Origin of the sequence: Nocardia sp. NBC_01329, assembly GCF_035956715.1 — a bacterium.
Taxonomy (GTDB): domain Bacteria; phylum Actinomycetota; class Actinomycetes; order Mycobacteriales; family Mycobacteriaceae; genus Nocardia.
Genome location: NZ_CP108381.1, coordinates 5,067,578 through 5,527,565, shown reverse-complemented (window position 1 = coordinate 5,527,565; position 459,988 = coordinate 5,067,578). Strand labels below are relative to the sequence as shown.

427 protein-coding genes, 12 tRNA genes, 1 other RNA gene, 2 pseudogenes and 1 riboswitch (1 of these 443 only partly in view) are annotated in these 459,988 nt (G+C 67.0%); of the genes and pseudogenes, 256 read left to right on the top strand and 186 right to left on the bottom strand.

Annotated elements, in window-relative coordinates:
• Positions 1-416 precede the first annotated feature (416 nt).
• The 8 genes from OG405_RS25110 (at position 417) to OG405_RS25075 (ending at position 15,682) form a co-directional block, all read left to right on the top strand.
• Positions 417-1,439 carry an alpha/beta hydrolase gene (locus OG405_RS25110; RefSeq protein ID WP_327148876.1) on the top strand — a complete coding sequence of 341 codons (1,023 nt, stop codon included), beginning with the start codon at positions 417-419 and terminating at the stop codon, positions 1,437-1,439.
• A gap of 182 nt (positions 1,440-1,621) precedes the next feature.
• A complete protein-coding gene (locus OG405_RS25105) occupies positions 1,622-3,472 on the top strand; it encodes an alpha/beta hydrolase-fold protein (protein WP_327148875.1) in 1,851 nt (616 codons plus the stop codon).
• A gap of 487 nt (positions 3,473-3,959) precedes the next feature.
• Positions 3,960-4,496 (top strand): DUF732 domain-containing protein, encoded by a 537-nt coding sequence (locus tag OG405_RS25100; protein WP_327148874.1) that lies wholly within the window; start codon positions 3,960-3,962, stop codon positions 4,494-4,496.
• Between the two features lie 9 nt (positions 4,497-4,505).
• Entirely contained in the window at positions 4,506-5,492 is a 987-nt protein-coding gene (locus OG405_RS25095; RefSeq protein WP_327148873.1) for a cutinase family protein, read from the top strand.
• Positions 5,493-5,662: 170 nt separating this feature from the next.
• Positions 5,663-6,682, top strand: a complete 1,020-nt coding sequence (locus OG405_RS25090) for an LLM class F420-dependent oxidoreductase (protein WP_327148872.1) — start codon at positions 5,663-5,665, stop codon at positions 6,680-6,682.
• A gap of 188 nt (positions 6,683-6,870) precedes the next feature.
• Positions 6,871-8,781: a long-chain-fatty-acid--AMP ligase FadD32 gene (gene fadD32 / locus OG405_RS25085; RefSeq protein WP_327148871.1), complete on the top strand. Its 1,911-nt coding sequence runs from the start codon at positions 6,871-6,873 to the stop codon at positions 8,779-8,781.
• A 110-nt stretch (positions 8,782-8,891) separates the two neighbouring features.
• A complete protein-coding gene (pks13, locus tag OG405_RS25080) occupies positions 8,892-14,141 on the top strand; it encodes a polyketide synthase Pks13 (RefSeq protein ID WP_327148870.1) in 5,250 nt (1,749 codons plus the stop codon).
• Positions 14,138-15,682: an acyl-CoA carboxylase subunit beta gene (locus OG405_RS25075; RefSeq protein WP_327148869.1), complete on the top strand. Its 1,545-nt coding sequence runs from the start codon at positions 14,138-14,140 to the stop codon at positions 15,680-15,682. Before pks13 ends, OG405_RS25075 begins: the two co-directional genes overlap by 4 nt.
• A gap of 60 nt (positions 15,683-15,742) precedes the next feature.
• On the opposite strand, the gene OG405_RS25070 is transcribed toward OG405_RS25075, so the two are convergent.
• On the bottom strand, positions 15,743-16,243 hold the full coding sequence (locus tag OG405_RS25070) for a peptidylprolyl isomerase (protein WP_327148868.1): 501 nt from the start codon (positions 16,241-16,243) through the stop codon (positions 15,743-15,745).
• Positions 16,244-16,436: 193 nt separating this feature from the next.
• Between OG405_RS25070 and OG405_RS25065 the strand changes: the two genes are divergently transcribed.
• From OG405_RS25065 to OG405_RS25040, 6 genes are all read left to right on the top strand, one after another.
• A complete protein-coding gene (locus tag OG405_RS25065; RefSeq protein WP_442790607.1) occupies positions 16,437-19,754 on the top strand; it encodes an arabinosyltransferase domain-containing protein in 3,318 nt (1,105 codons plus the stop codon).
• A gap of 81 nt (positions 19,755-19,835) precedes the next feature.
• Positions 19,836-20,060 (top strand): type II toxin-antitoxin system VapB family antitoxin, encoded by a 225-nt coding sequence (locus tag OG405_RS25060; RefSeq protein WP_327148867.1) that lies wholly within the window; start codon positions 19,836-19,838, stop codon positions 20,058-20,060.
• The gene (locus tag OG405_RS25055; RefSeq protein ID WP_327148866.1) at positions 20,057-20,485 is read left to right on the top strand and encodes a PIN domain-containing protein; all 429 of its coding nucleotides are present in this window, start codon (positions 20,057-20,059) and stop codon (positions 20,483-20,485) included. The genes OG405_RS25060 and OG405_RS25055 overlap by 4 nt, the downstream gene beginning before the upstream one ends.
• A 118-nt stretch (positions 20,486-20,603) precedes the next feature.
• Positions 20,604-22,604, top strand: coding sequence for a galactan 5-O-arabinofuranosyltransferase (locus OG405_RS25050; protein WP_327148865.1), 2,001 nt, complete (start codon positions 20,604-20,606; stop codon positions 22,602-22,604).
• 94 nt (positions 22,605-22,698) lie between these two features.
• Positions 22,699-25,926, top strand: coding sequence for an arabinosyltransferase domain-containing protein (locus OG405_RS25045; RefSeq protein ID WP_327148864.1), 3,228 nt, complete (start codon positions 22,699-22,701; stop codon positions 25,924-25,926).
• Positions 25,927-26,048: 122 nt separating this feature from the next.
• On the top strand, positions 26,049-26,210 hold the full coding sequence (locus OG405_RS25040; protein ID WP_169333235.1) for a hypothetical protein: 162 nt from the start codon (positions 26,049-26,051) through the stop codon (positions 26,208-26,210).
• A 120-nt stretch (positions 26,211-26,330) separates the two neighbouring features.
• On the opposite strand, the gene OG405_RS25035 is transcribed toward OG405_RS25040, so the two are convergent.
• Positions 26,331-27,110 (bottom strand): decaprenylphospho-beta-D-erythro-pentofuranosid-2-ulose 2-reductase, encoded by a 780-nt coding sequence (locus tag OG405_RS25035; RefSeq protein ID WP_327148863.1) that lies wholly within the window; start codon positions 27,108-27,110, stop codon positions 26,331-26,333.
• On the bottom strand, positions 27,107-28,585 hold the full coding sequence (locus tag OG405_RS25030; protein ID WP_442790606.1) for an FAD-binding protein: 1,479 nt from the start codon (positions 28,583-28,585) through the stop codon (positions 27,107-27,109). Before OG405_RS25030 ends, OG405_RS25035 begins: the two co-directional genes overlap by 4 nt.
• A gap of 720 nt (positions 28,586-29,305) precedes the next feature.
• Here OG405_RS25030 and OG405_RS25025 point away from each other — a divergent pair.
• Entirely contained in the window at positions 29,306-29,722 is a 417-nt protein-coding gene (locus tag OG405_RS25025) for a GtrA family protein (RefSeq protein ID WP_327152510.1), read from the top strand.
• 93 nt (positions 29,723-29,815) lie between these two features.
• Here the strand turns inward: OG405_RS25025 and OG405_RS25020 are convergent, their stop codons facing one another.
• The 3 genes from OG405_RS25020 to rfbA form a co-directional block, all read right to left on the bottom strand.
• On the bottom strand, positions 29,816-30,313 hold the full coding sequence (locus OG405_RS25020; RefSeq protein ID WP_327152509.1) for a hypothetical protein: 498 nt from the start codon (positions 30,311-30,313) through the stop codon (positions 29,816-29,818).
• Between the two features lie 587 nt (positions 30,314-30,900).
• Positions 30,901-31,455, bottom strand: a complete 555-nt coding sequence (locus tag OG405_RS25015; protein ID WP_327148861.1) for a dTDP-4-dehydrorhamnose 3,5-epimerase family protein — start codon at positions 31,453-31,455, stop codon at positions 30,901-30,903.
• 8 nt (positions 31,456-31,463) lie between these two features.
• On the bottom strand, positions 31,464-32,336 hold the full coding sequence (gene rfbA / locus OG405_RS25010) for a glucose-1-phosphate thymidylyltransferase RfbA (RefSeq protein ID WP_327148860.1): 873 nt from the start codon (positions 32,334-32,336) through the stop codon (positions 31,464-31,466).
• A gap of 553 nt (positions 32,337-32,889) precedes the next feature.
• Between rfbA and OG405_RS25005 the strand changes: the two genes are divergently transcribed.
• On the top strand, positions 32,890-33,930 hold the full coding sequence (locus OG405_RS25005) for an ATP-grasp domain-containing protein (protein ID WP_327152508.1): 1,041 nt from the start codon (positions 32,890-32,892) through the stop codon (positions 33,928-33,930).
• Between the two features lie 39 nt (positions 33,931-33,969).
• Positions 33,970-35,955: a hypothetical protein gene (locus OG405_RS25000; RefSeq protein WP_327148859.1), complete on the top strand. Its 1,986-nt coding sequence runs from the start codon at positions 33,970-33,972 to the stop codon at positions 35,953-35,955.
• A gap of 4 nt (positions 35,956-35,959) precedes the next feature.
• Here OG405_RS25000 and OG405_RS24995 read toward each other — a convergent pair whose 3' ends face one another.
• Complete coding sequence (locus OG405_RS24995) at positions 35,960-36,781, bottom strand: LLM class F420-dependent oxidoreductase (RefSeq protein ID WP_327152507.1); 822 nt, start codon at positions 36,779-36,781, stop codon at positions 35,960-35,962.
• Positions 36,782-37,049: 268 nt separating this feature from the next.
• A complete protein-coding gene (locus OG405_RS24990; protein ID WP_327148858.1) occupies positions 37,050-37,751 on the bottom strand; it encodes a hypothetical protein in 702 nt (233 codons plus the stop codon).
• Between the two features lie 301 nt (positions 37,752-38,052).
• Here OG405_RS24990 and rfbB point away from each other — a divergent pair, with 301 nt between their 5' ends.
• Positions 38,053-39,063 carry a dTDP-glucose 4,6-dehydratase gene (gene rfbB, locus OG405_RS24985; RefSeq protein ID WP_327148857.1) on the top strand — a complete coding sequence of 337 codons (1,011 nt, stop codon included), beginning with the start codon at positions 38,053-38,055 and terminating at the stop codon, positions 39,061-39,063.
• A gap of 34 nt (positions 39,064-39,097) precedes the next feature.
• Here the strand turns inward: rfbB and OG405_RS24980 are convergent, their stop codons facing one another.
• On the bottom strand, positions 39,098-40,618 hold the full coding sequence (locus OG405_RS24980) for a DUF2142 domain-containing protein (RefSeq protein WP_327148856.1): 1,521 nt from the start codon (positions 40,616-40,618) through the stop codon (positions 39,098-39,100).
• Positions 40,615-41,700 (bottom strand): glycosyltransferase, encoded by a 1,086-nt coding sequence (locus tag OG405_RS24975; protein ID WP_327148855.1) that lies wholly within the window; start codon positions 41,698-41,700, stop codon positions 40,615-40,617. The genes OG405_RS24980 and OG405_RS24975 overlap by 4 nt, the downstream gene beginning before the upstream one ends.
• A 180-nt stretch (positions 41,701-41,880) precedes the next feature.
• Between OG405_RS24975 and OG405_RS24970 the strand changes: the two genes are divergently transcribed.
• A complete protein-coding gene (locus OG405_RS24970; protein WP_327148854.1) occupies positions 41,881-42,423 on the top strand; it encodes a GtrA family protein in 543 nt (180 codons plus the stop codon).
• A 75-nt stretch (positions 42,424-42,498) separates the two neighbouring features.
• A complete protein-coding gene (locus OG405_RS24965; RefSeq protein ID WP_327148853.1) occupies positions 42,499-44,403 on the top strand; it encodes a glycosyltransferase in 1,905 nt (634 codons plus the stop codon).
• A gap of 57 nt (positions 44,404-44,460) precedes the next feature.
• On the opposite strand, the gene OG405_RS24960 is transcribed toward OG405_RS24965, so the two are convergent.
• From OG405_RS24960 to OG405_RS24935, 6 genes are all read right to left on the bottom strand, one after another.
• A complete protein-coding gene (locus OG405_RS24960; RefSeq protein ID WP_327148852.1) occupies positions 44,461-45,312 on the bottom strand; it encodes an SDR family oxidoreductase in 852 nt (283 codons plus the stop codon).
• A gap of 231 nt (positions 45,313-45,543) precedes the next feature.
• The gene (locus tag OG405_RS24955) at positions 45,544-46,227 is read right to left on the bottom strand and encodes a hypothetical protein (protein ID WP_327148851.1); all 684 of its coding nucleotides are present in this window, start codon (positions 46,225-46,227) and stop codon (positions 45,544-45,546) included.
• 125 nt (positions 46,228-46,352) lie between these two features.
• Positions 46,353-47,267 (bottom strand): galactofuranosyltransferase GlfT1, encoded by a 915-nt coding sequence (glfT1, locus tag OG405_RS24950; RefSeq protein WP_327152506.1) that lies wholly within the window; start codon positions 47,265-47,267, stop codon positions 46,353-46,355.
• Positions 47,268-47,695: 428 nt separating this feature from the next.
• A complete protein-coding gene (gene wzt / locus OG405_RS24945; RefSeq protein WP_327148850.1) occupies positions 47,696-48,568 on the bottom strand; it encodes a galactan export ABC transporter ATP-binding subunit Wzt/RfbE in 873 nt (290 codons plus the stop codon).
• Positions 48,569-48,581: 13 nt separating this feature from the next.
• On the bottom strand, positions 48,582-49,427 hold the full coding sequence (gene wzm, locus OG405_RS24940; protein WP_442790789.1) for a galactan export ABC transporter permease subunit Wzm/RfbD: 846 nt from the start codon (positions 49,425-49,427) through the stop codon (positions 48,582-48,584).
• Positions 49,428-49,655: 228 nt separating this feature from the next.
• Positions 49,656-50,246 (bottom strand): bacterial proteasome activator family protein, encoded by a 591-nt coding sequence (locus OG405_RS24935; protein WP_327148849.1) that lies wholly within the window; start codon positions 50,244-50,246, stop codon positions 49,656-49,658.
• Positions 50,247-50,378: 132 nt separating this feature from the next.
• On the opposite strand from OG405_RS24935, the gene OG405_RS24930 reads away from it, so the two are divergent.
• The gene (locus tag OG405_RS24930) at positions 50,379-51,581 is read left to right on the top strand and encodes a cysteine desulfurase-like protein (RefSeq protein ID WP_327148848.1); all 1,203 of its coding nucleotides are present in this window, start codon (positions 50,379-50,381) and stop codon (positions 51,579-51,581) included.
• A 58-nt stretch (positions 51,582-51,639) separates the two neighbouring features.
• Here the strand turns inward: OG405_RS24930 and OG405_RS24925 are convergent, their stop codons facing one another.
• Complete coding sequence (locus OG405_RS24925; protein WP_327148847.1) at positions 51,640-52,662, bottom strand: NAD(P)H-quinone oxidoreductase; 1,023 nt, start codon at positions 52,660-52,662, stop codon at positions 51,640-51,642.
• A 184-nt stretch (positions 52,663-52,846) separates the two neighbouring features.
• Between OG405_RS24925 and OG405_RS24920 the strand changes: the two genes are divergently transcribed.
• The 4 genes from OG405_RS24920 (at position 52,847) to OG405_RS24905 (ending at position 55,349) form a co-directional block, all read left to right on the top strand.
• The gene (locus tag OG405_RS24920) at positions 52,847-53,212 is read left to right on the top strand and encodes a hypothetical protein (RefSeq protein WP_327148846.1); all 366 of its coding nucleotides are present in this window, start codon (positions 52,847-52,849) and stop codon (positions 53,210-53,212) included.
• Positions 53,213-53,284: 72 nt separating this feature from the next.
• Entirely contained in the window at positions 53,285-54,460 is a 1,176-nt protein-coding gene (locus OG405_RS24915) for an alpha-hydroxy-acid oxidizing protein (protein ID WP_327148845.1), read from the top strand.
• 78 nt (positions 54,461-54,538) lie between these two features.
• Positions 54,539-54,626, top strand: a tRNA-Ser gene (locus tag OG405_RS24910).
• Positions 54,627-54,833: 207 nt separating this feature from the next.
• Positions 54,834-55,349 (top strand): putative glycolipid-binding domain-containing protein, encoded by a 516-nt coding sequence (locus tag OG405_RS24905; protein ID WP_327152504.1) that lies wholly within the window; start codon positions 54,834-54,836, stop codon positions 55,347-55,349.
• 7 nt (positions 55,350-55,356) lie between these two features.
• On the opposite strand, the gene OG405_RS24900 is transcribed toward OG405_RS24905, so the two are convergent.
• Positions 55,357-56,319: a prephenate dehydrogenase gene (locus OG405_RS24900; RefSeq protein WP_327148844.1), complete on the bottom strand. Its 963-nt coding sequence runs from the start codon at positions 56,317-56,319 to the stop codon at positions 55,357-55,359.
• 58 nt (positions 56,320-56,377) lie between these two features.
• On the opposite strand from OG405_RS24900, the gene OG405_RS24895 reads away from it, so the two are divergent.
• The 3 genes from OG405_RS24895 (at position 56,378) to OG405_RS24885 (ending at position 57,564) form a co-directional block, all read left to right on the top strand.
• Positions 56,378-56,917, top strand: coding sequence for a tRNA adenosine deaminase-associated protein (locus tag OG405_RS24895; protein WP_327148843.1), 540 nt, complete (start codon positions 56,378-56,380; stop codon positions 56,915-56,917).
• A 28-nt stretch (positions 56,918-56,945) separates the two neighbouring features.
• Positions 56,946-57,380, top strand: a complete 435-nt coding sequence (locus OG405_RS24890; RefSeq protein ID WP_327148842.1) for a nucleoside deaminase — start codon at positions 56,946-56,948, stop codon at positions 57,378-57,380.
• Between the two features lie 96 nt (positions 57,381-57,476).
• A tRNA-Ser gene (locus OG405_RS24885) sits at positions 57,477-57,564 on the top strand.
• 142 nt (positions 57,565-57,706) lie between these two features.
• On the opposite strand, the gene OG405_RS24880 is transcribed toward OG405_RS24885, so the two are convergent.
• Positions 57,707-58,117, bottom strand: a complete 411-nt coding sequence (locus tag OG405_RS24880) for a hypothetical protein (RefSeq protein ID WP_327148841.1) — start codon at positions 58,115-58,117, stop codon at positions 57,707-57,709.
• A 421-nt stretch (positions 58,118-58,538) separates the two neighbouring features.
• Between OG405_RS24880 and OG405_RS24875 the strand changes: the two genes are divergently transcribed.
• The gene (locus tag OG405_RS24875; protein WP_327148840.1) at positions 58,539-58,865 is read left to right on the top strand and encodes a 4a-hydroxytetrahydrobiopterin dehydratase; all 327 of its coding nucleotides are present in this window, start codon (positions 58,539-58,541) and stop codon (positions 58,863-58,865) included.
• Between the two features lie 116 nt (positions 58,866-58,981).
• Entirely contained in the window at positions 58,982-59,506 is a 525-nt protein-coding gene (locus tag OG405_RS24870; protein ID WP_327148839.1) for a GNAT family N-acetyltransferase, read from the top strand.
• A 63-nt stretch (positions 59,507-59,569) separates the two neighbouring features.
• On the opposite strand, the gene OG405_RS24865 is transcribed toward OG405_RS24870, so the two are convergent.
• Positions 59,570-60,373: a ferredoxin reductase gene (locus tag OG405_RS24865; RefSeq protein ID WP_327148838.1), complete on the bottom strand. Its 804-nt coding sequence runs from the start codon at positions 60,371-60,373 to the stop codon at positions 59,570-59,572.
• 207 nt (positions 60,374-60,580) lie between these two features.
• On the opposite strand from OG405_RS24865, the gene OG405_RS24860 reads away from it, so the two are divergent.
• A complete protein-coding gene (locus tag OG405_RS24860; protein ID WP_327148837.1) occupies positions 60,581-61,192 on the top strand; it encodes a TetR/AcrR family transcriptional regulator in 612 nt (203 codons plus the stop codon).
• Between the two features lie 80 nt (positions 61,193-61,272).
• On the opposite strand, the gene OG405_RS24855 is transcribed toward OG405_RS24860, so the two are convergent.
• The 4 genes from OG405_RS24855 to OG405_RS24840 all read right to left on the bottom strand — a co-directional run bounded on the left by OG405_RS24855 (position 61,273) and on the right by OG405_RS24840 (position 63,015).
• On the bottom strand, positions 61,273-61,764 hold the full coding sequence (locus OG405_RS24855; RefSeq protein ID WP_327148836.1) for an SRPBCC family protein: 492 nt from the start codon (positions 61,762-61,764) through the stop codon (positions 61,273-61,275).
• A 219-nt stretch (positions 61,765-61,983) separates the two neighbouring features.
• A tRNA-Arg gene (locus tag OG405_RS24850) sits at positions 61,984-62,056 on the bottom strand.
• Positions 62,057-62,092: 36 nt separating this feature from the next.
• Positions 62,093-62,182: transfer RNA gene (locus OG405_RS24845), tRNA-Ser, on the bottom strand.
• Positions 62,183-62,274: 92 nt separating this feature from the next.
• The gene (locus tag OG405_RS24840) at positions 62,275-63,015 is read right to left on the bottom strand and encodes a dienelactone hydrolase family protein (protein ID WP_327148835.1); all 741 of its coding nucleotides are present in this window, start codon (positions 63,013-63,015) and stop codon (positions 62,275-62,277) included.
• Between the two features lie 94 nt (positions 63,016-63,109).
• On the opposite strand from OG405_RS24840, the gene hisC reads away from it, so the two are divergent.
• A complete protein-coding gene (gene hisC, locus OG405_RS24835; protein WP_327148834.1) occupies positions 63,110-64,192 on the top strand; it encodes a histidinol-phosphate transaminase in 1,083 nt (360 codons plus the stop codon).
• An 8-nt stretch (positions 64,193-64,200) separates the two neighbouring features.
• Here the strand turns inward: hisC and OG405_RS24830 are convergent, their stop codons facing one another.
• Positions 64,201-65,265 (bottom strand): alpha/beta hydrolase, encoded by a 1,065-nt coding sequence (locus OG405_RS24830; RefSeq protein WP_327148833.1) that lies wholly within the window; start codon positions 65,263-65,265, stop codon positions 64,201-64,203.
• A 301-nt stretch (positions 65,266-65,566) separates the two neighbouring features.
• Between OG405_RS24830 and OG405_RS24825 the strand changes: the two genes are divergently transcribed.
• Genes OG405_RS24825 through OG405_RS24815 form a run of 3 tightly spaced genes read left to right on the top strand, consistent with a single transcriptional unit; the run spans position 65,567 to position 67,905 of the window.
• Positions 65,567-66,700 (top strand): DNA cytosine methyltransferase, encoded by a 1,134-nt coding sequence (locus tag OG405_RS24825; RefSeq protein ID WP_327152503.1) that lies wholly within the window; start codon positions 65,567-65,569, stop codon positions 66,698-66,700.
• A complete protein-coding gene (locus tag OG405_RS24820; RefSeq protein ID WP_327148832.1) occupies positions 66,697-67,158 on the top strand; it encodes a very short patch repair endonuclease in 462 nt (153 codons plus the stop codon). The genes OG405_RS24825 and OG405_RS24820 overlap by 4 nt, the downstream gene beginning before the upstream one ends.
• A 27-nt stretch (positions 67,159-67,185) precedes the next feature.
• On the top strand, positions 67,186-67,905 hold the full coding sequence (locus OG405_RS24815; RefSeq protein ID WP_327148831.1) for a maleylpyruvate isomerase family mycothiol-dependent enzyme: 720 nt from the start codon (positions 67,186-67,188) through the stop codon (positions 67,903-67,905).
• Between the two features lie 60 nt (positions 67,906-67,965).
• Here OG405_RS24815 and OG405_RS24810 read toward each other — a convergent pair whose 3' ends face one another.
• Entirely contained in the window at positions 67,966-70,353 is a 2,388-nt protein-coding gene (locus OG405_RS24810) for an MMPL family transporter (protein WP_327148830.1), read from the bottom strand.
• A 327-nt stretch (positions 70,354-70,680) separates the two neighbouring features.
• Here OG405_RS24810 and OG405_RS24805 point away from each other — a divergent pair, with 327 nt between their 5' ends.
• From OG405_RS24805 to tgt, 5 genes are all read left to right on the top strand, one after another.
• Positions 70,681-71,199, top strand: a complete 519-nt coding sequence (locus OG405_RS24805) for a TetR/AcrR family transcriptional regulator (protein ID WP_327148829.1) — start codon at positions 70,681-70,683, stop codon at positions 71,197-71,199.
• Between the two features lie 46 nt (positions 71,200-71,245).
• The gene (locus OG405_RS24800; RefSeq protein ID WP_327148828.1) at positions 71,246-71,779 is read left to right on the top strand and encodes an RrF2 family transcriptional regulator; all 534 of its coding nucleotides are present in this window, start codon (positions 71,246-71,248) and stop codon (positions 71,777-71,779) included.
• Complete coding sequence (locus OG405_RS24795) at positions 71,773-73,503, top strand: ABC transporter ATP-binding protein (RefSeq protein ID WP_327148827.1); 1,731 nt, start codon at positions 71,773-71,775, stop codon at positions 73,501-73,503. Before OG405_RS24800 ends, OG405_RS24795 begins: the two co-directional genes overlap by 7 nt.
• Positions 73,504-73,638: 135 nt before the next feature.
• Positions 73,639-75,549: an ABC transporter ATP-binding protein gene (locus tag OG405_RS24790; RefSeq protein WP_327148826.1), complete on the top strand. Its 1,911-nt coding sequence runs from the start codon at positions 73,639-73,641 to the stop codon at positions 75,547-75,549.
• Between the two features lie 165 nt (positions 75,550-75,714).
• Complete coding sequence (gene tgt / locus OG405_RS24785) at positions 75,715-76,968, top strand: tRNA guanosine(34) transglycosylase Tgt (protein ID WP_327148825.1); 1,254 nt, start codon at positions 75,715-75,717, stop codon at positions 76,966-76,968.
• Between the two features lie 42 nt (positions 76,969-77,010).
• Here tgt and OG405_RS24780 read toward each other — a convergent pair whose 3' ends face one another.
• Positions 77,011-77,784, bottom strand: coding sequence for a queuosine precursor transporter (locus OG405_RS24780; protein WP_327148824.1), 774 nt, complete (start codon positions 77,782-77,784; stop codon positions 77,011-77,013).
• A 37-nt stretch (positions 77,785-77,821) separates the two neighbouring features.
• Between OG405_RS24780 and OG405_RS24775 the strand changes: the two genes are divergently transcribed.
• Positions 77,822-78,346 carry a DUF4190 domain-containing protein gene (locus tag OG405_RS24775; RefSeq protein ID WP_327148823.1) on the top strand — a complete coding sequence of 175 codons (525 nt, stop codon included), beginning with the start codon at positions 77,822-77,824 and terminating at the stop codon, positions 78,344-78,346.
• 15 nt (positions 78,347-78,361) lie between these two features.
• On the opposite strand, the gene OG405_RS24770 is transcribed toward OG405_RS24775, so the two are convergent.
• The 3 genes from OG405_RS24770 to OG405_RS24760 are packed head-to-tail and all read right to left on the bottom strand — an operon-like array spanning position 78,362 to position 80,620.
• Positions 78,362-79,075, bottom strand: a complete 714-nt coding sequence (locus tag OG405_RS24770) for an RDD family protein (RefSeq protein WP_327148822.1) — start codon at positions 79,073-79,075, stop codon at positions 78,362-78,364.
• Between the two features lie 46 nt (positions 79,076-79,121).
• Complete coding sequence (gluQRS, locus tag OG405_RS24765; protein WP_442790605.1) at positions 79,122-80,060, bottom strand: tRNA glutamyl-Q(34) synthetase GluQRS; 939 nt, start codon at positions 80,058-80,060, stop codon at positions 79,122-79,124.
• Positions 80,057-80,620: a DUF309 domain-containing protein gene (locus tag OG405_RS24760; RefSeq protein WP_327148820.1), complete on the bottom strand. Its 564-nt coding sequence runs from the start codon at positions 80,618-80,620 to the stop codon at positions 80,057-80,059. The genes gluQRS and OG405_RS24760 overlap by 4 nt, the downstream gene beginning before the upstream one ends.
• 510 nt (positions 80,621-81,130) lie before the next feature.
• On the opposite strand from OG405_RS24760, the gene OG405_RS24755 reads away from it, so the two are divergent.
• Positions 81,131-81,268 carry a DUF397 domain-containing protein gene (locus tag OG405_RS24755; RefSeq protein WP_327148819.1) on the top strand — a complete coding sequence of 46 codons (138 nt, stop codon included), beginning with the start codon at positions 81,131-81,133 and terminating at the stop codon, positions 81,266-81,268.
• A gap of 223 nt (positions 81,269-81,491) precedes the next feature.
• Positions 81,492-82,838, top strand: coding sequence for a wax ester/triacylglycerol synthase domain-containing protein (locus tag OG405_RS24750; RefSeq protein WP_327148818.1), 1,347 nt, complete (start codon positions 81,492-81,494; stop codon positions 82,836-82,838).
• A gap of 27 nt (positions 82,839-82,865) precedes the next feature.
• On the opposite strand, the gene OG405_RS24745 is transcribed toward OG405_RS24750, so the two are convergent.
• Positions 82,866-83,603, bottom strand: a complete 738-nt coding sequence (locus OG405_RS24745) for a hypothetical protein (protein ID WP_327148817.1) — start codon at positions 83,601-83,603, stop codon at positions 82,866-82,868.
• A 156-nt stretch (positions 83,604-83,759) separates the two neighbouring features.
• Here OG405_RS24745 and OG405_RS24740 point away from each other — a divergent pair.
• Positions 83,760-83,845: transfer RNA gene (locus tag OG405_RS24740), tRNA-Ser, on the top strand.
• 466 nt (positions 83,846-84,311) lie between these two features.
• On the opposite strand, the gene OG405_RS24735 is transcribed toward OG405_RS24740, so the two are convergent.
• Positions 84,312-85,310: a hypothetical protein gene (locus OG405_RS24735; RefSeq protein ID WP_327148816.1), complete on the bottom strand. Its 999-nt coding sequence runs from the start codon at positions 85,308-85,310 to the stop codon at positions 84,312-84,314.
• A 143-nt stretch (positions 85,311-85,453) separates the two neighbouring features.
• On the opposite strand from OG405_RS24735, the gene ffs reads away from it, so the two are divergent.
• Positions 85,454-85,548: signal recognition particle sRNA small type (gene ffs, locus OG405_RS24730), an RNA gene on the top strand.
• Positions 85,549-86,103: 555 nt separating this feature from the next.
• On the top strand, positions 86,104-87,390 hold the full coding sequence (locus tag OG405_RS24725; protein WP_327148815.1) for an aminotransferase class I/II-fold pyridoxal phosphate-dependent enzyme: 1,287 nt from the start codon (positions 86,104-86,106) through the stop codon (positions 87,388-87,390).
• 20 nt (positions 87,391-87,410) lie between these two features.
• Here the strand turns inward: OG405_RS24725 and OG405_RS24720 are convergent, their stop codons facing one another.
• A complete protein-coding gene (locus tag OG405_RS24720; protein ID WP_327152502.1) occupies positions 87,411-88,217 on the bottom strand; it encodes a methyltransferase domain-containing protein in 807 nt (268 codons plus the stop codon).
• 129 nt (positions 88,218-88,346) lie between these two features.
• Between OG405_RS24720 and OG405_RS24715 the strand changes: the two genes are divergently transcribed.
• Positions 88,347-88,958 (top strand): HhH-GPD-type base excision DNA repair protein, encoded by a 612-nt coding sequence (locus OG405_RS24715; RefSeq protein ID WP_442790604.1) that lies wholly within the window; start codon positions 88,347-88,349, stop codon positions 88,956-88,958.
• A 22-nt stretch (positions 88,959-88,980) separates the two neighbouring features.
• On the opposite strand, the gene OG405_RS24710 is transcribed toward OG405_RS24715, so the two are convergent.
• From OG405_RS24710 to OG405_RS24700, 3 genes are all read right to left on the bottom strand, one after another.
• Positions 88,981-89,697 carry an ESX secretion-associated protein EspG gene (locus OG405_RS24710; RefSeq protein ID WP_327148814.1) on the bottom strand — a complete coding sequence of 239 codons (717 nt, stop codon included), beginning with the start codon at positions 89,695-89,697 and terminating at the stop codon, positions 88,981-88,983.
• Positions 89,697-91,274: a hypothetical protein gene (locus OG405_RS24705; RefSeq protein ID WP_327148813.1), complete on the bottom strand. Its 1,578-nt coding sequence runs from the start codon at positions 91,272-91,274 to the stop codon at positions 89,697-89,699. The genes OG405_RS24710 and OG405_RS24705 overlap by 1 nt, the downstream gene beginning before the upstream one ends.
• A gap of 107 nt (positions 91,275-91,381) precedes the next feature.
• Positions 91,382-91,756: a hypothetical protein gene (locus OG405_RS24700; protein WP_327148812.1), complete on the bottom strand. Its 375-nt coding sequence runs from the start codon at positions 91,754-91,756 to the stop codon at positions 91,382-91,384.
• Between the two features lie 659 nt (positions 91,757-92,415).
• On the opposite strand from OG405_RS24700, the gene OG405_RS24695 reads away from it, so the two are divergent.
• Positions 92,416-93,693, top strand: coding sequence for an ROK family protein (locus OG405_RS24695; RefSeq protein WP_327148811.1), 1,278 nt, complete (start codon positions 92,416-92,418; stop codon positions 93,691-93,693).
• Between the two features lie 55 nt (positions 93,694-93,748).
• On the opposite strand, the gene OG405_RS24690 is transcribed toward OG405_RS24695, so the two are convergent.
• A complete protein-coding gene (locus OG405_RS24690) occupies positions 93,749-95,356 on the bottom strand; it encodes a DUF2207 family protein (protein ID WP_327148810.1) in 1,608 nt (535 codons plus the stop codon).
• 266 nt (positions 95,357-95,622) lie between these two features.
• On the opposite strand from OG405_RS24690, the gene OG405_RS24685 reads away from it, so the two are divergent.
• Positions 95,623-96,567, top strand: a complete 945-nt coding sequence (locus OG405_RS24685) for a neutral zinc metallopeptidase (RefSeq protein ID WP_327148809.1) — start codon at positions 95,623-95,625, stop codon at positions 96,565-96,567.
• On the opposite strand, the gene OG405_RS24680 is transcribed toward OG405_RS24685, so the two are convergent.
• Together OG405_RS24680 and OG405_RS24675 are read right to left on the bottom strand one after the other, a co-directional pair.
• Complete coding sequence (locus OG405_RS24680; RefSeq protein ID WP_327148808.1) at positions 96,539-97,264, bottom strand: TetR/AcrR family transcriptional regulator; 726 nt, start codon at positions 97,262-97,264, stop codon at positions 96,539-96,541. The two genes, OG405_RS24685 and OG405_RS24680, sit on opposite strands and share 29 nt — an antisense overlap.
• Positions 97,261-99,540: an MMPL family transporter gene (locus OG405_RS24675; protein ID WP_327148807.1), complete on the bottom strand. Its 2,280-nt coding sequence runs from the start codon at positions 99,538-99,540 to the stop codon at positions 97,261-97,263. The genes OG405_RS24680 and OG405_RS24675 overlap by 4 nt, the downstream gene beginning before the upstream one ends.
• A gap of 139 nt (positions 99,541-99,679) precedes the next feature.
• Here OG405_RS24675 and OG405_RS24670 point away from each other — a divergent pair, with 139 nt between their 5' ends.
• The 4 genes from OG405_RS24670 to OG405_RS24655 all read left to right on the top strand — a co-directional run bounded on the left by OG405_RS24670 (position 99,680) and on the right by OG405_RS24655 (position 110,763).
• The gene (locus tag OG405_RS24670; RefSeq protein WP_327148806.1) at positions 99,680-102,247 is read left to right on the top strand and encodes a DNA polymerase III subunit gamma and tau; all 2,568 of its coding nucleotides are present in this window, start codon (positions 99,680-99,682) and stop codon (positions 102,245-102,247) included.
• A gap of 291 nt (positions 102,248-102,538) precedes the next feature.
• Positions 102,539-103,750 carry an acetyl-CoA C-acetyltransferase gene (locus OG405_RS24665; protein WP_327148805.1) on the top strand — a complete coding sequence of 404 codons (1,212 nt, stop codon included), beginning with the start codon at positions 102,539-102,541 and terminating at the stop codon, positions 103,748-103,750.
• Positions 103,751-103,879: 129 nt separating this feature from the next.
• On the top strand, positions 103,880-106,015 hold the full coding sequence (locus OG405_RS24660) for a 3-hydroxyacyl-CoA dehydrogenase NAD-binding domain-containing protein (RefSeq protein WP_442790788.1): 2,136 nt from the start codon (positions 103,880-103,882) through the stop codon (positions 106,013-106,015).
• A gap of 863 nt (positions 106,016-106,878) precedes the next feature.
• Complete coding sequence (locus OG405_RS24655) at positions 106,879-110,763, top strand: protein kinase domain-containing protein (protein WP_327148803.1); 3,885 nt, start codon at positions 106,879-106,881, stop codon at positions 110,761-110,763.
• Positions 110,764-110,786: 23 nt separating this feature from the next.
• Here OG405_RS24655 and OG405_RS24650 read toward each other — a convergent pair whose 3' ends face one another.
• The gene (locus OG405_RS24650; protein WP_327148802.1) at positions 110,787-112,103 is read right to left on the bottom strand and encodes a class I SAM-dependent methyltransferase; all 1,317 of its coding nucleotides are present in this window, start codon (positions 112,101-112,103) and stop codon (positions 110,787-110,789) included.
• The gene (locus tag OG405_RS24645) at positions 112,100-113,536 is read right to left on the bottom strand and encodes an FAD-binding oxidoreductase (protein ID WP_327152500.1); all 1,437 of its coding nucleotides are present in this window, start codon (positions 113,534-113,536) and stop codon (positions 112,100-112,102) included. Before OG405_RS24645 ends, OG405_RS24650 begins: the two co-directional genes overlap by 4 nt.
• Positions 113,537-113,624: 88 nt before the next feature.
• Between OG405_RS24645 and OG405_RS24640 the strand changes: the two genes are divergently transcribed.
• Positions 113,625-113,777 (top strand): hypothetical protein, encoded by a 153-nt coding sequence (locus OG405_RS24640; RefSeq protein ID WP_327148801.1) that lies wholly within the window; start codon positions 113,625-113,627, stop codon positions 113,775-113,777.
• A gap of 269 nt (positions 113,778-114,046) precedes the next feature.
• Positions 114,047-114,481 (top strand): SRPBCC family protein, encoded by a 435-nt coding sequence (locus OG405_RS24635; protein WP_327148800.1) that lies wholly within the window; start codon positions 114,047-114,049, stop codon positions 114,479-114,481.
• A gap of 105 nt (positions 114,482-114,586) precedes the next feature.
• On the opposite strand, the gene OG405_RS24630 is transcribed toward OG405_RS24635, so the two are convergent.
• Entirely contained in the window at positions 114,587-115,156 is a 570-nt protein-coding gene (locus OG405_RS24630; protein ID WP_327148799.1) for a hypothetical protein, read from the bottom strand.
• 142 nt (positions 115,157-115,298) lie between these two features.
• On the opposite strand from OG405_RS24630, the gene OG405_RS24625 reads away from it, so the two are divergent.
• Positions 115,299-115,628 (top strand): YbaB/EbfC family nucleoid-associated protein, encoded by a 330-nt coding sequence (locus OG405_RS24625; RefSeq protein ID WP_327148798.1) that lies wholly within the window; start codon positions 115,299-115,301, stop codon positions 115,626-115,628.
• Between the two features lie 18 nt (positions 115,629-115,646).
• The gene (gene recR / locus OG405_RS24620; RefSeq protein WP_327148797.1) at positions 115,647-116,255 is read left to right on the top strand and encodes a recombination mediator RecR; all 609 of its coding nucleotides are present in this window, start codon (positions 115,647-115,649) and stop codon (positions 116,253-116,255) included.
• 21 nt (positions 116,256-116,276) lie between these two features.
• Here recR and OG405_RS24615 read toward each other — a convergent pair whose 3' ends face one another.
• The 5 genes from OG405_RS24615 to OG405_RS24595 form a co-directional block, all read right to left on the bottom strand.
• The gene (locus OG405_RS24615; protein WP_327148796.1) at positions 116,277-116,921 is read right to left on the bottom strand and encodes a hypothetical protein; all 645 of its coding nucleotides are present in this window, start codon (positions 116,919-116,921) and stop codon (positions 116,277-116,279) included.
• Positions 116,922-117,331: 410 nt separating this feature from the next.
• Positions 117,332-118,042, bottom strand: coding sequence for a type 1 glutamine amidotransferase (locus OG405_RS24610; protein WP_327148795.1), 711 nt, complete (start codon positions 118,040-118,042; stop codon positions 117,332-117,334).
• Entirely contained in the window at positions 118,039-119,277 is a 1,239-nt protein-coding gene (locus OG405_RS24605) for a Mur ligase family protein (protein ID WP_327148794.1), read from the bottom strand. Before OG405_RS24605 ends, OG405_RS24610 begins: the two co-directional genes overlap by 4 nt.
• Before the next feature lie 84 nt (positions 119,278-119,361).
• On the bottom strand, positions 119,362-121,173 hold the full coding sequence (locus tag OG405_RS24600; RefSeq protein ID WP_327148793.1) for a hydroxysqualene dehydroxylase: 1,812 nt from the start codon (positions 121,171-121,173) through the stop codon (positions 119,362-119,364).
• Positions 121,174-121,279: 106 nt separating this feature from the next.
• Entirely contained in the window at positions 121,280-122,272 is a 993-nt protein-coding gene (locus OG405_RS24595; protein WP_327148792.1) for an EamA family transporter, read from the bottom strand.
• A gap of 93 nt (positions 122,273-122,365) precedes the next feature.
• On the opposite strand from OG405_RS24595, the gene OG405_RS24590 reads away from it, so the two are divergent.
• Complete coding sequence (locus OG405_RS24590; protein ID WP_327152499.1) at positions 122,366-123,283, top strand: LysR family transcriptional regulator; 918 nt, start codon at positions 122,366-122,368, stop codon at positions 123,281-123,283.
• Here the strand turns inward: OG405_RS24590 and OG405_RS24585 are convergent.
• Together OG405_RS24585 and leuA are read right to left on the bottom strand one after the other, a co-directional pair.
• Positions 123,277-125,376, bottom strand: coding sequence for a MinD/ParA family ATP-binding protein (locus OG405_RS24585; protein WP_327148791.1), 2,100 nt, complete (start codon positions 125,374-125,376; stop codon positions 123,277-123,279). The two genes, OG405_RS24590 and OG405_RS24585, sit on opposite strands and share 7 nt — an antisense overlap.
• Positions 125,377-125,542: 166 nt before the next feature.
• The gene (gene leuA / locus OG405_RS24580) at positions 125,543-127,342 is read right to left on the bottom strand and encodes a 2-isopropylmalate synthase (RefSeq protein ID WP_327148790.1); all 1,800 of its coding nucleotides are present in this window, start codon (positions 127,340-127,342) and stop codon (positions 125,543-125,545) included.
• Positions 127,343-127,652: 310 nt separating this feature from the next.
• Between leuA and OG405_RS24575 the strand changes: the two genes are divergently transcribed.
• From OG405_RS24575 to OG405_RS24565, 3 genes are all read left to right on the top strand, one after another.
• Entirely contained in the window at positions 127,653-128,417 is a 765-nt protein-coding gene (locus OG405_RS24575) for a sulfite exporter TauE/SafE family protein (protein WP_327148789.1), read from the top strand.
• 154 nt (positions 128,418-128,571) lie between these two features.
• Positions 128,572-130,152, top strand: coding sequence for a GMC oxidoreductase (locus OG405_RS24570; RefSeq protein WP_327152498.1), 1,581 nt, complete (start codon positions 128,572-128,574; stop codon positions 130,150-130,152).
• 225 nt (positions 130,153-130,377) lie between these two features.
• The gene (locus OG405_RS24565) at positions 130,378-131,226 is read left to right on the top strand and encodes an ion transporter (RefSeq protein WP_442790603.1); all 849 of its coding nucleotides are present in this window, start codon (positions 130,378-130,380) and stop codon (positions 131,224-131,226) included.
• 49 nt (positions 131,227-131,275) lie between these two features.
• Here OG405_RS24565 and OG405_RS24560 read toward each other — a convergent pair whose 3' ends face one another.
• Both OG405_RS24560 and OG405_RS24555 read right to left on the bottom strand, forming a co-directional pair.
• A complete protein-coding gene (locus OG405_RS24560) occupies positions 131,276-131,734 on the bottom strand; it encodes an SRPBCC family protein (RefSeq protein WP_327148787.1) in 459 nt (152 codons plus the stop codon).
• A 172-nt stretch (positions 131,735-131,906) separates the two neighbouring features.
• Positions 131,907-132,092, bottom strand: coding sequence for a DUF1918 domain-containing protein (locus OG405_RS24555; RefSeq protein WP_327148786.1), 186 nt, complete (start codon positions 132,090-132,092; stop codon positions 131,907-131,909).
• Between the two features lie 307 nt (positions 132,093-132,399).
• On the opposite strand from OG405_RS24555, the gene OG405_RS24550 reads away from it, so the two are divergent.
• The 3 genes from OG405_RS24550 to OG405_RS24540 all read left to right on the top strand — a co-directional run bounded on the left by OG405_RS24550 (position 132,400) and on the right by OG405_RS24540 (position 135,466).
• Positions 132,400-132,984, top strand: a complete 585-nt coding sequence (locus OG405_RS24550; protein WP_327148785.1) for a dihydrofolate reductase family protein — start codon at positions 132,400-132,402, stop codon at positions 132,982-132,984.
• A gap of 178 nt (positions 132,985-133,162) precedes the next feature.
• Positions 133,163-134,428 (top strand): aspartate kinase, encoded by a 1,266-nt coding sequence (locus OG405_RS24545; RefSeq protein WP_327148784.1) that lies wholly within the window; start codon positions 133,163-133,165, stop codon positions 134,426-134,428.
• Between the two features lie 3 nt (positions 134,429-134,431).
• Positions 134,432-135,466 carry an aspartate-semialdehyde dehydrogenase gene (locus OG405_RS24540; protein WP_327148783.1) on the top strand — a complete coding sequence of 345 codons (1,035 nt, stop codon included), beginning with the start codon at positions 134,432-134,434 and terminating at the stop codon, positions 135,464-135,466.
• Between the two features lie 45 nt (positions 135,467-135,511).
• Here OG405_RS24540 and OG405_RS24535 read toward each other — a convergent pair whose 3' ends face one another.
• A complete protein-coding gene (locus OG405_RS24535) occupies positions 135,512-136,867 on the bottom strand; it encodes a serine hydrolase domain-containing protein (protein WP_327148782.1) in 1,356 nt (451 codons plus the stop codon).
• 1,283 nt (positions 136,868-138,150) lie between these two features.
• Between OG405_RS24535 and OG405_RS24530 the strand changes: the two genes are divergently transcribed.
• From OG405_RS24530 to OG405_RS24510, 5 genes are read left to right on the top strand one after another with little or no spacing between them, the layout of a single operon-like run.
• Positions 138,151-138,525 carry a hypothetical protein gene (locus tag OG405_RS24530; protein ID WP_327148781.1) on the top strand — a complete coding sequence of 125 codons (375 nt, stop codon included), beginning with the start codon at positions 138,151-138,153 and terminating at the stop codon, positions 138,523-138,525.
• Positions 138,518-140,101, top strand: a complete 1,584-nt coding sequence (locus OG405_RS24525) for a sensor histidine kinase (RefSeq protein WP_442790602.1) — start codon at positions 138,518-138,520, stop codon at positions 140,099-140,101. The genes OG405_RS24530 and OG405_RS24525 overlap by 8 nt, the downstream gene beginning before the upstream one ends.
• Positions 140,102-140,104: 3 nt before the next feature.
• The gene (locus OG405_RS24520) at positions 140,105-140,767 is read left to right on the top strand and encodes a response regulator transcription factor (RefSeq protein ID WP_327148780.1); all 663 of its coding nucleotides are present in this window, start codon (positions 140,105-140,107) and stop codon (positions 140,765-140,767) included.
• Positions 140,764-142,263 carry an SLC13 family permease gene (locus tag OG405_RS24515; protein WP_327148779.1) on the top strand — a complete coding sequence of 500 codons (1,500 nt, stop codon included), beginning with the start codon at positions 140,764-140,766 and terminating at the stop codon, positions 142,261-142,263. The genes OG405_RS24520 and OG405_RS24515 overlap by 4 nt, the downstream gene beginning before the upstream one ends.
• A 35-nt stretch (positions 142,264-142,298) precedes the next feature.
• Positions 142,299-143,585: a glycerate kinase family protein gene (locus tag OG405_RS24510; RefSeq protein WP_327152496.1), complete on the top strand. Its 1,287-nt coding sequence runs from the start codon at positions 142,299-142,301 to the stop codon at positions 143,583-143,585.
• 241 nt (positions 143,586-143,826) lie between these two features.
• On the opposite strand, the gene OG405_RS24505 is transcribed toward OG405_RS24510, so the two are convergent.
• Both OG405_RS24505 and OG405_RS24500 read right to left on the bottom strand, forming a co-directional pair.
• Positions 143,827-143,900: transfer RNA gene (locus OG405_RS24505), tRNA-Pro, on the bottom strand.
• 83 nt (positions 143,901-143,983) lie between these two features.
• Positions 143,984-144,946, bottom strand: coding sequence for a metallophosphoesterase (locus tag OG405_RS24500; RefSeq protein ID WP_327148778.1), 963 nt, complete (start codon positions 144,944-144,946; stop codon positions 143,984-143,986).
• A gap of 204 nt (positions 144,947-145,150) precedes the next feature.
• Here OG405_RS24500 and OG405_RS24495 point away from each other — a divergent pair, with 204 nt between their 5' ends.
• Positions 145,151-145,615: a GatB/YqeY domain-containing protein gene (locus OG405_RS24495; protein ID WP_327148777.1), complete on the top strand. Its 465-nt coding sequence runs from the start codon at positions 145,151-145,153 to the stop codon at positions 145,613-145,615.
• Between the two features lie 40 nt (positions 145,616-145,655).
• Here OG405_RS24495 and OG405_RS24490 read toward each other — a convergent pair whose 3' ends face one another.
• Positions 145,656-148,043, bottom strand: coding sequence for a penicillin-binding protein (locus tag OG405_RS24490; RefSeq protein WP_327148776.1), 2,388 nt, complete (start codon positions 148,041-148,043; stop codon positions 145,656-145,658).
• A gap of 350 nt (positions 148,044-148,393) precedes the next feature.
• Between OG405_RS24490 and OG405_RS24485 the strand changes: the two genes are divergently transcribed.
• The gene (locus tag OG405_RS24485) at positions 148,394-148,717 is read left to right on the top strand and encodes a WhiB family transcriptional regulator (protein ID WP_327148775.1); all 324 of its coding nucleotides are present in this window, start codon (positions 148,394-148,396) and stop codon (positions 148,715-148,717) included.
• Positions 148,718-148,817: 100 nt separating this feature from the next.
• Here the strand turns inward: OG405_RS24485 and OG405_RS24480 are convergent, their stop codons facing one another.
• Positions 148,818-149,957 (bottom strand): ArsA family ATPase, encoded by a 1,140-nt coding sequence (locus OG405_RS24480; protein ID WP_327148774.1) that lies wholly within the window; start codon positions 149,955-149,957, stop codon positions 148,818-148,820.
• Positions 149,954-150,973, bottom strand: coding sequence for an ArsA-related P-loop ATPase (locus OG405_RS24475; RefSeq protein ID WP_327152495.1), 1,020 nt, complete (start codon positions 150,971-150,973; stop codon positions 149,954-149,956). The genes OG405_RS24480 and OG405_RS24475 overlap by 4 nt, the downstream gene beginning before the upstream one ends.
• 168 nt (positions 150,974-151,141) lie before the next feature.
• Between OG405_RS24475 and OG405_RS24470 the strand changes: the two genes are divergently transcribed.
• From OG405_RS24470 to OG405_RS24460, 3 genes are all read left to right on the top strand, one after another.
• Positions 151,142-151,306 carry a DUF4177 domain-containing protein gene (locus tag OG405_RS24470; protein ID WP_014348616.1) on the top strand — a complete coding sequence of 55 codons (165 nt, stop codon included), beginning with the start codon at positions 151,142-151,144 and terminating at the stop codon, positions 151,304-151,306.
• Positions 151,307-151,311: 5 nt separating this feature from the next.
• Positions 151,312-151,797 (top strand): RidA family protein, encoded by a 486-nt coding sequence (locus OG405_RS24465; protein WP_327148773.1) that lies wholly within the window; start codon positions 151,312-151,314, stop codon positions 151,795-151,797.
• Positions 151,798-151,865: 68 nt separating this feature from the next.
• Positions 151,866-152,681 carry an MBL fold metallo-hydrolase gene (locus tag OG405_RS24460; protein WP_442790787.1) on the top strand — a complete coding sequence of 272 codons (816 nt, stop codon included), beginning with the start codon at positions 151,866-151,868 and terminating at the stop codon, positions 152,679-152,681.
• A 171-nt stretch (positions 152,682-152,852) separates the two neighbouring features.
• Here the strand turns inward: OG405_RS24460 and OG405_RS24455 are convergent, their stop codons facing one another.
• The gene (locus OG405_RS24455) at positions 152,853-153,527 is read right to left on the bottom strand and encodes a Crp/Fnr family transcriptional regulator (protein ID WP_327148771.1); all 675 of its coding nucleotides are present in this window, start codon (positions 153,525-153,527) and stop codon (positions 152,853-152,855) included.
• 156 nt (positions 153,528-153,683) lie between these two features.
• A complete protein-coding gene (locus OG405_RS24450; protein ID WP_327148770.1) occupies positions 153,684-153,923 on the bottom strand; it encodes a hypothetical protein in 240 nt (79 codons plus the stop codon).
• 232 nt (positions 153,924-154,155) lie between these two features.
• Between OG405_RS24450 and nth the strand changes: the two genes are divergently transcribed.
• The 4 genes from nth to OG405_RS24430 all read left to right on the top strand — a co-directional run bounded on the left by nth (position 154,156) and on the right by OG405_RS24430 (position 157,608).
• Entirely contained in the window at positions 154,156-154,863 is a 708-nt protein-coding gene (gene nth / locus OG405_RS24445; RefSeq protein WP_327152494.1) for an endonuclease III, read from the top strand.
• Positions 154,860-155,513 (top strand): TlpA family protein disulfide reductase, encoded by a 654-nt coding sequence (locus tag OG405_RS24440; RefSeq protein WP_327148769.1) that lies wholly within the window; start codon positions 154,860-154,862, stop codon positions 155,511-155,513. The genes nth and OG405_RS24440 overlap by 4 nt, the downstream gene beginning before the upstream one ends.
• A gap of 200 nt (positions 155,514-155,713) precedes the next feature.
• Positions 155,714-156,418 (top strand): NUDIX hydrolase, encoded by a 705-nt coding sequence (locus tag OG405_RS24435; protein ID WP_442790601.1) that lies wholly within the window; start codon positions 155,714-155,716, stop codon positions 156,416-156,418.
• On the top strand, positions 156,415-157,608 hold the full coding sequence (locus OG405_RS24430; protein ID WP_327148768.1) for a MarP family serine protease: 1,194 nt from the start codon (positions 156,415-156,417) through the stop codon (positions 157,606-157,608). The genes OG405_RS24435 and OG405_RS24430 overlap by 4 nt, the downstream gene beginning before the upstream one ends.
• Positions 157,609-157,769: 161 nt before the next feature.
• On the opposite strand, the gene OG405_RS24425 is transcribed toward OG405_RS24430, so the two are convergent.
• From OG405_RS24425 to acs, 4 genes and pseudogenes are all read right to left on the bottom strand, one after another.
• Positions 157,770-158,738 carry an alpha/beta fold hydrolase gene (locus OG405_RS24425; protein WP_327148767.1) on the bottom strand — a complete coding sequence of 323 codons (969 nt, stop codon included), beginning with the start codon at positions 158,736-158,738 and terminating at the stop codon, positions 157,770-157,772.
• A 49-nt stretch (positions 158,739-158,787) separates the two neighbouring features.
• Positions 158,788-159,288, bottom strand: coding sequence for a phage holin family protein (locus OG405_RS24420; protein ID WP_327148766.1), 501 nt, complete (start codon positions 159,286-159,288; stop codon positions 158,788-158,790).
• A 37-nt stretch (positions 159,289-159,325) separates the two neighbouring features.
• A pseudogene (locus OG405_RS24415) lies at positions 159,326-159,658 on the bottom strand (Na+/H+ antiporter NhaA); the annotation flags it as partial.
• Positions 159,659-159,770: 112 nt separating this feature from the next.
• A complete protein-coding gene (gene acs, locus OG405_RS24410) occupies positions 159,771-161,726 on the bottom strand; it encodes an acetate--CoA ligase (RefSeq protein ID WP_327148765.1) in 1,956 nt (651 codons plus the stop codon).
• Positions 161,727-162,068: 342 nt separating this feature from the next.
• Between acs and OG405_RS24405 the strand changes: the two genes are divergently transcribed.
• From OG405_RS24405 to OG405_RS24385, 5 genes are all read left to right on the top strand, one after another.
• Entirely contained in the window at positions 162,069-163,634 is a 1,566-nt protein-coding gene (locus OG405_RS24405) for a peptide ABC transporter substrate-binding protein (RefSeq protein ID WP_442790786.1), read from the top strand.
• Between the two features lie 49 nt (positions 163,635-163,683).
• Positions 163,684-164,610 carry an ABC transporter permease gene (locus OG405_RS24400; RefSeq protein WP_327148764.1) on the top strand — a complete coding sequence of 309 codons (927 nt, stop codon included), beginning with the start codon at positions 163,684-163,686 and terminating at the stop codon, positions 164,608-164,610.
• A gap of 14 nt (positions 164,611-164,624) precedes the next feature.
• Positions 164,625-165,587, top strand: coding sequence for an ABC transporter permease (locus OG405_RS24395; protein ID WP_327148763.1), 963 nt, complete (start codon positions 164,625-164,627; stop codon positions 165,585-165,587).
• A gap of 46 nt (positions 165,588-165,633) precedes the next feature.
• Entirely contained in the window at positions 165,634-167,271 is a 1,638-nt protein-coding gene (locus tag OG405_RS24390) for an ABC transporter ATP-binding protein (protein WP_327148762.1), read from the top strand.
• A gap of 98 nt (positions 167,272-167,369) precedes the next feature.
• Positions 167,370-168,116 (top strand): oxidoreductase, encoded by a 747-nt coding sequence (locus tag OG405_RS24385; RefSeq protein WP_327148761.1) that lies wholly within the window; start codon positions 167,370-167,372, stop codon positions 168,114-168,116.
• A 492-nt stretch (positions 168,117-168,608) separates the two neighbouring features.
• Here OG405_RS24385 and OG405_RS24380 read toward each other — a convergent pair whose 3' ends face one another.
• Positions 168,609-169,442 (bottom strand): HAD family hydrolase, encoded by an 834-nt coding sequence (locus OG405_RS24380; RefSeq protein WP_327148760.1) that lies wholly within the window; start codon positions 169,440-169,442, stop codon positions 168,609-168,611.
• Positions 169,443-169,806: 364 nt separating this feature from the next.
• On the opposite strand from OG405_RS24380, the gene ssd reads away from it, so the two are divergent.
• From ssd to OG405_RS24345, 7 genes are all read left to right on the top strand, one after another.
• Complete coding sequence (gene ssd / locus OG405_RS24375) at positions 169,807-170,928, top strand: septum site-determining protein Ssd (RefSeq protein WP_327148759.1); 1,122 nt, start codon at positions 169,807-169,809, stop codon at positions 170,926-170,928.
• Complete coding sequence (locus OG405_RS24370; protein ID WP_327148758.1) at positions 170,925-172,124, top strand: TadA family conjugal transfer-associated ATPase; 1,200 nt, start codon at positions 170,925-170,927, stop codon at positions 172,122-172,124. Before ssd ends, OG405_RS24370 begins: the two co-directional genes overlap by 4 nt.
• Positions 172,124-172,942 carry a hypothetical protein gene (locus OG405_RS24365; RefSeq protein WP_327148757.1) on the top strand — a complete coding sequence of 273 codons (819 nt, stop codon included), beginning with the start codon at positions 172,124-172,126 and terminating at the stop codon, positions 172,940-172,942. Before OG405_RS24370 ends, OG405_RS24365 begins: the two co-directional genes overlap by 1 nt.
• An 89-nt stretch (positions 172,943-173,031) precedes the next feature.
• Positions 173,032-173,628, top strand: coding sequence for a type II secretion system F family protein (locus OG405_RS24360; RefSeq protein WP_327148756.1), 597 nt, complete (start codon positions 173,032-173,034; stop codon positions 173,626-173,628).
• Positions 173,629-173,766: 138 nt separating this feature from the next.
• Complete coding sequence (locus OG405_RS24355) at positions 173,767-173,946, top strand: DUF4244 domain-containing protein (protein ID WP_327152491.1); 180 nt, start codon at positions 173,767-173,769, stop codon at positions 173,944-173,946.
• Positions 173,947-174,011: 65 nt separating this feature from the next.
• Positions 174,012-174,350 carry a TadE family type IV pilus minor pilin gene (locus OG405_RS24350; RefSeq protein WP_327152490.1) on the top strand — a complete coding sequence of 113 codons (339 nt, stop codon included), beginning with the start codon at positions 174,012-174,014 and terminating at the stop codon, positions 174,348-174,350.
• On the top strand, positions 174,347-174,805 hold the full coding sequence (locus OG405_RS24345) for an Rv3654c family TadE-like protein (RefSeq protein ID WP_327148755.1): 459 nt from the start codon (positions 174,347-174,349) through the stop codon (positions 174,803-174,805). Before OG405_RS24350 ends, OG405_RS24345 begins: the two co-directional genes overlap by 4 nt.
• 255 nt (positions 174,806-175,060) lie before the next feature.
• On the opposite strand, the gene OG405_RS24340 is transcribed toward OG405_RS24345, so the two are convergent.
• Positions 175,061-177,412: a DEAD/DEAH box helicase gene (locus tag OG405_RS24340; protein ID WP_327148754.1), complete on the bottom strand. Its 2,352-nt coding sequence runs from the start codon at positions 177,410-177,412 to the stop codon at positions 175,061-175,063.
• 432 nt (positions 177,413-177,844) lie between these two features.
• On the opposite strand from OG405_RS24340, the gene OG405_RS24335 reads away from it, so the two are divergent.
• From OG405_RS24335 to OG405_RS24315, 5 genes are all read left to right on the top strand, one after another.
• The gene (locus OG405_RS24335) at positions 177,845-178,051 is read left to right on the top strand and encodes a cold-shock protein (RefSeq protein WP_011206895.1); all 207 of its coding nucleotides are present in this window, start codon (positions 177,845-177,847) and stop codon (positions 178,049-178,051) included.
• A 917-nt stretch (positions 178,052-178,968) separates the two neighbouring features.
• The gene (gene topA, locus OG405_RS24330) at positions 178,969-181,884 is read left to right on the top strand and encodes a type I DNA topoisomerase (RefSeq protein ID WP_327148753.1); all 2,916 of its coding nucleotides are present in this window, start codon (positions 178,969-178,971) and stop codon (positions 181,882-181,884) included.
• Positions 181,885-181,937: 53 nt separating this feature from the next.
• Entirely contained in the window at positions 181,938-182,459 is a 522-nt protein-coding gene (locus OG405_RS24325) for a DinB family protein (protein ID WP_327148752.1), read from the top strand.
• Positions 182,460-182,588: 129 nt separating this feature from the next.
• Positions 182,589-183,779, top strand: coding sequence for a DNA polymerase III subunit delta' (locus OG405_RS24320; RefSeq protein WP_327152489.1), 1,191 nt, complete (start codon positions 182,589-182,591; stop codon positions 183,777-183,779).
• Positions 183,780-183,836: 57 nt separating this feature from the next.
• Positions 183,837-183,912 (top strand) — tRNA-Thr (locus OG405_RS24315).
• Positions 183,913-184,322: 410 nt separating this feature from the next.
• On the opposite strand, the gene OG405_RS24310 is transcribed toward OG405_RS24315, so the two are convergent.
• Positions 184,323-184,463 (bottom strand): hypothetical protein, encoded by a 141-nt coding sequence (locus OG405_RS24310; protein WP_327148751.1) that lies wholly within the window; start codon positions 184,461-184,463, stop codon positions 184,323-184,325.
• A gap of 123 nt (positions 184,464-184,586) precedes the next feature.
• On the opposite strand from OG405_RS24310, the gene OG405_RS24305 reads away from it, so the two are divergent.
• A complete protein-coding gene (locus OG405_RS24305; RefSeq protein ID WP_327148750.1) occupies positions 184,587-184,973 on the top strand; it encodes a DUF1304 domain-containing protein in 387 nt (128 codons plus the stop codon).
• Positions 184,974-184,985: 12 nt separating this feature from the next.
• Here the strand turns inward: OG405_RS24305 and OG405_RS24300 are convergent, their stop codons facing one another.
• Positions 184,986-185,585: a TetR/AcrR family transcriptional regulator gene (locus OG405_RS24300; RefSeq protein ID WP_327148749.1), complete on the bottom strand. Its 600-nt coding sequence runs from the start codon at positions 185,583-185,585 to the stop codon at positions 184,986-184,988.
• A gap of 86 nt (positions 185,586-185,671) precedes the next feature.
• On the opposite strand from OG405_RS24300, the gene OG405_RS24295 reads away from it, so the two are divergent.
• Together OG405_RS24295 and OG405_RS24290 are read left to right on the top strand one after the other, a co-directional pair.
• Positions 185,672-186,079: a DUF4267 domain-containing protein gene (locus tag OG405_RS24295; protein ID WP_327148748.1), complete on the top strand. Its 408-nt coding sequence runs from the start codon at positions 185,672-185,674 to the stop codon at positions 186,077-186,079.
• 53 nt (positions 186,080-186,132) lie between these two features.
• Positions 186,133-186,606 carry a DUF1772 domain-containing protein gene (locus OG405_RS24290; RefSeq protein ID WP_327148747.1) on the top strand — a complete coding sequence of 158 codons (474 nt, stop codon included), beginning with the start codon at positions 186,133-186,135 and terminating at the stop codon, positions 186,604-186,606.
• Positions 186,607-186,647: 41 nt separating this feature from the next.
• On the opposite strand, the gene OG405_RS24285 is transcribed toward OG405_RS24290, so the two are convergent.
• Entirely contained in the window at positions 186,648-187,568 is a 921-nt protein-coding gene (locus OG405_RS24285; protein ID WP_327148746.1) for an NADP-dependent oxidoreductase, read from the bottom strand.
• A gap of 142 nt (positions 187,569-187,710) precedes the next feature.
• Positions 187,711-188,763 (bottom strand): alpha/beta fold hydrolase, encoded by a 1,053-nt coding sequence (locus OG405_RS24280; RefSeq protein ID WP_327148745.1) that lies wholly within the window; start codon positions 188,761-188,763, stop codon positions 187,711-187,713.
• Between the two features lie 243 nt (positions 188,764-189,006).
• Here OG405_RS24280 and OG405_RS24275 point away from each other — a divergent pair, with 243 nt between their 5' ends.
• Both OG405_RS24275 and OG405_RS24270 read left to right on the top strand, forming a co-directional pair.
• A complete protein-coding gene (locus OG405_RS24275) occupies positions 189,007-189,495 on the top strand; it encodes a DUF2752 domain-containing protein (RefSeq protein WP_327148743.1) in 489 nt (162 codons plus the stop codon).
• Positions 189,496-189,510: 15 nt separating this feature from the next.
• Complete coding sequence (locus OG405_RS24270) at positions 189,511-189,699, top strand: hypothetical protein (RefSeq protein ID WP_327148742.1); 189 nt, start codon at positions 189,511-189,513, stop codon at positions 189,697-189,699.
• Here the strand turns inward: OG405_RS24270 and OG405_RS24265 are convergent.
• The 4 genes from OG405_RS24265 to OG405_RS24250 all read right to left on the bottom strand — a co-directional run bounded on the left by OG405_RS24265 (position 189,684) and on the right by OG405_RS24250 (position 196,277).
• Entirely contained in the window at positions 189,684-191,048 is a 1,365-nt protein-coding gene (locus tag OG405_RS24265) for a M1 family metallopeptidase (protein WP_327148741.1), read from the bottom strand. The genes OG405_RS24270 and OG405_RS24265 overlap by 16 nt on opposite strands.
• Complete coding sequence (locus OG405_RS24260; RefSeq protein WP_327148740.1) at positions 191,048-194,977, bottom strand: Pls/PosA family non-ribosomal peptide synthetase; 3,930 nt, start codon at positions 194,975-194,977, stop codon at positions 191,048-191,050. Before OG405_RS24260 ends, OG405_RS24265 begins: the two co-directional genes overlap by 1 nt.
• A 166-nt stretch (positions 194,978-195,143) precedes the next feature.
• Positions 195,144-195,731, bottom strand: coding sequence for a flavin reductase family protein (locus OG405_RS24255; protein WP_442790600.1), 588 nt, complete (start codon positions 195,729-195,731; stop codon positions 195,144-195,146).
• Between the two features lie 72 nt (positions 195,732-195,803).
• Entirely contained in the window at positions 195,804-196,277 is a 474-nt protein-coding gene (locus OG405_RS24250) for a YbaK/EbsC family protein (protein ID WP_327148739.1), read from the bottom strand.
• Positions 196,278-196,426: 149 nt separating this feature from the next.
• Between OG405_RS24250 and OG405_RS24245 the strand changes: the two genes are divergently transcribed.
• Complete coding sequence (locus OG405_RS24245; protein WP_327148738.1) at positions 196,427-197,248, top strand: crotonase/enoyl-CoA hydratase family protein; 822 nt, start codon at positions 196,427-196,429, stop codon at positions 197,246-197,248.
• Positions 197,249-197,665: 417 nt separating this feature from the next.
• Here OG405_RS24245 and OG405_RS24240 read toward each other — a convergent pair whose 3' ends face one another.
• Positions 197,666-198,154, bottom strand: a complete 489-nt coding sequence (locus OG405_RS24240; protein WP_327148737.1) for an inorganic diphosphatase — start codon at positions 198,152-198,154, stop codon at positions 197,666-197,668.
• A gap of 191 nt (positions 198,155-198,345) precedes the next feature.
• On the opposite strand from OG405_RS24240, the gene OG405_RS24235 reads away from it, so the two are divergent.
• Genes OG405_RS24235 through hpt form a run of 4 tightly spaced genes read left to right on the top strand, consistent with a single transcriptional unit; the run spans position 198,346 to position 202,546 of the window.
• A complete protein-coding gene (locus tag OG405_RS24235) occupies positions 198,346-199,830 on the top strand; it encodes a D-alanyl-D-alanine carboxypeptidase/D-alanyl-D-alanine-endopeptidase (RefSeq protein WP_327152487.1) in 1,485 nt (494 codons plus the stop codon).
• Between the two features lie 14 nt (positions 199,831-199,844).
• Positions 199,845-200,957 (top strand): zinc-dependent metalloprotease, encoded by a 1,113-nt coding sequence (locus OG405_RS24230; protein WP_327148736.1) that lies wholly within the window; start codon positions 199,845-199,847, stop codon positions 200,955-200,957.
• A 4-nt stretch (positions 200,958-200,961) separates the two neighbouring features.
• Positions 200,962-201,963 carry a tRNA lysidine(34) synthetase TilS gene (gene tilS / locus OG405_RS24225; RefSeq protein ID WP_442790599.1) on the top strand — a complete coding sequence of 334 codons (1,002 nt, stop codon included), beginning with the start codon at positions 200,962-200,964 and terminating at the stop codon, positions 201,961-201,963.
• 19 nt (positions 201,964-201,982) lie between these two features.
• A complete protein-coding gene (gene hpt / locus OG405_RS24220) occupies positions 201,983-202,546 on the top strand; it encodes a hypoxanthine phosphoribosyltransferase (RefSeq protein WP_327148735.1) in 564 nt (187 codons plus the stop codon).
• 51 nt (positions 202,547-202,597) lie between these two features.
• Here hpt and OG405_RS24215 read toward each other — a convergent pair whose 3' ends face one another.
• The 4 genes from OG405_RS24215 to OG405_RS24200 all read right to left on the bottom strand — a co-directional run bounded on the left by OG405_RS24215 (position 202,598) and on the right by OG405_RS24200 (position 206,699).
• Positions 202,598-203,482, bottom strand: a complete 885-nt coding sequence (locus OG405_RS24215) for a LysR family transcriptional regulator (RefSeq protein ID WP_327148734.1) — start codon at positions 203,480-203,482, stop codon at positions 202,598-202,600.
• 415 nt (positions 203,483-203,897) lie between these two features.
• Positions 203,898-204,731: an SDR family oxidoreductase gene (locus OG405_RS24210; RefSeq protein ID WP_327148733.1), complete on the bottom strand. Its 834-nt coding sequence runs from the start codon at positions 204,729-204,731 to the stop codon at positions 203,898-203,900.
• Positions 204,728-206,287: an aldehyde dehydrogenase family protein gene (locus OG405_RS24205; protein WP_327152485.1), complete on the bottom strand. Its 1,560-nt coding sequence runs from the start codon at positions 206,285-206,287 to the stop codon at positions 204,728-204,730. The genes OG405_RS24210 and OG405_RS24205 overlap by 4 nt, the downstream gene beginning before the upstream one ends.
• 157 nt (positions 206,288-206,444) lie before the next feature.
• Complete coding sequence (locus OG405_RS24200) at positions 206,445-206,699, bottom strand: DUF2277 domain-containing protein (RefSeq protein ID WP_327148732.1); 255 nt, start codon at positions 206,697-206,699, stop codon at positions 206,445-206,447.
• A gap of 102 nt (positions 206,700-206,801) precedes the next feature.
• Between OG405_RS24200 and OG405_RS24195 the strand changes: the two genes are divergently transcribed.
• Positions 206,802-207,617, top strand: a complete 816-nt coding sequence (locus OG405_RS24195) for a DUF1266 domain-containing protein (RefSeq protein ID WP_327148731.1) — start codon at positions 206,802-206,804, stop codon at positions 207,615-207,617.
• Positions 207,618-207,744: 127 nt separating this feature from the next.
• Here the strand turns inward: OG405_RS24195 and OG405_RS24190 are convergent, their stop codons facing one another.
• Complete coding sequence (locus OG405_RS24190) at positions 207,745-208,710, bottom strand: hypothetical protein (protein ID WP_327148730.1); 966 nt, start codon at positions 208,708-208,710, stop codon at positions 207,745-207,747.
• 329 nt (positions 208,711-209,039) lie between these two features.
• Here OG405_RS24190 and ftsH point away from each other — a divergent pair, with 329 nt between their 5' ends.
• From ftsH to OG405_RS24100, 18 genes are all read left to right on the top strand, one after another.
• Entirely contained in the window at positions 209,040-211,427 is a 2,388-nt protein-coding gene (gene ftsH, locus OG405_RS24185) for an ATP-dependent zinc metalloprotease FtsH (RefSeq protein WP_327148729.1), read from the top strand.
• Positions 211,428-211,503: 76 nt separating this feature from the next.
• A complete protein-coding gene (gene folE, locus OG405_RS24180; protein WP_327148728.1) occupies positions 211,504-212,175 on the top strand; it encodes a GTP cyclohydrolase I FolE in 672 nt (223 codons plus the stop codon).
• A gap of 92 nt (positions 212,176-212,267) precedes the next feature.
• Entirely contained in the window at positions 212,268-213,086 is an 819-nt protein-coding gene (gene folP, locus OG405_RS24175) for a dihydropteroate synthase (protein WP_327152484.1), read from the top strand.
• Positions 213,083-213,475, top strand: a complete 393-nt coding sequence (gene folB, locus OG405_RS24170) for a dihydroneopterin aldolase (protein ID WP_327148727.1) — start codon at positions 213,083-213,085, stop codon at positions 213,473-213,475. The genes folP and folB overlap by 4 nt, the downstream gene beginning before the upstream one ends.
• The gene (folK, locus tag OG405_RS24165) at positions 213,472-214,017 is read left to right on the top strand and encodes a 2-amino-4-hydroxy-6-hydroxymethyldihydropteridine diphosphokinase (RefSeq protein ID WP_327148726.1); all 546 of its coding nucleotides are present in this window, start codon (positions 213,472-213,474) and stop codon (positions 214,015-214,017) included. Before folB ends, folK begins: the two co-directional genes overlap by 4 nt.
• Before the next feature lie 198 nt (positions 214,018-214,215).
• Positions 214,216-214,692 carry a DUF3180 domain-containing protein gene (locus OG405_RS24160; protein WP_327152483.1) on the top strand — a complete coding sequence of 159 codons (477 nt, stop codon included), beginning with the start codon at positions 214,216-214,218 and terminating at the stop codon, positions 214,690-214,692.
• 72 nt (positions 214,693-214,764) lie between these two features.
• Complete coding sequence (locus tag OG405_RS24155) at positions 214,765-215,955, top strand: DUF6779 domain-containing protein (RefSeq protein ID WP_327148725.1); 1,191 nt, start codon at positions 214,765-214,767, stop codon at positions 215,953-215,955.
• A 117-nt stretch (positions 215,956-216,072) separates the two neighbouring features.
• On the top strand, positions 216,073-217,020 hold the full coding sequence (locus OG405_RS24150; protein WP_327148724.1) for a Rossmann-like and DUF2520 domain-containing protein: 948 nt from the start codon (positions 216,073-216,075) through the stop codon (positions 217,018-217,020).
• Positions 217,021-217,084: 64 nt separating this feature from the next.
• The gene (gene panC, locus OG405_RS24145) at positions 217,085-218,044 is read left to right on the top strand and encodes a pantoate--beta-alanine ligase (RefSeq protein ID WP_327148723.1); all 960 of its coding nucleotides are present in this window, start codon (positions 217,085-217,087) and stop codon (positions 218,042-218,044) included.
• A 238-nt stretch (positions 218,045-218,282) separates the two neighbouring features.
• Positions 218,283-218,702, top strand: a complete 420-nt coding sequence (gene panD / locus OG405_RS24140; protein WP_327152482.1) for an aspartate 1-decarboxylase — start codon at positions 218,283-218,285, stop codon at positions 218,700-218,702.
• Between the two features lie 17 nt (positions 218,703-218,719).
• Entirely contained in the window at positions 218,720-219,514 is a 795-nt protein-coding gene (locus OG405_RS24135) for a type III pantothenate kinase (RefSeq protein ID WP_327148722.1), read from the top strand.
• Positions 219,515-219,702: 188 nt separating this feature from the next.
• Entirely contained in the window at positions 219,703-220,329 is a 627-nt protein-coding gene (locus OG405_RS24130) for a cysteine dioxygenase (protein ID WP_327148721.1), read from the top strand.
• A gap of 8 nt (positions 220,330-220,337) precedes the next feature.
• Entirely contained in the window at positions 220,338-220,760 is a 423-nt protein-coding gene (locus OG405_RS24125; protein ID WP_327152481.1) for a rhodanese-like domain-containing protein, read from the top strand.
• Positions 220,761-221,056: 296 nt separating this feature from the next.
• Complete coding sequence (lysS, locus tag OG405_RS24120; RefSeq protein WP_327152480.1) at positions 221,057-222,523, top strand: lysine--tRNA ligase; 1,467 nt, start codon at positions 221,057-221,059, stop codon at positions 222,521-222,523.
• Between the two features lie 117 nt (positions 222,524-222,640).
• Positions 222,641-223,000 (top strand): histone-like nucleoid-structuring protein Lsr2, encoded by a 360-nt coding sequence (locus OG405_RS24115; protein WP_327152479.1) that lies wholly within the window; start codon positions 222,641-222,643, stop codon positions 222,998-223,000.
• Between the two features lie 255 nt (positions 223,001-223,255).
• Positions 223,256-223,879 carry an FHA domain-containing protein gene (locus tag OG405_RS24110; RefSeq protein ID WP_327148720.1) on the top strand — a complete coding sequence of 208 codons (624 nt, stop codon included), beginning with the start codon at positions 223,256-223,258 and terminating at the stop codon, positions 223,877-223,879.
• A gap of 305 nt (positions 223,880-224,184) precedes the next feature.
• A complete protein-coding gene (locus OG405_RS24105; RefSeq protein WP_327148719.1) occupies positions 224,185-226,740 on the top strand; it encodes an ATP-dependent Clp protease ATP-binding subunit in 2,556 nt (851 codons plus the stop codon).
• A 73-nt stretch (positions 226,741-226,813) separates the two neighbouring features.
• On the top strand, positions 226,814-227,347 hold the full coding sequence (locus OG405_RS24100; protein WP_327148718.1) for a VWA domain-containing protein: 534 nt from the start codon (positions 226,814-226,816) through the stop codon (positions 227,345-227,347).
• A gap of 9 nt (positions 227,348-227,356) precedes the next feature.
• Here OG405_RS24100 and OG405_RS24095 read toward each other — a convergent pair whose 3' ends face one another.
• On the bottom strand, positions 227,357-228,469 hold the full coding sequence (locus OG405_RS24095; RefSeq protein WP_327148717.1) for a sensor histidine kinase: 1,113 nt from the start codon (positions 228,467-228,469) through the stop codon (positions 227,357-227,359).
• Between the two features lie 185 nt (positions 228,470-228,654).
• On the opposite strand from OG405_RS24095, the gene OG405_RS24090 reads away from it, so the two are divergent.
• Both OG405_RS24090 and OG405_RS24085 read left to right on the top strand, forming a co-directional pair.
• On the top strand, positions 228,655-229,110 hold the full coding sequence (locus tag OG405_RS24090; protein ID WP_327148716.1) for an SRPBCC family protein: 456 nt from the start codon (positions 228,655-228,657) through the stop codon (positions 229,108-229,110).
• A 55-nt stretch (positions 229,111-229,165) separates the two neighbouring features.
• Entirely contained in the window at positions 229,166-229,609 is a 444-nt protein-coding gene (locus tag OG405_RS24085; protein ID WP_327148715.1) for an OsmC family peroxiredoxin, read from the top strand.
• A gap of 32 nt (positions 229,610-229,641) precedes the next feature.
• Here OG405_RS24085 and OG405_RS24080 read toward each other — a convergent pair whose 3' ends face one another.
• The 4 genes from OG405_RS24080 to mhuD form a co-directional block, all read right to left on the bottom strand.
• Positions 229,642-230,139, bottom strand: coding sequence for a hypothetical protein (locus tag OG405_RS24080; protein ID WP_327148714.1), 498 nt, complete (start codon positions 230,137-230,139; stop codon positions 229,642-229,644).
• A 35-nt stretch (positions 230,140-230,174) separates the two neighbouring features.
• The gene (locus OG405_RS24075; protein ID WP_327148713.1) at positions 230,175-230,969 is read right to left on the bottom strand and encodes a CbtA family protein; all 795 of its coding nucleotides are present in this window, start codon (positions 230,967-230,969) and stop codon (positions 230,175-230,177) included.
• Complete coding sequence (locus tag OG405_RS24070) at positions 230,960-231,154, bottom strand: CbtB domain-containing protein (protein WP_327148712.1); 195 nt, start codon at positions 231,152-231,154, stop codon at positions 230,960-230,962. The genes OG405_RS24075 and OG405_RS24070 overlap by 10 nt, the downstream gene beginning before the upstream one ends.
• Before the next feature lie 36 nt (positions 231,155-231,190).
• A riboswitch (cobalamin riboswitch) is annotated at positions 231,191-231,339 on the bottom strand.
• 70 nt (positions 231,340-231,409) lie between these two features.
• Entirely contained in the window at positions 231,410-231,724 is a 315-nt protein-coding gene (gene mhuD, locus OG405_RS24065) for a mycobilin-forming heme oxygenase MhuD (protein WP_058853342.1), read from the bottom strand.
• Positions 231,725-232,251: 527 nt separating this feature from the next.
• Between mhuD and OG405_RS24060 the strand changes: the two genes are divergently transcribed.
• Positions 232,252-233,010, top strand: coding sequence for an alpha/beta fold hydrolase (locus OG405_RS24060; RefSeq protein WP_327148711.1), 759 nt, complete (start codon positions 232,252-232,254; stop codon positions 233,008-233,010).
• Between the two features lie 10 nt (positions 233,011-233,020).
• On the opposite strand, the gene OG405_RS24055 is transcribed toward OG405_RS24060, so the two are convergent.
• A complete protein-coding gene (locus OG405_RS24055; RefSeq protein WP_327152478.1) occupies positions 233,021-233,899 on the bottom strand; it encodes an A/G-specific adenine glycosylase in 879 nt (292 codons plus the stop codon).
• A gap of 167 nt (positions 233,900-234,066) precedes the next feature.
• On the opposite strand from OG405_RS24055, the gene OG405_RS24050 reads away from it, so the two are divergent.
• Entirely contained in the window at positions 234,067-234,690 is a 624-nt protein-coding gene (locus OG405_RS24050; protein ID WP_327148710.1) for a carbonic anhydrase, read from the top strand.
• A gap of 85 nt (positions 234,691-234,775) precedes the next feature.
• Positions 234,776-235,447, top strand: a complete 672-nt coding sequence (locus tag OG405_RS24045; protein ID WP_327148709.1) for a hypothetical protein — start codon at positions 234,776-234,778, stop codon at positions 235,445-235,447.
• A gap of 6 nt (positions 235,448-235,453) precedes the next feature.
• On the opposite strand, the gene radA is transcribed toward OG405_RS24045, so the two are convergent.
• The 3 genes and pseudogenes from radA to OG405_RS24030 all read right to left on the bottom strand — a co-directional run bounded on the left by radA (position 235,454) and on the right by OG405_RS24030 (position 238,072).
• Positions 235,454-236,824, bottom strand: a complete 1,371-nt coding sequence (gene radA, locus OG405_RS24040) for a DNA repair protein RadA (protein WP_327152477.1) — start codon at positions 236,822-236,824, stop codon at positions 235,454-235,456.
• Positions 236,825-236,922: 98 nt separating this feature from the next.
• A pseudogene (locus tag OG405_RS29300) lies at positions 236,923-237,090 on the bottom strand (rRNA cytosine-C5-methyltransferase); the annotation flags it as partial.
• A 343-nt stretch (positions 237,091-237,433) separates the two neighbouring features.
• Positions 237,434-238,072, bottom strand: coding sequence for a hypothetical protein (locus tag OG405_RS24030; protein ID WP_327148708.1), 639 nt, complete (start codon positions 238,070-238,072; stop codon positions 237,434-237,436).
• A gap of 482 nt (positions 238,073-238,554) precedes the next feature.
• Here OG405_RS24030 and carD point away from each other — a divergent pair, with 482 nt between their 5' ends.
• From carD to OG405_RS24000, 6 genes are all read left to right on the top strand, one after another.
• A complete protein-coding gene (gene carD / locus OG405_RS24025; RefSeq protein ID WP_058853337.1) occupies positions 238,555-239,043 on the top strand; it encodes an RNA polymerase-binding transcription factor CarD in 489 nt (162 codons plus the stop codon).
• A gap of 2 nt (positions 239,044-239,045) precedes the next feature.
• Positions 239,046-239,759 (top strand): 2-C-methyl-D-erythritol 4-phosphate cytidylyltransferase, encoded by a 714-nt coding sequence (gene ispD / locus OG405_RS24020; protein WP_327148707.1) that lies wholly within the window; start codon positions 239,046-239,048, stop codon positions 239,757-239,759.
• Between the two features lie 2 nt (positions 239,760-239,761).
• Positions 239,762-240,274 (top strand): 2-C-methyl-D-erythritol 2,4-cyclodiphosphate synthase, encoded by a 513-nt coding sequence (ispF, locus tag OG405_RS24015; protein ID WP_327152476.1) that lies wholly within the window; start codon positions 239,762-239,764, stop codon positions 240,272-240,274.
• 254 nt (positions 240,275-240,528) lie between these two features.
• Complete coding sequence (gene cysS / locus OG405_RS24010; RefSeq protein WP_327148706.1) at positions 240,529-241,935, top strand: cysteine--tRNA ligase; 1,407 nt, start codon at positions 240,529-240,531, stop codon at positions 241,933-241,935.
• On the top strand, positions 241,935-242,903 hold the full coding sequence (gene rlmB, locus OG405_RS24005; RefSeq protein ID WP_327148705.1) for a 23S rRNA (guanosine(2251)-2'-O)-methyltransferase RlmB: 969 nt from the start codon (positions 241,935-241,937) through the stop codon (positions 242,901-242,903). The genes cysS and rlmB overlap by 1 nt, the downstream gene beginning before the upstream one ends.
• A gap of 157 nt (positions 242,904-243,060) precedes the next feature.
• Entirely contained in the window at positions 243,061-243,336 is a 276-nt protein-coding gene (locus OG405_RS24000) for a DUF4190 domain-containing protein (protein WP_327148704.1), read from the top strand.
• A gap of 6 nt (positions 243,337-243,342) precedes the next feature.
• Here OG405_RS24000 and OG405_RS23995 read toward each other — a convergent pair whose 3' ends face one another.
• The 7 genes from OG405_RS23995 to kstR form a co-directional block, all read right to left on the bottom strand.
• A complete protein-coding gene (locus OG405_RS23995; protein ID WP_327148703.1) occupies positions 243,343-244,152 on the bottom strand; it encodes an enoyl-CoA hydratase/isomerase family protein in 810 nt (269 codons plus the stop codon).
• Positions 244,153-244,482: 330 nt separating this feature from the next.
• Positions 244,483-245,652 (bottom strand): acyl-CoA dehydrogenase family protein, encoded by a 1,170-nt coding sequence (locus OG405_RS23990; protein WP_327148702.1) that lies wholly within the window; start codon positions 245,650-245,652, stop codon positions 244,483-244,485.
• 84 nt (positions 245,653-245,736) lie between these two features.
• The gene (locus OG405_RS23985) at positions 245,737-246,603 is read right to left on the bottom strand and encodes a metal ABC transporter permease (protein WP_327148701.1); all 867 of its coding nucleotides are present in this window, start codon (positions 246,601-246,603) and stop codon (positions 245,737-245,739) included.
• Entirely contained in the window at positions 246,604-247,623 is a 1,020-nt protein-coding gene (locus OG405_RS23980; protein WP_327148700.1) for a metal ABC transporter ATP-binding protein, read from the bottom strand. It lies immediately after the preceding gene.
• A gap of 32 nt (positions 247,624-247,655) precedes the next feature.
• On the bottom strand, positions 247,656-248,546 hold the full coding sequence (locus tag OG405_RS23975) for a metal ABC transporter solute-binding protein, Zn/Mn family (RefSeq protein WP_327148699.1): 891 nt from the start codon (positions 248,544-248,546) through the stop codon (positions 247,656-247,658).
• A gap of 270 nt (positions 248,547-248,816) precedes the next feature.
• Positions 248,817-251,369, bottom strand: a complete 2,553-nt coding sequence (otsB, locus tag OG405_RS23970) for a trehalose-phosphatase (protein WP_327148698.1) — start codon at positions 251,367-251,369, stop codon at positions 248,817-248,819.
• 150 nt (positions 251,370-251,519) lie between these two features.
• The gene (kstR, locus tag OG405_RS23965; RefSeq protein WP_327148697.1) at positions 251,520-252,164 is read right to left on the bottom strand and encodes a cholesterol catabolism transcriptional regulator KstR; all 645 of its coding nucleotides are present in this window, start codon (positions 252,162-252,164) and stop codon (positions 251,520-251,522) included.
• Positions 252,165-252,298: 134 nt separating this feature from the next.
• Here kstR and OG405_RS23960 point away from each other — a divergent pair, with 134 nt between their 5' ends.
• The 11 genes from OG405_RS23960 (at position 252,299) to OG405_RS23910 (ending at position 263,977) form a co-directional block, all read left to right on the top strand.
• Positions 252,299-254,479 (top strand): acyl-CoA dehydrogenase, encoded by a 2,181-nt coding sequence (locus tag OG405_RS23960; protein WP_327148696.1) that lies wholly within the window; start codon positions 252,299-252,301, stop codon positions 254,477-254,479.
• A gap of 26 nt (positions 254,480-254,505) precedes the next feature.
• Positions 254,506-255,570 (top strand): acyl-CoA dehydrogenase family protein, encoded by a 1,065-nt coding sequence (locus OG405_RS23955; protein ID WP_327148695.1) that lies wholly within the window; start codon positions 254,506-254,508, stop codon positions 255,568-255,570.
• Positions 255,555-256,724 carry an acyl-CoA dehydrogenase family protein gene (locus OG405_RS23950; protein ID WP_327148694.1) on the top strand — a complete coding sequence of 390 codons (1,170 nt, stop codon included), beginning with the start codon at positions 255,555-255,557 and terminating at the stop codon, positions 256,722-256,724. Before OG405_RS23955 ends, OG405_RS23950 begins: the two co-directional genes overlap by 16 nt.
• Before the next feature lie 43 nt (positions 256,725-256,767).
• Positions 256,768-257,706, top strand: coding sequence for a bifunctional MaoC family dehydratase N-terminal/OB-fold nucleic acid binding domain-containing protein (locus OG405_RS23945; RefSeq protein ID WP_327148693.1), 939 nt, complete (start codon positions 256,768-256,770; stop codon positions 257,704-257,706).
• Positions 257,703-258,128 carry a MaoC family dehydratase gene (locus OG405_RS23940; protein ID WP_327148692.1) on the top strand — a complete coding sequence of 142 codons (426 nt, stop codon included), beginning with the start codon at positions 257,703-257,705 and terminating at the stop codon, positions 258,126-258,128. Before OG405_RS23945 ends, OG405_RS23940 begins: the two co-directional genes overlap by 4 nt.
• 48 nt (positions 258,129-258,176) lie before the next feature.
• Entirely contained in the window at positions 258,177-259,370 is a 1,194-nt protein-coding gene (locus tag OG405_RS23935; protein WP_327148691.1) for a lipid-transfer protein, read from the top strand.
• 295 nt (positions 259,371-259,665) lie between these two features.
• Entirely contained in the window at positions 259,666-260,730 is a 1,065-nt protein-coding gene (locus tag OG405_RS23930; RefSeq protein WP_327148690.1) for a DUF4129 domain-containing protein, read from the top strand.
• A complete protein-coding gene (locus OG405_RS23925; RefSeq protein WP_327148689.1) occupies positions 260,727-261,221 on the top strand; it encodes a hypothetical protein in 495 nt (164 codons plus the stop codon). The genes OG405_RS23930 and OG405_RS23925 overlap by 4 nt, the downstream gene beginning before the upstream one ends.
• Positions 261,222-261,249: 28 nt before the next feature.
• Positions 261,250-262,212: an AAA family ATPase gene (locus OG405_RS23920; protein ID WP_327148688.1), complete on the top strand. Its 963-nt coding sequence runs from the start codon at positions 261,250-261,252 to the stop codon at positions 262,210-262,212.
• Entirely contained in the window at positions 262,209-263,483 is a 1,275-nt protein-coding gene (locus OG405_RS23915) for a DUF58 domain-containing protein (RefSeq protein ID WP_327148687.1), read from the top strand. Before OG405_RS23920 ends, OG405_RS23915 begins: the two co-directional genes overlap by 4 nt.
• The gene (locus tag OG405_RS23910; RefSeq protein ID WP_327148686.1) at positions 263,480-263,977 is read left to right on the top strand and encodes a hypothetical protein; all 498 of its coding nucleotides are present in this window, start codon (positions 263,480-263,482) and stop codon (positions 263,975-263,977) included. The genes OG405_RS23915 and OG405_RS23910 overlap by 4 nt, the downstream gene beginning before the upstream one ends.
• Before the next feature lie 166 nt (positions 263,978-264,143).
• On the opposite strand, the gene OG405_RS23905 is transcribed toward OG405_RS23910, so the two are convergent.
• Positions 264,144-264,467, bottom strand: coding sequence for a hypothetical protein (locus OG405_RS23905; protein ID WP_327148685.1), 324 nt, complete (start codon positions 264,465-264,467; stop codon positions 264,144-264,146).
• Positions 264,468-264,588: 121 nt separating this feature from the next.
• On the bottom strand, positions 264,589-264,825 hold the full coding sequence (locus tag OG405_RS23900) for a hypothetical protein (RefSeq protein ID WP_327148684.1): 237 nt from the start codon (positions 264,823-264,825) through the stop codon (positions 264,589-264,591).
• Positions 264,826-264,981: 156 nt separating this feature from the next.
• Here OG405_RS23900 and OG405_RS23895 point away from each other — a divergent pair, with 156 nt between their 5' ends.
• From OG405_RS23895 to OG405_RS23885, 3 genes are all read left to right on the top strand, one after another.
• Complete coding sequence (locus OG405_RS23895; protein ID WP_327148683.1) at positions 264,982-265,806, top strand: helix-turn-helix domain-containing protein; 825 nt, start codon at positions 264,982-264,984, stop codon at positions 265,804-265,806.
• Between the two features lie 204 nt (positions 265,807-266,010).
• Complete coding sequence (locus OG405_RS23890) at positions 266,011-266,325, top strand: hypothetical protein (protein ID WP_327148682.1); 315 nt, start codon at positions 266,011-266,013, stop codon at positions 266,323-266,325.
• Positions 266,312-266,959: a 2'-5' RNA ligase family protein gene (locus tag OG405_RS23885; RefSeq protein WP_327148681.1), complete on the top strand. Its 648-nt coding sequence runs from the start codon at positions 266,312-266,314 to the stop codon at positions 266,957-266,959. Before OG405_RS23890 ends, OG405_RS23885 begins: the two co-directional genes overlap by 14 nt.
• 8 nt (positions 266,960-266,967) lie before the next feature.
• On the opposite strand, the gene OG405_RS23880 is transcribed toward OG405_RS23885, so the two are convergent.
• Positions 266,968-267,612: a class I SAM-dependent methyltransferase gene (locus tag OG405_RS23880; RefSeq protein ID WP_327152475.1), complete on the bottom strand. Its 645-nt coding sequence runs from the start codon at positions 267,610-267,612 to the stop codon at positions 266,968-266,970.
• Positions 267,613-267,757: 145 nt separating this feature from the next.
• On the opposite strand from OG405_RS23880, the gene OG405_RS23875 reads away from it, so the two are divergent.
• A complete protein-coding gene (locus tag OG405_RS23875) occupies positions 267,758-268,960 on the top strand; it encodes a hypothetical protein (protein ID WP_327148680.1) in 1,203 nt (400 codons plus the stop codon).
• Between the two features lie 221 nt (positions 268,961-269,181).
• On the opposite strand, the gene OG405_RS23870 is transcribed toward OG405_RS23875, so the two are convergent.
• Both OG405_RS23870 and OG405_RS23865 read right to left on the bottom strand, forming a co-directional pair.
• Complete coding sequence (locus OG405_RS23870) at positions 269,182-270,732, bottom strand: carboxylesterase/lipase family protein (protein ID WP_327148679.1); 1,551 nt, start codon at positions 270,730-270,732, stop codon at positions 269,182-269,184.
• Positions 270,733-270,772: 40 nt separating this feature from the next.
• Positions 270,773-271,729: an alpha/beta hydrolase gene (locus tag OG405_RS23865; RefSeq protein WP_327148678.1), complete on the bottom strand. Its 957-nt coding sequence runs from the start codon at positions 271,727-271,729 to the stop codon at positions 270,773-270,775.
• 88 nt (positions 271,730-271,817) lie between these two features.
• On the opposite strand from OG405_RS23865, the gene OG405_RS23860 reads away from it, so the two are divergent.
• Entirely contained in the window at positions 271,818-272,465 is a 648-nt protein-coding gene (locus tag OG405_RS23860) for a TetR/AcrR family transcriptional regulator (RefSeq protein WP_327148677.1), read from the top strand.
• Positions 272,466-272,504: 39 nt separating this feature from the next.
• On the opposite strand, the gene OG405_RS23855 is transcribed toward OG405_RS23860, so the two are convergent.
• The gene (locus OG405_RS23855; protein ID WP_327148676.1) at positions 272,505-272,654 is read right to left on the bottom strand and encodes a hypothetical protein; all 150 of its coding nucleotides are present in this window, start codon (positions 272,652-272,654) and stop codon (positions 272,505-272,507) included.
• Between the two features lie 31 nt (positions 272,655-272,685).
• Here OG405_RS23855 and OG405_RS23850 point away from each other — a divergent pair, with 31 nt between their 5' ends.
• The 3 genes from OG405_RS23850 (at position 272,686) to OG405_RS23840 (ending at position 274,226) form a co-directional block, all read left to right on the top strand.
• Entirely contained in the window at positions 272,686-272,895 is a 210-nt protein-coding gene (locus tag OG405_RS23850; protein WP_327148675.1) for a type II toxin-antitoxin system VapB family antitoxin, read from the top strand.
• The gene (locus OG405_RS23845) at positions 272,892-273,311 is read left to right on the top strand and encodes a PIN domain nuclease (RefSeq protein ID WP_327148674.1); all 420 of its coding nucleotides are present in this window, start codon (positions 272,892-272,894) and stop codon (positions 273,309-273,311) included. The genes OG405_RS23850 and OG405_RS23845 overlap by 4 nt, the downstream gene beginning before the upstream one ends.
• A 150-nt stretch (positions 273,312-273,461) precedes the next feature.
• Complete coding sequence (locus OG405_RS23840) at positions 273,462-274,226, top strand: esterase/lipase family protein (protein ID WP_327148673.1); 765 nt, start codon at positions 273,462-273,464, stop codon at positions 274,224-274,226.
• Between the two features lie 63 nt (positions 274,227-274,289).
• Here the strand turns inward: OG405_RS23840 and OG405_RS23835 are convergent, their stop codons facing one another.
• Together OG405_RS23835 and kstD are read right to left on the bottom strand one after the other, a co-directional pair.
• Positions 274,290-275,153 carry a MaoC/PaaZ C-terminal domain-containing protein gene (locus OG405_RS23835; RefSeq protein WP_327148672.1) on the bottom strand — a complete coding sequence of 288 codons (864 nt, stop codon included), beginning with the start codon at positions 275,151-275,153 and terminating at the stop codon, positions 274,290-274,292.
• A gap of 21 nt (positions 275,154-275,174) precedes the next feature.
• A complete protein-coding gene (kstD, locus tag OG405_RS23830; protein ID WP_327148671.1) occupies positions 275,175-276,863 on the bottom strand; it encodes a 3-oxosteroid 1-dehydrogenase in 1,689 nt (562 codons plus the stop codon).
• Positions 276,864-276,965: 102 nt separating this feature from the next.
• Here kstD and OG405_RS23825 point away from each other — a divergent pair, with 102 nt between their 5' ends.
• Complete coding sequence (locus OG405_RS23825; protein WP_327148670.1) at positions 276,966-278,600, top strand: FAD-binding protein; 1,635 nt, start codon at positions 276,966-276,968, stop codon at positions 278,598-278,600.
• A gap of 13 nt (positions 278,601-278,613) precedes the next feature.
• Here OG405_RS23825 and OG405_RS23820 read toward each other — a convergent pair whose 3' ends face one another.
• Positions 278,614-279,036, bottom strand: a complete 423-nt coding sequence (locus OG405_RS23820) for a type II toxin-antitoxin system VapC family toxin (RefSeq protein WP_327148669.1) — start codon at positions 279,034-279,036, stop codon at positions 278,614-278,616.
• Positions 279,033-279,272: a type II toxin-antitoxin system Phd/YefM family antitoxin gene (locus OG405_RS23815; RefSeq protein ID WP_327148668.1), complete on the bottom strand. Its 240-nt coding sequence runs from the start codon at positions 279,270-279,272 to the stop codon at positions 279,033-279,035. The genes OG405_RS23820 and OG405_RS23815 overlap by 4 nt, the downstream gene beginning before the upstream one ends.
• A 40-nt stretch (positions 279,273-279,312) precedes the next feature.
• On the opposite strand from OG405_RS23815, the gene OG405_RS23810 reads away from it, so the two are divergent.
• Positions 279,313-279,504, top strand: coding sequence for a hypothetical protein (locus tag OG405_RS23810; RefSeq protein ID WP_327148667.1), 192 nt, complete (start codon positions 279,313-279,315; stop codon positions 279,502-279,504).
• Positions 279,505-279,659: 155 nt separating this feature from the next.
• On the opposite strand, the gene OG405_RS23805 is transcribed toward OG405_RS23810, so the two are convergent.
• Entirely contained in the window at positions 279,660-280,757 is a 1,098-nt protein-coding gene (locus OG405_RS23805; RefSeq protein WP_327148666.1) for an alkene reductase, read from the bottom strand.
• Between the two features lie 65 nt (positions 280,758-280,822).
• Here OG405_RS23805 and OG405_RS23800 point away from each other — a divergent pair, with 65 nt between their 5' ends.
• The 3 genes from OG405_RS23800 (at position 280,823) to OG405_RS23790 (ending at position 282,295) form a co-directional block, all read left to right on the top strand.
• A complete protein-coding gene (locus OG405_RS23800; protein WP_327152474.1) occupies positions 280,823-281,200 on the top strand; it encodes a MerR family transcriptional regulator in 378 nt (125 codons plus the stop codon).
• 166 nt (positions 281,201-281,366) lie between these two features.
• On the top strand, positions 281,367-282,116 hold the full coding sequence (locus OG405_RS23795; protein ID WP_327148665.1) for a hypothetical protein: 750 nt from the start codon (positions 281,367-281,369) through the stop codon (positions 282,114-282,116).
• Positions 282,117-282,130: 14 nt separating this feature from the next.
• The gene (locus OG405_RS23790) at positions 282,131-282,295 is read left to right on the top strand and encodes a hypothetical protein (RefSeq protein WP_327148664.1); all 165 of its coding nucleotides are present in this window, start codon (positions 282,131-282,133) and stop codon (positions 282,293-282,295) included.
• 38 nt (positions 282,296-282,333) lie between these two features.
• Here the strand turns inward: OG405_RS23790 and OG405_RS23785 are convergent, their stop codons facing one another.
• Genes OG405_RS23785 through OG405_RS23775 form a run of 3 tightly spaced genes read right to left on the bottom strand, consistent with a single transcriptional unit; the run spans position 282,334 to position 283,842 of the window.
• Positions 282,334-282,795, bottom strand: coding sequence for a nuclear transport factor 2 family protein (locus OG405_RS23785; RefSeq protein WP_327148663.1), 462 nt, complete (start codon positions 282,793-282,795; stop codon positions 282,334-282,336).
• Positions 282,796-282,832: 37 nt separating this feature from the next.
• Complete coding sequence (locus tag OG405_RS23780) at positions 282,833-283,450, bottom strand: pyridoxamine 5'-phosphate oxidase family protein (protein WP_327148662.1); 618 nt, start codon at positions 283,448-283,450, stop codon at positions 282,833-282,835.
• 2 nt (positions 283,451-283,452) lie between these two features.
• Positions 283,453-283,842 (bottom strand): hypothetical protein, encoded by a 390-nt coding sequence (locus tag OG405_RS23775; protein ID WP_327148661.1) that lies wholly within the window; start codon positions 283,840-283,842, stop codon positions 283,453-283,455.
• 188 nt (positions 283,843-284,030) lie between these two features.
• Here OG405_RS23775 and OG405_RS23770 point away from each other — a divergent pair, with 188 nt between their 5' ends.
• Both OG405_RS23770 and OG405_RS23765 read left to right on the top strand, forming a co-directional pair.
• Positions 284,031-284,609, top strand: coding sequence for a TetR/AcrR family transcriptional regulator (locus OG405_RS23770; RefSeq protein WP_327148660.1), 579 nt, complete (start codon positions 284,031-284,033; stop codon positions 284,607-284,609).
• A gap of 142 nt (positions 284,610-284,751) precedes the next feature.
• Positions 284,752-285,195, top strand: coding sequence for a nuclear transport factor 2 family protein (locus tag OG405_RS23765; protein ID WP_327148659.1), 444 nt, complete (start codon positions 284,752-284,754; stop codon positions 285,193-285,195).
• Between the two features lie 6 nt (positions 285,196-285,201).
• Here OG405_RS23765 and hsaB read toward each other — a convergent pair whose 3' ends face one another.
• The 4 genes from hsaB to hsaA all read right to left on the bottom strand — a co-directional run bounded on the left by hsaB (position 285,202) and on the right by hsaA (position 288,861).
• Positions 285,202-285,819, bottom strand: a complete 618-nt coding sequence (hsaB, locus tag OG405_RS23760; RefSeq protein WP_327148658.1) for a 3-hydroxy-9,10-secoandrosta-1,3,5(10)-triene-9,17-dione monooxygenase reductase subunit — start codon at positions 285,817-285,819, stop codon at positions 285,202-285,204.
• A gap of 98 nt (positions 285,820-285,917) precedes the next feature.
• Positions 285,918-286,817 carry an iron-dependent extradiol dioxygenase HsaC gene (hsaC, locus tag OG405_RS23755; RefSeq protein ID WP_327148657.1) on the bottom strand — a complete coding sequence of 300 codons (900 nt, stop codon included), beginning with the start codon at positions 286,815-286,817 and terminating at the stop codon, positions 285,918-285,920.
• Positions 286,818-286,819: 2 nt separating this feature from the next.
• The gene (gene hsaD, locus OG405_RS23750; protein WP_327148656.1) at positions 286,820-287,698 is read right to left on the bottom strand and encodes a 4,5:9,10-diseco-3-hydroxy-5,9,17-trioxoandrosta-1(10),2-diene-4-oate hydrolase; all 879 of its coding nucleotides are present in this window, start codon (positions 287,696-287,698) and stop codon (positions 286,820-286,822) included.
• Positions 287,698-288,861 (bottom strand): 3-hydroxy-9,10-secoandrosta-1,3,5(10)-triene-9,17-dione monooxygenase oxygenase subunit, encoded by a 1,164-nt coding sequence (gene hsaA, locus OG405_RS23745; protein ID WP_327148655.1) that lies wholly within the window; start codon positions 288,859-288,861, stop codon positions 287,698-287,700. The genes hsaD and hsaA overlap by 1 nt, the downstream gene beginning before the upstream one ends.
• A 214-nt stretch (positions 288,862-289,075) precedes the next feature.
• Between hsaA and OG405_RS23740 the strand changes: the two genes are divergently transcribed.
• From OG405_RS23740 to OG405_RS23725, 4 genes are all read left to right on the top strand, one after another.
• Positions 289,076-290,281, top strand: a complete 1,206-nt coding sequence (locus OG405_RS23740; protein WP_327148654.1) for a Rieske 2Fe-2S domain-containing protein — start codon at positions 289,076-289,078, stop codon at positions 290,279-290,281.
• 1 nt (position 290,282) lies between these two features.
• The gene (locus tag OG405_RS23735; RefSeq protein ID WP_327148653.1) at positions 290,283-290,612 is read left to right on the top strand and encodes a hypothetical protein; all 330 of its coding nucleotides are present in this window, start codon (positions 290,283-290,285) and stop codon (positions 290,610-290,612) included.
• 114 nt (positions 290,613-290,726) lie between these two features.
• A complete protein-coding gene (locus OG405_RS23730; RefSeq protein WP_327148652.1) occupies positions 290,727-290,984 on the top strand; it encodes a type II toxin-antitoxin system Phd/YefM family antitoxin in 258 nt (85 codons plus the stop codon).
• Positions 290,981-291,355, top strand: a complete 375-nt coding sequence (locus tag OG405_RS23725) for a type II toxin-antitoxin system VapC family toxin (RefSeq protein ID WP_327148651.1) — start codon at positions 290,981-290,983, stop codon at positions 291,353-291,355. The genes OG405_RS23730 and OG405_RS23725 overlap by 4 nt, the downstream gene beginning before the upstream one ends.
• Before the next feature lie 104 nt (positions 291,356-291,459).
• On the opposite strand, the gene OG405_RS23720 is transcribed toward OG405_RS23725, so the two are convergent.
• From OG405_RS23720 to OG405_RS23700, 5 genes are all read right to left on the bottom strand, one after another.
• Positions 291,460-292,560, bottom strand: a complete 1,101-nt coding sequence (locus tag OG405_RS23720; RefSeq protein ID WP_327148650.1) for an acyl-CoA dehydrogenase family protein — start codon at positions 292,558-292,560, stop codon at positions 291,460-291,462.
• 73 nt (positions 292,561-292,633) lie between these two features.
• Positions 292,634-293,668, bottom strand: a complete 1,035-nt coding sequence (locus OG405_RS23715; protein WP_327148649.1) for an acyl-CoA dehydrogenase family protein — start codon at positions 293,666-293,668, stop codon at positions 292,634-292,636.
• The gene (locus OG405_RS23710) at positions 293,665-294,804 is read right to left on the bottom strand and encodes an acyl-CoA dehydrogenase family protein (protein ID WP_327148648.1); all 1,140 of its coding nucleotides are present in this window, start codon (positions 294,802-294,804) and stop codon (positions 293,665-293,667) included. Before OG405_RS23710 ends, OG405_RS23715 begins: the two co-directional genes overlap by 4 nt.
• Complete coding sequence (locus OG405_RS23705) at positions 294,805-295,719, bottom strand: enoyl-CoA hydratase (RefSeq protein ID WP_327148647.1); 915 nt, start codon at positions 295,717-295,719, stop codon at positions 294,805-294,807. It lies immediately after the preceding gene.
• Positions 295,716-297,287, bottom strand: coding sequence for a FadD3 family acyl-CoA ligase (locus OG405_RS23700; protein WP_327148646.1), 1,572 nt, complete (start codon positions 297,285-297,287; stop codon positions 295,716-295,718). Before OG405_RS23700 ends, OG405_RS23705 begins: the two co-directional genes overlap by 4 nt.
• 201 nt (positions 297,288-297,488) lie before the next feature.
• Between OG405_RS23700 and OG405_RS23695 the strand changes: the two genes are divergently transcribed.
• Both OG405_RS23695 and OG405_RS23690 read left to right on the top strand, forming a co-directional pair.
• Complete coding sequence (locus OG405_RS23695; protein ID WP_327152473.1) at positions 297,489-298,640, top strand: acyl-CoA dehydrogenase family protein; 1,152 nt, start codon at positions 297,489-297,491, stop codon at positions 298,638-298,640.
• Positions 298,637-299,434: an SDR family oxidoreductase gene (locus OG405_RS23690; RefSeq protein ID WP_327148645.1), complete on the top strand. Its 798-nt coding sequence runs from the start codon at positions 298,637-298,639 to the stop codon at positions 299,432-299,434. Before OG405_RS23695 ends, OG405_RS23690 begins: the two co-directional genes overlap by 4 nt.
• A gap of 17 nt (positions 299,435-299,451) precedes the next feature.
• On the opposite strand, the gene OG405_RS23685 is transcribed toward OG405_RS23690, so the two are convergent.
• A complete protein-coding gene (locus OG405_RS23685) occupies positions 299,452-299,958 on the bottom strand; it encodes a nitroreductase/quinone reductase family protein (RefSeq protein ID WP_327148644.1) in 507 nt (168 codons plus the stop codon).
• A gap of 319 nt (positions 299,959-300,277) precedes the next feature.
• Here OG405_RS23685 and OG405_RS23680 point away from each other — a divergent pair, with 319 nt between their 5' ends.
• The 5 genes from OG405_RS23680 to OG405_RS23660 all read left to right on the top strand — a co-directional run bounded on the left by OG405_RS23680 (position 300,278) and on the right by OG405_RS23660 (position 304,843).
• A complete protein-coding gene (locus OG405_RS23680; RefSeq protein ID WP_327148643.1) occupies positions 300,278-300,889 on the top strand; it encodes a TetR/AcrR family transcriptional regulator in 612 nt (203 codons plus the stop codon).
• A 42-nt stretch (positions 300,890-300,931) separates the two neighbouring features.
• The gene (locus OG405_RS23675) at positions 300,932-302,083 is read left to right on the top strand and encodes an acetyl-CoA C-acetyltransferase (RefSeq protein WP_327152472.1); all 1,152 of its coding nucleotides are present in this window, start codon (positions 300,932-300,934) and stop codon (positions 302,081-302,083) included.
• 134 nt (positions 302,084-302,217) lie between these two features.
• On the top strand, positions 302,218-302,688 hold the full coding sequence (locus OG405_RS23670) for a MarR family winged helix-turn-helix transcriptional regulator (protein ID WP_327148642.1): 471 nt from the start codon (positions 302,218-302,220) through the stop codon (positions 302,686-302,688).
• A complete protein-coding gene (locus OG405_RS23665) occupies positions 302,685-304,001 on the top strand; it encodes an MFS transporter (RefSeq protein WP_327148641.1) in 1,317 nt (438 codons plus the stop codon). The genes OG405_RS23670 and OG405_RS23665 overlap by 4 nt, the downstream gene beginning before the upstream one ends.
• A 95-nt stretch (positions 304,002-304,096) precedes the next feature.
• Positions 304,097-304,843 carry a DUF427 domain-containing protein gene (locus tag OG405_RS23660; protein ID WP_327148640.1) on the top strand — a complete coding sequence of 249 codons (747 nt, stop codon included), beginning with the start codon at positions 304,097-304,099 and terminating at the stop codon, positions 304,841-304,843.
• Between the two features lie 34 nt (positions 304,844-304,877).
• On the opposite strand, the gene OG405_RS23655 is transcribed toward OG405_RS23660, so the two are convergent.
• The 4 genes from OG405_RS23655 to OG405_RS23640 are packed head-to-tail and all read right to left on the bottom strand — an operon-like array spanning position 304,878 to position 308,371.
• Positions 304,878-305,960: an NAD(P)H-dependent flavin oxidoreductase gene (locus OG405_RS23655; protein WP_327148639.1), complete on the bottom strand. Its 1,083-nt coding sequence runs from the start codon at positions 305,958-305,960 to the stop codon at positions 304,878-304,880.
• Positions 305,957-306,715, bottom strand: coding sequence for a CoA-transferase subunit beta (locus tag OG405_RS23650; protein WP_327148638.1), 759 nt, complete (start codon positions 306,713-306,715; stop codon positions 305,957-305,959). The genes OG405_RS23655 and OG405_RS23650 overlap by 4 nt, the downstream gene beginning before the upstream one ends.
• Positions 306,712-307,590: a CoA transferase subunit A gene (locus OG405_RS23645; RefSeq protein ID WP_327152471.1), complete on the bottom strand. Its 879-nt coding sequence runs from the start codon at positions 307,588-307,590 to the stop codon at positions 306,712-306,714. Before OG405_RS23645 ends, OG405_RS23650 begins: the two co-directional genes overlap by 4 nt.
• 16 nt (positions 307,591-307,606) lie before the next feature.
• Positions 307,607-308,371, bottom strand: coding sequence for an enoyl-CoA hydratase family protein (locus OG405_RS23640; protein ID WP_327148637.1), 765 nt, complete (start codon positions 308,369-308,371; stop codon positions 307,607-307,609).
• Positions 308,372-308,436: 65 nt separating this feature from the next.
• Between OG405_RS23640 and OG405_RS23635 the strand changes: the two genes are divergently transcribed.
• The 5 genes from OG405_RS23635 (at position 308,437) to OG405_RS23615 (ending at position 313,349) form a co-directional block, all read left to right on the top strand.
• Positions 308,437-309,234, top strand: a complete 798-nt coding sequence (locus OG405_RS23635) for an SDR family oxidoreductase (RefSeq protein ID WP_327148636.1) — start codon at positions 308,437-308,439, stop codon at positions 309,232-309,234.
• A gap of 41 nt (positions 309,235-309,275) precedes the next feature.
• Positions 309,276-310,187, top strand: a complete 912-nt coding sequence (locus OG405_RS23630) for an SDR family oxidoreductase (RefSeq protein ID WP_327148635.1) — start codon at positions 309,276-309,278, stop codon at positions 310,185-310,187.
• 311 nt (positions 310,188-310,498) lie between these two features.
• Positions 310,499-311,812, top strand: coding sequence for a hypothetical protein (locus OG405_RS23625; RefSeq protein WP_327148634.1), 1,314 nt, complete (start codon positions 310,499-310,501; stop codon positions 311,810-311,812).
• A gap of 5 nt (positions 311,813-311,817) precedes the next feature.
• Positions 311,818-312,330, top strand: coding sequence for an ImmA/IrrE family metallo-endopeptidase (locus OG405_RS23620; protein WP_327148633.1), 513 nt, complete (start codon positions 311,818-311,820; stop codon positions 312,328-312,330).
• Entirely contained in the window at positions 312,327-313,349 is a 1,023-nt protein-coding gene (locus OG405_RS23615; protein ID WP_327148632.1) for a hypothetical protein, read from the top strand. The genes OG405_RS23620 and OG405_RS23615 overlap by 4 nt, the downstream gene beginning before the upstream one ends.
• Before the next feature lie 233 nt (positions 313,350-313,582).
• Here the strand turns inward: OG405_RS23615 and OG405_RS23610 are convergent, their stop codons facing one another.
• Complete coding sequence (locus tag OG405_RS23610; protein ID WP_011207048.1) at positions 313,583-313,999, bottom strand: helix-turn-helix domain-containing protein; 417 nt, start codon at positions 313,997-313,999, stop codon at positions 313,583-313,585.
• Positions 314,000-314,435: 436 nt separating this feature from the next.
• On the bottom strand, positions 314,436-315,599 hold the full coding sequence (locus OG405_RS23605) for a steroid 3-ketoacyl-CoA thiolase (RefSeq protein WP_327148631.1): 1,164 nt from the start codon (positions 315,597-315,599) through the stop codon (positions 314,436-314,438).
• Positions 315,600-315,757: 158 nt separating this feature from the next.
• On the opposite strand from OG405_RS23605, the gene OG405_RS23600 reads away from it, so the two are divergent.
• Entirely contained in the window at positions 315,758-317,014 is a 1,257-nt protein-coding gene (locus OG405_RS23600) for a cytochrome P450 (RefSeq protein WP_327152470.1), read from the top strand.
• 504 nt (positions 317,015-317,518) lie between these two features.
• Here the strand turns inward: OG405_RS23600 and OG405_RS23595 are convergent.
• The 5 genes from OG405_RS23595 to OG405_RS23575 are packed head-to-tail and all read right to left on the bottom strand — an operon-like array spanning position 317,519 to position 322,128.
• Positions 317,519-317,935, bottom strand: a complete 417-nt coding sequence (locus tag OG405_RS23595; RefSeq protein WP_327148630.1) for a nuclear transport factor 2 family protein — start codon at positions 317,933-317,935, stop codon at positions 317,519-317,521.
• Positions 317,936-317,992: 57 nt separating this feature from the next.
• Positions 317,993-318,868 (bottom strand): TIGR03619 family F420-dependent LLM class oxidoreductase, encoded by an 876-nt coding sequence (locus OG405_RS23590; protein WP_327152469.1) that lies wholly within the window; start codon positions 318,866-318,868, stop codon positions 317,993-317,995.
• 2 nt (positions 318,869-318,870) lie between these two features.
• The gene (locus OG405_RS23585; protein ID WP_327148629.1) at positions 318,871-320,037 is read right to left on the bottom strand and encodes a thiolase domain-containing protein; all 1,167 of its coding nucleotides are present in this window, start codon (positions 320,035-320,037) and stop codon (positions 318,871-318,873) included.
• The gene (locus OG405_RS23580) at positions 320,034-321,101 is read right to left on the bottom strand and encodes a thiolase domain-containing protein (protein WP_327148628.1); all 1,068 of its coding nucleotides are present in this window, start codon (positions 321,099-321,101) and stop codon (positions 320,034-320,036) included. The genes OG405_RS23585 and OG405_RS23580 overlap by 4 nt, the downstream gene beginning before the upstream one ends.
• Before the next feature lie 13 nt (positions 321,102-321,114).
• Positions 321,115-322,128, bottom strand: a complete 1,014-nt coding sequence (locus OG405_RS23575; RefSeq protein WP_442790598.1) for a Zn-ribbon domain-containing OB-fold protein — start codon at positions 322,126-322,128, stop codon at positions 321,115-321,117.
• A gap of 61 nt (positions 322,129-322,189) precedes the next feature.
• Here OG405_RS23575 and OG405_RS23570 point away from each other — a divergent pair, with 61 nt between their 5' ends.
• A complete protein-coding gene (locus OG405_RS23570) occupies positions 322,190-323,230 on the top strand; it encodes an LLM class F420-dependent oxidoreductase (RefSeq protein WP_327148627.1) in 1,041 nt (346 codons plus the stop codon).
• 175 nt (positions 323,231-323,405) lie between these two features.
• Here OG405_RS23570 and OG405_RS23565 read toward each other — a convergent pair whose 3' ends face one another.
• Positions 323,406-323,720 carry a DUF1330 domain-containing protein gene (locus tag OG405_RS23565; protein WP_327148626.1) on the bottom strand — a complete coding sequence of 105 codons (315 nt, stop codon included), beginning with the start codon at positions 323,718-323,720 and terminating at the stop codon, positions 323,406-323,408.
• A 73-nt stretch (positions 323,721-323,793) separates the two neighbouring features.
• Here OG405_RS23565 and OG405_RS23560 point away from each other — a divergent pair, with 73 nt between their 5' ends.
• Positions 323,794-324,516 carry a TetR/AcrR family transcriptional regulator gene (locus OG405_RS23560; protein WP_327148625.1) on the top strand — a complete coding sequence of 241 codons (723 nt, stop codon included), beginning with the start codon at positions 323,794-323,796 and terminating at the stop codon, positions 324,514-324,516.
• A gap of 49 nt (positions 324,517-324,565) precedes the next feature.
• Here the strand turns inward: OG405_RS23560 and OG405_RS23555 are convergent, their stop codons facing one another.
• Positions 324,566-325,549: a sigma-70 family RNA polymerase sigma factor gene (locus OG405_RS23555; protein WP_327148624.1), complete on the bottom strand. Its 984-nt coding sequence runs from the start codon at positions 325,547-325,549 to the stop codon at positions 324,566-324,568.
• A 246-nt stretch (positions 325,550-325,795) separates the two neighbouring features.
• Here OG405_RS23555 and OG405_RS23550 point away from each other — a divergent pair, with 246 nt between their 5' ends.
• Positions 325,796-326,212: a VOC family protein gene (locus OG405_RS23550; protein WP_327148623.1), complete on the top strand. Its 417-nt coding sequence runs from the start codon at positions 325,796-325,798 to the stop codon at positions 326,210-326,212.
• Between the two features lie 163 nt (positions 326,213-326,375).
• Here OG405_RS23550 and OG405_RS23545 read toward each other — a convergent pair whose 3' ends face one another.
• Positions 326,376-327,158 carry a crotonase/enoyl-CoA hydratase family protein gene (locus tag OG405_RS23545; protein ID WP_327148622.1) on the bottom strand — a complete coding sequence of 261 codons (783 nt, stop codon included), beginning with the start codon at positions 327,156-327,158 and terminating at the stop codon, positions 326,376-326,378.
• 62 nt (positions 327,159-327,220) lie between these two features.
• Here OG405_RS23545 and OG405_RS23540 point away from each other — a divergent pair, with 62 nt between their 5' ends.
• On the top strand, positions 327,221-328,867 hold the full coding sequence (locus tag OG405_RS23540; protein ID WP_327152467.1) for an acyl-CoA synthetase: 1,647 nt from the start codon (positions 327,221-327,223) through the stop codon (positions 328,865-328,867).
• A gap of 82 nt (positions 328,868-328,949) precedes the next feature.
• On the opposite strand, the gene OG405_RS23535 is transcribed toward OG405_RS23540, so the two are convergent.
• On the bottom strand, positions 328,950-329,354 hold the full coding sequence (locus tag OG405_RS23535; RefSeq protein WP_442790597.1) for a type II toxin-antitoxin system death-on-curing family toxin: 405 nt from the start codon (positions 329,352-329,354) through the stop codon (positions 328,950-328,952).
• On the bottom strand, positions 329,354-329,593 hold the full coding sequence (locus OG405_RS23530; RefSeq protein ID WP_327148621.1) for a type II toxin-antitoxin system Phd/YefM family antitoxin: 240 nt from the start codon (positions 329,591-329,593) through the stop codon (positions 329,354-329,356). Before OG405_RS23530 ends, OG405_RS23535 begins: the two co-directional genes overlap by 1 nt.
• Before the next feature lie 106 nt (positions 329,594-329,699).
• Between OG405_RS23530 and OG405_RS23525 the strand changes: the two genes are divergently transcribed.
• Complete coding sequence (locus tag OG405_RS23525; RefSeq protein ID WP_327148620.1) at positions 329,700-329,876, top strand: hypothetical protein; 177 nt, start codon at positions 329,700-329,702, stop codon at positions 329,874-329,876.
• Positions 329,877-329,894: 18 nt separating this feature from the next.
• Here OG405_RS23525 and OG405_RS23520 read toward each other — a convergent pair whose 3' ends face one another.
• The 4 genes from OG405_RS23520 to OG405_RS23505 form a co-directional block, all read right to left on the bottom strand.
• Positions 329,895-330,332, bottom strand: a complete 438-nt coding sequence (locus OG405_RS23520; RefSeq protein ID WP_327148619.1) for a type II toxin-antitoxin system VapC family toxin — start codon at positions 330,330-330,332, stop codon at positions 329,895-329,897.
• Positions 330,322-330,561 (bottom strand): AbrB/MazE/SpoVT family DNA-binding domain-containing protein, encoded by a 240-nt coding sequence (locus OG405_RS23515; protein ID WP_327148618.1) that lies wholly within the window; start codon positions 330,559-330,561, stop codon positions 330,322-330,324. Before OG405_RS23515 ends, OG405_RS23520 begins: the two co-directional genes overlap by 11 nt.
• A 502-nt stretch (positions 330,562-331,063) precedes the next feature.
• Positions 331,064-332,170 (bottom strand): acyl-CoA dehydrogenase family protein, encoded by a 1,107-nt coding sequence (locus OG405_RS23510; RefSeq protein ID WP_327148617.1) that lies wholly within the window; start codon positions 332,168-332,170, stop codon positions 331,064-331,066.
• A 26-nt stretch (positions 332,171-332,196) separates the two neighbouring features.
• A complete protein-coding gene (locus OG405_RS23505) occupies positions 332,197-333,390 on the bottom strand; it encodes an acyl-CoA dehydrogenase family protein (protein WP_327148616.1) in 1,194 nt (397 codons plus the stop codon).
• A 225-nt stretch (positions 333,391-333,615) separates the two neighbouring features.
• On the opposite strand from OG405_RS23505, the gene OG405_RS23500 reads away from it, so the two are divergent.
• The 12 genes from OG405_RS23500 (at position 333,616) to OG405_RS23445 (ending at position 345,600) form a co-directional block, all read left to right on the top strand.
• Positions 333,616-333,804 carry a ferredoxin gene (locus tag OG405_RS23500; protein WP_030522901.1) on the top strand — a complete coding sequence of 63 codons (189 nt, stop codon included), beginning with the start codon at positions 333,616-333,618 and terminating at the stop codon, positions 333,802-333,804.
• A 44-nt stretch (positions 333,805-333,848) separates the two neighbouring features.
• On the top strand, positions 333,849-334,754 hold the full coding sequence (locus OG405_RS23495; protein ID WP_327148615.1) for a 3-oxoacyl-ACP reductase: 906 nt from the start codon (positions 333,849-333,851) through the stop codon (positions 334,752-334,754).
• A 297-nt stretch (positions 334,755-335,051) separates the two neighbouring features.
• Complete coding sequence (locus OG405_RS23490) at positions 335,052-335,816, top strand: MlaE family ABC transporter permease (protein ID WP_058853254.1); 765 nt, start codon at positions 335,052-335,054, stop codon at positions 335,814-335,816.
• 3 nt (positions 335,817-335,819) lie between these two features.
• A complete protein-coding gene (locus OG405_RS23485; RefSeq protein WP_327148614.1) occupies positions 335,820-336,677 on the top strand; it encodes an MlaE family ABC transporter permease in 858 nt (285 codons plus the stop codon).
• A gap of 164 nt (positions 336,678-336,841) precedes the next feature.
• Complete coding sequence (locus tag OG405_RS23480; RefSeq protein ID WP_327152465.1) at positions 336,842-337,972, top strand: MCE family protein; 1,131 nt, start codon at positions 336,842-336,844, stop codon at positions 337,970-337,972.
• Positions 337,973-338,016: 44 nt separating this feature from the next.
• Positions 338,017-338,994 carry an MCE family protein gene (locus OG405_RS23475; protein WP_327152464.1) on the top strand — a complete coding sequence of 326 codons (978 nt, stop codon included), beginning with the start codon at positions 338,017-338,019 and terminating at the stop codon, positions 338,992-338,994.
• Positions 338,991-340,052, top strand: coding sequence for an MCE family protein (locus OG405_RS23470; RefSeq protein ID WP_327148613.1), 1,062 nt, complete (start codon positions 338,991-338,993; stop codon positions 340,050-340,052). Before OG405_RS23475 ends, OG405_RS23470 begins: the two co-directional genes overlap by 4 nt.
• Positions 340,053-340,256: 204 nt before the next feature.
• Positions 340,257-341,576 carry an MCE family protein gene (locus tag OG405_RS23465; protein WP_327148612.1) on the top strand — a complete coding sequence of 440 codons (1,320 nt, stop codon included), beginning with the start codon at positions 340,257-340,259 and terminating at the stop codon, positions 341,574-341,576.
• Positions 341,573-342,847, top strand: coding sequence for an MCE family protein (locus OG405_RS23460; protein WP_327148611.1), 1,275 nt, complete (start codon positions 341,573-341,575; stop codon positions 342,845-342,847). Before OG405_RS23465 ends, OG405_RS23460 begins: the two co-directional genes overlap by 4 nt.
• Positions 342,844-344,310 (top strand): MlaD family protein, encoded by a 1,467-nt coding sequence (locus OG405_RS23455; RefSeq protein ID WP_327148610.1) that lies wholly within the window; start codon positions 342,844-342,846, stop codon positions 344,308-344,310. Before OG405_RS23460 ends, OG405_RS23455 begins: the two co-directional genes overlap by 4 nt.
• The gene (locus tag OG405_RS23450) at positions 344,307-345,080 is read left to right on the top strand and encodes a hypothetical protein (RefSeq protein ID WP_327148609.1); all 774 of its coding nucleotides are present in this window, start codon (positions 344,307-344,309) and stop codon (positions 345,078-345,080) included. The genes OG405_RS23455 and OG405_RS23450 overlap by 4 nt, the downstream gene beginning before the upstream one ends.
• Before the next feature lie 34 nt (positions 345,081-345,114).
• A complete protein-coding gene (locus OG405_RS23445) occupies positions 345,115-345,600 on the top strand; it encodes a h domain protein (RefSeq protein WP_327148608.1) in 486 nt (161 codons plus the stop codon).
• Positions 345,601-345,635: 35 nt separating this feature from the next.
• Here OG405_RS23445 and OG405_RS23440 read toward each other — a convergent pair whose 3' ends face one another.
• From OG405_RS23440 to OG405_RS23425, 4 genes are all read right to left on the bottom strand, one after another.
• Positions 345,636-346,040, bottom strand: coding sequence for an HNH endonuclease signature motif containing protein (locus OG405_RS23440; RefSeq protein WP_327148607.1), 405 nt, complete (start codon positions 346,038-346,040; stop codon positions 345,636-345,638).
• Between the two features lie 53 nt (positions 346,041-346,093).
• Positions 346,094-346,166 (bottom strand) — tRNA-Thr (locus OG405_RS23435).
• 170 nt (positions 346,167-346,336) lie between these two features.
• Entirely contained in the window at positions 346,337-346,567 is a 231-nt protein-coding gene (locus OG405_RS23430) for an MbtH family protein (RefSeq protein WP_030522889.1), read from the bottom strand.
• A 149-nt stretch (positions 346,568-346,716) separates the two neighbouring features.
• A complete protein-coding gene (locus tag OG405_RS23425; protein ID WP_327148606.1) occupies positions 346,717-347,550 on the bottom strand; it encodes an alpha/beta fold hydrolase in 834 nt (277 codons plus the stop codon).
• Between the two features lie 145 nt (positions 347,551-347,695).
• Here OG405_RS23425 and OG405_RS23420 point away from each other — a divergent pair, with 145 nt between their 5' ends.
• From OG405_RS23420 to OG405_RS23395, 6 genes are all read left to right on the top strand, one after another.
• Complete coding sequence (locus OG405_RS23420; RefSeq protein WP_327148605.1) at positions 347,696-347,866, top strand: hypothetical protein; 171 nt, start codon at positions 347,696-347,698, stop codon at positions 347,864-347,866.
• 89 nt (positions 347,867-347,955) lie between these two features.
• The gene (locus OG405_RS23415) at positions 347,956-349,593 is read left to right on the top strand and encodes an alpha,alpha-trehalose-phosphate synthase (UDP-forming) (protein WP_327152463.1); all 1,638 of its coding nucleotides are present in this window, start codon (positions 347,956-347,958) and stop codon (positions 349,591-349,593) included.
• Positions 349,594-349,703: 110 nt separating this feature from the next.
• Positions 349,704-350,072, top strand: coding sequence for a hypothetical protein (locus OG405_RS23410; protein ID WP_327148604.1), 369 nt, complete (start codon positions 349,704-349,706; stop codon positions 350,070-350,072).
• 485 nt (positions 350,073-350,557) lie between these two features.
• A complete protein-coding gene (locus OG405_RS23405) occupies positions 350,558-350,788 on the top strand; it encodes a hypothetical protein (RefSeq protein WP_327148603.1) in 231 nt (76 codons plus the stop codon).
• A 138-nt stretch (positions 350,789-350,926) separates the two neighbouring features.
• On the top strand, positions 350,927-351,649 hold the full coding sequence (locus OG405_RS23400) for a response regulator transcription factor (RefSeq protein WP_327148602.1): 723 nt from the start codon (positions 350,927-350,929) through the stop codon (positions 351,647-351,649).
• Positions 351,646-353,163, top strand: a complete 1,518-nt coding sequence (locus OG405_RS23395) for a sensor histidine kinase (RefSeq protein ID WP_442790596.1) — start codon at positions 351,646-351,648, stop codon at positions 353,161-353,163. The genes OG405_RS23400 and OG405_RS23395 overlap by 4 nt, the downstream gene beginning before the upstream one ends.
• Before the next feature lies 1 nt (position 353,164).
• On the opposite strand, the gene OG405_RS23390 is transcribed toward OG405_RS23395, so the two are convergent.
• Both OG405_RS23390 and OG405_RS23385 read right to left on the bottom strand, forming a co-directional pair.
• Complete coding sequence (locus OG405_RS23390; RefSeq protein ID WP_327148601.1) at positions 353,165-353,590, bottom strand: HIT family protein; 426 nt, start codon at positions 353,588-353,590, stop codon at positions 353,165-353,167.
• 65 nt (positions 353,591-353,655) lie between these two features.
• Positions 353,656-354,033, bottom strand: a complete 378-nt coding sequence (locus OG405_RS23385) for a PH domain-containing protein (protein ID WP_327148600.1) — start codon at positions 354,031-354,033, stop codon at positions 353,656-353,658.
• A 185-nt stretch (positions 354,034-354,218) separates the two neighbouring features.
• Between OG405_RS23385 and purD the strand changes: the two genes are divergently transcribed.
• Complete coding sequence (gene purD, locus OG405_RS23380; protein WP_327148599.1) at positions 354,219-355,490, top strand: phosphoribosylamine--glycine ligase; 1,272 nt, start codon at positions 354,219-354,221, stop codon at positions 355,488-355,490.
• A 65-nt stretch (positions 355,491-355,555) separates the two neighbouring features.
• Here the strand turns inward: purD and OG405_RS23375 are convergent, their stop codons facing one another.
• Together OG405_RS23375 and OG405_RS23370 are read right to left on the bottom strand one after the other, a co-directional pair.
• Positions 355,556-356,119 (bottom strand): transglycosylase SLT domain-containing protein, encoded by a 564-nt coding sequence (locus tag OG405_RS23375; RefSeq protein WP_327148598.1) that lies wholly within the window; start codon positions 356,117-356,119, stop codon positions 355,556-355,558.
• 421 nt (positions 356,120-356,540) lie between these two features.
• The gene (locus tag OG405_RS23370) at positions 356,541-357,524 is read right to left on the bottom strand and encodes a M23 family metallopeptidase (protein WP_442790785.1); all 984 of its coding nucleotides are present in this window, start codon (positions 357,522-357,524) and stop codon (positions 356,541-356,543) included.
• Positions 357,525-357,929: 405 nt separating this feature from the next.
• On the opposite strand from OG405_RS23370, the gene OG405_RS23365 reads away from it, so the two are divergent.
• From OG405_RS23365 to OG405_RS23335, 7 genes are all read left to right on the top strand, one after another.
• Positions 357,930-359,114: a pyridoxal phosphate-dependent aminotransferase gene (locus tag OG405_RS23365; protein WP_327148597.1), complete on the top strand. Its 1,185-nt coding sequence runs from the start codon at positions 357,930-357,932 to the stop codon at positions 359,112-359,114.
• A gap of 113 nt (positions 359,115-359,227) precedes the next feature.
• Positions 359,228-359,866 (top strand): TetR/AcrR family transcriptional regulator, encoded by a 639-nt coding sequence (locus tag OG405_RS23360; protein ID WP_327148596.1) that lies wholly within the window; start codon positions 359,228-359,230, stop codon positions 359,864-359,866.
• A gap of 6 nt (positions 359,867-359,872) precedes the next feature.
• Complete coding sequence (purB, locus tag OG405_RS23355; protein ID WP_327148595.1) at positions 359,873-361,300, top strand: adenylosuccinate lyase; 1,428 nt, start codon at positions 359,873-359,875, stop codon at positions 361,298-361,300.
• A gap of 48 nt (positions 361,301-361,348) precedes the next feature.
• The gene (locus OG405_RS23350; RefSeq protein ID WP_327148594.1) at positions 361,349-361,771 is read left to right on the top strand and encodes an HIT family protein; all 423 of its coding nucleotides are present in this window, start codon (positions 361,349-361,351) and stop codon (positions 361,769-361,771) included.
• 179 nt (positions 361,772-361,950) lie between these two features.
• Positions 361,951-362,910: an alpha/beta hydrolase gene (locus tag OG405_RS23345; RefSeq protein WP_327148593.1), complete on the top strand. Its 960-nt coding sequence runs from the start codon at positions 361,951-361,953 to the stop codon at positions 362,908-362,910.
• Positions 362,911-362,990: 80 nt separating this feature from the next.
• Complete coding sequence (locus OG405_RS23340; RefSeq protein WP_327148592.1) at positions 362,991-365,156, top strand: S9 family peptidase; 2,166 nt, start codon at positions 362,991-362,993, stop codon at positions 365,154-365,156.
• 139 nt (positions 365,157-365,295) lie between these two features.
• The gene (locus OG405_RS23335) at positions 365,296-365,997 is read left to right on the top strand and encodes a DUF2334 domain-containing protein (RefSeq protein ID WP_327148591.1); all 702 of its coding nucleotides are present in this window, start codon (positions 365,296-365,298) and stop codon (positions 365,995-365,997) included.
• 48 nt (positions 365,998-366,045) lie between these two features.
• Here OG405_RS23335 and OG405_RS23330 read toward each other — a convergent pair whose 3' ends face one another.
• On the bottom strand, positions 366,046-366,690 hold the full coding sequence (locus tag OG405_RS23330; RefSeq protein WP_327148590.1) for an MBL fold metallo-hydrolase: 645 nt from the start codon (positions 366,688-366,690) through the stop codon (positions 366,046-366,048).
• A 143-nt stretch (positions 366,691-366,833) separates the two neighbouring features.
• Between OG405_RS23330 and purS the strand changes: the two genes are divergently transcribed.
• From purS to purM, 9 genes are all read left to right on the top strand, one after another.
• Positions 366,834-367,070, top strand: a complete 237-nt coding sequence (gene purS / locus OG405_RS23325) for a phosphoribosylformylglycinamidine synthase subunit PurS (protein ID WP_327148589.1) — start codon at positions 366,834-366,836, stop codon at positions 367,068-367,070.
• The gene (purQ, locus tag OG405_RS23320; RefSeq protein WP_327148588.1) at positions 367,067-367,744 is read left to right on the top strand and encodes a phosphoribosylformylglycinamidine synthase subunit PurQ; all 678 of its coding nucleotides are present in this window, start codon (positions 367,067-367,069) and stop codon (positions 367,742-367,744) included. The genes purS and purQ overlap by 4 nt, the downstream gene beginning before the upstream one ends.
• Positions 367,745-367,898: 154 nt before the next feature.
• The gene (locus OG405_RS23315; protein WP_327148587.1) at positions 367,899-369,173 is read left to right on the top strand and encodes a M18 family aminopeptidase; all 1,275 of its coding nucleotides are present in this window, start codon (positions 367,899-367,901) and stop codon (positions 369,171-369,173) included.
• A gap of 248 nt (positions 369,174-369,421) precedes the next feature.
• Positions 369,422-371,713, top strand: coding sequence for a phosphoribosylformylglycinamidine synthase subunit PurL (gene purL / locus OG405_RS23310; protein ID WP_327148586.1), 2,292 nt, complete (start codon positions 369,422-369,424; stop codon positions 371,711-371,713).
• A 76-nt stretch (positions 371,714-371,789) separates the two neighbouring features.
• Positions 371,790-373,529 carry an alpha/beta hydrolase gene (locus tag OG405_RS23305; protein ID WP_327148585.1) on the top strand — a complete coding sequence of 580 codons (1,740 nt, stop codon included), beginning with the start codon at positions 371,790-371,792 and terminating at the stop codon, positions 373,527-373,529.
• Positions 373,530-373,549: 20 nt separating this feature from the next.
• On the top strand, positions 373,550-374,221 hold the full coding sequence (locus OG405_RS23300; protein WP_327148584.1) for a CPBP family intramembrane glutamic endopeptidase: 672 nt from the start codon (positions 373,550-373,552) through the stop codon (positions 374,219-374,221).
• 65 nt (positions 374,222-374,286) lie between these two features.
• Entirely contained in the window at positions 374,287-374,877 is a 591-nt protein-coding gene (locus OG405_RS23295) for a WapI family immunity protein (protein ID WP_327148583.1), read from the top strand.
• A 333-nt stretch (positions 374,878-375,210) separates the two neighbouring features.
• A complete protein-coding gene (gene purF, locus OG405_RS23290) occupies positions 375,211-376,809 on the top strand; it encodes an amidophosphoribosyltransferase (protein ID WP_327148582.1) in 1,599 nt (532 codons plus the stop codon).
• A 659-nt stretch (positions 376,810-377,468) separates the two neighbouring features.
• Positions 377,469-378,548, top strand: coding sequence for a phosphoribosylformylglycinamidine cyclo-ligase (purM, locus tag OG405_RS23285; RefSeq protein ID WP_327148581.1), 1,080 nt, complete (start codon positions 377,469-377,471; stop codon positions 378,546-378,548).
• Between the two features lie 352 nt (positions 378,549-378,900).
• Here purM and OG405_RS23280 read toward each other — a convergent pair whose 3' ends face one another.
• The 5 genes from OG405_RS23280 to OG405_RS23260 form a co-directional block, all read right to left on the bottom strand.
• Positions 378,901-379,110: a DUF3073 domain-containing protein gene (locus OG405_RS23280; protein WP_327148580.1), complete on the bottom strand. Its 210-nt coding sequence runs from the start codon at positions 379,108-379,110 to the stop codon at positions 378,901-378,903.
• 162 nt (positions 379,111-379,272) lie between these two features.
• Positions 379,273-380,238, bottom strand: a complete 966-nt coding sequence (locus OG405_RS23275; RefSeq protein ID WP_327148579.1) for an asparaginase — start codon at positions 380,236-380,238, stop codon at positions 379,273-379,275.
• Entirely contained in the window at positions 380,235-380,924 is a 690-nt protein-coding gene (locus OG405_RS23270) for an MOSC domain-containing protein (RefSeq protein ID WP_327152460.1), read from the bottom strand. Before OG405_RS23270 ends, OG405_RS23275 begins: the two co-directional genes overlap by 4 nt.
• 34 nt (positions 380,925-380,958) lie before the next feature.
• Entirely contained in the window at positions 380,959-382,071 is a 1,113-nt protein-coding gene (gene ygfZ, locus OG405_RS23265) for a CAF17-like 4Fe-4S cluster assembly/insertion protein YgfZ (protein ID WP_327148578.1), read from the bottom strand.
• A 65-nt stretch (positions 382,072-382,136) separates the two neighbouring features.
• Positions 382,137-382,544, bottom strand: coding sequence for a sterol carrier family protein (locus OG405_RS23260; protein ID WP_327148577.1), 408 nt, complete (start codon positions 382,542-382,544; stop codon positions 382,137-382,139).
• A 109-nt stretch (positions 382,545-382,653) separates the two neighbouring features.
• On the opposite strand from OG405_RS23260, the gene OG405_RS23255 reads away from it, so the two are divergent.
• The 5 genes from OG405_RS23255 (at position 382,654) to OG405_RS23235 (ending at position 389,957) form a co-directional block, all read left to right on the top strand.
• Positions 382,654-383,574 carry an aminodeoxychorismate lyase gene (locus OG405_RS23255; RefSeq protein WP_327148576.1) on the top strand — a complete coding sequence of 307 codons (921 nt, stop codon included), beginning with the start codon at positions 382,654-382,656 and terminating at the stop codon, positions 383,572-383,574.
• A gap of 162 nt (positions 383,575-383,736) precedes the next feature.
• On the top strand, positions 383,737-385,200 hold the full coding sequence (locus OG405_RS23250; protein WP_327148575.1) for a cytochrome ubiquinol oxidase subunit I: 1,464 nt from the start codon (positions 383,737-383,739) through the stop codon (positions 385,198-385,200).
• Positions 385,201-385,209: 9 nt separating this feature from the next.
• Positions 385,210-386,244: a cytochrome d ubiquinol oxidase subunit II gene (gene cydB, locus OG405_RS23245; RefSeq protein ID WP_327148574.1), complete on the top strand. Its 1,035-nt coding sequence runs from the start codon at positions 385,210-385,212 to the stop codon at positions 386,242-386,244.
• A gap of 3 nt (positions 386,245-386,247) precedes the next feature.
• Positions 386,248-388,017, top strand: coding sequence for a thiol reductant ABC exporter subunit CydD (gene cydD / locus OG405_RS23240; RefSeq protein ID WP_327148573.1), 1,770 nt, complete (start codon positions 386,248-386,250; stop codon positions 388,015-388,017).
• 95 nt (positions 388,018-388,112) lie between these two features.
• The gene (locus OG405_RS23235; protein ID WP_327152459.1) at positions 388,113-389,957 is read left to right on the top strand and encodes an ATP-binding cassette domain-containing protein; all 1,845 of its coding nucleotides are present in this window, start codon (positions 388,113-388,115) and stop codon (positions 389,955-389,957) included.
• Between the two features lie 311 nt (positions 389,958-390,268).
• On the opposite strand, the gene OG405_RS23230 is transcribed toward OG405_RS23235, so the two are convergent.
• From OG405_RS23230 to OG405_RS23205, 6 genes are all read right to left on the bottom strand, one after another.
• Positions 390,269-391,012, bottom strand: coding sequence for an FABP family protein (locus tag OG405_RS23230; protein WP_327148572.1), 744 nt, complete (start codon positions 391,010-391,012; stop codon positions 390,269-390,271).
• A 595-nt stretch (positions 391,013-391,607) separates the two neighbouring features.
• The gene (locus tag OG405_RS23225) at positions 391,608-391,913 is read right to left on the bottom strand and encodes a DUF1416 domain-containing protein (protein ID WP_327148571.1); all 306 of its coding nucleotides are present in this window, start codon (positions 391,911-391,913) and stop codon (positions 391,608-391,610) included.
• A 5-nt stretch (positions 391,914-391,918) separates the two neighbouring features.
• Positions 391,919-392,752 carry a sulfurtransferase gene (locus tag OG405_RS23220; RefSeq protein ID WP_327148570.1) on the bottom strand — a complete coding sequence of 278 codons (834 nt, stop codon included), beginning with the start codon at positions 392,750-392,752 and terminating at the stop codon, positions 391,919-391,921.
• Positions 392,753-392,784: 32 nt separating this feature from the next.
• Positions 392,785-393,258 carry a DUF4395 domain-containing protein gene (locus OG405_RS23215; protein ID WP_327148569.1) on the bottom strand — a complete coding sequence of 158 codons (474 nt, stop codon included), beginning with the start codon at positions 393,256-393,258 and terminating at the stop codon, positions 392,785-392,787.
• 283 nt (positions 393,259-393,541) lie between these two features.
• Entirely contained in the window at positions 393,542-393,985 is a 444-nt protein-coding gene (locus OG405_RS23210) for a thioredoxin family protein (RefSeq protein WP_327148568.1), read from the bottom strand.
• Entirely contained in the window at positions 393,982-394,791 is an 810-nt protein-coding gene (locus tag OG405_RS23205; RefSeq protein WP_327148567.1) for an LmeA family phospholipid-binding protein, read from the bottom strand. Before OG405_RS23205 ends, OG405_RS23210 begins: the two co-directional genes overlap by 4 nt.
• A gap of 474 nt (positions 394,792-395,265) precedes the next feature.
• Between OG405_RS23205 and OG405_RS23200 the strand changes: the two genes are divergently transcribed.
• The 6 genes from OG405_RS23200 (at position 395,266) to pstB (ending at position 401,125) form a co-directional block, all read left to right on the top strand.
• On the top strand, positions 395,266-396,033 hold the full coding sequence (locus OG405_RS23200) for a winged helix-turn-helix transcriptional regulator (RefSeq protein ID WP_327148566.1): 768 nt from the start codon (positions 395,266-395,268) through the stop codon (positions 396,031-396,033).
• 11 nt (positions 396,034-396,044) lie between these two features.
• The gene (gene mshD / locus OG405_RS23195; protein WP_327148565.1) at positions 396,045-396,953 is read left to right on the top strand and encodes a mycothiol synthase; all 909 of its coding nucleotides are present in this window, start codon (positions 396,045-396,047) and stop codon (positions 396,951-396,953) included.
• Positions 396,954-397,254: 301 nt separating this feature from the next.
• A complete protein-coding gene (pstS, locus tag OG405_RS23190) occupies positions 397,255-398,364 on the top strand; it encodes a phosphate ABC transporter substrate-binding protein PstS (RefSeq protein ID WP_327148564.1) in 1,110 nt (369 codons plus the stop codon).
• Between the two features lie 88 nt (positions 398,365-398,452).
• The gene (gene pstC, locus OG405_RS23185) at positions 398,453-399,424 is read left to right on the top strand and encodes a phosphate ABC transporter permease subunit PstC (RefSeq protein ID WP_327152458.1); all 972 of its coding nucleotides are present in this window, start codon (positions 398,453-398,455) and stop codon (positions 399,422-399,424) included.
• Positions 399,424-400,329 (top strand): phosphate ABC transporter permease PstA, encoded by a 906-nt coding sequence (gene pstA / locus OG405_RS23180; RefSeq protein WP_327148563.1) that lies wholly within the window; start codon positions 399,424-399,426, stop codon positions 400,327-400,329. The genes pstC and pstA overlap by 1 nt, the downstream gene beginning before the upstream one ends.
• Before the next feature lie 19 nt (positions 400,330-400,348).
• Positions 400,349-401,125 carry a phosphate ABC transporter ATP-binding protein PstB gene (pstB, locus tag OG405_RS23175; RefSeq protein ID WP_327148562.1) on the top strand — a complete coding sequence of 259 codons (777 nt, stop codon included), beginning with the start codon at positions 400,349-400,351 and terminating at the stop codon, positions 401,123-401,125.
• A 106-nt stretch (positions 401,126-401,231) separates the two neighbouring features.
• Here pstB and phoU read toward each other — a convergent pair whose 3' ends face one another.
• From phoU to dusB, 3 genes are all read right to left on the bottom strand, one after another.
• On the bottom strand, positions 401,232-401,894 hold the full coding sequence (gene phoU, locus OG405_RS23170; RefSeq protein ID WP_327148561.1) for a phosphate signaling complex protein PhoU: 663 nt from the start codon (positions 401,892-401,894) through the stop codon (positions 401,232-401,234).
• A 163-nt stretch (positions 401,895-402,057) separates the two neighbouring features.
• A complete protein-coding gene (locus tag OG405_RS23165; protein ID WP_327148560.1) occupies positions 402,058-403,710 on the bottom strand; it encodes an LCP family protein in 1,653 nt (550 codons plus the stop codon).
• 1,084 nt (positions 403,711-404,794) lie between these two features.
• Positions 404,795-405,865: a tRNA dihydrouridine synthase DusB gene (gene dusB / locus OG405_RS23160; RefSeq protein WP_327152457.1), complete on the bottom strand. Its 1,071-nt coding sequence runs from the start codon at positions 405,863-405,865 to the stop codon at positions 404,795-404,797.
• Between the two features lie 341 nt (positions 405,866-406,206).
• On the opposite strand from dusB, the gene OG405_RS23155 reads away from it, so the two are divergent.
• Positions 406,207-406,833, top strand: a complete 627-nt coding sequence (locus OG405_RS23155) for a hypothetical protein (RefSeq protein ID WP_327148559.1) — start codon at positions 406,207-406,209, stop codon at positions 406,831-406,833.
• A 66-nt stretch (positions 406,834-406,899) separates the two neighbouring features.
• Here OG405_RS23155 and OG405_RS23150 read toward each other — a convergent pair whose 3' ends face one another.
• Both OG405_RS23150 and OG405_RS23145 read right to left on the bottom strand, forming a co-directional pair.
• Positions 406,900-407,868, bottom strand: coding sequence for an acyl-ACP desaturase (locus tag OG405_RS23150; RefSeq protein ID WP_327148557.1), 969 nt, complete (start codon positions 407,866-407,868; stop codon positions 406,900-406,902).
• Between the two features lie 488 nt (positions 407,869-408,356).
• Positions 408,357-408,429 (bottom strand) — tRNA-Lys (locus OG405_RS23145).
• An 876-nt stretch (positions 408,430-409,305) separates the two neighbouring features.
• Here OG405_RS23145 and OG405_RS23140 point away from each other — a divergent pair.
• From OG405_RS23140 to OG405_RS23115, 6 genes are all read left to right on the top strand, one after another.
• The gene (locus OG405_RS23140) at positions 409,306-409,968 is read left to right on the top strand and encodes a TetR/AcrR family transcriptional regulator (RefSeq protein WP_327148556.1); all 663 of its coding nucleotides are present in this window, start codon (positions 409,306-409,308) and stop codon (positions 409,966-409,968) included.
• Between the two features lie 94 nt (positions 409,969-410,062).
• A tRNA-Glu gene (locus OG405_RS23135) sits at positions 410,063-410,138 on the top strand.
• Between the two features lie 27 nt (positions 410,139-410,165).
• Positions 410,166-410,242, top strand: a tRNA-Asp gene (locus OG405_RS23130).
• Positions 410,243-410,297: 55 nt separating this feature from the next.
• A tRNA-Phe gene (locus tag OG405_RS23125) sits at positions 410,298-410,371 on the top strand.
• 74 nt (positions 410,372-410,445) lie between these two features.
• Positions 410,446-410,628 (top strand): hypothetical protein, encoded by a 183-nt coding sequence (locus tag OG405_RS23120; RefSeq protein WP_327148555.1) that lies wholly within the window; start codon positions 410,446-410,448, stop codon positions 410,626-410,628.
• A gap of 181 nt (positions 410,629-410,809) precedes the next feature.
• On the top strand, positions 410,810-411,511 hold the full coding sequence (locus OG405_RS23115) for a polyprenol monophosphomannose synthase (protein ID WP_327152456.1): 702 nt from the start codon (positions 410,810-410,812) through the stop codon (positions 411,509-411,511).
• Positions 411,512-411,538: 27 nt separating this feature from the next.
• Here OG405_RS23115 and OG405_RS23110 read toward each other — a convergent pair whose 3' ends face one another.
• Positions 411,539-412,987: a 1-acylglycerol-3-phosphate O-acyltransferase gene (locus OG405_RS23110; protein WP_327148554.1), complete on the bottom strand. Its 1,449-nt coding sequence runs from the start codon at positions 412,985-412,987 to the stop codon at positions 411,539-411,541.
• Positions 412,984-415,473 (bottom strand): glycerol-3-phosphate 1-O-acyltransferase, encoded by a 2,490-nt coding sequence (locus OG405_RS23105; RefSeq protein WP_327148553.1) that lies wholly within the window; start codon positions 415,471-415,473, stop codon positions 412,984-412,986. Before OG405_RS23105 ends, OG405_RS23110 begins: the two co-directional genes overlap by 4 nt.
• 261 nt (positions 415,474-415,734) lie before the next feature.
• Here OG405_RS23105 and OG405_RS23100 point away from each other — a divergent pair, with 261 nt between their 5' ends.
• The gene (locus OG405_RS23100; protein ID WP_327148551.1) at positions 415,735-417,048 is read left to right on the top strand and encodes a salicylate synthase; all 1,314 of its coding nucleotides are present in this window, start codon (positions 415,735-415,737) and stop codon (positions 417,046-417,048) included.
• A 55-nt stretch (positions 417,049-417,103) separates the two neighbouring features.
• Here the strand turns inward: OG405_RS23100 and OG405_RS23095 are convergent, their stop codons facing one another.
• Entirely contained in the window at positions 417,104-418,726 is a 1,623-nt protein-coding gene (locus OG405_RS23095) for a (2,3-dihydroxybenzoyl)adenylate synthase (protein WP_327148550.1), read from the bottom strand.
• A gap of 190 nt (positions 418,727-418,916) precedes the next feature.
• On the opposite strand from OG405_RS23095, the gene OG405_RS23090 reads away from it, so the two are divergent.
• The 3 genes from OG405_RS23090 (at position 418,917) to OG405_RS23080 (ending at position 421,708) form a co-directional block, all read left to right on the top strand.
• Complete coding sequence (locus OG405_RS23090) at positions 418,917-419,795, top strand: oxidoreductase (protein ID WP_327148549.1); 879 nt, start codon at positions 418,917-418,919, stop codon at positions 419,793-419,795.
• A 98-nt stretch (positions 419,796-419,893) separates the two neighbouring features.
• Positions 419,894-420,361 (top strand): carboxymuconolactone decarboxylase family protein, encoded by a 468-nt coding sequence (locus tag OG405_RS23085; RefSeq protein WP_327148548.1) that lies wholly within the window; start codon positions 419,894-419,896, stop codon positions 420,359-420,361.
• A gap of 255 nt (positions 420,362-420,616) precedes the next feature.
• On the top strand, positions 420,617-421,708 hold the full coding sequence (locus tag OG405_RS23080) for a 3-deoxy-7-phosphoheptulonate synthase (RefSeq protein ID WP_327148547.1): 1,092 nt from the start codon (positions 420,617-420,619) through the stop codon (positions 421,706-421,708).
• 103 nt (positions 421,709-421,811) lie between these two features.
• Here OG405_RS23080 and OG405_RS23075 read toward each other — a convergent pair whose 3' ends face one another.
• The gene (locus OG405_RS23075; RefSeq protein WP_327148546.1) at positions 421,812-422,372 is read right to left on the bottom strand and encodes a GNAT family N-acetyltransferase; all 561 of its coding nucleotides are present in this window, start codon (positions 422,370-422,372) and stop codon (positions 421,812-421,814) included.
• Positions 422,373-422,491: 119 nt separating this feature from the next.
• Between OG405_RS23075 and sigJ the strand changes: the two genes are divergently transcribed.
• The gene (sigJ, locus tag OG405_RS23070) at positions 422,492-423,421 is read left to right on the top strand and encodes an RNA polymerase sigma factor SigJ (protein WP_327148545.1); all 930 of its coding nucleotides are present in this window, start codon (positions 422,492-422,494) and stop codon (positions 423,419-423,421) included.
• Between the two features lie 9 nt (positions 423,422-423,430).
• Here the strand turns inward: sigJ and OG405_RS23065 are convergent, their stop codons facing one another.
• Positions 423,431-424,075 (bottom strand): LysE family translocator, encoded by a 645-nt coding sequence (locus OG405_RS23065; protein ID WP_327148544.1) that lies wholly within the window; start codon positions 424,073-424,075, stop codon positions 423,431-423,433.
• A 279-nt stretch (positions 424,076-424,354) separates the two neighbouring features.
• On the opposite strand from OG405_RS23065, the gene OG405_RS23060 reads away from it, so the two are divergent.
• The 3 genes from OG405_RS23060 (at position 424,355) to OG405_RS23050 (ending at position 428,292) form a co-directional block, all read left to right on the top strand.
• Positions 424,355-426,025 (top strand): DNA repair helicase XPB, encoded by a 1,671-nt coding sequence (locus OG405_RS23060; protein ID WP_327148543.1) that lies wholly within the window; start codon positions 424,355-424,357, stop codon positions 426,023-426,025.
• A gap of 40 nt (positions 426,026-426,065) precedes the next feature.
• Positions 426,066-426,734, top strand: coding sequence for a DUF3239 domain-containing protein (locus tag OG405_RS23055; protein ID WP_327148542.1), 669 nt, complete (start codon positions 426,066-426,068; stop codon positions 426,732-426,734).
• A gap of 154 nt (positions 426,735-426,888) precedes the next feature.
• On the top strand, positions 426,889-428,292 hold the full coding sequence (locus OG405_RS23050) for a M1 family metallopeptidase (RefSeq protein WP_327148541.1): 1,404 nt from the start codon (positions 426,889-426,891) through the stop codon (positions 428,290-428,292).
• Between the two features lie 17 nt (positions 428,293-428,309).
• Here OG405_RS23050 and OG405_RS23045 read toward each other — a convergent pair whose 3' ends face one another.
• Positions 428,310-430,583 carry a helicase-associated domain-containing protein gene (locus OG405_RS23045; protein ID WP_327148540.1) on the bottom strand — a complete coding sequence of 758 codons (2,274 nt, stop codon included), beginning with the start codon at positions 430,581-430,583 and terminating at the stop codon, positions 428,310-428,312.
• Between the two features lie 137 nt (positions 430,584-430,720).
• Between OG405_RS23045 and OG405_RS23040 the strand changes: the two genes are divergently transcribed.
• Positions 430,721-430,909 carry a hypothetical protein gene (locus OG405_RS23040; RefSeq protein WP_327148539.1) on the top strand — a complete coding sequence of 63 codons (189 nt, stop codon included), beginning with the start codon at positions 430,721-430,723 and terminating at the stop codon, positions 430,907-430,909.
• Positions 430,910-430,978: 69 nt separating this feature from the next.
• Here the strand turns inward: OG405_RS23040 and OG405_RS23035 are convergent, their stop codons facing one another.
• Both OG405_RS23035 and OG405_RS23030 read right to left on the bottom strand, forming a co-directional pair.
• Complete coding sequence (locus tag OG405_RS23035) at positions 430,979-431,638, bottom strand: transglycosylase family protein (RefSeq protein ID WP_327148538.1); 660 nt, start codon at positions 431,636-431,638, stop codon at positions 430,979-430,981.
• Between the two features lie 378 nt (positions 431,639-432,016).
• Positions 432,017-432,262, bottom strand: coding sequence for a hypothetical protein (locus OG405_RS23030; RefSeq protein WP_327148537.1), 246 nt, complete (start codon positions 432,260-432,262; stop codon positions 432,017-432,019).
• A 187-nt stretch (positions 432,263-432,449) separates the two neighbouring features.
• Between OG405_RS23030 and OG405_RS23025 the strand changes: the two genes are divergently transcribed.
• Positions 432,450-432,869 carry a cold-shock protein gene (locus tag OG405_RS23025; RefSeq protein ID WP_327152455.1) on the top strand — a complete coding sequence of 140 codons (420 nt, stop codon included), beginning with the start codon at positions 432,450-432,452 and terminating at the stop codon, positions 432,867-432,869.
• Between the two features lie 59 nt (positions 432,870-432,928).
• Here the strand turns inward: OG405_RS23025 and OG405_RS23020 are convergent, their stop codons facing one another.
• The 3 genes from OG405_RS23020 to OG405_RS23010 all read right to left on the bottom strand — a co-directional run bounded on the left by OG405_RS23020 (position 432,929) and on the right by OG405_RS23010 (position 436,492).
• On the bottom strand, positions 432,929-433,435 hold the full coding sequence (locus OG405_RS23020; protein WP_327148536.1) for a DUF2771 domain-containing protein: 507 nt from the start codon (positions 433,433-433,435) through the stop codon (positions 432,929-432,931).
• Positions 433,432-435,273, bottom strand: a complete 1,842-nt coding sequence (locus OG405_RS23015) for an MFS transporter (protein WP_327148535.1) — start codon at positions 435,271-435,273, stop codon at positions 433,432-433,434. The genes OG405_RS23020 and OG405_RS23015 overlap by 4 nt, the downstream gene beginning before the upstream one ends.
• A gap of 445 nt (positions 435,274-435,718) precedes the next feature.
• Positions 435,719-436,492 (bottom strand): glutaminyl-peptide cyclotransferase, encoded by a 774-nt coding sequence (locus OG405_RS23010; protein WP_327148534.1) that lies wholly within the window; start codon positions 436,490-436,492, stop codon positions 435,719-435,721.
• Between the two features lie 17 nt (positions 436,493-436,509).
• Between OG405_RS23010 and OG405_RS23005 the strand changes: the two genes are divergently transcribed.
• Entirely contained in the window at positions 436,510-437,349 is an 840-nt protein-coding gene (locus OG405_RS23005) for a DUF3027 domain-containing protein (protein ID WP_327148533.1), read from the top strand.
• Between the two features lie 264 nt (positions 437,350-437,613).
• Entirely contained in the window at positions 437,614-440,388 is a 2,775-nt protein-coding gene (locus OG405_RS23000) for a sacsin N-terminal ATP-binding-like domain-containing protein (RefSeq protein ID WP_442790784.1), read from the top strand.
• 17 nt (positions 440,389-440,405) lie between these two features.
• Here OG405_RS23000 and OG405_RS22995 read toward each other — a convergent pair whose 3' ends face one another.
• Both OG405_RS22995 and OG405_RS22990 read right to left on the bottom strand, forming a co-directional pair.
• A complete protein-coding gene (locus OG405_RS22995; protein WP_327148531.1) occupies positions 440,406-441,038 on the bottom strand; it encodes a TetR/AcrR family transcriptional regulator in 633 nt (210 codons plus the stop codon).
• Positions 441,039-441,162: 124 nt separating this feature from the next.
• On the bottom strand, positions 441,163-441,402 hold the full coding sequence (locus OG405_RS22990) for a DUF2530 domain-containing protein (RefSeq protein ID WP_327148530.1): 240 nt from the start codon (positions 441,400-441,402) through the stop codon (positions 441,163-441,165).
• A gap of 48 nt (positions 441,403-441,450) precedes the next feature.
• On the opposite strand from OG405_RS22990, the gene OG405_RS22985 reads away from it, so the two are divergent.
• The gene (locus OG405_RS22985; protein WP_442790595.1) at positions 441,451-441,900 is read left to right on the top strand and encodes a MarR family winged helix-turn-helix transcriptional regulator; all 450 of its coding nucleotides are present in this window, start codon (positions 441,451-441,453) and stop codon (positions 441,898-441,900) included.
• A 32-nt stretch (positions 441,901-441,932) separates the two neighbouring features.
• Here the strand turns inward: OG405_RS22985 and OG405_RS22980 are convergent, their stop codons facing one another.
• Positions 441,933-442,334: a YccF domain-containing protein gene (locus OG405_RS22980; protein ID WP_058853830.1), complete on the bottom strand. Its 402-nt coding sequence runs from the start codon at positions 442,332-442,334 to the stop codon at positions 441,933-441,935.
• A 77-nt stretch (positions 442,335-442,411) separates the two neighbouring features.
• Here OG405_RS22980 and OG405_RS22975 point away from each other — a divergent pair, with 77 nt between their 5' ends.
• Both OG405_RS22975 and OG405_RS22970 read left to right on the top strand, forming a co-directional pair.
• Positions 442,412-443,215 (top strand): TrmH family RNA methyltransferase, encoded by an 804-nt coding sequence (locus OG405_RS22975; RefSeq protein WP_327148528.1) that lies wholly within the window; start codon positions 442,412-442,414, stop codon positions 443,213-443,215.
• Positions 443,216-443,247: 32 nt separating this feature from the next.
• On the top strand, positions 443,248-443,520 hold the full coding sequence (locus tag OG405_RS22970) for a DUF2537 domain-containing protein (RefSeq protein ID WP_327152454.1): 273 nt from the start codon (positions 443,248-443,250) through the stop codon (positions 443,518-443,520).
• A 19-nt stretch (positions 443,521-443,539) separates the two neighbouring features.
• On the opposite strand, the gene OG405_RS22965 is transcribed toward OG405_RS22970, so the two are convergent.
• The 3 genes from OG405_RS22965 to serC form a co-directional block, all read right to left on the bottom strand.
• Positions 443,540-444,328 (bottom strand): DUF6928 family protein, encoded by a 789-nt coding sequence (locus OG405_RS22965; RefSeq protein ID WP_327148527.1) that lies wholly within the window; start codon positions 444,326-444,328, stop codon positions 443,540-443,542.
• Between the two features lie 174 nt (positions 444,329-444,502).
• The gene (sepH, locus tag OG405_RS22960) at positions 444,503-446,131 is read right to left on the bottom strand and encodes a septation protein SepH (RefSeq protein WP_327148526.1); all 1,629 of its coding nucleotides are present in this window, start codon (positions 446,129-446,131) and stop codon (positions 444,503-444,505) included.
• A gap of 223 nt (positions 446,132-446,354) precedes the next feature.
• Positions 446,355-447,479, bottom strand: a complete 1,125-nt coding sequence (gene serC, locus OG405_RS22955; protein WP_327148525.1) for a phosphoserine transaminase — start codon at positions 447,477-447,479, stop codon at positions 446,355-446,357.
• A 63-nt stretch (positions 447,480-447,542) separates the two neighbouring features.
• Between serC and OG405_RS22950 the strand changes: the two genes are divergently transcribed.
• Positions 447,543-448,256, top strand: a complete 714-nt coding sequence (locus OG405_RS22950) for a hypothetical protein (protein WP_327148524.1) — start codon at positions 447,543-447,545, stop codon at positions 448,254-448,256.
• Between the two features lie 582 nt (positions 448,257-448,838).
• Here the strand turns inward: OG405_RS22950 and OG405_RS22945 are convergent.
• Positions 448,839-449,984, bottom strand: a complete 1,146-nt coding sequence (locus tag OG405_RS22945) for a citrate synthase 2 (protein ID WP_327148523.1) — start codon at positions 449,982-449,984, stop codon at positions 448,839-448,841.
• Positions 449,985-450,043: 59 nt separating this feature from the next.
• Between OG405_RS22945 and pdxH the strand changes: the two genes are divergently transcribed.
• From pdxH to OG405_RS22930, 3 genes are all read left to right on the top strand, one after another.
• Positions 450,044-450,763 carry a pyridoxamine 5'-phosphate oxidase gene (pdxH, locus tag OG405_RS22940; protein ID WP_327148522.1) on the top strand — a complete coding sequence of 240 codons (720 nt, stop codon included), beginning with the start codon at positions 450,044-450,046 and terminating at the stop codon, positions 450,761-450,763.
• Between the two features lie 432 nt (positions 450,764-451,195).
• Positions 451,196-452,431, top strand: a complete 1,236-nt coding sequence (locus OG405_RS22935; protein ID WP_442790783.1) for a citrate synthase — start codon at positions 451,196-451,198, stop codon at positions 452,429-452,431.
• 29 nt (positions 452,432-452,460) lie between these two features.
• Positions 452,461-452,820: an FKBP-type peptidyl-prolyl cis-trans isomerase gene (locus OG405_RS22930; RefSeq protein ID WP_327148520.1), complete on the top strand. Its 360-nt coding sequence runs from the start codon at positions 452,461-452,463 to the stop codon at positions 452,818-452,820.
• A gap of 138 nt (positions 452,821-452,958) precedes the next feature.
• On the opposite strand, the gene OG405_RS22925 is transcribed toward OG405_RS22930, so the two are convergent.
• The 4 genes from OG405_RS22925 to OG405_RS22910 all read right to left on the bottom strand — a co-directional run bounded on the left by OG405_RS22925 (position 452,959) and on the right by OG405_RS22910 (position 457,979).
• A complete protein-coding gene (locus OG405_RS22925; protein WP_442790594.1) occupies positions 452,959-454,260 on the bottom strand; it encodes a sensor histidine kinase in 1,302 nt (433 codons plus the stop codon).
• A 92-nt stretch (positions 454,261-454,352) separates the two neighbouring features.
• A complete protein-coding gene (locus OG405_RS22920) occupies positions 454,353-455,072 on the bottom strand; it encodes a response regulator transcription factor (RefSeq protein WP_327148519.1) in 720 nt (239 codons plus the stop codon).
• A 473-nt stretch (positions 455,073-455,545) separates the two neighbouring features.
• Entirely contained in the window at positions 455,546-455,944 is a 399-nt protein-coding gene (locus OG405_RS22915) for a hemophore-related protein (RefSeq protein WP_327148518.1), read from the bottom strand.
• Between the two features lie 94 nt (positions 455,945-456,038).
• Entirely contained in the window at positions 456,039-457,979 is a 1,941-nt protein-coding gene (locus OG405_RS22910; protein WP_327148517.1) for an AMP-binding protein, read from the bottom strand.
• A 313-nt stretch (positions 457,980-458,292) separates the two neighbouring features.
• On the opposite strand from OG405_RS22910, the gene OG405_RS22905 reads away from it, so the two are divergent.
• A protein-coding gene (locus OG405_RS22905) for a sensor histidine kinase (RefSeq protein WP_327148516.1) crosses the window boundary here: on the top strand, positions 458,293-459,988 show its 5' portion. 2,138 nt of this gene lie beyond the right edge of the window; the window shows 1,696 of its 3,834 coding nt (coding positions 1-1,696); it begins with the start codon at positions 458,293-458,295; its stop codon lies off the right edge, out of view.

Genomic DNA, 459,988 nt, shown 5'->3' with positions numbered 1-459,988 from the left:
CCCGAACCCGACAGCAGTGTGCCCGCTCCGAAGGTAAGCCTTCGGAGCGGGCACACTGCTGTCGATAGAAATTCGGCCCCGGTTGTTATTCCGTTACGCAACCCAGGTCGGAGCGCGATTTCGATAACAGTCGAATATCCCGGCCCGCCGAGACATCACCGCTCCGGCAAGGTATCGTCACGGGGCGATCACAGCGGTTCTCGCGGCGGATTTCGGCCATCCGATCAGCACGGCCTTGCCTAGGCTCGATGAGGTCGAATAAGGTCCACCGAGCACATCTGTGACCAGATCGTTGTAGCGCTGTCGGCCCCATGGTTGGTCGGGACCCGGCCGCCGGCGCCACCGAGGAGAAACGGGGGTGTTGTCCGCACAGCGGTAGCGAACAACGCCACAACAGCAGAAAGAGAGCAGAATTCATGCGTTTCGGCAGGGCAGCCGGCCCGAAGAGAAGTACCGGGCCCTCGCGGGCACCCCGCGGTTGGCGTAGCCGGATTCTGGCTATCGGTGCGGCAGTGCTCGCGCTACCGGTCGCGGCAGGTATCGCGGCTCCGACTGCCGCGCTGGCCTCGCCCGCGGCACCGGTGAAGCGCGGCGCTTTCGAAGAACTGCTGGTTCCCTCGAGCATGGGCCCGATCAAGGTTCAGGTGCAGTGGGCGGCCCGCGGCGGCAACGCCGGGCTCTACCTGCTCGACGGCCTGCGTGCGCGCGACGATCGCAACGCCTGGTCGTTCGAGACCAACGCGCTGCAGCAGTTCGGCAACGACAACATCTCCCTGATCATGCCGGTCGGTGGACAGTCGAGCTTCTACGCCGACTGGTACTCGCCCAGCAACACCAACGGTCAGAAGTTCACCTACAAATGGGAGACCTTCCTGACCCAGGAGCTCCCGGCCTTCCTCGAGGGCCACGGCGTCTCACGCACCAACAACGCGATCGCGGGCCTGTCCATGGGTGGCAGCGCCGCGCTGGCCCTGGCCGCCTACCACCGCGACCAGTTCCGTTCGGCAGCCGCCTACTCCGGCTACCTGAACATCTCGGCACCGGGTATGCGCGAAGCCATCCGTATCGCCATGCTGGACGCGGGCAAGTTCAACGTCGACTCGATGGCTGCCCCCTGGAGCCCGGCGTGGCTGCGGATGGACCCGTTCGTCTTCGCCCCGCAGCTGCGCGGCCTGCCCATGTACATCTCGGCGGCCAGCGGCCTGCCCGGCCCGTACGACAAGCCGGCCGGTGCGGTCGGTGCGTTCAACACCGGTAACGCCATGGCGCTGGAAGCCCTCTCGCTGGTGAACACCCGGGCCTTCCAGGCGCGGCTGAAGACCCTGGGCATCAACGCCCACTTCGACTTCCCCAGCGTGGGTACCCACTCCTGGAAGTACTGGGAAAGCCAGCTCTTCGCCTCGCGTCAGATGTTCCTGGATTCCACCAACGGCTGGTGATCGAAGATATGCCATTCGGTTGCCGCTGAACCGATAGCTCTGCCAAACGGCACCACCTGCTTCCTATCGAAGCAGGTGGTGCCGTTGTCGTATGCCGTCACGGCAGAGGTGAACTGATTTGCTGTCCGCGCGTCTTACCGCATATCCGCATGCCACGGCGGTACAAACAGTGGGTGGCAGGGATGACACGCGTTACCCGGCGGACGACAGGCCGGTCCCGTGGACGTGCCCGGCGGCAGCTGACGGCCTGGGCGGCCGCGCTGGTGCTTCCCTTCGCCGCCGTCACGGCCCCGGCTCTCGCCCAGCCGACCGCCGCCGCGGCGCCCGCGACAATCCGCAATGTGGTCTGGCATACCGACCGCGATGTGGCCGTCTGGGTGAACTCGCCCGCCATGGGCGCTCCGATCCAGGTCCGGCTGTTGCTCGCCCGCGACTGGAATACCCAGCCGGACGCGAAGTTCCCGGTGCTGTACATGCTCGACGGATTGCGCGCCACCGACGACCAGAACGGCTGGATCTCCGATGCCGGCGCGGTGGATTTCTATGCCGATAAGAACACGACCGTCGTACTGCCGGTCGGCGGCCGATCGAGTTTCTACTCCGACTGGTTGCAACCCGACAACGGCAAGAACTACAAATGGGAGACCTTTCTCACCAAGGAACTCCCGCCGCTACTGGAGAGCCAGTGGCGCGCCACCTCCACCAGGGGAATCGCCGGACTCTCCATGGGCGGAACGGCCGCAATGTTCCTGGCCGCGCGCAATCCCGAGTTCGTGAAATACGCCGCCTCCTATTCGGGCTTTCTCACCACCACCAGCCTCGGGATGCCGCAAGCCATTCGGCTGGCAATGGTCGACGCCGGTGGGTTCGACTCCGCCGCGATGTGGGGTCCACCCGGCAGCCCTGAGTGGGAAGAACACGACCCCTTGCTGATCGCAGATCGGCTGAAAGGTAAATCGCTCTACATCTCCAGCGGAACCGGTGCCTCCGGCAAACACGACGAAGGCTCGGAAATACCGGGAGTGAGCACGAATATGTTCGGGATGGGTCTGGAGACACTGGCCCTGCTGACCTCACAGAACTTCGTGGAGAAAATCGGCGAACTGGGTATCCCGGCGACCGTCAACTATCGGGCAGCCGGGACCCACACCTGGCCGTACTGGGATTTCGAAATGCGCCAATCCTGGTCGCAGGCCGCCGGAGCGCTCGGAGTGCCGGCCGCGAAACCCGAATGCGCGATCGGCGGCGCGATCGCCGCAGCCGCCGGGGGCAACGGCTGGCTGGGCGACTGCCTCACCGGCGAATACCAAGTCCCCGGCGGCCTGGCCCAGGACTTCCGCCACGGCCGCGTCTTCTACTCACCCCACACCGGCGCGCAACCGGTGGCAGGCCGCCTCGGCGGCGGCTACCAGGCGGCGGGTGGGCCGCACGGCGGTCTGGGACTGCCGGTCGGCGGCGAACAGGCCCTCCCGGATGGGCGGGGCCGCTTCCAGCCGTTCCAGCACGGCTCCCTGTACTGGACCCCGGAGACCGGCGCACAGATGGTGCGCGGGGCGATCCTCGACGAGTGGGGACAGCAAGGTTTCGAGGGCGGCCCCGCCCGCTACCCGGTCGGGCCCGAGGTGAAAACACCCAACCGCGACGGCGCGGTTCAGTCCTTCGAAGGCGGACCCTTCTACTTCAGCCCCGCCACCGGCGCACACCGGGTAGAAGGCATGATCTTGGGCAAGTACTCCGAACTCGGTTTCGAGAACAGCTGGCTGGGCTTCCCCGCGGCACCCCAAGTTCCACTGAAGGACCTGGGACAGTTCACCAGGTTCGAAGGCGGATCCCTCTACTGGAGCCCGCTGTCCGGAACCTGGGGCGTGCGCAACGGACCGATCATGGATGCCTGGCGGGACTCGGGATACGAGGGCGGTCGGATCGGATTCCCGATCAGCGACGAGTTCGCGATTCCCGGTGGAGTACAACAGAACTTCCAGCGCGGCTTCGTCACTGTCCGGGACAATCGAGCGGAAGTACACGGGGGCTGAGTCTTTTGGCGGCGCCTGCGGCGCCGCGGGTCGAGGCCCCTGGAAGTCCCGCCGCTGCGCCCTCGAGACTCGCGCCTTCGGCGCATGCACTTTCGAGGGCGCAGCGGCGGGACGGGCCTCGACCTTTGTGGGCCTCGTAAGACTCGGCACCGGGTGTGTGGCTGGTTCGTGCAGGCGGCACATGCGAGTCCGCTGTCCGACCGTGTGAGCCGGCCCACTCTTTCTCCTCGCTCGGTCGGCGCGGCGGTCACCTTCACAAACCGGGCCGTTCGCCGTCCGTCGGGCTTGTTCGAACCGACCTCCGGGCCCCTCGACCGGCCGGGGAGTCGGCGCCACTCGGTGGTCTGGTATTACCCTCGGTGATCGCGGCCCGGGGCAACCCGCCGGGCCGGGACGCAAACCAGACGTCAACCCAGTGGTTCGGCGGCCCCGACTCGAGCGGCCGTGGACCCGCGCGCACCGCGCGCCGGAACACAGGATGGAATGTATGTATCGGACCCGAGGCACATTGCTCGGTGTGGTGGCGGCGGTCGCGGCCGCCGGATTGCTCGCCGGCTGCGGCGACGAGGAATCGACCGCGACCAGCACTCCCACACTGTCGACCCAGGCCGGAGCGCCGTCCGCGAGTTCGGCTCCGGCTCCTTCGGCCGAGAGTCCGGCTCCGGCTCCGGAGGGTGAGGCGCCGGCTCCCGAGCAGCCCGGCGAACCCGAGGCACCGGCCGAGGAGCCGGAGCGTCCCGCCCCGGTGCCGCCGGAGGCGACCCAATCCGGGCAGCTCGGCGAGAGAGAACAGACTTTCGTCGATGAGCTGGGCAAGCAGGGCGTGACCCCGTCGTCGCCGGATATCGCGTTGAGTATCGGCAATTACGTCTGCCAGGGTGTGGCTGCGGGGACTTCCGATGCCGATATGGTGACGTTCGTGAACGCGATGGCCGGTTCGGATCCGTCGTTCGACCCGGCGAAGATGCCGGTCGAGCAGGCGGGTCAGATCTACATCAGTACCGCTAAAGCGCACTACTGCTAGTGGTTGCCGATGAGTAGGGGACGTACCGGGCGCCGCCGACCGGCGGGTTGTCTGACTGTGCTCGTGGTGGGAGTCGTCGGGCTCGTCATCGTGATTTTGCTCTGGTATCTGCTGGCCGGCTGTCTGCGCGAGCCCGAACCCGGCCCGGGTCCCGAGCCCGGGCCTGGTGAACCGACCAGCCAGCCCGCGAGTTGCCCGGATGTGCAGATGATCTCGGTGCCGGGTACTTGGGAGTCCAACAGTGACGATGATCCGCACAGCCCGACGGCCAATCCCGCTTCGTTGATGCTGAATGTGAGCGGCCCGGTTCAGGAGCAGTTCCCGGCCGGGCGGGTCGATGTCTATACCGTCCCCTACATCGCGCAGTTCTCCAATCCGGTGGCGATCCCGCCGGACGGTCAGGCCTCCTACAACGTGAGCCGTACCGAGGGCACACGGCGGACCTTCGATTTCCTGACTCAGCGTCATCAGGAGTGTCCGCTCACCAACTATGTGCTGGCCGGGTTCTCGCAGGGTGCGGTCATCATCGGCGATATCGCCGAGCAGATCGGTAAGGGCAATGGCCCGGTGCCCGCGAGCCGGGTGCTCGGCGTCACGTTGATCGCCGACGGTCGGCGATCCGGCGAGACCGGGGAGGGGCAGCCGATCCAGGTCGGCACTCCGCCGCCCGGGGTCGGTGCGGAGGTGGCGTTGGCCGGTCTCACCGTGCCCGGGATCACCATGACGGGTGTGCGCAAAGGCGGGTTCGGGGAATTGGCGGACCGGGTGTACACGATCTGCGCGCCCGGTGATCTGATCTGCGACGCGCCCCGCAATGCGCTTACTCCGGCCAATATTCTGGGCAGTGTCGGCACCCTGACTCAGGCTGTGGGCAATCCCGTGCACAGCCTCTACCACAACTTCGTGGTCGATCCGGACGGTACGACCGCCACGCAGTGGGCGGCCGACTGGGCGGTCGGTCTGGTCGGTAGTGCGCCGTCGCCGCCGCATTCCTGATCCGCGGATGCCGGGGGCGGTGGCGGCGCGGCGGTCGTCTTGTGACAATTCACCGCCCTCAGCGTGTTCCCCGCCGTCCGGCAGGCTGTAAAGTGCGCTGGTGATCGCGCATCCCGGGCCCTGCGCCGGCTGGGGGCACGCAGACTTCCGATATCCAGGAGCATGAGTTCATGACAGAAGCCGCCGCACCGGTGGATGAGTTGAGCGCGCTGGGCACTCCGCTGCGTAAGTTCCGCTTCGCGGCCGCGGGTGAGGGAAACAAACAGGAGGGTGGCGCCCGCAAGTTCATCCAGACGGCGCAGCAGGCCGAGGAGTACGGCTACGACACCTTCGTGGTGCCCGATCATCTCGGGGACCAGATCGGTCCGATCGCCGCTCTCGGCGCGCTGACCCAGGCCACCGACCGGATCAGGTTGGGTACGTCGGTGCTGGCCAACGGTTTTCGGCATCCGGTGGTACTGGCCAAGGATCTGGCCACCATCGATGTGCTGTCCAAGGGCCGGCTCGAGGTCGGGATCGGGGCCGGCTGGAAGGCCGACGAGTTCGAGGCTGCCGGGCTGGACTACGACCGGCCGGGTGTCCGGCTGGCCAAGCTCGATGAGACGCTGACCATTCTGGACACGCTGCTGCGCGGCCAGGAGTGCACCTTCGAGGGCAAGTACTACCAGGTGCACGGCGTCAAGGGGACCCCACGGCCGCGGCAGGGCCCGCGCCCGCCGCTGTGCACCGGCGGCGGCGGGCCCAGGATGCTGAAGCTCGCCGCGAAGCACGCCGACATCATCTCCATCGTTCCGGTCACCACCTCGAACGGTAAGGGTCTGCTCTCGGGGATCACCCTCGAGAAGACGATCGAAAAGGTGAACCTGATCAAGGAAGCCGCCGGGGACCGGTTCGATCAGATCGAGCTGAACTGGGCGATCACGGCCATCGTGATCACCGACGACCGGGAGAAGACCGCCGAGATGGCGCTGTCGGCCATCGAACGCGGCCTGCATCCCGACCTCGAGGTGGATGTCGCGCTCTCCGTCGAGGAGATCTTGAACTCGCCGTATGTGGCGATCGGTTCGTTCGAGGAGATCGCCGACCAGATGCGACGTGTGCGTCAGCTCACCGGAATGTCCTATGTGGGCATATTCCCCACCCAGATGGACGCATTCGCTCCGGTGATTCCCTTGCTCCGGGAGGAGTGAGCAGCTCGTCTCTGTAACATGTCTCTGGTTTGAGAACATCTAGCCGATAGCGGTCACCGCGCAGACCGCACCCAAAACCCGCAGGGTCGGTTCTCGAATGGAGAGCGCCCGCGGCGAAAGCGAGTCGGGGCCCACACAGTAAATAGCGGCTATCGTGCCGTTGCCGCGTGTGCCTCGGAGGAGAAGGAATGGACGAGACTTTCGACGACTACCTGGACGAGAACGGGAACATCACAATTCCCGATGATCGCACCCTGGTCGATCACGTCGAGAAGCACACCCGTAACGACGCGAACACGCTGGCGTACCGCTACATCGATTACTCGCGCGAGCGCGACGGTGAGGCCCACGAGCTGACGTGGCAACAGTTCGGGGTCCGGCTGCGCGCGGTGGCCGGTCGCCTGCAGCAGGTCACCACTCCCGGTGACCGCGTGGCGGTGCTCGCGCCGCAGGGGCTCGACTATGTGATCTCTTTCTTTGCCGCCATCTACGCGGGCACTATCGCGGTGCCGTTGTTCGATCCGGACGAGCCGGGTCATACCGATCGGCTACACGCGGTGCTCGGCGACTGCCAACCGTCGGCCATCCTCACCGCCAGTTCGGCGGCTGCCGGGGTGCGTCAGTTCTTCCGTGCGCTGCCCGCCGCGCAGCGGCCGCGCATCATCGCCGTGGACGCGATTCCCGACAGTGTCGGCGACAGCTGGGTGCGCCCGGATATCGCGGTGGACGATATCGCCTACCTGCAGTACACCTCGGGTTCCACCCGGACCCCCGCCGGTGTGGAGATCACCCACCGCGCGGTGGGCACCAACCTGTTGCAGATGGTCGACGCCATCAATCTCGACTGGAACTCGCGCGGCGTCACCTGGCTCCCGCTGTTCCACGATATGGGCCTGCTGACCGTGATCCTGCCGGCCGTGGGCGGCAAGTTCATCACCATCATGTCGCCGGCGTCGTTCGTGCGGCGCCCGTACCGGTGGATCAAGGAGTTGGCCGCGGCCTCCGACGGCGCGGGCACCTTCGCCGCCGCCCCGAACTTCGCCTTCGAGCACGCGGCTGTACGCGGTCTGCCCAAGAACGGTGAATCGCTGGATCTGTCCAATGTGATCGGCCTGATCAACGGCAGCGAACCGGTGACCACCTCGTCGATGAAGAAGTTCAACGACGCGTTCGCGCCCTACGGATTGTCCAAGACGGCGATCAAACCGTGCTACGGAATGGCCGAGGCCACCCTGTTCGTCTCGGCGACCAAGTCCGACGACGAAGCCAAGGTCACCTATGTGGACCGCAATGAACTCAACGCCGGACGGATGGTCCGCGTCGACCAGGGCGATGATAGTGCGATCGCCCAGGTGAGCTGCGGTTATGTGGCCAAATCGCAGTGGGCGACGATCGTCGATCCGGAATCGGTCGACGGTGACCCCCGGGAGCAGCCCGACGGTCATGTGGGTGAGATCTGGTTGCACGGCAACAATATGGGCATCGGGTACTGGGGCCGGGAGACCGAGACGGCGGCGACCTTCCGGAACAAGGTCGTCATCCCACTGGCCGAGGGCAGCCATGCCGACGGCACCACGCCCGACGCCCACTGGATGCGCACCGGCGACTTCGGGGTCTATTTCGACGGCGAGCTCTACATCACCGGCCGGGTCAAGGACCTGGTGATCGTCGACGGACGTAACCACTACCCCCAGGATCTGGAGTTCTCCGCCCAGGAAGCCAGCAACGCGCTGCGCCCCGGGTTCGTCGCGGCGTTCTCGGTACCGGCCAACCAGCTGCCGGCCGAGGTGTTCGCGCAGGGCAGTCATTCGGGCCTGAAGTTCGATGCCGACGACGCCTCCGAGCAGTTGGTGATCGTGGCGGAACGCGGCCCGGGCGCCGGTAAGGCCGATCCACTGCCGATCGCCGACGCGGTGCGTGCTTCGATCTCGCAGCGTCACGGTGTGACGGTGCGTGATCTGCTGCTGGTGCCGGCCGGTTCGATTCCACGTACCTCCAGCGGCAAGATCGCCCGGCGCGCATGCAAGACCGCATACGTCGAGGGCACCCTGCGGGGCGGCTACACCCAGCAGGCTTTCCCGGACGCGCCCGAGGACTAGGCCGACGAGCCGGGTCGCGACCTCGAGTGAGCGAAGCGAAGCGCCCATCCACCACAGCGTTGCGCAGGCTGTTGCCGGGCACCGCGTACAGACAGGTAGCTTGAGGACTGATGGCTGATAACGAGGGCATGTCGCCGGATACGACCGAGAACCTTCCCGTCACCGAGGAGGATCGCGCCGCCGGGACCGGCGACGTGCCCTCGTCCGGCGATACGGCACCGGGCGTCGAGCTCTCGGTCGCCGAGCTGCGGGAATGGTTGCGGGGCTGGGTCGCCGAAGCCACCGGGCAGTCGCTCGACAAGATCTCCGTGGACCGGCCGATGGAGGAGTTCGGGCTGGCGTCGCGGGACGCGCTGGCGCTGGCCGGTGAGATCGAGGAACTCACCGGTGTGATGCTGAACGCGACCGTGGTCTACCAGCATCCGACGATCGCCTCGCTGGCCGAGGTGATCGTCAACGGTCCGCCGGAGCCCACCTTCGAAGCCACCGACGAGCAGTTCTACACCGCCGGCCACGCCCCGGGTGAAGCGCGCGATATCGCGATCGTGGGCCTGTCGACCCGGCTGCCGGGTGCGGGTGACACTCCGGAATCCACCTGGGATTTCCTGATCAACGGCGGCGATGCCATCCGCGATCTCCCGCAGGGGCGCTGGGCGGAATTCCTGAGCGAACCGCAGCTGGCGCAGGCGGTGGCCGAGGGTAATACCCGCGGCGGTTATCTGGAACAGGACGTCGTCACCGGCTTCGACGCCGAGTTCTTCGCGATGTCGCCGGTCGAGGTCGAGCGGATCGATCCGCAGCAGCGGCTCGTGATGGAACTGACCTGGGAGGCGCTCGAGCACGCCCGGATCCCGGCCAGTGATCTGCGCGGTGAATCGGTCGGCGTGTACATCGGCACCTCCACCACCGATTTCCAGCTGGTCGCCGCGATGAGCCTGGGTGATACCGATCCGAACGTTCCGGCTTCGGCCGAGGGCTACAAGATCACCGGCAGCGCCAGCAGCATCATCGCCAACCGCGTTTCCTACTTCTACGATTTCCGCGGCCCGTCGGTGGCGGTGGATACCGCCTGCTCCTCGACCCTGGTCGCGGTGCACCAAGCCGTGCAGGCGCTGCGCACCGGGGACGCCGACGTCGCGCTGGCCGGTGGGGTGAACATGCTGCTCATCCCGATGACCACGCTCGGTTTCGACAAGATCGGCGCGGTGGCGAAGGACGGCCGGATCAAGGCGTTCTCGTCCGACGCGGACGGGATGGTTCGCTCCGAGGGCGCCGGTCTGGTGGTGCTCAAACGACTCGCCGACGCCGAACGCGACGGCGACAACGTTCTCGGCGTGATCAAGGGTTCGGCGGTCAACAGCGACGGCCGGTCCAACGGGCTCCTCGCCCCGAATCCCGACGCCCAGGCCGATGTACTGCGCCGCGCCTACCGGGACGCCGGTATCGTGCCGTCCACCGTCGACTATATCGAGGCCCACGGCACCGGCACCCTGGTCGGCGACCCGCTCGAGGCCCAGGCGCTGGGCCAGGTGGTCGGCGCCGGTCGCGCCGCCGACGCACCCGTGCTGCTGGGTTCGGTGAAGACCAATTTCGGGCATCTGGAATCCGGGGCGGGCGCGGCGAGCCTGGCCAAGGTACTCCTGTCGTTCCAGCACGATGTGCTGCCCGCCACCATCAACTACGCCGGGCCGAACCCGTACATCCCATTCGAACAGGCCCGTTTGAAGGTGGTCGAGGAGCCGACTCCGTTCCCGCGCTACAGCGGTACCGCGACGGTCGGTATCTCCGGCTTCGGCTTCGGCGGCACCAATGCGCACCTGGTCGTACAGGAGTACGTACCGGCCGCGCCGTTGGCGGTCTCCGAGCCGTTCCTACCGGATGCGGACGAAGACACGCTGGAGGTGGTGAGCACCGATGTGGTCGCCGAGGCCGAGACGGTCGCCGCCGACGCCGCCCCCGAACCCGAATGGTCGGCCGACCGGGCCGAACCGCTGCCGGTGGTCCTGGCGGTCTCCGCTTATCTGCCCTCGCGCCGCCGCCGTGCCGCCGCGGACCTGGCGGACTGGCTGGAATCCGAAGCGGGACAGCGGACTCCGCTGGCGGATGTGGCCCGGTCGCTGGCCAAGCGCAGCCATTGGCGTTCGCGCGGTGTGGTGCTGGCCAAGGACCACACCGAGGCGGTGGCCGGCCTGCGGGCGATCGCCACGGGTAAACCGGGGCAGGGTGTTTTCACCGCCGACGCCCCGGCCGCGCAGGGCCCCATGTGGGTGATGGCCGGTTTCGGTGCCCAGCACCGGAAGATGGGCAAACAGCTGTATCAGGAGAACTCGATCTTCCGGCGCACCGTCGACGCGGTCGACGAACTCGTGCAGGACGAATCCGGGTACTCGGTGCGCGAGATGATTCTCGACGACACCCAGGACTACGACGTGGGCACCTCCCAGGTCGGGATCTTCACCATCCAGCTCGGTCTCGCCGCGGTGTTGCGCGCGCACGGCGCCGAACCGGCCGCGGTGGTCGGGCATTCGATGGGTGAAGTCGCCGGGGCCTATATCGCCGGCGGTCTCCCGCTGGAGGACGCGGTGCGCACCATCTGCGCGCGTTCGCGGCTGATGGGCGAGGGCGAGCAGATGCTCTCCGACGCCGATGTGCGAAATATGGCACTGGTCGAGATGGGTGCCGACGAGGTCGCCGCGCTGCTGCCGGAGTTCCCCGATGTCGAGGTCGCGGTGTACGCGGCGCCGACCAATACGGTGATCGGTGGTCCGGTGGACCAGGTCTCGGCCATTGTCGGCCGGGTGGAGGCCGCGGGCAAATTCGCCCGTGTCCTGCAGACCAAGGGTGCCGGGCACACCTCCCAGATGGACCCGCTGCTGGGCGAACTGGCTGCCGAACTGGCCGGGATCGAGCCCACGAAACTGAAAGTCGGCCTGTACTCGACGGTCGACAAGGAGCAGTACTACGCGCCCGGACACGACGCGGTGCACAACGAGAACTACTGGGTGAAGAACATGCGGCACAGCGTGTACTTCACCAACGCGGTGAAACTCGCGGTCGATTCCGGGGTTACCACGTTCCTGGAACTGGCACCGAATTCGGTCGCGCTGATGCAGGTCCTGGGGACCACCTTCGCTGCCGGACTGCCGGACGCGCAGCTCATTCCGACACTGAAACGCAAAGAAGACGAATCCGCCGGAGTGATCGCCGCACTGGCGCAGCTGTACGTGCACGGACACTCGGTGGATCTCGTCTCTCTGGTACCGGCCGGGTCTTACGCCGATATTCCGCGCACCGCGTTCGTGCGCAAACCGTTCTGGCCCAAGGTCAGCGGTTTCTCCGCCGGTGGGAGCACTCGGGCGCCGGGTGCCGCGGTCGCGCTGCCGGATGGGCGGCACGTCTGGGAGGTTCAGGCCGCGGCCGTGGACGATCTGCCCACACTGGTGTGGTCGGCCGCGACGCAGGTGCTCGCGGATGTGAATCCGGGTGCCAGCGTGGCGCATGCGCCGCTGCCCGCGACCGGAACTCTCACCACAACCCTGACGCCGCACCCCGGTGGCGCGTCCGTCCAGGTGCACGCTCGTGACGGCGCGCTGTTCCGGCTGCTGTTCGACGCGGTGGTCACCTCCGGTGCCGCGCTGCCCGCCCCGGCCGAACCGGCCGTGCGTCCGCCCGCGCTCACCGAATCCGAGGTCGTCGAGGTCGTCGATACGGCGGGCTTCGGAGATCGGTGGAGTCCGGACAGTGGCCAGACGGTGGACGAGCGGCTGGCACTGATCGTCGCCGAATCCATGGGCTACGCGGTCGAGGATCTGCCGATGGAGATCCCGCTCATGGAACTCGGGCTGGACTCGCTGATGGCCATGCGGATCAAGAATCGGGTCGAATACGAATTCGATATCCCGCAGCTGCAGGTTTCGGCCGTCCGCGACGCCAGCCTGCACGAGGTGGGCAAGGTGCTCCGCTACGCGATAGAGCACCGCGACCAGGTGCAGGAGATGGCCGATCAGCAGGCCAGCGGGGAATCCGGCGCGCTGAGCATGGACGACAACTTCGTGAACGCCGCCAAGGCCGCCATGGAGGCCGGACAGGACCCGGTGGCCGCGCTGGACCAGAGGACGGGCACCACCGAGGTCGAACCGGCGGCCAGCGAACCGGAACCGGCGGAACCGGCTGAACCGGCGGCCCCGGTGAGCCCCGCACCGAAGGCCGAGCCGGCCGCCGGTGCCGCGTTGTTCGGCGGCGGTGCCGCAGGCTCGGACGAGGACGACGTTCCGCCACGTGACGCGGCCGAACGTCTCACCTACGCGTCCTGGGCCACCATTACCGGCGAGTCGGCCGGGGGAATCTTCAACACCCTGCCGATCCTGGACGAGGACACCGCGGAGAAACTCGCGGCTCGTCTCACCGAGCGGGTCGGCGCGGAGATCACGGTCGACGACGTACTCGATTGCGAGACGATCGAACAGTTGGCCGATATCGTGCGGACCCTTCAGGACAGCGGTGCTGATGTGGACGGATTCGTTCGCCCGCTGCGGACCCGGTCCGAGGGGTCGGATGCTGTCCCGGTCTTCGTGTTCCATCCCTCCGGCGGAAACACTCTGGTCTACGAACCGCTGCTCAAGCGGCTCCCCGCCGATACACCCATGTACGGCTTCGAACGCGTCGAGGGCTCGATCGAGGAGCGTGCCCGGGAATACGTACCCGAACTGCGCAAACTCCAGGGTGACGGGCCGTACGTGCTCTACGGCTGGTCGCTGGGTGCTGTGCTCGCCATGGCCGTCGCGCAGCAGTTGCGTGCCGAGGGCGCCGATGTCCGTGTGCTCGGATTGATCGATCTCGCGATCCCCCGGGAGCCGGAGGACAACAGCTCGGCCGAACGTATCCGGCGGATGGAGCGCTATCAGGCGTTCGCCCAGAAAACCTACGGTGTAGAGGGCGAACTGGATACCGACCAACTGCGCGAACTCGCCGATGCGTCGCCGGAAGAGCAGTTCAAGATGGTGTCCGACCTCATCAAGATGACCGGTGCCAAGATCCCGGGCGGTGTGCTGGAGCATCAGCGGACTTCGTGGATCGAGGGCCGTGCTCTGCAGCAGGTACAACCGAGCCACTACGACGGCGATGTCGTTCTCTATCTGGCCGATCGCTATCACGACGGCATCATCGAGCTGGAGCCGCGCTTCGCCGACCGGCTTCCCGACGGCGGCTGGGACGAATATCTGCCCAACCTCGACATCGTGCACATCCCCGGCGACCACCTCCAGATCATCGATGAACCCCGGATCGGCCGGATCGGCGCGGACCTGACCGATAAACTCGCCCAGATCACCTCGAGTGCGGCTGGGAAAGGGAGCAAGTGAGCACGACTGCCGAGAAACTCGCCGATCTGCGTAAGCGGCTGGAATCGGCGCAGGAACCGGCGGGGGAGGCCGCCGTCGCGAAGCGGGCGCGTAAGGGCATCCCCAGTGCTCGCGACCGGATCAAGCTCCTGCTCGACCCGGGTTCGTTCGTCGAGATCGGAGCCCTGGTCCGCCGGCCCAGTGATCCGGACGCGCTGTACGGCGACGGTGTCGTGACCGGCCACGGGCTGGTCGACGGCCGCCCCGTCGCGGTGTTCTCCCATGATCAGACCGTGTACGGCGGATCGGTCGGCGAGATGTTCGGCCGCAAGGTGGCCGCGGTGATGGAGTACGCCGCCAAGGTCGGTTGCCCGCTGGTCGGTATCAACGACTCCGGTGGTGCGCGGGTACAGGAGGCAGTGTCCTCGCTGGCCTGGTACGCCGAACTTGCGACCCGGCAGGAAGGTCTGTCGGGGATGGTCCCGACGATCTCGCTGATCCTCGGCAAATGTGCCGGTGGCGCCGTGTACTCGCCGATCAATACCGACGTCGTTGTCGCCACCGAGGCGGCGTATATGTTCGTCACCGGCCCCAAGGTGATCCGTGAGGTCACCGGTGAGGATGTCAGCCTGGAGGAACTGGGCGGGGCGCACAGCCAGGCCCAGTACGGCAATATCCACCATGTCGCGGTGGACGAGCGGGCGGCGTTCGATTGGGTTCGCGAGTATCTGTCGTATATGCCGACCAGCTGCCAGGAACAGCCGCCGATCGTGAACCCGGGGCTGGAGCCGGAGACGACCGACTCCGACCGCGAACTGGATTCGATCGTGCCGGATTCGGACAACTCCGGATACGACATGCACGAGGTGCTGCTGCGGATCTTCGACGACGGCCATTTCCACGAATACGGTGCCGACGCGGGCCGCAACATCATTACCGGGTTCGCCCGGGTGGACGGCCGCAGTGTCGGCGTGGTCGCCAATCAGCCGATGGTGTACGCCGGAGCTCTCGATGCCCGGGCTTCGGACAAGGCCTCGCATTTCGTCCGGCTCTGTGACGCCTACGAGATCCCGCTGATCTTCGTGGTCGATACCCCCGGCTTCCTGCCCGGCGTGGAACAGGAGAAGGTCGGTGTCATCAAACGCGGCGGCCGGTTCCTGTTCGCCTTCGTGGAGGCGACCGTACCGAAGGTGACCGTGGTGATCCGCAAATCCTACGGTGGCGGCTACGCGGTGATGGGGTCCAAACAGCTGGGTGCCGATATCAACCTGGCCTGGCCCACGGCCCGGATCGCGGTGATGGGTGCGGAGAGCGCTGTCAGCCTCATCGGGGCAGCGCAGATCGCCGCCGCGCCCGAGGATCAGAAGGCGGCCGTGCGCCAGCAGATGATCGATTTCTACAACGCCACCATGGCCACCCCGTGGGTCGCCGCCGAGCGCGGTTTCATCGACGCGGTGATCGAACCGTCGCAGACCCGGCTGGAACTGCGGCGCGCGCTACACCTGTTGCGGGACAAGATCGTCATCCGCAACCCGCGCAAACATCACCTGCTGCCGCTGTAGCCGGTTCCGGTTCGGGTCGTCCCGATCGGAACAACCCGAACCGTCGCGTACGGATCGTGCTCAGCCGGCGATGGTCGCCGATTCGATGACCACGCTCTCCACCGGGACATCCTGGTGCATGCCCTGCGACGAGGTGGATACGGCGGCGATCTTGTCGACCACTTCGGTGCCGTCGACGACCTCGCCGAACACGGCGTATCCCCAGCCCTGGCCGGCCGGCTGGGTGTGATTGAGGAAGTCGTTGTCGGCGACATTGACGAAGAACTGCGCGGTCGCCGAATGCGGATCGTTGGTACGCGCCATGGCGACCGTGTACTTGTTGTTCTTCAGGCCGTTGGCGGCCTCGTTCTGGATGGGCTCCTGAGCCGGTTTCTGCTGCATCTGGCCGTCGAATCCACCGCCCTGGATCATGAAGCCCGGGATCACGCGATGGAAGATCGTGCCGTCGTAATGTCCCGACTTGACGTATTCGACGAAGTTACGGACGGTGTCCGGCGCCTTCGCCTCGTCCAGTTGGAGGCCGATGGTTCCGTAGTTCGTCTCGAGATTCACCTTGGTCATGCCCCTACCTTTCCATTACCGCCGCAATACCCCGCGCATAAGGGGGTGTTTCCCGGCCGATTGTGCCAGCCGCCCCTCTTTACCCCATTCCGGTGGTTTATATGCCCTGTATGCCGGGTGTGTTTTCACGCGGTTCGGGTACGCGCCGGGGCACCGCCCGGCCCCGCGCGCCGCATCCAAGTAGCATGCCAGCGTGCCAGAAGTCGCCACCGCAGTACTCACGAAGACGCCACCGGAGCCGGAACCGAAGGTCGCGCCCAAGGATTTCCGGATCGCGCGTCTCGTCGCGATCGTCACCGGTGTGCTGGGGGCGCTGTTCGCGATCGCCACGCCCTTTCTGCCCGTCACCCAGACCACGGCGACCCTGAGCTGGCCGCAGAACGACACGCTGGCGAACGTGCAGGCACCGCTCATGTCGCAGGTGCCGATCGATCTCACCGCGAGCATCCCGTGCTCGGCGGTGAACCAGCTGCCCCCGCAGGGCGGCATGCTGCTGGCCACCGCACCTCCGCAGGGTGACCGGGCCTCCCTCGAGGCGCTGTTCGTCCGCGTCTCCGAGACCACGGTCGATGTGGTGGACCGCAACGCGGTCGTGGCGACCGCCGACCGGGCGGAAATGGCGAACTGCTCGGCCATCACCATCCACTCCGACAGCACGGCCACCAGCGCCGCGTTCGAAGGGCTGACCACCGATACGGGCGAGCCCAACGCGGGCCGGCTGGTCGGGGATCTGCGCCCGCAGGTGGTCGGTGTGTTCACCGATATGACCGGGGGGATCCCGGCCGGGTTGAGCCTGGACTCGACGATCGACACCCGGTTCACCTCCAGCCCGACCTGGATCAAACTCGTCGCGATCATCGCAGCGGTGGTGTGCACGCTGCTGTCGCTGGTGGCGCTGGCGCGACTGGACACCAGCGACGGGCGCGGGCACCGTCGCTTCCTGCCCGCGCACTGGCTCAAACCGACCATCGCGGACGGCGGTGTGATCGGCACCCTGCTGATCTGGCATTTCCTGGGCGCCAACACCTCCGATGACGGCTACATCCTGAGCATGGTGCGGGTGGCGCCGGACGCGGGCTATATGGCCAATTACTTCCGCTGGTACGGCGTACCCGAGGCGCCGTTCGGCTGGTACTACTACGTGATCCAGCTGTTCGCCGAGGTCTCCACGGCCAGCCCGTGGGTGCGGTTGCCCGCCCTGGCCTGCGGGATTCTGTGCTGGATGGTGATCAGCCGCGAGGTGGTGCCGCGGCTGGGCAACGGACTGCGCGGAGCGCGCGGGCGGGCCTGGTTCGGCAGCGTTCCGCTGTGGACCGGCGGTCTGGTGTTCCTGGCGTTCTGGCTGCCCTACGACAACGGTCTGCGGTCGGAGCCCATCGTCGCCCTCGGCGCGCTGCTCACCTGGGTCTCCATCGAACGTGCCATCGCGACCGGGCGCCTGCTGCCCGCCGCCGTGGCGGTGGTGGTCGCCGCGTTCACCCTGGCCGCCGCGCCGACCGGTCTGATGTGTGTGGCCGCGCTGCTGGCGGGTATCCGGCCGCTCACCCGCATCGTCGTCCGCCGGCATCGAGAGCACGGGACGGTCGCGCTGCTGGCGCCGCTCGCCGCTGCCGGGTTCCTGGTGCTCACGGTGGTCTACAGCGATCAGACGTTCGCCGGTATCCAGGAAGCGAACCGGGTGCGGCAACTGGCCGGCCCCAACCTGGCCTGGTACGAGGACTATCTGCGCTACTACTACCTGTTCGTCGAAACCGTCGACGGTTCGCTGTCGCGGCGCTTCGCCTTCCTGGCGATGCTGCTGTGCCTGTTCACCACCATGCTGGTGCTGTTGCGCCGACGCCGGGTACCGGGGATCGCGGCCGCGCCCACCTGGCGGTTGATGGGCGTGGTGTTCGGCACGATCTTCTTCATGATGTTCAACCCCACCAAGTGGACCCACCACTTCGGCGCCTACGCCGGGATCGCGGGTTCGCTGGCGGCGGTGACCGCGGTAGCGGTGTCGGCATCGGCGCTGCGGGCGCGCAAGAACCGGGCGATCTTCCTGGCCGGGTTGTTGTTCACCCTCGCGCTGGCGTTCTCCGGTATCAACGGCTATTGGTACGTGTCCAGTTACGGGGTGCCCTGGTTCGACAAACGGGTCGTGCTCGGCGGTACCTCTTCCAACACCGTGATGCTGGTGTTGTTCGGGGCGGCGCTGCTGCTGGTGGCCTGGCATGTGCTACGCGAGGGGTATGCCAAACCGCCCACCTCCACGCGCACCGCCCGGGGACGCCGGGTCCGCAAGTTCGCGGCCATTCCGCTCACCCTGGTGGCCGCGGCGATGGTGCTGTTCGAGGTGCTCTCGATGGCCAAGGGCGCCTATTCGCAGTACCCGGCGTATTCGCTGGGCCGCGGCAATATCGACGCGCTCGCCGGCCGGACCGGCGGTCTCGCCAATGACGTACTGGTCGAGTCGAACGCCAATGCCGGGCGGTTGAACCCGATCATCGATCCGGCGCATCCGCCCACGAACCCGAACGATCCGCTGGCCGGTGTCGATCCGGTCGGGTTCGATCCCAACGGGGTTCCCGACGATCTGTCCGCCGACGCGGTCGAGGTGAAACCGGGTACCGGTAACACCTCCAGCCAGTCGGTGGGTGCCGCGTTCGCCGAAGGCCAGGCCGCGGGAACCGGTGGTGGTCAGGGCGCGCAGGGTGTGAACGGCAGCACCGTTGCCCTGCCCTTCGGCCTCGATCCGGCCGCCACACCGATCCTGGGCAGTTACCAGGACGGCGTACAGCAGCCCGCGTTCGTCTCGTCGAGCTGGTACGAACTGCCCGAACGCTCGCCCGATCATCCGCTGGTGGTCATCACCGCGGCTGGACGCATCCTGTCCTACGACGACACCGGTGCCATGCAGTACGGCCAGTCGCTGACCGTCGACTACGGCAAGCGGCAGCCCGACGGTTCGGTCACTCAGCTCGGGACCTACCTGCCCCGCGATATCGGCCCGTTCCCGTCCTGGCGCAACCTGCGCGTTCCGCTGGACGAGATCGCCCCCGAGGCCGACGCGGTCCGGGTCGTCGCCAACGATCCGATCCTGATCGGCGACCAGTGGCTGGCGTTCACCCCGCCGCGGGTACCGAAACTGGAGTCGGCCAACGATTACCTCGGTTCCGAGCAGCCCATCCTGCTCGACTGGGCGGTCGGTCTGCAGTTCCCGCGCCAGCGTCCGTTCCGCCATGTGAACGGGGTCGCCGAGGTGCCGAAGTTCCGTATCCTGCCCGACCGTCCGCTGGCGGTGAGCTCCACCAACACCTGGCAGGCCCAGGAGTTCGGCGGTCCGCTCGGGTTCTCTCAGATGCTGGCGAAGTCGACCACGATCCCGACCTATCTGAAGAACGACTGGGGTCGCGACTGGGGCACGCTGGAACGCTACGACCAGTACTACGACGCGGTACCCGCGCAACTGGCGACCGATACCGAGACCCGTAACGGGTTGTGGGATCCGGGCAAGCTCCGGGTTTTCTGATTCGCTGAACACACCCGCGACCGGACACCGCAATGTACAATTTACGGTGCCCGGTCGCTCATTTTTGTACAGGAGGTCGTGGTGTCGCTAACCCATATCGAGATCGACGATGAGGACCTGGAAACCGCCAAGAAACTAGGTGGGCACAAGACCAAGACAGCAGCGGTCGCCGAAGCCTTGCGTCAGTACAACCAACGCATGAGCCGCGCTGCCGCCGTGGACTACTACTTCGAACTGGCCCGTGACTGGGATATCGAAGGAGCCGAAGCCGCCCATGCGGCTGAGAAGAGAGCCGCCCGCCGGTGACAGGCTATCTGGTCGACTCTTCCGCGCTGTGGCGCATCTTGCGGGATCGCTCGGTCCTCGACCGATGGCGAAAAACTCTCGCCGACGGCGGATTTCGTTCCTGCTACCCGCAGCGCAGTGAATTTTTGACCTCGGCGCGAAATCTGAAGGAGTACTCGGAATTCTGCCGGATGTTCGACACCTTGTACCGAGATGCCACGGTTCCCGAAGGGGCGGGCCATTGGATCGGCACGGTGCAGCATTACGCGGCCGAACGAGGCAGTCACCGATCTTTGTCTGCCGTGGACCTGCAAGTTTGCGCTACCGCTGCGCATCACGGCCTGGTGATCGTGCACGATGACTCGGATTTTGTGACCGCAACCAGGCTGGCGGTCGAACTCCAGCAGGTCAATGTGCACGAGGGCCCGCCCGATTCCGGCTACTGATGCCCTGCTCACCGCGAGCTTCGATCCACCGCCTCGTGTGAACGGCGGTCCGCGCGAAGCCTGCACTAGGCTGACCGACGCCCAGTAGGTGGATCGGGAGCCGGAGGTAAGTACGCCGATGACGACGAGTCGCGGCGCGCGATTGGTGCGTCAGGTCGGGGCCGGAGTCGGCGAAGCTGTGCTGGCGACGGTGGTCGCCGTAGTGGTGGTCGCCGTCGGACTCATCGCGTTCTCGCTGGTGCAGTGGCCGGCATTCAATTCCTCCAATGTCGTGCGCGCGCTGACCACGGTGGGTCAGGTGGGGGCGGCGGCGCTCATCGCGGGTTCGATCGCCCTGCTGCGCCTGCGGCGTTCGCGACGACTGGCGAAACTGCTGTCCTGGACCGGTATCTCGGCGTTCGTGACGATCACCCTGGGGATGCCGCTCGCGGCGACGAAACTGTACCTGTTCGGGATCTCGGTGGACCAGGAGTTCCGGACCGAATATCTGACCCGGCTCACCGACAGCGCCGCGCTGCGGGATATGACCTACGCCGATCTGCCGCCCTTTTACCCAGCAGGTTGGTTCTGGCTCGGTGGCCGCGTGGCGAATGTGCTCGGGATGGACGGCTGGGAGGTCTTCAAGCCGTACGCGATCGGGTCCATCGCGGTGGCCGCGGTGGTATCGCTGGTGCTGTGGACTCGGCTCATCCGGACGGACTGGGCAGTGGGGGTCACCAGTGCGGTGACCGCGGTGGCGGTCACCTACGCCGCCCCGGAAGCCTACGGCGCGGTGATCGCCATCCTGCTGCCGCCGGTCCTGGTGCTGGCCTGGGGGGCGCTGTACCGGCCCGCCGAACTCACCCGTACCGCCGATAAGTCCGGCGGTCAGGCGACCGCGGGCGGCTGGGCAGCGGTGGTGGGTACCGGATTGTTCCTCGGGGTCGCCGCCGCCTGCTACACGCTGTATTTCGCCTTCGCGGTGTTCACCGTCACGCTCATGGCGGTGGTGGCCGCCGGACTCGGGCTTCGGGCGCGCTACGCCGCTCGGACCCCGCGCCGGATCGCGACACACACCGGGGAGTCGCACGCGCCGGTCGGCAGCGCGGGGCAGGCCATCGGCGCCCCGCTGCTGCGGCTGATCGTAATGGGGGTGATCGCCGCCCTGGTCGCGTTGCCGGTGTTCCTGCCGTTCCTGGTACGCATGCTGGACCGGCCGACGCTGCAATCAGGTGGTGCGTTCCACTATCTGCCCGAGGCCGGTTCCGAACTGCCGCTGCCGATGATGCATTTCTCGCTGCTGGGCGCGCTGTGCCTGATCGGTGTCATCTGGTTGGTGATGCGCGCGAATTCATCGCGGCGCGCGCAATCGCTGGGTCTCGGCGTGATCGCGGTGTACCTGTGGTCGCTGCTGTCGATGCTGGCTACCGTGGCCGGCTCGACGCTGCTGTCCTTCCGGCTGGAACCGGTGCTGCTGGTGCTGCTCGCGGCCGCGGGCGGATTCGGTTTCGTCGAGGGTGCCCGCGCGGTTTATCAGGCGCTCGACGAACCGGCGCGGTTCCGCTGGGTGGCCATCGCGCTGGCCACGGTGGGCGCGCTGGCCTACTGCCAGGACATACCCCATGTCCTGGCTCCCGAGATCACCACCGCATACACCGATACCGACGGCGACGGTAACCGCGCCGACCAGCGCGATCCTTCCGCCGTCCGGCACTACCGAAATATCGATGACGCGCTGCGGGCACAGACGGGTCGCGAACCGTCGGAAAATGTGGTGCTCACCGGTGACACCACCTTCCTCGCCTACTACCCGTACTTCGGGTTCCAGGGGATGACCTCGCATTACGCCAATCCGCTGGCCGATTACGCGGATCGGTCCGCGGCCATCGAAGAGTGGAGCGAAAAGGAGACACCGGGCGAACTTCTCGACGCGATGCGGGCCGCGCCGTGGCGCGCACCCGACGCCTTCTTGTTCCGGCGCAGCGGCGACGAGTACACGCTGCGGCTGGCTGCCGATGTGTATCCGAACGATCCGAACGTCAAGCGCTACACCGTCGCGTTCCCGGCGAAACTGTTCGACGACCCGCGGTTCACCACCACCGATATCGGCCCCTTCGCCCTGGTCGTCGTGAAACGCTGAGCCGTTCGGGCCGCCGCTCCGGCCGTGCGCGGCCCGGCGGATCGAGCACCGATTAGAGTCGAGCCCCGTGCGACCGGACCGAACTCCTCGAGCGTTGAACCGTATCCGCCTGCTGGCTCTGGTTTCCGGGCTACTCGGGTTCGTGCTGGCGATTGCGGCGCCGCTGCTGCCGGTGAGCCAGGACCGGACGAGCCTGGACTGGCCGCAGGCAGACGCGGCCAGTGTCGAGGCGCCGCTGGTGAGCTATCAGCCGTTGCGACTGGATCTCACGGTGCCGTGCCCAGTGCTGAACGGCGCCGAGGGCACCGTCGTGGAGACGGTTCCCGACGGTTCGGGCCAGTCGTCGGCGCGGGGGCTGCGCGTCACAGTGACCGGCGACAACCTGTCGGTAGTGCTGCGCGATGTGCCGTTGCTGTCCGCCGAGCGTGCGGAACTGGGCCGTTGTGACGCGCTGACGGTCACCTCGTCGGCTACGGTGACCACCGCCGAACTCACCGGTGCCACCCGCTCGGACGGAACGCCGTTCCGTGCGGAGGTGGGCCGGGATATCCGGCCGCAGATGGTAGGGGTGTTCACCGACCTCCCCGCGGCCCAACTCGACGGTATCCGGTTGCACGCCGACATCGATTCCCGCTTCACCTCGTCGCCGACCCCGCTCAAGATCGCCGCGATCGTCGGTGCGGTGCTGTTCACGGTGCTGTCCCTGGTCGCGCTGCATCTGCTCGACATCACCGACGGCCGCCGAGCACGCCGCTTCCTGCCCGCGCATTGGTGGCGCTTCCGGCTCGCCGACGGCGTGGTACTCGGTGTACTGGCCGGCTGGCACATCATCGGGGCCAACACCTCCGACGACGGCTACATCCTGAACATGGCCCGGGTCTCGGAGAAGTCCGGGTACCTGGCGAACTACTACCGCTGGTTCGGCGTCCCGGAGGCCCCGTTCGGCTGGTCCTACGAGGTGCTGGCCTGGATGACCCGTATCTCGGAGTCGAGCCCGTGGATGCGGTTGCCCACCCTGCTGGCCGGGATCGTGTGCTGGCTGGTGATCAGCCGGGAGGTGCTGCCCCGGCTGGGTGCCCGGGTACGCGGCAACCAGATCGCATTGTGGACCGCCGGCCTGGTGTTCCTGGCGTTCTGGATGCCCTACGACAACGGTCTGCGTCCGGAGCCGCTGATCGCGGCGGGGGCATTGCTCACCTGGTGTTCGATCGAACGCGCGATCGCGACCGCGCGGCTGCTGCCCGCCGCGATCGCGATCCTGATCGCGGCGTTCTCCCTGGCTGCCGGGCCGACGGGGCTGATCTGCATCGCGGCGCTGATCGCCGGATCCCGTCCCGTTCTGCAGATCATCATCGCCCGCGCCCGGGGTGGGGCGTCGCGGGGGCAGGCGCTGTGGCGGTACGCGAGCGTTATCGCGCCGGGTCTGGCCGCCGGAACCCTGGTGCTGGTGGTCATCTTCGCCGACCAGACGCTGTCGACCGTGATGGAGGCCACCCGGGTCCGGACGGCGGTCGGCCCGAATGTGGCCTGGTTCGATGAGCGCACCCGCTGGGATTCGCTGCTCATGCTGTCGCCGGACGGCTCGCTGGCGCGTCGCTTCGGCGTCCTGTTGATGCTGCTCTGCCTGCTGGTGTGCGTGCTACAGGTCTTGCGCAAGGGCCGGATCCCCGGGACCTCCCGCGGGCCTTCGGTGCGGATCCTGGGCATCGTTTTCGCCTCGCTGCTGCTGATGATGTTCACGCCCACCAAGTGGACCCACCATTTCGGCGTGTACGCGGGCCTGGCCGGTTCGCTGGCCGGGCTGGCCGCGGTCGCGGTGGGCACCAACGGTATCCGGGCTCCGCGCAACCGCGCACTGTTCGCCGCCGCTGTGCTGTTCCTGCTGGCGATCACATTCACCGGGTCGAACGGCTGGTGGTATGTGTCCAGTTACGGTGTCCCGTGGTGGGACAAGGCACCGCTGATCGCGGGCAAGGGCCTGTCCACCCTGTTCCTCGGCCTGGCCGTACTCGCGCTGCTGGTGGCGTTGTGGCTGCACTATCGCGCGCCCTATCGCGGCGGTCCGCCGTCGCGGTCGGCCCGGTATGCCTCGGCCCCGCTCACGATGGCCGCGGCCCTGCTGGTGCTGTTCGAGATCGCCTCGCTGACCAAGGCCGCGGCCGGGCAGTACCCGGCCTACTCCATCGCCAAATCGAATACCCGTGCCCTGGCAGGTGATTCGTGTGGTCTGGCCGACGATGTGCTGGTGGAGACCGATACCGCCGACTCCCTGCTGCTCCCCTACGAGGGGGATCCCGCCGACGGCCTGGTCTCCACCGACCCCGACGCGCAGACCGAAGGGTTCACCCCGGACGGCGTCGCCGAGGATCTGACCGCCGATGCCGAGGAGACCACCTCCGGCGGTGCGAATACCGTCGAATCCGATACCGAGAACAAAACCACCGACACGACCGGCGCCGGTACCGGCGGTGGTACCACGGTCCGGACCGGCATCAACGGTTCCACGGTGGCGCTGCCGTTCGGCCTCGACCCGGCCCGCACCCCGGTGCTCGGCAGCTACCAGGACGGTGACCAGCAGCAAGCGGAACTCACCACCCAGTGGTACCGCCTGGACCTCACCGACGAGATGCGGGCCGACCCGGCCTATCGGGTGCTGGCCCTGACCGCCGCCGGGCGGATCAAATCGGTGGACGCCGACGGCGTGCTCACTTACGGCCAGGACCTCACCGTGGAGTACGGAACGCGCAACTCCGACGGGACCATGACGGTGCTCGGGTCGGTGACCCCGCTCGATATCGGCCCCAACCCGTCGTGGCGCAATCTGCGGGTGCCCTTGGACCAGTTGCCCCGGGAGACGAACGCGGTCCGCGTGGTGTCGGTGGACAACGACATCACCGCCCGGCAGTGGCTGGCCGTCACACCGCCCCGCCTGCCGCGCCTGGCCACGCTGGACTCTGTTGTGGGACATACCGACCCGGTTCTGCTGGACTGGCATGTCGGCCTGGCCTTCGGCTGCCAGCGGCCGTTCGATCACAGTCACGGCGTCGCGGAGGTGCCGCGCTGGCGGATCCTGCCGGATCGGGTCGGTTCCGATGCCTCCAACGCGTGGCAGGACCATATCGGCGGCGGTCCGCTCGGCTGGACCGAGCTACTCCTGGAAGCCGATTCGGTCGCGACCTATCTGTCCGACGACTGGGCCCGGGACTGGGGTTCGCTCGAACGGTTCAGGCCGTATCGCCCCGACGCCGGACCCGCCGAACTGACCGTCACGCAAGAGGATCGGAGCGGTGCGAGCGCCGATGATCCGATCCGGGTGAGTTGAACGGGGTTGTGCTACATCGAGACTCGTCTATCAAGTGGGATGGATCACATGTTGGTTTATTTCCACGTGAGGGAATTGCCGAATGGATGACGAACGGCGGCGCGGCCCGTACGCTGGTTCGCATGACTTCGGCCTTCGACGATATGGAACTGCGCGATCTCGTCGGATTACTCACCGATGAGGAGCAAAAGGAACTACGACCCTCGGTGTTACGCGTCCTCGGGCGCCTGCCGTCCCAGGAGGTGCTGCGCCGCGAACTGGGCCAGCGAATGACACGCGTTTGACAGTGGCCGTGGCCGCGGAACATCGTGGCCCGCCGGAAGTACCGAATACGACGAGGGCCGTCGCTCACCGGAAAAGATCCGGAAGCGACGGCCCTCGAGCTTTCGCGGTACGACCGCGTATCAGACCGGCAGCCGGCGGAAGATCGGCCGCGGGATATGGCGCAGGATCATCATCACGTAGCGGAACGCACCCGGCGCCCAGATGAGTTCCTTGCCCTTCTCCGAAGCGGCGACCGCCAGCGCGGCGACCTCCTCCTTGTCGACCGTGAGCGGCGCCTCTTTGCCGCCGGTGGCCTTCCAATGTTCGATCGTGGTGGTCGTGCGCACCTGGCCCGGCCGGATGACCAGTACCCGGGGACCGTGCGACCGCAACGCCTCACCGAGCCCCAGATAGAAACCGTCCAGACCGGCCTTGGTGGAGCCGTAGACGAAGTTGGAGCGGCGTACCCGCTCACCGGCGGCCGAGGACATGGCGATGATCCGGCCGAAGCCCTGCGCCTTCATCTTCTCGCCGATCAGCACCCCCACCGATACCGCGGCGGTGTAGTTGATCTGCGCGATCTGCACCGCTTTGCGCTGGTCCTGCCACAGTTCCTCGGCATTGCCGAGCAGCCCGAACGCGACGACCGCGACATCGATATCGCCGTCGGCCCAGGCCTGATCGACCACCTTCGGATGAGTATCGGTATCGAGCGCATCGAAATCGATGACATCGACCCGGCTCGCTCCGGCAGCCTTGGTCTGCGCGACGGCGGTATCGCGCAGCGGGTCGTTCGGGAGTGTGGCCAGCACCACCCGGGCCGGGCCCTTCTTCAGGTACTCCGCAACGATCGCGAGGCCGATTTCCGAGGTCCCGCCGAACAGCAGAATGGACTGCGGATTGCCTACCGCGTTGATCACTGAAGCTCCAGCCTTCTCGCCATATCGGACATGAAAACGCCTGTGGGGTCGACGCTGCGGCGTACCTTGATCCACTCGTCGATCCGGGGATACATCTGATGGAAGGCTTCGGCGGTGGTGCGCGAATCCTTACCGGTGTAGAGCCGCCCACCGAATTCCAGGACACGCCGATCCAATTCGGTGACGAAATCGTTGAGGCCGGGCGCGATCGGGAAGTCCAGGCAGACGTTCCAGCCCGGCATCGGGAAACTCAGCGGCGCCTGGTTGCCCTCACCGAAGTACTTGAACACGTTCAGGAACGAGTAGTGCCCGCTGGCCTGGATGTCGATGAGGATCTGCTTGAACTCCTCGACAGCCTCCGGCGGCACCACGAACTGGTACTGCAGGAAACCCCGCGACCCGTAGGCCCGGTTCCACTCGCCGAGCATATCGAGGGGATGGTAGAAGGCCGTCAGATTCTGCGGCTTCTGCCGGTAGGTGGCGCCCTTGCGATACCAGATCTCGGTGGCGAGAGTGAACGTCTTGTTGTTCAGCAGCCCGTTCGGGAACACATCGGGGAAAGTGAGGAACGTCTTCCCGGTGAAGCCGAGCGGGTTCTTCTGCAATTTCTTCGGCAGCTGATCGAATTTGGCCAGGGAACCGCGTGAGATCACCGCCCGGCCCAGTTTCGGCATCGGGCTGAGCCCGTCGAACCAGGCCGAACTGTACTCGTAGTTGTCCTCGGAGCCGTCGCTGTGGAAAGCGATGGTCTCGTCGAGGCCCGAGGTCACATCGCCGTCGGCGATGAAGTACGCCGTCTCTGTCGGCGTCATCTCGATGGTCGCGCGCAGGATGACGCCGGTGAGCCCGCAGCCGCCGACCGTGGCCCAGAAGAGTTTGGCGTTCTTCTTGGGGCCGATGGTCTGCACTTCACCGTCGGCGGTGAGCAGCTGTATCGACCGCACATGGTTGCCGAAGCTGCCCGCGCTGTGATGGTTCTTGCCGTGGATATCGGAGCCGATCGCGCCACCGACGGTCACCTGGCGAGTACCGGGCAGAACAGGGACCCACAGACCGAACGGCAGGGCGGCCTTCATCAGCTGATCGAGATCGACCCCCGCGTCGACGTCCACCAGCCGGGTGTCCTGGTCGATACGGTGGATCTTGTTCAAGGCGGTCATATCGATGACCAGCCCGCCCGCGTTCTGTGCATTGTCGCCGTAGGAGCGGCCGAGCCCGCGGGCGATCACACCACGCCGCAGATGCTCCGGTTTGCCGTCGTTGTCCTGGGCGACCATGGTGACCGCGCGGGCGATGAGTTCGGGATCGCTGGTCGAGAGAACCTCGGCGGTCGTGGCCGCCGTCCGGGCCCAGCCGGTGAGCGTCCGGGTTCGCGTGGGTAGTGTGGCCCCCGCCGGACCAGCGGTATCTTGATCGCCGGCCGGTGGAGCGTCGGTACCGGACGCCTGAGTCGAGGTCGGAGCTTTCGTTGACATCGGCATAGAGGCTACAGGCTGTGTTGATCGGCGTCGCCTTCGGCGCCGCGGGGTCGGGGGCTGTGTATATGGCGCCGCCTCCGGCGTCGCGGGTCGGGGCCCTCGTGACCCCGGTTCTTCACTCCGGTGCTCAGTCGCTGCGCTCCATCGCTCTGTCGCTCCAGAACCGGGGCGGGCCCCGACTGTGTTGATGGCGTCGCCTTCGGCGCTGCGGGTCGGGGCCCTCGTGACCCCGGTTCTTCACTCCGGTGCTCAGTCGCTGCGCTCCATCGCTCTGTCGCTCCAGAACTGGGGCGGGCCCCGACTGTGTTGTTTGCCCCGCCTGCGGCGGGGCGGTCGGGGCCCTATTAACCCCGGTTCTTCACTCCTACGCTCAGTCGCTGCGCTCCATCGCTTCGTCGCTCCAGAACCGGGGCGGGCCCCGACCACTGAGGTGGACCATCCGGAGAAGGCAGAAGGCGGGTGGCTACTTTCTCGGGGGATGGCAACCCGCGGGCCCTTGGGCGGCTCCGGACAAGTACATTTTCGTCGGTGGGCCCAGAAAGCAATGCAGTAGGCCGGAGCGCTCGGGTGGTGCCGGGTGGTGCCGGGGAAATTTCTGTCTCGGCCGAGGAGCCGGCCGTCGCAGTGCCCGGACCGGAGCACCCCGAACCCGAGAACCTCGAACCGGAGATCGCCGAACCGGAGATCGCCGAACCCGAGGCCGAGCAGGAGAACCCGGTGAATCCCGGCCCGGAGGGTGTGCAGCTCGGGCTGGTGACGCAGCTGGTGCGCTTCGCCGTCACCGGCGCGCTGTCGGCCGTGGTCGACTTCGGGCTCTACGTGCTGTTGCTGGAGGCGGTCGGCCTGCCGGTCAATATCGCCAAAGCGATCGGGTTCATCGCCGGCACCACGACGGCCTATCTGATCAACCGCCGGTGGACCTTCAACGCGGAGCCGAGCCGGGCGAGATTCATCGCGGTGGTGATCCTCTACGCGGTGACCTTCTGCGTGCAGGTGGGTATCAATTGGATCTTCTATCACGCCTTCGACGAGGGCGTGTGGTGGCGCGTCCCGCTGGCCTACGTCATTGCCCAGGGCACGGCCACGGTGATCAACTTCGTGGTTCAGCGCCTGGTCATCTTCCGTATCCGCTGATTCGGCGCACGAGAGTGAGCCCCGGCCGTCTGCTACGGCCGGGGCTCACCGCTGTCGGGTGTTACGGATGCCGCGGTGATCGCGGCAGGTGTCTCAGGCGCAGGCGACGCTGGCCAGCCGCTGCGGCCGCCGGGCGCGTACCGAACGTACTGCCGCGCCGATCGCGACCACGGGCGGGATCCAGCGGGCTTCCTCCGGGCCCACGCCCCAGCTGGCCGAACCGGCCGAGAGGTGAGTGGGGGGCAGCGGGATACCGTCGCCATCGGTGTGCACGACCGCACCGGCTTCCCGGAGCGCCTCGACCGCACGCGGGGCTTTGCGCATTCCGGTGACGAGGTGGATCTCCCGGCGCTCGGCGCCCGGGATCTCGATGATCGGACCGGTCAGATTGTTCGCACGCATGTAGCGGCGGACCGACGCGGCCAACTCCCCGGTGACCTCGACGGCGGATAGGTCTTCATCGGTGATCAGGCACAAACCGTTGGTCGTTTCGGCGACCGTCCAGCCACGCTGGGCGTAATCCCGCGCGGCAGCGGACTTCGCGGCCGCCGAGACGGAAGTCGAAAACGTCGTACGCACTGTCATCTCCATTCCCCGGTATAGATAAGCTCCGGCTTTCATGGGTCGTATCGGTGCCGGGTGCCCGGGGCGTTACGCCGTTCCAGGGATTTTTTTCGACTGTCGGCTTCCTCTCATTTGTGGCAACAGTCGACATCCACTGGTACTGGACGATCGTCGAGATCCTGGTTGGCTTCGCGCGCGGAATCCGGGGAGGATCCCGCTATGGCCAGCGAGGCAGCGGACGAATCCCCGAGAACCGGTCCGGCGGTGGCCGGAGCACCTGAGCCGGCGGTTCCCCCCGCACCGGCCGATGGCGCCGGAGTGAGACCGCCGGAGCAGGACGATACTGCGGAATCGCCGAGTCGGCGAATTTTGCGGAAACTCAGTTGGCGGGCCGAGGCGGCGCAACGCTTCGCCGACGCGGCTGCAGCCGAAGGGGCGGACCCCCGCCCCGAACCGGGAACCGGTGAACCAGCTGTCAGAGGATGTACGGGCCGTGCAGTTCTGGCGGTTCCGTCGCGGCCCCCGGAAACAACCCGGCTATGGCGAATCGCTCATCGGTCGAGCGGGCGAATAATTCGGTGACTGCGAGCCGAATCACTCGCAGCGGTATGGCTTCAGCTGCTCCGCAGTGGTGGCGCCGCTGAGTCCTTGGCGGAACGCAAATAGGTGAGTCGTTGACCGTCGCGGCCCGTCTCCGGCCACTCGATCGCCAGGTCCGCGTCGAAGGCATCCAGATCGTGGTCGTGTTCAGGGCTGTACTCGAGCGAACACAGGTAAGTGAGGACCGAACCGTCCTGCAGCGAGAGCACGGCGTGCCCCAGGCCCTCGGACAGGAAGATCGAGCGGCGGTCGATATCGTCGAGCACCACGCTGTCCCACCGGCCGAAGGTGGGCGAACCGGCCCGCAGGTCGACAACGACGTCGAGGAACGCTCCGCTCCCACAGGTCACGTACTTGGCCTGACCCGGCGGATCGTCGGTGTAGTGGATACCGCGCAGTACTCCGGCAGCGGAGACCGACGTGTTGACCTGGAGCAGATCGAAGGACCGGCCGGTGGCCTTCTCGAATTCCGAGGCCCGGAAGGTCTCGGCGAAGGCGCCCCGATCGTCGCCGTGGATCTTCGGAGTGAAAACCCAGGCGCCGGGGATCGACATTTCACTGATCCGCATCTACCCACTCACCAACTTCGTCCGCGCTCGAGCAGATCGAGCAGGTACTCACCGTAGCCGGAGCGGGTGAGCGGGTCGGCGAGCAGGCACAGCTGCTCGTCGTCGATATAGCCCATTCGCCACGCGACCTCCTCCGGTACGCCGATCTTCAGGCCTTGGCGCTCCTCGATCGTGCGGACGTAGTTGGCGGCGTCCAGCAGTGAGTCGAATGTCCCGGTGTCGAGCCACGCGGTGCCCCGGGCCAGGAGATCGACATTGAGCTTGTCGGCGTCCAGGTAGGCCCGGTTGATATCGCTGATCTCGTATTCGCCGCGGGCCGAGGGGCGCAGTCCGCGCGCGATCTCGACCACGTCGTTGTCGTAGAAGTACAGCCCAGGGATCGCGTAGTTGGATCGCGGGAGCTTCGGTTTCTCTTCGATGGAAACCGCCTTGCCTTCGGCGAATTCGACCACCCCGTAGGCGGTCGGGTCCGATACCCGGTAGGCGAAGATGGCGCCGCCGTCGATTTCGGCGAACCGGTGCAGGCTGGTGCCGAGACCGGGCCCGTGGAAGATGTTGTCGCCCAGGACCAGCGCGGCGCGATCGCTGCCGATGTGGTCGGCGCCCAATACGAACGCGCGGGCGAGGCCGTCGGGAACCGGCTGTACGACGTAGTCGATCGAGATGCCGAACTGGGAGCCGTCGCCGAGGAGCCGGGTGAAGGATTCGGCGTCCTCGGGTGTGGTGATCACGAGGATGTCCCGGATTCCGGCCAGCATCAGAGTGGACAGGGGGTAGTAGACCATCGGTTTGTCGTAGACCGGGACCAGCTGTTTGCTCACCCCGCGCGTGATCGGATGCAAACGCGACCCGGTGCCGCCCGCCAGAATGATTCCGCGCATGTTCGGTCAGTGTGCCAGCTCGCGCGCAAGGGGCTGCGTGCGGCGGTGGTTCCGGGAGGTCCGGACCGGCGGCCGGAACCGGACCGGCCCGCGGTGCGCGCCCAGCGCCCGGGGCATGTACGCGGTTCGTTACGTCGCCGGCACAGTTTGGTATCGGGGTCAGTGGGTACCCAGGAAAAATGAGGGCGATACAGCGGTCCGATCCAGATCCGTTTCGATATTTTGCTGAGGATTCGGTCGAGTATCCGCCCGAATTCCGTGCCGGCGCGGTTTTCCGTGTACGGCGGTGATATTGCGCCCTCGAGATCTGATAAGAGCAGGAAAAGGGATTGAGAGGGGATAGGCTTTGTCGGTTCCGGATTTGGAATCAAGAAATCGAAACCCGAACAAAGGGTATATAGCACTTCTGGGCTGGAGTCTGAACGCGGTCGAGGCGATCGATCGATTCGACCGGCGATATGTGGTCGTGGCCCCGGATTGGGCGGAGGGCTACTGCGCCGAACATGATATCCCATACATTCCCTGGAATTTCGAAAGGCTCAACGAGCGTTCGGTGGAGATCGCCGAAACGCTCCGGGATATGGGTGTGGACGTCGCCATCCCGATCTTCGAGGAGACCGTGGAATGGGCAGGTGCGATCAACTCGGTGCTGATGGACAACCCGCGGTTGTTCGGTCAGGCGATGTTGTTGCGCGACAAAGCCCTGATGAAACGGCGGGCGCAGCTCGGCGGAATCCGGGTGGGTATTTTCGAGGAGGCGCACGAGCGCGACGACGTCATCCGTTTTCTCAAACGGGTCAACCAGACCTTGATGAAACTCGACGGCGACCCCAACGACCCCATCCATATCAAGGCCTTCGACAAGGCCGGTTGCCTCGGCCACCGGGTGATCAGGACACCCGATGAGATCGAGACGATCCCCGACGACGATTTCCCCGTCCTCATGGAATCCCATCTCGACGGATGGGAATTCGCCGTCGAGGCCTGGATTCACGATGGGAAGATCCGGTTCCTGAACATTTCCGAATACGTGACACTCGGATATTCGGTTTTCGTTCCGGCGACCCCGGAGTTGGAGCAGTACCGTCCGGAGATCACCCGTCAGGTGGAACGCCTGATCAAGACCTTCGATATCGATTTCGGTTTCGTTCATCCCGAGTACTTCGTCACCAGCGACGGCGAGATGTACTTCGGGGAGGTGGCCTACCGGCCGCCGGGTTTCAAAGTGTTCGAATTGCTGGAGCGGTCGTATGGATTCAACGCCTACCACGGGTTGGTTCTCGCCTTCGATCCGAAGACCACAGAAGAGGAGATCGAAGATTTTTTCCCGAAGGAAGTGGTCGACGCCAAGGGGCATTCGGGCACTTTCGGGGTCTACCCGCGCCGGCGGGTTGTCAGCCGATTGTCCGTACCGGAGGAGACCGAGGATCATGAATATTTCGAGTCACATGAACTCTCCTCGCCGCTGACCGAGAAAGTAATGAAACGTACGGCATTCGGAAACCATTGGGGTCTTCTGTACTTCTTCGGAGACGACCCGTACACTCTCCGAGATCTTTTGAAAAGACAGGAAGAGCTCGATTTCTATATCTGATCCGTTGTCGGCAACGGGTTCGTCGGGGAGGTTCGGCGATTGAGTCCACTCAACAGCGGTGGGGAGTCCCTGGACAGGCATCTGGCCAGACTGGACGACGCCACCCAGGCGCTTGCGGATGCCGGTGATTTCGGCAAGCAGGTGAAGTTGTCGCGTGTATTCGGCGCACTGCGCCGGGTACTGCTGTTGCCCGGCGGCTGCGCCGCGGTGCGGGCACGTGCGGCACGACTGGACATCGCCGGACTGTTCCTCGGTACCGATTGGGCCCGTCCGCAGATCCTCATCCCGACCCTGAGCAGCGGTTCGCTGCGCAGCACCAATCCGGACACCGTCGTCCTGGAGACGGTGAGCAACCTGCGTTTTCTCGAGGTCGCCAAGGGTGACTACGTGCATCCGCTGGTTTCCGCCGAGCAGGCCCACCACCACCTCTCGCAGGTGCTGGCGATCAATCTGTCGCTGCTGTTCACCCCGCCGACCGAGGCCGAGCGGACGCAGCAGGGACGGATGGCCCAGCTGTCCCGGGAGTTGCTGCGCCATCTGGTGGAGGAGGTCGGCTACGAGAAGGTCCTCGAGAACCTGGTCGACGAGATCTGGCGGATCTTGCGCCAGCGCCCGATCCAGGTCGAATCGGTCAAACAGATGATCACGCAGATCGCCGTCGCGCGAAGTAATCCCGATATCGATCTGGGTGCGGGTGGGCTGGGCGCGGATCGGTTGATCAGCAGCCTCTACGGCACCACCGATGCCTGCCGCGAGGACCCCGGTGTGGAGGTGTACCGAGCCCGGCTGGAGACGATGGACGACAGTGGGCTGCAGTACGAGACCGCGGGTTTCGCGCGATCGATGCACGATACGGGTCTGGTCTCGCCCTACCACGCTGTTCTGCTGAGATTCCTGCTGGGCAAGGGTGAGTACCTCTTGGGGGAAGCGCTGGGCTTGTCCAGTACCGGACGCGAATGCCTGCTGTGTTACCACGAATTGGTGCGGAAACTGATCGACGAGGCCGTGCACGTCGAGACGGCCCAGTCTATCTACGGGCTGGCGCTGATGCTGGAACGCGGCATCCTCTACCAGCCCCCGGTCGCTCCGGCGCTGTGGCGGCAACTGGCACTGCAGCTGTCGGCGTATTCCCGGCAGCGGCTCACCCAGGCATTCGGCCCGGATCCCGCGCCCCACGCCCGGCTGCTGTCGGGCATGTTGTCGGTGCTGGGGCTGCCACTGGGAATCGGACAGGGCGACAATCCGACCTGCCAGTCCGCGCGGGCGTTGTCCATGTGGGCCTACAACGACCCCGACTATCTGCTGCAGACGCTGGCCTGGGCCGCGCGCGACGACGAGATCGTGATGCACTTCGAGGGGGATTCGATTTCCTCCCGCGATAGTGCCACCGGGCTCGCCACCGAACTGCCGATGGACCTCGATCCGTTATCACTGCTGGTCGTGCCGCATCTGGACCGGATCTACGCGGAGATGGGCCGTCGCTGCGCCGACCGGGACGGCGATCCGCATCGCTGGGTCAATCCCGAATTCCACGGCTGGTGGTCGGGCCGCGGGTTCCGGATCAATGTCGATGTGGCCACCGGTAACCTGACCGATCTCGACGAGTTCCTCCGGCACTTCTATGCCGGCTACCACCCTTTCCACAACGGCAACCAGCCGCTGATCCACCCGCAGCCGGCCGGTGTCGCGGTGACCGACAGTGCCGCCCGCTTCGTCGGCTGGCATGCGATCACGATCCTGCGGGTGGCGCTGGACCCGCAGGAACGCATGCGGGTCTACTTCTACAACCCCAACAACGACAGCGGACAGGACTGGGGCGACGGGGTAGTGGTCGGTACCGCCGGCCACGGTGAACGGTTCGGCGAAGCGTCCCTGCCATTCGAGCAGTTCGCCTCGCGTCTCTATATCTTCCACTTCGATCCGCTGGAGCCCGGTGAGCAGGCGTCGGTGGCCAGGGAAGAACTGGACCGGGTGGTCGGCTACGTCCATCGCAGCTGGGGTGCCACCCGGCTGTCCACCGGCTGACTGTTCAGTTCGGGTACCGCTCGATCAGTTTCGCCAATTCGTCCAGGTCGCGCAGTGAGTCCGCTTCCGGCCGAGTTTCCAGTTTCAGAGTCACCCGCTCCACTCCGGCCTCGGCATAGGCGTCGAGTACCGCCGGGTCCGGCGGGGCCGGGGTGACGGTGACCGGTAGACCACTGCCGGTGAAATCCGCCAGCTGGGGTGCTACCGCGGCGGCATCGGATACGCCGTTGGGTATCCATCCCACCCCGTGCCGGATCGCGCGCCGGGCCGCTGCCTCGCCACCGCCGATGAAGATGGGCGGGTGGGGCTGCCGGTGCGGTTTGGGCCAGGCGTACATCGGATCGAAATCGACGAACTTTCCGTGATATTCGGCGAGATCGGTGGTCCAGATCCGGACGATCGCTTCGAGCTGCTCGTCGAGCAGGGCGCCGCGGGTACGTGGATCGGTGCCGTGGTCGGCCATCTCCTCCCGGTTCCAGCCGACACCCACCCCGAAGACCGCCCGGCCGCCGGAGATCTGGTCGAGGGTCGCGACCTCCTTAGCGGTGTGGATGACATCGCGCTGGACCAGCAGGGTGACCCCGGTACCGAGGACGAGCCGGTCGGTGACCGCCGCTATCGCGCCGAGCACGACGAACGGGTCGAGGGTGCGGAAATAGACCCGGGGCAACTCGCCGCCGCCGGGGTACGGGGACTGCCGGTTCGCGGGGATATGCGAATGCTCGGCGAGGAACAGCGATTCGAAGCCGCGTTCCTCCAGCGCCGGACCGAGCACGGTCCCGTTGATCCCCTCGTCGGTCAGGAAGGTGTTGACGCCGATCTTCATGACAGGAGCCAACGCCGCGCCTACCCGCGAATATTTCACCGCCGAGGGTTACCGGCCGACCTGGTACGGGAAACCGAGGAAGGATCGATCCGGATGTCGGCCTGCTCCGGGTCGGCGCACCACACCGAGCGACACATCCGTCCCGGGCCGGAGACTCGATGGTGCGCCCGGACGGTTTCCACCGTCCGGGCGTGCCCCGCGTGCGCAACCGCTCCTCCGGATCGGAACGAAAGCCGGGCCGTCGGCTACACCTGGTCTGTCGGGCCGGTCATTTGCCCGGGAACGGGGAATTGATCGTGGAGAAGTACTGGATCAAGGCTCCGACGGCTACCGGAGCGGTGATCAGCAGTTGTCCCGCCACCGTACCGAGAGCGCCCACCCCGATGATGCCGCCGAGGCAGCCGATAACGGCGGCCGGGACGAAGGGCCCGAAGAGGCCGATGATGGTCGCCGCGGCGACGGTCGCTCCGGCGATACCGCCGAGCACGCACCCCAGCCCCGCGCCACCCAGACCACCCACCAGGGTGCCGAGCGAGGCGCCGGTGGCGATGGTGTCCTTCAGCCGGGTGAAGGCTGCCACCTCACGGTCGTAGGGGGTTTTCCAGGGCGCGGAATCCTCATAGGGCAGAGCGACCGGGCGGTATTCGGCGCGGGCAGGATCCAGCACCGGGGTGAGGGTCGCGGTATTGCCGGAGATCTCGGCGGTGATCGGCAACTCGAAATCGTCGAGCCGGAACTTCAGGGGGGTTCCGGCCAGGACCGTGCCGTCGGCGGACCGGATCTCGAAGGTATCGCCGGCGACCGCCATGGTCCCCGAGTCGGTGGTGATGACGGACTGGTTTCCGACGACCTGGCCGGTGAAGCCGACCGGTGCCGGTGCGGGAAGGGGTTCGGCGTGCGTACTGCCGGTGGCGATACCGAGCGCGGCGATCAGCAGCGCAGAGGTAGCGGTGAATTTTCTGACGAGCATCTGGTCACCTCGTGGGAGAACGGAAACGGACTGCGGCCATTCGCGCGGAATGGCGCCAAGAGACCGTAAACCGTTCGTATACCCTCCTTCACACTCGCCTCACCGGCACGGGCGTTGCTCGGTGGGGTGCCGGAGATTTTCACATCGGCAAAAGAGAGACCGAACGGACTGTTTTCAGTTCGTGCCTGTTCTCCGAGTTTGCTCGCTGCCCGTCGCGCGGCGATCACTGTGCCGGAATCATCTGTACAGCTCGTTCGGAAGGCCGCCCGAAGGAGTGTGGGACGGGACGTAGAGTGAACGGGTGCGTCTACTCGTGACCGGTGGAGCCGGCTTCATCGGAGCCAACTTCGTGCAGCACACCGTCGCCGAACGGCCGGATACGACGGTGATCGTGCTGGACGCGCTCACCTACGCGGGCAACCGTGCCTCACTCGACCCGGTGGCCGATCGGATCGACTTCGTGCACGGCGATATCGCCGATCTGGACCTCGTCGACGAACTGGTCAGCGGTGTGGACGCGGTCGTCCATTTCGCCGCGGAATCGCACAACGACAACTCGCTGGCCGAGCCCTGGCCCTTCGTGCAGACCAATATCGTCGGCACCTATTCGCTGCTACAGGCGGTCCGGCGCCACGATGTGCGCTACCACCATGTCTCCACCGACGAGGTCTACGGGGACCTCGCGCCCGACGAGCCACCGTTCTCCGAACGCACGGCCTACAACCCGTCGAGTCCGTACTCGGCGACCAAAGCCGCCAGCGATATGCTCGTCCGCGCCTGGGTGCGTTCCTTCGGCCTCCGCGCCACACTGTCGAACTGCTCGAACAATTACGGGCCGTATCAGCATGTGGAGAAGTTCATTCCGCGCCAGATCACCAATCTGATCGACGGTGTACGGCCGCGGCTGTACGGCGCGGGCCATCAGATCCGTGACTGGATCCACGTGGAGGACCACAACCGTGCGGTCTGGGATGTACTCGAACGGGGCCGGGTCGGCCGCACCTATCTGATCGGGGCCGACGGTGAACTGGACAACCGCACGGTGGTAGAACTGCTGCTTGCCGAATTCGGCCGCGATCCGGGCGATTTCGACCATGTCACCGATCGGGCCGGACATGACCAGCGCTATGCGATCGATTCGGGTCCGCTCCGTACCGAACTCGGCTGGACGCCCCGTTTCGCCGACTTCCGGGCCGGACTCGCCGCCACCGTCGCCTGGTATCGGGAGCACGAATCCTGGTGGCGACCGGTGAAAGCAGCCACCGAACGTGCCTACGCCGACGCGGGGGAGCGCACCGTCGCGCACCCGTGAATACGCCCGGTCCCTGATCGTCGATGCTCGATGATCACGCCCAGACGTAGATGTGGTACTTCGCCACCGAGGTCGTCAGTGAGATCAATGCCGCGACAACGATGGTCACCGCTGCGTAGCGGCCCGGGGCGCGGTCGCCGGGACCGCGGAGCCGGAAAGGCATCCAGCGCAGCAGTACCGCGAACGATACGATCGCCAACGGAATGAAGTAGCGGCCCTGCACACCGTCGATGATGTAGTAGCCGACCGGGGTGAAGGACATGTAGAGCGTCACGTAGATCATCGCGACACTGGCCGCCATGGTCAGCGCGACCACCAGCGTGCGCCGGAAATCCGGCTGTTCGAACCGTTCCGCCATCCCTACACTCACCGCGAAGGCGAGCAGGCAGGCCACGACCGCGGTGGCGGGCACGTCGATATAGGCGAAACCGAGCTCACCGAAGAATTCGGTGAACCATTCCTGGTCGCGCCGCAGAATGCTCTCCCAGAAGGTCCGCAGGAAGCCGAACGGGCCGGTGATGATCCCGGTCAACTGTTCGCCGGTGTCGACGGTGTACCACTGGTCCCGCGGCCGCATCAGGCTGGTGCCCTCGCCGGTGGGTGCGGCGATCTTCATCCACATCGCGAACCCGATCGCGCCGAGCGCGGCGCAGGCCCAGGTGAGCCGGCGGCGCCACCCGTCGAGTCCCATCCGTGCGGCCGGTATCAGCACCACCAGCATCGCCAGCAGCACATACGTCGGTTTGCACAACGGCAGCAGGATGGCGGTACCCAGCACCGCGACGGTTTCGATACGGCCCAGCCGCTCACCGAGGAACAGACCTTTCACCAGTAGCACCGAGACCAGGACGGCCAGTGCGTTGGTGAGAGTGTCGGCGGTGACCGTTCCGGCCTGGAACACCGCGATGGGCAGGACGGCGACAGTGAACGCCAGCCACTGGATGCGGTGTTTCCGCAACGCCCACAGCGCGAAGCCGACCACCAGCAGGTAGGCGGCCAGCCCGGACAGCCGGGTCAGGCGCACCATGGTGCCGGCGTCGGCGTCGATCAGCTCCGCGAAGCGGATACCGATCGCATTGGGCACATAGGGAACCGCGGAGTAGGCGGCGGTGTTGGTGAACCAGATGATCTTGCGTTCATCGGTGATCGGGGCATCGCCGAGCCGCTGGTAGGCGCCGGGATCGGCCACATCGGGATAGGGTTCGCCCGGATTGTGGGAGTAGTCGTTCAGCGCGTACCCCATCAAGGCCTCGACGGCCGCCGGTACCTCGCCGCCGTAGGAGACACCGCGGTCGTCCTCGATGCGGGTGGGTGTCAGGCCACGGTGGGCGACCTGGTAGGCCCGCCCGAACTGGGTGAGTTCGTCGTGACCCCAGAAAGGGGGGCTCATCACCGCGAACACCAGGCCGAAGATCCCGGCCAGCAGGGTGAACGCGACAGTCGCCGGACCCACCCGGCGCATGAGCACCACCCCGATTCGACGGGACCTGGTCAGGGCGGAACCACCCGCGGCCTGCTCGGGTCCGGCAGGGCGGGTCTCGGTATCGGCGGTCAACGGATGTCCCCGGCCACCGGGTCCGGCCGGGCGTCGCCGGTCGCCGCCGGCCGCGTTCCCGCGCCGGGCGCCTCGTAGCGGAGGTAGATCAGCCGGGACGCCTCGTGCCGGGAACGGCGGATACCGTCCAGGATCAGTCCCGCGGTCCAGGCCAGGAATCCGACGAGCAGCAGGGTGCAGGCGAGGAACAGGGTGGGGAAGCGGGGCACGGTATGGGTGTCGTAGTACTCGATCACGATCGGGACGGTCAGCACCACCGAGACGAGCCAGCCGACGGTGCCCAGCAGGCCGTAGAAGGCGACCGGTCGCTCGTGCCTGGCCAATCCGATGATGAGGGCCAGGATCTTGAAACCGTCGTGGTAGGTGCGCAGTTTGCTCTCGCTACCGGCCGGCCGGTCCCGGAAACCCACCGGGACCGCCGTCTGCGGGACCCGCAGGTGCAGCGAATGCACGGTGAGTTCGGTTTCGATCTCGAATTCGCGCGATACCGCGGGAAAGCTCTTCACGAAGCGGCGGGAGAACACCCGGAATCCGCTGAGCATATCCTCCACGTTCTCGCCGAAGACCTTGCCGACCACACCGTTGAGGACTCTGTTCCCGGTTTCGTGCCCGGCCCGGTAGGCCGACCCGTTCGCATCCTGTTTCCGGACGCCGAGTACGTGGTCGTACGGGCCCGACAGCAGGGTTTCGATCATCGCCGGCGCCGCGGACGCCTCGTAGGTGTCGTCGCCGTCGATCATGAGATAGATATCCGCTTCGATATCGGCGAAAGCGCGGCGTACCACATTGCCCTTGCCCTTCGCCCGCTCCGCGCGAACGATCGCCCCGGCGGCCCGGGCCTTCTCGGCGGTGGCGTCGGTGCTGAGATTGTCGTACACATACACGACAATTCCGGGCACCGCGGTCTGCAGGTCGGTGACGACCTTGGCGACCGAAGCTTCTTCGTTGTGGCACGGAACCACGGCGGCAATACGCAATTCGGCAATGCTGTGTCTGTCGGGCGTCAGCGTCGGCCCTGCCTGGTAGTCCATCGCCGCCGCCTCCGGGCTCGACTCGCTCACGCTGTGCTCGGTGGATTCCACCTGGTCAAATCCTCGAAATCGACGGATATGGGAACACGGGGAGAGTACCGGGTCCGTGCCGATCGGGCACGCGCGAGGGCCCCTGCGGCGATTACGCCGCGCTACCGCCTCCGGTGCCGACTCGCTCGTGCAGTGCCGTGCCGGAGATGACGGCTCAGGTCACTACGGTACCGTCGGCGCGTGTCATCTGGTGAGTCAACGGCCGCTGTCGCCGCCGACGCGCCGACCCCTCGTTCGCTGGCCGAGCGGCTGCGGACCGGGCTGCGGCAGAGTGCGGCGTTCCTGGTCGTCGGCGTGGTCGGCTTCCTGGTCGACGCGGGCACCTACAACCTACTGGTGTTCAACCTGGGCGCCTGGGGTGGTGAGGGTCTCCTGTACTCGGCGCCGTTGCCCGCCAAGATCATCGCGATCGGGGTGGCCACGGTGGTCACCTACTTCGGCAACAAGTGGTGGACGTTCGCGCACAAGCAGTCCGGCAGCCCGGTCCGCGAGTACCTGAGCTACGCGGTGATCAATGTGATCGCCATCGGTCTGCAATTGGGTTGCCTGGGTTTCTCCAGGTACATCCTGGATCTGTCCAGCGCGCTGGCGGACAATATCTCCGGAACACTGGTCGGTCAGATAGTTGCCGTGGTGTTCCGGTATTGGGCTTATGACAAGTTCGTGTTTACCGGGGACTCCGATCGGGAAACGACCAACCGGGCGACCGGCGTGGCTGATTGATATCCTCGGGCCCGCCGCGAACCGTATTCAGGGACATGTCTGTCCCGTCGGCACAATAAGGATTTCGAGGACTTCATGGACCAGTCGGCTATGCAGGCCGTTACCGAGACGAACGATCACGCTGCGGTCGCGCCGGAGTCGCTGCGCGCCGAACATCACCGGGCGCCGCGGAGACTGGTGCTCGCCCGGGGCATCTTCACCGGACCCTCGGCGAAGATCAGCGACGAACTGTATGCGGTGGTCAAGGGCCGTGCCACCCGCGACCGGATGAGTCTGCACCTGGACAAGGGCTCGACCGCGCATACCAACACCTACTTCGGTCGTTTCGCGGCCAGCTACTGGCAGCGCTGGACAGTGGTGACCGAGGTGCAGACCACGATGATCCTGCAGGTCGGTAAGCACGCCAGAGTGCGGATCGTGGCCTCCGATATCGCCGGGCACCGCCGGATCGTCGGCACCGCCGAGGTCACCGCCAGCGGCCCGTTGACGCTGACCGCGCCGCTGGACCAGTTCGTCGATGGCGGAGCCCTGTGGCTGGAGTTCGAAGCGGTCGCCGGCGACCTGGAGATCTCCGACCTCACCTGGACCGCGACGGCCCCCGAGACCGTGCGCCCGGTGGCCATCGCGATCTGCACCTTCAACCGTGCCCAGGACTGCGCCGAAACCATCGCCGCGCTGGCCTCCGACCAGACCGTCCTCGGCTCGCTCGACGCGGTGTATGTGGTGGATCAGGGCACCGACCTGGTGGAGAACCGGCCGCTGTACCAGGCGACCCGGGCGATGTTCGGGGAGAAACTGCGCTATATCCGCCAGCCCAATCTCGGCGGCGCGGGCGGTTTCACCCGCGGGCTCTACGAGGTGTCCGCGGCCAACGAGCACGCCGACGTCATCCTCATGGACGACGATATTCTCTGCGAGCCCGAGACCGTACTGCGGTTGCAGGCCTTCGCCAACCTGACAGTGGAGCCGACACTGGTAGGCGCGCAGATGCTGTTCCTGCTCAATCCCGACTACCTCAATGTCGGGGCCGAGGATGTGCATCTGCACCGGCTGATGCACGGCCAGAAGGTGCCCAAGGCACTGCGCAACACCAGCATGCTGAAGAAGAACCAGGAACGCCGAGTCGACGCCGGCTACAACGCCTGGTGGACCTGTCTCATCCCGGCCGAGGTCGTGAAGAAAATCGGGCTTCCGCTGCCGATCTTCTTCCAGTGGGACGATGTCGAATACGGGGTCCGCGCCCGCGAACACGGGTTCGTCACGGTCACACTGCCCAATGCGGCGGTCTGGCACGCGGACTTCTACTGGAAGGACTTCGACGACTGGGCGCGCTATTTCAGCACCCGCAATTCGCTGATCGTCAGCGCGATGCACGCGGATCTGGATCCGAGCACGGTCACCCGGCAACTGTTCCGCAATATCTCCGAATACCTGGTCGGGATGCAGTACGGGCTCGTGCACACCACCCTGCAGGGCATCGAGGACTTCCTGGCGGGCCCGTCGATCCTGCGTGACGGTGGTATCGAGCCGCTGAAACGGGCCCGGACCAGCCGCTCCGACTACACGGAGACCATGAAACATCCCGCGGCGACTCCTCCGGTGGACGCATCGGAGATCCGGGTACGACGTGCGAGCGGCGAACCGAGCCGTCTGCTGGCCGTGCTGATCAAACGGGCGATCCAGCAGTGGACCGGCCGGGTCCAGCCCGGACTGGTCGGGATCACCCGGGAAGACGCGCACTGGTGGCATGTATCGCTGTTCGACCACGTGGTGGTCACCGATGCCTCGCAGTCCGGGGTCCGGATCCGCAAGCGCGACAAGGCGACCGCGCGGGCGCTGCTGCTTCGTACGGTGCGGGTACTGCGCCGGTTGTACAAGGAATTGCCGGACCTGCAGCAGCGCTACCGCGCCGCGCATGCCGAACTCACCAGCCGCGAGAACTGGGAGCGCCTGTACGGGATCGATTCCGACCCGCGCTGAGCCGGACGGTACGTAGGTGGTGGGCCATGCCGGTGCGTCCGGCATGGCCCACCCGCGTCAGAGGAACAGGTCGGTGGTGAGCGGTTCGTCGCCCGGTGTCACCCGGTACTTGTCCAGATCGGTGATGCCGTGGCCGGCGAGCACCTCGTCGTCGATGAAGAAATTGCCGGTGGTTTCGGTGGCCGGTGAGGTGAGTACCAGGTACGCGGCGTCGGCGTAGATATCCGGGGTCCGCGAAGTACGGACCATCTCCTCACCGCCCAGCAGATTCTGCACGGCCGCGGTCGCGATGGTGGTGCGCGGCCAGAGCGAATTGACCCCGACACCGTCGGATTTCAGTTCCTCGGCCAGCCCCAGCGTCGTCAGTGACATCCCGTACTTGGCGATGGTGTACCCCAGCGAGGAGCCTGCCCACTTCGGGTCGAGGTTCAGCGGCGGGGACAGGGTGAGGATATGCGGATTGCGGCCGGCGGCGGCCGATTCACGCAGCGCCGGAATGCACAGTTTGGACAGCAGGAAACTGCCGCGGCAGTTGATGTCCTGCATGAGGTCGTACTTCTTCATCGCCAGCGAATCGGTGGGGGAGAGATCGATGGCCGAGGCATTGTTGACCACGATATCGATGCCGCCGAACCGTTCGGTCGTCGCCCGGACCGCCGCGGCGACCGAATCGTCGACGCGCACATCGCCGACGAACGGCAGCACGGTCGCTCCGGCCTCTTCCAGTTCCGCGGCTGCTGTATGGATCGTTCCCGGCAGTTTGGGGTGGGGCTGATCGGTTTTCGCGATCAAGGTGATGTTCGCGCCGTCGGCGGCCGCCCGTTTGGCGATCTCCAGCCCGATACCGCGGCTACCGCCGGACATGATCATCGTCCGGCCGCTCAGCGGTTTGTCTCCGGTTGCTGTCATTGCCTGCCCTCCTGTTGTCGCGGCCGCCGACCGCCGTGCGTCCGGCGCTGCGTTTCGAGCGTAGGCAACAGGTCCGGACTTGCCCAGGGGCCGCGCTGTCCGGGAATCGCAGCGCGCCCGGAAGTCGGGCGCGGCGTCATATGGTGGGCAAACGGTGTCGGTTTCCGAGCCGGGGCAGGTCGGGTCACGCACGCGGCAGGGTGTCACGACCCCGCCGCGTGCGAACCTCGATCACAGCGTGGCGATCATCAGAATATTCAGCAGGAAGATCAGGGCGACGAACGCCAAGATCACATACATGACCACCATGCCGGGCGTCTTCTGCGGCACCGGGCCGATCGCACCGTTGAGGAAGATCATCGCCGGCGTCCGGTAGTAGTACCGGACCGCTTGCCCGGGCTGCACCGGCACCGCGACATCGGCCGGGCCCATATCGAACAACCAGGGGGTGGTGACCCGCACGTGGTACTGGCCGGCGCCGACCGGAATGTGGTTCGCCCCCCACCGGGTGTTCGGGACCCGCTGCCCGTTCACGGTGATCTTGGGTTTGGTGATCGCGAGCAGGAACGCCATCGGGGTGTAGGAACAATCCACCGTGATACCCGGTGGGTCGCTGGGGGCGGCCTGCGGCGGCTGGCCGAAGGCGCCGGGCTGCCCGAACTGGGCGGGCGGCTGCCCGGTCGGCTGCGGATAGGGGCCGCTCGCGTACTGCGGCTGCCCCGGAGGCTGGCCGTATCCGGCCGGCGGCTGGCCCGGGGGCGGCGCGCCCCACGGCTGCGGGCCGCCCTGCGGCCCCCCTGGATACTGTGGCTGCCCACCCTGGTTCGGCGCCGGCGGCGCGTACTGCTGTTGCGGCGGCGGGAACTGGCCGGGCGCGGGCTGACCTTGTGGCGGCTGACCGCCGGGGTAACTCATCGATCTCCTCCCGAATCATGCAGATTGCCAGCCGAACTTACCCGGCGGGGAGGAATCTCTCGCATCGGCCGTCAACCCTGGTTGCCCGGGGAGTGCTCCGGTTCGGGTGAAACGCGCGCTGCCGGCTATTCCGGTTTCTGGAACTGTTCGTTGCGTCCGAGGCTGCGCAGATGGAACCACTCACGCAGCCCGGCCGGATCGCGCCGAGTGACCAGGAAGAACCAGGAGAACCGAATCCATTCCTGCGGCAGCAGTTTTCGCATACCCGGCTGGGACATGAGATAGCCCCGGTTGCGGTAGGTGAAGTACCGCTTCACCGGATCGTCCGGATACTGGGTGTGCATGCGGCCACCGAGGATCGGCTTGAACTCGGCCGCGCCGTTGGGGTGCAGGTACGCCGTCTGCAGACAGGTCCCGAAGGGTAGCCCCGACCGCACCAGCCGGCGGTGCACCTCGACTTCGTCGCCGCGTACGAACAGTCGCAGATCGGGAACCCCGATCACATCGACCGCCTGCGCGGAGATCAGCGCGCCGTTGAACAACGAGGCGATCCCGGGCAGGAAATCCTCGCCACCGAGTTCGGAACGCAACCGCCGCCACACCACGCCGCGCCGCAGCGGGAAGGCCAGCCGATCCGGTTCGTCGATATCACAAACCACCGGTGAGACCTCTACCAGTTCGTGGCGCCGCGCGCAGTCGAACAGGGTGGCCAACACCTCCGGCCCCTCGGGCCGGCCGTCGTCGTCGGCCAGCCACACCCAGTCGGCGCCCAGGCTCAGCGCGTGCAGCATGCCCAGTGCGAAACCGCCCGCCCCGCCCAGATTGTGCGCGGAACCGAGATAGGTGGTCTCGATCGGCTGATCCGCCACGAGTTCGGCCACTTCGGCTTCGTTGCCGTTGTCGATCACGATCAGATGGTCGACCGCCCGCGATTGAGTGGCCACGGCTTTCAGTGATTCGGCGAGCAGATCACGCCGCTTGTGCGTCACCACCACGGCGACGATCTTGGCGTCCGGCCCGTACTCGACCTCCGGTAGCACCGCGGCGCCCGCGTTGTGCTCCCGATCCGAACCCGAAGCCGGACTCCCGGGCCCGCCGATGCTCTGCTGATCTGCCCCGGAGGCCCCGGCGCCATCACCCTCGGTCTCCGTGTCGGTGCCCGGCTCGTTGGTGCTGTCGGCCCCGGTCACGAGGGAGGATTCGGCGCCCGCACGCTCGGCTTCCGTCGCCCGGCCGGGCTCGTCGCTGCTCTCGACATCGGCGACGAGCGGCGGCTCCGGTCGGTCACGCTTCGCTTCCGCCTTCGGGCCTGACTCGCTCACGCTGTGTTCGTCGGGCATGAGCGAGGGCCCTGCGTGGTCACGCTTCGCTTCCGCCTTCGGGCCTGACTCGCTCACGCTGTGTTCGTCGGGCATGAGCGAGGGCCCTGCGTGGTCACGCGTTGCTTCCGCCTCCGGGCCTGACTCGCTCATGCTGTGTTGTTCTCCAGTTCTCGTTCGCCGTCGGCCGACTGCTGTGCTTGTTCGTCGGCGCCACGACCGGACTTCTCGGCTTCGATCTCCCGCAGGACCGTCGCCACATGATTACCCGCGTCCGGGCCCTCGTAGGCCCGCACGACCTCTTCGATCCCGCCGTGCAAGCGGATCTGGCCGTGATCGATCCACAGCGCGGTATCGCAGAGCTGGGCCAGGAATTCGTTGGAATGGCTGGCGAACACCAGGATGCCCGACCGGGCGACCAGTTCCTGCAACCGGATTCGCGCCTTCTTCATGAACTCGGCGTCGACCGCGCCGATCCCCTCGTCGAGGAGCAGGATCTCCGGGTCGATAGAGGTCACCACACCCATCGCCAGGCGCACCCGCATACCGGTCGAATAGGTGCGCAGCGGCATGGCCAGGTATTCGCCCAGTTCGGTGAAATCGGCGATCTCATCGATCTTCGCCATCATCTGCTTACGGGTCTGCCCCAGGAACAGGCCGCGGATGATGATGTTCTCGTATCCGGAGATCTCCGGGTCCATCCCGACCCCGAGATCGAATACCGGCGCTACCCGCCCGCGGATCCGGGCACTGCCGCGTGAGGGCTCGTAGATCCCGGAAAGCAGCCGCAGCAGCGTCGACTTACCTGCGCCGTTGTGGCCGACCAGGCCCACCCGGTCGCCCTCTTTCAGCGACAAGTTGATATCGCGCAGTGCTTCGACCACGACGACATCGGACTGGTTGCGGCCGATCGAACCGCCCGCCTTGCCCAGGAACGCCTTCTTCAGCGATCGGGACTTAGCGTCGAAGATCGGGAACTCCACCCACGCCTTGCGGGTTTCGATACTCACGTGATCACTCATGATCGCCTGACTCCTAAACCCAGTAGGGCACGCGCGAACGGTACTTGCGCAGCGCGATCGCCGCGGCAATCCAGCCCACCACGGTGATGGCACCGACGATCGCCCAGTGGTACAGCTTCTGGTCGTCGCCGAGCAGCGGCGCGCGCACGATCTCCAGATAGTGGTAGGTGGGCACCACCTCGGCAAGCCGGGCCCGTTCGGCGACCTGACCGCCCTGCTCGTGCAGGCTCTTGGTGTTCCACATCACCGGGGTCAGCACGAAAAGCATCAGCGTCATACTGCCCAGGATCGGCGCGATATCGCGGTAACGAGTACTGAAGATGCCGAACAGCACCGAAACCCACATGGCGTTGAGGAACAGCAGCACCAGGGCCGGTATCGCGAACACCGCGGTCCAGTGCAGGTCGCGCCAGACACCGAACAGCGCCAACACCACGAAATAGATTGCCGAGTTGTGCGCGAAGAACAGGATCTGCCGCCACACCAGCCGGTATACATGCACACTCAACGCGGACGGCAGCTGTTTGATCAGCCCCTCGTTGGCGACGAAGACATCGGAGCCTTCCAGGATCGAGGCGTTGATGACGTTCCATACGATCAGGCCGACCGCCACATACGGCAGATAGTCGGTGAGCGGCTGACCGAGCAGCGCGGCGTACAGAATGCCGATGGCGGTTGCCTGCACACCGGTGGCGATGGTGATCCAGAACGGACCCAGCACCGACCGCCGATAACGTTGCTTGATGTCCTGCCAGCCCAGGGAAAGCCATAGTTCGCGCTGCCGGAACCCGTCGCGGATATCGCGCCAGGCTCGGGTCCAGGACTGCGAATCCGATTCGATGGGATCCGCGGCGATCACCTCGGTGGTATCGGAATCGGCGGTATCGGCGCCGGCGACCGGGGTCTGCTCGGAACTCACGGGCTTCTCATCTGCGGCGGGGGCGTGGTCGGGGCGCACCGGGCTCTCGTCGGTGCTCTCCGGGGTTTCGGTGTTTACCAGGTCGGAGCGAGCGGAAGCTGCAGGCACGGTGCACGACACTACCCCGGAGGGCGAGTCCCGGTACGGCCCGGTTATATACCACCGGATTCAGAGGTATTGCCCGGTGCCTCCGATGGACTGGCCCGGCTGCCCGCCGCGTACGTCCGCGGCGTGGATACCTGGAGGCAGGGCGCCTTGGCGCATCTGCTCGAGCTGCGCCCGTGCGGCCATCTGCTGGGCGAACAGGGCGGTCTGGATACCGTGGAACAAGCCTTCCAGCCAACCCACCAGCTGTGCTTGCGCGATACGTAGTTCCGCATCCGATGGCACGGCGTCCGCGCCGAACGGCAGGGCCAGCCGTTCGAGCTCTTCGCGCAACTCCGGCGCGAGGCCCTGCTCGAGTTCCCGGATCGAGGATTTGTGGATCTCGGCCAGCCGGGTCCGGCTGGCGTCGTCGAGCGGTGCGGCCCGCACCTCCTCGAGCAGCTGTTTGATCATGGTCCCGATCCGCATGACCTTGGCCGGCTGTTCGACCATATCGGCCAGCGATTCGGAGTTGTCGCGGTCGGTCGCGTCCTGCTCGGGGGCCTCCCGGCCGGGGAACGACGCGCTCGTCGCGGCGCCCGCGGGCAGCACCAGCGGTCGGCCTTCGGGGCCGATCACGACAACGGGATCCGATGCGTCATCCGATTGCGTCATGGTTCCCATCATGTCGTGTTCGAGCCGAACGCGCTAAGCCGGTGGTGATGACGCGAGTTATATCTCTCGTGCTGGGCGAACTCGGCTGTACCAGGGTTACCGAGATATGGACCCTGCCTTAAAGTGACCTGCATGACTTACGACGTCGCGCGGGTCCGGGGACTGATCCCCTCCGTGGCCGACGGCTGGATCAACCTGGCTCCGCAGGCGGGCATGCTTGTTCCGGATTCTGTCTCGCGCGCGGTGTCCATCGGTTTCCGCTCGTCGTCGTTCTCCCACCTCGGCCGCCACGGCGCCGCCAAACGTAGCGCCGATATCCTGCACGATGCCCGGGTGGCGGTCGCGGATCTGGTCGGCGCGGACCCGAGCGGGGTCGTACTGGGGCCCGATCGTGCCGTACTGCTCGCCTGGCTCGCCGAATCCTTGAGTTCCCGGCTGGGCCTGGGTACCGGGATCGTGCTGTCCCGGCTGGACGACGAGGCGAATGTGGCGCCCTGGCTGCGGATAGCCAACCGCTACGGGGCGCATGTGCGCTGGGCCGAGGTGGAGATCGAGACCTGCGAGATGCCGGCCTGGCAGTTCGAGGAGCTCATCGGGCCCACCGCGCGGCTGGTCGCGATCACCGCGGCGTCCCCGATCGTCGGGTCGGCGCCCTCGGTGCGGGTGGCAGCCGAACGGGTGCACGAGGTCGGCGGACTGCTGGTCGCCGACGCGGTCGGGGCCGCCCCGTACGCACTGATCGGTATCGACGATCTGAACGCGGATGTGGTGGCGTTGAGCGCACCGAGTTGGGGCGGGCCGCAGGTCGGCGCGCTCGTCTTCCGCGACCCCGCTTTCCTGGACCGGATCCCCTCCATGGCGTTGAATCCGTACGCGAAGGGCCCCGAACGGCTCGAGGTCGGCGGGCACCAGTACGCGCTGCTCGCCGGGCTCACCACCTCGATCGACTATCTGGCGGGGCTCGACGAACGGGCCGCGGGCACCCGCCGGGAGCGACTGGAACTGTCGATCACCTCGTTGCAGGACTACCACGACCAGCTGTTCGATCATCTGATGAGCACCCTGGAGAAGATCACCGGACTGACGGTGATCGGCCGGGCCTCCACCCGGATCCCGACGGTCAGTTTCACCCTCGACGGGATGCAGGCCGAGAAGGTCGCCGCCGAACTGGCCGATAAGCGCATCAATGTGCTCGCCGGGTCGCACGGCGGCAGCCGGTTACTGGACGCACTGGGTGTGAACGACGAGGGCGGCGCGGTGACCATCGGTCTCGCGCCGTACACGACTCGCCGGGAAATCGATCAGTTCGGCCGGGCCCTGGCCGCGCTCGGCTGACCGGCGCCGTCCCTCTCGGTTCGATCGGGCGCCGGTGATGGCCCGTGGTGGCTTCCGCCTACCGGGCCGATCCGCTCGTGCCGTCGTTCCCTATCCGCAGGATCACCTTGCCGAACGTGTCGTGCTCGTCGAGCAGCTCATGTGCCCGGCCCGCCTCGGTCACCGGGACCTCGGCATGGATCACCGGTACGACCGCGCCCGTTTCCAGCAGCGGCCAGACATGAGTGCGCACTTCGGCGATGATGTCGGCCTTGCTGCCGCGTCCGGTGGCCGGGCGGTCGCGCAATTTGATCGCTCGCACCGTCCCGCGTTTGGCCATGAGCTCGCCCAGGTTCAGCTCGGCGTTCATCCCACCCTGCATGCCGATCACCAGCACTTGGCCGTCCAGCGCCAGTGCCGCCAGATTGCGAGCCAGGTAGGCGGCGCCCATGTTGTCGAGGATGATGTCGGCGCCCGGGCCGCCCAGGCCGTGCTCGGCACGGACCAGGTCCACGAAATCGTGTTCCCGATAGTTGATCAATACACTCGCGCCGAGTTCGGCGCAGCGTGCCAGTTTCGCCGCAGACCCGGCCGTCACCGCGACTCGCGCGCCCAGCTGCACAGCCACCTGGATCGCATGGGTGCCGATTCCGCTGCCGCCGCCGTGGAGTAGCAGCAACTGCCCGGAATGCAGCCCGGCGGTCATCACCAGATTCGACCAGACCGTCGCCGCGACTTCGGGCAGCCCGGCCGCGGCGGCCAGATCCAGGCCGTCCGGTACCGGCAGCACCTGTCCGGCGGGCACCACCACCTTCTCGGCGTATCCGCCGCCCGACAGCAGCGCGCACACCCGGTCGCCGGGTGACCAGTCGTGCACTCCCGCGCCTACCTCGGCGATCACCCCGGAACATTCGAGCCCCGGCACCGGAGTGACCCCCGGCGGGGGTGCGTAGAACCCGCGCCGCTGCAGCAGGTCGGCCCGGTTCACCCCGGCCGCCACCACCTCGATCAGCACCTCACCGTGACCCGGCACCGGATCGGGCGCATCGGACCATTCCATGACCTCGGGTCCACCGAAACCGTTCAAATTGATCGCGCGCATCGACCCATAGTGCCCCAGGCCGCCCTCCGCAATGCCGCAGGAGATCTCTCGACGCGTCGCCCTATCCGGGCGGTCGAACCGAGAATGGCGCCGCTGGAATCCGCTTCCCGCTCAGGAGAAGACCCGATCCAGCTGTTTAGAGTGCCTCACGAATTGGATTGCCGCCCGACGAGGAGAAGTTCATATGCCGGGAGTCACCTGGAACAAACGCTTTTCTACCCTGGGCGCGATTTTCACCGGTGTCGCGGTAGCGGGCATATCGGTGATCGGAGCCGGTCCGGCGCAGGCGGCACCGCCGGGAATCGTGCACTGCGCGGCAGTTCCCGTCGACAGCCGGGTCGAGGTGGAATGTACCAATACCGACGTGGGCGCTGCCACCGCCGGAATGGCGGGTTTGTGCACCAACCTGCGCATTCTCTACCGGCAGGCGGAACGGATGCGCGGCGAATCGACGATCGAGTGGGCCGAGGACTGCGGTCCGGGCGCGCATCCGATCCTGTGGAACGCATGGGGCGAGACCGACTATCAGCGGTCGTTCGACGACGACTGAGCGCGCCCGACACGATCACGGGCACATCCGAGGGAGTGCTCACAGCGCCGGACAGGGCTAGCGTGAGCGTTCGTGAGCAGCTTCATCGACTTCCAGAATGAGATCTACCTCCGGGGAATGGGTGGATCGGTACCCGAGCTGCCGATGACCGCGGACGGTTTCGCGGATCGGGCCCGGGAGTTGCTCGACGACCGTGCGTACGCCTACGTGGCAGGTAGCGCCTCCGCCGAACGCACGGCTGCCGCCAACACTGCCGCGTTCGAGCGGTACCGCATCGTGCCCCGGATGTTGCGAGGCACCAGTGGCCCGGGCGCGCGCGACACCTCTGTCGAGGTGCTCGGCACCAAACTGGCTGCTCCCGTGCTGACCGCCCCGGTCGGGGTGCTGGAACTGCTGCACGAGAGGGGCGAGGTGGTCGTGGCGCAGGTCGCCGGAGAACTCGGTGTGGGCACCATCCTGTCCACCGCGTCCTCGTCCACCATCGAAGAGGTCGGGGAGGTCGCCGGCGACTGGTGGTATCAGCTGTACTGGCCCGCCGACGACGAACTCGCCCGCTCGTTCGTCCAGCGCGCGCAGCGGGCGGGGGCGAAAGCCATCGTGGTCACGGTGGACACCCCCGCGTTGGGCTGGCGGCCGCGCGACCTCGAACTCGGCCATCTGCCCTTCCTGCTCGGCAAGGGCATCGCCAACTATCTGTCCGACCCGGTGTTCCGGGCGAAGCTCCCCGCGCCGCCGGAGGAGAGCGAGGATGCCATGCGGATGGCGATCCTCACCTGGGTGGGACTGTTCGGTAACCACAACCTGCGCCCGGCGGACCTGGCGAAACTGCGGGAATGGACCGATCTGCCGATAGCGGTGAAGGGTGTGCTGCACCCCGACGATGCCCGGCTGGTAGTGGACTCCGGCGCGGACGCGGTGCTGGTGAGCAACCATGGGGGCCGGCAGGTCGACAATTCGATCGCCGCGCTGGACGCGCTGAGCTCGGTGGTCGGGGCGGTCGGGGACCGGGCCGATGTGCTGTTCGATTCCGGTGTCCGCACGGGCTCCGACGTCATGGTCGCCCTCGCCCTCGGTGCCAAAGCCGTGTGCTACGGCCGTCCTTGGGCCTACGCCCTGGGTGTCGCCGGTAGTGCGGGGGTACGCCACGCATTGCGCCTGCTGCTGGCCGATTTCGATTCCGCTATGGGACTTTCCGGCTGCGCCGATCTCGCCGCGATCGATCGCGACCTGCTCGCCGTCCCGCGGTGAGCGCGCGGCCGGGCCCTCGGGCGGCCCGGTCGCCGGATTTCGGTCGCTACCGGTCGCATCGGTTACCATCGAGGCCCTGGAGACGTGGCAGAGCGGCCGAATGCACTCGCCTTGAAAGCGAGAGTCGTGAGAGCGACCGGGGGTTCAAATCCCTCCGTCTCCGCCAGAAATCGCGAGTCACGCGACTGCGGACCGGTATCGGGGATTCGAGGTTCGGGCGGGCATCGGGTCGTGCCTGGGCGCGGCGGCCCCCGGTGTTGCGTACGGTGGACACGTGACGCAATCGAGCGACGTAACCCCCGGGCCGGCCGTGACGCCGGCGCCCGGGCGGTGGCCCGCCGTGCTGACCTGGCGTGCGCACGACGGCTCGCGGATGGAATCGGTTCGCGTAACGCTCAACGGCAACCGGATCCGGGCCAGCGGCCGCATCATCGGTGGCGGTTGCGGAGAGCACAGTGCGTTCAGCGCCTCCTATGACCTGGTCACCGACGAGAACGGTGCGACCAGGCGGCTGTCGCTGAGCACTACCACCGCCGCCGGGGAACGGCATGCCTCCCTCGCTCGCGACGAGGAGAACTACTGGCTCGTCGACGCCACCGGCACCCATATCCGGTCCACGTTCGGTGGTGCGCTGGACGCGGATGTGGTGCTGAGCCCCTTCTTCAATACCCTGCCCATCCGCCGGTTCGGCCTACAGCACGCCATGGAGGATGTGCAGGTACCGGTGGTCTACGTGCGGTTGCCGGAGTTGACGGTGCAGGAAGCCGACCTCACATACAGCAGCGCCGGGGACGGGATCAGCGTTCTCTCGCCGGTGTCCAGCGCGACCCTGACCGTCGATCCGGACGGATTCGTCCTCGATTACCCGGGCTTGGCCGAGCGGGTCTGAGCACGGATCAGTCGGCCGCGGGGGCGAGCCGGGTGATGACTCCGCCCGCCCGCCCGGCCTCCTGCAGTGTCTCCAGCCAGCCCTCCGCGCCGGGGACGGTTCCGGTGATCTCCCAGCGTGCCGCCGATTCGTAGCGTCGCCGGGCGGCGTGACCGGCCGCGGTGAGGTCGGCGAGCGAGGTTTCGGCGCTCAGGGACTCCCTGGTCTCGTGCAGCGCGGTCAGGGTCTCGTCCAGTACCGCGAGCAACGCGTCGGAGTTGGGTTCGCAGATCGCACGCACCAGATCGGGTGCGGTCCCCGCGACCCGGGTGCCGTCGCGGAACGATCCCGCCGCCAATCCCAGCGCGAGGTCCCCGCCGCGTGCGCCCGCCACCGCCAGGGCTTCGGCGAGGACGTGCGGTAGATGCGAGATCCGGGCCACGGCGCGATCGTGTTCGGAGGCGATGACCGGTACGGCCACGGCGCCGCAGTCCAGGGCAAGTCGTGTCACCCGTGTCCAGGTGGCGGCATCCGTTCCCGGATCCACCCCGACCGCCCAGGCCGCCCCGCGGAACAGTTCCGGATCGGTTGCCTGCCAGCCCGATTCGGCGGTACCGGCCATTGGATGCCCGCCGACGTAACGAGCCTCCAGCCCGTACCGGCGGACGGCCGCGGCGACAGGGGCCTTCACACTCACCACATCGGTCAGCGCGCATTCCGGTGCGTGCTCGGCGATCGCGTCCAGCATCGTGTTGACTGCCGGCATCGGTACGGCGACCACGACGAGCGCGTCGCTTTCCGCGGCCCGGCGCAGCACGGCCGGGAGGTCGTCGCCGACATCGAAACCCGAGGTCAGGGCCGCCGCCACGCCCGGTGCCGAGCGGTTGTATCCCCAGGCGGGCCAACCGGCCGCGGTCGCCGCACGCAGCAGCGAACCGCCGATCAAACCAGTCCCGAGAACACAGAGCGCCGTACGGCCGTCAGCAGTCACCGGAACAGATTCGCATACGACTTCATCTATCGGCCCCCGGCCGACTACCGTTGCGCCCATGGCAGCACAGCGCGCGGGCACGAACACAGCGGCGTCGGATGATTACGACGACGTGGAGGGGTTCGCGGTGGCCGTTGTCCGGGAAGACGGCACATGGCGGTGCACCCCGCTGACCGAGGCCGCGCTCACCACTCTTTCGGCGGCGGAGAACGAGCTGAAGGCTCTGCGTTCCTCCGGCGCGGTCTTCGGGCTCCTGGACATCGACGACGAGTTCTTCATCGTGCTCCGTCCCGCCCCCAGCGGCACCCGGTTGCTGGTGTCGGACGCGACCGCGGCCATCGACTACGACATCGCCGCCGATGTTCTCGAGGAACTGCATATCGACATCCCTGATATCGATCCCGACGAGCTCGACGATGTCGAACCGTGGGAAGAGGGCGATCTCGCCGTTCTTGCCGATCTGGGTCTGCCCGAATCGGTACTCAGCGTGATCCTCGCCGACACCGACCTCTATCCCGACGAGCAGCTCACGATGATCGCCCAACGGCTGGGTTTCTCGTCGGAGTTCGCTGCGGTGCTCGACAAACTGCCCCGCTGAGTTGACCGCCCCGCGCTCCGATATCGAGATGGTGCGAACGGCTCTGGCCGTCGCCGCCACCGCCGATCCGCGCGATGTGCCGGTGGGAGCGGTGGTGTTCGACAGTCTGGGCCGCGAGCTGGCCCGCGCCACCAATGCGCGCGAAGCCACCGGTGACCCCACCGCGCACGCCGAGGTGCTGGCACTTCGGCGTGCCGCCGCGCTGCACGGCGACGGCTGGCGGCTCACCGGCACCACTCTCGCGGTGACTCTGGAACCGTGCACCATGTGCGCCGGCGCACTGGTCGCGGCCCGGGTGGACCGACTGCTGTTCGGGGCGTGGGAGCCGAAAACGGGCGCGGTGGGTTCATTGTGGGATGTGGTCCGCGACCGGCGGCTCAACCACCGTCCCCAGGTGCGCGGCGGCATCCTGGAGGCCGACTGCGCGGCGATCCTCGACGATTTCTTCCGGGCCCAGCGTTGAGGACTGCGTGGATACTTCTACGGTTGCCGCCCCGGGAGATTCGCAGGTCATACCCTCGATTTAGGTATACCGGGCTGTTCCGGTATTCTTGCGGGCGGTGGCGTGTCCGAGCGGCCTAAGGAGCACGCCTCGAAAGCGTGTGAGGGGTAACCCCCCTCCGAGGGTTCAAATCCCTCCGCCACCGCTTACGCCCCTCGCCTGAATTACCAGGTGAGGGGCTTATTTATTCCCCGCGGAACGCCCGCTCAGGCTCAGCGCCCACATTTTGCCCACACTCCGGCGGGCGTACGCGTCGTGTATCGCCTGTGCGATCTTGTCCAAACGACTCAGGAGCCGAACCGGAAGAATTCGAGAACCCCAGGATCGCCGGTGGGTGCGTTGGTGAGGCACCACGTGTCGAAGTCCTCCCGACGGAAGCGGGATTCGGCAGGGACCAAACGTATCTGGGCCCTCTTCGGGTCCATCCACCAGACGAGGAAGTCTGTGATCGCCCCCTCGGCGGGCCATCTGCTGGTGTCGTCAGGAAGTAGCAGAACGTCCACGAACCCACCGATGGGCAGACCGAGGTCGATGAAGATGCCGATCGCGCCCAGGCGTGGGATCCGAGCGACGGTTCCGGACAATCGCTGCCCCAGAACGAGGCCGGCGCGCACTCGATCCCAGACACCCGGGTCGTCGCTCAGATGACTCCAGTCGTAGAGGGCGTGCGGTCGATCCTCGTCGTGCTGTTCGGGCATGCCAGTGAGCCTATCGGCGGTGGTTCAGCCGGCAGGTTGGGCCGCAGCCGCCGTCGAAATAGGGACTGCATACGCAGCGCTCCTTGGATGGCTGTACCAGCATGCGGGCGACCTGCTACGGGCGCACCGGCAACGCGAGGGATGCGGTCGGCGCCGTCGCGCTGTGGGACGAAATCATGGACTTCATGCCTGAGTCTGCGCGCCGCGACAATGCGGTGTTCCGTGCTCGACAGGCGGCTGTCCTCGCCAGGGTGCCGGACCCTGAACGCGCTGTCTGGGCGGCAACAGAAGCGGCGGAGGCCATCAAAATTACTGGGTCGGCCAGGCTTCGCAGCGAGCTGAAGGGGTTAGCCGCTCACGCTCGCACGTGGGCGCATACGTCGGCGGGACGCGAGTTGCATGCTCTCGTAGGGTCCGTCGCATGACCACTCTGCCCACGCCGCTGGATGACAGCGAGATAGCCAGCCGCCTTGAAGCACTCCCCGGGTGGGTGCGCGACGGTGACGAGATCACGCGCACTTTCTCCCACACCTACCACGAGTGCGTGCACCTGGCCGTATACGTCGCGGCGAAAGCCCGCGAGGTCGGTCACCATCCTGACATGATGATCACCTGGCAGCGGATCGAGTTCCGGATCACGACTCACGATGCGGGGCGGAAGTTGACCGGGCGGGACTTCGATCTCGCGCGGGATATCGACCGGATCGCGGAAGGCGCCGGCGCAACTACAACCGATGTGACGCCCTGACGCAGTCTGGCTGCGGTGCGTGCCCTCCCGAGTCGTGCAGGCGATACCGTCCGCCGCTGCCCACATTTGCGTCGTCCGGGTGAGGGAACAACAGCTCGCGGGTAGCGTCGCTGCTCGTGACTCCGACTCTGCGTACCCAGCGTCTTGTCCTCGAGCGGTATGTCCCAGAGGACGAGGAAGGCTTCGTCGGGTTGTTTCAGGACACGAGGGTGTCTCGATGGATGGGTGACGGCCCGTCTTCCGAAGCGGCCGACCGGGCCTTGTTCGGGCGGGTCTTCACCAAGGTTTATGCGGACGATCTGTTCGACGTCTGGGCCGTTCGTCGGGACGGTCGCCTGGTCGGGCATGCCGAGATCAAGCCGGCTGACGTGGTCGAGGGCTACGAGATCATTTACGCGTTGACCCCACGGGTGTGGGGATGCGGTTTGGGCGTCGAGTTGGCAGAAGCGCTCGTCGCCTACGGTTTCCACACCCTGGGACTGACCGAGGTGCACGCCACAGTGGCCGCGCCGAACAAGGCTTCGCTGCATGTTCTGAACAAAGTTGGTTTCAAGCATATCCGGGACATCACAGAAGACGATGGCAGTTCAACCCTGCTATTGACCCGGTCGATCAGTGACAGCTCACCCACCGGCCGATAGCAAGAACGCATCAACTCGCCGAGCCTCAGCTTCGAGCTGAGGTCTCTCGACGAGGACATGGAATCAAGATGAACCCGTGTCCAACCCAGTTTTCGGGTGATCACGATCCGGTTCGAATCGCGTTCGGGCTCGTGCTGCCCGGGCGGCCGGGAAGCGTTCCAGATGAAGCGAACTCGCCGGAGCCACCCGCGGCACAGCGTGGATCGCGGCTTCGAGCATGGCCGGGGGGCCGCAGACATAAACTGCCGTTCCCGGATCGGCGCGCGCGAGGAGTTCCTCGATATCGGGCGCCCCGAATTCATCATCGGGCCGGATCACGGCGCCGGGTACCCGATCGAGGAACGGCATCGAATCCCGGGAGCGTCCGGTGTAGATCAGAGTGCCGCGCCGACCCGCGGCCTGTGCCATGGGCAGGATCGCCGTGATCCCCATGCCGCCCGCGATGAACAGATAGTCGGAGGCATCGAGAAAAGGGTAGGTGTGCCGCGGCCCGTGTACCCGCAGCGAGTCGCCACTGCACAGGTTTTCGTGGATTTCGATGGAACCGCCGTCGCCGTGCGGCATGAGCCGGACGGCTATCCGGTAGGACGACCGGTCGCGCGGGTCTCCGCACAGCGAATACTGACGTCGCCGGCCGGATGGCAGGAACACGTCCAGGTGGGCGCCGGGCAACCAGGCGGGGAGCGAGCCGCCCTCCGGGTCGACGAGTACCACTCCGACCACATCCACGGCTTCTCGCTGGATGGCGGCGACCAGGAGTCGCTGGTTGAATCCGCTGTTCCACAACGGTTTCGACCGAGGCAGTAGCGAGGCGGGGCGACGTGCGACGAAAATCGAACGGCAGACGTCCACGGCTGTGCCGATCATCTGGAAACCACGAGCCGGTACCTGAGTGCCCATCAGTTGTCGCCCGATAGGTGGGACATGCGACCCACCAGATGGAAACAAGCGGCTGCTTGGCTGGTCTGCACCATTCGGCGAATGTACATGGCAACATAATTAATAGCAATGTTGCAATATTGCGAGTGCCCGATAGGTGTTTGCATTCACGCCCTACTTGCTAGCGTTAGCTGCATGTCCGCCGCGTACACATCGTCACCCGGGCTGCAGGACGGTATCGAGGCTCGCATTCTGGACGCGGCGTTGATCAGATTCAGCGAGTTCGGCGTAAAGAAGACGACCATCGAAGACATCGCCAGGCAGGCCGGTGTCGACCGCGTCACCGTATACCGCCGCATCGGCTCCCGCGACGACGTGGTGCAAGCCGTCGTGAGCCGGGAGGTAGCCGCGGTCCTCATCGAGGTCGATGCCATCTCCACCCGGCACTCGACCTTGGCCGATCTCGTCGCCGATATCTTTGTGACAGTAGTCACTCGATGGCGGAGTCATCCGCTGGTCAAGCGGATGCTGACCGTCGAGCCGGAACGCATCCTGGAGAAATTGACAGTGGATGGCGGCCCGGTTTTCGCCATGTCGGTAGCGGCAGCCCATACCGCCCTGTGCCGTGCCGCGGACGCCGGTCTGTTCACCGAACCCGCCGATCTGCTGACCCGTGCCGAAGTGGCGTGCCGATTGGTGCACTCGTTCATCCTGTGCCCGACCGGCCTGGTACCCCTGGAATCGGATGAGCAGTTGGACGAATTCGCCCGCGCCTACGTGGTTCCCATAGTCACCGTCGAGAAGTGAGACCGACCTACCTCGGGGACGCAATGTGACCGACTGCGACGAGACCCTGTGGCGCGCCGCCGCGCCAGGGTCGCGAGTGATCAGTTCTTCGCTTCGCGGACGTCCTTTCCCAGCTCGGCGAACGCCTTGAAGTCCTGCATGTGCTGTTGCGACTGCTTGCGGAAGGCGCCGGGCATCAGCACCCCGACCAGCCGCATCAGCACGCCGCTGAACCGGTACTCGTTCTCGCTCACCCAGAGCGTCGTCTCCGGACCGGCTTCGGTCAGCCGGTCGCGCACGGCGCTCCACATGCCCTCGCCGATGATCTCACGGTCGAAGTGAACGACGCTCCCTGTCGGGATCTCGCGCAGGTCTGCCGGTTCCCGGCGCGTGATGGTCTCGGTGCACTCCATCTGCTGCCGCCCCGTCCGGATCACGACCCGTGACTTGGTACCGACCTGCCCGTGCACCCCACTCAGCGGCTCGTGCAGGACCAGACCCCGCAGCCACTTCGGCAGGTGTGCCGGGTCGGCGAGCAGCTGGGCCGCCCTCTCCCGCGGCAGGGCGATCTCGATCGAGACGGTGTACTTCATCGGCGGTGCTCCAGGTTCCCGGGGGTGGGTAGTAAGAACCACCCAGTCGATGTGATCCGTCGGGTACCCCGGTAACTGTCTGTCGAGCAGCTGCCGGGTCTGCCTCGGCAATCCAGTATCCCGGCCCGTTCGTACGGGCAAAGTACGGGATTTCGATCTCTTCATCGAGAATGCCGATCGGCCCCCGAACCGCTTTCGCGGGCCGGAGGCCGATCTCTGTGCGCCCGAAGGGATTCGAACCCCTAACCTTCTGATCCGTAGTCAGATGCTCTATCCGTTGAGCTACGGGCGCATGCGCATATTCAGTTGTCGCCCGGTTTCCCGGGCGTGGCGGAGGCGAGAGGATTTGAACCTCCGGTCCCCGTGAAGGGACAACTCATTAGCAGTGAGTCCCATTCGGCCGCTCTGGCACGCCTCCTGGAGCCTTCTCTTCGAGGGCACCGGTCCTTTCGAACCGCCGAGCAGAAAGGCTACCTGAGCTTGCCCAGAAACTGCAAAACGGCTGGTGGATCAGCGTAGGTGGCTGTCGAACCAGTCGAAAATGCGGGTTCGGGAATCCACCAGATCGTCGGCCTCGTCCTCGTCGCCTGCTCGGTTGTCGGCTCGGTGCAACAGACCCGGGTAGGTGATGACGAGGTTGGCGACCGCGGCCCGGGCGGTGGCGTCGCGGAGCGAGTCGACATCGGCGGCGGAGGTGTCGGGTTCGGCGCCGAACAGACCCAGCCAGGGGGCCTGTAGGCGGGGTGCGGCGACCACCAGCGCTTCGGCCTGCTCGGTGATGGGGTCGGCGATCCCGTGGGCGCCGACGCTCACCGCGGCGCCGACAGGGCGGTTGGTGGCTACCAGGAAGGCCGCGGTGCCGGCCGTGTCGAAACCGAGGACGCCGATGCAGTCCGGGAAGACCCCGCGGTGGGTGAGCCAGTCGAAGCAGGCGTCGAAATCCTCGAAGAGTTCGTTGCCGTACACCCCGGTCGACGACGCCGTCGCCCGATGGAAGAGGTTCGGTGCGACGACCAGCCAACCCTCGCCCGCGAGGGCGTGCATGAATTCCAGCAACGATCCGGTGAATGCCCGCGCCTCGTGCAACAACACGATGCCGCCTCGCGCGAACCCGTCCGGTTCGATAACGGTGATGGGCACATGTTCGTCGGCTTTCGCGCTGGCGGTAGCGCCTGTCGGCTCCTGGTCGTGTCCGTTCGCTGCCGCTTCGCCGCGCCGCAGCAGCGCGATATCGTCATAAGTGCCCGACATGTTCCCAGCGTAGGGCGATATCCCGGGTCCGGGGAGAATTAGCAGTTGAGCAGCCCGAACGTGGCTCGATCGAGACCGGAACTAAGCTCGTCACGTGACCGCGCACATCCGGCCGGACCTCGATTCCATTCCGGCGTACGTTCCCGGCCGCAGCCATCCCGGCGCGGTCAAGCTGGCGAGCAACGAGACCACCGTCGGTCCGCTGCCCGCCGCGAGCAAAGCCATCGCCGAGGCGGTCGAGCTCGCCAACCGCTATCCGGACAATCAGTCCGGCGAACTGCGGGCGGCGCTCGCGGAGTTTCTGGGCGTCGAGCCGGCGAATATCGCCGTCGGCTGCGGGAGCGTGGCACTGTGCCAGGAACTGGTGCAGATCACCTGCGCGGATCCGGCCGACGAAGTGCTCTACGCGTGGCGTTCGTTCGAGGCGTATCCGATCATCACCCAGGTCGGCAACGCGACCGCGGTGACCGTGCCGCTGACCGACGAAGTCCACGATCTGGATGCGCTGGCCGCCGCGATCACCGACCGGACCCGGCTGGTGTTCGTCTGCAATCCGAACAACCCGACCGGGACCGCTGTCGGCCGGGCCGAGCTGGAGCGGTTCCTGGACCGGGTGCCCGGCAATGTCCTGGTCGCGCTGGACGAGGCGTACTACGAATATCTGCGGATGACACCCGGTGACCATCCCGACGGGGTGGAGCTGGCCCGGAATCGGCCGAATGTGGTTGTACTACGTACCTTCTCGAAGGCCTACGGGCTGGCCGGGCTCCGGGTGGGGTACGCGGTGGGTGCCCCGGAGGTGATAGCGGCACTGCTCAAGGTGCATATCCCGTTCAGTGTGAGCCGGGTGGCGCAGGCCGCGGCGATCGCCTCCCTGGAGGCTCGGCACGAGCTGCTCGACCGCACCGAGGCGGTGATCGCCGAGCGCGAGCGGATGCGTACCGCGCTGCTCACGGCCGGCTATCGGGTGCCGGTGAGTGAATCGAATTTCCTGTGGATGACCCTGGGCCCGACGACCGTCGATTTCGCGGAGGCGAGTGCGGCGGCCGGGGTGATCATCCGGCCCTTCGCCGGCGAAGGAGTGCGGGTCACCGCGGGGGACCCGCACGAGAACGATCTGTTCCTGGACTTCGCGACCGCCCCCGACACCGCAGCCCGGTTCGCGGGCGGCGAGTAACCCGCGGATCAGTCGATTCCGAGCCCACCGGCGATGGTGGGCCAGGAGGCGACCAGCTCGTCGGCCCAGTACGGCCACGAATGGGTGCCGTCCGGGCGGAAGTGGGCCGTGTAGTGGATCCCGAGGGTGTCGAGGCGCTGCGCCAGGCGGCGGGTGCAGAAATCGGTGGCGGCCTCCAGCGGGCCGCCCATGAGCACGCTGGTGGGAGTTTCCGGATTCGCCAGGGTGTCGTGGACACCGGGGCGGCCGCTGCCCACCGACAGGTAGAGCGCCTTACCGCGCAGCGCGGCGGCGTGCAGGGTCACATCGTGGGCCAGCCAGGCGGGGTCCTCGGGAGCACCGAACATGTTCTCGGGGTCGCCCTTGTAAGTCGAGACCACGACGCGCGCCTGGGCCTGGCCGAGATCGGTCCCGGTCGAGAAGCATCCGCTGTGCGCGCCGACGGCCGAGTACAGGTCGGGCCTGCGGATGGCGAGCATCATCGCCGCCTCGGCGCCCATCGAGGTACCGGTCACCGCATTGCGGCCGTTCCCGGAGAATTCGGCGTCCAGCAGCGGCGGCAACTCCTCGGTGAGGAAGGTTTCCCATTTGTTGACGCCGAGTACCGGGTCGGGACGCTGCCAATCGGTGTAGAAGCTGGCGGGCCCGCCGACGGTGAACACCACATTGACCTGTTTGTCGGCGTAGAACCGGGCGGCGTCGCCCCGGTCGAGCCAGTTGTTGCTGTCGGGCTGGGTACTGCGGCCGTCGAGCATATAGACGGTGGGGCGCGGTGTGCTGCGGTCCGCCGGTAGCAGTACCAGCACCTGGACCGTTCGATGCATGGCCGGTGAATCCACGAACACCCGCATCAGGCGTTCGTTCACGGGCTGGACGCCGATGATCGCGGCGTGCGGTGCCCGGACCGGTTCGGCCGGCTCCACCGGTCCCGGGTCCTCGGCGGAGCCGGTGTCGGGTCGTGCGGGCGCGGCGTGCAGCGGTCCGGGGCCGGCTACCGCGGCGCCGGGCAAGATCGCACCGGAGAGTGCGAGAGCACCCGAGACCACGGTGGCCAGGCCGACGCGAAAATTCATGGCGCCCATCCTGCCAGAACCCTCCACGCGGACCGGGTACGTGAAAGTGCCCGTGATAAACCATGTGACCAGCGGGTTCTATGCTGTTGTCCCTGAGAGGCTCTCGATCGGTGGTGTTCGACTCGCGGGGCGGATGCCGACACCGCGGTGGCCGATCTCACCCTCGTCACCGCCTTCCGGTGCGGGGCCGTTTCCCCGGCGTGTGGGCGGGCACCGTGACCTGTCGGGCCGCCTTGATACGCGGAGTAACCTCCTTTCGGGAGCCGGACCGGATGGAGAGGACCTCGTGACGGGCGCGCGGATGGTGGGACTTTTCGCCGGGATCGGAGGACTGGAACTCGGTTTGGCGGCGCACGGCTGGCATTCGACTCTGCTCTGCGAGATCGAACCCGGGGCGCGGGCGGTGCTGGCGGCCCGGTTCCCCGATGCCGAACTGCATACCGATATCACCCGGCTGCGTGCGCTACCGCCGGACACCGAGCTGGTCGCGGCGGGTTTCCCGTGCCAGGACCTGTCGCAGGCGGGCCGGACCGCCGGTATCACCGGAACCCGGTCGAGCCTGGTCGATCATGTGTTCCGGTTGGTCCGGCGCAAACGCGGTCCGCGCTGGCTGCTGATCGAGAATGTGCCGTTCATGCTGCAGCTCGGCCGGGGCGCGGCCATGCGTCATATCACCGCGGCGCTCGACGAACTCGGCTACACCTGGGCCTATCGGGTGGTGGACGCCCGGGCTTTCGGATTGCCGCAACGACGCAACCGAGTGCTCATGCTGGCCTCGCGCACCGAGGATCCGCGGCCGGTGCTGTTCGCCGATGATGCCGGGCCCCGCCTGCTCGGATCCCCGGAATACGATCCGTGCGGGTTCTACTGGACAGAGGGCGTGCGGGGGCTGGGGTGGGTGGTCAACGCCGTCCCCACGCTCAAGGGCGGGTCAGGGTTGGGGATCGCCAGTCCGCCGGCGATCCGGTTGCCGTCGGGGGAGATAGTCACGCCGGGGATCACCGATGGCGAGCGGCTACAGGGGTTCGCCGCCGGATGGACCGAACCGGCGCTGGGCACGCCGGGGTTCCGGCCGGGGCAGCGCTGGAAGCTGGTGGGTAACGCGGTCAGTGTGCGGATGGCGGCGTGGGTGGGGTCCCGGCTGCGGGACCCGGGCGAGCCGATCCCGGGCCATATCCCGCTGCCGCCCGGCAGCCCGTGGCCGGGGGCGGCGTGGGGTCGTGCGGGCGAGGCGTTCGAGGTACCGCTCTCGCCCTGGCCCGTGCACAGATCCTACGAGGACCTGCGCTTCTTTCTCGGCGATACCCAGTTGCTCTCGGCGCGGGCGACCGCGGGCTTTCTGCGGCGCACCGGGATGGGGTCGCTGCGCTTCCCGACCGGTTTCCTCGACGATGTGCAGGCCCATCTCGATCGGATGGGTGGCTGGGCGGCATGACCGGTGAATCTCCGGTCCCGAGTTCCCGGCGACCGTCCACCGACGCGGTGACCAGTGCGCGGATGTCGCGGCAGCGGCGCGCGCACACCGCACCCGAACTCGCCCTGCGCCGGGAACTGCATCGGCGTGGACTGCGCTATTTCGTGGATCGCCCACCCATTCGCGGGCAGCGGCGGCGGGCGGATCTGGTATTCCCACGCCGGCGGATCGCGATATACGTGGACGGTTGCTTCTGGCATCGATGCCCCGACCATGCCACCGACCCGAAGAACAACGCCGTGTGGTGGGCGGAGAAACTGGCCGGCAATGTGGCCCGGGACCGGGCCACCGACGCCGCATTGCGGGCGGCGGGCTGGCAGGTGATCCGGATCTGGGAACACGAGGATCCACGTCTGGCCGCTGACCGGGTGCAGTCGGCTCTGAGCACCGGACCCGGCCCGGGAACCACTGGGATGTAGTCGTATCGCGGACGTAGGGTTGGTTCCGTGCCCAGCGATTTCATCGAACTGCTCACTGCGCGGATGCAGGCGGTCAACGATGCCACCCGTGAACTCCTCGCCACCGTCGACACCCTGGACGATGCGGCCGTCGCCGCGGCTTCGTCGCTACCGGGCTGGACCCGCGGTCACGTCCTGACCCACCTGTCCCGCAATGCCGACGGTCTGGTCAACCTGCTGCTCTGGGCGCATACCGGGGTGGAGACTCCGCAGTACGCCAGTGCGGCTCTGCGCGATTCCGATATCGAAGCGGGCGCGCCGCGTCCACTCGCCGAACAGCGAGCCGACCTGGCGGAGTCGGCCGCGCGGCTGTCCGGAATGGCCGGGGTGCTCACCGTCGAGCAGTGGCGGACCGAGATCCGCACCAGGCAGGGCACGCCGGTCGAGGCGACCCGGATTCCGTGGATGCGGTTGCAGGAGGTGCTGATCCATCACGTCGACTTGGACGCCGGTTACACCCCCGCGCAGTGGCCGTCGGATTTCGTCGCGGAACTACTCGCCGAGGCTGCCGTCGATCTGGGTGCGCGCCCGGGGGTCCGGCCCTTCGGGATCGACGCGACCGATTCCGGTTTCACGGCGATCATCGGGGCGGGTGAGCCCGAACAGGTCGTGTCGGGACCGGCATCGGCGCTGCTGGCCTGGCTGCTCGGCCGCGGGGCCGACGCAGCGCTGTCCCGGCCGTTGCCGGAAGTGCCCGCCTGGCGCTGAGGCCGGACCGGAACGGCCGGCGTCCGGGCGGACGCCGGCCGTTCGCGCACGTGCCGGGGATCAGACTCCCGCGGGTTCGGACTCGACCGCCGCGGGCTTCTCGCGCTGCTGGACCTCCCGCAGCTTCGCGCCCTCGACGTCGATATCCGGCAGGATCCGGTCCAGCCAGGCCGGCATCCACCAGGCCCATTTGCCCAGTAGCGCCAGCAGCGACGGGATCAGCACCATTCGTACCAGGAAGGCGTCGAAGAAAACGCCTGCCGCCAGTGCGAAGCCCATGGACTTCGAGGTGATGTCCGGCGAGAGCATGAAGCCGCCGAAGACCGAGATCATGATGATCGCAGCCGCGGTGACGACCCGGGCTCCGTGGTGGTAGCCGCTGATCATCGCCTCCTTCGGGCTCTTGCCGTGCACATATTCCTCGCGCATCCGGGTCACCAGGAAGACCTGGTAGTCCATCGCCAGACCGAACACCAGGCCGATCAGCACGATGGGCAGGAAGCTGATGATCGGATGGGTGTCCTTCACCAGGCCGAAGGCGCCCTCCTGGAAGATCAGTACCGTCACGCCGAAGGTCGCGGCCATCGAGAGCAGGAAGCCCAGCGCGGCGGTGAGCGGGACCAGGATGGACCGGAAGACCAGCAGCAGCAGCACGAACGCGGCCGCCGCGACGATCGCCAGGTACGGAACGATGCTGGTGAGCAGCACACTGTTGACGTCGGCGTAGATGGCGGTCTGGCCGGTGACTCCGTATTCCATGCCGTACCGGTCTTTCAGCGCGGATTCCGCATCGCGGGCGCGCTCGACCAGATCCTGGGTTTCGGCACTGTTCGGACCGGACTCCGGGACCACCTGGAACAGTGCCGCCTGTCCGTCCGGGCTGGGCTGGGCGACGCTCAGGTAGTCCACGCCGTCGTAGCTCGCCAGTTGGTCGCGCAGTGCCGTCAGTGCGGAGTCACGCTGATCTTGCGGGGTTTCGGAGAGGTCGACCGCCACGACGAGTGCGCCGTTCTTCCCCTCACCGAAACCCTCGGTCTGTAGTTCGTAGGCCTTACGGACCGAGGAATCCTCCGGCATGCTGTCGCCGCCGGGCAGACCCAAATTCAATTGGGTGGCCGGGGCGGCGAGCGCGCCGAGTACGAGCGCGCTGGCGACCAGCGTCAACACCGGCACCCGGGCTATCAACCGGGCGAAACGCATGCCGTTGGTGATCGAATCGTCGTCCTCGGGATCGTGCCGGGCGACCAGCGGCAGCTTCGGCTTGAACAGCGCTTTGCCCAGCGCGCCGAGCATGGCGGGCAAGAGTGTGATGGCGGCGGCCACCGCGAAAGCGGCGGCGATAGCGCCACCGATACCCATTGCCGTGAGAAACGAGATCCCGACCACCGAAAGGCCCAGCAGTGCGATCACGACGGTCAACCCGGCGAACACCACAGCCGACCCGGCGGTACCGACAGCGACGCCGGCGGCTTCCTCGGGGGAGTCCTGAACCACCAGTTCGTGTTTGTACCGGGAGACGATGAAGAGGGCGTAGTCGATGGACAGCGCCAGGCCGATCATCGAGGCCAGGATGGGGGTGAAGGTCGGCACCTCGGTCAGCGAGGTACCGGTCAGCAGGAGTGCGCCCGCGCAGGCCACGCCGACGATACCGGTGACGATCGGGACGAATGCCGCGACGATGGCGCCGAAGGCGATGATCATGACGACCAGCGCGACCCCGATGCCGATCATCTCGGCCTGGCCGGATTCGGGCTGGGCCTGGGCGATGGCGCCGGTCAGTTCGACGGTCAGGCCGGCGTTACGGCCTTCCTGGGCGATGGCCTCGGCGGCCTGCCGGTGTTCCTCGGTGACATCGGAGAAGGTCGGCATCGTGAATTTCGCGTCGATCACGGCGACGGTTTGCGGTGCGTTCTCGTTCAGCACATTCAAGGGGGCGCCGCCGCAGAGGCCCTTGAAGTCGGGCGAGTCCCTGCCGTCGAGGCAATTCGGCTCCGGGGTCGGCGGAGTCTCGCCCGGGGCGAGGTCGGCCGCGGCCTGCGCTTGCTCCTGCGCGGCCTCTCGGCTCGCGGGCATCATCGACGTGGCCGTGACCGGATCGACGATCTTCTCGGTGTGATCGACGATATCCAGCTCGTTCAGGCGCTGGACCATCACGTCGAGTGCGGTCTTGTTGGGTTCGTCGGCCAGGGTGCCGTTCCGGGAGGCGACCACATAGGTGCCGTTGATGGCGTCGATGCTGAACATCGAGGCCATCTGTGGCATATGTTCCTCGAGAATCGCGGTGGCCCGCTCCGACGGTAGTCCCGGCATCTCGAAGCTGTCCTGGAACGGTTTGGACAGCGTGGCGGCCGCACCACCGAGTAGCACCACTATCAGCGCCCAGACAGGCAGCACTATCCACTTCCGGCGGAAAGCGAACTTTCCCCATCTGTACAGGAATACGGACACGAGGGTTTTCTCCTAGCGATGCCGGGACGGTTTGGTCATCTGAGCTGTGACGAACTGACGGCCGACGTCCCTATCGCGGACAGAAGCTGTGGGAGCCGGACGCTTTCGCGGGCCCGAAGCCGGTAAATCCGCCTACACGGTGGACGTCAGTTGTATCTACCGTACGGTAGGTAGGCTACCGGTAGGTTAAGCGGAGGAACAAGCTCGACTTCCGGTGCCGATCGAACCTGTCACCGGAGAACGAGAAGGGCAGAAATGGCGAATCGCAGATCTGGCGACCACGTTACTGCAGGTCGAGACACCAAGAAGGCTATCCGAGAGGCCGCCGTGCGGCTGTTCGTGGCCAAGGGTTACGAAGAGACGAGCCTGCGCGAAATCGCTGATGCGGTCGGAATTACCAAGCCGTCGCTCTACTATCACTTCGCCTCGAAGCTGGAACTGCTCACAGCCATCGTCAACCCCCTCCTCGACGAAATGCGCGCGCTCGCCGACGAGGTAGAACGACTCACCCCGGACGCCGCAGGACGCCGGACCGTCCTGCGGACCTACCTCCGGGCCATGATTCGGCACCGCGACGCCGGGGAGATGTGGGTAAACAATGCGGTGCCGCTCGCCAACGCGCTGGCCGACCAGTTTCCAGTGATAATCGAGGTCGGGCAGGTATTGCGCGATTGGCTGGCCGGACCCGAGCCCACCACTGTGCAGTTGCTCCGCGCCAGTGCGGCGATGGAAATTCTCAGCGTCGCACTGTTCTCGAACAAGATCGTCCAAGACGCGGGTGATGATGTGGTGGAGGCGACGTTGCTGGACGCGGCGCTCGCGACGCTGCAACCCGGCGACGACTAGGTTTGTCGCGTCATCGTGCCCCGGCACACGAAAGGTCAGGTCAGTCGTGCACATCACCGCAAAGGTGGATCATGCCGTGCGGACACTGCTCGAGATCACGGCATCCGATCAGGCTGTCGCGGTGAAAGCAGAATCCATCGCGGCAGCTCAACGCATTCCACCGAAGGTGCTCGAGAGCGTCCTGGCCGAACTGCGCCGGGCCGGACTGGTGACCAGCCGGCGCGGTCCCGACGGTGGTTACCGGCTGGCCCGGCCGGCTGCCGATATCTCGATCGCCGACGTGATCCGCGCGCTCGAGGGCCCGCTCGCCTCGGTCCGCGGACTGCGACCGGAAGAAGTGCAGTACACGGGGGTGGCCGAACCGCTGCGACAGGTGTGGATCGCGCTGCGGGTGAACCTGCGCGCGGTACTGGAGAACGTGAGCCTGGCCGATATCGCCGCGAACGGACTGCCGGAATTCATCGGCACGTTGACCGCCGATCCCGGTGCCTGGGCGCGCCGCGAACCGCACCTCCCGGACCCGGGAAAAATGACGGGGCGCCCCACCGGCGCGGACGGTAGCGTTCGATCATCATGTTGATCCGACTGCTCCGTGGTTTCCTGGTTCCCTACCGGAAACAGTTGACCGGGATCGTGGTACTGCAGCTGATCTCGGTGATCGCGATGCTGTACCTGCCGAGCCTGAACGCCGACCTCATCGACGAAGGCGTCACCAAAGGCGATATCGGCTACATCTGGACTGCCGGGCTGCGCATGCTGCTGGTCTCCGGCGTGCAGATCATCGCATCGGCGTCCTCGGTCTTCCTGGCCGCGCAGGCCGCGATGAGCGCGGGCCGGGATCTGCGCGGGGCGCTGCTGCACCGGGTGAGTACCTTCTCGGCCCGTGAGATCGGAATGTACGGCGCGCCCTCGCTGATCACCCGAAACACCAACGATGTCCAGCAGGTGCAGTTGCTCATCGTCATGGCCTCGACCGTGGCGGTGATGGCGCCGATCATGTGCATCGGCGGCATCGTCATGGCGCTGCGTGAGGACTTCGGCCTGTCCTGGCTCCTGCTCATCGCGGTGCCGGCCCTCGCGCTGAGCATGGGGCTGATCATCGCCCGGATGGTGCCCGCCTTCCGGCAGATGCAGGCCAGGCTCGACGAGGTCAACCGGGTGTTGCGCGAGCAGATCACCGGTATCCGTGTGGTCCGCGCCTTCGTCCGGGAACCGCTCGAGACCTGGCGGTTCGGGGTGGCCAACACCGACCTCACCGATGTCTCGCTGCGAGTGGGCCGGTTGATGGCACTGATGTTCCCGACGGTCATGCTGATCAGCAACGTCACTTCGGTGGCGGTGATCTGGTTCGGCGGTAAGGCGATCGACGCGGGCGCGATGCAGATCGGCTCGCTGACCGCGCTGCTCTCCTACATCATGCAGATCCTGATGGCCGTCATGATGGCCTCCTTCCTGGCCATGATGGCGCCGCGCGCGGCCGTCTCGGCCGACCGGATCTCCGAGGTACTCGACACCGAATCCTCGGTGCGTTCGCCGGAACAACCGACGGCGTTTCGCGGCGACCCGGCCGAAGTGCGGGTGCGCGATATCGCATTCAGCTTCCCGGGCGCGGAGAAACCGGTGCTGTGCCGGATCGATTTCCGAGCACGTCCCGGCGAAACCACGGCCGTCGTCGGCTCCACCGGTTCCGGTAAGACCACCTTGCTGAACCTGATCCCACGCCTCATGGATGTCACCGAGGGTTCGATCGAGATCGGCGGCACCGATGTGCGCGATCTCGATCTGGCCGAGTTGCGGGCGCAGATCGGCCTGGTTCCACAGAAGGCGTATCTGTTCTCGGGGACGGTGGCGAGCAACCTGCGCTACGGCGATCCGGACGCCACGGACGAGCAGCTGTGGCGCTGCCTCGAGATCGCCCAGGCCGCCGATTTCGTGCGGGCCATGCCCCAGGGCCTCGAGACCCCGGTCGCGCAGGGCGGTACGACGGTATCGGGCGGGCAGCGGCAGCGGCTGGCCATCGCGCGAGCACTGGTCCGGCAGCCACGGGTCTACCTGTTCGACGATTCGTTCTCCGCGTTGGACGTGGCCACCGACGCACGGCTGCGCGCGGCCCTGCGCCCGGCGACCCGCAACGCCGCGGTGATCATCGTCGCCCAGCGGATCGCCACCATTCGCGATGCCGATCGGATCGTGGTTCTGGAAGACGGTGAGATGGCGGGTACCGGTACCCATGAGGAACTGCTGCGCGATTGCGCGGAGTATCGCGAGATCGTCGAATCCCAGCTGAGTGTGGAGGAGGTGTGAAGATGCGATACCTCCGCCTTCGCTGCGGCCTCCGCGGACCGCATGTACTCGTTTCGGAGGAGGCGCTATGATGCGATACCTCCGCCTTCGCTGCGGCCTCCGCGGACCGCATGTACTCGCTCCGGAGGAGGCGCTATGAGGCCGGGGATGCCGATGGGAGCTCCGGACGCCAAACCCAAATCGTTCAAACCGTCGCTGAAGCGGCTGGTGCGGCGGCTCGTGCCGGAGCGCGGGCTGGTGAGTGTGATCATCGGGCTGGGCATCGTCTCGGTGGTGCTGAACATCGCCGGCCCCTACCTCCTCGGCCAGGCCACGAACCTGATCTTCGACGGCGTCGTCGGCCGGCAGCTGCCCGCGGGGCTGAGCAAAGACGAGGCGATCGCCGGACTGCGCGCCCAGGGCCAGAACACCATGGCCGACATGCTGTCCGGGATGGATGTCGTACCCGGTGTCGGCATCGACTTCCACCAGGTCGGCCGGGTGCTGACCGTAGTGCTCGCGCTCTACCTCGGTGCGGCGATATTCGGCTGGTTGCAGGCATTCCTTCTCAACGACGTGATCAACCGCGTCATCAAACGGCTGCGATCCGATGTCGAGGACAAGATCCACCGGCTGCCGCTGAGCTACTTCGATTCCGCCCCCCGCGGTGATGTGCTCAGCCGGGTCACCAACGATGTGGACAACGTCTCGCAGAGCCTGCAGCAGACCATGAGTCAGCTGCTCGTCTCGGTGCTCACCGTGATCGGCATCCTCGGGATGATGTTCTGGATCTCCTGGCTGCTGGCCCTGGTCGCACTGCTGACGGTGCCCGCGGTGATCGTGGTGACCGCCCAGATCGCCAAACGGTCCAAACCGCATTTCGTCGACCAGTGGAAATACACCGGCCTGGTGAACGCCCAGGTCGAGGAGGCTTTCACCGGGCACGAGGTCGTCACCGCGTTCGGCCGCAGCAAGCAGGTCGGCGCCGAATTCGACCAGCGCAACAACCGTTTGTTCGAGTCCAGTTTCAAGGCGCAGTTCATCTCCGGCCTGATCATGCCCGCGTCGATGTTCCTCGGTAACGTCAACTATGTGCTGGTCGCGCTGATCGGCGGACTTCGGGTGGCCTCCGGTCAGTTGTCACTCGGTGAGGTGCAGGCCTTCATCCAGTACTCGCGCCAGTTCAGCCAGCCGCTGACCCAGATCGGTGCGATGGCGAATCTGCTGCAGTCGGGGGTCGCCTCGGCGGAGCGGATCTTCGAGATTCTCGACGCCCCCGAACAGAGCCCCGACCCGGCGAAGCAGATCGCCCGCCCGCCCGAACGCGGTCTGGTGGAGTTCGACGACGTCTCCTTCCGCTACGAACCGGAGACCCCGGTGATCGAGCACCTCTCGCTGGTCGCCGAACCGGGGCATGTGGTCGCGATCGTCGGGCCCACCGGTGCGGGAAAGACCACCCTGGTGAATCTGCTGCTGCGGTTCTACGAACTGGATTCCGGTGCCATCACCATCGACGGGGTCGATATCACCGCATTGAGCCGCGCACAGCTGCGCTCCCGGATCGGGATGGTGCTGCAGGACACCTGGCTGTTCAAGGGCACCATCCGGGAAAATATCTCCTACGGTGATCCGAGCGCGGACGCCGACGATATCCTCACCGCCGCGCGTGCGGCCTATGTGGACCGTTTCGTGCACGCGCTGCCGGACGGATACGACACCGTCATCGACGAAGAGGGCACCGGAGTGAGCGCCGGTGAGAAACAGCTCATCACCATCGCGCGTGCGTTCCTGTCCAAACCGGCCATCCTGGTACTGGACGAGGCCACGAGTTCGGTCGATACCCGCACCGAACTGCTGGTCCAGCAGGCCACCGCGGAACTGCGCCGGGACCGGACCAGCTTCGTCATCGCGCACCGGCTGTCGACCATCCGCGACGCGGATCTGATCGTGGTGATGGAAGCGGGCCGGATCGTGGAGACGGGCACACACGAGAACCTGCTGGAGCAGCAGGGACCGTACTACCGCCTCTACAATGCGCAGTTCGCGGCCGCCGCGGTCGAGGCCTGATCCCGGCATGGGCGAGTCAGGCCCGAAGTAGGCAGCGAAGCGTAACCGCGTAGAGCCCTCGCTCATGCTTGATAGTCCCGGGATGGGCGAGTCAGGCCTGTAGTAGGTAGCGAAGCGTAACCACGCAGGGCCCTCGCTCATGCCTGATGGGCACTGCCTGAGAGGATGACGGCCGTGTCGGATGGCGTCGGTTTCTCGTTCAGCATCGGTACCCGCCTCGAGGGGCGGCACGGCCGCACCGGGGTGCTGCAGACCCCGCACGGAACCGTCGCCACCCCGGCGTTCGTCCCGGTGGGAACCAAGGCGACCGTGAAAGCGGTGCTGCCGGAGGCGGTGCGCGAACTGGGCGCGCAGGCGGTCCTGGCCAACGCATACCACCTGTACCTGCAGCCCGGCCCGGATATCGTCGACGAGGCCGGTGGTCTGGCGGCCTTCATGAACTGGCCGGGTCCCACCTTCACCGACAGCGGCGGTTTCCAGGTCATGTCGCTGGGCGTGGGGTTCAAGAAGGTCCTGGCCATGGAGACCGTCGATGTGCGCAGCGACGAGGTGATCGCCAAGGGCAAAGAACGCCTGGCGACCGTGGACGACGACGGGGTGACCTTCCGCTCGCATCTGAACGGGTCGAGGCATCGTTTCACCCCCGAGGTCTCGATGGGTATCCAGCATCAGCTGGGCGCGGACATCATGTTCGCGTTCGACGAGCTCACCACCTTGATGAACACCCGTGGCTACCAGGAGAAGTCGGTCCAGCGCACGCACCAGTGGGCGCAGCGGTGCATCGATGAGCACGAACGGCTCACCGCCGAACGCGCCCACCGGCCCTACCAAGCGCTGTTCGCGGTGGTGCAGGGTGCGCAGTACGAGGACCTGCGGCGCAAGGCTTCCCGCGACCTGGCCGAGATCCGGGGTGCCGCGGGCACCGGCTTCGACGGTTACGGAATCGGCGGCGCGCTGGAGAAACACGCGCTGGGTACCATCGTCGGCTGGTGCTGCGACGAACTACCGGAGGACAAGCCCCGGCATATGCTCGGGATCAGCGAACCGGAGGATATGTTCGCCGCGATCGAGGCCGGTGCGGACACCTTCGACTGTGTGAACCCGTCCCGGGTGGGACGCAACGGCGGTATCTATGTGGAGGCCGGCCGGTTCAATATCGACACCCTCCGGTTCAAACGGGATTTCACCCCGATCGACGAAACCTGTGACTGCTACACGTGCGCGAATTACACCCGCGCGTATATCCACCACCTGTTCAAGGCCAAGGAGATGCTGGCCTCGACGCTGTGCACGATCCACAACGAGCGGTTCACCATCCGGCTGGTCGACCGTATCCGGGCCAGTATCGACGGCGGGTACTTCGACGAGTTCCGTGCCGAAGCGCTGGGGCGCTGGAAGGGCCGGATCACCGCGCCGTAATGGCCGTTGCCCCGGCGGTGGCCGGGAACAACGGTCGGCGGGTCAAGAGCGCAGCGGGGCGGCCTCGCTCGGTGCGTAGGTCGGCTCGTGTTTCTTCAGCCACGCGATGACCCGGTAGGTCACCGGCAGGACCAGGATCTCGCACAGGGTTTTCCACAGGAATCCGACGATCACGTAGTTGAAGAATTGGCTCCAGCTGTCGATGCCGATGGCCGTCGCGGCGATCGAACAGAAGATCAGCGTATCGGCGAGTTCGCCGACCACCGTCGAACCGATGAGCCGAGCCCACAGGTGCTTCTCCCGGGTCCGTTCCTTGATCAGTACCAAGGTCGCGGAGTTGAGCAGCTGGCCGACCACATAACCGGCCAATCCGGCCAGAACCAATTGCGGTGTGGTGCCGATGACGGTACGGAAGGCCTCCTGGTTCTCGTAGAACCCCGCGGCGGGCAACCGGATCGCTACGGCGAAACAGATAACAGTGAGCAGCAGTGCGGCGAAACCATAGAAGACAGCGTGCCGGGTGGCACGGAATCCGTAGACCTCGCTGAGGACGTCACCGAGGATGTAGGCGAGGGGGAACAGGAAGAACGCGGCGTCGGTGGTGATCGGCAGGATCTCCAGAGGTCCGAGGGTCAGCGAACTGCCGGAGAGGAACTGCACCCCCTTGGTCGCGCAGATATTGGAGACGATGAGAGTTGCCGTGAACAGTACGACGATCGGTGTGTAATACCCCCGCGCCACCGGTGCGTACGCCGCATGTGCGGGCGCGGGGTGTCCAGACTTGCCGGGTAAGGGTGTTTTGTTCGACTCTTCCACCCGACTATCCAATCAAACTCTCGAATAGGCTGTTGTCATGACGAACCCCGGTGAATCCGACGAGTGGTGGAAACAGTACGGGGGGTCGGGCGTATCGTCGGACCCTGCTGCCGCGCAGCATCCGTCCGGGCCCTCCAGCTATCCGTCGGCACCGCAGTACCCTTCGACCCCGGCCGCGGCTCCCGCACCGCCGCCCGGGCACCCGTCCTACGGCACCCCGCCCCCGGCCGCGCCCTATCCGGGGGCACCACCCTATTCGCCTTACGGTGCGGCGGGATCCGGTTATCCGGCGAACTACCAGCCCTACGGTTATCCGGCCAACCGCGGCACGAACGGTCTGTCGATCGCCTCACTGGTCACTTCGCTGGCCGGTTTCGTGACCTGCGGTGCCACCTCCATCGTCGGGATCATCCTCGGCGTCATCGCGCTCAACCAGATCAAGGACAGCGGTCAGGAGGGCCGCGGGATGGCGCTCGCCGGTATCTGGATCGGGGTGGGCCTGATCGCCCTGGGGATCCTCTGGTTCGTGGTGATGATCGTCGCGAGCGCCGCCGGCGCGTGATCCGGTAGGTGTGACTCAGGCCGCGAGGACCTGGGTGCCGCCCGCGAGTTTGTCGTGCCAGCCCTGCCGGTTCGGGTTCTTGTCCAGGGTCGCGGCCATGTAGAGCATGAGAGCGGCCCCGGCCACCCAGCCCACGCAGGGCACGATCAGTACCGCCAGATAGATATTGCGCTTCAGCGAGACGAGCGGCGCGACGGTGGGCGACCCGTCCGGCGCCACGACCTTGAGGCCCAGGATCTTCTTGCCGAGGGTGGCGCCGCCGCTCTTCCATTCCATGAGCACGTAATAGACCAGGGTGACCGCGAAGATGATCGCGTAGCTGACCGAGGGGCCGGTGAGGCCCGTCAGGTTCGGCATGAGAACGAAGTTCAGTAGCAGTGCGAGCGGCAACGCGATGATGAGACTGTCGATCAGCCGCGCGGCGAACCGTGGCCACAGGTTACCGGGGACCCCGAACGCGGGCTGGTACTGCCCGTACTGCTGACCTCCGTACTGTGCCTGCGGAAACACCGTCTGCTGGTACCGGGGGGCCGGCTCGGCCGGTGGGGCCTGCTGTCCATAGGGCTGTGCCGGTGCGCCCTGCTGGTATGGCGGGGCGTACGGGTCCGGTTGCGGCTGGTACTGCTCCTGCTGTGGGACGTACTGCCCGGGCTGCGGGTACTGCGGGGGCTGCCCGTAGGGCTGCCCGGGCTGGGGGTGGTTGCTGGGGTCGTACCCGCCACTGGTCATCTCGCCTGCCTGAACTCGAAATCCGGAGATCTGGTCGCAGGCCAGGTTACGGACAGCGGCCCGCGACCACCAAGCTGTCGGGATCGAGTACCCAGGGTGCACGAGGCAGCCGGTCGGGGTCGAAACCGGCGAGCAGTTCACCGGCGCCGCGGCCCGCGAGGCCGAGTGAGTCGGCCAGCAGTCCCACCACTCGAGCCACGGTTTCCCCGCGCGCGAGACGATCGGCCAGGGTAACCGCACCGTCGCGTTTGGCCAGTCGCTTGCCCTCGGTGTTGAGGACCAGCGGAACATGCGCGTACTCGGGTATCCCGAGGTCGAGCAGCGTGGCCAGATAGGCCTGCCGAGGTGTGGACGGCAGCAGATCGTCACCGCGAACCACCTGGTCCACACCCTGTTCGGCATCATCGATCACGACAGTCAGGTTGTAGGCGGGGATTCCGTCGCCGCGGCGCAGGACGAAATCGTCGACCGGCCCTCGGTACCGGCCGCGCAGCCGATCGGTGATCTCGAAATCTGTACGGGCCGAACGCAGCCGCACTGCGGCGGGCCGTCCGGCGGTGCGGCGCTGCGCGCGCTCGCCGGGGGTGAGATCGCGACAGGTGCCGGGGTAAGCGCCCAGTGGTCCGTGTGGGGCGGTGACGGCCTGCTGGATTTCCTTTCTGGTGCAGAAGCATTCGTAGGTCAGTCCGGCGGAAGTGAGCCGGTCCACGGCCGCGGCGTAGTGGTCGAGACGATCCGACTGATGGGTCACCGGACCGTCCCAGTCGAGACCGAGAGCGGCGAGGTCGGCCAGCTGACGTTCCTCGGCGCCGGGTCGTACCCGGTCCAGATCGTCTACACGCAGCACGAACCGGCGGCCGCTGCCGCGGGCGAAGAGCCAGGCCAGCAGTGCGGTGCGCAGATTGCCCAGGTGCAGATCCCCGGACGGGCTGGGCGCGTACCGCCCGGCCGGGGGCGAGGAAGGAGTGGACGGCATCCGGGTCATGGTAGGTCGCGGCGCAGCTGGGGTATGAGTTCGGACAGATCGATATCCGGCGCCTCGGATCGCTCGTCTTCGACGGCGATAGCGTCGGCATTCGATTCGGATCCGGGCGGCACCGTCAGTTCGGCCAGCAGCGTTTCGGCGTGGGCGATCAGGCCCGGGCCGTCGAGTTCGTAGGGGAGGCGGCCCGGCGCGTGTCCGGCGGCGACCGGATCGAAGGTCCGCAGCCGCTCGACAGCGCGTATGAGCAGCGTGCGCGCGCCTTTGGGGTTTCCGCGTTGGATATGGGTGAGGCCGACTGCGTACTGCGCAAGACCCTGCCATAGCATGCGTTCGGCGTTCGGGCCGTTCTTCCAGACCGACTCCAGCACTTCGTGCGCGTTGAAGGCCAACCCCTGATCCAGCAGCTGCTGGGCGTAGGTGAGGGCCTCGGCGGGCTCGAGGTCCAGGTCGTCGGGTATCCGCGGAACGCCGGGTCTTCCCGGCGGCAGCGGGCGCCCCAGTCGGTCCCGGGGCCTGGCGTTGGCGGCTCGCCCCAGCTCGTCTCGATCGCGTTCGGGCATGACGCCATCATCCCGCCGTGGCGCGACCACCGTCGCGGTAGGGGCGTTGACATATGTTTTACAGGCGATCACATAACAATCACTTTCGGCTATTAGCGACCCCGTACTTTTTTGGAGCAAAATCGTCCTTATAAGTCTGCAATTACGCAGCAATACGGCATCTTAGCAGTATTGGCAAATGCCTTGGCCCAGTTGGCAAGAGAGCGGCAAACCCGGTGTGAACCTGCTATTGTTCGGGGTGCGGGGCCCCCTCACTAGGGGTTTTGGTCACCCGCGTCAGATGTGTTCGCGTATGTGCGAGTCCGAACCTGGCAAACCGGATATTTGCTCGCTACGCGCGTGCATCGGTGTATTCGGTGTCGTCCACCGGATACCAGCTAGTCAGGAACTATGCAGGAATCGAATATCATTATCGACGCAGCGAAGGAGTGCAGTGCCGTGAAGGTGGATATGACGGGTGCTGTGTGGCGGAAGAGTTCATACAGTGGCCCGGACGGGAACTGCGTGGAGGTGGCATTTCTCGTAGGCGGCGACGTGGCGGTCCGGGATACGAAGGATCACGGCAGTGGGCCGGTGCTGGCCTTCGCGCCGGCCGAGTGGACCGAGTTCCTGTCCGGAGTATCGGCGGGAGACTACCGCGGCGCCTGACGGTTTTCCCGATATCAGGCAAGGCGGCCCCGGGTCGGATCGACCCGGGGCCTTTGCGTGCCTGGACCACGGGGGCGTACCTCCGCATTCGCTCCGGCCGTGCGCGTTCTGCGTACCTGGGCATTCGCTCCGGCCGTGCGCGTTCTGCGTACCTGGGCATTCGCTCCGGCCGCGCCGCGGCGGCGGATGGGCTCCGCAAGGCAGCATCCATTAGGGTCGGCCGGTGATCCCGCTGGCGCCCCCGGACGCGACCATGTACTGGCTGTCGCGGCGTACCCACAACGACCAATTCCTTCTCTACTGCTTCGCGGAATCCGAATGGGAAACCCCACGGCTGCGCGACGAGGTGGTCCGCCGGTGTGCCGCGATCCCCGAATTGCGGGTCCGGTTGCGGTCGGACCCCACAGGCCTCTCCTATCCGGTGTGGGTCCCCGCCGAATTCGATCCCGACCAAACCGTGCGGCACCGTCTCGACCGGTCTCGCTGGCCCGAACTGCTCACCGCTCTCGGCCGGCTGCTGGGCACCGGCGTGGATGCGTCCATATGTCCCTGGCGGCTGCACATCTTCCGCGGTATCCAGGACAGCCCGACACCGGATCCACTGGTAACCGTGGTGGTCCTGCAGATATCGCATGCGCTGGTCGACGGCCGCGGAGCCTCCCGGATCGCGCGTGCCCTGTTCAACGGCGGTGGCCCGGACGCTGCGGTCGCGCCGAAGCCGCATACGGTGTCGCGATCCCGGATCGCACTGCGCGCACTGCGCGGGGGCGTGACGTTGCCGCTGGGTACGGCGCGAACCCTCCGGCACGGGTTTGCCGCCGGGCGGGCGCGCAGCAAGCTAGCCGAGCTGACCGCGGCCGGGCTGATCCCACCGCCCGCCTCCGGATATCCGCCCGGTCCGCTCAATACGCCGGGTGAGATCACCGGCCGCGCGGCGCGCGTGCTGGTGTTCCCCGCCCAGGATTTCCGAGTCCCGGGCCGCAGCGTGACCGTGGTCGGCCTGACGGCGATCTCCTTCGCGCTGGAACGCTATCTGCGCGGCCGCGGCGAGGATCTGCCCCGGCTAGGTGCTCAGGTGCCGATGGCGGTACCGCCCCGGCCCGGGGTACGCAACAACTACCGCAGCCTCGGCGTGGATCTCGCGATCGGAGAGGACGACCCGACGCGCCGGGCAGCGGTGATAGCCGCAGATCTTTCCGCCCGGCGCGAGCGGGCGCTACATCCCCTACTGGCGGCGCAGGACGCGGTGACGAACGCACTACCACCGGTGATGTTGCGGCGGGACGTCCGGAGCTATCCGATCGACACCGTTCCCGCGGAGATCACCGGCCATACCGTGGTCTCCAGCGTGAACCGCGGTCCGGCCGATCTGGGCTTCGGCGGGGCGCCGGTTCGCTTCACCGGCGGCTTCCCGGCGCTCGGCGCGGTGATGCATCTCACGCATGGGATCCACGGGATGGGTGAGACGGTCACGCTGTCACTGCATGCCGATCCGGCGGTCATCCCGGATCCGGACAGCTACACCGATCATCTGCGTGCGGCTATGCGCGATATCCGGCGAGCCGGGTGAGCATGGCGCCGGAGCCGGCCGGATCGGTCAGTTCGGTTCGATATCCAGCTCTTCGCGGGTGGCGCCGATGAGTTCGCGCTCGGCTGCCCGAACCTCGCCCAGCAGCTGGTTCTTATGATCGCGGGCGGCGCGGATCTCCTCGGCCGGGGCGTCCTGCAGCTTCTTACGCTGCAGCGTGAGCGCGGCCAACAGCGCATCAGAGAGCGTATCGGCCATCCGGCGCCACTGCTTGTAGTGCTGGTCCGAACCCACCAGGCGCAGCACATTGGCCCGTTCCGAACCATCCTCCAAATCATGGATCAGATCGCCGATGAGCTCATCGGTCCAGTCCTCATCCCGCCGTAGCGCCTGACAGATCCGACCGGACATACCCAGCGAATCGGCGATCGTAGCGACCACGGTGCCCCGTCGCCAGTTCTCACCGGCCTGCCCGAGCGCCACCGCATGCGCGGACTCCACCTGGTGATGAGCTGCATCGAGCTGCAGCCGGGTCGTATCGACCTGACGTTTCGCACTGTCGTTCTGCTGCTGGGCCGCCGCGGACAGCGTCCGCTGAGCGCGCTCGTCGGCAGCGACGATCGCGTCCCGGTTCGTCCGGTTGTTGACCAGTACCGCGATCACGGCCACCCCGCCGAGGATGAGCGAACCGAGCAGCGGCAGCCACGACTGCCACCAAGCCGGGGAACTCTGAACGACTTCGATCACCTGGGGATCCACGGCGCCCATCATGGCACCGTCGGCGCGAGCAGGCGCGACGGCCGTCACAATTGGATGATCAGGGCGCGAAACTACTGGATATCTTGCAGGGTAACGGGATTCATGCTATGAATCCCGCCTCGGTGCCGATCGCGGACCGGCCGTCGGATGCGGGCTGAGCGGGCGTTTTCACGATGCGGCGGGGTGGCAGGTATGCTGCTCGGCGGAGGATTCGCCTAGTGGCCTATGGCGCTCGCCTGGAACGCGGGTTGGGTTAACAGCCCTCGCGGGTTCGAATCCCGCATCCTCCGCAACGAAGCCGCCGGTAGGGAATCCCCACCGGCGGTTTCTGTGTATATTGCCCCGCCTTCGGCGGGGCGGGGGCTGTGTATATGGCGCCGCCTCCGGCGTCGCGGGTCGGGGCCCTATTAACCCCGGTTCTTCACTCCTACGCTCAGTCGCTGCGCTCCATCGCTTCGTCGCTCCAGAACCGGGGCGGGCCCCGACTGTGTTTGTTTGCCCCGCCTTCGGCGGGGCTGTCGGGGCCCTCGTGACCCCGGTTCTTCACTCCTGCGCTCAGTCGCTGCGCTCCTTCGCTCTGTCGCTCCAGAACCGGGGCGGGCCCCGACCAGAGAAGCCCTCGATCCGAGGGAGCGGGCGGTTCCGAGGGGGAGGTGTGTTGCGGTGCTCGGTGTTCAGCGGTGCTCGGTGTTCAGCGGGCGGTCGTATCGCTGCGGAACCAGCCCGGCCCGGAACCTGCGTGAGCGGTCGAGGCGGCTACTCGCGCAATTCGTCGAGAGCCTTGCGGACCTGGTCCTTGCAGATCCGGTCCACTGTCGACCGGTCCACCACACCGTCGTAGGTGATGTACATGTTCACCTTGACCGAGGCATTGCCTGCCTTCGCCGCGACCGTGTAGTCCAGGGTCTGGAACGACGAATAGTCGGTGACCTCGGACGAGTAGTAGGCCGCGTCGCCCACGCCGGTCACCGCGCCGGAGGCGTAGTCGGTGCCGGTGGTGGCGGTATCGGATTTCTTCCAATCGTCATAGCCGTAGGAGCCGTATTCGCTGTCGAAGGCGACGTCGAAGGAGAGCCGGCCACTGTTGGAATCGGTGCCCTCTTTGCTCACCTGGCAGTTGAGCGATCCACCCCCGTAACTCTCCGGGGCGTTCTCCTGATGGGTCGTTTCGTCCGGGTTCGCGGCCCATTGGTCCAGGACCGAGGCGTCGACCAGGTCACAGGCATTGGTCACGCCCTTCATGCTGTAGTCACCGTCCGTCGCCTCCGACCCCGAGTCGGAGTTCACCAGCGCGATACCCCCGATTCCACAGATGAGCAGGATCACGAACAGCACTACACCGACCACGATCAGGGCGGTGTTGTTCTTCGACCGCGAACGGGCGGCCGCGGCGGCCCCGTATCCGGTGGGACCCGGAAAAGCGGGCTGCCCGGACTGCCAGGTGGGGCCGGAGGCCGGATACGGCGGTTGTCCGCCCGCATACTGCTGCCCGCTCGGGTACTGCTGTTGGCCGCTTGAGTGCTGTTGCTGCCCGCTCGGGTACTGCTGGTGGCCGCTCGGGTGCTGCTGCTGTTGCCCGCTCGAGTACGGGGGCGCCACATGCGGATTCTGATCGCTGGGGAACTGCGCGGCCGCATTCGGGTTCACCATCGTCGGATCGACGCCCGGCCCCACTTCGCCGGCCCCGCCGCCCGGCGTCTCCCACCACTTAGTCTGTTCCGCGCGCTCGTGCTCCGGCGGATTCTCCTCGGTCATCCTCGTCATCCCCTCATGTGGTGAGGGAATATCCCCTCCGGCTCGGAAGAATGGTAGCGAGCACAGGGCCCTCTCGCGCCCGGCCCGGCGCGGGCAATACCGCCCCCTGCGGTGCACGATCGTGAGTAGCCGCTACACTGGCCGACGGATCCCGCGCGGCGCGCATCCTGTGAACTCCCCCAGGGCCGGAAGGCAGCAAGGGTCAACGGGCTCTGTCGGGTGCGCGGGGTCCCCTTACTTCAGATCATGCGACGTGCGGTCGGCCGTCCATAGATCGGTGACCATTGAGCACCTACAGTGTTGTGCCCTCCTCATGTGATCGAGCACAGGACGCCCACCTCCACGCACTCCTGATGGTCGGCTCCCGTGCCCGGAGACCTCCCCCGGTCCCGCGGTGACGAAGCGCAGCAACAGAGCACATCCCGGATCGTCGGTCTCCCACGCTGCTCATGAGGTATTCCCCACCCACCTTCCACATCCCATGGATGGTCGGTATCCGTGGTCGGGGCCCGCCCCGGTTCCGGAGCGACGAAGCGATGCAGCGCGGCGACCCAGCGCTGAAGTGAAGAGCAGGGTTCACGAAGGCCCCGACGCAACGCCGAAGGCGGCGCCATCCACAGAGTCGGGGTCACGAGGGCCCCGACCCGCCCCGCCGAAGGCGGGGCAGAAAACACAGAATCCCGACGGCTCCCGGTGGCAGCGCTTGCCCGGGTAACGTGGCTCGGGGCGGCCGGACCCAGTGGCCGCCCGTAAGCGAATACACCTCAGCAGGTAGTTGGAAAGGCTGTCCAGGATGCCCCGGCAAACGCAGATCGGTTTGATGAGTCCCGAGGAACTCGCCGCCGAGCACGAACTCCAGTCCGCGAACTACGCGACACTGCAGGCAGCTCAGCTCACCCTCGATCTGACCCGGGGAAAGCCCTCGCCGGAACAACTCGCCCTTTCCTCGGCCCTGCTGTCGCTGCCCGGCGACGGTGACTTCCGCGATGGAACCGGGACCGACTGCCGTAACTACGGTGGGCTGCACGGACTTCCGGAGTTGCGTGCCATCTTCGGCGAACTGCTCGGTATCGGCGTCGACAATCTGATCGCCGGTAACAACGCCAGCCTGGAGTTGATGCACGACACCATCGCCTTCGCCACGCTGTTCGGGCTTCCCGATTCGCCGCGCCGGTGGGCGGATGAGCCGACGGTGAAATTCCTGTGCCCCAGCCCCGGTTACGATCGGCACTTCGCGATCACCGAATCGCTGGGCTTCGAGATGATCACAGTTCCGATGCGGCACAACGGACCCGATACCCGGGTCGTCGCCGAACTACTCGCCGAAGATCCGCAGATCAAGGGCATGTGGGCGGTTCCGAACTATTCGAACCCGACCGGTGTCGTGTTCTCCGAAGATGTGGTGCGCGAACTGGTTTCGATACCGGCCGCAGCGCCCGATTTTCGGTTGTTCTGGGACAACGCTTATGCCGTGCACCCGCTCACCGATACCGCGGCGCCGGTGCTGGACGTTCTGTCGATGGCCGCCGCGGCGGGAAACCCACACCGGCCCTTGGTCTTCGCCTCGACGTCCAAGATCACCTTCGCCGGGTCCGGGGTGAGCTTCTTCGGCGCCTCGACCGGGAACCTGAACTGGTACCTGGGGCATGCCGGGAAGAAGAGCATCGGCCCGGACAAGGTCAACCAGCTGCGGCACCTCCGGTTCTTCACCGACGCCGCCGGAGTGCGGGCGCATATGCAGAAGCATCGCGCGATCCTGGAACCGAAGTTCGCGCTCGTGTTGCGGATCCTCGAGGAACGTCTGGGTGCCTCCAAGGTCGCATCCTGGACCGAGCCCAAGGGGGGATATTTCGTCAGCCTCGATGTGCTGGAGGGTACGGCCGCCCGCGTGATCGAACTGGCGAAGGCTGCCGGAATCGCGCTGACCGCAGCTGGTTCGGCCTTCCCGTACAAAAAGGACGTGGAGGACAAGAACATCCGGATCGCGCCCAGTTTCCCGGCGCTGCCGGAGCTGGAGCGGGCCATGGACGGCCTCGCGACCTGCGTGCTGCTGGCAGCCGCCGAGAAACTATTGAAGTAGGCCGGATGTTCAGGCGCAGGTCAGGCGGGTTTGCGGACGTGTACGGCGAACATGGTCACCGAGAGGTGGATATCACCGACCGCGGCGCCCCGGGCCAGATCACCGAGTAGTTTCTCGCGATCGGCCTCGGTGATCAACCGCCGAGCCACCGCCATCGCCGAAACCCGGCTGACCAGCGCACCGGCCCCGACCGAGCGGTCCTGGACCAGCGCCTGCGAACCAGTGCTCTCCACCTCCAGACCGGCCGCGGTCAACAGCCCGGCCAGTAGGCGGCCCGAATAGGGATTTGTGGTGGCGGATACGAGAGTGTCCACGACCTCGCGGATCACCCGGTGGTCTCCGGGGTGCACGATCGCCGAACCCCAGTCGGCGTCCATCACGACGGCCCGGCCACCGGGGCGCAGCACTCGGGCGATCTCCCGGGCGGCCCGGGCGGGCGCGGTCAGATGCTGGAAGACCCGCTCGCACAGCACCGCGTCGAAGGTTTCGGGTCCGAACGGCACACCGTAGGCGTCACCGGAATGGAAGGTGGCCGGCGAACGCGCCTCGGTGGCGCGCGCTTGGGCGGTGGCGAGCAGGTTCGGGTCGGGTTCCACGCCCGCGGCGGTGCCGGTGGGCCCCACGGCGCCTGAGAAGGTGATCACCTCCGATCCGGTGCCGGAACCGATATCGACCGCGTGCTCACCGGGCTGCAGCGCGAGAGCTTCGTGCGCCCAGTCGCGTAGCCGGGTGAGCCCCGGCAGCGTGGCCTGTAGATCGCGGATGTCGACCAGCTGATCCTGGCCCGCGGCATCGAAACGGTCGGGGCGTAACCCGAAACTGTCCATGGTTCCGTGTCCATCCAGTGTGGTGGGTGGCTCTGTGGCCGTGTGTGGCATGGGGCGAGCCTAATGGGTGCAGCTGGACGAAGCCCATCTATAGACCGCGCATGGCCGGAGTGAAGGCGGAGGTCCGGCATGGGATCATCGCTGGTAGTCGACGGTGAGGAGCACGGCATGGCCAAGTTGTGTCTGGCGCAGGAGCCCGAGGCCGATGAGCTGCTGTCGGAGAGTTCGCTGGCGTTGGTGATCGGGATGCTCCTGGACCAGCAGTACCCGCTCGAGCATGCCTTTCGGGGCCCCAAGAAGATCGCCGACCGGATGGGCGGGCTGGATATCCGTGCGATCGCCGCCGCGGATCCGGCGGAGTTCGAGGAGATGGCGGCTACTCCGCCCGCCATCCATCGCTATGGCCGTTCCATGGCGCGCCGGATCCAGGATCTCGCGCGCTACGTGATCGAGAACTACGACGGAGACGTGGCAGCGATCTGGACAGCCGGAGATCCCGACGGCGAAGAGGTGTTGCAGCGATTGAAGGCGCTGCCCGGATACGGCGACCAGAAGGCCCGGATATTCCTCGCCCTGCTCGGTAAGCAACTGGGCGTGCGACCCGCCGGATGGGAAGCTGCGGCGGGGGACTATTCCGAGCCGGACTCGCGGCGTTCGGCCGCCGATATCGTCGATGGGGAGACTCTGCTCGAGGTTCGTGCGTTCAAGAAGCAGATGAAGGCAGCCGCCAAGCAGAAATGATCCCTGTCCGGTGCCGTCCGGGTCAGCGGATATGCGCCATCCGGGTGAGTTCGGCGGCCAGATCGGATTCGCCGACCGGGGTGAGTGTCAGATGGCTGCCCGCACTCAGTAGATAGCGGCCGTCACCGGTGAAATCCAGCCAGGTGCGATGTGCCGGCGGCGGCGACATCGGATCGTCCGGGGTGACGGTGATTGTGAAGAAACCACGCGCGTCGATCGGCCGGTGCAGGATCTCCCGGAGCCGCTCGGCTCGGGCGGCTGCCCGGCCGGATTCCCCCGGACCCGGGCTCGGGCACAGGACGGCCTCGCGTGGCTCCCGCATGGCCGGAAGGGTTCCCGGCCCCATCGGTCCCAGCGTGGTGGCGAGATGTTTTCCGATGTTCCGCGCGTGACAGGCTGTGACGTTCACCTGCTCGGAGTGTGCGTGAATCACCGCACCCCAGTTCCCGAAGGCGACGGCGAGCGCCAGGATCGGGTCCGGTCGGCGCAGGTCTCCGTCGAATTCGTCGCCGAACACGGTCACCCGTGTCACGTCGGTGCGAGCCAGGAACCGCAGCGTACCGGTGAGATCGGCATCGTGGTTGGGTGGGAAACGCCGTTCCAGTTCGAGTGCGGCTCTGGCGCGCTCGGTGGTGACGGTCCCGCGCGGGGCGAGGTCTATCGGGTGGGGCCGCCGGTCGAGTCCGGTCTCGGTCTGCCAGATATGACCGAACTCGTCCGGCGTGAACACCCATTCCATCAGCGGCTCCCGCCACCAGATGCGGTCCTGTCCGGTTTCTCTTCGTCGGAGTACTCACCGAATACCGGTGGGGCGGTGGGCGGGGTGTCGGTCAGTTGCTCGTTGGGTGCGCGCAGATAGTCCGGGCCGGTGCGTTCCCGCTCGGGCTCGCGAGACGGTAAGGGTCTCGCGGCGATGGGTAAGGGGAGCCCGGTCGGTCGCGCCGCACGCCCTCCGGGAGGTTGTTCGGATTTGTCATTTGCCGCGGTATCCGGCCCGGTGTTCGCTGTGCCGAGCGATTCGCGGGCCGCTTCGGTGGCCGCCCGCGGCTGCGCCGACCGTGCGATCTGCTCGCTGTGGCCGGCGCGCTGGCCGGTGCCGGTATCGGAACCTGTCGCGGAGGAAGGCAATTGGGATGCCGCAGGCGCCGGCGAATTGATCGGGCCGGGGCGGTTGCCGCCACCTGCGGCAGCCGGTGCGGGTGGCGCACCGGTGGTGTCGCTGCCACCACTTGTTCCCGCCGGACCCCATCCACTCGGCGTCGGTGACCGGTGTGGCATTGCTGTCCGGGTGGTGACCGGATCGGGTCGGTCGGTGACGGCGGTCGTGCCCGCCGATGTGGTGGACTGTGATCGTGGCTGATCGGTGACCGCGGCGCTTTCCACGGCTGAGCGTTTCACGACAGGTTCGTCGCTCGCTGCCGGGGCGGTGACGTCCCTTCCAGGGGCGGGACCATCCGCATCGGATCGGTCTGCCGGTTCGGATGGATAGTCGCTACCCGGTGCGCCGGTATCCGGTCGTGGCGTATCGGCTGGTGGTTCGGTGTTTTCCGGGCCCGCCGCACTCGGGCCGCTCGCCGATTCGTTTGTTCCGGGCCTCGGTCCCGTCTGCGGGTCCGCGGATGGCGCAGGATCGGATTCCCGGCCGGCCGGGGTACGAATCCGGTCGGAGCCCGTGGGTGGCGGTGTTGCGGAGGGGTCCGTCGCTACCGGAGCTCCCGCAATGGGCCGGTCGCCCAGCGGGGCCCGGTCCAGCGGGGCGGGGAATCGTGGGACGTTGTCGCCGCTGGCCGGGATCGTCGGGTTGTAGCCGAAGGTCATGGCGTCCTGGGCGTCGGCGGTTAGGGCGGCCGCGGCTGTGTTGTACGCCGTGCGCCGCTGCGCACCGCCGGCCGCTTCGACAGCCGGGTCCGGATCGGGCCGATAGGGGCCGGGCGGCGGTGGTATCGCCGCGCGTACCGATTCGGCGGCGGTGGAATCCGCCGACAGCAACTGCTCCACGACGCGGCAGACGGAGACGGCATCGTCACCGTCGTGGATGAACGCGGTCGCCGCCCGAACCGCGGTGGTCGCCGACAGGCCCGACCAGCTGCCGGAGAATCGGGCGATATCGCGGGCGAATTCATCGAATGCCGATTCCACCGCCTTCGCGGTATCACCCCAAGTATCGGCGATACGTCTCAGTTCGGCCGGGGCCAGGGCGACGCGCGCCAGGTCCCAGATCTGCTGATGGGTGTACGCGTCGAATACGTCACGGTCGGGAACGTAGGCCGGATCCGTGCCCGCCCCACTCGTGTCCGGTTGCCCCTGCTGCGCCACTGTCGGCCCCCTCGGTCGATCGATCCGGCGTGCACCGGTTACGGCACGTCGGACCGCATGGTTTCAATTCTTCTGCACCCCTGCGTGATTCGATATACTGCCGCATGTCATGCGGTATCCGCCACCGTGCGTATCAGGGCCGCGCTGTTGGCGGCGTCGGCTTCCAGGAAAAGTGACGCGGCCGCCAGATACGCGGCTTTATGCCGTAGCGCTGTCTGTTCGAAGGCTCGGAGGGTGTCCAGATACTCCTGCCCCTTCGCGGCGAAGCCCTGGCTCAGCGCGTGCCCCGAGGGGAGATCCGGAAAACCGCGGACGGCGGTGAGGGTCTCGGCACCCTCCCGCGCCTGCTGTAGCCGCTCGGCGAGCCGGTCGCAGGATTCGGCGAGGCCGCGGGCCGCGTCCTCGGACATATGGAACTCCCCGGCCCGCGCCGCCTCGTACAAGCGAACAGCAGCCGATTGCCCCAGATCTGGCACAGGCATCTTCTTCCCCCTTCGGTCTCCCCACCGTGTGCTCGGAGCATAGCAGCGGGAAAAGCCGTGGACCAGGGCCTTTCGCGACTCGCCGGCCGCGGCGCGCGAAGTTCCGGTGGTGCGGGCGAGCGCTACTCTCCGCGCGGGCCGGCCGGAAAACCGAGCGCGCCGATTGTCCGTCCGCGTGCGGAGAATATTCGAAAATCGACGGGGAATATTCTCCGAGAGTTCACGGGAAATGCCCCTACCGGCGGTGTCGATATTTCCCGCGCGCTCGCGGAGAATTCGATTCGGGACCGCCCGGAATTCGCCACGGTGCCGATACCACATCATGGGACGGCCGAGAATGACCGTGCAGCGCCGGGTGGTGGGGGCGGATCGCGAAAAAAAGGTACGGAGCAGGGGAAACGTCCTAGGCCGGGATACGAGGATCTCGGAAACCTTGGTGTTGCGACCGGGGAGATGTTAATTTATTTGTTATGTCTACCAGCAGCGCCGACTCGCGGAAGGTCACCTATGTGACCGCCGCTCTGGGTCTGCGACTGCCCCTCACTCGTGAGTTGTGTTGCCGCTGCTGCTGCGGTTGAGCGATGTGAATGTCCCAGCCGCCTCGGTTTCTGTTGTAGGCATATCCCGTTTCGCGGGAGATATTCATCGAGGAAATTCATATGGCCGTCCGCACCGCCGAACGCACCGCGTCGCAGGCTCCCACTGTCCGTACCCGAGTTCCCCGTCCAGTTATAGCCCCTGATCTGCGCTTATCGGATAATCCCGCTGCGGCCGTGCTCCGGGCCGCCACCACCGGCCCGGTATTCCGGGACAAAACCGCACGTGCCACCGGACTGAGTATCGCCACCGTCAACCGGCAGGTGTCGTCGCTGCTCACCGCCGGTCTGTTGCGTGAGCGTGCCGATCTGACAGCTTCCGGTGCGGTCGGCCGCCCCCGAGTGCCGTTCGAGGTCGATCACGACACATTCGGCACGCTCGGGGTCCATATCGGCGCCGCGTCCACCCGGATCGTGGTCTCGGATCTGCGTGGGCGGATCCTCGGCGGCCTGACCATCGCCACTCCGCAGACCGGGCAGGAGTTCGCGGTCAAGACCGTCGCACACAGTGCGAAATCCTTTCTGCAGCGCTGGTATCGGCGCAACCCGTTATGGGTGGGCGTCGCGATCGGCGGCCGGGTGGATCCCGGCACCGGTGTCGTCGACCATCCGAAACTGGGCTGGCAGACCGCTCCGGTGGGTGCGGTGTTCAGCGAAGTGCTCGGTCTGCCGGTGACGGTCGCCCCGCACGTCGAGGCGATGGCCGCATCGGAACTGCTGCTGCCCGGTGTGAGCCAGGAGGCGGCGGAGGATCACGGTCGGGCCGCACACGGCAGCAGCCTCTACTTCTATGTTCGGGAGACCGCCGGTATCTCGGTGACCCTGGACGGCCGGGTGCACACCCCGAGCAACGGGCCGGGTTCCATCGCGCATCTGCCCACGGGCTCCGATGTCGAATGCTCGTGCGGCCGGCGCGGTTGCTTGGAGGCGACCGTCGGCGACCGTGGGCTCCACGCGCGCGCCGTCGGCCGGGGAATCATCCCCGCGCACAACGGGAAGGCCAGTTCGTCCATCGCCGATCTCTACCGGGCTGCCGCACGCGGTTCCGAACCGGCCCGCGAACTGCTGGCCGAACGGGCGACCGTGCTCGGCCGGACGGTGGCCCTGGTGCGGGATATGCTCAACCCGGACCGCGTGGTGCTCGGTGGTCAGGCATTCACGACCTACCGCCCCGGCCTCGCCCATGTGGCGCGTGCCTTCAACGAATCCACGGTGCTTCCGCCCACGGATATCCGGGTCACCGGATACGCCTCGAAGGTGCAGGAGTTCGCGGCCGTCGTCACTTCGCTGAGTGCGCTGTACGCCGACCCGCTCGCCGCGCTGCGCCGGGTCACGGCATGAGGCGCTGAAGCCCCGGACGTGCCCCGTGCGGCGACTGCCGCACGGGGTTTTCACGTTATTTCGCCGGGAACAGCGATTCGATCGCAGTGATGAAATACGGGAAGTGCACGGCGAAGCGGTGCAGGTCCCGGTCGCCTTCGAAACCGCCGAACCAGTACAGCCCGGGATCGTCGTCGGCGGAGGGGTCGATATCGCGGAAGGTGCGGACCCAATTGTCGGGCCGGCTCCAGACCACCATGTAGGGCAGACCGCGGGAGAACACGAGTTCGCGATCGCCGGGTGGGATCTGCCGGCTGGTCACCTGTTCCAGACCTTTCTGCAAACCACGGACCTGCGCGGTCAGCGTCCGGCCGAAAGCCGTGCGCACCGGCAGGAACCGCTGGGCGGCGAGCAATCCGGCGCCGGCCAGCGCGATCGCCACCCCGACCAGAGCGTGGCCGGCGAGCAGCGCGGCGAGGACGGTCACCACAACGCCCAGCGCGACCAGGCCGCCGCCCAGCCACAACGGGATACGGCGGCGGATCGGATCGATGAAGGCGCCGCGTTCGACCGCGTCGGTGACCATGGCCTGCCGCAGCGGTTCGGTCGGCAGCCGGCCGGGCACGCCCAGTTCGGCCATCGTGACCTCGTCGGTGCCGGGTGGCAACAGTGCGTCGTAAACCGTCCGCTCGTAGCCGCGCAGCTGGGCGTCGGCCGGATTGACCCGGACGATCCGCCACTGAGTCTCACCGATCCGCGCGATCCACAGATAGTTGCGGACCGCGAGATCCACCACCGTCGCGGCGATATCGGTCGGATCGGAGTGGCCGTCCAGCAGCACACCGGCCTCGCCCGGCAGGATACCGGCCGGTGAGCTGAACTGAGTTCGCCCGCCGCTGCGTACCAGTGGTTCCATCGGCTCGGCGGGGACCGACTGCCGGCGCACCCAGATGATGTAGGCGGCCAGGGCGGCGAGTGCGGCCAGCAGCAGACCGAACGCGACGAGCACGGGCCCGGTCACCGCGAACGGTGAATCGCCGGGACCGGTGATATCGGCGTTCGCCGGTACGGTTCCGGGCGGGACCTGCAGGGTCAGGTCGACGGATTCGCCTTTGCGCAGATTCGACTGGTCCAGGTACATGACGCCGTCCGGCTCGATCCGTACCTGAGCGCAGGGCCGAGTGGCACCGATCGGGCCCAGCAGGCATTCCACGATGCCCATCTCGAAACTGGGGCTGATCAGTGAGGCATGGACCTCGGCGAGATCGACATTGAGCACCCCGAACCAGCGGAAGACCTGACTGCCGTCGGCGTCACTGACCGTATTGCGCACCGAGTAGTGGACGGTCGTCTCACCGGGACCCGCGTCGACTGTGAACAGATCATCGGCGATGGTCGCACTGCCCGGACCGGTGGTCTCGATATCGGTGACCGCGAACCGGCGTTCGGAATCTTCGCTGATCTGTACCCGCAGCGGAAGTGTCATGGTGAATCGCGCACCGGGTGGAACCGTCACGCGCTCGGTCACTTCCAGCACGCCCTCGCGGTTGAGCGTCATATCCAGGTACAGGATCGAACCGGCCGGCTCCTGGGCCCGCGCTGTCGGCGTGCTCGGCCCGATAACGACGAGAAGTCCGGTCAGTGCGAGCAGCAGCGCGAGTGCGCCCCCCCGAAATGTGAGCATGACTCGTTACCTTAGACAGCTTGCTATCCTGCGTCAGCGGCTGTTGGTGATCGGAGAATGCGAGGGGGTCCGGGGGAGTGACACAACCACCTTACGGACGGGGACCGGTACCTCCCGGTAGGCCGCCGATACCGCCGGGCGTCCGGCCTCAATACGGTCCCCGGCCGGGTGGCCCGCAGCGGCCGCCGTATCCAGGACCTCGCCCCGGATACCCTGCTGCCCCGGGATATCCCCACCGGCAGCCCGGTTATCCGCAACAGGGGCCGATGGCCGGTTATCGCCCGATCGTCGCGCCACCCATGCCGCCGCCGGTGCCCTATCGGGTTCCGAACGCGCCGCGGCCGCGCACCCGCCGCAGCAGTGGCAGTACCTTGCTGCTGGTCCTCGCCGTGATCGTGGTGCTGGTCGGGGCGCTGGTGCGGGGAGCGCTGAATTCCGACACTTTGCGAGTACTCGGCCCGCAACCCGAGCACAGCTACGCCACCAGCGAAACCGGCCCCGCCCAGACCGGTACGAATCCATTGCTCACCGATACCGATGCCACGCTGATCCCGGCGGATTGCGAGTACTCGCCGTGGTCGGCCGACGAGGACACGGCCCGGGCATTCTTCGAGAGCGCCGGGAAATGCCTGGAGGCGGCCTGGCAGCCGGTACTCGAGGATTCGGGTCTGCCGTTCGAGCCGCCGACCGTGCTGGTATCGGCGAACACCGACGGAATCACTACTCCGTGCACCGGTTCGACCAGTGAATTCGCCGCGTTCTACTGCCCGGCGAACCGGACCGTCTATATGCCGATCAGCCAGTTGCAGACCGATTATTACGAGGACAACTGGGTCGTCTACCTGTCGGTCTTCGCTCACGAGTACGGGCATCACATCCAGAACATGTCCGGGATCCTGCTCGCCGCCAACAGCGCCCGCGTCGACGCCGGTGCGCGCAGCACAGCAGGACTCGAACTGTCGCGGCGGGTGGAGTTGCAGGCCAACTGTTTCGACGGGATGTATCTGGTGTCCTCGGCCGACGGCGGTGCGCTCACCAGCGGACAGCTGACCGATGCGCGTACCGATGCCGACCACCGCGGCGATCAGCACGGCGATATGCGTGACCACGGCACTCCGGACAACGGTGGACGCTGGTTCGGCCTGGGCGTCGAACACAATCTGACCGCCGAGTGCAATACCTTCACTGCGGCGGCCGACGCGGTGAACTGAGTCGGTCCGCGGCCGAGTCCGGGGCACGGATCCGCGTGCGGAGGTCCATCACCCACCGGGTCATTTCGGCCGGGGTCTTGTCGGGTCCCATCAGCTCGCCGAGTATGTGACCGAAACATGCCGCGTCGAGCACCCTTTCGGCGATGGTCATCGGATCACCCCAGGGCAGGTACGGTTTTGCCAGCAGCAGTGAGGCTATACCGTGCGCCGCCGCCCATAATTCGAGCACCAGCGGGGTCGGGTCCGCGCGGTCGATCAGACCGTCGGCCATGGCCTCCTCCACCGTCGCGGCGAAATACCGGAACGCGCCGCTCGTCAGCACCATGTCCACGGCGCCCTGATGGGTGGTCGGGATGGTCGCCAGCCGATACTGCTCGGGATGATCCAGGGCGAAGCGGACATAGGCGAGGCCGAGGCGGTGCAGGCGCAGCGCCGGTGGATCCGTCGGATCCACCGCCGCCTGCATCGCGGTGTCCAGCGCTTCGAACACCTCGGCGACCGCGGCCTCGATCAGCGCGTCCTTGTCGGCGAAGTGCCGATAGATCGACGGCGCGCTGACCCCGACCAGGCCCGCGACCGCTCGGATCGATACCGCTGCGACACTGCCCGTGCTTTCGAGTAACTCCCGGGTGGCGGCGATGATCTCCGCGCGGAGCCGGCCACCGGCACCACGCGGAGACCGCGGCCGCCCGGTCATACGCGCACCGGCCGTTCGGCCCCGGCCGTCGTCGGATCGGCCGGCTCCTCGGTGAATCCGATCCGATCGTGCAAGCGTGCCAGCGGTTTCGGCGCCCACCAGTTGAGCGGCCCCATCAGTTTCATCAGGGCCGGTACCAGCAGGGCCCGGATGAGGGTGGCGTCGGCGAGCACGGTCAAGGTGAGGCCCAGGCCCATCAGCTGGATGAACGACACCTTGGAGGTGGTGAGGGCGCCGATCACGATCGCCATCAGTACGGCAGCGGCGGTGAAGATGCGGCCGGTGCGGGCCACTCCGATGGCGACGGACTCGGTGTTGTCCTCTTCCGCGAACTCCGCCCCCGTGCGCCCGGCCCGCCTGCGCAACCATTCCTCGCGGATACGGGACAGCAGGAACACTTCATAGTCCATGGACAGCCCGAAGGCCAGGCAGAACATGAGGATCGGCATGGTCGGCACCAGATAGCCGACGGCGGTGAAGCCGAGCAGTCCCTCCAGATGGCCCTCCTGGAAGATCCACACCATGGCGCCGAAGGCGGCGGTCAACGAAAGAATGTTCAGCAGTAGAGCTTTCAGCGGCAGGACGATACTGCCGGTGAAGAGGAACAACACCACGAACGTCGACAATATGATGAGCAACGCCGCCAGGGGGAGCCGATCGGCCAAGGCCCCGAGCGAATCCTCGTTCACCGCGGCCGCCCCGCCGAAGAGGGCTGGAGCGGGCGCGTCGACCGCCCGCAACGCGTCGAGCTGCTTTCCGCCGGCCGGCGAGAAGGGGTCCAGTGACGAGGTGACGGTCAAGTACGTGCCGGTGTCGTTGCTCATTCCGGGTGGGGTGGGTGCGAGCTTGTTCCCGGAGACATACACGCCTGAACCGGACAGCACCGCGGTGACGTCCTCGACCTCGGAGAGCCGGGCCGCGTAGTCGCCGATTCCGCGCTCGTCGCGGTATCCGTCCAGCACGATCGTGGTGTTACTGCCGGGATCGGCACGGGGGAAATCCGCGCGGATCTCGTCGCCCACCTGCCGGCTCGCCGCCGAGTTCGGTAGTACCCGCTCGTCGGGATAGCCGAATTTCACGGAGAGGAAGGGTGAGCCCAGCACCAGCAGCAGTGCCACGATCAGTAGGGCGACCGGTACCGCGGCCCGCATGACCCGCTTGACCAGCCGATACCAGCCGGTCTGCTCCGGGGCCATGGCGCCGAGCGGAGCGGGTTCGCGCCCGAACAGGCGCAGAATCGGGGCGCGCAGGTCGAGCGCGTTGACCCGGTGCCCGAGCAGGACGAGCGCGGCGGGCAGGACCACGATCGACGCGACAGCGGCGGCGCCCACGACCGCGACCCCGGAGTAGGCGAACGAACGCAGGAAGTACAGGTCGAACACGAGCATCGCCGATAGCGACAGCGCCACCGTGACCGCCGAGAAGAGGACGGTGCGCCCGGCGGTCTGCAGGGCGCGGATGGTGGCCGCGCGCGGGTCGAGACCGGTCGCGAGCTCCTCCCGGAACCGGCTGACGATGAACAGGCTGTAGTCGATGGCCAGGGCCAGGCCCAGCGCGGTGGTCAGGTTCATCGCGTAGATGGAGACGTCGGTGAACAAGGTGAACAGCTTGAGGATCGCCAGAGTGGCGGCGATCGCGAGCAGCCCGACCACCAGCGGCAGCGACGCGGCGATCAGACTTCCGAAGACCAGGATGAGCACGATCAGGGTCAGCGGGACGGCCGCGGTCTCGGCGACCGCGAGGTCGTGGGTGATCTGGCCGTTGACCTCGTGGAAGGTCGCGGCGGTCCCGCCCGCCCGGACGGTGACACCGTCGGTGCTACCGGTCACCTGCCCGCCGAGCTCGCCGGCGGCCTCCTGGATCTGGGTCTCGTCGCCGTCGAAACTGACCGCGATGAGCCCGGATTCGCCATCGGTGCTGCGCAGCGCGCTCGCGACGGCCGGTGACGGCGCGGTCCAGTACGACTGGACCGCGGCGGTATCCGGGTGGGCCTTCAGGACATCGATGATCCGCAACGCGCGCGTGCGCACCTGGTCGGCGTCGACCCCGTCCGGTGATTCGACCAGCAGGATGTAGTTGGGTGCGGCGCCGTCGAAATTATCGGTGAGTGCCTGGGCGGCGCGGACGGATTCGGCGTCCTCGGGGACGAACCCGCCGGATTTCAGGCCGGAAGCCGCGGTGGCCCCGAAGATCCCGCACAGCAGCGCGACGGCCAGCGCGCCGATGAGTATCGTGCGCGGAAACCTGGTGGTGAACTGCGCGATGCGTAGCAACATGTATGGCCCCCGAGCTAGTAAGTTAGTGGCGTTAGCGTAACGCTGTTAACACAGAGATGGAAGAGACCGCCCGAAGTCCGTGGCGAGCCTGTACCCACGCCGGGTGCGCGCTGTCGGGGTCCGCCGGTAGCCTCTGGCCGTGGCTCTGTACCGGAAGTACCGACCGGCAACGTTCGCTGACGTGGTGGGCCAGGAGCACGTCACCGAACCGCTGTGTACCGCGCTGGACACCGGCCGGATCAGTCATGCCTATCTATTCTCCGGTCCGCGTGGTTGCGGTAAGACCTCATCGGCCCGGATCCTCGCGCGTTCGCTGAACTGCGCGCAGGGCCCCACCTCCACGCCTTGCGGCACCTGCGCCTCCTGCCTCGCGCTGGCGCCCGGCGGTGGCGGCAACCTCGATGTGATCGAGCTGGACGCCGCCAGCCACGGTGGTGTCGACGACACCCGCGAACTGCGCGACCGGGCCTTCTACGCGCCCGCCGAATCCCGCTACCGGGTGTTCATCGTCGACGAGGCGCATATGGTCACCACGGCCGGATTCAACGCACTGCTGAAGATCGTCGAGGAGCCCCCGGCCCATCTGATCTTCGTCTTCGCCACCACCGAACCGGACAAGGTGCTGCCGACGATCCGCTCGCGCACCCATCACTATCCCTTCCGGCTGCTGCCCCCCGCCACCATGCGGGGGCTGCTCGGCGGGATCTGCGAGCAGGAACAGGTCACCGTGGAAGAAGCGGTGTACCCGTTGGTGATCCGTGCGGGCGGTGGATCCCCGCGCGACAGTTTGAGTGTGCTGGACCAGTTGCTCGCCGGTGCCGGGTCCGAGGGCGTCACCTATCCGCGCGCCGTAGCACTGCTGGGGGTGACCGACGTGGCGCTGATCGATGACGCGGTCGACGCGTTGGCGGCAGCCGACGGCGCCGCACTGTTCGGCACCGTTGATCGGGTGATGGAAGCCGGTCACGATCCGCGCCGGTTCGCGGTGGACCTGCTCGAGCGCCTGCGCGATCTGATCCTGATCCGGGCCGTACCCGACGCCACCGAACGCGGACTCGTCGCCGGGCCCGCCGATCTGCTGGACCGGATGCGCGAGCAGGCCGCCCGGCTCGGTCCCGCGTCCCTCACCCGCTACGCCGAACTTCTGCACGCCGGACTGGGGGAGATGCGCGGGGCCACCGCGCCGCGACTGCTGCTCGAGGTCGTCTGCTCCCGGATGCTGCTGCCCGCCGCCGACGAATCCGACGCCGCGACGCTGCAACGGCTGGAACAACTGGAGCGGCGGGTCGCGTCCGGTGTCCGCGCGGTGCCACCCGCCGCGCCCGCGAGCAGTGCCCCGGCGGATGGCCCGCCCCCCGAAGTCACGGCGCCCGTGCGAGCGGCCGCGTCCGATCCGTCCCGCCGCCGTGGGGCCGAGGCCCTGGCCGCGCTACGGGAGTCCAGGACCGGCCGGGTGCCGGAAGGTCCCACTGTCGGCGAGTCGGCCGAAGCCGCGGAGCCGGGTCCGATGCCTCCCGCGGTCGATCGCGGTGGCCGGGACCGGGAGATAGCGGCGGCCCCGGCCGGACATCCCGAGGCTCCAGCGGGCTCCGTCGAGGTCGAGAGTGGTCCGGCGGCGCCGCAGTCTCCCGTAGCCGAAGTGCGCGACGATCCGAATGCCGCGGGTGCTGCCGCGCCCATGGGTCCGCCGCGGGACGCGGTGTCACCCCAGCCGAACGCGGCCCCGCCCCGGCCTGCCGAGCCGACCGCGACCGCTCCGACCGGCTCGGCGGGCCCAGAGCATCCCGGCGGCCCAGTCGACGAATCGGTGAGTGCGGAGAACTCCGCCGAACCGCCCGCGAGTGATTCGGCGGCCGCGAGCGAGGCGACTTCCGGTGCCGAGCCGACCGGGCCGGATACCGACTCGGCGCCGGCCGATCCGGAACTGCTGGCGGCGGTGGAAGCCGCGTGGCCGGAGATCAAGGTCAAGGTCAAGGACTTCGGGCCGACGATCGGGGCCATGCTCACGTCGGGAGCGTCGGTCGCCGGTGTCGAGGACGGTGAGATCGTGCTGGCCCACCACGCCGCGCTGGTCCAGCGTCTCTCGCAGCCGCAACCCCTGTCGGCGGTCCGCTCGGCCGTGACCGCGGTGCTCGGCCGGGAACACCCCGTCCGGTGGGTGGTCACGGGGCAGCAGGTCTCCCGGGGTCCCGGCGGACGAGAGCGGGGCGGGCGCCGATCGGGTGACACCGAGTCGGGTGAATCCGAAGGCGGCCGCCGAGGCGGTCCACGGCGACCGGCGCCGAGCCGGTCCGGTGGTGAGCCCGACGACGCCGGTGAGGCACCGGCAGGCTCGGCGCAGGACGGTGGCGCGGGCGGATCGGACAACGATGCGCGGCCGGGCGCGGGAGCGGGGGGCCGCGCCGGCGATCCGGGTCGGCGGCCGCCGCGGTTCTCCCGGCCGAGTCAGGCCAAGGCCGCCGGTGCGGCCGCGGCGAATCCCTACGACGACATCCCGCCGCCGGACTATCCGGATCTGCCCGATGACCCGGGTCCGGGCGATCACGGTTACGCACCGAACAGCGTGCCGCCCTCCACTCCGGAGGAAGAGCGGGAGATGCTCGCGGAGTCCGCGCAGCCGGTCGCCCCCGGCGATCGGCGCGACCCGGACGACGTCGCTCTGCGACTACTGGCCAGTGAGCTGGGCGCCACCCCCTTGAATGGTTGACAAGCACCGTCTCGACCACGTTAAGTTAACCGGAGTTCGCATTCGGCGGTAGTATGGGCGGGTAGCTGCGGACTTCGGCGAGACGAGGTTCTATGGTGGGCCGTGAGGTACGGGCCGCTCGGTACCCCCTAGCTGGCCTGTGCCGTGGTTTGTACAGCGTATGCCCGCGCGGGTGATCTGCCCGTCAGCGCTGCCAACTGAATACGGTCGGTCGAACGGCCGGTCGGCGAGGTAACTCGCGTCTGCCCAACCAGGTGGGGCGGGCGTATTCCTACGAAGGGACATTCCGATATGACCACAGAGGCCTACATTTACGAGGCCATCCGCACCCCGCGCGGCCGCAACAAGAAGGGGTCGCTGCACTCGGTCAAGCCGATCGATCTGACCACCGGGCTGGTGCAGGAGCTCCGCAACCGCTTTCCGAACCTCGACGAGGACCGGATCTCGGACCTGATCCTCGGCGTCGTGTCCCCCGTCGGAGACCAGGGTTCCGATATCGCCCGCACCACCGTGCTGACCGCCGGCCTGCCGGAGACGGTCGGCGGCGTGCAGATCAACCGTTTCTGTGCCTCCGGCCTCGAGGCCGTGAACATGGCGGCGCAGAAGGTCCGCTCCGGATTCGAGGATCTGGTCCTGGCCGGCGGTGTCGAATCCATGTCGCGTGTGCCCATGGGCTCCGACGGCGGCGCCTGGATGCTCGATCCGGCCACCAACTACGACACCTACGTCGTCCCCCAGGGCGTGAGTGCCGACCTGATCGCCAGCATCGAAGGCTTCACCCGTGAAGACGTCGACGCCTACGCGGTGCGCTCGCAGGATCTGGCCGCCAAGGCGACTACCGGCGGCTACTTCGCCAAGTCGATCGTCCCGGTCAAGGACATCAACGGCCTGACCGTCCTGGACAAAGACGAGCACATGCGGCCCGGTACCACCCTGGAGGACCTGGCCAAGCTGAACCCGTCGTTCGCCGGTATCGGTGAAATGGGCGGCTTCGACGCGGTGGCGCTGCAGAAGTACCACTTCGTCGAGAAGATCGAGCATGTCCACCACGGTGGCAACAGCTCCGGCATCGTCGACGGTGCCGCGCTGGTCCTGGTCGGTACCGAAGAAGCCGGCAAGGCCTCGGGCCTGACTCCGCGCGCCCGCATCGTCGCCACCGCCACCAGCGGCGCGGACAGCACCATCATGCTCACCGGCCCGACCCCGGCCGCGCGCAAGGTGCTGGCCAAGGCCGGTCTGACCGTCGACGATATCGACCTGTTCGAGATCAACGAAGCGTTCGCCTCCGTGGTGCTGAAGTTCCAGAAGGATCTGCAGATCCCGGACGAGAAGCTCAACGTCAACGGCGGCGCCATCGCCATGGGCCACCCGCTGGGCGCCACCGGCGCCATGATCACCGGCACCATGGTCGACGAGCTGGAGCGTCGCAACGCCCGGTACGCGCTGGTCACCCTGTGCATCGGCGGCGGTATGGGTGTCGCCACCATCATCGAGCGCGTCTGACGCCGACCGAATTCATTCTCACCTCGCGATGTTCGGGTCAGGCCCGGCGGCGGCAGCTTGTGTAACCACGCAGGGCCTGCGAACATCGCCCATTCCTCAGGAGACAGAAAAACCGTGAGCGAAGCCAACATGATCGGTTGGGAGAAGGATTCGGACGGCATCGTCGTGCTGACGATGGACGATCCGAACCAGGGCGCCAACACCATGAACGACCTCTACAAGAAGTCGATGACCGCGACGGTCGAGCGGCTCGAGGCCGAGAAGGACGACATCACCGGTGTCGTGCTGACCTCCGCGAAGAAGACCTTCTTCGCCGGTGGTGACCTGAAGAACATGATGCAGGTCGGACCGGACAACGGCCCCGAGCTGATGGCAGAACTGTTCGAGATCAAGTCGGCGCTGCGCCGCCTGGAGACCCTCGGCAAGCCGGTCGTGGCCGCCATCAACGGTGCTGCCCTGGGCGGCGGCCTGGAGATCGCGCTCGCGACCCACCACCGGATCGCGGCCGATGTCCGCGGCTCCCAGATCGGCCTGCCCGAGGCCACCCTGGGCCTGCTGCCCGCCGGCGGCGGCATCATCCGCACCGTGCGCATGCTGGGCCTGCAGAACGCCCTCATGGGCGTCCTGCTGCAGGGCCAGCGCAACAAGCCGGCCAAGGCCAAGGAAATCGGCCTGATCGATGAGCTGGTCGGCTCGATCGAGGAACTGGTCCCCGCCGCCAAGGCCTGGATCAAGGCCAACCCCGAGGGCGGCGTGCAGCCGTGGGACAAGAAGGGCTTCAAGATCCCCGGCGGCACCCCCGCCAGCCCGTCCTTCGCCGCGACCCTGCCGGCCTTCCCGGCCAACCTGCGCAAGCAGATCAAGGGCGCGAACATGCCCGCCCCGCGCGCCATCATGGCCGCGGCGGTCGAGGGTTCGCAGGTCGGCATCGACGATGCCTCGCTGATCGAGTCCCGCTACTTCGTGCACCTGCTCACCGGGCCGGTCGCGAAGAACATGATCCAGGCCTTCTTCTTCGACCTGCAGACCATCAACAACGGTGGTTCGCGGCCGAACGATGTGCCGAAGAAGGAGATCAAGAAGATCGGCGTGCTCGGCGCGGGCATGATGGGCGCCGGTATCGCCTATGTATCGGCCAAGGCCGGTTACGAGGTCGTGCTCAAGGACGTCACCATCGAGGCGGCCGAGCGGGGCAAGAACTACTCGGAGAAGATCGAGGCCAAGGCGCTGTCCCGGGGCAAGACCACCGAGGAGAAGTCCAAGGAACTGCTCGACCGGATCAAGCCGTCCGCCGATGTCGACGACTTCGCGGGCGTCGACTTCGTGATCGAGGCCGTCTTCGAGAGCACCGAGCTCAAGCACAAGGTCTTCCAGGAGATCGAGGACATCGTCACCCCCGACGCGCTGCTCGGCTCCAACACCTCGACCCTGCCGATCACCGGCCTGGCCGAAGGTGTGAAGCGCCAGGAAGACTTCATCGGCATCCACTTCTTCTCGCCGGTCGACAAGATGCCGCTGGTGGAGATCATCAAGGGTGAGCGGACCTCCGATGAGGCCCTGGCCCGGGTGTTCGACTACACCCTCGCCATCAAGAAGACTCCGATCGTTGTCAACGACAGCCGGGGCTTCTTCACCTCTCGCGTCATCGGCACCTTCGTCAACGAGGCGATCGCCATGCTGGGCGAGGGCATCGAGCCCGCGACCATCGAGCAGGCCGGTTCGCAGGCGGGCTACCCGGCGCCGCCGCTGCAGCTGACCGACGAGCTGAACATGAAGCTCATGCAGAAGATCGCCCGAGAGACCGAGGAAGCCGCGAAGGCGGGCGACGCGGCCATGGGCACCGAACGGCACCCGGCCATCGACGTGGTGAACTACATGGTCGAACAGGGCCGCCCGGGCCGCCTGGAGAAGGCCGGTTTCTACGAGTACGACGAGAACGGCAAACGGCTCAACATCTGGCCGCAGCTGCGCGAGCACTTCAAGACCACGACCGGTTTCAATGTGCCGCTGCAGGACCTGATCGACCGCATGCTGTTCGCGGAGGCCATCGAAACGCAGAAGTGTTTCGACGAAGGTGTTCTGGAGTCCACCGCGGACGCCAACATCGGCTCCATCTTCGGCATCGGGTTCCCGGCCTGGACCGGTGGTGTCCACCAGTTCATCGTCGGCTACCCCGGTGGACAGGCGGGCTTCGTGGCCCGGGCCGACGAACTGGCCGAGAAGTACGGCAAGCGCTTCGAGGTCCCGGCTTCGCTGCGCAAGTAGGTTCCGGGTCGGCCGTGAGCCGGCGGTAGGGCTATCGGCAACCCGTCCCACTCAGCTGTGGGGCGGGTTGCCGTGTTCCGGCGCCGATGTAAGGCGTCGCGGGGTCTTCCGTGCGAGTTGATCGCAAAGGTGGGAAATGCGGGCTTGTCGGCGGGGATAGGGGTGTGGGCTTGTTCGTGAGGGTGAGGGGTGGGCTTGTTCGTGAGGGTGAGGGGTGGGCTTGTTCGTGAGGGTGAGGGGTGGGCTTGTTCGTGAGGGTGGGAGGTGAGCTTGTTTGTGAAGGTGCTGTGTTTTTGGCGCGCTGGCGCGCGCGGGGGTTGAGGCCCTGAAGTCTCGCCGTTCAGGCCTCGAGACTCGCACCCTGGCCTGGGTGGGTTCACCTCGGCCGAAGGTGCTCAACGGTCGGTCCATCGGATGGCCGACCGCACGTCGCATGCGCTTTCGAGGCCTGAACGGCGAGACGGCCTCAACCCTTTGGGGTGTCTCGTAAGACTCGACTCATGGGGTTGCGATCCGATATTCGGTATCTGGATGGGCCGTGCCGGGCGGGTACGCGTGCATGATGCCCGCGAAGGGCAGCGACTTGGGATGGACGGGTCGTGGAGTACCGGGGACCTGTGGATGCCTGGGGATGATTGCGATCGTGCTGTGTTGGTGGCTGCGTCGGTTTCGCTACTGGGTGGTCCCGGTAACCAATGCCGTGTGCGGCGCGATATGAATCGAGACCTTCGAACAGGACACGCGAGCCGGATGAAAGCACCCATCGGGGTATCGGGCGCGCTACGTTGGAGGTGAAGACCGGAACGGCCATGGCGGCGGGATTCGCCTCCGCAGCCGATTCGTTACGAGTGCGAGGTGGTGAGATGACTCCACGAACGCGTTCGGGCCCCGGGGGCCGCGAATCGGATAACGCCTACGTCTCTGCTGGGGCCGCTGTTCCGGAAGAAACAGCTGATCCGGAAAACGCCGGTGCCCGCGGTGGCGCCGAAGCCGCTGATGCGGTCGAAGTGTCCGGCGAAGAAGTGTCCGGAGAATCCGGGGCATCCGAGACGGCGACACCGCCCGAGCCGACCCTGGGCGTGGCGAGTCCAGCGGAATCCGATCCGGACGAAACGGAACGGATATCCGGGGAACTCGCGGAGCAGGGGCTGACCGAAGCGCAGGAGATCGGGCGCGGTGGTTTCGGGATCGTGTACCGGTGCGTGCAGCGGGCGCTGGACCGGGTGGTCGCGGTGAAGGTGCTCTCTTCCGATCTCGATTCCGAGAGCCGGGAGCGGTTCCTGCGCGAAGAACATGCCATGGGCCGGCTCTCGGGGCATCCCAATATCGTCGACATCCTCCAGGTCGATGTGACCGCGAGCGGGTTGCCATTCATCGTGATGCCGTTCGCCACGCACGGGTCGCTGGAACGTCTCGTCCATGATGTAGGCCCGCTGAGCTGGACCGATACCTTGCGCGTCGGGGTGAAACTGGCGGGTGCCATCGAGAGCGCGCATCGCACGCGGATCCTGCACCGGGATGTGAAACCGGCCAATGTGCTGCTCAGCTCCTACGGGGAACCACAGCTCACCGATTTCGGGATCGCCCGGATGCCGGGAGGCTTCCGCACGTCGAGCAGCCAGATCACCGGTTCGCCCGCGTTCACCGCCCCGGAAGTCCTCAAAGGGGCCGAACCGACCGTGCGCTCCGATGTGTACGGGTTGGGGGCGACCCTTTTCGCCCTGCTCACCGGTCATGCGGCGTTCGAAAGGCAGGCGGGGGAACGGGTGGTCGCGCAGTTCCTCCGGATCACGACCCAGCCGGTACCCGATCTTCGTGAACAGGATATTCCGCCTGATGTGGCCGCGGTCATCGAGCAGGCCATGGCCCAGGAACTGGAGGAACGCCCGGCCTCGGCCTACGAATTCGGTGAGATGCTGCGCGCGGTGCAACTCGCGCACGATCAGGTCCCGGACGAGATGGCGTTGCTGGATCCAGAGGTTACGGCGGTCGATGCCGCACCGCCGGTACACGACAGGGCGCCTGCGGTGACCGCGCGCCGGAGTTGGCCGCTGCTACCGCCCACCATGGCGGGTCGCGGTATCGCCGCCGGCGACGCCGTTGCGGCGCCGAGCCCTTTCGGCGTCGCCCGGGCGCGCAAACGCGGCAGCGGGACGGGCCCGCGCAGCGGTGCCGCGGGTCGGCTCGGTGCGACCGGTAGTGCGCTGGAACGCTCACCGGCCACGCTGCCGCCGAGTCCGGCGACGAAGTTCCACCCGGCCACGCCGCCCCGGGAACCGGTGCGCCGGCCCCGGCTGCTGGATATCCTGCGCGACGGCGTCGGAAGCCGGCTCACCGTGATCCACGCTCCCGCCGGATTCGGGAAGAGTGTGCTGGCCGCGCAGTGGCGCGACGAACTGGCCGGATTGGATCTTCCCGTCGCCTGGATCGGTATCGACAGCGGAGACGACAACGAGGTCTGGTTCCTGGCGCATCTGATCGAGGCCGTCAACCGGGTCCGGCCCGAGATCGGTGCCGGGCTGGGGCAGATGCTCGAGGAACGGCCCGCGGATACGGTCGCGTTCGCGATCTCGAGTCTGATCGACGAATTGCACACCAGCGGGAAACCGGTGGTCGTGATAATCGACGACTGGCATCGGCTCAGTGATCCGGGCGCGCTGCGGGTGCTATCGGCTCTCCTGGACAGCGGCTGTCACCACCTGCGGTTCGTGGTGACCAGTCGTGACCCGTCCGACCTGCCGATGGGCCGGATGCGGATGAACGACGAACTGGTGCAGCTCGATTCCGAGCAACTGCGCCTCACCCGGGCCGAGACCGGTGAGATCCTGGTGCGGCGCAACGGTTTCGAGCTCGATTCCGATCAGGTGGACCGGATGTACACCGCCACCGACGGCTGGCCGGCCGCGGTCCAGTTGATCAGTCTCGCTCTGCGCGACGACCCGGACCCGGCGGGTCTGCTGGACCGGATGTCGGAGGGTGGGCACGGGATCCGCGAATACCTGGCCGAGAACGTGCTGGACACCCTGGAACCGGAGATGCTCGACTTCCTGTCCGATCTCGCGGTGATCGAGCAGGCGAACGGGTCGCTGGCCGCCGCGGTCACCGGTAGCGACGAGGCCCCTCGACTGCTCGAAGAGGCCGAACGGCGCGAACTGTTCGTGCGGCATATCGACGAGGATCCGGAGTGGTACCGGATGCAGCCGTTGTTCGCCGAGTACCTGCGTGCCCGGCTGGAGCGAAACCGGCCGGGCCGGGTGAAAACCCTGCACCGGCGGGCCGCGCGCTGGTACGCCGAACATCAGCTGCTGCGCAAGTCAGTGGATCATTCCCTGGCAGGCACCGATTTCAAGACCGCGCTCGATCTGCTGGAGAGCGGCGGGATGGACCTGATCGACGGATCGCGGGTCGCGACTCTGCTCGGGTCGGTCTCCAAACTACCGGTGCAGCAGGTCGCAACGCGTTCGAAACTGCTGATGGCGGTGGCCCGCGCGAATGTGAACCTGCAGCAGTCCACCGCGGCGAGATCGGCGCTGAACCGGCTGTCGAACGTCTTGTCGAGGAGTCCGGACGACGACGGCGAGGTTCGTCAACAACGGTGCCAGGCCGCGGTACTCGCCGCTTCCGACGAGATCTCCCACGATCGCACTGCCGGTGTCGTCGAACAGGTCTCCGAATCACTGAAGCATCCCGACCAGTTGCCGGCGTGGACGGTGGCCACGGCCGCGAATATCCAGGCCTACGTCCGGATCTGCGAATTCGACTTCGCGGCGGCCGCGGCCATGCTGGAGTGGGCGCGACCGTACCAGGAGCGGTCGCGCGAACCGCTCGGTGAGATCTTCGCCTGGTGCGGTCGCGGACTCATAGCCTACGAACAGCTCGATATCCCGGCCGCGCTGAGCGCCTACCAGCAGGCCTACGAGACCGCGCGGACCCGGTCCGGCCCGCGCTCACACGGGGTCCGGGCGGTGGCCGGGCTGCTCGGTGAACTGGAATACCGGCGCGGTGATCTGGCTGCCGCCGAAGAGCTGTTCGATGAGAGCTACCAGCTGGTGGCCCGGATCGGTCCGATCGAATCGCTGATCGCCACCATCGTCACGGGGGCTCGGGTGAAGGCTCTGCGCGGCGACCTCACCGCGGCCGCGGTGAGGCTGGCCGAGGGTTCCCGGATCGCGGCCGATCACCAACTGTCCCGGCTGGCCGCTCATATCCGGGCCGAGCAGATCCACCTGGGAATCGTGCGGCCCGGGCCGGGCGATCGGCCGGAAGCCGCGGACAGCACCGCGCGTGGCCTGGCGAAATTCACGGGTCGCGACCGCAGTTCCGGCCCGGACGTTGCGCCGACCGTGCTGAATATCGAGGCCGGCGAGATCACGATGATCCGCGCGCTGCTCGAAACCGGGGACCGCCAGGAGCACGAACGCGCGGCCCGCCATGCCCGTGCGCTCCACGGGCGCACCGGTGAACAGGGGCGGCCCCGGGCCCAGCTCGATATGTCGCTGCTGCTCGCCGAATGCCTCGCCGCAGCGGGTTGGGTCGGTGAAGCGGCCGCGCTGCTGGCGCCCGCGTTGTCCACCTGCGCCGAGCTCGGCTGGACCCGTCCGTTACTGGACGCGGGTCCCGCCGTTCGCGAGATTCTGCATGTGGTGCGCGATGATCTGCCGGTCACCACGCCGGACGGAACGGACACGGTCCGCACCCTCGGTGCGATCCGTGTCCCGATCCGCTTCCTCGACGAACTCCTCAGCTGAGCCCGGTCGCCGGGCCCTTACCGCTAGGGCTGCCACCAGGGACGCAGCGGAACCTCGGGGTCCCCGGAGGGGCCCAGTTTCACTCCGAGCACCTGGTGCAACTGCACGACATTGCGTTCGAAACCGAGCCGGCTTCCCGCCATGTACAGGCCCCACACCTTGGCCGTGCCCTCACCGGCCTCGGCGACACACGCATCCCAGTTGGCCACCAGGTTCTTGCACCACTCGGCGAGTGTCAGCGCATAATGCTCGCGCAGATTCTCCTCGTGCACTACTTCCAGGCCGACATTCTGGATCTCGCTGATGATCCGGCCGGAACCGATGAGCTCCCCGTCGGGGAACACGTACCGGTCGATGAAATCGCCCGCTTTGGTGGTGCGGGTGTTGTCCGGCCTGGTGATGCAGTGGTTGAGGAACAGGCCGCCCGGACGCAGTTTGCTCTGGACGAACCGGAAATAGTACGGATAGTTCTGGACCCCGATATGTTCGGTCAGCCCGATCGAGGAAACCGCGTCGAACTCGGTTTCGGCGACATCGCGGTAATCGGAATGCCGGACCTCGGCGAGATCACCGAGACCTTCCTCGGCGATCTTCTTCTGCGCCCAGGCAGCCTGCTCGGCCGAAAGAGTGGCACCGATGACCTTGACGCCCCGCTTGGCGGCATAGCGGACCATACCGCCCCAACCGCAACCGATATCGAGCAGGCGATCGCCCTCTTTCAACCGCAGCTTCTCGAAAACCAGCCGGTATTTGTTCTCCTGAGCCTGCTCCAGCGACCAGTCCCGCTCGCCGTAACACGCGCAGGTGTAGGTCATCGACGGACCGAGAACGTACTCGTAGAACGTGTTCGAGACGTCGTAGTGGTGATGGATGACCTCGGCGTCGCGGGCCTTGGAATGGCGCAACCCCTCCAGCGCGATCCGCCGCCAGCGCGGCAGCGTCTCCTGCGGTGGCGGCGGCACCGGGCGCAGCCGCTCCCACCCCAGAGATCGGGCGATGGCGACCAGGGAAAGTGCCGACGGTCGTTTGAATTTCAGATCCGTCATCGCGGCGAGGATCTTGTAAGGGTCGCCGGGATGCACCCCGGCCGCGTCCATATCGCCGGCTATGTAGGCGCGTGCCAGACCGAGGTCGCCGGGGGCATTGGCGAGATAGTTTATGCCCCGCGGATTGCGGATCTCGAGCGCGAACTCGGAATCGACGGGACCGGTCGTGCTGCCGTCGTATGCCGTCAGCTTGATAGGAACATCGCCGTCGACCAAGGTCTCGACGACCTCGGCGATACTGAGCCGAGTGCCCAGGTCCGCGAAAGCATCGGATCTATCCTTGAATGTCGTCATCTGCGTTGCACCGCCTTCGAGTACAGATCCAGCAGTCGCTGGCCGGGATCGTAGCGTTTTTTCAATGTTTCGTAACTTTCACCGCCGTACAGGGCGGCAAATTCCTCGGGCTCGTAAAAAGAGTCCGAGTACAGGGATTTGTGTCCGTCGAATTCGGTGACGGTTTTCTCGATGGCTCGGTTCGCCGCGCCATCCAGCTGACCGGGCAACTTCGGAACCGCCGACCAGAAGCCGATATTCACATAGGTGCGACCCGGGCGCAGCGGATACAGCGGCCAGGGCCGGGTGTCGTCCGCCGCGGCGGAATCGCGCAGCCGCAGCGGGCACAACCAGATGGGTTCGATCGGGATCTCGCGCAGGAACCACTCCGCGAAGTCCGCGGTGCGCTCCACCGGGACCTCGATGTCCTGCACCACGCGTTCCTGCGGCGGATCGCCCCTGCGTGCAGCCAGTTTGTCGCCGATATTGTAACGGTGATCGAGGGCGATCAACTTCCAGTAGAAGCTGCTGCGCCGATAGCGTTTCGGCCAGAATCGACGGATCTTCGGGTTCTGCGTGCCGAACGCGCGTGAACACCAGAACCAATCGGTGTCCCAGCGCCAGAGATAGTCGTGGATCGTGAGCCGATCGCGTTTCGGCGCCGGGTCGTCGTGCTGGACGGACCGGTAGAAGATGTCCATATCGGTGTAGTCGCTCACCGGCCCCGGTTCGCCGGTCTGCCGGCCCAGGGTCAGGTAGCTCTCCCCGGCGCTGAAAACGACACCGTCGAGGTAATCGACCTGTTCCCCGTCGAACCTGCGCTCGAGCACGACCCGGTCCAGCACGGCCTCCAGTTCGCGCAGGTCGTGGAACCGCAGATGGCGTAACTCCACATACGGCAGCACCGGTTCCAACTCGATCTTCAACCGGGTGGCGTAGCCCAGCGTGCCGTAGGAGTTCGGGAAACCACGGAACAGTTCGCCGTCCGGGCCGTCCGGGGTGATGGTGACGATCTCACCGGCTCCGGTGAGCACCTCCATCTCCAGCACCGATTCGTGCGGTAGACCGTTGCGGAAGGAAGTCGATTCGATCCCGAGCCCGGTCACCGCTCCACCGAGGGTGATGGTCTTGAGCTGCGGCACCACCAGCGGTGCCAGACCGTACGGCAGGGTGGCCGCCACCAGGTCCTCGTAGGTGGTCATGCCCGCGACCTCGGCTGTCCTGGCCTCCGGGTCGACCTCGATCACCCGGGTGAGACCGGAGACATCCAGCCCAGGTGCTGTGTTCTTCGCCCGCGCGCGGAAAAGATTGGAAGTCTTCTTGGCCAGCCGCACGTTTGCGCCCGCCGGGATGGCGCGATAGCTCGCGAGCAGGCGATCGACACCTGCCCGATATGCGGCGAACCCGGATTCATATGCGGCCGGACCGTGGCCGGCCTTCCCCAACAGACTCATTGCCACGTCTAGACGCTAGTCCTACTTGGTCTTGATCGGCCACAGCGGGGGGATCGTCGGTGGCGAAATGTCACATATCTGTTGCACCGTGTTCGACGAACTGTTCATGCTGGTTGACCGCTATTTCGGAATTGTCTGTGTTTTTGGCGCCGCCTGCGGCGGCGCGGGGGTTGAGGCCCTGAAGTCTCGCCGTTCAGGCCTCGAGACTCGCGCCTTCGGCGCATGCGCTTTCGAGGCCTGAACGGCGAGACGGCCTCAACCCTTTGGGTGTCTCGTAAGACTCGACTCATGTGGTTGCGTGGGCGTTCCAGGCCCTGGATTCGGGGGCTGTTCGGCGCGGGGCGGGTGTCGGGGTCGACGCCGTCGGGCTCTCGCCGCCGCATCCCAGTGGTCACCTCTGCTCCCGGTGTTGCCATCTGTAACCGGGATCGACAGGGCCCCGGCCCTGTCCCGCCCGGGGTGGGGAGAGAATACAGGCTGTCACAACGCATCCCGAATAAGGAGTTCACCGTGGGACAGGTCAAAGCCGGCAGTTCGATCGAGGTCGCCGCAGACCCGCAGCGCGCACTGGCGGCGGTCACCGATTACACGGAGGTGCGCCCGAAGATCCTGTCGGCGCACTACCGCGACTACAAGGTCGTCGAGGGTGGGCACGGGGACGGCACCGTCGCCGAGTGGACCCTGCAGGCCACCGAGAAGCGGGTCCGCAATATCCGGGCCCAGGTTTCGGTCGCCGACAATGTCGTCACCGAGAAGGACGCCAACTCCTCGCTCGTCAACACCTGGACGATCACCCCGACCGGTTCCGGTTCGACGGTCACCCTGGAGACCACCTGGCAGGGCGCCGGCGGCGTCAAAGGCATCTTCGAGGGCATTTTCGCGCCCCTCGGCCTGCGCAAGATCCAGGCCGAGGTACTGGAGAACCTGAAGCGCGAACTGGCCTGATCGGGCCGAGTTCCACCGTATCGGGCGGTCACCGGGAGCGGGTTCACGATCCTTTCCGGTGACCGCCGGATCCGGGCCCGGGGCGGGCCGGCCGGCATCAGCGGTTCACGGACCGACAGCTTCTCCGTGAGCGAGGACGAACGAGAGCAACACGGGGGTCTGACGAGTGCTGCGCCACCATGAGTAACCGAGCCACACCCCCGGCACGATCTCGCGGATCTCGTCGTACACCTGCGGGGTGATCGCGGGCGTGTAGTCCAGCACCCAGGTCTTTTCCCCGTCGACGCGTGAGGGGGCCGGGTACACATTCGCCGGCCAGCCTTCGAGATCCGCGCCGGTGATCCGATTCGTCAACTGCCCGCCGTCGGGCCCGGTGTCGAAGGCCTTCCCGATCCAGAACGCGGGCACGAGTGGCTCGATGGGCGAGGTCGAGGTCACCCAGCCGTTCATCACCCCGGACGGCACCGAGCCCGCCTGTGCGGTGCGGTAGATCCGGGCGTGCTGGAGACCGGTGCAATTCCAGCGCAACGAGTCGATGGTGACTGCCGGTGCCGCGGGATCGATGACGCAGCCGTCGCCGTGGTCGACGGCCGCTTCCGGGTCGGCTTCGGCGGTAGCCGCGCGGAACACGCCGGACACCATCATGAGGGCACCCAGCAGATATCCCTTGGACACAATCAGCTCCAGTTACGGTCCAGAATTTTCGGCGCGGTACGAATGCACCGGGCAACCCGATATTAGGCGGGCGTGGGTGCGGCTGAATCCACGACCGCGGCGGTCTAGGCTGAATTGTGACTCGTCCGTAGAGAGGAATCCCGTGCAGCCCGATGGTCAGTTCGATATGCAGCAGTTGCTCCAGCAGGCCCAGCAGATGCAGGAGCAGGTGATGGCGGCGCAGGCCGAGATCGCCGCGGCCGAGGTGGACGGCCAGGCCGGTAACGGTCTGGTCCGGGTGAGGATCAAGGCGACCGGCGCGGTGTTGTCGCTGACGATCGATCCGAAGGCCGTCGACCCGGAAGATGTGGAAACCCTGCAGGATCTGGTGATCGGCGCGGTCAACGACGCCATGTCCAACGCCCAGAACCTGGCAGCCGAACGGCTCGGGCCGCTGGCCGGCGGCGGTGCACCGGGTCTGCCGAGCTTCTGATCGGGCCGGGGTATCGCGGTGTACGAGGGTCCGGTTCAGGATCTCATCGACGAACTGGGGAAACTGCCGGGTGTCGGTCCCAAGAGCGCCCAGCGGATCGCGTTTCACCTGCTCGGAGTGGAACCGCCGGAAATCGACCGGCTCCAGGCGGTGCTGCAGAAGATCCGGGACGGAGTGCGGTTCTGCGCGCAATGCGGCACGGTCGCCGACGGCGAACTGTGCCGGATCTGCGCTGATCCGCGCCGCGATCGCAGCATGATCTGCGTGGTCGAGGAACCCAAGGATGTTCCGGCCATCGAGCGGACCCGGGAGTTCCGGGGCCGCTACCACGTGCTGGGCGGTGCGCTCGACCCGTTGAGCGGGGTCGGTCCGGAACAGTTGCGTATCCGGGAACTGCTGACCCGCATCGGCAGCCAGGACGACGGGGTGGATGTCACCGAAGTGATCATCGCGACGGATCCGAACACCGAGGGCGAGGCGACCGCGACCTACCTGGTGCGCATGCTGCGTGATTTCCCCGGCCTCACCGTCACCCGCCTGGCGTCGGGCCTGCCCATGGGCGGTGACCTGGAGTTCGCCGACGAATTGACCCTGGGCCGGGCGTTCTCCGGCCGTCGCGCATTGTGACGGCCGGGCCGGTCGCGGTGCTCACAACTCCAGCCGCTCCCAGTGCAGCCGGTCGAGCCGGGCACGGTCCTGGCGGGCCCAATCCCAGATGAGGCCCGCGACAGCGTCGGATCCCGTGATCCGCGCCGTGAAATGCCGGTCGGGGCTCCCGTCGCGGAACTCGACCGTGTAATCCTCGGCTGATTCCCGGTAGGTCTGGATGTAGACCTCCGGGGCCCGCTCCACGATCAGATACGGGTTCGGGTCGGCCAGCTCACGAACCCAGGAGGCGGCGAGTGCCTCAGTCAGATAAGGGAATTCGCCCGCACCGCCGTGCGTCACGGTGACCGGAACATGACCGGCGGGATCGATCAACCAGGTCAGCTGGGGGTCGTACACCGCGTAACCCCGCGGTGTGGCCAGTTCGAAGAGCAGATCGCGAACGAAGCCGATGGCATCGTAGGGGCTCGGCACCTGTAGTACCGCCCCGGTCGGTGCCCCGCCCAGCGGTGACACGCTCAGGAAACTGTCGGATTCGGGCAGCTCGGCATTGCGCACGTTCAGCTCCCCCGCCAGCTCCGCGACAATGTCGGTCTCGGGTCGACCTTGCTGAGTAGTGAGATACGCGTCGACCTCCTCGGGTGTGGAGGCGACACCGGACGGCAACAGCACATGGTCGTAACTCACCCGGGGAAGTTTATGCCCCGCCACCACCCGCGCCGAGGGGTCGGGTCGACCACCGGGAGAGGATCCCCCGTTCGAGGTCGGCTCGAGTGTGAAGGTCGGGCGGCCGATCGGAGAGAGACGATGCCCCCATCACGTGGCCGAATTCCCACCTCACCCCACCCGACCCCGGCGGTCGAATGCCGACGCAACCGTATGAGTCGAGTCTTACGAGACACCCCAAAGGGTTGAGGCCGTCTCGCCGTTCAGGCCTCGAAAGCGCATGCGACGTGCGGTCGGCCATCCGATGGACCGACCGTTGAGCACCTTCGGCCGAGGTGAACCCACCCAGGCCAGGGTGCGAGTCTCGAGGCCTGAACGGCGAGACTTCAGGGCCTCAACCCCCGCGCGCGCCAGCGCGCCGAAGACACAGCTCAGGCGCGGAGGCGTTCGCGGCGTAGTCGGTCTACTTCCGGGAGGTCCAGAGGTGGTAGCGAGTCGACCCCGAGAGCGCGGCCGAGCAGGTAGTCGGCGAGTTCGGGGTTGCGGGCCAGAGCGGGGCCGTGCATATAGGTGCCCAGGACCGAACCCTGCACCACGCCTTCCAGTCCATCGCCGACACCGTTGCCGACGCCGCGGGTCACTCGGGCCAGCCCGGTGGCGTCCGGGCCCAGGGTGGTGCCGCCTCGGTGGTTCTCGAATCCGGTCAGCGGTGCGGACAGGCCGGTGAGCAGTGGATCTGTTGTCACCTCGCCGATCGCGCGGGTTTGCTGCGGAGAGGTGGTGGCGTCCAGGAGACCGACACCTTCCACTCGTTCACCGCTCGAGGTCTCGTACCACCGGCCCAGGACTTGGATCGCCGCGCAGATAGCCAGTACCGGGGCGCCGCGCCCGGCGGCGGTCTGTAGGCCGGGGAAACGCAGCAGGTGGCGGGTGGCCAGGCGCTGGGCCGAATCCTCCGCGCCGCCGAGGGTGTAGATGTCCAGGGATTCCGGTACGGGATCGGGCAGGGTGATCTCCACGATCTCGGCGTCGATATCGCGCAACCGTAGTCGCTGCCGCAGTACCAGCGCGTTGCCGCCGTCGCCGTAGGTGCCCATGACATCGGGCAGCACCAGCCCGATCCGGATGGTCGAATCGCTCATCGGGTCCGCTCCTGGAGGTCACGGTTGAGATCGCGGAACGCGGTGTAGTTGGCCAGTACCTCGACCGGGCCGGCCGGGCAGGTTGCGATCGCGCGTACCGGATCGGCGACCGTGGTGTGCTTCACCCCGGCGTAAGTGAGGCGTACGGCGAGATCGGTGGCGCGTTCCCCGGCGGCGACGACGTGGACGTCTTCGAAATGTTCGAACCGTACGTCCCACAGCCAGGACAGGTCCTCGCCGTCGGGTACTTGCCCGTTCACCGCGATCACCAGCCCGGACGCGCTGTGGTCGATCATCGACAAGGCTTCTTGCCAGCCGGCCGGGTTCTTGGCGAGTAGCAGCCGGGCGGCGTGTTCACCGACCTGGACGGTGCGGTAGCGGCCGGCGATCTCCTGGACTGTTCCGGTGGCGGCGCAGGCCTGCTCGGTATCGGCGCCCATCGCCACTGCGGCGGCCACCGCCTGTGCGGCGTTGCCCCGGTTCGCCCGGCCGGGTAGCGCCAGCCGCAGCGGCAGCCGTATTCCGTCGGGACCGCAGAGCTTGTCGCCGTCGAGCCACCAATCCGGTTGCGGTCGGGAGAAATCGGCGCCGGTGCTGTGCCAGTGCGTGCCCTCCCAGAGGATCGGCTCTCCGCTGCGCGGGCAGCTGGTGGCGTCCATCGCCCAGCCGCTGCCGGCGGCGACCCAGATCACGTTCGGATGGTCGTAGGCGATGGAGGTGATCAGTACGTCGTCGCAGTTGGCGATGACGACGGTATCCGGATGCCGCGCCAGGCCCGAACGCAGTCGGCGTTCGATCATATTGATCTCACCGACCCGGTCCAGCTGATCGCGGCTGAGGTTCAGCAGGACGACCGCCTCGGGCTTCAGCGCGTCGGTGACATGCGGCAGATGCAGTTCGTCCACCTCGATCGCGGCCAGTGCCGCGCCTCGGTGCACATTGAGCGCCGAGACGATCCCGGCATCCATATTGGCGCCGTCGGCCTGGGTCGCGACCTCGCCCAGTGTGCTGAGCGCGGCAGTGGTCATCCGGGTCGTGGTCGATTTGCCGTTGGTGCCGGTGATCAGCACAGTGCGCCGACCGCGGCCCAGTTGCTTCATGATTCTCGGGTCGACCTTCAGCGCGAGCAATCCGCCGATCATCGACCCGTTGCCCCGGCCCGCCTTACGGGAGGCCCACGCCGCCGCGCCGGCCACCCCGAGGGCTACGCGCCCCCGCACCGATATCTCTGCCACGCCGCGCAGTCTAATGACCCGCCGCGCTCGCCCTCGCGCGGCGCGGGGGAGTTCACCCTGCGGTGACACCGGTGCCGGGCAATATCAGAGCTGGATATCGAATACGTTCGGCCGACCGGCCGCGTAGGCGTCGGCGTCGGCGCGGCGCAGGGGTTCGAGTTCCGGGGCTCGCCAGAGGGTGTAGGTCGCGCAGCGGGGTGCGTCCGAACCGGTGACCTCGAGCAGCGCGTTCACCGCGGCCCGCGCGGATTCGTTGGCGCCCTCCATGGTGGCCAGGTCGATATGTGTGCGCACGTAATCGCCTGCCAGGTAGAGGTTCTCGACGCCACCGTGCGCTTCCGGCCGCAGATCCCACGATCCGGCGGTATTGATCAAGAGTGGGTCGGCGTTGGCGTTCTCGCCGCGGTCGGCGTTCCAGCTGATACCGGGGTCGAGGAACCAGGAGTGCAGGTCGGCGTCGCGCAGCATCTCGTCGCGGTCGTTGAGGTGCGCGAGGATCTGCGCCCAGGTTTCCCGGGCGATCTCCTCGTGCGTGCATTGCTTGGCGGTTTTGCCGAACAGGATGCCCGGGGTGTTCCAGTCCGAGATATCGACCGACAGGCATTCGAGCACCGTGCCGTCCCCGTATTCGGGCAGCTTGCGCGCCCACAGTGTGTCCTGGGCGATGGAGGTGAGCGACCAGGGCGAGTCGATGTAGGCGGAGTGACCGGCCCCGAGTCCGGGCCGACGGCGCAGGTAGAACTGGATTCCGCTCATCCAGTCGGTGACGAGTCGGCTCATCGCCGCCAGTTGCGGCCAGGCGGAGAGGATATCGGCGTTCCACAGGTCGCGGGCACGTTCGGCCGGTAGGGCGACGACGAAATGGTCCGCTGTCACTGTCTCGGATGTGCCGGCGCCGTGGATGATCCGCGCGCCGGTGATCCGCCGATCCCGGACCTCCAGCCCACGCACTTCGGCGTCCAGTTCGAAGCGCACGCCCAGTTCGCGCAGCCGTGCGACCCATGGGTCGATCCACGCGACGTTCGTGGGACCGTTGAGCACTCGGTCCAGATCGCCGTCGTTGCCGATCTGCATCGGATTACCGAGGAACTGCTCGCCCATCGAGCCGATCGTGCGCACACTGGCCAGGTCGTCTTTGGCGGCCACCAGAAGGCTGGTGAGCGTGCGCGAGACCAGTGCGCGGAACTCGTGCGACCGTCCGTGCGCGCCGACGAAATCCGACCACGATGTGTGTTCCCACTGGCCGAAGCGGCGTGCGTCGCAACTGGTGTTGAACACCAGGAGCCGGTTGGCGAAGAAAAGGCCTTCGGCGGGCGGCATCTTCAGCGTGGTGGCGATGACCGCTGCGAGGCTCTCCCGCATACCTTCCGCGGTCGCGGCGTTCACCCGGCCGAAGCCCAGTGGTGCACGGATGTCGTCGGCGTCGGCCCGGGCGAACCGGGCGTCGGGGACGCCGACCAGGTTGTCCCACACTCCGTTCGTATTCTCGCCGAACGGGATTCGCCGCATCGTATCGGGAATGTGCTGGTAGAAGCCGGGAAAGAAGCGGAAACCGTGCTCGCCGGGCAGATCGGGCCGTCCGTCGGTTCCCGTCGCGGGGACCGGCATGCTGCGGGCCTTGCCGCCGAGTGCCCGGCGTTCGTACACAGTGACCTCGAAGCCGCGTTCGGCTAGTTCGTGAGCAGCGGTGAGTCCGGCGACACCACCACCCAGTACGGCTACCCGGGACTTCGTCCGGGCTCGCGCGGTCGCGCCGGGTAGCGCCGCTACTGCGGCGGCCCCGATCCCGGCGGCCGCGGTGGCGCGGAGCACAGTTCGCCGGGTGAAGGCTCCCGGCCCGGCGGAACGACCTGGAACCTCTGCGGCGCCCGAGGTGGGCCACCGTTGCTCTGCCATGTTGTCTTCCGCTGCCTAACCCGGGGTAGCTGTCTCGATCGCGCCATACTCTAAACGGGATGCGCCCCGTTCGGCGCACCGACCGCGAGATCGGGAGCCCGGCGACTCATCGGATCGCCGGCTCCAGCACCTTCGGGTTGTGGATATCCGGGCGCTCCGGGAGGCCGGCCGTCTTGTTCGCGGACGAGTCCGCGCGCTCCTGGTCCGGTCGCGGTGCGGTCTTCGCGGCACCCACCGTCGCCGCGAAGGCTCCGGCGATGACCACCGCCCCGCCGATCAGGCTCGCGGGCGCTGGGGTCTCGTCCAGGAAGATCCACGCGGCGGTGAATCCGACGACCGGCACGAGCAGCGACAACGGCGCGACGCTACCGGCCGGATACCGGCTCATCAGGTAGGTCCACACGCCGGAACCCACGACCGTCCCCAACGCGACGATATAGGCGAGGCCTGCCAGCGCCGGCCAGCCGTCGGCCGAGAAGGTGCCGGCGAGTGCGCGCACACCCGTGGTCGGGCCCTCCCAGAGGGCGGAGAGTGCGAACAGGGGCAGCACCGGCACCGCGGTGATCCACAGGGTGAGATGCAGCGGATTGATGCCCGGCGATTCCACGGTGGCCCGGCGTGCCCCGATATTGCCCAGTGCCCAGCTGAATCCGCCCGCCAGGGTGAGGAGGACCGGTACCAGGGCGGCGTGGGCGAATTGGTCCCAGCCGATCACCGCCATTCCCGCGACCGCGACCGCGAGTCCGGCGATCTGCAGGGGCCGCAGTCGCTCCCTGAGTAGCAGTGCCCCGAGTAATACGGTGAACGGGGCCGAGGATTGCAGTACCAGTGAGGCCAGCCCGGTCGGCATACCGACCCGCATCGCGGTGAACAGGAAGGCGAATTGCAGGAGTCCGAAACCTGTGCCGTACAGCAGTATCCAACGCATCCGGACGGCGGGACGTGGGATGAACAGCAGGACCGGGACGGCGATCACCGCGAACCGCAGCGCACCGAAGAAGAACGGCGGCAGATGGTCGAGCCCGACGCGGATGGCCAGGAAGTTCACTCCCCACAGCAGAATGACGGTCAGGGCGAGCGTGCGGTCACGGGAGGTCACCCGTTAATCATGGGATGTATCAACCTGTCAGAACAATCGAATTGTTATGGACTAATGTTTTAGTATCGCTTAATGGTCGGTTCGCATCCCGCCTTGTCCGTGGAACGACTCCGCATCCTGCGTGAATTCGCCGATCGCGGCACGGTCGGCGCGGTGGCCACCGCCCTGTCCATGACCCCGTCGGCAGTATCACAGCAACTCAAGGTGCTGACCAGGGAGGCGGGCGTCGCCCTGCTCGAACCGAGCGGTCGCCGCGTCCGCCTCACCGACGCCGGGCACGCTCTCGTGGTCCGGGCCGACGAGGTACTCGCGGCGCTCGACCGAGCGGTGGCCGAGATGGCCTACTATCGCGGGTCGCCGCGGGGGCAGGTCCGGGTCGGCGTCTTCCCCTCCGGTGGGGCGCTCCTGCTACCGCATGTCCTTCCCGCCGTGGCCGGTAGCGGTGTCGAGATCGCCGCGGGTGACGAGGACGTACCGCCGCACGACACCCCGCGCCTGCTCGCCGATTACGACATCGTGCTCACCCACCGCGATGAACGGGCCGCCCCGGTGTCGGGGCCCCGGATCAGCTCCCGGGTGCTCATGCGCGAACCGATCGATGTGGTCGTCGCCCCCGATCACCCGCTCGCCGGCCGGGCCGAGGTTTCGGCGGCGGAACTGGCCGAGGAGGCGTGGCTGAGCGTACGCGGCGGTTTCCCGGTGGACGATGTACTGCGCTCGATCGCCACGGTCACCGGTGTCGAACCGCGTATCGTCCAGCGCCTCAACGATTTCCGGATGATCGAGACATTGGTCGCCGCCGGGTACGGGGTGGCGTTGATGCCCCGGTACGTCGTCACCCACCCGGCCCTGTCACAACTGCGACTGTCCGGGGTCCGGGCAGCCCGCCTCTACGACCTTGTCACCAGGCCGCTTGCCGAGAACCGGCCGGCGATCGCCGCGGTTCTGGACTCGTTCACGGCGGCGGCCCGGCAGATCACTGCCGAACCACCGCCCGTGACCGATCAGTAGCGGTTGCCGTAGGGGTAGCCGTCCACATTGGCGAAATCGTCGGCGACCATCGCGGCGAGCTCCAGCAGGGCCTGCCGAGTCGGTTTGCTCACCAGTTCCAGATCGATTTCGGCGCCCTCGGCGAGATGGTCGTCGAAGGGAACGACCTGCACCGCCCGCGTCCGGTCCAGGAACAACCGGCGCAGATGGTCCAGGTTCACCGATGTGGATCCACGTCGGGACGCGTTCACCACCACCACGGTCTGCTGCACCAGATGCGAATAGCCGTGGTAGTCCAGCCAGTCCAGGGTCGCCGAGGCACTACGTGCGCCGTCGATGGCCGGGGAGGTGACCAGGACCAGAGAGCTCGCCATATCGAGCACACCGGACATCGCCGAATGCATCAATCCGGTACCGCAGTCGGTGAGGATGATGTTGTAGAACGACTGCAGGATCCCGATCGCCCGCCGGTAGTCGGCCTCGCTGAACGCTTCCGATACCGCCGGATCCTGTTCGCTGGCCAGCACTTCCAGCCGGCTCGGCGACTGCGACGTATGCGCCCGGACATCGGAGTAGCGGGTGATGTGCTGGTCTTCGAGCAGATTGCGCACGGTGGAGCGGGTCTGGCGCGGTACCCGGTGAGCCAGGGTCCCCAGGTCGGGATTCGCGTCGATCGCGATCACCCGGTCGCCGCGCAACGAGGCGAAGGTGGCACCCAGACCGACGGTCGTGGTGGTTTTGCCGACCCCGCCCTTGAGCGAAAGGATCGCTATCCGGAAGTCGCCGTGGACCGGTGCGTTCACCCGGCCCACCAAATCGCGGTGGACGACATCGGAGGCCGATTCGCCCGGGTTGATCGCGCCGCGCGAGACCTTGTGCACCGCCCGCCGCCAGCCACCGCGCGGCGCCTTCCGGGCACGTTTCAGCAGATTCAGGTCGTTGACCGAATTACCGAGCTGGCCGGGTTCGGGCATCTGGCGTGGCTGGAACGATTGCTGACCGGGTTGACCCGGCTGCTGGAACTGCTGCTGAGGTTGTGGCGCGCTCCCGGGATCGGCGCCCCAGTTCGGAGTCTGGAACTGTCCGGTCGGGGGATTGTGCGCCGGCGGGGGCGGCGCTGCCTGCTGGAACTGCTGCGCAGGCACGGGCGGCGGCGCGGCCGGCATCGGCGGCGGGGCCCAGCTGTAGATCGGCCCGCCCTGCTCGGCTTCCGGTGCGGGACCGGGCTGCGGGGCGAACCCGCCGGGTGGCTGGGCGGGCGGTTGCGGGAACTGTCCGCTGCTGTCGGGGGCAGGTGGCGAGTAGGGGGCCTGCTCCTGATTCGGTTGCCCCGGATAGAGATTGGGGTCCTGTTGCGGATAGTGGCCGCCGGGTGCGGGTACCGCGAACGGGTCGGGCCCGCCTTGCCCCGGCCCGTTGGGCTGGAACCGGCTCGGGTCCGGCTGCGGGAATTGGCCGCTGCCGTATTCGGTACCGGGAGCCGAGAACTGTCCGGGGTCGGGTTGCGGGAATTGGCCGCTGCCGTATCCGGTGCCCGGAGCTTGGAACTGTCCGGCTTCACCACCGAAGCCGGTATTCGCCGACTGGAACTGATTCGGATCCGGCTGCGGGAACTGTCCGCTGCCGGGCGGCGAGAACTGCTCCGGGGCAGGTGCACTGAATGCCCCGCCGGGCACGGGCGGGGCGAATTGGTCGAACGGGGCGTTTCCGTAGAGGGCTCCCTCGGCCGGTGCCTGTCCGGGGACCGGTGGCGCGAAGCCGTTGCCGTCCATCCACGGCGGCGCTGCCGGATCGGGCGGCCCGGACGGCGCAGCGTCATCCGGTGCGAAACCGTTCGGCTCCGGATTCGGGAACTCTTCGATGCCCGGGGATTCAGCGGCCTGAGCGGTATCGCTCGCGGCTGTCGCCTCGAAGCTCTCGGGCCCGGCAGTCGCGGGCTGCGCCGAATCGGAGGTCGCCTGCTCGGAGTCGTTGTCCGGGGCAGCGCCCGGTTCCGGATCCTTGCGCGCCGAATCCGTGGGCCGCGCGGTAGCCGGCTCGTCGCTGCCGGCGGTATCCACCGGTTGACTCGGGGGCCAGGGCCGGGAAGTCGGGTCGTGTTCGTCAGTAGTCACAGTTCCCCCATCTGCTCGGGTTTTTCGAGCAGAGAGCTCGGCGGCGTGGAGTCCGGACCAACGCTAGCAGGTGCGGGAGGGATCGCATGCCGGGCGGTTTCCCGGAGCCGGCCGCCGTCATCCGTGGAATACGGGCGACGACGGCCGGTGGATATCCGTGCGGGGACTACTTCTGGGCGGCCCGGTTGACGGCCGAGACCACAGCGCGCAGCGAGGCGGTAGTGATCGAGGTGGCGACACCGACACCCCATAAGACCCGGTCGCCGATGGCGCATTCGACATAGGCCGCGGCCTGGGCGTCATCGCCGGCCGACAATGCGTGCTCGGAGTAGTCGAGGACCTCCACCTGGTATCCGACCGCGGCGATGGCATCGACGAAGGCCGCGAGCGGGCCGTTACCGCTACCGGTGACCTCCTGCTCGACCCCGTCCACCTTGACCACCGCGGTGATGCGGTCGGTACCACCGTCGGTTTCGGCGGCGGTAACCTTCTGCCGCATCCGTTCCAGCGGCCGGATCGGGGTCAGGTACTCGTCGGCGAAGGCGTCCCACATCTCCTTGGGCGTGATCTCACCGCCCTCGCCGTCGGTGATCTGCTGGATCGCCTGAGAGAACTCGATCTGCAGCCGACGGGGCAGGGCCAAACCGTGATCGGTCTTCATGATGTAGGCCACACCGCCCTTGCCGGACTGCGAATTGACCCGGATGACCGCCTCGTAGGTGCGGCCCACGTCCTTCGGGTCGATCGGCAGGTACGGCACCTCCCAGGAGATATCGTCCACATCGGACCCGGCCGCGTCGGCGCTCGCCTTCATGGCGTCCAGGCCCTTGTTGATCGCGTCCTGGTGGCTGCCGGAGAACGCGGTGTAGACCAGATCGCCGCCGTAGGGGTGGCGTTCGTGCACCGGAAGCTGGTTGCAGTATTCGACCGTGCGACGGATCTCGTCGATATCGGAGAAGTTGATCTGCGGATCCACACCCTGGGAGAACATGTTCATACCCAGGGTCACCAGGCATACGTTGCCGGTGCGCTCTCCGTTGCCGAACAGACAGCCCTCGATACGGTCGGCACCGGCCTGATAGCCCAGTTCCGCGGCGGCGACCGCCGTGCCCCGGTCGTTGTGCGGGTGCAGCGAGAGCACGATCGAATCGCGCCGGGCCAGGTTGCGGTGCATCCATTCGATGGAGTCGGCGTACACATTGGGTGTGGCCATCTCGACGGTGGCCGGCAGGTTGATGATCAGCGGTTTTTCCGGCGTCGGGGCGATGATTTCGGAGACCGCGTCGCAGACCTGTTTGGCGTATTCCAGCTCGGTGCCGGTGTAGGACTCCGGGCTGTACTCGTAACGCCAGTTGGTGTCCGGGTAGCGCTTCTCGACCTCGAGGCACAGCCGCGCGGCATCGGTGGCGATCTTCTGCACGGCATCACGGTCGGCGCGGAACACCACCCGGCGCTGCAGGATGGAGGTGGAGTTGTAGAAGTGCACGATCACGTTCGAGGCACCGGCACACGCCTGGAAGGTGCGTTCGATCAGCTCGGGACGGCACTGGGTCAGCACCTGGATGCTGACGTCGTCGGGGATCGCGCCGTCTTCGATGATCTCGCGGACGAAGTCGAAATCGGTCTGGCTGGCCGACGGGAAACCGACCTCGATCTCCTTGTAACCCATTCGCACCAGGAGGTCGAACATGCGGCGTTTGCGGGCGGGGCTCATCGGGTCGATCAGCGCCTGGTTTCCGTCGCGGAGATCGACGGCGCACCAGGCGGGCGCTCGGTCGACCACTTTGTCCGGCCAGGTGCGGTCCGGCAACGTCACCGGCTCGACTTCTTCGGCGAACGGCCGGTATCGGAAGACGGGCAGTGACGAGTTCTTCTGCTTGTTCCACGCGGGCTGATCGGTGGGCGCGGGCTTGGTGGGCGCGGTGATGGTGCGCGTGCCGGATACGAAGGCGTCAGCGGGTGACATGCGATTTCTCCGTGGGTGAGATTGTTTCCCGGATTGGGTCGACCGGCGCGGCGGAACCCCGCGACGGGAAGCCGGTCCGATCAGACCCCGTCGCGGCGGCTGAGAAGAAGTGCCCGCTGCATGACGTGTGCGAGTCTACCTCCTTCGGCGTCGGGCCTGCCATGGTGGCCCGGAGGGTCGGGACTCCTCGATCGCGGGGTTTTTCCACCGCCGCCCGGACCCGTCGCGACCGCCGGGCCGGACAACCGCTAGCGTCCTCGGACGGGTTGCGAGTGACCGGACGCCGGTCCGGAAAGGTCGAGGTTCGAGCATGACTTGGCTGGAGATGCTGGCTGTTTTCGCCGCGGGTATCGCCGCGGGCGGCATCAACACCGTCGTCGGTTCCGGGACGCTCATCACCTTCCCGGTGCTGCTGGCCATCGGACTACCGCCGGTGACGGCGAATGTTTCCAATACGGTCGGTCTCGTTCCCGGTTCGCTGAGCGGGGCCATCGGCTACCGCCGCGAGCTGTCGGGACAATGGGGCCGGGTGCTGCGCTACAGCGCGGCGTCGCTGCTCGGCGCCGCGGTCGGCGCGGTCCTGCTGCTGACCTTGCCGGAGGGCGCCTTCGCCGCCATCGTCCCGGTGCTGATCATCGCGGCGCTGGTGCTGGTGGTGGTGCAACCGCGGCTGTCGGCGTGGGTGCGGCAGCGGCAGAGCGAGTCCGACAACGTCCCCGCGCACGGTGGGCCGATCCTGTTGGCCGCAATTTTCGGCACCGGTATCTATGGGGGTTACTTCGGTGCCGCTCAAGGGGTGCTGCTGCTCGCGCTGCTGGGGGTTTTCGTCCACGAGGACATCCAGCGTCTCAACGCGGTGAAGAATGTGCTCGCCCTACTCACCAACGGGCTGTCGGCGGTCATATTCATCGCGTTAGCCGAGGTGGATTGGCTGGTCGTGGCGCTGATCGCGGCCGGGGCGATCATCGGGGGGCAGCTCGGAGCCAAGGTGGGCCGGCGGTTGCCGCCCAACGTGCTGCGGGCGGTGATCGTGGTCGTCGGGACCGTCGCGGTGATCCGGCTGATCTTCGGTTAGACCGCTCGGCGGCGGATCGGCCTCTCCGCCACGACTGTTCACGCCGGTCGATTTCCCGGTACCATCCGTGCGCTGTTGCGTTACCGGAGAGGTGTTCTGGGTGGATAGGCGTGCCCTTTTCAAGGCCGCGGGGGCGGCTGCTCTTATCGGTGCGATGGGGTCGGCGGTCCCGAGGGCGGAGGTAGCTCTGCCGCGGGCCGCGGCGGAGCCGATCTGGCACGAACTGTTCGCGCAGTGGGTTCCGGAGATCTTCGCGCCGGTGGCCGCCGCGCCGGAGCACACCGAGGCCATCGTCATCGGGTCCGGATTCGGGGCGGCGGTCAGTGCGTTGCGGCTGGCCCGAGCCGGGGTCGCAACCACGGTGCTGGAGCGCGGTTCCCGCTGGCCCAACGATCCGTGGCGGGAGATCTTCACCGGTGACGATCTGCCCGACGGCCGCGGATTCTGGCATTCCACCAGCTTCACCGGGGTGACCAAGGTGCCGATGCAGTTCGCCGATTTCGGCGGGGTGCTCGACTGCACTCGGTTCCAGGGGATCGACGTCTGGAGCGGTGCCGCGGTGGGTGGCGGCTCGGTGGTGTTCTCCGGCGCGATGATCGCTCCCGAACGCCGGCTCTTCGACCATGTCTTCGGCGGTGTCATCGACTACGGCGAACTGGAGCGGGTGTACTACCCGCGGGTGCGTGCGGCATTGCGGCTGGACCCGATGCCCGGCGATATCTACAACTCGGGGCCGTTCACCCATTCGCGTGCTTGGGACGATCAGGTGCGCAAGGCCGGTTATCAGCCGGTTCCCAGCGACTCCATCTTCAACTGGGATGTTCTGCGTGGCGAACTGTCCGGCGCCACCCGGGCCTCGGCGACGGCCGGGCGCAGCAACCTCGGCAACTCCAACGGTGCCAAGTTCGATCTCAACCAGAACTATCTGAAGGAAGCGGAGGCCACCGGCCGGGCGAAAATCTATCCAGGTCATCGTGTCGACACGATCGCTCAGGAGGCCGGTGGTCGTTTCGTCGTCACCGTGACTCAGCTGGCCCCGACCGGGGCGGTGCGCGGGAAACGCACGCTCACCTGCGACAAGCTGTTCCTCGGCGCCGGATCGGTCGGTACCTCCGAACTTCTGGTGCGAGCCCGGGAGACCGGGACACTGCCGGAATTGAACGAGCATGTGGGCGACGGCTGGGGTACCAACGGCGATGTGGTGCTCGCGCGCGGGTCCAGTTCCGTCGCGGGTCACGGGCAGGGAGTCCCGAGTGCCAGCCGGATCTTCGACGACACCGGGATAGCACTGTCCCTGGAGAATTGGTACATCCCCGGGGTCCCGTTCGAAACGGGCGCGTTGGCGTCGTTGGCCATGGTCCTCGATCCGACCCGGGCGCGATTCGGCTACGACCCCGCTTCCGGCGGTGTCGGCCTGGCCTGGCCGCGTAGGGCACAGGAGGAGGTGGCCGCGGCGGCCCGGGCGGTCGATCGGCGAATCGCGGACCGGGCCGGTGCGCTGGCCGAATACAGCGTTCTCGGATACGACGCCAACGCGCTGTTCACCGCACACCCGCTCGGTGGTGCGGTGCTGGGTAGGGCGACCGACGCCTACGGCCGGGTGCACGGGCATCCCGGCCTGTACGTCATGGACGGGGCGGCGATCCCGGGTAGTACCGGGACCGTCAACCCGTCGCTGACCATCACCGCCATTGCCGAACGCAATATCGAGGCGATCATCCGCGAGGGCCGCTGAGATCTCGTTCGCGGGAGGCCGAGGCCGGAAGGCCGTTCCCGCAGAGCGGCAGAGCCGCAGAGCGGCAGAGCGGCAGAGCCGGCGGGGCGGCGGAATCCGTCGGCGGGTCGCCGTACGAGTCCTGCTCGGCGGTGCCCGGGCCGCGGACCTGAGCGATCTGCGGGCAGCGCGGTGGTTCGGCGAGTAATACTGATCCGCGATCTTTCGGCGTCGAAGGGAATGCAGGTGTCAATACCGTCGTCCACGGAGCCCGGGTTCGGACCCGACACCCCGGAGCCGGAAGGTTTTCCTCGCAAACCACCGGCGCTGTGGACCGATTTCGTCATGCTGGCGCTGGCCGCCGCCTCGGTGGTGCTGGTCTGCTGGATCACCTTCTTCCACGTATCGCCGCAGACCTACCGGGTGATCGTCGGTATCGACTACGCCATCTGCGCGATTTTCGCGCTCGAGTTCCTGTGGCGCTGGCGCCGGGCCGGCTGGTCGTGGACCTTCCCGTTCGTCTACTGGTACGAGATCCTCGGCATGATCCCGGTGGCGAGCCCGTTCTTCCGTGCTTTCCGGCTGTTGCGGATCGTGGTGATCCTGGTCCGGCTGGCCCGCGTCGCCGACCGGGTGTTCGGCGACCGGGTCACCGCCGCGGTGATCAATCACTCGGTGGGCACGATCGTGGAGGTCATCAAACGCCCGATGACGATCGCGATCATGGAGGAGGTCACCGCCGTTCTGCGGACCGGGCACTACACCCGCAATATCGCCGTGGCACTGGAGGAGAACCGGGGTGAACTCGACGAGATGATCGTCGAGATGATCAAGAACGATCCGCAGACCGGCCGTGTTCGCTACATTCCGTTCCACGACGACATCATCCGGCTGATCGCCGATACCGTGTTCCGGATTCTGTTCCAGGTGCTGGCCGACCCGCGTACCGACGAACTCGTGTCGGACATGATCCGGGAGAACGTGGACCAGATCCGCGAATCGGTGCGGTCCGGCGTCAAGGTGGCGCCCGCGGCCTACGGTCCGACCGCGCATCACCTCACCGCTCGCCACCTCACTCGGCGGGATGATGTCTGATGTGGTCGCGGGCGCGGTTCGCCGGGACGGAGCGGGCGCGTCGGGTGGTTCAGACCAGGTCGTAGGTCTCGGATTCGGGGAACTGTTCGGCGTAGGCGATGAAGTTCTCCACCAGCGCCTCGTAGGATCTGCGAACCGATTTCTTGAGCAGGAATCCGGGCACCGGCAACGGCATGTACTGCTCCACGTGCAGCAGGACTTCGCTGCCGGCCCCGCCCGCGGTGACCTCGAAGTATCCACCGCCCTTGATGCCGCGGGTGCTGTCGGAGACCTCCCACGACATCCGGTTCTCCGCCCAGTCGAATTCCCAGACCTGTGTATCAGGGGTGGCGTTTACTCCGACCTGGATGAACATCCGGCGCGGCCGACCCTCTTCGTCGCGTCCGGCGACCCGCGCATCCTCGAAATCCGGTGACCATTCGGACAGCATTTCGACCGCCATCAATGCGTCCATCACCTGACCCGGCTCGGCAACGACGTCGAATCTGATATCGGTCTTCGTACGCATTTGTCCCTCGCACCCCCGCTTATTACGAATCGGCCACGATTCTCCCTTGAGGGTCGCGTGATCGTCAACACGCAGGTTCACTGCGGCGCGATACCGCACGCGGGGCATACCGGCCGCGAGAGTTTGCGGGCCGACCTCCGGCCGGGGATGCCGTGCCTGTCGGGTGGGCAGGTCAGGGTGTTCGTTCGACCGTCGCGTCCGGGCCCGGGAAAACCAGGGATTCGTGGCCGTCGTCGAAACGCACCAAATACGGCGGTGTTCCGTCGCGGCCGTGGACTTCGACGATCTCGCCCTCATGGTCGACTTCGCCGACGGTGTGCCCGTGCACGTGCAACCGGTCTCCGATGTTTGCCATCATGCAGCCCATTATTCGGGCACTATGGCGAGCATCACAACCCCGATCGAATTGCTATTACTCATTTCGTCGGAGCGCGCTCAATTCCGTTGCCGTGCCCGGTGATCGAATCTCGCCGATCGACCGTTCGGTAAACGGCCGATCGGAATACCGGCCGTCGCGGAGCCGGCCCTCCCTGTCCGGGTGAAGTGATCACTCGGGAGGCTGAGTCGGTACGCGCTTTCTGCGCAGGATCCTACTTGACACCACTACGTATGTAGTACTACGTTCGCACCACTTCAACCGGAGTGATTTGAAAAGGTGGTCCCACATGCGAAAGCTCGTCTACTACGTCGGTGTTTCCCTCGACGGCTACATCGCCGGTCCCGGTGGAGAGATCGACTTCTATCCTCTCGGCGACGATATGGCCGCCTGGATCTACGCGCGCTATCCCGAATCCGTCCCGACCCACATCCGGGAACACGTGGGTATCGCACCGGATGTCGCGAACCAGCACTGGGACACGTTGATCATGGGCCGGGGCACCTACGAACCCGCTCTTTCGGCGGGGATCGCCAGCCCCTTCGCCCACCTGGAGCAGTACGTGATCTCCACGACACTGGATGCGATCGACGATCCGACGGTCGAATTGGTGCGCACCGACCCGGTCGAACTGGTGCGGCGACTCAAGAAAGAGGACGGACCGCAGGGCAAGGACATCTGGCTCTGCGGTGGCGGCAAGCTCGCCGGCGCGCTGATCGACGAGATCGATCAGCTCATCTTCAAGAGTTATCCGGTATTGGCCGGTGCCGGGGTCCCCGCGCTCGGTGACCACTTCCGGCCGGCCCTGTTCGAGCCGGTGCAGCGGCAGGAGTTCGGCAACGGGGCGCAGGTCACCTGGTTCGATCGGACCTGAACGCCGCTGGTCCGCCGGTTTCCCTGCCCGCGCGTCCGGCGGGAGGGCAGGCAGGTAAACGTGACGTCACACGGCTGTGTGTTATTCCACAACCAGGGCGGATACTCCCGGAACAGCGGCACCGGCATCGGTACGCTATTGCACTGATCGCCTGTTCGCTGACATTGGAGGACCCCTCGTGGCACTCGTTGTCCAGAAGTACGGAGGATCCTCGGTAGCCTCTGCCGACCGGATCCGTCGCGTCGCCGAACGGATCGTCGAGACGAAGAAGCAGGGCCACGACGTGGTCGTGGTGTGCTCAGCTATGGGTGATACCACCGATGAACTGCTGGACCTGGCCGAACAGGTCTCGCCCGCGCCACCCGCGCGGGAGATGGACATGCTGCTCACCTCCGGTGAACGCATCTCCAACGCACTGGTGGCCATGGCGATCCACAGTCTCGGCGCCGAGGCGCGGTCGTTCACCGGCTCCCAGGCCGGTGTCATCACCACGTCGGTACACGGTAAAGCCAAGATCATCGACGTGACCCCCGGCCGGCTCCGCGAAGCCCTCGACGAGGGCACCATCGTCCTGGTCGCGGGTTTCCAGGGCGTCAGCCAGGACAGCAAGGACGTCACCACACTGGGTCGCGGTGGGTCCGATACCACCGCGGTAGCGCTGGCCGCCGCGCTGGAGGCCGACGTCTGCGAGATATACACCGACGTGGACGGGGTCTTCACCGCCGATCCGCGCATCGTCAGCGATGCGCAGAAGCTCGAGCAGGTCTCCTATGAGGAGATGCTGGAGATGGCGGCCTGCGGGTCGAAGGTGCTCATGCTGCGCTGCGTCGAGTACGCGCGCCGCTACAACGTGCCCGTGCATGTGCGTTCGTCCTATACCGATAAACCGGGCACCTACGTATACGGATCGATGGAGGACATTCCCTTGGAACAAGCAATCCTGACGGGCGTCGCGCACGACCGCAGCGAGGCCAAGGTGACCGTGGTCGGGCTTCCGGACGAACCCGGCTACGCGGCCAAGGTGTTCCGGTACGTGGCCGAGGCCGAGATCAACATCGATATGGTCCTGCAGAACATCTCCAAGGTGGAGACCGGTAAGACCGATATCACCTTCACCCTGCCCAGATCCGACGGCGTCCGGGCGGTGGAGATGCTGAGCAAATACCAGGGCGAGATCGGTTTCTCGCAGGTGCTCTACGACGACCACATCGGCAAGGTGTCGCTGGTCGGTGCCGGTATGAAGAGTCACCCCGGGGTCACCGCCACCTTCTGTGAGGCGCTGGCCGAGGCCGGTATCAATATCGACCTCATCTCCACCTCCGAGATCCGCATCTCGGTGCTGGTCAAGGACATCGAACTCGACGACGCCGTGCAGGTGCTGCACCGCGCGTTCGATCTCGGCGGCGACGAGGTCGCTGTCGTTCACGCCGGAACGGGGCGATAACCGATGGGTGTTCGCGTAGGTGTGGTCGGCGCGACCGGGCAGGTCGGCGCCGTGATGCGCAAACTTCTCGAGGAGCGCGATTTCCCGGCCGACGAGGTGCGTTTCTTCGCCTCGTCGCGTTCGGCCGGTAAGAAACTGCCGTGGCGCGGCGGTGAGATCGTGGTCGAGGACACCGAGACCGCCGACCCGTCGGGCCTGGATATCGCGCTGTTCTCGGCCGGTGCCACCATGTCGCGGGTGCAGGCGCCGCGGTTCGCGGCCGCCGGGGTCACCGTGATCGACAATTCGTCGGCCTGGCGCAAAGACCCCGAAGTTCCACTGGTGGTCAGCGAGGTCAACCCGGAGCAGACCCGCAATCTGATCAAGGGCATCATCGCCAACCCCAACTGCACCACCATGGCCGCGATGCCGGTGCTCAAACCGCTGCACGACGCGGCCGGGTTGCGACGGCTGATCGTGTCCAGCTATCAGGCGGTTTCGGGCAGCGGGCTGGCCGGGGTCGAGGAACTCGTTTCGCAGACCCGCGCGGTCATCGACGACGCGGAGAAACTCACCCACGACGGCGGTGCTGTGGATTTCCCGGCCCCGAACAAGTATGTCGCGCCGATCGCGTTCAATGTGCTGGCCCTGGCGGGTTCGCTGGTCGACGACGGGTCCGGCGAGACCGACGAGGACCAGAAACTGCGCAACGAGAGCCGCAAGATCCTGGGTCTGCCCGATCTGCTGGTCAGCGGCACCTGTGTCCGGGTGCCGGTGTTCACCGGGCACTCGCTGTCGATCAACGCCGAATTCGCCGATCCGCTCTCGGTGCAGCGCGCGCAGGAGATCCTGGCCAAGGCGCAGGGTGTGCGACTGGTCGATGTCCCGACCCCGCTGGCCGCAGCCGGTAAGGACGATTCCCTGGTCGGCCGGATCCGTCAGGACCCGGGCGTCCCGGACGGGCGCGGCCTGGCGTTGTTCATCTCCGGCGACAACCTGCGCAAGGGCGCCGCGCTGAACACGATCCAGATCGCCGAGGTCCTGCTCGCCGATCGCTGACGGGGGCAGCCGCCCGGTGCATGCCTACGGCGGCCGCCGCTCGGCTCAGTGGATCCCCGGCGTGCGCGGATCGTTTCCCGCGCACGCTAGGAGGACACAACCGGGCGGCGCGTCGGTGAACGGCGGCGCGAGCGGCTCGCCGAGGCAGGCGAATACATCGCAGCCGGGGTAGGCGGACTTTCCGATGCCGAAGACCGCCAGCAGGATATCGGTGTCGATATAGGAGTTCGGGTTCGTCACCAGCGGCGGTTCCATATAGGGTCCCGGGTCGGGGAGCGGCTCAGGGAAGGCGGACAGCAACCGCCGGAAGAATTCGTGGGGTAATTCGCCGGTGTTCTGGATGATGCCGCTCGGACCGTGGGCACTCTCATTGCCGAACACTCCGATCCACACCACGATCAGATCCAGGCTGGGGACTACGAAGACATTCTGCAGTCCCACCCCGGCCATCGCGTAGGTATCGGCCGGCATGAACGAGGCATTCTCCGCGCAGTCCGGCCCGGTCCAGAACAGGTAGCCGTAGCAGGGGTTCGTCGTCGACGGGGTGGTCGCGCGCGCCAGGTACCACGCGGGCACAATCTGGCGGCCGTTCCAGTTGCCGGTGTTCCCCGCGAGCAACCCGAGTTTGGCGAGATCATTCGGCGGGATCAGCAGATGCGCGTAACCGTAGGTGTGCGCGGAGCGGTCCCGCGCCCAGTACCAGTCGCCGCGTTCGATACCCAGTGGTGCGAACAGCTCGCGTTGGGCGAAATCCTGTAGCGGTTCTCCGACCGCGAGTTCCAGCACATAGGACAGCAGATCCACTGTGCGCTGACTGTAGGTGAACACCGTGCCGGGCTCGTGGTCCAGCGGAACGCCGAGGGCCTGCACCGCGCTGTTCGGGTCGAGGGGCACCACCCCGGTGAGCCCCTCGGTCACCACCCCGGTGCGCATCCCCGAAGTCTCGGTGAGCAGGTTCTCGACCGTGATCGCCCGCCGCCGTATATCGCCGAGACCGGCCGGAAGATACCGGTCGATCGGGGCCTCGATATCGATCAGACCGCGATCGGCCGCGATCCCGGTGAGCAGCGAGACCACGCTTTTGGTCACACTCCACACATTCCACGGCGTATTACCGGTGCGCGCGTTTTCCGGGCCCTCGCCGATCAGGCAGTTGTGCCGGAAAATCTGAATATTCAACCGATTCCGGCTTGCGGCGAAAGCCAGGGCGGCGGTCAGGCGCGCCGAGTCCAGACCCACCTGCTCCGGTTCGGCCCGGGTCTGTTCCCGGCCGGAGGACACCTCGCATCGTTGGATCGCCGGTTCGTCGTCCGGGGTGGCTTGTGCGTGCGCGGCGAAGAGCTGTCCTGCTATCAGTGTGACCGCTGTGACCCCCGCCAGGAGCCCACCGAAACGCGCCATGCGGATCACCCTAATGCGCGTTCCGCCAGGAGACCGGTAGCGCGCGGCAGCGGGCCTTCCGGCAATGCGACGCCCCTGCCCTATCGAGGGATCGGCTCAGGGGCGGTCTCTCACCGGCACGGGGCTCCGCGGTGCCGGTGTGTTGTCGGCACGGGTCCGGTCAGAGCAGACCGAACCAGTAGAACGCACAGGCCAACGCCCACACGACCAGCGTATCCATCCACACTCCCACTCGTTGTCGTAGCGGATGCCTCCATGATGCCCGAGATATACCGATCCCGGAGCTGTCCCCCCAGCTGTGCCCCGACCTTGTCTGCACTGTGACGAATCGTGGTCTCAGCGTTATAAGTTCACGTTAAGTGTGCGCCAAGCGCGGGGCCGCATTGTTGGTGTCGAGGCCGGAGAAACCGGTAACGAGAACACCGCGAAGAGGGACCCGCCATGATCAGCAAGCCGACCACCGCGCCCGCTCCGGGCGCCACAACCGCGGTAGGGCCGGCTACCGGTCCCGCCGCGGTTACCGAGGGTTCGCCGCACACCGACCTGGCCGGTCGGCGCGATATCGGCCGGGCCGTTAGTGCACCGCGATCGTCGGCGTCGCGCCGGACAGCCTGTACGGCACCGGCGAACGAGAAATCGGCCTCGGGGTGGAACCGAACCGGTCGAGACGGGCGTCGAACTGTATGCGACGTGTCACCTGATCGGGGACGGTCGCACCGAACTCGGTGAGTTCGGCCGCCGTCGGTAGCCGAATATGCCGCGGGGGTGGGTACGGACCGGCGCCTGGGGAGGAACCGGAAAGTACTCGGTTGGGGGAACGGGCGGATCCGGGAGGATCCGTCTGGGGAGGGTGGGGAGGTTCCGGGCCTGGGGAGGAACGGAACCCCCTCGATGGGTGGTCTGCACGACCCGGCGGAGTAGCCGGGGCTGCGGGTGGGTGGGCCGGTCTGTCTCGCGGGGTGGCAGACCGGCTCATCGGCCGGGCGGCGTCCGCCCGGGCCGGCCTCGCGGGGTGACCGGCCCGGCGGACGGCCATCGGGCGATAGTTCGGCTCTTCCGGATGCTCAGCGGTGAATCGGTATGGGCAGTAATGCAGATGACCGGTCGACAGCCAGCGAAAGGTAACCGTTCGCAGATCTGAGATGGCAGTGCCCCGCGGTCGACGGCCGGCCGGACAGCGAAAGGTATCTCATCGTCCGGACGGCCTTTCGGGCCTCCGTTGATGAAGAAATCCTCATCCCGGCCTCACGGTCGAATCATCGTTGTTGGGCATAGTGGCTGTTATGTCCGGTTCTCGTTCTTTTGCGGCCGTGCTCGCCATGGCCGGCTCCGCCGCTGTTGTGCTGGTGGGGTTCGCCCTCACCCGTTCGCCCGAGCCTGAGCTCGAACCCTCTTCGGTGTCGGTGAGTGTGGCTCCCACCAGTCAGGCGGCGCCCCCGGCGAGCTCTTCTCGTGACGATTCCGGGCGGTCCGTATCGCCGCCCCCGGATGCTCCGGGCGGACGGCAACAGTCGACCCCGTTGCCGTCCGCCGCACCCCCGGCACCCGCCGTTCCTGCCCCGGCGCCCAGCTCCGGTCAGGGTGACGACGACGCCCCCGGCGGCGACGATGCGGACGACCCGATGGATGACGATGGCCAGTTCGACGGCGATGATTGAGCCTGCCCCCACCCTTCCCGTCGTCACCCAGGAGTTGTTTCCACTGCGGCCACCGCCTCCGGCCCCGGAACCCGAATCGCTGCGTCCGGCCGGTGCCGATTCGATGGCGCGCCGACGCGGGTCGCGGCTGCCCGCCCGCTGGAAGATCACCGCCTGGATCATGCTCACGACGTTCGTGCTGCTGGTCGTGGTGCTGGTGACCGCCCGTAACCTGCTGCTGCGCGATGTCGATACGCGTGCCAACGCCGATATCGCGCAGGAAGCCGACGAGTTCCGCACCTTCGCGGACGAGGGCGTAGACCCGACCACCACCCGGCCGTTCATCTCGGTCGAACGCCTGCTCGAGATCTATCTGCTGCGACAGTCGCCGATCGACGGCGAAGTGATGGTGGGTGTGGTGGACGGTGCGCAGGTCGGCGGTCTGCGCGGCAACGTGCCGGCGGCGGTGGCCGCGGACCCCGCCCTGTTCACCGCGGTGACCGCGTCGGAGCGGACCTCCGGGGTGGTGGTATCCCCGGCGGGGGAGATGCGCTGGGGCCGGGTGGATGTGGAATCGGGCAGCAGCCGCGGGGCGTTCGTGGTCGCCGCGTTCACCGAGATCGGACGCGCGGGCGTCGATCGGACGATGCACATCATCACCGCGGTGTCGTTCGCCGGACTTGCCTTGACCACCGGCATCGCCTATCTGGTGGCAGGGCGGATCTTGTTGCCGGTCCGGACAGTGCGGGCGGTGGCGGCCGAGATCGGCGAAACCGATCTCACCGGACGTGTGCCGGTGGAGGGGCGTGACGATATCGCTGCGCTGGCGCACACCTTCAACGACATGCTCGACCGGCTCGAACACGCCTATACGACCCAGCGCCAGTTCGTCGACGATGCAGGTCACGAACTACGGACGCCGATCACCGTGGTCCGGGGCCATCTCGAACTGCTACCCGAGGATCCCGAGGAGCGTCGCCGCACCCTGGCCCTGGTCGACTCCGAACTGGCTCGGATGGGGCGTCTCGTCTCCGATCTGCTCATGCTGGCGAAGGCCGAGCAACCGGATTTCGTGGTCCGACGTCCCATCGATATCGCCCAGACCATGCTGGATATCGAATCCAAGGTACAGGCGCTGGGGGAGCGACGCTGGCATCTGATGGAGGTCGCCGAGGGCACCGCCTGGATCGATGTTCAGCGGGTCACCCAGGCGATGCTGCAGCTCGCCGCAAATGCCGTCGCGCACAGCGCGGACGGGACCACTGTGCAGCTGGGTTCGCGGTTCGACGGGGACGAGCAGGGCCGCACGCTGTCGCTGTGGATATCCGACCGGGGGCCAGGTGTGACACCGGAGGATGCCCCGGTGATCTTCGATCGGTTCAGGCGCGGCCGCCCGGCCGACAGGTCCGGCGCCGACCGCCGGACCGGTGCCGGCCTGGGGCTGGCCATCGTGCGTGCCATCGCCGACGCGCATTCCGGGTCGGCCTGGGTACGCAGTGTGCCCGGCGACGGTGCCACCTTCGGGCTGGATCTGCCGGCCGACCCCGCGCATCCGGTGGGCCGCGTTACCACTGAACCGAACGACCGCAAGAGGTAGGACATGAGCCGAATCCTGATCGCCGAAGACGATGTGCACATTGTGGCCTTCGTCGGCAAGGGGCTGCGTGCGGCGGGATACACCACCGAGCACGTCGCCGACGGCGAGACCGCGCTGCTGATGGCCCGCTCCGGTTCGTTCGACATGGTGATCCTCGATATCGGGCTACCGGCCATGGATGGTTTCACCGTGCTGCGCCGACTGCGCGGTGAAGGTGTCCGGACGCCGGTGGTGGTGCTCACCGCGCGAGACAGCGTCGACGATACGGTCGCGGGTCTCGAAGGCGGCGCCAACGACTACATGACGAAGCCGTTCCAGTTCGCGGAACTACTGGCGCGGGTGCGGGTGCGGCTACAGGACGAGACCACTGCCGGTGCGCCCTCGGATTCGCTGTCACACAACGATCTGAGCCTCGACCTACGGTCGCGGCGCGTCCACGTCGACGGCCGGGTGGTGGATCTCACCGCCCGCGAATTCGGCCTGCTCGAGGTCTTTCTCCGGCATCCCGACCAAGTGCTGAGCCGGGAGCAGATCCTCGGGCAGGTGTGGGGCTACGACTTCGATCCCGCCTCCAATGTGGTCGATGTCTATGTGCGCGCCCTGCGCGGCAAGATCGGCGCCCGGCGGCTGCAGACCGTGCGCGGGATGGGGTACCGGCTCTCGTGACCGAATTCCGTACCGTGCCGCGCCGGCCCCGGCTCCCGGCACCCCAGGTGTCCATCGCCACCGGCGACATCCCCCGGGTGCCGTTGCTCGCCGCCGTGGCAGGTGTCCTGATCTGCCTGGGATTCCTGGCCGCGGCCGCCGCGGGCGATCTCGGCCGCGAAGGGCTGATCACGCTGGTGATCTTTGTGGTGGCTATCTGGATGTGGGTTTTCGCGCCGGTTTCCGACACTTATGTGGCGCTGGGTGCCGCGGTGGCCCTGGTATTAGCGGGCCCGATCGATACCGAGACCTTCACCGGCACCCTCGGCGATTCGGTGATCTGGCTGCTGGTCGGCTCCTTCCTGATCGCCGCCGCCGTCACCGCCACCGGCCTGTCCGCCCGCGTCGCCGCCCGGGTGCTGGGCCTGGCCCGGTCGCCGCGCCAGCTGGTCCATCTGCTGACCGTGGTACTCATGGTGACCACGTTCGCGATCCCTGCGACATCGGGCCGGGCCGCACTGGCACTTCCGGTTTTCCTGTCACTGGCCGCAGTGCTTCGCCACCGGCCGCAGCTGGTGCTGGCACTCGCCGTCGCGATTCCGTCGGTGATCCTTTTCTCCGCAGTGGGTTCGCTACTGGGCGCGGGCGCGCACCTGATCACCAGCGAGATCGTGGCCACGGCTACAGGCGAGGGGTTCCATTTCCTGCAGTGGCTGGTCCTGGGCCTGCCGCTCGCGGTGGTCTGGTCTCATCTGGCGGCGGAGACAGCACTCGTGATCTTCGCCGATCGCGCCGAGCGCCGGACACCCCTGGCACTCTCGGCAAACGCCTTCGACGAGGCGGCCGGTACCTCCGTCCGCGGACCGCTGACCGGCCCCCAGAAGCGCGTGATCCTCGTACTCGCCGCGGTGGTCACGCTGTGGTGCACCGAGATATGGCACGGGATCGATCCGGCCATTGTCGCTGTGCTCGGGGCGTTGGTGGCCACCGCGCCGAAGATCGGCGGGACCAGCCTGCCGACCGCCGTGAAAACCATTCCCTGGACCCTGCTGCTGTTCATGGCGGCCACGCTGTGCCTCGGTATAGCGCTGACCACCAGTGGGGCTTCCGCTTGGCTGGGCGGTCTGATCTTCGAACCGGTGCAGTCGCTCGGACCTGCCGCCACCACCGTGTTCCTGGTTCTCACGGTGGTGGTGTCGCTGCTCGCCCATCTGATGATCCAGTCGCGTTCGGCGCGATCAGCGGTGCTGGTGCCGATCATCGTCGCCACCGCGCCGGCGGTGGGTGTCGATCCATTGGCCGCCGCTTTCTTGTCTACGGCCGCCGCGGGCTTCTGTCACACCATGACCAGCTCGGCGAAACCGATGGCCGTCTTCGCCGAATCGGAAACTGTGCCGGGTTTCCGGCCCGAACATCTGCTGCGCTATTCCGCCGTCGTCGCGCCGCTGTCGATCGTGCTGCTCCTCGCATTCGCGGTCTGGGTCTGGCCGCAGCTGGGACTGAGCCCTGTCGCCTGACCCGCCGTCGTTCAACCCTCTCGAAAGGCACCATGATGTCCCTCCGCGTTCCGCAGCGCATACTCGTCGCCCCGAGCGGGTTCAAGGAAAGTCTCGACGCCGAACCGGTGGCCCACGCCATCGCCGCCGGCCTGCGCCGGGTGTTGCCCGGTGTGCACGTGGATCTCGCCCCGATCGCCGACGGCGGTGAGGGCACCGCGGCGATGCTGGCCGCCGCGACTGCGGGTGCACTGCACCACCTCGATGTGGTGGGCCCGGTCCAGACCGCGGTACGCGCGCACTGGGCGCGACTGGGGCCGGTCGCGCCGGATACCGCCGTAGTCGAGGTGGCCGCCGCCGCGGGGCTACGGCATGTTCCCCGTGATCGCCGCGACCCCGGCGCCACCACCACCTTCGGGGTCGGTCAGCTCATCGCGGCCGCCCTCGACGCGGGAGTCGGCACGATCGTGGTGGGTTGCGGCGACTCCGGTACCTGCGACGGTGGCGCCGGCGCGCTGCAGGCGCTGGGCGCGCGCATCCTCGACGACCGAGGCGAGGAGATCGGCCCCGGCGGAGGCGAACTCGGCCGGGCGGTCCAGCTCGATCTGTCGCGGCTGCATCCACGCCTGGCCGACGCGGAGGTGGTGGTGGCCGGAAACCCACACAATCGGTTGTGCGGGCCGCACGGTGTCGCCCGGATCTTCGGACCGCAGAAGGGCGCCTCGCCGGAACAGGTCGAAGTACTCGCCGCGGCGCTGGAACACTGGGTCGCGATCTTGGAACGGGACGGCCGCGCGGCCGGTGACCTGCGTTTCGGGCCGGTCACCGGTGCCTCCGGCGGGCTGGGGGCCGGCCTGGCCGGTGGGATCGGTGCCCGGTTGCGCTCCCGGTTCGACGCACTGCTGGACTCCGGTCTCACCGGTGCCGATCTGGATCGCCGGATCGCTCAGGCGGATCTGGTGATCACCGCCGAGGGAGCGATCGACCTGCAGACCCCGCACGGCAAAGTGCCCGCCGAGGTCGCCCGGCGCGCGCGGGCGCACGGGGTACCAGTGGTCGCGCTGGCCGGGCAGCTCGGGGAGGGCGCGCCGCTGGTCCACGATGTGGGTATCGGCGCCATCGCCTCGATCATCCCGGTTCCGATGCCGCTGTCGCAGGCCGTCGCCGACGTCGAGCGCCTACTCACCGACGCCGCCGAACGGATGATGCGAATGATTCTGGTGGGCGGGGCGCTTTCGGTGCGCTTGGGCAGTGGCGGAAACAGTCGGGTCCGGCCGCCCGCCCGGCGCTCGACGGGGCCACGTATCGGTGCTCGCGGCCGGGTCGGGGGGCAGCAGCGGTGAGTTCGACACCTTGACTGTGCATGCGTTGTCCGGCGCTCCGATCCCACGGGCGCCGGTGATCGCCCACCTGTATGAGCCGGTCGATCGCGGAAATCCGGTTGAGCCTCCAGATGCCGTTCGGCCGGTCCCGCGGACCACTTCGGGCAGGTGGGTGAGTACGCCCCCGAGTGCGGGTGAACGAGAAAGGCGCCTGACCGGTTAACCCTTGTCAGGCGCCTTATCGTGTCTCGACCAACACGAGTCGGGGTGGCGGGATTTGAACCCACGACCTCTTCGTCCCGAACGAAGCGCGCTACCAAGCTGCGCCACACCCCGTGAAGTGGACCTGCGATAGCTTACATCAGGTCCGGTCCGGAAAAGAAACCGCCAGTTCAGGGCTCTTTTCCGGCGGTGTGCAGCTACCGGGCGACTGCCTGCGACGTCGAGAGCCCGCGACCGGAGTTGGTTACCGGCTGTTCGGGCGGTACGGCGACCAGGGTGAGCAGCGTCGCCTCGGGTCGGCAGCAGAAGCGATAGGGCGCCCATGGTGACGTGCCGATACCGGCCGAAACGTGCAGCCTGGTGTGGGCACCCCACTTGGACGGACCCTTGACCCGCGACCGATCGATATCGCAGTTGGTGACCAGGGCGCCGTACCCGGGCAGACAGAGCTGGCCGCCGTGGGTGTGCCCGGCCAGGACAAGGTCGTAGCCGTCGTCGGCGAAACGGTCCAGTACCCGCGGCTCCGGGGAGTGCGTCAAGCCGATCCGGAGATCGGCGAGCGGGTTCGGGGCGCCGGCGACGGTGTCGTAGCGATCACGCTGCAGATGCGGATCGTCGACGCCCGCGCTGGCGATACGGATACCGCCCACCTCGATATCCCGGCGAGTGTGCGTCAGATCCAGCCACCCGCGCTCGGAGAACGCCGCACGCAGATCTTTCCAGGGCAGCGGAGCACCGTGGACGCGTTTGTGGTTTTTGTCGAAGTATTTCAGCGGGTTCTTGGGAACCGGCGCGAAGTAGTCGTTGCTGCCGAATACGAACAGACCCGGCCGCGACAGCAGCCCGCCCAGCGACTGGACGACAGCGGGCACAGCTCTCTGATGCGACAGGTTGTCCCCGGTGTTGATCACCAGGTCGGGCTCCAGCCGGTCGAGCTCGCGCAACCATTGCTGTTTGAGTTTCTGCCCAGGGGTCATGTGCAGATCGCTGATGTGCAATACCCGCAGCGGGGACGAGCCCGGCCGCAGCACCGGCATCGTCGCCTCGCGGAGTACGAAGGCATTGCGTTCGATCAGTGAGGCATAGCCGACTCCGGCCGCCGCGGCTCCGGCGGCGCCGAATGCGGTTCGGCGAAGGACCGACGTCGAGATCACGGGCATTTGCCCAGCATAGGTGACCCGGTCGCTGTGCGCGCAGCGTGTTGAGCCACAGTTTCGGCGGTGTGGCGGGCCGATGACGCGGTGTGACAACTGGGCACAAGCCTGTGGCCTCGGGAAATATCCGGATGCCCACGAGAGCGAACACGCCTGGTTCAGCGGGTAATCCGGTGGGCGTGGCGGGGTGCAGCGGCTACCGTTCTGCGCATGTCGGAACTGAAAACGAGGCTGCGCGCCGATATGACCGCCGCGATGAAGGCGAAGGATTCGCTGCGTCTGAACACCCTGCGGATGATGCTGGCCGCGATCCAGACGGCCGAGGTGGCCGGGAAGGAAGCCCGCGAACTGTCCGACGCCGAGGTCGTGGCGGTACTGACCAAGGAATCGAAGAAACGGAACGAGTCCGCCGAGATCTACACCCAGGCCGGCCGCGGTGAACTGGCTGCCAACGAGCATGCCGAGGGCCGGATCATCGACGAGTACCTGCCCACACAGTTGACCGAGGCCGAGGTCGCCGACCTGGCCGATACCGCGATCGCTGCGGTCGCGGAGGAAATCGGCGAACGGCCGGGGATCCGGCAGATGGGCCAGGTCATGAAGATCGCGTCCGGGCTCGCCGCGGGCAAGGCCGACGGTTCGCGGATCTCGGCGGCGGTGAAGGCGCGGCTGTAGGACCGGGTTTCCGGTCCGGGCCGCGCCCGCACCACCGCGATTACCGCGGGATGGGTATCGGGATCGGGATCGGCGGGAGGAACGGCGGCAGCGGCAACCCCGGTACGCCCGGGGCGGGCGCTGCCGGCCGGCCCGGCGGCGGTGGCTCGCGGACCGTGCCGTCGCTGATGTAGATCGTCACCTGCGAGCCGGGAATCGCCGACCCGTTCGGCGTGGACCCGGTGACCGTGCCCTTGGGAGCCGAACCGGGCGAGGTCACCGAGGTGACCTTGAAGCCCGCGCCGGTGAGCGCTCCGGTCGCCTCGCCCGCCGTCATCCCGACGACATCGGGTACCTGCGCGTTCTCCGCGCCCCGGACGTATTTCTCGTCGACCGGCGGCAGAGTCGGCGGCGGGAAGTTCGAAACGACATTCTTGACGGCACCGAACCAGGTCCGGGCGGGCTCGTTACCACCGAACAGGCCGTTGGCGTCGCTCGCCGGGCAGTTGCGCAGCGGGAAGGAGCAGATCTCACCAGGGGTCGGGCTGTCGCCGTAGACGTAGACCGAGCCCGCGAGCGAATTGGTGAACCCCAGGAAGGCCGAGGACCGGTGGCTTTCGGTGGTCCCCGTCTTGGCCGACACCGGAAGGTTCCATCCGGTCGTCCCGGCGGCCGCCGAGGCGGTACCGCCGCCGGCGGAGTCCTTGCCCATCGCATTGGCCAGGGTGTTGGCCAGACCCGGTTCGACGACCTGCTCGCATGCCTGCTCGGTGAGCGGAACCGGCTTGCCGTAGCGGTCGATCACTTCCGCGATCGGCGAGGGCGGGCACCAGGTCCCGCCGGAGGCGAGGGTCGCGGCCACATTCGATAGTTCCAGTGGATTGACCGCGAGCGGGCCGAGGGTGAACGAGCCGAGATTCTGGCCCTTGATCATATCGGCGAGGCTCTGGTTGTCGTCGTGTCCGGAGGTGCCGGGATCGGTGTAGGAGCGTAGGCCCAGCCGGACGGCCATATCCACGGTCGGTGTCACGCCGACGGCCTGGATCAGTTTCACGAAGGCCGTGTTCGGCGAGGTGGCCAGCGCCTCGGTGACCGACATGGGCGACCGGTAGTTGCCGGCGTTCTCGACGCAGTAGGTGGCAGGCGGGCAGCCGGGGGCGCCGCCGTTACCCATACCCCGGGCATCGAACCGGGACGGCACGTCCAGCTGCGCGTTGGTGCCCATACCCTTTTCCATCGCGGCCGCGGTGGTGAACAGCTTGAAGATCGAGCCCGCGCCGTCACCGACCATCGTGTACGGCTGGCCGAGCAGGGTTTCGTGCGCGTCGCGGTTCAAGCCGTAGGTACGACTGCTCGCCATCGCGAGCAGTGGATGTTTGTCCTTGCCCGGGCCGATCAGCGACATGAGCGAGGCGATGTTCTCCAGATGGGGGTCGGCGTTCGCGTTGACCGAACGTTTCACCGAATCCTGGACCGCGGGGTCCAGGGTGGTTCGGATCAGGTAGCCGCCCTTTTCGATCTGTTCTTTGCTGAGCCCGGCGTTGGCCAGGTACGACAGGGCGTAATCGCAGAAGAAACCGCGGTCGGCGGCGGCGATACAGCCGCGGGGCAGACCCTTCGGTTCCGGGAGCACGCCCAGCGGCTGCGATTTCGCGGCGTGGAACTCCGCGGCGCGGCTGGGAATATTCTGCATCAGGGTGTCCAGCACGGTATTGCGGCGATCGGTGACACCCTCGGGGTTCGTGTACGGGTTCAGCTTGGAGCTGGACTGCACCATTCCGGCCAGCATCGCCGCCTGGGCGATGTTCAGGTCCTTGGCGTCGATTCCGAAGTAGGTCTGGGCGGCGTCCTGGATGCCGTAGGAGGAATTGCCGAACGGGACCAGGTTCAGATAGCGGGTGAGGACCTCGTCCTTGGTGAGTTCCTTGTCCAGGGTCAGCGCCATCCGGATCTCGCGGATCTTGCGCGCCGGGGTGGTCTCGATGGCGGCCCGGCGTTCGGCGTCGGTTTTGGCGACGACGAGGAGGTTGAAGTTCTTCACGTACTGCTGGTCCAGCGTCGAGGCGCCTTGCTGGACCTCGCCGCTGCTGGTGTTGGTCAGGAAGGCACGAATGGTGCCTTGCCAGTCGACACCGTGGTGGTCGGCGAAGCGCTTGTCCTCGATGGAGACGATGGCCAGCTTCATATCGTTGGAGATCTGGTCGCTGGGTACTTCGAACCGGCGCTGCTCGTACAGCCAGGCGATGGGATTACCGGCCGCGTCCACCATGGTGGAGACGGCGGGGACGGTTCCCTCGACCAGTTCCGCGGACACGTTGTCGACTGCGTCGGCGGCGCGGTTCGAGACGAATCCGAAACCTCCGGCGACCGGGAACAACAATCCGGCTACGAGCACGGAGGCGAGTACACAGCTGCCCGCCAGCTTGAGGAGCGCACGTGTGATCGGCACAGCACCAGCGTAGAGGGTCGCTGTCGGGGGTTCGTGAAGTGTGGACACCGGGTGTTGTCTCGGCTGATCAGTGGATTGAGCGGGGCGTATCGCGGCGGGTTCCTGACGTGCATATACGGGCCGGAGGGCGGCGGACCGGGGACCGCGCGCAGGCACGGACGTACCAAAAAGTCAGCACTCGGTCTTGCGCAACCGGCATACCTTTACCTAGATTGAGAGCTCAGTGTGATAGAGCTAACACTCAATGTGGAATGTGGTGCACTTCGCAGCGGGGTTCGGGTTGCTGCGGAGTGGCACGCGATTCCGGAGCGCCGTGACCCGGTGTTCGGACTGGCAAAGGGGCACACCAAATGCACATGACAACCCCCGTCGCTCGATTGGACGTAGAGGAAGCCGAAGCGAGGATCGCCTGGGTGGCTCAGGCTCGATGCAAGGAAGTGGACCCCGATCAACTGTTCGTCCGCGGCGCCGCTCAGCGCAAGGCGGCGACGATCTGCCGGCACTGCCCGGTCCTGATGGAGTGCGGGGCGGACGCCCTGGACAACAGGGTCGAGTTCGGGGTGTGGGGCGGGATGACCGAACGCCAGCGGCGGGCGCTGCTCAAGCAGCATCCCGAGGTGACCTCCTGGTCGGACTTCTTCCACGCCCAGCGTCATCACCAGGTGGCTATGTAAACGAATTCCCTATTGGACTACCGACCGCCGGGCACTCGAGTTTCGAGTGCCCGGCGGTTTGCCTGATCCGGCCCGATCGGGCCGGGGCGAACGGGGCGGATCAGGTGTCCGCGGCGGTCTGCGTACCGGCCAATTGCGCCCCGACCGCGCGCAAGGCGACCAGATCGGTGACGTCGAACGGCAGGGACGTCACCGATACGATCGGCACCCGCGGGTGCGCACCCGTGAACCGGTGCAACAGATGCTGTTCGCGCCGCGCCGTCGAGACCCGCTGACCGTGCACGCGCAACACTCCCGCCGATAGCGGATCCGAATCATCGAGGCGGTCGGCGGCCGTGAGCGCGTGATCCGAGGGCAGTGAGCACAGGACCGGATGCGTCCGGTTGAGCACCAGGCCGGCCAGCGGCATCTTCTCGGTCGACAACCGGTCCACGAAGAACGACGCCTCACGCAGCGCGTCGGGCTCCGGTGCGGCGACCACGAGGAAATGGGTGCCGGGTTCGGCGAGCATGGCGAATGTGCGGTTGGCGCGCTCCTGGAAGCCACCGAAGAGCGATTCGAGCGACTGCAGGAAATTCGAGGCGTCTTTGAGCATCTGGCCGCCCACGATCGTCGAGACCCCGCGTACCGCCAGGCTCATCGCGCCGGTGACGAACCGTCCGACCCCGCGCCCGGGCGCCATGATGACCCGGATCATGCGGCCGTCCAAGAAGTTGCCCAGCCGTTTGGGGGCGTCCAGGAAATCCAGCGCGTTGCGTGAGGGCGGGGTGTCCACGACGATCAGATCCCATTCCCGGTGGCCCACGAGCTGACCGAGCTTCTCCATCGCCATATATTCCTGCGTGCCGCCGAACGACGAGGCCACCGCCTGATAGAAGGGGTTGGCGAAGATCTGCTCGGCCTTGTCCGGAGCGGTGTGCTCCAGCACCATCTCGTCGAAGGTGCGGCGCATGTTCAGCATCATGGCGTGCAGCTCGCCTTCGGCTTCGGGCCCGAGCTCGACTCGTTGCGGACTGTTGTCCAGATCCGCGACCCCGAGCGACTGGGCCAGCCGGCGGGCCGGATCGATCGTGAGCACAACGACCTTGCGGCCCTGCTCGGCCGCGCGCAACGCGATCGCCGCCGCCGTCGTGGTCTTCCCGACGCCACCGGAACCGCAGCACACCACCACGCGGGCCTCGGGGTCACCGAGAATGGCGGAGATATCGAGGGGTCTCGGACCGGCCGGTCGGGTGCTCATCGGACTCCCTGCTCGTTCAGGTGTGCGGCCAGTTCGTAGAGGCCGCCCAGATCCATACCGTTGGGCAGGGCGGGCAGCAGCAGCCGGGCGACCTCCAGATCGAGAAGTTCGGCCGCGCTGGTGTCCTGCGCGCTCAGGGTGGCCGAATGTTCGACGGTTTCGGTGAGCAGGCCCGCGAAGTCGGCGGCGGACAGCGTGATTCCGGCGGATTCCAGACCGGCGCGCACGGCTTCGGGGTCGAGTTCGCCCGACGTCACTGTGGCTCGGGTCGCCGCGCTGAGCGGGCTGTGTGCGGCGCGATTGACGATCACGCTGCCGATACGCAGGTCGTTGCCGCGCAACTCGGCGATCGCGTCCAGGGTCTCCTGCACCGGCAGCGCTTCGAGCAGCGTCACCAGATGGATCACCGTTTGATCCGAATGCAGCAGTTTGGAAACGCCTTCGGCCTGGGCGGCGATCGGACCGCCCTTGGCGAGTTCGGCCATTGCCTGGGTGACATCGAGGAAACCGGCGATCCGGCCGGTCGGTGGCGCGTCGACGACCACCTCGTCGTAAGCGGGACGCCCGGACTTATCGGACCTGACCGCGCACTCCTTGATCTTGCCGGTCAGGATCACATCGCGCAGACCCGGTGCGATGGTGGTGACGAAGTCTATGGCGCCCATCCGGCGCATCGCCCGGCCGGCGAAACCGAGGTTGTAGAACATATCGAGGTATTCGAGGAACGCGTGCTCGGTCTCGAGTGCGAGTGCCACCACTTCGCCGCCGTCGTCGGCGGTGGCGATCTTCGTCTCGGTGGGTGGCAGCGGCGGCAGGTCGAACAACTGGGCAATCGATTGCCGGTTCTCCACCTCGACCAACAGCACCCGGCGCCCGCCGGCGGCCAGCGCCAGGGCCAGGGCCGCGGACACGGTGGATTTGCCGGTGCCGCCCTTACCGGATACGTAGTGCAGGCGGGCGTCAGTCGCGCTGTCGGGCCACCCCGTCTTCAGGCCCGGTTCGGCCGATTCCGACATCGTCGTTGGTTCTGCCACGGTCGCGAGCCTATAACTCACAGTGGGCGGATGCCCGCATACTCCGTTTTGTGTGGATGTGGTGTACCAGACACCGGGACGGGCTCTCTATCGCCGGACCGGTGATCGCACTGTGAGCCGGGTCCATCGAACCAAGTAGGCTCCGTGCGCATGAGCGATGTGACCCTGTGGGAATACGCGACCGTACCGCTGCTGACCCATGCGACCAAACAGATTTTGGATCAGTGGGGCGCCGACGGCTGGGAGTTGGTGACGGTGCTGCCCGGGCCGACCGGTGAGCAGCATGTCGCCTACCTCAAGCGGCCGAAGCAGTAAGCGCCATGGGGGAATCCGAAGCGAATCGTCCGGTGACCGAATGGCGCGCAAATCTCGACCGGCTCGGCCTGACGGTACCTCCCGTGGTGGCGCCGGTAGCCGCCTACGTGCCCGCGCTGCGAACCGGAAACTACGTCTATACCTCCGGGCAGTTGCCCTTCGTGGCGGGTGAACTGTCCGCGGTCGGCAAGGTCGGCGCCGAGGTATCGCTCGACGAGGCGGTGACCGCGGCCCGCTGGTGCGCGGTGAACGCGCTTGCCGCCGTACACGATCTGGTCGGCCTGGACGAGGTCGTGCGGATCGTGAAGGTGGTCGGATTCGTGGCCTCGGCACCGGGTTTCACCGATCAGCCGCTGGTGATCAACGGTGCCTCGGAGTTCCTGGGCGAGGTGTTCGGTCCCGCGGGCGCGCACGCGCGCTCGGCGGTCGGCGTCTTCGAACTGCCGAAGAACACCCCGGTGGAGGTCGAACTGATCGCCGAGGTGCGCTGAGCAGGCCGGACGGCCCTGGTTCGGCGGACCCGGCGCGGAGCCCATAGATTCGAACAGGCAACTTTCGAATTGGAGGTGTTGTGGTGACACTCACCCATCCCGCTTACGGGCAACTGCGTGTGGTGACGCCGACGGCGTCGGTGCTGCTCGCGAACAATCCGGGACCGATGACCCTGGAAGGTACGAACACCTGGATCCTGCGGTCATCCGAGCGCACGGATTGTGTGGTGGTCGATCCGGGCCCCGACGACGCGGAGCACATCGCGGCGGTCGTCGGGGCGACCGGCGGCGCGGTGGCGCTGACCCTGATCACCCATCGGCATCTCGACCACACCGGCGGTATCGACGAGTTGGTTCGCCTGACCGGGACACCGGTTCGGGCGATGGACCCGGAATTCCTGCGCGGTGACGTGACCGTGCTGACCGACGGCGAAATGATCGCGGTCGCGGGCTTACGGATCACCGTCCTGCACACCCCCGGGCATACGGCTGATTCGGTGAGTTTCCTGCTGGAGGACGCGGTCCTGAGCGGGGACACGATTCTCGGTCGAGGAACCACGGTGCTGGATCGTGATGGCACGCTGCGGGACTATCTCCGGTCGATGGACCGGCTGCTAGAAACGGGTGCCGGGCGGGCCCTGCTGCCCGCGCACGGACCGGATCATCCGGATGTGGAGCCGGTGGCCCGGTACTACATCGCGCATCGGCACGAGCGACTCGCTCAGGTCCGTACGGCCTTGGCGGAGCTCGGCGCCGACGCGGACGCCATGGATGTGGTTCGCAAGGTCTATTCCGACGTCGACGAGAGCTTGTGGCCGGCTGCCCGCAGTTCGGTGGAATCGCAGCTCACGTATCTGCGGTCGGAGCCGGACACGCAGCACTGAGCCGAACGGATTCCGCACGGGCGGCACCCCGGGGCGACAGCCCTAGGGGTGCCGCCCGTGCCGGGTGGAAACGTGCCGGTGACAGTCGAGCGCGCGACAGTACGAACGGCACCAGGGCCCGCCCTCCGCAATCGGGTGGACCCCCGGGCGCACCGGGCCGTTCGTGCGGTGTCAGCGGGCTCGGCGGGCCAGCCGCTCGGAATCGGAGATCAGTACGCTCTTGCCCTCGAGGCGCAACCAGCCGCGATGCGCGAAATCGGCGAGTGCCTTGTTGACCGTTTCGCGGGAGGCGCCGACGAGCTGCGCGATCTCCTCCTGAGTCAGGTCGTGGGTCACTCGCAGCGCACCGGCTTCCTGGGTGCCGAACCGCTGCGCGAGCTGCAGCAGCGCTTTGGCGACCCGGCCGGGGACATCGGTGAAGATCAGATCCGCGAGGTTGTTGTTGGTTCGCCGCAACCGGCGGGCCAGTACCCGCAGAAGCTGTTCGGCGATCTCGGGACGCTGGTCGATCCACGACTTGAGCGCCTCACGGTCCATGGTCACCGCGCGGACCTCGGTCACCGTGGTGGCGGTCGAGGTACGCGGACCGGGATCGAAGATGGACAGTTCGCCGAACATATCCGAAGGACCCATGATGGTCAGCAGATTCTCCCGGCCGTCCGGGGATCGGCGGCCCAGCTTCACCTTGCCGGACGTGATGATGAACAGCCGGTCTCCCGGTTCACCCTCGTTGAAGATGACGTGACCGCGAGGAAAATCCACGGGCTGCAGTTGTTTGGCGAGCGCAGCCACCGCGGTGGGCTCAACGCCTTGGAAGATGCCTGCTCTGGCGAGGGCCTCGTCCACGAATGTGCTCCTTAGGGAAATGGCTGTAGTCGTCGGGCGGACCGATGCGGTTCGGCCGACAGTGCAGTCTACGCGGCCTTATCGACGCGCAGTGACAGACACCACGTAAGGATGGTCGACCACGGTCGGGTCGGAGCGGTGTGGCGCCCGCACGAGTCAGCTCGCGCGGGCGATGTCGAGGGTCTCCGGCGCCTCCTCGCTGCGATTGCGGCGGCGGCGCATACGCGCGACCGCCGCCGGTAGTCCGAGCTTCGTCAGCTCGTTGACCTCGGCGTTGCTGGCCTTGTCCAGGTAGGCCTGGACTTCCTCGTCGGGCTCGAGAAGTTTGCGCAGACGGTTCTCCACTCGTTCCATGCCGAGTGCGAACAGCATCAACACCACTGGGAAGAGCACCACAGCGAGTCCTTGCATGCCGGGTAGTTAACACGGTCGAGGTCTCAGATGGAATACGGGAGTAGAACTGAGAAGGCAACGTTGTCGGACGGTTCCGTATGGTGGACGGGTGCGTACCTCCCCCTCAGAATCCGTCGGAAGCGACAATTCCGGCACTGTCGAGGCGGTCGGCGCGCGCCCGGCGGCCGATAGGGCACGCACCCGCGGATCCGGTGCCCGACCGGCGGAAACCCGGTTGGGTCTGGTGCGCCGCGCCCGCCGGATGAACCGGCTTCTGGCACGTGCGTTTCCCGACGCTCATTGCGAGCTGGATTTCGGTAATCCTCTGGAACTCGCGGTGGCCACGATCCTGTCGGCGCAATGCACGGATGTGCGAGTGAATATGACCACTCCGGCTCTCTTCGCCGCCTATCCGGACGCGCGAGCATATGCGGAGGCCAACCGTGTGGAGCTGGAAGAACTCATCCGCCCCACGGGTTTCTACCGCAACAAAACGAATTCGCTCATCGGCCTCGGCCAAGCCCTGCTCGAACGGCACGACGGTGAATTACCTCACACGATGGCGGAGCTCGTCCGATTGCCGGGCATCGGACGTAAAACTGCCAATGTCATTCTCGGTAACGCATTCGGAATTCCGGGTATCACCGTGGACACTCATTTCGGTCGATTGGTCCGTCGCTGGGGGTGGACAGCCGAGGAGGACCCGGTAAAAGTCGAACACGCGATCGGTGCGCTGATCGAGCGCAAGGAGTGGACGATGCTGTCCCATCGGGTGATCTTCCACGGCCGACGTGTCTGTCATGCCCGGAAACCAGCGTGCGGGGTGTGCCTGCTGGCCAAGGATTGCCCGTCGTTCGGCGCCGGGCCCACCGACCCGGAGGCAGCGGCCGCACTCGTCAAAGGACCGGAGGCGCCGCATCTGCTCGAACTGGTGGGCCGGTGACCCGGGTACCGGTTTTCTGGAAATGGGCATTGACGGCTGTAATCGTGGCATTGGCGGCGGCGGTCGCTTTCTGGCCGCGCGGCGGATCGGACGACGCCGGATCCGCCCCGGAGCCCGCCCGGCAGATCGATCCCGCGCTGCGGGCAGCGTCCGGGGCGGCGGGATGCCCGACCGGGCCGGCACGGCCGGACGATCCGGGGCCGCTGACAGATCTGGTCCTGAGCTGTCTCGCGGACGGGTCTCCGGCTGCCCCGGTAGGGGCGACCGGCCGGCCCCTGGTGCTCAATCTGTGGGCGTACTGGTGCCAGCCCTGCCGGACCGAACTGCCCCTGTTCCAGGAATATGCCGACCGGGCAGGCTCGGCGGTCCGGGTGGTCACTGTGCACAGTGACCCCGACGAGACGAAGGCGCTCGCGCTGCTCGCCGCGTTGAACGACGAACTGCGGGCGCAGGGGCGCCCCGAGTTACACCTGCCCGCTCTGCAGGACCCGGACGCCCGCGTCCGCGCGGCCGCGCAGGCCCCGACAGCCCTGCCGATCACCGTCCTGGTCCGCCCGGACGGTTCGATCGCCGACTACGTAGCTCGCCCGTTCCACGACGTCGACGACATCGCCGCCAGTGTGGCGGACGCCCTGGGAGTCGCCGCATGATGCGATACCTTCGCCTTCGCTGCGGCCTCCGCGGACCGCATGCAATCCCTTCGCGGGAGGTTCTGTGATGCGATGCCTCCGCCTTCGCTGCGGCCTCCGCGGATCGTATGTAATCCCTTCGCGGGAGGTTCTGTGATGCGATGCCTCCGCCTTCGCTGCGGCCTCCGCGGATCGTATGTAACCCCTTCGCGGGAGGCTCCGTGATCGAGGGGCAGGTGCCGCCCTGGCTGAATGGGGCGGCGGGGCCCGGGCAGCCCGATTTCACCGACACCTTGGGCCGGGCGCGGATACTGCGCCGGAAGCTGGCCGGTCAGGTGCGGCAGGCTGCGGTACTGGTGCTCTTCGGGGGTGATCCGTCGGGGGACCCGGACTCGCCGGGCGGGCTGCCCGCCGACGCCGATGTTTTGTTGACTCAGCGCGCGTCCACCATGCGCCAGCACCGGGGGCAGGTGGCCTTTCCCGGTGGCGCGGTGGACCCGGGTGACGAAGGCCCGGTCGATACCGCGCTGCGGGAGGCCTGGGAGGAAACCGGCCTGGACCGGGCCGGAGTGCAGCCGATCACGACGCTGCCGAAACTGTTCGTACCGCCTTCCCGTTTCGATGTGACCCCGGTCGTCGCCTACTGGCGGACCCCGAGCAATGTCCGTGTGGTGGACCGCGCGGAAACCGATCGGGTGGTGCGGGTTCCGATGGCGGAACTGCTGGATCCGGCCAACCGTTTCCTGGTGCGCAGTGCGCTCGGGTACTCGAGTCCGGCGTTCCAGGTGGACGGAATGTTGGTCTGGGGACTGACCGGCGGCATACTGGCCGGACTCGTGACTTCACTGGGCTGGGAATCGGAATGGGACCGAACCGACGTGCGTGATCTGGAAGAGGCGTTGGCCGCGGTGGGGATGGTGTTGTGAGCTCCTCTGCGTGGCTCGATATAGCGGTTGTCATATTGGCGCTCCTGGCCGCCTCCTCGGGGTGGCGGCAGGGCGCGGTGGCGTCCGCGTTGGCTTTTCTCGGGGTGGTTCTCGGCGCGGTCGCCGGCATCCTGATCGCCCCGCACATCCTTCTGCACATCGAGGAGGGCCGCAGCCGGGTACTGGCCGGTGTGCTGCTCATCGTGCTGCTGGTGATCGTCGGCGAGGTCGCCGGGATGGTGCTGGGACGGGCCGCGCGCAGTGGGATGACCCATCCGTTCGCCCGCGGGGCCGACAGCGCCGTCGGAGCGGTACTACAGACCGGCGCCGTACTGGTCACGGCCTGGCTGCTGGCGCTTCCGCTGGCGACCTCGTCGCAGCCCGCCATCGCGTCGGCGATCAACAGTTCCCGGGTACTCGCCGATGTGAATCGGGTCGCACCGGACTGGTTGCGCCAGTTGCCCAACGAGTTCTCCAAACTGCTCAACACTTCGGGGCTGCCCGATGTCATCGGTCCGTTCGGGCGCGCACCCATCGCCGCGGTGGAACCCCCGGACCCCAGTGTGCTGGCCAGTCCGGTGGCGGGTTCCCTGCAGCAGAGTGTGCTGCGTATCCGCGGCGTCGCGCCGAGTTGCCAACGGGCACTGGAAGGGTCCGGGTTCGTGGTGGCACCGGAACGGGTGATGACCAATGCGCACGTCGTGGCCGGTACCACCAGCGTGACAGTGGATTCCGCCGCCGGACCGTTGGACGCGTCGGTGGTCGAATTCGATCCGTCCATGGATATCGCGGTGCTGGCGGTGCCCGGGCTGGTCGCGCCGGTCATCCCGCGGGCACCGGAACCGGCCGAATCGGGAGAGAGCGCGATCGTTCTCGGATACCCGGGCGGCGGCCGGTACACGGCGAGCGCGGCCCGGGTGCGCGAGACACTGGACCTCACCGGCCCGACGATCTACCGGGACGGCACCGTCGAACGCGAGGTCTACACCGTGCGCGGTTCGGTGCGGGCCGGTAATTCCGGTGGGCCCCTGGTCGATACCGAGGGCAATGTGCTCGGGGTGGTGTTCGGTGCTGCCGTCACCGACGACGACACCGGCTATGTGCTCACCCTCGACGAGGTCCGGGAACGTATCGACAGTGCACCGTCGGCCGGTTCGCCGGTGGATACCGGTCCGTGCGTGTTGAGCTGACAGGACGAGGCCGGGGCGGCGTAGCTCCTGCCCGCCCTCCGGCTCTGTGCGGGCTGTGCGGCCCGGCAGCTGCCCGCAGGACGTACTGCCGCCTGCTCTCCGGCCGTGCGCGGGCCCGAGATGGGCGCTGCTCGAGGACGAACTCCGCCCGGCAACGCCGATCAGGCGTAGCGGCCCGGTCTTCGCCGGTCCGTTCCGGCGAGCAGTTTCACGATCTCGGCGGTGACCGCGTCCGGATTCTCCTGATGCGCGAAATGCGCAGCGTCACGGATGGTGACCACCCGGCGTTGCGGTGAGAGTTGCGGTCCGCGATGCACAGTGGCGGGCAGGATGTACCGGTCGTACTCGCCCCGCATCGATACCACCGGAATATCGATCGGTTTACGCATCACGGCGATGAACCGGCGGCCGTCGGCACGCCATTGACTGCGGAAGGCCCAGCGGCGATATTCCAGCCCGCAATGGGCCGTGCCGGGAATCTGGATGGCCGAACGCATACGGTTCGCGCTGTCGGCGAAATCCGGGGTCCGCGCCCAGGAGCGCGAACCGCGCCCGGCCAGGATCGTGACGACGCCGGCGCCGTCGTCACGGGTCAGCCGGGCTTCGGGGAAGCGCGGGAGTTGATCACGCAGGAACTCCGGCAACCACGCGCTGCGCTGAGCGTTGTCGCGCAACACCGAGGTCTTGAGAGCCGCCGGATGCGGGGAGGACACTACGGCGATCGACCGCACGAGTCGTGGATGCAGGACCGCGGTCGCCCAGCAGACCAGGCCCCCGTCGGCATGCCCGACCAGCGTCGCGTCGGTGTGGCCGAGTGCGCGGATCAGCCCGGCGATATCCCCGGCCAGCGTCCAGCCGTCGTAGCCACGAGGGGGTTTGTCGCTGTCGCCGTAGCCGCGCAGATCGACCGCGACCACGTGGTTGCCGAGTTCGGCGAGCGCGGTGAGTTGATGGCGCCACGACCACCAGAAGTCCGCGAAACCGTGCAGCAGCACGACCAGCGGCGCCTCCGGATGCTCCGGTCCCGCGCTGGCCACGTGCAGCCGTATCCCGTTGGCGTGCACATCGCGGTGCGTCCAGGGACCGCCGAAGCGCACGCTGGACGGGTCCGGTGGAAAGTTCGACGCCACGTCGTCCGAGCGTAGTGAATGCCGGGGTGTCGCCGTGGGCCGGACCCGCCTACCGCTGCGTGGTCTTCTCCAGCGCGCTCGAGTCGTCGTGACTGCCGAAGCCGGAGGGCAGGACCGTGCGGGTCTGCTTGAGCGAATCGATGGTCTTCTCCGGGGCGCGCAGCTTCTTCACCTTGCGGTAGCCGAGAAACGCCAGCAGCGCCGTCACCACGATCATGAACGCGAAGACGATCCAGAACGCGGCCCACCGGGTGAGCCAGATGTCCAGGGTCTCGGCGACGGCGAAGAAGAAGAAGAAACTGCTGAACAGCAGCACGGTCAGCGCGCCGATGAAGAAGACGCTGCCCTGCAGGCCCTTCTTGATCTCACCGGTGACCTCGGCCTTCGCCAGGGCCACCTCGGCGCGGACCAGGGTCGAGACCTGTTCGGAGGCGTCGCGGACCAGACTGCCGAAACTGGCCGATGCGTGCGGGTCGATCTCGGACAGCGGAATCGAGGTGACCGCGCCGCCTCGTACACCGTCTCCGTTACCGCCCTGTGTGACACTCACGTGGTCGACCCTCTCCCTGTCCCGGTCCTGCTCGGTCTTACTGTTCTGGTTCTAGCGCATCCGCGTCTCGCCGCGCTCGGTGGACACGCCCACGCCGCAACAGTAGCGCCGAACCGGCCGGCGATGCGGCCATGGACGTCACCGGGACCGCGGCCTCGGCGAGTTCGGCGGAATCGGGATAGTTCTCCAATGCCGGTTCCGCCACGAGCAGGCTAACGGTGAACCCGATCGCGCCGAGCACCGACAGGGCGAACATATCGCGATAGCCCAGATGCGCCGCACGTTCGGCGATTCCGGTGCGGAGGGCCGGCCAGCTCACCCCGAAGATCTCGACGGTTTTGCCGACCAGCAGGTTTCCGCACGCGCTTCGTCACTCCCCGGACGGCCGTGCACGCGCTCCGGAGCCGGGTGCCCGGGCCCACGGAATCAGATCGCCCGAGGGGCGGAAGGTTCGCGTGGACGGGCGCCCGGATCGGTTCGGGTCAGTCGGAGCGACCGGCGCGGATGGCCTCGAAAACCCGCGGGTCCACCAGGGTCGAGGTATCGCCGAGTTCCCGGCCCTCGGCCACATCGCGCAGCAACCGTCGCATGATCTTGCCGCTGCGGGTCTTGGGCAGTTCGGGCACCACGTGGATCTCCCGCGGCCGGGCGATCGGACTGATCTCGCGGGCCACTTCGGCCTTGAGTTCGTCGACCATGGCGGCCCCGGTATCGGTCGCACCGGCGGTGAGGATCACGAACGCCACGATGCCCTGACCGGTGGTCTCGTCGGTGGCGCCTACCACTGCCGCCTCCGCTACTCCGGAGTGCCCGACCAGCGCGGATTCCACTTCGGCGGTGGAGATGCGGTGGCCGGATACATTCATCACGTCGTCGACCCGGCCCAGCACCCAGAGGTCGCCGTTGATGTCGAGTTTCGCCCCGTCGCCGGCGAAGTACCAGCCCTGTTCGGCGAAACGGTCCCAGTAGGTGGCCCGGTAGCGCTCCATATCGCCCCAGATGCCCCGCAGCATCGACGGCCACGGCTGGTCCAGCACCAGGTAACCGTTGGCCTCGGTCTCGCCGCGGCGCACGGGTTTGCCCTCTTCATCGACGACCGCGGCCGTGACACCGGGCACCGGGGTCATGGCGGCACCGGGTTTGGTCGCGGTGATACCGGGCAGCGGGGAGATCATGATGGCGCCGGTTTCGGTCTGCCACCAGGTGTCCACGATCGGTGCGGTGCCGGAGCCGATCACGTCCCGATACCAGCGCCAGGCCTCCGGGTTGATCGGCTCGCCGACCGAACCGAGCACCCGGATGCTGGACAGATCGTGCGCGTCGGGAATCTGGCGGCCCCATTTCATGAAGGTGCGCACCAGCGTCGGCGCGGTGTAGTAGATCGTGACGCCGTACTTCTCGATGATCTGCCAGTGCCGGTGCTCGTCGGGGAAATTCGGCGTGCCCTCGTAGAGCACCTGGGTGGCGCCGTTGGCCAGCGGGCCGTAGACGATATAGCTGTGCCCGGTCACCCAGCCGACATCGGCGGTGCACCAGTACACATCGGTCTCGGGTTTGTGATCGAACACCACCCGGTGCGTGTAGCTGGTCTGGGTCAGATAGCCGCCGCTGGTGTGCAGGATCCCTTTGGGCTTACCCGTGGTCCCCGAGGTGTAGAGGATGAACAGGGGATGTTCGGCGTCGAAGGCCTGGGCCTCATGGACCGGGTCGGCCTGCGCGACGGTTTCGTGCCACCAGAGGTCGCGGCCCTCGGTCCATTCCACCTCGGTACCGACGCGGCGCACCACCAGCATGTGTTCCACGCTGGAGGGCACATCGCCCTTCGCGAGCAGTGCTTCGTCGACGGCCTCCTTGAGCGGTGCGGGGTTACCGCGCCGCCACTGGCCGTCGACGGTGATGACCAGGCGGGCTTCGGCATCGTCGATCCGCTGGCGCAGTGCGGTCGGCGAGAAGCCGGCGAAGATCAGGGAGTGGGGGAGGCCCAGGCGGGCACACGCCAGCATCGCCACGATGGTCTCGGGGATCATCGGCATATAGATCGCGACACGGTCGCCCGCGGTCAGCCCGAGTTCGGTCAGATAGTTGGCGGCCCGGCTCACCTCGGCGAGCAGATCGGAATAAGTGATCGTGCGGGAATCGCCCGGCTCGCCCTCCCAGTGCAGCGCGACCTTGTCGCCGCGCCCCTCCAGCACATGGCGGTCCACGCAGTTGTACGCGACATTGAGCCGGCCGCCGACGAACCATTTCGCCACCGGGGCATCGGTCCAGTCGAGTACCTGGTTCCACCGCTCGTGCCAGTGCAGGTGATCGGCCTGCTCGGCCCAGAACGTTTCGCGGTCCTGCGCGGCACGCTCGTAGATACCGGCATCGACATTCGCCGCGGCAGCGAACTCCGCGCTCGGCGGGTAGGCGTCCGGGTGATCGGCGGTTTCGGTCATCTGAGTCACTTCCTTCGCGTTACCTGCACCATAAGGGGCCACCTGTGACCCTAAACTCTCGCTCCACCCCGCCGCGGTGATCCCGGGACGAATGGTCGCCGGTGCCCGGTGAGCGGCAGTCGGCGGCGGACGAACGGTGGCGGTCGCGAGGTGGTGGTCGCGAGGTGGTGGCCGCGAGGTGGTGGCGATCGATGCGAGAGTTCACGAACCCGGCGGGATCGCGCAACGGGGCCTATATTCTGCAGACGACTCTGCGGGGTGCAGGCATCGATAAATGACGAGCCGGGAGGGTGTGTGAGGGGATCGTCGTGGGTGCTGCGGGTCGTCGGCCCGGTGCTGGTCCTGGTCGGTCTGACGATCCTGCCCGCTTGTACGGTGACGCCGGCCCTCGGTGAATCCATCGCGGTCAACGGCTCCGAACCGCAGAATCCGCTGGTGCCGTCGAACACCAACGAGAACGGCGGCGGGCGCATCGTGGACCGGCTGTTCGCCGGCCTGCGCCGGATCGCGGCGGACGGCAGCCTGCACGACGAGGTCGCCGAATCCATCGAGACCACCGATCAGCAGTTCTACCGGATCAGGTTGAAATCGGGCTGGACGTTCTCCGACGGTTCCGCGGTGACAGCGCATTCGTTCGTCGACGCATGGAACTACGGCGCCCTGATCACCAACGCGCAGTTGCAGAGCTACACCTATGCGCCTATCGCCGGGTTCGAGGATGTGCAAGCCGATCCGCCCCGGGCGCGGACCATGGCGGGGCTGCGCGTACTCGACGACCTCACCTTCACCGTCGCGCTGAAAGAGCCGACGATCGATTTCCGGACCCGGTTGGCCTATGCCCCCTTCTATCCGCTGCCGCAGGCGGCCTACGCGGATATGGAGGAATTCGGGAAGTACCCGATCGGTAACGGGCCCTACCGGTTCGCCGGCCCCGATGCCTGGCAGCACGATGTGAAATTGGATCTGGTGCCCAGCGAGAACTACCGGGGCGGGCGTCCACCTCGGAACAAGGGCTTGACCTTCGTTTTCTATTCGGATTTCGACGCCGCCTACGCCGATCTGCTGGCCGGCAACCTGGATGTGCTGGATACGGTCCCCGCCAGTGCGCTGACCGTGGTGGACGCGGATCTGGGAGATCGTTCCGCCTCGGCGACGACCGCGCAGAACCAATGGATCGGCACCCAGCCCGGGCTGCCGCATTTCGGCGGTGCGGAAGGCCGGTTGCGCCGGCACGCGATCTCGATGGCGATCCAGCGGCAGGCCATCGGCGACAAGATATTCCGGGGCACCCGCCGCCCCGCGCGGGACTACACCTCCCCGGTGCTGCCGGGCTACGAGGGCGACCTGCCCGGTGCGCGGGTGCTGGACTACAACCCCGACGAGGCGCGTCGGCTGTGGGCGGCGGCCGACGAGATCTCGCCGTGGAGTGGACGTTTCGAAATCGCCTACAACGCCGACGGCGATCACCAGGCATGGGTGGACGCGGTCGCCAACAGCATCAAGAACACTCTGGGGATCGAGGCCGTCGGTGCGGCCCTGCCGACGTTCAAGCAGTTGCGGGACCAGATCACCACGCGGACCATCGGCAAGGCGTTCCGGTCCGGATGGCAGGGTGACTATCCGACCATGCTCCAGTTCCTGGAGCCCGGTTTCCTGAGCAACTCCGAAACCAACGATTTCGATTACCACAACCCCGAATTCGACGCGCTGATCGCGGCCGCCGAGGCGGCGCCGACCGAGGCCGCGTCATGGGCGCTGGTCGCTCGCGCGCAGACACTGCTACTACGCGATTTGCCGACCATCCCGATCTTCGACTACGTCAACTCGGCCGGTTGGTCCGAGCGGGTCCGGGGTGTCACCTTCGGTTGGAACGGACTGGCCGATTTCGAGAACATCGAGCTGATATGACCGCCATGACCGCCGCCGGCGGATCCTCGCCCGAACCGCAGGAGTGCCCATGGCGTGGTATGTAGTGCGGCGGCTGCTGCAGATGATCCCGGTGTTCTTCGGGGCGACCCTGCTCATCTACTTCCTGATCTACAAGGTCTCCGGCGGTTCGGTCGCCGCCCTGGCCGGTGACCGAACCCTCACGCCCGCGTTGGAAGCGCAACTGAGGGCCCGCTACCACCTCGACCGCTCGTTCCTGGTGCAGTACCTCTACTACCTGAAGGGCATCTTCACCTTCGATCTCGGCACCACGTTCTCCGGGCGCTCGGTGAAAGACGAACTGGCCCGCGCCTTTCCGATCACCATCCGACTCACAGTCCTGGCGCTGCTGTTCGAGGCGGTATTCGGAGTCCTGTTCGGCACGCTGGCGGGCTTGCGGAAAGGGAAGTTGTTCGACTCCACGATGCTGGTGTTGAGCCTGGTCGTGATCGCGATCCCGGTGTTCGTGCTGGGTTTCCTCGCCCAATACCTGCTGGGCGTCGAGTGGGGGATCGCACCGGTCACCGTCGGTGCCGACGCGAGCTGGGGCCGGTTGGTGGTACCGGCGCTGGTGCTCGGCGCGTTGTCCTTCGCCTACGTGCTGCGGCTGACCCGTAACGCGGTCGCCGAGAACCGGGACGCCGACTACGTGCGCACCGCTACCGCCAAGGGACTGCCGCGGCGGCGGGTGGTCCGGGTACATATCCTGCGCAATTCGCTGATCCCGGTGATCACCTTCCTAGGTGCCGATCTGGGCGCGCTGATGGGCGGAGCGATCGTGACCGAGGGAATTTTCAACATTCCGGGCGTCGGCGGCACTCTCTACCAGGCCGTCGTCCGGGGCGAGGCCCCGACGGTGGTCTCGTTCGTCACGGTGCTGATCGTGGTGTTCCTGCTCGCCAACCTCTTGGTGGACCTGCTGTACGCCGTGCTCGATCCGCGGATCCGCTATACCTGAACAGGAGTGTGGTCATGTCCGATGAGTTGCCGGCCCGCCCGATCAGGCCGGACAGGCAGCGCTGGGTCGCGGCGCCGGACGCGGTCGCCGTCGAGACCACCGACCGAGTACGGGCAGTGGGCGCACCGAACGGATTCTGGGGTCAGGCCTGGCACGGTCTGCGCCGCAATCCGTTGTTCCTGGTAGCGGTGGCGATCATTGCGCTGGTCCTGGTGGTCGCGGCGTTCCCGGGCCTGTTCACCGCTCAGGACCCGCGCTACTGCGTGGTGGACAACAGCCTGCTGCCGCCGAGCGCGGCGCACTGGTTCGGCTTCGATCTGCAGGGGTGCGATATCTACGCCCGCACCGTCTACGGGGCGCGTGCGTCGGTCCTCACCGGCGTCGGCGCTGCTCTGCTGTTCGTACTGGTGGGTGCCACGCTAGGGGCGCTGGCCGGATATTACGGTGGACTGCTCGACTCGGTGATCTCCCGGATCTCCGAGATCGTGTACGCAATTCCGCTGATGCTCGCCGCCATTGTGCTCATGCAGTTGTCGACCACCCGGACGGTCTGGCTGGTGATCATCACGCTCGCCGGTTTCACCTGGCCGCAGGCGGCGCGGATCGCCCGCGGTGCGGTGATCGCCGCGAAGGACAGCGAATACGTACTGGCGGCACGAGCGCTGGGCGTATCCCGTCTCGTCATCCTGATCCGGCACGTCGTGCCCAACTCGCTGGGCCCGGTGATCGTGGTGACCGCGATCTGGCTCGGGGTCTTCATCGTCACCGAGGCGACACTGTCGTTCCTGGGCGTCGGTCTACCACCGACCGAGGTTTCCTGGGGCGCCGATATCGCGACCGGCCAGCAGCAGTTGCGCGGCGGTTCGCTGATCCTCTTCTACCCGGCCACCGCCCTGGCGCTGACGGTGCTCGGCTTCATCATGCTCGGTGACGCCCTGGGCGATGCCCTGGATCCGAAAGGTCGGGCGTCGAGGTGAGCGCATCGGGCGAGTGGGGGTCGCGGAGTCGAGGCAGGGAGCAGATATGAGCGCCGAGAACGAGCATCCGCTGCTCCGGATCCGCGATCTGCGTATCGCGTTCGGGTCGGGGGACAAAAGGGTGGACGCCGTGCGCGGTGTGGACCTGACGGTGTACGCGGGGGAGACGGTCGCGATTGTCGGCGAGAGCGGGTCCGGGAAGTCGACCACCGCGCAGGCGATCATCGGTCTGCTGGCGCGGGCCGGCCGAATCGTCGGTGGCAGTATCGAATTCGACGGAACGGAACTGGCCGGTGCGCCCGAATCGCGACTGGTGGACCTACGCGGAACCAGGATCGGCTTCGTGCCCCAGGACCCGATGTCGAACTTGGACCCGGTGCACAAGATCGGGTTCCAGATCCGAGAAACGCTGGTGGCCAACGGTATCGCCCGCGGCCGCGCCGCACAGGAACAAGCGGTGGAACTCCTGCGCGCGGCGGGTATACCCGACCCCGAGCAGCGGATCGATCAGTATCCCCATGAACTGTCCGGCGGCCTTCGACAGCGCGCGCTGATCGCGATGGCACTGTCGGGCCGGCCTGATCTGCTGATCGCCGACGAACCGACCTCCGCCCTCGATGTCACTGTGCAGCGCCGGATTCTCGATCACATCGCCGGTCTCACCGGAGAATTCGGGACCGCGATGTTGCTCATCACCCATGATCTCGGGCTGGCCGCCGAACGGGCCGAACATCTGGTGGTGATGTACCGCGGCCGGGTGGTGGAGTCGGGCCCGGCACTGGAACTGCTGCGCGATCCGCGGCACGAGTACACCCGGAAGCTGGTCGACTCGGCGCCCTCCCTGACGGCCGCTCGCCGTCCGGGGCGCGCTCGTGCGCACGACGGCGCGGCTCCCGTCCTGGTCGCCGACCGGCTCACCAAGCGGTATCGGACCCGCGGTTCGGTGCCGTGGCGGTCCGGGGAAGCCGTTGCCGTCGACGATGTCTCGTTCGCGTTGCATCGCGGCCGTACCACCGCTCTGGTCGGCGAGTCCGGGTCCGGGAAGTCCACAGTCGCTCAGCTCGTGCTCGGTCTGCTCGAACCCAGTTCCGGTTCGGTCGCCTTCGACGGCAGGGATATCGGTGGCCTGCGCGGTCGCGAACAGGTCCGGTTCCGCCGCCGGGTGCAGCCGATCTTCCAGAACCCGTACGCCTCGCTCGATCCGATGTACTCGATCCACCGGTGTATCGAGGAACCGCTGCGGACCCACGGCCTGGGCACCCGCGCCGAACGTGGAATCCGGGTCCGCGAGCTGCTGGAACAGGTCGCGCTACCCAGCAGTGTGCTGGCTCGCTACCCCAACGAGCTCTCCGGCGGGCAGCGGCAACGGGTCGCCATCGCGCGCGCCCTCGCCCTGGAACCGGAACTACTGATCTGTGACGAAGCGGTATCGGCGCTGGACGTATTGGTCCAGCAGAACATTCTCGAGCTGCTCACCCGGCTCCAGGACGAGCTGGGTCTCACCTACCTTTTCATCACCCACGATCTGGCGGTGGTCGCCCAGCTCGCGGACGAGGTCCTGGTGATGCACCGGGGGCGGATCGTCGAGGCTGCGGTCACCGGCGAGATCTTCGACTCCCCGCGCGAGGAGTACACCCGCCGCCTGCTCGACGCCATCCCGGGCCGCGATCTGTTCGTCGGCTGAGAGCCGGTTCGGGCCGGCGCCCGAACGGGTACGCCGACCCGCTCGCGCCGCGGGGCCAGCGCTCACCCTGCGGCTCGTCGCCGGTAGCGTGCTGATCCGTGACCGATCCGCTTGCGCCGCTCATCGAACTGCCCGGGGTCCGGGTCGCCGCCGACAAGGCTCGGGATGCGCTTGCCGAGGTCCACCGACACCGGTCGAACCGCCGGGGCTGGGCGACTACGGCCGCCGAAGCCTCGGTGCGTGCGGCACGGTCGTCGGCGGCACTGGAGGGCGGCAGCACCGAGTTGCCTGCCGACGGAACGGTTACCGACCCGATCCTGGCCGGTGCGTTACGGGTGGGTCAGGCGCTCGACGGCGACGCGCTGCGGAATCTGGTCGGTATCTGGGAACGGGCACCGCTGCAGGCCCTCGCCCGGTTGCATCTGCTGGCCGCCGCCGATCTGGTCGACGACGAGAACGGACTGGGCCGTCCCCGGGCCGACAGGGGAGTCGCGCAGCGCCTGGATGCGCTGGCGCAGACGCTGCTCACCACCTCCGTGCCCGCACCGGTCACCGCCGCCGTGGTGCACGGAGAGCTGCTCACCCTGAAACCGTTCGGTTCCGCGGACGGATTGGTCGCGCGGGCCGCGTCTCGGTTGGTGACGGTTTCCAGCGGGCTGGATCCACGTTCGCTCGGTGTCCCCGAGGTCTTCTGGTTGCGGCGGCGCCAGGCCTACCTCGATGCGGCGGCCGGGTTCGGATCCGGTACAGCGGACGGTGTGGGTGGCTGGGTGTTGTTCTGCTGCGGGGCCCTCGAGGACGGCGCCCGGGAAGCGACATCGATCGCGGACGCCGCCGCGGGATAGTCGCCGAACGGCCGGTTCCGTTCGCGGTACATCGTGGTGAGCGGCTCGAATGTTCCCGAACGTCTGTCCTTGAACGTCAAAGCGGGCGGTGTGGTCGTAAGACCTCACCGCCCGCGAGCACGGACTACCCGGTTACCATGCGTGCTGGTTTGGGTTGTGTTCTCCGGCCTCGGCGTTCCTCCGGGCTCCGCAGCAGCTCATCCCCGCAGCTATGCGAGGCCATCGCCGGCAGCGGACCGGATTTCGCAGGCCCACAACGCTTCTGCCCTTGTAGCGGCGAGCTCCGCGTGGGTGCCTGGAGTCCGTGCTGGGAAGGTGGGTCGGGAGACTGAGCCTTCTCTTCCGGCTCCGCCCTGGCCGTCCTTCCTTCCGTGCCTCCATTTTTACACTGTGACTGCACTCACAGCAAGGTTTACCACAAGTCCGTAGAACAAATGGAAATCGGGCACATCGGTCGGAGTCATATGCTATGAGTCCGGTTCGTGGGTGTGTTCAGCGCCGTCGCAACAGCCGATAGGTGACTGCTCCCGCGATGAGGGCGCTGACGCCGACCGCTACTCCCGCGGCCACGGTTTTCGATGGTGCCTGAAACCGTGACCAGAGCGAGACCGGGTTGGAGAAGCTCAGAACGGGCCATCCGCGGTTTGTCGCTTCTCGGCGCAGATTGCGGTCGGGGTTCACCGCGGTGGGATGGCCGACCGCGGTGAGCATCGGCAGATCGGTGATCGAATCGGAGTACGCGTAGCAACGGGAGAGTTCGTAACCCTCAGTGGCCGCGAGTTTCTCGATGGCGGTGACTTTGCCCTCGCCGTAACAGTAGAAATCGACCGCTCCGGTGTACTTCCCGTCCACGACTTCCATTCGGGTCGCCGCCGTGTGGGTCGCGCCGAGCGCTTCGGCGATCGGCGCCACCACCTCCTCGCCTGAGGCGGAGACGATGACTACGTCGTGGCCGCGGATACGGTGGTCGGCGATGAGGTCGACGGCCTCTGCGTAGATCAGCGGGTCCACCAGTTCGTGCAGAGTGTCCGCCACGATCGACCGGATCTGGGCGACATCCCAACCCGCGCACATTTCGGTCAGATGAGCACGCATGCGCTCCATCTGATCGTGGTCGGCACCGGAGAGCAGGAACATGAAATGGGCATAACTGCTCTCGAGTACGGTGCGCCGAGTGATCAGACCCTGGTCGAAGAACGGTTTGCTGAACACGAAAGTGCTCGATCTGGCGATCACCGTCTTGTCCAGATCGAAGAAGGCGGCGATGCGGCCGTTCTCGCCGCGCCGATCGTCGGGAGATGGTGTCGTTTTGCCGGGTCCCGTCACCACTCCAGGATAGGCATCGAGGCGTGGCGTGTCGTGCCCGATTCCCGCTCGCGTATGTTCTGACCTGTGGTTTTCTCCGGGCCCCCGAAGTGAGGGTGACCTGCGGAACTTCTTTGTCGTCGGGCTTGCGTTCCGGTCGGGGCTTGGGTGTAGTATTGCTGGCACCTGGACTTGTTCCAGGCGCGTTCAGCCCGACCCCCCGGGGCTGAACCCCGACGGCCCCAGCCTCCTCCCCCCCCGGCTGGGGCCGTCCTCTATTCAGGGGCGGCCTCCGGGCAGTTCGAGAGTTCTCCACAACCCGCGAGTTGTCCACAATCCTCACAAGGGTCCGATTCGGGGGACTTCAGCGGGCCACGCTTAGCCCATGGATCACAACGCGACGGATCACGACGCGATGCCCACCGCCGGGGACCCGCCCGCGGTGCTGGTGCTCATCCGGGACGACCGCCTCCGTGAGGAAGTGCGCAGGGTCGCCGCCGCGGCTGGTCGGCGGATCGCCGAGAGCGAGGTCCCTGTCGGCAGGCACTCCTGGTCCGCTGCCCCGCTGGTGGTACTCGACACCGAGGCCGCGGTGGCGTGTGCGAGCGTGTCGCCGCCGCGGCGCGGCGGGGTGGTGACGGTCACCGACGGTGAGCCCGGACTGGCCGATTGGCAGGCTGCTGCGGTGATCGGGGCGGAGCGGGTGATCGCCCTACCGAGCGCCGCCGTCGGTCTCATCGAGAAATTCGCCGAGTACGGGCAACAGCACGCCGACGGCGGAGTGGTGATCGCCATGGCCGGTGCGGGTGCCGGGGCCGGAGCCTCCATCCTCGCCGCCGCTACCGCCCTGCGCTTGGCCACCGCGGGTTTCCGTCCGCATACGGTGCTGGTCGACGGCGCGCCCCATGGCGGTGGCCTCGACCTGCTGCTCGGTATCGAGGCCGCACCCGGCTTGCGCTGGCCGGATCTGGTCGTGGACGACGGTCGAGTCGCCGCGGCCGAACTGCACAACGCACTTCCCGTCGCGGGTGCCGGTCTGTCGGTGCTGTCCTGTGGCCGGGGCAGCGGGCGTACCGGCCCCATCGGCGCGGCTGCCGCGCATGCGGTAATCGAGGCAGCTCGGGGCGCGGGCGATCTGGTCGTCTGCGATATATCCAGCGAGCGCGGCCCGCATACGGACCGGATACTCGACGCGGCCGACCTCGTGGTGCTGATTGTCCCCGCACAGCTGCGTGCGGTAGCGGCCGCGGGTGCGGCGGCGGAATGGATAGCCCGGCGCAACCCGAACCGCGGCCTGGTGGTGCGTGGCCCCGCGCCCGGAAATCTGCGCGGCCACGATATCGCCGCGGTGCTCGAACTTCCTCTGCTGGCGGCGGTCCGAGCACAACCCGGACTGGCCGCACGGCTCGAACGCAGGGGCCTGCGGCTGCGGCGCGGCCCATTGCGGGACGCGTGCGACGCGGTGCTGGCGGTACCGAGCCCACCCGACGAGCGGAGAGCCGGATGAGTACCACTGCCGAACCGACCGGCGTGGTCACCACCGAACTGCTGGAGCGGGTACGTGAACGACTGGCCGGAGATCACGCGGAGCCCGAGCCCGCTCGCGTCGCGGCAGCCATCCGTGCCGAAGCCGGTGGGATGCTGGGGGATACGGATCTGCTGCGCGCTCTGCGACTGTTGCAGACCGAACTCACCGGCGCCGGGGCGCTGGAACCGCTGTTGCACGATCCGACGGTGGCCGATGTGCTGGTCACCGCTCCCGATGCCGTGTGGATCGACCGGGGGCACGGCGTCGAACGCACCTCGACGACCTTTCCGGACGAGGCCGCCGTTCGTCGGTTGGCGCAGCGTCTGGCCCTATCGGCGGGCCGCCGACTCGACGACGCACAGCCCTGGGTCGACGGGCAGCTGTCCGGCCGGGAACTATTGCTGGGACAGAATTTCGGTGTGCGACTGCACGCCGTGCTCGCACCGATCGCTCGGGGCGGAACCTGTCTGTCGCTGCGGATCCTGCGCCCGGCGACCCAGGGCATGGACGCGCTGGTCCGAGCCGGCGCGGTGCCACCCGCAGCGGAAACCCTGCTACGACAGATCATCCGCGCCCGGCTGGCCTTCCTGGTGGTCGGTGGCACCGGAGCGGGGAAGACCACACTGCTCTCCGCGCTACTCGCCCAGGTAGGTCAGGGTGAACGCATCATCTGTGTCGAGGATGCGGCCGAACTCGCGCCGCCGCATCCACATGTGGTCCGGCTGGTGGCCCGGCCCCCAAATATCGAGGGGGCGGGGGCGATCACGCTGCGCGATCTCGTCCGGCAAGCGTTGCGCATGCGACCGGACCGCCTGGTGGTCGGTGAGGTCCGGGGTGCGGAAGTCGTCGATCTGTTGACCGCGTTGAACACCGGGCACGACGGCGGTGCGGGCACCGTTCACGCCAACTCGCCGCGAGAGGTCGTGGCCCGGCTCGAGGCGCTGGCGGGCCTGGGCGGAATGGACCGGTCCGCACTGCACAGTCAACTGGCCGCCGCAGTCCAAGTGGTGCTGCACGTACGGCGTCGCGCCGACGGCTTCCGGTACCTCGGGGAAATCGGGGTGGTGCAACGTGACACCGCCGGCGGAGTGGAGATCTGCGCGGCTTGGCGAGCAGCCGGTCCTGCCCCTGCCGCCGGGGTGCTTCGGGCAATACTCGCGGAACGGACGCGGTGATGTTCGACGTCGAAGGGCCGCGGGCCGCCGCTGCGGCGTTCGGGTGCACGGTGCCGGCGTTGCTGCTCGTACCGGTCTCCGAAAGAAGGCGCCGTTTCGGTGCGCTGTTCGAAACTCCTGCACAGCGACGTATTTCGAAGCGCTGGGTGCTGCTCGCGGCAGCCCTGATCGGATGTGTCCCCGCGTTGGTTCTGGGCAGCGGTAGCGTGATTGCCGCGCTGCTCGTCGTAGGGACGGTGTCGGTGCGGCTGCGCCGAACCCGCCGGATACGTCTGCACCGCAACGAATGCGGCTATCTGCTCGACGGTCTCGAGACGGTGATTTCCGAATTACGCGTCGGTGCCCATCCGAGCGCAGCGGCGGCGGCCGCTGCCCGGGAGACGAGCGGAATCGCGGCCGCGGCGTTCGCAGTCGGGTCGGCGCGCAGCCGGTTGGGCGGGTCGGGTGCTGAAGGTCTACTCCGTCCCGACACCGTGATCGCCGCCGAACTCGGTCGCATCGCGGACGCCTGGCGAGTCGCCGAACGGCACGGCCTCGCGCTCGCCGAACTACTTTCGGCCGCCCGAGCCGACCTCGGTGCGCGGATCAGATTCCGGAGCCGTACCGATGCTTCGCTGGCCGGCGCTCGCGCGACCGCCGCGATCCTGGCGGCTCTACCGCTGCTCGGTGTCGGTCTGGGGCAGTTGATGGGTGCACATCCGCTCCATGTGCTGTTCGTATCCCCATCCGGTCTCTACCTGCTGCCGCTCGGCACCGGATTGGCCTGCGCGGGTTTGCTCTGGGCGGACGAGATAACCCGGCGCGTGGTACCGCAATGAGTACGTACACGCCCGCTGAACTCTCCCGCGACGAACGGTCTGTTCGCCACAGTCGAGAGCACCTCCAGAGGTCTGAGGAAGAAGGAGCGATGACAGTCGTACCAGCCTGGCCGTTCGTCCTGCTCTCGGTCGCCACCCTGCTGGTTCCGGCCCCGGTTCCGGCGGTATCACGTCTGACCGCCGCCGCACGACGCTACGTGCGGTCCGGAAAGGCCCGTACGGTATCCGACCCGGTCGCGGTCGCGACGCTCTTCGATCTGCTGGGCGCCTGTCTGCGCGCCGGATTGCCGACGGCTGCCGCGCTCCGCGCGGTCGCCCCGGCGTCGCCGGATTCGCTGGCGGATCGGTTGGTGCGGGTTGCGGATCTACTCGCATTGGGGGCCGATGCGGTGATGGCATGGGCACCGGCCGAACCCGGATCGCCGGACGCGCGGGAATTCGATGCGCTCGCACGGTCGGCCCGCCGTTCGGCGCGGTCGGGAGCATCGCTGGCCGGAGCAGTCGGAGAACTTGCCGACGCACAGCGTATCCAGGTGGAGGAAGCAGCGACCGCCCGAGCCGAACGCGCCGGTGTCCTGATCGGTGGACCACTGGGCCTGTGTTTCCTTCCGGCGTTCATCTGCTTGGGCATCGTCCCGGTGATCATCGGTTTGGCCGGCCGGGTACTCGGCGGCGCCGCGTTGTGAACATCGTGCCGGGAGCGGAGACCGATATGTTCTCGTGCGGATCGGCTGCGCGAGGTGACAAGAAAGGGGAGTCGGGTGCTGATCAACTGGACAACTACGGGGGCCGTACGGCAGGAACTGCGGGCAGTGCGAGGACGAATGAACGTCCGCCTGATGGGTGCGGTGTCGGACGAGACGGGGATGAGCACGGTCGAGTACGCCATCGGCACCATCGCCGCTGCCGCATTCGGTGCGGTGCTCTACACCGTGGTGACCGGCGAAAGTATCCCCGACGCATTGACCGGGATCATCGAGAAGGCGCTGAACACGAGCGTGTGACGTCCACGGCCGAGCCGGTGGGCAACGCCGCGGTCGGAAACGGGTGCATCGAGGCACTCGGGCGGATGAGTTCCGACGAGACCGGGTCGGTGACCGTCGAGGCGGCGATCGCGCTCGGTGCGATCGCCGTGACCGCCACCTTGTGCATGGGGGCCGTTTTCGCGGCCGTGACCCAGGTGCGCTGTGTGGACGCCGCCCGCGAGGCGGCTCGGTTGGCCGCCCGCGGCGATCGGGCTGTGGCGGTCGACGCCGCGCGCCGGGTTGCACCGGCCGGGGCCGAGATCTCGCTGCGGGACGAGGGTGATCGGGTGGTCGCCCTCGTAGCGTCCGATACTCCATTGATACCTGTTCTCGAACTGCGGGCTGAGGCTGTCGCCGTGAAGGAACCGGATCAGCAGGTATGAGTTGCGAGCCAGGGACGCTGCTGATGCCGGATGCGTGGGGCGCCTGCCCGGCATCGGCGGCCCGAATCATCCGGCTTCTCCGCCGTCGAACTCGGCGGCATCGCGGGGGAGATGCCGGGTCGGCGACCGTCACCGCATGCCTTGCCCTGGTGGCACTGATCGTTATGTCCGCACTTATCGTCCAGCTCGGTGCGGCGGTCGTGGCGCGCCACCGTGCGCAGGCAGCGGCGGACCTTGCCGCCCTGGCGGCCGCGGGCGAACTGTGGAACGGCGCGGAAGCCGGATGTGCGGCCGCGGAATCACTTGTGCAGCGGACCGGGGCCGGGCTTGTGCGGTGCGAGATAGATGGTTGGGATGCCGTGATCTCGATCGAAGAAAAAGTACCGTTGGGTCCGTTCGGTACGCGGAGTATACGAGCGGTTGCGCGAGCGGGGCCGGTCGAAGAAGCGACGTGATCGCGCTATGCCGAATTTTGTTAACGACGAATACTGCATTCACTTAGCGACGGCAATTAATGGCCCGTTACTCGAAATTGTCACGTGTTCCCGAATTGATACGAAAGGCCCTTCTATAGCTACCGACCGGTCCAATGGCAACGATTCAGTTAATATGATGCTTATCCTCTTAAATCGTCAGGTTTCGCCACGTAGGCTGCGCACCCCGGGTCGCTCGGCAACTCCCTGACCATCGATTTTGTCCATACCTGAAGGTCATTGACGGTCTGGATCACCCAGTTCGGTGAGAATCGCCGTCAACAAGCGGACGGCGCCGTCTTTATCGAGGGGTTCGTTCCCGTTTCCGCACTTGGGCGACTGCACGCAGGACGGGCAGCCACCTGGGCAGGCGCACGCTACGACCGCCTGGAGAGTGGCCCCGAGCCAGCGCCGCAGCATCGTGTATCCGCGTTCGGCGAACCCGGCACCGCCGGGCTGTCCGTCGTAGACGAAGACTGTAGGCAGTCCTGTATCGGGGTGCTGAGCTGTGGAAACGCCGCCGATATCCCAGCGGTCGCAGGTCGCCACGAGCGGCAGCAGTCCGATCGCCGCGTGCTCGGCGGCATGCAGCGCGCCCGGCGCCGCAGCGGCGTCGATCCCGGCGCGATCCAGTAGTTCGGGGGTCACGGTGTAGAGCACGGCGGTAGTGGGGAGCGTTTGCTCGGGCAGATCGAGTTCGACCAGGTCGAGTACCTCGCCGGTCACCAGGGTGCGGAGATAACCCACGACCTGGCTGCGCACCGTGACCTCAGCGAAAGCGGCAGTGACCTGCCCGAAGTTCATGCTCTCGCGGATTGCGTCCACGGTGAGGGAGGTGATTGCGCGGGCGCTGGTGGTCCAGCCGGGGGTGTCGGCGCGGACCAGTGCGACACCACCCGCGAGGTCGAGTTCCTCGACCAGATAGCTCTCGCCCTGGTGCAGGTGGATCGCACCTTCGTGCAGTGTGGCCGGAGCGCGCCCGGCGTCCGCTGTGCCGAGCAGCCGGCCGGTCTCGCCGACCACGATCGCGACCTGGATACCGATGCCACCGCGGACGTCGACTTCGTCGTGCGGGGCTTGGGGTGCTGTATAGAACCAGCGGCCGCCGCCTTCGGCTTCCCGCCGGCGGACAAGTCCTCGACCTGCTAATTCGGTCAGTACCCGACGTGCGCCGAGCGCTTCTGCCTCCCCGTCGTCGAGGGGAAGTTCCATGGCCGCGCACAGCAGTTGCGGGCCGAGTACAAAAGGGTTCCCGGGGTCGATGATGGTGGCCTCCACCGGCCTGTTCAGCAAAGCTTCGGGGTGGTGCACCAGATAGGTGTCGAGCGGGTCGTCACGTGCTACCAGCAGGGCCAATGCCCCCTGCGTGCGCCGTCCGGCCCGGCCGATCTGCTGTCGGAACGAGGCGACCGTCCCCGGAAATCCGGCCAGGACGACCGCGTCCAGCCCGGCGATATCGACACCGAGCTCCAGGGCGTTCGTGGTCGCGGCGGCGAGCAACGTTCCGTCCGAGAGGCCTGCCTCCAGCGCTCGCCGGTCCTCGGGCAGGTAGCCGCCACGATAGGCCGCGACACGTTCTGCCAGTTCGGGGTCGATTTCCGCCAGGCGCTGCCGAGTGTGTACGGCGATCAGTTCCGCGGCCCGCCGAGACCGGGCAAAGGTCAGGGTTCGCGCGCCTTCCACCACCAGTTCGGCGGTGATCCGGGCTGCCTCCGTGGTAGCGCCGAGCCGGACGGGTGCCCCGTTCTCGCCGGTCACCGCAGTGAGCAGGGGTGGTTCCCAGAATGCGATGGTGCGTGGGCCCCGCGGGGACCCGTCTTCGGTCACCGCCACACAGCCGGCCCCGACCAGCCGAGACGCAGCCGCCGCGGGGTCGGCCGCGGTCGCGGAGCAGAGGACGAACACCGGGTGTGCGCCGTAGTGGGCGGCAAGTCGGCGTAACCGGCGCAGAACCAGCGCCACGTGCGAACCGAACAGCCCCCGATAGGCGTGGCATTCGTCGACGACCACGTATCGGAGCTGACGAAAGAAGTGTGACCAGCGACGATGTGACCGCAATAGGCTCAGGTGCAACATATCGGGATTGGTGAACAGCCAGCGGGCCTCCGACCGCACCCACTGCCGGATCTCGGTGGGTGTATCGCCGTCATAGGCGGCGACGGGAATCCGGCGCAGGGCTCCGTGCCTGGTCAGGTCGCCGACCATGCGGAGCTGGTCGGCGCCCAATGCCTTGGTGGGGGCCAGATACAGCGCCGTGGCGCGCGGATGTTCGTGCAGGGCGGTGAGTACGGGAAGCTGATATCCCAGCGATTTTCCGGAGGCGGTTCCGGTGGCTACGACCACGTGTTGTCCGTGGTGGGCGTGCTCGGCTGCGGTCGCCTGATGTCTCCACGGCAGCTCGATTCCCTCGGTACGTAGCGCGCTCACCACGTCGGTCGCCGCCCAGGTCGGCCATTCGGCGGTCTCGGCGGGGCGCCCCGGGATCTCGGCGATATGCGTCAGTCGCGAATCAGTGATCGGAACGCCGTCGAGGACACGATTCAGCAACGATCGCCCATAGGGCCGATCGGGCCGGGTCTCTCGGGTCATGCGTGAACGCCTTCCGGGTCTCCGGACGGTGTGAAACACCGCCGTCCGCTCCCTACTACCTGCGGGTTCGATACCCAATAGCGATCTGGGTCACAGCTGAGTATGCGGTCCGTAGGCTGGTTATCGGTAGGCAAACATACCGGAAGTGCAGATTCGCACGGGCTAACCCTTACCCCCGCATTCGCGAGATCATTTTTTTTGCAAATTGTCGGTAACTCCGCTGTTGAATTTCCCAAAGACATGGTTCACTGGTTCTCGGTCGAAAGCTTCTGTGTTCGAGGGACGGATGCAAAGTCCTAACCCTGGCAGGATCGATGTTGCGAACGGCATACGTTGGCCCGCATGGCGGTCCAGAGTAGCGCCGATCGGAACAGGCCCGGTGGACGAAACCCAGTTGTCCGCCGTTCCGAGTAAGAAAAGAGAAGGAACAGAATGGCACAGGGAACTGTGAAGTGGTTCAACGCGGAGAAGGGCTTCGGCTTCATCGCGCCCGAAGACGGCTCTGCGGACGTCTTCGTCCACTATTCCGAGATCCAGGGTTCGGGTTTCCGTACCCTCGAAGAAAACCAGAAGGTCGAGTTCGAGGTTGGTCAGGGCACCAAGGGCCCCCAGGCCACCGGAGTTCGCGCTCTCAGCTGAGCGAGATACCTCCCAGTTCGTCCCTCGCCTCCCGTAACGGGAGCGAGGGACGAACTATATGTGGAGTATGCGTACCTCCGCATCCGCTCCGGCCATGCGCTCTGGGCGTACCTCCGCATCCGCTCCGGCCATGCGCTCTGGGCGTACCTCCGCATCCGCTCCGGCCATGCGCTCTCGGCGTACCTCCGCATCGACTCGGGGCATGCGCTCTTCGCCTATCTCGGGGCCCGTCCGGGCGGGCAGATCGGTGCGTACCCGTGTCCTTGCCCGGGGCACACGCTTCTTGCTTACGTGCGTATCTACATCGGTGGTGTGCTCTATGCCCGTCGGCGGCTCCGTACAGGCCACGCGTATATCGCGCACTGGCGCATCAGATCCCGCTGTTCGTCGGTCGGGCGTCGGTGAGCCCGGTCCGGGCGCGGGCCTTTCGCCTACCGGCGCCCTCGCCTCACGCATCGCACCTACTTCATCACCCGTATCGGCGGTGTGTTCCGCGCGTCGCTCGGAATCCGATCCGTTCGTTCGCTGTCTGCCCGGGCTCGGCACGGTCGGAGCCCAGCGGGCAGTGCGTCGGCATTCACTGGCCTGCGGTGCGGGGCACTCGGTACGCCCGGCATCGGCTACCGTCGGACGTGTTCCGCGCCACGCGCGAGCCGGAGGCGGATCGGCGTTCGCACGCACCGGTCAAAGTGTTACTGCGCGAATTCGTGACGCACCGTGCGTGCTCACCCGTGGCGCGGCACTGCATACTGAACGGCATCGACGCGCTAGGCCCGATGGTCGCGACCGTTCGACCACGTGCAGTGTCGAGGTATAAACGTGACTGGTGGTGATGTAGACCGTCACCATCCGCTCAGTCAGCCGCGTCGTACGCCCCGAGTAGCGTTCCGCGGGTCGAGAAGGAAAGGGATTCGCAGGTGGCAACACGAGACCGAAACGCAGCCGAGGCGGGTCGTCCCGTGCGTCGTCTCGTCATCGTCGAATCCCCGACGAAGGCCCGTAAGATCGCGCCCTACCTGGGGCGGGACTATACGGTCGAGGCATCGGTCGGCCATATCCGGGACCTGCCGCGCGGTGCGGCCGATGTCCCGGCCAAATACAAAGGTCAGGACTGGGCGCGGCTCGGGGTCGACGTCAACAATGACTTCGAACCCATCTATGTGGTCAGCCCGGAAAAGAAGAGCAAGGTCACCGAGCTGAAGGGTCTGCTCGCAGACGCCGACGAGTTGTATCTGGCCACCGACCCCGACCGCGAGGGCGAGGCCATCGCCTGGCATCTGCTGGAGACGCTGAAGCCGAAGGTTCCGGTTCGGCGGATGGTGTTCCACGAGATCACCGAGCCCGCGATCCGCGCAGCTGCCGCCGATACCCGCGACCTGGACAACGACCTGGTCGATGCGCAGGAGACCCGGCGCATCCTGGACCGGCTCTACGGCTACGAGGTCAGTCCCGTGCTGTGGAAGAAGGTCATGCCGCGGCTGTCGGCGGGCCGGGTGCAGTCCGTCGCGACCCGGGTCATCGTGCAGCGCGAGCGGGAACGGATGGCGTTCCGCTCGGCCGAGTACTGGGATATCGCCGCCAAGCTGGATGCCGGCGGGGCTACCGATTCCGCCAATCCGCGTACCTTCTCCGCCCGCCTGGTCGATGTCGACGGATCCCGGGTTGCCACCGGCCGTGATTTCGGGTCGGACGGCCGCCTCAAGACCGATTCCCGAGCGCTGGTCCTGGACGAATCCAGGGCTCGGCGGCTGGCCGAGGCCCTGCACGGCACCGATCTGGTGGTGACCTCCGCCGAATCCAAGCCGTACACCCGTAAGCCCTATGCGCCGTTCATGACGTCCACGTTGCAGCAGGAGGCCGGTCGTAAACTGCGGTTCACCTCCGAACGCACCATGCGCACCGCGCAGCGGCTGTACGAGAACGGCTACATCACCTATATGCGAACCGACTCGACCACGCTGTCGGAGTCGGCGATCAACGCCGCACGCTCCCAGGCGACCCAGCTGTACGGCGCCGAATTCGTGCATCCCACCGCCCGGCAGTACACCCGGAAGGTGAAGAACGCGCAGGAGGCACACGAGGCGATCCGGCCCGCCGGCGATACCTTCGCGACTCCGGGGCAGTTGCACGCCCGGCTCGACACCGACGAGTTCCGGCTCTACGAACTGATCTGGCAGCGCACCGTCGCCTCGCAAATGGCCGATGCCAGGGGCACCACCCTCACTCTGCGGATCACCGGCACGGCCGGCACGGGCGAGGAATGCGTGTTCTCCGCCTCCGGCCGCACCATTACTTTCCCGGGCTTCCTGAAGGCTTATGTGGAGAGTGTCGACGAAGAGGCCGGCGGTCAGTCCGACGATGCCGAGACTCGATTGCCGCAGCTCGCCGAAGGTGAGGGCGTCACCGCCGTCGAACTGAACCCCGACGGGCACAGCACCAATCCGCCCGCCCGCTACACCGAGGCGTCGCTGATCAAGACGCTGGAGGAGCTCGGAATCGGGCGCCCGTCCACCTATTCGTCGATCATCAAGACCATCCTCGATCGCGGTTACGTCTACAAACGCGGTAGCGCGCTGGTGCCCTCTTGGGTGGCTTTCTCGGTGACCGGACTGCTGGAGCAGTATTTCGGCCGGTTGGTCGACTTCGATTTCACCGCAGCGATGGAAGATGATCTGGACGCCATCGCGGGCGGGCGAGCGCAGCGCGGAAATTGGTTGTCCAGCTTCTACTTCGGCGGTGACGACGGCGCCGAGGGCTCGGTCGCGCGGGCCGGGGGCCTGAAGCGCATGGTCGGAGAGCGGCTCGACGATATCGATGCCCGCGTGATCAACTCCATCAAACTGTTCAGCGACGACGCGGGTCGCGATGTTGTGGTACGGGTCGGCCGGTACGGGCCGTACCTCGAACGAATGGTCACCGACCCCGACAAGCCGGATGCCGAACCGACTTCCCAGCGCGCGAACCTTCCCGACGATCTGCCACCGGACGAATTGACCCCGGAGGTCGCCGAGAAGCTCTTCTCCACTCCGCAGGAGGGCCGGTCGCTGGGGCACGACCCGGACAACGGAAACGAAATCGTCGCCAAGGAAGGACGTTTCGGCCCCTACGTCACCGAGATCCTTCCGGAAACCGAAGAGGATCAGCCGGCCAAGAAGACCGCGAAGAAGAACGCTCCCAAACCGCGCACCGGGTCGCTGTTCAAATCCATGGACCCGGCGACGGTCACCCTCGAAGACGCGTTGAAGCTGCTGTCGCTGCCGCGGGTGGTCGGCGCCGATCCGGCCTCCGGTGAGGAGATCACCGCGCAGAACGGCCGGTACGGGCCCTACCTGAAAAAGGGCACCGATTCTCGATCGCTGGCCACCGAGGATCAGATCTTCAACGTGACCCTCGACGAGGCGCTCAAGCTCTATGCCGAACCCAAACGCCGCGGTAGACAGGCCGCGGCAGCCGCGCCGCTCCGGGAACTCGGTAACGATTCCGCCACCGGTCAACCGATGGTCATCAAGGACGGGCGCTTCGGGCCCTATGTGACCGACGGGGAGACCAACGCCAGCCTGCGCAAGGGCGACGAAGTGGAATCCATCACCGACGAACGCGCTTCCGAACTGCTGGCCGACCGGCGCGCGCGTGGTCCGGTGAAGAAGGCGGCGAAGAAGACCGCCAAGAAGGCTCCGGCCAAGAAGACCGCTGCCAAGAAGACCACCACGGCAGCCAAGAAGACGACCACGGCGAAAGCGGCCGCGAAGAAGACCGCGGCCAAGAAAGCCCCGGCCAAGAAAGCCCCGGCGAAACAGTCCGTTGGGCGGTCGGCGTCCGAGAGCGACGATTAGACCGCGGACAGCTGTCGGACTGCCGGAGTAGTGTCGCGCGCGAGTATCGTCCGATGACAGGAGCGCCGATGGCCGTCGACCGGGAACGCGAAGATCTCGTCCAACTGCTGGATGAGCAACGAGAGATGTTCCGGATAGCGCTGCGGGGTATCGACGACGAGCAGGCGCGTCGGCGGACCACCGCCAGCGAACTGACTCTCGGCGGCCTGCTGCACCACATCATCCGCTGCGAACGTACGTGGACGAAAGTGCTGGTCGAGCGGGACGAGAACGCCGAACAGAAGTTGGAAGACTACGCGGACGAATACACCATCGGCGAGGACGAGACAGTCGCCGGACTACTCGCCGAATGGGAGCGGGTCGCCGCGCGTACCACGGAACTCGTTCGTTCGGTCGACGATCTGAACGTATCGATTCCCACTCCCACCAACCCCTGGGTGCCCGGCCGGGTGTGGTGGTCCGCGCGGTTCCTGATCCTGCACATCCTGCGTGAGATCGCCCACCACAGCGGGCACGCCGATATCATCCGCGAACAGTTGGACGGTGCGAACACCACCGCCCAGCGCGCCGGGTGAGCGGACCCCGCTTCGCGGGGCGTGCGCGGACTTCGATGGCTTTGCCCGGCTCGCGAATCGGTGCCGCCACCACTGCGCCCGGCTGTGTGAGCCGAGGATGACGCTGCGACCGACAGTTAGGGTGTGAGCGTGGTGGGTGTCTTCGAGCGTCTCGTGGGTCAGGATTCGGTGACGGCCGATCTGACCGCCGCCGCGATCGCGGGTCGGACCGGGGTCGCCGGGGGCGCGATGACCCATTCGTGGCTGTTCACCGGCCCGCCCGGTTCCGGGCGTTCGGTGGCTGCGCTCTGCTTCGCGGCAGCATTGCAATGCGCCGATCCCGAAGAGCCCGGTTGCGGGAACTGCCATGCCTGCACCACGACGATGGCCGGAACTCACGGCGATGTTCGTCGCGTGGTACCCGAGGGGCTGAGTATCTCGACCAAGGAGATGCGCGGGATCGTGCAGATCGCGGCCCGGCGCCCCAGCACCGGCCGCTGGCAGGTGGTGGTGATCGAGGACGCCGACCGGCTCACCGAGGCCGCGGGCAACGTCCTGCTCAAAGTGGTCGAGGAGCCGCCGGAACGGACGGTGTTCCTGCTGTGCGCGCCGTCGGTGGATCCGGAGGACATCTCGGTCACCCTGCGCTCCCGATGCCGGCATGTACACCTGGTCACCCCCGGCGCCCCCGCGATCGCCCGGGTGCTGCGCGAACACGACGGCCTCGACCCGGAAACAGCGGAATGGGCGGCTGGCGTGAGCTCCGGTCATCTCGGTCGCGCTCGGCGCCTGGCCACCGACGACGAGGCCCGTGACCGCCGTCGCCGCGCCCTCGATCTGGTAACGGCGGTGACCCGCGGCACCGGCTACCCGGCGGCCGACGAATTGGTGAAAGCCGCCGACGACGAGGCGAAACAGCTCAGCGCCGAACGCGACGAGCACGAGCGCGACGAACTCGCCACCGCGCTGGGCGCCGGCGGCACCGGTAAAGGCGCGGCTGGCGCTACCCGCGGTTCGGCAGGTGCTCTCAAGGACCTCGAACGCCGCCAGAAATCCCGAGCCACCCGCACCGGCCGCGACGCCCTGGACCGCGCCCTCCTCGATATCGCCGGTCTCTACCGAGACGCCCTCGCAATGAGCTTCGGTGACACCAACGGCATCACCATGACCCACCCGGATATGGCCGACCGCGCCCGCGAACTGGCAAAGCGGGTCCGCCCCGAGGGGCTGCTCCGCTCCGTCGACGCGATCCTCGCCTGCCGCGAAGCCCTCGACCAGAACGTCAAGCCCCGCTTCGCGGTCGCCGCGATGGCCGCCACTCTCATCGCGGAAACCTCGTGACCAGCTGTTTTCGCGTTACCAGCTCTGAGACGATAGACTCGCCACGCCGAAAGGCACGCCGCCTTAGCTCAGTCGGTAGAGCGCTTCACTCGTAATGAAAAGGTCAGGAGTTCGATTCTCCTAGGCGGCTCCACTCGGAAACCGGCTCTAACCAGCTGATTTCCGCTTATTCTGACGCTTCCGGCGAGATATCGCTGTGGTGGTCTTGTCGACGTTTGTCACAGCGGCGCCCAAGTTCGGGTGACCAGGGCACTACGAAGGGCCCTCGGAGAGGGTGAGTGAGCGATCGGAACCCATTGGTGGGCATGGCCGTAGAGTTTCCTCCTCGCCGATGCCAGATGCTCGGTTCTCGGCGTTGAAGGGGGCCGATGGGATCGTGCCGCTGGCGGCGAGGGCGAGCCACTGACTCGCTCCGGCCGCGCGTAACCCGTAGAACACAGCCAATGGCGTGGCGGTGTCGGCGAGTAGCAGTGCAGCTGTAGCCGAGCGACTGCGGCGGGTGCCCTCATATCTGTGCCGGCGATGTTTCCGATGGCACTGTCATCACGGGTTCTTCCTGGTGGCTCGGTCGACCATGGCAGCCAGTTCAGCGGTGTAGGAGTCGATGTCGAAGTCCGCGCGGGTGTAGAGCTCCAGCACCACCTGCTCAGTGACCTCGTCTTTGCTGCTGAAGTGGTACGACACCAGCCGCGGCGTCCCGGGCGCGGGCCGGGGCGGTAACCGTGTGCCGCGAGTCAACGAACCCGCCCGGGCGAGGCGCGCCGATTACCGCAGGTCGAAGTCGTTCGTGGGCTAGTGTCGGTGCTCATGTTCATCGCCATCGCAGCATTCGCGGCGGTTTCGGTGCTGTTGCACGTCTATATCTGGTATCTGGAATCGTTCGCGTGGACCGGGGCCGCTCGGGGCGTTTTCGGCACCAGCGCCGAAGAAGCCGTAGCGACCCGCGAACTGGCCTACAACCAGGGCTTCTACAACCTGTTCCTGGCGATCATCGCGGGTGTGGGGATCATCGTCGCGGTGGCCGGCGACCGGGAAATCGGGGTGACGTTGATCTTCGCCGGAACGGCCGCGATGCTGGGTGCCGCGACAGTCCTGCTGGTCTCGTCACCGGACAAACGCGCATCGGCGGTGAAACAAGGTGCGGCACCGCTGGTCACGGTGGTCTTCGGAGTCATCTGGGCGTTCACCGGGTGATCCCGGCGTGGATCATCTGTGCTGCGAGGAATCCGGGACCCGAGCCCGTTCCAGTAACCGGCACAGAATCGCCAGCCGAGCCTCGCGGAGCCCGGGGCGCAACCGCTCGCCGCGTTCGAGGGTGGCCAGGCCGTGTAGTGCGCTCCAGCCGGTTTCGGTGAAGGATTCCACGTCGTCGTCTCCGGCGAAGGGGCCGAGTACGGTGACCAGTTCGGCGAACGCGTCGCGTAGGGGTTGCGGGGCATCCGGCCCGAATTGCAGATCGGTGGACATGGCGAACATGGCGTCGTATACGGCGGGCCGCTCGGTCGCGAATTCGCTGTAGGCGCGGGCGACCGCGGCCAGTGCTTCGGAATCGGTGGTGGCGGATGTCCTGGCGCTGCGCAATCTGACGGCGAGCTCGGTGATCCCGTCCTCCGCGACGGCCGTGACGATGGCGCGTTTACCGGCGAAATGGCTGTAGAGCACGGGTTGGCTGTATTCGATCCGGTCGGCGAGCTTCCGGACGGTGACCGCGTCCCAGCCCTCGGTTTCCGCCAATTCGCGCGCTGTGTCGATGATCAGCCGGTGGCGTTCGGCTCGTTCTCGTTCCCGCCTGTTCTGCACGCTCATCCAAAAATTCTAGCACCGCTAGACACAATAGCCGAGTTAGGTTAGTGTCGCTCTAGTACATAGCACTGCTAGATTTCGGAGCAATCATGATCACCACCCCTCGTCTCACGACTGCACTGGTGCTGTTCGGGGCCGCGTTCATCTTCTATATCGGGATCAACTACCTGATCGCTCCCGAGTCGATCGCCACCGGATTCGGGCTGCCGGAGTGGCCGACCGGCGACGCCGTGGCATTTTTGAACCTCAAAGGCATTCGGGACACCGTGAGCGGCATCCTCATCCTCGTGCTGCTGGCGCTCGGGCAACGATTCGCGCTCGGTGTCACCATGCTCGCTGTCGCGCTGATCCCCATCGGCGATATGACCACCGTCCTGTCCTACGACGGTTCCACTGCCGCTGCCTTCGGAATCCACGGCCTCACGGCAGTACTGGTGGCACTCACCGGAGTGTTGCTCCTGCGCGAACCCCGGAACCCGGCCCCGGCTCGGGCATAACCGTCGAATAGCGACCTCTATCAGCCGAAATACCCGAAATTCAGGAGACCACCATGTCCGTGTCGATCCAGATCCTCGCCGCCGTCGCGGTGCTCACCAACGCCGTCGTCTACGGCACCGACACCCTCGCCGCGCTGGTCGTGCGATCGGTCAACCGCCGGCTCGACGACACCACCATGACCCTCAACGCGGGGTGGGGCCACTACTACGCCGATCTCCGGATGCCGCCCATCGGTATCACCGGAGTGGTGAGTGCGCTGATCGCATCGGTGTCGGCCGCCGTCGGTGGCTACACCGTGCCCGCCGTCGCGGCGGGGCTGGCCGTGCTCGCTCTCGTCGCGTGGCTGGTGCTGTATGCGCGGATCGCGAAGCCGGTCAACAACGCGCAGAAGGCAGCGGCGCAGTCCGGGATCATTCCGCCGGACGCGCGCGCCCTACAGGACCGCTGGGAAAGCATCCTCTATCCGCGGGTCGGCCTGCAGATGATCGCGTTGATCGCGCTCGTGGTCGCAATCGCAACGGCCTGATGGGTATCGGGACAGTGGTCGTGCGGAGTGGAACCCGGGGATCAGAGCACGATGACGTTCTTGCCGCGAGTATGGCCCGACTGACCGGCGGCGAACGCGTCGGCGATCTCCTCCAACGAGAAGGTGGCGGCGACCGGGACCGTGAGGTCGCCTTTGGCGGCGAGGTCGGCGAGTCGCTGGGTATGAGCGCCGTCTGGGCGGACCCAGACGGAGTGGCCACCGTGCTCGGCCACCGTGCCGTCGGCGATGGAGGCGTGCCGCCCACCCGGGGCCAGAACCGCCAGCGTGGTGTCGAGCTGGCCGCCCACGAAATCGGCTACGGCCCGCACGCCGTCGGGAGCGAGTTCGCGGATACGTTCGACCAGGCCGTCCCCGTAGGCCACTGGTTCGGCGCCCAGGTCGCGCAGGAAACCGTGATTGCGCTCGGAAGCCGTACCCAGGACCCGGGCCCCGCGAGCCCGGGCGATCTGGACACCCAGACTGCCGACACCCCCGGCTGCGGCGTGGATCAGTACGGTGTCCTCGCCGGTGACCTCGAGGAGGTCGAGGGTGCGCAGGGCGGTACCGCCGGCCAAGGGCAGCGCACCGGCCTGTTCCCAGGGCAGATCCACCGGTTTGCGTGCCACGTGTGCGGCCTCGACCGCGACCAGTTCGGCGAAGGTTCCGGCCTGCAGGACGTCCTTGCGGGCGTAGGCCATTACCTCGTCGCCGACCTCGAATTCGGGGGTGTCGATACCCGTTTCGACCACGATCCCGGCGACATCCCAACCTGGGATCACCGGGAAGACGGCATCGATCAGGCCGTCCAAGGCGCCCGACATGAGCTTCCAGTCGACCGGGTTCACCCCCGCCGCGCGCACCTCGATCAGCACCGACCCGGGGAAGACCTTGGGTTTCGGCAGGTCACGCACTCGCATATCGCTGTTGTCGGTGGTGTACCGGTCATAGGTCGCTGCACGCATGATCCAGTCCTATCGGTTGCGGTCGTCCCCTGCGTGCAACGACGCGCCGCAACCGATATTCCGTCCCGGATCCCGTAGGCCCCGGGCGGGTGCGGAGGGTCCACCGAGCCGGGCGACACTGACCGCACTCGGGGACTTCCGCTCAGCCCGCGGCCGCAGACCGGGAGCTGGTGCGGTTCAGGATGGCGGTGAGCTCGGTGTTGAAATGGTCGATCCGCTCGATATTGCCCAGATGGCCGGTGGGCCAGACCTGGTAATCGGGCCGGTGCCCGGCCGCTTCCATCGTGTCGGCGATGAGTCGCGACATCCGTTCCGGCAGCAGCCGGTCGTAGCGGCCGGCGATGATCGTGGTGGGCACGGTCAGATTCGCCGCGGCCGCGCCGAGCTGCAGATCCGCCAGGATCGCGGCGTGCCGGCCACGGGCCAGCGGGCGGCACGAGCGCACGATGTTCAGGGCGAAATCGGCCTGCTCGTTGGTGGCGCCACGGGCCATGATGCGTTGTTTGAGGATCTCCCTGACCGCCCAGCCGCCGGGCAGTGGGAGGGGCGTCGTGAGGATGGACTCCGCGACGATCATCGGCAGCCGGATCGGCGACCCGAGCAAGGTCAGCGGCAGATTACCCACGCTGAGCGGTTTGTTCAGCAGCGGCAGCAGATCGGTGTCGTAGCGGATATTGCCCGAGGTGGTGTTGGCGAGGACGACCGCGCGGGCGCGCCGGGCCACCTGCTGTGGATGGCGGGCCGCCCAGGCCTGCAGGGTGATCCCACCCATGCTGTGCCCGACCAGTAGAGCTTGCTCGTCCGGCCGCAGGGTCGCCTCGAGGACGGTGGCGAGATCGTCGGCGAGGGTGCGGTCGCCGAGTGGAGTGCGACCGAGCGTGCTGTCGCCGTGGCCGCGCTGGTCGTAGGCGATCACGCGGTAACGGTCGGCGAAGGCGTTGATCTGGGGGTGCCAGTACTCGATACAACAGCTCCAGCCGTGGATGAGCACGATCGGCTCGGCGTCGGCGGGACCGTAGGAGTGCACTCGCAGGCGGGCGCCGTCGGCAGTGGTCACGGGGATGACCTCGGGGACGGCGATCGGCGCGTTGTAGTGCGACGTTCGGAATCGGCGCGCACGCAACGTAGCCCGGTACGGCGCGGTCAATGCGCCTTGATGCGCCTGCGATAGCGCGGTTATCGACTTCACCAGCATCAGAACACTCCTTTGTGCCTGCTGACACGGTAGCTCTGCAAGCTGGGTGCTTACAAGAGCAAGCGCCGTTCCGGTACGCGTCTTCCGAGATGTTGTTGTTGTCCCGAATATCGGTGCGGCACGGGCCACTGTTAGCCAAGGGTGCCCATTTTTCGGAAGTTCTATACCTGGAGCTGTGGAAACGGAGCAAGCACCTCCGTTGGTTGTGGCGTCAACCCGGGCGTCGCGGCTACCGTGAGAGATGTGAACGACTCCGATGCAGCCGAACCGCGAGGGCTGGTGGAACCGCGGATTCCGGAAGCGGACGAGGCGGACGGCGGCACCTGGTCGGCCGGATGGCGCGGAGTCCTACTACCGGGTGCGGCGGCGGCCGCAGGTGCGGCGGCGGTGCTGCTGCTCCACCTGCGCGATCCGCATGTGGAGGGCGCCTACGGTTTGTGCCCGGTCTATGCGCTGTTCGGTGTGTACTGCCCCGGCTGCGGGGGTATGCGCGCAGTGCACAACCTGACCGAGGGACATATCGTCGATTCCCTGCACAGCAACCTGCTGGCGCTGCCGGTGCTCGCGCTCTACGCGCTGTGGGTGGGTGATTGGGTGATCCGTGCGTGGCGCGGTGACGGACCGCGCCTGCCCGGGATCAACAGTGTCACGATGTGGACGTTGCTCGGCGCGATCACCGTTTATACGGTGCTGCGAAACACCCCCTGGGGCACCTGGCTGACGCCGGTCTGACAGACGAGGCAACAGATGCGCGATTCACTCAAGGACCGGGTCCGCGAAAAATTGCGGCGGCAACTGGCCGAGGACGGCCCGGCGGGTAGTGAGCCCGAGGATCCGCGACTCATCGCCGTGGTCGCCGACCTCGACGCGCTCGACAGTGTCGCCGAGGACGATCCGCTGATCGAACAACTCGCGGGTCGCTACCTGGTGTTCTGACCCCGCCGCCCCGCGCCGCCACCGACCGGCGGCAGTGGTGGCAGCGGTTCGGAATACAGCCAGTCCTGCCACAGCGGCTGCATCGGCGTCACACTGTAATGGCCGACCAGGTCGGTGAATTCCTCGGTGGATACCGAAGCATGGCGGTGCCGGGCCGTCCAATCGCGGATGAGCCGGAAGAAGGCGGTGTCACCGAGTTCGAGCCGCAGCGCGTGCAGGGTGAGTGCCCCGCGTTTGTAGACCCGGTCGTCGAACATCAGCGTCGGGCCGGGGTCGCCGACCATGATGTTCTGCGGCTCCCGGCGCAGGGTGTGCCAGGTCGCGCGGGCAAGTTGATCAGCGGTCGGCCCATGAGCGGCCTCCGACCAGATCCATTCCGCATAGCAGGCGAAACCTTCGTGCAGCCAGATATCGCACCAGTGCTGGATAGTGAGGCTGTTGCCGAACCACTGGTGTGCGAGTTCGTGTGCGACCAGCCGTTCGGCGCCGCGCCGGCCGTCGCAGTGGTTGGCACCGAAGATCGAGATGCCCTGGGCTTCGATCGGGATCTCGAGTTCGTCCTCGGTGACCACCACCGAATAGCTCTGGAACGGGTACGGGCCGAACAGGTCGCTGAATACCGACATCATCTCGGGTTGCCTGGCGAAATCGTGGTCGAAGGCGGCGCGCAGCGAAGCGGGCAGCACGGCGTGGATCGGGACCGGCGCATGCCGGTCGGTCAGCTGGTGTCTGCGGTAACGCCCGATCTGCACGGTCGCCAGATAGGTCGCCATCGGCTCGGTCTGTTCGTAGACCCAGGTCGTTTGACCGGCTTTGGTCAGTTTGCCGACCAATTCGCCGTTGGCGAGGGTGTAGTACGGGGTATCGGTGGTGACGGAGATCCGGTAGCTCGCCTTGGAACTGGGATGGTCGTCGCAGGGGAACCAGGACGCGGCGCCGTTGGGCTGACTGGCCACCAGCGAGCCCTCGGTGAGCTCTTCCCAGCCGACCTCACCCCAGGGGCCGCGCACCGGTTTCGGAGCGCCGGCGTACTGCACCACCAGTTGTAGGATCCCGCCGGCGGGTATGCGCTCGCGTGGGGTGACGGTGAGTTTGCCGCGCTGATGGATGTACTTACCGGCTTTGCTGCCGTTGATCAGCACTTTCGACACAGCCAGGGCTTGGGAGAGATCGAGGGAGAAACGCGGGCGTTCGGTGGTGGTGACGGCGGTGATCACCGCTCGCCCGGCGAGCCGGTTACTGGCGACCTTGTAGTTCAGGTCCAGTTCGTACCGCGATACCCGATAGCCCCGGTTGCCGTTCTGCGGTAGATAGTCGTCGATGGGGGCGTCGTAGAACCTGCTCCCCATCAGCTGTCCGTCTCCTCTTCGGCCGGATCGGTATCGAGTTCGGCTACCGGCCCGGACCAGGGGGCGATCGGATTACCCCACCATCTGGTGGAGGCCGGCACCGTATCGCCGCGCATGACCAGGGAGGCCGGGCCCACGGTGGCGGCGGCGCCGATCGTGGCGGCGGGGAGTGCGACGCAGTGCGGGCCGAGGGTGGCGCCGGGTTCCAGAGTCACGGTGTCCATGGCCATGATGCGGTCGTGGAACAGGTGGGTCTGCACCACGCAACCGCGTTCCACGGTCGCGCCGTCACCGAGTGTCACCAGGTCTGCCTCCGGAAGCCAGTAGGACTCGCACCATACCCCGCTGCCGATTTTCGCGCCGAGTGCGCGCAACCACAGGTTCAGTACGGGCGTACCGGTCGCCGCGCGGGCGAACCAGGGTGCCGCGACGGTTTCCACGAAGGCGTCCGATACCTCGTTGCGCCAGACGAACGAACTCCACAGCGGATGCTCACCGGGCCGGATCCGGCCGATGAGCACCCATTTCGCGGTGACCGCGCTCGCGCAGGCCACCGCGCCGGCGACCATCAGCACCACACCCGAGAGCAGCGCCGCCGCCGGATACCCGAACCGATCGGCCAGCCCGGCCAGACTCAGCAGGACCCCGATACCGATGGCGAAGGTCACCACGACCGCGGCCAGCCGACAGGTTTCGAAGGCACCGCGGAAGATCCGCAATCGCAGCGGCGGATCGAAGGTGCGGTCGGCATCGGCGGCACCCGCGGCCCGGCGCAACCGGACCGGCGGGCTACCCAGCCAGGACGATCCCGCCTTCGCCTTGGTGGGCGCCGCGGACAGCACGGCGACCAGACCGTTCTTCGGTACCCGCCGGCCGGGCGCGGCCATACCGGAATTCCCCAAGAACGCGCGTTTGCCGACCTTCACCTCACCGATGTGCAGCCAGCCGCCGCCGAGTTCGTAACTGGCCACCATGGTGTCGTCGGCCAGGAAGGCGCCGTCGGCGACCGTGGTGAACTTCGGCAGTAGCAGCACCGTGGAGGCTTCCACGTGTTTTCCCACCTTCGCGCCCAGCAGACGCAGCCAGACCGGGGTGAGCAGCGAGGCGTAGAGGGGGAACAGGAAGGTACGGGCCGAGTCCAGCAGCCGTTCGGTGGCCCATACCTGCCAGCCGACTCGGCTGCGCACCGGGTGATACCCCTCGGTGAGGCCGATACTGAGCAGCCGCACCGCGACCACCGTCGTGACCGCGTAGACCACCAGGCTGAAGACAGTGGCGACCGGCAACCACAGCAATGCGGGCAGCACAACGGCCCCGAAATCGGCGGTATCGCGGATACCCCAGGTGATCACCACCAGACCCGCCGCCAGCCCGAACAGCGGCAGCGCTCCCAATGCCAGCGAACCGATCCCGAACGCCAGGACCCAGTGCGCCGCCCGCTCCGGGGTCTCCGCCGGCCAGCGGTGCCGGGCTCTCCCGACCTTGACCGCCGGTGAACCGGCCCATTCCTGTCCGGCCTTCACCTTCCCGGACACCGCGGAACCGGGCGCGATCTCCGCATCGCGCCCGATTCTCGTACCGGGCAGCAGTACCGACCGCGCGCCGACCACCGCGCCCCGGCCGACCACGATCGGACCGATGTGCACGATATCGCCGTCGATCCAGTAGCCGGACAGGTCGACCTCGGGTTCCACACTGCACCCGTCCCGGAGTTCGAGCATGCCGGTCACCGGGGGCAGCGTGTGCAGGTCGACACCCTCGCCCACCTTTGCGCCCAGCGCGCGGGCGAACGGCACCATCCACGGGGCGCCGGAGAGGTTCTCCGCTCCGCTGGCCTCCGACAGCCGGACCGCCGCCCACAATCGCAGATGTACCGAACCGCCTCGTGGATAACTGCCCGGCCGCACCCCTGCGAGCAGGGTCCGGGCGCCCACTACACAGATCGCCATCCGGCCGAGCGGGGTGATGAAGACTCCGAACAGCAGCGCGGTCCACCACCAGGACAGGCGCGGCAGCCAGGGCAGCAACTCGAACCACGCGGCGACCCCGGATGCGACGGCGAGCCAGGTCACCCACTGCAACCCGGTCAACGTGGTCAGCGCCACCGTGGCCAGGACCTGGATCCACTGCGCGGACAGCGGTGTCGGCCGGACCGGACGCGTTTCGGCGGCGGCGGTAGGGGCGCTCTGCTCGAGCAGTTCGGCGAGCGCCCCGAGCCGCGGATGGTCGTACACCTCGGCGACCGTGACCCGTGGATATCGCGCGCGCAACGCGGTGACCAGCTGGGCGGCCGACAGCGAGCCGCCGCCGAGGGCGAAGAAATCGGCGTCGGCACCGGTGATCTCGGCACCGAGGACATTGATCCACAGTTGGGCGACCCAGGCGGCGGTTCCGGTGAGCCCGTGCTCGGCCGCGCTGTCGGCGTCGGCGAGCGGCCAGGGCAGGGCGTTGCGGTCGACCTTGCCCGAGGTGCGAGTCGGTAATTCCGGTACGACCACCAGGCGCGGGATGAGCGGGGCCGGGAGGTGCCCGGCGAGCCGGGTGCGGGCGGCGGCCAGATCGTAGTCCTCGGCGACACCGGTGAGGTAGCCGATCAGCACAGGCGCCCCAGCGGCCGTGGTGCGGACCGCGGCGGCCGCGCCACCGACACCCGGAAGATGTTGTAGGGCGTTGTCGATCTCGCCGAGTTCGATCCGGCGGCCCCCGATCTTGACCTGGTCGTCGGCCCGGCCGAGGAAGATCAGGCCGGCCTCTTCGTTTCGGACCAGGTCCCCGCTGCGGTAGGCCCGGTCCCAGCCGAGTGTGTCCAGCGGCGCGTATTTATCGGCGTCCTTGGCCGGATCGAGATAGCGGGCCAGGCCGACCCCGCCGATCACCAGTTCTCCGGTCTCGCCCTCGCCGACCGGTTCGCCGTCCGCGTCGACCACCACCAGATCCCAGCCGTCCAGCGGCAGCCCGATCCGCACCGGACCGGTCCCGTCCAGTAGGGCCGCACAGGCGACCACGGTGGCCTCGGTGGGGCCGTAGGTGTTCCACACCTCGCGGTCGGGGTCGGCGAGGCGTTCGGCCAGTTCGGGGGGGACGGCCTCACCACCGAAGATGAACAGCCGCACCGATTCCAGGGCCTCGGCCGGCCAGGTCGCGGCCAAGGTCGGGACGGTGGACACCACCGTGATGCCCTGCCGGACCAGCCAGGGCCCGAGATCGGCGCCGGTGCGGACCAGGGCGCGCGGGGCCGGCACCAGGCAGGCACCGTGCCGCCAGGCCAGCCACATCTCCTCGCAGGAGGCGTCGAAGGCGACCGACAGACCGGCCAGGACGCGGTCGCCCGGACCGAGCGGAGTATCGCGGAGGAACAGGCGGGCCTCGGCATCGACGAATGCGGCGGCGTTGCGGTGGGTTACCGCGACACCCTTGGGTGTCCCGGTGGACCCCGAGGTGAAGATGATCCAGGCATCGTCGTCCGGCGTGGGTGGCGCGGCGGATCGCCCGTCGATTGCCCGGTCGTCACCCAGGGACTCCGCGCGGTCGACGACCGGACGGATACCGTCGGCCGTCGCCACGGCCGTTACCCGTGCTTCGGTGAAGACCAGTTCGGCCCGCTCCTCCGGATCGTCGGCGTCCACCGGGACGTAGGCCGCGCCGGCGTGCAGCACGGCCAGGATTGTGAGATAGAGCTCCCACGTACCGGAGGGCATCCGGACCCCGACCCGGTCGCCGCGACGGACCCCGGCAGCGGCCAGGTCCCGTATCGCGTTCTCGATCTCGACGCGCAGTTCGGCGTAGCTCAGGCTGCGATCCGCGGTCGCGATCGCGGGGGCGTCGGGATACACGGCGGCCGTCTCGGCGACGATATCGACCAGCGTGCGCGGCGGTGGCGCCGCCTCGGCCCGCCGTAGCGCGCTCTCCGCATCCACCTGCGACCGCATGTGTCCGGCCCACCTTCCATCGCCCAGCCGACGGACTGGTTGTCTCATACGAGGGTTACCGCACGGCAAACAGCGGTCGACCGGGTGACCAGATTACTAGGCGATTCGTAACACTCGATGTCAGCAGGGCAGGTCGCGGGCGGCGGCCGATACTCCCGGCGAGCCGCTATTCCATGCCGTCGGCGAGCCGGTGGTCGATATCGTCGGTGAGCGGAGTGGGCCGGTAGTACCGGCCGTTGTAGTAGAGCAGGGGAGCGGCGGCGCCTTCTTCCTCGTCGGTGTCGTCGTGCACCCGGACCACCCGGCCCACCACGAAAGTGTGGTCACCGATGGGGATGAGTTGCTCCACCGTGGTGCGCAACCAGAGCGGGGTGCCGTGCAGCACCGGTTCGCCGGTATCCAGGGTGCTCCACAGCGCGGGGTCGCTGAACCGGTGCGCGGCGGTCCGGGCAAAACGCTGCGCCAGGTGGCGTTGGTGTTCACCGAGGAAATGGATGACGACGGAGTCGGCGGCGGTCAGGGCCGCCAGGCTCGAAGACGTATCGCTGATGTTGAACGACACGAGCGGCGGGTCCAGCGAGAGCGAGGCGAACGAGGTCGCCGTGAATCCGACCGGGCCGGTGGCCGAACGGAGCGTCACGATAGTGACTCCGGACGGATAGTGGCGCATGGAGGCGCGGTACTGCTCGGCGGTGATACCACTGAGGTCGTGGGGGATCCGGATTCCGGTGTCGGGCCGTGGTGCTTCGGTCACCTCGCCGACGCTACGCCCGGATCGGCATACCGGAGCGGGCTGGTCCACTGTCCGGGAAGGCAGCCGTCGAGGTCAGTCCACGGCGAGGGAAAGCCCCGCGGTGATCCGCAGCAGCTCCTGGTACGAGGTGCGGAAGACAGTGCCAGGACTACCGCCCGCGGCCCACAGTTCCCGATGCTCCGCGAGCCTCGAATCCACCCAGGTGGGCAGGTTCGCCGGATGACCGACCGGCGCGACACTGCCCGGGAGCTGCCCGGTGTAGTGCACCACCAGATGAGGTGGCGCCGGGATGAGCGGTCCCTCCAACCGCGCGCCGGTGCGTTCCGGATCCACGCGGTGGGCCGCCGAGATCAAGAGCAGGACCGGGTCGTCGCCCAGCAGGAAGACTTGCGAATGCACCAGGGCCGCGAGCTCCACCTCGAGGGCATGGGCGGTCTCGACAAGACCGGTCGCCGATTCCGGCGCGGTGACGATCAGCCCGTGGTGACCACGGGCGATCAGAGTATCCGAGACCCGGCAGGTTATCTGTGGAAGCGCCCTGCGCATGGGCACAGGGTAGAGCGCTCCGCGATGTCTCGCGCCCGATTACCCACTGACCGGACAAGACAGACCTCGCCACGGAGCGGCAGCCGTCGGACCCGACCGGCCCGGTGCACGGCGCTCGCCGACGATTCTGTCCCCATTAGGCTGGACAGATGACAGATTGGCAGGCTTTCACCGTCGAAACCGATGATCACGTCGCCCGCGTGACGCTCACCGGGCCGGGCAAAGGTAATGCGATGGGCCCGGATTTCTGGCGGGAACTGCCGGAGATCTTCCGCGGCCTCGACGCCGACCCCGAGATTCGGGCGATCGTGCTCACCGGATCCGGGAAACACTTCTCCTACGGCCTGGACCTACCCGCGATGAGCGGCACCTTCGGCCCGCTGATGGCCGACCGCGCGCTGGCCGCGCCGCGTACCGATTTCCTCGCCGATATCCGCCGTCTGCAGGCTTCGATCACCGCGGTCGCCGAATGCCGCAAGCCGGTGATCGCCGCGGTCTCCGGCTGGTGCATCGGCGGTGGCCTGGATCTGATCGCCGCCGCCGATATCCGCTACGCCAGCGCCGAAGCCAAGTTCAGCCTCCGCGAGGCGAAGGTCGCCATCGTGGCGGACGTGGGCTCGCTACAGCGGCTGCCCGGAATCATCTCGGAGGGGCATCTACGCGAGCTGGCCTTCACGGCCAAGGACATCGACGCCGCGCGGGCCGAGAAGATCGGCCTGGTCAACGATGTTTTCACCGACCAGGACGCCGCACTGGAAGCAGCCCATGCGACCGCGCGCGAAATCGCCGCGAACCCACCACTGGTGGTGCAGGGTGTGAAGGACGTGCTGGGACAGCGCAATTCCGCCACGGTCACCGAGGGCTTGCGCTACGTCTCCGCCTGGAACGCAGCCTTCCTCCCCTCAGAAGACCTGACCGAAGCCATCCAAGCAGTATTCGAAAAGCGCACCCCCGAATACAAGGGCCGATAGCCCCCCAAGTAACCCACTGAGTCGAGTTCTACGTAACCCAGTGAGTCGAGTTCTGCGAGACACCCAAAGGGTTGAGGCCGTCTCGCCGTTCAGGCCTCGAAGCGCATGCGCCGAAGGCGCGAGTCTCGAGGCCTGAACGGCGAGACTTCAGGGCCTCAACCCCCGCGCGCGCCAGCGCGCCAAAAACACAGCACCTTGGCGAGCCGGTCCGCTTCTCGCGTTTGCGAGCCGGTCCGCTACTTGTGTTTGCGAGCCGGTCCGCTACTCGCGTTCGCGAACAGGTCCACTTCTCACCTTCGCGAACAGACACAGTCTCCCTGCTCGGAGCAGAAACCCGAGCCCGGGCGAACGACGTAACCACTGACCTGGTGGTGCACCGTCCACCCGAGCTCCGTGCAGGCCTCAGCCCGTCCGGCTTCAGTGCCCTTGTTCTTGCAGACGCTTGAAGGACGCCTCGATCTCGACCTCGGCTTCCGCCCGGCCCACCCATTCGGAGCCCTTGACGAACTTGCCGGGCTCCAGGTCCTTGTACCGCTCGAAGAAGTGCTTGATCGCAGCCAATTCGAACTCCGGGACATCGGCGAGGTCCTGGATATGATCCCAACGGGGGTCGCCGGCCGGGACACAGAGGATCTTGTCGTCGCCGCCCGCCTCGTCTGTCATCCTGTACATGGCGACAGGGCGCGCTTCGACGATCACGCCCGGGAACACCGAATCCGGCAGCAGGACGAGCGCGTCCAGCGGATCGCCGTCCTCTCCGAGAGTGTTCTCGATGTAGCCGTAGTCGGCCGGGTAGGCCATAGAGGTGTACAGGAACCGGTCGAGGCGCACCCGCCCGGTTTCGTGATCGACCTCGTATTTGTTGCGCGAACCCTTGGGGATCTCGATGGTGACGTCGAACTCCACGCCAGCTCCTTTCGCTGCTCTCACGATGCGCCGTGGTGCCCGGTCTCGCCGCCGCACCCGGTTGTTCGCCGAGAACGGTAGCCGAACACCGATATTGTTGTCGGCGGGCACATGGGTTCAGTGGGGCTCGGGTGTGATAGCTGGGGACAAGGGAGAAGACGGACAACGTGGTGGTGCAGGGCGGCAGCAGTATGAACGGTTCGGCCGGGCGCCGGCGCCGCGGCGTACGGACATGGTTGATCATCGTGCTGGTGGTGCTGGCCGGTGCGGTGGCGGTAGCCGCCGCGATCCTGAAGCCGTGGACGCCGGAGTTCCGGCGCGGTGGCCTCACTGTCGCCGCGCCGCCCGCTCCGGTGGTGGTGTCGCCGGAAGTCTCACCCGCCCTGGATACCGCGCCGGCGCCGAGCCCGGCGGGGATCGCGGCGGCGCTCGGTCCGGTGGCCGCGAGCCCCGACCTGGGTGGTTTCGCCGGGTCGGTCACCGATGCCGCGAGTGGCACCGTGCTGTGGAGCGAACGGGCCGACGAGCCGCGGGTGCCGTCGTCGACGGCCAAGATCATGACCACCGCGGCGGCGCTGTTGACGCTGCCCGCCGAACAACGGGTGCAGACCAAGGTCGTGGCGGGGGCCTCGCCGAACGAGATCGTGCTGGTGGCCGCGGGTGATCCGACGCTCACCGCGCAGCCGGGCGGCGAGGGGTACTACCCGGGCGCCGCGAGTCTGCTGGATCTGGCCGGTCAAGTGCGCGAGGCCGATATCCGGGCCGACACGATCGTGGTGGACACCTCCGTCTATTCGGGTCAGACCATGGCGCGGGGCTGGGATCCGATCGATATTCCCGGCGGGTCCATCGCGCCGCTCGAGCCGGTGATGCTCGATGGTGGCCGGCTCGATCCGGCGGGTGAGTATTCGCCGCGATCGGGGAGCCCGGCGCTGGATGTGGGCCGTCGACTGGCCACCGAACTCGGGCTCGACCCGGCCAGGGTCCGGCTCGGTACGGCGCCGCAGGGCACCAAGCGGCTCGGTGAGGTGGCTTCGGCACCGCTGCGCGACCGCCTGCGCGACATGATGGTCTATTCGGACAATGTGTTGGCCGAGACCATCGGCAGGGAGGTCGCGCAGGCGACCGGGCGGCCGATGTCGTTCGAAGGAGCCGCGGCCGCCGTGGCGGCGGTGCTCGCCGAGCACAACTTCGATATGACCGGGGTGACGATGTTCGACTGCAGCGGGCTCTCGGTGGACGACCGGATTCCGGCTCGGTTGCTGAACCAGATCCTGACTACCGCTGCCGGGCCCGAGCCGGAAGCCGAGGCGACCGTCAGCGCGCCCGCTCCGCTCGTGCCGCCTCTCGGTGCGGGCGCGGGCCGGCAGACCCGACCCGAGAGTGCCGCCGATACGTTGTCCGGCCGTTTGGTGCCGATGCTGGACTATCTGCCGGTCGCGGGTGGTACCGGCTCGCTGAGCAGCCGGTATGTCACGCAGAACCAGGTCGGTGCCGGGTGGGTGCGCGCCAAGACCGGAACTCTGTCGGTGGCCAGTACGTTGGCTGGTTACGTGCTGGATCGTGACGGCCGGGTCCTGACCTTCACGCTGATGTCGAGCGATCGGCCGCCGGAGGTCAGCAGGCCCGCATTGGATGCCGTCGCGGCCACGTTGCGCAACTGTGGATGTTCCTGACGGCTGGAGGGCGCATGACGATTCGACAAGGTCCCGACGGGCCCGGCGCCCGGACCGTGGCCGAGGCCGAGGGATCCGACGACGAGCGACGTACGTTCTCGGGGTCGGTGGATTGGCGTTGGGCGGCCCGTACCGGTGCCGTATTGGTACCGGCCGGCCCGCGGACTCCTCGCCCGCTCGCGGAGCAGGCCGTGGCCGAACTCATCGAGGCTTCGGTGCGCGCCGAGGCGCCCGTTCGCGCGGTGACCGGCCTGCTCGACGATCAGCCCGTACCGGCGGCCCGGATCGTCGACCGGCCGGGCTGGATCGCGGCGGCGGCCGATTCCATGGCGCAACTGACCGGTACCGGCACCGATGCACAGTCCGGTCTGCTCACCGGTAAACCCGCCGGGGTGCAGGTCGGTGCCATGCTGGCGTTCCTGTCCACCGCGATCCTGGGTCAGTACGACCCGTTCACCGGCCCCGACGGCACGCTGCTGCTGGTGGCCCCCAATATCGTCGGGGTCGAGCGGGTGCTGGGGGTCGCACCGAGCGATTTCCGGCTCTGGGTCTGCCTGCACGAGGTCTGCCACCGGGTCCAGTTCTCGGCCTCGCCTTGGCTGGCCGGGTATATGCGGGACAACGTCGAAGTGCTCGGCGAGATCGGTGACGAGGCCACTACGGAGATGCTGTCCCGGCTGCTCACGGAGTTGAAACTGCGGCGTAGCGGCCAGGCTCCGGACGATCCCGCCACCCGTGGCGTGGTGGGGCTGCTGCGGGCGACTCAGCCGCCGGAACAGCGCGCGGCGCTGGACCGTCTGCTGCTGTTGGGCACATTGCTGGAGGGGCATGCCGATCATGTGATGGATGCGGTGGGGCCGAGTGTGGTGCCGTCGGTCGAGCAGATCCGGATGGCGTTCGACAGGCGCCGGACCCGGCCCGCCAATCCGGTGCAGCGCCTGCTGCGGGCGCTGCTGGGTATCGACGCGAAGGTGGCCCAGTACGTGCGCGGTAAGGCTTTCGTCGACGAGGTGGTGGGCACTGTCGGAATGGAGCGGTTCAACGTGGTGTGGACCGATGCGGACACGCTGCCGCGTACCGACGAGATCGACGAACCGCGGCGCTGGATCGCCCGAGTCCTGGACTGAGCGGGTGCGTCCCGCCGAACAGCGGCCGATCCGGTTACCGGAGACACCCGCGGTACTGGGTGTGCGCCATGCTCTCCGGGCGTGGCTGACCGGTTTCGGACCCGAGGATGGGCGGGTGGCCGTGGCGCTTTCGGGCGGGGCGGATTCGCTGGCCCTCACCGGTGCCGCGCTCGCCGAATCCGCGGAAGTGCATGCCCTCGTTGTAGATCACCGGTTGCAGGCCGGGTCCGATGAGGTGGCGGCGACGGCCGCGGCGACGGCGCGCATCCTCGGCTGCCGCTCGGTGCGGGTACTGCCCGTCGATGTGACCGGGCCCGGTGGGATGGAGGCCGCGGCACGGGCCGCGCGCTACGCGGCGCTGGACAGCGCGCGTGCGGGTTTGCCGGTACTGCTCGGCCACACCCTCGACGATCAGGCCGAAACCGTGTTGCTGGGTCTCGGGCGGGGGTCGGGTGCGCGTTCCATCCAGGGGATGGCGCCGGACGACGCCCCGTGGGGCCGGCCGCTGCTGGGGGTCCGGCGGGAAGCGACCCGGCAGTTCTGCGCGGACCTCGGCCTGACCCCGTACGAGGACCCGCACAACAACGCACCGGAGTTCACCCGGGTTCGGCTACGCACCGAAGTGCTGCCACTGCTCGAGGATGTACTCGGGGGGACCGCGGCGCTCGCGCTGGCCCGGACCGCCGAACAACTACGCGACGACAACGCCGCCCTCGACGGGTTCGCCGGCGAGCTGCTGCTGCGAGCTGGGGCCGGGGCGCCGGAGTGCGAGGTGCTGGCGCCGGCGGCTCCCGCGGTGCGGCGGCGGGCGGTGCGGGCGTGGCTGCTGGCCCACGGTGTGCCGGCGGTGACCGCAACACATCTGCGCGGAATCGATGAGCTGGTGGTGGCCTGGCGCGGGCAGGGTGGGGTCGCGGTGAGCGGCGGTGAGCGGGGGACCCGGTTGGTCGTGATTCGCGAGCATGGCAGGCTGACACTTGCCCGCACCGATCGGGAGCGCCGATAGCGAAGGGAAACCAGTTGACGTGTACGGGGACGATATCGATTCGGTCCTGATCACCGAAGAGCAAATCGCGGTGAAGGTCAGTGAACTGGCCGAGCTGATCGCCAAGCGGTACCCGGCCGACGCGCCGGAGGGCGATCTACTGCTGGTCGGCGTGCTCAAAGGCGCGATCTTCTTCATGACGGACCTGGCGAAGGCTCTGCCCATACCGACGCAGCTGGAGTTCATGGCCGTCTCGTCCTATGGTTCGTCCACATCGTCCTCGGGTGTGGTGCGCATCATGAAGGACCTGGACAAGGACATCGCCGGCCGCAACGTGCTCATCGTCGAGGACATCATCGACTCGGGCCTCACGCTGTCTTGGCTGATGCGCAATCTCTCCACCCGCAACCCCGCCTCGCTCGAGGTGGTGACCCTGCTGCGTAAACCGGATGCCCTGCGAACTCAGGTCGAGGTCGCCAATGTCGGGTTCGACATTCCGAACGAGTTCGTGGTCGGTTACGGACTCGACTACGCCGAGCGGTACCGGGATCTGCCTTATATCGGCACCCTGCATCCGCGGGTCTACGGCGGCGAACAGGCCTGAACCGCGTGTGGGGGTGGGCGGTTTCCACCCCCACACGCGGGTTCAGGAGTATCAGGCCGGGATGGCCGGCGGTGCCGCGAAGCCCCCGGAAACGGCCCGCTCACCGAATTCGAGGATGGTCGGCCGGGAGTCGTCGGCGCGCCAGGCGACCGCGAGTTCGCACGGCGGCAGTCCGGTGACGGGGCGCGCGGTGAGTCCCGGCCAGCGGTACATCGGCACATTGTTCTCGGCCAGCAGGCACAGCCCCAGCCCCAGCCCGACAGCCTCGAGGCGATCCTCGGGGGTGGCGGCTTCCGCGCCGATGGTGGCGGGACGGCCGTTGCGGGCATCGTTGCCGAGCCAGAAATCGCGGACCGCGCCGGCTTCGGCGGGCAGGGCGATGAACCGTTCGTCGAGCAGGTCCGCGAAATCGATCATTTCCTGACCGGCGCGAGGATGGTTCTCCGGTAGGAGCACCCAGCGGCGCTCGGTCCGCAGCACCTGCCAGCGGTAGCGGTTGGGATCGGGTAACGGAAGCCAGACCAGCGCCAGATCGGCTTGGCGACCGGCGAGCCCGCTGGATGAGTCGGTCCAGGCGGCGGGGTGCAACGCCAGTCGGTGGCCGCTGGCGCTCTCGAGATCGTGCAGCAGTCCGCGGCCCAGCGTCGATTGCAGGCCGACGCGCAGTACTTCGCCCGCCTCCTGGAGTGAGCCGTTGGTGGTCTCCCAGAGTTCCAGGATCTTGCGGGCGCCGCTGAGCAGCTCCTTACCCGCAACCGTGAGCGCGACACTGCGCTGGTTGCGATCGAACAGGACCACATCGAGCTGACGTTCCAGCTGTCGGATTTGACGCGACAGGGTCGGTTGGGCGATGTGCAGCCGCTGGGCGGCGTTGGTGAAGTGCAGTTCCTCGGCGACGGCGACGAAATACCGCAGATCGCGCAAATGCGGGTCCATAGCACCTTGCTATCAGAATCGTTGCTGAATTTCCAGCCCTAATTTGTTCGGTGGGTCTGCATACCGGGCCAGAAACAGTCAGCAGGTTTGTTAGTGACAGCTTATGGGGCGGCGCGGTGATGTGCATCATGAGTTCTTCGCATCGCCGACTGTCGGCCGTTGCCGGGCGAAACAACGTAAAATGTGCGGCGTTTGTCGTGGTAGAGCTGTTCGTCCAGCGTGTGCTGCCACCTCGGCCGATGGGATCCCGAAACGCTGTGGGGGCTGTCGCGGGTGCGGGTTCCGTGACCCTCTCCCCTCGACCACCCCCGTCAAGTGACGTTGATCACAATATGGTTTCGGTACGGTTTCGGTACGCGCAAGCGGGCGCCGCGGCCCGTTACCGGCGAGCCGCGGCGCGGTGCGCGGCCGGGTCTCAGTCGCCCCGGACGCGCTCTTCGTAGGCTTTGCGTTCATCGGCGTCCACATCGTCGAGGAAGGTCTGCGCCGATCCCATCGATCGACCCAGCGCGTCGCCCACCGACTGCGGCAGCAGATTCACGAACACCGACATGGCGCCCGCCGCCCGGGTGACCCGCGCCTTGGACCGGGGCTTGGCGATGAGCCGGACCACCGCCGCGGCGATATCCTCCGGTTCCGCCGCGGGTAGGCCCTTCGGTGCCGCCACTCCGGAACCGAGCTCGGTATTGGTCAGCGTCGGCAGCACCGACGAGAAGGCCACACCCGTGCCCCGGTACTCCTCGCGGAGCGTATCGGTGAAGCCGAGCACCGCGTGCTTGGAGGCGTTGTAGGTGGCCAGACCCGGGATATGCGTCTCGCCGGCGAGTGAGGCGATATTGATGATGTGTCCCTTCCCGCGCGCGAGCATGCGGGCCAGGGCGATCTTGGATCCCAAGATCACGCCGTAGACATTGATTTCCAGGATTCGACGGGTGACCTGGTCGGTTTCCTCGACCAGCCGTCCCGTCGGCATGATGCCGGCATTGTTGATCAGGACGTCGATCGGCCCGACTTCCCGTTCCACATCGTCGAGGAACGTGGTGAAGGACTGGATATCGGTCACATCGAGCCGGGCGTAATAGTCGAAATCGTGGTCGTTTCCCGATTCCTTGACCGTTCTCTCGTCGATATCGCCGATCGCGATCTCGGCACCCAGTTTCTTCAGGGCGACGGCGGTGGCCAGTCCGATGCCCCGAGCACCGCCGGTGATGACAACTACCTTGCCGCGAATGGACTCGGTCTTGCTCACCGGTTGTCTCCCTTGAGTCGCAGCAATGCGCCGATATCGATCCGGCGCATTCCGCGCGCTCCGGCCGCGCGCATGGCACCCAGCCCGATCAGGACCTTGTTGAGGTCGTAGGGCATCCAGGTGAGTTCGCGCTCCTGGGTGGGCAGTATCGGTGTGGTGATCGCCTTGGCCCGGCAGTACTTGCGCACCCCGTTCGGGCCGCCCCAGCGGGCACCGACGCCGGAATCGCCCCAGCCGCCCATCGGGAGCGCGAAATTGAACAGGTTCGCGAAGACATCGTTGATATTGACCGCGCCCGCGTTCAGCGCCCGGGCCACTCGTTCGCCGCGCGCCTTGTCCCCGGTCCAGACTGTCGCAGACAGTCCGTACACGGAGTCGTTGGCCAGCCGGACGGCCTCCGCCTCGTCGACCACCTTCATCACCGGCAGGGTCGGTCCGAAGGTCTCCTCGGTGATACACGACATGCTGTGGTCCACATCCACGAGAACTGTGGGTTCGAAGAAGGTGCCCACACCCGTACGCTTACCGCCGGTCAGCACCTTCGCGCCCGCGGCCACCGCCTCGTCGATATGCCGTGTGACTATGCCGACCTGGCTCTCGTTGGCCATGGCGCCCACATCGTTGCGCGGAGTGCGATCGTCGCGACCCTGTCGCAGGGCCTTGACGTTCGCGGTCAGTTTCGCGACGAACTCGTCGTAGACGGGTTCCTCCACATAGACCCGTTCCACCGAGATGCAGACCTGCCCGGAATTGAACATGCCGCCGAAGGCGATCCCGTGCGCGGCGCGGTCGAGGTCGGCGTCGGCGAGCACGATCGCCGGATCCTTACCGCCGAGTTCCAGGCTGTAGGGAACCATCCGGGCGGCGCACGCGGCGGCGATCCGGCGGCCGGTCGCGGTGGATCCGGTGAACTGGATGTAATCGGCGTGCTCGACCACCGCCGCGCCGGTAGTGCCCGCGCCGGTGACCACCGAGAGCACCGGAGGCGCACCGATCGCGGCCCAGCCGCGGGCGAGTTCGAGCGCGGACAGGGGAGTCACCTCGGAGGGTTTCAAGATCACCGCGGCGCCGGCGGCCAGGGCCGGGATCACATCGAGCAGCGGCATGGCCAGCGGGAAATTCCACGGAGTGATCACACCGACCACCGGATACGGCTCGAATACTGTGGTCAGCCGTTTCACCCGGGCCAGCGGACTGTGCGGGGCGGGATGTTCGTCGGCGAGGAATTTGGCGGCACGGCGCGCGTAATAGCCGATGAGGTCGCTGCCGAAGATCGGGTCGATGAGCGAATCCACCCGCGGTTTACCTGTCTCGGACTGCAGAACATCGGCCAGCACCTCGGTGTTGTCGATGATCCAGTCCTGGAGTTCGAGTAGCCATTCTTTGCGCTTGTCGGCGCCGATGGCCTGCCATTCGCGCTGGTGCTCACGGAGCTCGGCGATGGCCGTGACGACCTGCTCGGCGGACATATCGGCTACCGAGCCGACCACCTCGCCGGTGGCGGGATTCAAGACTCGGATCTCCGAGTCCGCGGGCGTATCCACGGTTTTCGCCATGGCATCGGGTTGTCCCGATTCGGTTTTGGTCACTGCGTTCTCCCACTGCGTCGTGCTCGGAACCGCTGTGGCTGACAAAATGTGAATCAGCTCACCGGTTCGATCGTGACACACTGTGCGAGACACCGCGCCCGGTCGCGGTGTCCGATGCCGGGATCTACTGGGGTTCGCGAGCCAACCGGCGCAGTGGCGGCTCGGTTGCCGGGGGCACCCGGCGGTCGGGTAATTCGGCGAGCAAATCGGTGGTGGCTGCCGCGACGGCGGCGACGGCTTTGTCCACCGCGGGTTTGGTGGCCGAACTCAGCCCGGTCAGCCCACCGACTTTGCGCACATACTGCAGTGCGGCGGCATAGATCTCCTGCTCGGTAGCGGCGGGTTCCAGACCTCGCAAGACGGTGATGTTTCTACACATGAATGCACATTAGCGCTGGAACAGGGCCGGTGACAGGGCAAGGAACAAATGTGAAAACACATTGCCCGGACCGGCGGGTGGCCTTGGACCTAGACTCACGGTATGGCTGCTGCCGGATTGCCCACGCCGACCCCCTTTCCCTATCCGGAGCTCGACAAGCGCGAGGAAGACCATTGGTCCGGTGCGCAGATCGAGGACGATCGCCTGCGCGCGTTGTCGCTGGGCGCCTTCTACTCGGCGCGCTGGGACGCCTTCCACGATGCGCTGCTGCTGGGCCCGGAACGCGATCATCCCCTCGGCGACCGGCGTGAACTGGCTATCGACACCCTCACCGGCGCCTGGGGCATCACCGACGGCACCGAGGCCCGCGCCTCCATGGAACAGCTGCTCGAAGGTATGCACGCCCCGCTGTACGCCCTGGTGCATCCGCTGGTCACCGCTTCGCTGAATGCCAGCGAACGGGACCGGTTCGGCGAGCGCGCCGATCGGCACCGCGCCTTTCTACGCCAGGTCGCCTCGTTCCGGGGTATCGACAATTCCGAGGCGCTGGTGCGTGACTACGACATCTGGTCCCAGGCGATCAAGATCGGCTTCACCGATCATCTGTCCCGGCCGCTACCCGCCGATATCCACGCCTGGGACCTCGCCCGGGTGGTCGCCGTCGCGCGCATGTCCTATACGGCCGGCTATATCGAGAACGATGTGGCGTGGGACTACCTGGGCCGGGCGCTGCCGTTGGCCCAGCGCAAATACCGCAACTGGCGGCAGTTCGGGGACGCCTACCTCACCGGCTGGACCTATTGGCAAGCCTGCGAGGACTTGGCCGAACTGAAGGACGGCGGCGTCGATCGTCGCCAGGAACTGCTGCGCCTCTGGTTCCGCCCTACCAGCCCGTGGCGCCGCATCGGCTTGTCCTAGGACCGGAGACGCAGGGGGTAGGCCGAACGGTACGACACCTCAACGCTGTCGGTACGACACCTCAACGCTGTGCGGACCGGTCGGCCGATGGGATCACGCCCGGCCGGTTCGACCGGCCGGGCGTCGGTCAGATACCCGGCAGTGAGCGCAGGATGCCGCGGCCGTAGCGCTGGAACTGGGTGTCGTCGACCATCCCCAGCGAATGCCGCTCGACCAGCAGCTCCCACTCCGAGTACAGGTGCGAGACGCTGGGATCGGCCGGACCGGCCGATCCGTTCACGGCAACCAGTCGCACGGCGAAATTGATCGCACACGCAACCCGCTCGGAGTCGGCGCGATCCAGTGCGGTGAAGTACATCGTCGTATTACCGTCGTGCACTTCCACCAGGGGCCGGCGGTTGCGCACTCGGATGTCCTCGACCACCGAAACGGTCTCCTCGGTGGCACGGGCCCGCATGATCACCGGAATCGGCAGGTCGTGGGCATATGCCTCGGTCGCGCCGAGTGAGACCAGCAGCAGACGCGCCGTGGTCACCGTGAGCAGGCACGGATCGTCCTCGCCCACCGGCGGGTGGGCAACGACACTCGCGGTCTCCAGCACGTATTCGTCATCGGTCAGGTATCCGGCCAGATCGGCCACGGTCGATTCGTCACGCCCGGCCGCCGACATCCGGCGCACCGCGCGTTCCACGTCCGCGCGCACCGGCCCGTGGTCGGTCCATTCGGTGGGCGGTGCCTTCAATTCGGGGGCGGCGATATCGATCCGCTGCGCGGCCAGGATCTGGTCGTTGATCCTGGAGACGATCCCGGCGGCCGCGGGGACATCGTGTTCCGCGATCAGCACCGGCAGCGGGGTCCGGTCGGCGGGGACGCCGACCAGCACGGGCGTCGGGTAGCGCAGATATATCTCGATGACCACCGCATCATCGGCTCGCCGGCTGAGTCGTACCTCCAGCAGGTCGGTCACCGCGACGTCGAGGACACGTTCGCCGTCGCTCTCGGTTTCGCCGTCGGCACCGGGACGCAGGACGACCAATCGCCCTTCACCGTGCCGCACGATCGCTGTGGGTGTCCGTAACTCGACTATGTCCATACCCCCTGCTCGGGTCGTACGCGATCATCATCGGACCTACATGCGTGCCATGATTGTGATCACTACGAGATATCACAGAACACGACCCCGGGAACCACCGTGGTTTTCCGGCCGTTTACCTCTTGAACTGCATCACCAGCCGAACCACTGGCTTGCGACGAGTCAGGAAGCGCGATGTATCGACTAGACCGTACGCGGTAACGTGGCATGTCCGCACCCGAATCCGCCCACCGGGCGGTAAGGATGTGGGTTGCGCCGCCCGAGATCGACGCATCGCTAGGCAAGAACGCGGAGACGCCTGAAAGGACTGGCCGCCCGGCCGACGCTTTATGAACCGCAAGACTGTGTTTCGTACCCTGGCGATAATCGCGGGCATTCTGCTCGTGATCTATCTGTTCAGTTACTTCGGCAACGACACCCGCGGCTGGCAGAGCGTCGATACGTCGGTGGCCGTCAGCCAACTCGCCGACAAGGAGAACGTCGCCAACGTTCAGATCGATGATCGCGAACAGCAATTGCGGATCGAACTGAAGAACGGGAACGACGCCACCCAGGGCGCCGACAAGATCATCGCGAAGTATCCGGGTGGTAGCGATACCTCGGCCCAGATATTCAAGGCCGTGCAGGATTCGGGCGCCCCGTACAACACGGTGGTCAAACAGGAGAGCTGGCTCACCCAGATCCTGCTGTTCGTGCTGCCCATGGTGATCCTGCTCGGACTGTTCATCTTCGTGATGTCGCGGATGCAGGGCGGCGGGCGCGGCGGCATGATGGGCTTCGGGAAATCCAAGGCGAAGCAGCTGTCGAAGGATATGCCCAAGACCACGTTCGCCGATGTGGCCGGTGCGGACGAGGCGGTCGAAGAGCTCTACGAGATCAAGGACTTCCTGCAGAACCCGGTGCGCTACCAGGCGCTGGGCGCCAAGATCCCGAAGGGTGTCCTGCTCTACGGTCCGCCCGGTACCGGTAAGACGCTGCTCGCGCGCGCGGTCGCCGGTGAGGCGGGCGTACCGTTCTTCACCATCTCGGGCTCCGATTTCGTGGAGATGTTCGTCGGTGTCGGCGCCTCCCGCGTGCGCGACCTGTTCGAACAGGCCAAGCAGAACAGCCCCTGCATCATCTTCGTCGACGAGATCGACGCGGTCGGCCGACAGCGCGGCGCCGGACTCGGCGGCGGTCACGACGAACGCGAACAGACCCTCAACCAGCTGCTGGTGGAGATGGACGGCTTCGGTGACCGCACCGGCATCATCCTGATCGCCGCGACCAACCGCCCCGACATCCTCGACCCCGCGCTGCTGCGACCCGGCCGGTTCGACCGGCAGATCCCGGTCAGCAACCCCGACCTGGCCGGTCGCCGCTCCATCTTGCGGGTGCACTCGCAGGGCAAGCCCATCGCCCACGAGGCCGATCTCGACGGGCTGGCCAAACGGACCGTGGGCATGTCGGGTGCCGATCTGGCCAATGTCATCAACGAGGCCGCGCTGCTCACCGCCCGCGAGAACGGCACCACCATCACCGGTGACGCGCTCGAGGAATCGGTGGACCGGGTGATCGGCGGCCCGCGCCGCAAGAGCCGGATCATCAGCGAACACGAGAAGAAGATCACCGCCTACCACGAAGGCGGCCACGCCCTGGCTGCCTGGGCCATGCCCGATATCGAGCCGGTATACAAGGTGACGATCCTGGCCCGCGGCCGGACCGGCGGTCACGCGATGACCGTGCCCGAGGACGACAAGGGCCTGATGACCCGGTCGGAGATGATCGCCCGGCTGGTCATGGCCATGGGCGGGCGCGCTGCGGAGGAGTTGGTCTTCCACGAGCCCACCACCGGTGCCTCCTCCGATATCGATCAGGCCACCAAGATCTCGCGTGCGATGGTCACCGAATACGGGATGAGCGCCCGGCTCGGTGCGGTGCGGTACGGCCAGGAGCAGGGGGACCCATTCCTCGGCCGGTCCATGGGCACCGCCTCGGATTATTCGCATGAGGTGGCCGGCGCCATCGACGAAGAGGTCCGCAACCTCATCGAGGCAGCGCATACCGAAGCGTGGGCGATCCTCAGTGACTACCGCGATGTACTCGACGAGCTGGCGATGGCACTGCTCGAGCGCGAAACGCTGCACCGCAAGGATCTGGAAACCATCCTGAGCGCCGTGCAGAAGCGGCCACGCATCACCGCGTTCAACGACTTCGGCGATCGGGTGCCGTCGGACAAACCGCCGGTCAAGACCCCCGGTGAGCTCGCGGCCGAGCGCGGCGAGCCGTGGCCGCCGCAACCTGCGGTCCCCGCCGGCATCGCCCCGCGTGATCCGGCACCGGCCGGAAGCGTTCCGCAGTCCGCGGGTTTCCCGGGCGCCGTCCAGCAGCCGGGCTACGGTCAGCCGCCCACCGGGTACCCGGCACCTCAGCCCGCTCCCACTTATCCCCGGGGCGCCACCCACGGCTCTCGCCCCGATTACGGCGCTCCGGCGGGCTGGTCTGCGCCCGGGTGGCCCCCGCGCGAGGAACAGCAGAATCCACCGGCCGACCGCGGCTACGGCGGTGGGCAGGAACAGCCCCGGCAACCGCATCCCGACCAGAATCCCGGCGGCCACCGCAACGAGGGCGGGGGATCGCCCTACGACCGTGGACAGGGCGAATCCGGTTACGGCCCCGGTGAGGATTCCGGCCGTGGCGGACCGCACTCGTGGGACAGCCCGAACGGTCGGCAGTAACCCGTCGCCGATTACGCTCGGACGGGTTCGGCGCCCGGTGTGTACTGCCGCGCCCGAGATGTGGAGGTGTCCTCGAATGTCGACCGATCGGCAGACCAACGGCCGGACGGCCGGTATCCCCGCTGAGCTGGGGGAAAGTGACGAGCCCGACTCGGAGCTGATCGCGCAGCACACCGGTAGACGGTTCGATCAGCCGCGAGCCGAGGCCGCGGTGCGCGAACTGCTGCTCGCGGTCGGTGAGAACCCGGACCGGCCGGGGCTGCTCGATACTCCCGCCCGGGTCGCCCGTGCCTACCGTGAAATGTTCGCGGGGTTGTACGTGGAACCGGACGCGGTGCTGAACACGACCTTCGACGAAGAACATCAGGAACTCGTCCTGGTTCGCGATATCCCGATCTACTCGACCTGCGAACATCACCTCGTGTCCTTTCACGGTGTCGCCCACGTCGGCTACATCCCCGGCCCGCACGGCCGGGTGACCGGCCTGTCCAAACTGGCGCGGCTGGTCGACCTCTACGCGAAACGCCCCCAGGTGCAGGAACGGCTCACCAGCCAGGTCGCCGACGCGGTCATGCGAAAACTGGACCCGCGGGGCGCGATCGTGGTGATCGAGGCCGAGCACCTGTGCATGGCCATGCGCGGAATCCGCAAACCCGGCGCCAGCACCACTACCTCGGCGGTCCGCGGGATCCTGCAGACCAACTCGGCCTCGCGTTCCGAGGCCCTCGACCTGATCCTGCGCAAGTGAGCGACCAGCGAACGGCCGCCACGGTACCCACCCTCAGCGGGGTTCGTCCCCGGCCGGGTGTGGATCCGCGTCCGGGCCGGTCGTGCGTGGTGATGGGCGTGGTCAACGTGACCGGCGATTCGTTCTCCGACGGGGGGCGCTACCTCGATCCGGAGCGGGCAATCGAACATGGGGTCCGGCTCTACGAAATGGGGGCCGACATCATCGATGTCGGCGGTGAGTCGACCCGGCCCGGTGCTGTCCGGGTCGATGTGGAGACCGAGGTCGAACGGGTGGTCCCGGTGCTACGCGGACTGGTCGCCGCCGGTATTCCCACCAGTGTCGACACCATGCGGGCCCGAGTTGCCGAGGCGTCCATCGCGGCCGGGGTGACGGTGATCAACGATGTGTCCGGCGGTCGCGCCGATCCCGCGATGGCCGCGGTAGTCGCCGCCGCCGATATCCCGTGGATCCTCATGCACTGGCGGGCTGCGTCGGATTACCGGCACACCGGTCCGGCGGACCATTACGAGGATGTGGTGTCCGAGGTGCGTGCCGAGCTCGGGGTCCAGGTGCAACATGCGATCGACGCGGGTGTCGATCCGGCGCGGATCATCCTGGATCCCGGTCTGGGTTTCGCGAAAACGGCGGAGCACAACTGGGCTCTGCTGGGCGCTCTGGATCTCTTCGTCGCCGACGGGTTCCCGGTGCTGATCGGCGCGTCACGCAAACGGTTCCTGGGATCGCTGCTGGGCGATGCCGACGGGCCGCGCCCACCCGGTGGCCGGGAGACCGCGACCGCCACCGTTTCCGCCTTGGCGGCGTGGCACGGGGCCTGGGGTGTGCGGGTCCACGACGTGCGCGGTTCGCAGGACGCCGTCGCGGTGACCGACGCCTGGCGCGGCGCGCAGCGGCCGGGAACGCCGCGGTGAATACGCCGGCACCCGGCCCGGACCGGATCGAGCTGCGGGGGCTGCGAGTTTTCGGTCGGCACGGAGTCTTCGAGCACGAGCGCCGCGACGGACAGGAATTCGTGGTGGACTTGACCGTCTGGTCGGATTTCGGCACAGCGGCGGCCACCGACGATCTGGCGAATACCGTCGATTACGGGGCGCTCGCGGAACTGGCCGTGCGGATCGTGGCCGGGCCGCCCCGGAATCTGATCGAAACCGTCGCCACCGAGATCGCCGAACGGGTCCGCGCAGTGCCCGGCGTCGCTGATGTCGAGGTGGTGTTGCACAAGCCCGCCGCACCCATTCCGCACAGTTTCGCCGATGTGCGGGTGGTTACCGCCGGTGGCCGTGGGCAGGGATCCCCATGACGCGGGCGGTGCTCTCGATCGGTTCGAACATGGGGGATCGGCTCGAACTGTTGCGCGGTGTCGTCACCGGGCTCGGTACCCGGGTGCGCGCCGTATCGCCCGTGTACACCACCGCGCCCTGGGGCGGCGTGGAGCAGGAGGATTTCCTCAATGCCGTGCTGGTGGCCGAGGACCCGGGTTACCGCTGCCGTGATTGGCTCAGGCACGGGCAGCGACTGGAAACGGCGGCCGGCCGCGAGCGGGCGGTGCGGTGGGGTGCCAGGACCCTCGATGTAGACATCGTCTCCTGCGCCGAGCCGGACGCCGGCGGCTTCCGTGCGCTGCACAGCACCGATCCCGAGCTCACGCTGCCGCATCCACAGGCGCACAACCGGGCGTTCGTCCTGATCCCTTGGCTCGATGTGGAACCCGATGCGACCCTGGCCGTCGAGGGGACTGAACGCAGTGCGCGAGAACTCCTGATGGAGCTGGACCCCGCCGAGCGCGCGGGTGTCCGGCGCACGGAATTGGCTCTCCTACCCGCTGCGGGGACGGTGCGGTGATGCGATACCTCCGCCTTCGCTGCGGCCTCCGCGGACCGCATGTACCCGGTACGAAGGATGTGTGGTGATGCGATACTTCCGCCTTCGCTGCGGCCTCCGCGGACCGCATGTACCCGGTACGAAAGAGGTGTGGTGGCTTTCGGGGGCAGCGGTATGAACAACAGTGGCGGCCAGGGCGGCGGAGACGACGGTGGGGGCATGAAGCTCAAACCCACCCGCGTCCGGGAGTTGCTGGCCAATATCCTGATCGCGGCGGTGATCGCATGGGTGGCGACTCGGCTGGCCTACGGGAGTTTCCCGCCTATCTCCACCATCGCCGGGGCTTCGCTGTATCCGGTGGCGCTTCTGGAGGCAGCCCTCGGTTTCTATATCCGGACCCGGGTGAGCAGCCGTCAGATCGGCGCCGATCTGCGCCAGCTGCATCCGATCACCGTCGCCCGCGCACTCGCGCTGGCAAAGGCTTCCGCTCAGGTGGGATCGCTGGTGGCCGGGGTGTGGCTCGGATTCCTGCTCTGGATCTTCCCGCAACGCGGCGATCTACGTGCGGCCGACGCGGACTATCCGGGCGCCCTCATCGGCTGCGGTGCCGGTATCGCACTCGCGGTGGCGGCGCTGTGGCTCGAATACTGTTGCCGCGCTCCCGACGACCCGACCGACGACCCGGCCCCCTCGTAGGCCTCGCGACCGTGATCCATCCCGCCCATTCCGACCTGGGCGGTGGTGAATATCGCGGCTACCCTTGCGGGCATGGTTTCACCGTCCCGCAGTAGTACTTCCTCGCGCGGCCGGGAAGATGTGGGCAAGCTCTTCCTCGGCGCACTCGTCCTACTGGGCCTGGTGGCCAGCGTGTTTCTCGTTTTCAGCGACAGCCTGGAATTCATCCGGGTGGGTTTGGTGGTCGCGCTGTGGGCCGCGGTGCTCGGTGCGTGGGCGTCCGGCAGATACCAGGCGCGGATGCGCGATCTGCGGCAGATCTACGAGCTGGAACTCGAGCGTGAGATCAGCGCCCGCCGTGAGCACGAAGTCGGTGTCGAATCGCGGGTGCGTTCGGAACTGGGCGCCGAGGCGACGGAAATGGCGGCATTGCGCGCCGAACTCACAGTGTTGCGGCGGCAGTTGGAGCGACTCTTCGACGGCGACCTGCCGGAGGAGCGGCCCGCACTGCGTGCGTCGGCTTTCCGGATCCAGGAACTGCCCGGCGCCGAGGACAAGGCGACGGGGCTTACGCCCGGCTGGCAGGGATCGGACGAGGGCGAGCGGCGGGCGGTGGATGCCTGGGCGAATGCCGCGGCGAGCTGGTCGCATGCCGCCGATGGCTGGGCCGAGGCCGAAGCGGAGGTCGGTGATATCACCGAGCCTGCCGGTGATATCACCGAATCCGGCGGCGATCACGGCGAGCGCAATTCGGTGACCCCGGTCTACGAAACCGACTATCCGGGCCGCCCGCGGTTCGCGAGCCCCGACGATGCCCCGGTCACCGCGGAGACGGCGATCGTTCGGCTCGACGACGATCCGCCCTATGAGCCGTCCGCCCCTGATATCTCCGGGCCGAGCTGGGCGGACGCCTTCACCGAGGTGTACGACGAAGCGGATACCGAAGGCGAGGACACCTACGGTCCGCGGCCCGATGAACCCTTCTACGGCCCGCCGTCGCCCGATACCGGCCCGCCGCTGTCCGATACCGGCCAGCCGATGAACGACAGCAGCGGGCCGGACTCCGACCCGCCGGTGACGGATGTATCCGAACCGCCCGTCGGCGACAAGTCCGTCGACCGAAAGCCCCGCGAATCGGCCGTGCGGGCGACGGTCGCTCTCTTCCCCCGATCGGCGAATTCGCGGCGTCGCCGCACCCAGACCGATCCCGGCGGGACCCGGCGCCTGTCGGTCGCCGAGATCATGGCGAATCTGCGTCAGGAAGAGGAGCAGCGCAGCTCCTGAAGTGCGGCGTATATCACCCGGGGCGCCCATGGCGCATCGGCCGGAGCTGGTCCTATCCTCGACTCATACCGTCCGGTACCCGCAATGCGGGACTGGAACGACTTCGAGAGGACACTGTTGACCTCGCCACGCGTGACTCCTGGCAACCCGGCCGCGAGTGGTGATCCGGCGCCCGCACGACTGACGGTAGGCATCGTCTCGGCGGGACGCGTGGGATCGGCACTCGGCGCCGCACTCGAGCGCGCCGGACACATCGTGTTCGGCGTGGCCGCCATCTCCGACGCCTCGGTGCGCCGGGCACAGTCCAGACTGCCCGAATCACGAATCCTCCCGGTCGAGGAGGTCGCAGCCAGCAGTGAACTGCTGCTCCTGGCCGTCCCCGACGCGGAGTTGGCCGGGCTGGTGCGCGGTCTGGCGAGTTCCGGGACAGTGCGTGCCGGCACGATCGTCGTCCACACTTCCGGCGCCAACGGGATCGGAGTACTCGCCCCACTACAGGAAGCCGGTGCGTTACCGCTGGCCGTCCATCCGGCCATGACCTTCACCGGTCACGACGAAGACGTGTCCCGGCTGGCCAACGCCTGTTTCGGAGTCACCGCCGCCGATGAGATCGGCTATGCCATCGCCCAGTCCCTGGTGATCGAGATGGGCGGCGAACCGGTCCGGGTGGCCGAGGAACACCGCACCCTCTATCACGCCGCGCTCGCACACGGCAGCAACCACCTCGTAACGCTGGTGCTGGACGCGGTGGATGCGCTGCGGCAGGCGCTGGCCGGCCCCGGTCTGCTCGGCCAGCAGACCATCGACGACCAGCCGGGCGGTCTGCCGGAACGGCTGCTCGCACCGCTGGCCTCCGCTGCGCTGGACAACGCGCTACGCCGCGGCCAGTCGGCGCTGACCGGCCCGGTGGCACGCGGGGACATCGCGGCGGTCGCTGCGCACCTCGACGCCCTCGCGGCGGCCGACCCAGAGGTGGCCGCCGGTTACCGGGCGCTGTCGCGGCGTACCGCCGAACGGGCGCAGGCCCCGGCCGAACTACGCGAGTTGCTGGAGGAGCCCCGATGATGCGATATCTCCGCCTTCGCCGCGGCTTCCGCGGATCGCATGGAGTGCCTTCGAAGGAGGCTCGATGACGGATTCGACGCTGCGCGGTGCCTACCGCGCCGGTGAACTGACGGTGCAGCACGATCCGGCCGTACTCGGCAAGGTGGTACGGGCGTTGCGCGGGACCGGGCGTACCGTCGGCTTCGTGCCCACCATGGGTGCTCTGCACGAAGGGCACCTCGAACTGGTGCGTCGTGCCAAGCGCACCAATCAGATCGTGGTGGTTTCCGTCTTCGTGAATCCGCTGCAGTTCGGTGCCGGTGAGGATCTGGACAGTTACCCGCGCACCCTCGACGCGGATGTGGAGATGCTGCGTGGCGAGGGAGTCGACTTGGTGTTCGCGCCGAGTGCGACGGATATGTATCCGGAGGGCCCGCGTACGACGGTGCAGCCCGGACCGGCCGGCGCCGATCTCGAGGGCGCGTCCCGGCCGACCCATTTCGCCGGGATGCTGACCGTGGTGGCCAAACTGTTGCAGATCGTGGGCCCGCACGAAGCTTTCTTCGGGGAGAAGGACTATCAGCAGCTCACACTGATCCGCCAGATGGTCCGCGACTTGAATTTCGATGTGAAGATCGTGGCGGTGCCGACCGTGCGCGAATCCGACGGTCTCGCTCTCTCCTCGCGCAACCGCAACCTCGACCCCGTCCAGCGCGAACTCGCGACCACACTTTCCGCCGCGCTGCTGGCCGGTGCGCGATCCGGTGCGGCCGGTGCCGACGCCGTACTGCGGGCCGCGCACGCCGTACTGGCCGCCGCCCCCGAAATCGAACTGGACTATCTCGAACTCCGATCCGCGAATCTGGATCCCGCCCCCGAGAACGGTAACGCCCGCCTGCTCGTCGCGGCTCGGTTCGGCGCCACCCGTTTGATCGACAACGCCCCGGTCCAACTGGGCGTAGAACTGGACGGTCACCCCGACGCCGATACCGTCGCCCCTCTCGCGAACGGCGTCTCACCGAGCACCCCCGGGACCGGGTCATGAGTACCCTCTCGATCCCCGGTGCACCGCATGGCGCGGCCACCCGCTTCAGAGCGGCCCGGAGGCGTGAATTTCCCATCCTTGCCGGATGGCCGACCTCAGTGGGCGGGGCCCGCCCCGGTTCTGGAGCGACGAAGCGAAGGAGCGCAGCGACTGAGCGCAGGAGTGAAGAACCGGGGTCACGAGGGCCCCGCCCCCGCGGCGCCGAAGGCGCCGCCATGAACACAGAAAGGCGACGATGATGTTGCGCACCATGATGAAATCGAAGATCCACCGGGCCACCGTGACCCATGCCGACCTGCACTATGTCGGTTCGGTGACCATCGATCAGGATCTGCTCGATGCCGCCGACCTGCTCGAGGGTGAGCAGGTCTGCATCGTCGATATCGATAACGGCGCCCGTCTGGAGACCTATGTGATCGCGGGCGAGCGTGGTTCCGGCGTGATCGGTATCAATGGTGCCGCCGCGCATCTGGTCAACCCAGGTGACCTGGTTATCCTCATCGCCTACGCCATGATGGACGAGGCCGAGTTGCGTGAGTACGACCCGAAGGTGGTGTTCGTGGACTCCCGTAATCGTCCGGTCGAGCTGGGGTCGGATCCGGCGCATGCGCCCGAGGGCTCGGATCTGATCAGCCCCCGCAATCTGACCTTCGCCTGAGCGGCGGCGGTGACCGCATGCTGTTGACCATCGACGTCCGCACGACCAGCACCGTTGTCGGGTTGGTCGCGGGTACGGGCCCGGAGGCCGAGCTGGTCCGGCACTGGCGGATCCACACGAATCCGTTGCATACCGCGGACGAGTTCGCGATGAGTCTGCGCGGGTTGGTGGGCTCCGATTTCGACGCGGTGACCGGGGTGGTGGGTCTGTCGACGATGCCGCCGGTGCTGCGCGAGTTGCGGTCGATGCTGGACAGGTACTGGCAGCAGGTGCCGCATCTGCTGGTGGAGCCCGGCGTGCGGACCGGAATTCCGCTGTTGGTGGACAATCCGAAAGAGGTCGGCGCCGACCGGATCGTGAACGGTCTCGCTGCCCATCATCAGTTCGGTGGCGCCGCGATCGTGGTCGATTTCGGTGTTTCGATCTGCGTCGATCTCGTATCGGCGAAGGGGGAGTTCCTCGGCGGGGTCATCGCGCCGGGAGTGGAAACCGCGACCGAGGCCCTGATCGAGCGGGCCGCGTTGCGCCGGGTGGAGTTGACTCGACCCCGGTCGGTGGTGGGTAAGAACAGCGTGGAATGTATCCAGTCGGGGGCGATTTTCGGCTTCGCCGGTCTGGTGGACGGTCTGGTGGACCGGATCCGCGATGATATCGACGGTTTCGCCGATGACGGTGTCGCGGTGGTGGCGACCGGTGCGGCCGCCCCGTTGATCGTGGGTGAATCCGAGACCGTCGAGCATCACGAGCCGAATCTCACGATCACCGGGCTGCGGCTGGTCTTCGAGCGCAATCAGCGCCGTAGTCGCGGCTGATTCCACCTGAGCGCCCGGCTGTGACGAATTCCGCCGAGTCGCATGTGGCCGTCGCGTCGGAGGCTTGCTAAGCTCACCGTGTGCTGATCCGCATGCGTACCCAGGAGTGTTGTCGAGGCTGATTCGCCTCGACCGTTCGAGGCATTCTGCAGTCCTCGACCGTTTCTTTACTTCCTGGAGATGCGCTGATGCATTCGCCTGCTCTTTCGTCCGTAGTGCGCCGGTCGGCTCGTGATGCTTCCGCTGCGGCCGCGAATCCGATTCCCGATCGTCCGATCGCCCCGGCGCTGCCTACTCGCTTGCGTCCGGCCGACCTCCTTCGGCTGACCGATGAGACCGGTGAGGATGTGCTCGCCGGCCGGTACGATCACCTGCTCCCCGCGGATGGATCGTGGCCTGCGGTGGACCGCTGGGCCGCCCGGCTGGTCTCCGACGACGAAGTCGATGTCTGGCTGATCAGCTGGACTCCGGACAAATCCACGAAATTGCACGATCACGCCGGTTCGCTCGGTGCGCTCACCGTGCTCAGCGGTGCTCTGGCCGAATACCGCTGGAACGGTACCGGACTCCGCCATCGGGTGCTGTCCGCCGGCGATCAGGCCGCCTTTCCGATCGGCTGGGTGCACGATGTCGTGCGAGCCCCCGACCGGATCGCGGTATCGGGATCTTCCGGTCCCGGACCGCTCGATCCCACGCTCAGCGTGCACGCCTACTCACCGCCGCTCACCGCTATGTCCTATTACGAAGTGACCGGACACGGCAGCCTGCGGCGCACCCACACCGTCCTCACCGACCAGCCCGAAGGTGATCTCTGATGTCGCGACTGACCATTGATCAGATGCTCGACCGAGCCCGTTCCCAGTTGCGACGGCTCCACCCCGTAGAACTGCCCGCCGCGCTCGCCCGGGGCGCGTTCCTGGTCGATATCCGGCCCGCGGCCCAGCGAGCCAGGGAAGGGGCGCTGCCCGGGGCCCTGGTCATCGAACGGAATGTGCTCGAGTGGCGGCTCGATCCCACCAGTTCGGCACGCTTGGCGCTGGCCGTCGATCACGATGTCGAATGGGTGGTGGTGTGCTCGGAGGGATACACCTCCAGTCTGGCCGCGGCGTCGTTGCGTCAATTGGGTCTGCATCGGGCGACCGATCTGGTCGGCGGTTATAAGGCACTGGAAGCGGCCGGTTTGCGATCTGTCGCCACCGGCGCCGCGCACTTCACCAGGGAAGTTCGTTCGCTCGCCGTTCTCTGAATTATCATCGTGGGCCGAATGCGGCCGGACGACAATGTATTTCCGACGCGCGCCGGTTCCCCGGGAAAATTCTAAGCAACCAAATGGTCTATTTCTCCCGGGGTGGTCCGGCGTACGTTCCGCGGGTGATTTCCGATCGCACCGTTGGGGCGGGCGGATGACGAATCGATTTGCCGTGCACGCTAGGGTGGTTCGCTGTGAGCAACCCGAACATCTCGTCATCCGGCGGCTCCGCGGGCGTTGTTCCCGCGGGGCGATCCAGCCGCTCCGCGGAGGTCGACGACGTCCCCGAGCAGATGCGGATCCGCCGGGAGAAGCGGGAGCGGCTGCTCGATTCGGGCGGGGAGGCCTATCCGGTTTCGGTGCCACGTACCCATGGCCTGGGTGAAATCCGTGCCGCCTATCCCGATCTCGCGGCCGATACCGCGACCGGTGAACTCGTCGGTGTGGCCGGCCGGGTCATCTTCATGCGTAATACCGGCAAATTGTGCTTCGCTCAGCTGCAGGAGGGCGACGGCACTACTTTGCAGGCCATGGTGAGCCTGAACGGTGTCGGCGCGGATGGACTGGCGGCCTGGAAGTCCGATGTGGATCTCGGCGATATGGTATTCGTGCACGGCGAGGTCATCTCGTCGCGTACGGGTGAATTGAGTGTCATGGCCGATTCGTGGTCCATGGCGGCCAAGGCGCTGCGCCCGCTACCTGTAGCGCACAAGGAGATGAGCGAGGAGACGCGGGTCCGGCAACGCTATGTCGATCTGATCGTGCGTCCGGAGGCTCGTGAAACGGCTCGTACCCGGGTGGCGGTCGTGCGTGCGTTGCGCAATGCGCTGGAGCATCGTGATTTCCTCGAGGTCGAGACGCCGATGCTGCAGACCCTGCACGGGGGCGCGGCCGCGCGACCTTTCCGTACGCACTCCAATGCCCTCGATATGGATCTCTACCTGCGCATTGCTCCGGAGTTGTTTCTGAAACGCTGCGTGGTCGGAGGGTTGGAGCGGGTCTTCGAGATCAATCGGAACTTCCGTAACGAAGGTGCCGATTCAACCCATTCGCCCGAGTTCGCGATGCTCGAAACTTATCAGGCGTACGGCACCTATGACGACTCCGCGCGCATGACCCGGGAATTGATCCAGGAAGTGGCACAGGAAGCGCTGGGAACTCAGGTCGTCACCCTTGCCGATGGTTCGGAATACGACTTGAGCGGTGAGTGGACAACGGTCGAGATGTATCCGTCGTTGTCCGAGTCGACGGGGGTCGAGGTGACCCCGGAAACAACTGTTCCGGAATTGCTCGAGCTGGCGGATCGGCTCGGTCTGGAAATTCCCGAGGGCAAGGGCTACGGCCACGGCAAACTGGTGGAGGAACTCTGGGAGCACAGCTACGGCGACAAGCTGTACGTGCCGACTTTCGTTCGTGATTTCCCGGTCGAGACTTCTCCGCTGACCAGGCAACACCGGTCGCGGGCCGGTGTCACCGAGAAGTGGGATCTGTATGTCCGCGGCTTCGAGTTGGCCACCGGCTATTCGGAGTTGGTGGATCCGGTGATCCAACGCGAACGGTTCATCGATCAGGCCCGTCTCGCTGCGGCAGGCGATGACGAGGCAATGGTGCTCGACGAAGACTTCCTGGCCGCTATGGAACACGGGATGCCGCCGACAACCGGAACCGGTATGGGAATCGATAGGTTGTTGATGGCACTCACCGGATTGGGAATCCGGGAAACGATACTGTTCCCAATAGTGCGGCCGGTAGGCCGTTGAGCGAACGGTTTGCATAGCAGGCCGCTCGCCTTGGAATTTTCCGAATTCGGGGTATTCTTGCCTCGGGTAATCGGCCTGATTTTTCGGGCCGCACGATTTCGAGAGGACGTTCATCTCATGGCAAAGAAGGTCACCGTTAGCCTGATCGACGATGTCGACGGTGAGTCCATCGCGGACGAGACCATCGAGTTTGCAATCGATGGGGTGTCGTACGAGATCGACCTGTCGTCGACGAATGCTTCGAAGCTTCGGGACGAGTTGGAGCAGTGGGTTTCCAGTGCCCGTCGGGTGAGCGGTCGGCGCCGGGTGAAGTCCGCGGTGGCGGCCGTCGGCAACACGAAGGCCCGCGCCACCATGGATCGCGAACAAAGTGCGGCTATTCGTGAGTGGGCGCGCCGCAATGGTCACAAGGTTTCCGCGCGTGGCCGTATCTCCGCCGATATCACCGACGCGTACAACAAGGCCGCGAAGGGGTAATTTTTCTTTCAACCGTCGCTCGCGGGCTTATTCGCAGAACGCGGCGACGGCGGGTCTTCTCGATAGCTATTTGGAATTACCGCTGGCCCCGGCGTCGATCGCCGGGGCCGCTGCGCCCGGCGGCGTTCCATCTTGCCCGAGCGGCCGACTGCCCGGCACCATGGATAGGATCGGCCGGGCCGCGCGCGCCGCAGTGCAAGAGGTCCGCAGTGCCCGGCAGTTGCTGCCGGTATGGAGAGGTGAGGTATCGGCGCAGTGACCGGATCCGTCGGTTCGTTCCTTCGATTCACCGATGACGAAGGCCGTAGGCGCGAAGTGATGTTGAGCCCCGATCGGCAGCGGATCACCATAGGCCGTTCCGCGGGTGCCGATCTGTCGCTGCGTTGGGACGCCGAGGTCTCCCGGCTGCACGCCGCGGTCGAATACCTCGCCGCACATTGGACCATCGTGGACGACGGCCTTTCCCGTAACGGCACGTTCGTCAACGGCGAACGTCTCAACGGCCGCCGTCGGCTGATGCCCGGTGACCGCATCCGGGTCGGCACCTCACTGGTGTCCTTCCACGATTTCAACGGCGTCGCCGACGATGCCACCCGTGCCTCCGGTGGCGGCATCCCCACCGTCCGCTCGCTGACCGAGGCCCAGCGCGCGGTGCTCGTCGCGCTGTGCCGTCCGTACAAAGGGGATGCGGGTTTCGCGGCCCCGGCCACCAACCAGCAGATCGCGGACGAGTTGTTCCTGAGCGTGGATGCCGTCAAGACCCATCTGCGCGCCCTGTTCGCCAAGTTCGGCGTCGAAGATCTGCCGCAGAACCAGAAGCGCGTTCGGCTCGCCGCGCTGGCGATGCGCAGCGGACTCATCGCCGACCGCGAACTGTGAGGCCGTGACCCGGCTGTCCCTCGCCCCGCGGTATCGGACTCCCCAGTTCTGGGAGCTGCTCTGTTCGCTCTGGGCAAAACCGAAGTGGGAAACCAATCGGGGGGTAGGGGCGTTATGAGTGAATAAGCCTGCCGTCGGCCGCACATCGTTAGGGTGGAGCGGCGGCGGCGGAATTCCCTGCCAACTAGAGTGGGAGGCGGGGGCCGCAACCCCTGGCCTACATGGCAGGCTGAGATCGACGGTTGTCCAGGACACACCACGGCATCAGCCGGCCATAGAGTCCGGAGCAGGAGAGTGAGGGAGCGATGTTCGAGAGGTTCACCGACCGCGCGAGGCGTGTCGTCGTCCTGGCCCAAGAAGAGGCCCGGATGCTCAACCACAACTACATCGGCACCGAGCACATCCTGCTGGGTCTGATCCACGAGGGTGAGGGTGTCGCGGCCAAGTCGCTGGAATCGCTCGGTATCTCGCTGGAGGGCGTGCGCAGCCAGGTCGAAGAGATCATCGGCCAGGGCCAGCAGGCCCCGTCCGGTCATATTCCGTTCACCCCCCGCGCCAAGAAGGTGCTGGAGCTGAGCCTGCGCGAGGCGCTGCAGCTCGGCCACAATTACATCGGCACCGAGCACATCCTGCTCGGCCTGATCCGCGAGGGCGAGGGTGTCGCGGCGCAGGTGCTGGTCAAACTCGGCGCGGACCTCAACCGGGTCCGCCAGCAGGTCATCCAGCTGCTGTCCGGATACCAGGGCAAGGAACCGGTCGAATCCGGTGCCCGCGGGGAGACCGGTACGCCGTCGACCTCGCTGGTGCTCGACCAGTTCGGCCGTAACCTCACCCAGGCCGCGCTGGAAGGCAAACTCGACCCTGTCATCGGCCGCTCGAAGGAGATCGAGCGGGTTATGCAGGTGCTGAGCCGCCGTACCAAGAACAACCCTGTCCTGATCGGTGAGCCCGGTGTCGGTAAGACCGCCGTGGTCGAGGGCCTGGCTCAGGCCATCGTCAACGGCGAGGTCCCGGAGACGCTCAAGGACAAACAGCTCTACACCCTCGACCTGGGTTCGCTGGTCGCGGGCAGCCGCTACCGGGGTGATTTCGAGGAGCGCCTCAAGAAGGTGCTGAAAGAGATCAACACCCGTGGCGACATCATCCTGTTCATCGACGAGCTGCATACGCTGGTCGGTGCGGGTGCCGCCGAAGGCGCCATCGACGCGGCCTCGATTCTGAAGCCGAAGCTGGCCCGCGGTGAGCTGCAGACCATCGGTGCCACCACTCTCGACGAGTACCGCAAGTACATCGAGAAGGACGCCGCCCTGGAACGCCGTTTCCAGCCGGTGCAGGTGGGCGAGCCGACCGTCGAGCACACGATCAATATCCTCAAGGGCTTGCGCGACCGCTACGAGGCGCACCACCGGGTGTCCATCACCGACGGTGCCCTGGTCGCCGCCGCCACCCTGGCCGACCGCTACATCAACGACCGGTTCCTGCCGGACAAGGCGATCGACCTGATCGACGAGGCCGGCGCCCGGATGCGTATCCGCCGGATGACCGCCCCGCCGGACCTGCGCGAGTTCGACGACAAGATCGCCGACGCGCGCCGGGAGAAGGAATCGGCGATCGACGCGCAGGACTTCGAAAAGGCCGCGCGACTGCGCGACAAAGAGAAGCAGCTCGTCGCCAAACGGGCCGAGCGCGAAAAGCAGTGGCGCTCCGGTGATCTGGACGTCGTGGCCGAGGTCGACGACGAGCAGATCGCCGAGGTACTGGCCAACTGGACTGGTATCCCGGTGTTCAAGCTCACCGAGGAGGAGACCACCCGTCTGCTCCGTATGGAGGACGAGCTGCACAAGCGGATCATCGGCCAGGAGGACGCGGTCAAGGCCGTCTCCAAGGCCATCCGCCGTACCCGCGCGGGTCTGAAGGATCCGAAGCGTCCGTCCGGTTCGTTCATCTTCGCCGGTCCGTCCGGTGTCGGTAAGACCGAGCTGTCCAAGGCGCTGGCGAACTTCCTGTTCGGCGACGACGACGCGCTCATCCAGATCGACATGGGCGAGTTCCACGACCGCTTCACCGCCTCGCGGCTCTTCGGTGCCCCTCCCGGGTACGTCGGCTACGAAGAGGGCGGCCAGCTCACCGAGAAGGTGCGGCGCAAGCCGTTCTCGGTCGTGCTGTTCGACGAAATCGAGAAGGCCCACCAGGAGATCTACAACACCCTGTTGCAGGTTCTCGAGGACGGTCGCCTCACCGACGGCCAGGGCCGGACCGTGGACTTCAAGAACACGGTGCTGATCTTCACCTCTAACCTCGGCACCTCCGATATTTCGAAGGCCGTGGGTCTGGGCTTCACCCAGAGCAACGCCGAGGGCTCGAACTACGAGCGGATGAAGCTCAAGGTCAACGACGAGCTGAAGAAGCATTTCCGGCCCGAGTTCCTCAACCGTATCGACGATGTGATCGTCTTCCACCAGCTCACCACGGATCAGATCGTGGAAATGGTGGACCTGATGATCAACCGGGTCGGCGTGCAGTTGAAGAACAAGGACATGGCGATGGAGCTCAGCGATAACGCCAAGAGCCTGCTGGCCAAGCGCGGCTTCGACCCCGTGCTCGGTGCCCGGCCGTTGCGCCGCACCATCCAGCGTGAGATCGAGGACCAGCTCTCGGAGAAGATCCTCTTCGGCGAGATCGGTGCGGGCCAGGTCGTGGTGGTGGACGTCGAGGGTTGGGACGGCGAAGGCTCCGGCGAGGACGCCAAGTTCACCTTCACCCCGAAGGCCAAACTCACCAAGGAAGACGGTGAGAAGAAGCCCGAGGTCGTGCTGACCGGCGCCTCCGAAGGTTCGACCGAGGCCGCTTCGGGCGAATAGTCGTACCGCAGTCAAGGCCTGCCCACTGGTATCCCGCCGGTGGGCAGGCCCTTTTCGTGGCGGTGCCGGCAAGTTGCCGCCGGTCGTCGTCGGTCTGCGGTCGGTGGACGCGAGTACGGTGGTGGCGTTCATTCGATACGAATCGAACGTTCCTATCGATGAGGTCCCAGCCCCGGTATTGCAACCACGTGGGGGAACCGCGCTCTACGACGCCATCGGCAAACTGATCACCGATCTCGGCGCCGAGTTGGCCGCTCGGCCGGAAGACGAGCGGCCCGGCACCGTGATCGTGGTCGTTCTGACCGACGGCCACGAGAATTCGAGCCGCGAATGGACACATGCCGCGGTGCGTTCGCTGATCGAACAGCAACAGAACGTGTACAGCTGGGACTTCTTGTTCCTGGGCGCCAATATGGACGCTGTCGCGATCGGCAGCGGGCTCGGTTTCGCGCCGCAGCAGTCCATCACCTATGGAGCGGCGCCGTCCGGCGTCGCGGGGGTGTTCCGGGCGGCCGGTGCTTATTCACGACGGTTGCAGGCGCCGTCGGGTTCGGCCCGGGCAACCGGCTTCACCGATGAGGAGCGGCGCGACGCGAACCCTGGCTGAGGCGCGGAATCATTGCGATGTGCCAGGGTCGGAACCGTCAGGGCCGAGCGCGTTCCGGCGCGGCTCGGCGGTCACCGCAACCGGGGCCGCGATTTCGCGAGAACCGTTGTCGCCGAGGCCTTTGCGGGTGCGCGGCCGGGCATCCGGGTCGATAGCTATCCGGAGCGGACGGCTCGGTAGCCGTGCTGCCACTCGAAAGCCGCCACTGGGTTTGGGACCCGCGGTCAGCGCTCCGCCGAGAGCGTGTGTGTGTTCGCGCATGGCGATGATCCCCATACCGCGAGTGGGCCCGGCGTATTCGGGTCTGCCGGTGGGACGGGTGTTGTCGACGGTGAGGTCCACGGAATCGGCGGTGTAGCGCACGGTCACGGTGGCTTCGGAGCCAGGGGCATGACGTACGACATTGGCGAGGGATTCCCGGACGATCTGGGTCGCGGCGTCGTCGATCGCCGCGGGCAGGGAATCGGGAGTCCCCAGCACTCGGGTGTGGACAGTCAAACCAGCCGTCCGCGGTTTGCGCAGCAGTTCGTCGAGATCGGACATGGTGGGATCGGGTTCACGGGGCGGTGGGCCCGGCGCGACCGCGGCGGCCGGTGGGTGCGCCCTGTCCTCCGCGCTCCGTGTCGAACGGTCACTGCCCGGCCGTTCTCGGCGTCCGAAACCACCACGACGGGACCGTTTTTCACGATCGGGTGGACGGTCTTCCCTGTCGCTCACGGCGCGATCCGCGGCGGTCTGCGCGGGGGCCCCGGGAGCGGGCTCCACGGCCTGGATCGCATGGCGCAGTGCCTGTACATCCTCGAGCGCGTTGCGGCTGGTCGATTTGATCTCGGCCACGGTGCCGGCGGCTTTGGCCGATTTGTTCTCCACCTGTTGGAGGGCCATCCCGGCCTGCACATTGATCAAGGACAGGTTGTGCCCCACCACATCGTGCAGTTCGCGTGCGATCAGCAGGCGCTCCGCGCGCGCCTCGAGTTCCCCCTGCTGCTGTGCGACAGTGCGTTCGGCGGTGTCCAGCGCCTGCCGGGCTCGGACGAGCATGCGGCGATGCCGCACCACCTCGACCAGTGCCACGGCCAATGCCGGCCAACCCAGTAGCAGGACCACCTGCCAGCTCGTCATCGCGAACTCTCCACTTGCACCACCCTATTCGCCTGTTGCGTTCGATCGTCGGTGCACACCCGGATTTCCGGTGCCGCAATGGTATTCCGGAGACCGATCCGCCGGTCCCGGGTGTACCGATCGGCGGCGGCGCGTGATCGCCGCATCTGCGGCGGCACCTGGCCCGACGCGGGTATGGTCCAGTGATGGTCGACCAGCAAGTGCGTGTACCGGACCTGTCCACACGGCCGCACGAACTCACCGTGGAGCGTGTGATGACCGCGTCACCCGATCTCCTGTATCTGGCGTGGACTCAGGGGTTCGATATCTGGTTCGCGGAGCCGTCTTCGGTCCGGATGCGGCCCGAGGTGAACGAACCGTTCTATTTCGAGACCCTGCACGAGGGGCGTATCCGCCCGCACTACGGCCGCTTTATCCGCTTGGAACCGGGACGACTGGTCGAAATGACCTGGGTAACCGGTGCCGGGGGTACCGAGGGTGCGGAAACCGTGGTCCGGGTGGAGTTCGTCAAACAGCCGCGCGGTATCCGGCTGCGGTTGCGGCACAGCGGTTTCACCGATGAGGCCGCACGCGACAGGCACCGGGAGGCGTGGCCCGCGGCACTGGCCCGTCTCGACGAACGCACCGCTGCGCCGGGCTGAGGGTACGAGTAGGTTCGAATCGAACTCACAACGAATCATCGTCGAAAGGATCGTGATGCCCACACGTACCGCGCGCACCGCATGGACCGGTGGTCTGCAGGACGGCTCCGGCCAGGTCGAGCTGGTCAGCTCGGGGGTCGGCAAGTACGAGGTGTCCTTCCCCAAGCGGTCGGCCGATGACGCCGACGGTACGACCAGCCCCGAAGAGTTGATCGCCGGTGCGCATTCGTCCTGCTACGCGATGGCGCTGTCGAACGAGATCGCCCAGGTCGGTGGTACGCCGCAGAGCCTGGACGTATCGGCCGCAGTCACCCTGGGCCCCGATCCGGCGGGCGGTTTCCGGATCAGCCGGATCGCGCTGACGGTGCGCGGCCGGGTGTCCGGGCTCGACGAAGCCGGTTTCGCGGCCGCGGCGGCCGCCGCGAAGGCAGGCTGCCCGATCAGCAAGGCGCTGAGCGGAGTGGACGACATCACACTCGACGCCGCCCTGGAATCCTGATCGCTGTCCCGGGCCCCGCACGGGGCCCGGGATCATGCCGCTTCGTATCGTTCGGCTCCGGGCCCGGCCCGGAACCAGCTGCGCGCGGCCGGTGTATACATGGCGGGGATCGCGACGAATACCGCACAGAGATGTCCGATTCGGGTGAGCGCTACAAGGACGGTCGTTGCGCTGAGGTCGGTGAACACGTCCGTGCCCGAAGCCGCGAACATGCGAATGGGCTCCACCACCAGTGAAGCCGTCCCGATCACTCCGATCCCGGCGGTGAGCAGGACCCGCGCCCACCGGTCACCCCGCGACATTCGCCAGGCGACAGCGAGCACCACCCCATAGACCACGCTCCTGAACAGCCAGTTGCCCGCGAGTGAGCCGATATCGGCCGCGTTGTCGGTCAACAGGCCCACGCTGTGTACGACAGTTTCGGCGACACCCCAGCCGACGGCCGCCATGAGCGCGACGAAGGCTGTGGTGACGGCCGCGGGCCGTGCGGCGATTGTGTTGTCCCGGTAAACGAGTGCGGTGTCGTTCATACACCGACCCTGCCCGGCCGCAGCTACGGCCGGGATCACCCGGGCGTAGCAGCGACCTCCGGTACCGCCGTACTACGGCGAGTGCTCCATTCGGTGAGTGCGGCGAAAGCGAGTCCGATACTCACCCACAACGTGGTGGATACCGCCAGCGAGGCGGCCCGGAACTCCCACAACAACGTCGCGGGGAAATCGGCGCCCACTTCGTTCACCCCGGGCAGTAGTACGTAACCGACTGTGACGACGAGTCCGAAACCCGCCACCGCGGCGATCAGCCGGAAGGATTCCGGCTGCGCCCGCAGCGCTTTCCAGAGGTAACCACCGACCGCGACGGCCACCAGACCCAGCACCACCGCGGCCACCCACAGCAGGGTTCGGTCGTTGATCGTCTCCGGATCGCCCACCGCCGGTGGGTTCGCCGGGTACTTGAAGAACGGCACCGCGACCACCGCGACCCACCCGGCCAGGCCGAGTCCCAACACGAGCCGCCCGCCGGACAACGAGCTGAACCGCCGGACGTAATGCGCCGCGGTCGCGACGATCACGCCGAACGCCATACCCGCCAGAGCGCTCGCGAGGAACTGCCCGAACCTCTGCCAGGGCCTGCTCACCACGGCCTCGTCCCCATGCGTATGTTCGGTGCTCACTTCGTGCGCGACGCCGGAATCGTGGGAATGCTCCGCGGGGGGAGCCGCCGCCTCCTCGATGGCGATGGCAGCGTCGACCGCGGGTTCACCGACGAAATTGCCGACGACCCCCGCGAGGAGACCGGCGATCAGACCGGCGAGCAGACCACGGAGCAACAGAGCACCGAAGGATCCGCTCAATGGCATGGAACACCCAGCAGATGGCGACCGTCGTGCATGAGCTCGTGCACGAACATTCCGCTGCGCGATACGGCACCTTGGTCGAACCCGACCAGATACAGCGTCAACAACGCCAGCAGGACGACTCCGACGGTGACGAGCACTGTCGCCGATGTGTCGGCGGCCCTGCTCGGGACATGGGCTATGGCCATGATCGATCCTCCTCATCCGGATGATCGCGTCCGGTTCGCGAGTTCTGCGCAGGTGCCGGTGTCTGGCTCTGCCCACCCGATGACGGCGTGGACATCACAGTGGCGCGACCGCTCCGGGTTCTCACCGGATTACCGCGTCACCTCCGCTTTCACCTCGAACCTTGACACCAGCAGCGACCGGTCGTCAATATGCCCGGGCATAAGCACTGGCCACGCCACTGTGTTCGGTGGCGTGGCCAGGTGGGTCCGGCAGGATCAGGAGGCGGGTTTACCCGCTACATCGAGCACTACCTCGAATTCCAGCAGTGAGGCGCCGGTGGCGACAGGTTTGTTCTGCTGCCCGGCGTGTGCCTCCTTGGCCGGGCCGTCGCGCCACGCCGCGAAGGACTCCTCGGAATCCCACTGGGTGACGACGAAGTACCGGTTCTCCCCGGCGGTGGGCCGCAACAACTGGAAGCCGAGGAACCCGGGGGAGTTCTCGACCGCGTGCGCGCGGTGGGCGAACCGCTTCTCCAGCTCCGGACCCGCGCCCTCGGGGATCTCGATCGCATTGATCTTCACAACAGCCATGCCCCGAGCTTAGGGCTGTGTTTATTTGCCCCGCCTTCGGCGGGGCGGTCGGGGCCCTCGTGACCCCGGTTCTTCACTCCGGCGCTCAGTCGCTGCGCTCCATCGCTCTGTCGCTCCAGAACCGGGGCGGGCCCCGACCACGAATGGTGACCGTCCGGAGTAGGCGAAGGTGCAGGAGTGCGCTTCGACCGGCCTGGAGAGGTTCACGGCATTGTCGGTGCTCTACAGTCGCCGATCGTTGTACGGCCTGCTGCACGCGCTCGGTCGCTGCGCTCGTTCGCTCTGATGCGCCTATAGATTTCAATCTGGTGGTGTGGGTTGGTTGGTCAGGGCGTGGTAGACGTCTCGGGCGATGAAGCGTTGAGGCGCGTCAGGGCCGACGCCGCTCCAGAACCCGGGGACTCGACTATGGAGGTGGTAATCGGGCAGAGCCACGGGCGATCTGGGCGCAGCGACGAACCCGGACCGGGGCGCGCGGTGGTTGTCGCTGTGCCGGCCTGTGGAGGGTTGTGAATAAACTCGGCCCGGTGTTGCACGACGAAGGTGGGGCCGGGGCCCCGATACTGCTGCTGCACGGACTGATGGGCAGTGCCCGGACCTGGCAGGACCAGGTCGTATGGCTGCGTGACCACGGCCGGGTGTTCACTTTCGACGCCGCCGGCCACGGGCGGCCTGCTCCGGACGAACTCGCCACCGACGCGTTCGTCGCCGATCTCGCCGAAGCCACCTCGGGTATCGCCGAGCCGATGACCGTGATCGGCCATTCGATGGGCGGCCTGCACGGATGGGTTTTCGCGGCCACGTATCCGAGCCGGGTGCGCGCGCTGGTGGTCGAGGATATGGCCGCCGATTTCACCGGGCGTACGGCCGCGCACTGGGCCGCGATGGTCGAAGCGTGGCCGCAGCCCTTCCCCGACGAGGAAGCGCTGCTGGCGCATTTCGGGCCGGTCGCGGGACGCTACTTCCTGAATTCGTTCGAGCGCGGCGCGGACGGCTATCGGTTACACGGGGAGGTGGCCACTTTCCGGGCTATCTCGGAGGAATGGGGCACCCGCTCGTTCTGGCCGGAATGGGGGCGGCTCACCGTGCCCACCCTGCTGCTCGAGGGCGAATACACGATCACCCCGGCGGGCCAGATGCGCCGGATGGCCGAACTGCATCCCGCTGCCGAGCACGTCTTGATACCCGAGGCCGGGCATTTGGTGCACGACGATCAGCCGGCGCGCTACCGGGTCGAGGTCGAGCGTTTCCTCGCCCGGCCCCGGCGGACCGCCGTCGAGAGATGAGCGGCCGTCCTCAGCCCTCGCCTGCCAGCGCGAACCGTCCGTCGTCGGTCTGTTCGATCAACCCGTCGACCAGCAGTGAATCCAGCGCGCGGTCGCGCTGGCCGGGGTCCCGAGTCCAGGCGAGGTCCAGCCGGACACGTTCCACCGGTGCGGGCGCGGCCCGCAGTACGTCGAGGAGCCGCCCGCGTGCCTGCCGGTCCGTGCCCTCGTACTTCTGCGTGCGGCGCGTCGATTCGGTGACCGGCCGGCCCGCGGCGACCCACGCACAGCGCGGCAGTGGACAGCGCGTGCAATCCGGGGTCCGCGCGGTGCACACCGTCGCGCCGAGTTCCATCAGCGCTGCCGAGAACACCGCCGCCCGATCGACCCGTCCCGGCAACAGCGCCTCGGTCTCCCGCAGATCGCGCGTGGCCGGATTACCGGCCTCACCGCGACCGTGCACGGCTCGCGCCACCACCCTGCGCACATTGGTGTCCACCACCGGTACCCGCTGTCCATAGGCGAAACAGGCGACCGCGCGCGCGGTGTACGCGCCGATCCCGGGCAGTCCGAGAAGTATCTCCACATCGTCGGGCACCGCGTCACCGTGCTCGGCGGCCAGCACCTGCGCGCATTCATGAAGTCGCAGGGCGCGGCGCGGATAGCCGAGTTTGCCCCAGGCCCGGAGTACCTCGCCCGCGCTCGCCGCCGCCATGGCCGAGGGCACCGGCCAGCGCTGCACCCACTCACGCCAGATCGGTTCCACTCGCGATACGGGTGTCTGCTGCAGCATGATCTCGCTCATCAGAATCTGCCAGGCGCTCACCTCGGGCCGCCGCCACGGCAGATCCCGGGCCGCGCGGGTGTACCAGTCGATCAGCGTGCCGGAGTCGATCGCGCCGGGTTCGATCCCACCGGCACGGCGCTCGCCCGCGTCCGGATTTCCGACGCTCGTACCGCTCACTCGACCCGCTCCGTTCAGCTCACCGTGCAGTTTCACCGGATGGGCGCGGATAGCCGCCGCGCTGTCACGGGACCGAAGCAAGCGAGCACACCAAATCGTGCAGAATGGACACCATGCCTCAATCCAACCCGGTAAGTGCCTGGAAGTCGCTGCGCGAGGGAAACGAGCGCTTCGTGAACGACACGCTGCTGCATCCTAGTCAGGGAGCCGCCGATCGAGCCAAGCTCGTCGGCGGCCAGAGTCCGTCCGCGGTGCTGTTCGGCTGCGGGGATTCGCGGGTCGCGGCGGAATTGATCTTCGACCAGGGCCTCGGCGATATGTTCGTGGTGCGCACCGCGGGCCACGTGATCGACGCGGCGGTGCTGGGGTCCATCGAATACGGCGTGGGTGTGCTGAACGTGCCGCTCATCGTGGTACTCGGACACGACAGTTGCGGCGCGGTCAAAGCGACGCTGAACGCGCTGGACGGCGGTGAGGTACCCGGCGGATTCATCCGCAGCATCGTCGAGAAGGTCACGCCCTCGATGCTGATCGGACGTCGCGAGGGCCTGAGCTCGGTGGACGAACTGGAAGCCCGCCACGTGGTGGAGACCAGCCGACTACTCATGGAACGATCGATGATCGTCTCCGAGCGCGTGAACGCCGGCGACTGCGCGATCGCCTGCGTCACCTACAAGCTGGTCGACGGCCGGGCGAAACTGCATCGGGTGGTCGGCAATATCGGTGAAGCCGTCTGATCTACCCGAGCGCGGCCGGGGATCGGCGATACCTTCGGGTGTGCCGTTGACGGATGCCGCCGCCCGATGCGCTTACCGTTGACACGTGTTGGAACCGACAGGACCGTTATCGCCGGAGATCTACTGGCGGCGCCGCGTGTTCGCCATCGGGGCGCTCGTGGTCGCGCTCGCGGTGGTGATCTGGCTGGTCGTCACCGTCTCCCGCGGCGGTGATTCACGCGATGCCGCCGCGGCGGCATCGACGTCCGAGACAGGCGAACCCACCACCCCGAGTTCCGCCTCGGCGTCCACTACGGGGAGCGCTACGCGCGCATCCACCACGACCTCCGGCCCGCGCAGTACCGAACCCGCCCCGGTGGTGTCCGGCCAATGCGCCGACCAGTCACTGGCGATCAAGGTTTCGGTGGGGCAGCCCACCTATCAGGTCGGCGAGGAACCGGTCTTCGGGATCGTGATCACGAATATCTCCGGCGAGCCGTGCACCCGGGATATGGGATCCGGCCTGCAACGGGTATCCGTGCACTCACTCGACGGCGGGCGTCAGCTCTGGGCGAGCACGGACTGCTATCCCGACGGCGAACCGGATGTCCGGAGTCTCGATCGCGGTGAGCAGGCTGCCTTCACGGTCACCTGGACCGGTGCCACCTCGCAGCCGGAATGCGCGGGCGAACGAGTCGAGGTGCCCGCGGGCGCCTACAACGTGGTGGCGCAGATGGGTTCGGTGCGCAGCGCGCCCGAACCCTTCAACATCGCGTGAGCGGAGTCATTTCTTCGTCAGCCCCGCCAGCCGCAACGCGCTGCGCAGGCTCGGCGCCTCGTGCAGGGTCATCGGTGTGGCCTTGCCGTCCGTACCCGGCGGAACCACCGCGGTGGTGAAGCCGAGTCGTTCGGCCTCGGCGAGCCGGCGGGTGGTGGAGGTGATCCGCCGGACCTCACCGGCCAGCCCGACCTCACCGAGGATCACCCAACCCGCCGGCAAGGCCGTATCCCGGGCGGCGCTGGCGATCGCCAGCGCGATGGCGAGATCCGCAGCCGGCTCGGTGAGTCGCATACCGCCCACGGTGGCCGCGTAGATGTCCTGCTTGCCGACATAGAGCCCGCACCGACTCTGGAGCACCGCCAGCACCATGGCGACCCGGTTGTAGTCCAAGCCGCTGACGGCGCGGCGCGGCGCCGGAACCTGCGTTTCGACAGTCAACCCCTGCACCTCGCCGACCAGCGGCCGCTTCCCGTCCATCGCGACCGTAACCGCCGTACCGGGTACGGAATCCGATCGATGATGCAGGAAAAGTCCGGAAGGATCTGTCACACAGGCGATTCCGTCGTCGTGCAGTTCGAAGCAACCCACCTCGTCGGCACTGCCGAACCGATTCTTGATCCCGCGCACCATCCGCAACGCCGTGTTCTTGTCGCCCTCGAACTGCAACACCACATCCACCAGATGCTCCAGGGTGCGCGGCCCCGCTACGGCACCGTCCTTCGTGACATGCCCCACCAGCAGCACCGCGATTCCGCTCGCCTTGGCCAGCGACGTCAGGGCCGAGGTCACCGCCCGCACCTGGGTGACACCCCCGATCACCCCGTCGGTATCGGCGGCCAGCATCGTCTGAACCGAATCGACCACCAGCAGTGTGGGTTTCACCTGATCGACATGCCCCAGCACCACCGAGAGGTCCGATTCGGCGGCCAGATACACCCGATCGTGGACCGCACCGGTCCGGTCGGCACGCAACCGCACCTGCCCCGCCGATTCCTCGGCGGTCACATAGAGGGCCCGCTCGTCGCGCTGCCGCGCCCAGCGATGCGCAACCTCGAGCAGCAACGTCGATTTGCCCACCCCCGGCTCCCCGGACAGCAACACCACCGACCCGGCGACGATTCCGCCCCCCAGCACCCGATCGAGCTCGGAAACCCCGGTGGGCCGCGCCGTGGTTGTATGCGAATCGATCCGGGAGATCGGTGCGGCGGCGGTCGTCGGCAACATCGCCTTACGCGCCGGCCCTGCCGCGGCAGTAGCCACCGGCATCGCCTCGTCCACGGTGCCCCAGGATCCGCACCCGGGGCATTTGCCGACCCATTTGGTGACTTCGTGCGCACACTCCGAACACCGGTAGACGGCTTTGTTCTTGGTCACTGCCACAGCCCGCACCCTACGCAGCTGCGGTGACAGTGTTTGTTTGCGGCGCCTTCGGCGCCGCGGGTCGAGGCCCCCGGACGGGCCTCGACCTCTGTGGGCCTCGTAAGACTCGGCGCCGGGTGCGTCATCGTTCGCAAGAGGGGGCGGATGCGAGGTTCGGCACGGTCGGGTGGGTGGGTGCGTCGCCAGCGAGCCTCCGGACGGCGGCGCAGCGCGCCGAGACCGGTGCACGGGGCGTCGACCAGGATCCGGTCGTAGCCGGGTCAGGCCCGGGGCGGACCGACCTGGGCACGCCGGCGTCGGCTGCGGTCCCACTTTCCCGGTGGTGAGCATTGATGGTCGGGGCAGCCCTGATTCCGGAGCGCGTGCAGTCGCCCGTCCAGAGAGTGGCGACCAGTGCACACTCACAGTGTCGTAACCCACCGCGGGCTGTTCGAGGAGCACACCAGGCCGCACCTTCCGTCGACTCCGAATGGTCGGCATTCGTGGTCGGGGCCCGCCCCGGTTCTGGAGCGACAGAGCGAAGGAGCGCAGCGACTGAGCGCCGGAGTGAAGAACCGGGGTCACGAGGGCCCCGACCGCCCCGCCGAAGGCGGGGCAGAAAACTCAGTGTCCGCCGGTGGAACCGGTGGTGCTCTTGGAGAGTTCGGATTCGTGGCGGGGGGCGTCGACGCCGGCGTCGACCGGGACCTGGACCACTATGGCGCCGTTCTCCTTGAAGTTGAACGAGATGTCGTAGGTGAGACCGGGGGTGATGTCGCGGGTCAGGCCGGTGATCTCGATGCGCGCGGGTTTCGTTTCGCCGCCTTCGGTTTTGATCGTTTCGCCGCTGGTGTGGGTTTCCGCTCCGGCCTGCGGCGTGGAGACCACGATGGTTTCGGCGGGGGCGATCGAGAGTTTGCCGCCTTCACCCGGGGTGATCTCGGCAGTGCCGAGGTCGGTGGTGACGCTGGTGAGTTCGTCGGTGACCACTTCGCCGGTGTTCACGATCGACAACGCGAGCGCGGCCCGGCTGCCGGTGGTGTTGGTGTCGGTGCCGTCGCCGGGGTAGACGATGTGCACGTTGCGCAGCGCGATATCGCCGGTATCGGCTGTATTGCCGTTGACGGCGGCGACCTGGTCGGCGGTTTGCGAGTGCTGGCCGGCGCTGCAGCCGGACAGGATGAGCGCGGCTCCGGCGGCGAGCGCGGCGGCCGCCACCATGCGGCGACGCCGGGTCGGGGCGACCGGGTCAGCGGCAGTCACAGCAGTCAGGGCAGTCACGGGTTGTCCTCCATGTCCGAGTGGGCGCACTCCAACTAGGCACTGTAGTAGTTGCATCGGAACATGCGGCGCACCGGGCGGCGTCAGGGGGGATTACGTGATGCAATGTGTGTGATTTGTCGCACGTCACGGTGTGTCCGATGGGTCGCGGATCGTAGTGTCTGCACCGCCCCTTTTGTCAGTGGTTCGCCGGCCCGACGGGCGGGTGTTCCGGTTATCGGGTGGTGTCGCGCTGACCGGTAACGATCCGGCTTTCGCCACTCACTTGCGCGCCTCCGCGGAGTGCGTTTTCATATGCGCTCGGTGGGCCCGTGTCCGACACCCGTTCGGGCACAACGTGATGCACACCAAACTCGTCCTGTCAAGCCCCAGTGCCTGGTCGTTGTGGCCCTGACCTGCGCAGTTGATCGCGCCGTTATCGAGTCGCGTGTTAAACTGTGAACATCGAAAGGGGCACGGGACACATGATTTTTAAGGTCGGAGATACCGTCGTTTATCCCCATCATGGGGCGGCTTTGATCGAAGCTATCGAGACCCGCACCATCAAGGGTGAGCAGAAAGAGTATCTGGTCCTGAAGGTCGCACAAGGTGACCTCACTGTTCGGGTTCCCGCGGAAAACGCGGAATATGTCGGCGTTCGCGATGTAGTGGGCCAGGAAGGTCTCGACAAAGTCTTCCAGGTACTGCGTGCGCCGCATACGGAAGAGCCCACCAATTGGTCCCGCCGTTACAAGGCCAACCTCGAGAAGCTCGCCTCCGGCGATGTGAACAAGGTGGCCGAGGTCGTTCGCGACCTGTGGCGCCGGGAACAGGATCGTGGTCTGTCCGCGGGCGAGAAGCGGATGCTGGCCAAGGCTCGGCAGATCCTCGTCGGGGAGCTCGCGCTCGCCGAGGGCACCGATGACGGCAAGGCCGAGACGCTCCTCGACGAGGTTCTCGCCGCGGCGTCCTGATCGTGCACAGAACAGACGGTCCCGGCCGTTCCGCCGGTCCCGTCACCGCATTGGTTCCTGCCGCCGGTCGTGGCGTGCGCTTGGGTGCAGATGAACCCAAGGCGTTCGTCCCGATCGGCGGCACTCCTATGCTCGGACTGACCGTGAACGGCCTGATAGCTGCCGGTGTTGTCGACGAGATCATTGTGATGGTGCCCGCCGAACATGTCGACCGGACGGCAGCTCTTCTACCGCCCGGTGCGCCGGTGCGGATCGTGGTCGGCGGCGCCGAGCGCACCGATTCGGTGCGTGCCGGTCTGGCGGCCGCCGGCGATTCAGCGTTCTTCCTCGTGCATGATGCTGCCCGCGCCCTCACCCCGCCCACATTGATCGTCCGGGTAGTCGGTGAACTCCGTGCCGGACATCCCGCAGTCGTGCCCGCGCTGCCGGTGGTGGATACGGTGAAGACCGTCGATTCCCGGGGAAATGTCACCGGTACGCCGGACAGGGGCGCGCTACGTGCCATTCAGACCCCGCAGGGTTTCGCCGCGGCGACGTTACGGGCCGCGTACGCCGAAGCGGAGACCGCGACCGATGATGCGGGCCTGGTGGAACGGCTGGGCACCGCGGTGCGCACCGTCCCCGGCGACCCCCTCGCTTTCAAGATCACGACCCCGCTCGACCTGCGGCTGGCCGAAACTCTGCTGGACCCGAGCCCGGCGGTGACCTCGTGCTGAACATGCGGGTCGGGATAGGCACCGATGTACATCCGATCGAACCGGGTCGCCCCTGCTGGATGGTCGGGTTGCTCTTCGACGGTGAGGACGGTTGCGCGGGACACTCCGACGGAGATGTCGCCGCGCACGCGCTCTGTGATGCGCTGCTGTCCGCGGCCGGCCTGGGGGATGTGGGCTCGGTGTTCGGCACGGGCCGCCCGGAATGGGCCGGGGTGTCCGGGGCCGCCATGCTGAAAGAAGTGCGGCGGCTGCTCGACGAGGCCGGATACGAAGTCGTGAACGCGGCCGTTCAGGTGATCGGCAACCGGCCGAGAATCGGTCCGCGCCGCGCCGAGGCGCAGCAGCTACTCGGCGACCTGCTGGATGCGCCCGTATCGGTCTCCGGTACCACCAGTGACGGCCTGGGCCTCACCGGGCGGGGTGAAGGGATCGCCGCGGTCGCCAACGCCCTGCTGCATTGTCCGGGGCGGCCGAGTGAAGAGCCCGGAGACGGTGGCGAGGTGCGACCGGCATAGGGCCCGCGAGGCCGCCCGTCCAGTTCTGCGGCCGGAGGCCGGGCCTGCGAATCGATACCGATCGGAAATCGATTCGCGCCGGTAGGGCCGCCGCCGCGACCACTGCCGAGCGTCGGCCGAGACGGTGGAACACCGACTTCCGCACGCCCGGCGCGAGCCGACTGCTCACACACCGGCTCGCACCGCTACCCTGCCCATATCCCCTGCACCAAATCCGAGTGCACTCCATACACACGAAACTAGGATCGACTGCCGTGACGCTGCGCCTGTTCGACACCGAGAAACGGACCCTGCGTGATTTCACGCCGTTGGTACCCGGCCGCGCCTCGATGTACCTGTGTGGGGCGACCGTGCAGGGACTACCCCACATCGGTCATGTGCGCAGCGGGGTGGCCTTCGACATTCTGCGCCGGTGGCTGACCGTCAACGGTCTCGATGTGGCGTTCATACGTAATGTCACCGATATCGAGGACAAGATCCTGACCAAGGCGGCCGCGGCCGGTCGGCCCTGGTGGGAATGGGCGGCGACGCACGAACGGGCCTTCGACGAAGCCTATCGGCAGCTCGGCGTCCTGCCGCCGTCCGCCGAACCACGTGCGACCGGCCATATCACCCAGATGGTCGAATTGATGCAGCGCCTGATCGATCGGGGGCATGCCTACGCCTCCGAAGGCAATGTGTATTTCGATGTCCGAAGCTACCCGGAGTACGGACAACTTTCCGGCCACCGGCTCGAGGATGTGCACCAGGGTGAGAGCGCGGGTCTCGGTAAACGCGATCCCCGTGATTTCACGCTGTGGAAAGCTGCGAAGCCGGGCGAGCCGACGTGGCCGTCGCCCTGGGGGCCGGGCCGTCCCGGGTGGCATCTCGAATGCTCCGCCATGGCCGAGTTCTATTTGGGACCGGAATTCGATATCCATTGCGGCGGTATGGATCTGGTCTTTCCGCATCACGAGAACGAAATTGCTCAATCCAAGGCCGCCGGTGACGGTTTCGCTCAGTACTGGCTGCACAACGGCTGGGTCACCCTGGGCGGCGAGAAGATGGCGAAATCGCTGGGCAATGTGCTCTCCATTCCGAATGTGCTGAAATCCGTGCGCGCGGTCGAATTGCGTTTCTATCTGGGCAGCGCGCACTACCGGTCCATGCTCGAGTATTCGGACAAGGCGCTGGCCGATGCCGCGCAGTCCTATCAGCGGATCGAAGCATTCGTGCAACGGGTGACCGAACGCGGCGGAGATATCCCGACGGGGAAATGGACCGACGGATTCGCCGCTGCTCTCGACGACGACCTCGGAGTTCCGAAGGCGCTCGCCGAGATCCACCGCGGTGTGCACGAGGGCAACCGGGCCCTGGACGCGGGCGTCCTCGACACCGCCCGGGAGCACGCCGGTCAGGTCCGGGCCATGCTCGAGGTGCTGGGTGTGGATCCGCTGGACCCGCACTGGCACGGTGGCGCGGACCATTCGGCGGCCGACAGTGCCCTGGACGTACTCGTGGGCGCCGAACTGGAGCGGCGGCAACAGGCCCGGGTCACGAAGGACTGGGCGACCGCCGACGCGGTACGCGATCGCCTGCAGGCGGCCGGAATCGAAGTAACTGATACACCCAACGGTGCCGAATGGTCGCTGGGCGCACCTACCCCTGGAAAGGCGGGCTGATGGCCGGCAATTCACAACGTCGCGGTGCAATCCGGAAGGGCGGCACCAAGAAAGGGGCCGTGGTCGGTTCCGGTGGCAAGCGCCGCCGCGGACTGGAGGGTCGCGGGCCGACACCGCCGGCCGAACAGCGGACGAAACATCCGGCCGCGCGCCGGTCGGCGGCGAAAGCCAAGGCCGCGCAGAACAACCCGGCGGGTCGCGGGCGCCCGGCCGGTCGTCGCAACGACGACGGACCCGAGTTGGTGCTCGGCCGCAACCCCGTGGTGGAGTGTCTGCGGGCCGGTGTTCCGGCCAGTGCGCTCTACGTCGCGGTGGGAATCGAGAACGACGAGCGGCTCACCGAGAGCGTGCGCATCGCCGCCGATACCGGGATCTCCATTCTCGAGGTGCCGCGCACCGATCTGGATCGAATGAGTTCCAACGGCCTGCACCAGGGCTTGGCCCTGCAGGTGCCGCCCTACCGGTACGCCCACCCCGATGATCTGCTGACCCGCGCCAGGGAGTCCACCGAGCCCGCGCTGCTGGTGGCGCTGGACAATATCTCCGATCCGCGCAACCTCGGCGCCGTCGTGCGCTCGGTCGCAGCCTTCGGCGGCCACGGCGTGGTGATCCCGCAGCGTCGCAGCGCCAGCGTGACGGCGGTCGCGTGGCGGACGAGTGCCGGCGCCGCGGCGCGGCTTCCGGTCGCACGTGCCACCAATCTCACACGCACTCTGAAGGATTGGGCCTCGAAGGGTGTCCAGATCGTGGGCTTGGACGCGGGCGGCGATTTGTCACTCGACGATTTCGACGGCGCCGCGCCGACGGTGCTCGTCGTCGGATCGGAGGGCAAAGGGTTGTCACGGCTGGTCCGCGAGAACTGCGACGCGGTGCTCAGCATCCCGATGGCGGGGCCGGTGGAATCACTGAACGCCTCCGTCGCCGCGGGTGTGGTGCTAGCCGAAATCGCCCGGCAACGACGCGCCTGAACGCACGATCCCACCGGCTCGCCCGGGCGCACGACGTCCGGGCAGTCGGCACCGGCCACGGTGATCAGGCGTGTCGGGCAGCGGTCAGCGGGCGGTTCGGACATGAATCCGCCGCGCCCGGACCGCAAATCCGGCACAGCACCGTAGAATTCGTCATGTGGTGATACCCAACGCGCCCATCGATAAGCCGGTAGAGCACCCGCATGCGACGACGGTGCTGTTCCTCGGCGCGGCCAGCCTGCTGTGTTGCGGACTGACCGGGCCGGTGGCCTGGGCGATGGGAAAACGTGCACTGGATCAGATCGAGGAGTCCGGCGGCGCCTACGGCGGACACACACAGGTGGTCGTCGGATTCATTCTGGGCGTGATCGGCACGATCCTGATGGTCGTGATGGCGTTGCTGTTCCTGGTGGTGCTGCTCGGCGGCGGCTGACCGGACTCAGTCCAGGCTCTGCTGTCCGGACCATTTCGTCCGCGCCCAGCTCGGCCATTCGTCGCTGATCGAACCCGACCAGGTGGGCTGGCGGCGCTCCCGGAAAGCTGCCATGGCCTCACCGGCATCCCGGCTGTCGTCGATATGTTCGTTCAGGTCGGTCTCCAACTGCCCGACGACCGCCGGTTCGAGACCGACGCCCTCCCACAACAGTCGTTTGGACAACGCCGCGGCCAGTGGTGCGGAACCGTTGGCGATATCGTGGGCGACCGCCATCGCGGTCGGCAGCACCTCGGCGGTGGGCAGACATGCATTGGCCAGGCCCATCGCCTGAGCTTCCGCACCGTCGAAGGTCCGCCCGGTGAGCAGGATATCGGCGGCATTGGCGAGCCCGGCGAGACGCGGCAGTGTCCAGTGCACGTAGCCGTCGGCGAGAACCCCGCGCCGGACCTGGCTCAATGCGTAGACCGCGTCATCGGCCAGATACCGCAGATCACACTGCAGCGCCAGCGCCAGCCCGACCCCCACCGCATGCCCGTTGACCGCCGCGATCACCGGCTTACGCACCCGGAACGGTGGTGGATCGATACTCGCGCTCACCTCACCCACCCGGTCCGAGAGATCGGCACCCGCGCAGAAGGCGGGCGGGGTTCCCGTGATCACCACGACTCGGATGGCATCCTCGGCGTCACAGCGTTTCAACGCGGCACCCAGCGCTTCGGTCATTGCAGGGTTGAAGGCATTCTGCTTCGCCGGCCGGTTCAATGTGAGGACGGCGATGCCCGCGGAGACATCGACGAGCAATTCCGAACTCATGGTCTGGATGGTAGCTCTGTTTATGGCCCCGCCTCCGGCGGGGCGGGGTCGTCACCATCCGATGGTGGGGTTGGGTGTGCTCGAGATGTCGACGCGCGGGGTGTACGGGGAGAGAGCTGTGTTCTCCGGCCGCCCACAGTGCCTGGTCGCGGGGCCGGGTTCGGCCCGAGCCGGGGACGGACGGCGTGGACACCCGCCACCAATGTCAGGAACGGGCTGAGCCGGATCATGACCGTCAGCGCCTAGATCCCGATACCGAACTCGCCCCTCGTGCGTGCCGAGAGTTTCTGGAGCGTAGCAGTGAAGAACCGGGGTCGATAGGGCGCAGAACTACCGCAGCACTTTGCGGCTGATCGCGTATTTGTGGACTTCGGTGGGGCCGTCGTAGAGGCGGAAGGGACGCATATCGCGGAAGATCATCTCGACCACCGTTTCGTCACTGACACCGATACCGCCCAGGATCTGAACGCAACGGTCGGCCACCTTGAACAGCTCTTCGGAGACGAAAGATTTGGCCATCGAGCTTTCGTGGCGGGCCTTCTCGCCCTGGTCCATCAACCAGCAGGCGTGCCAGATCGTCAGACGGCACTGGTGCAGCGCTATCTCGTTGTCGGCGATCATGAACGAGACGCCCTGGTGTTCGCCCAGGGTTTTGCCGAAGGCTGTGCGGGTTTTGGCATGGTCGACGGCGATGCTCTGCGCGCGTTCGGCGGCACCGAGCCACCGCATGCAGTGGGTGAGGCGGGCGGGGGTCAGGCGCAACTGGGCGTAGCGCAGGGCCTGGCCGGCTTCGCCGAGCAAGGCCGATTTCGGAAGGGTGAGTTTGTCGAAGCGGACCACGCAGTGCCCGGCCACATAGTTGCGGTCCATGGTGTTCATGGTGCGTTCGATGACGATGCCCGGCCGGTCACCGTCGGTGAGGAAAAGGGTCGGACCGCCGGGCAGGTGCGGGTTGTCGCCGAGCAGAGCCATGATGATCCAGGTCTTGGCACCGTTGGCGCCGGTGATCAGCCATTTGCGGCCTTCGATGGTGAAGTTCTCGCCGTCGAAGGTGGCGGTGGTGGTGAGCTGGCCGGGGTCGGAACCGGCGCCGTCGGGTTCGGTCATGGCGAATACCGAGCGCTGGTGGCCGTCGATCACCGGCTGTAGACAGCGTTCGGTCTGTTCGGGGTCGGCGATTTTGGAGAGCAGGAACATATTGCCCTCGTCCGGTGCGGCGCAGTTCATAGCGACCGGGCCCAGGGTCGACCAGCCGGCGGCTTCGTAGAGCACGGCCTGCTCGACGTGGGTGAGGCCGCGGCCGCCGAGTTCGGTGGGGGCCTGGATAGTCAGCAGGTTCTCGGCGCGGGCGAGCTCCACGAGTTCCTGGCGCAATTCGTCGGTGGGGCCGTGGGAGGTGAGCCGGGGGTCGCGCTCGTAGGGCACGATCTTGTCTGCGACGAATGCGCGGACCCGGTCACGTTCGGCGGCGAGCTCGGCGGGAATCGTGAAGTCGATCATGGGTGGTCACCTTCGTTCCGGGGGCGTTGGGGACGAGCATACGAAACCCCGCTACCTAGACTGAAGGCACCTGCCCGCAGGTGATCAGCGAACCCGGGCGACCTGTCGCTGCCGGGCGCCGATCACGCGGCAGACCAGGTAGATCACGAACGAGATCGTGGTGACGAAGGTGGAGACCGGCGCCCCCGGCGCCAGCGACAGCAGGATGCCGCCGACCGCGGACGTCTCCGCGAAGATCACTGCCAGCACGGTGGCCCGCACCGGATCGGCGGTCAGCTGGGCCGCGGCGGCCGCCGGGGTGATCAGCAAGGCGAGTACCAGTAGGGCGCCGACGATCTGGACGCCGAAAGCCGCGGTGATGCCGAGCATCACCGCGAAGAGGATGGACAACGCCCGCACCGGCACGCCCCGGGCCACCGCGACCTCGGGATCGGTGCTGGCGAACAACAGCGGGCGATAGACCACGGCCAGTACGGCCAGGACTGCGGCCGTGCAGGTGGCCAGCAGGGTGAGCCCACCGAAGCCGACGCTCACCACCTGGCCGGTGAGCAGCGAGAATTTCGAACCCGCGCGTTCGGGGCCGAGCCACAGGAACAGCACCGAAAGGCCGAGACCGAACGACAGCACCACCGCGATCACCGAATCGCGTTCCCGCGCCCGGGTACCGAGTACGCCGAACAGCACAGCGGCCACCACCGAACCGACGATCGCGCCGAGCCCGACCCCCGCGCCGACCAGTAGTGCGGCCGCCGCACCCGTGAGCGAGAGCTCGCTGGTGCCGTGGACCGCGAACGACATCTGCCGACTGATGATCAGCGGGCCGATGACCCCGGCGAGCAGTCCGAGCAGTGCCGCCGCGACCACGGCCTGCTGCACGAAGTCGTATCCGAGCAGGTGCACCGTGGTCTGCACATCGAAGATCTCGCCCAGTACATCGGAGAGCTTGTCCATCTATCCGTTCGCCTGTCCCGATCGCTGGGTGAGTTCGGCCAAGGCGTCACCGCCGTGCGGGGTGCCCGGTTCGCCGTGGCAGTGGGCCCCGGCGGTGCCGAGCGCGTCCATCGTGTCCCCGGTACCGACCACGACCAGCCGCCCCCGCACCCGCAGCACATCGACCTCGGTCTGGTACAGCTCCGACAGCACCGCCGAGGTCATGACCTCGTCCGGCGTGCCGATCCGGAACTTCCCACCGACCAGGTAGAGGACCCGGTCCACCAGCGGCAGGATCGGATTGATCTCGTGAGTGACGAAAAGTACCGAGGTGCCGTGCCGGCGCCGGCGGGCGTCGATGAGCCCGGAGACCAGCTGCTGACTGGCCAGGTCGAGGCTGAGTAGCGGTTCGTCGCAGAGCAGTACCGCGGGATCTCCGACCAGTGCCTGCGCCACCCGTAATCGCTGCTGTTCACCACCCGACAAGCTCTCCAGCGGAGCCTTCGCGAACCGCTCGGCGCCGACATCGGCGATCGCCGCGGTGACCTTGCGCCGCCGCTCGGCCCGCCCGCGCAGACCCAGACCCCAGCGATGTCCATCCACCCCGAGGCCGACCAGATCGCTACCGCGCAGTTGCACGCCCGCGTCGATGGTGCGCTGCTGCGGGATGTAACCGATGTCGGGATGGCCGGCTCGCGGCGCGGCGCCGGCGATCCGGGCCGTGCCCGAACTCAAGGCGAGCTGACCGAGCAGGACTCGGAGCAGCGAGGTCTTTCCGGAGCCGTTGGGGCCGAGCACGGCGATGAATTCGCCGCGCCCGACACTGAGGTCCAGCTCCCGCCACAGGACCCGGTCGCCGAAGGCCAGGGTTGCCGATTCGAGCCGGACGGCCGGTTCCGGTGCCGGGACGGCAGAGTCGTCTGGTGCCGGGACGGCAGAATCGTCTTGTGCCGGGACGGCAGAGTCGTCGACGGACTGGGCCACGAGGGTGCCGTCAGCGGCCGGAGCGGCGCGGTGAGCCGCCGGAGCGGTATCGCTCATTTCGATCCATCCGTTCGTCGCTTCGGGTGCCGTCAGCCGATGGCGTCGGCCAGTGCTCGGGCGTTCCGCGTCTGCCAGGTTACGAAATCCGTTCCGAGCGGCAGAGTTTCGGTGACCTCGACCACCGGAATACCGGCGGCTTCGGCTGCGTCCCGCAGATCTCGGCCGACCTTGTCCTCGGTCTGCACGTTGTAGACCAGAACCGCGATCTGTTTACCGGTGATCATGTCGCGGGTGGCGGCGACGGCCGCGGGTGAGGGATCGGTCTCCTGCTCGACCGCCTCCTGATAGTCGCGGGGCGTCCGGTCGACGGTACCGGCGTCCTGTAGCAGGTAGTACGCGAGCGGCTCGGTCTGCAGGACCGGCGTGCCGGCGTGGTCCGCCGCGATCCGGTCGGTGGTCGCGCCGACCTGTCCGATCCGGTCGGCCAGCTGCGCGGCCCGGTCGGTGTAACCCTGGGCGTGTGCCGGATCGATCTCGGCGAGCCGGTCACCGATCTGCCCGGCGACCAGCGCGACGGTTTCCATGTCGTACCAGACGTGCTCGTTCGAATCGTCCCGGATCGCCTCGTCCCGGACCGCGACGGCTTCGACTGTGTGCTTGTCGCGACCCTCGATCGCCTTCGCGACGAATTCGTCATAGTGGCCACCGTTGTAGACCACCAGATCAGCATCGCTGAGCTGCGCCGATTCCGTAGCCGAGGTTTCGTGCGAATGCGGGTCGGCCGCCGGATCGGAGATGATCGCGGATACGTCGGCATCGGGCCCCGCGACGGTGCTCGCGATATCGGCCCAGACATTGGTCGAGGCGATCACCGAGGGTTTACCGGAATCGGAGCCGGATCCGCCACAGGCGGTGAGCGCCGCCGCTGCCGCTACCCCCACGGCAACGATCAGGGCGCTACGGGCATAGTGAAGTGACAAGGGAAATACCTACCAGAGTTAATGGAAATCGTTTCCGTTTTACTTTAGCAGCCCCGACGAAACCCCCTGAACCGACCGCCCAGTTTCGAGACCGTCCACCACACCACCCCAAGGCCCACCCACCCACCCCGCCCCCGGATCTCCCCGTTCGCGAGCGGCCGCACACAGCCCCGGCCCCGCTACCTGTGATCACCGCCGAGTGCCTCTACGAGTACGGCGGGCCACCCCATCTCCTGGGGGCCCGCCGTACTCGCTTGTCGAGCGAACGGTCTATCTGCCGAGCAACTGTGCGCAGCGCAGCAGACCCAGGTGGCTGTAGGCCTGGGGATGATTGCCCAGGGATCGCTCCGCGACCGGGTCGTATTCCTCGCTCAGCAGTCCGGTGGGCCCAGCCACGTCGACCAGCTGCGCGAACAGCGCTTCCGCGTCCGATCGTTTACCGATGAGCAGGTAGGCCTCCACCAACCAGGCCGCGCACAAGTGGAATCCGCCTTCGCCCCCGGGCAGGCCGTCGTCGTGGTGATAGCGGTAGACCGTTGACCCACTGCGGAGTTCGGCTTCGGTGGCCACCACCGTGGCGGCGAAGCGCGGGTCGGTGGGGTCGATGAGGCCGCTGAGCCCGATGTGCAGGGTCGCCGCGTCCAGATCGGTGCCGTCGTAGGCGGCGGTGAAGGACTGGACTTCGTCGTTCCAGCCTTTGGCCTTGACCTCGGCGGCAATGGTTTCGCGCAGCGGACCCCAGTCGGCGTCGACCGGGCGGTCGAATTTCTCCGCAAGGGTGAGCGCGCGGTCGATGGTGAGCCAGCCCATCACCTTGGAGTAGACGTGGTGGCGGGGGTTGCCGCGGATCTCCCAGATGCCGTGGTCGGGTTCGGTCCAACGGCGCTGGACCGCGGAGACCATGGCGTGCACGAGTTCCCAGTCGGCGTCGGGCAGCACCTTGCGCGGGTCGGTGGTGCCCTGGTTCTCGCGGGCGTGCGCCAGGCTGGTGATGAGGTCGACGATCGGACCGAATACGTCCAGCTGGACCTGCATGTTCGCCGCGTTGCCGACGCGCACCGGGCGGGATCCGGCATAGCCGGGGAGCTCGTCGATCACGGCTTCCGGCGGCAGGGTTTCGCCGTAGATGGTGTAGAGCGGGTGCAGGCGTTCGGGGCCCGGCAGCGTTTCCAGGACCCGGTGCACCCATTCCAGATACTGTTCGGCTTCGCCGAGTGATCCCAGTGAGACCAGCGCGCTGGCGGTGAGCGCGGCGTCGCGCAGCCAGCAGTAGCGGTAGTCCCAGTTGCGGACGCCGCCGATATCTTCGGGCAGGGAGGTGGTGGCGGCGGCCAGGATCGATCCGGACGGCGCATGCACCAGACCGCGCAGGGTGAGCGCGGACCGTTTCATCAGATCGGGTTTGAGCGCCGGCAGGTCCAGGCCGATCGCCCACTCCGACCAGTACAGTTCCGCGATCCGCCGCCGCTCGGCCTCGCCGGTGGCGGCGGGGGTCAGATCGTTTGTACCGCAACGCAGTTCCAGTACGACGGGCCCATCGGACGGGTCGACTACGGCGGTGGCCGAATCGTGGGCGCCGTCGCTGTGTATCTGCCATTGGACGCCGGGGGAGCGCAGGACGACCGGGTCGTTGGTGCCCCAGACGCGCAGGCCGTCGGTCTCCACCTGGATCGATACCGGTACCTGTCCGAATTCCGGGCGCGGGGCGAAAGTGACCTCGGCGGGAGCCGAACCGGTGATCACCCGGGTGAGATCGGTGCGGTCGGGGTCGACATCGTGCGGAAGATAGTCGGTGACCTGCAATTTCGCCCAGCGGGTCTCGACGGTCATGGTGCCGTCGACGTACCGCTGGGAAAGGGGCAGGCCCGGGCGCTGGGGCGCCACCGAGAAGTGTCCGGCGTCGATCCCGCCCAGCAAGTGGGCGAAAACGGCGGCCGAATCCGGCTCGGGATGGCAGAACCAGGTCACGGTGGCGTCGGGCGTCACCAGCGCGACCGAACGCGGGCTGGCCAGCATGGTCAGTCGTTCGATCCGGGGGGCGCTGGCGCCGGCCAGCCAGGTGCGGCGTTCCTCGAGCAGGAAGGCCAGCGCGTGCGAGACCGCTTCGGTGCTGTCGACGCGGTATTTGGCCAGCGATTCGCCCTCACCGACCTTGATACCGATATCGGGCCCGGCCAGCGCGCGGAAGGCTTTCTCATCGGTGACGTCGTCGCCGAAGAAGACCGCCGCCGAGGCGCTCTCCTGGTGACGGACCGTACTCAGGGCCGAACCCTTGTCGGTCGGCACCACGGCCAGCTCGATCACGGCTTTACCTTCGGTGACCTGGACGCCGACCCAGCAGGCCGGACCCTTGCAGGCCTGGTCGAGGGCGCGGCGGCCGACCTCGGGCGCGGCATTGCGCACATGCAGCGCGACGCTGGCGGGTTTGGTCTCCACCGAGACGCCGGGATGGTCCGCGGCGATCTTGTTCAGGGCGGTTATCACTTCGGTCAGCAGCTGCTTGGCATCGTTGTCGATGGCATGCACGAAGCCCACATCGAATTCCGAGCCGTGGCTTCCGATCAATTGCACTTCGACCGGCAGTCGCGAGAGCGCGGCGAGGTCGCGCAGCGCTCTGCCGGATATGACGGCGGCCGTCGTGCCGGAAAGACCGGCCAGCGCGCGTAATGCCCGGACGGATTCTCCGTGCGGGTACGCCTTGGCCGGATCGGAGACGATGGGAGCGAGTGTCCCGTCGTAGTCCGATGCGACGAGCAGTCGAGGTACGCGTGCGACCGTCGACAGCGCTCGGCGGAGTTCCAGTGGCAGATCCTGTGCGCTCACACATCCAACCTATTGATCGGAGTTTTCGTTAAGAGGGGGCGCGCATGACAATACTGTGTCGCGTTCCCCGATCCGATTCGGCGGGAAGTGCGGGCGGGCGCCCCAGGTGTGAGGCGCCGCGGATGGGTGCCGAAAGCCGGAGCGCAGACCTCAGGAGCGGTTGCCGAGCAGCAGGTCGACGGTCAGTTCGAGCCGCTCGGAGACATCGGTCGCGGACGCGCGGCGGGTGAGCCAGGCGACCAGATTCGACAGCCACACATCGCTGATCACGCGAGCGATGGCGAGCTGACGGTCGGTGGGTTCGCCGTCGTTCATGGCCCGGGCGAACACTCGATCCATCACTTTGCCGACCCGGTCGACCTCGGCGGCAGCCGATGCGTCGGCGAACATGAACGCACGGGTCATGGCCTCGGTGAGCAGTGGGTCGCGCTGCATCATCCGGGTGATCTGGGAGAGCAGTGCGTGCATCCGCTCCTCCGGCGACTGGCCGGCCAGCGGTTTGCGTTTGCCCTCGAATTGCTCGAACTCCCTGGCCAGCGCTGAGACCAGCAGGTGCACCTTGGACGGGAAGTACCGGTACAGGGTGCCCACCGCGACATCGGCGCGCTCGGCCACCGCGCGCATCTGCACCGCGTCGTAACCACCCTTGGAGGCGAGCGCGAGGGTCGCGTCCAGGATCCGCTTACGGCGTTCGCGTTGCGCGGCCGAACTCAGTTCGTCCTCCCGCAGCGTGGTGACGGGCGCGGCCGCGGCCGCGCCCGAATCGCCGGGCTGGGAACGGGAGGGGCTGGCCATGGAGGGGAGTTCCTTTCCGAACGTCTTCGTAGCGCGTGGAGCAGTGCGGTGGGCGCGTGTCTTGACTTACGCCTACCGTGGATATTAGAACATGTTCTAGGTGTGGGAGTCACGCCGGAAAGGCGGTATGGACTGTGACCATCGCCACCACTGACGAGCATAAAGCCGTTCAACAGTCGATGAGCGGGTGGGCAGCAGCGGCGCAACCGATTGCAACAATGCGGGCCGACGCGACCGACTTCTGGCGTAAATACTGGCCAACGCTGACCGAGCTCGGAATCTTCCATGTGGCCGTCGCCGAGGAGGCGGGTGGTGCGGGCGGATCGGTCTCCGATCTGGCCGTATTCATCGAACAGGCTGCGTACGACATGGTCGGCGGCCCGGTGCTGACCACCGCGGTCGCCGGGCTGGTGACGGCCGGCCGACTACCGGAGGAACAGCCCTGCGGGGTCGCGCTGGACACTGTCACCGGGGCCGGGACCGCGTCCGGCGGCAGCCCGTCGGTGCCGGTACTCGACGGCGCCGGATCGCTCAGCGGGAGCTGGGAATCGGTGCTCGGCGCCGCGGCCGGGACAGCGGTGCTGCTGCCGGTGGACACTGCTGACGGCCGACGCTGGTGCTTGCTCGGACCGGATACGCCCGGACTGCGACTCGAGGCCCTGGACCCCCTCGACCTGACCACTGCGCTGGCACGGGTGCGCTGTACCGACGTGCGGGTCGACCCGGATGCGGTGTTCGCCCCCGAATACGCGGTAGAAGACCTGCTGGTGGCGCTTTTCGTGGCCGAGCTCGCCGGTGTGACGGGCTGGTGCCTGTCCACTGCGGTCGAGTACGCGAAGGTGCGTGAACAGTTCGGGCGCCGGATCGGGTCGTTCCAGGCGGTCAAACACATCTGCGCGTGGATGCTGTGCCGCACCGAGCTCATCCGGTCGGTGGCCGCCGACGCCGCGGCCGCCGTGGACTCCGGCGGTTCGGAACTGCCGATCGCGGCGGCGATCGCGGCGACCATCAGCCTGGACGCCGCGGTGGAAACCGCGAAGGACTGCATCCAGGTACTCGGCGGAATCGGCTTCACCTGGGAACACGACGCGCATCTGTACCTGCGCCGGGCGACGGCGCTACGCCAGCTCCTCGGCGGCGGCTCGTACTGGCGGGCCCGCGTCACGGAGCTGACCCGGGCGGGTAAGCGCCGTACCACCGGTGCCGACCGGGTGTTCGCCGACGCGGCGCTGGCCGGTGGTGAGACCGATACCGAGGTGGTCACCGACGAACTCGCCGCCGAGGTGGCGCGGATCGCGGCGCTGCCGGGCGACGAGCAGCGCGGTGCGCTCGCCGATGCGGGGCTGATCATGCCGCACTGGCCCGCGCCCTACGGTCGCGGCGCCGATCCGATGACCGGGCTGGTCATCTCGGAGGAACTGCGCCGGGCCGGGCCGGCCGTTCCCGATCTCACCATCGGCGGCTGGGCGGTGCCGACTCTGCTGGAACACGGCACGCCCGAGCAGATCGAACGATTCGCCTGGCCGACCCTGCGGGGCGAGGTGGTGTGGTGCCAGCTGTTCTCCGAACCGGGTGCCGGTTCCGATCTGGCGGCCCTGCGCACCACCGCCGAACGCACCGAGGGCGGTTGGGTGCTCAACGGTCAGAAAGTGTGGACCTCGCTGGCCAAGGAGGCGAACTGGGCCATCTGCCTGGCCCGCACCGACGCGAGCGCGCCCAAGCACAAGGGCATCAGCTATTTCCTGGTCGATATGCGCAGTCCCGGGATCGATATCCGGCCGTTGGTGCAGATCACCGGTGAGGCCCGGTTCAGCGAGGTCTTCCTGGACGGGGTGTTCGTACCCGACGACTGTGTGGTCGGCGCGCTGGGCAACGGTTGGAAGATCGCCCGGTCCACCTTGTCGGCCGAGCGGGTAGCCATGAGCGGTAACGGGATCGGTCCGGCGCTCGAGGAACTGATCGCCGAACTGCCCGCCACCGGCCGCGGTTCGGAGCTGCTGAACGATCGGCTGGGTGGTTTCGTCGCCGATGCCATCGCCGGGCTGCTGCTGGAACAGCGCGCGGCGATCCGGATCTTGGCCGGCGCCGACCCCGGGGCGCAGAGCAGTGTGCGCAAACTGGTGGGTGTGCGGCACCGACAGGCGGTCGCCGAGTTCGCCGTCGAGGTGGCCGGCTCGATCGGTGCGCGAACGACCGAGGACACCTCGGAATTCCTGCTCACCCGCTGCCTGTCGATCGCGGGCGGAACCGAGCAGATCTTGTTGACCGTGGCAGCCGAGCGGATTCTGGGACTACCCCGCGACGTGGCCGGTTAGTTCGTGCGACGACTGGAGAGCAGAACGTGGACTTCACCCGAGACGAGGCTCAAGAGGCGGTGGCCGAGGTCGTCGTCGGACTACTGGAGCGGGAGACGGCGCGTGACGCCGAGCTCTGGCCGAAATTGGTGGCTACCGGCTTGCTGTCGGTAGCGCTTCCCGAGCGGTTCGGTGGCGACGATATGGGCATCGACGCCGTATCGGTGCTGCTGACCGAACTGGCCATCGACGCGGTGGCCGCCCCGGCGCTACCTACCCTGGGCTTCGGGGTATTGCCCCTGCTGGGGTCGGTTCCCGAGGCGGTGGCCGCGGAGGTTTTCCCGGCGGTGGCCGAGGGCGCGGTGCTCACCGCCGCCATCAGCGAACCCGGGGCGCCGCTGACCACCGAACCCACCACCGAGGCCGAGGTGATCGGTGACGAAGTGCGGATCACCGGTTACAAGGTGGCGGTGCCGTGCGCGGATCAGGCGCGCTGGCTGCTGGTGACCACGGATTCCGGGGTCGCCGTGGTCGATTCGAACGCGCCGGGACTTGTCCTGACCCCATCGTCGGTCTCCGGTGAACTCGCCGAATTCTCGGTGAAACTGGACGGGGTCGTGATATCCGCCGACCGGCTGCTGCCGGACGCGGCTCCGCGACTGCACCGGTTCGTCCTCGCCGCCATCGGCGCGGCGGCCGACGGTTTACTCTCGGGTGCGGTGAAATTGACCGCCGCACACGTGGGAACGCGTCACCAGTTCAACCGGCCGCTCGCCGAGTTCCAGGCGGTGGCCCAGCAGATCGCCGACCTCTACGTGGTGTCCCGGACGCTACATGTGGCTGCGGTCTCCGCCAATTGGGCTCTCGGGCAAGATGATTCGACTCCGGAGCGGCAGCAGCGGATCGACGACGATCTGAATGTGCTCGCCTACACTGTGGCCGCGGAACTACCGCGGGCCATGCAGAAGTGTCACCACCTGCACGGCGGTATCGGAGTGGACGTCACCCACTCCATGCACCGCTACTACTCACAGTCCAAGGACCTCGCCCGCTGGCTGGGCGGCGCCGCCTTGCGGCTCGAACGATTGGGGGCAGGGTGTTCGTCGATCTGACCAGCGAACAGCGCAAACTACGCGACGACCTGCGCGTCTACTTCGCCGACCTCGTCACGCCCGAGGAAGCCACCGCGATGGAGGTGAACCGGCACGGCGACGCCTACCGCGAGGTGGTGCGCCGGATGGGCCGCGACGGCTGGCTGGGCGTCGGCTGGCCCAAGGAATACGGCGGCCAGGGTTTCGGCCCGGTCGAACAGCAGATCTTCTACAACGAGGCCTCCCGGGCCGATGTCCCGCTGCCACTGGTCACGCTGCTCACCGTCGGTCCGACGCTACAGCGTTACGGCACGCAGGAGCAGAAAGAGAAGTTCCTGCCCGGAATCCTTTCCGGCGATATCCATTTCGCCATCGGATACTCCGAGCCGGAAGCCGGTACCGACCTGGCGGCGCTGCGGACCAGCGCGTCCAAGGACGATTCGGGCGACTGGATCGTGAACGGCCAGAAGATCTTCACCACCGGCGCGCACGAGGCCGATTACATCTGGCTGGCCTGCCGTACCGGTTCGGTGGCGGATCGGCACCGCGCGATCACCATCCTGATCGCGGATACGAAGGATCCGGGCTATTCCTGGACACCGATCATCACCGCCGACGGTGCCCACCACACCAACGCCACCTATTTCGACAGCGTCAAGGTTCCGGCGAACATGCTGGTCGGCGAGGAGAACAAGGGCTGGCGCCTGATCACCACCCAGCTCAACCACGAGCGGGTGAGTCTGGGGCCGTCCGGCAAGATCGAACAGCTCTACGACAAGGTCCGTGATTGGGCCCGGCCGCGCGGGGTCCTCGACAACCCGGACGCGCAGCAGGCGCTCGGCAAGATCCATGCCATGACCAGGCTCAACGAACTGCTGAACTGGCAGGTGGCGGCCACCGCCGACGATCCGGACATCGATCCGGCCCAGGTCATCGCGGACGCTTCGGCGACCAAGATCTTCTCCACCGAATCGCTGCAGGAGGCGGGCCGGTTGGCCGAGGAGGTCATCGGCCGCTTCGGTGACCCGGCCGAACCCGCGACCGCCGAACTGATCACCTGGCTCGACCGGCGGACGAAGCAGAACCTGGTGGTGACCTTCGGTGGCGGCGTCAACGAGGTGATGCGCGAACTCGTCGCCTCCGCGGGCCTGAAACTGCCCCGCGTGCCGCGCTGAGCAAGTGGGCCCGCACCGAACCACCCGACCCTAAGGAGTAGGCGTGCCGGATATCGGTATTCCGGAAGAGATCATCGCCGCCGCGGAGAAGATCGAGGCGGCCGGGGCGAGTGCGCCCCGGCCCGGCCGGGACCCGGTGAACCAGCCGATGATCAACAACTGGGTGGAGGCGCTGGGCGATACGAACCCGGTATACGTCGACGAGGCGGCCGCGAAGGCTGCCGGTTTCGACGGGATCGTGGCCCCGCCGGCCATGGCCCAGGTGTGGACCATGCTCGGTCTGGGTGGCCGCCGTCCTTCCGACGACCCGATGGAAGCAACGAACGCGCTGCTCGACTCCGCCGGGTACACCTCGGTGGTCGGCACCAACTGCGAGCAGATCTACCACCGCTATCTGCGGCCCGGCGAAGAAGTGAGCATCACCAGCGCGCTGGACAGCATCAAGGGTCCCAAACGCACCGGACTGGGTGAGGGCTTCTTCCTGACCTACCGCACCAGCTGGTACGTCGGCGACGAACTCGTCACCGAGATGCTGTTCCGCATTCTGAAGTTCGCGCCGGGCACGGGCGCGGCGCCGAAATCCCCGCCTGCCGAACGGGTCCGGCCGCTGGTCTCGCACGACACCGAATTCTTCTGGGAGGGTACGAAAGCCGGCGAGCTGCGCATCCAACAGCTCCCGGACGGCACATTGCGCCATCCGCCGATCCCCGCCATCTGGCAGGACAAGGCCGAGCCGGTCGGCTATGTGGTGTCCTCCGGGAAGGGCACGGTATTCAGCTACGTCGTGCACCACGCGCCCAAGGTGCCGGGCCGCGACCTGCCGTTCGTGGTCGCGCTGGTGGAACTCGAGGAGGGGGTGCGGATGCTGGGCGAGTTGCGCGGTATCGAACCCGGGAAGGTCGAGGTCGGGCTGGAGGTCGTCGCCGGTTTCGAGAAGCTCGACGACGATACGGTGCTGCCGTTCTGGAAGGTGATCGCATGACCGCCACATTCGATCCGGCCGCCGTGCGGGTCGGGACCGAACTGCCCGAACTGTCGATCCACGCCGATCCGACTTTCGTGATCAGCACGGCCCTGGCCACCCGGGATTTCCAGGATGTGCACCACGACCGGGACAAGGCGATCGAACGCGGTTCCAAGGACATCTTCGTCAATATCCTCACCGATACGGGCCTGGTGCAGCGGTTCGTCACGGATTGGTCGGGGCCGAGGACCGTGGTGAAATCCATCGCACTGCGACTCGGGGTGCCGCTCTACGCCTACGACACCCTGACCCTCACCGGGAAGGTCACCGAACTCGACGGCGAGGATGTGCGGCTGGAGGTCGTCGGCAAGGACAGCCTGGGCGATCACATCGTCGCGACGGTCGTCGCCACCGTCCCGGGTGCCGGGGGCGGGGCGTGAGCGCGGCGACAACGCCCGGTTCCATCCAGCCCGCGGAATGAGGTTCGTATGAATACTTCGGAACATCCCCTGTCCGGCCGGGCCGCGATCGCGGGTATCGGCGCCACCGATTTCTCCAAGGAATCCGGCCGCAGTGAACTGCGGTTGGCCGCCGAGGCCGTGACCGCGGCCCTGGCCGACGCCGGGCTCACCCCGGCCGACGTGGACGGTCTGACCACCTTCACGATGGATACCAATCTGCAGATCGCCGTGGCGCGCGCGGTCGGTATTCCGCAGCTCAAGTTCTTCAGCCATATCGGCTACGGCGGCGGCGCGGCCTGTGCCACCGTGCAGCAGGCCGCGATGGCCGTGGCGACCGGGGTCGCCGATGTGGTGGTGGCGTATCGGGCGTTCAACGAGCGGTCGGTCTCCCGGTTCGGGCAGTTCTCGAGCTCGCTGGCCGCCACGCCGACCTCCTCGGGAATCGACGCCGGTTGGTCCTACCCACACGGCTTGGGCACCCCCGCCGCGCAGGTGGCGATGGTCGCCCGGCGGTATATGCACGTGTACGGAGCGACCAGCGCCGATTTCGGTCGGGTCGCGGTGGCCGACCGCAAACACGCGGCGGTGAACCCGAACGCCTTCTTCTACAACAAGCCGATAACCCTGGAAGATCACCAGAATTCGCGCTGGATCGCCGAACCGCTGCATCTGCTGGACTGCTGTCAGGAGTCCGACGGCGGCGTAGCGATCGTGGTGACCAGCGCGGAGCGGGCGCGGGACCTGCCCAACCCCGCCGCCGTGATCACCGCCGCGGCCCAGGGCAGCGGCGCCGACCAATATGTCATGACCAGCTACTACCGCGACGCGCTGACCGGTCTCCCGGAAATGGGCCTCGTCGGTGACCAGCTGTGGTCGCAGAGCGGTTTGCGGCCCGCCGATATGCAAGCCGCTATTCTGTACGACCACTTCACCCCGTTCGTCCTCATGCAGTTGGAGGAACTCGGATTCTGCCCGCGCGGTGAAGCCAAAGATTTCATTGCCGACGGGGCGATCGAAATCGGCGGAAAACTACCGATCAATACCCATGGTGGGCAGCTGGGAGAGGCCTATATCCACGGAATGAACGGTATCGCCGAAGCCGTCCGCCAGTTGCGCGGAACATCGGTGAATCAGGTCGACGATGTGGAGAATGTGCTGGTCACCGCGGGTACCGGCGTGCCGACCTCGGGGCTGGTGCTGAGCACGTACCGCGCCGCGTAACCGCCCTCGCCACTGGTTGCGCCGTCAACCACGATGGACGATGCTCGCGCCGCGTCCGGGTACTCGGGCGCGGTGCGGTATCCATTCGGCAGCCGAGCTGAGCGGGTGGAAACCGGGCTCCGGAATCGGTCAGTGTGTCGTGAAGAGGTTGTGAGTATTCACAGTCGGGAACAAGATATAACTGTCGATCGCGCAATAGTCGGAAGGTTTGCCGACAAGGGGCTGATAAAAGTGGAAAACTCGTCATTTCATATCGTCGATTCGCTTACGAACCGGCCGTCCGGCATGTAACCATGTGGCTGTTCTTGACAGTGAGCAGGTTCGAGGTATCGGGTTGGCCGGGTCGCGGGCGCTGATCGCGCGCATTGTGGCGGTGTTCGCGCTGTTGTTCTGCGCTGTCATCGCGCTGCGCGGGCATATTCCGGGTATGCCCGAGAGCAGTGATTCGGCCGGCAGCGGCCCCTCGGCTCTCACCGTCGCGCTGATGCCGGTGCTGCTCATGGTATCCATCGTGGTGTTGCTGGCCGGGGTCATCGCCAGCCAGCACCGGCTCTCGCCGGCCATGCCGGATCTCGACACCGACGAGACCGAATCGCATTGGCGGCTGGGTCACTTCGGGCTGGTCGTACTGTTCCTGCTCGCCGTCGTCGGCGTGCTCGCGGCGATCGTCTTCGCCGTCTACTTCATCGGATTCCAGCGCGTCGCCGAGCCCGTTCCGGCCGTGCCACCCGGCGTCCCCGCGCCCCAGCATCCCGCCGTACCGCCCGGAACCGAGCAGGACCAGCCGGTCCTCACCGGGACCGGGTTGATCCTGGCCACCGCCGCCGCCGGCACGCTGGTCGCGGTGGCCGTGACCGGTCTGGTCGTGGTCACCGTGAACACTCAGCGGCGAACGCGCGCCCAGGAACCCGAGGAAGCCGTGGCCGCCGGCGGAGAACCACCGGCCACCGATACCGATTCCCTGGTGAAGGCCGCCGAAATGGGGCTGGCCGCGATGAACGCGGCCGGTCAGGACGCGCGGACCGCCATCATCGCCTGCTATCTCGCGATGGAACGCGGCCTGATCTACGCGCGCGGCCTGGCCCCGCTGGCCTCCGACACACCGATGGAGGTGCTGGCGCGCGCGTTCGAACACGGGGCCCTGCACGAAGCCTCGGCCCGGGAACTGGTCGCGTTGTTCGAAGAAGCACGGTTCAGCCCGCATTCGATGATTTCCTGGCAGCGGATACGAGCCGAACAGCTACTGCGGGTGGCGCTTTCCGATCTGCAGGGCGGTTCGCCGGCCGATCCGGACCCCGGCGGCTACCCGCCTGCCGTACCGCCACCGGCCGGATCGCCGAGCGGGGTGAGTTCGAGATGAGCAGACCCTGGATCGTCGTGGCCGCCATCGTCGCGGTCGCCGGACTGGAGGTGGCCGCCTGTCTTCGGGCCCGGGAATTCGTGCTGATCGCCGCCGGAATACCGGTCGCGATCGCACTGTGCTGCTTCGTCTGGGTGCTGCTGCGCCCGGAGAAGAGAGAAAAGGAACTCGCCGACGATATGGAGAACGGGCCCGCCGAAATGCTGCGCCACTGGCATGCCCGGGCCGTAATGCTCGTCGACCGCGCCGACGGCAGCCGCGCCGACTGGGATCGGCATCTGCGGCCGCTGCTGGCCAAGGAGTTCCAACTGTCCGCCGGCCCGCGGGTCAGCAAGAACCGGCGGGCGCTGGAAAGTGCCGGAGTCCATCTGTTCGGCGCCGAACTGTGGCGCTGGGTGGATCCGGCCGATTCGGAGCTGCGTGACCAGAACACGCCGGCACCGGGCCGCGCGGCTCTGGACGAGATCCTGAGCCGCCTTCAGAGAATGTGAAACGGGTCGACCCATTGCGAGAAATGACATGACGATGCCTTTGGACATGACCGTCCAACGCACCGAAGCCGTGCTCCGGGAGGTTTCCCGGGTGGTGGTCGGCAAACGCGATGAGTTACAGCTCATCATGATCGCGATACTGGCCGGCGGCCATGTGCTCATCGAGGATCTGCCGGGCCTGGGCAAAACATTGATAGCCCGGTCGTTCGCGGCCGCTCTCGGCCTGGACTTCACCCGGGTGCAGTTCACCCCCGACCTGCTGCCGGCCGATCTGCTCGGCTCCACCATCTACGACATGTCCACCGGCCGCTTCACTTTCCGCCGGGGCCCGGTGTTCACCCATATGCTGCTCGCCGACGAGGTGAACCGCACCCCACCGAAAACGCAGGCGGCGCTGCTGGAGGCGATGGCGGAGGGCCAGGTCAGCATCGACGGTGAGACCTTCCCGCTGCCGCAGCCGTTCATCGTGCTCGCCACCGACAACCCCATCGAATACGAGGGAACCTATCCGCTGCCGGAAGCCCAGCTGGACCGGTTCGCCATCCAGCTGCGGCTCGGCTACCTGTCCGAGCAGGACGAGACCCAGATGATCCGGCGCCGGCTGGAACGCGGCGCCGTGCAGCCGCGGGTGAACCAGGTGGCCGACGCCAAGGGGCTGCTGGAGATGCGGCACGCGGTGGAGTTCGTCTCGGTGCACCCGGATGTGGTGAGTTACGTGGTGTCCCTGGCGAGCGCGACCCGGGCCCACGCGCAGGTCGAGGTCGGCGCGAGCCCGCGTTCGGAGCTGGACCTGGTGCAGATGGCTCGCGCTCGCGCGCTGTTGAACGGCCGCGATTTCGTGGTTCCCGAAGATGTGAAGGCGCTCGCGATTCCAGCCATGGCGCACCGGATCACCCTGCGGCCGGAGATGTGGGTGCGGCGCATCCGGGGCGAGGACGTGATCAGTGAACTGCTGCGCCGCCTGCCGGTCCCGCGCGCCGCCACGCCATGAAACACCGCGACGCCAGTGCCACGGTGGAGGCCCGCCTGCGCTGGCGGCCCGCCCCGCTGACCTATCTGCTGGCCATCGCCTCGGCCGTCGCGCTGCTCGGCGCGGTGGTCGCGGGGAGTTGGCAGCTGGTCGTATTCGCCGCGCCGATGCTCGGCGTGCTGGCCAGCGCGCCCTGGCAGGTGTCGCGGACCCGGATCCAGGTCGATGGTGGCGGTACGCACCGGTGTTTCGAGAACGAAGAGGTCACCGTCACCATCGCCGCCTTCGTCGACCAGGGGCAGGCGCTGCTGCGCTGTAAACCGGTCGCGGTCGACGGGATGACGGTGACGGTGGCGGAGTCCGCGGACTCCGGGACGGCCCCGGCCGGGCTGCGATTGACGGTGTCGGCGGCGCGCTGGGGTCGCTATCCGATAAAGGTCCGGGTCAAGGCATTGAGCCCGGCCGGAATGGCGCTGGCCACCGCGACCCTGCCCGCCGGGGAGATCTACGTCTACCCGATCACCGACCCACAGCGGATGCGGTTACCGCGCACCGAGCTTCCCGAACGCCTCGGCGTGCATCTCACCCGCCGGCACGGCCCCGGTGTGGAATACGCCGATATCCGCGCCTACGCCCCCGGCGACCAGTTGCGCATCGTGAACTGGCCGGTCAGCGCCCGCCGCGGCCGCCTGTACGTGACCGAACGCCTCACCAACCGTTCCGCCGATGTAGTCGTACTGGTGGACACCTCACAGCAGGCGCCCGGCCCGGCCACCGACGCGCTGGAGCTCTCGGTACGCGGGGCCGCGCAGGTCGTGCAGTCCACGTTGCAGGCCGGGGACCGCACCGCTGTCGTCTGTTTGGGCCGGTCGCCGCGCTGGCTGCGCCCCGATATCGGTCGCCGGCAGTTCTATCGGATCGTCGACACCGTGCTCGATGTCGGTGACGAGTTCATTCCCACGACCGGCACCCTGGCCCCCTACGCGGCGGTCCCGCTGGGCGCGGTCATCGTCGCGTTCACCACCCTGCTGGACACCCAGTTCGCGCTGGCGCTGATCGATCTGCGTAAACGCGGGCATGTGGTGGTCGCGGTGGATGTGCTGCGTGGCAGTCCTTTCGCAAGCGATCTCGACCCGACGTTGGAGAAGATGTGGCAGCTGGAGCGGATGTCGATGTACCGCGATATGAGCACGGTCGGGGTGGATATCGTCCCGTGGGCCGCTGACGCCCGCCTGGACCAGACGATGCGGCTGCTGCCCCAGCACCGCCGGATGATCCGAGTGCGCCGATGACCAAATTCCTCGCGCACCTGTCCGGCACGCTGCTGGTGCTGCTGGTCGCCCTGATCCAGCCGTGGGCGGCGCCCGCCGCGATCGTGCTGGTGGTGGTCGGCTGGTGGTGGCGCTGGGCCGCGATCGGCGCGGTACTGCTGGTGATCGGCATGCTCGCGCTCTCCGATACCGGCCTGGTCGCGGCGGCCGCGGCCGGTCTGGTGGCCACCACGTATCTGCTGAACATCGCGACCGTGACGGCTCCGCGCGGGGTCGTCCCGACCACACTCCCGTCGGTGGTGGGCGCGGTCCTGTGGACGGCGGCGGCAGCGTCGGCGGCGCTGCTCCCGGTCGAATTGGTATGGGCGCCGGTGGTCGCCCCGGTGCTGGTGATCCTGCTCTCGTCGATCCTCACCTACAGCATCACCACGGCGCGCCGGCGGCCGCCGGTGACATCGTCACCGCAGGCAGTGGTGGAAACAGGAGAGAAGCCGGCAACTCGCGCCGAACCGTGAAAGAAGCGTTGACCCGGGGCCTGGGTGGGCAGATCCTGCAACTACTGCACTGTCGCGGGCTGCCGCTTCCGCAGACGCGGCCGGAGGAGTTGCTCGCCGAGTGGGTGGAGGAACTCGGGTCCCCGAGGTTGCGGTTCACGGAGGTTGCGGTTCACGCACCCGCCGGTCACAGAATCGGCGGGTGCACACCGCGATCGAGGACATGGGTACCCGCCCACGGACACGGGCCACCGCCGTGGCGGCTGATCCGGCCACCGCCCGTCGACACGATCTCCCCGCAGCCCCGGCCGGGGCAGCCGACCGAACGGATCGCCCCATCGGGCCGCCCGCGCTCCCGGAGCACGATCCGTAGTTGTCGCGTGGTGATCGTGGGCCCACACCCGCATTCGGGATCGGTGTCCAATACCCGCACACCGATCCACGGGCAGATTCCCGTGACATTGCGGTCGTGATCACCGATCCGCCCGCCGAGCACCGGTGCCCCTTTCAAGCAGTAGAGAGATTCGGGGCACCGCACCCAGCGACGCGGGCACGTGCCACTTATCCACTCCAGCATCGCCGCGGTGACCCATGGGACCGGATGGGCGTCGCAAATCGGCCACGCCACTCGATCAGCGGACATGGCGATGCTGGGCCCGGTACCGGGCGATGACGGAGTCGATCTCGTGTTGCAGGTGCGGCCGGGACCCGGGTCGCTCCGCCCGCAGCCCCGCGGCGACCCGTTCGAGCAGCGCGAGATCGGTGCAGTGGTCGTCGTCCCAGAGCGTTCGGGCGAGTGCGATGGCCTGATTGCTGATCGGTCCTCTCAGCGGTAGCGATGGGACCGGTTCCTGTGCACTGCTCTCCATGAGGTTCCGCCTTCCTGAACTCGGCGCGCTTCCTGCGCTGTCCGGCTTCAGAGAACCGCCGATGAGATGAGCGCAGAAGGTGGCAAGTTGGGAGAAATCAGGGTTGCCATAACGGATGACGGGTCAGAATGGGCTCATGAGTGGGAGGGGAATCCGATGACCGGCCGGAGCGTACCGCCCGACGGTGAGGCGGCCGCGATCGCCGATCGGCTGGCACGGGAGATCAAACAGCACAGGCTCGACGCGGGGATGAGCCAGCGGGTTCTCGCTGGAAAGATCGGCTATTCGCGACAGTACGTTTCTATGGCGGAGTGGGCGGACGGTAATCTGCCGTCGCGGGAACTGGTCGCCGCAATAGATTCCGTGGTCGGTGCCGTCGGATCGTTGAATCGTCTGCGTAGCGTGGCGTCCGACACTCAACGCGCAATCCGCAGCACAACGCGGAGACTAGTGAATTCGCCCTCGTCGCAGGAAGTCACCGGCGCGGGGGATATCCATTCAATACGGTCGGGGGACAGCCAGAACACCAGTGAGCTGTTGGAGGTGCTGGGGAGGATCCAGAGACTGAGCAGATCGGTCGATCCAGAGGTTGTAACCGGATTGGCGGCACACATCCATCAGGTCATCGAATCCTACGAAACGGTAGACGCTGCAAAGCTTGTCGGCGGATTCGTAAACCAGAGAAGGTGGATAGAGGCCTTGTTGGAGGACTGTGGAAACACCGGGCAGCGGCAACAGCTGTTCGAAACAGCCGCGCAGACCTCGGGGCTGCTCGGCTTCATCTATGTGGGTTCGGGCGAGTTCACCTTGGCCCGTGCCTACAGTTCGGAGGCGTTTCAGCTGAGTGGTCTGGCGGAATCGCCGAATACCCAGGCATGGGCGCGCGGCATGCAGAGTTATTGCGAGTACTACGCGGGCCGATATGACGAAGCCTTGGGCTTCGCTCGAGATGGGCTGGGTCTGGCCCGAGGAGGTCCATAGAGCGTTCGTTTGCAGATGAACGGTGTGGCGAGGGCGTTGGGCAAGCTAGGGGATGTCCGGGGTGTGGATCGGGCGGTAGAGGAAGCCTACGAACTGATGGGCGGTGCCGATATGACTACGGAGGCACTCTCCAGCATTTCGATGCAGGGAAACAGTTCAGCGCAAGTAGCCGGTAACGCTGCAACGGCTTACCTTTCCTTGCGGATGCCGGATCGGGTAGAGGACTACGTGAGCAGGGCGTTGCGCGAGATGGACCGGTCCGAGTGTCCCTGGGGGCGGGCGCTGGTGCAGATCGATCTGGCACGTTCGGCAGTACTCCGCCCGGAAGAAGACCTGGAGCGCGCGGTATCACTCGTGATCGACGCACTCGATACTTTCCCTGGTGAGCCGATGGTTCCGGTGCGGACTCGCGCCGCCGAATTCGCCGACGATATCGCCTCGAGGTGGGGTGATTCGCCGCATCTGGAGACTGCACGCGCTGTGATTTCCGAGATGGGAGCAGTCAGTGGCACGAACTGACGAGGCGGCGAAGCCAGATCATGAGAACGATGTGCTCCGGAGCCACTGGGTAAAGCCGTCGGGCCCGGCCGGCTATTACTGGTTTCTGACGTTCGAGCACTCTGTGCCGTTGCATTCTCTGGTTGCAGAGAGCCAGCGCTCGATCGAACTTCCGTATTACGATCTGGTTCCCCTCCAGGCGCTTCATCTCACACTCGAGCGGATAGCCGGCCCAGGCGAAATATCGACCGAAGACCTCCGAGAAACGGAAGCCCTTGCGCAGGAGAACCTTCGCGCAATTCCGCCGTTCGACTTGCACGTTGGTGCCTTGCGACGGGTGCCGAGCGCGATCGTTTTCGATATCGCGCCGATCGCACGCGTCAACGAACTGCGTTCGGGATTGCGGGCGGCCACCGTTCAGGCTTCGGGCCCGCCGGTTCGAACATCGAACATCGAGCCGCACATAACTCTTGCCTATTGCAACTACGACGGGCCCGTCCCGCCGAAAGTCGTCACTGCTGTGGCCGGGCTCGATCGCAGCAAACGGACGGTGAGTACGAGAGTCGTGGATGCCGTCATGGTGCTGCTGCAGCGAGGCCGGACATCGTATTCGTGGGAACCGATCGCGCGAATCCCGCTTGCCGGCGACGTGTAGCAGGATCGTCACTGGCGTGGGTCCTCGGCCTGGACCCGATCGATCCTCGCCCACCAGGCCGGTGCTCCATGTTCGTGGAATCTCGTTTCGATCCGTTCCGGTTCGACCGAGGCGATATTCCATCCGGCCGAAGGGCTGAAGGCGTCGTTGAGGTCCTCCGGGCTCACCGGGTGCGGGCCGAGGTCGGTGCCCTCGTCGCTGAAGCACAACACGTACAGGACCGCGCCGGGTTCGGTCACCGAGGCCAGGCTCGAGACGTACGGGATTCGCTCGTCCCGGTCGAAGGTGTGGAACAGTCCGCAATCGAGGACCGTGTCGAAGGTGCGGTCGAGTCCTGCCGACTCGAGTGCGTCGGCGGTGACGAATTCGGCCTCGATACCACGGTCCGCCGCTTTCGCGCGTGCGGTTTCCAGGGCTGTCACGGCGACGTCGAAACCCAGAACCCGCAGCCCCAGCGCGGCGATGTGCAGGGCGTTCTCTCCGGTGCCGCAGCCCGCGTCGAGCACCGAGCCGGTGAAACCGCCCTCCGCCGCTGTTCGTACGACGGCGGGTTGTGGGCGGCCGGTGTCCCAGGGGGCGGGACCGTCCCGATAAGAGGCGTCCCAGGGGCGGCCGCTGCTGCGCTCGTGGCTGGTGGGCCGTCTGCTGCCCAGCCGATCGTCGGTGCGGTCCTCGGGTTGTTCGGGCAATGCCGCCACCTCCCTGTTCCCGGGTCTGGTAACCACATCGTGGCATGTCGAGCGGGGAATACCGGGAAGTGACGAGTATCTGTCGGACGAGTGCTGTTCAATGCATGCCGTGGACACTTCGGACTTCGCGCGGGTCGTAGCGGAATACGGGTCCGGCTCAGCGCTGCTCGTCGAACCGGGGAGTTCGGCCGCCGCTCATGTGCCCACGCAGTGGGCGGAGATCGCCGGCGCCGGCGATGCTCGCGTCCGCAGTGCGGCTGCGGTGGCGCTGTGGAACCTCGACCTGTTCGAGCTGGTGCCGCGGTTCGGTGCCGTGCTCGCCGAATGCCTCGACGATGTCCGTGTCTGTTTACTCCGTGGCGACTGGGTGCTGCTCTACGCACTTCGCAAGCCGTTCCAACCGCACGAATTCCGGATCGGCTGGGATCCGGCGACCTTCGGGGCCGATGTGCCGCCCTGCTGGGATGCGTTGCCGGAGTCGCTGCGGGTTTTTCTCAGCATGGTGCATGCCGGGTTCACCGATCTGGACGGTCTCTCCTTCGGCCCCACCCGTCCCCGCGATATGCGGACCTATGCCGAGCTCGCCATGGTCGAATCGGTGCGGAACTGGGATAGCGACGAGCGCATTCCGGGCGATCGAGCGATGCTGATAGCCAAGGGCCTGGGTGAAACCAACTATTTCGTCTCCGCCGATCTGCCGGACGGGACCGTCGGCTGGGAATTCGGCGGCGATATGGAGCGGCCCATGGACTTCGGTCGCACCTTCGACGATCTGATGGGTTGCGGTTTCGAGTTGGCGCGCGATCGTCCCCACGAGCCCCCGGCCTCCGAGACACCGCCGACCCCGGAGGAACTCCGGCAACAGGTCGCGGCCCTCTCGACGGTTCGCGCGGCGCGGGCGGTCATCTGGAATCCCGAACTCACCGAGGAGAGTGCCCGGGTGCGCATCGCCGGTCTCGTCGCGGAATTGCTCGAAGCGGTGGACGGCCAGCTGCGTATCAGCCCTCAGGACGGCCTGAACGGCGAGACCGTACTTCCGTTCGACGACGATGCGGGCAATGTCTACCAGGTGGATCGGCTCGAGAGCCGCTACTTCCTCGACCCACCATTCCCGGACCGCGCGCAGGCTTATCTGCCGCTGATCCTGCGGACCTGGGAGCAACTGGGCTGGGGGGTGACCACCTCCACCGGCATCGACGGTATCTCCGCGCAGGTTCGTACGCCGGATTGGTACGAACTCATCCTGTCCCATCGCGACGACGCCAGATTACGACTGGCCGTCGCTTCACCGGGATTCCACCGCCCGCTCTGACGGGGACCCGCAGCACGTCGGTACGCGTTCGCCGCCGCCTCATCTGCTGTGAGCAGATTTCGGACCGGGTACGACATCATGGGGCCCTCGCTATGCGACGGTTGTCAGCACGGACAGCGGTGCGGCCGAGCTCTGCCGACTCGAGGGCGTCGGCGGCGACGAATTCGGCTTCGATACCACGGTCGTTCAATCCGGATCCGTACCGGTCGGTGGGTGCGTCGTCAGTACAGGTCGACTTCGTCCCACAGATTCCGGACCGGGTACGGGTCGTCGACGAGAGTGGGGTGGAGGTCCAGTCGCATGGTGGTTCTGCGGGTGGGTTCGTAACGCGGCCAGTGCGTCAGACCGGTTCGGGCGAATCGGACCCAGGTGTTGTGCATCAGATCGGCCAGCTGCTGTGGTGGGTTCGGGCCGGTGATCCACTGCATTCGCTGGTCGTGCAGCCGGTCGAACACGAACGGGACTTCCAGGAAGTGGCAGGCGCCGAGTTGTCCGCCGAATTGAGTTGAGCGCCAAGCGAATTCGTACAGATAGGTGGGCGCTGATCCGCCGGCCCGGGCGTCGGCGAGCCGTAATCCGGGGATGGTGTAGAACCAGTCCGCCTGCAGGATCGCCAGCAGTGCACCGGGATCGGCGGCAGGATAGGCGGTGCGATAGGCGGGGAGGGCCCGGTCGACGGGCAGCCGGTACAGGTGCATCGCGGTGGTCAGTTCCGCCTCGGTGACCGAGCCGAGATCGCGGAACGGTACCAGCGACAGTCGGCCCTCCTCGCTGTTGTGGCCGAGCAGCAGATCCACCCCGGCACCGGCACCGGCGGTGATGGCGTCGATGGGTTTGGCGGGCAGGGTAGCGCCGTCGAGGGTGGGCCGCCACATGTTGACCCGGCATCCCGGCTCACCGCCCCAACGTTGCGGATCCGGTTGCCGGGCGAGGTCGCTCATCACCGCGGATTGGGCGGCGAGCACCCGCTCGACACCAGCCTCGGCGACCGCTTCGCGAATCGGTGGCACCGCGAGTTTCGCGGCGAGGCGCTGCCCGATCTCGTGGGCGGTGTGGGTGGAGTAGCAGAGATTGCCGGCACCGCTCTCCAGGATCGCGCGCCGGAACAGCCCCTGGGCCGACGGCATCGCCAGCAGGGTGCCGACGGCCATCGCGCCGGCGGATTGACCGAAGACAGTGACGTTTCCGGGATCGCCGCCGAAGGCCGCGATATTGTCGCGCACCCATTCCAGCGCGGCAATCTGATCCAGGAGCGCCACATTGGCCACGCCGTCGTCGAGGAACAGGAAGCCTTCGGCGCCGAGCCGGTAGTTGATCGCGACGAACACCACGCCGTCGCGGGCGAAGGCCCGGCCGTCGTAGAGACCGTTGCTGCCGGTGTCGAAACCGCCGCCGAAGATCCACACCAGCACCGGCAGGCGCGCCGAACCCGGTTCGGGGGTCCAGATATTCAGGTTGAGGTAGTCCGCGCCGGGGATTGCCGGGGCGAAGAAGTCCAATGGCGGCGGCGTCGGTGGTTGCGGTGGTGTGGGCCCGAGGGCCGACGCATCGCGCACCCCGGACCACGGCGGGACCGGTCGCGGTGGCAGATAGCGGTACACGCCCTGCGGTGGGGCGGCGTAAGGAACGCCCTTGAACACATGCACGCCTGCTTCCTGGGCGCCCCGAACCTGCCCGGCCGTGGTGGCGACGATCGATTCGGCGGTCTGTCCGCCACCGCAGGCGCTGGCGGACAGCGCGGCCGCGCTGAGGAGAAATGCCCGGCGGTTCACGACTGTTCGTCCTTTCGGCACACCGGTGGCCTGGGCCCGGTCATCGGGCGAGGCTCGCCCGGAGGAACTCGAGGATGTCCGCGCGTGCGGTCTCGGCCTGTGGCGTTACACCCGGCGTGGTGAGGAAGGCGTGGGTCGCTCCGGGGTATTCGAGCAGCTGAGTGGGTGTTCCGGCTGCCTGTAGCCGTTCGGCGTAGCGGCGGCCGTGGTCGGCTACCGGATCATGGGTCGGGACCACCACGAGCGCGGGCGCCAGTTCGCCGAGTGCGTCGGCATACAGCGGTGACAGCGCCCGTGCGTCGGTGCCCGCGGGAATCGCCAATCGCCGGAACAGCTCCAGTTGCGCGCGGAACTGCGCGGTCGCCACGGTGGGGGTATCGCCGTATTCGGTGATCGAGGGGTAGTCGAACATCGTCTCGGTGACATCGGTGGCGGGATTGACCAGCACCTGCGCGCGCAGCCGCAGGCCGTTGCGCTCGGCGCGGATCGCGGTCAGGGCACTGATCAGCGCGCCGCAGCTTTCGCCGAAGACGGCGGTCCGTCCTGGGTCGACGCCCCAGTGCGCGGCGTGCAACAGTACGTGCTCGAGCACGTCCCAGCCGTCGTCGGCGGCGGCCGGCAGCGGGGTGTCGGCGGTGAGGAGGCGGTGTTCGACCGAGACGATGACCGCGGGCAGGTGCGCGGCGAGGTAGCTGTTGGCCCAATCGCATTGCACGGCAGTGCCTACGAAACTGCCGCCGTGCACATGGATTACGAGCGGCAGCTCGTCCGTGCTGCCACGCTCGGGCTGATACACCCGAACGGGGAGCTCGCGGCCGGGTAGTGATACCTGCTGCCAGGTGATCGCGGCAGCGGGGTCGGGTGTGCCGATCAGCGCTCGCGCCGCCTTCGAGGCGCGGAATCGGTTCTCCGCCGTGCGGTAGGCGGCCAGTTCATCGGCCGTGACCGTCGAATAGTCCGGTTGGTGTGGCCGTTCGATGCTGACGGCTTCGCTCATCGCTACTCCTCGATCCTGAAACCTACATCGTAGGTTTAGGCCGACGGTATATCCTACGGTGTAGGTTTGACAAGGGAGAGGAGTGAGCGTGGCCAAGCGTGCACAGGGCACATCGGCCGGGCTGACCCGCGAGCGCATCGCAGGCGCCGCCGTCGCGCTCGTCGACCGCGACGGTCTGGAACGCTTCGGGGTACGGCGGCTCGCCGACGAGCTCGGGGTCGACCCGATGTCGATCTACAACCACATCAAGGGCAAAGCCGGGCTACTGGACGCGGTCTCCGAGGCCGTGCTCGCCGAGATGTCGGCCGAGGCCGACGAGGCGCCCGATACCTGGGAAGAGATCGCGCGCTGGACGGCACACCGCTATCGGACGATCGCCTACCGGCACCCCCACGTGGTCCCCTTGCTGGCCACACGGCCGCAGATCTCGCCGCCGGCTCTGGCCGCGTTGGAGCGGCTGGTCATCGCGATGCGCGCCGACGGTCTGCCCGACCGGGTCATCTCGGACACGCCGATGATTCTGTTCGGCTTCCTCAACGGATATCTACTCGCGGTCCTGAGCGGCGGAAACGACGCTACCGCAACCGTTCCCGCGATCGACCCCGAGCTCTACCCGGCCTTGGCCGCTCACGCACCCGAGATGGCCGACTTCGGATCCGTGACCGAATTCGACCGGACCTTCGACACCATCCTCGGCGGGATCCGGGAGCGGGCCGCAGGCCTGGGCCGGCCGTGACGACGCTCTGCGCCTGGTTGTAGTGTAGCCGGGCCTCCGCTACCGCGACCCGCCCGGCGCGCGCATCGCGGACAACTGATCGAGTGTTTCGTCGAGTAGCGTGCCGAAATCGAGGTCCGGGTTGTCCGGCACCGCCAGAACCGCCGCGAAAGCCGCCCCGACCACCGCACCGATATCATGTATATTCAATCTGAATATCCTATATATACAGGGGGTGGTCATGTCCAAATTGCTGATCGAAGTAGATGACGAAGCACTGGCGGAAGCGCAACGTCTGCTGGGAACCGGGACCAAGAAGGACACGGTCAATGCGGCATTGATCGAGGTATCGAAACGGCTCAAGCGGGTCCACGCGCTGAACGCGCTCGGCGAGATGGCCGAGCAGGGGGACTTCGACCTCCTGCTGGACAAGGATGCCTACCGCCCGTGATCGGCTACCTGATCGACACCTCGGCTGCGGTCCGGGTACTGCGCGACCCGGCACTGCGCAAGACCTGGCACGAAGCGTTCACTGCCGGAGTAGTCGCAATGTGCGACCCCGTGGAACTGGAGCTTCTCTTCGCGGCCCGATCGCTGGCCGATCGATTGCGGAAGAAGGAGTTGCTCACCGAACTGTTCGGCTGGGTGGTGACCCCGGACAATGTGTGGACGCGAGCGCATCGGGTCCAGCAACTTCTCACCGAACAGGGGAGTCACCGTAGTGCCGGCGTGGCCGACCTGGCGATCGCGGCAACAGCGGAAGCGCACCGGCTCACGATGCTCCACTACGACCGCGACTTCGAGACGGTCGCCGCGGCGACCGGTCAGCCGACTCAGTGGATCGCTCCACCGGGAACGATCAGCTGAACACCTGTGGCGGGTGGTCGATGCGCAGGGTGAACCCGTCGCGCCTACCCGGCTCGGCGCGATCACCGCGCTAGCATCCTGGCCGTCGGTCGACGCTGTTCGCGGTCCGGGGTGACGGCGAGCGGTCACTCACCTCCGGAAAGCAGGTCTATGAAAACGGCGCTCGCGGTGCTCGCCCGATTCGCTGTCGTCGTCGTATCACTGGGCGGCCTTGCGGCGGCCCTCCCGGGTGGCTTTGCCCGAGCCGACCCCGCACCGTTGAATCCAGTTCTGGTCATCGGTGGTTTCGATGCCGACCGCGGCATTCTGGAGAACCTGCGATCGGAATTGGCCGATCGTGGTTATCTCGCCTACTCCATGGTGCTGTCCGCGATGCCCGCTGGTTCCTCGGGGACCGCGGGGATCGCCGAATCGGCGACAGTGGTCGCCGGCAAAGTCGCCGAGATCCGGCGGTCCACCGGTGCCCGGCGGGTCGACCTGGTCGGGCACTCCATGGGTGGGCTGGCGCAGCGGCACTATGTGAAATTTCTCGGCGGAGCCGACTCGGTGGGAACCTATCTCGATTTCGGTACGCCGAATTACGGTGAGCCGCTGGGGTTTCTCTGCGCGCCTGTTTTCCCCGGATGTCGGGATATCGCACCCGCTTCGGAGTTCCTCCAACAGCTGAACACCCCGCCGGCGCTACCGCTCGGGATTCCGGCCTATCACCTGTATTCGGAGAACGAGGGGCCCGAGCGCCTCCATCTACCCGGGGCGGTCAATGCGAGTGTCCAGCAGTACTGCTCCGGTCGCCATGTCACCCACCGTGAAGAGCCTCAGGACGCGGCGTTCCAGAACCTGATCGATTCGGCACTGCGCGGTGGGCCGCTCGCCACCGACTGCCCGCGGCAATTCTTCCTCAGTTCGCGGCCGTAGGAAAGACTGTGCCCGGCGGATCCCCTGGGATCCGTCGGGCACAGCGGCAGTCACCTGCCGACTTCAGTCGGCGTAGGTGAGCACTACATCTCCCAGCACCGGGGCGTCGTCGCGTTCGACGGCGGTGGCGCTGATGATCAGCTGACCAGGTTCCTGCCAGATCCGCGACCGCAGCGTCTCCCCGGGGAACAGCACACCCGCGAACCTCGCCTTGAAACCGGTCACTCGGCCGGCGACCAGGTCCAGCACTGTGTCGGTGGCGGTTTTACAGATGATCCCGTAGGTGCACAGTCCGTGCAGGATCGGCGCCGGAAACCCCGCGCCCTTCGCGAACTCCGGATCGGAATGCAGCGGGTTGCGGTCACCGCAGAGGCGATAGAGCAGAGCCTGCTGCGGCAGGGTCGCGGTGGTGACATCGAAATCTGGATCCCGTTCGGGGAGTTCGGCTCTGCCGCTCGGGCCGCGTTCGCCGCCGAATCCGCCTTCGCCGCGGGCGAAGATGGAGGAGCGTTCGGTCCACAGTGCTTCGCCCTCGGAATCGGTGACGGTGAACTCCTGCACGATCACCGCGTTGGAACCCTTGTCCCACAGTTCGCTGATCCGGCCGGTGCGGGTCGCTTTACCCGAGGCGGGCAGCGGCCGGTGCACCTGCACCTCCTGCGAACCGTGCACCACCTTGGCCAGGTCGATATCGACGCCGGGGAATTTCACCTTCGGCGGGTCGGTATCGCGCAGGGTGTGGGCGACGGTGGCGAAAGTGGGCAGGACCTGCGGTTCCCGGTCGGCGAGGTAGCGCAGTTCGGCGGGGTCGGTCCAGCGGTGGCCCGCACCGATACCCAGGTGGTAGAGCTGGATATCGGAGGCGGTCCAGGAGAATTCCTTGCTCGGGAGCTCGGCCCCCAGCGCGGCTTTCGGATCGATCGGCATACGAGATCTCCTCGGATCGGCTCAGGCCGCGGTTTTCTTGCGGTCGATGATGTCGTGGACCGCGAGGTAGCCGAAGGCGATCGCGGGTCCGATGGTGGCGCCGGGGCCCGCGTAAGTGTGGCCCATCACCGGGGTCGAGACGTTTCCGGACGCGTACAGGCCCTCGATCGGAGTGCCGTCCTCGCGCAGTACGCGCGCGGCGGTATCGGCGACCAGTCCGCCTTTGGTGCCGAGATCGCCCGGGACCATCTTGGCCGCGTAGAACGGGCCCTGGACCAGCGAGGCGAGGCACGGGTTCGGTTTGACGGTCGGATCGCCGTAGTACCGGTCGTACTGACTGTCGCCGCGGCCGTAATCCTCGTCCTTCCCGGTTTCGGCGAAGGTGTTGAACCGCTCCACCGTGGCGGCCAGTTTATCGGCGGGGACACCGATCTTCTCGGCCAGTTCGTCCAGGGTCGCGGCCTTGACGATGAGGTCGTTCTCCATCCAACGTGACGGGAACTTCAGGCCCGGCTGGAGGCTGGCGAACATGTACCGGTTGCGGTAGCGCTGGTCGAAGACGAGCCAGGTGGGGATGTTCTCGCCCGGGCCCTCTCCCTGCCCGTACTCACCGCCGTACATGGTGTGCACGGCCTCGACGTAGGGCGCGGATTCGTTGCCGAACCGCTCGCCCTTCGGGTTGATCATGATCGACCCGGGCAGGTTGCGCTCGGATAGTGCGAACCAGGGCTTACCGCCCTTGAAGATGGTCGGACCCCACCAGGCGTCCTCCATGAAGCCGATAGCGGCGCCCGCGTCCATACCCGCGACGATGCCATCGCCGGTGTTGGTGGCGGCACCGGTTGTCCATTCAGTGGTGATCGGCTCGCGCTGGTACTTGGCGCGCATCTCCGCGTTGTGCTCGAAACCGCCACTGCCCAGGATCACGCCGTGGCGGGCGGTGAAGATGACGGTTTCACCCTTGTGGGTGGCTTCGACACCGGTGATCTTGCCGTCGGTGACGACGAGTTTCGTCATGGGGGTGTCGAGCAGCACGGGCACGTTCGCGTCCATCAGGCCCTTGCGCATACCGGCGATCACCGCCTGGCCCATCACCATCAGATGTTTGTTGGTGAATTTGGCCCAGTAGGTGCGCACGCCGACCCGCAGGGCCCGCAGTGCGCCCTTGGGGTGGCGGCGGATCAGGTTCAGCCGGACGAAATCGGCCTGGGTGACCGCCACGTTCAGCGGGGCCTTCGAGTAGGGCGGGTGAATATTGAACCGCTCCTCGCCGAGGATCTTGGCGTTGAAGGGCTTCGGTTCACAGGATCGGCCGCCCGCCCGGCCGCCGGGAGCCTCGGGGTAGTAGTCCGAGTAGCCCTTGACCCAGGTCATCTTCAGCGGTGAATGGGCGAGGACGAAATCCATGGCCTCCGCGCCGCGGTCGATATAGGTATCGATCCGTTCGGCGGGGACCACGTCCCCGATGATGCTGTGCAGGTACCTGCGCGCTTCCTCGCGGTCGTCGGGGCCGCCCGACTCGCGCAGAGCCTTGTTGCCGGGGATCCACACCCCGCCGCCCGAGCGCGCGGTGGATCCGCCGTAGTACGGCGCCTTCTCCAGGAGCACCACACTCAGCCCGTTGTGCGCGGCGGTGAGGGCGGCGGTCATCCCGGCGGCGCCGCTGCCGACCACCACCACGTCGTATTCCCGATCGTTCATGTAGAACACGTTATAGAATGAGGGCGCTGTTGGTCTATGTTGTGTGGCAGATGACTTGATCTGTGGTGTAAACAGCAGGGAAACTCGTTTCAGTTTCTGGTGGAGTGGTAGATGACGCACGAATGGGACCTGGCCGCGGACGTGGTGGTCGTCGGATACGGCGCGGCGGGCGCGGCCACCGCCTTGCAGGCCACGGAGGACGGAGCCCAGGTCCTGGTACTGGACCGTTTCACCGGCGGGGGAGCGACCGCCCTGTCCGGCGGCATCATCTACGCGGGTGGCGGTACCTGGGTGCAGCGCGCGGGTGGGGTCGAGGACACCCCGGAACTGATGCTCGCCTACCTCGAACGCGAGGTCGGCGACGCTGTCTCCCCGGCGACTCTGCGCCGCTTCGTCGACGACAGTCCCGCCATGATCGACTGGCTGACCGGGCACGGGGTGCCGTTCGAAGCGTCGCTGTGCCCGTACAAGACCTCCTACCCGAACAACGACTACTACCTCTACTACTCCGGTAGCGAGATCTCCGGCGCGTTCGCCGATATCACCCCTGCTCAGCGCGGTCATCGGGTCAAAGGTTGGGGTACTTCCGGCAAGAAACTGTTCGCGCCGCTGGCCCGCTCGGCAGAGCTCGCGGGGGTGCGGGTCGAATCGCTCACCACCGCCACTGCCCTGGTCACCGATGACACCGGCGCGGTCGTGGGAGTCGAATGCCGGACCCTGCGCGACGCCCCCGCGCGCGTCAAGACCCGTTACATACGGATGGCCGCGGTCGCCGCCAAACCCGGTATCTACTACCCGCCGCTGCGCCGGGCTCTGGAGAAGCAGCTGGCCCGGCTGGATCGGCGGTACGGAACCACCATCCGGGTCCTCGCCCGGCGCGGGGTGGTGCTGACAGCGGGCGGTTTCATCGCCAACCGCGAGATGCTGCACGCCTACGCGCCCGCCTACAAGAACGGACTGGCCCTCGGCAGCTCCGGTGACGACGGCAGCGGGATCGAACTGGGTCGCAGTGTCGGCGCCGCGACCGACCGGATGAGCAATGTATCGGCCTGGCGATTCCTGCTGCCGCCGAGCTCGTTCGCGGGCGCGATGCTGGTCGACGGCAAAGGACAGCGGGTCATCGACGAGACCCGCTACGGTGCCGCGGTCGGCGATGCCCTGATCAACCGGCACGACGGTATCGGCTGGTTGCTCGCCGACGACGCCCTCATGCGGACGGCGATCTCCCAGATCGGGCCGCAGGCGGCCTGGTTCCAGCGGATGCAGTTCGAGGTGATGCGGCGCAAGGCCGAGCGGGGGAAGACCCTCGACGAGGTGGCAGCCGCCGCCGGTGTGGACCCGACGGGCCTGCGGGAGACCGTCGCCGCGCACAACAGCGCCTTCGCGACCGGCGCACCCGACCCGGTGGGTAAGCCCGCCGAGTACGTCCGCCCGGTAGGTGCGGGCCCGTACTGGATGCTCGACGTCTCCATCGCACCGAGCCTGACCAATCCGTGCCCGATGTTCACCGTCGGCGGTCTCGCGGTCGACGAGCAGACCGGTGCGGTCCGCGATACCCGCGGCGGCGTGATACCGGGTCTGTACGCGGCGGGCCGGACGGCAGCGGGGATCTGCGTGAACTCCTACGTCAGCGGACTTTCCCTGTCGGACTGCGTTTTCTCCGGCCGGCGCGCGGGCCGGAGTGTGGCGGGGGGATCGGCCGTTGGGGAAGGTACGCCCGGAGCGGAGACATCCCAGGGGAGATAGACCCTCGCCGCGTTCAGCCTTCTTCCCAAGGGTTGACGAAGGCGACTCCCATCGGCCGGAAGTCGGCCTCGTTGCGCGTGGCGAGGGTCAGGCCGTACGCGGTGGCCGTGGCAGCGATCAAGGCGTCGTGAGCCGGCCGCCGGTGGGGGACGTGCATGCGGGCCGCGATCTCCGCGATTTTCTGATCGATATCGAGCACCCTGCCTGCGTAGGCCGGCAGCACTCCTTCGTTCAGCCAGTGATCGAGCGCTCGGGCCTGCGCCACATCGCAGCGGCGTTTATTTTCGATCCCGGCCCGGAGTTCGAGCAGAGTGATCACCGAGAGGTACGTGTCCGAGGGCGATAGATTTCGTGCCCATCGGTCGACGTTCCGGTCCCTCCGATCTTCTCCTTTTCGCAGCTCGGAGACGACGTTGGTGTCCAGAAGAAAACTCACAGATCGACCTCGCGGAGCGAGTCCGAGGGCCGCACCGGCTCGAAGTCGATGTGATCGTTCATTGTGAAGGCGTCCGCCAGTGAAAGTCCGGTCCGAGTGAGCTCCTGGTAGTCGGCGAAGGTCAGAAGCACATGAGACGGTCGGCCGTGGTCTGTGATGATCACCGGCCCGCGGCCGGCCGCCCGCTTCGCGGCAGTCACATCGTGGTTGAAGTCGCGGGAAGTTACGATACTCATCGAACACCTCTTTGTAGGTATGTAGTTACATTACCGCCTGATGGTGCTGGAGGCTACCCGTCCGATGTGGCTGCTGACCGGCGGGCACGGACCGCATCTGCCCCCGCGCCCGTTATCTCGACAGGTCATCGCCGGGATCAATCCCGCGGTCGGTGTGGTGGAACCGGTGGACGAGAACTCGTGTCTGCTGCTCACCGGCGCGGACGCGATGGAGACGATCGCCATCTACTGAGCATGCTCATGATGGATTTCCGGATCGACGGTCCGCCCGAGCTGGTGGAACACATCCGCACGCTGGTACGGCGTTACCGGAACGCGGTCGCCCATCTCTGACCCGTTCTCGGATCGGTCCCGGAATTCCGGGCGAGGCACGGCAGCCGGGGGAGCTCACGCTTGCGCGAGCGTCGGATAGTCGGTGTAGCCCTCGGCACCACCCACATACATCAGGTGCGCGTCCCGTATCGCGTTCAAGGGCGCACCGATACGCAGACGTTCGACCAGGTCGGGGTTGGCCAGGAAGGAGCGGCCCAGGGCGATATGGTCGGCTCCGGCGGCGAGCAGGCGCTCGGCCTCGACTGTGAGGGCACGGGGGTCGCGGGTATCGCCCGATTTCGCCGGGTTGGCGACGAGGCTGCCGGGCCAGATCTCCCGGATCTGCCGCAGCAACGGGTCCTCCGGATCGATCCGGACGATATGCAGGTAGGCCAGGCCCAGGCCGGCGAGTGCGGTGACGAGTGCCGGATAGATGGCGCCGGTATCACCTTCGGCTATCCCGTTGGCGGGGTTCGCCGGGGAAATACGCAACCCCACCCGCTTCGGGCCGATGGCCGCCGCCACCGCCCGCACGACCTCGACTGTGAAACGGATCCGGTTCTCGACCGGGCCACCATAGGCATCGGTTCGCCGGTTGGTGTTCTCGGCCAGGAACTGATGCAGCAGGTAGCCGTTGGCGCTGTGCACTTCCACCCCGGCGAACCCGGCCTCGACGGCGTTGTGCGCGGCGGCGACGAAATCGGCGACCGTCGAGCCGATCTCGGCGACCGAGAGTTCGCGCGGTGTCACGGCGGGTTGACGGCCCGACGGAGTGTGCACGGTCTCGGGGAGCGGAATCGGTGAGGGAGCCACCGGGACCAGGCCGCTGTTGTCGGGATGGCCGACCCGGCCGCCGTGCTGGAGTTGCAGGAACATCCGGCCGCCCGCGGCGTGGACCGCGTCGGTGACGCGGCGCCAGCCGACGATGTGCTCGGCCCGGTGGATACCGGGGATATTGGCGTAGGTCTGGCCCACCTGGTTGGGGGTCGCGGCCTCGGCGATGATCAGACCTGCTCCGGCCCGCTGGGCGTAATAGGCCGCCATCAGCTCGGAGGGGGTCCCGTCGGCTTCGGCGCGGTTACGGGTCAACGGGGCCATGACCAGGCGATGCGGCAATTCGAGTCCGGCCAGGCGGGTGGGAGCGAATAGATCGGGGGCTGCTGTGGTTGTCATGCCTGGACGGTAAGACCTCACATTGATGTGAGATTCAAGTCCTGGAGCGGAACAGCGAGGTGAGAATGCGCATCGGGGAACTGGCGCAGCGGACCGGAGTCAGTGAACGGTCATTGCGTTACTACGAGGAGCAGCGGCTGCTCACGGCCGAACGTACACCGGGTGGGCATCGCGACTACCCCGAGCAGGCAGTGGATCAGGTCGTGCAGATCCAGGAGCTGTTCGCCGCCGGACTGTGCAGTAAGAAGATCGTGCAGATCCTGCCCTGCATGCCCGATACCGACGGCGGCGCGAACGAATACGCGACACCGGAACTGGTCGGAGAACTGGAGGTCGAGCGCAAGCGCATCGACGGGATGATCGCCGATCTGCTCCGCTCCCGCGGGGTACTCGACGAGGTGATCGAACGGGCGGGCGCGGGTTTCACGACCACAGCCGAGTGAGAGCCGCCGGGTAGGAGCGGGCTGCCCGGGACGACGACGCGCTACCGTCGCGCGGTCGATCGGTTCCGGGGCGCGTCCGGTCCCGGATCACTCCGGCGGTTCTGCCGATTTCGCGACCTATCCGGCCTACACTCGGGCCCACTGTCCCCGAGTCAGGTGGTGACTCATGGCGTTCGCGGTGTGGGTACGGTCGGTACCGGTCTTCTCGGCGCTGCTGGTGGCGGCGCTGAGTGGTTGCGCGTCACCGAGCGGAGGTGACCCCGGCTCAGTGGTTTCGGTGACCGCCCCACCAGGAGCGGTTCAATCGTCCCCGGTCGCAGCGACTTCGGAACAGGAGCGGCCGGACCCGCCGCCGACCGCGATGGTCTCGCTGGTGGCTGTCGACGCATCCGGTCAGCCGTCCGACGGTTTCGTCGTATCCGGTACCGCTCCCGCCGGCGAAATCGACTGCGATGAAAGCACGTCCAGTCGCTCGGCGACCAGTCCCGGGATCTACCACTGCGGTGCCTCGGCCGACGCCGCGGATGTGTGCTGGGTCCGACCCGCCCGGAGCGAAGTGCTCTGCGCCGATGACCCCTGGAACCGTGAACTGCGCTGGTATACCGTGGATCCCCGGCTGGAACCGATCGGAAAGATCGCGGACCCCGAGCCGTGGGCGCTCGAACTCGCCGATGGTCGCAAATGCCGTATCCGGGTCGGCGGGGCGTGGGGCGGCCGCGCCGACGGTCTGGTCGGCGCCTATTCGTGCACCGGCGGAGCCGAAGTCGTCCTGCAACCTTCCGACGCCCGCACCGCCATCGACACATCCGCCCCCACCTGGCATGTCGCCATAGGCGAACTCGGTGCCGGTTCCCCCGACCTGCCACCGCCGACGATCGTGGACGTGCGCACGGCCTATTTCGCGGCCGCGCCCTGACCGTCGGTCTCGCTATGCGGATGGATCCGGTCGGCGCCTATTCGCTCGATGCGTATACGCCCCCACATGCGGCCGCCTACATCACCGCTATGGCCGAGCTGTTGCCCGCCGATGCCGACGGCCGGGCCGGAGCGGGGCCGGAAAGGATCGTCGAGGAACTGGCGGGAAACCGGGGGTAGTTCGCTGGATGTTCCGGCGGCGGGGATCCGACGGGCTGCTACCGAAGCGGAATGTCCACCTCGTATTCGTGCTCGGCTCGCGGCCCGTGGATCCTTCGGTCGGTTTCGGCGATCGCGACATCGTTGATGCTCGCTTCCCGGCGCCGCATCAGCCCGTGATCGTCGAACTCCCACAGTTCGTTGCCGTAGCTGCGCCACCACTGACCCGTGGTGTCGTGCCATTCGTACTGGAAGCGGACCGCGATGTGGTTCTCGTTGAAACTCCACAGCTGCTTGCGGAGTGCGTAGTCCAGCTCTCGCTCCCACTTGGCAGTCAGGAACGCGACGATCTCATCGCGCCCGGTGACGAACTGATCGCGATTCCGCCAGACCGAGTCCGGGGTGTACGCCAGGGCGACCCGCTGTGGGTCCCGGGTGTTCCACGCGTTCTCCGCGGCGCGGACCTTCTGGAGCGCGGTGGCCGCGGTGAACGGAGGGTACGGTGGTCGCGTATCGGTCATGGCAGCCTTTCATGGTGTGTTGTGACGGCGCGATCGGTCACGATGACGGTGGACCGGTGGCGCTGCTCCGATGTGCGGCCAGCTCCGACTCGAGTTGGCTGATCCGTTCTCGTAGTGGTTCGGTGGCGGCCCGCATTTCGTCGGCGGTGAAGCGCGGAGTGATGAACTTGGGGCAGTTCCAGTCGAATGCGACGACCTCGACGGTCAGAAGGCCTTCGAGTCGGCCGTTCGTCCCGAGTTGTTCGAGTAGTTCGGGTGCGGGATCCGGATCGAATCGCGCGTGACCGAGGACCTTGAGCCGTTTCCGATTCGGATAGTCCACCGCGATGATCGCGACCCGGTCGTCGTGGTCGAGGTGGCCGGCGGTGATGTACTGGCGGTTGCCGAGGCTCTCACCCCAGACCAGCTGCGTGGGGCCGGTTACTTTCACGAAGCCCGCCGGCCCACCGCGGTGTTGCACGTAGGGCCAGCCGTTGCTGCCGGTGGAGGCGATGTAGAAACTGTCGCGGCGCTGTAGGAACTCGGCTTCCGCCGCGCCCATACCGGTCGGCGTGGGCGCGGCGGAAATCGCGTGTTCGTAGCGGTCGAACGAGCCCCGTCGGCGCTGATGCGCCTGCTCATCCGCTCCGAAAGTCAGTGCGAAGAAATGTTCCATGGTCAGAACGACAGGATCGAGTATCCGTTGTCGACGAGGGCGCGCAAGCTGGCCAGACCCGAGGTACCCGGCAGCGGGTTGTCCTTGATCAGGTCGAGCCCGGAAGCCTGAGCGCCTTCCTTGCCGCCGAAGAAGTCGGTGCATCCGCAGGAGACACCGGCGATCGTATGGCGCACTGCCTGGTAGACGTCGTAGGCGGGGTGCTCGGGCGAGTTCAGAAGCTCGGGCCAGCGGGTGCCCGCACCCTGGAATTGCAGCCGCACCTCGTCGCCGGCCTGGTCGAAGTCATAGGCGGCGGCGAGGGCATTGAACACGCGGCCGAGTGCTTCGTCGCCGCCGTTGGGGTCGCTCATCACGAGAACCGCGGTTTTGGTCGAGGTGTTGCGACTCATTGCTTTTCTCCAGGGGGTAGACGAGCCCGGGACCGATCGGCCCCGGACCTTCTTGCTGTGAATTCTCGAGCTGGACCGGGTGTCACCGGGTCGCCGTGTCGAGTGGCCGGAAATCTGGTGAGAACGACCGTTCTCGATCGTGTCGATAGTATAGGAGAACGAAGGTTCTCAACGCAAGGGAGGCCGCTGTGCCGGATGAAACCGACGCGCTACAGGTACTCGCCGCAGCCGACCGGTTGTTCAATGACCGAGGTGTGCAGGCGGTCGGGATGGACAGCATTCGCGACGCCGCGAACGTGCCGTTGAAGCGCCTCTACCAGCACTACCCCTCCAAAGCCGATCTGGTGTGTGCGGTATTGGCGCAGCGCGACCGTGACGTGCGTAGTGCGATTGCCGAATTTGTGGACGCGCGGACCCGCACGCCGCGGGAGCGGGTCCTCGCGGTGTTCGACTTCTTGCTCGACTGGTTCGAAGAACCCGGTTTCCGGGGCTGCCTGTTCATCAACACCGTCGGGGAACTGGGCGGTACCTCCGACGAGGTCGGCCGGATCGCACGCAGTCACAAACTCGCTGTGCGTGACTATCTGGCCGACCTCGTCGCCGAATGCTCACTTCCCGTGGGCCTGGCCGATCAGCTCATGATTCTCGCCAACGGCGCCATGGTGACCGCCGCTCTGCACGATGAGCCGCAGGCAGCGCGCCAAGCGCGCGCCGCGGCCGAGGTCTTGCTCGCCGCGGCCGAAGAACGTGACGGATCGTCGGCCTGATCCCGATCGTGCCGCCGGGAGGCGTTCACCCCTTGATGATGAGCTCCCTTACCTCGGAGGTAATCGTCTCGGCCGGACAGCGCGGGCTACGTTGGTGATCTCGCCGCATGAGCGGGGACGCGCACCATACGGAGGGCCGATCATGTCCATAACCACATCGACGAGCACAAGGGCCGCGGTCGAGGAGCTACTGCGCGCGATCGGGGCGGGCGATCCCGAGCTCATCGCCGAGCTGTACGCCGAGCGTGGCGATTGGAAGCTGAACTGGCCGGAGGCCGAGCACGGTCGCGCCGCCACGCCCTGGATCCGTCACCGGGCCACCCGGGCCGACGCGGCCGCCCACTATCGCGAAATCGCCGAGCACCACGTGCCGGAGCAGGTGGCGACGGAGGTCGAGCGCATTCTGGTCGACGGAAACGACGCGGTCGTGATCGGCGAGATTCGCCAGACTGCTCGGTCCACCGGACGTGCGTACCGCGCACGGTTCGCTATGCACCTCACCTTCGAAGACGGCTTGGTCACCCGGCACCATATCTACGAGGACAGCCTCGCTGTCGCCCAGGCATTCGACGCCGACGGCCGGTAAAAGCCGTCAGAGCCAGGTGTCCAAGGTCGTGGTGGTGAGGAAATGGTCCAGGTCGGCGCGCCAGGGGGCCGGGGTGGTCTTCTCCGGCTCGATGGCGGTGTACTGGCCCCGGTAGAACAGCAGCGGGCGGCCGTTCGAGGTAGCGGGGGTCTCCGACATCGCCAGGACCCGGCCGATCACGATGAAATGGTCGCCGCCGTCGACCACGCTGTCCACCCGGCATTCGATGGTGGCCAGCGAGTTGTCGAGCCGGGGCAGGCCCAGTTCGGAGGTGTGCCAATCGGTTCCGCCGAACTTGTCCGGTTCGCGGGAACCGAATTTCGCGCAGACCGGTTGCTGCTCCTCGGCCAGTACGTTGACACAGAAACGCCCGTCGGCCTCGATCGCGGCCCATGAACGGGACCCTTTGGTCGGGCAGAACAGCACCAGGGGTGGTTCCAGGGAGAGCGCGGCGAAGGACTGGCAGGCGAAACCGATGGGGGTATCACCGTCGGTGACCGTGGTGATCACCGTGATACCGGTGCAGAACTGCCCGAGGATATTGCGGAACTGCCGGGGATCGATGGGGGCCTGCGCCGCGGCCGCTTCCCCCGTGCTGTCCGCCGGATCCGCTGGTGCCGTCACGTTCATACCGTCCTCGCCTCGTTCACGGAGCTGCCGGCGGACGGACCGCCGGATTCAGCCGGGCCCGGTGCGAGTATCGCACCGGGCCCGGCCGGAGATCACTTGAAACCCACCGAGAAATCGTGACCCCACAGGCTCACCGCGGTGGATTCCCGGGCGGTCCAGCTGTGGTCGTCGACTTCCAGTCCCTCACAGCCGAATTCGATATCGAATCCGCCCGGAGTCTTCATATAGAACGACAGCATTTTGTCGTTGATATGCCGGCCCAGCGTGGCCGACATCTTCACCTTCTTGCGCAGCGCCCGATCCAAGGCCAGGCCGACATCGTCGGAGTTCTCCACCTCGACCATGAGATGGACGATGCCGGTCGGGTTGGGCAGCGGCAGGAAGGCCAGCGCGTGATGGCGTGGGTTGCAGCCGTAGAACCGCAGCCAGGCCGGATCGCCGTCCTCCGGGCGGCCCACCAGCTGCGGCGGCAACCGCATCGAGTCACGCAGCCGGAATCCCAGTACGTCCTGGTAGAACGCCTGTGCCGCGGCATCGTCGGAGCAGGTCAGGACCACATGTCCCAGGCCCTGCTCGGCGGTGACGAATTTGTGGCCGTACGGGCTGACGAACCGCCGTCCGAGGTACTGCGCGCCGTAGAACGCCTCGAGGGTGTTGTCGGAGGGATCGGAGAACCGGATCATGCCCTCGACCCGGCGCTCGGCCAGTTCCTCCTTGGTGCCCTCTTCGAACGCCACCCCGGCTTTATCCAGCGTCTCGCGCAGGCGTTGCAGCGCGGGGGCGTCGGTGACCTCCCAGCCGGAGACCAGCAGCCGGTCCTTACTACCGGGCTCGATCACGAGCCGGGCGGCGAAATCGTCCATGCGCAGGTAGAGCGCATCGGGATTCGCTCCGTCGCCCTCCATCATGCCGAGCACTTTCAAGCCGTACTCGCGCCAGGCCGCCATATCGGTGGCCTCGATGCGCATGTACCCGAGTGCCTTGATACTCATTGTCATTTCTCCTTGACGCCGAGCAGGAAATCGGTGGCCAGCCGGTTGAACTCGGCGAACTTCTCCAGCTGCGCCCAGTGTCCGCAGCCGCCGAAGACGTGCAGCTGGGCCCGGGGAATGCTCTTGAGCGCCACCAGCGCGCCGTCGAGCGGGTTCACCCGGTCCTCACGACCCCATATCAGCAGTACCGGCTGCCGCAGTTGGTAGGCATCGCGCCAGAGCATCCCCTTCTCGAAATCGGCGCTCGCGAAGGATTTACCCATGGCGCGGGTGGCCGCGAGCGCCTCGGGGGTGCTCGCGGACGCGAACCGTTCGCCGATCAGTTCCTCGGTGACCAGGGCCTGGTCGAACACCATGATCCGCAGGAACGCCTCGAGATTCTCCCGGGTGGGTTCGTAATTGAACTTGCCCAGCAGTTTGACGCCCTCGGTGGGGTCGGCGGCGAACAGGTTGGTGCTCAGCCCGCCCGGTCCCATCAGGACCAGTTTTCCGGCCCGATCGGGGTAGTCGAGCGCGAATCGCACCGCGGCGCCGCCGCCGAGCGAGTTGCCCAGTAGGTGGACGCGGTCGGTGATCTCCAGGGTGTCGAGCAGATCCTTCAGCGCCGAGGAGCTGTGCACGAAGTACTGCGGATGCTCGGTCGGCTTGTCGGACTGTCCGTAGCCGGGCTGGTCGACCGCGATCACATGGAAATCGCGGGCCAGCACCGGGATATTGCGAGAGAAATTCGACCACGACGAAGCGCCCGGCCCGCCGCCGTGCAGCAGCACGATGGTGGGACCGTTACCGACCCCGGCCTCGTGGTAGTGCAGTTTCAGATCCGGACGAACCTGCGCGAACCGCGAAGTGGACTCGTAGGTGAGTTCGGCGGTCGAGGTCATCACACCATCCCGTCGGAAACCGGGAGCCCGAACTCGTGGGTGCCGTACATGACGTAGGCCCGCTCGGGATCGTTGGAGGCGTGCACGCGGCCGGCGTGCGCGTCGCGCCAGAACCGCTGTAGCGGGGTGCCGTTGACCAGGGCGGTGGCACCGGAGCTCTCGAAGAGTTTGTCGATCGAGGCGATGGCCCGGCCGGTCGCGCGAACCTGGTCGCGCCGGGCGCGCACCCGCAGGTCGAACGGGATCTCCTTGCCTTCCAGCAAGAGCGCGTACTCGTCGGCGACATTGCCCGACAGCTGCCGCCAGGCGGCGTCGATATCGCTGGACGCCTCGGCGATCCGGACCTTGGTGAACGGATCCTCCTTGGCTTTCTCGCCGGCGTAGGCCGCGCGCAGCCGCTTGCCCTGGTGCTCGACATGGGCCTCGTAGGCGCCGTAGGCCATACCGACGATCGGCGCGGAGATGGTGGTGGGGTGGATGGTGCCCCACGGCATCCTGTAGACCGGGTCGGTGTTGCGTTCCAGACCCGGCGATTTCAGATCGTTCATGGTCTTGTAGCTGAGGAACCGGTGCGTGGGGACGAAAACGTCCTTCACCACGAGGGTGTTCGAACCGGTACCGCGCAGGCCGACCACGTTCCAGACGTCGTCGATCTCGTATTCGGAGCGCGGGACCAGGAAGCTGCCGAAATCGACCGGTTTACCGTTCTTGATCACCGGTCCGCCGACGAAGGTCCAGTCGGCGTGCCCGGAACCCGAGGACCAGGCCCACGAGCCGCTGACCCGGTAGCCGCCGTCGACCACAGTGCCGGCGCCCATCGGCGCGTAGGACGAGGAGATCCGCACATCGGTGTTATCGCCCCACACCTCTTCCTGCGCCTCCTGGCCGAACAGCGCCAGATGCCAGTTGTGCACGCCGATGATCCCGGCCACCCAGCCGGTGGACCCGCACGCGCTGGCGATCTTGCGGACCGTGTCGTAGAAGACGACCGGATTTGCGGCGTGCCCGCCCCACTGCTTCGGCTGCAGGAGTCGGAAGAAACCGGCTTCCTGCAGGTCCTTGATGGATTCCTCGGGAATCTGCCGAAGGTCTTCCGCCTCCTGCGCGCGGGCGCGCAGTGTGGGCAATAGCGCTTCGACCCGCTCCGTCACTTCTCGCGTCATCTCCGGCCCTGCTCCTGCCTGGTCGTTTTGCTAACCGGTAGTCATCTGCTCACCGCAGAATTTACTTCTGAGACTAGAACAGGTTCTCGTTCATGTCGAGAACCGGTGTCTGGGTGCTGCGGATATGCGACATGTGCAGGATGTAGCGCGAATCGCTGGCATTCGGGACGCCAGTTTTGTAACGTGTTCTAGTACAGCAAGAGGAGGAATTGCGATGGCAGCAACCACGCCGGGCGGTGCGAAGGTCCGCGAGCTCGACGTCGGCTCGGTTCCCACCCGATACGCCCGCGGATGGCATTGCCTGGGGTTGGCGCAGAATTTCCGGGACGGCAAACCGCATTCGGTACAGGCGTTCGGGACCAAGCTCGTGGTGTGGGCCGACAGTGCCGACGAGTTGCACATACTCGACGCCTACTGCCGCCATATGGGCGGCGACCTCAGCATGGGCGAGGTGAAGGGCGACGATATCGCCTGCCCGTTCCACGACTGGCGCTGGGGCGCGAACGGCAAGTGCACCTCGATTCCCTACGCCCGGCGCGTACCGCCGCTGGCGCGGACTCGGCGGTGGACCACCCTCGAACGCAACGGTCAGCTCTTCGTCTGGCACGACCACGAGGGCAATCAGCCGCCACCGGAGGTCACCATCCCGCATATCGAGGGCCCCTACACCGATGCCGACGGTAACCCGGTCGAGGAGCTCGAAAGCGGCTGGACCGAGTGGACCTGGAACAATCTGCTGATCGAGGGCGCGAACTGCCGCGAGATCATCGACAACGTGGTCGATATGGCCCACTTCTTCTACATCCACTTCGCGTTCCCCACCTACTTCAAGAACGTCTTCGAGGGGCATGTCGCCACTCAGTTCCTGGAGACCAAGGGTCGCCCGGACGTCGGTGCGGGCGCCAAGTACGCCGGTGAGCAGCTGTTGAAATCGGAGGCGTCGTACTTCGGCCCCTCCTACATGATCAACCCCCTGATCAACAGCTACGGCGGCTACGAGATCAAGGTCCAGCTGATCAACTGCCACTACCCGGTGTCGCAGGACTCGTTCATGTTGCAGTGGGGTCTGACCGTCGAGAAGCCCAAGGGCCTCGACGACGCGACCGCACAGAATCTCGCGCGGACCATGGCCGATTTCTTCGGCGACGGGTTCCTGCAGGATGTCGAGATCTGGAAGCACAAGTCCAAGGTCGAGAATCCGTTGCTCTGCGAGGAGGACGGCCCGGTCTACCAGCTGCGGCGCTGGTACGACCAGTTCTACGTCGATATCGCCGAGGTGACCGAGAAGATGACCCAGCGGTTCGAATTCGAGGTCGACACCACGAAGGCGAACGAGGCATGGGAAGCCGAGGTCGAAGAGAACCTGCGGCGCAAACGCGAACAAGAAGCGGACGCCGACCAGGCGGAGGCGGGAGTCTGATATGACCAGCTGGGCGAAAGCACCCGATTTCGCCGACCAGCCCGCCCGGCGGGCCGAGGTGCGGGCCCAGACGGTCGTGGACCAGGAACGGTATCTGGAGGACGGCCTGACACCGCTGCGGTGTCAGGCCTGCCATACCGAGGTGCGGGTCCGTAAGAGCAGCGCCCGGCAGACCTCGGTGCAGTGGACCGAGAACCCGGCCGAACGCTGCCCGGTCTTCGCCGAGCTCAGTGCCAAGGGGCACGGGCCCGGTCGGCCGGACACGTGCGAACGTTTACAGAAGACCATCAAGTGGGCGGTCGACGAGGGTGTGCTCGAAGTGCCGGAGTAGCCGGCGAGCTCGACGAACCTCTGGATAGGCCGGGAGATGCGGTGAGGGGCGTGTCCCCTGTGACGCTGTGGGACGAAGCCTCAGTGGGCTAACCTGTTAGCTAAGGAGGTGGCCATGGCCGGCAACGCGGCGGAACAGTTCAATATCCACGAGGCGAAGACCAATCTGTCACGCATCGTGGAACGCGTCGAGCGCGGCGAGGAGATCGTGATCAGCCGTGCCGGGCACCCTGTGGCCAAGGTCGTGCCGCTGGTCCGACGGGCAGACCGCACCGGCCGTGGATCGCTGCGTGGAACGCTCACCCTCGAAGCGGACTGGGACTCCGAGGAGACGAACGAGGCAATAGCCGACGAGTTCGGCATCCCGCGGTGAGCTTGCTGCTGGATACCCATGTGGTGTTGTGGTGGCTCGCGGACGACCCGACGCTCACCGACGAGGTCAAGGATCGGCTCGACCGCGATCCGGATGTGTTCGTGAGCGCCGCTTCGGTATGGGAGGTGGCGATCAAGCATGCGGGTAGAAAACTGCACGGACCGGCCGATCTTCCAGAGCGGGTGCGTGACAGCGGTTTCACCCTGTTGCAGATCAATGCAGAACACGCGATCGCGGCCGGCCGGTTGCCGCTGATCCACCGCGACCCGTTCGACCGCATGCTGTTGGCGCAGGCGAGCTCGGAAGATTTGGTGCTCGCCACCCGCGACCCCTGGTGCCGCAAATACGAGATACCGACACTGGTGGTCTGACGTAACGGGTTCGCACCGAGGCGCGGCGGCGGGTGCGTCGGTCACTTTGGCACGGCTCCCCACGCCGCGCAATTGTTTTTCGTACGGTCAGATCGCCGACGCCCTCAGTGATCGACCAGCGGCCGGCGGGGGACGCCGAAGAGCTCGGCGTCGCCGTGGGCGCGTTTGAAGTACAGGTGCGCGTCGTGTTCCCAGGTGATGGCGATACCGCCGTGCAGCTGAACGGTTTCGGCGGCGATCGCCGAGAACGATTCGGAGCACTGCCGCCGGGCCACCCAGACATCCTCGGCCGCCGAAGCGGTATTCCCGGCCACCGCGAAGGTGGCGGCGAGGGAAGCGGATTTCGCCGACTCGGCGAGCACGTACATATCCGCCATCCGGTGTTTGAGGGCCTGGAAACTGCCGATTGCCCGGCCGAACTGCACCCGTGACTTCGTGTACTCCACGGTTGCTTCGAGGCAGTACTCGGCCGCGCCGACCTGTTCGGCGGCCACCGCGGCCCACGCGATCCGGTGCAGCTGTTCGATGATCGGGCCCGGATCCGCGTCGCCCAGCCGTCGCGCGGGCACAGCGGTGAAGGAGATCTCGGACAGACCGCGGGAGGGATCCATGGCGGCGACCCGGCGCCGCTCGACCCCGGCGGCGGCCGGATCCACCTCGAACAGACCGGATTCGGTGACCACGATCAAGGTATCGGCGGCGGTCCCGTCGAGGACGTAGTGCGCCGTCCCGTCGAGGACATAGTGCGCCGTCCCGTCGCGGACGTAGTGCGCCGTCCCGTCGCGGCTCTCCCCATCGGCCCGCACTCCGAAATCGTCCCAGCCGCGGGCCGAGGCCCAGCAGACAGCGAGGGTGCTACGTCCCTCGGCGACGCCGGGCAGCAGTCGCGCACAGGCCTCGACGTCCCCGGAGAGCAGTACCGCCTGCACACCCAGCACGGCGGATCCGAGCATCGGCACATCGGCGAGTGTCCGGCCGATTTCGCCCACCACCAGCAGGGATTCGGCCAGGCCCGCGCCGAACCCACCGAACTCCTCGGGTATCGCCAGTGCGGCCACTCCGACCTGTTCGCACAGCTGTGCCCACAGCCGCGGGTCGTAGCCCAGTTCGGTATCCATGGCCTTGCGGATTCCGGCCCGGGCGTCCCGTTTGGCCAGCAGGCCTCGGACCGCTGTCACCAACTCCTGCTGTTCCTCGCTGATCATCTCTTCTCCCGTGTGTTTCCGACGGTCACCGGCAGCGCATCCGTGCGCATCCGCCGCTGCCTGCTGTTTCTGGTCAGGTGAGCGCGCCGGACGGGTCGGCCGCGGCCGGGGCGCGCAAGGCGTCGGCCACCCGGCCGCGATGCAGATCCGGGGTGCCCCAGGCGGAGCGTAGGGCGGTGACCCGGGTCAGCCACAGCGACAGGTCGTATTCGGCGGTGTAGCCGATGGCGCCGTGCACCTGCAGAGCGCTGCGGGCGGCCCGGTAGGCGGCGTCGGCGCAGGCCACGGCTGCCGCGGAGGTGTCGCGGGCCCGGTTGGGGGTCGCGGTGGTGAGCGCCGCCCGGTACAGCAGCGGTTCGGCCAGGTCGAGGCCGATGAAGACATCCGCGAGTTTCTGTTTGAGGGCCTGGAACTCACCGATCGGGCGACCGAACTGTTTGCGCTGTTTCACATAGTCGGTGGACGCGTCGAGCAGAGCCTTGCCGGCGCCGAGCAACTGCGCGGCGTTGGCCAGGACCCCGGCATCGAAACCGGCCGCGGCGGCCGCGGCCACGTGCGGTCCCTCGGCGACCAGCTCATCGGCTTCGACAACGAACAGGCGGCGCGCGGGGTCCACCGAGCGAACCGCTTCGCCGACCCGGCCGGTGCTCACGCGGTCACCGTCGATCACGAGCACGAGATCGACCCGGTCGGCGTCCACCGCTACCGCGCGACCACCATGCCCGGTGAAGGCGGCGGTGGCCGAGAGTGCGCCCTCGGAAATACCCGGTAGCCAGCGCCGGGCCGGTTCGGGGTCGGTGCTCGCCAGCGATTGCAGCAGCGCGGGTACGACGGCGGCCGATTCCACCAGCGGTCCGGGTGCCGCGGCTCGGCCGATCTCGACGAAGGCGACCAACTGGTCCAGCGGTTCGGCGTCGAGACCGCCGAACTCGTCGGTGATGGTCAAGCCGAATGCTCCGGCGGCGGCCAGCTGTTCGATCAGTGCGCGACCGGCCGCCGGATCATCGGTGCTCCACGCCCGCACCGCGGCGGTGGTGGAACCGGATTCGAAGAGCTTGCGGATACTGGCGCCGAAGTCCAGGTGTTCCGGGCTGAGCGCGAATTTCATCGGCTGGATCCCCTCGGTAGGCCGAGGAGCCGCTCGGCGATGATGTTGCGTTGGATTTCGTTGGTGCCGGCGTAGATCGGACCGGACAGTGAGAACAGATAACCGTCGGTCCAGCGACTCTCCTGTTCGGCCTCGGCGCCCAACAGGTCCAGCGCGGTTTCGTGCATGGAGATATCGAGCTCGGACCAGAACACCTTGGTGATGGACGATTCGGCGCCGAGCTTGCCGCCCTCGTTCAATCGCGTGACGGTGCCGAAAGTGTGCAGGCGGTACGCCTCGCTGCCGATCCAGGCGTCCACCACCGCGTCCCGTGCGGCAGCGCCGGTATCACCGCGTTCGGTCCACAGCTCGATCAGCCGTTGTGCGGTCGCGCTGAACCGGCCGGGACTGCGTAGCGAGAGACCGCGTTCGTTGCTGGAGGTGCTCATCGCGACCCGCCAGCCCTCGTCGGGGGCGCCGATCACATCGCTGTCGGGGACGAAGACATCGTCGAGGAAGATCTCCGCGAAGCCCGGTTCGCCGTCGAGCTGGGGGATGGGACGCACGGTGACGCCCTCGGCGGTGAGCGGGAACATCAGATAGGTGAGGCCGCGGTGCCGCTCGGCGGTGGGGTCGCTGCGGAACAGGCCGAAGGCCCAGTCGGCGAATGTCGCCCGCGAACTCCAGGTCTTCTGACCGCTCAGCAGCCAGCCACCGTCGGTGCGCGTTGCCGTCGACCGGATACCGGCCAGATCGCTACCGGCTTCCGGTTCCGACCATGCCTGCGCCCAGATATCGTCGCCCCGTGCCATCCGCGGCATGATCCGCGCCAGCTGTTCGGGTGTGCCGTGCTCGAACAGGGTGGGGGCCAGCAGGAAGATCCCGTTCTGGCTCACTCGGCCGGGCGCGCCCGCCGCGTAGTACTCCTGTTCGAAGAGCACCCATTCCAGCAACGACGCGTCGCGGCCGCCGAACTCGCCCGGCCACGACACCACCGACAATCGGGCGTCGGCCAGGGTGCTCTCCCAGGCGCGATGGGCTTCGAACCCGGCTGCGGTGTCCATCGACGGCAGCGGTTCCGAGGGAACGCATCCGGCCAGGAATTCGCGGACTTCCCGCTGGAATTCCCGGGTACCTTCGTCGAGATCGAGGTCCATTCAGTCTTTCCCGTCCGTATTCTTCGCGTCGGCCGAACTCGCCTGCGCTTTCATCGATTCGGCGTTCATACCGCCCAGGGAATCGGCGCCGACCTCGGCATTGTGCGCATGCGCGAAATGGTGGAGGCCGAATACCGAGTCCATACCGGCGCGCATGCCCATGAGGTCTTCGGACTGGTTGACCGCTTTCTTGGTCAACGCCAGCCCGAACTGCGGCATGGTGGAGATCTTCTCGGCCAGCGCCATGGTCTCGCTTTCCAATTCGGCGCGCGGTACGACCCGGTTGACCATGCCCCATTCCTTGGCCTGGTCGGCGCCGAACCGGTCACCGGTGAACAGGAATTCCTTGGCGGCGCGCGGACCCATCACCCACGGGTGGGCGAAGTATTCGACACCCGGAATTCCCATCCGCACGACGGGGTCGGAGAAGAACGCGTCGTCGGCGGCGATGATCATGTCGCAGACCCAGGCCAGCATGAGCCCACCCGCGATACAGGCGCCCTGCACCATGGCGATGGTCGGCTTGGGGATCTCTCGCCACCGGCGGCACATCCCCAGGTAGACCTCCGTCTCGCGGGCGAAACGCTGGTCGCCGCCGGGGCGGTCCACATGGTCCCACCAGAGCGCGGCCTTGTTCGGGTACTTCACATGATGGTCGCGACCGGGAGTGCCCAGATCGTGACCGGCGCTGAAGTGTTTTCCGTTTCCGGCCAGCACGATGACCTTGACCTCGGGATCCGCCACTGCCCGCTCGAACGCGGCGTCGATGGCGTAGGTCATCACGGAGTTCTGCGCATTGCGGTAGTCCGGCCGGTTCAAGGTAACCACGGCGATCGGGCCGCGGCGCTCGTAGGTCACCACATCCGGCTCGTAGGGGACACTCCCCGCGGTGCCGTCGGCCCCGTTTTCCGTCATTGCGAATTCTCCTCACGTAGCTGGCGTTTGAGCACCTTGCCGCTGGCGTTGTAGGGCAGTTCGTCGCGGAATTCGACGAAGCGCGGCACCTTGAAATTGGCCAGTGTCTCGGTGGCGTAGGAGAACACCTGGTCCTCGGTGAGCGCGGCGCCCGGTTTACGGACGATGTAGGCCTTGCCCACTTCGCCCATCCGGGTATCGGGCACGCCGATCACCGTGGATACGGCGACCCCGTCCAATCGGGCCAGAGCCTGTTCTATCTCGGCGGGATACACATTGAAGCCGCCGCTGACATACATATCCTTGAGGCGGTCGGTGATCTTCAGATATCCACGATCGTCGACCACACCGATATCGCCGGTGTGCAGCCAGCCGTCGGCGTCGACGGTTTTCGCGGTGCTCTCCGGATCGTCCAGGTAGCCGAGCATGACATTCGGTCCGCGCAGCAGGACCTCGCCGGCGTCACTGAGTTTCAGTTCGAAACCGGCCATGGGCCGGCCGCTGGTGCCCGAGATCGTCTCGGCATCGTCCTCGACCCGGCACATGGTGCCGAAACCGGAGGATTCCGAGAGTCCGTACGCGGTGAGGACCACGTCGAAATCGAGTTCCTCGCGCATCCGCTCCACCAGGACGACCGGTACCGGTGCCGCCCCGGTGATCGCCACCCGCAGGCTGCCCAACCGGTACTCGCCGCGGTCCGGGAAATCCAGGATCGACTGGTAGATGGTGGGCGGGCCGGGCAGGACGGTGATCTTCTCCTGGTCGATGAGCCGCATCGTGGTCGGTACATCGAAGACGATCTGCGGGACCATGGTCGCCCCGGTGAGCAGGCAGGCGATGATTCCGGCCTTGTAGCCGAAGCTGTGGAAGAACGGGTTGACGATCAGGTAGTTGTCGTCGCTGTTGAGGGTCGCGCATTCGGTCCAGCCGCGGACCGCGGACAGGGTCTGCCGGTGTGCGATCAGCACGCCTTTGCTGCGGCCGGTGGTGCCCGAGGTGAACAGGATGTCGGACAGATCCTCGGGGCTGATCGACTCGGCGTGTTCGCGCGCCTGGTCGCGGCTGACTCCGGCGCCGGCCGCGACCAGTTCCGACCAGTTCAGCGCGTCGTCGACCGGTTCCTCGGTGCCTTCGACCGGGAGTACGACGACGGTTCCTATCCGCAGGTCCGGCGCGGCCGCGCGCAGCTCGGCGAGCCGGTCGCGTTTCAGGAAGGTGCCGGCGATGAAGAGCGCCTCGGCGTCGACCCGCCGCAGTACGTCGGCGACCTCGTCGGCGACGTAGCGGGTGTTGAGCGGGACCAGCGTCGCGCCCGCGTAGTGCGCGCCCAGGGCGGCGATCACCCAGTGATGGGTGTTGGGCGACCAGATACCGACGCGGTCTCCGGTGCGGATACCGCGGGCGAGCAGCGCGCGTGCCACGTCCTGTACCTGTTCGAGCAGCTGGGTCCAGTCGAGCCGGACGGGGCCGTCGGCCAGTGCCGGGGCCGCGCCGTAGGTCTGGGCGGCGGCGTGCAGGGCCAGTGGTGTGGTCCGGTCCGTCGGTGGGGTGTGCGCAGGGGGTGTCACGGGTGTCCTCGATGTCGTGCGGCCGTGGGCGGTGCGCGGTCTGCGAGTTGCGGTCTACAAAGCAAGTGCTTGGTAGGTTATCCTACCGTCGTGGGTGCTATCCAGACCTCAGAATCCGGTACCGGTCGCGACGGCGGACGGCTTTCGGCCGAACACGCCGCCAGAGCGCGTCCGACGGCCGAGCGGACCAGCGTCGCCGCCCTGAACGACGGCGAATTCGCCGATCAGGTGCGAAGTTGGCTCGAAGAGCAGCTCAACGGTGAATTCCGGGAGTTGCGCGGCCTCGGCGGACCCGGTCGCGAACACGAGGCCTTCGACGAACGCCTGGAATGGGACCGTGCGCTGGCTGCCGCGGGCTGGACCTGCCTGGGCTGGCCGGTGGAGTACGGCGGTCGCGACGCGAGCGTCGCGCAGCAGATCATCTTCCACGAGGAATACGCGAAGGCGAACGCGCCCGCGCGGGTCTCCCATGTGGGCGAGGAACTGCTCGGCCCGACGCTGCTGGCCTTCGGTACCGACGCCCAGCGCGACCGCTTCCTGCCGGGTATCCGCACCGTCACCGAACTGTGGTGCCAGGGATACTCGGAACCGGGCGCCGGCTCCGATCTCGCGGCGGTCTCCACCTCGGCCCGGCTCGACGGCGATCAGTGGTCGATCAACGGGCAGAAGATCTGGACCTCGCTCGCGCATGTGGCCGACTGGTGTTTCGCGGTCTGCCGCACCGAACCGGGTTCCAAACGTCACAAGGGTCTTTCGTACCTGCTGGTGCCGATGGATCAGCCGGGTATCGAGGTCCGGCCGATCGTCCAGCTCACCGGCACCTCGGAATTCAACGAGGTGTTCTTTGACAACGCGCGCACCGACGCCGACCTGGTCGTCGGTGCACCGGGGGACGGCTGGCGCGTCGCCATGGGCACCCTCAATGTCGAACGCGGGATCTCCACACTCGGCCAGCAGATCCGCTTCGCCCGGGAACTCGCGGCGATCGAAGAACTGGCCCGCGAATCCGGCGCCCTCGACGATCCGCTGCTCGCGGACAAGATGGATCGCGCCTGGGTGGGGCTGCGGGTGCTGCGTGCCCACGCACAGCGCACCATGGCCGAGACAGCGGACGACGGCGGTCAGGCCTCGGTGGGCAAACTGCTCTGGGCCAATTGGCATCGCGGACTCGGCGAACTCGCCATGGCGGTCCGCGGCGCCGCCGGACTCGTCGCCGCAGACGGTGATCTCGACGAATGGCAGCGGCTGTATCTGTTCACCCGCGCCGATACGATCTACGGAGGTTCGAACGAAGTGCAGCGCAACATCATCTCCGAGCGGGTGCTCGGCCTGCCGCGCGAGGCCCGGCAGTGAGCGGGCCGCTGTCGGTCGCGCCGCAGCAGACCCCGGCCCACGGACTGCTCACCGGCCGCCGCGCCGTGGTCACCGCGGCCGCCGGTACCGGGATCGGATCCGCGACAGCGCGCCGGTTGCTCGCCGAGGGCGCCGATGTGGTGGTCTCGGACTGGCACGAACGCCGGCTGGAGGCCACCCGGGCCGAACTGTCCGAGGAATTCGCCGATCGTGCGGTCGCCGCGATCGTCTGCGATGTGACCAGCACCGAGCAGGTCGACGAACTGGTGCGCGGCGCGGCCGCCGCCCTGGGCGGGGTCGATATCCTCGTCAACAATGCCGGGCTGGGCGGTGAGACGCCGGTGGTCGATATGACCGACGAACAATGGGATCGCGTTCTCGATATCACCCTCAACGGCACTTTCCGCTGTACGCGCGCCGCGCTCAACTATTTCCGTGACGCGAAACACGGCGGGGTGATCGTCAACAACGCGAGCGTGCTCGGCTGGCGGGCCCAGTACGGTCAGGCGCACTACGCCGCTGCCAAGGCCGGGGTGATGGCGCTGACCAGGTGCAGTGCGGTGGAAGCGGCCGAACTCGGGGTCCGGATCAACGCGGTCTCGCCGAGCATCGCCCGGCACGCCTTCCTCGACAAGACCAGTTCCACCGAACTGCTCGACCGGCTCTCCGAGCGGGAGGCATTCGGCCGCGCCGCCGAACCGTGGGAGGTCGCGGCCACCATCGCGATGCTCGCCAGCGATTACACCACCTACCTCACGGGTGAGGTCGTCTCGATCAGCAGTCAGCGGGCCTGACTCGGCCGGCCCGGGGATCAGGCGCGGGTGAGTGCGAATATGCGCAGTTCGCGGTCGGTGCGGTCCCGGTAGGCGGCGTAGGCGCCGGTGATCTCGACGAACCGCTCGAACACCGATTCCGCGGCCGTGCCCTCGACCCGAGTGGCGGTGACCGGAATGCGTTCGCCCGCAATGGATACCGTCGCGTTCGGGTCGGCGAGAAGATTGGCTGTCCAAGAGGGGTGGTGGGTGCCACCGAAATTGCTGCCGATGACATATACGGTGGTGCCGTCGTGTACGCACAGCAGCGGCTGGGTACGTGACTGTCCGGATCTGCGACCCGTCGTGGTCAACAGGATCACCGGTGCACCGATCGGTCCGAGCACGGTATACCGGGCGTCGGTGCGTTCCAGCACCCAGCGATCCAGCGGGGTGAGGGCGCGGATCACCCGGGAGCCGATCTTCGTGCCGGCGAACCTGTTCGCCACGCGGGCCGGCGGGCTCTTCGGGGAACCCCACTGTCGCTGCGGGAACGGCGTCGTCATGGGCCGGAATATACCGGCGCCGTCGTCGAGTTCCGGTAGGCAGCTGCCCTCGGTTATCGGCCGAGACCTGTTGTACTCGGCCGGCCGGATCGGTGCGGCGGTCCGCTCTCGGTACGCGATCGAGAAAGTCGCGCTGCGGTGGAACCGGTTCCGGCGGCCTCGCGTCCAAATGATCGGAAGCAGTGCGGGATTCGAACTTCTTCCGAGATGTGGGCCCGAGGGGTCCGGCTCCGATAGGAGGGGGGAGCCGGAACCTTCGGGCCCGCTTCGTTTGCCCACCACCATAGACCAAGCAAACGCTTGGTTGTATTATGTCGGGGTGAGCGCACCCGACCCCTCGAAATCGGCCCGGCGAAACGAACTACTCGATCTGGCGGCCGACCTGTTCGCCGAACGCGGCGTGCGCGCCACCACGGTGCGTGATATCGCCGACGCGGCCGGCATCCTCTCCGGCAGTCTGTACCACCATTTTTCCTCGAAAGAGGGCATGGTGGACGAGATCCTGCGAGGTTTCCTGGACGAGCTGTTCGGACGCTACCGCGAGATCGTCGCCGCCGGGCTGAGTTCGCGTGCCACGTTGGAAGCTCTGGTGCTCGCCTCCTATGAATCCTTCGACCGCTCGCACGCCGCCGTCGCCATCTACCAGTCCGAAGCCAAACGCCTGCTCGCCGCCGAGCGGTTCGCCTATATCGACGACTACAACCGCGAATTCCGGGAGCTCTGGCGCCGCGTCCTCACCAGCGGTATCGCCGACGGTAGCTTCCGTCCCGAACTCGATATCGATCTGGCCTACCGCTTCCTGCGTGACACGGTCTGGGTCGCGGTCCGCTGGTATCAGCCGGGCGGCGGCTCGGTCACCGTCGAAACTCTCGCGAAGCAGTACCTCACCATCGTGCTCGACGGGCTCACCGTGCCGGGCCACACCGATTAGGAGAAATCCATGGCAACAGCTGCCCGCCGCCCCTATACGCCCCTGAGCGAAGCGTATGTGATCGATGCGGTGCGTACCCCGGTCGGTAAGCGCAACGGTGCGCTGGCGCGGGTTCACCCGGCCGATCTCGGTGCGGCCGCGCTCCAGGGCTTGTTCGGGCGCAATTCGATCGACCCGGCGCGAGTCGACGATGTGATCGTCGGCTGTGTCGACAATGTCGGCCCGCAGGCCGGCAATATCGGCCGCACCATCTGGCTGGCCGCCGGGTACCCGGAAGAGGTTCCGGGAGTCACCGTGGACCGGCAGTGCGGGTCCAGCCAGCAGGCCGTCAACTTCGGTGCCCAGGCGATCATGAGCGGTACCGCCGAGGTGATCGTGGCCGGGGGCGTGCAGAACATGAGTGCCATCCCGATTTCCGCGGCCATGATCGCGGGCAAGGAGTACGGCTTCGATTCGCCGTTCGTCGGCGCCGAGGGCTGGGATCACCGTTACGGCACCGGGGAGGTGTCGCAGTTCCGCGGCGCGCAGATGATCGCCGAGAAGTGGGGAATCAGCCGCGCGGATATGGAGCAGTGGGCGCTGCGCAGCCATGAGCGCGCCCGCGCGGCCATCAAAGCCGGCCGGTTCGACAACGAGATCGTGCCGGTGGGCGATTTCTGGATCGACCAGGGCCCGCGCGAGACCAGCCTGGAGAAGATGGCCTCGCTGCCCGCGCTGGAGGAGGGCAGCCCGCTCACCGCCGCGGTGGCCTCGCAGATCTCCGACGGCGCCAGCGCCACCCTGCTCGCCTCGGACTGGGCGGTCCAGGAATACGGCTTGACTCCCCGTGCCCGGATCATCCATGTGAGCGCCCGCGGAGCCGACCCGCTGTACATGCTCACCGCGCCCATCCCGGCCACCAAGTGGGCGCTGGAGAAGACCGGCCTGACCATCGACGATATCGACGTGGTCGAGATCAACGAGGCGTTCGCCCCCGTGGTGCTGGCCTGGTTGAAGGAGACCGGCGCCGATCCGGAGAAGGTGAACGTGAACGGCGGCGCGATCGCCCTGGGCCATCCGCTCGGCGCGACGGGCGCGAAACTCTTCGCATCGCTGCTCAACGAACTCGAGCGGATCAACGGCCGCTACGGCCTGCTCACCATCTGCGAGGGCGGCGGCACCGCCAACGCCACCATTATCGAGCGCTGTGTTTGATTTGCGCCGCCTCCGGCGTCGCGGGGTCGAAGCCCCCTGACGTCGGTGACCGTCGCCCGGCGCATGCCTGCCTGTGGCGGGTATCCCGTCGGACGGCCTGGAAATAGATAGTTAGCCTATGTAATAATATCTGGGTGCAGCCGAACCCGGGGACCGATGTGGACGACACCGTCGTCGATCTGCTGGTCACCGCGGGTCGGCTCACGCGTGCGGCGGGAGCACTCAGCGTCGACGACCTGCCGCGCGCCACCGTGCGCGCACTGGCAGTGCTCGACGAGCACGGTTCGCTGCGGGTCAGCGAATTCGCTGGTATCGATCGCACATCGCAACCCACGGCGACCGCGCTCATCGCCCGGCTGGTGGGGGAGGGATACGCCTCCCGGCACCGCGATCCAGGCGATTCCCGCGCCGTCGTCGTCCAACTCACACCGGCCGGGCGTGCCCGGCTCGCCGCCACCCGCGCATCCATGCGCGAAGCGCTGTCCGGCCCGCTACCCGGCTTCGACACCGAACGTCTCGCCGGACTCGCCGCCGATCTGCGGGAACTACTGGCGGTGATCCGGGAATCGGCCGGGAACCACACGCAATCGAGGAAACACCGATGAGCACCACGACCAGGACGACCACCGGGCCGGACGGTACGAGCGCGTCCGGCCCGGCGGCGGTAGCGCGGGGAAACCACGCAAGGCCCGCGCACACACGCGATCGACACAGCACATCGACCGGACAGCCCAAAGCTGTCTGGGCTGTAGCCTTCGCCAGCGTTATCGCCTTCATGGGTATCGGCCTGGTCGATCCGATTCTCAAGCCCATCGGTGAACAGCTGAACGCCTCGCCCTCGCAGGTATCGCTGCTGTTCACCAGCTATATGCTGGTCACCGGGGTGGCCATGCTGGTCACGGGCGTGGTCTCCAGCCGCTTCGGTGCCAAGAAGACACTGCTGGCCGGTCTGGCATTGATCATCGTCTTCGCGGCGCTGGCGGGCTGTTCGGACACTGTCGAGCAGATCGTCGGATTCCGCGCGGGCTGGGGACTGGGCAACGCACTGTTCATCGCGACCGCGCTGGCGACCATCGTCGGCGCCGCCAGCGGTGGGGTCGCCCGCGCCATCATCCTCTACGAGGCCGCGCTGGGTATCGGTATCGCCACCGGACCGCTGCTGGGCGGTGTGCTCGGCGGAATCAGCTGGCGCGGCCCCTTCTTCGGTGTATCCGTCCTGATGGCCGTCGCGTTCATCGCGATCGTCGTCCTGTTGCCCGAGAGCCCGAAGACCGCCCACCCGACCTCACTGGCCGCACCGTTCAAAGCGCTGCGCCACCGCGGATTGCTGGTCGTGAGCATGACAGCCCTGCTGTACAACTTCGGCTTCTTCACCCTGCTCGCCTACACCCCGTTCCCACTGGATATGGGCACCTACGCGATCGGCTTCATCTTCTGCGGCTGGGGCATTCTGCTCGCGATATCCTCGGTGTTCCTCGCCCCGAAACTGCAGGCGCGATTCGGCACCCTGCCGATGATCGCGCTCGCGGTCGGACTGTTCGCGGCCGATCTGGCGGTGATGGCGCTGTTCGCCGAGCACAAGCCGGTGCTGATCGTCGGCGTGGTCATCTCGGGACTGTTCCTGGGCGTCAACAACACCCTGATCACCGAGGCCGTCATGATCTCCGCGCCGGTGGAACGTTCCACCGCCGCCGCGGCCTACAGTTTCGTACGGTTCGCCGGCGGCGCGGCCGCACCGTGGCTGGCCGGCAAGCTGGGGGAGACCAGCATCTCGCTCCCGTTCTGGGTGGGGGCCGCGTGTACCGCCCTGGGCGTGGTGGTTCTGCTGGCCGGTCGTTCCGCTCTCGCCCATATCGACGACCACGACCCCGCCCCGCACAGCGTGGCGGAAGCGCAGGCGGTCACGGTCGGAGACTGACCTTCAGAAGAGGTCACCCGCGGGTCCCGCCCACAGGCGGGGCCCGCTTTTTCTCGCCCGCCCGATGAAACCGGCCCGGCGTAGGGTCGAGAGGTATGACCGATGCACAGCCGGACGAGGTCCGCGTCGAGACGATCCAGAAGCGGGTACGGGTCTACCTCGGCGGACATCTGGTCGCCGATACTGTACGACCGGCGCTGGTCTGGGAGAACCCCTACTACCCGGCCTACTACATACCTGTCGCCGACCTGCACGCGAAGCTCGAACTCGACGGCAGTACCCGCACCTCGGCGAGCCGCGGGGAAGGGTCCGCATACGACGTGGTCGTCGACGGGAACACGGCCCGCGGCGCGGCGCTGCGCTACCCGGAATCGCCGAAGTTGAGTGAACTGGTGCGGTTGGATTGGGACGCGATGGACGAATGGTTCGAGGAGGACGAGCCGATCTATGTCCACCCGCGCAGCCCCTATTCGCGGGTGGACATCCTGGCGAGTTCCCGGCATGTACGAGTAGAACTCGACGGTGTCACCCTGGCCGATTCACGGTCCCCGCGGATCCTGTTCGAAACCGGCCTGCCCGCCCGCTTCTACCTGCCGCTCACCGATATCCGGATGGATCTGCTGCGGCCCTCCGAGACCCACACCAGCTGCCCGTACAAGGGCAATGCCGACTACTGGAGTGTCCGCGTCAGCGAAACCGAGCACCCGGATCTGGTGTGGATCTATCGCACCCCTACGCCGGAGAGCCAGAAGGTCGCAGGGTTGGCGTGCTTCTACAACGAGAAGGTCGATATCTACATCGATGGGGAGTTGGCGCCGCGGCCACGGACTCCGTTCAGCTGAGGCAACGGTGGCGGCCGGACCTGTGCGACTTCTGTCAGCTGTTCGATTCGGCGCCCTGGGGGAGCGCGGCGATGCTGCCGATCCGGCCGACCGCATCCGTCACGATCCGGTCGATCAACTCCTGGCAGGTCGGCAGGTCGTCCAGGATACCGCTCACCTGTCCCGCCGCCAGCACGCCGGCTTCGGTATTGCCCTCGACCAGCCCGGCGCGCAACAGCATCGGGGTATTGGCCGCCATCACGACCTGCGACCAGGTGAGTTCTTTGGCCTTGCGCATGGCCAGGCCGTCCTTGACCAGCGTGGACCATTTCATCCCGGTCATGCTCTTGAACCGTGCCGCGTTGCCGACGGCCGCGCTGAGCCCGCGGATACGCCCGGAGTTCTCCAGTTTCTGGACGAGTTCGGTGTTCAGCACCCGGTGCGGCATCCCGTCGACCTTGGTGGACACCACCGTTTCGCCGAGTTGGCGGCGTAGGTACTCCTGTTTCACCGAATCCGGGACGCTGCTCTCCTGGGTGAGCAGGAAGCGGGTGCCCATGGCGACTCCGGCCGCACCGTAGGCCAGGGCCGCGGCCAGACCGCGTCCGTCGTAGAAACCGCCCGCCGCGATCACGGGGATATCCACTGCGTCCAGCACCGACGGGAGCAGCAGGGTGGTGGCCACCGGGCCGGTGTGTCCACCGCCTTCACCGCCCTGCACCACCACCGCGTCGGCCCCCCAGGACGCGACCTTCACCGCGTGCTTGGCGGCGCCGATGGACGGGACCACCACCACGCCCGCGTCCTTGAGCTTCGCGATGAGGTCTTTCTTCGGAGCCAGGGCGAACGACGCGACCTTCACGTTCTCGCGGATCAGCAGATCGATCCGCTCGGGTGCGTCGGAGGCATCGGCGCGGATGTTCACGCCGAACGGTTTGTCGGTCTGCGTCTTGGTTTTGGCGATGGCCGTTTCCAGCTCTGCGTAGGTCATCGTGGCCGAGGCCAGAATGCCCAGACCGCCCGCGTTGGAGGTGGCCGAGACCAGGCTCGGTCCCGCCACCCATCCCATACCGGTCTGCACGACGGGATGTTCGATCCCGACGAGCTCGGTGAGCGGGGTCCGTAACCGGGGGGTCATTGCGGGACCTCCCGGTCGCGGATCTTCTTCGGGTCCAGGACCTCGCGAATGATCCGCAGTTCTTCGGCGGTCGGCAATCGGGTTTCTCCGGCGGTGCCCAGATCCGCGATCTCGAACGAGGTGTTCTCGGCGACCTCCTCGGCGGTGACCCCGGGATGCAGGCTCAGTGCCCGCATCGTGTGGTCCGGGCCGCCGAAATCGAAAACGCCCAGATTGCTGACCACGCGATGGATGTGGTGGAAGCGGAAGGCGGGGTTGTCGGGGTCGACCTTGTCGTAGCCGACGCCGGCGACGATATCGACCTTCTCGCCGAATACCCGCTTGGTGTGGCGTCCGATCCAGTAACTGGTCGGATGGTTGATGGTGTTGCCGGGCGCGCCGCGCACCCCGAACATCTGCCGGGTCGGCTGTTGGAGCGGGCCGAAGGCGGAGAGGTTCTGGTTACCGTAGCGGTCGATCTGGTTGGCGCCCATGACCACATGGCGGCGGCCCGAGGCCAGTACATCGAAGACTCTGCGGAACGGGATCCAGCCCTCGACCGGCGCTTTGCCACCGATAGGCGGCGTTTCGGCGAGGAAGAACGCCTCGCCGTCGGAGATCAGCAGATCGGGTTCGAAGGTGAGTTTCGCCAGCCGCGCGCCCAGCTGCGCCATCGGCGACATGGGGCTGGCGAAGATCTCGCCGGCGTCGCGGAAGATCTCGGCGCACGCGATCGCGCACACCTCGGCCCGGGTGCTGGTTTCGGTGCTGGTCACTGCTCCTCCTCGAATCGCACGACGGCAGCCTGATAGTCCGCTTCGGAACCGCTGAGGTAGGTATCGACGAAGGTCTGCCAGGTCTCCGGTGACCCCGCTGCCTCGACGTAGTGCCGTTGGAACTTCTCGTCTCGGCCGTAGCTCTCACCGCCGAGGGTGAAATGCGCGCCGTTCGGTGCCTCGGCCACCGCGTCGACCATCATGCGGTTGAGCAGCAGCGACTGTGGCGGAACCGATTTCACCAGTTCCTCGGTCTCCACGACCCGCTCCACCGACAGGTATCGCTTCTCGGCGGCCAGACAGAAGAGGTCGTCCATATAGGGGTCCACGCCCTGGTAGGCGGCGTTACCGTGTGCGTCACCGATGTTCAGGTGTACCAGCGCCGCGTCGAGATTCAGCGCGGGCATGGCGATCAGGGATTCGGACCGGCCGTCCGGGCTCGGATACGGCGAGGTGACGGTTCGCAGTTCGCCGTCCCAGAAGTTCGGTACATCCGACCCCAGCCCCGCGCGGATCGGCAGGAACGGCAGTCGCGCAGCGGCCGCCTCGAGTCCGCATTTGAGCATGCCCTCGTCCATCTCCCGGGCCACGATCTGCCCGGAGGTCCGCGCCTTCGCGAACCATGGGTCGTAGAACGGGGCCGAATCGAGGGAGACGAAACCGTAGTAGGCCTTACGGACCTTTCCGGCCGAGAGCAGCAGGCCCAGATCCGGTCCGCCGTAGGTGACCACCGTCAGATCGGTGACATCGGTGCGCAACAGGGCGCGTACCAGAGCCATCGGCTTACGCCGTGAACCCCAGCCGCCGATACCGATCGTCATACCGCTTCGCAGTTCACCGACGATCTCGTCCAGTGATTTCCGTTTGTCTCGCATGGGTTTCCGTTCCATGTCAGTTCTCGTCCTTCTGCGCCGCCAGGTCTTCGTCGAAGCGTTCGCGTATTTCGTCGGATGCCCCGGAGAGGTTCAGTTCGAAGGTGAACCCCTGTTCGAAGCGGTAGCTGCGGTGCACGTCCTGCAGGTCGATACCGTTGAGCGCGCGTTTCGCGGCCCGGATGACCCGGCCGTCCTTGGCGGCGATGTCCTTGGCGACCTCGAGCGCGGCGGCGTCGAGTTCGGCGCGGGGGACCACCTTCAGCACGGAACCGAAATGATGCAGCTGCTGGGCGGTGGCGGTGCTCGCGGTGAAGAAGAGCGCGCGCATGAGGTGCTGGGGAACCAGCCGGGCGAGGTGGGTGGCGGCGCCGAGGGCGCCGCGGTCGACCTCGGGCAGGCCGAAGGTCGCGTCCTCGGAGGCGATGATGATGTCGGAATTGCCGACCAGGCCGATACCGCCGCCGAGGCAGAAGCCCTGGACCGCGGTGACCACCGGGACCGGGCAGTCGTAGACCGCGCCGAATGCCTCGAAACATCCGTGGTTCGCATCGATCAGCGCTTGATGTCCGGGTTTGCGCTGGATCTCCTTGATGTCGACGCCCGCGTTGAAGCCACGGTTCTCCGCGCGCAGCACGACCACCCGGGTCTGCGGGTCGCGCCCGGCGGCGCGGATCTCGTCGGCGAGGGTGAACCAGCCGTCCGAGGGTATGGCGTTGACCGGCGGATAGTCGACCGTGATCACGGCGATACCGGCGGATTCCGAATGGCGCTTGATCCCCATCGCGTATCCCATCTCGCATCTCGAGCATCTTGGCTAAGCAAGCAATTGCTTGGTAGGTTAACACGGTGGCACTCGAAATCGACCTGTCCGACCGCGTCGTTCTGGTAACCGGGGGCGTCCGCGGCGTCGGCGCCGGAATCAGCCGGGTCCTGCTGACCGCCGGTGCGACGGTGGTGGCGTGCGCCCGCCGCCCCGGCGATACCCCGGTCGAGGTGAACGGGCGGGAAATCGACTTCCTACCGTGCGATGTCCGCGACCCCGAGGCGGTGCGGGAGATGATCGCCGAGATCGTCCGGCGCCACGGCCGACTCGACCACGCGGTCAACAATGCCGGGGGAGCGCCCTACGCGCTGGCGCAGGACGCCAGCCCCAAATTCCACACCAAGATCATCGAGCTGAACCTGCTGTCGGCCCTGCACGTCGCACAGGCGGCGCACGCGGTGATCAGCCGGCAGGAAGAAGGCGGCTCGATCGTCAACATCTCCAGCCTCAGCGGCCACCGGCCCTCGCCCGGCACCGCCGCCTACGGTGCCGCGAAAGCCGGGGTCGACGCACTCACCGTTTCTCTCGCCGCCGAATGGGCGCCGAAGGTCCGGATCAACTCGGTGGTGGTCGGCGCGGTGGAAACCGAACTGAGCACCCTCCACTACGGCGACGCCGCCGGCGTGGCCGCGGTCGGGAAGACCATCCCGATGGGCCGGCTGGCCCGGCCCGAAGACGTCGGCAACGGGGTCGCCTTCCTACTCTCCCCGCTGGCCGGATACATCTCCGGAGCGACCCTGCAGATCCACGGCGGCGGTGAGCCCCCGGCCTTCCTGTCGGTCGCGACCGCCACTCATTCCGGTGAAACGGCCGAAGCCTGACCAGCTCGAACAGATATCGACCATCGACGATAGGAACGGACATGGCAACCGAGGGCATCTGCGCCGGACGGATCGTCATCATCACCGGCGCCGGTCGGGGAATCGGCCGGGCACACGCACTGGCTTTCGCCGCCGAGGGCGCCAAGGTCGTGGTGAACGATCTCGGCTCGACCCTGAGCGGCGAGTCGACCGCGGAAACCCCTGCCGAGCAAGTGGTCTCGGAGATCCGCGCGGCCGGCGGCGAGGCAATCGCCAACGGTGACGACGTGGCGAGCTGGGAGGGTGCACAGCACCTGGTCCAGCAGGCCGTGGACACCTTCGGCGGCCTGGACGTCCTGGTCAACAATGCCGGATTCGTCCGGGACCGGATGCTGGTCAACCTCGCCGAGGACGAATGGGATTCGGTGGTCCGCGTCCACCTCAAGGGACATTTCGCCACTATGCGGCACGCCGCGGCCTACTGGCGCGCGGAATCGAAGGCCGGACGCGCGGTGAACGCCCGGATCATCAACACCAGCTCCGGCGCGGGTCTGCAGGGCAGTGTCGGACAGGGCAACTACGGCGCCGCGAAAGCGGGTATCGCCGGGCTCACCCTGACCGCCGCTGCCGAATTCGGCCGGTACGGGGTCACGGTGAACGCGATCGCCCCGTCCGCGCGTACTCGGATGACCGAGACCGTTTTCGCCGACATGATGGCCGCACCGGAAGACGGTTTCGACGCCATGGCGCCGGAGAACATCTCGCCGATCGTGGTGTGGCTGGGCAGCATCGAATCGGCCGGCGTCACCGGCCGGATGTTCGAAGTCGAGGGTGGCCGTCTCGCGCTGGGCGAGGGCTGGCGGCATGGGGTGCCGGTCGACCGGGGCGCTCGGTGGAGCCCCGCCGAACTCGGCACCGTGGTCTCGGAGCTGATCGCGAAGGGCACGACCCCGGAACCCGTATACGGAGCATAAGGGGCTCGCGCAGCCCCGACGGGCCCGTCCTGCTGCCGACCGGTGGCGGGACGGGCCTTTTCCGTGCCTGCGAGGGTCCAGCTACTGGAACAGCTGTCGGTCGAATGTGACCGACTCCATGGTTCAGCGGTCGCCGGCCGCGATGTACTGCCGCTCGAACAGCGCATGGACATTACCGGTTGATCGGGGTTGTCGCTTTGTTATGCACCGGTGAGTCGGCTGGTTTACCATGGGCAACCATCTGTTCGTTCGGCCCGGAGGGCGGCAATGCCGGGCGAATCCACACTATCGATCTAGGGGTTGACTGGCGCATGGCCGTGGGTCGCATCAAGCGATTGCTCGCAGTAGCCGGAGCGGCCGGATGTCTGGGTCTACTCGGGGGGCCGGCGCTCGCCCAAGCGAACCCGGGCCGGGGACCGGTGCCCGAGCAGGTGCCGACCGGGAGCGGTGGCATCGCCCCACCGGGACCGCCCGGGGGAGAACCCGCCGACAGCGGTGGCCCACTTTCGATCCCGGAAACATCGCCACCCACAGGCCTCGGTGCCGGAACGGACAGTAGTGCCCCCGCACCGGCGGGTGATCCCGCGGCGGGGGGCACCGGGACCGGCAGCAGCGGGCAGGATTCGGGTCAGCTCGCGCAGTGGCAGCGTCTGGGTATTCCCGGCCGTGGCGCGGAGACCGAAACAGTCGATACCGCCGAGTCGACGGAGATTGCGGCCCCGCAACCTGATCCGGCTCCGATCGCCGAACCAGTGGGCCTGGGAACCGCTTTCGGCAGCATTCTCGCGACCGGCTCGGCTGCGGTGGGTTCGGCCGCCGCGCCCCTGGGGGCCACCGGCTCCGCGGCGCTCGGGACGGGGTCGGCAGCGCTGGGTACCGGTTCGGCCGCTGTCGGTTCGGCCGGTATCGGTGTGGGTGTGACCGGTTCGGCAGCGCTGGGTACGGGTTCGGCCGCTGTCGGTTCGGCCGGTATCGGTGTGGGTGTGACCGGTTCGGCAGCGCTGGGTACGGGGTCGGCCGCGCTGGGTTCGACCGGTGTCGGCGTGCTCGGTACCGGCTCTGCTGTAACGGGTTCCGCTGGTTCAGGGGTCCTGGGCACGGGTTCGGCTGCCCTCGGTTCGGCCGCTGTCGGCTCCGCGGCCACCGGTTCTGCCGCGGTGGGTTCGGCGGCCACTGGTTCGGCGGCGCTGGGTTCGGCCGGGGTGGGTTCGGCGGCACCGCTCCTTCTGCTTCTGCTGCCGGTACCCCCGTTACCGGCGCCTCCGGTGGGGCCACCGCTGGCCTTGCCGGCGCCCGGGGTCGGTGGCGGCGTGCCCGCGCTCGGTGTCGCGGCTCCGGTGCCCGCGGTCGCACCGCTCGGTGTACCCGGGGTGCCCGCGCCCCGCGCCGCCGCGCCTTCGATCGCCGCCGTGCCTTCGATCGCCGCCGCGCCGCCGAATCACGCAGTGCGACCGACGAATGCCGAGGGGCTACTGCCCGAGCCCAAGGTCCTGTCGGTGATCGGCGGGCTGATCGCATTGGCCATGGCGGGGACGGGTTCGGCCGTGATGAGTTACCAGACCGCCGCGCAGGCGCAGGCTCGGGTCGATGCCGCGCGCGCCGAATTCTTCGGAACGGGTGCGTGATCGCGATGACGCAGAGCCGGACACAGAGCGCCCGGGCATATCGCCGGGTCGCCGCGGCGGTCGACGCGGTATGCGCGGTCGCCGCCGACGCCGACGCCACCACTCTCGAACAGGTCGTGGACGCGGTCGCCGTCGAACGTGGCCGTCCGATCGAGATCGCCGACGCCGACCTCGGTCCCGGGGTCTGTGGCCAGCGCCGTTACTACCCGGCCAAGGACATCATCGTGCTGGCCAGTGCGCTGCCGAGTCGCGACCATACGCTGGCCCACGAACTGGGGCATATCGTCTTCGACCATGAAGGTGCCCCGGCCCCCGAGGTGACTTTGGAGGTGAGCGATGAGCTCATCGCCTACATGCTGAGCCAGCGTGCCCATCAGACCGCGCTCGAGGACGGCGAGGACGATCAGGCCGAATGGGAGGCCGAAACTTTCGCCGCCATGCTGATGACGCGGCTGCGCGTATTCAACAGCCGGGGCGCGGGCGTCTCGGTCCTTCGATTCGATGAGGCTCTGGGATGACGTTCTGGTTGACCGCCCTGATCGTCTGGGTCGCCGCGGGCGCGCGGGTAGGACGCGTACTCGTCAAACCCGCGACCACCGCGCGGGTGGCGATAGTGGTGGCCGTTTCGGCGGTCGCGCTGGCCTGCACCGCCGCCGTTCCCGATGTGGCCCTGGCCATCGACAATGTGCTGCCCGGTGGGCTGCGGCCGGGCCGGCTCTCGGAAGGGCTGGTGGTCGCCGCCTGGCTCTTCTTCGCCGCCGCGACCTCGGTGGTCGCCTCGGCGGCCTGGCCCGTGGTATCGCGCCGCAATCTGCGCCAGATCGCCGGGGGCATATACGGAACCGGGCTGTTCGCCGTCGCCGCAACGTTGAGCACATCGTTCACCACCGGCTGGGTGGTGACCGGGCTGGCCGGGATATTCGTCGTGGTGACCGGTCTGCGTAATCTGAGCTGGACCGCGCTCGGCCGTGGTATCGCCGTCTACGTCACCGGCACAGCTCTGGTGGTCGCTTCGGCTGCCGGTCAGGTGCAGCGCGGTGTCACCGGCGCTACTCGGCCCGGTCCGGGTGAGCCGGGCTGGGCCTGGCCGTTCTGGCAGATCGCCGCGCTGCTCATCGCTTTCGGCGCGGTGTGGATCGTGGTGGAGATGTGGGTGCGCGCTCGGCTGCTGCTGCGCCGGGTACATACGCTGCACACAGTGCTGGTGAAGCGTTTCCCGGAGGTCGTTCAGGAGGAGACCGGGACATCGACCCAGCTCAAGGCATCCGATCGAGTGGCTCAGATCATGGATGCGCTGTATCTGCAGTCCGGTGGCGGTGTCGAGATCGCCGCTGCTGGAGAACCTCCCACTGCCGTGGCCGCGCGTGCCGAACGGGTGGCGCAGTGGGCACGTCATCCACTCGGCCGGACTGTGGTGGATTCGCGGTGGATCGCGCCGCCCGAGGGCGTCAGCCCGCGGGGCTGGGTCCAAGCGATCGCGGCAGCCTTCGAAGCACAGCCGAAAAGCACCGAACGGCCAGAGGCTTCGATTCGTTAGTTGCCCGGGGTGTGCGGTATGTCCGTTACGTCACTGTGATTGTGACCGATGCCTGCTCCAGAATCATGCCGAGCGGTCGGTCTGGATTCTTTCGAACCGCACATGTTCAGGCGCGGTGATACCTTCGCCGAAGAATTCATGGCTTCCGCGGGAACGCGGTGCACGGATTTCTATCGCACAGGCGTCGGCGCGGTGCGACCCCGATCGGGATCGCACCGCGCCGACAGTGCCTGCTATTCGGTGCCGTCCGGAGGAATTTCGGGCAAGCCCTCGCTCGCACGCAGTTTCTCCGCCATGGAGGTGAGCAGATTCTGCGACTCCTCCGACAGGTCGAACGCCCGGCTGGACAGCCGGCGCAGACCGTAACCCTGTAGCTGCGAGAGGAGTTCCAGATCGTGGTCGATCTTCGCGGCGTAGATGTCGTTGAAGAAGTAGTCGGGCTTCACCTTGAAGAACTTTGCCAGCGCCGCAACCGTCTCATCGGAAGGATTCGTGCGCTGGCCCGACCGTAACTGCGACAGATACGGTTTGGAGATCGGATGACCGGATGCCGTCAGTGCTGCCGCTACCTCTGCATTGGTGTGCGGCTTTCGCCCCGGGGGATGCACGGTTTCGAACAGCTTGTTCAGCCGCGCCGCGAAATCAGCCATTATGAGCCGCCCAATTCCCTTCACTGTACTAACAGTCGTTATCTCGGATACCTATCATTGATATTAGCGGCTCAGTAACTGAAAACCTACGCCTGAATCAGGATTTCCTTGAAGCTTCCAGGCATGTATCAGGAGAAGTGGACCGTGGTATCGCGTTTGCGGGTTGCCCGCACCGGAGTTGTGGACCTCTGATACGGCCAGGTAGCCGCCCGTCGCAGGGGTCTTCCCGGACCGGCGGCGAGTAGCCTCTGGATAGCTGGTACCCCTTCCGTAGTCGTGCCGAAGCCGTTGTGTGGCGTACGACACGTCTGCCGAAAGTTGAGATGAACGTTCAACCTACCGGGTGGAATTTGTGGTGGTTGAGGGGCTCGTGCAGTGTGGCGGCCTCCCGTGCGGGCCACGATGTGCTGTTGCAATAGGGAATTCGGCCGTTTTGCTACAGCCGTTCGATGATTGTTCCTGTCGCGAGTGCGCCACCGGCGCACATGAGAACCATTGCGATGTTCCGATCGGAACGTTCGAGTTCATGCAGAGCCGTGGTGATCAGGCGAGACCCGGTGGACCCGACCGGATGGCCCAGGGCGATCGCCCCGCCGTTCACGTTCACCCGGTCGAAATCGGGCTCGTGCACCTGTGCCCAGGACAATGCTACGGAAGCGAACGCCTCGTTGATCTCGAACAGGTCGATATCACCGATACCCATCCCGGACCGCTCCAGCAGGCGGCTGCACGCCTGTACCGGGCCGTCGAGATGGAACTCCGGTTCAGAGCCGACCAGGCACTGGGTCACCACCCGGGCTCGCGGCCGCAAACCCTCGCGCCGGGCTGCCTCCTCGTCCATGAGCAGGACGGCCGCGGCGCCGTCGGAGATCTGTGAAGACGTTCCGGCAGTGTGGATTCCGCCCTCCAGTACCGGCTTCAGCTCGGCGAGGCTCTCCGCGGAGGTCTCCCGCAGACCCTGGTCCCGGCTCACCTCCTGCTTCTCCCCGGTCGGATTGCCCTCTTTGTCGACCACCGGTGCGGTGAGGGTGAGCACCTCGCGGTCGAACCGGCCCTCGGCCCAGGCTTGTGCGGCCAGACGCTGAGACCGTACGCCGAGCGCGTCCACGTCCTCGCGAGTGATACCGCGCCGCTTGGCGATCCGCTCGGCGGCCTCGAATTGGTTGGGCATATCGATATCCCAGGAGTCGGGCCGGCGCGGGCCGGCCTGGTCTCCGACATTGGCACCCAGGGGCACCTGGCTCATCGCCTCGACGCCGCATGCCACACCGATATCGATGGCGCCGGTGGCGATCAGGCCGGCGATGAGATGGTTGGCCTGCTGGGCGGAGCCGCATTGGGCGTCGATGGTCGTGGCGCCCACCTGCCACGGCAGGCCGGCGGCCAGCCAGGCTGTGCGGGTGATGTTGTTGGACTGTGCGCCCGCCTGGGTGACGCAGCCGCCGATGATCTGTTCGACCTTCGCGGGGTCGAGGTGGGCGCGGTCCAGGAGCCCGCGCTGGGCGAGGCCGAGGATCTCGGCGGCGTGCAGCCCGGACAGTCGGCCGTTGCGTTTGCCGATGGGGGTGCGAGCTGCCTCGACGATAACGGGTGTGCCCATCTTGAACCTTTCGTTTTGGACATAAAACTGTAACGTGTTCCGCGCACGGCTCGAGGCTGGTTCGGACCGGTTTCTTTCCTCGTTCTTCTGCCTGTGCTTCAATGATTGTAGAACGTGTTTCAGTTTGTCGAAGGAGACATCTGGTGGTGGATACGCGCATGGCCCGGCCGAACCTGCCGGCCGGGTTCGACGTCACGGACCCCGACATGTACGTGCAGCGGATTCCGGTCGAGGAGTTCGCCGAACTCCGGCGCACCGCGCCGATCTGGTGGCAGGAGAAATCGCCGGAGGTCGGCGGCTTCCAGGATGACGGCTTCTGGGTCGTCAGCAAGCACGCCGATGTCAAGGAGGTCTCGCGGCGCAGCGATGTGTTCTCGACCTTCGAGAACACCGCGCTGCCGCGCTTCAACGACGATATCGAGCGTGAGCAGATCGAACTGCAGCGTTTCATTCTGCTGAACATGGACCCGCCCGAGCACACTCGGATGCGCAAGATCATCTCGCGCGGGTTCACCCCCCGCGCGATCAACTCGCTGCGGGACGAGCTGTCGAAGCGGACCGAAGCCATCGTCAAGGCCGCCGCCGAGGCCGGGTCCGGCGATTTCGTCACCCAGATCGCCTGCGAACTGCCCCTGCAGGCGATCGCCGAACTGATCGGTGTCCCGCAGGAAGACCGGATGAAGGTGTTCACCTGGTCCAACGAGATGACCGGCTACGACGATCCGGAAATCGATGTGGACCCGGTGCAGGCCTCCACCGAACTGCTCGGTTACGCCTACATGATGGCCGAGGCCCGCAAGGCCTGTCCGGCCGACGATATCGTCACCACCCTGGTCGAAGCCGATATCGACGGCGAATCCCTCAAGTCCGAGGAATTCGGCTTCTTCGTGATGCTGCTGGCGGTCGCGGGTAACGAGACCACCCGCAACGCCATCACCCACGGCATGATCGCCTTCCTGGAGAACCCGGACCAGTGGGAGCTCTACAAGAAGGAACGCCCCAAGACCGCGGCGGACGAGATCATCCGCTGGGCCAGCCCCATCACCACCTTCCAGCGCACCGCGCTCGAGGACACCGAACTCGGCGGCGTCCAGATCAAGAAGGGTCAGCGGGTCCTGATGCTCTACCGGTCGGCGAACTTCGACGAGGATGTCTTCGACAACCCGATGAAGTTCGACATCATGCGCGAGGACAACCAGCATGTGGCATTCGGTGGTACCGGTGCGCACTACTGCATCGGCGCCAACCTGGCCAAACTGGAGATCGACCTGATCTTCAACGCGATCGCCGACCATATGCCCGATATCACCAAACTGGGCGACCCCAAGCGGCTGCGTTCGGGCTGGTTGAACGGCATCAAGGAGTTCGAGGTCGACTACAAGACCTGCCCGGTCACCGGTAAGACCGCCGGCTGACGGTCCCCCGCGAGCGACCCGTCCGGCCCCGCACCTCCACAGGTGTGGGGCCGGACCCTTCCGGGCCCGCGGCGACCCTGCCAGGTTGGGCGACTGCGCCGGGAGCGTTCGCCACAGACTCCGGACGGGCCGCGACGACCCGCTGAGGCCGGAGGCCCGAAAAGTTCTGCCCCACAGAATGCTTGCGGGGCAGAACCGAACAGATGATCATCAAGTCGCACGCCCGAGCGTATCTTCCGTCCACTCCGTGTGGTCGGCATTCGCAGTCGGGGCGCACCCCGGTTCCTTCCGGATGGTCGCCCTCCGTGGTCGGGGCCCGCCCCGGTTCTGGAGCGACGTAGCGATGGAGCGAAGCGACTGAGCGCAGGAGTGAAGAACCGGGGTTAATAGGGCCCCGACCCGCCCCGCCGCAGGCGGGGCAAATAAACACAGCCCCGCCCCGCCGAAGGCGGGGCAGAAAAAACTGAAGCGGCCGCGCCGGGAGGGACACCGGCCGGCCGCCGCTCAGGTGGCCGGTGCGGCCGTGGCCATGGCCCGGTCGACCTCCCAGAACGCGCGGAGGGCGAGGATCTTGCCCGCGTCGTCGACCTTGTAGGTGAACACACCTTCCGCATCGATCCGGTGGCCACCGATAACGCTGCGGATGGTGCCGGTGAACGCGACCTCGGCGCCGCAGGCGAACGAATCATCGAACAGGAAATCGATCGAATCGGTCGCGGCGATCGCTTTGTCCCAGAACGCCGCGATGGCCTCCGGTCCACGGTGCCCCTTGCCTTCGGGGTCGAAACCGGACGGGCCGATGGGGTCCTCCACGATGCCGTCCGCAGCGAACAACGCGAGCCAGGCATCCTTGTCCCGGGCTCGGACGGCGGCCTGGGAAGCCAGCCCGGCCGCGCGGGCGGGGTGTTCCTCGCTGCTCATAGGGGTTCCTCTCGGCATGCCGGGGCGCCGCCGCATTCGCGGCGACGCCCGCGGTAGTCAGTTGATCGGGTTCTGGATGTGCTCTTCGGCGAATTCGCGCAGCGCGTCCTTCTTCGCCTCGAGTTCACCGTCGAATCCGATTCCGGCGGCCAGCCAGGGCACCACGATCGCATCGGTGACACCGGCGTCGTACTGCTGCTGGTAACCGTCGCGGCCGAACTTGTCGATGCAGACCGCCTGGATCTCGAACGGCATGTCGGCGCGTCCGTATTCGGTGCGGAGCTCACTCAGCCGAGCGATGGTGGTCTGCAGATCTTCGAACTTCATCATGGCCGAGGTCCAGCCGTCGCCGACCTCGGCCGCGCGGCGCAACGCCACATCGGTGTGACCACCGATATAGAACGGAACCGGTTCACTCGGCGGCGGGCTCATCTGTAGTTCGTCGAAATCGAAGAACTCGCCGTGGTATTCGACCATGCCGCCGTCGAGGACCTTCTTGATGACCTCGATCATCTCGTCGACTCGCGCACCCCGGCGCGCATACGGCACCCCGCACCACTCGAATTCCTCCGGCGCCCAGCCGATACCCACACCGAACCCGAATCGGTTACCGGACAGGTTCGCCACCGATCCGACCTGACGGGCGAGCAGCAGCGGATTACGGGAACCGAGTTTGAGCACATTGGTGTAGAAACGCAGCCGTGTGGTCACCGCGGCCATAGCGGTCGCGGCGATCAGCGGATCAACCCACGGCGTCTCCGGGCCCCAGAAGCGGCTGCCGTCCGGGGTGTACGGATATTTCGCCGCCTGGGATTTCATGTAGAACAGCGAATCCGGCAGGGCGATCGAGGTGAACCCGACCTCCTCGGCGGTGCGGGCGAGCTCGGGCAGTTGGTCCAGGGGGCTCAGCGCGATCCCGAGACTGAATTTCAGTGTCATCGGCGTTCCGATCCGACGACCCACATGGAGAAGTACTGGGAGCCACCACCGTAGGCGTGTCCCAGCGCTTTGCGGGCATTGTCGACCTGGTAGTCCCCGGCCCGGCCCATGACCTGCTTGGCGGCCTCGGCGAAGCGGATCATGCCGGAGGCGCCGATCGGGTTCGAGGAGAGCACCCCGCCCGACGGGTTCACCGGCAGGGCGCCGCCGATCTCGGTTTCGCCCTTGTCGGTGAGCTTCCAGCCGTCGCCCTGGGCTGCGAAACCGAGGTTCTCCAGCCACATCGGTTCGAACCAGGAGAACGGGACGTAGATCTCGGCGGCGTCGATCTCGGCCAGCGGGTCGGTGATCCCGGCCTGCGCCCACAGTGCCTTCGCGGCTTCCTGGCCTGCCTGCGGGTTCACCTGGTCGCGACCGGCGTAGGCCAGCGGTTCGGTGCGCATCGCGGTCGCGTGGATCCAGCCGACCTTCTTACCGGCGGCCTCCACCGCGGCCGCCGATTTCTCGCCACCGATGACCACAGCGCAGGCGCCGTCGGAGGAGGGGCAGGTCTCGTCGAACCGGATGGGATCCCACAGCATCTGGGACGACAGCACCTCTTCGACGGTTTTGTCGCCCTGTTTGAGATGAGCGTGCGGGTTCTTGGCCCCGTTGCGCCGATCCTTGGCCGCCACCATCGCGCCGACGTGCAGGGGGGCGTTGGCGCGCCGGATATAGGAGCGCACATGAGGTGCGAAATAACCGCCCGCGCCCGCCCCGACCGGCATGGTGAACGGCACCGGAATCGACAACGCCCACATGGCATTCGATTCCGACTGCTTCTCCCAGGCGATGGCGAGCACCCGTTCGTGCACTCCGCCCTGCACCATGCTGGCGGCCACACAGGCGGTGGATCCGCCGACCGAGCCCGCGGTGTGCACGCGCAACAGCGGTTTCCCGGGTGCGCCCAGGGCATCGGCCATGTACAGCTCGGGCATCATCATGCCCTCGAACATGTCCGGGGCCTTGCCGATGACGATCGCGTCGATATCGGCCATGGTCAGGTCGGCGTCGGCCAGTGCCCGGTCGATCGCCTCGCGGCACATCCCGGCCATGGAGACATCGCTGCGTTTGGCAACGTGGTGGGTTTGTCCGGTGCCCAGCACCGCGGCGGGGAAACTCATCGGCGGGCCTCCGAATCCAGGACGGTCACAAGGTTCTGCTGCAGGGCCGGGCCGCTGGTGGCATGTGCCAGGGTGCGGTTCGCGGTCCCCGAAATGATGGGCAGCGCGGCGTAGCCGATGCGCTCCAGCCCGGTCGCGAACATGGGGTTGCCGGCCAGCGCGCCGCCGGACGGGTTGACCTTCGTCTCCGGTTTCAGGCCGAGCGCCTCTGCCAGGATGAGCTGCTGGTGGCTGAAGGGCGCGTGCAGTTCGGCGACGTCGAGACCGCTGGTGTCGCCGGTGGTCACCGCCTGACCCGCGGCCGCCGCCGAGGGGGAGGTGGTGAGGTCGCGGGCGCCCAGCACACTGGAATCGATCCGGTGCGCCATCCCGGTGATCCACGCGGGTCGTTCGGTCAGTTCGCGGGCCCTGTCCCCGACCGCCAGCACGATGGCCGCCGCCCCGTCGGTGATCGGCGCGCAGTCGTGCGCCCGGAGCGGGTCGGCGACGTAGGGGGAGGCCAGCAGATCGTCGACCGAGGTGCCGTCGACGGTATGCGCGGCCGAGGCGGCCGCCATATCGCGTTCGGTCCAGCGACCGGCGTCGATCCCGGCTCGGGCCTGCAGCCCGGCGACGGCCAGCGAATCGGGCCACAACGGAGCCACCAGGTAGGGATCGAGTTGGGTGGTCAGCACCTGGCGCAGCGTGCTCGCGGAAGATTTACCGAAGCCGTATACGAGGGCGGTCTGCGCTTGTCCGGAGCGCAGTTTCACCCAGGCCTCGTAGAGGGCCCAGGCGGCGTCCATCTCCACATGGGATTCGTTGATCGGGGGTACGGCGCCGATCGAATCGATCGCGGAGATGAACGAGAAGGACCGTCCGGCCAGGTAGTCCGACGATCCGGAGCACCAGAAGTCGATATCGGACTTGGTGATGCCGAGCTGGTCGTAGAGCTGCTGGAAACAGGGCACCAGCATCTCCACACCGTTGGTGGTGCCGTAGGTCTCCGACACATGCGGTGCGTGCGCGAAGCCGACGACGGCGATCTCGGTGGCGTTGTCGATGGAACGCTCGGTGATGGTCACGCGGGGAGCCCTCTCACAGGTGATGCTTGTAGGTGTCGTAGTCGGCATCCGGCTCGCCGGTCGGGGTGAAGTGGTCGATATTGGCCATCGTGTAGCCCCACTCCTCCCGGGGCTTCCACACGGCCTTGACCCGCATACCCATCCGCACCTCACTGGCATCGCAGCCGAGTACGAGATGAAGGAACGGGATATCGGCGCCGTCGATCAGTACGTAGGCACCCACATAGGGCGGTTTGATCCGCTGGCCGAGGAAGGGCACGTTCACGATGCAGAAGGTGGTGACGATGCCGGTATCGGCGAGCTCGACCGTATCCCCGGTGGAACGGCCGTCCATGGGGTCCACACCGCGCGGCGGGAAGTACACCTTGCTGTTCGCATCGGCCCGCGCGCCGATGAGCTTGCCTTCTTTCAGGCCGCGCAGGAAGGTGCTCTCCTCCGGGGAAGCAGTGTGCTTGTAGTCCATCCCGATCGGCGTGGTGATCATGGTGACCGGTTCGGCGTCGGACGCCGGAGCCGGTTCGGCCGTCGGGGTCTCGCCCGGCTCGAAGCAGGCGATGTCGTGGATGGTCCCGGTGAGTTCGGCGGCCCAGCGGGCGGTCACTCGCATACCGGTGCTGATCTGTTCCGGGCTCTCGACGTCGACCGCGTGCAGCAGAGCGGTGTCGGCGCCGTCGAGCTGGATCAGCGCATAGGCGAACGGCCGATCGAAGGGCTGGCCGGGTAGGGGTTCGCGGACCCAGGTCCACGATTTCACCGTCCCGGTGGGGGCGACCTCGACGAATTCAGACAGCGGTTCGGAGGTCACCGGGTCGAATTCGGCCGGTGGTACGAGTACCCGGCCGTCCGAGCCCCGGTTACCGAAGACGCGTCGCTCGCGTAGGCCGGTAAGGAACTTGCCGATGATGGGTCCCACGGAACGCGTGTAATCGAACTCCATCCGCAGGGGCGCGCTGAGCACATCGCTCGGTTTCAGTCCCGGCGGGCGTTCCTGCGTAATTACCGTGGGTGCACTATTCCCCTGAGTCACGATATCGAGTAGAACAGGTTCTTATTCTGCTGGCAAGCAGTAGGCCGGAAAGGGGTCGGATGTGAAGTTCGGATTGCAGCTCGGATATTGGAGCGCGGGGCCGCCCGAGCATGCCGCCGAGGTCGTGGTCGCGGCCGAGGAAGCCGGGTTCGACGCGGTGTTCGCCGCCGAGTCCTGGGGGTCGGACGCCTTCACACCGCTGGCCTGGTGGGGTTCGGCGACCGAGCGGGTGCGGCTGGGCACCTCGGTGGTGCAGCTGTCCGCTCGGACCCCCACCGCGACGGCGATGCACGCGCTGACCCTCGATCACCTCAGCGGCGGTCGCGCGATTCTCGGACTCGGTGTTTCGGGTCCGCAGGTGGTGGAGGGTTGGTACGGCCAGCCGTTCGCCAAACCATTGCAGCGCACTCGCGAATACGTCGAGATCGTACGCAAGGTGCTGGCCCGGGAGGGGCCGGTGGTAAATGACGGGCCGAACTACCCGCTGCCCTACAACGGGGCGGGCGCGACAGGTCTGGGTAAGCCGCTCAAGCCGATAACTCACCCGCTACGTGCGGATCTGCCGATCTGGCTGGGTGCGGAAGGGCCGAAGAATGTGGCGCTGACCGCCGAGATCGCCGACGGCTGGCTGGCCATCTACTACACGCCCCGCATGGCGAATGTGTACAACGAATGGCTGGACGAGGGGTTCGCGCGGCCGGGTGCCCGGCGTTCGCGGGAGGATTTCGAAATCGCCGCGACGGCACAGGTGATCGTCACCGACGATCCGGCGGCCGAGATCGAACGGATGCGCTGGATCACCTCGCTCTACATCGGCGGGATGGGTGCACCCGAACTCAACTTCCACGCCCAGGTGTACCGGCGCATGGGTTACGAGAAGGAGGTCGACGAGATCGGCCGCCTTTTTCAGGCGGGTCGTAAGGCCGAAGCCGCCGCGGTCGTACCGGACGAACTGGTACTGGAGACCGCGATCATCGGCAACGAGTCCCAGGTCCGCGAGCAGATCGGTGTCTGGGAGGCCGCGGGTGTCACCATGTTGCTCGTCTCGGTGCCGGATGTAGCCCAGCTGAAGCGATTGGCGCCACTGCTCGACGTCCGGTGAACTTGTTCCAGAGTCTGTCGGCGGCCGGGCCGAATTCGGAACGGCTCGTCCGCCGGCTACTCCCGGCGACCACGCACCGAGCATGGACCACCCGGCGATCACCGGTGCGGTCGGCTCGTCGACGCCGAATTCGGTTCGGTCGCGCCCTGGTGATCGGCGGACGTCTCGAGCGTGCTCAGGTCGGGAGTGTGAACCCTTCGGGCGGCGAGCCCTCGGCGAACAACATCTGCACCCGAACTTTGCCTTCCCGTATCTGCCGGGCCTGCCGATATTCGGGCGAGTCGTACCAATGCCGAATCCGATCCATGTCGGGGAACTCGATGACCAGGATTCGAGGTGAATCCCAGGTGCCCTCAACTGGGTCGGGTGTGGGGCCCGCGACCAGGTAGCGGCCACCGTGGCTGAGGATCGACTTCTGGGCCACGGGGGCGTAGGCCCAGCCGGCCTCCTCGTCGAGAACTTCGGCGTTGACTATTACGTAAGCGGGCATTCGATTTCCGATCTTGGACACGGCGTGTAGTAATGGCACGCATAAGAGTATTGACACTCTGTATCCTGTCAAGGTGGGCGAGATCGATAACGAATCCGGTACGAAGGTGCTGAGCCGTCGGGAGCGACTGCGCGCGGAGACCAGTCGAGAGATCGAGGTCATCGCGCTGCGGCAGATGGCCGATGCGGGACCCGGCGCGATCTCGCTGCGCGGCATCGCCCGTGAGATGGGGATGACCGCACGCGCGATCTACAGTTACTTTCCCACCCGAGACGACTTGATCACTGCCTTGATCAGCGGAATCGGCGCATCGCTTGCGGAGGCGCTGGAGACCGCCACCCAGGCTGTGCCCGCCACCGACCCCGGCGGCAGGCTGGTGGCATGGGGTCAGGCTCTGCGGGAATGGGCGCTGGCGAACCCGGAGAGCTTCCGGCTCTTCTACGGTCACCCCGTCCCCGGCTATCAGCCCCCCGAAGGCGGGCCGGTGGACCACACCGCACGCCGTGTATGCCGCCACCTCACCTTCCTGGTGGCCGCCGTATGGCTCGACGCCCCGTACGACCGGCCCGAGAAAACCTCCTGGTCCGACCTGCACCCCGACTACGTCGCCAAAATCCGAGAAGACCTCCCGGACGTGCCACCCGCCGCGGCCGCGCTCGCGTTACGTGTCTGGGGCCGCATGCACGGCTTGGTGGCGCTGGAGATCGACGGCCATATTCATCCGGTCGCACGCGACCCCGCCGCGCTGCATCATGCCGAGATGCTGGACCTGGTCAGATCATTGAATCTGGCCTAGACGCAGATTCCACCGTGGCCGACCGGTCTCGGGCGGGATGGTCCGCCGACTACTCGGTCCACTCCGGTGGCAGCCCGAAAAGCGGGAACAGCCGGTCGGTATCGAGGAAGAAATTGAGACCGGTGATCACACCGTCGCGCGTTTCCAGCACCGTGATCGACCACGGCGACCAGACGCCGGGCTGCCCGCTCGGCTTGTAGTGCCCGAAAGCGGGATGGCCGTTTGCCCCGGCCAGCGGAACCAACCGGGAATCGCGGCAGGACGCGCCGGTACCGAGCATGAAGGCTGCCACGTTCTCCGGGCCGGATACCCAGAGATCGAACGGCGGCATGGACAGTGCCACGTCGCTTTTCAGCAGTGCGGTGAGCGCATCCATATCGTAGGACTCGAACGCCGCCACGAAGTTCTCGACCAGCGTGCGCTGCCCTTCGTCGGCAGCGTCGTAGCTGTCGGAATCGTCGGGTCGGACCTTGTTCATGGTCGCGCGCGCTCGCTGTAGGGCGCTGTTCACCGACGCGGTGCTCATGGTGAGAGCCTCGGCGGTCTCGTTGGCGGAGAAGCGGAGCACCTCGCGCATGATCAGGATGGCGCGCTGGGTGGCGGGCAGATGCTGGCAGGCGGCGACGAAGGCCAGGCGCAGGGAATCCTTGGCGGTGGCGTACTCGGCGGGGTCGGAGCCGAAGGCGAGCGAGTTGGGGATGGGCTCCACCCAGACGTAGTCCGGTTGCGGTGGCGGCAGCGGTCTGTCCGGTGTGGAGGCACCGGACAGATCCATCGGCCGGGCCCGGCGCTGCGGGCCGTCGAGCATATCGAGGCAGATGTTGGTGGTGATCTTGTAGAGCCAGGACCGCAGGCTCGCTCGCCCCTCGAAGGAATCGTAGGACTTCCAGGCCCGGGTGAACGCGTCCTGGACGGCGTCCTCGGCCTCGAAGGATGACCCCAGCATGCGGTAGGCGTAGGCACACAGTTCCCGTCTGTGTGCCTCGAAGGATCTCAGGACATCGGCGTCGGCAGTGCCGGTCTGCTCGCTCATGGGTGCCACTGTGGCACAGCGGACCGACATGTGAACAGAGGATGAAACACGTTGTTTTCGCCTCGGCGGCACAGGTGTCTCACCAGGCCCGGAAGCCACATTTCGCGTCCGTCGGGGAGGCTCGCGGCGGCAGCGCGGTGCAGCTCGATGATGCCGTAGTGTCCCGCCGATGATTTCCGGTCGCCGTCGACGTCTGAATCTTTGCGGCCGGCGAACACAGACCACTACTCCGAGAGGACCGAAACCGTGACCAGCAAGATGATTTTCGTGAACCTACCCGTCACCGATCTGGGTCGTTCCAAGAATTTCTACGAAGGGCTCGGGTGGAAGGTCAACGACGATTTCACCGACGACAATGCCGCTTGCATCGTGGTCGATGACAATATCTGCCTGATGCTGCTCACCCATGAGCACTTCGGTGTCTTCAGCCGGCGCCCGATCGCCGATACCCGGGCCGCCACCGGTGCCGCCTATGCGCTGTCGCTGGGCAGTGCCGAGGAGGTCGACCGGCTGACCGCGGCAGCGGTGGCCGCGGGTGGAACCGAGGAGGTCAATACCGATAAGCAGGCGCAGGAGGCGCAGGTCGGGATGCACGGCCGGACCTTCCTGGACCCCGACGGGCACCAGTGGGAGCCGTTCTACATGAATTACCCCGGCGCGTAGGCGCACCGAACTCACGCGAAAGCCCCGGTCGGCGATCCTCGAAACTTCGAGATCGCCGACCGGGGCTTTCGTGGCTTCGGGTGGGTGGTACGACCGGGATACCCACCGGCTCGCCATTGCCGAACGGGGCGTACCGGACGCGCCACCCCCCCGAATCCGTCTCCTACTTGCCGCTGAAGTTCGGCTTGCGCTTCTCCTTGAATGCCTTCGGGCCCTCCTTGGCGTCCGCCGACTGGAAGACCGCCATACCGAGTTTCGCGTCGATCTGGAAGGCCTCTTCCTCGGGAAGGCATTCGCTGTCGCGGATGGTCTGCAGGATCGCCTGTACCGCGAGCGGACCGTTGGCTGCGATGAGGTCGGCGAGTTCGAGTGCTTTGTCGAGTGCCTGCCCGTCGGGCACCACATGGCCGATGAGGCCGATGTCCTTGGCTTCGGCGGCGCTCAGATGCCGGCCGGTCAGCAGGATATCGGCGGCGACTGTATAGGGGACCTGGCGGACGAGCCGGACCGCGGAGCCGCCCAGCGGGAACAGGCCCCAGCGCGCCTCGGAAACGCCGAACTTCGCGCTTTCGCCCGCGACCCGGATATCGGTGCCCTGCAGGATCTCGGTTCCGCCGGCGATCGCCGCGCCCTCGACGGCGGCGATCAGTGGTTTGGTGAGCCGCCGGCCCTTCAGTAACGCCTCGATCTTGGACAGATCCCAGCCCCCGCCCGCGAACGAATCACCAGGATGCTGCTGGGTCATGCCCTTCAGATCGGCGCCCGCGCAGAAGGCCCCGCCCGCGCCGGTCAGGATCGCGACCCGGATATCCGGATCGCTGTCGACCTGATCCCAGGCATCGCGCATGATCGCCATCATCTCGGCGGAGAGCGCGTTACGCGCCTCGGGGCGGTTCATGGTGACGATGAGGACATGGCCGCGCTTCTCGACGAGGCATTGAGGCATCGTTGTTTCTCCTGTTACTCGGACCCTTGCCAGAAACAGTAACACGTTCTATTTTTAACCTTGTGACGTACAACATAGCCGACCTCGTCGAACACACCATCGACCTCGTGCCGGACCGTGTTGCGCTGGCTGACGACCACCGCTCGGTAACCTTCGCCCAGTTGGAGGACCGAGCGAACCGGCTGGCGCACTACCTGCTGGAACACGGTGTCCAGCCGGGCGACAAGGTCGGTATCTACTCACGCAACACCATCGAGGCCGTGGAGGCCATGGTGGCGGTTTTCAAAGCGCGGGCGGTGATGGTCAACGTCAACTTCCGCTACGTCGAGAACGAGTTGCAGTACATCTTCGAGAATTCGGACATGGTGGCGCTCATCCACGAGCGCCGCTACACCGACAAGGTGGTGAACGTCCGGTCCAAGGTTCCGCATCTGAAAGCGGTGCTGATCGTCGACGACGAAACCGATACAGCGACGCCCGCGGACGCGGTGGATTACGAAGCTGCACTGGCGGAGTCGTCGGGCGAACGCGATTTCGGCGATCGATCCGGCGACGATATCTTCATGCTCTACACCGGCGGCACCACCGGACTGCCCAAGGGCGTGATGTGGCGGCACGAGGACTGGTGGCGGGTTCTCGGCGGCGGTATCAACTTCATGACCGGCGAATACATCCAGGACGAATGGCACCAGGCGAAGACCGGCGCCGCCGGCGGGCAGATGGTGCGCTATCCGATTCCGCCGCTGATCCACGGCGGTTCGCAGACGGCGGTCTTCCACGGCCTGTTCGACGGTGGAAAGACCGTCATGCTCCCGGAATTCAGTGGGCACGGTGTCTGGCAGGCCGTCGACCGCCACAGCATCAACTTGATCTTCATAACCGGTGACGCCATGGCCCGGCCCATGATGGACGCGCTCGAGGCCGGTAACCCCGAAACCGGTGAGCCCTACCAGCACACGAACCTGTGGGCCATGGCCAGCAGCGCCGCATTGTTCTCCCCGACGCTCAAGGACAAGTTCATCGATCTGCTGCCCAACACCGTCATCACCGACTCCATCGGATCATCGGAGACCGGTTTCGGCGGCATCTCCATCGCGGCCAAGGGTGCCACCCACACCGGTGGTCCCCGGGTGAAGATCGACGCCTCCACCGCGGTGATCGACGAGGACGGCAAGCCGGTCGTCCCGGGATCCGGTCAGACCGGTGTGCTCGCCCGCAAGGGCCATATCCCGATCGGGTACTACAACGACCCGGTGAAAACCGCGGCGACGTTCAAGGAGTACGGCGGCGTCCGCTACTCCATCCCCGGTGACTGGGCGCGCGTCGAGGAGGACGGCACCGTCACCATGCTCGGCCGCGGGTCGGTCAGCATCAACAGCGGTGGCGAGAAGATCTATCCGGAGGAGGTCGAGGGCGCGCTGAAATGCCACCCCGAGATCTTCGACGCGCTGGTGGTCGGCGTCCCGGACGAGCGTTGGGGTCAGCGGGTGGCGGCTGTGGTGCAGTGTCGCGGCGGGAACCGCCCCACTCTCGACGAACTGCGGCCGGTGCTGACCCAGGAGATCTCCTCCTACAAGCTGCCGCGCAGTCTGTGGTTCGTCGACGAGATCAAGCGCTCGCCGGCGGGCAAGCCCGACTACAAATGGGCCAAGGCGCAGACCGAGGAGCGCGAAGCCGACGAGCACGGGTCGACGGGTAACGGTTCCTGACAGATCGGTCGACCGAGGGCCTGCCGTCGTGAAAATTCGGCAGGCCCTCCGTCGTGCGGGTGCCGAATCTGTGAGTTCGGGCCTATTCGGTCGAATCCGCGGGCGATCTGCCGATTGCTTTTCCGAGCTGCTCCGCGATATCCGGGACTTCGTCGAGCTCACTCGTCGCTACGGCGATCATGAGGTCGTACGCGAGATCTTCGTCCAGACCGTCGATGTCCACGCCGTTACGTGCCAGAAAAATTGCCGCGGCGGCTATTGCGAGACGCTTGTTGCCGTCGATCAACGGGTGGTTCTTGGCCACCGAGTGCAGCAGCGCGGCGGCCTTCTCCCAGATCGTCGGATACGCGTCGACGCCGAACACGGTAGTGCGGGGCCGAGCGGCGGCCGATTCGAGAAGGCCGGGATCTCGGACTGCGAAACCGGGGGCCACGTCTGCGGCGATCGCGCGCAGATCGGCTGCGGACAGGTAGTAGAGGCCGTCCACTATTCGGCCAATCTGTCGAGCAGCGCTCGGTGTCTGGTGGTGAACCGTTGCGACAACTCACGGACCTGGTGGTCTGCGGTCTCGGCCATTGCTTCGGGGACGACTGCCGCGACCCGCCGACCATGGCGGGTGAGGTGGACGACCCGTCCGCCTTCGGCCGCTGCGATCACCTCAGCGAGTTTTTCGCGTGCCTCGCTGACCGGTAGTTCCCAGGGATCGGATTCGGGCAGTGCAGTCATGCGGAGAATTGTACGGATCAGATAGAGATACATACAGAAATTCTGATTGCATCCGGAAGTCTCCACGCGACCACTGGCAGGCGCTTCTCTGGACGCAAGGCAACCGGTGCTGACCCAGGATATCTATGCTGGTTGGAAACAGCTCTGGGACGGAGGGCGGAGTATGAAGCAATTCGCCGGCGACGCGGTGCCGAATACTGCAGACGAGCGCTCGCGGCTGTTCGATCGGGCGGCTGATCATGTGCTGGCGGTCGGTGCCGAGCTGAATCGAAGGCTCGCCTGAGCGCAGTACCGTTCTCGCTCACCGCTTCGGAACGACCAGGTCCACGGTGGGGAAGTAACCCTTGAAGCGTTGCTCGTCCCGAGTCAGTAGCCGGTAGCCTGCTATTGCGGCATGCGCACCGATATAGAAGTCGGGCATGGGCGAGCGCTTCGTACCATCGTTTCGCCGATAGCGTTGATAGGCCTTGCCGGCCAGGAAGCCGGCCCGGTAGGGAAGTGGCTCCCGAACGAAATCCTCGGTCGGAAGCAAACTGTCCAGCACTTCGACTGTTTCGTATCCAACCGATACTTCGGCGTACACGATCGGATTGATCACTACGCGGCCGGAGTCGACTGCCTCGCTGAGTCTTTCGGCCGACCACTGCGACCAGTTCTCGTCGTCGGTCAGTATGTCGAGCAGAACGCAGGAGTCGACCAGGGTCGTCGGGCCTCCGATCGGGCGCAAGTTAGTCGCCACGAAGCAATTCCATGATTTCGTCGGTGCTCATACCCTCGATCTCTTTGCTGTCGGCCGTGCCACGCATTCGATCGACCAGTCTCTGGCCGCGGGTGGGGGCGTTATCGCTGCGCACGATCCGAAGCGCACCATCGACCTCGATCACCTCGACGTCGTCTCCTTCGCGGAGATTGAACTTCGCGCGTAACGACGAGGGGATGGTGACCTGGCCTTTGCTGTTGAGTATCACGGCTACTCCCGTCTTACGTATTACGTGTACTACGTAATACTACGCGATTCTACGGCTCGGCGAAGTCGCTGATCAGGAAGATTCCGGGTGGAGCTGGGTCGGATCGATTGCCGAACATCGCGGCACTGCCGACGGAGTTCGAGCAGTAGCGCCGGGTACTCGAAGTGGCGGACCTGACGACTCGGCGGGTGCGGTCTGTCGGTCGATCGGTCTATCGCGGGGCCTGTTGTCGTAGGCGTCGGCGAAGGTGCGGCGGGCGGTGGCGATATCTCCGGCATTGTCCACGGCCCAGCCGGCGAGGGCCGAGAGTGGATCGAGCAGCGTTTCGCCCAGGGGAGTGAGGCCGTATTCGACGAAGGGCGGGACAGTCGGATGAACCGCGAAATCCCGGCGGCAGCTCAGCCGCCACAGCCGACCGATTCACGCCCACGCGGACTTCCACCGCTGCGTTGGACCATCGGTGCCGGCCGGCCGGTGAAGTCCGTCGACCGGCACCGGGAATCTAGGCCGATTCGGGTACGAACTGCGCCAGGGGGAGCAGGTGGTTCGTGGCCCCGCCGAGGGCGAATTCGTTGCGGGTGGCGGCGGTGAAGTAGTTGTGCGCGATGTGGTCGCGGTCGATACCGACGCCACCGTGCACGTGAACCAGCGTGTGGGCGACCTGGTGACCCGCTTCCGCGGCCCAGAACTTCGCCGTGTGCACCGCCCCGGTCGCGTCCAGGCCCTCGGCGAGTTGCCAGGCGGCCTGGGTGACGGTCAGTCGCAGGCCCTGGAGACTGATGTAGCTGTCCGACAGCCGTTGGGCCACCGCCTGGAAGCTGCCGACCGCGCGGCCGAACTGTTCACGCTCGCGGGCGTAACCGGCGACCAGGTCCAGGGACCGTTCCAGGGTGCCGAGCTGGAAGGCGGCCAGGCCGAGCCAGGCGCGGTCGAGTAGCCAGTCCAGGATCCGGGCTCCGTCGTCGACGGAGCCGATCAGTTCTGCCGGGGCATCGGTGAATTCGACGAGGGATTCCGCGCTGCGATCGGTCACCTGCTGGGCGGTCACAGTGACGGATTCGGCCGATGGGTCGACCAGGAAGACCGCCGCGACTCCGGATACCGAGGCGGGCACCAGGATTCGTGCGGCGCGGTCGGCCACCGGGACCGTGGTTTTGGTGCCGGTGACGCGCCAGCCGCCGTCCGCTTCGGTGGCGGTCGTGGTGGGGCGGGCCGGTTCCCAGTTGTGTTCCTCGGCCAGCGCCACGGTCAGGATCGCCGATCCCGCACCGGCGTCGGCCGCGAGCTTCTTCTGGTCGGCCGACCCGAACTCAGCCAGCGCGCCCGCGCCCAGCACGATCGACCACAGGTAGGGCACCGCCGCGACAGCTTTGCCGAGTTCGCGCAGGATCGCGGTCTGTTCGAGCGAGCCGAAGCCGCTGCCGCCCACATCCTCGGGCAGGGCGGCGGCGAGCACGCCGGTCTCGCCGAGCGATTTCCACAGCGGTTCGTCGAATTTGGCGGTGCCGCGGTCCAGTTCGCGCAGGCGATCGGCGGTGACCAGTTTGTCGCAGACCTCGCCGGTGAGCCGGGCCAGGTCCGACTGGGCTTCGGTGGGGGTGAAATCCATGATGAACTCCTGGAGTGGGGCTGAGGTCAGCGGCCGGAGGCGGGCTGCTTCAGGGCGGTCATGGCGATGATGTCGCGCTGCACCTCGTTGGTGCCGCCGCCGAAAGTGAGGATCAGGGCGGCCCGGTGCATCCGCTCGAGCCGGCCGCGTAGCACCGAACCGGGGGAGTCCTGCCGCAGCGAGGCCTGGGGCCCGAGGACCTCCATGAGCAGCCGGTAGGCCTCGGTCGACAGTTCGGTGCCGTAGACCTTGCACGCCGACGCGTCCCAGGGCCGGGGCGCGGCGTCGCCACCGGCATCGGCGCGGCTGGCGATCTCCCAGTTCATGAGCTTGAGGTATTCGACCTTGGCGTGTACCCGGGCCAGGTTCAGCTGGACCCATTCGCGGTCGAAGATCCGGGAGCCGTCGGCGGCCTTCGTTTCCTTCGCCCACGCGGTCGTCTGGGCCAGTGCCAGCTGGAGCGCGGCGGCGGAGGTCAGTGCGACGCGTTCGTGGTTGAGCTGATTGGTGACCAGCGGCCAGCCGCCGTTCTCCGGGCCGACGAGCGAGGTCGCCGGGACGCGTACGTCCTGGTAGTAGGTGGCGCTGGTATCGGGCCCGGCCATGGTGTGGACCGGGGTCCAGGAGAAACCCTCGGCGGTCGTGGGCACGATCAGCATGCTGATGCCCTTGTGTTTCTTGGCGGCGGGATCGGTGCGCACCGCCAGCCAGACGTAGTCGGCGTAGGCGATGAGGCTGGTCCACATCTTCTGACCGTTGATCACATAGTCGTCGCCGTCGCGTACCGCGGTGGTGCGCAGACTGGCCAGGTCGGTGCCCGCGCCGGGTTCGGAGTAACCGATGGCGAAGTGCAGCTCACCGGCGGCGATCTTGGGCAGGAAGAAGTTCTTCTGCTCCTCGCTGCCGTAGTGCATGATCGTCGGCGCGACCGAGTTGACGGTCAGGAACGGTACCGGAGCCCCCGCGATGGCGGCTTCGTCGGTGAAGATCAGCTGGTCCAGCATCGGCCGGTTCTGGCCGCCGAATTCCTCCGGCCAGCCCAGTGCCAGCCAGCCGTCGCGACCCATTTGCGCGACGACCTCGCGGTACACATTGCCCTCGCCGTACTCGCCGGTCTGTGAGCTCAGTGCCGCTCGCCGTTCGGGGGTGATCAACCGTGCGAAGTAATCGCGCAACTCGGCGCGTAGCTGAACATGTTCCGGGGTATACGCAATGCGCATAGCGGTACCTCGAGCCTTCGGTCTACGGGTTGGAGATGGGGCCTGGATGTGGGATCGCGCCGCGCTCACCCGCCGGGAGTGCGGAATGGATCTCCGATACCTTGCTCCGATCATTGCATATGCACTGAAACATGTTCCAGTATTGAAGGGTAATCAGCCTATGTAGCCCGTCTCGGCGGCTGTCGCTTGTTAGGCTTTCGCCACAGGGCGGGAAAAGGAGTTTCGATGAAGGTCAGCGTTGACTTCGATCAGTGCGAAGCGAACGGAATCTGTGCGGGAATCGCTCCCGACGTCTTTGAACTCGATGACGAGGACATGCTGCACGTCGCCGAGGGCGAGGTCGCGCCGGATCAGGAGTCGCAAGTGGCCGAGGCGGTCGCGCAATGCCCGAAAGCGGCATTGCGTTTGCTGTGAATCGGCTCTTGCCGTGAATAAGAACACGTTCTAGAGTCGGCCCGGTGAGCGATACAGATACCAGCCTTGCCGGGCGAGTTGCGATCGTGACCGGAGCGGGTGCGGGCCTGGGTAAGGCCGAAGCGCTCGCCCTGGCCGCAGCCGGAGCCTCGGTCGTGATCAACGATCTGGCCGAGTCCGACGCCGTGGCCCAGACGCTGGAGCAGGTGCGGGCACTCGGCGCCAAGGCCGAGTTCGTGGCCGGAAGTGTCGCCGAGCGGTCCACCGCCGACGCATTGATCACCGCCGCCACCGAATCCTTCGGTGGCCTGGACATCGTGGTCAACAACGCGGGTATCACCCGCGACAAAATGCTGTTCAACCTGTCCGATGAGGACTGGGACGCGGTCCTCGCGGTCCACCTGCGCGGACATTTCCTGCTGACCCGCAATGCCGGGGCCTACTGGCGGGCGAAATCCAAGGAAGCCGGCGCGCCGGTCTACGGCCGGATCGTCAATACCTCTTCCGAAGCCGGGCTCCTCGGTCCGGAGGGGCAGGCCAACTACGCGGCCGCCAAGGCCGGTATCACCGCCCTCACTCTTTCCGCCTCACGCGCACTGAACCGATTCGGTGTCCGGGCCAATGCCATCTGCCCGCGGGCGCGTACCGCTATGACCGAACAGGTGTTCAGCGCGGCTCCCGAAGGCGAGGTGGATCCGCTCTCGCCCGACCATGTCGCGCGGCTGGTGGCCTATCTGGCCTCACCTGCGGCGGAGGCGGTCAACGGGCAGGTGTTCGTGGTGTACGGGCCCATGGTGGCGTTGATGGCCGCACCGGTGGTCGAGCAGCGGTTCGACGCGGCGGGTTCGCTTTGGTCAGGTGACGATCTGGCCACCACGCTGACCGGTTACTTCGCCGGACGCGAAGAAGGTCGTACCTTCTCTGCAACGGCTCTGCACGAACTGGGTTGAGTGATATCGCCGGAGCGGGTCGCGGGATTCGGTCCCGGGGCTCGCACCAGGAGAGTTGAACAACCGTCCAGTCATTGGTAAACAGAGGGGTCGACTGTGCCCGGCCTCACACAATGATGCCCAAGGCGTATGAATCGTGTTCCAATCCCGCTGTCTGGGATTGCAACAAGCTTCCAGTTCAGAAGCCTCAAAATGGCCCCAATTAGGAAATGAACGTGTTCTACTTAGCGGGGCGTGCGCCGGGGTGTACCCCGAGCTGCCGCCAGCGGGACCAGTAGTCGGGCAAGGAGGATCAGGATGAACAAGGTCCTTACCGTGCCATTGGGGGCCGTCGGCGGATTCTTCGAACTCGCCGCATCGGTGGCCCGGGCGAGTTTTCGCCGGCCGTTCCAGATGCGCGAGTTCATCGACCAGTCGTGGTTCGTCGCGCGAGTGTCGATCGTGCCGACACTTCTGGTGGCCATACCCTTCACCGTGCTGGTGAGCTTCACGCTGAACATCCTGCTGCGCGAAATCGGCGCCGCGGACCTCAGCGGCGCGGGCGCGGCCTTCGGCGCGGTGACCCAGGTGGGGCCGATCGTCACCGTCCTCATCGTGGCCGGCGCCGGAGCCACCGCCATCTGCGCGGATCTCGGCGCCCGGACCATCCGCGAAGAGATCGACGCCATGAAAGTGCTCGGTATCGACCCCATCCATCGGTTGGTGGTACCGCGCGTCCTGGCATCGATGTTCGTCGCGCTGCTGCTGAACAGCCTGGTCTGCACCATCGGCATCGTGGGCGGGTTCCTGTTCTCGGTCTATCTACAGGATGTGAACCCCGGTGCCTTCGTCAACGGCATCACGCTGCTGACCCATCTCCCCGAACTGCTCATTTCCGCGGTCAAAGCAGGTCTTTTCGGTTTGATCGCCGGAATGGTGGCCTGTTATCTGGGTTTGAACGTTAAAGGTGGTCCCAAAAGTGTCGGTGATGCGGTGAACCAGACAGTGGTTTTCGCCTTCATGGCGCTGTTCGTGGTGAACGTCGTGGTCACCGCCGTCGGTCTCAAATTCGCGGTGCGGTGATCGATGTCGGCCTCGGTGATCATCCAGTCCCGTTTTCCCAGAGTCACCCGTCGTTTCCGCCGCTGGTCGACCTCCCTCGACAATCTCGGCAAACACGCGGTGTTCTACGGCAAGGCGATCGGCTCCATGCCGCGCGCACTCGTGCACTACCGCACCGAGACGATCCGGCTCATCGCCGAGATCAGCATGGGTAGCGGCGCGTTGGCGGTGATCGGCGGCACCGTGGTGATCGTCGGCTTCCTGACGCTGTTCTCCGGCGGCACCATCGCCGTACAGGGCTACAGCTCCCTCGGCAATATCGGGGTCGAGGCGCTGACCGGCTTCTTCGCCGCCTTCCTCAATGTTCGGATCGCCGCCCCGGTGATCTCCGGAATCGGCCTGGCGGCCACCATCGGGGCGGGATCCACCGCCCAGCTGGGCGCCATGCGGGTGGCCGAGGAAATCGATGCCCTGGAAGCGATGGCGATCCGGCCGGTGCCCTATTTGGTCGGCACCCGGGTACTCGCCGGGATGATCGCCATCGTGCCGCTCTACGCGTTGGCCGTGATCGCGTCGTTCGTCGCCAGCCGGTTCGCCACCGTGGTCATCTACGGCCAGTCGGCCGGTGTGTACGACCACTACTTCTCCACATTCCTTATTCCGAGCGACATTCTTTGGTCGTTCGCCCAAGCCATCCTCATGGCGCTGGCGGTGATGATGATCCATACGTATCACGGCTACAACGCGGCCGGCGGCCCGGTCGGGGTGGGTATCGCGGTGGGTAACGCGGTACGCAGCTCGCTGGTCGCGGTGGTCACGGTGACCCTGTTGGTATCCCTGGCGGTATACGGCACCTCCGGCAACTTCAACCTTTCCGGATAGCCGCGATGACGGAACTGATGCGAGCGAAGAACAAGAGGGCAGCGGCGTCGAACGCCACCGCGGATGGGTCGTCCCGCGGTGGCGAAGATCCCTGGGCCCCCGTCGGAGCGAACCGCTGGACGGCGTTCCGGGCGACAGCCGGGTTGAAACTGGCCGGGATCGGCATGGTGCTGGCCGCGGTGGCAGCCGTAACCGTCTCGCTGACCATGTTCTTCGGCGGTTTCACCCCGAGCGTCGAGGTGACGGTGTCCGCGCCGCGCAGCGGCCTGGTGCTGGACCCCGACGCCAAGGTCAAGGTGCGCGGGGTGCAGATCGGCCGGGTCGCCGGAATCGACCGCACAGTCGACGGCACCGATCTGCGACTGGCCCTGAATCCGGACCTGCTGCATCTGGTCCCGGCCAACTCGACTGTGGACATCCGCTCGACCACGGTGTTCGGCGCCAAGTACATCAACTTCGTGATCCCGCAGCAGCCGGACGCGCAATCGCTGCAACCGGGCGCGCTGCTGGCGGCCGACCAGGTGACCGTCGAGTTCAATACGATCTTCCAGCATCTCAGCGATGTGCTCGCCGATGTGCAGCCGGAGAAGCTGAACGCCACGCTGGCCGCGCTGGGCACCGCCCTGGAGGGTCGAGGGGAAAGTCTCGGCCAACTACTCGCCGACAGCGACTCCTACCTGCGCGAGATCAACCCGATGCTGCCCACCCTGCAGCGCGACCTGAACACCACGGCCGCGGTGACCAACCTCTACGCCGATACCTCCGGGGATCTGCTGCGTGCCGTGGACGGCGCGACGGTCAGCAGCCGGACCCTCACCGAATCGGAATCCGATGTCGATTCGCTGCTGGCGAATCTCACCGGTCTGGCCGACACCACCGGCGCGGTGCTGCGCGATAACGAAGGGCAGATCGATACCGCTCTGGACCTGCTCCGCCCGACCGGTGAGCTGTTGAACGGCTACAAGGAAGCGTTGTTCTGCCTGATCGGCGGTAGCGCCAAGGCCCTGCCCCTGGGTGAAGCGGTCTTCGGCGGCGGACAGGAAGGTGTCGCCCTGAACACGGGATTCATGTACGGGTCTCCGCCCTACACCTATCCGAACGATCTACCGAAGGTGAACGCCACGGGTGGGCCACAGTGCGCGGGTCTGCTCGATCGAGTGCCGGACAGCCATTCCAACTATGTCGTCACCGACACCTCGGAAGGGCATCCCTACACACCGGTGACGAAGTTGCAGCTGAACGCACCCAAGGTCTTCCAGGTACTGTTCGCCGGACTCCCGGGGGTGGGTCAGTGAAGAACACCGGCACCACCGTAAAACTCGCCGTCTTCACATTGGTGATGAGCCTGATCTTCGCCGGTCTGGCAGTGGTCTTCTCGCAGATGCGTTTTTCCCGGGAAACCGGATACAACGCGGTTTTCACCAGCGCCTCGGGCATGCTGCCCGGCGACAAGGTCCGGATCGCCGGTGTCCCGGTCGGGTCCATCTCCTCGGTGAAGGTCGACGACGAATACCACGCCCACGTGAAATTCGATGTCGACACCGAGTACCGGCTGCTGACCAGTACCCGCGCCACCATCCGCTACGAGAACCTGGTCGGCGACCGCTACCTCGAGCTGCTCGAGGGCCCCGGTGCGGCCACCGCCTTGAACAAGGGCGGCACCATCGGCCTGGACAAGACCGCGCCCGCACTGGATCTGGACATGCTGCTGGGCGGGTTCAAACCGCTGCTGCGCGGACTGGACCCGGCGCAGGTCAACGATCTGACCAATGCGCTGCTGCAGATCTTCCAGGGCCAGGGCGGAACCCTGGTCGAACTGCTCAACAGCGGCGGATCGTTCACCAAGACTCTCGCCGACCGGGACGCACTCATCGGCAGTGTCATCGACAATTTGAACTCGGTGCTGAAAACGATCGACGATCGCGGCGACCAGTTCGCCACCACCATCGACGAACTGCGTCGCCTGGTGAGCGGGCTGGCCGCGGATCGTGACCCCATCGGCGCCGCATTGCCGCGCATCGCCGACGCCACCGCCGCGACCACCGATCTGCTGGCCCAGGCCCGCCCCGATCTGGCGGCGACCATCGCGCAGACCGGGCGGTTGGCCACCAACCTCGACAACGGTTCGGACACCGTGCAGTGGGTGCTCGACAAACTGCCGGCCACCTACCGCAAGCTGATCCGCATCGGTTCCTACGGTTCGTTCCTGCAGCTCTACGTGTGCCGGACGAACTTCCTGATCGACGGTCCGGGCGGGAAACCGCTGCTGCTCGAGCTACCCGGTGAGCAGACGACCGGAAGGTGTACCAGCGAATGAAAGAGCAATCGCGCGCGGTGACCATCGGCATCGTCGGGTTGGTCCTCGCCGTGGCGGTCGCGCTGTCGGCCCTGCAGTTCGAACGGCTGCCGTTCATTCGCAGTGGTGCGACCTACACCGCCTACTTCGCCGACGCCGGCGGTCTGGTGACCGGTGACGATGTGGAGGTCGCGGGGGTCCGGTCGGGCAAGGTCGAGGACGTGGAGCTCGACGGTGCGCAGGTGCTGGTGCGCTTCAGCCTCGACGAATCGATCGTGCTCGGTGACAAGACCTCGGCCGCCATCAAGACCAACACCGTGCTCGGCCGTAAATCGCTGTCCGTCGCCCCGGACGGGGACGGTGCCCTGAAGGTCGCCGACACCATTCCGCTGACCCGCACCACCTCGCCGTACTCGCTGAACGAAGCGCTCGGTGATCTCGCCGGGACCGTGGGCGGCCTCGACCTGCAGAAGGTGGATCAGACGCTGGACGCGTTGTCCTCCGCGTTCGCTGACACTCCGGCGCCGCTGCGTTCGGCACTGGACGGGGTCACCGCGTTGTCGCGGACCATCAACGCCCGCGACCAGGCGCTGTCGGATCTGCTGCGCCGGGCCCAGGATGTCACCAAGATCCTGGCCGACCGTGCCGATTCCATCAACGCGCTGTTGGTGGACGGTAATCAGCTGCTCGGCGAACTGGATCGGCGGCGCACCGCCATCAGCCAGATGATCGTCTATGTGAACGCACTGGCCCAGCAGCTGTCCGGGCTGGTGCACGATAACGAGGCTCAGCTGAAACCGGCGCTGGACAAACTCAACTCGGTGCTCGACCTGTTGCAGCGCAACCGGGACAACATCAACGGCGCGCTCGACGGACTGGGTCCGTTCGCCGCCGCGCTCGGTGAACAGGTCGGCAGCGGACCGTACTTCAACGCATACGTCGTCAACGCCAGCAGTGAGACGCTGCACCCGCTGGTGGACGCGCTGGTGTGGCCGCAGCACCTGCCCGAATCGCTGCGCGCTTATCTCCTCGAACCCGGTCCCAAGATCGGCCCGGCCGCAGAGGAGCCGCCGCGATGAGGCGATACTGCGATCCCTTCGCCTTCGCTCCGGGCTCCGCGGGCCGTATGTCCCTTCTTCGAGGGAGGATTCGATGAGGCGATACTGCGATCCCTCCGCCTTCGCTTCGGCCTCCGCGGACTGCATGTACCCGCGTCGAGGAAGCGTGATACGGCGATACTTTGGTGCCCGCCGACCGCATGTACCTGCGCTGAGGAGTATTCGATGAGCGCTCTGAAGGACAAGGTCGGGGCTGTTCCCGGTAAGTGGGTGGCGATCGTCGCGGGTGTCGTGGTGGTGGCGCTGGTCGCCTTCGGCGGGTACACGGCGTTCCAGCGGATCACCAAGAACGAGATCACCGCCTACTTCACCTCCACCAGCGGCCTCTACGCGGGCGACGACGTGCGAGTGCTCGGGGTGCCGATCGGCAAGATCGACAGCATCGAACCGGGCAAGGACCAGGTGAAGGTCACCATGTCGCTCGACGGCAGCGTCGATCTGCCCGCCGACGCGCGGGCCGTGATCATCGCACCGTCGCTGGTATCGGCCCGATTCATCCAGATCGCGCCCGCCTACACCGGCGGCGACACACTCACCGACGGTGCCGAGATCCCGCTCGAGCACACCGCGGTCCCGGTCGAATGGGACGACATCAAAACCGAACTGAACAAACTCTCGACCGCGCTCGGCCCGGTCGGTGACGACCCCCAGGGCTCCTTCGGCCGGTTCGTCGACACCGCGGCCGACAACCTGGACGGCAACGGCGACAGTTTCCGCGCCACTCTGCACGAGCTCTCGGCCACGCTGACCACTCTGTCCGACGGTCGCACCGATCTGTTCGGCACCATCCGGAACCTGCAGAAGTTCGTGGACGTGCTCTCCAAGAGCAACGATCAGATCGTCGAATTCGGCGGCCGGTTGGCGTCGGTATCGGGGGTGCTGGCGGGGGTTTCCCAGGATCTCGGAGCGGGTCTGGACAATCTGGATCTCGCGCTCGGTGATGTGCACCGGTTCCTCGACGGCAGCGGCACCGAACTCACCGAGGGCGTGCAGCGGCTCGCCGACGTCACCCAGATCCTGGTCGACAAACGACCGGAACTCGAACAGGCCCTGCATTCCGGCCCGACCGCGCTGGTGAACTTCTACCAGATCTACAAGCCCGCCCAGGGCACGCTGACCGGCGCCGTCTCACTGAACAACTTCGCCGATCCGGTGAGCTTCCTGTGCGGTTCGGTGCGCGCGCTCGAACAGAACGAGAGCAGCACCAGTGCTGATCTGTGCGCCCAGTACCTCGCCCCGGTGCTCAGCTCGCTGGCCATGAACTACCTGCCCCTCATGACCAACCCCGCCACCGGTGTGACGGCGTTCCCGAACCAGTTGCAGTACACGACACCGGATCTGGCGGGAAAGGTGGATCCGCAGAAGGTCGGCCCGCCGGCCGCGCCCGAGCCCGCGCCGATCACCGTACCGGCGGGGATCGCGGGCCTGGCCATTCCCGGCGTGCAACTTCCCCATATTCCCGGCCTGCCCGGAGGAGGACGATGATGCGCCGGCCCGAGTTGCGGCTGCCGGGCGCCCGGCACCGGATCGCGGCGGTGGCCGTCGGGCTGGCGTTGGCGCTGTCGGCCACCGGCTGCCAGTACGACGGACTCAACTCGTTGCCGATGCCCGGTACCGAGGGCACCGGCGAGGGCTCCTATCAGGTCCGGATCCAGATGCCGAACGTGACGACGCTGACCCGGAACTCACCCGTGCGGGTCGACGATGTCGCGGTCGGCACGGTCACCGATATCGAGGTGGAGGACTGGCACGCGCTGGTCACCGTCTCGCTTAACCCCGATGTGATGCTGCCGGCCAATGCGACCGCCAAGATCGGTCAGACGAGTCTCCTGGGCAGTAACCACGTCGAGCTGGCCCCGCCCGCCGATGTGGCACCACAGGGCCGGCTCGCCGCAGGCGATGTCATCCCGCTGGACCGCGCCGGGGTCTACCCGACGACCGAGCAGGTGTTGTCCTCGCTGTCGGTGGTGCTCAACGGCGGCGGTATCTCGCAGCTGGAGAACATCACCGGCGAACTCAACAAAGCGCTCGTCGGCAACGAGGACGAGGTACGTGATCTGATCCCGCAGATGAACGATCTGATCCGCAATCTCGACGGGCAGCGCAACGACATCATCGCCGCGATGGAAGGTTTGGACCGGGTCAGCGGACAATTCGTTCAGCAGACCGATGTGGTGGCCGCCGCCATCGAGGAGATCCATCCGGCGCTGACCGTGCTCGCCGACCGTCGGCAGAACATCACCACCACCATCACGAAACTGGGTGAGCTCAGTGATGTGGTGAACCGCCTGATCGCCGCCAGCGGTGACGATCTGAAGGCGAACCTGGCGAACCTGGCTCCGGTCCTACAGACCCTCGCCGACACCGGCGCCGATCTCACCGAATCGCTCAAGATCATCGCCTCTTTTCCGTTCCCGCTGAAGAATCTGGACAAAGCGATCAAGGGCGACTACCTGAACCTCTTCATGACCGTCGATCTCACCGGCGCCCGGCTGGATTCCAACTTCCTCACCGGCACCGGGCTCGGCGGCATGTTCGGCGGCGTCGAAGTGGCACTCGGTCAGGTGGCCGGAGCCGCCGGCCAGCAGGGCAACCCGCTGACCGCACCGCTGGCGCCTCCGCCCGGCGCGCCCGCCGCCGGTGCACAGCCGCAACCCACTATTCCGGGGCTACCGCCGATTCCCGGCCTGCCCGCCATTCCCGGATTGACCGTGCCGATGCCCGGGCAGCAGCCGCAAGGGGGCGAGGGCCGGTGACGCTCACCCGATTCGTTCGTATCCAGCTGACGATCTTCGCGATCCTCACCGTGGTCGGTCTCGCCGTCATGGGCGGCACCTATGTGGGTGTTCCGGCGATGCTCGGGATCGGTCGCTATGACGTCACGGTGGAACTGGCCGCCACCGGCGGCCTCTACCAGAACGCCAATGTCGCCTTCCGCGGCACCAACGTCGGTGTGGTCCACGAAGTGCGGCTCACCAGCGAGGGCGTCGAAGCGAAGTTGTCGGTCGACAGCGACTACAAGATCCCCGCCGATTCCTCGGCGCTGGTCCGCAGTGTGTCGGCAATCGGTGAGCAGTACGTCGATCTGGTTCCGCCGCCGGATCCCGGTGATGCCAACCTGTACGACGGCAGTGTGATCCCGGTGGACCGGACCGAGCTCCCACAGGATGTGGGCGCACTGCTGGACCAGGCCGACCGGTTGCTGGCCAGTGTCGCCGACACCCGGCTGCGGCAGGTCATCGACGAGGCGTTCCGGGCATTCAACGGCGCCGGGCCGGATCTGCAGCGTTTCCTCGACTCCGCCTCGCTGCTGGTCCAAGAAGCCAACGACAATGTCGGGCCGACCAAACAGCTGATCGAGCAGATCGGCCCGTTGCTGGACACTCAGGTGACCTCCGATGCCGCGATCCGTTCGTGGACCCGGGACCTGGCGACCGTCACCGATACCCTGCGCGCTCACGATCCAGCGCTGCGCAGCATCCTCGCCAACGGTCCGGCGGCGCTGGAGCGAGTGACTCGGCAGTTCGACGACCTGCGGCCGACGCTGCCGCTGCTGCTGAACAATCTGGTGAGCCTGGGGCAAGTCGGCGTCACCTACCACTCCGGTCTGGAACAGATCCTGGTGGTGTATCCGCCGCTGATCGCCGCCCTGCTCACCGCAGTGCGCGGGCCGATGGAATACGGCGCGCTGGTCGACTTCATGACCGTGCTCAACGATCCGCCGCCCTGCACCACCGGCTTCCTGCCGCCGGACCAGCGTCGTGATCCGTCCGAACTCGACACCCCCGACACGCCGAAGGGCCTGTACTGCAAGGTGCCGCAGGACGATAAGACCGCAGTGCGCGGCATCCGCAATACGCCGTGTATGGAATATCCCGGTCGCCGGGCGCCGTCGCCCGAATTGTGCCGCACCGGTTACGTTCCGATGGGGACCAACCCGCCGTTCGGGCCGCCGCAGCCGGTGGCCCCGACCGAACCGCCCGGACCGGTGGCGCCCGCTTCCGCGCCCGATGCGCCGCCGGGGGTTGCGGGAGTACCCGCGGCACCTGCTAGTTTCTCGGGCGCAAGCACCCCCGCCGCCGCTCTCTCCTACGATCCGGCCAGCGGGGTCTACACCGGCACCGATGGAGGCAGCTACCGTCAGGGCGATATCGCCCCCGGCGGTTCGGGCACCGTGCCCGCGGATTGGCAGGCAATGTTCGAGGAGCAGCAACGATGAGCGAGACCAAGGACCCCGGCCGTACCCGCAGGCGGGCCAGCCGGACGGCGGGCCCACCGCCGGCCGAAGCCGCGGCAACCGAGAAACTCGAGACCGGCGCCGCTGGTACCAGGCCGGATTCCGGTACCGAGGCCACTACCGGGAAGATCGTCGCCGGCGAAACCACGGTAGATGGCGCAGCGGATTCCCCGGCCGAAACCGTACGGCTGGACAAGGCCGACGGCGAGGAGAATGCCGCGGTCGACGACGCCGATCCGAGCGAACCGGAAGTCGCCGCGACCCGGTCCTGGAAGCGGATCGCCGCGCTCACCGCGGCCGCGGTGCTGGTGCTCGGCCTGGTCGGCGCGGCCGTGGTCTCGGTGCTGGCCGTACAGTCCACCCAGCAGCGCGACGAGCGCCGCTCCGAATACGTGGCGACCGCACGGCAGACGGTGCTCAACCTGACCACCATCCGGGCCGATACCGCCAAGGAAGATATCGACCGCATCCTCACCATGGCCTCCGGTGATTTCAGAACCGAGTTCGACGGCCGGGTGGACCCGTTCACCGAAATCGTCAAACAGGCCAAGGTCGTCTCCACCGGCGAGGTCGTCGAGGCGGCGGTCGAAAGCGATGACGAGAAATCCGCGGTGATCCTGGTCGCGGCGAAGCAGACGCTCACCAACGCGGGATCACAGGACCAGCAGCAGCGGTTCTATCGGTTCCGGGTGACCGTGCAGCGGGCCGACGACGGCACGCTGACCGCTTCGGACGTGAAGTTCGTGGCATGAACGGAACAACTCTTCATGCCGAGAGGACACGAGTATGAGCGTGCGTAACAAGATCCTGTTCGGGCTCACCGCGGTGGTGGTGGTCGCGGCGGCGGTGGTGGCCGGTATCGGCGGCTACCGGTACTGGGATTACCGGCAGTCCGAACAGTCCCGCACCGACGCGGTGGCCGCGGCGACCCGCACGGTGTCGGCCATGTTCAGCTACGAATTCCAGACGGTGGACAAAGAGCTACCCAAGACCGCCGAGGACCTCGCCCCCGATTTCAAGGCCGACTACCTCGAGCTGATCGACAAGGCGATCGTCCCCGGTGCCAAGGAGAAGGAACTGACGGTCAAGGCGACCAGTCAGGCCGGGGGAGTCGTCTCCGCCGACCGCGCGCACGCCGTAGTACTGCTCTTCCTGAACCAGGTGACCACCAGCAAGGAGAGCCCGCAGGGCACCACCACGGGCAGCCGCGTCCGGGTTGCGCTGGACAAATCCGACGACCGGTGGCTGGTGGCTTCGGTCAACCCGATCTGACCGCTGTCAGCATTTCCCGCGCGGCCCGACCCTGATCAGTAGGACTGGCCGCGTGCATAGCGTGTTCGCCGCAAGTGCCGGCCCCGGCCGCGATTACGGCTCTTGTAGGTCGGCAGCTGTGAGTCGCAGTTCGGGCAGATCAGGCGCAGATTCTCCCTCCGGTGGGTGGTTGGGTCGCCGTCGATGTGATCGAGTACGAATGCGAGCGGCTTTCCGTGCCACTCGTCGCCGATCCCACAGACCGCGCAGCGACCGTCCTGCGCCTGCGCTAGATACTCGCGTATGTAGTGACCCTGATAGCTGCCCACTTCGGCCTCGCCTGTAGCCAGCCACAGCCGGGTCTTCTCCGCACGTTGCACGGCTTGCTGGCATTTGGTCGTGCAGTACAACTTCTGGCTGCGCTTGATCAACTGCGCTGAACACCCCCGGCAGTGCCTCATGGCGCGAAAAGTACTCCGGCCCACCGACAGTTCGGTGAGCCGGAGTGCGACGGAGCCGCCTGTGGGACTCGAACCCACAACCTACGCATTACAAGTACGTTGCGCTGCCAGTTGCGCCAAGGCGGCGGAGCGAACCGCGTATGCAGCCGCTCGGCAGCCGATCATACGGTGCGCTTCCCGAGTTCGCGAAATGTAAAAGCCCGGCCACCGGGCTCGAACATCCGTTGTGCGTCAGCCCCGGAGGGATGTCGCACGAGAATGTCGAGCACTGCCGACCGGGCCCGTGGAGAATCGGCCTACTTGCGGGCCGCTTCGTCCGCCGCCATGGCGTCACGCAGGCTCTTGGGCCGCATATCGGTCCAGTTCTGCTCCACGTACTCCACACAGGCGGCACGACTGTCCTCACCGAAGACCACCCGCCAGCCGGCGGGGACTTCAGCGAAGGCGGGCCACAGGGAGTGCTGTTCTTCGTCGTTGACCAGAACGAAGAAGCGGCCGTCCTCGTCGTCGAACGGGTTGGTGCTCATTTCACCTCACTGGGGTACTCGTGGCTTGTGGGTTTCGGATCTGTGTGGGCCCGCCCCGGCGGCTCGGGTCTGGATATCCGGCTGCCGCGTCGCGAACCCAAACAATGTGTCGACACTAGCAAGCTCGGTGTTAGCCGTGGGCCCTCCCCTCACGACGCGAAGAATTCCCGCAAGATCTTGTTGACCGCGTCCGGGCGCTCCAGGTAGCCGTAATGCCCGGCGTCGGGCACCTCCTGGTAGCGGCCGCCCGGAATAGCGTCGGCGACCTCTCTGGCCAGGTACGGCGGGATCATCCGATCGTCGGCGAAACCGACGGCCAGACACGGCACGGTGATACCGCGGTAGGCGTGCAGCCGATCGAAATCGTGGTCCATCCGGCGTTGCGCGCGGATACCCGGGGGGACCGGACCGCCGGTGAACTCGAACAGATCCAGCCAGTCCCGCGCCTTGTTCGTATCGGCCATGGTGGCCGGCGAGAGATTCATCACTGCCGTGAGCGCGGCGTCGTACTTCGCCGGGAGCCGGACATCGCCGGTATCCATCTCGTGCTCGCCCAGCGACAGCGTCTTCTGGAACTGGTCCAACCGGCCGTGCCCGGCCAGGAACACCGCCTTGCGCACCAGTTCGGGCCGGGCGAGGGCGAGTTCCTGCGCCACCCGGGCGCCCATCGACGTACCGGCCACATGCGCGGGCCCTTCGTCCAGGAACTCGATCAGGGCTGCCGTATCGGCCACCAGCTCGTGGATGGTCATCCCGTCGGCGGCCTCGTAGGTGGGTGCGATACCCCGGTTGTCGAATGTGCACACCCGGTATCCCGCGGCCAGCAATGCCGGCACCTGGTGCAGTTCCCACACCCGGCCGGGACTACCGGTGCCCATGATCAGCACCACCAGCGGGCCGCCGCCTCGGACGTCGGTGCCCTTGGCGCGGTCTCCCTTGACCTGATAGTTGAGCGATATTCCGTTCACCGTGGCCAACGGCATGCTGCGGGCCCCTTCCTCATCGTTTCTGTTGCCAACGGTATAGCCCCTCCGGACCCCGCCACGTTACCCGCGGCGGGAGCGACCTCTTCCCCGGGCAGATACCATTGTCATTTCACATACAAGCGCACCTGCCGGGAGGATCGAGATGGCCGCGAAGAGCAGCGCCAACGGTATCGCCGACGACGAACTGGAACCCCTCGCCGACGAGACCGCTCGTCAGGCGCAGCGGGTCGTGGCCGCCTATGCCGCCGATGCCGATGAATGCCGGATGCTCCTGTCGATGCTCGGTATCGGCCCGGGAATCCGCACCGAGTAAACAGTCGCCGGCGCCAACGGCGACGTCGGCGGACCCACACACAACTACATGGCGTTCAGCGCCGCGCAAAGGATGCGTGAGTGGATCAGATGACCGATCAGCCGTCCAGCGATTCCACCCCTGAGGATGAAACCGCCGCGTCCACGGACCGGCTCGGCGACCACAACGGTTCCGGGCCGGTAGAGAGCCCGATCGATCCGGCCGAGGCTCTTCCCGAAGCGGTGGACGCCGAACCTCTGCGCGAGCGCGGGGCCGGTTCCGGCTTCGTGGTCGTGGCCAACCGGCTACCGGTCGATCTGGAGAAGCTGCCCGACGGCAGCACTCGCTGGAAGCGCAGTCCCGGTGGCCTGGTGACCGCACTCGAACCGGTGCTGCGCAGCAATCGGGGCGCCTGGGTCGGCTGGGCCGGTGTACCGGACGTCGACGTCGAACCCATCGTCGAGGACGGACTGGAACTGTTTCCGGTACCGCTGTCGGCGCAGGAGGTCGCCCACTACTACGAGGGTTTCTCCAACGCCACCCTGTGGCCGTTGTACCACGACGTTATCGTCCGTCCGGTCTACAACCGAGCCTGGTGGTCGGCCTACGTGCAGGTGAATCGGCGTTTCGCCGAGGAGACCGCGAAAGTCGCCGCCGAGGGGGCGACAGTCTGGGTGCAGGACTATCAGCTCCAGCTCGTACCCAAGATGCTGCGGATGCTGCGCCCCGATCTCACCATCGGGTTCTTCCTGCACATTCCCTTCCCGCCCGTGGAACTGTTCATGCAGATGCCGTGGCGCACCGAGATCGTGGAAGGGCTGCTCGGCGCCGACCTGATCGGCTTCCACTTGCCCGGCGGCGCGCAGAACTTCCTCTACCTGGCCCGGCGCCTGGCCGGACAGCCCACCTCCCGCGGCACCATCGGTGTTCGATCGAAGATGGGTGTCGTCCAGGTCGGGTTCCGGACGGTGCGGGTCGGCGCCTTCCCGATCTCCATCGACTCGGCCGGTCTCGACGAACACTCCCGCCGCCGCTCTGTCCGTGAACGTGCCGCCCGTATCCGCGCCGAACTCGGCAGTCCCAAGAACATCCTGCTCGGCGTCGACCGCCTCGACTACACCAAAGGCATCGACATCAGGCTCAACGCCCTCGAGGAGCTGCTGGCCGAAGGCCGTATCGACCCGTCCGAAACCGTGGTGGTGCAGCTGGCCACCCCCAGCCGGGAGCGGGTCGAGAGCTATATCCAGATGCGCGGCGATATCGAACGGCAGGTCGGCCGCATCAACGGTGAGTTCGCCCGGGTCGGCTACCCGGTCGTGCACTATCTGCACCGCCCCATCGCCCGCGAAGAACTCATCTCCTTCTTCGTCGCCGCGGACGTCATGCTGGTGACTCCCCTGCGCGACGGGATGAACCTGGTCGCCAAGGAATATGTGGCCTGCCACTCCGGCCTCAACGGCACTCTGGTGCTCAGCGAATTCACCGGTGCCGCTGCCGAACTCCGCCAGTCCTACCTGTGCAACCCGCACGACCTCGACAGCGTGAAGGACGCCATAGTCGACGCCCTCACCGACGACCGTGAAACCCGCCGCCGCCGGATGCGTTCCTTGCGCAGGCAGGTCCTGGCCCATGACGTGGATCGGTGGGCGCGGGCGTTCCTGGACGCGCTGGCGCAGGGGCAGGTGGCGGGGAGGGCGTTGATGGCCGATGCGAACGACGAATACGAGGATTCCGACCCGGACGAGTAATTTGCGGCAGTGAATGTCCGGCAGTGATCGGCGAACAGGCCTGTAACGGCCCAGGATACGTGCGCGATGGTCAAGCGATGCTCGAGAATCCCTGACCGATCGGACACCGAATGAAAAAGGCGACAGTCGCCGCCGCACGGATCGCCGTCGCCGCTGCCTCGACGGCAGCCTTCGCTACCGTGCTCGGCTCAGGTGCGGCGCAAGCCGCGCCGCAGGATTGTGTCGTCACTCGGGATCTGGTCGGCGCGACGGCGGCGTGCCACGACGACGACGCACCCGTCGGGCGGGAATACGCTCTGGTCGTCGAATGTTTCGGCCTGCACGGCGTGCCCAACGCCTTCCCACTCATGGCCGTCGGTCCCTACCAGGGTTCGTGGAGTGGTTCCTTCGGTCCGTCCGGTCACGGTACGGCCTCCTGCCTGGGCGCCATGAGTATCGGGACGACTACGAACGCTTACGTAGCGATCTATCGGGACTGATCCATCGTGCACAGCGCGAGACCACGACGCATGTAATTCGCGTACGCACAGTTGTTCTAGAAGCGCTGCCCTGAGGGTGGCCCCAGCATGGAGACAATATGACCCGATCTGTTCTATTCGCCGCCGCAGCGGCCACCATCGCGTTAGCTGTTGCGGGATGCGGTGGCGAGAGTGCTTCCGATGCCGGTCCATCGGCGTCGGGTACCACCTCCCGGTCTGTCGCGACCAAGGCGACCGCTGCCGAGACCCCAGCGTCCCCTGCGCCTGCGGACGGTAGCGGCGACGCTGTTTCACCGCCGGCCGCCGGTTCGCCTGCTGAGCCGCCGGCTGCTGGTTCGCCTGCTGAGCCGCCGGCCGCTGGTTCGCCTGCTGAGCCGCCCGCGGGTCCGCCGGCTGCTGAACCGCCGGTCACTGCACCACCGGTGGCCGAACCTTGCGCTGAGGTGAACAACGAGTACCTGATAACCACGTTGAGGATGACAGGGATGCCCCGGTATCCCCTGGCCGATCTCCAGCAAGCACGATGCAGCGGCACCTTCGCGTCGGCTATGTCCCACCCGGAGGGCACTCTCCACCCGGTCATGTACCTGTTCGAGTACTCCGAGCAGGACGGACACACCCACTGGCGCGTGATCGATGTCGGCGAGGGCCTCGACTGCGTGAACAGGCACGGTGTTCCCGCCGACGTAGGCAGCGCAATCGGCTGCGCTTCCTGACAGATATATCCACTCATCGCCCGATCGGGGCCACCGCCGTGGCGGTGGCCCCGATCGCGCTATGGCCACCGCGATGGACACAGCGTGTTCACAGCGAGTGCGCAGGGGGATGCCAGGGGTGTGGGCCACTATGAGGCTATGAGTGGTGCGCAGAGCGCAGCACCGGAGGCACGGGTGCTGGTCGTCGACGACGAGGCGATGATCGTCGAACTGCTGACCGTGAGTTTACGGTTCCAGGGGTTCGAGGTGGCGTCCGCGGCCGACGGCGCGCAGGCCTTGGATGTGGCGCGCGGGTTCCGGCCCGACGCGTTGATCGTCGATGTGATGATGCCGGGGATGGATGGGTTCGGGCTGCTGCGGCGATTGCGGGCCGACGGTATCGATGCGCCTGTGTTGTTCCTGACCGCCCGCGACGATATCCAGGACAAGGTGACCGGTTTGACGCTGGGCGCCGACGACTACGTCACCAAGCCGTTCAGTTTGGAAGAGGTCGTGGCGCGGTTGCGGGTCATCCTGCGCCGGGCGTTGGGGAGTGCTCCGGCACGCGAGCCGTCCCGTATCCGGTTCGCCGATATCGAGTTGGACGACGATACGCACGAGGTGTTCAAGGCCGGGGCGTCGGTGGCGTTGTCGCCCACCGAGTTCACGCTGCTGCGATATTTCATGGTGAACGCGGGGACGGTGCTGAGCAAGCCGCGGATTCTGGATCATGTCTGGCGTTACGACTTCGGCGGGGAGGTCGGGGTGGTGGAAACGTATGTGTCGTATCTGCGGAAGAAGGTCGATACCGGTCCGCACCGGCTGATCCACACCTTGCGCGGGGTCGGCTACGTGCTGCGCGAATCCGCCGGCCGGTCGTGAACACCGAGGATCCGCCGGTCGCTTCGCCGTCGGCTCCCGCTCGCCGCCGGGGCGTGACCGGGCGGCTGGCGGCGGTACCGCTGCGGGTGACGCTGGTACTGGCCCTGGTCGCGCTGGCCGCCGCCGGGTTGCTGGCGTCGGGGGTGGCGGTGACTTCCGCCCTGCGTGCCGCCTTGATCGACCGGGTGGATCAGCAGCTGCAGGAGCAGGCGCAGACCTGGGCGCGGCCCGGTAACCGGCCGCCGCCGCTGCCGGGTGAACCAGGTCGTGAGCGACCGCCCGTGCCGTATTACGCGCGGGTCGTGGACGATTCCGGCAGGTTGTATCTGCAATCCGATATCGGCGACTTCGGGCCCGACCTGCCGCAGAACATGCGGCCGGGAACCTTCACCACCGGGACGGCCGGCGGCGGTTCCGGGCAGTGGCGGGTGCGGTACACGGAGAATTCCCGGGGCACCAGCGTGGTGGCGCAGCGGCTGGACGAGACCGAGGAGATCGTCGAGCGGCTGGTGGTCCTGCAGTTGGTGATCGGGGCATTGGTGCTGGCGATGCTGGCGGTCGCCGCCTATTTCGTGATCAGACGTAGTCTGCGCCGCCTGGTCGAAGTGGAAGAGACCGCCGCGGATATCGCGGCCGGGGATCTGCATCGGCGGGTGCCGATGGGTGGTACCAACACCGAGGTCGACCGATTGGCGCAATCGCTGAATTCGATGCTGGCACAGATCCAACGCGGGTTCGCCGCCACCGAGGCATCGGAGGAGGCGGCGCGGCGGTCCGAGGAGAAGATGCGCCGTTTCGTCGCCGACGCCAGCCACGAGTTGCGGACGCCGCTGACCACCATCAAGGGTTTCGCCGAGTTGTACCGGCAGGGCGCCACCGGTGATACGGATATGCTGCTCGACCGGATCGAACGCGAGTCGAAGCGGATGGGGCTGCTGGTCGAGGATCTGCTCATGCTGGCCCGTCTCGACGCCGAGCGTCCGGTGGAATACGCCCCGGTCGACCTGCTGGCCTTGACCAGCGACGCCGTCCACAGTGCGCGTGCGGTCGCGACAGCGCAGGGCCGGCGGGACCCGGAACATACGATCCGTTTCGAGGTGCAACCCGGTACCGGTACCGCGGAGGTACCGGGCGATGCCGCTCGGATCCGGCAGGTGCTGGCGAATCTGCTGAACAACGCGCTCGTGCACACACCGCTCGATGCCACGGTGACCGTCCGGCTGACTCCTGACCGCGATTACGTCCAGCTCGACGTGTCCGATACCGGCCCGGGGATGGCACCGGATCAGGCATCGCGGGTTTTCGAGCGGTTCTATCGGGCCGACGATTCCCGCAGCCGCGGTAGCGGCGGTTCCGGGCTGGGCCTGTCGATCGTGCAAGCGCTGGTGGCCGCCCACGGCGGCTCCGTGGACGTGCACAGCGAGCCCGGGGCGGGCGCCACCTTCACGGTGTGGCTACCGCGCGACCGGCCGGAACCGAACGCCGCGGCTTCCGGCCACCCCGACGAGGCTTGACTCAGTCGGGTACGTTCTCGCCGTAGCCGAGGTCGCGCAATGCCTGCTTGATCCGCGCCTGGGCGTCGTCGAGGGATTCCGGCGCCGGGTTCGGATCGGCTCCGGAGATATCGAAATTGCCCATGGTGAACGCCGGGAACACATGGACGTGCAGATGCGGGACCTCGAGCCCCGCGATCAGCAGCCCCGCACGCGGCGCGTCCCAAGCCGCCCGCACGGCCTGCCCGACCTTCTGTGCCACGCCGTTGAGGCGCGCGAAGACCTCGGGCTCGAGGTCCTGCCACTGGTCGATCTCCTGACGGGGCACCACGAGGGTGTGCCCGGGGGTCACCGGCGCGATGGTGAGGAACCCGACGAATTCGTCGTCTTCCCAGACGAACCGCCCCGGCAGGTCACCCGCGATGATCGCACTGAAAACAGAAGCCATGCCGCGAGACTAGTGTTCGCCTGCCGATCGTGGCGTTACGGGGCGGCCGGGTTCGCGGTATCGCATCATGCTCCGACGAAGTGGGAGAGGATGCCCTGCACCTCGTAGATGTCGACCTGGCGGTTGAACTTCTTCTGCAGGGGTGTGTCGGTGCCGGCGATCCACAGCACCAGCTCCGCGTCCAGATCGAAGGTGCCCGCCGTTTCCACCGCGAAATGGGTGATCGAGCGGTACGGGATGCTGTGATAACTCACCTTCCGGCCGGACAGGCCCTGTTTGTCGATCAGGATGAGGCGCCGGTCGGTGAACAGCATGGCGTCGCGGACCAGGATGTAGGCGGAATAGACCTGTTCGCCGTTGCCGAGTAGCCGCTGGTATTCCTGTTGGGCACGGGCCGGCTCCACCTGTCCGGCATTCCCCATGATTCCGTCCATCAGCCCCATGACACGTCCTCCCGTATGCGCTCACCGGCGGCTCTGGGTCCCGGCGCGCGGGTTGCCCACCCGTTCAGGGTGTTTCCACCATCATCCACAGCCGGCCGTCGTTGTGGTGAACTCGCTGGTACGGGACGGGAGTCGGGGCGAACCTGCCCCGACGGAAGCCGATACCGCACCTATAAGCTGTCCGGGTGCGAGTACTCGTCATCGGTTCCGGAGCCCGTGAACACGCCCTCGTCCTTGCGCTGCGCCGTGATCCGGCGGTGAGCGCGATAGTCGCCGCGCCCGGTAACGCCGGTATCGCACAGCACGCGCAGGTGCGGCCGGTGGACCCGGGCTCCGGGGAGTCGGTGGCTGCTCTGGCCCGGGAGGTGGCCGCGGATCTGGTGGTGATCGGCCCGGAGGTGCCGCTGGTACTGGGTGTGGCCGACGCGGTGCGCGCGGCCGGGATCGTCTGCTTCGGTCCGTCGGCCGCGGCCGCCCGGATCGAGGGGTCGAAGGCGTTCGCCAAGGATGTGATGGCGGCGGCGGGCGTGCGTACCGCGCGCAGCGAGATCGTGGATACCCCCGCTGAATTGGATGCGGCCCTGGACCGTTTCGGCCCGACCTGGGTGGTCAAGGACGACGGGCTGGCCGCCGGTAAGGGGGTGGTGGTCACCCCGGATCGTTCGGAGGCCCGGGGGCATGCCGCGGACCTGCTCGAACATGGGCATCCGGTGCTGCTGGAGTCGTTCCTGGACGGACCGGAGGTATCGCTGTTCTGCCTGGTCGACGGGGAGACGGTGGTGCCGCTGTTGCCCGCGCAGGATCATAAGCGGGTCGGTGACGGCGATACCGGGCCGAATACCGGCGGTATGGGCGCCTACACTCCGCTGCCGTGGCTGCCGGAGGGCGAGGTAGCCCGGATCGTCGACGAGGTGGTCGCGCCGGTGGCCGCCGAATTGGTCCGGCGCGGAGACTCTTTCAGCGGACTCCTGTACGCCGGGCTGGCGATGGGGGAGGCAGGCCCCGCGGTGGTGGAGTTCAACTGCCGGTTCGGTGATCCGGAGACACAGGCAGTGCTGTCGCTGCTGGAGAGCCCGCTCGGAGAACTGTTGTACGCCACCGCGACCGGGACACTGGCCGAGGTGGCGGCGCCGCGCTGGCGCGGTGGCGCCGCGGTGACCGTGGTGCTGGCCGCGGAATACTATCCGGCCCGGCCCCGCTCCGGCGACGTCATCACCGGCGCCGCGGACGCGGCGACCGACGACGCGGCCACAGTGCTGCACGCCGGAACGGCGTTGCGTGCGGACGGCGCGCTGGTGTCCGCTGGTGGCCGGGTACTCAGTGTCGTCGGTACCGGTACCGATCTGGTCGCGGCCCGGGAGGCCGCTTACGACCGGCTGGCCGGGATCAAACTGACCGGCGGCCACTATCGTTCGGATATCGGTCTCGCCGCCGTCGAAGGCCGGATCGGCTGCTGAGAACCCGCGACGGGCGGCGCGTGCGCACGCACCGCCCGCGTGGGAGGTTCACCCGGCTCGACGGATCAGTACGCCCCGAAGACGTTATCGATCGAGCCGTAGCGGTGGGCCGCGTAATTGCAGGCAGCCGCGATATTCGCGACCGGGTCGTAGATATCCCACGAGGTGCCGTCCACGTGATATGCGGCGAAGGTGGGATCGATGACCTGCATGAGCCCCTTGGACGGGATACCTGCTGCGGCGTTGGAGTCCCAGAGGTTGATCGCGCGCGGATTACCACCGGATTCGCGGAGGGCGTTGCGGTGGATGCCCTCGTAGCTGGCCGGGATACCGCGCTGGCCGAGAACATGCAGTGCGTTGCGGATCCAGCCGTCCAGGTCGTTGGAGAAGATCGGGGGCAGCAGGAGTTCGGGCAGTGGCTGCGGCAGCGGCTGGACGAATTGTGCCAGCTGGTCCTGCTGCGGCCGGGGCAGCTGCTGCTGCCATTGGAACGCTTGCTGCTGCACCTGCCGCGCGGGATCCTGCAACTCCGCGGGAACGCCCGAGATGGCGGCGTCCGCGTGTGCCTGTGTCGGGACCACGACGGCGGCGGCAATGGCGACGAGGGGCAACAGTTTTCGTAAATGCATGGGGAGGGCTCCGACAGCGCGAAGATACTGACGCCGTCGCGTGTCAGGGCCGTCGACGGCGTTGTTGCGCTGCTTCTTTTGTGATTCGTGTTGTGAAAAGGAAATTCAGTTGTCCGCGCTCGGTGGCGCGGTGCATCGAACCCCGGTCCGAGGGCCGGTGCCGAGGCGTAAGCCGTTCGCGTCGGAATATTCGAATGAAGGCGATAACCGTGCGGAAACGAACTTGCGATCTGTTGTCTGGCGAATCACAGAATGGTTGCGAAAGGTTAACAAAAGGTGAACGTAAACATAATTGCAGGTTCTATTCTGCTGAGAGAAATCGATTTACCTGCTGTTACGGAGTCATGTATCACATCCGGGTCCGGAGGCCGGGCGAACTCGTAGCCGGATTCTGTGTATTTGCCCCGATGGCTGGATCGGCTCAGTTGTACGAGACTCCGTGCAGGGCAAGCCACTGCTGTGGGTCCACATGCTGTCCGTTCGAAATGATCTCGAAATGCAGGTGCGGACCGGTGGAATCGCCACGATTTCCCATACGTGCGATCTGCATTCCGGCCGGGACGCGTTCGCCGACCGAAACGAAGAAGTCGTACATATGGCCATAGACGGAGATCGCGCCGTCGTCGTGTCGGATCCGTACCCACAGGCCGAAACCGGATGCGGGACCGGCATCGATCACGGTGCCGCTCGCGACGGCGTAGATCGGAGTACCGATCGGGCCGGCGATATCGATTCCTCGATGGAAGGTGCCCCATCGGCTCCCGAAGCCGGAGGTGAACGTGCCCGGAGCGGGCAGGACATAACCACCCGCGCCCGGTGGCACGGCACCCGGCGGAATGATGCCGCCCTCCGGGCCACCCGGAGCGGGCGCGCTGTTGATCCACGGCTGCTCCTGCCCCGCGACCGCCGCCGCGGCCTCCGCTTTGGCCCGCAACAGGGTGGCCCGCGCGGCTGCGGCGACCACCGCCTGTTCACGCAGGCGCTCGCCGTTGTCGATGGCGTCGAGATAGCGGCGGACCGACGGGATCGGGGTGGACAGTCGCAGCGGATGGGCGACCGGCACGCGATAGGCGACACCCGGAGCCGGTGGACGGTCGGTGACCAGTAGGCCCGCGGAACCGTCGCCCGCCGCCGAGAGCACGATGAGCAGCAGGATGCCGATGAGAACCCGGTGCCGCCGGGCCGCGGTGGTGATCTCCCCGGTTGTCGGGCGGCGCGCGATCAGTTCGGCGATATCGGCGGGAGTGGGGTGGCGGCGCACGAGCTCGCCGGCCGATCGCCGGAGCCGCCGGTATGCCGTGCGCAGCCGACGACCCGGCGCACGGGGGGTTGCGGCCGCGCGTTCCCGCCAGCCCGGTGCGATGACGAGACCGCCGCCGGTCGCGGCCGCGCGATTCAGGGATATCCGCTGGTCGTCGGGGTCGTCGGCGGTCGAGTTGTCGCCGGGATCGCCGGACTCCGGTTCGATATCCAGGACATCCGGGCGGCGTTCCCCGGGGTCCCGCCTCGGACCCGATCGGGTCGCCGGGCGCCTGCCCGAATGAGCGACACTGCCGTGGTCGGCCGAATCGGCGCGCCGCGGCTGGGCCTCATCCGCTGCTCCCGTCGAGCGTCCGCCGCGCCGAACCGCCACGGACAGCGGGTGCACCGCCCGATTCCAGTGTCGGCGGAGGAACCCGGTACCGCGTCCGGACGCGGTGGAACCGGGGTCCCCTGTCGGCGGACCGTCGGCCTGCTGGCCGGCCTTGTCGAGCATCAGAGCAGACCATAGCTGTCGAAGCGCTCGAAGCGGTGTTCTACCGTCGGTCGGGTGTCCACTGAATCTCGGCGCTCGACCATCCCACCTTTTTACGTGATGGATGTCTGGAAAGCCGCCGCCGAACGCGCCAGAACGCACGGCGATGTACTGAGTCTCGCGGCCGGTCAGCCCTCGACACCGGCACCCGCGCCGGTGCTACGCGCCACCAAGGCTGCGATAGACGCCGAACTATTGGGGTACACAGAGACTTTCGGCATACTTCCGCTACGTCAGGCCATCGCCGGACATCATCACCGGGCCTACGGTTATCCGGTGGATCCCGACGACGTCGTCGTCACCACCGGCTCCTCCGGCGCGTTCACCCTGATCTTCCTGGCGGCCTTCGATCCCGGGGACACCGTGGTCGTGGCGCGGCCGGGCTACCCGGCCTACCGCAACACGCTGGCCGCGCTCGGCTGCCGGGTTGTCGAACTGGACTGCCGAGCCGAGACCAGGTTCCAGCCGACGGTCGCGATGCTCGAAGAGCTGCCGCAACCGCCGAAGGGCCTGATCGTGGCCAGCCCCGCCAATCCCACCGGCACCATGATCGACCCGGACGAACTCGCCGCGGTGGCGCGATGGTGCGACGCGCACGGCACGCTACTGATCTCCGACGAGATCTATCACGGCATCACCTACGGCGGTGAGCGCACCGCGTCTTCCTGGGAAACCTCGCGTTCGAGCGTGGTGATCGGGTCGGTTTCGAAGTACTTCTCGATGACCGGCTGGCGACTGGGCTGGATGCTGGCCCCGCCCGAACTGCGCCCGGCACTGCAGCGGCTGGCGTCGAATATGACCGTCTGCCCACCGGCGATCTCGCAGTACGCGGCGGTGCACGCGTTCGGGGACGAGGCGCGGACCGAACTCGACGCGCATGTGCACCGGTACGCGATCAATCGGGCCATCCTGCTCGAGGGGCTGGCGGGGCTCGGTATCACCGACCTCGCGCCCGCCGACGGCGCCTTCTACGCCTACGCCGATATCGGCCACCTCACCGGCGACTCGATGGCCTGGTGTGCGGAGGTGCTCGCGAATACCGGGGTGGCGCTGGCGCCGGGCCTGGATTTCGACACCGTGAACGGACATCGCACAATCCGGCTGTCCTTCGCCGGGGCGACCGCCGAAATCGAAGCCACGCTCACCAGACTCGGCGACTACCTCCGACCGACCACAAACGAACCCCCTGCCCGGCAATAACTTTGCACAGTACGACAACATCACCGCGCGGATGCGGTAGAAACATCGATGGTTGTTTCCCCTTATCCCTGATTCCGCACGGATGTAATGATGAAGACTGGCACGATGGCACGGTGATAACCGCGACGACTCCGAAGGGTGAACGGCGTCGCCAGGCGCTGGTGGCTGCTGCCGCCGAGTTACTGCTCGAAGGCGGTTTCGACGCGGTGCGGCATCGCTCTGTCGCGACCCGCGCCGAACTGCCGCTGGCCTCCACGACCTACTACTTCGAGTCCCTCGAGGATCTGATCGCGCGAGCGGTCGAGTTCAGCGGTAACGCCGAGCTCGAGGCCATGCGGCGGCGGATCGGCGAGGTGACCCACCGCCGTCGCGGTGCGGAGGCGACCGTCGACCTGGTGCTCGACCTGCTCATCGGTCCCGAAGGTGTGGACGAGGGAGCCCGTGGCCGGTTGATCGCCCGTTACGAACGCACCGTCGCCTCGGCCCGGCATCCCGAACTGCGAGAGGTCCAGCTCCGACTACGCGGGCAGCTGGACGAGCTGCTCTCCGATGTACTACGCCGATCCGACCGGATGGTGCGGCCCGAACAATTGCGCAGACTGGTCGCGGTGGTCGACGGCGCTGTAGTCGCCGCCCTCTCCGAATCCGATCCGCAACCCCGGCGGCTGGCCCGCGGCGCCCTGCTGGAGGTCATCGATATCGTCGCTCCGGCGACGCACCAGCCGATCGACCGCTACCGGTCACTAGACTGACCGGACGTGACCTCAGACCTGATCCCCAACGTCCTCGCCACCCGCTACGCCAGTCCGCAGCTGGTGCATCTGTGGTCTCCCGAGCAGAAGATCGTGCTCGAACGGCGGCTGTGGCTCGAGGTGCTGCGCGCCCAGGCCGAACTCGGAATAGATGTGCCGGCCGGGGTGGTCGACGACTATCAGCGGGTCGTCGGACAAGTCGACCTGGCCGCCATCGCCGAACGCGAACGCGTCACCCGCCACGATGTGAAAGCCCGCATCGAGGAATTCAACGCCCTCGCCGGGCACGAGCACGTCCACAAGGGCATGACCAGTCGCGATCTCACCGAGAACGTGGAGCAGTTGCAGATCCGGCTGTCACTCGAACATATCCACGGGCACGGTGTCGCGGTGGCCGCCCGCCTCGCCGAACGGGCCGTCGAATACCAGACGCTGGTGATGGCAGGGCGCTCGCACAATGTCGCCGCCCAGGCCACCACCCTCGGCAAACGTTTCGCCTCGGCCGCCGACGAAATGCTCATCGGCCTGACCCGGCTACGCGAACTCATCGACCGCTACCCGCTACGCGGGATCAAAGGCCCGATGGGTACAGCGCAGGACATGCTGGACCTGCTCGGTGGCGACGCCGCGAAACTCACCGCGCTCGAACAGCAGGTCTCCCGGCACCTGGGTTTCACCAGTGTGCTGACCAGCGTGGGCCAGGTCTACCCGCGGTCCCTGGACCACGATGTGCTGTCCGCGCTGGTGCAGATCGGCGCCGCCCAATCCTCGCTTGCCCACACCATCCGGCTGATGGCGGGCCACGAACTGGTGACCGAAGGGTTCCAGCCGGGCCAGGTCGGCAGCTCGGCCATGCCGCACAAGATGAACACCCGCTCCTGCGAACGGGTCAACGGCCTGCAAGTGGTGCTCCGGGGGTACGGGTCGATGGCCGCCGAACTCGCGGGCGCACAGTGGAACGAGGGCGATGTCTTCTGCTCGGTGGTGCGCCGGGTCGCGCTGCCGGACGCCTTCTTCGCGATCGACGGAATGATGGAGACCTTCCTGACCGTGCTCGCCGAATTCGGCGCCTACCCGGCGGTGATCGCCCGCGAACTGGACCGCTACCTGCCGTTCCTGGCCACCACTCGCATCCTCATGGCCGCGGTCCGCGCCGGGGTCGGACGCGAGGCCGCACACGAAGTGATCAAGGAACACGCGGTCGCGGTAGCCCTGGCCATGCGGGAACAGGGGCGCGAACCGGACCTGCTGGACCGGCTGGCCGCCGACGCACGGATGCCTCTGGACCGCACCGCCCTGGATGCCGCGCTGGCGGACAAGGCGGCGTTCATCGGTGCGGCCGACGCACAGGTGGCAGACGTTGCGGCCCAGGTGGGCAAGCTGGTCGCCGCCTATCCCGAGGCGGCCCGGTATACGCCGTCACCAATCCTCTGAAGGTGAGGTGTTTTCGGCGCCGCCGCAGGCGGCGCCAAAATTACAGCTATGGATTCGATTTTCGCCGAGATCATCGCGGGGCGGGCGCCGTCCAGCAAGGTCTACGAGGATGACGATGTGCTGGCCTTCATGGATATCCGGCCGATGACGCCGGGGCATCTGCTGGTGGTGCCGAAGACTCCGGCGCGGGAGCTGGCCGAGCTCGATCCGGTGCTGGGCGGGAAGTTGTTCCAGGTGGGGCAGCGGCTGGCGGCGGCGCTGCGGGACAGTGAGGTGGCCTGCGACGGGGTGAACTTTTTCCTGGCCGATGGGGTGACCGCCGGGCAGGAGGTATTCCATGTCCACCTGCACGTTATCCCGCGCACTCCAGGGGACGGGTTCGGTCTGCGGGGGCGGCCGCGGACGCCGCCGCGGGCGGATCTGGATTATCTGGCCGGTTCCGTCCGGGGTGCTTTGCAGCGCGGGGCGTGATCGGCGGGTTTTCAACCGGGGGAGTCGTTTCACGGATCGGGAACAAATGGATACGTAGGCTCGGCTGTCGACTATAGTCAGCATGTTTGCTGCGAATATGCTGCATGTGCGCTGTTGTCGGGTCGAAATGGTGAGCATGGGCATGAGCTAGTTTCCGGGGTGGGCTAGGAGGTGCGAACGTGCGATATTTTCGGATAGCTGTACTGATGCTGGGGGTGGTCGGTTTGGCTGCCGGGCTCCCCGTTCTCCGGCCCGCTCCGGCCGCCGCGGCGGAAGTCGTGCGGATCGACGAGCTCAGCCCGACGCGGTCGGCGGTGTTCATCGCTTCCCCCGCCATGAACCAGGTCGTACAGGTGCAGGTCCTGCATCCGGCGGGCGGCGGGAGCCGGTCCAGTTACTACCTGCTGGACGGGCTCGATCCGGGCGTCGGCCAGAGCACCTGGACCAACGCCACCGAGGCCGAGCGGTTCTTCCTCGGCAAGAACGTCAACGTGGTTCTGCCGGTCGGCGGGAAGGCCAGTTACTTCACCGACTGGCAGCGCGATGACCCGACGCTCGGCCACTACCGGTGGGAGACCTTCCTGACCCAGGAACTGCCGGCGATCATCGACGGCGAATTCGCGGGTAACGGGCAGAACGCGATCGGGGGTCTGTCGATGGGCGGGCATGCCGCCTACATCCTCGCGGCCCGGCACCCTGGTCTGTACACGGCCGTCGCCGGGTACAGTGCCTGTCCCGATACCGGGCTGGCGACCGTGGCGGTGCAGTTCTCCATCATGACCAGGGGCGGTAACCCCGACAACATGTGGGGTCCGGGCGGCAGCCCGGAATGGGCGGCCCACAACCCGGCCCTCATGTTGGACCGACTGCGCGGGAAAACCCTGTTCCTGTCCACCGGTAGCGGCCTGCCCGGTCCGCACGAGCTGGAACTGAAACCGCAGCTGCCGGAGAACATCGTGCTCGGCGGGCCGATCGAGTTCGCGGTCGATACCTGTGTGATCTCATTCGAACGCCGGGCGCGCGCGGCGGGTCTGCCGATCCGGGTCGACTACAGCCCGGTGGGTACGCATTCCTGGTCGTATTGGAACGACCATCTGCAAGCGTCCTGGCCGACCATCGGGCCCGCGATCGGCGCCTGAGCGGATCGGCCGGCACGCTCGGGCCCGTCGTTGCCGGTGGTCTCCCCGGCCGCCCGGGGCGGGCCGCTACGGTGGTGGCCATGGCTGACAGTGGTAGTCCGGTAACCGACGCGGTGGCCGCGCCCACGGCGAAGACGGTGCCGTTCGAGCGCGTACACCACGGCGATCTGTTCGTCGACGAATACGAGTGGCTGCGGGACAAGGAGAACCCGGAGGTCATCGCTCACCTCGAGTCCGAGAACGCCTATACGGAGGCCCGGACGGCGCATCTGGCACCGCTGCGCGAGAAGATCTTCGACGAGATCAAGAGCCGCACCCAGGAGACCGATCTGTCGGTGCCGACCAGGCTCGGCGACCACTGGTACTACTCGCGCAGTTATGAGGGCAAACAGTACGGAGTGCATTGCCGGTGCCCGATCGACGCGGACGCCATCGGAATCGACGCCTGGACCCCGCCGCAGTTGGAGGCCGGGACAGAGATCCCGGGCGAACAGGTCCTGCTGGACAGTAATGTGCTGGCCGAAGGTCACGATTTCTTCGCACTCGGCGCGTTCTCGGTGAGTCACGACGGAAACCTGCTGGCCTTCTCGGTGGATACCGCCGGCGACGAGCGCTACACGCTCCGGTTCATGGATCTGCGCTCCGGTGAACTGCTCGGGGACGAGATCCCCCGGACCGCGCCCGGGGCGACCTGGTCGCTGGACGGTACCCACGTCTTCTATCAGACCGTCGACGAATCCTGGCGACCCGATACCGTGTGGCGGCACCGGCTCGGCGACACCTCGGCCGCGGATGCGCAGGTCTTCCACGAGCCGGACGAGCGTTACTGGGTGAGTGTCGGTGCCACCAGGTCGGAAAAATTCCTGATGATCTGGGTGGGATCCAAGATCACCACCGAGGGCTGGGTACTGGAATCCGACGATCCGACCGGCGAGTTCCGGGTGCTGCTGCCCCGCCGCGAGGGGGTCGAGTACTCGGCGGAGCACGCGGTGGTGGCAGGACAGGACCGGTTCCTGATCCTGCACAACGATGTGATCGACGGGGTGAAGGCGGAGAACTTCGTCCTGGCCGAGGCCCCGGCCGACGACCCCGCGCGGCTGCGCACCCTCATCGGGCACCGCGACGATGTGCGGCTGGAGGATATCGACGCCTTCGCCGGGCAACTGGTGCTCAGCTATCGCCGGGAAGCGCTGACCCGGGTCGCGGTGTGGCCGCTGACCGCGGACGGCTACGGCGAACTGCGGGAACTGGATTTCGAGCTGGAGCTCTACAGCGCGGGGCTCGGTTCCTGCCCGGAATGGGATCAGCCCACGCTGCGGCTCGGCCTCACCTCGTTCATCACTCCGACCCAGGTGTTCGACTATGTGGTGGAGACGGGTGCGCTGCTGCTGCGCAAGGAACAGCCGGTGCTCGGTGGTTACGACGCCGACGACTATGTGCAGCATCGGGATTGGGCGGTCGCCGAGGACGGCACCCGCATCCCCATCTCGATCGTGGCCCGCCGCGATACCGATCGGGTCGCGGGTCCGAAACCCCTGCTGCTCTACGGATACGGCTCTTACGAGGCGAGCATGGATCCGGGTTTCTCGGTATCTCGGCTCTCGCTGCTCGATCGCGGCATGGTTTTCGCTATCGCCCATGTGCGGGGCGGCGGTGAGATGGGCCGACTCTGGTACGAGAACGGAAAGACTCTCAGCAAGAAGAACACCTTCACCGATTTCGTCGCCTGCGCAAGGCATCTCGTCGACAGCGGGGCGACGGCGCCCGATCGGATGATCGCCGACGGTGGCAGCGCGGGCGGACTCCTGGTGGGTGCCGTGGCCAATATCGCGCCGGAACTCTTCGCGGGCGTGCTGGCCAACGTGCCGTTCGTCGACCCGCTCACGTCCATCCTCGACCCGTCACTGCCGCTGACAGTGATCGAATGGGACGAGTGGGGAAATCCGCTGGCGGACAAGGACGTCTACGAGTACATGAAATCGTATTCGCCCTATGAGAACGTCGCGGCGAAGGAATACCCGGCGATTCTGGCTATCACCAGCATCAACGACACCCGCGTGCTGTACGTGGAACCGGCGAAATGGGTCGCTAAACTGCGCGCCACCAAGACCGGCGACGCGCCGCTGCTCCTGAAAACGGAGATGAGTGCCGGGCACGGCGGGGTCAGTGGCCGGTACGAGAAATGGCGTGAGGTCGCGTTCGAGTACGCGTGGGTGCTGGACACCGTCGGTCTCGGAGAGAAATAGGCCGCGCCGGGCGGCGATCCGATCGTGTTCCGATGTTCGCCGCCCGGCCATACGCACCGCACGGGCTGGTCACCGGACCTGCATGCGCAGGTCACCGGCACTGCACGCTACGGACATCTGTGCGTGCCATTGTCGATACATGAACGCTGAGCTGCTCGTTTCGGTGTCGGGCGTCCGGGAAGCCACCCGGGACGCGGCTATCGGTTTCGCCGAGGAGATGGATCAGCGCGGGGTGCGGTTGTCGGTGCTGGTGGCGCCGCGGCTGAAGGGCGGCTATCGGCTGGCCGACGACTCCACGACCCAGACCTGGTTGCGCGGCCGCCGGGGCCGTGGCGATGCGGTGGTGTTGCACGGGTACGACCAGGCGGCCACTCAACGGCGCCGGGCCGAATTCGCGACCTTGCCCAGGCATGAGGCATTGCTGCGCCTGACCGCCGCCGACCGGATCATGGAGCAGGTCGGTCTGCGCACCCGATTGTTCGCCGCGCCCCGCTGGGATGTTTCCGCCGGTGCGATCTCGGCACTGCCCGAAGTCGGGTTCCGGCTGTCGCTCGGTTTGACCGGTATTCACGACCTCGAACGCAATACGGTGCAGAAAGCGCGGGTTTTCGGCATCGGCGAGGGTTTCCGCGCCGAGCCCTGGTGGTGCCGCGCGCTGGTCCTGGGCGCCGCGCGCACCGCGCGGCGTGGAGGAGTGCTGCGGCTGGCCGTCTCGGCCGCGCAGTTGGGGCTGCCGGGTCCCCGGCAGGCGGTGCTCGATGCCGTGGATCTCGCGCTCTACCACGGTGCGCGCAGCGAGGTGTACCGCTGGGAACCGGTGCGTGCCGTCCGCGCGGCCTGAGACTCCGCCGCCCCATTCGGCGATAGGGGCGGCGGTTTCACTTCCGGATCAGAGTTCGGCGTCGTTCTCCGGCCGCAGGATCGTGAATTCGGTATCGGCCTTGCGCATCTCGTCGAGCCGGCCGAAATACACACCCCACGCCTGCTCGGCGATGATCCCGTAGTGGATCGGGAAAGCCAGCCGCGGCGCCACCGCCCGCAGATAGTCCACCGCCTCGCTGATCTTCATCCACGGAGCCGCGGCCGGGACGGCGAGCACATCGACCGGAGTGGACGGAACCCACAGCGAATCGCCGGGATGGACGAACCGAGTCGGGTGCGCGGCGGTACCCAGCTGGAAGACGGTGTTGTCGACGACCGGCATCTCGGGATGAATCACCGCGTGCCGCCCGCCGCCGCCGGTGATGCGCAGACCGTCGAGATCGACGATATTGCCCGCGTGCAGTGCTTCCCAGGCCCCACCCCGGAGCTCGGCGGTCTGCGGATCGGACAGCAGTCGTGCCCCGGGATTCGCCTCGATCAGCGGGTCGATCCGGTTCGGATCGATATGGTCGGCGTGCTGATGGGTGACGGCGATCGCGTCGAGTCCGGTGAGGCCCTCGAAACCGTGGGAGAACGTACCGGGATCGAAGAGGATCTTCTTCCCGTCCAGTTCGACGAGTACGCAGGAGTGACCGAAGTGGGCTACACGCATGCACGCAAGGCTAGTACTGCATATGTTCGGTTACCCGCCGCGACCGTCCGCTCACCGGGCAATTAGGCTGCTCAGGTAACCCATCCGCGTCCCGGCGCCGACGCCGGGCGCAGCTCATCCCCTTTTTTTGTGAGGAGCAACCCGTGGCACGTGTCGTGGTCGAGGTGATGCCGAAGGCCGAGATCCTGGATCCGCAAGGGCAGGCCATAGCCGGTGCCCTGCCGCGCCTGGGATTCGAGGGCGTCACCGACGTCCGGCAGGGCAAACGCTTCGAACTCGAGGTCGGTGACGACGTCAGCGACGACCAACTCGCCTCGATCGCCGAATCACTGCTGGCCAACACGGTGATCGAAGACTGGAAGGTGGTGCGCGTCTCGTGACCGCCCGCATCGGGGTCATCACCTTCCCCGGCACCCTCGACGATGTGGACGCCGCCCGCGCGGTCCGGCTGGCCGGCGCCGAAGCCGTGAGCCTGTGGCACGGTGACGCCGACCTCAAAGGAGTCGACGCGGTAGTCGTGCCCGGCGGATTCTCCTACGGCGACTACCTGCGCTGCGGTGCCATCGCTCGATTCGCCCCCGTGATGGGCGCAGTCGTCGAAGCGGCCGGTAAAGGTATGCCCGTACTCGGAATCTGCAACGGCTTCCAGGTGCTGTGCGAGGCGGGCCTGCTGCCGGGCGCCCTCACCCGAAACGAAGGCCTGCACTTCATCTGCCGCGACGAGTGGCTGAGCGTCGAAGCCACCGATACCGCGTGGACCTCACGCTACGAACCGGGCGCGCAGATCCTGGTCCCGCTGAAATCCGGGGAGGGCCGCTACCAGGCTCCACAATCGGTACTCGACGAACTCGAAGGCGAGGGCCGGGTGGTCTTCCGCTACGCGGGCGACAACCCCAACGGCTCACAGCGTTCGATCGCGGGCATCGCCTCGGAGAACAAGCGAGTCGTCGGTCTGATGCCGCATCCGGAACACGCGACCGAAGCGTTGACCGGGCCCAGTGACGACGGGCTGGGGTTGTTCCTTTCGGTGCTGGACGCGCTGGTCACTTCCTGAGCCGAGTGGAGACTCGCCGCCGGTATCCGGGGTAGTCGGTATCCGGGGTAGTCACAGAGGTGGACCTGGAGGTTCGCGGGGACTTCCAGGGCCTCGGCCCCGCGCCGCCGCGGGCGGTGCCGAAAACACACGCACTCGCGCATAGGGTCACAGCATGCCGAGTTCTGCTGTTGCGGCTTCGGCCGCCGGGTTGTGTGAGTTCATCGACGCGTCCCCCTCGCCGTTTCATGTCTGCCGGACCATGGCCGAGGATCTCGAAGCCCACGGGTTCGTCCGTCTCGACGAGACCCGGTCGTGGCCCGATACCGGGGGCCGGTACTACATCGTGCGTGGCGGGTCTCTCGTCGCTTGGGCGGATCCGGAGCAGGCGGGGCCTTTCCGGGTGGTGGGTGCGCATACCGACAGTCCGAATCTGCGGGTCAAGCAGCATCCCGATCTGAGTGTCGCGGGCTGGCAGCTGGTACGTATGGAACCGTACGGCGGTGCGTGGTTGAACTCGTGGCTGGACCGTGAACTGGGGATCTCCGGTCGGATCAGCGTGCGCGAGGGGTCGGGGCTGGCCGAGCGGCTGGTGCGGATCGACGAACCGATTCTGCGGGTGCCGCAGCTGGCCATCCATCTGTCCGAAGATCGGCGCGGGGTGACGCTGGATCCGCAGCGGCACGTGAACGCGATCTGGGGTGTGGGTAGTGGACCTGCCTCGTTCCTGGACTATGTGGCCGAGGCCGCGGGGGTCGACCCGGGGGCGGTGCTGGGCTGGGAACTGATGACCCACGATCTGGCGCCGAGCCGAGTGATCGGCGCCGGCCGGGATCTGGTCAGTGCACCGCGGCTGGACAACCAGGGCACCTGCTACGCGGGACTGCGCGCTTTTCACGCTGCGGTCGAAGATCCGGGGGCCGCTGTCCCGGTCCTCGCTGTTTTCGACCACGAGGAGGTCGGCAGTCAATCCGACCGGGGCGCGCAGTCGGAGTTGCTGCCCACGGTGCTGGAGCGGATCGTGCTGGCCCGCGGTGGCGGTCGTGCCGAATTCCTGGCCGCGGTCGCGGGGTCGGTGTGCGCTTCGGGCGATATGGCACACGCCACCCACCCGAACTATCCGGACCGACACGAACCCTCGCACGGGATCGCGGTCAACGGCGGCCCGGTGCTGAAGATCAACCAGAACCTTCGTTACGCCACCGACGCTGTCGGTGCCGGGGCGTTCGCTCTGGCGTGTGACCGGGCGGGGGTGCCGATGCAGCGTTATGTGCATCGCGCCGATCTGCCGTGTGGTTCCACCATCGGTCCGATGACCGCCGCACGCACCGGCATGCCGACGGTGGACGTGGGAGCACCGCAGCTGGCGATGCATTCGGCGCGGGAGATGATGGGTGCCGCGGATATCACTGCCTACGCGGCAGCGCTGGCAGCTTTCCTCGCCCCGTAGCCCCGGGTCCGGCGGTTCGGGTCCGGACCGCCGGACGGGGGTTTTCCGGCGGTAGGGTCGGTAATCGGTGCGGCGCAGGTGGACGTAGGATTCGTCCTGGATCAACTCTGTCGGGGCCCCGCCGTCGAGGCCCCCGTTCCGACCGAACCGTGGCACCGATGCCACCTGCCGCGGCTGCGGCGGGAGACCGGAGGGCCGGAGCTCGCGCGCGCCGGCGCGCCAACCTACGAAAGGATCCTGGTACCCCCGTGACTGAGCAGGTCGATACGGTCGTCACCGCCGCCGCCACCCCGGATACGCCGCAGCCGTACGCCGAGCTCGGCCTCAAGGACGACGAATACGCCCGGATCAAGGACATTCTGGGGCGCCGGCCCACCGATGCCGAGCTCGCCATGTATTCGGTGATGTGGAGCGAGCACTGTTCCTACAAGTCCTCGAAGGTGCATCTGCGCTATTTCGGTGAGACGACCACCGAGGAGATGCGTTCGGCCATGCTGGCCGGTATCGGTGAGAACGCGGGCGTGGTCGATATCGGCGACGGCTGGGCGGTCACCTTCAAGGTGGAGAGCCACAACCATCCGTCCTATGTCGAGCCGTATCAGGGTGCGGCCACCGGTGTCGGCGGGATCGTCCGCGACATCATGGCCATGGGCGCGCGTCCGATCGCGGTGATGGACCAGTTGCGTTTCGGCGCGGCCGATGCCGCCGATACTCGCCGGGTGGTGGACGGCGTGGTGCGCGGGGTCGGCGGCTACGGCAACTCCCTGGGCCTGCCCAATATCGGCGGTGAGACCGTCTTCGACGCGTCATATCAGGGGAATCCGCTGGTGAACGCGCTGTGCGCGGGGGTCATGCGGGTGGAGGACCTGCATCTGGCCTTTGCCTCCGGCACCGGCAACAAGATCATTCTCTTCGGCGCGCGTACCGGGCTCGACGGGATCGGCGGCGTCTCGGTGCTCGCGTCGGACACCTTCTCCGGCGACGATTCCGGGACCGGTCGCAAGAAGCTGCCGAGCGTCCAGGTGGGCGACCCGTTCACCGAGAAGGTCCTGATCGAATGCTGTCTGGACCTGTATCACGCCGGACTGGTCGTGGGGATCCAGGACCTCGGCGGTGCCGGACTGTCCTGCGCGACCTCCGAACTGGCCGCGGCCGGGGACGGCGGGATGCGGATCGAGCTCGACCGGGTACCGCTGCGGGCCGCCGATATGACCCCCGCGGAGGTGCTGTCCAGTGAATCGCAGGAGCGGATGTGCGCGGTGGTCACGCCGGAGAACGTGGACGCCTTCCTCGCGGTCTGCGCGAAATGGGATGTACTCGCCACGGTGATCGGTGAGGTGACCGACGGTGAGCGCTTGGAGGTCACCTGGCACGGCGAGACCGTGGTGGATGTACCGCCGCGCACCGTCGCCCACGAGGGCCCGGTGTACGAACGCCCGGTGCGCCGGCCCGCCGATCAGGACGCGCTCAACGCCGACACTCCCGACACCCTGCCTCGGCCCAAGACTGCCGAGGAACTGCGCGACACGCTGCTGAAGATGGTGGCCAGCCCACAGTTGTGCAGCCGCCGCTGGATCACCGAACAGTACGACCGCTACGTCCGCGGTAACACCGTGCTCGCCGAGCAGGCCGACGCCGGCGTGATCCGTATCGACGAGGAGACCGGTCGCGGTATAGCGCTGGCCACCGACGCGTCCGGCCACTACACCAAGCTCGACCCGTATACCGGTGCGCGCCTGGCCCTGGCCGAGGCCTACCGGAACGTGGCCGTCACCGGTGCCACTCCGAAAGCGGTCACCAACTGCCTGAACTTCGGATCCCCGGAGGATCCCGGCGTGATGTGGCAGTTCCAGCAGGCCGTGCGCGGCCTGGCCGACGGCTGCGTGGAGCTGGGGATCCCGGTGACCGGCGGCAACGTCAGCTTCTACAACCAGACCGGCGAGAACGCCATCCTCCCGACCCCGGTGGTCGGTGTCCTGGGTGTCATCGACGACGTCCACCGCCGGATCCCGACCGGGCTCGGTCTGGAACCGGGGGAGACGCTGATCCTGTTGGGCGACACTCGCGACGAATTCGGCGGTTCGGTCTGGTCGCAGGTGGCCCACGGGCATCTGGGCGGGCTGCCGCCGCAAGTCGATTTCGACCGGGAGAAACTGCTTGCCGATGTGCTGACCGCGGGCTCGCGTGACGGCATGATCAGTGCCGCCCACGACCTGTCCGAGGGTGGGCTGGCGCAGACCGTCGTCGAGGCCGCCCTGGCCGGTGAGACCGGCTGCCGGATCCTGCTGCCCGAAGACGCCGACCCGTTCGTCGCGCTGTTCTCCGAATCGGCCGGCCGCGTACTTGTCGCGGTGCCGCGTTCGGAGGAGACCCGCTTCACTCGCATGTGCACCGCGCGGGAGCTGCCCTGGGCGCGCGTCGGTGTGGTGGATCAGGGTTCGGACTCGGTCGAGATACAGGGTCAGTTCTCGGTCACCATGGCCGAGTTGCGGGCCGCGCACGAGGGCACCCTGCCCGCGCTCTTCGGCGGCCACGCCTGATCCGGACCCGCGGCGGCCACGCCGGAGGTGACCCGGGCCACCCTCCGGCGCCGGTGCCGCCCGCCATACTGGACAGGTGCTGGAAACCGCCGATTCCGTGACGAGATTGCGGCGGCGGTGTGTCAGCCTGGTCCGGCGGGCCGAGCGGATCATCGACCTGAACTATGTGGGTCTGGTGTTCGCGACCGTGTTCTTCGCGGCGTCGGTCTCACCGTCCTTGCTTCCGCGTGACTGGATGTTCCAGGGCTTGATCAGCGGGATCAACGCCGCCATCGGGTACGGCGTGGGCTGTCTGCTGGAATGGCTGTTCCGCCTGTGGGTGCGGCCGCGGCTCACCCGGATCCCGTCCGCGCCCACCTGGGCTCGGTATGCCCTGAAGTCCGCCGTATTGATCACGGCCGCCCTGAGCGCGGGCTACATGCTGGTGCAGTCGGCGAACTGGCAGCGCGAGATCACCGCGCTGATGGGGATGGAGGGCACCACCACGCCCGCGTATCTGCGGACCGGCGGCCTGAGCGTCATGGTCGGGGTACTGGTGGTCGCGTGTTATCGCACCGCACGGGAGCTCATCCTGTACCTGGCCCGTCAGCTCAACCGCTGGGTGAAGATTCCGCGTGAACTGGCTCCCTCGGCGGGATTTCTGGTTCTGGTGCTGCTGGTGGTGACCCTGTTCAACGGAGTCGCCTCCCGCGCCTTCTTCGCCGCCGCCAACTCGGCGTTCAGCGTGCGCAACGACCACACTTCCGAATACGCCGTGCAACCCCGCCTGCCCGAACGCTCGGGCAGCCCGGAATCCCTGGCCGCCTGGGAGACCCTCGGGTTCGAGGGCCGCTGGTTCGTCTCGCACGGCCCGAGCGCCCAGCGCATCTCCAGGGTCACCGGCCGGCCCGCGAAGGAACCGATCCGCGCCTATGTCGGGCTGGAATCGGTCGAGGATACGAAGCTGAGCCAAGCCGACCTCGCGGTCGCCGAATTGGAACGAACCGGTGCCTTCGATCGGGAGGCACTGGTCGTGATCACCACCACCGGCACGGGCTGGGTCAATTCCATGGCCGCCAACGCGATCGAATACATGTACGGGGGAGATTCGGCTTTGGTGGCCACTCAGTACTCGTACCTGCCCAGCGCGCTGTCGTTCCTGGCCGATCGCGATAAAGTCGCCGCGTCGGGCCGGGAACTGTTCGAGGCGGTGTATCGCCGTACCCTCACCCGCCCGGCCGAGGACCGGCCGAAGCTCCTGGTGTACGGAGAAAGTCTCGGCTCCCAGGGGTCCGAGGGCGCATTCGACGGGCTGGCCGACCTGCGCGAGAAGGTGGACGGCGCGCTGTGGGTGGGTCCACCGAACTCCAATCGCCTCTGGCAGCAGTTCGTGAGCCGGCGTGATCCGGGGTCGCCGGAGACCGAACCGGTCTACGCGGACGGCCTGGTTATCCGATTCGCCGGGGACCGCGACGATCTGGCCCGTCCCGGCCCGGAATGGCGGGCGCCGCGCATCGCCTATCTGCAGCACGCCTCCGACCCGATCGTCTGGTGGTCACCGGATCTCGTCTTCACCCAGCCGGATTGGCTGTCGGAACCGCGTGGTCCCGATGTCTCGCCGCGGATGCGCTGGGTGCCGCTGGTCACCTTCTGGCAGGTCAGTGCGGATCTCACCAATGCGCAGGGCGTCCGGGACGGCCACGGCCACCGGTACGGCAGTCTGGTACTGGACGGCTGGGCCGCGGTCGCCCGCCCACCGGGCTGGAATCCCGAACTGGCGGAGCGGATCAGGCTCGAGATCGAAGCGTACGAAGCCTATGAGCGGGAATTGAAGTGAAAGCCCGGACACTCGCCGCGGTGACAGCGCCGCTGCTCTGGAACAACTGGCTGCTGCCTCGTCTCGCACTCGATCGCCGTGGGCGGACTCTGGCGAATGCTGTGGCCGCCAGTGGATATGCGCTGGTATGCGACGGTCGTCCGAATTGGATATCCGCACGAGGATTCCGCTACGGGACAGCGTGCGCCGGTATCGTCGCAGTGGGATATGCGGCGGCTCTACAGATTCCGCCGGTCCGCCGGGCACTAGGTGGTCCCGGCGACCGTGCTCCGGACGTGAGCACAGCGGAATGGGTCGCCGTACACATTCCGCTCGGCACCGTCTACCCCGAGGAACTGATCTTCCGGGCCACACTGGACCCCTTGATGAAAAGACAATTCGGGAGCAGGGCCGGTGCGGTCGCGGGGGCGGCGGTCTTCGGGCTGTGGCATATCCATCCGGCTCACGTCGCGGGCGACAACGTCGCGGGCACGGTTGTGTTCACGGCGTTCTCGGGTCTGCTCTTCGGCGCTCTGGCCGGGCACGCGGGCAGTGTTTCCGCGTCCGCACTGCTGCACTGGGCGGTAAACGCGGGCGGTGCCGTGCTGTCCCGCCGAGCGCCGCTCGCTGCCGCCGTAAGCCCGGCCACCCTGTCGGGGCGCACTGAATCCCTTTCGGGGCCCACTGAATCCTTGTCGGGGCGCACTGAATAGCGACAACGTCGCGTCACCGGCGCCGACCCCGGGCGCGATCGCCCCGATGATGAAACACTTCGCCGGTGAGATTGATCGACAGCGATGGATACGGTGTGGAACTCACCATTGCCGGATACCAGTTTCCGGACCATATCGATCCGCGAATCCGGTACAGCTGGCTGGTGATCGCCGGCACAGCGAACTGCCCCGAGGGGAACTGGACCTTCCGCTGGCAGGCGTTGAGTCTGGACGACACGGTCGAGCTGGCGGACTGGCTAGGGCGGATCGCCACCGAGGCCGGGCCGAGCGGTGAAGGGGTGGCCGGGCCGAGCGGTGAAGGGGTGGCCGGGCCGAGCGGTGAAGGGGTGGCCGGGCCGAGCGGTGAAGGGGTGGCCGAGCCGAGCAGTGCAGCGGTGGTCGGGCCGGCTCGGCTGACCTTCACCGAACCCAACCTGAGTCTCACCGCCACCCGCAGCGGCGGTGAGGTCGAGCTGGCGATAGGTCTGGATCTCGAGTTCTCCCCACCATGGGACAGGCGCGCCGCCGCGGGCTCACCCTTCATCGTCACAACCCGGCTCCCACCCGCGGATATCGCCACCGCCGCCAAGGATCTGGGGGCCGAAGTCGACAGTTATCTGCCGCCCGGCGGGCGGCTGCTCGGCCGCGCCAGATGAGCGGAGCGCGGCGGCTGCGCGTGAGTGCCACGCCAGGTGATATCGCCCACGTTGCGCCGGGCGGTGTGGGGGGCTTATGGCCCGGCGGTGTCCGAGAGCGTATCGAAGGGTCGGTGAGGAACCTCGAAAGGCCCGACACTCGCCGTTTCAGCAGGTGAAAGGTGGGTTAACTGGGTGCCGCGGTTTGCTGGCGCGGCTTGCCGCCGGTCAGCGAAGCCGGTGGTGGCCGACGTGGCGGCGTTTGCTGCCGGAGTACTGATCCGGTGACGCGCAAGCGCGACACACCCGTAGAATGTCGAGTGCCCCCACACCCGCCCTACCAGGGAGCGCACGGTGACCCACGCCGACCAACCGGCTGTCAGCAATCCCACCGCAACCGACGAGACCGAGAATCCGCCCCGCGAGGAATGCGGAGTCTTCGGAGTCTGGGCTCCCGGGGAGGATGTGGCCAAACTCAGCTACTACGGCCTCTACGCCCTGCAACACCGCGGGCAGGAAGCCGCGGGTATCGCGGTCTCCGACGGCTCGCAGGTGCTGGTCTTCAAGGATCTGGGTCTCGTCAGCCAGGTCTTCGACGAGCAGACCCTGGCCGCCATGCCCGGCCACGTCGCCATCGGCCACTGCAGATACTCCACCACCGGAGCCACCACCTGGGAGAACGCCCAGCCGATCTTCCGCACCACCGCCGTCGGCTCCGGGCTCGCGCTCGGACACAACGGCAACCTGGTCAATACCGCCGAACTGGCCGAGCGGGCGCGTGAACTGGGCCTGGTCGCGGGCCCCGGCCGCCCCGGAACGGTCTCGGCGACCTCCGACTCCGATGTGATGACCGCGCTGCTGGCGCACGCGTCCGCGGATTCGAGTATCGAACAGGCCGCCATGGAGTTGCTGCCCACGGTGCGTGGCGCCTTCTGCCTGACTTTCATGGACGAGCACACCCTGTACGCCGCCCGCGACCCGCACGGGGTCCGCCCGCTGGTCCTGGGCCGGCTGGAACGTGGCTGGGTGGTCGCCAGCGAAACCGCCGCCCTCGATATCGTCGGCGCCTCTTTCGTCCGCGAGATCGAACCGGGTGAATTGCTGGCCATCGACGCCGACGGAGTCCGCTCGTCACGATTCGCCAATCCCGAACCCAAGGGCTGCGTTTTCGAGTACGTGTACTTGGCCCGCCCCGACAGCGCCATCTCCGGACGCTCGATCCATGCCACCCGGGTCGATATCGGCCGTCGGCTCGCCGCCGAACATCCGATCGACGCCGACCTGGTGATCCCGGTCCCCGAATCCGGTACCCCCGCCGCCGTCGGTTACGCACAGGGCTCCGGACTGCCCTACGGGCAGGGCCTGATGAAGAACGCCTACGTCGGCCGCACCTTCATCCAGCCCAGCCAAACCATCCGCCAGCTCGGAATCCGGTTGAAACTCAACCCGCTGCGCGAAGTGATCCGCGGCAAACGCCTCATCGTGGTGGATGATTCGATCGTCCGCGGCAACACCCAGCGCGCACTCATCCGGATGCTGCGCGAAGCCGGCGCCCTGGAGATCCATGTCCGGATCGCCTCCCCGCCGGTGAAATGGCCGTGCTTCTACGGTATCGATTTCGCCTCCCGCGCCGAACTGGTCGCCAACAACGCCGGTATCGATCCCGACGGTGTCGACGGCCTGCCCACCGACCCGGACGCGATGCACGACATGGTGGAGGGTGTACGCCGCTCCATCGGCGCCGACACCCTCGGCTACATCTCGATCGACGGCATGGTCGCCGCCACCGAACAGCCCCGCACCCGGCTGTGCTGTGCCTGCTTCGACGGGAACTACCCGATCCCACTGCCCACCGAGGCGGCGATCGGCAAGAACCTGCTGGAATTCGGCGGCCGTTCTCAGTCGCGGGTCCTCACCCAGAACGCCAACGCCAGCGCCCTCAGCCGCCCCTGAAGGCTGTGTTTTCGGCGCGCTGGCGCGCGCGGGGGTTGAGGCCCTGAGGTCTCGCCGTTCAGGCCTCGAGACTCGCGCTTCGCGCATGCGCTTCGAGGCCTGAACGGCGAGACGGCCTCAACCCTTTGGGGTGTCTCGTAATACTCGACTCATTGGGTTGCGTCGGGATTGCGGTCGCGGTCGGCATGCGGACCCGAGAGCATTGTGCGGGTGGGTGTAGGGTGCCCGTGCCCGTGCCCGTGCCCGTGCCCGTGCCCGGTCGGTCGGTCGGTCGGTCGGGGGTTGTGTGTGTCTGTCACTTGGTTTCGGTGGCCGTTCGCCGGTGAGCTCGCCTTTGTTCCGGCGGGTTTGGCGGGTTTCTCGGAACTCGTATCGCCGGCAAACCTCGTGGGTGTTGCTTTCGTGGACGGTCGCGCTTGCCCGGTGCCGAGTCTTACGAGGCCCACAAAGGTCGAGGCCCGTCCCGCCGCTGCGCCCTCGAAAGCGTATGCGCGAAGCGCGAGTCTCGAGGGCGCAGCGGCGGGACTTCCAGGGGCCTCGACCCGCGGCGCCGCAGGCGCCGCAAAATAAACACAGCCCGGCACTCCGCCGTCCGAGGCGACGCCATAAACTCTGAGCAGGCAATTATCCACGGATTCGGTTTGGAGCTTTCCCCGACAATGACTGAGCAGAACCCCACCGGTGCCGGTGCGTCCTATGCCGCAGCTGGAGTGGATATCGAGGCCGGTGACCGGGCTGTCGAGTTGTTCGCCCCGCTGGCGCGTAAGGCGAGCCGCCCTGAGGTGCAGGGCGGGATCGGTGGTTTCGCCGGATTGTTCGCGCTGAAGAAGAGCTATCGGGAGCCGCTGCTGGCTTCGTCGACCGACGGGGTCGGGACGAAGATCGCGGTGGCCCAGGCTCTGGACAAGCACGACACCGTGGGTTTGGACCTGGTGGCGATGGTTGTCGACGATCTGGTGGTGTGCGGGGCGGAGCCGCTGTTCCTGCAGGATTACATCGCGGTCGGCAAGGTTGTGCCGGAGCGGGTGGCCGAGCTGGTGGCGGGTATCGCCGACGGGTGTGTGCGTGCCGGGTGCGCGCTGCTGGGTGGTGAGACTGCCGAGCATCCGGGGATGATGGGTGCCGAGGATTACGATCTGTCGGCGACCGGGGTGGGTGTGGTCGAGGCCGATGATCTGCTCGGGCCCGATCGGGTGCGTCCCGGTGATGTGGTGATCGCCATGGGTTCGTCCGGACTGCATTCCAACGGCTACAGCTTGGCGCGCAAGGTGCTGCTGGAGATCGACCGGATGGCGCTGACGGGGCATGTGGAGGAGTTCGGCCGCACTCTCGGTGAAGAGTTGCTGGAGCCGACCCGGATCTATGCCAAGGATTGCCTGGCGTTGATCGCCGAGACCGATGTCCGGACCTTCTCGCATATCACCGGTGGTGGCTTGGCGGCGAACCTTGCTCGGGTGTTGCCCGCGGGGCTGGTGGCCGAACTGGATCGCGGAACCTGGAATCCGGCGCCGGTTTTCAAGATGATCGCGCAGCGCGGCCGGGTGGAGCGCGTGGAGATGGAGAAGACGTTCAATATGGGCGTCGGGATGGTCGCCGTGGTGGCACCCGAGGATGTCGATCGGGCGCTGGCGGTGCTGACCGCGCGCCATATCGAATGCTGGACGCTGGGCACCGTGAAGAAGGCCAAGGACGCGGACGCCCCGCGTGCTGTGCTGCTGGGTGATCATCCGCGTTTCTGATCCGGTGGATACGGCAACGGCCGGCTCGTCTTCGATGCGAAGGCGTTCCGGCCGTTGGGTTTCCGCGGAGCATTCCGACGCGTGAATCATGTTCGCTCGCGCGTTGTGCATCGGAGTTCGAAGACCACCCGGGCGAACTGGGGCGGGCGGGATATCGACGCCGACCGGACGAGCCGACTGCCCGATGGGCCTACCGCTCGTCCTGCGCCGATGTCGTGATCAGATGCTGCGTTCCGGACCGGGTCGCCGGTTCACGTCATCTACTGCCGGGCCAACCCGGCAGGAAACGGCGCGAACCGGCGTCAACGGCCGAGGGGAGGCCCTACAGCCTCCCCAGAGCGTATTCATCTGGTCAGCGGCGCCAGCTGTCGTAGCTGTCGTCGTCGTCCCACTTGGGCAACGAGTCGTCGGCGTCGTGCTCATCCGAGAGGACACCACCACGATGGGCGTTGTCACTACCGGAAAGCTCGCGCTGAAGGCTCGCCAAGTCGGTCGACGGCGAGCTGTACTTCAGCTCGCGTGCAACCTTGGTCTGCTTTGCCTTAGCCCGGCCACGGCCCATGGCTGACCCCCTCGCGTCACAGCGGGGCGGCCTGGGGATTGGTGGCGGCCCCGTTCGAATTAATATCTTCCTGACAGACACTTTAGCGCGTGTCCGGCCGTCGTGCTTCCACGAGTCGGCTATCCGCCGGATCAACCGACCGGTTTGCCGATGTTTCGCCGCTCAGTCGCCAGGCGGGACAGAGCCTGGTATGGCGCGGATCACACCGACTCGGGTTCCGCCGCCCAGAACGGGCGGGGCCGCGAGGGCCGCCAGTTCGTCCGACCAGGCGACACCCATACGCTGCAGGACTGCCATGGTCAGCGGGATTCTGGCGCGGTCGGCGCCATCGTCGATTTTGTAGGCGAAGGCGCTGCCGTCCGGTAGCGCTCCCGCGTGCACACCGTCGGCGCCGATCTTGCAGATCAGTTCCGGGATCGCGTCCATCGTCAGGAGATCGGGGCCGTTGGTGCCGGAGATCACCCGCGGATGCGCGCGCAGCGCTCCGGCGATTCGGCGTTCGGGTGTGCCTTCCGGGGCGGTGGCCAGGGTCGCGAAGGCGCGGGCCAGGTTCGTCAGGGATACCGGGACGATGGGCAGTCCGCAGCCGTCGATGCCGAGATCGGTTTCCGGCTCACCGGTGACATCGGTGATCTGGGCGATTACTGCCCGCTGGAGCGGGTGGGTGGTATCGGTGTAGCCGGTGACCGGCCAGTCGTTCAGCGCGCAGGTCGCCAGCATGGCGGCATGTTTGCCGGAACAGTTCATATACCGCTTCGCGGGTTTCTCCCCGCGATACAGCACCCCGGCCCGGGTCTGTTCGTCGCCGGGTAGGTCGGGTGGGCAGGCGAGGTCGTCTTCGCCGAATCCGAAACGGCTCAGCAATCGTTCGACCAGTTCGACATGTTCGGGTTCGCCGGTGTGCGAAGCGGTCGCGATGGCCAGTTCCGCGTCGTCGAGCGGGTCGAATCCGAGTTTCAGCAGGGTGAGCGCCTGTAGCGGTTTGTTGGTGGAACGCGGGTAGATCGGCACGTGTACCGAGCCGGCTTCGAAGGTCGGTTCGCCGTCGGGTCCGAGGATCACCACCGAGCCACGGTGCACACACTCCCGGAATCCGGAGCGCACCACCTCGACCAGATCGACGCTCATCCGATCGCCTCCTGCTCGGCGGCCGGGTCGTTCGCCGCGGTGGCCGCGCGGCGCCTGGTGTGCCGGGCGACCTGGGCCCGGATCTCATCGGAGACGGTGGGTTCGGCGGTGAGCAGGTATTCGAGCCGTTCGGGGTCGGTGCCGGTGAAAACATCACGGACGGTGATGCCGTGGTCGGGGACATGGACGACCTCGACCGGATCGCCGGTGCCCACCTCGCCCTCGGTCACGACCCGGAAATAGCAGCCGGTGTTCGCCGCCAGGGTGAAGCGGCGCACCCATTGGCGTTCGCCGGACCAGTGCCCGAAGGTGGCGCACGGCACCCGGGGCGCGCTGACCTCGAACACCGCGCCACCGATGGCGCAGCGAGCGCCGAGAACCGCGTCGCTGAGCGGGAGGCCGGATATCCGCAGGTTCTCCCCGAACCAGCCGGGTGCGAGGGTACGTCCGAGCTCGACCGACCAGCGCAGCGCGTCTTCCTCGGCGTAGCCGTAGACCGCCTGGTGGACGCCGCCGTGGTCGCGGGTGTTGCACACATGGTCGCCGTCGAGGCCGAGCCGGCCGGCCCGAACCCGCCCGGGCGCCGGTCGTTTGTCGATCGCGCTGCGCCCGACCCGGCCCGGGACCGTCAGATCGGTGTGCACGACGCATGCGGCGAGTACCCGCCCGGTGGCGCCGACCCGCATGACCTTCTCCTCTCGGCTCATCGTCGAGGGCCGGTCAGCGGCCACGGAGCCGATCGACAGCGCGGCGTCCGGCCTGCGGGGCATCGTCGGCGGCCACCGAATCGGGGTCGATGGCAGCGGCCGTATCGCCCACGGTGAGCTGGGTGTCGGCGGGAACCGATCGCTTGATCAGGGCCAGTGCAATGGGGCCGAGCTCGTAGTGATCGATCGTCGTACCGAGGACACCGACCGCACGGCCGCCCGCAGTGACCGATTCGCCCGGTGCGGGCCGCTCGTCGGTAGAGCCGTCCAGGTGCAACAGGACCAGGCGGCGCGGGGGTTTGCCGAGGTTGTGCACCCGGGCCACGGTTTCCTGACCGCGATAGCAACCCTTGTCGAGGTGGACGGCCCCGTATTCGGCAGGCCCGCCGATCCAGTTCACCTCGTGCGGAATGGTGCGGTCATCGGTGTCCAGCCCGATCCGCGGCCGGACGGCGGCGACCCGCAGGGCTTCGTAGGCCCACGAACCGGCCGGCTCGGCCCCGGCGGCGGTGAGTTCGCCCCACCGTGACATGAGCTGGTCGCGGGGCACGATCAGATCGAATGAGTCGGCGGTCGGCCAGGGCATGCGGCGCAGGAACCCACCCCCGGACACCGCGAGCGCCTCGTAGGTTTCGGGTAGCCGGTCGATACCCAGGGCGCCGGTCAGCGTGTGGGTGCGCGGACCGATCAGGCTCAGCACCGCGTAATCGGCCGGTCGCGGCTGCGCGTCGGCCCAGAACACCATTTTGGTGAGGAATTCCAGCAACCCCGGACCCCGGCCGGCTTCCGTATCGATCCACACCGTCGCGTCCAGCTCCGTGAGGACGAAATGGTGCAGAACCCGGCCGTTGAGGTCGAGGTCCAGATTCTCCGCGGAGCGACCGTCGCCCAGTTCGGTGATGTGCTGGCTGGTGATGGTGTGCAACCAGCTGAGCCGCTCGGCGCCGGTGACGGTGAGCACGAAACGGTGGGAACGATCCACGATCGCGACCCGCTCGGCGGCGGCACGCTGTTCACCCAACGGATCACCGTAATGCCAGGGAACGGACTCGTCCGGGGAACCGGGCGGGGCCGCGACGGCTCCCGGTACTGCGAGGACAGGGCTGGGTGCGGCGAGCACGGACACGACTCCCACTCTAGGAGCTGATCGCCCCCTCGCGCATCAGCGGGGGGTTGACCAGGCGATTCGGCTCAGGAAATGTCGTCGCCGGGACGCACGGGGACCAGCGGAAGCCAGCGGCCGATCTCGGGGGCTCGGCTGCCGGAGGCCTCCACCGAACCCGCGGCGACGGCCTCGGCGAAACTTTGGAGTCCGGTCGCCAGTAGCAGCCAGGTCCGTGGATCGGTCTCCACGACGTTGGGCGGGGTGCCGCGAGTGTGCCGGGGCCCTTCTATGCATTGCACCGCCACGAAGGGTGGGACCCGTACCTCTACCGAGTGTCCGGGTGCCGCCGTCGCCAGCGCTCGCGCGGTGCCGCGTACCGCGGCCGCCAGTTCGGTACGTGGCGGAGCCGGACGGGATGCGTCGAGCAGCCAATCCCGGACCGCCGTCACCGCGGCTCGCACCACGCCCGGGTCGATATCCGTCCGTTGGGCCATTGCCCGACCTTAGGCGTACCTCCGCGTAGTGCGGCATCCAGGAGACATTGTCCGGACTGCCTGGCTTTCCGTCCCTCATAGCGAGCGGTGTTGGCCTACGCTCGTGCGCATGGTGGATCGAGTTCTAGTAACACTCGACGGCGAGGTCCGCGACGCGGACCAGCCGTTGCTGTATGCCGACGATATCGGCGTCCTGCGGGGCGACGGGATTTTCGAAACCGCTCTGGTCCGCGGTGGCACGGTCTGCGCGCTCGATTTCCATCTCGCCCGGCTGCGCCGCTCCGCCAAGGCGCTCGATCTACCCGAGCCCGATCTGGCCCGGTGGCGGAACGCGACCGAGACCGCGGCCAAGGAGTGGGGTAGCGAAGAAGAAGGGGTCATGCGTCTGGTGCTGACCCGTGGGCGGGAGAGCGCGCTCGGCAGCCCCAAGGCCGGGCTGCGTTCGGGTGAACTGTCCGAGGCGGTTCCGGTTCCCACGACCTTCGTCATGGTGACGGGTCTGGCGGAGCGGGTGGCCGCGGCGAGATCCGAGGGTGTCGCGGTGGTCACGTTGACCCGGGGTATCTCGGTCGACCTCGCTCAGGCGGCACCCTGGCAACTGCTCGGCGCGAAAACTCTTTCCTATGCGACCAATATGGCCGCGTTGCGGTTCGCCGCCCGGATGGGCGCCGACGATGTGATCTTCACCAGTACCGAACATCGCGTTCTGGAGGGCCCGCGTTCGACGGTGGTGATCGCCAGGGGCAAGCAGTTGATCACTCCGCCGGCGAAAAACGGTGTGCTGCCGGGGGTCACCCAGCGGGCTCTGTATGCCGAGGCCGAGCGCCGCGGTTACGACTGCCGCTATGAACCGTTTTTCACCGCCGATCTGTTCGACTGCGACAGTATCTGGATGCTCAGCAGTGTGACCCTCGCCGCACGGGTGAATTCGCTTGACGGCGTACGGATGTCGGCATCGGACTCGGCTTCGGAGATCATCGAGATGGTCGACCGGGGTATCGATCGGGCCGGGACCATCGCCGATTGGTGACATTTCGCGCGCCCGTGTGACCGGGCCGTGCCCGAATGTGACCGAGACCGTTGCTCGATCGTGTGCGTATCGCTCGGCAAGTCGTGTCCGCCGACACATTGATCGGCTGCCGGGGCCGCGTAGTGTGTGTCTACGACACGTCGTAGTAACAGGAGGCCCGGTGTGGACGCCTTGGATGTCTCGCGATGGCAATTCGGCATCACGACCGTCTACCACTTCTTGTTCGTACCCCTGACGATCGGTCTGGCGCCGATCGTCGCGGGAATGCAGACGGCGTGGGTCGTCACCGGCAAGGAGCATTGGTACCGGCTCACGAAATTCTTCGGGAAACTGTTCCTGATCAATTTCGCGCTCGGTGTCGCCACCGGGATCGTGCAGGAATTCCAGTTCGGGATGAACTGGAGCGAATACTCCCGATTCGTCGGTGACGTTTTCGGCGCACCCCTGGCCCTGGAAGGCCTGGTCGCCTTCTTCATGGAGTCCACCTTCATCGGGCTCTGGATATTCGGCTGGTCCCGGCTACCCAAACTCGTCCACCTGGGCACCATCTGGATGGTGGCGATCGGCGTCAATGCCTCCGCGTACTTCATCATCGCGGCCAATTCCTTCATGCAGCACCCGGTCGGGGCCCGGTACAACCCGGAAACCGGGCGAGCCGAATTGACCAGCATCGTCGAACTGCTCACCAACAACACGGCGCTGGCCGCCTTCCCCCATGTGGTCGCGGGGTCATTTCTCACCGCGGGCACCTTCGTCGCCGGGATCGCCGGCTGGTGGATGGTGCGCAACGCACGCAGCGGTGATCCGGGCAAACTCGCCGAGGCTCGCACCATGTGGCGCCCGGCCGCGCGGGTTTCATTGCTGGTGGTGGTGATCTCCGGGGTCGCCCTGATCTATACCGGTGATGTCCAGGGCAAGCTGATGTTCGAGCAGCAGCCCATGAAGATGGCCTCGGCGGAATCGTTGTGCCACACCCGGACCGACCCGGATTTCTCGATCCTCACCGTCGGCACACACAACAACTGCGACAGCGTGACGCATGTGCTCGAGGTGCCGTTCGTGCTGTCCTGGCTGGCCGAAGGCAAGTTCACCGGGGTGGAACTGGAAGGCGTCGTCGATCTCCAGCAGGCCTTCAACGAGAAATTCGGCCCCGGCGACTACCGGCCCAACCTCTTCGTCACCTACTGGTCGTTCCGCGCCATGATCGGCCTCGCCGCCGGATCCGCGCTGCTGGTGTTCGCCGGATTCTGGATGACCAGGCGGGGCCGGGTACCCGACCAGCGCTGGTTCTCCTGGTTGAGCCTGCTCGTGATCCCGACCCCGTTCCTGGCCAATGCGGCCGGCTGGGTGTTCACCGAGATGGGCCGTCAGCCCTGGGTCGTGGTACCCAACCCGACCGGCGACCAAGATCTGCGGTTGATGGTGCAGCAGGGGGTCTCCGACCATTCGGCCGCCACGGTGTGGATCTCGCTCGTCACCTTCACGGTGCTCTACGGGTTGCTGGCGGTCGTCTGGTTCTACCTGATGCGGCGCTATGTGCTGGAGGGCCCGGAACGACCGCCGGGTGCACCCACGGACGGGTCTGCGGAAAAACCTGTCGCCGAACAGCTTTCGTTCGCCTACTAGGAGCCGGGCATGGGACTGCAGGAATTCTGGTTCGTACTGATCGGAGTGCTCTTCACCGGGTACTTCGTGCTCGAGGGCTTCGATTTCGGAGTCGGGATGCTCATGCCGATCCTCGGCCGGCGATCCGACACCCGCCGCCGAGTGGTGCTCAACACCATCGGCCCGGTGTGGGACGGCAACGAGGTCTGGCTCATCACCGCCGGTGGCGCGCTGTTCGCGGCGTTCCCGGAGTGGTACGCGAGCATGTTCTCCGGGTTCTACTTCGCTCTGCTGCTGCTCCTGGTGGCGTTGATCCTACGTATCTGCGCGATCGAATACCGGGGCAAGATCGATGACCCGCGCTGGCGGGCACGCTGCGATATCGGGATCGGAATCGGTTCCTGGGTGCCCGCACTGGCCTGGGGCTGGGTGTTCGCCAATATCGTGCGCGGGGTTCCGCTGGACGCCGATAAACAGTTCACCGGTGCCTTCGGCGAACTGTTCGGCCCGTACGCCCTGCTGGGCGGGCTCACCACCGGACTGCTCTTCGCCCTGCACGGGGCGGTGTTCCTGGCGCTCAAGACCGCCGGTGAGGTCCGCGACGACGCGCATCGGGCCGCCCGGCTACTGCTGGTGCCGACGGCACTGGCGGTGGGCGGCTTCGGTCTGTGGACTCAGTTCGCTTACGGGACCGGCTGGACCTGGATCCTGGTGGCACTGGTGGTGTTCGGCTTGCTCGGTGGTGCCGCGGCGCTGCTGGCCGGGCGCGACGGCTGGTCCTTCGCCGGGACCGCGCTCACCGTCCTCGCCGCGACCGGTTTGCTGTTCGGCGCGTTGTTCCCGGATGTGCTGCCGTCCACTATCGACCCGGCGTTCAGCCTGACCGTCGACAATGCTTCCTCGACCCCGTACACGTTGAAGGTCATGAGTTGGGCCGCAGTGATCGTGACACCGGTGGTGCTGGGTTATCAGGCCTGGACCTATTGGGTGTTCCGCAAACGCATCAGTGCCGAGCACATCCCACCCGGAATCGGACTTCCACCTCGCGTTGTGATCGAGGAGTGACCCATGGCCCGCCCGCCTGTCGACCCACGCCTGTGGCGGTATGCGCGTTCGGCGCGCCGCTATCTCGCACTGAGCGTCGCCCTTTCGCTGGTGACCACAGTGAGCATCGCCTGCGCGGCGGTGCTGCTGGGACGGGTGCTTGCCGGGGTGATCACCGATCCCGCCCGCAGGTCGCTCGGTTCGTGGACTGCGGAGCTGGTATTCCTCGCGATCGCGCTCGGTGTGCGGGCACTGGCGGCGTGGTGGCAGTCGCGGATAGCGCATCGGGCCGGCGCTGCGGTTGTCGCCGAACTCGAACAGGCAGTCCTGGCAGCGGGCGCCGAACTCCCGCCGCGGGAACTGGAGTCACGGCGGACCGAACTAGCGGTGGTGGTGGGCAGCGGGCTCAACGGCCTGCGCGCCTACCTGACCGGGTACGTACCCGCACTACTGCTCGCGGTGCTCGTACCGCCGGTCGTGCTGACGGTGATCGCGGTGCACGACCTCACCTCGGCGGTGATCGTGCTGATCACGCTGCCGCTGATCCCAGCCTTCATGATCCTCATCGGCCTGCTCACCGAAGGCCGGGCGCGGGAAACGCTGGCGGCCACCACCCGGCTGTCGGATCAGCTCCTGGACCTGTTCGCCGGAATGCCCACGCTGCGCGCCCTCGGCCGGGAGACCGGGGCTGCGACCGATATCCCGGGACGCACGATGAGCGGGCGGGTACGTGGACTGGGCGAAGCGCTGCATCGCCGCACCATGAGCGCACTGCGGCTCGCGTTCCTCTCCTCGATGGTCCTCGAACTGCTGGCCACTCTCTCGGTCGCGCTGGTCGCAGTGGCGATCGGGATGCGCCTGGTGCACGGCGATATGAGCCTCTACGCCGGGATCGTGGCCCTGGTGCTCGCCCCGGAGGTCTACCTGCCGCTGCGTACGGTAGGGGAACGTTTCCATGCCGCACAGGACGGAATGGCGGCGGCGGACCGCGCTTTCGCGGTTCTGGACCCCACGTCCGGCGACGACGCGGTGATCGACCGGGAATCGGTACCCGGAGCCGGCGACAGTGGAGCGCGACCCCGCCGTAACGGCGCTGTGGGTGCCGGTGTCATCGAACTCCGGGATCTCACGGTGGATTCCAGGGACGGCGCCGCCCCCGAAGGTCTGCGCGCTGTCTTCGCGCCTGGCACCGTCACCGCGCTGACCGGGCCCAACGGCTGCGGGAAATCGACCGCACTGCAGGCGATCCTGGGTTTGATCGAGCCCACCCGGGGCGCCGTGCTCGTCGACGACGTCGATATCCGCGAGATTCCCGCCGAACAGTGGTGGTCGCGCCTGGCCTGGCTCCCGCAGCGGCCGGTACTCGTACCGGGAACGCTCCGGGAGAATCTCGAACTGCTCGGCGCCACCGTCGCCGGACCGGAGCGCCGGGGGGCGGCCCGGGTTCTCGGCGAACTGGACGCCGCCTGTGCCGTAACCGGTTTCGACGCTGTGCTCGAGGGGCTGCCCGCCGGATGGGATACCGTGGTCGGGTCCGGGGGGATCGGACTATCCCTCGGCCAACGGCAGCGGCTCGCGCTGACCCGGGTCCTGGCCGCGGACCGCCCGATCCTGTTGCTGGACGAACCGACCGCCCATCTGGATCCCGACAGCGAAGTCGCGGTGGCGGCGGCACTCACCACACTGGCGCGTACCGGCGTGACTGTGGTCGTGGTCGCCCACCGTCCGGCACTACTGTCCGCAGCCGACGAGATCGTCGCGGTACCGACGACGTCCCCCCGAATGTCGCGATGAGCTCTCGAACCGAATCCACTCGTCCTCCGCACTTCTGGACCCGCCCGGGACGCCGCTGGTCCCGGATCCGGCTCCTGCTGCGCGATACCCGGCAGATGTGGGGTTTGCTGGAGATCCCGCGTCGGCGGCTGGCGATCTCGATCGGATGGGGAGTGCTGGCCCTGGGCAGCGCGCTGGGCCTGGCCGCGCTCGCCGCCTGGCTGATCGCCCGGGCCTGGCAGATGCCGCCGGTACTGGATCTCACCGTCGCCGTGGTGGCGGTGCGGGCGCTGGGAATCTCGCGCGGAGTATGCCGGTACCTGGAGCGACTCGCCACCCACGATGTCGCCCTGCGCTCGATGACCGCCGCCCGTACCTCGGTGTACCGCGCGCTGGCCGGGACGCCCCTGTGGCTGACTCGCCGGGCAGCTACCCCGGATATCGCGCAGGGAACCGGTACACCCACCGCACCGGGCGGACCCGGTGTCCCCGGGCGGTTGCGACGCGGTGATGTGCTGGTCCGGGTCGGCACCGATATCGACGATCTCGGTGCGGTGGTAGTCCGGACCTTCGTTCCCGTCGCGGTGGCGCTGGTGCTGGCCGTGGCGGCGGTCGCGATGCTGGCCTTCATCTCGGTGCCGGCCGCGGCGGTGCTGGCCGCAGCGCTGGCGTTCGCCGGGATCGTCGCGCCCTGGCTCTCCGGCCGCGCCGCGGCCGCCGCCGAACGGTCGGCGCGAGCCGACCGAGCCGAATTCGCCGCCCATGCGCTCACCGTGCTCGACCACGCCGCCGAACTGCGGGTCGCCGGAAAGCTCGGGTCCGCGCTGGACACCGCGGCTGCCGCGAACCGTCGAGCGCTGACGGCCGAGGACCGGGCCGCCGGCCGGAATGCCTGGGCGTCGGCCGCGATCCCGCTCGCGACCGGGGTGACCGTCCTCGCCGCACTGCTGATCGGGATCATCGTCTACGGCCTCGACGGCGGCAGCCCGGGTGCGATGACACCGATGGCACTGACCGTTCTGGTCCTGTTGCCACTGTCGGCGTTCGAAGCGACAGGTCCGCTGCCGGCCGCCGCACAGACCCTCACCGTCGCGCGGGCGGCGCTGCACCGACTGCGTGCGGTATCGCCCGACCACCGTCCGGGGGGCACCGGCCGTGTCGACTCCTCCGTGGTCGACTCCTCCGTGGTCGCCGCCGCCGAGTTCCCGGCCCACATCGGGTCGGTATCGGCGGATACGCGGAAGCGGTTCGGCACCGGCGGATACCCACATCCGTACCCCTACGCGGACAGTCGCGCCGACGGGGTCGTGATCGGCTGGGTCGGCGACGGGCAGTGGCAGATCCCCGAGCGTCCACAAGCATCGCGTGTGGTGGTGGTCGGACCCAGCGGTGCCGGAAAAACCGCCCTGCTGATGGCGTGGGCCGGTCTCTTCGACCATCCGGACGAAGAGGTGCGATTCTTCGCCGAGGACGCCCACCTGTTCGGTACCAGCGTGCTGGAGAACCTGCGGGTGGCCCGCGGCGACCTCGACGCCGAGACCGCCGAGCGCGCACTGCGCACGGCGGGCCTGGGAGACTGGCTGGACGCGCTGCCCGACGGTGTGCACACCGACCTCCCCGGCGGTGCGGCGGCGGTCTCCGGTGGTCAACGTCGGCGGATCCTGCTTGCCCGGGCCCTGGTCTCCCCGGCCCGGGTGTTGCTACTGGACGAACCGACCGAACACCTCGACGCCGCGACCGGGGCAGAGCTGCTGCGCGCATTGCTCGATATGGACAGCGGCCTCGTGGCGGCCGATCGGGACGTGGTGGTGGTCACGCATCAGCTACCGGCCGGGCACCGCGCCGGCCTGGTCATCACCGTCGATGCATCCGGCCAGGTACGGGCCGCTTTCGCGGACGGCGTGACCACTCGTTACGCGCTCGACGAAATTCCGTTGCCGACCACCGCTGGTGGTCGCTAAGTTCGGAGGTACACAAGGAAGGAGGTGATCCCAAGAATGAAAATTCTCAGGACGCGTGAGGTGGCTACCAGCTGACGCTGTAGCCGGCTGTCCCCTGGATTCCGATCGCTTCAGCGCTCAGCGAATCCACGGTAGCCACCCGGCCCCCGAGTCCCCGGTCCGTCCGATCGGGATCGGCCGCGAGACCCCCGTATTCACACCGGAGTCCGCGCCGATATGGCTCGGGGGCCGTTCTGTGCCCGGGCCGACCATCGCCCACGGGGACCGGGGTATTCTCGCCGACCCGGGCGCCCCGCCGACGGATCCGCGGGTCAGCCGATATAGCGCTGCAGCCGGGCGGAAAGGCGTGGCTGCAGCGGACCGTCGGCCACTACACGCTCTTCCACATAGGCGAGATCGCCGCCCTCGACGATCCCGTACAAGCGTTTGGCGCCACCCACCACCGCGCCGGTCTGGCTGCGGATCACCACATCGGTGGCCAGTTCCCAGGAAGACTGGGTCAGTGCCGTGCCGTAGAACAGTTCGACGATCCCGGTGCTGTGAGTGAGCAGCAGCTCCAGGACCTCGTCGTTGCCCTCGACGCCGACCCGCCAGAAGCCGCTCTCACGCAGATCCGGCCCGCCGTAGCCGCCGTCGGATTCGACGAACCAGGATCGCGAATCCCAACTCAGATAGTCGCCACCGTCATGAGAGACCACGATCTGCTGGCCGAAGCGGTAGTCACCCCGCTCGGGGTTGTTTCCCTCGCCCTCACCGCGCCACACACCGACCATCGGCAACAGCGCCAGCATGGCCGGGTTCAAGTCCGGGCCCAGGCGCAGATTCGCCGTATCGTCGGGAATCGGGAGGTCCGGGAGCACCGGAATATTGCGGCCGCTGGTCGCCTTTGCACGTTCGGCCGCGTGGGCCACCGCCCGATCGCCGCTCAGCGACGACTCGGTCTCGGCCGAACGGCCGTGACCGTTGCGGTCGTGATCGACGCCCGGAGGCTTTCCGTTGCTGCTGTCGCTCGCTCGCTCGGACGGATCGGAACCCTCGCTCGCGAGATCGCTCATGACTCGGTGAACAGCCGGTAGAAGACGTACAGGCCGAACCATCCGATGAGGATCGATACGGCGACCAGCAGAATCTCGAAGAAGAGGACCACGCTGTAATTCTATGCTGTGTTTATTTGCCCCGCCTTCGGCGGGGCGGGTCGGGGCCCTATTAACCCCGGTTCTTCACTCCGGCGCTCAGTCGCTGCGCTCCTTCGCTTCGTCGCTCCAGAACCGGGGCGGGCCCCGACTGTGTTGTTTGCCCCGCCTGCGGCGGGGCGGTCGGGGCCCTCGTGACCCCGGTTCTTCACTCCGGCGCTCAGTCGCTGCGCTCCTTCGCTCTGTCGCTCCAGAACCGGGGCGGGCCCCGACTATGGAGGGTGACCATCCGGAGTAGACGAAAGGTATGGGTATACAGGGTTCTCGACCGGCCTGGATAGGTTCACGGCACTGTGAGTGCTCGATGGTGGCCGTTCGTTCTGTGGATGGTCGGCCGCGTCGGAAAGCGATGATCCGGAAACTGCGATGGCGGGCTCAGCGTGTGGTCGGTGGAAACGGAACGGGCCCAGGGCCGGCTCGTGCGAGGCGGTCCTGGGCCCGTGAGGTCCCGGTGTGTCTACTTCGAGACGGCGACGTCCAGGTTGTGGATGCCCGGGCCGTCGGGACGGAGTTCTGCTGTGCCGTTGCCCGCGGAGGAGAGCGCGCGCAGCGTCCAGTTGCCCGGCGCCGCGAAGAAACGGAAGTCACCGGTGCCCGAGGCGACGACCTCGGCGGTGAAATCCCCGTTGCCGTCCAGTAGCCGCACGAATGCGCCTGCCACCGGCTCGCCGTCCGTGGCGAGAACCCGGCCGGTGATGACCGTTTCCTTCTCCACATCGACCCCGGCCGGGATGGCCTGGCCCTGGGTAGGTGCTGCACACATTGTGGTTATTCTCCCAACTCGATAGGGGCGCCGACGAGCGAGCCGTATTCGGTCCAGCTGCCATCGTAGTTCTTGACGTTCTGGTGTCCGAGCAGCTCCTGCAGCACGAACCAGGTGTGCGAGGAACGCTCGCCGATACGGCAGTAGGCGATGGTCTCCTTGCCGCCGTCCAGACCGGCCTCACCGTAGATGTCGGTGAGTTCGGCGTCGGAACGGAAGGTGCCGTCCTCGTTCGCGGCCTTGCTCCACGGCACGTTGATCGCGCCGGGGATGTGGCCGGGACGCTGGCTCTGTTCCTGCGGCAGATGCGCGGGGGCCAGGATCTTGCCCGAGAACTCGTCGGGGGAACGCACATCGACGAGATTCTTGGTGCCGATGGCCGCGATGACCTCGTCACGGAAGGCGCGGATGGTGGTGTCCGGCTCGCCCGCCTTGTACTGGGTCGCCGGGCGGCTGACGGTATCGCCGGACAGCGGGCGCCCGTCGAGCTCCCACTTCTTGCGGCCGCCGTCGAGCAGCTTGACGTCGTTGTGGCCGTACAGCTTGAAGTACCAGTAGGCGTAGGCGGCGAACCAGTTGTTGTTGCCTCCGTACAGGATCACCTGGTCGTCGTTCGCGATCCCGCGCTCGGAGAGCAGCGCGGAGAACTGCTCCTGGTTCACGAAGTCGCGCCGAACCTGATCCTGCAGGTCCTTCTTCCAGTCGAGCCGCACAGCGCCCTCGATGTGTCCGCCTTCATAGGCGGTGGTGTCCTCGTCGACCTCGACGAAGACGACGCCGGGGGTTTTGAGGTTCTCTTCGGCCCAGTCGACGGAGACCAGGACATCGGAGCGAGCCATGTTTTCCCTTTCAGTGGTGACAGCGGATTTATTCATGCGGGGGATTCGGACGGGGGAGCCGGGCGTAGCCGGGTGACCAGTGGATACAGCTTGCAACCGAGACAGATCCCGAATGCGGCGTTCAGGAAGGCCGCGAACAGGGCGAACCCGGCGAACAGCGCGCCCACGAGTGTGGCGCCGACCAGGAAACCCAGCAGGCTGACCGCGGCGAACACGAAACCGAGCAGCTGGGCGAACCGTAGCGGCGCTGCCGGTTCGGTTTCGGCGACCGGGCCCAGGCGCGGCCCGACGAATCGTGCGTAGACCAGGCCGTACGGGTGCCGGCGCGGTCCGAGCCAGGTGCCGAGAGCGAAGACCACCGCCTGCACGGCGATCAGCGCGGCAGCGGCGGCCGGAGCGAACGCGGCGAGCGACAACACCAGTACGAGGACGCCGGTGGTCACCCAGGCCACGAAACGCGGGCCGCGGACATCGACCCGATCCGGAACGGTGGTGGTAGTGGACATAGACGAAACTCCTGCGCTCGAACTTTTCGGCGGAATAGGCCGGTTCTCCGGGGGATCGGTTCTCCGGGGGATCGAGATCGCTCGCGCGGGGGAACCGTGGTCGGCGTCAGGAAATCGAGACCCGACCGCTCAGCGGCACAGGCAGCAACAACCACCGAGGCGGCACAGATCGACTGTGCGGCGACGGGTGAGCATCAGCTCGTGGTGGTTTTGCACACCGGGCAGTCTACCCAATCCCGGAAGATCCCGAGCGGGTAGGGGGTGATCGGCTGGTCAGGGGGCCTTACGCGGCCGTGAGCGGGCTCAGCGCGCTACGCAGATCGCTGGTCTTGGGGACACCGGAGATCCGGAACCGTTCCCGGCCCTCGGCGTCGAACACGAAGGTGGTGGGTAGCGACAGGACGTTCAGCGCCCTGGCCAGCGCCGGGTCGGTGTCGATATCGACCTCGATATCGCGCGGCGGTTGGGGTGAATCGGCCAGGTCGCGGGTGGCGTCGGCGACCACGCGGCGGACGGCCGCGCACGGCCCGCACCAGTCGGCGGAGAAATGCAGGACCGCGGGGCCGGACCCGGTCACACCCGCGGCCACGAGCAGATCGTCGCGTGCGTCGGTATCGCGGTCCAGCGTGACCGGCGCGGACCGCACCGCGCCGTCGCGCCGGCGCAGGTACAGGCCGACGGCCAGCCCGGCCAGCAGCATTACCGCCAGAATGGTGATCTCGATCATGGGCGCCGCAATCTGTTCAAATCGATCGTCACATCTGTGCCCCGGCCCTCGACCACGATATGGCCGCCCAGGGCGGTGACCTCGGTGGGTCGGATTCCGAAAGGAAGCTCTTTCGTATCAATGGTACGGGTGAACATCGCCAGCACCGCCGGGATATCGGCTTCGTCGACCACCGGTTGAGACGGGACCGGCGAGATCTCCTCGGAGTACAGACCTGTCGCCACGATCCGCACCTGATCGCCGTCGAGCAGCAGATCGGCCGCGACGCTCACCCGTTCGCCGGCGAAGCTCGCCCCCTGCTGTCCGCTCGGTGCCGAGGGCAGGGTCCCGGTCAGTACCAGCGCGCCCGCCGTGGTCATCCCCGAACCGCCCGAACCGCCGGTGCCGTCGGATTTGTCGGCCGGCCGGGAATGGACTTCCAGATCGGGGATGCCGAAGAGGCGGCCGAGTTCGGTCGGCGCGACCCGCATCCGGACATCCACCTGCTCGACCGGGACATTGCGCACCCGCCCGTCGACCAGATCACCCAGTGGGAGGTCCATCCCCAGCAGGGTGGCCTCCAGCCCGATCTCGCCCGGGATATCGGGCCGGACACTGTCGGCCTTGATCTCGATATTGTCGTAGCGGCCGTCGAGTGCCTGCCGCAGAAACGGGAAACCGTGGAAGGTGACCTCGGGGTCGGCGCTGAGTTCGGCACCCACCTTCAGTGATCGCGATACGCGGTACTCCGAATATGCGGCCGCACCGAAATCGACAACCACTGCCAGCCCCGCCAGGCACAGCAGTCCGATGATCAGCTTCCGCATGGCAAGCACCATAGTGGACACGCCCCCGGCGGCCCGGGGCTATGTGCAACAACAGTCAGGGCCCGCCCCGGTTCTGGAGCGCGGGCAACAACCATCGTCGGGACGACGTCGCTTCCCCCGCGACGAGCCGACACCTCCATAACCGGCATACCGGCGACCACGAACGCTGGCAGTGCCGAGGCCTCCCCAGATCGATCGAGGCGCACGTCCACACAGTCCTTCTCGTCCATTCCGGACGGTCGGTATCCGTGGTCGGGGCCCGCCCCGGTTCTGGAGCGACAGAGCGAAGGAGCGCAGCGACTGAGCGCCGGAGTGAAGAACCGGGGTTAATAGGGCCCCGACCCCGCCCCGCCGCAGGCGGGGCGAATAAACACAGCTCGACGCGCTAATCTTGCAGCGATTGCATATGGATGAGCAACGTGGCGACGGCGACGAAGCTGGCTTTCGCGTAGCTACGAGATGGGAGGAGTGCTTGTGGAGCTGCTCCTGCTGACCTCCGACCCCGACCCCGAATCGGTTCTGCCCTCACTGTCGCTGCTCGCGCACAATGTGCGCCCCGCACCGACCGAGGTGGCGTCGTTGCTCGAGGCGGGTACCGCGGATGTCGCGCTGGTGGACGCACGCACCGAGCTGGCGGCCGCGCGTGGGCTGTGCCGGCTGCTCGGCAGTACCGGGTCCTCGGTCCCGGTGGTGGCCGTGCTCACCGAGGGCGGTCTGGTCGCGGTGAACGCCGACTGGGGTCTCGACGATATTCTGTTGCCCGGTACCGGCCCGGCGGAGTTGGATGCCCGGCTGCGCTTGCTCGTCGGCCGCACCGGCGGTTCGGCCGACGCGGAGAACTCCGGGAAGATCACTTTGGGCGAACTGGTGATCGATGAGGGCACCTACACCGCGCGCCTGCGTGGCCGCCCCCTCGACCTGACCTACAAGGAATTCGAACTCTTGAAGTACCTCGCGCAGCACGCGGGCCGGGTGTTCACTCGGGCGCAGCTGCTGCAGGAGGTGTGGGGCTACGACTTCTTCGGCGGCACCCGGACCGTTGATGTGCATGTCCGGCGTCTGCGCGCGAAGCTGGGCAGTGAGTACGAATCGCTGATCGGCACCGTCCGCAATGTCGGTTACAAGGCGGTGCGTCCGGCTCGTTCGTCGAACAAGAACGACCCCGATGCCCGTTCCGCCAACGGCGGCAAGGGTGAGGCCGAGGAGGATTCGATGGCACCGGTCAACGGCACCGTTCAGTGAGTCCGGCCGATATGGGCGAGTATGAGCTCCAGTGGTGCGACCTGCCCTCCGCCGATCGCGCGGACAGGGTGAGCGCGTTGCTCGCCGCCGCCACCGCTACCGACGGTGTGGCGCCGGTTTCCGAACAGTCTGTGCTGGGTCTGCGGCGGGCTTCCTCCTCTCGCCATCTGCTGGCGGTGGCGGGGGACGAGGTGGCCGGTTATGCGAGCCTGACTCCGGCGCACGGCGAGCACCCGGCCATGGCGGAGGCCGCGGTGGCGCCGGAATGGCGGAGGCGCGGTATCGGCCGTGACCTGGTGGCCGCCACGCTGGCGGCCGGTGGGCCGGCGGCGCGGATCTGGGCGCACGGGAAGTTACCCGCCGCCGAGTCGGTCGCCCGGCGGTTGGGCTTGGCCGCCGCGCGGGAGCTCTGGCAGATGCGCCGGATGCTGGCAAACTCTGAGATACCGGAAGTGGAGGTGCCCGCCGATATCGTGGTCCGCACCTACGGCGGCCCGAGTGACGACGCCGAGCTTCTCCGGGTCAACAATGCGGCCTTCGATTGGCATCCTGAGCAGGGCGGCTGGTCCGGCAGCGAGCTGGCGGAGCGGCGTGCCGAATCGTGGTTCGATCCCGCCGGACTGTTCTTGGCCTTCGACGCACGGCAGCCGAAACGGTTGCTCGGATTCCACTGGACCAAGGTTCACCACGACGAGAACCCCCCAGCCGGTGAGGTGTACGTGGTCGGTATCGACCCGGCTGCCCAGGGCCGCGGGCTCGGCCGGCTGCTCACGCTCATCGGGCTGCATCATCTGCGGGACGCGGGTCTGGGCGATGTCCTGCTGTATACCGAGGCGGACAACACGGCCGCGGTTCGCACCTATCGCGGGCTGGGGTTCGCTCCGGCGCATATCGATATCGCCTACTCGCTGCCGGATTGAGATATCGGGTCGGCCGCCGGTCACCGTTCGGTGCCCGGCGTTCGCTTACGGCGTTCGAATGCCGCGTTCCGGTATGTATCGAGTAACAGCGCGGCAAATATCACACATATCGGACCTGTTGGCGCCGCCCTGTTCACCTTCCGTTCACTCGCCCTGGTCCAGCTGTCCACCGGCGCGCCCTAGTTTGATTCTGGGCGGCAGTAGATCGCCTGGTGTGCAAGTTCCCCGCGAACGGCCGCACCACCACACGCGCCCGGGCCGGTGAGGGACCGGGCGAGTAGGACGTATCCGGAGGACTGGAGTGAAGTTCAAGCGCAGCAGCGCCCTCGTCGGTGTGATCGCGGCCGTGACCCTGCCGCTGGCCGCCTGCGGTAGTGACGACAACGCGTCCGCCACCGGTATCGAGGCCAACGCCGACGTCACCTGCGGTGGCAAGGAGGCCCTCAAGGCCAGCGGATCGTCGGCGCAGAAGAACGCCGTGGAGCGTTTCACCGCCGCCTTCGAAACCAACTGCGACGGCCAGACCCTCAACTACACGTCGAGCGGCTCCGGCGCCGGTGTCAAGGAATTCCTCGGCGGCCAGACCGATTTCGCCGGTAGCGACTCCCCGCTGAGCGAGAAGAAGGGTGAGCCCGCCGCCGCCGAGCAGCGTTGCGCTTCCCCGGCGTGGAACCTGCCCACCGTGTTCGGCCCGATCGCCATTACCTACAACATCGCCGGCGTCACCGATCTCGCGCTCGACGGCCCGACCCTGGCCAAGATCTTCAACGGCACCGTCAAGACCTGGGACGCTCCCGAGATCAAGGCGCTCAACGAGGGCAAGCAGCTGCCCGCCGAGCCGATCAAGGTCGTCTACCGGTCCGACGAGTCCGGTACCACCGACAACTTCCAGCTCTACCTGGACGCTGCCTCCGAAGGCGCCTGGGGCAAGGGCGCCGGCAAGGTGTTCAACGGCGGCGTCGGTGAAGGCACCCAGGGCAACGAGGGCACCTCGGCCGCGGTGAAGAACACCGAGAACTCCATCTCCTACAACGAGTGGTCGTTCGCCAAATCGCAGAATCTGTCGGTCACCCGGATCGTCACCTCGGCCGGTCCCGATCCGGTCGAACTGACCTCCGAAACCGCCGCCAAGGCGATCAACGGTGTGGAGATCAAGGGCGAGGGCAACGACTTGGTGCTCGACACCTCCTCGTTCTACAAGCCGACCGAGACCGGTTCCTACCCGATCATCTTGCCGACCTATGAGATCGTGTGCTCGAAGTACGCAGACGGGGCGACCGCGACCGCTGTCAAGGCATTCCTGACCTCCGCCGTCACCAACGGCCAGGGCGGGCTGGCGGACAACGGCTACGTTCCGATCCCGGACGAGTTCAAGACCAAGCTGACCACGGCGATCAACGCCATCTCCTGATAGCGCGAATATGACAGTCAACCCAGAGGTAGCCGCGGCGGTCCCGTCCAGCGAGACGGGCCTGCCGAAGGCAGGAGTCCCCGCATCAATGTCGAGCCATCCGAGTAAGTCGCCACTAGGCGGTGGGAGTCGCGGCCAGGGCAGGCGAGCCGAGTTGGTGTTCAAATCGCTCGCGACCACCGCCGCGGCGATCATCGTGGCCTCCATCGCGCTGATCGCATTGTTCCTGCTGATTCGTGCGGTGCCATCGCTGCGGGCTGACCAGGTGAACTTCTTCACCAGTGCGGAGTTCAACACCGGTGACGCGGACAATCTCCGCTTCGGTATCCGTGACCTGTTCATGGTGACGGTGTTGAGCTCCGCGTTCGCGTTGGTCATCGCGGTACCGATCGGCGTCGGTATCGCGTTGTTCCTCACCCGCTACGCTCCGAAGCGGCTCGCGAAGCCGTTCTCCATGCTGACCGATCTGCTGGCCGCGGTGCCCTCGATCGTGTACGGCCTCTGGGGTCTGCTGGTTCTGGCGGAGTACCTGAAACCGTTGCAGGAATTCCTCAACGAGAATCTCGGCTGGTTCTTCCTGTTCTCCGACGGCAATGTCTCGATCGGCGGGGGCGGCACGATCTTCACCGCCGGTGTGGTCCTCGCGGTGATGATCCTGCCGATCATCACCTCGGTATCGCGTGAGGTATTCGCACTGACCCCGCCGGCGCATATCGAGGCTGCCCAGGCACTCGGCGCGACCAAATGGGAGGTCGTGCGGATGACCGTCCTGCCCTACGGCCGCAGCGGCGTCATCGCCGGATCCATGCTCGGTCTCGGCCGCGCGCTCGGTGAGACCATCGCGGTTCTGCTCATTCTGAAGATCTCGTCGACCCCCGGGACCTGGTCGCTGTTCGACGGCGGCTTCACCTTCGCGTCCAAGATCGCCTCGGCCGCCGCCGAATTCAGCGCACCGTTGCCGACCGGCGCCTATATCGCGGCGGGCTTCGTGCTCTTCGCGCTGACCTTCGTCGTCAACGCGCTGGCCCGGCTCGCGGCAGGCGGAAAGGTGAACGGCTGATGACCACCACGACCAGCCTCGACAAGCCGATCAAGGCGCCGACCTTTCGCGACGTCAGCACGGCCCGCAAGATCAAGAACAACCTGGCTACCGGGGTGTTCGCGCTCTGCTTCCTCATCGCGCTCATCCCGCTGAGCTGGGTGCTGTGGATGGTGGTCAGCAACGGTATCGGTGTCGTCCTGTCGCTCGACTGGTGGCAGAACTCGCAGAAAGGCGTACTGCCCGACCAGTCCGGCGGTGGTGTGTACCACGCCATCTACGGCACCATCGTGCAGTCGGCCGTCGCGGCGGTCATCGCCGTACCACTCGGCATCATGGCGGCCGTCTACCTGATCGAATACGGCACCGGCCGGTTCGCCAAGGTGACCACCTTCATGGTCGATATCCTGGCGGGCGTCCCCTCGATCGTCGCGGCCCTGTTCATCTTCGCTTTGTGGATCGCGACCCTGGGATTTCCGCAGAGCTCGTTCGCCGTGGCCCTGGCCCTGGTGCTGCTGATGCTTCCGGTGGTCGTACGCAATACCGAGGAGATGCTCAAATTAGTTCCGGACGAGCTGCGTGAAGCCTCCTACGCACTCGGCATCCCGAAGTGGAAGACGATCGTGCGGATCGTCATCCCGACCGCGCTGCCCGGCATGATCTCCGGGATCCTGCTCGCGTTGGCGCGCGTGATGGGCGAGACGGCGCCGGTGCTGGTGCTGGTCGGGTACAGCAAGGCGATCAACATGAATATCTTCGACGGCAATATGGCCTCGCTGCCGCTGCTGATCTTCCAGGAACTCAAGAGCGCCGAGGACGCGGGCCGGCAGCGGGTGTGGGGTGCCGCGCTGACTCTGATCCTCATGATCGCGGTGCTCTACCTGGCGGCCGCGGCTGTCAACAAGCTCCTCACGCGGAACCGATAAGGGCGGAAACGGAAAACAGATGGCCAAGCGGATCGACATCAAAGACCTGAACATCTTCTACGGCAAGTTCCACGCCGTCGCCGATGTGGCGCTCAACGTCTTGCCGCGCAGCGTGACCGCCTTCATCGGTCCGTCGGGTTGCGGGAAGTCCACTGTGCTGCGGTCGTTGAACCGGATGCACGAGGTGACCCCGAACGCCAGCGTATCGGGCTCGGTCATGCTCGACGGCGAGGATATCTACGCCTCCCAGGTGGACCCCGTCGGTGTGCGCCGCACCATCGGCATGGTGTTCCAGCGGCCGAACCCGTTCCCCACCATGACCATTCGCGACAATGTCGTGGCCGGTCTCAAACTGCAGGGCGTGCGCAACAAGGGCGAACTCGACGAGGTCGCCGAGCGCTCGCTGCGCGGCGCGAACCTGTGGAACGAGGTGAAGGATCGCTTGGACAAGCCGGGCGGCGGTCTGTCCGGCGGTCAGCAGCAGCGACTGTGCATCGCGCGCGCCATCGCGGTCTCCCCGGATGTGCTGCTGATGGATGAGCCCTGTTCGGCCCTGGACCCGATCTCCACGCTGGCGATCGAGGATCTGATCACCGAACTGAAGAAGGAATACACGATTGTCATCGTCACCCACAATATGCAGCAGGCTGCGCGGGTGAGCGATAAGACCGGTTTCTTCAACCTGGAGGCCCAGGGCAAGCCGGGCCGGTTGGTCGAAATCGACGATACCGAGAAAATTTTCTCCAACCCGGGCGAAAAGGCCACCGAGGATTACATCTCCGGTCGTTTCGGCTGACGATACGACCGAATGGACATGGCCCGCCCAAGCCGGCCACCGGATACAAAACTGCGGGACCGATCGGATCGGTCCCGCAGTTCGTTTCGTATTTCGAATTATCCGATCAGTTCTCTGTGTCCTCGTCCCCCGGCAGAACGCCGGTCACCAGGAAGATCACCCGGCGGCCGATTTCGACCGCGTGATCGGCGAAACGCTCGTAGTAGCGGCCCAGCAGCGTTATGTCGACGGCCGCGGCCACGCCGTACTTCCACTCGCGGTCCATCAGCAGCGTGAACAGATGGCGATGCAGATCGTCCATCGCCTCGTCGTCCTGGTTCAGCTGGGCCGCGCGTTCGGGATCCCGGCTGTCGAGCACTTCCTGAGCGCCGTTGCCCATGCTGACCGCGATCCGGCCCATTTCGGCGAAATAGCCGTTCACCGCCTCGGGCAGGGCATGGTTGGGATGCCGGCGCCGCGCGACCTTGGCCACATGCAGAGCCAGGGTGCCCATCCGGTTCACATCGTTGACGATCTGGATCGCGCTGACCACCTGCCGGAGGTCACCAGCGACCGGGGCCTGCAAGGCCAGCAGTGCGAACGACTTCTCCTCGGCGTCGGCGATCATCTCCGCGATACGGTCGCCCTCGCTGATCACCTGCTCGGCGAGCGGGAGGTCTGCCTGCAGCAGAGCTTGCGTGGCGCGATCCATGGCCGAACCGGCGATACCGGCCATCTCGCCCAACAGGTGGGCAAGATCGGCCATTTGCTCGTTGTAGATGACACGCATGAGAAAAGACACTAGTTGGCACTGCTGACCAAGTCACCAACAAGCGGTGAATGGGTGGTGCTGGATGGTGCCTGCCGCTGTTACCGCAGTTGGGGCCCCGACTATGTATAGGGCGCCTCGGTGACGCCCCGACCGCAGTCGGTCGAACTCCCTAACGCCCGGGTCAGGCGGCGCAGAGGTCGTCACCGGCGTTCACATGCTCGAGATCGGTGGGCAACTCCGCTGGGGCGCTGCTCGTGGCGGGCACATCGGTGATCGCGCTGCCGACGGGCGTGGGCTCGTTGATCACCTGCTGATAGTTCTCACCCAGAACCAGTTCGACGATGCTGTCCAGCGATTCGTCCAGTTCCATGGTCGCCCCGGGAACAGCACTGGCCACCGTCGCCGCTTCGGCCTCGTGACCGGGGGAGTAGCGAACTTTGGTCTCCGTGGAGTTGCCCTCGGTGTAGTTGCCGGAGTTGTAGATGTTGAAACCGACATTGGCCATTTGGCTTGCCGTCTGATTGGCGAGACCCGCGATGCCCGATCCGTTGGACACCAGCAGGGACAGCGTGCTGGGATCGACCGCGGTCAGCGACGGAGGTATCGGCGCCTCAGAGGTCGGCGGTGGTGCGGGCGCCGTCTTCTCGCCCGGCAACGGTTGATCATCGCGGATGGCCCGGAAGATGGCCTGGATATCGGCGGTCCGAGGAATCTCGTTGCCGTAGGAGGTGGTGCCCGCGGTCGGCACGGTAAGGAAGGTGACCGCGCCGGATTCCAGGTCTTGCAGTGAACGGCCCAGCATGAGCAGGTCGTTCGGCTGGACATTGTCGACGAAGGTCGCGTTCTTGAACGCTCCGATGAAACCGTTCAACTTACCCGGATCCAGCAGGATCTTGCCCGCCAGGGCTCCCCGCAACAGCGACGCGAGGAACTTCTGCTGCCTGTTGATCCGGTCGTAGTCGCTGCGCTCTTCGCCGTACACATGGCGGGCGCGCACATAGTTCAGCGCGGTTTTGCCGTCGATGCGATGGCGGCCGGCCTCCGGGATGATCGTGCCGAGCACCCCGTCCTCGAGCGGTTCGGAGACGCATACCTCGACGCCGTCGACCTTGTCCACCATCTGTTCGAAACCGGCGAAATCGATCCCGATGAAGTGGTTGATGGTGCTACCGGTCAGCCGCTGGATGGTCGACAGGAGGCAGCGGGGCCCGCCCAGCGCGTAGACGGCATTGAGCTTGTCGCCCATGGCCGAGTCGAAGACCTCTTCGGTGTAGTCCCACTTCTCTTCGTCGAAGCCGTTGCATTCGGGCCGGGTGACATCGAGGTCTCGCGGGAAGGACATGACGACCACTCGCGACCGGTCCTTGGGGATGTGCACCAACATGGTGGTGTCTGCGCGGGCGCCCTCGGCGTCTTCCACGGTGCCCGCGCCGACATCGCCGTTGGCCCCGGCCCGGGTATCGGTGCCGACGATCAGATAGTTCTCGTCACCGAGCTGGGCCTGGGCATCGATCACGTCGTCCTCGTTCTCGGCCAGCGCGGACACCTGGGTGAAGCTGTTGCCGGTGGCGCGCAGGTAGCTCCAGCCACCGCCGGTGATCAACAACGCGAGGACGGAGAAGAAGGCCACCGCAGCACGGCCGGCGATCCGCAACCGCCTGTTGCGTCGGCTTTCGGGGGACTGCCGTCGTTTAGGCCTGCCGACAGTTTCCGGGGCGGCCGGTCCGGAGGTCGGCCAGCCGGCGGTATCGGTCCGGCCGCTGATCCGGGCATCGTTCTCGTCGAGCGGATCGAGGATATCGGTGACTGTTTCGGGGGGTTCGGTGGCCGACACAGCGGCAGCTTTCGCGGTTTTGCCTCGCCGAGGTGTGCTGGATGATTGCCGGGACCGTTTCGGTGCCGCTTCGCGACCCGGCCGCAGGCCCGCGCGGGCCGGGTCGGGTTGTTGTGGAACGACAGTGGTCGGATCGCCGGATTCGATGGGCTGCGCGGCGGGACGCTGTCCGGTCGGCGGGCGTTTCGACGGATCCGGTGCGGGCTTCGCCGGTGGCGGTACCGCAGCTCGGTTGCCGGTCGGCGGACGGGACGCGTTCGGGCCGGGCGGCATCTCGCCGACGGGCCGGCGTCCAGGTCCGGGCTGATCCGGGCCGGGACGCTGCTGAGGCGCGGTCGGCTGGTTCCGGACAGCAGGGGGCTGCGGACGATCGGGTCGCTGTGGAGGCGGCCCCGCGGGCCGTCCGTCCGCCGGACCGGGCTGCGCTGCCGGCGTCGAGCCGGTGGGCGGCCGTCCCGGCGCGGGCGCGCTGGGACGTTGCGGGGGAGCGTGCGGCCGGTTGGGCCGTGCGGCCGACGGACCCTCGGGGCTCTGCTGTTCGGGCCGAGGGCGTTGCTCGGCAGGTGGTCGTGGGCCCGGTGCCGGGGGTCGCGGAGCGCGCTCCGGGGGCGGGCCGTCCGGTACCCCGTGGCGGGGCGCGTCGCCTTCGCGACGCCGGACTGTCCGTTCGCTGTCCACCCGGTCGACCAGATCCTGAACCGTCAGCGGCCCGGGGTTGGCGGGCGGTTCCGGCTGCCGTGGCCGACGGGACTCCCTCGGGCCGTCCATTTCGGGGGACTCTTCCGTGGGATATCGCTCCCACGGTGCGCGACCTCCGGGCCGTGGTGATCGCCCGTGCCGATCGTCACCCACTAATGAACCTCGCTTTTCCGCAACTCACTGCCGACACAGCCGTGCTCGAAAGGCTGCGCGGGATTCCGCAATGATAACGATTTCGCCACTGAGAGCCACTCGGACATTACGAGAGGGCAGCAAAAGCGGTAAATGCTGGAAAGTTGCCCGTGGTTATGTTTGCACGCGCATGCGACCATTTACCGGCGTGGCGCCCCGGCGTGTCGAATTATTCAGCCGCCGCTGAGTACGGTCAGCCGCCGCTGTGCATCACATCGGCCCCCGCCGGGACGGTCCCGTCTTCCGGATCGTCGAGCCAGCCGTGCGGGAGCGCGACCTTGCCCGGTGAACCCTGTCTCCCGCGCGGTCCTTCGGCATCCTGCGGGAACGGGACAGTGGGATCGAGCTGGTCGATGAGCGTGCCGAGTTCGGCCAGCGAGGACACGGTCGCGAAACTACGCCGCAGGTCGGCGCCCAGTGGGAAGCCCATGAAGTACCAGGCCATATGTTTTCGCAGATCACGCATACCCTTGTCCTCGCCGTGGTGTTCGGCGAGCAGCCCGGCATGACGCGCCAGGATAGTGCCGACTTCGCCGAGGGTGGGCGGCACCGGGGCGGGCTCGCCGCGCAGGGCGGCGCTGAGTTCGCCGAACAGCCAGGGCCGGCCCAGGCAGCCGCGCCCCACTACGACCCCGTCGCATCCGGTCTGCGCCATCATCGCGACGGCGTCGGTGGCGCTGAAGATATCGCCGTTGCCGAGCACCGGAATTGTGGTGACCGCCTCTTTCAGGCGCGCGATAGCCGACCAGTCGGCAGTTCCGGAGTAACGCTGTGCCGCGGTCCGCGCGTGCAATGCGACAGCGGCCGCCCCTTCGCTTTCCGCGATGCGCCCGGTGTCCAGGTGAGTCCGATGATCGTCGTCGATCCCGATCCGGAACTTCATGGTCACCGGGACTCCCGCCGGTTCGGCCGCCCGGACCATTTCCCGGACGATCCGGGCGAACAGGTTCCGCTTATAAGGAAGGGCGGCGCCGCCACCGAGCCGGGTGACCTTGGGCACCGGGCAGCCGAGGTTCATATCGATATGGTCGGCCCAGCCCTCGCCGACGATGATCCGCACGGCTTCCCCCAGTGTGGCCGGATCCACGCCGTACAGCTGCATCGACCGTGGGGATTCGCCGGCGTCGAACGACATCATGTGCAGCGTCTTCTCGTTGCGTTCCACCACCGCGCGGGCGGTGATCATCTCGCAGACGTAGATCGCGGTCGGGCTGCCGAACTCCCGGCAGAGTTTGCGGAAGGCGAGGTTGGTGATCCCGGCCATCGGGGCGAGGACGACCGGCGGGTCGACCGGGTAGGGGCCGATCCGCAAACGTGTCTCCTGCTCCAGCTGTGTTTGCACAGTGTTCTATCTTCCCTCCGATACCGCGTCCGGTCACTATCGGGTACCTCACCGCCGCAGGTCGCGGCCGGGGTTCGCGCTCGCTACCTGCGTGGGCTACCGGTCCGTGCCGCGCCGCCCGGGCCCCGGGGTAGTTGCCGGTTCGGTCCGGACCGGGCGCTAGCCTCGTGTGCGCCGGACCGCCGGCCGCCCGATTTCCGCTGGATACACTGCCGGAGCGCCTCGCCCCGGATCGGGAGCAATCGAAAGAGGACGACACCGCCATGGCCGAGAACACCGATGACACCGTTCGCGAGCCGGACGAGACCGCCGAATCCGGCGATACGGTCCGCACCTCCGCGAATACGGCGCCGGCCGGCTCCGGCCCGGGCATCGTCTCGGTCCGGGTATCCAGTCTGGTGCGGGGCGCGGTCGTCGCGGTGCTCGCGGTGGCGGCGATCGTGTTCGCCGTCCTGTATTCCACGGCGCGCGGTGAGCTGGCCGACCGCGACGAACAGGCTGCCGCCGACAGCCGTGCCGAACAGCTGGCCACCGACTACGCCGTCGGCGCGGCCAGTGTGAACTTCGAGAACCTCGACGCCTGGATCGCCGCACTGAAGATGAACACCAGCCCGCAGCTGTCCGGCAAGTTCGACGACACCGCCCCGAAACTGGAACAGATTCTGGTGCCGCTGCGGTGGACCTCGACGGCCACCCCCATCACGGCGAAGGTGATGTCGGAACAGGACGGCGTCTACCAGGTGAATGTCTTCGTGAATGTGACCTCGACCAATGCCCAGAACCCGGACGGTACGCAGACCACGGTGACCTACACGGTGACGGTCGACGAGAACGCCGGCTGGCAGATCACGGATGTGGGCGGTGTGGACGGCGCCCTGCCGATGAAATGAGCTGAGACGACGAGACCGCCGGGGATCAACCGGCGGTCTCGTCGCTTTCTGTTCGGCCGACGGAACTCAGCTGTCGGCCGTGGCGAATGCCTTCTCGCGTTTCGCGGCCTCGCGGGCGAGCATCCGGTCGCGCTGTTCCTCGAACTTCACCACGTCCTTGGACAGCTTGTCCAGGAAATTGCCGAGACGTTCCCGGGTCGCCTCACCGCGTGCGGTGAAGTCGTTGCGGCCGAAGATATCCCACTTCTTGAGGACCGGCTGGACGACCTCTTCGAGATGCTGACGCAGATCGTAGATGCCGTGTTTGGCCATCAGTACGCCGTTGCGCCGGAAATTCGGCATACCGGCGCCCGGCATCTGGAAATTCTCCAGAATCAGGGCGATGGCATCCAGTGCCTGGTCCGGGGACAGGTCCAGGGCCGCGCCACACATATTGCGGTAGAAGATCATGTGCAGGTTCTCGTCGGCCGCGATGCGCTGCAGCATCCGGTCGGCGATCGCGTCGTCGCACACCTTGCCGGTGTTCCGGTGCGAAACCCGAGTGGCCAGTTCCTGGAATGTCACATAGGCCACCGAATGCAGAAAGCCGGCGTCGGCTTCGGCGGGCGAGGCGAAGCCGTTGGTCATATGAACCATGCGCGCCTGCTCCAACGCCACAGGGTCGACGCCGCGGGTGACCACCAGGTAGTCGCGGATCGCGATCCCGTGGCGGTTCTCCTCGGCGGTCCAGCGACCGACCCAGGTTCCCCAGGCACCGTCCTGTGAGAAGTTCTCGGCGATTTCGCGATGGTAGGAGGGCAGATTGTCCTCCGTCAGCAGGTTGGTGATCATGGCCGCCTTGGCGACCTCGTTGAGCTTGGATTGGTCGGGGTCCCAGTCCTGTCCGCCGAGTGCGGCGAAGTTGCGACCCTCGTCCCACGGGACGTAGTCGTGCGGATGCCACTCTTTTGCCAGGGAGAGGTGCCGGTTGACGTTCTGCTCGGCAACCGTCTCCAACTCCGTGAGCAGCTCGAGTTGAGTCAGATCCCTTGCCATGTAATCAAGCCCTTCATATGTTGCGTTCGTGCGGGTCACCTGATGTGGACCGATCCCGATGCGGCCCTACCTTACGGCACCGTAGGTGTGATGCGAAACGCATCCGACCGAGAAAGGTGCACGTTGGCGCAGGTGTCCCTGGCACGGGCGGTCATACCCGAGTGTATGGCCGAATTCGCTGTTATGGGCCTATCGCCACATGTCCCGATTGCGTTAGCGGGCGTCGGCAATGGCACACCGGTCGGGTGCGGCGCGCGACCGTCCGGACGTTTTCGCACTGATCAGCCCGCTCTGCCTTCCTCCCGCTCATGGGAAGGTGGATCCGAGCGGTCCTGCGCCGTGGTCGCATCACTCGGCTCGGGTCACAGCGCGGCCGGGTCGAGGCTGGGCGAACTCACAGGAGAGGGGGAGTGAACCCGCAAGAGATAAGGAATGGGCGGGTGGTCGGGGAAGAGGTGGATGCCCGGCCGTAGGCCGGGCATCCGTTGTGCCCCCACCAGGGCTCGAACCTGGGACCTGCGGATTAAAAGTCCGTAGCTCTACCAACTGAGCTATAGGGGCGCGGGCGCAAGTGTAATGGGAGAGTCCGGATTTCTCGTAATCGGGTGGCTATGCTGGTGCTTTCCGTCACCCCGGCCGGCGTGCCCCCTGCTCATGGGCCGTAACTCCGCCCGGGCGACGGTGGCGGGAGGGTGAGGTCGGGCCGGTTCGGGCGGGGCCGGCGGGCCGAAAACCATACCTATGGGTTCTGTATCACGGTACCTGCGGCATTGTTGATACAACGGGTAGCACGATACGATCCAAATATGTTGGATACCAATGCCTTTGGATCTGTAAAGGCAGAATTCTCGCAGATATGGGGTCCGGGGGCTCGCCCCCCGGAGTGTCGCGGGCTCATCGCCAGGCGTGAGCGGGACGGTATGCATCGAGAGGTCGGGGCGGCCGGCTGAGTACTGGTCCAGGGTCCGGCCGGGTGGTCGAACATCCTGCGCTGCCGGGGGATTCGCTCGGCTGTTCGGTATCCATCGATCGTGTCGCGTTCACGAAATCCGCGTACCGAAATGGTAGCCCGCTACATCGGTTTACCGCATGCCGGTACGAGATTCCGAGTACCGTTACGAATCAGCGAATTCGGAGTGTCGCTCGGGACGACGCCGCGGGAGGCGGATGGGGGACCAGGAACGGCGCGACGGAATGCCCGGATGCGCACCCCCTGCGGCGCACCCGGGCCATCGAATTATACCAGCCGGTGTGTTTCCGCTGCGGAGTGGGTTTCGTACCAAAGGTTCGGTACAGGTCAATAAACCGACCGAAGGTCGGCATACAACAGGATAAGTTCGCGACGCCGGCCCGCCCGTCAAAGGCGGATGAACGGTCGCGAGCATTCCGCGGGTGGAAATCCCGGGGATTGCACAAGGCTTCGGAGGCGTTTCGAGCATGGCACGGCAGCAAGAGCGGGCCCGTCGGACACGGGCAGCAATTATCCGGTCCGCCGCCGTTGAGTTCGGGAAGAGCGGCTATGCCGCGGCTTCGCTCAACCGCATATTGGAGGGATCGCGGGCGACCAAGGGCGCCATGTACTTCCATTTCGATTCGAAGGAAGATCTGGCGCGGGCCGTACTCGATTCGGCGATCGAGCGGTACGGCATCACGATCGATCGCTGGCTCGCCCGTACGGACCTGGGGCCGCTCGATCTTGTGCACGGTGTCTTCGACGAGCTGGCACTGCGGCTCGATCACGACATCATCGTGCAGGCCGAATTCCGACTCGTCATAGATCCGGGCTTTCATCGCCGGGGTCACGGCGGCTGTCCGATGCTCTCCGCGGCTATCCGCGACCTGACCGTCGGGGCGATCGAACGGGGCCAGTTGCGTCCCGAAACCGACCCCGACCGATTCACCCGTACCCTCGCCGGCGCGCTGATCGGTCAGTGCTACATGGCCGACGCCCACGGCGGCGACCCCGATCTGCGCACCCGTTTCCGGGAGTCGCTGGAGGTTCTGGTTCAGGCCACGTGTACACAGGAATGGGCCGAGGAGTTCGGTCGTTCCGGATGGCGGGCGAGCGCCCGTTTGGAAGAGCTGGATTCGCCCGGTTGACCAGCAGATTTGGGAATTACAGGCACCCTGTCATAAGCTATGCGAGCTCCCAACGGACAGCCGTTGAAAGCCGGTCCGGAGAAATCCGGGACGAGCCCCCTTCGTCTAGCGGCCTAGGACGCCGCCCTTTCAAGGCGGTAGCGCGGGTTCGAATCCCGTAGGGGGTACCACTTACGTAAGTAGGTGGCACACAGCAAGGCCCTGTGGCGCAGTTGGTTAGCGCGCCGCCCTGTCACGGCGGAGGTCGCGGGTTCGAGTCCCGTCAGGGTCGCCAGTGGTTGCCGGAGTAATCCGGCTTCCATCGGATGGCATTCGTTCCGGGTGCCTGCGGCCAGGTAGCTCAGTTGGTACGAGCGTTCGCCTGAAAAGCGAAAGGTCGCCGGTTCGATCCCGGCCCTGGCCACATTCAACCCCCTGATCGCTGTGATCGGGGGGTTTCTGCTGTTTCGGATCCCGGTCGGGTGGAATGCTGTGACCATGGCCGAACGGTGGTACTACTGCTTGAAACATCAGCGCGCCGAGCGGGGGCGTCAGTGCTGGTTCCGGGACCGGATGGGGCCCTATCCGGACCGGGCAACGGCCGAACGCGCGCTCGAGATCGTGCACCAGCGCAACGCCTCGCAGGACGCGGCGGACCAGGCGTGGCGCGAGGGCGATTGAATCCCCGGGAAACCCCCTGGTGGCCTTGTCCGGTGACGCTATGACCGGTGCGCTGCATCCCCTGGTCGGCGGTTGGGCTACCGTTCACGGGTAATTCGTAGCGACGCTCGCGGCCTGCTCCACCGGCCGCCGGGCGAGACCAGGTGAGCAGGGAGGGCGACCCTTGAGGGTTACCGTTGTTGTGCCGACCTACAACGAGCGGGACAATCTGCCGGTAGCGGTGGAACGGCTGACCGCGCTACCCGTGCCCGACCTGCGCGTACTGGTAGTCGACGACAATTCTCCGGACGGCACCGGTGAGGTCGCGGAGAAACTGGCCGTCGAATTGCCGAACGTGGTCTCGGTGCTGCACCGGACCGAGAAGGACGGACTGGGCCGGGCCTACATCGCCGGGATCACCCGCGCGCTGGAGGAGGGCGCGGATGTGGTGATCCAGATGGACGCCGATCTGTCCCATCCCGCCGAAGTCATCCCGGCCATGCTGGAGGAGCTGAACCGGCCGGGTACGGGCGTGGTGCTCGGATCCCGATATGTGCCCGGCGGCTCCACGGCGGCGGAATGGAAGTGGTACCGCAAGGCGCTGTCCGCGTGGGCGAACTTCTATGTCAATGCCATCCTCCGACTCGGGATCAGGGACGCGACCGCCGGTTTCAAGGCCTGGCAGGCCGATACGCTGCGCGCCATCGATATCGGCACCATCCGCAGCAACGGCTACTCGTTCCAGGTCGAGATGAACTATCGGGCCAAGAAACAGGGCGTCGAGATCGCCGAGGTACCCATCCGCTTCGAGGAGCGGACTCTGGGAGATTCCAAGATGAGCCTCAAGGTGCAGCTGGAATCGGCGCTGATGCCGTGGAAGCTGCTGCTGGGCCGCGCTCTCTGACGACAGCCCGGCAGGCGGGCCCGCCGGTTACCGCGGCCAGTCGCGCAGGGTGTCGAGGTAGCGCTGCCGGACCTCGGCGACCTTCTCCTCCAGCTCGCCCGTACCCATATGGATCGGCGGCAGGATCGCTACGTCGACCACGCCCGAGCGCGCGATCATCGAATCCCGTCTGCCGATATCGGCGGCATTGCGGATCACCACCGGGATCACCGGCACCCCGGCCTGTTCGGCCATATGGAACGCGCCCTTCTTGAACCGGCCCGGCTGCGCAGTGTAGGAGCGGGTGCCCTCCGGAGCGATCGCGACGGAGAGACCGGCGCGCAGGGTGTCCACGACGGGGGCCAGGGACGCCCTGGCGAGATCGGTGTTCGACCGGTCGATGAAGGTGACGCCGACGAATCTCATCAGGGGCCCGAAGATCGGATGTCGGATGAGTTCCTTCTTACCGACTCCGGTGACATTGCCGCCGAGTACCGCGGGGACGATGAGCACGTCGAACTGGCTCTGATGGTTGAACAGGAACACCGCCGGGCGTGGCCCCCGGGCGTTCTCCGTACCGGTGACCCGGAGCCGGATCCCGCAGAGCCACAGTGGCCAGGCCGTGCCGTACTTCATGAGCGCATCGGCCATGGCTCGGCGGTCGCGGGTGTAGGACTTGCGCAGCACCCCGTAGAGCGCACCGCCGAGCAGCGCGAAAAGCCCCAGCAGCGTCCGCAGATAGTCGGCCGGGCGCGGGCCGGTCCGCGCGGCGACGACGGGAGCGACCCAGCCGTACTCGGCGGCGGTCGCGGCGAGAACCGGGTCGGGTGCGACCGGGACCTGTGTTCCGGCGCGGGACAGCAGCAGCAGGTCGCCCGCGCTACCGCTGTAGACGTGGGAACGCCCGAGATCCATCCCGTGGACCGCCGCGAATTCCGAAACCGCCGCGGCTTTCTCGGGGCCGTAGGCCACTTCGCCCTCGATCAGCCCGGTCAACCCATCCGGAGCCACCGCGGGCCGGGTGCCGACCACATGGGGGATACCCAGCGCGGTGGCGGCGGGGCGTAACTGGAATTCGGCCGAATCCCCGGTCATCACCACTGTGTGCCCGGCGGCGATATGTTCCCGGACCAGTCGCAGCAACTCCGGGCGCAGCCGGTCGTACCAGCCGCGTTCGAACAGTCGTTCGCCCAGCGTGGTCAATTCGTCCGGGGTACGCCCGGCGGCGTCGCGCACGGCGCGTTCGAGGATATCGGCCGCCGAACTCTCACCGGTATGGCGCAACTGGTCGAACAGGGTGCCGGCCAGGCCGCGATCGGGCCCGCGCCACCGTGGCGCCGGCGCCGACCGCAGTTCAGCGAGAGCCGTCAGATCGAACACCGCTCCGATTCCGGCGCCCCTGGGCCCGGAGCGGATGGCCGCGATCATCTCGTCGATGGTCGCTGTCGAGGGGGCCGGGGCAGGGGTGCCCCGGGTTCCGGTGTCCCGGGTGCTCATCGGATCCGTCCTGCGGGGAGATTGGAGGGGTCGAGGGTGGCGGCGCGTGAGATCCGGAAACCGATCGTGCGCAGCCGTTCGGCGAATTCGTCGCGCCGCCGCGCGAGTTCGGCCATCGATTCCGGCGATTCCGGATCGGCGGAATCGAGCAACCCTCGGTTGGCGGCGAGTTTCAGGGCACTGCCGAACAGTTCGGTGGAGACCGACTCGGTACTGTGCAGCCGCTGCTGCAGCAGCATCTGCCGGCCGACCGAGACGCATTCGTCGATGAACTCCTTGCGGTCGATCTGTGCGGCCGGGTCCCGGGCGGCCAGCCGTTCGGCCACCACCAGCTGCGCGTCGAAGAAGGAGCGCAGCACCCGGTGGGCCATCATGAAGCCGGTACCGGTGAGCGCCGCCAGGATCTCGCTGCCGAGGGTGTCGCGCGATCGGGTGCGCCAGCCGGGGTCCAGCAGCAGCATCTCCGCGGTGATCCGGTCGGCGAATTCGGCCCGGTCCGGGAAGAAGAACTCGAACTTGAGCAGATCTCGCAACCGGTAGGCCTCTTCCCAGCCGAAGTCCAGCGCGTCGGCATCCGGTCCGACGGCATCGCCGGCCGGATCCTCGGGTGCGGCTTCCACCGCGGCCAGGATCGCCAGTTCCACGATGGCGCGGTCGACGAACCAGTGCACGGCGCTGTTGCGGTAGAACGCGGCCTCGAGATGGGCGCCGGCCTCGATCGAATACACCGGTTCCACACCGCTGCGATAGACCGTGACCACCTTCGCGAGCGACAACTGTTCCAGGACGACGGCCAGGCTCTGCTCATCACGCAGTTTCGCGATCTCGCCGCGCGGTAGATCGCGCTGTTCGATGTAGTCCAGTACGGGTGCGAGGACCTCGCAGACCTCGGCCCGGGTCAGCGCCCGTTGGTGGACCCCCAGCAGCGCCAGCGCCACCAGGGCGTTGACCGTGATCGGGGTGACGGAGTTGATACCCACGGCCACATCGAACGCGAGTCGCTGGACTGCCAGGCGTTCGCTTTCCCCGGCCGAATCGCGCGGATCGACCGGGTGCGCATCGTTGCGGTCGGCCGGGGAGGTGCGATGCAGCGGGATGGTGACCGGTCGGGGGGCGAGCGGATCACCGTGCGCGGCGAGACGTTCCCGCGTCGAGATCGGATCGCCGAACCGGACATAGACGTGTCCGGCTGAATGCTGTTGATTACGGACGTAACGGGCGAGCCAGCCGAGCCCCTCGGGCTGTTTGCGACCGCCCATCTGTTCGTCGGCGATGGCACCGAGTTCGTTGAGCCGTTCGTAGGTGATCGATACGGGCACCAGCAGTGCGTCGGCGATTCGTTCCTGCCGGACGGCCGCGGCGAGATAGTTGAGCAGCCCGTAGCGGGGCGGGCGGAGTTTCCCGGTCCGGGTGCGGCCGCCCTCGAAGTACCACTCCAGGTTGAACCGCCGTGCCATCAGGTAGCCGAAGTACTCCTCGACCACCGCCTGGTACACCGTATCGCCGCCGAAACTGCGCCGGATGAAGATCGTGCCGGTGCGCCGGGCGATCGGACCCATCGGCCAGAACCGCAGATTCGCGCCGCCGACCACGTGGTTCGGTGGGAAATCGTTGCGGGCCAGTACATCGCCCAGTACGAACGCGTCCACATAGGACCGATGAGAGGGCAGGAAGACCAGCGGATAGCGCCGGTTGAGCTCGGCCAGCGCGGCGAGCCCGGATTCGTCGCAGTCCACCTTCCAGGTCGACGCGTGGACCGGGCGCATGGCCTGGGTGAAAAGATCCGAGACCGTACGGCTCTGGGCGGCGACCAGTTCGTTGAGTGCTTTCTCGGCGCGCCGGTGCACATCCTGCGGATCGGACCCGGATTCGTCGGCGATCAGTTCGAGCCGCCGCAGGAACTCCGGCGAGTCCAGGATCTCCTCGGTGACCAGGCGGGGCACTTTGTATCGGTCCCCGATCACGCCGCGTTCGGCGCGTTCGAGCGCGACCACCGCGGCACGCACCACCGCGCGGGCGAACGGTTCGGCGGTGCCGGCGCGGTGGAGCGCCGCGGCCTCGGGATTGTTGGCACGCAGTTCGCCGAGCCGGGCCGGGCTGCCGGTGCGGATCAGATGCCGGTCCGGGGAACGTTCGACCAAGCGGCGCTGGGCGAGCCGGTTCGGGCGGCGCGGGTTGGTGAGCAGCGCGAGGTCGCCGAAGGTCACCCGCCGGACGCCGTCGCGTTCGGGCGGGAGCCACAGCACCCGGACCGGGACCACCAGCGGATCGTCGGTGCGACCGGTGAGCCGGTCGGCGATGGCTCCGGCGTCCAGGTCGAGCTGGGTCACCGGGGCGTCCACCCCCAGTTCGGCCGCCAACCCGCCGTCGGCGATCCATCGACCGATCAGCTCGCGTTCGGTAGCCGAGGCCGAATCCACCAGCGCGACCACCGATTCCAGCGGTAGATCGGAGGCGGCCGGGGCTCCACTGCGGTGCTCGATCATGGTGTGGATCCTCTGCTCGGATGGGGCGGTCGGCCCCGCGTCTGGGCGAACTCCGCGCGACTCCTACGGCAGAGCCCGATCGTGGTCGGCTGTTGAAATTACTCCTTGTCGACCACTATGGACGGCTCTCGCGCCGTTGGGGTTGTTTGGCTCGTTTCCGGTGATTTCCACACCTCCGGATGTGAAACTCCCACACCTCCCAATGTGGAGAGGTAATGCTAACCTTACTTTCTGGTGTGGCCGGTTAGCCTTGGAGGATCGTTGTCGACCACGGACGAACGTTTACGTGCCGAGTATGTGACCGACCCGGCGGCAGCGATGTCACGCCTGGCGGCCGAAGACCATTTCGGCGATTATGTGGTCTACGAGCGCGGCGGCGAATGGGTGTTCGCCGCCGACCCGATCGGCACGGTCGAACTCGACGCCGACGAACTGCGGATCACCTGGGCCGCCGAGACCACTGCCCGGCGCTGGGCCGGAAGCCCGGCCCAGGTGATGAACACTGTGCTCGCCGAACTGCCGATGACCGGGCGTAACGCCTACGGCTGGATCGGATTCGAATTCTGCGCGTGGTCGCTGGGCGCCACCGAACATCTGCGCCCCGGCACCCCGCTGGTCCATCTCATGGTTCCGCGGGTGGAGGTGCGCATCGATACCTCCGGTGCGTTGTGGATAACAGGCGCCGGGTCGGAGGAGGCCGCCGCCCTGGCCGCCACCGTCGCGCGTTCGCAGGACAGCGCGCTGCCGCAGCCCTATCCGGTGGACGTGCGTATCGATCGCTCCGGTTACCGCGAGCGCGTCGCCGAGGCCGTCGCGGAGATCAATGCCGGGCGGTACCAGAAGGTCATCCTGTCGCGAAAGGTCGAACTGCCGTTCGCGGTGGACATCCCCGCCACCTACCGGCTCGGCCGGGCGAACAACACACCGGCGCGATCTTTCCTGCTGAGCCTGGGCGGGCTGGAGGCGGCCGGGTTCAGCCCGGAACTGGTGCTCTCGGTGGACGACGACCGGATGGTCAGCACCGAACCCCTCGCGGGTACGCGGGCCTTCGGTCAGGGTGCCGAGATGGACAGCGCGGCTCGGGCGGATCTGATCACCGACCCGAAGGAGATCGTCGAACACGCCCTCTCCGTCCAGACCTGTTTCGCCGAGATCGGTACGGTCGCCGAGCCCGGCACGGCCTCGGTATCGGATTTCATGGCGGTCCGTGAGCGCGGAAGTGTGCAGCATCTCGCCTCCACCGTGCGGGGCCGCCTGGCGGCCGGACGCACGGCCTGGGACGCGCTGGACGCCATCTTCCCCTCGGTGACCGCGTCGGGTATTCCCAAGCGGCCCGGAGTCGATTCGGTGTTCCGGCACGACCGGCCGCGTGGCCTGTACTCCGGTGCGGTGCTGATGGTTTCACCGACCGGTGCGCTGGAGGCCGCGCTGGTCCTGCGCGCGGTGTACCAGACCGAGGAGGGCGCGTGGTTGCGCGCGGGTGCCGGGGTCGTCGCGCAGTCGCACCCCGATCGCGAGTTCGAGGAGACCTGCGAAAAACTGGGCAGCGTGGCGCCCTATGTGGTGCAGGCGTAGGGCGCGGTTCTCCCGTGCGCAGACGGTCGCGGGCCCGGCCCGCGACCGTCTCCGGCTAACCCTGAGCGCGCAGCGCCTTCTTGTCGATCTTGCCCACGGCGGTCAGCGGCAGGGTGTCCGCTCGGCGCAGTACATCCGGGAGTTTGTAGGTGGCCAGGCCGCGGCCGGTGAGGAACTCTTTGATCTCGGCCAGGGTCGGCATATCACCGGTCACGACCAGTACCGCGCAGACCTTCTCGCCGAGACCGGGGTCGGGCAGCCCGATCGCGGCCGCGTGCCGGACCGCGGGGTGGGCGAGCAGATGCTCCTCGAGTTCGTCGCAGGAGACGTTCTCCCCGCCCCGGTTGATCACATCCTTGATCCGGCCCGACACCACCAGATGGCCGCTGGGTAACTGCCGGACCAGATCGCCGCTGCGGTAGAAGCCGTCGGGAGTGAAAGCGCGGGCATTGTGCTCCGGCGCGCGGTAGTACCCGCGCAACGTGTACGGACCGCGGGTGAGCAGCTCGCCTTCCGCGCCCGGTGCGACATCGGCGCCCTCCGCGTCCACCACTCGGATCTCGTCGGCCGGGCACAGCGGGCGGCCCTGGGTGGTGCAGATGATGTCCGGATCGTCGTCGAGTCGGGTGAAGTTCAGCAATCCCTCGGCCATACCGAACACCTGCTGCAAGGTGACGTTCAGCGCCGGTGCCACTTCGCGTGCGTTCACCTCGGCCAGCTTCGCGCCACCTACCTGTAGCAGCCGTAGCGAGGAGATATCGGCGTCCTCCCATTCGACGGCGGCCGACCACAGCTGAGCCAGCGGTGGCACCACGGCAGTGACGGTGACTCCGTATCGTTCGATCACCGCGAACGCGCTCTCCGGGCTGGGATCGGCGGCGAAGGCCAGCGCGCCGCCGGTCGCCACCGTGCCGAGGAGGCCCGGGCAGGCCAGCGGGAAGTTGTGTGCGGCGGGCAGGGTGGCCAGGTAGACATCCTGCTCGCCGAGTCCGCATACGGCCGCGCTGGCGGTCGCGTTGTAGACGTAGTCGTCGTGGGTACGGGCGATGAGTTTGGGGAGTCCGGTGGTGCCTCCGGACACCAGCATGAGTGCGATATCGCCGGGATCGATCGCCGGCAACGCTCCGGTGTCGGCGGCGATCGACATCAGCTCGGTGAATTCACCGGCCTCGCCCGATACCAGGACGTGGCGCAGAGTCGCGACGGTTGTCAGGAGAGTGGCAGCCAGTTGCCGGTAGTCGAAATCGCCCTGGCTGTCGGCGACCAGGTACGCGACTGCGCCGGACAGGCGGGCCAGGTGCTCGATCTCGGCCCGGCGGTGCGCGGGCAGGGTGAGCACCGGAATGATGCCGGCGCGCAGCAGGCCGAACAACACGATGGCGAAGTCGGGAGTATTGAGCAGCTGCACGATCACCCGGTCACCCGGCGCGATACCGAGGTCCAGGAATCCGTACGCCATCCGGTCGGCCTCGCCGTCCAGTTCGGCATAGGTCAGCGTCCGGTCGCCGAGGAGAGCGGGGCGATCCGGGCCGCGGCGGGCGGTATCACGCAGCAGATCACCCACGGTGGTGCCGGACCAGTAGCCGGCGGCACGATAGGAGTCGGCCAGGTCCGTGGGAAAGGGAACGTAGCCGTCACGATGGGTGCCGGCAGCGGTGGAAGTCACGATATGCCTCATAGGAAAACAGGGACTCGAAAGCGTGTGCGGCGCGATTCCGGTCCGGTATAGGTTAGGCAAACCTATATCGTTTTGGAAAGGCCGGGTAGTTTCTACGCAGGTACCGGCGTTGGGGGGCGGTCAGGATCCGCGCCGCGATCCCGGTCCGTCGTGCCCTGTGTACATAGCCCCAGCGCATTAGACTCGCCCCATGAGTGGTTGGGGCGTCGGGGACATCCCCGATCAGCAGGGTCGAACCGTCATCATCACCGGTGCCAACAGCGGACTCGGCGCGGTCGCCGCACGCGCCCTGGCCGGCGCCGGAGCGCAGGTGATCCTGGCCTGCCGGAACGTCGGCAAAGGTCAGTCGATCGCCGACGAGATCGGGGAGCGGGCGCAGGTCCGGCAGCTGGATCTGGCCGATCTGTCCTCGATCCGGGAGTTCGCCGCCGGAGTGGAGAACGCGGATGTGCTGATCAACAATGCGGGGGTGATGGCGGTACCGCTGCGGCGGACCGCCGACGGCTTCGAAATGCAGATCGGCACCAACCACCTCGGCCATTTCGCACTGACCGGGCTGCTGCTGGGCAAGATCGGTGAGCGGATCGTCACCCTGTCCAGCGGCGCCCACACGGCGGGGGTCATCGACCTCGACGATCTCAACTGGGAACGGCGGCCCTACAAGCGCTGGTCGGCCTACGGGCAGTCGAAGCTGGCCAATCTGCTGTTCGCTTTCGAGCTGCAGCGCAGGCTCGCCGCGGCCGGGTCGGCGAAACTCTCGCTCGCGGCCCATCCGGGATACGCGGCCACCGACCTGCAGTCACACACCGAGACTGCGCTCGACTCGGTGATGAGCATCGGCAACAAGGTGTTCGCGCAGAGCGCGGAGATGGGCGCGCTGCCCGAACTGTTCGCCGCGACCGCCACCGTCGAGCCGGGCGCGTACTACGGGCCGACCGGCCTGGGCGGTATGCGCGGACACCCGGGTCGTTCGGGTTGCTCGAAGCGGGCGAAAGACCAGCTCACCGCCCGTTCGCTATGGGAGCTCTCGGAGCGGCTGACCGACGTGAAGTTCGATTTCTCGGCCTGATCCGGTAGTCCGCACCCGGTGGTTCCCCGCGGAATGTCACATCTGCGTTCGGTATCCCGTCTTCTCTTCGACAAGGCAGGAACGAAAGGAATCCGGACATGGAACCCCGTGTGAATCTCTTCGAGAACAAGGTCACCGCGAGCTACGTCAAGCGGCTGACCACCGCCGGCAAGGTCGCCGAGAGCTCAGGTCTACCCGCCGCCACCTACGAGCTGGTGAAGATCCGCGCCAGCCAGATCAACGGCTGCGCGATGTGCCTGGACATGCACACCAAGGACGCCCTGCACGCCGGGGAGACCGCGCTGCGGATCAACCTGATCGCCGCATGGCGGGAAGCTCCGGTGTTCACCGAGGCCGAACGCGCCGCGCTCGAACTCACCGAGGCGGGCACCCGGCTGGCCGACGGCGGCGGGGTGAGCGAGGAGACCTGGCAGCGCGTGCGTAAACACTACGACGACGACCAGATCGGCGGCCTGCTGGTCGCCGTCGCCACCATCAACGCATGGAATCGGCTCAACGCCATCGCCCACACCCCGGCCGGGAACTACGAACCCGGCATGTTCTGAAACGGCACGGGGGCGGAATTGTGTTGAGCATCACTTTCTCTCAGGCTATTTCGCCCCGGATCGACATCTGCGGGCAACCGGCTGGTAGCGTGGCCAATCGTGCAGCGCGTGTATTTCTGGTTTAGCAAGCCGGCCCGGGGTGGGTCGGTCTGCCGCTATCCCGCGCGCTGACCAGTTCACCCCGAGCCGGATAAGACCGGCTCGACGGGTAGATGTTTCCGTGGGTCGGCCCGAACGAGAAGGACACCACCCACGATGACAACCGCAGTCGATATCGACGCCCATCATTGCGATCTGGACGATCAGCGCACCCTCAGTGTGAGCCCGTTACGATCCCCGGCCGAAGTGCGCCGGGTGCACGCCATCACCGACGACCACGCCGCCATCGTCCGGGCCGGCCGCAAATCCACCATCGAGGTCCTCAACGGGCTCGACGACCGCCTCATGGTGGTAGTCGGCCCCTGCTCGGTTCACGACCCCGCAGCCGCCCTCGACTACGCACGCCGCCTGGCCGCCGCCTCGGCCGAACTTTCCGACCGGCTGCATCTGGTCATGCGCGTCTATTTCGAGAAGCCGCGCACCACGCTGGGCTGGAAGGGCCTGATCAACGATCCGCATCTCAACGGCAGCTTCGACGTCAACACCGGGCTGGGCATCGGTCGCCAGCTGCTGCTCGACATCACCGCGCTGGGCCTGCCGGTGGCCTGCGAGTTCCTCGACCCCATCACTCCGCAGTACATCTCGGATCTGGTCTCCTACGGTGCGATCGGCGCCCGTACCGCGGCCAGCCAGGTGCACCGGCAGCTGAGCAGCGCGCTGTCCATGCCGGTCGGGATCAAGAACGGCACCGACGGTGATGTACAGGTCGCGGTGGACGGAGTCCGGGCGGCTGCGGCCAGCCACGTGTTCCCGGGCACCGATCTCGACGGACGCTCCGCCCTCATCCGCACGGCAGGTAACGAGGACTGCCATGTGATCCTGCGCGGCGGGTCCAACGGCACCAACTATGACGCGGCCTCGGTGGCCGACGCGTGCGTGCGATTGGAGAAGTCGAAACTGCCGCAGCGCATTGTCGTCGACGCAAGCCACGGCAACAGCAACAAGGACCACCGGCGCCAGCCGGTCGTCGTCGCCGATATCGCCGAGCGGCTGGCCGCCGGGGAACCCGGCGTGGTCGGCGTGATGCTGGAGAGCTTCCTGGTCGAGGGACGCCAAGACCTCACCTTGGGCCGGTCGGCCGACCTCACCTACGGCCAGTCCATCACCGACGGCTGCATGGACTGGGACACCACCGCTGTCCAGCTGAACCGGCTGGCCGAGGCCGTCGCCCAGCGCCGCCGGGACTGACGATCGGGCCGCAGCGCCGTACGGACCCTGGTTCCGCGGCGCGGGCGGCGGGCCGCGGTGGGGGAAACCTCGGACACTCCGCCGACGCGCCGAACTCCCCGGATCAGATCCCGGCCGGCCATCCGTCCGCCGGACCGGGTGGATCGGTGTCGAGTCGGGCGGCCATCCAATGGTCGCGGCGGCTTCCGCGCAGCACACTGCCGAGCCGGGCCAGACCCTCATAGCGGAAACCGTGCTTGCGGGCCGCGGCGGCGGACGGGTGATTGCCGACGAAAGCGCGCCACTGGATACGGGTCAGGCCCATCCCGTCCGGGTCGAAACCGAAATCGCACGCGAGCTCGATGGCCCGGGACATCAGCCCCTGCCGGCGGTGCTCGGCAGCGATCCAGTAGCCGATTTCGGCGGAGCCCTGGTCCTGCGGCTGGACACCCAGGCCCACGGTTCCGACGAGGCGCCCGTGCTCGCCTAGCCGGATAGCCCAGGTGGGGCTGTTACCGGCCCATCCCTCGGCCGATCTGGTGCGGACGAAGTACTCGGCGTCGGTACGGCCGTAGGGCACCGGGATCGTCACCCATTCGGCGATCGACGAATCCTGGCAGCATTCGAGGATCGTCTCGATATCGGAGTCCACCGGCCGGTTCAGCCACACGGTTCCGTCGGTCAATATGCGCTCCTCCACCCCACGATAATGGCAGCCCGAGTCGGTTTCGGGCATCCGATTTCTCATGCCCCCGCACCGGGGCGCCGCCTGGCTCGGCACTCGCGCTCCGTAGAATTCCGGCGGTGGTAGCCGCGCTTCTCGCCGACCTGTTCGAGTCCCATCGCGGGCATCTGCTGGCGGTGGCCTACCGGCTGACCGGCAGCGTGGCGGATGCGGAGGACGCTGTTCAGGAGAGCTGGCTGCGGCTGGCCGGAGCCGCACAGTCGGAGATCGAGGATCTGCGCGCGTGGTTGACCACGGTGGTCTCCCGGCTCTGCCTGGACCGATTGCGCAGTGCCGCGGTCCGCCGGGAAAGCTATGTGGGCCAGTGGCTCCCGGAACCCGTGGTGACGCCGCTGGCCGGTGTCCCGGGTTCGGACCCACTCGCCTCGGTGGTGCTGCGGCAAGAGTTCCGGATGGCCGCGCTGGTGGTACTGGACCAGCTCACCCCGCCACAGCGCGTGGCGTTCGTATTGCACGAGGGCCTGGCGGTTCCCTACGGCGAGATCGCCGGGATTCTCGATATCACCGCCGAGGCCGCCCGGCAGCTGGCCGCCCGCGCGCGCAAGGTCGTTCGCGAACAGACACCGCCGGTAACCGCCGACGACGAGCACGAGGCCGCCGTACAGAAGCTGCTGGTCGCGCTGAGTGCCGGAGATGCCCGGGCGGTGGCGGCGGTACTGCACCCCGAGGCGGTGATGATCGGTGATTCCGGCGGTACCACGCAGACCGCGCGCAATATGATCTTCGGCCCGGACAAGGTCGCCCGACTGTTCCTCGGTCTCATCCGCCGCTACGGCCTGGACCGGCCCGGGGTCGATTTCGTCGCCGAGAGTATGGAGTTCGTGCGGGTCAACGGGCAGCTCGGCGTGCTCGTCCACGCTCGTCCGGGCGACGGCGACCATCCCGGCTTCCCGTCGCGGGTCGTGGGGTTCACTGTGGTGGACGGGGTGGTCCGGGGCGCTTACGACCATGCCAACCCGGCGAAACTGCGCGGTGTCCGGTTGAGCTGACCGGACTGGTCAGGCGGGAGCCGGTCGGGTCCGGTCGGTGAGTAGCAGCACCGCCATCGTCCCCAGCACCGAACCCATCAGCAGTCGCTGTACCCGTAACCAGAGCGGCCGCCCACTCAGGAATCCGGCCACCGTTCCCGCCGTGCACACGATGAGGGCGTTGACGGCGAGCGCGACCGTGATCTGCACTGCTCCGAGGCCCAGACTCTGCGCCCACACCGGTCCCGAATCGGGCGCGACGAACTGCGGGATCAGCGCCAGATACATGACGGCGATCTTCGGGTTGAGCAGATTGGTGACCAGCCCCATCGTGAACAGCCGCCCGGCGGGATCGCGGGGCAGCGGCTCCGGGGTGAACACCGATACCGCGCCCGGCCGTATCGCTTGCCAGGCCAGCCACAGGAGATACGCGGCCCCGGCCACCTTCAGCGCTGTGTACAGCGCTGGAACCAGGGTGAACACGGCGGTGATACCGGTTGCGGCGGCGGCCAGGTAGACCCCGAAACCGGCGGCCACGCCGGTCAGCGAGATCATTCCGGCGCGTCGGCCCTGCGAAATCGTGCGGGAAACCAGATACATCATGTTCGGGCCGGGAGTGAGGACAAGCCCGAGCGCGGCCACCGCCACCCCGGCCGCCGCCGCGATCTCTATCATGGCTCCCATACTGGCGATGTCGGGTAGCCACTGTCTCGGGCCAGTTGATACATACTGGACCGGGCATCGAATGCCGACGCAACCACCCGAGTCGGGTTTTACGAGACCCACCCGCGCCGGATGCGAGTCCCGAGGCCTGAACGGCGAGACTTCAGGGCCTCAACCCCCGCGCCGCCGAAACACCGGCCCTCGCGCGCGACAGCGCGCCGAAAACACCCCCCGGCGCGCTGTCGGTGGCTTCGGGGACAATGGGCGACAGCCGAGGTGAGGAGGTGTTCCGTGGCGAACGGGCCGCTGATCGTGCAGAGCGATAAAACAGTCCTGTTGGAGGTCGATCACGAACTCGCGGATGTGGCGCGGCAAGCGATCGCCCCGTTCGCGGAGCTGGAGCGAGCACCCGAACACGTGCACACCTACCGGGTGACACCGCTGGCCCTGTGGAACGCCCGGGCCGCGGGGCACGACGCGGAGCAGGTCGTGGACGCGCTGGTCGGCCACTCCCGTTTCCCGGTACCGCAGCCGTTGCTCGTCGATATCGTCGAGACGATGGCCCGCTACGGGCGGCTGCAACTGGTCAAGCATCCGGCGCACGGACTGACTCTGGTCAGCCTCGATCGCGCGGTGCTGGCCGAGGTGCTGCGGCACAAGAAGATCGCCCCCATGCTCGGCGAACGTATCGACGACGACACGGTGGTCGTGCACGGGTCCGAGCGGGGGCACATCAAACAGCAGCTGCTCAAGATCGGCTGGCCCGCCGAGGACCTGGCCGGGTACGTCGACGGTGAAGCCCACCCGATCGATCTGGACTTCCAGGGCGCGAGCTGGCAGCTGCGCGACTACCAGGAGATGGCCGCCGACTCGTTCTGGGCGGGCGGATCCGGTGTGGTGGTGCTGCCGTGTGGTGCCGGTAAGACGATGGTGGGGGCGGCGGCGATGGCACGCGCCAAGGCCACCACCCTGATCCTGGTGACCAATACCGTCGCCGGTCGGCAGTGGCGGCGGGAACTGCTCGCGCGCACCTCGCTCACCGAGGAGGAGATCGGCGAGTACTCCGGGGAACGCAAGGAGGTCCGCCCGGTCACCATCGCGACCTACCAGGTGATCACCCGCAAATCGAAGGGTGAGTACAAGCATCTCGAATTGTTCGACAGCCGGGACTGGGGCCTGGTGATCTACGACGAGGTGCATCTGCTGCCCGCCCCGGTTTTCCGGATGACGGCCGATCTGCAGTCACGGCGGCGGCTCGGTCTCACTGCCACGCTGGTCCGCGAGGACGGCCGCGAGGGCGATGTGTTCTCGCTGATCGGTCCCAAGCGCTACGACGCGCCGTGGAAGGATATCGAGGCCCAGGGCTGGATCGCCCCGGCCGAATGTATCGAGGTCCGGGTCACGCTGACCGATGCCGAGCGGATGTCCTACGCGACCGCCGAACCCGAGGAACGCTACAAGCTCTGCTCCACCGCCCATACCAAGATCGCCGTGGTGAAATCCATTCTGGCCCGGCACCGCACTGCGCCCACCCTGGTTATCGGCGCTTACCTGGACCAGTTGGAGGAATTGGGCGCCGCCCTGGACGCCCCGGTGATCCAGGGGTCGACGAAGAACAAGGAACGCGAGGCTCTTTTCGACGCTTTCCGCCGTGGCGAGATCCCGGTACTCGTAGTCAGCAAGGTCGCGAATTTCTCCATCGACCTGCCGGAGGCGTCGGTGGCTGTGCAGGTTTCCGGTACCTTCGGGTCGCGCCAGGAAGAAGCCCAGCGGTTGGGCCGGTTGCTGCGTCCGAAACACGACGGCGGTCAGGCCCATTTCTATTCCGTTGTGGCCCGCGACACTCTGGACGCGGATTACGCTGCGCATCGGCAACGTTTTCTCGCCGAACAGGGTTATGCCTATCGGATAACGGATGCCGATGATCTGCTGGGCCCTGCCATAGGACCCGGCGAGCAATAACGGCGTTCCGAACTCGACGAATTGTGTTAGGAATGGCGACGTGCGACGCTTCCGATTCGTGGTGGACCGCAGGCACGCCCACGCGGTCAACGAAGTAGTCGCCGGACGCCGCCGGGTGCGGCTCGCCGCGGTCCCCGCCGCTCTCGGTGCCGCGGCCGCCACCGCCTACCTGGTGTGGCTGGGCCATCCCTGGTCCTATCCACTGGCGCTGGCCGGTGCACTGGGCACGGCGACGGCACTGTGGGTGGCGCTGTGGGCACCGCGCCGGACCGGTATCGATCGGCTCTACGCGGAAGGGGAACTGGCGCCGGCGGTGGTCGCGCCGATCCGGTCGCGTGGCGCGGTGCTGCTCGCGCTGGTCAATGTGGCCCGTAGCGATACCGGGGAGTCGCGGTACGCACTGGTCACCCGGAAGGTGCGACAGTTGCCCGGGCATCGGTTGACCGAAGGGGAGCGGGTTCCCGTCATCGCGGTCCGCGGTGATCGCACCAGTCGTTCGATCGGGGAGCGCTGGCTGCCGGTCGAGGCGATGCCGATCGCCTGGGGAACCACCGATACCGCCGTGATCGAGCGGGCCTGCGCGGCGATCACCGAGATCGAATGGCGTTTACTCGCGGACAATCTCGCCCTCGCCGAACAGGTTCACCGCAGCGCGGCCAAACGATTGCTGCTCGATCCGGGCCAGTTGCCGGAGGGGCTCGGCGCCTGAGCCGCGGCGCGCGGTGCCGACCGTTGGTCCACGCGGGCCGGGAAACGCTCGCGCGCCGCGTTTTCCGGGGTACCGGCATCCGGGGTCGATAGCGACTAACGTCGTCGAGCGGGTGACGAGGAGAACCTGAGTCGATCACGGAAGGTGGAATCGTATGAGGCCGACCCGCTGGCTGAGCGCCGCGGTGATCGCGTTGTCGAGTCCGGCCCTGGTTCCGGCAGCCGCGCAGGCACCGTCCGCGTCGTTGGCGGGTTCGGCGGGATTGGGCGATTCCTACTTTCCCATGGACGGTAACGGCGGTTACGACGTCGCGCACTACGACGTGACCCTCGGCTACGACCCGGCCGATCACCAGCTCACCGGGTCGACCCGGATCGATGCCGCCGCCACCCAGCCGCTGACATCGTTCAACCTCGATTACAGCGGCCCCCCGGTGCGAACAGTGCGGGTGAACAATGTGGCCGCCGGATTCGAATGGCGGAAACCGCACGAACTGGTCGTGCATCCGGCGCTGCCGTTGCTGCCCGGTCTGCCGTTCACCGTCACCGTCGACTACGCGGGCACGGCCACCGATACTCGCGGCGAGGGCTGGACCTACGCGCCGACCGGCGGCGCATTCGCCACAGGGCAACCGCATTCGGCATCCACCTGGTATCCGCTCAACGATTCCCCGCGGGACAAGGCCACCTTCACCCTGCACACGACCGTTCCGGAGGAATGGCAGGTGATGTCGGGCGGTGTCCGGGTACGCGATGAAGTGCGCGACGGGTTCCGCACGGTGAGCTGGGAACAGCGGCACCCGGTGATCGGTTACCTCACCACTGTCGCCATCGACCGGTTCGAATTCCTGGAACAGCGCCGCGCGAACGGCACCCCGCTGCTGAGCGCTTTCGCGCCGGGTGCCGAGAAGTTGCGGCAGTACGAGGAAAGGCTGCCGCAGGTCCTCGATTTCACCGAAAGTCTGTACGGCCCGTATCCGTTCGATGCCGGCGGTGGGATATTCCTGGCCGCCGATATCCCGTTTTCCTTGGAAACCCAGACCCGGCCCACCTACGCGTCGTGGGCCGATCTGAATACCGTGGTGCACGAGACGGCCCACCAGTGGTGGGGTGATTCGGTGTCGGTGCAGAACTGGTCCGATATCTGTCTCAACGAATGTGTCGCCAGCTATACCGCCGACTATCTCTGGCCGGAGCGGACGGACGGTGTCGATGTGGACGCGAAATACCGTGACACGATTCGGAAGATGCTGGCGAAGCCGAAATTCTGGGAAGTGCCGCTGGAGGATCCCGGGCCGGAAAAGATGTTCACCTCCGTCTACTATCGAGGGCCGCTGTTCATGCATGCATTGCGTAAACAGCTGGGGGACAACGTTTTCTTCGACGCATTGCGAGAATTCGCGGCAGTTCACGCCTACGGCAATGCCTCGATGCCGGAATTCCGCGCATTCATCCAGTCCGAATCGCCGACCGATCTGACGGGTTTCTTCGACGCTTGGCTGCGCGGCACCACCCCGCCACCGGACCAGTACCTCTATCCGGGTTCGCTGCGCGGCTGAGCGCTGGGGCGGAACCGCTATTCGAGCAGCGCGACCGACGAGATCCGGTGCAGGGTGAACTGCCGGACCGTTCCGGTGACCGGGTCCAGCGCGTCGAGCTGACCGTTGCCGACGCGCACCGGTTCGACGACACGTTGGATCGCGGTGCCTTTGGCGTCGACATAGCCGATATGTACCTGCCGTCGTACCCGGGCCGCCAGTTGGAGCAGCGCCAGCGCGGCGGCGGTGCTCGTGCGGGTGCCGTCGCTGCGCACCGCCTGCCCGGAGGTGGCGGTGGCGGCCCGCTCGCCGGCACGTAGTTCGGTGACCAGTAGCTGCAGTTGATCAGTTGTCGGCGGGGACGGCCGGTACGGCTGCCGGGCCAGCGGTCGTACGCTGACCCGCGCCCCGCGCTGCCGCAGATCCACGATCGCGCCGGAGGCGTCCTCACCGGCGGGCGCGAAACCCGCCGCGCGCAATTGCTCGAACAACTCGCCCAGCGGCGCCTGCGATATCGCCACCGTCGGCGCGATACCGCGCAGCGCCAGGGTTTCGGCAACGGGGGAGGCCAGCACCTGCGCCAGGAGAGCGGGATCCTCACTGCGCACGAACGACTGCGCCATCCCGGCCCGCAACCGGCCGTGCCGCCGCGCCACATCGTCGATCAGATAGGTGAGCGTCTGCGGGACGGGGGTTCGGGAGTGACGGTCGAAGAGGCTGTGCAGCTCAGCAGCGGTGAGGCCGGCGTCGAGCGCGCGGCGCAGCGTGGGCTCCCCGATCCGGTAGACGGTGGCGGCCCCGGCCGATTCCACATCGGCGACCAGTTCGATCCGGCGCTGCAGGTCGGCGGTGAGCGGTCCCGGCGCCACCACCGTCAGGTCGGCCTGGACCAGGACATGGTCCACTGGGTCGGGGAGCGCGGCCTCCAGTGCGGCTTCCGCGGCCGCGAGGGCATTTGTCAGCAAGGTCCGGGCGGCGGTGGTGAGCGCACCGCGTCCCACCAGACCCACCGCGGCGGCCTCGTCGAGGGTGTTGTCGACGACTTGGCGCCGGAAGTGCCGGCGGCGTCGCGGGGTGCGCCATGCCAGCAGGCGGGCGAGGTCTCCGGGATCGAGATCGGTGCCGGGAGGTTGCTCGGCCAGTGTCTCCAGCACGATGCGCCGATCCCGCACGGCGTAGGGTGCCCGGAGTTCGTGCGCGAGCGCCGCCAGCGGCTTGTCCGCGGCATCGCGCAAGCCGATCATCCACGGATTCCGGTCCAGTTCCAGCCAGGCGTGTGCGAGCGGGACCCAGCGGCGCGCCGACGGTGCTTCCAGCCAGGAGTCCGCGGCGGGGGTCGGCGCCCAGAAATCGTCGGCGTCGGCCTCCGGTGCCGGATCGGGGAAACCTTTCTCGATCAGCTTCGCCGCCGCGAGCAGTTCCACCAGCAGACCGGCCCGGGTTTCGTCGATCCCGGCGGATTTGGCGATGCGGCGCAATTCCCGTACTCCCAGCCCGCCCGCCCGCAGTGCCGGAGCGGGAAGTTGCCCGAGTACGTCGAGGATGGCGGCGCAGTGCCGGAGCAGTTCGCCGACCTCGCCCGCGCCGACGCCGTCGACTTCGGCGATCCGGTGCGGAGTCGTCCGCGGTTCGGGCTCGGTCAGTCGGTACACGTCGGTAACCGGTTCGCCGCGCAGCAGCTGACCCACGGCGGGGGGAAGTTCCACTGTCTCGTCGTCGATCCGGCGCAGCAGCCCCGCGGCCAGCAGTCGGGGTACCGGACGGTCCACCGGCGCGTCCGGTGCGGCATCGCGGGTGCGGCCGCGCGGCCCGGTCGCGGCGAGTTTGTCCAGAAGCGCGCGTTGGGCGGGATGGAGATCGGCGAGCGCCACGGTGAGTTCCGGTTCGGACAGGCCACCGGCAGGGTCGGTTCCGCTCCCCAGGGGCCACGGCAACGCTTCCGCGGTCGCCGGCACCAACCTGATCCGGTCGCCGTCGAACCAGAGCAGCGCCCGATCGGCCAGTTCGGTGACGGCCGCGTCCACTGTCGCCGCCTTGGCTCGAGGACGCAGCGTGCGTTTGAGTTCGGTGCGGGTGAGTGGCTCACCGCCGCTTGCGGTATGCAGTGCCAGAACTTCCACGATCGCGAAGGGCACGGTGCCCAGCTCATCGGCCGCGCGCAGGACCGAGGCACGTTGTTCGGCGCGGGCGGCGAGTACTCCCATGGAGGACGGCAACGGCACCGCGAGATCGGGCCGACGTTCGAGCAGAGCCACCAGCTGTGCGTCGGAGCGGGCACCGAGCCAGGCGGTGAACGAGTCTTGGCCGGTCATCCGGTCCAGACTAGCCGGGGGCTGCGGGTCCGGTGGGGTGCGGTCCGGTGACCGTCATCGAGGGGCCCGGCCTGCGAACTGCGGTACCGAGGCGATTGGCGCGCGGACCCGCGGCGCGGCCGTGCCAGAATGAGAAGGTGGTGAACAAATCGAAGAAACCCTACGTCGACAACGGCTGGCCCGAGGTGGCCGATGGTGATCACGCTGTCACCGAGTTGTCTGCGTCCCGCTCCGGTAACCTCTCGCCTTTCGGCGAGGACACCGAGTTCCCGTTGGCTGCCGACCAGCTGCCGTATCTGCACCCGCACACAGTGATCAACCGCTGAGCGGACGAACGAACGAACCCCGCATCACCTGACGGTGAGGCGGGGTTCTTTCGTAGCCGGGATGCCCGATCAGGAGGGCAGCAGGCCTTTGTTCGCTTCGAAGACGTTGAGCAGGCCGGAATCGAGCTGGGGGTTGCCGGCCTTGACGGCCTGGAACAGATCCAGCGCGGGCTGCGGAACCTGCACGCCCTGTGCCTGGACGGCGGCGAGCGCGCGGTCCACGGCGGTGTAGACCTCTTGGGTCTGAGTCTGGGGTTGGGCCTGCGCCTGAGTCGGGGTGCCCGGCGCGGCCTGGGTGCTGGGGGTTTCGGTCTCGGTCTGCACGGCCGGAGTATCGGCCGGGGTTTCCCGCGGGGTCGAGCCGCTGCTCAGGCCCAGCGACGACGAGCAGGAAGGCCAGGCGCCCCAGCCCTGCGAGGCGAGTACGTTTTCGGCGACATCGATCTGCTGTTCGCGACTGGCCTGGTTCGCGGTCGGCGCGTAATCTCCGCCGCCGTTGGCCTGCCAGGTGCTCTGCGAGAACTGCAGTCCGCCGTGATAGCCGTTACCGGTGTTGATGGCCCAGTTGCCGCCGGCTTCGCACTGTGCGAGTCGATCCCAGTCGGCGTCGGGTGCCGCGCTGGCGGTACCGGCGAGGGCTACACCCGCACCGCTGATCATGGCGCCGGTGACGGCGACCTTGGCCACAGTGCGACCGGCATTGGTGGGCTTGCGATGGCGTCCACTCATTCGGTTTCGTCTTCCTCTCGTACGCACCTGCGAGGTATTCGCTCGGGTCCAGGCTGAGAGGGTGCCCGTCCCGCCCTTGCCCCTGTGGTTTCCGTTGGGTTCCGGTTTCCGCGGGGCGAGGTTCGGTGCGGCGGACCGGTGGGCCGGAGTGCCCGGCTGGGGTAGACGGTACGACGTTCCCCGCGAAAAATCACTATTTGGTAACCGGCGTGTGCGGATGGGTTGCGGAGCGGTCACGACGCGCGCTCGCGGTCTCTGCGCAGCTAGTAGAGCCATATTGCGGATCGGCGGCGGGACACGCCGCGCCGTTATCGGGCCGTTATGTGATTATCATCACGTAACGCATAGGTCACGGCGCGGCCGGGTATTGAACAGTGGTCACTTGGATCGGCGACCGGAGCGCAGCGCGAAGATCAGCGCCGCGACGAAACCGACCGGAGCCAGCATCGCGCCGAGATACAACCACAGCCCTGGTTCACCGTCGGTGAGGACCGGAGTGAGGAAGATCGCCACCACGGACAACAGCCCGAGGGCGAACAGTCCGAGCGCGAGTTGTAGTAACCAATTGCCGGGGGTGCGCCCGGGCGGCGGGCCCGAGGGCCCCGGATCGGCGGAATTCGTCACCGTTCGACCGTAAAACTGATGTGCTGGCGCTGTACCCACCGGGGTAGACTCGGAGCGATCTCGCGTCCTGCATGCCTGTGGGGCGCGTTTTTCGAGTAGTGGACAAGACCTGCCACCAGCGGGTTTCAGCGGACGAGTGTGACCGGGCCCGGTGTCCGGGCGCCGAACAGACGAACGGGTGAGCGCAGTGCCGACCGGCAAGGTGAAGTGGTACGACGTGGAAAAGGGCTTCGGTTTCCTTTCCCAGGACGAGGGTGAGGACGTCTACGTCCGCTCGTCCGCGCTGCCCCAGGGTGTCGAGACGCTCAAACCCGGCCAGCGGGTCGAATTCGGGATGGCTGCCGGGCGGCGCGGGCCGCAGGCACTGACTTTGAAACTGGTGGAGGCGCCGCCTTCGGTACGGCAGAACCAGGAGCGCAACACCCGCAAGGAGCCGGTCGCGCGCAAGCACAACCCCGACGAACTGCACGGCATGGTCGAGGACATGATCACGTTGCTGGAGGCGAAGGTGCAGCCGGATCTGCGCAAGGGTCGCTACCCGGATCGCAAGACCGCTCAGCGTATCTCGGAGGTCGTGCGCGCGGTGGCGCGGGAACTCGACAGCTGATCCTCCAGCGCGAGAACATTCGCGGGCCGGGCGGATGATCCCGCCGGCCCGCTGTCGTATCAGGCCGTTTTGATCGACCACACCGCGTGCGGGATGGGGAATTCGTTACCGACCTCGTCGATCGCGATGATCATCACCTGCAACTCCACTCCGACCAGTTCCAATCCCGGTTCGGGCCGCGACGGGACGGTCAGCGCGCGGGTGTCCGCCGGATGATCCCGGTAGGAGCTCGGCTGCTCGACGAGTTCGCCGTTCTCACGGGCGTACAGCGGCAACAGTTCCCACGGGCTGTCCACGAGCGCGTCGGGCAGGGAGATCTGCAGCGGATCACCGGCCGGCACCTCCAAGAAGACGGTTTCGCCCTGCCGGCAGTCCTCCATCCGCACCGTGCAGTAGCGGAACGGCGGCACCGTGACACTGGTGCCGTGCGCGTACGCGGTGAGTTCCGGGTCCTTCGATTCGGCGTCCCGTGCCAGCAGCCAGACCACGCCGGCGGTGGCGGCCACCAGTACCAGGATCCCGGTCAGGGCCAGCGCGAGGGTCCTGCGGATTGTGTTCGTACTCACCGGGCGGCTTCTCCTCGTGGGGGATGGTAGTGCGGAACCTCTTGTTCGGCGTGCAGCGGGCGGCGACCGCCCAGACCGGGCAGCAGGCTGAACCCGCGATAGCTCAGCACAGTCTGGACGAGCCCCCCGACCAGCACCGCACTGACCACAGCGAAACCCTTCCAATAGTCGGTCGGGAGCAGAACCCCGCCCGCGCCGCCGATCACCCAGCTGAGCTGCAACACGGTTTCGGAGCGACCGAACCCGGAGGCGATCGACTCGGGCGGTAGATCGTCCTGGATAGCGGCATCGAGGGATACCTTGGCCAGCGCGCTCGCTCCCGCGGCGACCAGGGCGGCCACCGCCGCACCGAACAGGTTGTTCGTCAGTACGGCCAAGACGGCCACGGCTGTGCATCCGATCGTGCAGTTCACCACGACCAGCGAGGGCCTGCCCAGCCGCAGCCGCGCCCCGGTGGCGTTGCCCGCGAAATTTCCGATGGCGGCCGCCGCGCCGACCAGACCCAGCATCGCTGCCTGCTGTACCGGGCGATGTTCGGTCGCCTTGGCCACGAACGCGATATAGAAGGTCAGGAATCCGGTGAGCACGCGAATACTGCCGTTACCCCACAGCCCGGTGACCACCGCGCGGCCGAGTGGCTGGCGGCGTTTGCGGGCCGGTATCGCGGATCCCGTGGTGGGGTCGAACGCCTCGGTTTCCGTATCGCGGGCGTGGTAGCCGAGGGTGGTCGGGACCTCGCCTTCGGTGATCTCCACCCAGCGCGGGATCTTCCAGCTCAGATACGCCCCGCCGACGGCGATTCCGGCCGCCAGGACCAGCGCGCCGGTCGAGCCGGCGATCGCGGCGGTCGCGGCGGCGATCCCTCCGGCGCCGAGCGTGCCCCCGACCAGTCCGAAGACGGTGAGGCGAGAGTTCGTGCGAACCAGGTCGATATCGGGGGGCAGGACTCTGGGAGTGACCGCGCTCTTGAGCACCGCGAACGATTTGCTGAGCACCATCATGCACAGTGCCAGCGGGTAGAGCACCCAACTGCCGAAACTGAAGATCAACACCACCGCCAGTACCGCGCGTACGGCGAACGAACTGGCCAGCGCCAACCGGCGGCCGCGCTGCAGCCGGTCCAGGGCGGGGCCGATCAGCGGCGCGATGATCGCGAACGGCGCGATCGTGATCAGCAGATACAGCGCGACCTTCGTCTTGCTCTCCGCGGTCGCGCTGGCGAAGAACAGCGTATTGGCCAGGGCGACCGCTATCGCGGCGTCCAGGGCGAAGTTCGCCATGGTGGCGTAAGTGAGCGCTGTCAGACCGGATTTGCCCGCACCGTCGGCTTCGGCCGCCCGCCGGAAAGTGGCGATACCTTTTTCGGTGATCTCCCGCCCGCGCATCGCCGCGACCCGCGTGACAGTGAGTTTGCGGGGGACGCGGCGGTCCTCGGTGCCGGATTCCGCACCGGCTTCGGCGCGCGGGTACTCCTCGGTCGCCGCCGGCTCTTTGTAACCGCCGTCGTTCGCATCCTTCTGCCGGCCGCCCGCGCCACTCGGTTCGGTTCGATACCGCGCGCCGGCGGCGCCCGGAGTCGGCCGGTCCGGGGGCTCACGGCGGTCCTCACCGGGAGGTGGGCGCCGACCGCCGGCCTCGAATCCGACCGGGTCCCGCCGCGTGCCGAGACCCGGGGCGAGGTCCGGACCGGTGGGGGTGCGGTGCCCGGCAGGCGGGCCCTGCCGGTAACTTCCGCGCTCGGTCTCCGACGGCGGTATTCCGTCCCTGTGAGAGAACGGAGTGCCGCTCGGCTCGCCGGTCCGACGGCCGGCCGTTCCCCGCTCATCCGGTGGGTCCATATCGACCGACCCCGCCGACCCGCGTGACCCGCTCAACGAGCCCAATATGCGAGCGAAGCGGCCCTCCCGCCCCGTCGAGCGTTCCCGGTTCTCCACTACCGGTGGGACCGGATGGCCACTACGCGCCGACCGGGACGAGTGGTCGTCCGGCCCCGCGGCGTCGGACTCGGCGGTGGGCAGGGGGCGGGTCGACGGCGGGGCCGGTCGAGTGTTGCCGGGGTCGGGTTCATGATTGCGGTGTGGCACGTTCGGCGGGGGGTAGCGGTCGAAACCTGGATGCCGCTGCGGTGGCGGTGACTCGCCGGCGGGCCACTGACCGCGATCGGAACCGGAGGGCTCGCGGGAAGTGGGCACATCTCAATTCTGGCCCACGGCGACGGCCCGCAAACGCCGCCCTGCTCACGACGGCCGGAAAGTGAGATGTGTCGCTGCGCCACCGCGCGGGTCAGGCCGGGACGAAACGGACTTCGAACACCGTGGGCCAGTACTTTCCGGTGATCAGGAAATGGTCGGTGCCCGGGATCTGGGCGATACCGTTGAGCACGTCGGTCTGCGCGCGTTCGGTGGCCGGAAGCAGTCCGGCGGCATCGACGACGGCCAGGACACGCCCGGTCTCCGGATCGATCCGGAGAATCTCGTCGGTGGGCCAGGAGTTGGCGTAGACCGAACCGTCCTCGGCGCATTCGAGTTCGTTCAGCCGAGCGCCGGTGTGGCTGGTCAGCGCCACCGATCCAGTGGGTGCGAAAGTCACCGGATCGCGGAAAGTCAGCCCGGCCGAGCCGTCGCTCATGACGAGTCGTCCGTCGCGGGTACACAGACCCCAGCCCTCACCCGGGTAGTTCACCCGATGCTTCTCGGCCAGCGTCCGCGGGTCCCGAGCGAAGGCGACCCCTTCTTTCCAGGTGATCTGCCACAGCGTGTCGCCGGCCAGCGTGATGCCCTCACCGAAGAAAGGCGGCGGCAGCGCGACCCGGACCAGTTCCTTGCCGGTGGCGCGGTCGGTGGTGCGGATACCGGAGAACCCGACCATCCCGGTGCTCTCGTACAGCACGTCGTCGTCGATTTCCAGGCCCTGGGTGAACGCGCCCAGATCGTGCCGGTGGGTCGCCAGCACCTCGATATTCAGCCGCGGCACCGCGTCATCGGTGCCCCGGCAGGCGGCCGCAGCGAGCAAGCAGAGCAGCGTGGCACCGACCCAGGTACGCCGAGTGCGCTTCATACGGCAAAATGTAGTCCGTGAGCGCAGTATCTGTTTCGGAGACCGAGGTGCGGACGATCCTGGCCGGGGCCGTCGACCTGGCTCGTCGTGCGCTCGTGGACCTGGAGCCGACCGGGGTCGGAGTGCATCTGGGCGTCCGCGCCGAGGACGAATGTTCGGCCACGCACCGCTTCGAGGCCACGTTGCCCGGCTACCACGGGTGGCAGTGGGCGGTGGTGGTGGCCGCCGCACCGGACACCGACCGGGTGACCGTGAGCGAGTCGGCGCTGCTGCCCGGGCCCGACGCGCTGATCGCGCCGGACTTCGTGCCCTGGGATCAGCGCATCCGCCCCGGCGACCTGGCACCCGGCGATCTGCTGGCCCCGCCCGCCGGCGACTCGCGACTCGCGCCGGGCTACACCGCCACCGGCGACCCCGAGGTCGACGAATTGGCCGGTCAGGTGGGGCTGGGCCGGAAACAGGTACTCAGCCGGGAGGGCCGGGAGGATGCGGCCGAACGCTGGTACGCCGAGTTCGGCCCCGATACCGAGATGGCCAAGGCCGCACCCGGCGCGTGTGAGAGCTGTGGTTTCTATGTCCCGCTGGCGGGCGCGCTGCGCGCCTGTTTCGGAGTCTGTGCGAACGCGATGGGCGCCGACGGGCATGTGGTGCACATGGGGTACGGCTGCGGTGCCCATTCGGATACCCAGTTGCCGACCGGTGCCGGATCACCGATCTATCAGGCCTACGACGATGCGGCGATCGAGGTGGTCGCGGTGGCGCCCGAGGCTACCGTAGCCGAGAGCGCCGATCTCCCTCGGCCGGATTCGGCGCCCACAGAAGCGGACGATTCCACAACCTCGTCGGATACTCCGTAGCCGGCGGGGCGCGAGCACCTCGTCGCGAACACTCGACCGCGATCGATACGTCCGTCCGGAGGGGAGCCGAGCCCGGTCTCGGAACCGCGCGGACCGCTACCGGTAAGGGGCCTGCGGGCCGTACCGTGGCGGCGCGACCGGTGGACCCGGACACGTACGCTGGCTCGGGTGAGCGAGACCGGTGCGGTGGGCGAAACGTTCGGGCCAGTGGGTACGGACGTCGGTACCGCGGATCCCTTCGGCACCGCGGGGTTGCGCGCCGCGGTGCTGGCCGCCTGGCGTGATTCGCCGACCCGGCTGCGGGAGGACGCGGCCACCGAGGCCGATCTGGTGCGCGCCGGCTACCGCGATCGGCTGCTGACCGAATTGGCGCAGAACGCCGCGGACGCGGCCGTGAAGGCGGGAGTGGCGGGCCGGATCACCGTGCGGTGCACAGGCCGGACGCTGTCGGTGGCCAATACAGGCGCACCACTGGATATATCCGGAGTGCACGCGCTGACTGCCCTGCGGGCTTCCGGGAAATCCGGGAGCGGTGGCGAGACCGGGCGTTTCGGTGTCGGATTCACCGCCGTGCTGACGGCGAGCGAGGAGCTCGAATTCCGGTCCACCAGTGGATCGCTCTGTTTCTCTCGGGAACGCACCCGCGCAGCACTGGAAGACGCCGGGGTGGTCGTACCGGAAGCCGAGAACGAGTTTGTGCCACCGGTCCTGCGGCTGGCCTGGCCCGTGGCCACCGCCCCCCTCACCGGCGCCGAGACCGAGATCGTGCTGACGCTGCGCGAAGATGTCGACCCCAGCGCACTGCTGGAATCCATGCGGGCCGAGGCCGTCGATCTGCTGTTGGAGTTGCCGGCGCTGCGGGAGATCCGGATCGGTGACGATATCGTGCGCGCGGAGACCGGAGATTCGGGGCTCGCGGGAGTGAGCGAGTTACGTATCAGCGGCCCCGGAACCGAGCAGAAGTGGTGGCAGTTCCAGACCGCGCGGGCCCGCTGGCTGCTGCCGTTGCGTGACGGCGTACCGGTGCCCGCCGGTCCCGATGTGCTGCGGGCTCCGACCCGTTCGGATGAGGAACTGTCGCTCCCGGCGGTGCTCATCGCCGATATTCCGATGCAACCGGACCGCCGCCGGGTGCTGCCCGGGAACCATCCGGCCGAACTGGCCGCGGGATACGCCGATTTCGCTCGTGCGCTGCCCCGGCGGTCGCGCTCGGTACTGGTGCCCATGCCGGCATTCGCCCGCAGCGAGACCGACGGTCTGTTACGCGAGGCGATCCTGCACGAACTGCGAACCGGGGCATGGCTCCCGGTGGTCGCGGCGCCGCCGGACGCCGGAAGCGACGAGGTGACCGGGGCCGGGGAGACCGACGGGGACGGCCGGGTGGCGGTACCCACGCGGGCGAGCGTATATCCCGACCTCACTCCCGAACTGGCCGGACTACTGGGTGGGGTGCTCGATCCGCTGGTGATCCCGGACCTGTCCGGCGCCCGGTACGCGGAAGCGCTCGCCGCGCTGGAAGTGCACCGGCTCGGCCCGGCCCGGCTGGCGGAACTCTGCGTAGGGCTGGAACGGTCTCCCTCCTGGTGGTTCACGTTCTATTCCGCGCTGGAACCATTCGTCACCGATCCGCTGACGGTGGAGGAACTCGGTGCCCTGCCGGTGCCGCTCGCCGACGGGCGGCTGGTGACAGGCCCGCGGACGGTGGTGTTGGACGATGAACTCACGGCCCTGCCCACCGCGGTGCCGGTGCACTGGGCCCGACTGGTGCACCCGGAAGCGGCGCATCCGCTGCTGGCGCGGCTCGGCGCACAGCGAGCCGGGATAGCGGACCTGCTGTCGGACCCCGCATTACGGGCGGAACTGACCGAGCACCCCGCCGATCCGGAGACGATCGAGGCGGTACTGCGACTGGCCGCGGCCGCCGCGGCTGCCGAACTGCCCGATTGGCTCGGCATGCTCGAACTGGCCGATGGCTCCGGTGGCGCTCGACCGGCCGACGAACTGTTGCTCCCGGATGCACCGTTGATCGAACTGCTGGTCCCGGATTCGCCGTTCGGGGTCGTCGCCGGGGAAGTGGTCGCGGAGTACGGTGCCGAGGCTTTGCGGGCTATCGGGGTCGGCTGGGACTTCGGGGTGGTCACCGAATCCGATCCGACCGGACCCGACCACCATCTCGATGACGAGGAAACGTGGTGGGCAGGGCTTTCCGAGGATCCTGCGGAGTTGGTCGCGGTACGCGATCTGGACCTGGTCGACGACGCGGCCTGGCCGGAGGCGCTGTGGCGGTTACTGACCACGGAACGCACCCGGCCGCTGCTCGGCAAGCCGGACGGATACACGGCGTGGTGGCTGCGTCATTACGCGCGGATCGATGGAGTCGCGTTGGGCGGCTACCGGCATCCCGCGGATACCGAATTCACCGGACTGCTGCCGGAACTCCCGATCACCGGATTGTCCGCCGTCGATCTCGACGCGCTGCGCGGCTGCCTCGCTGATCCCGGTGAGCTGGGTATCGCGCTGGTCGAAACGTTGCTGGAAGCGCTGGCCGACAGCGGGAAGTCGCCCGCTCCCGAAGTGGTGTCGGCGGTGCACACCCGGCTGGGTGCGGCTGTGCCGCGACTGGATCTCACTGCGCTCGGCCCGCCCGATCGGGTGCGGGCCCTGTCCGGGGCGGTGATCGACGCCGGCGACGCGCTGGTTCTGGATCAGCCGTGGTTCGGTCTCGCTGTGCCCGCGGACCGGCTGGTGGTCGCGGATCCGGCGAACGCCGCCGACCTCGCCGTTCTACTGGATCTGCCGTTGGTTTCCGAACAGGTCGACGCCGAAGTTCTCGGTGAGGGCCGGGAAACCGATTGGGCGCAGGAGCCGCTGGGTGTGGTGCTGAGCCGGCTCTTCACGCTGCCACCGCAAGAGGGGCCCCTGATCTTGCACGATGAACTGCGTATTCGGCTGACCGGTGCGGTGACCAGGACGGTGACCGTACCGTGGTGGCGCGCCGGTACCACGACCCACGTGCTGCGGCCGGGCCGTCCGGGCTGAACACCGGGCAGTGGACATCACGACTGGTCCGCGTGCCCGGCCAGGGCCTGGGCGAGCAGATCCAGTTGTGTGCGAACGCTTTCGCTGTCGTTGTCGACCAGCCAGCGCAGCACGATGCCGTCGATCACGCTGAGTGTGAAGCGCGAGAGCTGTGGCACCGGAACCTTCCAGGTGCTGCCGGTGGCATCGCGGGCGTGGTCGAGGATATCGGCGACCGTGGAATCGTTGAAGTTGTATTGTTCCCGGGCGATCGCCAGTTTGGCGGGGGTTTGCTCGCCCTCACGTAGCGCGTAGGTGGTGGTTTCGTAGGTGAGCAGCTGGCGTTCGGGTGTGGCTTCGATATTGAGCCACATGAGTTCCAGTCCGGCGCGCAGCAGATCGCGCAACGCGGTGGTACCGCTGCCCGCTTTCTGCCAGACCGACTCGTTGGCGTCCACCGAATCGCGCAACTCCATCGACAACGCCTTGACCAGTTCGGTCATCAAGGCGTCCTTGTTCTCGAAGCAGTAGTGCACCACGCCTAGTGATACGCCCGCGGCCTGAGCGACATCGCGGGTGGTCACCCCCGCGACTCCCTTTTTCTCGGCAAGGCCGATCGCGGCCTCGATAAGGTGGGCCCGTCGTTCTTCGACACTCAATCGAGAGGACACCTGAGCGAGTTTGGCCCGCTGGGCCCGAACAGTCAATTCCCTGCGGCGTGCTCCGGGCACCGAGCGGCCCGGGCTTCTTTCACGCCGCTGCCTCGGACAATGTGTCCGTTGTGCCGGACAGCTCTCACAATCCGGTCTGGGCGCCCTTGGCGCCGCGGCGCGCGCCACGCCGCTGGACGGCGAAGATCATGTACCCGAGTAGACCGACCGCCAAACCCATCAGGCATACCAGGCGGGCCGATTCCCAGCGCTGCCCGCTGAGCCAGACCACCACGGTGGCGACGGCGAACAGCGCGCAGCCGAGGGCGAGGACCGGTCGGGGGTCGGTCAGCCACGAGGGAAACTGCGGGAGCTGCGGGGCCATTCGATCAGCGTATCCGCTGTACGCACGCCGATCCGACGTGTGTCACGTATGGTTCACTTTGTGACTACCCACTCGGATGTGCGGGCGCTGGCCAGCGACCTCTCGCTGGCGGTGGTGCGTTTGACGCGGCATCTACGGGGGCGGCGTGCGGAATCGCAGATTACGCTGACCCAGCTTTCGGTCCTGGCCACTCTCGGTAACGAAGGTGCGATGACGCCCGGTGCACTGGCGGCCAAGGAGCGGGTTCAGCCCCCATCGATGACCCGGGTGATCGCCTCGCTCACCGATCTGGGTCTGGTGGAGCGTAATCCGCACCCGACCGACGGTCGGCAGATCATCGTTTCGTTGTCCGCGGCCGGGCAGACGCTGCTCGCCGATGAGCGCAGTGCCCGCGAAGCCTGGATGAGCGCACAGCTCGCGGGCCTGGAACCGGAACAGCTCGAGGATCTGGAACGTGCGGTGGCGATCATGAATCAGATCGTCGCCGACTCGGAATGAGCCGGTAGCGATACCCGCTCTACGCCGAGAACTCAGCGCGCTCCGAACGGCTGGTCGCTGTCCACGATTTCGCGGCCCAGCGGGAACAATGCGAGCGGAATCAGCTTGAGGTTCGCCCAGGCGAACGGAATACCGATGATCGTGCAGGCCAGGACGATACTGGTGCCGAGATGGCCCAGCGCCAGCCACCAGCCCGCGACCACGAACCAGATGATGTTGCCCAGCAGCGCGCCCGCCCCGGCGCCGGGTTTCTCGACGGTGGTGCGGCCGAACGGCCACAGCATATATACGCCGTTGCGCAGCGCGGCGACCCCGAACGGGATCGTGATGATGAGGACGAAGCAGATCAGCGCTGCCACGAAATAGCCGAGCGCCATCCAGAACCCTGCGAAGATGAGCCACAGGATATTGAGCAGGAGCTGGATCGGCTTCATACCACGAGCATGCCCTAAAGCGGCACCGCGCGCACCCACCACCAACGGTCTCCCGCGCGCTTGGCAGGATGGACGCCGTGGCCGTGGTTCTCGAGGTGGACAGTATCGGCGATCCGCGGGTCGACGATTTCCGGGACCTGAAGGCGGCCGACCGCCGACCCGACCGGCCCGGCGGGAAAGGTCTGGTCATCGCGGAGGGGACCGTGGTGGTGCGGCGCATGCTGGATTCGCCGTTCCGTCCGCACGCGCTGCTCGGCGTCGACAAGCGGTGGCAGGAACTCGAGCCCGACCTCGCGGCCGTCGACGTCCCCTTCTATCGCGCTTCGGCCGAAGTGATGGCCGAGGTCGTCGGGTTCCATCTGAACCGCGGAGTACTGGCGGTGGCGAACCGGCCGGCCGAACGCGATTTCGATGAAGTCGTCGCCGATGCCGCCACGGTGGCAGTACTCGAAGGGCTCAACGATCACGAGAACCTCGGTTCGATGTTCCGCAACGCGGCCGGTCTGGGTGTCGACGCGATCCTGTTCGGCGACCGCTGCGCCGATCCGCTGTACCGTCGATCCGTGCGGGTTTCGATGGGACATGTGCTACGGGTGCCGTTCGCCCGGGTACCGGACTGGCCGGGCGGACTCGATCTGCTGCGACATCGTGGATTCCAGGTGGTCGCACTGACCCCCGACCCGGCAGCCCCCACGCTGGCCACGGCGCTCACCGGCGATCGGGTGGCGCTGCTGCTGGGCGCCGAGGGGCCCGGTCTGACCGAGGAAGCCATGACCGCGTCGGATGTGCGGGCGCGGATACCGATGTCGGCGAACACCGATTCGCTGAACGTGGCGACCGCTGCGGCGATGGCTTTCTACGAGCGGGTGCGGGCCTCGTGACTTCGGCACTCGGCGGCGCGGCCGCGGCCCGCATGCCCTGCCCGCCCAGCGAGCCCACGCCCTGGGCGGCGGGTCTCACGGTCGCCGCCCTGGTGGCCGCCTTGACCGCAGTCGGTGTGTACGCCTTCGGGGCGGCGCTGGCCCAGGTCCATCCCCTGCTTTCGCTGGCGGTCAACGTGGTCGCGGTCGGCGGAATCGCGCCCACCGTATGGCGCTGGCGGACCCGGCCGGTGACTCGCTGGGTGCTGGCCGGGGCGAGTACGGGCGTGGCGCTGGCCTGGATCGGGCTGTTGTTCTCCGTGTGAACCGCGGTGAGAGCGCCGCTTATTGATCGGCGCCCACCGCGGCGTCGTGCCCGCGAAACCAGGACAGCAGACCTTTACGTTCGTGCGCGAACCGGTTGTGCGGCGGCGGGGGCTGTTCCGGCTCGCCGGAATCGTTCCCGCGGGGCCGCAACCGGAAACCGCAGACCCGGATGTCCTTGGGGTCGACCGCGCGGGCTCGCTCTCCGGCGGTGGCCTCGTCGTCGCTCTCCGCTCCGGCGAGCGGGAAATACCGGAATCCCAGCCACTCGTGATTTGCGGTATCGGCGAAACCGGGTGGATCGAACGGCAGCACCAGCGGGTCGGGGAGTTCACCGGGACTCCACAGGATCGGGTGTTCGCCCGCCCAGTGCGGCCGCTCCCAGATATGTGGCAGACCGTGGTCCTGCATGATATTGAGCCGGGTCGAGCTGAACGCCCGGCGCAGTTCGCCGCGTTCCCAGTGCGCGAACGCGCCCCAGCCGTATTCCAGATCGAACGACACCAGGTAGGTGTGTTCTTCGGCGAGCGGCCGCACCAACAGGTCGGGTATGGCGGTCGGCTGCACCCGGGCCGCATAGGAACTGCACAGCAGAGTGAGTCCGGGATAGCTGCCGATATAGACCTCGTCGGCGTCTGGACCGTCGGTGTCGCCGAGGGTGACCGACGTGGTCGGCTCCACCACCAGGTCAGGATGCAGCTGCCGGGCCAGCGCGTAGGCCGCGTCGGGATCTGGGTCGGGGTCGGTGCGGAGTACCGCCGACGGGTCGAGGGTATCGACGTACCACACCGATGAAACCTTGGACAGCATCGGTCCACCTCCGATAGCGCACGAAACGAGGTCGCGAACTTCTCGGCGCAACTGCTGTCGTTATCCGGGTTGGCCCCGGAATCATCGGACCGCGTCGCCGTATACGCCCGAACTTACCCGCGCGAACGGGTGACTCGGGTGGTTGTGCGAGGTAACACGCCGGTCCGCGCCGGGTCAGTGACCCGAACTGCGAACCCCGAGCAGTACGTCCTCCCATGACGGCATGGGTGCCTTGCCGCGCTTGGTCCGGGCCGCCGATTTCGTGGCTTTGGCGGGAGGCTTCTTGAGGGCCGGCTTCGCCGCGGCAGGTTCGGTGTCCGGTGTTTCGGCAACCGGCTGGGGAGTGAGCTCCTGGGCCGGCGCACTCGGCTCAGCCGGCGTACTCGGCGCTTCGGCTTCCACAGGTGCCGGGGACCCGGCGGTCTCGTCGACTGTCGGCGTGGCGGTTTCGTCTGGTGATTCCGCAGGCTCGGCGGCCGGGACGGCGTCGGACGGCGTGGTCTCCGCAGGCGCGGTTGTCACCGGTGCGGCCTCGACGGGCGTAACAGCTGCGACCGGGGGAGCTGCAGCAGGGGTGGCCTCGATAGAGACAGCCGCGACCGAATCGGCTGCCACGGGAGCAGCAGCCGCGACAGGATCCGGCACGGATACGGCGGGAGCCGCTTCGGGTGTGACGGCTGCGGGTTCGGATGCGACTGCCGCGGGCTCGGGTACAGCCGGGCCGGGTTCGGGCGCCGTGGCTTCGGCCGGGGCGGGCGGCAATTCGGCCGCCGGGGCCGGAGTCGGCATCGGCGGATCCGGAGTCGGTGCCGGAGCATAGGTCGCGGTGGGTGCGGGCCGTGGGGCCGCCGCGGGACGAGCAGGCTCGGCGGGAACCGGATAGGTCTCGGCCGGTGGCCGGTAGGTTTCCGCCGGCGGCCGATAGCTTTCCACCGGCGGCCGATAGCTTTCCGCCGGTGGCCGGTAGGTTTCGGCGGGCGCGCTCGCTGCGGGAGTTCCGGCAGGCAGTCCGGTGCCACCCGGCCGAGCGGAACCGGGCGAGAGCGGAGTAGCGCCGGCGGGTAGCGGTGTCGTACCGCCGGCGGCGACCGCGCGCTGCTCGTAGTAGTCGTCCATCGCGGCCGGCCGGGCAGGCTCACGTCGCGGCTCGGCCACCGGTTCGGGTGTGGTGGCGGGTTCGGGCTCGACGGGGAGGATCGAAGCGAGACCGCGCAGCGCGCGACCGAAATCGGGATCGATGAGATCGGTGGCCGGATCGTCGAGCGGGGAAACACTGCCGCCGTGCGCGTCCGGCTGATAGCGCCAGTGCGCGGCGATCTCGGAACGGCCGTTCTGCCACTGCAACTGGGCGACCCAGAAACCCTTCTCGTCCTTCCACGCATCCCATTCGGCATTGTCGAGCGTATGGCCGCGCGCGGTGAAAGCCGCGGTCACCACATCGATCAAGATTTCCACGGCGGGACCGTCCGGACGGATCGGGTGGGCCTTCTGCGCGAGTTCGGCCGCGCGGGCCCGTTCCAGCAGCACCGGATAGGCGAACCGCTCCACCCGGCTCACCGGCATGCCGGATTCTTGCATCACCTGTTCCACGGACGCACCGGCCCGGATTCGAGCCTGGATATCGCGAGGACGCATAGTAGCTTCCATTTCGATCTCGATCTGGCCGAATCGGGCAAGGTCGCCGCGGGCGGCGGCACGAAGTTTGTCGTCGGCGGGAAGCCGGAATTTCTGACCACTTTCAGTGTCGACGCACACGATATGAGCGGAGTCGGGCGTCACCCCGATCACTCGAAGTTCACGCACCGTAACCTCCTTATCGCGTCGCTCGCGATACCGCCCACGTTCTGGAACAGTAGTGCACTTCTGGGATTCGTGTGGCAAGACACGCGGCATCGAAATGTACCCTGCGGGCGCGATCTACCGCTAATCTGCTCTATTCCCTTGTGTATCAAGTCGATTCCCCGAGACAGCGGCGGGCCCGTCGCACGACACGCGCGACGGGCCCGAACTCGCAGGTGATCTCGTCTCAGCCGAGGCTCGCGACCACCCAGTCGATGCAGCGGGTCAGCTGGGACACGTCCTCGGGGTCGATCGCGGGGAACATCCCGACGCGCAACTGGTTGCGGCCCAATTTACGGTAGGGCTCGGTGTCGACGATGCCGTTGGCCCGCAGCGTCTGGGCTACCGCGGCGGCGTCCACCGAATCCGCGAAATCGATGGTGCCGACCACCTGGGACCGGTGCGCCGGGTCGGTGACGAACGGGGTGGCGAACTCGCTGGCCTCGGCCCACGAGTACAGGCGCGACGAAGAATCGAGGGTCCGTTTCACTGCCCAGTCCAGGCCACCGTTGCGGTTGAGCCAATCGATCTGGTCGGCGAACAGCAACAATGTCGCCAGCGCCGGGGTGTTGTAGGTCTGGTCCTTGACGCTGTTCTCGATGGCGATCGGCAGCGAGAGGAAATCCGGGGTCCAGCGACCGGATTTCTTGATCTCCTCCACCCGGGCCAGCGCGGCCGGGCTCATCAATGCGATCCACAGGCCACCGTCGGCGGCGAAACATTTCTGCGGCGCGAAATAGTAGACGTCGGCGTCGGCGATGTTCACCGGCAGCCCGCCCGCGCCGGAGGTGGCATCGATAGCGATGAGCGCGTTCTCCGACCCCGCCGGCCGCCGGACCGGAACGGAAACACCGGTAGAGGTCTCGTTGTGAGCCCATCCGATGAGATCGGCCGACGGGTCCGCGGTGGGTTCCGGCGCACTACCCGGATCGGCGGAGACGACGATCGGGTCGCCGATGAACGGGTTCTTCTTGGTGACACCGGCGAACTTGGAACTGAACTCGCCGTAGGTGAGGTGCAAGGAACGTTCGCGGACCAGGCCGAACGCGGCGGCGTCCCAGAACGCGGTGGTGCCGCCGTTGCCGAGGACGACCTCGTAGCCCTCGGGGAGGGCGAACAGGTCCCGTAACCCGGACCGCACCCGGGCCACCACATCCTTGACCGGTTTCTGCCGGTGGCTGGTGCCGAATACCGAGGCACCCACCTCCACCAGGGACTGCAGCTGCTCCGGGCGAACCTTTGACGGACCGCAGCCGAAACGACCGTCGGCGGGCTTCAGGTCTTCAGGGATGGTCGGGAACGCACTGGTCATGGCGAACAGCGTAACCGCGCCGTTGCTGTGCCGCGTACCACACTCCGGCTAACGTGAACCGGTATGAGCATGCGGTCGTCCGGGGGCACTGCCGGGGGTCGATCCGGTGACAGCCGTGCGCGCGGCCGGAACGAACTCCCGAGTTCGCCCGGCCCGCTCTATCGATTGCGCGACCTGCTCCCACGCCGTTTCCGCCGACGCGGTGAAGCGCCCACCGGCCCCGACCGCCGGGCCCTGCTGACGACCGGAACCGCCGGTTCGGCGACCGTCCTGTCGACCCGGACCCGCCGCACCGAACCCGGCTACACCTTCCGGGTCCGCGTCCGCCTGCCCGGGCTTCCGCCCTACGAATCGCAGGTCCGGCAGCGGGTCTCCGGCGCCGAACTGGACCGGATGCGCCCGGGCGATCTGGTCTGCTGCCGGGTCGACCCGGAAGACCGCGACCGCATGGTGCTGTATCTCCCCGGCGATACCGACCCCGGCCGCGCCGGCCTGGTCAAGATCCTCGCCGAGGGCCGTCGCGCCGAGGCAACGGTTCTGGCGGTGACTCCGATCGATGCCGACTACTGCGGCTGTGACGATCCGGTCCTGCGCCTGGATCTGGAACTACGCGCCTGGGACGAACCCGACCCGTGGCGGGTCAGAGTGGTCCAGTCGGTCCCCCTGGCAACCATCGGCCTCTTGGACCTGGGCGCCAAACTCCAGGCCGCCTTCTTCTCCGTGGACACCGGAGAATCGGTGGCCATCGACTGGGAAGCCGAGCCCGAACGAACCTGACCCCCGAAGCCGGACTCGCGGGTCTGTGACGGAGCCGTGAAGTTACCCGGCACCCATCGGCCGACTCTCTCTCCCTCCCCTGGGCAAACCGCCCGGCCCCCCGGCGCCGAGTTTTTACGAGGCCCACAAAGGTCGAGGTCCGTCCCGCCCTTGGCCGGAGGTGCTCAGCAGATCACATTCCACGGACGGCCGACCGCACGTCGCATGCGCCGCAGGCGCGAGTCTCGGGCGCTGAACGGCGGGACTCCCAGGGGCCTCGACCCCGCGCCGCCGCCGGCGGCGCCAATAAACACAGCACCTTCACGAATAAGCCCACACTCCACTTTTACGGGCGAGCTGCCTGCGGACCATTCAGGTGTGTTCGCTCGTGACGGTGGGGCAGTCGTACTTGCTGACTGGGTGTATTCGCTTGCGTGGGTGAGCGGCCGCCCGGTCCTGGAAGACCCTCGTGAGGGTGGGAAGTGGGGTTGCTCGTGAAGGTGAGGGGTGGGCTTGCTCGTGAAGGTGGTAGGTGAGCTCGCTCGTGAAGGTGCTGTCGCTGGTGGAGGGGGCACGGTTTTTGCTTTTGGGGGTTTGTCTTGGCTATGCGGTGTGTACTGCGTCCCAACCGGTGACATCCTGCGGCTTCCTTGGGCCCGGTCCCGTGTAGATCGCCGCGGGGCGGACCAGTTTGCCCAGTTTCTTCTGTTCCATGATGTGTGCGCACCAGCCGGCCGTCCGGCCGCAGGTGAACATGGCGGGCATCATGTGGGCGGGTACTTCGGCGAAGTCGAGGATCACCGCAGCCCAGAATTCGACATTGGTTTCGATGGCGCGGTCGGGCCGGCGCTCGCGGAGTTCGGCAAGGGCCGCCTGTTCGAGGGCGGCGGCCACCTCGTAGCGGGGTGCGGCCAGGCGGGCGGCGGTATCGCGCAGGACCCGGGCGCGCGGGTCCTGGGCCCGGTACACCCGGTGGCCGAAACCCATCAGTTTTTCCTTGCGGTCCAGGATGCCCTTGACCAGTGCGCGGGCGTCGCCGGTGCGTTCCACTTCTTCGATCATGGGCAGGACCCGGGCGGGGGCGCCGCCGTGCAGGGGGCCGGACATGGCGCCGATGGCTCCGGAGAGGGAGGCGGCGACGTCGGCGCCCGTCGAGGCGATGACGCGGGCGGTGAAGGTGGAGGCATTCATACCGTGTTCGGCCGCCGATACCCAGTAGGCGTCGATGGCCTCGGTATGCCGAGGGTCGGGGTCGCCCTTCCAGCGGGTCATGAACCGGTCGGTGACCGTGGTGCATTCGTCGATACGGCGTTGCGGTACCGCGGGCTGGTAGATACCGCGCGCGGATTGCGCCACGTAGGAAAGAGCCATCACCGAGGCCCGGGCCAGGTTTTCCCGCGCGGTCGCGTCGTCGATGTCGAGCAGCGGCTGATAGCCCCAGATAGGAGCGAGCATCGCCAGCCCGGCCTGTACGTCTACGCGCACGTCGCCGGTGTGTACCGGGAGCGGGAAGGGTTCGGCCGGGGGCAGGCCGTGGCCGAATTCGCCGTCGACCAGGAGGGCCCAGGCATCGCCGAAGGTGACCCGGTTCCCGACCAGGTCTTCGATGTCCACGCCCCGGTAGCGCAGCGCGCCACCGTCCTTATCGGGTTCGGCGATCTCGGTGGTGAACGCGACCACCCCCTCCAGGCCGCTGACGAAGTCGTCCGGCACCCCGCCGGACCCCGATACCGCGGAATTGGTGGTCATACCGACTCTCCTTTCAACAGGACTCTATCGCCGACCTACTCGGGAGTAACGTCTGGCCCATGGCAGATGTGGAGCAGACCGGTGCCGATTTCGGTGCGATGCGCGCCGAATACGGTGCTGCCCATCCGGGTTCGGCGGACTCCGGTCCGTTACTGGGTGTGCACGACACGGAACTCGATGAACTCTCGGTGGCCGGGGGCTGGGAGCCGCTGCTGCGACTGTGGATAGAACAGGCGACCGTCGCCGAGATCGCCGAACCCAACGCCATGGTGCTCGGAACCGTCGTGGGGACCGGCGCGACCGCCCGGCCGGTGACTCGTACGGTGCTCTGTAAGGGACTCTCGCCGGAGGGTGTCATCTTCTACACGAACTACGGCTCCGCCAAGGGTGCCCAGCTCGCGATTACACCTTATGCCTCGGCGACCTTCCTCTGGCCGCAACTGGCCCGGCAGGCCCATGTACGCGGCCGAGTCGAACGGGTCGGCGTGGAGGTAACCGAACGGTACTGGCGGTCGCGCCCCCGGGAATCCCAGCTCGGCGCGTGGGCCTCACAGCAGTCCGAGCCGATCGGCTCGCGCGCGGAACTGGACCGGCAGCTGGCTCGAACCGTGGACCGATTCAATGGGGTCGACGAGATCCCGGTGCCACCACACTGGGGTGGTTATCTGCTGATTCCCGACGAAGTGGAGTTCTGGCAGGGGCAACGCGGGCGACTGCACAACCGGATCGTGGTCCGCATCGGCGCCGCCGGGATGACGGCATCCCGCCTGCAGCCGTGAGTGCGAGCCGGGTCGCGAAGCCCTGTCCAGGCCCGTTACCTCCGATTCGGTGATGTTCGGCACGGTTTCGGATGTGAGGTGGTGGGTACGTTCAGTGGGCGGTGGAGAGCGCCGGTTTCTCCTCTGGCTCGCGGGGGTTGCGTCCAGAATCGGCCCACGCCGTTTCCGGGGGGTAATTGCCCCGGTCACAGCATTACCGGCCGGTAGGTGAACCCTGATTCTCACACCCGTGCGAGCCGATTGTGAGATCAGGGTGGGCGGGACCCTCCCCTCCGGTCTCGCCGGAGCAAGGACTAGCGTCTACCGATAACGCACCGTGTGTCGTCCGCACACGATGCCGACGGTCATAAGCCTGAGAGGGAACCTTCCGTGCCCGAGAATCACATCAATGACGCCAAACCGGTTCTCACCTACCCCGGTGGCGAATACCCGATGACCATCGCCCAGGCCGCCGAAGGAAACGACGGTATCGATCTCGGCAAGCTGCTGGCGAGCACGGGATATACGACCTATGACCCGGGTTTCGTCAACACCGCGTCGACCAAATCGGCCATCACCTATATCGACGGTGAAGAAGGTATTCTGCGTTACCGCGGTTACCCGATCGAGCAGCTCGCCGACAACTCGACTTTCATCGAGGTCAGCTATCTGCTCATCTACGGCGAACTACCCACCCAGGACCAGCTCGAGGATTTCACCGATAGGATCCGTCGGCACACCCTGCTGCACGAGGATCTGAAGCGCTTCTTCGACGGCTTCCCCCGTAACGCGCATCCGATGCCCGTGCTCTCCTCGGCGGTCAACGCGCTCTCGGCCTACTACCAGGACTCGCTGGACCCCCGCGACCCCGAACAGGTCGAACTCTCCACCATCCGGCTGCTGGCCAAACTGCCCACCATCGCCGCGTACTCGTACAAGAAGTCGGTGGGCCAGCCGTTCCTCTACCCGGACAACTCACTGTCGCTGGTGGAGAACTTCCTGCGGATGACCTTCGGTTTCCCGGCCGAGCCCTACCAGGTCGACCCGGAAATCGCCTCGGCGTTGGACATGCTGCTGATCCTGCACGCCGACCACGAGCAGAACTGCTCCACCTCCACGGTCCGGCTGGTCGGCTCCTCCGACGCGAACCTGTTCACCTCCGTATCCGGCGGTATCAACGCGCTGTGGGGCCCGCTGCACGGCGGCGCGAACCAGGCCGTGCTGGAAATGCTGGACGGTATTCTCGCCGACGGCGGGGACGTCAAAGAATTCATCCGTAAGGTCAAAGCCAAAGAAGACGGTGTGAAGCTCATGGGCTTCGGGCACCGGGTCTACCGCAACTACGACCCGCGCGCCGCCATCGCCAAGAAACACGCCGACACCATTCTGAGCAAACTCGGTAGCGATCCGCTCTTCGATATCGCTCAGGCGCTGGAAGAGGCCGCACTCACCGACGAGTACTTCGTCGAACGCAAGCTGTACCCGAACGTCGACTTCTACACCGGTGTCATCTACAAGGCCATGGGCTTCCCGACGCGAATGTTCACGGTACTGTTCGCCATGGGCCGACTGCCGGGCTGGATCGCGCACTGGCGGGAAATGCACAGCGAAGCGATCAAGATCGGCCGTCCGCGACAGATCTACACCGGCTACGGTGCACGTGACTACAACGAAATCGCCAAACGCTGAAACCGATTGAATCGAAGGGGATTCAAGGCATGAGCAAACCGGAAATCGAATTCCAGGCGGGCCCCCCGCCCACCGAACTGGTCATCAAGGACATCACTGTCGGTGAGGGTGCCGAAGCGGTGCCCGGCGGCACGGTCGAAGTGCACTACGTCGGCGTGGAATTCGATACCGGCGAGGAGTTCGACTCGTCGTGGAACCGCGGTGAAGCGATCAACTTCCCGCTGCGCGGCCTCATCCAGGGCTGGCAGGACGGTATCCCCGGTATGAAGGTCGGCGGCCGTCGTCAGCTGACCATCCCGCCGGAACTGGCCTACGGCGCGGCGGGCGGCGGACACCCTCTGTCGGGAAAGACCCTGGTCTTCGTCATCGACCTGCTGGACGCCAAGTAGTTTCGTGCGTGGGGTGAGCCCCTGAACATCGTCTCGGCCCCCGAAGCCCCGCTTCGGGGGCCGAGCTGTCGGCGGCACCGGCCGGCCGAGCCGGTTCGCTCCTGCGAACTGCGGGATCTCACGCTCGGTGCGGAAGTCTCAATGCCCCTGTGCCGAGACCTGCGCGGCGGTGCGGTCGACCGATCGGTGGGGGAGAACCAACACCAAACGGACCCCGCCCAGCACGCCGTCGTCGAAATAGGCCCGCCCGCCGTGCAGCTGGGCCTGCTGAGCGACCAGGGCCAGACCCAGGCCGGAACCGCCTTTGCTGGCCCGGCTCCCTCGAGCGAAGCGGGCGAAAACAGTTTCCCGTTCCTCGGGCGGGAGCCCATAGCCGTTGTCGTCGATCGAGAGGACGATGGTGCCGTCGGGGGCGCGATGGGCCGAGAGCAGCGCCTCGGTGGCCCCGCCGTGCTTGACGGAATTCTTCAAGGCGTTGTCCACTGCCAGCCGCAATCCCGCGGGCAGGCCGCGGGTGACCACTTCCGGATCGGTGTCGATACCGACGGTCAGGCCGGGATAATGGCGCATGGCGTCATGGGCGGCCTGATCGCACAATTCCGCTATATCGGTGTCGATATGGTCGCGTTCGGAGGTCAGATCCCCCGAGGCGAGGCGTTCCAGCGCGGCCAGTGTCGTTTCCACCCGGCCCTGGCTGCGTTGCAGATCGCCGAGAATCTCGGTGCGCTGTGCTTCGTCGAGATCGAGGGTCGCCAGTACCTCCAGATCTGTTCGCATAGCAGTGAGAGGTGTGCGCAGTTCGTGCGCGGACACCGCGGCGAAATCCCGGGCGGTCTCCAGCGCCGCCGCTGTTTCGGTCTGCGCTCGAGCGACCCGGCGCAGCATGGTGTTCACCGCGTCCGCCAACTGCTCTGCCTCCATGACACCGGAGCTGTCGACCGGCTCGGGCGTACCATCGCCGTAGCCGGTACGCGCACCGACCTGGCGGGTGAGCACCACGATGGGCCGGACCGCGCGCCCGCCGAACAACCAGCCGAGTCCGGCCGCCGCCGCGATCGCGAGCAGGCCGCCGAACACCACCCAGCGCTGTTGTCCGGCGGTCATCTCGGCCGCCTCCGCCGCAGGGATCCCGAGCGAAACCGAGCGGCCCGCAGGCTGGTTCTCCGTCGTGGTGAGCACCCGATACGGGGTTTCGTTCACGGTGACCGTCTTCTCACCCGGCTCGAGCTCCGGCAACTCCACCGAACTCGACGCGAGGACCCGATCGTCGTCCCGGACGGTCAATGCCATATCGCGGTCGGGTCCGAGCAGGTTCACCACCCCGACCGCGACCACCGGCTCGATCAGCACGAGCCGCGAAGCGATCCGCAACTGCTGATCGGTCTGTTGCAGATTGTTGTGTTCGATGGCGGGAATCGCGATCGCGCTGACCACTGCCACAATGAGCACCGCCCCGGCCGCGGCCGCCCCCGCGACCCGGGTGCGCAGCGAATACGACCGCCGGCGTCGTCTTCGCCCAGGACCGCCGACGTTCACTTCGTTTCCCGCAGCACAAACCCGACACCGCGAATGGTGTGCAGCAGCCGCGGGGTGCCGTCGGTCTCCAATTTGCGACGCAGATAGCCGACGAAAACGTCCACCACATTGGTATCGGCCGCGAAATCGTAGCCCCACACCAATTCCAGCAGCCGCTCCCGGCTCAGCACCACACCCGCGTTGCGCGCCAGAGTCGACAGCAGCTCGAACTCTCGTTTGGTCAGCTCGATCTCCCGGCCGCTCAGCAACGCCCGATAACCGGCCGTATCCACCTGCAACGGCCCGACCGAAATGACATCGGGGCCGCCGGGAGCGACGGCGGAATCGGTGCGCCGCCGCAACAGCGCCTTGATCCGAGCCACCAGCTCGGCCAGAACGAACGGTTTCACCAGGTAGTCGTCGGCGCCCGATTCGAGACCGGCTATCCGATCACCGACGGAACTGCGTGCGCTCAGCACACAGATCGGCACATCGTTACCCATCGCACGCAGCGCCGTCACCACGCCTGCCCCGTCCAGGACAGGCATGTTCATATCCAAGACGATCGCATCGGGTGCCTCCTCCGATACCGCACGCAGCGCCGCCGCCCCGTCCCTCGCGATATTCACCCGGAACCCGGATAAACGCAGCCCCCGCTCGACCGATGCGAGAACATCCTCGTCGTCGTCGACAACGAGCACCGCCGGGTTGCTGGTCCGCTCCGTCACATCGTCCATTCTGCCTACCTACCATCGGATTCCTTCGACCCGGAGCTGTGTTTATTTGCGCCGCCTCCGGCGCCGCGGGGGTCGAGGCCCCTGCAGCATCTGCGCGGTCGGGAGAATCGGAGCAGGACAGGCCGGGGTACCCGAGACAGACATGACGCCGGGGACCGAAGCAGACATGAACCGGCGCGGACGACCGATCGGGCGAAGTCCGCAGTCGGACGCGGCGCCGATGGTGCGACACCCGCACCGGGAAGCGGGCAGCGACGACCCTTGACCGGCAGGCGGCCGACCCGAAGGGTTGAGGCCGTCTCGCCGTTCAGGCCTCGAAGCGCATGCGACGTGCGGTCGGCCATCCGATGGACCGACCGTTGAGCACCTTCGGCCGAGGTGAACCCACCCAGGCCAGGGTGCGAGTCCCGAGGCCTGAACGGCGAGACTTCCAGGGCCTCAACCCCCGCGCCGCCGCGGGCGGCGCCAAAGACTCAGTAGTTCTGGCAGGTGTCCGCTACGCCCTGGAGGGTTGCTCGGAGCTGCTGCGAGCGCGGGTCGTTCTCGGCTTGCTGTGCTTGTTCGGGGTTCTGTTCGATGTACTGCTGCAGTTCGGCGCGGCGCTGTTCGACCGGCTGGTCGAACTTGCTCTGTAATTGCGCCTTCATGTCGGGGTTGTTGTCCAGCATCGCTGCCAGTTCCGGGGCTTGGTCGTGGAGCGCGGCATCGACCTGCGCGAAGGAGCAGTCGCTGGTGATCAGCGGTTCGGCGAAATCCGTCGGCGCCGCAGAAGCGACGGCGGGGCTCAGGAAGGCGGTGACCGCGGCTGCCGCACCCAGGGTGAGGGTGGTCAGGCCGACTTTGCCGCGAAACCGTGTCGTGGAGTGTGCCATGGGGGTTACTGCCTCCTACTGTCTCGTGTCGAGCCGGGGCTCGTGGACTGCCTCAGACCGTATTGCCCCGTCATGGCCGGCCTATGAGGTTTTCTTAAGAGGAGTTTGAGTTTTGCGCGGGTCGCACGATTCGGGCGAGTTCGTCCAGGACCGTGGGATCTTCGATGGTGGAGGGTATTTCGTAGTTCTCACCCGCTGTCATCTGGCGCAAGGTTTTACGCAGGATCTTCCCGGAGCGGGTTTTGGGCAGGGCGGGGACGGCGACGGCGTCGTAGAGGCCGGCGACCGGGCCTATCTGTTTCCGGACGCATTCGCTCAATTCGTCGCGCAGACTTTCGGGGTCGACGTCGGCGTCGGCTTTGAGAACTACATAAGCGATGGGACGTTGCCCTTTGAGTTCGTCGGGTAGCCCGATCACCGCGCATTCGGCGACGGCGTCGTGTCCGGCGACGGCGGCTTCGATACTGCCCGCGGAAAGGCGGTGCCCGGCCATATTGATCACATCGTCACTGCGGCCGAGGACGAACAGGTAACCGTCCTCGTCGAAATAGCCGGAGTCGCCGGTGAGGAAATGCCCGGGATATGCGGATAGGTAGGACCGCTGGTAGCGCTCTTCCCCGCGCCACAGTCCGGTGAGTACGCCGGGTGGCAGCGGCAGGCCGATGACGATATTGCCCTCGGCGCCGGCGGCCACCGGGTTGCCGGAGGAGTCCAGTACCCGCAGCCGGTAGCCGGGTACGGGGACCGCCGCCGAGCCGGGTTTGATCGGCAGCTGTTGCAGGCCGAGTGGATTGGCGCAGATGGGCCAGCCGGTTTCGGTCTGCCACCAGTGATCGATCACCGGGCAGTCCTCGCGGTCTGCCAGCAGGGTGTCGGCGGCCCACCGGTAGGTGGCCGGATCGAGCCGCTCACCTGCACAGAACAGCGAGCGCAACGAACTCAGATCGTAATCGTGGGCGATGTTGGCGGCAGGATCTGCGCGGCGGATGGCCCGCAGTGCGGTGGGGGCGGTGAACAGGGTGTGTACCCGGTGCTCCGCTACTACACGCCAGAAGGCACCGGCGTCCGGGGTGCCCACCGGTTTGCCCTCGTAGAGCAGCGTTGTCGCGCCTACCAGTAGGGGCGCGTAGACGATGTAGGAATGGCCGACGACCCAGCCGACATCGGAGGCCGCCCAGATGACCTGTCCTGGACCGACGTCGTAGATATTGCGCATAGACCAGGTCAGGGCGACCGCATGACCGCCGTTGTCGCGGACTACGCCCTTGGGCTTACCGGTCGTACCCGAGGTGTACAGAATATATAAGGGGTCGGTCGCCGCGACCGAAACAGGTTCGGCGGGTTCGGTATCGCTGACCGCTGCATCCCAGTCCAGCCACCGTACCGAGCTGTCGACGGGAGAATTCCCGTTGTGGCCGGGAAAGTCGGCACGCTGTTTCACCAGGACAGTTCGCGGAGCGGTGGTGCCTGCCGATTCCAGTGCTTCGGCCACGATGGGCGGATAGGCGATGACGCGGTTCGGTTCCAGCCCCCCTGACGCTGTCACGATCAGGACGGGTTCGGCATCGTCGAGACGGGCGGCCAGTTCGGGAGCTGCGAATCCACCGAAAACCACCGAGTGCACGGCGCCGATTCGGGCGCAGGCCAGCATCGCGATCACCGCTTCGGGAATCATCGGCATGTAGATCACGACCCGATCACCGGCGGTTACGCCGAGGTCGCGCATGGCGCCGGCGAAACGGGCCACCTCGTCGCGGAGTTCGGTGTAGCTGTAAACCTGTTTTACGCCGGTCATGGCGGAGTCGTAGATCAGTGCCGGCTGCTCGGCGCGGCCGGCTTCGATATGCCGGTCCAGGGCGTTGTAGCACGTGTTGAGACGGGCCCCCGGGAACCATCGTGACGTTCGTCTATCGGTGTCGAGGGCCTGTTCAGGGGGTAGATCCCAATGGACGGCCGCGGCTGCCCGGGTCCAGAACTCGGCCGGATCGACCAGACTGGTCTGATAGACCGGTCGATACTCGTTCCTCGCGTTCACCCGTGCTCCTAGCTTCGCAGCAATCCTCGCCTCGATAGATCAGCACGATTGTGGCAGACTTCACGCGACCTCCCGTCGGGTGTCGCGACCATGGCTTATGTCTGTAACCGGCTGGTCAATGTGCGTGAACCCGGGCTGAGTACACCAAGAAGTTATTGATCCGTTAGAATCTGATGACACAAATTCGGTCCGTCGTAGACGCAATTTCTCGGCCAGCCGCGACCCACGGGCAGCTCCACCCGTCGAGCCACTATGCGAGTGTGGAGTTCCGCTGATGGTGCATGGCTGGGGCCAGGTTGGAAAGTGAGTGGGAATGCGTGACGCCGCTAGGTCCGGCACGAAGCGCTGGGCGCTGAGTAACTGGGACCTTCGCTGGAAGGTTACGGCCGTACTGGCTGTGCCATTGGCGGTCGCGGTCGGGCTCGGCGTGTCCAGGATTTCGGCGGAGTGGAGCAACGCGAACCGGCTCGGTTCCGCTTCCGAGAACGTCGGCATCGTTCCTTCCGTCCTCGATCTCAGTACCGCGACGTCCGCGACGGCGGGTTCCCAGGTGATCGCCATTGCGCCGGGCCGGTCGATGGTCACCGAGGACAACCTGGCCTCCCTGGACAAGTCGATCGCAGCGGCCGAATCCGCGCTGGCCGAACTCGACGACCTACCGCCGGCGCGGCAGGCGCTCGTGGAGATGATCGATCAGGCCAAGGGAGTCCGCGCCGGCGGTATGGCACCGTCGAACCTGCCTCCGGATGAGGCTGTGCAGGTTCTCGACAAAGCGCGTAACGCGGGTGTCCGGGCCGTCGAGTCGATTCTCGGGGAGATCGGTGACGCGTCGATCGACCCGGCGAAACTCCGGCTCGTGGACGCGCTGAACCTGCGTTCCACCATGGTCGGTGAGATCACCGCGGCAGCCGAACTCATGCGTAACCAGGAATCCGGTGAACAGGCCTACCGGACCGCGACCAATACCGAACGTGCGCTGCTGAACATCCTGAGCCAGCGCTACAACGCCGAAGATCCCGATATCGCGATCCTGCGCCAGGGCATCGACAATCGCTCCGGAATGCTCGAGACCCCCGAAGCGCAGGCCGGTCGGCTGCCACTGGGCGAGGCTCGGCAATCCCTGCTGGACAGCACCGCGACCACCGACAAACTGATCGCCGAGGCCACCTCGTCGATCGACGACGGTGTGCGGACGATGGCCGACAAGGCCTTGTCCGACGCGGTCGTCTACTCGATCGTCGTGCTGCTGACGATCCTCGCCGCGCTGCTGCTCGCCGTGTTCGTGGCCCGGTCGATGATCGTGCCGCTGCATCGGCTGCGCCTGGCCGCCCTGCGGGTGGCCGAAAGCGATCTGCCCGACGAAGTCGCCCAGCTCCGTACCGGCGCCTCCCCGGAGGAAGTGCCGCTCGAACCGATGCCCATCCGGTCCGAGGAGGAGATCGGTCAGCTCGCGCGCGCGATCGACGATATCCACGGCCAGGCCCTGCGTTTGGCCAGCGATCAGGCGCAGATGCGTTCCCAGGTCAACGATATGTTCGAGACCTTGGCCCGGCGCAGTAAATCGCTCGTCGACCATCAGCTCAGTCTCATCGAGGCGATGGAGTACGACGAGAAGGATCCACGCCTGCTGGAGAACCTCTTCCGGCTGGACCACCTCGCCGCGCGTATGCGTCGTAACGGTGACAACCTCCTGATTCTCGCCGGGACCAAACAGCGTCGCGCCAAATCCGCGCCCGTCGAGATCGCCGATGTGCTGCGCGCCGCGATCTCCGAGGTCGAGGACTACGAGCGGGTCAAGCTCGGCGCCACCCCGCGTGGTGCGCTGATCGAACCGGCCGCCTCCGATATGGCGCACCTGTTCGCCGAACTCCTGGACAACGCGCTGCGTGCTTCGCCTCCGGAGACGGATGTGAAGTTCACCTTCGCGCAGGCACACGATCAGGGTCTGCTCATCGAGGTCGCCGATCGCGGTATCGGTATGCCGCCGAGTGAGATGGCCGAGATCAACC

Excerpts from the sequence above, each read along its gene's own strand:
- OG405_RS25110 (WP_327148876.1), top strand. The coding sequence starts at position 417 with ATGCGTTTCGGCAGGGCAGCCGGCCCGAAGAGAAGTACCGGGCCCTCG.
- OG405_RS25105 (WP_327148875.1), top strand. The coding sequence starts at position 1,622 with ATGACACGCGTTACCCGGCGGACGACAGGCCGGTCCCGTGGACGTGCC.
- OG405_RS25100 (WP_327148874.1), top strand. The coding sequence starts at position 3,960 with ATGTATCGGACCCGAGGCACATTGCTCGGTGTGGTGGCGGCGGTCGCG.
- OG405_RS25095 (WP_327148873.1), top strand. The coding sequence starts at position 4,506 with ATGAGTAGGGGACGTACCGGGCGCCGCCGACCGGCGGGTTGTCTGACT.
- OG405_RS25090 (WP_327148872.1), top strand. The coding sequence starts at position 5,663 with ATGACAGAAGCCGCCGCACCGGTGGATGAGTTGAGCGCGCTGGGCACT.
- fadD32 (WP_327148871.1), top strand. The coding sequence starts at position 6,871 with ATGGACGAGACTTTCGACGACTACCTGGACGAGAACGGGAACATCACA.
- pks13 (WP_327148870.1), top strand. The coding sequence starts at position 8,892 with ATGGCTGATAACGAGGGCATGTCGCCGGATACGACCGAGAACCTTCCC.
- OG405_RS25070 (WP_327148868.1), bottom strand. The coding sequence starts at position 16,243 with ATGACCAAGGTGAATCTCGAGACGAACTACGGAACCATCGGCCTCCAA.
- OG405_RS25050 (WP_327148865.1), top strand. The coding sequence starts at position 20,604 with ATGACGACGAGTCGCGGCGCGCGATTGGTGCGTCAGGTCGGGGCCGGA.
- OG405_RS25040 (WP_169333235.1), top strand. The coding sequence starts at position 26,049 with ATGACTTCGGCCTTCGACGATATGGAACTGCGCGATCTCGTCGGATTA.
- OG405_RS25030 (WP_442790606.1), bottom strand. The coding sequence starts at position 28,585 with ATGTCAACGAAAGCTCCGACCTCGACTCAGGCGTCCGGTACCGACGCT.
- OG405_RS25020 (WP_327152509.1), bottom strand. The coding sequence starts at position 30,313 with ATGGAGATGACAGTGCGTACGACGTTTTCGACTTCCGTCTCGGCGGCC.
- OG405_RS25015 (WP_327148861.1), bottom strand. The coding sequence starts at position 31,455 with ATGCGGATCAGTGAAATGTCGATCCCCGGCGCCTGGGTTTTCACTCCG.
- rfbA (WP_327148860.1), bottom strand. The coding sequence starts at position 32,336 with ATGCGCGGAATCATTCTGGCGGGCGGCACCGGGTCGCGTTTGCATCCG.
- OG405_RS24995 (WP_327152507.1), bottom strand. The coding sequence starts at position 36,781 with ATGAAGATCGGCGTCAACACCTTCCTGACCGACGAGGGGATCAACGGG.
- OG405_RS24990 (WP_327148858.1), bottom strand. The coding sequence starts at position 37,751 with ATGCTCGTCAGAAAATTCACCGCTACCTCTGCGCTGCTGATCGCCGCG.
- OG405_RS24965 (WP_327148853.1), top strand. The coding sequence starts at position 42,499 with ATGGACCAGTCGGCTATGCAGGCCGTTACCGAGACGAACGATCACGCT.
- OG405_RS24960 (WP_327148852.1), bottom strand. The coding sequence starts at position 45,312 with ATGACAGCAACCGGAGACAAACCGCTGAGCGGCCGGACGATGATCATG.
- OG405_RS24955 (WP_327148851.1), bottom strand. The coding sequence starts at position 46,227 with ATGAGTTACCCCGGCGGTCAGCCGCCACAAGGTCAGCCCGCGCCCGGC.
- wzt (WP_327148850.1), bottom strand. The coding sequence starts at position 48,568 with ATGAGTGATCACGTGAGTATCGAAACCCGCAAGGCGTGGGTGGAGTTC.
- OG405_RS24935 (WP_327148849.1), bottom strand. The coding sequence starts at position 50,246 with ATGACGCAATCGGATGACGCATCGGATCCCGTTGTCGTGATCGGCCCC.
- OG405_RS24930 (WP_327148848.1), top strand. The coding sequence starts at position 50,379 with ATGACTTACGACGTCGCGCGGGTCCGGGGACTGATCCCCTCCGTGGCC.
- OG405_RS24925 (WP_327148847.1), bottom strand. The coding sequence starts at position 52,662 with ATGCGCGCGATCAATTTGAACGGTTTCGGTGGACCCGAGGTCATGGAA.
- OG405_RS24920 (WP_327148846.1), top strand. The coding sequence starts at position 52,847 with ATGCCGGGAGTCACCTGGAACAAACGCTTTTCTACCCTGGGCGCGATT.
- OG405_RS24905 (WP_327152504.1), top strand. The coding sequence starts at position 54,834 with ATGGAATCGGTTCGCGTAACGCTCAACGGCAACCGGATCCGGGCCAGC.
- OG405_RS24895 (WP_327148843.1), top strand. The coding sequence starts at position 56,378 with ATGGCAGCACAGCGCGCGGGCACGAACACAGCGGCGTCGGATGATTAC.
- OG405_RS24890 (WP_327148842.1), top strand. The coding sequence starts at position 56,946 with ATGGTGCGAACGGCTCTGGCCGTCGCCGCCACCGCCGATCCGCGCGAT.
- OG405_RS24880 (WP_327148841.1), bottom strand. The coding sequence starts at position 58,117 with ATGCCCGAACAGCACGACGAGGATCGACCGCACGCCCTCTACGACTGG.
- OG405_RS24875 (WP_327148840.1), top strand. The coding sequence starts at position 58,539 with ATGACCACTCTGCCCACGCCGCTGGATGACAGCGAGATAGCCAGCCGC.
- OG405_RS24865 (WP_327148838.1), bottom strand. The coding sequence starts at position 60,373 with ATGATCGGCACAGCCGTGGACGTCTGCCGTTCGATTTTCGTCGCACGT.
- OG405_RS24860 (WP_327148837.1), top strand. The coding sequence starts at position 60,581 with ATGTCCGCCGCGTACACATCGTCACCCGGGCTGCAGGACGGTATCGAG.
- OG405_RS24855 (WP_327148836.1), bottom strand. The coding sequence starts at position 61,764 with ATGAAGTACACCGTCTCGATCGAGATCGCCCTGCCGCGGGAGAGGGCG.
- OG405_RS24840 (WP_327148835.1), bottom strand. The coding sequence starts at position 63,015 with ATGTCGGGCACTTATGACGATATCGCGCTGCTGCGGCGCGGCGAAGCG.
- OG405_RS24830 (WP_327148833.1), bottom strand. The coding sequence starts at position 65,265 with ATGAATTTTCGCGTCGGCCTGGCCACCGTGGTCTCGGGTGCTCTCGCA.
- OG405_RS24825 (WP_327152503.1), top strand. The coding sequence starts at position 65,567 with ATGGTGGGACTTTTCGCCGGGATCGGAGGACTGGAACTCGGTTTGGCG.
- OG405_RS24820 (WP_327148832.1), top strand. The coding sequence starts at position 66,697 with ATGACCGGTGAATCTCCGGTCCCGAGTTCCCGGCGACCGTCCACCGAC.
- OG405_RS24795 (WP_327148827.1), top strand. The coding sequence starts at position 71,773 with ATGTTGATCCGACTGCTCCGTGGTTTCCTGGTTCCCTACCGGAAACAG.
- OG405_RS24790 (WP_327148826.1), top strand. The coding sequence starts at position 73,639 with ATGAGGCCGGGGATGCCGATGGGAGCTCCGGACGCCAAACCCAAATCG.
- tgt (WP_327148825.1), top strand. The coding sequence starts at position 75,715 with ATGACGGCCGTGTCGGATGGCGTCGGTTTCTCGTTCAGCATCGGTACC.
- OG405_RS24775 (WP_327148823.1), top strand. The coding sequence starts at position 77,822 with ATGACGAACCCCGGTGAATCCGACGAGTGGTGGAAACAGTACGGGGGG.
- OG405_RS24770 (WP_327148822.1), bottom strand. The coding sequence starts at position 79,075 with ATGACCAGTGGCGGGTACGACCCCAGCAACCACCCCCAGCCCGGGCAG.
- gluQRS (WP_442790605.1), bottom strand. The coding sequence starts at position 80,060 with ATGACCCGGATGCCGTCCACTCCTTCCTCGCCCCCGGCCGGGCGGTAC.
- OG405_RS24760 (WP_327148820.1), bottom strand. The coding sequence starts at position 80,620 with ATGCCCGAACGCGATCGAGACGAGCTGGGGCGAGCCGCCAACGCCAGG.
- OG405_RS24735 (WP_327148816.1), bottom strand. The coding sequence starts at position 85,310 with ATGACCGAGGAGAATCCGCCGGAGCACGAGCGCGCGGAACAGACTAAG.
- OG405_RS24725 (WP_327148815.1), top strand. The coding sequence starts at position 86,104 with ATGCCCCGGCAAACGCAGATCGGTTTGATGAGTCCCGAGGAACTCGCC.
- OG405_RS24720 (WP_327152502.1), bottom strand. The coding sequence starts at position 88,217 with ATGGACAGTTTCGGGTTACGCCCCGACCGTTTCGATGCCGCGGGCCAG.
- OG405_RS24715 (WP_442790604.1), top strand. The coding sequence starts at position 88,347 with ATGGGATCATCGCTGGTAGTCGACGGTGAGGAGCACGGCATGGCCAAG.
- OG405_RS24710 (WP_327148814.1), bottom strand. The coding sequence starts at position 89,697 with ATGGAATGGGTGTTCACGCCGGACGAGTTCGGTCATATCTGGCAGACC.
- OG405_RS24700 (WP_327148812.1), bottom strand. The coding sequence starts at position 91,756 with ATGCCTGTGCCAGATCTGGGGCAATCGGCTGCTGTTCGCTTGTACGAG.
- OG405_RS24695 (WP_327148811.1), top strand. The coding sequence starts at position 92,416 with ATGGCCGTCCGCACCGCCGAACGCACCGCGTCGCAGGCTCCCACTGTC.
- OG405_RS24690 (WP_327148810.1), bottom strand. The coding sequence starts at position 95,356 with ATGCTCACATTTCGGGGGGGCGCACTCGCGCTGCTGCTCGCACTGACC.
- OG405_RS24685 (WP_327148809.1), top strand. The coding sequence starts at position 95,623 with ATGGCCGGTTATCGCCCGATCGTCGCGCCACCCATGCCGCCGCCGGTG.
- OG405_RS24680 (WP_327148808.1), bottom strand. The coding sequence starts at position 97,264 with ATGACCGGGCGGCCGCGGTCTCCGCGTGGTGCCGGTGGCCGGCTCCGC.
- OG405_RS24675 (WP_327148807.1), bottom strand. The coding sequence starts at position 99,540 with ATGTTGCTACGCATCGCGCAGTTCACCACCAGGTTTCCGCGCACGATA.
- OG405_RS24665 (WP_327148805.1), top strand. The coding sequence starts at position 102,539 with ATGACCACAGAGGCCTACATTTACGAGGCCATCCGCACCCCGCGCGGC.
- OG405_RS24660 (WP_442790788.1), top strand. The coding sequence starts at position 103,880 with ATGATCGGTTGGGAGAAGGATTCGGACGGCATCGTCGTGCTGACGATG.
- OG405_RS24655 (WP_327148803.1), top strand. The coding sequence starts at position 106,879 with ATGACTCCACGAACGCGTTCGGGCCCCGGGGGCCGCGAATCGGATAAC.
- OG405_RS24650 (WP_327148802.1), bottom strand. The coding sequence starts at position 112,103 with ATGACGACATTCAAGGATAGATCCGATGCTTTCGCGGACCTGGGCACT.
- OG405_RS24645 (WP_327152500.1), bottom strand. The coding sequence starts at position 113,536 with ATGAGTCTGTTGGGGAAGGCCGGCCACGGTCCGGCCGCATATGAATCC.
- OG405_RS24610 (WP_327148795.1), bottom strand. The coding sequence starts at position 118,042 with ATGAGCGATTCGACCATCCGGATCGGGCTGGTGCTGCCCGATGTCATG.
- OG405_RS24600 (WP_327148793.1), bottom strand. The coding sequence starts at position 121,173 with ATGGCAGAGCAACGGTGGCCCACCTCGGGCGCCGCAGAGGTTCCAGGT.
- leuA (WP_327148790.1), bottom strand. The coding sequence starts at position 127,342 with ATGTCACCCGCTGACGCCTTCGTATCCGGCACGCGCACCATCACCGCG.
- OG405_RS24575 (WP_327148789.1), top strand. The coding sequence starts at position 127,653 with ATGACTTGGCTGGAGATGCTGGCTGTTTTCGCCGCGGGTATCGCCGCG.
- OG405_RS24570 (WP_327152498.1), top strand. The coding sequence starts at position 128,572 with ATGGGGTCGGCGGTCCCGAGGGCGGAGGTAGCTCTGCCGCGGGCCGCG.
- OG405_RS24560 (WP_327148787.1), bottom strand. The coding sequence starts at position 131,734 with ATGCGTACGAAGACCGATATCAGATTCGACGTCGTTGCCGAGCCGGGT.
- OG405_RS24555 (WP_327148786.1), bottom strand. The coding sequence starts at position 132,092 with ATGATGGCAAACATCGGAGACCGGTTGCACGTGCACGGGCACACCGTC.
- OG405_RS24550 (WP_327148785.1), top strand. The coding sequence starts at position 132,400 with ATGCGAAAGCTCGTCTACTACGTCGGTGTTTCCCTCGACGGCTACATC.
- OG405_RS24540 (WP_327148783.1), top strand. The coding sequence starts at position 134,432 with ATGGGTGTTCGCGTAGGTGTGGTCGGCGCGACCGGGCAGGTCGGCGCC.
- OG405_RS24535 (WP_327148782.1), bottom strand. The coding sequence starts at position 136,867 with ATGGCGCGTTTCGGTGGGCTCCTGGCGGGGGTCACAGCGGTCACACTG.
- OG405_RS24530 (WP_327148781.1), top strand. The coding sequence starts at position 138,151 with ATGTCCGGTTCTCGTTCTTTTGCGGCCGTGCTCGCCATGGCCGGCTCC.
- OG405_RS24525 (WP_442790602.1), top strand. The coding sequence starts at position 138,518 with ATGATTGAGCCTGCCCCCACCCTTCCCGTCGTCACCCAGGAGTTGTTT.
- OG405_RS24520 (WP_327148780.1), top strand. The coding sequence starts at position 140,105 with ATGAGCCGAATCCTGATCGCCGAAGACGATGTGCACATTGTGGCCTTC.
- OG405_RS24510 (WP_327152496.1), top strand. The coding sequence starts at position 142,299 with ATGTCCCTCCGCGTTCCGCAGCGCATACTCGTCGCCCCGAGCGGGTTC.
- OG405_RS24500 (WP_327148778.1), bottom strand. The coding sequence starts at position 144,946 with ATGCCCGTGATCTCGACGTCGGTCCTTCGCCGAACCGCATTCGGCGCC.
- OG405_RS24495 (WP_327148777.1), top strand. The coding sequence starts at position 145,151 with ATGTCGGAACTGAAAACGAGGCTGCGCGCCGATATGACCGCCGCGATG.
- OG405_RS24485 (WP_327148775.1), top strand. The coding sequence starts at position 148,394 with ATGCACATGACAACCCCCGTCGCTCGATTGGACGTAGAGGAAGCCGAA.
- OG405_RS24480 (WP_327148774.1), bottom strand. The coding sequence starts at position 149,957 with ATGAGCACCCGACCGGCCGGTCCGAGACCCCTCGATATCTCCGCCATT.
- OG405_RS24475 (WP_327152495.1), bottom strand. The coding sequence starts at position 150,973 with ATGTCGGAATCGGCCGAACCGGGCCTGAAGACGGGGTGGCCCGACAGC.
- OG405_RS24470 (WP_014348616.1), top strand. The coding sequence starts at position 151,142 with ATGAGCGATGTGACCCTGTGGGAATACGCGACCGTACCGCTGCTGACC.
- OG405_RS24465 (WP_327148773.1), top strand. The coding sequence starts at position 151,312 with ATGGGGGAATCCGAAGCGAATCGTCCGGTGACCGAATGGCGCGCAAAT.
- acs (WP_327148765.1), bottom strand. The coding sequence starts at position 161,726 with ATGACCGAAACCGCCGATCACCCGGACGCCTACCCGCCGAGCGCGGAG.
- OG405_RS24400 (WP_327148764.1), top strand. The coding sequence starts at position 163,684 with ATGGCGTGGTATGTAGTGCGGCGGCTGCTGCAGATGATCCCGGTGTTC.
- OG405_RS24395 (WP_327148763.1), top strand. The coding sequence starts at position 164,625 with ATGTCCGATGAGTTGCCGGCCCGCCCGATCAGGCCGGACAGGCAGCGC.
- OG405_RS24390 (WP_327148762.1), top strand. The coding sequence starts at position 165,634 with ATGAGCGCCGAGAACGAGCATCCGCTGCTCCGGATCCGCGATCTGCGT.
- ssd (WP_327148759.1), top strand. The coding sequence starts at position 169,807 with ATGGATCACAACGCGACGGATCACGACGCGATGCCCACCGCCGGGGAC.
- OG405_RS24370 (WP_327148758.1), top strand. The coding sequence starts at position 170,925 with ATGAGTACCACTGCCGAACCGACCGGCGTGGTCACCACCGAACTGCTG.
- OG405_RS24365 (WP_327148757.1), top strand. The coding sequence starts at position 172,124 with ATGTTCGACGTCGAAGGGCCGCGGGCCGCCGCTGCGGCGTTCGGGTGC.
- OG405_RS24360 (WP_327148756.1), top strand. The coding sequence starts at position 173,032 with ATGACAGTCGTACCAGCCTGGCCGTTCGTCCTGCTCTCGGTCGCCACC.
- OG405_RS24355 (WP_327152491.1), top strand. The coding sequence starts at position 173,767 with ATGAACGTCCGCCTGATGGGTGCGGTGTCGGACGAGACGGGGATGAGC.
- OG405_RS24350 (WP_327152490.1), top strand. The coding sequence starts at position 174,012 with ATGAGTTCCGACGAGACCGGGTCGGTGACCGTCGAGGCGGCGATCGCG.
- OG405_RS24345 (WP_327148755.1), top strand. The coding sequence starts at position 174,347 with ATGAGTTGCGAGCCAGGGACGCTGCTGATGCCGGATGCGTGGGGCGCC.
- OG405_RS24340 (WP_327148754.1), bottom strand. The coding sequence starts at position 177,412 with ATGACCCGAGAGACCCGGCCCGATCGGCCCTATGGGCGATCGTTGCTG.
- OG405_RS24335 (WP_011206895.1), top strand. The coding sequence starts at position 177,845 with ATGGCACAGGGAACTGTGAAGTGGTTCAACGCGGAGAAGGGCTTCGGC.
- OG405_RS24325 (WP_327148752.1), top strand. The coding sequence starts at position 181,938 with ATGACAGGAGCGCCGATGGCCGTCGACCGGGAACGCGAAGATCTCGTC.
- OG405_RS24305 (WP_327148750.1), top strand. The coding sequence starts at position 184,587 with ATGTTCATCGCCATCGCAGCATTCGCGGCGGTTTCGGTGCTGTTGCAC.
- OG405_RS24300 (WP_327148749.1), bottom strand. The coding sequence starts at position 185,585 with ATGAGCGTGCAGAACAGGCGGGAACGAGAACGAGCCGAACGCCACCGG.
- OG405_RS24295 (WP_327148748.1), top strand. The coding sequence starts at position 185,672 with ATGATCACCACCCCTCGTCTCACGACTGCACTGGTGCTGTTCGGGGCC.
- OG405_RS24290 (WP_327148747.1), top strand. The coding sequence starts at position 186,133 with ATGTCCGTGTCGATCCAGATCCTCGCCGCCGTCGCGGTGCTCACCAAC.
- OG405_RS24285 (WP_327148746.1), bottom strand. The coding sequence starts at position 187,568 with ATGCGTGCAGCGACCTATGACCGGTACACCACCGACAACAGCGATATG.
- OG405_RS24280 (WP_327148745.1), bottom strand. The coding sequence starts at position 188,763 with ATGCTGGTGAAGTCGATAACCGCGCTATCGCAGGCGCATCAAGGCGCA.
- OG405_RS24270 (WP_327148742.1), top strand. The coding sequence starts at position 189,511 with ATGCGCGATTCACTCAAGGACCGGGTCCGCGAAAAATTGCGGCGGCAA.
- OG405_RS24265 (WP_327148741.1), bottom strand. The coding sequence starts at position 191,048 with ATGGGGAGCAGGTTCTACGACGCCCCCATCGACGACTATCTACCGCAG.
- OG405_RS24260 (WP_327148740.1), bottom strand. The coding sequence starts at position 194,977 with ATGCGGTCGCAGGTGGATGCGGAGAGCGCGCTACGGCGGGCCGAGGCG.
- OG405_RS24250 (WP_327148739.1), bottom strand. The coding sequence starts at position 196,277 with ATGCGCAGGGCGCTTCCACAGATAACCTGCCGGGTCTCGGATACTCTG.
- OG405_RS24245 (WP_327148738.1), top strand. The coding sequence starts at position 196,427 with ATGACAGATTGGCAGGCTTTCACCGTCGAAACCGATGATCACGTCGCC.
- OG405_RS24235 (WP_327152487.1), top strand. The coding sequence starts at position 198,346 with ATGAACGGTTCGGCCGGGCGCCGGCGCCGCGGCGTACGGACATGGTTG.
- OG405_RS24230 (WP_327148736.1), top strand. The coding sequence starts at position 199,845 with ATGACGATTCGACAAGGTCCCGACGGGCCCGGCGCCCGGACCGTGGCC.
- OG405_RS24215 (WP_327148734.1), bottom strand. The coding sequence starts at position 203,482 with ATGGACCCGCATTTGCGCGATCTGCGGTATTTCGTCGCCGTCGCCGAG.
- OG405_RS24205 (WP_327152485.1), bottom strand. The coding sequence starts at position 206,287 with ATGGCGAAAACCGTGGATACGCCCGCGGACTCGGAGATCCGAGTCTTG.
- OG405_RS24200 (WP_327148732.1), bottom strand. The coding sequence starts at position 206,699 with ATGTGTAGAAACATCACCGTCTTGCGAGGTCTGGAACCCGCCGCTACC.
- OG405_RS24195 (WP_327148731.1), top strand. The coding sequence starts at position 206,802 with ATGGCTGCTGCCGGATTGCCCACGCCGACCCCCTTTCCCTATCCGGAG.
- OG405_RS24190 (WP_327148730.1), bottom strand. The coding sequence starts at position 208,710 with ATGGACATAGTCGAGTTACGGACACCCACAGCGATCGTGCGGCACGGT.
- ftsH (WP_327148729.1), top strand. The coding sequence starts at position 209,040 with ATGAACCGCAAGACTGTGTTTCGTACCCTGGCGATAATCGCGGGCATT.
- folE (WP_327148728.1), top strand. The coding sequence starts at position 211,504 with ATGTCGACCGATCGGCAGACCAACGGCCGGACGGCCGGTATCCCCGCT.
- folP (WP_327152484.1), top strand. The coding sequence starts at position 212,268 with ATGGGCGTGGTCAACGTGACCGGCGATTCGTTCTCCGACGGGGGGCGC.
- folK (WP_327148726.1), top strand. The coding sequence starts at position 213,472 with ATGACGCGGGCGGTGCTCTCGATCGGTTCGAACATGGGGGATCGGCTC.
- OG405_RS24160 (WP_327152483.1), top strand. The coding sequence starts at position 214,216 with ATGAAGCTCAAACCCACCCGCGTCCGGGAGTTGCTGGCCAATATCCTG.
- OG405_RS24155 (WP_327148725.1), top strand. The coding sequence starts at position 214,765 with ATGGTTTCACCGTCCCGCAGTAGTACTTCCTCGCGCGGCCGGGAAGAT.
- panC (WP_327148723.1), top strand. The coding sequence starts at position 217,085 with ATGACGGATTCGACGCTGCGCGGTGCCTACCGCGCCGGTGAACTGACG.
- panD (WP_327152482.1), top strand. The coding sequence starts at position 218,283 with ATGTTGCGCACCATGATGAAATCGAAGATCCACCGGGCCACCGTGACC.
- OG405_RS24135 (WP_327148722.1), top strand. The coding sequence starts at position 218,720 with ATGCTGTTGACCATCGACGTCCGCACGACCAGCACCGTTGTCGGGTTG.
- OG405_RS24130 (WP_327148721.1), top strand. The coding sequence starts at position 219,703 with ATGCATTCGCCTGCTCTTTCGTCCGTAGTGCGCCGGTCGGCTCGTGAT.
- lysS (WP_327152480.1), top strand. The coding sequence starts at position 221,057 with ATGCGGATCCGCCGGGAGAAGCGGGAGCGGCTGCTCGATTCGGGCGGG.
- OG405_RS24115 (WP_327152479.1), top strand. The coding sequence starts at position 222,641 with ATGGCAAAGAAGGTCACCGTTAGCCTGATCGACGATGTCGACGGTGAG.
- OG405_RS24105 (WP_327148719.1), top strand. The coding sequence starts at position 224,185 with ATGTTCGAGAGGTTCACCGACCGCGCGAGGCGTGTCGTCGTCCTGGCC.
- OG405_RS24095 (WP_327148717.1), bottom strand. The coding sequence starts at position 228,469 with ATGACGAGCTGGCAGGTGGTCCTGCTACTGGGTTGGCCGGCATTGGCC.
- OG405_RS24090 (WP_327148716.1), top strand. The coding sequence starts at position 228,655 with ATGGTCGACCAGCAAGTGCGTGTACCGGACCTGTCCACACGGCCGCAC.
- OG405_RS24085 (WP_327148715.1), top strand. The coding sequence starts at position 229,166 with ATGCCCACACGTACCGCGCGCACCGCATGGACCGGTGGTCTGCAGGAC.
- OG405_RS24080 (WP_327148714.1), bottom strand. The coding sequence starts at position 230,139 with ATGAACGACACCGCACTCGTTTACCGGGACAACACAATCGCCGCACGG.
- OG405_RS24075 (WP_327148713.1), bottom strand. The coding sequence starts at position 230,969 with ATGCCATTGAGCGGATCCTTCGGTGCTCTGTTGCTCCGTGGTCTGCTC.
- OG405_RS24070 (WP_327148712.1), bottom strand. The coding sequence starts at position 231,154 with ATGGCCATAGCCCATGTCCCGAGCAGGGCCGCCGACACATCGGCGACA.
- mhuD (WP_058853342.1), bottom strand. The coding sequence starts at position 231,724 with ATGGCTGTTGTGAAGATCAATGCGATCGAGATCCCCGAGGGCGCGGGT.
- OG405_RS24050 (WP_327148710.1), top strand. The coding sequence starts at position 234,067 with ATGCCTCAATCCAACCCGGTAAGTGCCTGGAAGTCGCTGCGCGAGGGA.
- carD (WP_058853337.1), top strand. The coding sequence starts at position 238,555 with ATGATTTTTAAGGTCGGAGATACCGTCGTTTATCCCCATCATGGGGCG.
- ispF (WP_327152476.1), top strand. The coding sequence starts at position 239,762 with ATGCGGGTCGGGATAGGCACCGATGTACATCCGATCGAACCGGGTCGC.
- rlmB (WP_327148705.1), top strand. The coding sequence starts at position 241,935 with ATGGCCGGCAATTCACAACGTCGCGGTGCAATCCGGAAGGGCGGCACC.
- OG405_RS23995 (WP_327148703.1), bottom strand. The coding sequence starts at position 244,152 with ATGAGTTCGGAATTGCTCGTCGATGTCTCCGCGGGCATCGCCGTCCTC.
- OG405_RS23990 (WP_327148702.1), bottom strand. The coding sequence starts at position 245,652 with ATGATCGACTTCACGATTCCCGCCGAGCTCGCCGCCGAACGTGACCGG.
- OG405_RS23985 (WP_327148701.1), bottom strand. The coding sequence starts at position 246,603 with ATGGACAAGCTCTCCGATGTACTGGGCGAGATCTTCGATGTGCAGACC.
- OG405_RS23980 (WP_327148700.1), bottom strand. The coding sequence starts at position 247,623 with ATGAGCGATACCGCTCCGGCGGCTCACCGCGCCGCTCCGGCCGCTGAC.
- kstR (WP_327148697.1), bottom strand. The coding sequence starts at position 252,164 with ATGGCCAGCCCCTCCCGTTCCCAGCCCGGCGATTCGGGCGCGGCCGCG.
- OG405_RS23940 (WP_327148692.1), top strand. The coding sequence starts at position 257,703 with ATGACCGCCACATTCGATCCGGCCGCCGTGCGGGTCGGGACCGAACTG.
- OG405_RS23935 (WP_327148691.1), top strand. The coding sequence starts at position 258,177 with ATGAATACTTCGGAACATCCCCTGTCCGGCCGGGCCGCGATCGCGGGT.
- OG405_RS23925 (WP_327148689.1), top strand. The coding sequence starts at position 260,727 with ATGAGCAGACCCTGGATCGTCGTGGCCGCCATCGTCGCGGTCGCCGGA.
- OG405_RS23920 (WP_327148688.1), top strand. The coding sequence starts at position 261,250 with ATGACGATGCCTTTGGACATGACCGTCCAACGCACCGAAGCCGTGCTC.
- OG405_RS23915 (WP_327148687.1), top strand. The coding sequence starts at position 262,209 with ATGAAACACCGCGACGCCAGTGCCACGGTGGAGGCCCGCCTGCGCTGG.
- OG405_RS23910 (WP_327148686.1), top strand. The coding sequence starts at position 263,480 with ATGACCAAATTCCTCGCGCACCTGTCCGGCACGCTGCTGGTGCTGCTG.
- OG405_RS23900 (WP_327148684.1), bottom strand. The coding sequence starts at position 264,825 with ATGGAGAGCAGTGCACAGGAACCGGTCCCATCGCTACCGCTGAGAGGA.
- OG405_RS23895 (WP_327148683.1), top strand. The coding sequence starts at position 264,982 with ATGACCGGCCGGAGCGTACCGCCCGACGGTGAGGCGGCCGCGATCGCC.
- OG405_RS23890 (WP_327148682.1), top strand. The coding sequence starts at position 266,011 with ATGCCGGATCGGGTAGAGGACTACGTGAGCAGGGCGTTGCGCGAGATG.
- OG405_RS23865 (WP_327148678.1), bottom strand. The coding sequence starts at position 271,729 with ATGAGCGAAGCCGTCAGCATCGAACGGCCACACCAACCGGACTATTCG.
- OG405_RS23850 (WP_327148675.1), top strand. The coding sequence starts at position 272,686 with ATGTCCAAATTGCTGATCGAAGTAGATGACGAAGCACTGGCGGAAGCG.
- OG405_RS23840 (WP_327148673.1), top strand. The coding sequence starts at position 273,462 with ATGAAAACGGCGCTCGCGGTGCTCGCCCGATTCGCTGTCGTCGTCGTA.
- OG405_RS23835 (WP_327148672.1), bottom strand. The coding sequence starts at position 275,153 with ATGCCGATCGATCCGAAAGCCGCGCTGGGGGCCGAGCTCCCGAGCAAG.
- OG405_RS23825 (WP_327148670.1), top strand. The coding sequence starts at position 276,966 with ATGACGCACGAATGGGACCTGGCCGCGGACGTGGTGGTCGTCGGATAC.
- OG405_RS23815 (WP_327148668.1), bottom strand. The coding sequence starts at position 279,272 with ATGAGTATCGTAACTTCCCGCGACTTCAACCACGATGTGACTGCCGCG.
- OG405_RS23810 (WP_327148667.1), top strand. The coding sequence starts at position 279,313 with ATGGTGCTGGAGGCTACCCGTCCGATGTGGCTGCTGACCGGCGGGCAC.
- OG405_RS23805 (WP_327148666.1), bottom strand. The coding sequence starts at position 280,757 with ATGACAACCACAGCAGCCCCCGATCTATTCGCTCCCACCCGCCTGGCC.
- OG405_RS23800 (WP_327152474.1), top strand. The coding sequence starts at position 280,823 with ATGCGCATCGGGGAACTGGCGCAGCGGACCGGAGTCAGTGAACGGTCA.
- OG405_RS23795 (WP_327148665.1), top strand. The coding sequence starts at position 281,367 with ATGGCGTTCGCGGTGTGGGTACGGTCGGTACCGGTCTTCTCGGCGCTG.
- OG405_RS23790 (WP_327148664.1), top strand. The coding sequence starts at position 282,131 with ATGCGGATGGATCCGGTCGGCGCCTATTCGCTCGATGCGTATACGCCC.
- OG405_RS23785 (WP_327148663.1), bottom strand. The coding sequence starts at position 282,795 with ATGACCGATACGCGACCACCGTACCCTCCGTTCACCGCGGCCACCGCG.
- OG405_RS23780 (WP_327148662.1), bottom strand. The coding sequence starts at position 283,450 with ATGGAACATTTCTTCGCACTGACTTTCGGAGCGGATGAGCAGGCGCAT.
- OG405_RS23775 (WP_327148661.1), bottom strand. The coding sequence starts at position 283,842 with ATGAGTCGCAACACCTCGACCAAAACCGCGGTTCTCGTGATGAGCGAC.
- OG405_RS23765 (WP_327148659.1), top strand. The coding sequence starts at position 284,752 with ATGTCCATAACCACATCGACGAGCACAAGGGCCGCGGTCGAGGAGCTA.
- hsaC (WP_327148657.1), bottom strand. The coding sequence starts at position 286,817 with ATGAGTATCAAGGCACTCGGGTACATGCGCATCGAGGCCACCGATATG.
- hsaD (WP_327148656.1), bottom strand. The coding sequence starts at position 287,698 with ATGACCTCGACCGCCGAACTCACCTACGAGTCCACTTCGCGGTTCGCG.
- hsaA (WP_327148655.1), bottom strand. The coding sequence starts at position 288,861 with ATGACGCGAGAAGTGACGGAGCGGGTCGAAGCGCTATTGCCCACACTG.
- OG405_RS23740 (WP_327148654.1), top strand. The coding sequence starts at position 289,076 with ATGGCAGCAACCACGCCGGGCGGTGCGAAGGTCCGCGAGCTCGACGTC.
- OG405_RS23735 (WP_327148653.1), top strand. The coding sequence starts at position 290,283 with ATGACCAGCTGGGCGAAAGCACCCGATTTCGCCGACCAGCCCGCCCGG.
- OG405_RS23730 (WP_327148652.1), top strand. The coding sequence starts at position 290,727 with ATGGCCGGCAACGCGGCGGAACAGTTCAATATCCACGAGGCGAAGACC.
- OG405_RS23720 (WP_327148650.1), bottom strand. The coding sequence starts at position 292,560 with ATGATCAGCGAGGAACAGCAGGAGTTGGTGACAGCGGTCCGAGGCCTG.
- OG405_RS23715 (WP_327148649.1), bottom strand. The coding sequence starts at position 293,668 with ATGAAATTCGCGCTCAGCCCGGAACACCTGGACTTCGGCGCCAGTATC.
- OG405_RS23710 (WP_327148648.1), bottom strand. The coding sequence starts at position 294,804 with ATGGACCTCGATCTCGACGAAGGTACCCGGGAATTCCAGCGGGAAGTC.
- OG405_RS23705 (WP_327148647.1), bottom strand. The coding sequence starts at position 295,719 with ATGACGGAAAACGGGGCCGACGGCACCGCGGGGAGTGTCCCCTACGAG.
- OG405_RS23685 (WP_327148644.1), bottom strand. The coding sequence starts at position 299,958 with ATGACGACGCCGTTCCCGCAGCGACAGTGGGGTTCCCCGAAGAGCCCG.
- OG405_RS23665 (WP_327148641.1), top strand. The coding sequence starts at position 302,685 with ATGAGCACCACGACCAGGACGACCACCGGGCCGGACGGTACGAGCGCG.
- OG405_RS23660 (WP_327148640.1), top strand. The coding sequence starts at position 304,097 with ATGACCGATGCACAGCCGGACGAGGTCCGCGTCGAGACGATCCAGAAG.
- OG405_RS23655 (WP_327148639.1), bottom strand. The coding sequence starts at position 305,960 with ATGACCCCCCGGTTACGGACCCCGCTCACCGAGCTCGTCGGGATCGAA.
- OG405_RS23645 (WP_327152471.1), bottom strand. The coding sequence starts at position 307,590 with ATGCGAGACAAACGGAAATCACTGGACGAGATCGTCGGTGAACTGCGA.
- OG405_RS23640 (WP_327148637.1), bottom strand. The coding sequence starts at position 308,371 with ATGGGGATCAAGCGCCATTCGGAATCCGCCGGTATCGCCGTGATCACG.
- OG405_RS23630 (WP_327148635.1), top strand. The coding sequence starts at position 309,276 with ATGGCAACCGAGGGCATCTGCGCCGGACGGATCGTCATCATCACCGGC.
- OG405_RS23625 (WP_327148634.1), top strand. The coding sequence starts at position 310,499 with ATGGCCGTGGGTCGCATCAAGCGATTGCTCGCAGTAGCCGGAGCGGCC.
- OG405_RS23620 (WP_327148633.1), top strand. The coding sequence starts at position 311,818 with ATGACGCAGAGCCGGACACAGAGCGCCCGGGCATATCGCCGGGTCGCC.
- OG405_RS23615 (WP_327148632.1), top strand. The coding sequence starts at position 312,327 with ATGACGTTCTGGTTGACCGCCCTGATCGTCTGGGTCGCCGCGGGCGCG.
- OG405_RS23610 (WP_011207048.1), bottom strand. The coding sequence starts at position 313,999 with ATGGCTGATTTCGCGGCGCGGCTGAACAAGCTGTTCGAAACCGTGCAT.
- OG405_RS23605 (WP_327148631.1), bottom strand. The coding sequence starts at position 315,599 with ATGGGCACACCCGTTATCGTCGAGGCAGCTCGCACCCCCATCGGCAAA.
- OG405_RS23600 (WP_327152470.1), top strand. The coding sequence starts at position 315,758 with ATGGCCCGGCCGAACCTGCCGGCCGGGTTCGACGTCACGGACCCCGAC.
- OG405_RS23595 (WP_327148630.1), bottom strand. The coding sequence starts at position 317,935 with ATGAGCAGCGAGGAACACCCCGCCCGCGCGGCCGGGCTGGCTTCCCAG.
- OG405_RS23585 (WP_327148629.1), bottom strand. The coding sequence starts at position 320,037 with ATGAGTTTCCCCGCCGCGGTGCTGGGCACCGGACAAACCCACCACGTT.
- OG405_RS23565 (WP_327148626.1), bottom strand. The coding sequence starts at position 323,720 with ATGCCCGCTTACGTAATAGTCAACGCCGAAGTTCTCGACGAGGAGGCC.
- OG405_RS23555 (WP_327148624.1), bottom strand. The coding sequence starts at position 325,549 with ATGAGCGAGCAGACCGGCACTGCCGACGCCGATGTCCTGAGATCCTTC.
- OG405_RS23545 (WP_327148622.1), bottom strand. The coding sequence starts at position 327,158 with ATGCCTCAATGCCTCGTCGAGAAGCGCGGCCATGTCCTCATCGTCACC.
- OG405_RS23530 (WP_327148621.1), bottom strand. The coding sequence starts at position 329,593 with ATGACTGCACTGCCCGAATCCGATCCCTGGGAACTACCGGTCAGCGAG.
- OG405_RS23510 (WP_327148617.1), bottom strand. The coding sequence starts at position 332,170 with ATGGATTTCACCCCCACCGAAGCCCAGTCGGACCTGGCCCGGCTCACC.
- OG405_RS23505 (WP_327148616.1), bottom strand. The coding sequence starts at position 333,390 with ATGCGCATTGCGTATACCCCGGAACATGTTCAGCTACGCGCCGAGTTG.
- OG405_RS23500 (WP_030522901.1), top strand. The coding sequence starts at position 333,616 with ATGAAGGTCAGCGTTGACTTCGATCAGTGCGAAGCGAACGGAATCTGT.
- OG405_RS23490 (WP_058853254.1), top strand. The coding sequence starts at position 335,052 with ATGAACAAGGTCCTTACCGTGCCATTGGGGGCCGTCGGCGGATTCTTC.
- OG405_RS23485 (WP_327148614.1), top strand. The coding sequence starts at position 335,820 with ATGTCGGCCTCGGTGATCATCCAGTCCCGTTTTCCCAGAGTCACCCGT.
- OG405_RS23480 (WP_327152465.1), top strand. The coding sequence starts at position 336,842 with ATGGTGCTGGCCGCGGTGGCAGCCGTAACCGTCTCGCTGACCATGTTC.
- OG405_RS23475 (WP_327152464.1), top strand. The coding sequence starts at position 338,017 with ATGAGCCTGATCTTCGCCGGTCTGGCAGTGGTCTTCTCGCAGATGCGT.
- OG405_RS23470 (WP_327148613.1), top strand. The coding sequence starts at position 338,991 with ATGAAAGAGCAATCGCGCGCGGTGACCATCGGCATCGTCGGGTTGGTC.
- OG405_RS23465 (WP_327148612.1), top strand. The coding sequence starts at position 340,257 with ATGAGCGCTCTGAAGGACAAGGTCGGGGCTGTTCCCGGTAAGTGGGTG.
- OG405_RS23460 (WP_327148611.1), top strand. The coding sequence starts at position 341,573 with ATGATGCGCCGGCCCGAGTTGCGGCTGCCGGGCGCCCGGCACCGGATC.
- OG405_RS23450 (WP_327148609.1), top strand. The coding sequence starts at position 344,307 with ATGAGCGAGACCAAGGACCCCGGCCGTACCCGCAGGCGGGCCAGCCGG.
- OG405_RS23445 (WP_327148608.1), top strand. The coding sequence starts at position 345,115 with ATGAGCGTGCGTAACAAGATCCTGTTCGGGCTCACCGCGGTGGTGGTG.
- OG405_RS23440 (WP_327148607.1), bottom strand. The coding sequence starts at position 346,040 with ATGAGGCACTGCCGGGGGTGTTCAGCGCAGTTGATCAAGCGCAGCCAG.
- OG405_RS23430 (WP_030522889.1), bottom strand. The coding sequence starts at position 346,567 with ATGAGCACCAACCCGTTCGACGACGAGGACGGCCGCTTCTTCGTTCTG.
- OG405_RS23425 (WP_327148606.1), bottom strand. The coding sequence starts at position 347,550 with ATGCCGTTGGCCACGGTGAACGGAATATCGCTCAACTATCAGGTCAAG.
- OG405_RS23420 (WP_327148605.1), top strand. The coding sequence starts at position 347,696 with ATGGCCGCGAAGAGCAGCGCCAACGGTATCGCCGACGACGAACTGGAA.
- OG405_RS23415 (WP_327152463.1), top strand. The coding sequence starts at position 347,956 with ATGACCGATCAGCCGTCCAGCGATTCCACCCCTGAGGATGAAACCGCC.
- OG405_RS23410 (WP_327148604.1), top strand. The coding sequence starts at position 349,704 with ATGAAAAAGGCGACAGTCGCCGCCGCACGGATCGCCGTCGCCGCTGCC.
- OG405_RS23405 (WP_327148603.1), top strand. The coding sequence starts at position 350,558 with ATGCCCCGGTATCCCCTGGCCGATCTCCAGCAAGCACGATGCAGCGGC.
- OG405_RS23400 (WP_327148602.1), top strand. The coding sequence starts at position 350,927 with ATGAGTGGTGCGCAGAGCGCAGCACCGGAGGCACGGGTGCTGGTCGTC.
- OG405_RS23390 (WP_327148601.1), bottom strand. The coding sequence starts at position 353,590 with ATGGCTTCTGTTTTCAGTGCGATCATCGCGGGTGACCTGCCGGGGCGG.
- OG405_RS23385 (WP_327148600.1), bottom strand. The coding sequence starts at position 354,033 with ATGGGGCTGATGGACGGAATCATGGGGAATGCCGGACAGGTGGAGCCG.
- OG405_RS23375 (WP_327148598.1), bottom strand. The coding sequence starts at position 356,119 with ATGCATTTACGAAAACTGTTGCCCCTCGTCGCCATTGCCGCCGCCGTC.
- OG405_RS23350 (WP_327148594.1), top strand. The coding sequence starts at position 361,349 with ATGGATTCGATTTTCGCCGAGATCATCGCGGGGCGGGCGCCGTCCAGC.
- OG405_RS23340 (WP_327148592.1), top strand. The coding sequence starts at position 362,991 with ATGGCTGACAGTGGTAGTCCGGTAACCGACGCGGTGGCCGCGCCCACG.
- OG405_RS23335 (WP_327148591.1), top strand. The coding sequence starts at position 365,296 with ATGAACGCTGAGCTGCTCGTTTCGGTGTCGGGCGTCCGGGAAGCCACC.
- OG405_RS23330 (WP_327148590.1), bottom strand. The coding sequence starts at position 366,690 with ATGCGTGTAGCCCACTTCGGTCACTCCTGCGTACTCGTCGAACTGGAC.
- OG405_RS23315 (WP_327148587.1), top strand. The coding sequence starts at position 367,899 with ATGCCGAGTTCTGCTGTTGCGGCTTCGGCCGCCGGGTTGTGTGAGTTC.
- purM (WP_327148581.1), top strand. The coding sequence starts at position 377,469 with ATGACTGAGCAGAACCCCACCGGTGCCGGTGCGTCCTATGCCGCAGCT.
- OG405_RS23280 (WP_327148580.1), bottom strand. The coding sequence starts at position 379,110 with ATGGGCCGTGGCCGGGCTAAGGCAAAGCAGACCAAGGTTGCACGCGAG.
- OG405_RS23275 (WP_327148579.1), bottom strand. The coding sequence starts at position 380,238 with ATGAGCGTCGATCTGGTCGAGGTGGTGCGCTCCGGATTCCGGGAGTGT.
- OG405_RS23270 (WP_327152460.1), bottom strand. The coding sequence starts at position 380,924 with ATGCGGGTCGGCGCCACCGGGCGGGTACTCGCCGCATGCGTCGTGCAC.
- OG405_RS23260 (WP_327148577.1), bottom strand. The coding sequence starts at position 382,544 with ATGGCCCAACGGACGGATATCGACCCGGGCGTGGTGCGAGCCGCGGTG.
- OG405_RS23255 (WP_327148576.1), top strand. The coding sequence starts at position 382,654 with ATGGTGGATCGAGTTCTAGTAACACTCGACGGCGAGGTCCGCGACGCG.
- cydB (WP_327148574.1), top strand. The coding sequence starts at position 385,210 with ATGGGACTGCAGGAATTCTGGTTCGTACTGATCGGAGTGCTCTTCACC.
- cydD (WP_327148573.1), top strand. The coding sequence starts at position 386,248 with ATGGCCCGCCCGCCTGTCGACCCACGCCTGTGGCGGTATGCGCGTTCG.
- OG405_RS23235 (WP_327152459.1), top strand. The coding sequence starts at position 388,113 with ATGTGGGGTTTGCTGGAGATCCCGCGTCGGCGGCTGGCGATCTCGATC.
- OG405_RS23230 (WP_327148572.1), bottom strand. The coding sequence starts at position 391,012 with ATGAGCGATCTCGCGAGCGAGGGTTCCGATCCGTCCGAGCGAGCGAGC.
- OG405_RS23225 (WP_327148571.1), bottom strand. The coding sequence starts at position 391,913 with ATGTGTGCAGCACCTACCCAGGGCCAGGCCATCCCGGCCGGGGTCGAT.
- OG405_RS23220 (WP_327148570.1), bottom strand. The coding sequence starts at position 392,752 with ATGGCTCGCTCCGATGTCCTGGTCTCCGTCGACTGGGCCGAAGAGAAC.
- OG405_RS23215 (WP_327148569.1), bottom strand. The coding sequence starts at position 393,258 with ATGTCCACTACCACCACCGTTCCGGATCGGGTCGATGTCCGCGGCCCG.
- OG405_RS23210 (WP_327148568.1), bottom strand. The coding sequence starts at position 393,985 with ATGATCGAGATCACCATTCTGGCGGTAATGCTGCTGGCCGGGCTGGCC.
- OG405_RS23205 (WP_327148567.1), bottom strand. The coding sequence starts at position 394,791 with ATGCGGAAGCTGATCATCGGACTGCTGTGCCTGGCGGGGCTGGCAGTG.
- mshD (WP_327148565.1), top strand. The coding sequence starts at position 396,045 with ATGGGCGAGTATGAGCTCCAGTGGTGCGACCTGCCCTCCGCCGATCGC.
- pstC (WP_327152458.1), top strand. The coding sequence starts at position 398,453 with ATGTCGAGCCATCCGAGTAAGTCGCCACTAGGCGGTGGGAGTCGCGGC.
- pstA (WP_327148563.1), top strand. The coding sequence starts at position 399,424 with ATGACCACCACGACCAGCCTCGACAAGCCGATCAAGGCGCCGACCTTT.
- pstB (WP_327148562.1), top strand. The coding sequence starts at position 400,349 with ATGGCCAAGCGGATCGACATCAAAGACCTGAACATCTTCTACGGCAAG.
- phoU (WP_327148561.1), bottom strand. The coding sequence starts at position 401,894 with ATGCGTGTCATCTACAACGAGCAAATGGCCGATCTTGCCCACCTGTTG.
- dusB (WP_327152457.1), bottom strand. The coding sequence starts at position 405,865 with ATGGCCGGGATCACCAACCTCGCCTTCCGCAAACTCTGCCGGGAGTTC.
- OG405_RS23155 (WP_327148559.1), top strand. The coding sequence starts at position 406,207 with ATGGCCGAGAACACCGATGACACCGTTCGCGAGCCGGACGAGACCGCC.
- OG405_RS23150 (WP_327148557.1), bottom strand. The coding sequence starts at position 407,868 with ATGGCAAGGGATCTGACTCAACTCGAGCTGCTCACGGAGTTGGAGACG.
- OG405_RS23140 (WP_327148556.1), top strand. The coding sequence starts at position 409,306 with ATGGCACGGCAGCAAGAGCGGGCCCGTCGGACACGGGCAGCAATTATC.
- OG405_RS23120 (WP_327148555.1), top strand. The coding sequence starts at position 410,446 with ATGGCCGAACGGTGGTACTACTGCTTGAAACATCAGCGCGCCGAGCGG.
- OG405_RS23110 (WP_327148554.1), bottom strand. The coding sequence starts at position 412,987 with ATGAGCACCCGGGACACCGGAACCCGGGGCACCCCTGCCCCGGCCCCC.
- OG405_RS23105 (WP_327148553.1), bottom strand. The coding sequence starts at position 415,473 with ATGATCGAGCACCGCAGTGGAGCCCCGGCCGCCTCCGATCTACCGCTG.
- OG405_RS23095 (WP_327148550.1), bottom strand. The coding sequence starts at position 418,726 with ATGAGGCATATCGTGACTTCCACCGCTGCCGGCACCCATCGTGACGGC.
- OG405_RS23090 (WP_327148549.1), top strand. The coding sequence starts at position 418,917 with ATGAGTGGTTGGGGCGTCGGGGACATCCCCGATCAGCAGGGTCGAACC.
- OG405_RS23085 (WP_327148548.1), top strand. The coding sequence starts at position 419,894 with ATGGAACCCCGTGTGAATCTCTTCGAGAACAAGGTCACCGCGAGCTAC.
- OG405_RS23080 (WP_327148547.1), top strand. The coding sequence starts at position 420,617 with ATGACAACCGCAGTCGATATCGACGCCCATCATTGCGATCTGGACGAT.
- OG405_RS23065 (WP_327148544.1), bottom strand. The coding sequence starts at position 424,075 with ATGATAGAGATCGCGGCGGCGGCCGGGGTGGCGGTGGCCGCGCTCGGG.
- OG405_RS23050 (WP_327148541.1), top strand. The coding sequence starts at position 426,889 with ATGAGGCCGACCCGCTGGCTGAGCGCCGCGGTGATCGCGTTGTCGAGT.
- OG405_RS23045 (WP_327148540.1), bottom strand. The coding sequence starts at position 430,583 with ATGACCGGCCAAGACTCGTTCACCGCCTGGCTCGGTGCCCGCTCCGAC.
- OG405_RS23035 (WP_327148538.1), bottom strand. The coding sequence starts at position 431,638 with ATGAGTGGACGCCATCGCAAGCCCACCAATGCCGGTCGCACTGTGGCC.
- OG405_RS23015 (WP_327148535.1), bottom strand. The coding sequence starts at position 435,273 with ATGGACCCACCGGATGAGCGGGGAACGGCCGGCCGTCGGACCGGCGAG.
- OG405_RS23010 (WP_327148534.1), bottom strand. The coding sequence starts at position 436,492 with ATGAAGCGCACTCGGCGTACCTGGGTCGGTGCCACGCTGCTCTGCTTG.
- OG405_RS22990 (WP_327148530.1), bottom strand. The coding sequence starts at position 441,402 with ATGGCCCCGCAGCTCCCGCAGTTTCCCTCGTGGCTGACCGACCCCCGA.
- OG405_RS22985 (WP_442790595.1), top strand. The coding sequence starts at position 441,451 with ATGGTTCACTTTGTGACTACCCACTCGGATGTGCGGGCGCTGGCCAGC.
- OG405_RS22980 (WP_058853830.1), bottom strand. The coding sequence starts at position 442,334 with ATGAAGCCGATCCAGCTCCTGCTCAATATCCTGTGGCTCATCTTCGCA.
- OG405_RS22970 (WP_327152454.1), top strand. The coding sequence starts at position 443,248 with ATGCCCTGCCCGCCCAGCGAGCCCACGCCCTGGGCGGCGGGTCTCACG.
- OG405_RS22965 (WP_327148527.1), bottom strand. The coding sequence starts at position 444,328 with ATGCTGTCCAAGGTTTCATCGGTGTGGTACGTCGATACCCTCGACCCG.
- serC (WP_327148525.1), bottom strand. The coding sequence starts at position 447,479 with ATGACCAGTGCGTTCCCGACCATCCCTGAAGACCTGAAGCCCGCCGAC.
- OG405_RS22950 (WP_327148524.1), top strand. The coding sequence starts at position 447,543 with ATGAGCATGCGGTCGTCCGGGGGCACTGCCGGGGGTCGATCCGGTGAC.
- OG405_RS22945 (WP_327148523.1), bottom strand. The coding sequence starts at position 449,984 with ATGACCACCAATTCCGCGGTATCGGGGTCCGGCGGGGTGCCGGACGAC.
- pdxH (WP_327148522.1), top strand. The coding sequence starts at position 450,044 with ATGGCAGATGTGGAGCAGACCGGTGCCGATTTCGGTGCGATGCGCGCC.
- OG405_RS22935 (WP_442790783.1), top strand. The coding sequence starts at position 451,196 with ATGACCATCGCCCAGGCCGCCGAAGGAAACGACGGTATCGATCTCGGC.
- OG405_RS22930 (WP_327148520.1), top strand. The coding sequence starts at position 452,461 with ATGAGCAAACCGGAAATCGAATTCCAGGCGGGCCCCCCGCCCACCGAA.
- OG405_RS22920 (WP_327148519.1), bottom strand. The coding sequence starts at position 455,072 with ATGGACGATGTGACGGAGCGGACCAGCAACCCGGCGGTGCTCGTTGTC.
- OG405_RS22915 (WP_327148518.1), bottom strand. The coding sequence starts at position 455,944 with ATGGCACACTCCACGACACGGTTTCGCGGCAAAGTCGGCCTGACCACC.